The following is a 403,845-nucleotide window of genomic DNA, read 5'->3' as shown; positions in this document are numbered from 1 at the left end:
ACAGGAGGATCCGTCGTGAAGCTTACGCCAGTTGGGATTGACATTGCAAAGTCGGTTTTTCAGGTCCACTACGTCGATCAGGAAACCGGAGAAATCGTGAACAAGCCGATCAAGCGTGCAAAGTTTCTCGAGTACTTCGCGAACCGGGCTCCGTGCCTGATCGGCATGGAGGCGTGCGGCGGATCGCACCACTGGGTCCGGCAACTGACGAACATGGGTCACGTGGTAAAGCTGATGCCGGCGAAGTTTGTGAAGGCGTTCAACATCCGCAACAAGAACGATGCGGCGGACGCCCGTGCAATCTGGATGGCCGTGCAGCAACCCGGTAAGGCCGTCGCGGTGAAGACCGAGATACAACAGGCGATGCTGGCGCTACACCGTATGCGGCAGCAGCTGATCAAATTTCGCACGATGCAGATCAACAACCTGCGTGGACTGCTGATGGAATATGGAGAGATCATGAGCAAGGGCCGGAACAAGCTGAACAAGGAGATAGCGGTCGTGCTCGAACGGATCGCGGAGCGCCTGCCCGCCGTGCTGATTGATACGTTTCGCGAGCAGTGGAATGGACTGGCGAAGCTGGACGAACAGGTTGCCGAAATCGAGCGCCGGATGCGCGAGTGGAAGAAGGAAGACAAGGCGGTGAAGGCGGTTAGCGAAATTTGCGGCGTCGGGCTGCTGACGGCAACGGCAGCTGTCTCAATGATGGGCGATCCGAAAGCATTCAGTTCGGGGCGGGAGTTTGCCGCATGGGTTGGCATCGTGCCGAAGCAGACCGGCTCGGGCGGAAAGGTGAACCTGCACGGGATCAGCAAGAGAGGCGACACCTATTTACGGACACTGCTGATCCACGGCGCGCGTAGCGTAATAGAGAACGCAAAGGAGCCCGGCGAGTGGGTCAAGCAGATGATGAAGCGGCGACCAAAGAATGTGGTGGTCGTTGCATTGGCGAACAAGATGGCGCGGACGATCTGGGCTGTGCTGGCCCATGACCAGCCGTACCAGAAGGCCTACGTGAGCATGAAGCCCGCCTGAATGGTTCACGCGAAGCAGAAGATCAACGATTAACACAGGGTGAACGTCGAAAGGTTGCGCAGCAATCGAGTGTGATGACAAACCAGGTAGGACCGGGACTCGCTAAACCTGAATGCGCCGTCGAGCTTCGAGCTCGCGCAGGAAATGAGGTGCGAGTCAGCGTAGTTCATAGAGGCCCGCAGCAGCAATACCGCTGCAACAAGGCCGGATATAAAGCTGCAGCCCATCCTGTCTGTCTGAACACACGAAAACTGTTGCAAACGGGACGCGTTCATATAAAGCGACGCATGAACTCATCCGCGCCCAGGGTCATGGTCTTGTAGCGGGTGCGCCCCTTCGCGCGATAGTCCTTCCAGCGGAAGGTGACCCCGCGTTCATCGAGCGCAACCAGCCGCTGGTTGGAGATGGCCACGCGATGCGTGTAGCGTGACAGGTAGGCGAGCACCGCCTCGGGTCCCGCGAACGGGCGCTTCGCATAGACCACCCACTCGCACACGCGTAGCGGCGCGAGCCACTGGGCGAAGACCACAGGATCGGCGAGCGCGGCGTACTCGCCGAAGAAGCGCAACTGGCCACGACGATGCACTGCTGCGAGTTCTTCCAGGAAACGGCGCCGGAACAGCCGCGAGAGCACACGCACCGGCAGGAAGAAACCGGGCCGGCAGGCGACCCATCGCTCACCGTCGGGTGACAGGCCTCCACCGGGGACGATGCCGTGGACGTGGGGATGGTGTGTGAGTGACGAGCCCCAAATGTGCAGCACCAGCGTCGCGCCGATCTGGGCGCCGAGATGTCGGGGATCGGCGGCAATGGTGCGCGGCGTGTCGGCGGCGATATCGAACAGCAGCCAGTAGAGCACCGCCTTGTTGTACCAGGCGATCGCACTGATCGCGGCGGGCAGCGTGAAGACCACGTGGTAATACTCGACGGGCAGCAGGTCGGCCTGACGTGCCTCGAGCCACCGGTGTGCGGCGCTCGCCTGGCACTTTGTGCAATGTCTATTACGACACGAGTTATAGGCGATCTCCAGCTTTGCGCAGCCGGAACAGCGCAACACATGTCCACCCAGCGCCGCGCTGCGGCACTGTTCGATGGCCGACATGACCTTCAGCTGTCCCAGGCTCAGCCGTACAGTCTGTCGCCACGCTGGCCCGTGGACGCGGAAGATGTCCGCGACCTCGAGCACGGGGCGCTCCGCGCGGTGCTGGCCTACTCGGAAGGCAGGCGGTCCGGCGGGCTGATCACCTGGCGTAGCAGGTCGGTGGCCACCTGGGCATAGAGTGCGGTGGTCTCGAGCTGCCGGTGCCCGAGCAGGACCTGGATCAGGCGGATATCGACCTTCTGTTCGAGCAGGTGAGTCGCAAAGCTGTGACGCAGCGTGTGCATGGACATGCGCTTGTCGATGTTCGCGGCCTCGGCGGCGGCATGGATGGCGCGGTTCAGTTGCCTCGGGGTCAGCGGGTCGACGGGATCCATCCCCGGGAACAGCCATCCGCCCTTGAGCATGCGACCCTGCGCGTGGGCCACGCGCCACCAGACACGCAGGCGCTCCAGCAGGACCGGCGAGAGCATCGCGTAGCGGTCCCGGCGGCCCTTGCCCTGCTCGATACGCAGCGTCATGCGCTGGCTGTCAACGTCGCCGACCTTCAGCGCCACCACTTCACTGGCGCGCAGGCCGGTGCCGTAGGCGACCGACAGCGCGGTCTGGTGCTTCAGGTTGCCGGCGGCGGCGATCAGGCGGCCCACTTCGTCGGCGCTGAGCACGACCGGTAGCGTGCGGGGCACGCGCACCGGCTGCATCCTCGCCATCAGCTCGGGCTGGTGGAGCGTGATCTCGAAGAAGAACTTCAGTCCGGTGATGGCGGCATTCAGCGACACGGGCGAGATGCCGTGGTCGACCAGATGCAGCTGGTAGCGCCGCAGGTCCTCGACGGTGGCGGTGCCGGGCGGGCGCCCGAGGAACGCGGCGAACTGAAGGACCACGCGGACATAACCGGCTTGCGTCTTCGGTGCGAGCTTGCGCATGCGCATGTCGTCGATCATGCGCTGGCGCAGCGGACTGATATCCTGGCTGGTGTGAGTCATGGCTCTGCTCCCGTTGAACGACGAGGCGGATTGCCTCGCCCTTCAACATGAAAACAGAGTCGGTTTCCTCTCCGGGACCACTAACGTCGGCCGGAGCCCCTTACCGCGCGAGCGGTTTCGTCCTCACCCAGCAAGCGGCCATTCCATTCGCGAGGATGAACGTTGCTTCATCGGCCATTCCGGACACTCGTGCGTGGTTGCTAATCTGCGTGGTCGCTAATCGCACTCTCTTGTCGGCTTTGCGGAACCGCCAGCCTATTCGAGCGATCGAGCGATCGGCCCGGACGAGACTCTCGGTCTCGACACGCCGAAGTGGACGATGGTGGATGATCTGACTTACGTTGTTCAGGCGAATCATCTGCCATGGAGCAACGGTGCGCGAGCAATCTGTGGTTCCTCGGTTGGGCCACGTTCGCCGTGACGCAAGGACAGTTGCTCGCCACGGTCCCTTGCTCCTGAGAGCCGATAGACGTTCGGATTCGGCAAGATCTCAAATGTCGGGCAGAAAATTACGGAAGAGATGTTGCTTTATCTGGAAATGCCTCTATTTTTAAAGTGGCCGATCGGTCGGAGATGGTTCCGGGCAGTCATCGTGCTTGGAACACCCATGAGTGCGTCTCTGTTGCGACGACTACAAAGTGGCGCGCGTCTTACCTGTAATAACTCTCGTCCAGTTCAAGGTTATGACGCTGGAGCGTTAGGGTGTGGGTGACCGTTTAACACATCTACCACCGGCCAGGAGCACGACGTGAAGGCACCCTGCAGCATGTCCAGTCAGGTCCTCGCGCTCATCGAGCGGTCCAGGTCAGGGCCAATGAGAAAGAAGGCTAGTGCTGCTCGTCTCGGCAACGCGCTGTCAAGGCGGAGTCGTTTCGTGGCGATGCTGTTCTGCCATCTTGGCCGAGTCCATTCCCTGCATGAAAACCAAGCGAAGGCCCGTCGAGTCACGTTAGTGCTTGCGGCTTGCCGGACAGTGCTGGCGTGCACGATCCCCAATTTCGTCTCCCATCTACCTCACAACCGCATCAGATCAGGCCATGGCTGTAGGGACTTCGGCGGCTTTGGAGACCAATGACCTGAAACGAGACTGCAGGAGGTCATGAAATGGAAGTCAAGTCACTCATCGCTTATCAAGGACCCAATATTCATGCCCGTTTCCCGGTCATTCGGTACACCATCGATCTGGGGGTGCTTGAAGAGTGGCCAACCGGGCGCCTCGGCCAAGGCTTCATCGATCGTCTTCTTGGCTATCTGCCCGGCCTTCGGGAACATGGCTGTTCCTATCAAGCCCCCGGTGGGTTCGTGCGGCGCATGGTCGAAGGCGAAGGAACGTGGCTGGGCCATGTCATGGAGCACGTAGCGATCGAACTGCAGAAGCTGGCAGGCTCGGATGTGAGTTTTGGCAAGACGCGCGCCGCCGGGCCGCGCGGGCATTACGACATAGTCTACGAATACCTGGACGAGGATGTCGGTCGGCAAGCCGGAGACCTTTCCCTGGCCCTGCTCGAGCACTTGCTTCCCGAAGACCTCAAGCTGAAGCCGGAGCGGAACTTCGATGACGCTTTCGACTTTGAACATGAACTGGATGAACTCATCCGTTATGCGCGGGGTTGCGACGTGGGACCTAGCACTGCCGCATTGGTGAGCGCCGCCATGAAGCGCTCGATTCCATGGACGCGCCTAAACCGCGGCAGCCTGATACGGCTCGGCTGCGGCCGCTTCCAGAAAAGCATCAAGGCGACGCTCACCAGCGAGACCCGTCAGATCGCGGTAGACCTGGCTTCGGACAAGGCGGAGACCAACCGGATCCTGCGTGACGCGGGCCTGCCGGTGCCGAGGCAGCGCAAGGTCTATAGCGCCCGCGACGCCGTCCATAGTGCCGAACAGATCGGCTATCCCGTTGTGATCAAGCCATTGGACTCTAATCACGGGCAGGGTGTATCGGTTCAGGTTACAACCCCGGAGCGGGTGGAGCTCGCTTTTGAGAGGGCTCAGGAGTACAGCGAGGCAGTGCTCGTCGAAAGCTATATACCGGGGTCTGATTACCGCATGCTGGTCGTCAATGATCAATTGTTGGCGGTTGCCAGACGCATCCCCGCACATGTGTCAGGTGACGGTATTCACACCATCGAGGAGTTGGTGGACGAGGTTAACGAGGATCCACGCCGGGGTGCGGGACATGAAAACGTGCTCACCCGCGTGGAGCTCGACGGCGTGGCAGAACGCTTCCTTGCTGACAAGGGTTATGGTCCTACGACGGTGCCTGTGGCGGGCGAGATCGTCTACTTGTGTGCCACCGCCAACCTTTCCACCGGCGGCACCGCCATCGATGTTACCGATAGCGTGCACCCGGACAACCGGGAGATGGCCGTCCGGGCCATCAGGGCCGTCGGCCTGGACGTCGGGGGAGCTGATTTCATTACCACGGATATCTCCGCGCCATTTCGTGAGACCGGCGGGGCCATGTGCGAGGTGAATGCTTGCCCGGGTCTACGGATGCATCTGGCGCCCACTGAAGGAACGCCCAGGGACGTTGCCGGGCCCATCATCGATATGCTGTTTCCACCCGGTGCTCCAAGCACCATTCCCATTGCCAGCATTACCGGCACCAATGGCAAGACCACCACCTCGCGCATGCTCGCTCATATCTTGAAACTGGCGGGGTACACGGTGGGTTTGGGCACCACCGACGGCATCTATGTCGACGGACGGTTGACTGTGAAGGGTGACATGACCGGAGTGACGTCCGCCCGCATGATTCTTGCGGACCCCGCCGTGGATGCCGCCGTACTGGAGACGGCCCGGGGCGGCCTGCTGCGGCGGGGGCTGGGCTATCCGGAATGCAGCGTGGCGGGCTGCCTCAATGTGACCGCCGATCACCTAGGCCTGCGCGGGGTCGAAACGGTGGAGCAAATGGCGGAGGTCAAGCGCATCGTCGTCGAGGTGGCGAAGGAGATGGCCGTCCTCAACGCTGACGACGCCTTGTGCCTGAAGATGGCGGATCATAGTCACGCAAACCGCCTCGGCTACGTGACCATGAACGCGGCTCACCCCTTGGTAAATGAGCACGTCCAGGCGGGCGGCGTGGCGGTCGTGCTGGAGGAAGAGATAAACGGCCACATGGTCTGCCTGTGGGACAGCGGTCACCGTTTTCCTTTGTTGTGGACTCACGTGATCCCGGCCACGGTGCAGGGGCTCGCATTCCACAATGTGCAGAACGCGATGTTCGCTGCGGCCCTCGCCCACGGCCTCGGGATCGATCTCGAGAGCATCCGCCGTGGCCTGCGCACCTTTGATAACACCTTCCTCCAGACCCCCGGCCGCCTGAACATCTACGATCAGCATCCCTTCAGGGTGATTTTGGACTATGCCCATAACCCCGCGGCCGTGAAAACCATGTGCGGTCTGGTAGACCGGTTGGGAGCCGAGCGTGCGAAGATCGTTTCGCTGACGGTTCCCGGCGACCGCCGTGACGAGGACATCCTGGAGATCGGCCGTATCGCGGCGGGACACTTTGAGCACTACATTTGTCACAGGGACAGTGACTCGCGTGGGCGGGATCACCTTGAAGTGCCGGAAATGCTGCGAGAGTCACTACGCAAGAATGGAGTCGGGGCAGAGCAGATCGAGGTCATAGCCGATGAGCAGACGGCGAATCAGTCGGCGCTCGAAATGGCCGGGCCTGGCGACTTGCTCCTCTTGTTGAGCGAAGACTACACACGTGCCTGGGAGCAGATCGTGAGTTTCAGACCAGACGCGCAAACAGGGCACGCCATTGAGAGAAGGCTGACCCCAGTCAAGATCCGTCAAGACGACCTGGGCGGGTTCGGGTGGGACAGTAGTAGCATGGAGATCATTCGTGACGAGCGCGGCGTGCGGTTGGCGCGAGAGATTGAAGACTGAATGACTGTTCGCCGTGGTTACGACGACCTGCCAGGCGGTCGCAAGCGGACCTGGTGACAGGGCTCCAGGGCGGATGAAGCGTGAGGTCCATCCTTCATGGAGTTCAATACCTTGGAGAGTCAAAATGGATGAGAAACAGAAATTTCTTCTCTACAACGATAACGACGCCACGCTGGATGCCTCCTCGAAGCGGAGGGTGGCCGTCGAAATCGCCCTGGACCTGATACGTCATGAAGCAATGAGCGGGTCTTCGCGCAATCCCCTGGATTCAAATCTAAGGCATCTCTCGGACTTTGCCGATTTTATTCAAGAGGCCTTGAGAGGTGGTGAGCAAGAAGACTTGAGAGGCAGTGAGCGAGAGGACCTGAGAGACAGGGAGCGAGACGACCTGAGAGACAGAGAGCGGGAAAACCTGAGAGGCAGGGAGCGGGAAACGTCGAGAGGCCGACAGCATTAGCGGTCTTGGTGCGCTTGTGCGCAGAAGGCGCAGCGCACACCCTCAAGGAGCTCTGTTGCGGTTTCAAGCGCCGCCTCCGACAAGACTTGGAGAGAATGGGTCGGGCGTATGCCCGGCCCATGCCTCACCGATCAGCATGATCCGGGGGATTTGTGATCACCTCGATAAAACCGCTCTTTGCAAAGAACATCACCTCTATAGATAGCAATGAGGAAGATGCGATCTTCGTCGTAGATCCGGAGCTTGGGGCTCTTGGCAAAATTGACGTTCGGACGGGATTCTTTCAAGGAGTTGTCAACTTCAAAAGCTTCAACGAATTCAAGGGGGCAGGTGCCATATGTATGCGACCGGATGGCATTATAAATTATTCGCGTTTTAATAGAATCTATGCGCTCGGGATAGAAAATGGGATGGTCTATGAAGTTATGGACACCGTCACAATCAATGACGCAAAAGATGTTGTCGGTCTATATTGGAAAGGCGGCAGATATTACGTGGCTGACAGTAGCGGGATCTTGTTCATTCTGGATGGGGATCGGCCAATACGGTCAGTGGATGTGGGTAATAGAATAAACGACATTACCTTGCATGGGGATCGCATCTTCATATTGAGTGACATTAGTCGGGCCATTTATATATACAGTCTTGACGGGACTCATTTGGCATCGCTGACGACACCCCATGAGGGGGCGTCTGGAATAGCTTCAGTTAAAACATCAGATACAGAAAGATCTGGCATCTATATATTCTACAATCAGAAAAGTTGGGACGTCTTTGATGATGCGGGCGCGAAGCCGGATGTCGACAACAGTCCAAATATAAAACTCAACAGGAACATTTCAGATGGCTTTATAGAGAAACTTGATTATAAAATAATGGGGCTTGGTATGGCTGGAAATTTCGGGCTTTCGGATGGTTACGAAGTGGAATTTTCTTATGCCGAAATGCTCAAGCCTGCCCATGATATTCTGGAAAGGATCAAGGGCGTCAAGATGTGCGTCAGGTTGTCGATTCCGGTCGAGACGCGAAGGCAGAAGGTGAAATCAGTAAAAATTATTGGAGATGTTCCTGGGATTATAAGAAGGGACGAAAGCGGCAACGAGATTGCGGAATTCGATTTCAGGGGCGTTGAGCTTGATAAAGAACGTCGTTACTTCGGCTACAGCGCCGTACTTGAACTATATGGGATAAGGTTCAAGTTGAATGCCCCGGATTCAGGCTATCCAGAGGAAATTAAGACGCGATTTCTTAAGAGAGAGCTCAGGTACGATATGGATAGGCAAGAGTTAAGGCGCATTGCTGCGGACCTGATTTCGGCGATCCCGAGAAAAGAGCGCGGAAATGTAGTCAAGATTGCCAAAACCGTGCGTGAATATGTTTATAGCAGATTGGAGTACCGCTACAACAACACGTATACAAGTCCCGTTGAGACCTTGAGAAGCGGCGAAGGGACTTGCGGAAAGTACATGGAGCTGTTGATAGGATTAATGAGGCTTTGCGGGGTGGCATGCAGGCCGGTCGGAGATTTCAAGGTTCCCGAGTACAAACTGAGATATGCAAGGGTCAACTCGGTCTGTGTGCCGGATTATGATCATGCGTGGGTAGAGTTCTATGTCCCCGCGGTAGGATGGGTACCTATGGAAAGCTCATCGGACAATCTGCCGGAAAGGCACGAAAGGTTTTTTGGCGCTCTGTCGTGGATCTATATAGAAAACAGCAGGACGGAAAAGATGTGCGAGATATGCAGGCCCGACTCCTGGGAAAAGGTCGGTAACGATCTGATGTATTCGGACTTTTTTGTACCTGACATTCAGATCAAGATTCTCCGGGAGGCCTCGTTGCACTAGTTGCTCCCTGACGGGATGAATGCGAAATTAGCGCCTTATGCTCGCCATATGCGCTGTTAAATCATACAGGCTGCCTTCAACCAGTATGTCCAGGTGCAGGCCAACTACGCTTACTGGGGCATGGCGGCGATCCGGATGTATGGCGGAGTGTTGCAGTTGGGATGGGTCCACAATGGTGATGCCGCCGCTGCCCAGGACCTGCAGCCTATGATCCGGACCGATAAAGGCGGCGGTGTCTTCATCCAGGCCGATGCCGATGGCAAGTGGGTTGTAAGTCAAGGCCATGAGCAGACGCCCGAGCCGGTCCTGGTGGCGAAAGTGCTGATCGATGATCAACCGCTCGATCAGGCCCAAGCCCGGCGCTAATTGAACAATGTCAGCACGCGGCGTAGTGCCACTCTCACCGGCCGCAATCATCTGCCCGGGCAGGAACGCTGCGCCAGCGGAGGTGCCGGCCACGTGCATACCCTGTGCATTCCGGTTGCGAATTTTCTGCGCCATCGAAGTACTACCTAGCGTCTCGGAAAGATGGACCGGGTCGCTCCCCGTGAGGAAAAGCCCGTCGACACTATCGAGCATGTCCAGGTTTCGCTTCGCCTCGCAGTCGGTTCGGGTCTCAAATTTGAGGGCACTGACCCGATCCCCCCCCAGATCACGGAACGCCCTTTCATAACGGCGGCCGGCGTCCTTGGTCGCGGAGCCCGTAAGGATGATGCCGATATGCGCGCGGGAGCCGCCGCAAATCTCGATGAAGCGGCGCAGAATGGCAGCGTTTCGTATTAGCCTTCCATCGCCCCCGATGGGGACAATAAAGCCTCGTGTACCGCCAATGGGCGCCTTTGCACGACTCAACTTTCACTCCGATAGAGTGGCCAAATCTTGAAGTAGCCCAAGTCTCGTGCAGCCACCACGTAACCCACTTTTCCGGCCGGAGCCTTGTTGCTGCCGGGCTCGAATCAGCTGACGTCTTATCTTCGCGTCTTCGAGGGGTTGACGCATGATATGCGATTTTATATCGGCAAGCGGAACGTGGAGCGGGGCAGCACAGATACGCGCTGCCCCGCTTCGTGGATGATCCGGCTTTTGCCTCTTCTAGCCGATCAGGTCAGAGCAGTAGCGTTCGATCCACTCGGGACGTAACTCCGCGCAGACAACGTACCGCCTACCAGGCTATGCGTCCCGAGATGATACATATTGCCATCAACCAGGATATGCAGACGTATTCCGGTCAAGCCTACCGGGTCGTCATGGCGAACGGAATCAGCTGCAGAGTTGCGCAGATTCGACCCGTCGATGATGGTGACGCCGCCGCTGCCTACCACCTCCAGCATTTCGTCTGGACCGATGAACGCAGCCGTATCCTCGTCCAGCCCAATGCCCACCCCAAACGGGATAGAAGCCACTGCCGTGAGCAGGCGTCCGAGCCGATCCCGCTGGCCGAAGTGTTGGTCGATAACAAAACGGCTGATGAGCCCCAAGCCTGGTGCCAGGTCGACCATCCCGGCGCGGGGCGTGGCCCCGCTCTTCCCCCCGGCAATCATGGCAGCTGACATGGCGGAGGCCCCGGCCGAGGTCCCGGCTACGTGCATGCCGTGTGCGTTACGGCTATGAAGCTTCTCCGCCGCCGGCGTGTCGCTCAGCATCTCGGCGAGGCGTACCTGGTCGCCCCCGGTCATGAAGACCCCGTCGGCGCGATCGAGCACCTTCAGGTATCTGTCCGATTCGCAGTCGCGGCGTGTCTTGAATGGCAGGATACTGACTCGGTCAGCGCCGAGATCGCGGAACACCGACTCATAGAGATCCCCCGTGTCATCCAGCGAGGAGGCAGTGGGGATGACCGCAATGTGCGCGCGCGACCCACCGCAAAGTTTCACGAAACGGCGCAGAATAACCGGGTTCTGAACCCGATTTTCCGCGCCGCCAATAGGGATAATAAAGCCTCGCGCGGCACCCTTCGGTGATCTTCCGGAACGCATACCATTCACTCCTTCTCAAAGCTTGACCGGCGACCTGGCGGTCCGCCATAGGCACGACAATCGCAGCTATCTGCCCGATGATTCGAGCAGCGCCACAACCGTGCTGAATCAGTCGGGCAGCACCCTCGTGGGCGCTGTGCAGCAACCCGCGAACCTGAAGCCTGCAGCAATAGTGGACAGGTTTGCATCTTCCTCGCGTCACACAAAATCTGCACCTGCCCACACCGTACAATATTTTAAAGCAAAAAATGCACCAACGTTTTTGTCCGCATGGGTTGGCGCGAACCCTTGGCGCAGATCGCGATTGCGAACGAGAGCTCGCGAGAACTTCGGCCGCCGCGGAAGCGCATGAATAGCATATGCACGCAATAAGTGCATATTTGAACCGATGTGGTGCGATGCTGACGCATCGATTCAAGTATTGCAGGTGGCGCTTGGCGCCGGAGCGTCGCAATTCGTCTGTTACCAGTCGACGTACCCGGCAGATCGGTCAAACGCCTGCCACCCAAGGCAAATCTTCTGTACACATTCGGCCGCTGCTCTTTTCGGCAAACGTGACGGTTATTGGGTCGGGATGTGCTCCCTCGGTATTTTCGGAAGTGGACGTCGACGTCACGGCGCCGGTCGATCGTTGCCGGCGATCCGCAACCGTTCGGAAAGGAAAGGCATACTTGCCCGCCGACGCAAAGGCGCGGATGACCGTTGAATCCTGGAAGCTGCCATTGAAGGGGCGAGGGATCCAGTGACCGGATGGGGTCGACTTCTGCCGACCGCATCGGTCAGCACGCGGCCATGTTGCGTCATTCGCGCGCACCGTTTCCGAGCCGTGAATCTCAAAGATTTAGCCAGCGAAATGGCGCTCGAAAAAGTCGGTAGTTGCTGGATCACTTACTATAGGCCGGAATATCGGGTAGCAATTACCGCGATGAGGAGAACTCTTTTCGTCTATCGCTCCGTCCCGACTCGAAACGGGGTCACATAAGCTATTGATTTTTATGGCAGAATGCGCGGCGGACGCGTGGTTCATGTGAGCGTGATTGAGGTTACGGGTCGTCGAGTAAATATTGCGCATCCCGTTTTCAGTTCGACGTTTCTCTCGTTTTAGAGGTGTGTGATATGGGTAGTCTCAGTATTGGTCATTGGCTTATCGTTTTGGCCATTGTTGCTCTTGTTTTCGGTACCAAAAAGCTTCGGACAGCCGGTGCGGACCTTGGCGGTGCCGTTAAGGCCTTCAAGGAAGGTATGGGCAATTCGGCAGCACGGGCCACCGACGCAAGTGCGATTCCAGCGACAATTGATGGCCACGCGAAAGATGTGACCGTGAGATAAGCAGGAAAAAGGGCGCACGGGGTCGCTCTATCAACCCCGTCGCTTGGCTCTTGTAATTGAGAACTGTCCCGGCAGCTTATGCCGAGGAGAAGTCGTTGGCACTCTGACTCGGCAGGAGAGAGACGCCTGTGGATGTATCGTTCCTCATTGACCCGATTCACAAAACCGTCACTAGCGCGCAGGATGGCTATGCCCGTGCGGGTGAACTTATCGGCACAGATTTGACGGATATTGCGACGCTGTGGGGCGATGCAGCCGACTCGGACACCTCGGTGCAGGTGATCGTCGCAGACGACAGCCTTGTGAACAATACTATCCGGCGAGGATTTTTCAAGGTTACCCTCGAGCTCGAGAACGTAAGGCTGGAACGGGTGTTTGCTGGAAAAGCAGTACTCAACGCGTATGGCAGCCCGCGTGCCGACATCAAGGAGCAAGTCAAAACGCTCAAGGCCATCCGCGAGCGCGTCAGTTTTATCGACGCTGAAGACGCGTTTCATTGGTTCGAGGAAAACACTGGCGGCTCACCGTTTTCATTGGAGGACTAAGCGAGTCTGCGCTCAGCCTGAGACTCGGAGGCCCTTGTTTTATTAGGTATCCTATAGTATGGAATGTTTGCAGCGGATCGCGCGGATGCGCGCGAAAAAGTCAGCGTAGGCCATGACGCAATTCCGTTTCCTTGCAAACTTCGCAGCAGAGTTTCCCGCAAGCCAATGTAGCTTTGTCATCAATAGCGGTCGTCGAGGTGTGTTGGACTCGAACGTCAGGAACGGATCGAGATGCGTCCCAGATGCATCAGGCAGCGAGCGGCCAACTACTGCCGTTCGTCGGCATGTGGGAAGGGACATTCAAAGGTTCTGTCGCGATAAGGAAAGTGGGTTGAATAAGGGCGAACATGCTGAGGATTACTTATGCCGCTAACGAGTAGAACTGCTCGGCGGGAGTCTGCCCGATGCCGCAGTTTTTCATCTGCCCCTTGGCGATCATATGCATCACTTCGATGCCGCTCAATAGGATGCGTGCACAACGAAAGTCCTTGAACCCGAGTATCGGTCGGGTATGGCGCTTGATCGCCCGGTGGTCCTGCTCTACGACGTTGTTCAGAAACTTCGTCTGGCGGATCCTGATCGGCGTTTCACGCTCGGCATTGATTGCCTCGAGCGCGGCCAGATTCGCACCACTTTTATCGATCGTCACTGTTTCCGGTTCGCCGTTTTGAGCGATCGATTTTTCGAAGTAACGTCGGGCCGCAGCCTTATCGCGATGTGCCCGCAGCAAGAAGTCGATCGTGTTACCGGCCTTGTCAACTGCACGGTACAGATATTTCCACTGACCCTTCACCTTTATATAGGTCTCGTCCACTCGCCAGCTCTTGCCAACCGGGCGCTTGTGACGGCGAAACGCCTTCTCCATGACCGGCAACAGCTTGATGGCCCAGCGGTGCACGGTCGAATGATCGACCTCAATGCCGCGCTCGGCCATCATCTGTTCAAGATGGCGCAGGCTCAGCGGGTACGCCACGTACCACCGCACGCACATAAGGATGACGTCGAGCGGGTAGTGCAGGCGCTTGAGCACCTTTGCCACGGCCTGATTCAGGTTCTGTTTCATCGATCAAAGTCTTCGCCTTCACGCCGCCAGCATAGCAGCCTCGCCTTAACGCGACAAAACCCAACAATATCGTGGAACAAGACCATCGGGCGATCAAGCGACGTACCCGACCCATGTTGGGATTCAAGGATTTCCGTTGTGCCCGCATCTTGTTGAGCGGCATTGAACTCATGCATATGATCGCCAAGGGGCAGATGAGAGACGCAGGCAAACTCAAGCCATCGGCCGCCCGGCAATTCTACTCGCTGGCGATGTAAGCAATCCTTATCACATCGCAATCGTACGCCAAAATCGCCTTACCGCGACAGAACCCCCGCGGGTCCCGGCGGGAACACCTGCCATGTGCCGTCATCGTGCCGGAAGAAAAAAAGCGCAATCGAACCTTCCAGTCGCTGTACCTCGACGCGTGCGTAACGTCCGCGGCTAGAGCCTGTGCGACTGAATCGGGTTACCCGAATCGGCGTCGCCGCAGTTGGCGTCAGCCATTTTTCAACCAGCGAACGCCGGGACCTTTCTGCCGTGTTCATCCGCTCCTCCTTCAGTCTCGTTACCGTCGGCTCGGCGTTGCCCTGTGGCACTCGCCTCGATGTGCCTGCGGCCTCGAAGAAAGTGGTCACTTCGCGTGATGGATGCCGGACGAAATCAAACGAAGTTACGGCAGGCGACCTGCGCAACGGCGCTTGAAAATTTCTGGCGCAGGAGACGAGTTTCGCGACCGCGTGCGAGGCGCACCGCGCGCCTCGGACCGCCACAGGCGGCCACCCCGCAAACAAGGCGGGCGGGGTGCTCGCCTGAACGATTTGATAGTAGTGAGCTACGACAAAACGCGACTACTTCTCACTGGTTTCGACCGGTGCTGCAAGCTGTCGAGTACGCTTGGTCGAGGTCAACGCCGCCGCGCTGATATTGCTCTCCGCGGTCTCTACAGCCTGCTTTGCGGCCTTCCTCGCAGCTTCGTACGTCGTGTTCGCCGTCTCGCTTGCCGTGGTGATGAACGTCTTCCACGCAGTCACGGCGTTTTCGCTTCCCGCCGGCGCGTTCTTCGCGACGCTGTCGACAAATGCCTGTGCATCGTGCTGGAACTGCTTGATTTTTGCTTCGGCGACGGCGGCGAATTCGGCTTGAGTGCTGGAGATAATTTCGTAAACGTGGCGCCAGTATGACTGTGCTTTTTCCTTGGCGGGTTGAGCCTGGCTTGCCTGTTGTGCGAAAAACTCCTGCGGCGCTCCGGCCGAAAACGCCTTGACCAGGATTTCCTGATTTTCGGCGAGGCTTGATTTGACTGCTTGCATGTTCAACCCGACCAGCTTTTCGACGGCGCCAAATGATTTCGTCAGGATGCCGAATGTTGTGGCAACACCAGCTTTCTGCGCAGCGACGATTAGTTCCGGGGAAATACTGCTCATCATTAACTCCATGGAGGTGAGGTGACCAACGTCAAAAAGTCAGATGAATGAAAAACTATGGGCCACAAAGTACGAATCGAATGGTTTGTGCGCTGCAGCAATAGTCATTCTATGAAGGAGCGGGCGGATGTCAACCACAGATTCGGCGGCAGCGCTGGGCGGCGTGTGAGAACGCGGGCAAACGCCCCGTTGGTATTGGTGGGCAAGCGAATACTAGGGGAATACCCGCAGAACATTTGGATTCCTCAGGATGCTATTGATGACCTTTTCCTCAGATGTGTGCGGTGCCACAAAGCGCCACGGTTCATTTGACGCTGAGAGCCGGTCCTGGGCGAGAGCTGGTTACCGGATAACGTAAAGCGCAGGCTTGATGACAAATATTTTCTGTTTGACACGGGCATACTGGCGAAGGAATAGTTGAGCCAGAAACTAGCCGTCAGTCGGCTTTCGATGCAGCGCGACCTGGAGCTAAGCACGACGTCACTGGGGCGTCATGACGGGTATGTAAGGTTGACCGGCAGCCGGAAGAGAGCCGGTGCTGAATTGCATAAAAATATATCTGAGAGACGATAGTAAGATGAATCCACATACTCAAAATATCGGTCATCTCGAGCGCAGTGCCGGGAATGACCGCCTGAAGCGCGCCTTGGCCGCACGCCTCGACAGGGCATTGACACGCGCCGGCATCAGTTCGGCACGCGCAGCGAAGGGGCTGGGTGTGAGCGAATATGACGTGCAATATTGGCGACGCGGAATCACCGTGCCGCCGCTGAACGCTTGTACGCGCTTCGCCGCCGCCCTCCATCTCGATGTTCACTGGCTTTGGACGGGGCAGCCTTCGGTCGCCTGATTCGCAGTTCGCGGGAATCGTGGGCCAGGGAAGTTTGTGCTCCCGTGGATTCCCGTACGTTCTGAAGTTCGCAGCCCGGTCGGCATCGCACCCGCAATGATGCAGTTGTACGCATTTCTGATGCGGCACAGCAGGCGTCTCTTCCGCAGACCTGGAGGGAATCGATGTGAAGGCAGTTAAACAAGATGCGGCGTTCGGCCAGGCGCCGCGCCTCAATAAGTACGAGATGGAGTTGTCGCGAGGCGCCTCGCATATCGCGAGCACGCTGTACGAGGAAAGCATGCTTGCGGCGGTGAGGGAAACCATTCTTCACTTCGAGGCCTCGCACGGACGCGGCGACCTGAAAGCATTTGCGCACGCCCTTCTCAGAAGACTGGAGCAGCGCGGGAGGCCGCTGGCGGGCAAGGTGCTCCAGCACTTTATTGAGCGCGGCCGTTTGCCAGAGGAGGTACCCAGCGCGCCGCCAGTACCTGTGTCTGCTCGCAAACCTGCCGCCCGGAAGCTGAAAGGTACGGCCTTACCGGCGGCCAACGCTCGCCAAGCAGCGTGAGCTGCATACATGCAGGCGAACTACAAGTTTCAATTCTTAACCGCAACAACCGAGGGAAGAACATGTCAAAGCGAATCGCTTATGTCACCGGCGGCATGGGTGGAATTGGTACAGAAATTTCTCAGCGGTTGTTCAAGGACGGATTCACGGTCGTCGCCGGTTGTGGACCCAACTCTCCCCGGCGGGAAAGATGGCTGAAGGAGCAGGAGGCGCTTGGCTTTTCCTTTGCCGCTTCCGAAGGGAATGTCAGTGACTGGGAGTCTACCGTGGCTGCGTTCGCCAGGGGTGCCGTCAAACGCATTGTCAAGCCGATGATGGGTTTCAAGAGTTTCCGGTGCGCGCGCATTATTTTGTCCTGCATCGAGTTGATGCACATGATTCGCAAAGGGCAGATGCAGGACGAGCGCGGCATCAAAACTGCAGCCGAGCAATTCAATTCGTTGGCTGCGTAAGTAGTCCTACTGATATCACGCTTTGTTCAAGCTGTAATCGTTATCGCGACAGAACCGCAATTTTTCAGTCGGCTCAACAGGCTGTCAAAGACCGGGAATGCGGGACCTCAGGGCCCGCCCCTGGCGCTCGCTGACATCGATCACTGTCCGATTACGGTCGTTCATGACGAACTGGAACGAACTGCGGGCGGTCGGGCGAATCTCCAGAACCTTGTGCAGATTCACCAGCACGCCGCGATGGGCGCGAAAGAAACCGCTCTCGGATAGTGTCGCTTCCAGTTCTCCAATCGCATAGTTGACCCAGTAGTGCCCGGCTTCCGTCTGAACGCGCAGAATGCCCGCATCCATCCAGAAGTAGCAGATATCCGACGGTTCCAGCAACAGCAGGTGCCCGGCCTTGCGGGCAACGATGTGCCGGGCCGCACGCGGCATCTGGTTCAACGCGCCGCGCACCTTGTCGTCATGCTCGGCGCGCCGCTCGCGATAGCTTTGAATTCCATACGCACGCTCGACCATCGCATCGAGAACCTCCGCTTCTACCGGCTTGAGCAGATAGGCCAGCGCCTGGGCCTGGAAAGCGCGCAGCGCATGTTCATCATAGCCGGTGACGAAGATCACCAACGGAAGAGGCGTAGTCGGCTCAATGGCGCGCAGCACTTCGAATCCGTCGAGCCCGGGCATCTGCACGTCGAGGAAAGTTAGGTCGGGCCGCAAGCGCTCGATGAGTTCTGTCGCTTCAAGCCCGTCGCGCGCCTCGCCGATGATGTCGACTTCCGGCCGGCTCTCCAGCAGCCTGCGCAAACGCAGCCGCGAGGCCTGCTCGTCGTCGATCAGCAGTGTGCGCAACTCGACGCTCATACCTGCTCCGCCTGCAGCGGTATTGTCACTGTCGCACGGCTGCCTCGCCGTGGTTCGCTATTGAACGTAAAACGTGCGTGGCTACCATAGGCTGCTTTCAGCCGATCACGCACGTTGCGCATCCCGACCCCTTCGTTCGACGCGTCGTTCGCACTGGCAATACGTGTTCCGCCTCCGTTGTCCGCGACGCTCAGTATGAGCTCGGCTCCTACCCGTTCCGCGCTGACCACCAGTTGGCACTCGCCGAGCTTCGGTGCAAAGCCGTGCTTGATCGCATTCTCCACAAGCGGCTGCAGGATGAGCGAAGGAATCGGACAGTCGGCTGTCTGGTCGGCGATGCGGAAGTCCACTCGCAGGCGCTGTCCGAAGCGGATTTGCTCGATCTCCAGATAGGCCTTCAGGAACGCAGTCTCCTCGTGCAGCGGGACGAATGATCGCGCGCTTTGGTGCAGAACGTGACGAAAAATACCGGCCAGACGCAGCGTCATCGTTTCAGCGATCTCGGGCGCCTGATGCACCATGGCGGCGATGGTATTGAGCGAATTGAACAGGAAATGCGGATTGATCTGTGCGCGCAGCGTCCGTAGTTCAGCCTCGACCACCTGGTGCAACAGACTCGCCTCGCGCTGCGCTGTCTCGATGCGCTCTCGTTCGCGTTCGAGCGCTTCGAGCCGTCGCCCGACCACATATCCCGCCTGCCGAAGAATGTCCAGTTCCCCGCTCAGCAGTGCTCGGCGGCGCATGTCATGGCGCGCCGATAGCTCGAAGAGCTCGACATCGCCCACGGGGACCGCGACAAGATCATTTGATGGGACCGCTTCTGCCGTGCGTCGCGACACGCGCACTTCGATGTTCAGCATGTCGTGCAGAAAGTGCTCGGCGCAGTGAAAAACGGCCGCTTGTGTCTCCTGCTGGGCGAGGCGCTCGCGCAATTCGGCGAGTGCCGCCTGCGGATCGTCACGACCGAAGACGCGCTGGTCGACAAGGCGGTCACCTGCGCTTGCGATCCAGCCTGTTAGCAGCAGCGCAGCGGTCGCCGCCGCGCAGAAGAGGGCGGCGCCCGCCGCGTCGGACGCAGTGCGCAGCGCGAAGCCTCCGCCCGACGACCACATGGCGATCCATGCGAGCGACACGCCCAGCGTGCACGCGAGTACGACGCGCAAGCCAAGTTTGGCGAAACAGTCGGCAGCCCGGAATTGGCCGAGATAGAGCAGCCCACCGAGCATGGTCAGGACGATGCTCTGCTTCGCCAATATATCGAGCGGCGGATCCCAACGCGTGGACAAGACGCTCAACATTCGCATCCAGTGCGCGGCCATGCTCAGCGACGGACCCAACAGGATCAGCGCGAGCCCGACCCGCTCTGCAGCCGACGAAATGTGCGGACGAAGCAGGACGAGTGCGCAGAACAGGACAGCCAGCGCGCTATATCCGGTCATCCAGTGCAGTGCATCGAGCCATTGGGGAAACGCGCGTGGCGCAACTGCGAGACCGATCATCTGGAGTACGGCCAGGGCGAGTGTGCAGCGTACGAGCCAGTCTCCTGCTTTCCTGCGCGACGTGGTCGCGGGGCTGGTGTTCCAGAACAGCAACAGGCAGATCGGCCACGCGGCAGGGGCACAGAAAGACAGGCTGTTGACCCACAGTACGGCCGTCGACTGCGAAGGAACACCTGCAGCGAGCAGGCTGAATCGAGTCAGCCCGCCCATGCTCCATACGGCTCCGCACGCGGCGTTGAGCGCACGTGCATGACGGCCTTCGCCAGGAGACCGCCACGCGAGCGCTGCCAGCAAAACCGCCAGCATCAAGCTGAGTCCGTAGCCGATGAGCTGTCCCAATAGCGTCGCCGGATTGAGCTGTGCGTCCATGAGTGTCCAGATTCGAGGCTGCCTCGCGTGCTGCCGCTCAAGTTTGCGCCAAACCGTTACGGTTTGCATGCTCGTCGGGCTGAGCGCCGGATTTTGGCGTCGAACGCGTAAACGTGGGTTGCGAACGAAGCGGCCGGCTGTTTCGCACGCGGCCGTTTTGCGCTGCGCGTTCGCCGCCGCAATTGCACCGTTCGCACGCCAATTCCCGCGTTCGCGCCGGTCAGTCTGGGATCTGCGCCGCTGAGCTCCTACGGTGTCTCCAGAAGGTCTCGCATCGCGCGGCCATCACTCACCGGAGGAACGACATGCAAAGAAGGGACCTGCTCAAGCTGGGCGTCTTAAGCACGCTCGACGCTTTCACCGGCGCGCGTGGCCTCGCTCAGACCGTTGCATCGGCGCCACCGCTTCCCTGGTTTGCACTGGCGAACTCGATGGACCAGGAGTTGAACTACGCCGCACGAGTCGAGGGGCAGATGCCACACAACCTGCGAGGCACGCTGTTTCGCGACGGACCAGGTCGGTTCGAGCGAGCGGGTTGGCGCAAGCAACACATCCTGGACGGCGACGGGATGATTCGCTGCTACCGGATCGCTTCAGACGGGGTGACGTTTCAGAATCGTTTTGTCCGCACCACCAAATATCTCGACGAATCGAAGGCCGGACAATACCTCTACTCGACGTGGGCCTCCCAGCTTCCGGGCGGACCGGCTCGTAACGCGCGTCCCGACTTTCACGGCGGCCAGGCAGGCATATCGGTACGGTGGCGTAACAACCAGCTCTATGCGTTCGACGAGTCATTTCAACCCTACCAACTCGAGCCGCAATCGCTGTTGACGCGCGGCGTAACGCTGCTGGGGCTGCCGAGCGGACTGACTGTTTATTCGGCACATCCCAAGGAAGATCCTGTGAGTGGTGCATGGATCCATTTCGGTACGCAGTACGGGCCGACGCTGCAGATACACCTGACGGAATTTGATCGGGAGGGCAAGCTGAACTGGCACCGGGTACTGCAAGCGCCGCGCTACGTGTACGTGCATGACTTCTTCGTGACTGAGCGCTACATCGTGCTGCACCTGCATCCGGCTTTCATGGACGTGGCAAGCTGGCAGGCTGGTCAAACCAGTCTATTGGGATGCATTCAGTGGCGACTCGAAGCAGGCGGCCTGCTGCTCGTCGTGCACCGGGGCGGCAGCGAAAACCCCATACAAATCGAGACCGAAGCGGTATGGATGTGGCATGGCGTCAACGCTTACGAGCGGGGCGGCGAAATCGTTGCAGACTGCGTCGCGTACGACAATCCCAGTACTTTTGTGGGTCCGGAGGCGAGCTGGCGCGCGGTCATGAACGACCAGCAGGGAGTGGTAGGCGCGCCGGGCGCCATACGACGCTTCGTCATTGCGCCAGACCAGCGGCGGGCGCGTATGGAAACGCTGGACACTGGGAGCCACGAGTTTCCCACCATCAATCCCGCGCACGCGTTGCGACAGAACCGGTACGGCTATTTCGGTTTGGGCACCGACGATACCGGCTTCTGGAATGCAATCGTCCGCATGGATATGCTGGGTGGCAGGCGCCAACAGTTCACGTTCCAGCCGGGGCAGTACTGCGCGGAGCCCATTTTCGCCGCAGGGCCGGACAAGGCCGACTCGCTGCAGGATGAGGGCTGGCTGCTCGTCGAGGTTCTCGATAGCCGGCTTCAGCAGAACTGCCTGGCAGTGTTTCACGCAAACCGCATCGAGGACGGCCCCATTGCAAAGGTGTGGCTCACGCACACGCTCCCATTGAGCTTTCATGGCTGCTGGGTGCAGGCAGAATGACTGACGACAGCGGCTGCCCCAATAGAGCGACGCGGCGCGGTGTGTCTTGACGTTAGTTCGTTCTCTGCATCTTCGATCAGTTCGGGTACCTGGCGCTCGAGATGCCCAATTCCCTTGGGAATAACGATCCCGAATTCGGCCAGCAGTCCGCGAATCTGGTTGGCCTGCGCGGTTCGCGCCCGCACAAAACCCTCGCGTACGCGATGCAGCGACAACACCGATTGCTGCTCGATGCTCTTGACCGGCACAAAGCGCATGTTCGGGCGCGCGACTGCCTCGCAGATTGCTTCGGCATCCGCCGCGTCATTCTTGTTCGTCTTGACGTACGGTTTGACAAACTGCGGTGCAATCAGTCGGACCGTATGGCCCATGGCCTGCAGCTTGCGGGCCCAATAGTGCGCGCTGGCGCACGCTTCCATCCCGATCACGCAAGCGGGGAGGTTGGCGAAGAACTCCGCAACGTGATTCCGCTTGAGCACTTTCTTCAGCACCGTTCGGCCATGCTCATTTACACCATGAACGGCAAAAACGTTCTTCGCCAGATCGATGCCAACTGTCGTAATCTTCATGATGGACGCTCCCCTCGGTCAGGTGGTTGCTTCGACACTTCCACTTTGGCACATTGATGCCGCTTCGGGTGGGGGCGTCCATCCCATTACTTTCGACTTTAGCTCACAGGCCGGGTCCGCCAGACACTCTGACCTGAATGACATGACATAACATCGACATGCTAACTTGCAAAAGGGTGTATGCCATCAGCCCGGCCTCTGCGCTTTCCGGGTTGTCTACTGGCCGGCCTACGTCTGGTTGTAGCAGGCGACGCCGCAGGCCGGCCAGTAGACAACCGGCAGTCCTGGGAGATTTCTTTCACATAACAGAATTTTTCCATTCAACAGGGCTTGACTTTCAATACCCCATAGAAGAGCGATTTCTTCGTCTTCTTCATCAGTTCATTTTACGCGCGCCGCAGTCGCGCTAACCTGACAAAGCCCCTCGAGGTTCTCTCGCTAGCTCATAGTGGGTTCTCGAATCGGTCAACCCCAATACGTTGACCGACTCGCTTTCCCTATTTGCACCAGAACCTCTGGAAAGAGGCAAACGTCGACTGAATGAATGCCAATTACGGCTGAGCGAATACGTCCGTGCGATTTATCAGATTTCCCGAGTTCGTTTGCACGAAGAACGGCACGAACGTCGAGCCGATCGCGCCCAACCCTTGATAGTCCCCGACGAAGAAACCCTCGGCGTTCGGCGCGGTCTTGAGGTCGAACGACCCCGCCAGATGTACTTCATTGGCGAACGTCATTCCCGTGTCCGTCGATGTCGTTTGCCAGATATCCGTCGGTAGTGTCGCGGTGATACCATCCGCTAGATTGCGGAAATCGTAGTACGTTACTGCAACGATCTTCGACGAATTGACGCTAATGCTCGGATTGAATGCCGGCCGTCCCGTGGGCTTATTGACTCGGATCGGTGCGCTCCAGGTCTTGCCACCGTCTTTTGAAGTGGAAAGCGCGATCTCATCGTAGTGCCCACCGTTGAAGCGCGAATCCTGCCACACGACATAGAGCTGCCCGGTCGCCGGATCGATCGCGGGCTCGGGAATGATGTCTCCGGAACGCACCGCTTCGCCGGTGTTCGGATCCGTGACCGATACAGTCTGCAGACCCGAGATGATTTTCGGCTCCGTCCACGTTGCGCCGTCATCGGTCGATTTGATGAACGCCACCTTGCCGGCCGCTTTGGAGAACGGCGGAGTGATCAGGTTGAAGAAGTCATAGAGCGTTCCGTCCTGCGAGTTGACCACGATCTGATTGCCGATCGTCTGCTGCCGCGAAGGCACCGTCACGATGACGGATGGCGGACTCCATGTCTTGCCGCCGTCGATGGTCCTTGAGAACATCGATGGCCCTCGGAATGCGGCCGTATGCCTGTTGGCGTACGGATTGCCGTTCGGCAGTTCCAGCCTGTCCCACACGGCATAGGCGGCACCTGCCTTGATAGGATTCGCCGTCACCGATTCCTTGTCGTTGAAGAATTGCAGCGTCGGTTCGTTGTTGGCGATGACGATGCTCGGCTTCCCCCACGTCTGGCCGCCGTCGTTCGAAACCGCAGCGGCCACCGCATTGCTGTTGTTAGATTGATTGAAGGAGATAGACACAGCGTACGCCGTGCCATCGGGGCCGATCGACACCCACGGATCGGAGGCGCGTTCGTAGCCGAGCGCGCCTGCGCATGCACTAAAAGGCAGTGCCGTTGGCGTGGTCCACGTTAAACCGCCATCGAACGACGAGGCGCCAACTAGGCCGTGGGCGCCGCCGTTGTCCCATCGGTCCTGCTGCCATACGCCGATAAGGTTCGAAGGATTTTTCGGGTTCACGGCGACCCAAGGTTCCACCTCGGCATTCACATAGTTCGTGCCGGGGCCGCCTATGGTGCAAGCGGCAAAGAGACTAGGACCGGAGACCAGGACGGGCGCAGCCCGACTGGTTGTAATGCTTGTTGCGAGGACAACAGCGAGCGGAATGCCGCTCAAAAGTGCGCGAGGCTTGTTGCAACGCATGGAAGGCTCCTTCTCCATTGCGGCCTGCAACAGCCCACAATAGCGTGCTGGCAGTTGCGAAAGTACAGGAGCGGCATTGCACCTTCTCGCCCGAGGGCTCAACGATGGCATCGTCGGCGCGCCTTCTTTCCGCCATTATCCGCTCGCCACACTCACTACCGCTTTGACTGCCACAGACCGCCAGCGCTGATCACCGCCAGCGCGTCGGTCACGACTTCATTACGGATTACCAGCCAGTTCTTTACTGTAGTGCCCGTCGGAATTTTCGCCACTCTTTTAATGACCCAGACTCTTTGCGATGACGATCATTTATGAGATGGATGCAATCCACTTTAGATCGTAGCAAAGGACGTTGCGTGAATTTTTTGTAACAACCTGAAGCGCTGTACGCTCTCATTCGTCAAGCCGTAGTGGGCGTTTTTCAAAAATGAAGTCATCACCGACATTGTTTTTAATGCGTTGCGTGAGGCGTATGCGCAACGATCACATTTCACGCGTACGCCGGCATTTCTGCCACCACCGGTTGCCGGGCGCGAGACCAGGCGTTTGCGCGGCGTCGTCGCGGCGGTCAGTGTGAAGCCGGTGCAATCGAGTTTCGCTTCGAGCGACGCGCCGACGTCAAATGAAAGTCACTGGCAACTGGTTGCGGGTTTCTCAAGGCTGCTGAATTTGTCTGAAGTCCTTTGTGGGTATGACTTTCGCCGATTTCTGCCGGATCCGCTAGAATTCCCGATCTTTGGTGGTCGATAATGGCGCAAAGCCAGCAATGGCAACGGATTCCAACGGAATTGAGCCTCGGCCAGTTCGAACAATTTGTCTTGCCGCACCTCACGGCAGGAAGCCGGGGACCGGCATCCAAACTGACCGCGCACGCGATCTTCAACTACATCCTGAAACTGCTTTACCTGGGTTGCCAATGGAAGGCGCTGCCGATTGCAATGGATCGGCACGGCAGGCCGGAGATCCACTACACGAGCATCTATCGGGCCTTTCGCCGCTGGCAGGCATGCGAATGTTTTGACGCTGTCTTCCTCGCGTCGGTCGTGCGGCTTAGCCACGACCAGTTGCTGGACACCAGCATCATCCATGGCGACGGTACCACGACGGCGGCGAAAAAAGGCGGTGACAACATTGGCTTCAGCGGCCACAAGCACATGAAGGGTGACAAGGTCGTTGCCTTCCGCGACCGGAACTGCAATGTGATTGCCCCGTTCGTGCCGGCACCAGGCAATCGCAACGAATCGCCACTGCTGCGTGACGCGCTGCCGCGGGTGATACAGATTGCCCGTGAAGCAAACCTGGACCTGCGTGACAGCGTGGTCAGCCTGGACGGCGTCTACGATTGTCGCGCCAACCGCAAGGCGATATTCAACCGCACGATGGTGCCCAACATCAATCCGAACCCGCGCGGCAGGAAACGCACGAAGCGAGGTCGCAAGCCGCTGTTCGATCGGACCATTTTTAACGAGCGGTTTCGTACGATCGAGCGCGTGTTCGCGTGGGAGGACAAATTCCGCCGCCTGTTACTTCGCTTCGAACGTATCAGTCAGTTGCACTATGCATTCAAGACCATAGCCTACACGATGATCAATCTACGGCACTATTGCGGTAGTTGATCTGGCAGTCGAGGCCCATGCTTCATGTCCGGCGCAGCGCGCCGTGATCCCCTTCGTCCTCACCCTGCCGAAGTACATCCATGACAACGCAAAACTGCCTCGTCGCCGACCTCGACGCGCCTGGTCTCGCCCGCTTGCTGATTCCGTTGACCGCCGCCAGATCGCTTCGACCGAAACTCGCAACCAGTTGTGAGCTTAATGGTCGCCTCATTTGAGATTGCTTCTGGACTGTTTCGTTCAGACGAGTGGAAATGCCGGACGCGCCTACCTTGACCCAATCACAAGGCAGGACGACGGGCCAGGCTCGGTGACAACTCCTCGCCGCTACTGGCTTTTATAACAGCGTGTCCGCGCCAGTTACCCGGACCGACCTGCGCCGGTAGCCCGTGGTCGCGAGCAGCAGGCTGCGCGTGTACTCGTGCTCGACCTGCTGCGCTCGAATGGAACCGATATCGCGCTGCTCGACAATCTCGCCATTACGCATGACCGCGACGCGCAAGCAGAGAAAGCCGACCACCGCCAGGTTGTGGCTCACGAGCATCATTGTGAGATTGCGTTCGCGATGAAGCCGTCGCAGCAGGTTGAGGATTTCGGCCTGCACGGACACATCGAGCGCGGACGTCGGCTCATCGAGCAGCAGCACGCGCGGTTCGACAATCAGCGCCCGTGCAATCGCGACGCGCTGCCGCTGCCCCCCCGACAACTGATGCGGATAGCGGAAACGATACGCCGGACCCAACCCGACTTCGCGCAGCGCATCGACAATGCGTTCTTCCTGCCGGCCGATGCCGTTGATGGTCAGCGGCTCGCGCAAGGTCTGATCGACTGTGAAACGCGGATGCAGTGAGCCGTACGGATCCTGAAAAACCATCTGTACGTCGCGTCGAAAGGAGCGGTCGATCTTCTCTCCGTACACGTGCGAGCCGATCTTCATATGGCCGCCAGCGACGGGCGCGAGGCCTGTCAACGCGCGCAGGATCGTCGACTTGCCGGAACCCGATTCGCCGACCAGCCCGAACACTTCTCCTTCGTCGACATGAAAGCTCGCCTGGCGCACTGCGTCGAAGTCACCGGTTTTGGTCCTGAAGCGGACCGTCAGGGCGTTGACATCGATCATGCTGATTCTCCTGCCGATCGCGTGAGCCATGCTGCGTCCCGCTTCAGCACGGGCAGTTCATCGGGCGGATTGATGAGCGGTGGATTCGCCGCGAGCAGGGCGCGCGCATACGGATGCTGGGCGTGGACGAGATCGCGCGCCGCGCAGGTTTCCACCACACGTCCCGCAAACATCACGACGACGCGGTCGCAGAACGACATTACGAGGGGCAGGTCGTGGCTGATCAAGATCAGGCCTGTGTCGTGCTTTTCGATCATCTCGTCGAGAATCCCGAGCACCTGCATCGAGACGAGCACGTCGAGCGCGCTGGTCGGCTCGTCGGCGATGAGCAGGCGCGGTCCGGACGACACCATCATGGCGATCATCACGCGCTGCCCCATGCCACCCGACAACTCGTGCGGGTAGGCATCGGCGACACGCTCCGGATTGCGGATATGCACCGCTGCCAGCGCCTCGATGATCTTCTCGCGCATCTCGCGACGGCTGAACTTCGGACCGTGCAGTTCGAACGCTTCGCGCATCTGTTGCGCGACGTTCATCACCGGGTTGAGCGAGTATTTCGGATCTTGCAGGATCATGCCCATCTGCTGGCCGCACAGTTGCCGGCGCTTGCGCACCGACATTGCCAGCAGATCCTGACCATCGAACTTCATCGCCTTCGCATGGCATTGCGCCGCAGGCGGCAACAGGCCGAGCAGCGCACGCCCGGTGAGCGATTTGCCAGAACCGGATTCGCCGACGATGCCAAGCCGCTCGCCGCGCTGCAGCGTCAGCGAAAGGCCACGTACGGCTTCGGTCAATTCGCCGCCATGACCGCGAAAGCCAATTCGCAGGTCGTCGATTTCACACAGGGGTTGGGTTGTAACGGCTGGCATGTCAGCCTCCATGGCGCGGATCGAAGACGTCTCGCAGACCGTCGCCGAGCAGGTTGAAGGCGAGGCTCACCAGCAGAATGGCAAAGCCCGGAATGGTGGCCACCCACCACGAATCGAGCAGCACGTTGCGGCCCGACGCGACCATGAAACCCCACTCGGGGCTCGGCGGTTGCGCGCCGAGGCCAAGGAACCCAAGACCCGCGACAGTGAGAATGATGCCGGCCATATCGAGCGTCGCGCGCACGATCACCGACGACGAGCAGAGCGGCATGATATAGCGCAGGAGGATGCGCATCCGCGACGCGCCCTGCAAGCGCGCGACGTGAATGAAATCGACTTGCACGAGTCGCAGCGTTTCCGCCCGCGCGAGGCGTGCATAGGCCGGCCAGGCCGTAATCGAAATGGCGATCACCGCGTTGATGACACCGGGTCCCAGCGCGGCCGCGAAAGCGAGCGCGAGCACGATCTTCGGAAACGCGAGCGCCACATCGGTGACCCGCATCAGCACGTTGTCCACCCAGCCGCCAAAGAAGCCAGCCGTGGTGCCGATCAAAAGGCCCACCGGAACCACGATCACCACGACGAGAATCGCAATCGAAAGCGTGAGCCGTGAGCCGTAGACAAGACGCGAGAGGATGTCCCGGCCAAGCTGGTCGGTGCCGAACCAGTGCGATGGCGAACCCGGCGGCAGCAGGCGGTCGGAGAGGACTTGCTGCAGCGGATCGTGCGGTGCGATCAGCGGCCCGATTGCCGCGATGATGATCAGCAAGGCCAGAATCACGAGGCCGAAGACCGACAGCGGATTGCCCGCGAAGCGTCGCCAGCGCCGGTAAGCGAGGCCGAGCGCGGCCTGCTTGCGTGACGCGGGCGTGTCGCTCAGCAGCCAGTCTTTCCATCGTCGGGGCACGGCATTCATCGGCCAGTCCTGCATTTGCATAGATTGATCGGTTGGAGGAAGCACGAAGGAAATCTCCGGAACATCAGCGGGCGCGCGGATCGAACACGCGATAAAGCGCATCGGTCAACAGGTTGAGCGCGATGAACGTGACGCCGATCACGAGCGTGCTGCCGAGCACGGCGCTCATGTCGGCGTTCAGGAGGGCGCCCGTCAGATACGAACCGATACCGGGCCAGGCGAAGACGATTTCGGTCAGCACCGAGCCTTCGAGCAGATAGCTGTACGTGAGTGCAATCACGGTCAGGAGCGGCACGGCGATATTGCCGAAGGCGTGACGCCAGATCACCCGGCGCTCGGGCAAGCCTTTCGCGCGTGCCGTGGTGATGTACTCCTGACTGAGTTGCTCGAGCATGAACGAACGCGTCATGCGGCTCAGATAGGCGACCGAGTAGTAGCCGAGAATGGCAGCAGGCAGCGCGATATGCGAGAACGCATTGAAGAACACGTCCCATTCGCCCGCCATGAGCGAATCGATGAGCAGGCTGCCTGTGTGCGTATCGACCATCCCGTCGAATACCGGATCGACGCGTCCCGGACCCGCTACCCAGTGCAGCTTCGCGTAGAACAGCAGCAGGCCCATCAGCCCGAGCCAGAACACCGGTACCGAACTGCCGACGAGGCCGACAAAGCGCGCGACGTGATCGATCCAGCGGTTGTGGCGCACGGCGGCAATCACCCCGAGCGGCACACCGATCAATACGCCAATGATGGTCGACAGGGTCGCGAGTTCGAGCGTCGCGGGAAACACACGCTGGATGTCTTCGATAACAGGATGCGCGGTCAGTAGCGACATGCCGAAGTTGCCATGCAGCACATCGCGCACATAGATCAGGAACTGCACGGCGAGCGGCTTGTCCAGCCCGAGCTGGAGACGCGCCGCCGCGTAGGCCGCCGCCGACGCGCGATCGCCGAGAATCGCCAGCACCGGATCAATCGGAATTTTACGGCCAATCACGAACGTGACCGCCAGCAACCCGGTGAAGGTGATCACGAGCGTGATGATCCAGCGCACGAGGCGCAAGGCCCAGCGCACGCCGGCGCTTTCAGCTGAAAGCGCGCGCATGCGCTCGAAAGTCGTGAGGGGAGTGGACATGGTGAGTTCCTCGGTCGAAGGCGAAGCCTGGACAGTATCGCCTTCGCCGCAAACGTTACTGCTTCTTCAGATCACGATACGACACGAGGTCGTTGATCGGACCCACCTCGAGTCCCGTCACGCCCGGTCGCGCGGCCACCTGCGAGACCTGCTGGAACATGATCACGAAGGGTGAGTTCGCGAGCATCTGCTTCTGCATCGTCTGGTACAACTCGGCGCGCTTCGCTGTCGACGATTCGGCGAGCGCGGCGTTGGTCTCCTTCGTCAGGCCAGGAATGTCCCACGAGTTGCGCCAGGCGAGCATCTTGTAGGCCGACTTGTCGGAATTGTCCGGATTCCAGGTGAAGCCCTGGGCGTTGCTGTGCGGGTCGATGTAGTCAGCGGACCATTCACCGATATAGATGTCGTGCGAGCGCGAGCGGTACTTTGCAAGCGTCTGCTTGTTGTCGCCGGGGATGATCTGAACCTTGATGCCGCCTTGCGCAAGATTGGCCTGCACGGCTTCGGCGATTTCGCTGTACGGGTAGCCGTTACGCACGTCCATCGTCACGGAAAAGCCATTCGGAAGCCCGGCTTTTGCCAGCAGCGCCTTGGCCTTCGTGACGTTCTGCTGGTAAGGGTTCGTGTTCAGCGCGCCGAGAAAGCCTTCCGGAAGGAACGTTTCGTGCACCTTGTAGGTGGTTTTCGCGACGTTGCTCTGAATACCGTTGTAGTCGATCAGCCACTTCATCGCTTGCTGGACTTCCGGTTTGGCCAGATTCGGATTCTTGACGTTCAGGCCGAGGTACAGAAGCGTCGCTTGCGGCACCGCGCTCACATGCGCCTTGCCGGACTTCGTCAGGGCGACGAGATCATCCGGACTCAGGTTGCGCGCCACATCGACGTCGCCGTTCTCGAGCAGCAGGCGCTGGCTCGATGCTTCCGGCACGTGACGCAACACGATCCGCTTCATCGCGAGCGGTACGCGATAACCGTCGAAGCGCTGCAGGACGATGCTGTCGTTGGCAGTCCATTTGACGAGCTTGTAGGCGCCGGAGCCGGCCTCGTTGGTTCGCAGCCAGTCGTTGCCGAAGTCATTGCCTTTCTGGTGCGTGAGCAGCAACTGCTTGTCCACCACCGACGCAGGCCACGCACCGAGTACGTTCAGGACGAACGTCGGCGCGTATTTCTGGTCAGTCGTCACACTGACGGTTGTGTTGTCAACCTTCTTTACGTTGTTAAACACATTGTCCCTGGTCAGGCCGATGCCTTGCAGCACGGCCGCCGCGCCTTTGTCGAGCAGGACGGTGCGCTGGATCGACCACGCGACGTCGTCGGCGCTCAACGGGTTGCCCGAGTGGAACTTGAGACCCGGACGGATCTTGAACGTGAAGGTCAGGCCGTCGGGGCTCACGGTCCATGATTGCGCGACATCGCCGTTGAATTTCGACGGGTCTTTCAGATCGACCCGCACCAGCCGGTCATACGTATTCGCCACATATTCTTCCGGCACCAGTTCGTAGACTTCGCCCGGATCGAGCGTGGTGAATTCGTCGAGGAACGTGGCCATGACGAACATGTCTTTCGGCGTCGCCGCCGCAGCGGGGCCGGCGGCTGTGAACGACAAGGTCAAGGCGGAGGCGATCGCCGCCGCCGTCAGTGCATTGCGCAATACCAGTTTCATTGCCGCTCCATAAGGAATGGGATAGAGCCTGTCAGGGAACAACGGATGGAGAAATCGAACGCCACTACATGAGACGCAACGGACCACTTTCGCTGTTATCGATCAACGGCAGCGCGCGGGAGGCAGGCAACTCGTAATGCCACCATTCGCTCTTGATGTGCGCAAAGCCGGCGCCGTACATGATGCCGAGCAGTAACAGGCGGTTGCGCTGCACGTGCTCGGGCAGGCCGGTATGGAAGTGTTCGGACTCGATCGTCATGGCGTCGAAGGCCGTGCCCATGTCGAGTTCGTTGCCGTCGGCGTCGAGCAGCGTCAGATCGATCGCCGTGCCGCGGCTATGGTTCGAACCACGGCCAAGCTCAGCGATGTAGGTGGGGTCGGGCAGAAAATCCCACAGCACCTGTTGCGCCTGGGGCGGACGGTACGCATCGAAAATCCGCGCGGTCAGGCCGGCGTTGCGGGCAATCTCCACTGCCTTGCGCAAAGCGGCTTCGGCGGGTTCGAGCAGCAGGCAGTGAGCTTCCTTGTAGATGGGCTTGCCTGTCAAGTTGCGCTCGGTGGCATAGACGAGGTCGATGTCCACGCCATGCGTGGCGGCGGTGATTTCGATGAGTCGCGGTTGTGTCATGGCGGGCGCGTTGAGATGCCGGATGTGAGAGGTTTAGAGATCGAACTGGTTGAATTCGGCTTGCAGCTCGCGATTGCGTGCGACGCGTTCGTCGATCGCGGACCCCAGTTGTGCAACGATCGCGGTAATCAGCAGGTTGAACAGACAGCTGAGCGGCGCCAGCGAGTCCCAGAACTGGCCGACATCGGTTTTGACCTGCAACAGGTCGCAGGCGAATTCGCGAGCCCAGGGACAATAGATGTCGGTGACCAGCGTGAACGGCACGCCACGACGTGTCGCGGCTTCACAGTAGGGGCGCGCGATCATCGAGTAGGCGCGCGTATCGGTAATGACGAGGTACGGTGAGGCAAACTCCGAGTTCAGCGAATCGACGTATGAGCCGGACATACCGTCGGAGTAGAACACGCGCGCACGGATGTATTCGAGGTAGCTGTAGAACGCGTTGCTGATGCCGCGCGTCGACTGGATGCCGAGGATATACACGGCATCTGCATTGGAGATGCGCTCCGCGATGCGGGCGAACATGGGCGATTGCGCCAACTGGTACACATGCTGGATCGCGTCGATTTCGAGTTCTAGCGAGCGGGTCAGGGCGCCGTTCTCGCCGTTATGCGCGGTGTTGCCGAACTGTCGGGACACGCGCCGGTATTCGTCGAGCCGGTCGGTAATCATCCACGGGCGCGCTTGTGCGCCGCGCAGCTCGCGCTTGAGGTCGTCGAGGTTGCGATAGCCGACGCTGCGCAGAAAACGCCCCACAGAAATTCCGCTCGTGGCCGTCTGCTGCGCAATCTGATCAGCGGTCTCGAGTCCGAGTCGTTCGAGATTCGCCAGCATGTAACTGGCGATGCGCTTGGCCTTGGGGGTAAGCTCGGCAAAGTGGGCTTCGACAGTTTGTGCGAAAGCGGTCGGCATGTCAGTGCATGTAGATTTGGTTAATTGCCTGTCGTTTTCTCAATCAATGACATGCATCTAACAAAACCAATAAACTCAGCGCCAGCTTAAAAATTCAATTGGCTATGACTGTCTGATAGCTTTTGTCAGACCTGGTCTCGCACGTGAAGGAAATTCACTTTAGGTTCGCCGTTACGGTGGTAGGACAATTATGGAGGGCCTCATTGATTGGTGGGGCACAGCTAGCACCCTGAATTTGGCGGATCGCGTCAACCCAAGCAAGGGACCATAGCATCCGATGTCTGATAGCGGACCGCCAGGCGCTCGACCTCACGTACGCTTGCTCATTATGTCCGGGGCCATCGCGGAGCCGCCGCGATAAATCCGGTATCGAGGCAAACTGCACATTTCGCCGGAGTGTGCGGCGCGACGTCCGGTCACGCTGCTCCGCAAGCTTCTTTCCTATCGGGCGCCACGGATGCCGGCGCCGAACTGATACTGTTGTTAGTCCGCGATCGGCCAATAGCTGCCGTTCGCTCGCTCCAGAATGCCGACATTCGAACGGCCGCTCCATATCCGAGACCTGCCGGATGTCCCAACGCAAGCATCTCTTTGGGGAGTTTTATCCCAGCCCACGTCTGCAAGCCCGGAGGCACGCGATTGCCCCCATTTCCGGTCCACGTTGATTGCTGATTCGACCGTGATTCCGTCGCCAGATGATCAGTGACCTTCCGATCCAATGCCTGCCACTTTGCGGCAGCATGCACAAGACCGGCTCTTCAGTTCACGTACACTCTGGGGCGCGGAGCATGCGGGATAGCCGTCGAAATGACGTCAGTCAGCCAGTTGACCGTCCGGCCATCACTCCTGGCGGACGGGTCACGCTTTCTACCGGAGCCGCCTGATGCAAAAAACCTGTCCAGAGCCACAGGCTGTGGTGAACCCCGTCACTGCAAGCGCTATCTTCATCGTCGCCACGATCAATCCCGGTGAAGAGCACGCCTCCACGATACGTAACTGGTGCGGTGACGTCGCCGCGTTTGTACGCTCCGTCGGCAAGCGTGTGCCCTCGGCTGAGCTTTCGTGCGTCTGCGGGTTCGGAGCGCACGCATGGGAAGTGCTGTTCGGCGATCCACGGCCGGCGAACCAGCACCCGTTCCGCGAGATCCGCGCGGGCAATCGGGTGGCGGTATCCACGCCGGGCGATATCCTGCTGCACCTGCGCGCGTCCCACATGGACCTGTGCTTTGAACTTGCGACGCAGTTGCTCGACAGGCTTGGCAATGCTGTGACGGTAGTGGACGAAGTTCACGGCTTCCGGAACTTCGACATGCGCGCCATGGTTGGATTTGTCGATGGTACCGAAAATCCGCAGGGGCGCGACGCCACGAGGTTCACGATCATCGGCGATGAAGACGCTACGTTCGCAGGCGGCAGCTACGTCGTCGTGCAAAAGTATCTCCACGACATGCAGGGCTGGAATGCCCTACCCGTCGAAACGCAGGAGCGCATCATCGGCCGCAAAAAGCTCTCGGATATCGAGCTCGAACCCGACGTCAAGCCGTCGAACTCGCACAGCTCACTGACCACGCTCGACGAAGGCGGCGAGGAAATCAAGATTTTGCGCGACAACATGCCGTTCGGACGCGTGGGCGAAAAGGAGTTCGGCACGTATTTCATCGGTTATGCGCGCTCGCCCGCGCCGATCGAACAGATGCTTGAAAACATGTTCGTCGGGAGACCGCCCGGCAACTACGATCGCCTGCTGGACTTCAGCCGGGCCCGTGACCGGCGGTCTTTTCTTCATCCCTTCGGCCGACATGCTCGAGGCACTCGTTGCCCCTGGCGCGCCGGCCACGTTCTCACCCGAGGCGGCTGCAACAGACGCCGCCATATCCGAGGACGGCTCACTGAACATAGGCTCGCTCAAGGACAAACCCAAGCATGCGTAACCTGCATCGCGAGCTCGCGCCAATATCGAGCGCGGCATGGGAACAGATCGAAGCGGAAGTAGCCCGCACCTTCAAGCGTTCGGTCGCTGGCCGTCGCGTCGTCGCCGCCGAGCAGCGCCAAGCGGTGGTTTCATTGGTCGAGTCCATCAATTGATGTCGGCCAACCATAACACCGTAAATCTCCGCAACGGTAATTGGACCTAGTGCAAAATTCATGGGTCACGTTGCCGATCATTACCGTAGCTTCGGGCGGAAATCGGCCGAGAACCGCCGTTCGCGAAGACACCTACTGAGACACTTGGACTTCCAGTCCACTCGGCAAATAGCCATTCCGTACACGACGCGGTAAGTCGTACATGTCTACGGAGGCATGCCACACGCGCACGACGACATGTGGCAGCCGAAAGGGCTGACAGAGCCCTGATCTTGTAGAACGCCCCCGGCACGCCTCCTCGCACGAGGTTCGCGTGTAGACCACGAGTAGCGGGCCTCAATACTCGCTTTCGCGGAGCTCGCGTTCCACCTCTCGTTCGATGCTGCGCTCAAGCTGTTCGCGATGCTCCTTTAGCCACATGCGGACGTTGTCGTTGGTTTCGACTTCGAAATGGGCGTCCAGAGCTGCTAGCTTTCGACGGTAGTGCTCGCTGGCTGGTCCGCTCCAACCCTCAGAAAAGTTGTTGGCGTGCAAGCTGCGTCGAACCTGCTCTATTGCCCCTTAACGTTCAAGCATTTGCCGCGCAAAGGTGGCGGGCTCATCCGGTCTGGAGATGATCGGCGGGCAGTGCTCGGCAAGAAGCCACGCGCGGTCTCCGACGTCGACATCCACCCATTCAAAGACCACCGACGCCGGGATGGCGTCAAGGCCCGCCTTGTCGGTCTGACGTATCGATTTGCCACCTCGAAGCCAGCTGAGCAGATGCCAAGTCCCGCTCTCTTTTCGTTGCATCTCTAGTCGGCGCGCAATGGCTGGCCAGACGACCTCTGGCTTAGCCTGTGCCGCTTTGGACAGGAATTTCAACGGTTCGGGGTGGAAGCCAGCAGTGATGCTGTTGACGTTAGCGAAGTTGGCAATGCACCGCGCGGCAAGCTTTGCTCCAACGTCAGAATCGAAGTTGAGCAGGCGGTTCGCGACCTCGTTCCAACGGAACAGCAGCATATTGTTCGAATGCTTGCTCGCCGTATGCGAAGCGCCCGTTCGCGGGACCGGAGGCGGTGCTCGCCTATCTGTCGCGCTATACGCATCGCGTGGCCATCTCCAACCAGCGGCTCATCGCGCTCGACGACCGCGGCGTGACCTTCCGCTGGAAGGACTATCGTGCCAGCAGCCGCACACGCCCGAAGACGATGACGCTTGAGCCACAGGAATTCATGCGGCGCTTCCTGCTGCATGTGCTGCCTGGCGGCTTCCACCGCATCCGTCACTGTGGCCTGCTCGCCAACCCGGTGCGGCGGCAGAACCTGGCGACGATACGCGCGCTGCTGCACCCTCCGACAATCATTGAGGCCAGCGAAGACGTGTCGCCACACGCCACGGCACCGACCTTCGTATGCCGGTACTGCGGCGCACCGATGGTCATCATCGATATCCTGCTACGCAGCCAGCCGATTCGCGCGCCACCTGGGATCAGAGGTAATGCATGAACCTGAATGATCCGGGATGTTCAATCCGACTGTCGGCTCTTCGGCAACGAGCGCCAACAGGAGACGTTTGCGTGCATGGCACCAGGCAGACGTTGCCGCCTTTGCAAGATCGCGACAAACGCGCTGTGCGACGGCATCGGGACCACATCGGCATCAACCCAGCCTCAGCTTCAACCCATCATCGCGTGATCCCGTGGGTCAGGGCATCACTTCAATCCCCGTAGCCGCCTTGGTACACTCCGCGGTTTCCTCCCTCGAGCGTTGTCCAACGCCTGCCCGCATGCGTCGTCATGTACTCACACGGCAGCAGACAAGGGCAGGCGTCGAACAACGCTGATATGACTTTCCGTGTCAATCGGATTGTGTGGTTTGCAGTCTTCTCATGCGCAAATGAATTCCCTGAGGGCGGCGTAGCAGTAAATCTCGACGGTGGATCATCCTGATATCCGCGGGTTGGTTACCGCATTACATGGACCGTCTCATGAGCCTGCCGCATTCTTAAGCCGCAAGTCGGGTGATATCCGTTGCGGGGTTGTGCCGCGGGTTACTCGAGTAGCCGGGCTACGCCGCCTTCAGGAAACTCGTGGATCTATGGGGTGAGCGACGTGGTGCTTCGTAATCAGGTTGCCTCTCTGCGATAAGGTAATGCGAGCGACATCGCCAGGCGCCCGATGTCCCAGATGAAACCTGACAGTTCACGGGCGACGGCCACGACCGTCGTATTGGCATTCTTGCCACGCGCGGCCAGCCTCCGGTATCGGCGACATAGTCGAACCTGCGCGTCCCAGGCGCGATCGATGATGGCCTTGGGAATGCCTTCATGCCGACACTGAATGTCGGCGCTTACACGTGCCGGATGCCGATAGCTCCAGGCCGCCTCCACGAGCAACTTTCTGGCGTAGCTATTGCCGGTCTTGGTGATGCTTCCCTGCCGTCGCTTGTCACCCGATGAGTGTTCTGACGGGACGACGCCGAGCCATGCCATCAATTGACGCGGATGCTCAAAGCGTGACAGATCGCCGAGTTCGGCAAGCATTCCAACGGCCGTGGTGAACTGCACACCGCGCATGGCCTGCAGACCCAGGACGGCCGGATAGAACCGCCAGTTTGTCACTGCCTCACGCAAGGCGGCTTCAACACGCTGGCATTGCGCGAGCCGATCTTCGATCGTACGCCGAAGTTCCTCGAACGCGAACTGTTGCCATTCGCTACCGAACGCATACTGGCTCACCCAGCGTCGGTGAGCTGGTCCCCAGTCGGCATGACCGGCATAGCGTACATCGTGCGCGAGCAGGAACGACTTGAGCCGCTGCCGCGCCTGCCTCAAATCGTCTTTGGCCGTCATCCATGCGCGGGCGAGGTCGCGAAATGCCTCGTCCTCGACGGTCGGCACGTACACAGCTGACAGGTCACCGGCCCGTAAGGACCGCACAAGCTTGACCGCATCGCGCCGATCCGTCTTGACGCGCTCGCCGGGCTTTCTGGGAATCAATGACGGCGCGCACACCATGCAGTCGAATCCTTTCTGGACCAGTTTCCGGTAAAGGCCGTAGCCACATGGTCCTGCCTCGTAAACAACGCGTACGTGTCGCGCTTTCGATTGAAGACGCTTGCACAGGCGATCGATATCCGTCTTCGTCGTACCGGTCTTGCCGAGCAGTTCGACCTCGCCCGTGCCGAACGCATAGGCGACAGTGATCGAATCCTTGTGAACGTCGAGTCCTACGTACAGCGTGCTATCGTGTTCCATGCTGGCCTCCGTGCGGGAAATCGCCGGGTGTGGCACCGTCCACACCGTGCGGCTCTGGCAGCGATGCTAACCCGCGTTTGATTCCTCACGGCGGGCCAGCCTCTACCTCACGGAAAGTCATAGTGTCTTAACAATTGCGGACGCTTAGCGCGGCCGTCCTCGGGCTTCGATTTTGCGAGACGCCGCATTCGACAACGGCACCCACGCCGACACCAAATACCCCTTCCTGATCAACGCCTTAAACATTTTTTGGCGAAAATTTCGAATCCCGGCCGACCCTCAAGTCTGCGCGTTGCTTTTCTTCCGCTTTGGGCATCCCGCCGATCGCGTACCGCCTCTACCAGTTGGTGAAGCGGGGCAGCATGGGGACGCCGGCCGCGGTGCTCGGCGAATTCTGGGCCGAGCTCCGTGAAAAGAGCCGGGTGCGCGTCGAACACCCGGACCTGCCGGCCGATTTGCGTGACACGACGGGGAACTGGTCGCGACGCTGTGGACGTGCGCGACCGCGTCCGCGCAGGCGGAACTCCAGGCGCTGCGGGCGGAAGTGGAGTCGCGGCCGTCCGCGGCGAAACTGGCGCGCGCCGGGACGGCGCTCGAGGAGCGCACGGCCGCGCTGCTTGCCGCGCAGGTCGAGGTCCGCGAACTGGAAAAGGTGCAGGCCGAGGGCCACGCGGCGCGGCAGGCGCTCGAGGCCGAGATCGCGCGGCTGAAAAGCGAGACGGCGGCGCGTGATCGTCAACTGGAAAAGGTGCGGGAAGGGTTCTCGCGGGACGTGGGGTAACCGTCCTTTTCGTGGGGGAAGTGGCGGTAACGGAGGGGCGAGCAGCCTGAAGCAAGCCTCTGCGGTCCCCTGTAATTCGCGCAATGTGCAGATTGCCCAAGCGTTAATTGAACAGCCCATTTCACACCTCACCGCCATGTTCCGCACGAAAGGGAACGATCACCCCGCTTTGCGACGATCGTCTTTCCTTCGCAAAGATATTTTTATCGCCCGCCTGTCATTGCGGCCGTTGTCCGCCGACTTAACCGTACCGCCGTCGCAACAAGACGCTCGCCGCACAGCATTTAGGGCATGAACGGCTGAATCGGCCGACTCCGTACTCCGCGTGATTCACAGCGATAGTGGTTCGCTCGCATGCGTGACGCCATCGGAGCCAGTCATCGATTTACAGGAGAATCCGATGAAGCTGACTTCGCGTGTGGCACTCGCAGTGTGCACTGCCATTTCGGTCGCAGCCCCCGCGCATGCAGCCGACTTTCGTGAGTTCGAAAGCAGCGCGTTCGCTGCTGCACAGGCCGCAGGCGAACCGGTGCTGGTCGACGTGCAAGCCTGGTGGTGTCCAGTCTGCGCATCGCAAAACCGCACGATCAAGAAGATCGTCGCCTCGCCACGCTATGACAAGCTGGTCGTCTTTCAACTCAACTACGACAAGCAAAAGGATGAATGGAGGCGCCTTGGCGTATCGAAGCAGGGCACCTTGATCGCGTATCGCGGGCAGACCGAGACCGGCAGGCTGGCGTTTCAGACCAACTCCGAGAAGATCGAGGCGTTGCTCGATAGTGCGGTGCATTGATCATGGTGGCCTTTCTCAACCTGTTGTCGCTCGGTTATGCAGCGGGCGCGCTGACGATACTTTCGCCGTGCGTACTACCACTGGTGCCGATCGTGCTCGGCAGCGCGGCCCAGAACAACCGTTGGGGACCTCTCGCACTGGCCGTGGGGCTGGTGGTGTCGTTCACGTCGGTCGCGCTGGCGGTGGCGATTGCAGGCGTGTCGAGCGGGATCGATGCGGACGTCGTGCGGATAACCGGCGCGGTCGTGATCGTGTTGGCCGGCCTCGCGATGCTGTTCAAACGCACAACTGCGGCGTTCAGCCGGATCCTCGCACCCGTCGCTGCGTGGGCGAGCCGCAGCCAGACGCACCTCGAAAGCCATGGCGTGCTGGGCCAGGCCGCGATCGGCGCCTTGCTCGGCGTCGTATGGAGTCCCTGTGTCGGCCCGACGCTCGGAGCGGCGACCGCGCTCGCGAGCGCAGGGCATGACGTCGGCGTGGCCGCGCTGACCATCCTGGCGTTCGGGACCGGCATCGCGACGATGCTGGTGGTCATCGCACTGGCTGCACGCGGCTTCGTGCCGCGCTGGCGCGAAGCGCTGATGCGCGTCGGCGGCAACGGCAATCGCATCTTCGGCGTCCTGCTGATCGCGGTGGGGCTGCTGATCATCACCGGTCTCGACCACCAGTTCGAAGCGCTGGTGCTCGCCGTCTCGCCGGACTGGCTGACGGACCTGACCACCCGCTTGTAGTGCGCACGGCCCGGCGTGCTCATTGCGTCCGCAGTCGAGCATGCCGCCAGGTGCGATTGGACTGAGGCGCAATTGGCTATGGCAATTCTCGACAATGAAGCGCATACCGCCGCGGCACCTGCATGTTTTACGGTGCCGCAGCGGCCACCCCGCTCGCGCAGCGTAGACGTCACGGCGCCTCGGCTCGATGAACGGGCCGCGCGGGCGCTCGCCGACGTGTTGCCGCTGCTCCGCTGTGGAGAAGAAGCGGCCACCCTTGCATTCGGTCGGCTTGCGGGCCGCGCGGATGTGGACCCTGCGCAACGCGCCGAGGCGGCCGCACTGCACATGATCGAAGCCGAAGAGCGCGTGCATGATGCGCTGCTGCAGCAACTGTGTGAGCGGCTGCCGCAATCGGCTGACGGTGCCGCGCTGCGCAGCGCGGCGCGGCGTTTTCATCTGCGCATGTTCGCGCGCGATCAGACACTGCATCTTGCGCGGATCGCTGCGGTCGATGCGGCGGTCTGTACGGTTCTGTCGCGACTCACGTCGCCGCGCACGGCTCTCGCGCAGGATCCGGCGCTGGTGCAGCTGTTTCACAGGATCCGTCGCGACGAGGCGCGCCACGTCGCGGTGACGCGTACCATCGTGAGCAAGCGCGGCAGCGCCGAACGGCTGCGTAGTTCGGGCGCCGCTGCGCGCGAGGCGCTCGCGGCGTTGCTGAGCCTGCGCGGTGCGACGTTCGACCTGTTGCGCGTCGACCCCGACGCGCTAATTCGCGACGTGGCGCGCTTGCCTGGAGGGTTGCTTTAATGGACGGCGCGCACGACACGAAGCGCAATGCGTATGCGCGCGGCAGCGTAACGGTGCTTGGCACAGGTTTCGCGCTGCCCGGTGCGCCGCTTGACAACCGCAGCCTGTTCGAGCGGGTCGGAGCGCTTGCGCCCGGCCTCAGCGCACGTGCGATGATCGCGACCGCGCGCCGCCTTTCGATCGACACGCGCCACGTCAGCCGCGCATTCCGGGCGCGCGCGGAGGCGCCACTTCCCGGCGCTCGCAACCCGGAACTTGCCGCACGCGCCGTGCGTCGCGCACTCGACGAGGCCGGGCTCGATCCCGGCGAACTTGGCTATCTGATCGGTCACACGGCGACGCCCGCGCAACCGCTGCCGTCGAATATCGCGCTGGTCGCGGACGAATTGGACTACATGGGCCCTCATGTCGAGTTGCGCCAGGCGTGTACCGGGTTCGCGAACGCGTTGCTGATCGCGTTCGGGATGCTCGCCGATCCCGATGCGCGGCCGGTCGCGATCGTAGGCTCGGAGACCGGTTCGCTGTTCTTCGATCCGGCTTCTGCGGCGCACGATCGTGATCAGCGCGTGAACCTTGCGCAGATGGGCGATGCTGCGGCGGCGGTTGTGCTTGGGCCGGCCCGGCCCGGCACATCGCGACTGCGTGCCGTGTGGTTCGGCGCACTCGGCCTGCACAAGGCACCGGGGCTCGAGATGCGCGCGGGCGGCGCGGATTGTTCCGCGCCGAGCGCGTTGCCGCTCGCGTTCGTTCACGACTATAAGCGGATCGCGCAGACGGGCACGGTGCTGTTCGACGCAGGGGTTGCGGCGGCGGAGAAGCAGGGGGTCGCGCTAGATGAGGTCGACTGGATCATTCCGCATCAGACGAGCGGGCGTATTGGCGTGCAACTGGCAGCTCATTTCGACGTGCCATCTGACAAGGTGTTTGTAAATGCCGACCGGGTCGGCAATACTGGCTCGGCTGCGATCTGGCTCGCGCTCGCGCAACTGCGCGAGCGCGGCCTCGCGTCGGGTACACGTGTGCTCGCGCTTGGAGCGGAAGCTACCAAGTATATGCATGGCGGCTTTTTGTACGAGCAGCGGTGAGGTTGGAGACCACGCCAAAGTGAGGGCTCTATGCTGCAAGCGCTGGATACCATGCTCGAAGCATCGCCTCGCGGATCACGTGCGCAACATGAATACCCTGAGGTCCGAACTCCCTGGTTCAGCGGGTGCAACCGGCCACTTTCAGCCATTCGACCCACTCGCTATGATCGTCAACAACCATCGCGCGAAACCGCGGGGACGGCGTAACGTGACGGCGCGTCGATCGGCGGCTCGTTAAACCCCCCACCATTCGTTCGGCGATTTCGACTTCCGAGACTCAGGTTTTCCAAAAAAAAAGGTCGTAAATCCGCTTACGGGACAAAGAAAGAGGACCGAATGAGCACATCAATCAGTTCGACAAGTTCAAACGCGGTGACATTGACCCAGTTCGCGCTGGGTTCTCCCGGGTTGATGCAGTCTGTGCCAGCTACGGAAGCGTCGCCGGCGCAAGCCACGGTGAGCGTCGTTGACCCGTCTGCGACAGCGGCTCGCGTTGCAAAGTATCTGGATGCTTTAGGCGCACCGTTGAAAATGGGGAACGACGCGCGAAACATCGCTAACGCCTTAACTTCCACAATGCAGTCAGTAGTGTCCGAGCGGCCGGACCTCGCCAATGCACATTTTGATTTCCATTCGAGCAACGGCTCGATTCAGGTCACATCGAAAGACCTGAGTGCAAGCGATATATCGTGGCTTCAAGGCAAGCTGAACGGCAATGCTTCACTCGTCGCCTCTGTAAAGGCTTTTCATGATGACGCAGTCAGCGGCTATGCGAAGTGGTCGGAAGCGGATGGAACGCCGCTAACCGCATCCCAGTCAGATGCGGTTAGCGAGAAAGCGGACGGGCTTGGGGGTTTCATGTCGCTTTTCCAGTCGCTCGGACAGGATGCGCAGAAATATCAGATGAAGGACGGCGATTACAATTTGGCAAACGGGAGCAAGATGGATCTCGGTCAGGATCCGACCACCGCAGCGGGCTTTCTGCTGTTCGCGAAAAGTGCGCAGGCTTCTGAAAACGGTACATCAAGCTTCGTTTCGACATCCGGCAAGACGCTTTATGGCGGCCAGATGGATGTCTTTCAGAATACTTCCGTGATCCCTAATTTCTTTCCGGACTCTGGAACCAAGTCATTGGGATTTTCACAGACGGCGTGAGCATAGTGGCCCGCGTGCCGAGATAGGCCTACGAAGAGTTGGTTTACTGGTGGCAACGATTCGCCACTCGAGACAGCATGTTCCGGACTCAGCCATGAGGACTCCTCATGCGGCAAGCGACGGCCACTTTCGGCCACTTTCGGCCGTTCGACAAGGCCGTTCAGATCCGCGACAATCGCCTCCGATGCCGAGGTTCGGTTTTCCATCTCAACGGTTCGACTTTCCTATGCGGGTGGCATTTTGAGTGACGAGAGCTACATCGGTTGGTTAAGACAGAAGGTCGGTAATGGTTTGATACTGAGCCCGTCGGTTGGGGCCGTGATTCACGATCACGAGGGCAGACTTCTCTTGCAAGAGAAATCTTCGGATGAGGCTTGGAGTTTGCCAGCTGGGGGAATTGAACTGGGTGAAAGCCCCCAAGAAGCAATTGCCCGGGAGGTGATGGAAGAGACCGGATACGCCATCCGCATTCATGGCATTCTCGGCGTCTTCGGCGGCCGAGCATTCCGGTACACGTATCCCAATGGCGATCAGGTTGAATACGTTGCGACGTTGTTTCAGTGCAAGATCACTGGCGGTTCCGGAATTCCTACCGACACCGAAACCAAGGACACCCGGTATTTCAAAAGGCACGAAATGCCCGAACTGGCATTACCGTATTCGATCGACGATTTGTTCCGCAAGTTCTAAAAGCTGATGGCAAGCCAGCTACGCGTGATCGGCAGCGGCCGGCCATGAACGGCCAGTCGACATACTTCCGTGAATTGCTGACAATCGCTACCCGAAGCGTCGCCAGCCGTGAATCGGCCGTGTACGGCGTCCACTAGTGAAACGTCGGCCTCTGGAGACGAGCATCTAAACGGCGAGAAAAAAAGTTGAGGTAGCATCATCGAACTCAACAGGGGGAAGACGGTGATTCGGGAAATCAAGGCTCGCGTAAACTCGATAGGCGTCCCTCTTGCCAGTCTGCTTCTCAGCGATCTGATGAGGATCATGGCAGAAATGGTTGGCTATATCACGCTCCCTTGGTGGATCGTTCACCGGGGCGGCGCGCATGACTTGGCGATCTACAGCGTAAGCATCGCCATCACCACGATTTTTGCAATGCCACTGCTTGCGCCACTCGGGGATCGCTACGCAAAGAGACAGCAGATTGCATGGGGTATATGCGCCCTGATGGTCGTCGCCTTCACCCTCGCGACGCTCGCCTCGCTGTCCGACTACCGACTCATGCTCATCATCTGCGTAGGCGTGGTCACCGTTATAGCGAAAGCTTTCGTTGACCCGGCCAGCTCCACCATTTCGGCTGAACTTGTTCCGGTGAATCGTTTGGCCGAAGCGCTTCGTCTTCGTAAATCGACGCAGGCAGTTGGCGGTGCCTTAGGTCCAGCATTGGCTGGTGCAACACTGGGCTTGGCCGGTATAGCTGCAACATTTTGGATGAACGGCATACTGCTCGGCGTCGCTGCTTACGTGACTTTGCATCTTCCATCCCAATCTCAGCATCGCGAACACCATCGCGGTCTAGCCCGTTGGTGGAAAGACCTGCACGCCGGACTGCATGCTAAATGGATCGTCCCGTTGGAGCGCGGCTGGACACTCGTAAACTTCCTCGTCTGGATATTCCAAGGCCCCGCAGTCGGCATGCTGATCCCGCTCAAAGTTCAATCACTCGGGCTGTCGGGTCTGTGGCTAGGTGTTTGCGAAGCGGCCTTATCCATAGGTTTACTACTCGGAATCTTTCGTGGTTCTGATGCACTGGTCAGTCGTTTCGGCCGATTCAACGTCCGGGTGGGGGCCGCGATGTGCGAAGGGCTGGCACTTGCTGCTTCGGGGTGGGCCCACTCACTCACCGTTCTCGTACAACTGGTTGCTAGTTTTTCCGGGTCATCGAATTTGTCTGTGAGCCGCGCCGATACCGGATTTGTGATCGGCGAAGGCGGATCGGTTAGAGTCCCTATTTCTGGACTCAGCGAATGACGGGTAACCTCTGCTGGCAAGCGATTCCGACGAAATTGAGCGAAGCGCAGTTTGAGCAATTTGTCTTGCCGCATCTGAGCCTGGGCCGTCGCGGACCGCCTCCCACGCTACCCTCGCACAAGCTCTTCAACTACATCCTGCGGGCACTGCATATGGGCTGTCAATGGAAGATGCTGCCGATCGAAAGGAATGAAAAAGGTTGTCCAGAAATTCACTACACGCGGATCTACCGAATCTTTCGTCGTCGGCACGCCGATGGTTGCATCGCTGCAATCGGGAATGGCGGCCGTCCAGTCTTTCCAGCGGGATAGTACGGCTCGATCAGGGAAATCAGTCTCGTCCAGGGAACCACGCGCCTCATCTCATCAAGAAATTCCCGCTTACGCGTGCGTTTCGTTGACAGATCCAGACCAAGACCAAGCTGCGTCATCAAGGCTCTCCTCAATTACTAAGCCGAAACAAAGTAACCGGACATGGGTCAAGCCGCGTAGCGGACTGACGGATGTTGAAACATGGATCGGACCAAGGCTGGAATCTTCTGCAACGAGCGCAGAACCGCTCGAACACGCTGCTTGAGATGCCCGGGACCTTTGATGGCAAGCTTGCCGATCTTGTGATGTTTGAGATAACCCCATACCAACTCGTCCGGGTTCAGGTCTGGCGAGTAAGCAGGAAGGAAGAACAGACAAAGGCGCCCATTCGATTCTGCGGCAAGCTGCCGGATCGCTTTGCAACGGTGTACCGGATGACCATCGGCAATCAGGAAGACAGGCGCATCGGCGGTGAGCATCAGCCGTTTGACGAAGTCGACGTACACGGAGATCTTGAAGCTGCCTTCGAAACACATGAATCGAAATTGGCCACGCGGGCTGATCGCTGAGATCAGGTTCACCTTGAAGCGCGCGCCAGTGACTTCGACTACCGGTGTTTGACCGACCGGTGCCCAGGTCGTGCCGCTGTGATAGTCCGATCGCACCGTCGATTCGTCGACGAAGAAGATCTGTGCCCCGCAGCGTTTGGCCTGCCCGACAATGGCCGGGTATTCGTCGCGCATCCATGACTCGACCAGTTCAGGGTCGCGTTGGTAAGCACGCGCAAGCGGCCGCTGGGGTGAAAGCCCGAGCTTGCGCAGCAGTCGACCGACAGACACCTCGGAGAGCCTGACGTTGAAATGTTCGCGAATCAACTCCCGCACCATGTCTCGCGTCCACAATGCAAACTCGAACTTCATCTGCATGGGGTTCTTCGTTGTGACCGTCTGATAGACGAAGCGGATAGCCTCGGACGACAGCTTCATCGGTCGACCAGGGATTGCCTTGGCTCGTAACGCCTCGATGCCCCCTTCGCGCCAGGCCGCCAACCACTCGTAAATACGCGCCCTCGAGAATCCCAGCGTGCGGATCACGTCCTCCGGCAACTCGCCCGCTTCGACGCGCTTGACCGCCCGAATACGGATCTCTTCAAGCGTTGCATGTGAAAGCTGCCGGCCGTCGTCCTCGCGCATCTCGCCTCTCCCTAAGCCCCTTAAAGCTTAGACCGTGGCGTCAATTTATGTTCGCTTATTTATGCACTGGTTAGTAACTCCCCTGCGTCCCAGAATAGTTCACACGGGCCTCAATGCCAGGGCTTTTGCAGAGTTTCTCTAAAGCGCCTACAAGACATAGCAAAACGGGCGTCACGCCAAATCCAATTCCAAGGCGAACGCCTATCCTGAGGCTGCCAATAGTTTTCACGACTTTTCCTTCGCATGTAGGTTGCAACTGTTGACTCAGCGTCGAATCAACACATACAACCTGTATTGATCAGGAAACCTGCTTTCCTGCGACGTGATTTCTCCTGGTGCTCTTCCCGGACTACCACCTCAAATAGAGCGGACCAATTAGGGCACCGATACCGGCGGTTATGCTGATGCCCAGTACGTACCAGACACCCCAGAACGGTACCGACATCTCTGAACAGTAAAGCGAATATACGAGCAGACCTTGCGCGCCAGCGAGCAGTCCGGCGCCTGTACCTGCCAATATCAGGCGGATGGGAGCGAGTCCCTTCAAGGCGTGCATCACTGCGGCAAGCGATGGTAGAGAGAGCAGAACAATATTCGCTGTGGTGACTCTCCATGTTGTACCTAACATCAGTTGCAGGCGATAGCCTGGCGGGGTCGCGAATACAATGAACGTGGCAGCGAGCAACATGGTAATGAATGGTAGTGTGACCGCTAACCATGCCAGCCGGACGGGTGCACCGGGCCGTCCAAGACGTCCAGCGAGGTTCAATGCAGCGATGAGTGTCGTTACCGGAAACGCGAGTCGCACCCAGAACATCGTCGTCAGCAGCAATTCCGGCATGTCGCTGCGGATGCCGTAAAGTACCACCAGCAAAGCCGTGCTGCTGGCCATGCCAACACTAAGCGCGCGATTGAGCCGCTTCGAAGCAAAATTCGACTCAATCGGTGTCAGATTGTTAGTTAACCTGAGTATCAGATCTGAAGTTCTCATGTTGCCGCAACGTTTTGAAAGCGGATACGTGATGCAATAGGGGCACCGGCTGTCGGGCAAGCTCTCACTCCGGGACATACAATACTTCGAACCCGACATTCGTGATGCCACCTCGCTTGTCCGGTCAGATGCGTTCACCGGATCACGACCTGAACGACCGGTCACCCAGCAGATAGTCGATCGATATCAGCCCTGGTCCCCAGGCCGCAATACCCAGTGCCATTGCCACCCAGGTCAGGTGAATCGGCCAGCCCTCAGGCACGGTCAGTTCGATGATGCAGGTCATCAATATCAGGCCGGCTGCGGCGAAGCGGGTTCCAAGGCCAAGCACGAGCAGCACCGGAAATGTGACCTCGCCGCAGCCCGACAGAAACGCGAAGACTGCGGGAGCAGGAAACGGATAGGGACCGCCCGGGAGATGCAACTGAAACTCCTGCGTGAACAGGTCGATAGCCGTATCGTTGAGCTGGAGGAAGCCGTGCCATTTCAGAATGCCCGATTTCCAGAACGGCACCGCCAGCGCAAGCCGCAGCACGAGCTGAGCGAGCCACGGTTGCGCGAGCGTCTGGATCAGTCGCTTCGCCATGCCGATCGCGGATACGAGTACGGCCGGAAAGGGCAGTTTCATGTTCTTTGGGTCCGACATCCTGGTCAGTCTCCGTGTTGAATGCCGGTAAATACGCCGGCTGAAAGCATCCCTGCCAGGTTGGCCTGGATGTCGAAGGAGGGCGCCTCCTGAAACGCCGCCGCGACCGCTTCGCCCAGTGATGCAGCTTCGAGAAGATGGGTCAGGAAGGCCGCACCGCCAGCCGGCAGGCGCGATACCAGCACCTCATGTCCGGGTCGTGTCACGAGCGCGTCCTCCGCTTCGCCTGAGCGGAGCGGCGTAACGGGGCCATCGGTCCGGTTCATCGCAAAGATGGCGACGGCGGGATAGCGTGATCGCACCACCCGCGCGGCGGGGTGTGGTGTGAAACGGACTTCGGCGAGAGACGCCGGTTCGATCCCGGCTAACGCCTCGGCAGCGAGCACAGGCAAGTCGGCTGCGTGATAGGCATCCAGCCACGCCCGCTCGATGCGCGCGGTGTCCGCAAGCCAGGGCATTTCACGCGCATATTCGTAGGATTCGATGAACGCAGGAAAGTCCCGTCCGTACGCGAACAGCAGCGGCGAAGTGGGAGGCGTCGCGCGGAGATGGAAACGGGCCATCGCCCTGAAGAAGTCGACGCCGGTGATGCGCTGGATAGCAGGATAGACCGCTGCCAGCGCGTCAATGAGGCTGACCGTGACGTTGTTGCGATAAACGTTGTAACGGTTGACCACACGCTTGCCCGGCGCGGCGATCACGTCTTCAGGCGCGGTGATCGATGGGTCCGTCAAACCCAGTGCAAACGCGGTGGCGTGGCCGCCCGAAGGATTGTCAGGCTGCATGGCTGGCCTCCTCAGCGAGTGATACCGCTTCTTCAGCCATGATGTGCCGCGCGGATAGCGCCTGAGCCCACAATACAGGCCACGCGGGAAGGTTGCTATCCCATTCGATCAGCGTCGGCCTTGGGCCGATTCGTGCAACGATATCCCGATAGAGACGCCAGACGGGATCGGAAATGGCGCAGTCATGGCTATCGATGAGCAGCAGGTCGTTTTCGTCGTCGCGCTGCTCGCTATGTCCGGCCAGGTGTATTTCGCCCACCTGTTCAAGCGGTAATCCGCCAAGATACGCCTCGGCGGAAAAGCCGTGATTGGTCGCGGAAACGAACACGTTATTGAGGTCCAGCAACAGGCCGCAGCCGGTGTGTTGAACGACTGCGCGGATGAATTCGGTTTCGCTCAATGTCGAGGATGCGAACGCGACATAGGTCGACGGATTCTCAAGAAGGAGGGGGCGTTTGATCGCGTCCTGGACCTGGTCGATGTGTTCGCATACCTGCTCGAGCGTTGCTTTCGTGTACGGCAACGGCAGGAGGTCGTTGAAGAATGTGCCGCCGTGTGACGACCACGCGAGGTGTTCGGACACCAGCACGGGTTCGTAGCGCGTCACCAGATCGCGAAAGCGCGCGAGATGCGAGAGGTCCAGTGCCCCAGGTCCGCCGATCGACATGCACACGCCGTGAAGGGAGAGCGGATAGGCCTCGCGGATCGCTGCAAGTGCTCGGTGGGGTGGACCACCGGCGCCCATATAGTTCTCGGCGTGAACTTCGAAGAAGCCATCTTTCAGGCCGTCCGCGAGAATCGCGGTCAGGTGTTCATGCTTGAAACTGGTTCCGACAGGCCCTTGAGCGCGACGCGTCACGCCACTCGAACAGCCAGGCTCGCAAACCGCCGTTGTCCTTGAGGTATCGTTCATGGCCGCTCCCGTTCCTCCTGTCGTTCGCCGGTTCAGGACTTTAGCGGCGTGAGCGAGCCATGGCCACCGCCCGGCACTTCGATACTCGTGCAGGTGCCGCCTTGAACGAACTTCCACGAGTTACCCTGGAAGTCCATTGCCGACGTCCCTTGGCACGTCGTGCCGGGACCGGCGGCGCAATCGTTCTGCCCCTTCAGGGCGACGCCGTAGCACTTTTCCTTGTGGGCCGCAATGGCTGCGCCTTCTTCCGCTTTTGTGAGCGGTGCTGCGTGGGCGACTGATGCAAGCAGGCTCGCAACAACGCCGACGAGCAGGGTGGAACTCACAGTGGCTTTTGTGGACATCGAATTTCTCCAGAAGTTAGAAGGTTTCCTTGATGGATACGTCATCTAATTCGTGGGTCACAGACGTCTGGTTACAGGGGAGTTTTCTTTTTTTTGCCTGTGGTGGTCGACATCAGCCATTTGATCAGGGGACACCACTGCATATTGTCAGAGCGTTGCTCACCAGCGAAGGAATCTGTGACCAAGCACCGCCCCGAGCGCGGCTGGGAGCAACATGCCAGCCATATACCAGACGCTCCAGAACGCCGGACTCATCTCAGGGCAATGAAAGCAGTACGCGACTGTGGCGATTGAACTCGCGAGCAGCCCGGAGGCAGCACCGGCAAGCCGGAGACTCGTGGGTGCCAAACCTTTGACGGCCCAGAATATGGCGATGAAGCCTGGAACGGCGAGCAGAAGAATATTGAACGGACATGACCGCCACGAGTGCCCGAGTATCGTAGGCAGCCGGCCTTTTGGTGCCGCGCTGACGACAATCATAATTGCAGCGATCCAGACGACTAGCACCGGTGTCCATGACGGGCCATCCGGCTCCAACCTTGGCGCCGGGGCGCGCCAGCCGAACGGTCGCAAGCAGGGCACCGATTGCGAGGCATAGCTTGCTGCCCTTCGGAGTCCAACGGGACGGACGCTAGTTCGTTTCAAAAAGCGGGATGTACCCCTCGGTCGGCAATAGAGCCGTGTGCATTTCCGAATGAGCGCCCACCGAATTGAGGGTGTCTACGGTAGTGCGTCGATTTGACAGGATGCGCCACGGCACCGCTTGCGTAGCAGGCGAGGCAGGATCCAGCGCTCCGTATAACTCATCAAGCATTGCACGAGGAGGGAGCGTGTACGTCACAAACCCCTCATTGGCCAAAGATGCGGTATGAAAACCAGCATTTCGACACAGACGCTCCTTCACAGGAACATCATGGACGGCGTGCCTCACGCGAGTTCTGGATCAGATCCGCCGTGATGGAATCCATGATTTGACCGCCTTTGATGAATGAGGGCCTGTCGACAGCCCACGCCTCAGGCGGGCAAGCCTTGTGTGTTGGCATAAGTTCGATGAAAGGATTGATTTCAGCCGGATAGATTCTGCACACGTTGGGTCTTGCTTCGTATCCGCCGCATCGCATATCGGGTTGCAGGTGCGGGCAGGCGCCGTCGAAGGCGGCAACGACCGTCACCATCACACGGATCGCAAGTTCACCGCTTTCGGCGGCAAAAGACCGGATTCGCCTGTGTTGCACCTGGCAATCGTCCGTTGACGGTTCGACGGGCCACGGCATCGCTTCGCAAAACACCTGGACATCTCCCCCACGTTCTAACCAGCGTATGGCTTCGTTGACGCTCAGCGGCAGACGAAGATTGTGACAACAATCGCCGCACATCGTGCATGCGAAGTTTAAATCCGTGGTCATGTCGATCTCGGGGTTCAGAAGGCGAAACACAGAAACACAAAGGGAAACGAAAGGCAGCCCAACTTCGGCCGCAATCGATAATTTGCTAGTTCGATCTGAAGCCCGCTTCGGTTACATCGCGAATGCGAAATGGACCGCCGCTTCACCGGACGCATACGTGGTCAATCGAGAACTGCGAACAGGCGCGCAGCAGATTTGAGCCGCGCTGTAACCGATATTGCCAAATATCCGAACTAGGATTGGGGTATCGACTGTTTTCCCTCCGTCCCAACCGCCAAAAGGGTCTAATCATGAACCGGATGCGATTCACTAAACACATCGTGGTCGCAGCGTTGCTGGCAGCGTCAGCCACTGCATTCGCTGGCGAGGTGCCATTTACTCAGGCAAGCTTCGATCAGACCGTCTCGTCGGGCCGGCCCGCGGTTGTGTATCTGCATGCAAGCTGGTGTCCAACATGCCGGGTTCAAAAGCCGATCGTCGACCGTCTGTCTGCCGACCCCAAGCTGAAGCAGGTGACGATTTTCGTAGCGGACTACGATGCGGAAGCGAAACTGAAAAGAGAACTAAAGGTAACCCAGCAGTCGACATTTGTTGTCTTCAAGAACGGCCACGAAGTGGCGCGTTCGACGGGGCAGACCCAGGAGGCGACAATCCGGGCCGTGTTTGAACAGGCTCTGTGATGCAATTCACCGCAGCAACGTATGGGTTAAGTCTCGTCGCCGGGTCGGCATCGGTGTTGTCTCCCTGTGTCCTTCCGCTACTCCCGATACTCGCGACGTCAGCGTTGGCTAAACATCGATTCGGCGTCATCGCACTGGCAGCCGGCCTGGCCATTTCGTTTGCGGGCGTCGGCATATTTCTCGCCACCCTGGGGGCGTCAGTTGCACTGGATCCTGAGGTCCTTCGACGCGGGGCTGCGGGCCTGATGGTGTTTTTCGGCCTTGTCATGTTATCTGGCACCCTTCAAAGGGCTTTTTCCCGGCTCAGTTCCGTCATCGGCGCGAAGGGCCAGCAGGCGCTTGACGATGTGAAAGGAAACGGACTGCTCGGGCAGATGGTGGTCGGGCTGTTGCTGGGGTTCGTCTGGACCCCCTGTGTCGGGCCAACGCTGGGCGCGGCAACGTCGCTAGCGGCACAAGGTCAGGACCTCGGCCACATCGCCATCCTGATGGCGCTGTTCGGTTTGGGTGCGGCACTGCCGCTCGTTTTGCTCGGAACGATTTCGAGAGTTTCGCTCGTGAAGATGCGAGGCACACTCGCCGCGTGGGGTACGACGGCCCGCTGGACGCTCGGTGCCCTTTTCGTTGTCATGGGGACGATCGTCATCACTGGCGTCGACCGTCAGTTGGAAACCCTTCTCCTGTCCGTCAGTCCAGCCTGGCTCACCACCCTGACAACATCGATATGAGAACGGGTCCGCGGCAGCGCGGCGCAGGCAATTGTTCTCAACAGTCAGCAATCCTGCATTCGCATGACTCGCCAGGCAAGCGGTGTCATGACAAGGTGTGTAGCTGACCCGTAACGCGCGCATTGAGTGCTAGGTCTGGTGAGGGAGCCAGGTCGGCGGCACTCGCCTTGTTTCCCGTCGGCAGCATAGCGGAGAACATACCTTTGAATCGGTAGCCTGCTGTGCATGCCGGACAATATACTTCAGTATCCTCAAAGGTATCCGATCTGACGACAACAGTTGGACCGCATGTCTGGCAATGCTGGAGTGGTATTCCTTCATCGCTATGGCCTGCGATGTGGTACAGGTTGACGCTCCCACCCAGTTCCAGAAACATTTCTCCATATTCGCGATTGAACTGCGTGCCGAGATTGTCGCGTACGACAGCAAAGGCATCGTCAATCGGCATCGCCTTACGGTACGGGCGTGTGCTGGTCATGGCGTCAAAGGCGTCGCAGATGCCGATGATGGCAGCCATGGGGCGATCTCATCGCCAGTGATGCCTAACGGATAACCTTTGCCGTCGGGTCGCTCGTGATGGGCGTAAACCGCGTCCGCAATGCGTACGCCGAAAGGGTCTTTCGCAAGCGGTCGTTTGCCGACTTCAGGGTGCGTTTTGATGACGGCATACTCCGCATCGGTCAATCGCTCCGTTTTGAGTAAGACCGTATCGGGAACAGCGATTTTGCCCAGATCGTGCGGGAATCCACCCACCGAGACGTTCGCCGCATCGCGATCCGAAAGACCAATCTGTCGTGCCAGCAGACTCGCGTAACGGGAGACTCGCCACAAATGGCCGCTGGTGTATGGGTCGCGGGCCTCTACCACCCACGCGAGGGCGAGCAGACTATCAAGAAGCTCGATCCGCGCTATGTGCCGGTTCCGTCTGGCCGAAGAGACGTGAAGCGAGGCTGAGCATCTTTTTTGGAGTCATGGCCGCGATGGAAGTATTTCTGAGGGACATTTCGGGCAAACGGGAAGCCGCTACAAACGACGGATTGTCCATTTTGTTTCATGCGGTCGACGTGTTGTGCCGGTTCGACGTCGCCCCTTAAATTCGTCCAAAAAGTGCTTCGGGTTACACGAACGAGGAGGTTATTTATTTGCGACGGCGACGCGGTTCCCAACCGGCGTACTGACCTGCGCTTATCTGAAGGAATGTGTGTTGTCCGATTTCGACCGGGCTGCAGAACGGCACTTGCGGATCGGGCCACGATGCAGGTCTGGGTTCAAGGCGTCTCACATCGGGCAAATCATTCCTCCCACAAAAACTCTGCAGGCAAAAAAGCGCCCGCTTCCGTATGAGCGGGCAAACCATGTACGAAGGACATGGAGGAGACTTTCCTGAGTCCAGGCGCCCACTCGAAACATGTGGCGGCTTACACCCCTATCTCAACGAGCCCTTACCTTCAGGTGGTCGTACGTTTGAAAAGCTTCTGAAGAAATTGTGCCATGTCAACCGGCGGATGAATGGCTCTTCGCCGTTTGCGGGGGGTGACATTGTCGAGCGCACGGAAGAGCGTCGAAGTTTGCAAGACCTCCGGCAGCAATTGCCCCTGTGGCATGCGAGGCCCATATACGACGTCGAGCGGAATGCCAAAACGACCAAAATCCTGAATGTAGGCGAGGACTCCGGGGTTATACCGGCTCCAGTCGGCTCGCATGCGCACGACATTGTCCTGTCTGAGCCGAGTGCGCACGACAGCCGTGTCCAGAACAGACAGCTCATTGACTTTGCAGGTGAGACACCAGCTTGCCGTTACGTCGACGAGCACAGTCTTGCCGCTGGCGACCAGCGGGCTGATTGCATTTGGATCGAACGCTTGCCATTCGGAGGGTGGAGCGCTTCGGTCTGCTGCTCCGGAAGGGGTAAGCGAGGCAATTGCAATGGCACTGCACGCAAGGAGCGCAGTCGTCGCGCCTGACCATCGGTTGGTCCGCAGGCTTCCCAATCTGGTAACGACGGCCCGCACGGCGAGAATGGCAATCAGCACGATACTGACGAGTGACGCGGCTTCCATACCCGCGATATTCCACAACGACACGATCAGCCAGACCGAAGTCGTGAGCAGCAGTAGGCCCATGATTTTGCGCAACTGGATCATCCATTGGCCGGGGCGCGGAAGCAACGTCACGAGCGATGGAGCGAGCGCCAACGTCAGGAACGGGAGTGCCATTCCTACCCCAAGTGCGAGAAGCACCGCCGTAATCTCGAGCGGGCTACGTGCCAACGCAAAGCCGACCACAGTACCGACGAGCGGAGCCGAGCACGGTGTCGCTAGAAGCGTGGAAAGCATGCCGCCGACGAACGCCTCGACAATCGGCCCCCGACTCGTTGCACCGCTTGCACCTCCGGAAAGGATTGGCGGAAGACCGATCGGGAGCCAGTCAAAGAAGCTTGCAGCGAACAGCGTTGTGAAGACCGCCATGCCTGCGAGGAACCACGGTTGCTGGAACTGTATGCCCCAACCAAGTGACGCACCCGCGAGTTTGAGCACCGACAGCACGACTGCAAGCAATCCAAATGACGTGACAATTCCCAGTGCCGTCGCGAGCGCCACCCGCCTTGCCGTTTGGCGTTCGGTGCCTGCGGCTTTCGCCACCGAGAAAACCTTGATTGAAAGAACGGGCAACACGCATGGCATGAAGTTCAGAATCAGGCCGCCAAGAAGAGCCAAGGCCAGAATGACGACGATGCCGTGATCGTCGTCTCCCGTGGGGATGACTGGTGCGGCCATGAACTCGGCCGCTCTGGATCCGTCCACCACGGTCAGGCGCAGCGGGTCTTTCGCTGCACCGGCAGGTGGCAGTTCGACTTCCAGTGCAGCCCGGTGGCCGTGGTTTGAAAGGTGTACCTGCGGCGCTGCGGGCAGACCGGCCTCAGCTCCTTCGACGAACAGGTCAGGCGACCGAAACGGGGTGCCTTCGCTGCGAAGATCGACCTCCAAGCGCCGGCCGGCGGAGGTTTGCTCCAGCGTGCTATGCACCACGCCGATTCCGGCCTCTGTGGGCGTTTGCGGCACCCCTTGCGCCGCTGTGGCGATATCTGCGGCTTCGCTTGATGGTCCGTCCATGCCCGGCGGTAATGTGAGCGCCACCTCTGCATGTTCGGGCACGCATACATCCGCGCAACTCGCGTAGTCGAGAGTCAGCGCAATGCGGGTCGCCGCGTGCGGATGGTCCAGCTTAAGGCTCACCGGCAGAATGAAATCGCCCGTATAGACACTGTTTTGCAGACCCGAAACAACGAGGCGGGACGGCGCTGGCCAGGACACGGATGCCGATGCAACATTCCGGGACCGAGACCAGTCGAAAATCGGCGCAATGCCGGCATCGCCAGGCGTGCGCCAGTAACCATGCCACCCGTCCGGATACCGGAACTCGACACCTAACTGCAGCGTGCTGCCCGGTACGCCGTTGGTTGCTGTGATGATGCGTACACGGGCGCGCTGATCGCCAGTCCAGTTCGAGGACGCGGCACGAGCCGCAAACGATGGAGCAAGAACAAGCGTTGCGACCAGGACAAAGAAGGCGCCAATGCGAGTGAATCGAGGCATCGCTTGCTCCTCGTCGAAAAGCGGATAGGTACGTCGGGTTTTCACAAGCCGTCCGTCCGGGACGGAGCGAAACCACTTCAAGGCTCATCTGTCACGCGGGCCGCGCCGACAATATGTCCGTCCGGTGCTTCGAGCAGGATTGCGGTCTTCTCACCCGCGGGTATCTGCGCTTCGAACATCACCGGTTTGCCCATCCATTGGCCAATTGGTTGAAACGAACGAACGATGTTCGACTCTTTCAGCGTTCGCCCGCCGTTTTCACCACGCCCGACTGAGGTCACATGCTGCGTGTCGTAACCAACCAGAATCACCTGGGCGCTTCCGGAGCCCGCACCGACTGAAACAGTGATGGCGTTGCCCTTGCGCACGGCGGATACCGGCATGGCCGTTGAATCGGCGTCTTTCGCTTTCTGAATCGCGGCCTCGCCGGTTGAGCGGTCCGAACCCACGAAGCCGGTTGTTCCGTCGACGACCATTTCAGGGGTGTAGGAGCCGTCGCCGAAGCGTCGAGCGTATTCAGCCTGACGTTGAGTGGCGATATCGAGGGAAAACGGGTCCTTCCACCCAAGGCCGTTCCAGTAGGTTACGTGGAATGCCAAAGGGAGAATGTCGCTTCGCTGTTGACTTAACTCCGACAGGTAGGCGTCAGCCGGCGGACAGGATGAACAGCCTTCGGACGTAAACAGTTCGACAACCGCGGGTCGGGGCATTGCCGCGACGACCGGGAGGGCCACAAGCAGCGAAATGAAACCAAGCAGACGGGCTAGCATGAGTTGACTCCTGGTGAGAATCGTTGATGCACCGGTCGCGGCGGAACAGGCGATATGACAGCCCGAAGAGAAAACTAAGGAACCTCTTGATCAAGCTCCCTCAGTAACTGCGTTAGGGGCGCACACCCTTTCCACCGGGCGCGTTTCTACGGCGAATACCTTCCCCCTGAACGGCGCCAAGGACGAGCGCGGAAAACGCGCACACTGCAATGTTGCGGACTAGTTTCATCCACATCTCCAGCTGTGTCGTTGAAATGAAAGCATGAGCAGGACGCCTCACCCTGTCTCGCAGCGCTTGCTGACGCAGTCCTTATGCTAGTTCGACGCGGGCCTCGATCGGGTTACACCTTCCGAAAATAAACGATCCGTTAGGGCGCTCACGTGTGGCAATGGCGATGGTGTTGGATCTCTCCCGGCTGGCGCGTGCGCAACCTCGCGAGCGCCGATCCTCTGTTAGCGCGGGACCACCTGTCCGAGCCGTAGCGGCAGTTCGTCCAGCCGCGACACCACATGGTCGGGTTGCTGGCCGAGTTCCTCGAATGTGCCGCCGGCCCGGTTGACCCAGCAGGCTGGATAGCCGAAATGGCGGGCCCCGGAGGCATCCCACGCGTTTGACGACACGAACAGGACTTCCGACCGATGCAGCCCCATCGTGTCTTCCGCCAACGCGTACACGTCAGGATGCGGCTTGAACACCTTGACGTGCTCCACGCTGATCAGATGGGCGAAGCGCCCTTCGAGTCCAGAATGACTCACCACGCTGTGAATTGAGCGCACCGAGCCGTTAGACAGGATCGCCAGCGGCAAATCCATGGCCTGAAGTTCGGCGAGTGCCGCGGGTACCTCCGGATAGGGCTGGATTTTCAGGTACTCGTCGCAGAGAGTGACCCGTACGTCATCCTTGAGCGTTAGCTTCAGGTGGCCGCAGGTGTAGCGCAGTGCATCGTCGGTTGCTTCCTCGAAGGAGAGGTAATGTCCCATCAGACTGCGCAGCCACGTATATTCGAGTTGTTTCTGCCGCCAGATCATGCTGATTTCGAGCCCTCGGCATGGGAAGTATTCGCTGCAACGGCGAGCGACCGAATGCACGTCGTAGAGCGTGCCGTACAGGTCGAAAACGATGCCTTTGATGATTGTCATATTGTTTCTCCAGGATAGATTCAGGAAGGCCGACGCGGGATAGGCTGTGCGGCCAAAAAATGGGTTGAACGGGTTACTTCGCTGTGCGCTCATGCTCGGGATCGAAGCCCGTGTGTGCTTTGAACACGAAGGCGTCGAAGCGCGCTTCGTGCGCTTCACGGGCGGCTCGTCGCCCCTGGCGACTCGTCGTCATGGTGCCGGCCCATGCACCCACAAATCCGAGCGGCATGCTGAGGATGGTCGGATTCACGATCGGGAAGATGGCGTGTCCCTTGAGAAACGCGGGCCCGATGAAGGCGAGGACTACTGACGAGGCAAGCCCAACCGCCATCCCGCCAATCACGCCCGCCGTATTGAAGCGTCGCCAGAATATTGACAGCAGGATCACCGGGAAGTTGGCCGATGCCGCGACTGCAATCGCGAGAATGACCAGCACGCCGACGTTGATGCCTTGCGCGAGCATCCCCAGCAGCACAGCCAGGGCGCCCACCGCGATGGTGGCGATTCTCGCGACGCGAACCTGTTCCGCTTCGCCAATCTTGCCGTCGTTTATCACGTTCACGTAAAGATCGTGTGCGATGGCTCCGGACGATGCCAGGGTCAGGCCGGCGACAACGGCGAGGATCGCCGCGAATGCGATTGCGCATATGCAGGCGAGGAAGATTTGACCGCCGAGCGTTCCGGCTCCGCCGCCAAGATATTGCGCGAGCAGCGGCAGCGCAAGGTTGCCGCCCGCGTCCGCTGCCCGGATCGCATCCTGTCCGACGAAGGTGGCCGCGGCAAAGCCGATTAGTGTTGTGACCAGGAAAAAGCTACCCGCGAGAAACATTAGCCAAAGTACGGATTTGCGTGCGGTCCGCGCGTCGGGCACCGTATAGAAGCGTGTCATGATGTGAGGTAGGCCCGCCACGCCAAAGACAAACGACAGGAAAAGCGACAGGGGATCGAGCGGGTGATGGAAGTAGCCGCCTGCGACGAGCATGCGTGGGCCGTAGAGATGCTCCACCGACGCGAACAACGTCAGGGCGTTGAAATGTACGGCCGAGAGCAACATCAGTACCAATACGACTGCCGCGATGAGCAACAGAACCGCCTTGACGATCTGCACCCACGTGGTCGCGATCATGCCGCCGAACAGCACGTACACCATCATGCCGACGCCGACCAGTACGATCGCCAGATCATACGGAATACCGAGCAGCAGCTTGATCAGCGCGCCCGCACCGGCCATTTGCGGGACCATGTACGCCAGGTTGACGACGACTGTGCCGATCACGGCCGCAAGCCGTGCGTGACGGCTGCGCATGCGCTCGGCAATCACGTCGCCGAAAGTGAAGCGGCCGGTGTTTCGAACCGGCTCCGCGATGAGCATCAGTACAACGAGGAAAGCGACCAGCGCAGCCACTGCATAGAGGGAACCATCCATGCCATACAGCGACACGAGGCCTGAAAAGCCGAGGAAGGCCGCAGCGCTCATCCAGTCGCCCGCCAGCGCAAAGCCGTTGGCCCGCGCTGACAGGTTACCGCCCGCGGCATAGAACTCGCTGGCGGTGTGCGTGCGGCGCGCGGCCCACCATGTGATGGCGAGTGTGAGCATGAGAATGAGCAGAAAGATGCCGACAGTCATCGCTTTCATGTCCGGCTCCGGCGGCGTGCATCGTCGGCCGCCAGTGCAGCCTGCGTGTCGAACCGGTTGTTGGCTGCATAGACATAGATGCAGGCGGCCGCCCAGCTCAATCCGTACATGAGCAACACGAGCAGATATCCGACGTTAAACGCTCCCACCACTTTCTGCGCCATCCGCGGGCGGTTATAGCCGGCGAGCAGCGCGGTGCCCAGGATGAAGAAAAGGCTAAGACCCAGCAGCGGCGCGACGACGCGGATTTTTGCGCTGACCAACGCCCGGAAGCTCATCGAATTTACCGCCGAGACTGGCACCGAGGATCCTTCATCGATGCGCAACGGGACTAGCGGAGGAGTTTGCGGCGGATGCGGGTCGTGCGAGAGTTCGATCATCTATGTCTCCATGCTTTTGTAGATGTGTCCGCGTACGCGGGCCGGTTGAGGTGGCTGACCACCCGCAGTTCAGTTCGGCCCGCGTTCTGCAAAGAGCAAGGTCCGCACCAGCAGGCAGCAGGCGTACCGCGCGCAGACCGCACGGTGTTTGCGCTAAAGGCCTGAGAGGCGGTGCGGCGCACGTGAGTGCCCGGATCCGATCCCTCACGATCAACCGCTGAAACTGCTTAAGGATCGTTAAGCGAACCAGTTTTGATGGCGGCTGATTCAGATTTGACTCAGGATTTGGCGGCGTTGACCGTGTGCAGATATCTGGCGGAGCTGGTGTATGCTGGATCCTCGAAAAGCGCGGATGGCGTATGGACAATAGGGCCTTGATGGCGACGCTGGATGACTTGCCGCTTGGCGTCGCGGTGATCCGGGATGGACGGATCGAGTGGCATAACGCCGTGGTTCGCGACGGCATGGCGAGGGATCCGCGAGATCCGGGCGTGATTCACGGGGCACTCGCCGCACTTGGTTCGATGCGCGCTGCCGGAACGGATCAGGTGGCTGCGCGGATGGAGTTGGGAGGCACCTGTTACTACATCGGCGTGCATGCGTCGGGCGAATCGGCGTTGGTGCTGCTGATGCCAGGGAGCGATTCGGAAATCCCGTTTCCCGAGATCGTGCGGCTGCGTCAGTTATGCCAGGACCTCGAAGAGATTTTTCGCCATTCGTTTGACGGCATCTTCGTTGCAGACGGCCGCGGCATGACGCTGATGGTGAACGAAGGCTGCGAGCGCAACTACGACCTGAAGGCGGCCGACATGATAGGCCGGCATGTGTCCGAGTTCGAGCAGAAGGGCTGGATCCGGCCGGTGGTCGCGCAGCAGGTCGCCAGAACCGGGCAGCGCATTTCCACCACGCAGCAAACGCATACCGGCAAGACCATCATGGTCACGGGCATCCCCTTGTTCGACACGCTTGGCCACGTGCGCAAGGTGATCATCAATTCGCGCGACACGACGGAGTTGATCCAGCTTCAGGATGCGCTCGCCAGGGCGAAGGCGGACTTGCAGCGAGTGGACGCGGAGATCGAGGCGCTGCGTTTGCAAAACCTGAAGGTAGAGGGCCTCGTTCTACGCAGCGAACCGATGCAGCGCGTCGCGAGCCTCGCGGCGCGCGTGGCCAAAGTTGATGCCACAGTGCTGATTGCAGGTCCATCGGGTGTCGGCAAGGACGTGGTTGGGCGGCTCATCCATCGGGAAAGTTTCCGTGCGAACGGACCGCTGATCAAGATCAATTGCGGCGCGCTGCCGCGCGAGCTGCTCGAGTCGGAACTGTTCGGCTATGAGCCCGGCGCTTTCACCGGTGCGCAGCGGCAAGGCAAAACCGGACTGGTCGAACTGGCGCACCGCGGTACGCTCTTTCTGGACGAAATCGGCGATCTGCCGCTTGATCTGCAGGTCAAACTGCTGCAAGTCCTGCAAGACCGCATCATCGTCCGGCTGGGCGGCACGAAGTCGATTTCCGTCGACGTACGCGTCATTGCGGCGACGAACCGTGATCTCAAGGCGATGGTGCTGGAACGCACCTTTCGCGACGACCTGTACTACCGGCTCAACGTCGTGCCGATCACAGTGCCGGCGCTCGTGGAACGCAGAGACGACATCGCTCCGCTCGTGCTGCAGTTCGTCGACGAATTCAATGAGCGATACATGTTGCGCCGCAAGGTCTCCGAGCAGGCGATTGCGTTGTTGCTCACCTATGACTGGCCAGGCAACGTCCGTGAACTGAGAAACGTGGTCGAACGGATCGTCGTGACAAGCCAGACCGACGTGATCGGGCCTGAATTCCTTGATGGCGTGTTGCCGGTCGATGTGCTGGACCAGGAGCCAAACACATTTCGCCAGCGGGTGGAACGCTTCGAGCGCCGGTTAATCGAAGATGCGTTGCGCAAACATGGCAATACGCGTGAAGTCGCGAAGATGCTGGGGCTCAGCCAGTCAAGCGTAGTCCGCAAGCTCAGACGCGGAAAATGAGGGTATTTCACTGGCATGAGCGCCGCGACGGCAATTGTGCCATCGCGAGAGTTAGCCGCCTTGTTGTACCAGGCGATCGCGCTGATTGCGGCGGGCAATGTGAAGACTACGTGGTAGTACTCCACAGGCAGCAGATCGGCCCGGCGCGCCTCGAGCCACCGGCATGCAGCGCTGGCCTGGCACTTCGGGCAGTGACGGTTACGGCAGGCAATGGGGTGCACCCCGCTACCTGCCTTATGGGAAGTAATGTCTAACGGGGAGTTCCAGATCGATTCGGCGTGATTTCGGCTGTGCCTGCAAGGCCGGATGGCCGCCCTGTCTCCTGGCAATGGCTTTGCTTCACAACACTGCGGTGCTTCGAGTGGCATGTCGGACTGGTCGAAACAAAGCCGATCATTCGTGATAGTTCGGTCGGTCGATATTCTGATAAGACCCATTTCCCTTGGTTCCCATCCGAGTACCGCTCTTGTCTTTTCACTTGTGGCCGGGCCGTTGCCAGCGAGAAACGTCGCGAGGTTTCCGAAATGGGCCGTCGCCTGTTCGGCGGTAAGGAATTGCGCTGGCACTCCTACCTGCCGGCCGATTGAACAGGATGAGGTCGGTATGCGGCTGCAACGGGGAGCGCTTGAGGTTTTCCGCGAGCGCGGCTACGACTGCACTACGGCTGCCGAGATCGCCGCACTGGCCGGTGTGACGGAGCGGACCTTCTTTCGTTATTTTCAAGTCAAGAAGGAGGTGTTGTTTGTTGGCGAGGCTAGGCTACGAGAAGCCTTGGCTGCTTGTATAGCTAACGCGCCCGACGATCTCGGTCCAATCGACACTGTATCGAGCGTTTCGGTCGGTCCATCCCATGCTTGAAGACAATCGGCCATTTTCCGCGCCCCGGCACGAGGTCATCACCGACGCGCCCGCGCTTCAAGAACGTGATTTGGCGAAAATGGCCGCGCTGGCCGATGCACTGACAGCAGCATTGAAGGCGCGAGGTGTCGCGGAACTGCAAGCTGTTCTTGCAGCACGCACCGGCGTGGCTGCGTTCGTTTACGCCACGGTTTCCTGGCTCGAGGATCCCGGTTTTAGTCTCGCCGAGCGTCTTGATCTTGCCTTTCGCGAACTGAAAGTGACGGTAACTGACGCTCGCCACCTTTCGCCTAGCCGGCGCGCAAAGCAAACGCGCTCGCGCCCGAAGGCGCGCGGTTAGCGTCATCGCTTTTTGCAGTCGATACAGAGGGCGTGCGGACGGCAGCCTGACGCCAATGATTCGAATGTCACTGGAAATGAAGCCTTATCCTGAAGTATCCAGATTCGTATTTCGGACTTCGGCAGCGCCGCCGAGGTGTTTTCAGTGTTCTCGGCCTTCCGGTAGGACTTTGCGACAAGGACCATTTGGTTCAACCGTTTGAAATTTGAAGCCGTTAGCTGCAAAGGTCACCCGGTTTGCGCCGAAATTTCCATCTTGAGTGAGCGATGAGAGTTGAAATCAAGCGCTGATCCCGGCGTGAGCAGTAGTTGAACCGACTGATTCCGTCACATGTCCAGAGACTTGCGGTTGCCTCCGAACGCGCAACTCTCCCCCGTGAGGAGTTGGTGTTCGGGCGAGTATTGAAAAAGGTGTTGGGATGGTTCGCGACGTCTTTCTTCATGTCTTAGAGAATGTTTCAAAAAGAGTCGTCCGAGCGCTGAAGCGTTCGCCAGCAGATCAGGCAACATGCGAGTTTAAGGAGCCCTTCATGGATGTCGGCACGACGCTCGTATCGAGTGCGAAGGCGGCGAAATCCATGCAGCCACGCATTGGTTCGCTCGACGACCCAGCGGACTTTACCGAGACCGCTCCCATGGGGTTCGCCACGCCGGGCGATCGATGTGGGGATGCCGGCAGCGTGCAAGGGCCGGTGATACTTGTCGTGGTCATAAGCGCGATCCGCATAGATTCGGGCCGGCTTGCGAAGTGGTCGGCCGCGCAAGGCACGAACCGGCGGGATCGCATCGACCAGTGGAAGCAGTTGCGTGATGTCGTTGCGATTCGCGCCAGTCAGGATGACCGCAAGCGGCGTACCGTTGGCGTCGGTGGCAACGTGATGTTTGGAACCGGGTCGCGCACGATCGGTGGGGTTCGGTCCAGTTTTTCGCCCGCCCCAACCGCTCGAACAGAAGTGGAATCGATGACGACGCGAGAAAAGTCGATCCGGTCGGCGGCACGCAACTTTGCGAGCAGGATCTCGTGGAGCCGATCCCAGACGCCGGCCTGTTGCCAGTCGCGCAAGCGCCGCCAGCAACTGATACCCGATCCACAGCCCATTTCGGCGGGCAGATCGCTCCAGCGAATGCCGCTTTTGAGCACGAACAGTATCCCGGTCAGCGCGGCCCGATTGGCCACGGGCTTGCGCCCCGGATACCGGAAGCGTCTCGGCCTTGCTGGCGGTAGAAGTGGTTCGATCAATGCCCACAATTCGTCGTCGATGATTTGCCTGGCCATCTCCTCGCTCCGCTCGTCACAACGGTCGAGGTTAACAGCTTTGCGTTTGAGTTAAGGAAGGTCTGCAAAAGTCCTGGCATTGCGTTGCTGCTGAGCTATCCTGGAAACAGAGCGAATTAGGTGAGGAGCAGTGTGATGACGCAACTTGGTCTTGGTCTGGATCTGTCAACGAAGCGCACGCGCAAACGGGAATTTCTCGATGAGATGCGACGTGTTGTGCCCTGGTTGAAGCTGATTGCGCTGATTGAGCCGCACTATCCCACGGGCAAAACCGGTCGGCCGCCGTTCCCGATTGCAACGATGTTGCAGATTCATTTCATGCAGCAATGGTTCGGTCTGTCAGACCCTGCCATGGAAGAGGCACTCTATGACGTTCCGCTGTATGGCGAGTTCGCGGGTCTCGACGGCGGGATGGTTCGCTTGCCGGATGAAAGCACGATTCTCCGGTTCCGCCATCTGCTGGAAACGCACGGACTGGCGGTGCAAATGCTGGCGCTGGTCAATGAAATCCTGACGGAGAAAGGCCTGATGCTCAAGGCTGGATCGGCAGTCGACGCCACTCTGATTGCCGCGCCCAGTTCGACAAAGAATGGCTCCGGCACGCGTGATCCGGAAATGCAATCAACGCAGAAAGGTGGCAACTGGTACTTCGGGATGAAGATGCATATCGGCGTGGACGCCGACTCGGGCCTGGTCCATACGGTCATCGGAACGGCGGCCAATGTCCACGACATCAACGTAGCCCAGGCATTGCTGCATGGTAAAGAAACGGATGTGTACGCGGACGCCGGATATCAGGGTATCGAAAAGCGTTGTGAGGCTGACGCGGTTCGTTGGCATGTTGCAATGCGACCGGCAAAGCGCAGGAAACTGGATCTGAGTGATTCGGTGGACGCGATATACGATCAGATCGAACGCCTGAAGGCGGGTATTCGAGCCAAGGTCGAACACCCGTTTCGCATCCTCAAGCGGCAGTTCGGTTGGCGGTTTCAAGGGTGAAGCGCAACGGGGTTAATGAAACGCAGGCGGAGGCAGTGAAGCGGCTTCGAGCATGCGTGCGAAGACCTCCAGAGGCGAGTGAAATGCGTGCGTAGCACGTGGCCTGCTATTCATGCTGTCAGCGATGGCGTCAAGTTCATCCTGGCTGCACACGGACAGATCCGTACCTTTGGGCAGGTACTGACGCAGCAACCCGTTGGTGTTCTCGCAGGTGCCGCGTTGCCACGGACTGTGCGGGTCGCAGAAGTACACGCGCACGCCGGTGGCGGCAGTGAGTTCGGTATGTCGCGCCATTTCCTTGCCCTGATCGTAGGTCAGGCTCTGGCGCATCGGAGCGGCGATGGAGTTCAGTTTGGCGCTGAAGCCAGCCAGCGCGGAGGCGGCAGTGGCGTCGTTCATCTTCGCCAGCAGCACAAGCCGGCTGGAACGCTCGACCAGCACGCCCACGGCGGAGCGGTTGCCCGCGCCCTTGATGAAGTCGCCCTCCCAATGTCCGGGCATGACGCGATCGTCGACTTCAGGAGGACGCACATGGATGCTCAGCATGCCGGCCAGCTGGCCGCGCCTGTCGTTGCCGCGACTGCGCGGCATACGCGTATTGTGGGTCTGGCGCAGACACGCGATGAGCTGGCGACGCAGCTCGCCGCGCGGCCGCGCGTAGATCGCGTTGTAGATCGTCTCGTGCGAGACATGCATGCTCGGGTCATCAGGCCACATGCGTTTCAGGGTACCGGAGATCTGCTGTGGCGACCACTTCCAATCCAGCAGGCTGAGCACAATGCGCCACAGCGCGCCTTGCGGGTCCAGTTTGTGCGGCGGGCGAGCCGCCGCCCGACGGCTCGAACTGATGGCCTGCGTGTGAACCGAAGCGTAGCCACGCACAGCACAGGTATTGCGTACCAGCTCGCGGCTTACACTCGACGCCGAGCGGCGGAGCGTTCGGGCCATGGCCCGAACGCTCAACCCCTGCTGTTTCATGCTGGCAATAGTGAGACGTTCTTCAGGCTGCAACTGCTGATATGTTCGCGAATTCATGTGCGCACCTTAGCAGGTCCAAGGTGTTGCACTTCACAATTGAGGCCGCCGTTACATGAAGACCCGCTATCGTGGTTTGATGAAGAACACCGCCCAGATCACTACGCTGTTTGCTTTGGGCAATTTATGGATGGCGCGTAGAGCTTTGCGCAAAGCTTGAAACACCGAGCCGATAAAGTCCGTATGTCTGGTTGAAGCGCTCCGGCGCGCGAAAAAAGCCCCGGCGATTGACCCGCCAGCAAAGATCTGAACGCAGAGGCCGCGCTGGATGTGAAAGATAACGCTTGCAAAGAGGGTTGTGCAGACCTTCCTTAACAGTAGCCGTAGCTCTTTTTGAAACATCGTCTTAAGAAGCTGCTGGAAGAGAGGCATCTGTTGTTATTGGGAAGACCGGGAAGGCGGAATAATTCAGGTTATATCTTGTGTCATCTTTGGCGCCGAGCCCCGACTATAGGAGGGAAGGTAAGTGTCCGTTTCACCGATCAACGAACCCACTTAGGGTTAATCGGATGCAGAGTTGTGATTAAGACGACCAACCAGGCGGGCGACAACAAGCGTAGTCAGGTACAGCCCTGCCTTTCCGCCGTAGGTCGAGCGGTGGGCACACGTCGAATCGGAGAACCCTGTCATGTCATTGCAGAAACGTCTCGATGCCTTCAAGGCGACATTCGAGTCCGGGCTACCTCCTTACAATGTGCATCGTTCGGTCGTCGATACGCTCCAGCGGGCGACCGACGAGCTGATCGAATCTGGCCTTGCTGAGCGAGCAAAAAGGGTCGGCGACGTTGCGCCGCGTTTTGTCCTGAAGGACCCGGACCACCGGCCGGTCAGTTCGGGAAAGCTGATTGCCGACGGCCCGTTGGTGCTGACGTTCTATCGCGGCGTGTGGAGCCCATACTGCAATCTGGATCTTCAGGCGCTGCAGGCGGCACTCCCCGATATCGTCGTCCGTGGCGCGAGCCTGATGGCGGTTTCGCCGCAAAACGGGGTCAATAGTCGCAGAACGATCCGCGAGAACCGTCTCAGTTTCCCGATACTCGGAGACCCGCATGGTGAACTTTCGGCAGACTATGGGCTGCGCGTCGCGTTACCGGACTACCTCGTCGAGTTGTACCTGACCATGTTCGGGGTCGACCTGTCGTCATTCAACGACGACCCCTCGTGGACGCTCCCGATGCCGGCGAGGTTCATAATCGACAAGAACGGCATCATCGCTTACGCCGAGGTGAGTCCGGACTGCACGAAACGCCCCGACCCCGCCGAGCTGCTTCCGGTTCTCGACAGACTCGCCGCTGGAGGCCGGGCGTGAGACTTTTTCACCACACCTCCAGGAGAAAGACATCTGTCCGCTACCCGCGTAAATGTTTTTCGCGCGGCTTATTTCGCGCGAACTTTAACCAGAACTCGCAATGAACCGAACTACCGAAGATAGACCGGCGCGTCCCGTCGAAGAGCGACTGAAGGCTCTATTCGTACGTGGCCTGGATGGGGATGCGGCGGCTTATCATGCATTTCTCGGCGACCTGACCGGGCATCTGCGCGGGTTCCTGAGAAAGCGTCTTTTCTATCTGCAAGACGATATCGAGGACCTGGTCCAGGAGATTTTGCTGGCAGTGCATAATGGACGCCATACCTTCCGTCCAGACCAGCCGTTGACGGCCTGGGTGCATGCGATCGCCCGCTACAAACTGGCGGACTTTTTCCGCGCCCGATCGCGCCGGGAAGCGTTGCACATGCCGCTTGACGACGAACTCGAGATATTCGCTACATCCGATGTCGAACCGGCGGAGGCCCGGCGTGATCTGAGCAAGCTGCTCGAACAGTTGCCCGATCGCCAGCGCCTGCCGATTCTGCACGTGAAGCTGGAGGGGCTGTCCGTGACTGAAACCGCAAAGCTCACCGGCCTGTCGGAGTCGGCGGTCAAGGTTGGCGTGCACCGCGGTTTGAAAGCATTGGCACTGAAGTTTCAAGGGGCATCATGAAGACAGAGGATCTTGTTTCACTGCTGGCCGCGGGGGTGCCCGCTATCGATCATAACGTGTCGGCAAAGCGATTCAGCTGGGCGATGTTATGCGGCGGTGTCGGTTCCACGGTGCTCATGGCAATCGTTTATGGCGTTCGCCCCGATATCGGCGCGGCGATGAAGACGCCGCTGTTCTGGATCAAGCTGGCTCTGCCTCTGTGCCTCACACTCGCTGCGTTGCTGGCGACGGCGCGACTGTCCCGGCCAGGAATGGCGGTAGGCCGCGCGTGGGCCGCGCTTGCTGCGCCAGTGCTCGCCGTCTGGATTGCAACGCTCATCCTGTTGTGGTTGACCCCTCCCGACGCGCGCTTGCCCCTGGTAATGGGCAATACGTGGCGCGTATGCCCGCGTAATATCGCGTTGCTTTCAGTGCCAGTGTTCATCACGGTGTTCTGGGCGATGCGAGGTCTGGCTCCCACGCGTCCCAGGCTGGCCGGCGCCGCAGGCGGCCTGCTGGCGGGAGCGACTGCAGCAGTTGCTTACTGTTTCCACTGCCCCGAGATGGGCGCGCCATTCTGGGCCGTCTGGTATCTCCTCGGCATGCTGACTCCCACGCTTGCTGGCGTGGCGCTCGGGCCCCGGCTGCTGAACTGGTGAGTTGGACCGTTGGAAGGTCAAACTGTGTTCAGCCAGCGCTGCGCAGAGGTGCGTGATGACGGCGTGGCCAACTTCAAGGTAAATGCCGAACTCCAGCAGGAAACCATGTATCTGGTTGCGGGTCTTCACCCGATCGCGTACGAGTGATTCACGTCCACACCGGCACATGACGCCGCGTAACTGATCCCCAAACTTATTTTTTGTGTGTCCTGTAACCAATCCGGGTAAATAGGCGAAATACCGTATGAAGCGCAGGCAGAAGCCTGTGCTTGAGCGACCGACGCCAGGAACTCAGGATACCTGGAACGCCAGGGTTGGCTGGCATTTGGGCAGCCTGATCAATATCCCTTTGGGAGAGCAATGATGAAAGCGAACAAGTTGGTGATGATCATGGCCGTGGCAACTCTCGGCATGTCGGCGCTGGCGAGCGCGCAATCTGTGCAGCCCCCTGACGCAAACTCAATGGCGGCAGGATCGAATCAAGGTCCGAAGACTCGCGAGCGGGTGCGTGAGGAACTGGCTCACGCTCGCATGAACGGTACCATCCCGCGTTTCGGTAATCCCGATCCCTATGGGCCTGGCGGCACACCGAATTTCACCCGTCACTAAACGGACGGTAGGGAATAGCAAGGCAAACTGATCGTCGAGGTTCAATCTGTTCGAGGTAGTAATACGGGCACGAAAGATCCTGACGGGAGGCGCGGCCCGTAGTACGAACATACTAGGTTGCGGCCGGAATAAAGCAGGTTTTGTATATAGGCATCCTAAATTTGTGTCACGAAAACATGAAACTGGAGATCCAATGAAAACGATTCTAAAAATCATCTTGTACGCAATGTTCCCGGCTTTCCATAGCCGCGGGATCTGTGCATGCTGAGGGAGTCGGGCGCAGCGGTACCTATCTGATGCCGCAGGACTATCAAATGATGATGGACAAGCTGACGCCCGAACAACGGACTCAGGCCATCAACATCCAACAGAAAATGATGCAGATGGAGATGGACCATCAAGACGCAATGTCTCAAATGGAGATGAAGCACGAGCGCGAAATGATGCAATTGCAAGACCAGTTGCTCGATTTGTTCAAAGGGCACTGATACTGTCCGGAGCATCGTTACCGATGCTGCCTTGGGTTCGCTTTCGACATTCCTGCAAGGAGCGGTTCCGGTAACCGGATGTCAAGCGGTAGGCTCCGTCCGGGCGACGTAGTCCTGATCGGGCCACCCGCCATTTTGTGCGAATTCGCTCGGTGAGTCATCGTGCTTCCGGCCGGGTTTGCCTGCGCGCTGCATACGCTGCATAAGCCGCCTGGTAACGCAATCGCGCAGGCCATACTCGCAGACAGGTGCTCATGCTTGAAACGGGTCCCGGCGAGCCCCTGGGCGCCAGGTGTCGCGTGAAGGGGGCGGTCTGTTTGGCCAACTGCCGTTGTCATCGTGGAATTGCCCATGGCCGCCCCGTTCCTCCTGTCGCTCGCCGAATCAGGACTTCAACGGGGTGAGCGAGCCGTGGCCGCCACCCGGCACTTCGATACTCGTGCAGGTGCTGCCCTGAACGAACTTCCACGAGTTACCCTGGAAATCCATCGCGGAAGTGCCCTGACACGTGGTGCCGGGACCGGCGGCGCAGTCGTTTTGCCCCTTCAGGGCAACGCCGTAGCACTTCTCCTTGTGTGCGGCGACGGCAGCGCTGGCTTCAGCCTGCGTGAGCGGCGCTGCGTGGGCGACTGATGCAAGCAGGCTCGCGACAACGCCGGCGAGCAGGGTGGAACTGACCGTGATCTTTGTGGACATTAAATTTCTCCAGTAGTTGGGATAGAGGGTACCCGTGATGGATACGTGATCTAATTCGCGGGCGGTAGATGTCTGGTTACAGGGAAATCGCTTTTTTTGCTTTCGACCTGTGGAGCGATGACATCTGCCGTTTGATTAGTTGAGGAAGGCATAGATGTGCAGTAGGCAACAGCCGTGTTAGCGGCGGTGCAAATCCGACACTAAACTGACGTATATCCCATTGTTGAAGCACGATTGCCAGCGCAGCAGGCGAGGCCCCAGCTTCGAGACAGATTTGGCGACCTGAGTTTGGCATGATTATTTTGCATTGCTAAGCGAACAGGACGATTTTGCGCACTCGAGTTCTCCTGCGGGCTGGCATCTGAGCGCCAAAGAGAAATTCTTCAGCGACCGTAACCTTCTGCCTGCCGGGGACGAACTATAAGTCGGATGTCGACGCTATGGTCTCGGAGAGCCGTTGACCGTCTGGCGGGGAGCCAGACACGGGCAGGCGCTACGACTGACTTGCTGTCCTGGGCCATCACGCTACCCCCTGCCTCCGTCCGGCGGTCTGTTCTCTGTCCGCAGTGGAGCGCCGGGTCGTTCATGGATATTTGGACTATCTATCCCTATGCTACGAAAGACCCTTAAACGTGCCTGCGGTTTCGGCCTCGCGCTGCGCGTGCTATGCATGCCCTGGTTGCTGTTGCTTGCCCGGATCTGGTTTGGGCAGGTCGTCTTCGTGCACCAGATCATGACAATGGCAGAAAGCCCTCACGGCGGTCTGTTTTCCGGCGACCTGCGCGTCCCGTCCGGGCTCGATGCAGCGCTGCACAGTGTGGTTCCGTTGCTGCTTACCATGGGGCTGCTGACTCGTCCTGTTGCGCTGGTGCTGCTCATCGAGACAATCGCAGACAGTCACGGTGCGCTGGCCGTGGGCGCACAGGGAGCCAAACTCGCGCTCCTTTCGTGGCTCATCGTAAGCGGGGCGGGGGCCATGTCGCTGGACAATCTTCTGGGGCGCGGTTTGTCATGGATCCCATTTCGCCCAATAAGGCTCACGCGTGGGCTTTATGTCTCGCTCGAACGTTACCTAGGCCCGCTTCTGCAGTTTGTCATGCGTGCCGGGCTTGCCGCTTCACTCGTTAACTTCGTTTTACCGGTTGGTTCGTGGTTGCAGGAAGGGATGTTGGGCGCCGCGGCGACATCTCTTGTCCATCCAGCGTGGTGTGGGGCGGCGCTCGCGTTGGCGCTGGTGCTTGGCTGTGCGACGCGGTTTGCCGCGCTGTTCATCGCGGTAATGGTTCCAGTGGCTGGTATCGCCATGTCGACGGACGACCGGCTGGCAGTCCTGCTTCTGCTTTTTGTGCTCATGGTCGCGGGCGGTGGCGTATTCTCCCTCGATTGGCTGTTTGGCCGGTGGACGGGCAGTGAGTCGCAGGAAGACGATCCTGTCCCGGAAAACCTGCCTCATGTCGTTGTAGTCGGGGGAGGCTTTGGCGGCGTCGCAGCCGCGCAGGGATTGCGCAATGCGCGCTGTCGGGTCACGCTGATCGACCAGCGCAACCATCATCTATTTCAGCCGCTACTTTACCAGGTGGCTACGGCCGCGCTGTCGCCCGCCGAGATCGCCACGCCGATCCGCAGCCTGTTCCGGCGTCAGCGCAACGTTCAGGTCAGGCTAGGGCAGGTGACGGGGGTAGATGCGGCCGCGCGCGAGGTACACATCGGCGTGCTACCCATGAAATTCGACTATCTGGTGCTGGCGACGGGCGCTCGCCACAGCTATTTTGGCAAGGACAACTGGGCGCCTTTTGCACCAGGACTCAAGAGTATCGAAGATGCGACCGCCGTGCGCAGCCGCCTCTTGCGGGCGTTCGAGGAAGCCGAAAGCGCAGCGAGCGAGACCGAGCGTGCCGCGTGGCTGACTTTCGTGATCGTCGGCGGCGGTCCCACCGGCATCGAACTGGCTGGAGCCATCGCCGAACTGGCCCGGCACGGGATGGCCGAAGAATACCGCATGATCGATCCGGCCGTTGCTCGCGTGATCCTGTTGCAGTCGGGTCCGCGGGTCCTGCCCACTTTCACCGCTACGCTATCCAGCGCCGCAGAACGCTCACTGCAAGCGCTCGGGGTCGAGGTCCGGCTCGACACCCGGGTGCTGGGAGTGGACCGCGAGGGTGTCGACATTGGCGGGCAGCGCATCGCCGCCCGTACCGTTCTATGGGCGGCGGGCGTTGCAGCATCGCCCGCTGCTCAGTGGTTGAATCAGACCACTGATCCGTCAGGACGGCTTGCCGTCGCCGCTGATCTGTCCGTGCCGGCTCTGCAGCGGATCTATGCGATCGGCGATACCGCGTCCTGTCTGGGATGGCGCGGCGCAGTTGTTCCTGGTCTCGCGCCGGCAGCCAAACAGCAGGGCCGGTATGTGGCTGGCGTGATCGTGGCCAGTCTGACGGGGCGGCGCCCACCGCCGCCGTTTCGCTACCGGCATTTTGGCAGTCTTGCCACGATCGGGCGTCAGGCGGCCGTTGCCGAGATCGGCAGGCTTTGCGTATGGGGGGAGCCCGCGTGGTGGTTTTGGGGCGCAACTCATATCGCCTTTCTGGTCGGCGGACGGAACCGGGCCATCGTCATTCTCGATTGGCTCTGGGCGTATCTCACCTACCGGCGCAGCACGCGGCTCATTACAGGCGATACGCGAGACAAGATGATGGATTGACAAGGCGAGCCGTACCAAGAGGTGACGTGGTGATGGGATCCAGGGGCGAACTCCTGGTACGTGTGCGTTTCTCTGCCGAGGCAACTTGTGTAAAGCTGCCTCGCTTTCCTGTCGACGTCATCTATAGATCGTGTCGTCGAACAGTGCACGGGTCCCGTCTCATTGACAGGATCCGTTTTCAGGCTCGATCGAGCTTATTTCAAGGTTGCCAGCGCGGCGACCACCTTATCGGGTTCCGCTCGACCTGTCATGTAATCCACGTCGACATGCGTGAGGCGAATGACGCCGGCCCCATCGATCACATACGTTGCCGGAACCGGACGTTCGTACGAATCCTCCCCGTTACGCAGCGCGATATCGTTCTTGAAGACGTTCTTCGAAAACGCCTGTAACTCATCCCCGACCCGGAACACGATGCCGAACTGCCGTGCCACCGCGTTGCCGTAATCGCTGAGGACCGGAAACGTCAGCTTGCTCTTCTCGGTTGCCACGATGCCGTGATCCGGCTTCTCCGGAGAGATGGCAATCAGGGTTGCGCCAAGCGCTTCGATCTTCGGCAGTGCTTCTTGCAAGCCGCGTAGTTCGAGATTGCAGAACGGACACCATTCGCCGCGATAGAAACTGATCACCACCGGCCCCTTGGCCAGCAGAGTCTTGAGCGAGACCTGATTGCCGAACGCGTCGGGCAGCGTGAAGTCCGGTGCGGATTGTCCGCTCTTCAACGCGCCATCGATCGCGCCGGATGCACGGACACGCTCCATATCGCCGGCAATGATATTGAACTTCTCGCCTAGCTTTTCGTGAACCATTGCCTTGTATTCCGCCGAGGCCTGTTTGACCGACATGACGTGCTCCTTGTATTCGTTGACACGGTAAATGACCGGCTGACATCGCCGGGCACAGGGTTGAGAAGGGCGCGTCCGCCTTGATGTTCGGCGCGCTTCGATGTTTCGCCACAAGCTTGTTTGTAGCGGTCGATACAAATACCACTTACGCCCGCCCAGCCTGTCAATGCAATTTTTAGCTACTGCTACAAATAAGCTATGATGGCGCCATGGCACGAACAATTGCATTCGACTACGATCGGGCTCTGGAGCGGGCGACGTGGCTGTTCTGGAAGAGCGGCTATGCCGGCACTTCGCTGCGCGATCTGCTGAAGATCATGGACATCGGCGAAGGCTCCTTTTACAACACCCTCAAGAGCAAGAAGCAGCTTTATCTGGCGTGCGTGAGACGCTATGAAGAGACGGAGGGGCGCAAGCGCGGGCAGGCCCTGATGAGCGCGCCGACGGCTAGCCGGGGGATTCACGCGCTGTTCGGTGTGGTGCTCGACTGCCTCGACAATCCGTCTACGCCGTCGAGGCTCTGCATGATGGCGGCGATGGCCTCCGAAGAGGTGCTGTCGGAGCCCGAGCTGCGCAAGCTTGTCGAGGATGGCCTGGGAAGCTTTCACGCTCGTCTCGTCGAGCGGCTGAGCCAGGATCGAGACGAGGGTCGATTGCCTGCAACGCTGGATCCGCACGTTACCGCATCAGTTGTCGTCACCTATCTGCAGGGCATTTGGCGTATGGCGCTGGTGGACTACGACCGGCCTCGTTTCGAGCGGCAGATCGATGCATTCCTTACCGGATTGGGACTTTAGCTGCCTGCGTTCTCAGACGCTTGGCTGTCACGGCGACCTTCATTGCTTCGACTGGTGGTCGAGAAGATCGAAGGCCTCATCGATATAATGCGTCAACGGATGCGCGGCGTCTTCCCGTCGCCAGTTGTCTTTAGCAAACCGAAGCGTACCCATAGCCATCATGGCTGTTAGACGTCAAGCAGGCCGCCGAGTCGGATCTGACCATAGCTCGTACATCGCCTCGGCCAGTACCTCCTCCAACTGCATATGACGCGCTTCTTTGCGTAGCCGAAGCGTGTCTATCGATCGCAGGATTCGGTCCGCCATAATGGAATCCTTGGTCTCATACATTGAGGCTAGGGCCAAAAAAAATCGCGGCAATCTGTCATCTAACAGCGTTGAAACGATCCTGGCCGGCGTGCTGGCCGGCGTCGGCATTGGCATGTTTCGTCGAGCCTCGCTCGTCGGTGAATTTCGGCACACGGATGTGGTCACGGTTCTCGACGAATTCGTGAACGCACCCAGAGACGTCAGCCTGATCTGGCCCAAGCGCCGATTCGTACCTACACGCGTACGCAGCGCGACGGATTTTCTTGCCGCAGCCCTCTCACTGCGTATCTAGCGAAGCAGTTCGATTCGTATCGCTCCAGATCACGGCGTACGGTTCGGCGCTTCGATGCGGAGTTTCCCGGCACGGGAGAGTTCGACGATGACGCGTGGTTCCCCGCATGGCTGCTGGTGATCAAGCCAGCGCTCGCGGGCCGGCTGGGCGAGGCACGCGTGCAGCGCGACCAGGCGGCATCGCGTGCGACGGCCCTGCTGGGCGAGATCCTGCGCCGGGAGCACGAGGGCGGCCAGCACGAACTGGTCAGCCTGCGTAAGGAACTCAGCCGATTGCATGCGGGTCTGTTCGACACCTATATGGCGACGCGCAAAGTCCAGCATCGGTGATCGATGTAAGGCCGCGAATGGTTACATAAAGCGGACCGCGCGAGGCCAAGTGGGTGCTCGTAATTGTCTCCGCAGTGCGGAGAGACAATTACGAGCACCGCCGGTGCATGTCCCTTTGACCGGTTTAATGCGGACGGCGCGCCCGCAGGCAGTCAATGCGGTCGCGTCTGTTCGCTTCGAATAGGAATGGATCTGCGTGGCGATCCAATTTACTATCACGTGCTTTCTGTCCGTCCATTCGGACATCGACCGTCCCGCCTACTCGAAGGAGAAGCTTATGCCTGAGCTGTTGCCTATTGACCCGAAGCGTACCGCCTTGCTGGTAATGGATTTTCAGGTCGACGTTCTCACCAAATCCATGAGCGAGGCGCAAGCCGCCGACGCAATTGCGCGCGTTCCCGATCTGCTCGCAGCCGCGCGGGGAGCCGACATGATGTTGATCCACGTGATCGTCGCCTTCCGTCCCGGACATCCCGAGGTGAGTCCGCAAAATCCGGTGTTTGCCGGGGTGAAGGCGCATAGGATGATGCTGGTGGATAGCGAAGGAACCCGGATTCATCCGGCCGCCGCGGCACGCGACGGCGAACCAATTGTCGTCAAACACCGGACAAGCGCGTTCTTCGAAACCGATCTCGCCATGCTGCTGCGCGCGAACGCTATCGACACGCTAGTCCTTGCGGGAGTCCACACCAGCGGCGTGGTGCTGTCGACGGTGCGGCAGGCGGCCGATCTCGATTACCGGATGATCGTGGCCCGCGATTGCTGTGCCGATCCCGATGCAGAAGCGCACGCGACGCTGCTTGACCGGGTAATCGCCAAGCAAGCGACGGTCGCAACGACGACGGACATTAAGCACGCTTTGTCCGGCGCTGCCTAGAACGGCGCGCAAGAGCGCTCCTACGCGCCGACGTGCCGTAATTTGCTGACGGGGGCTTGGGCGTGTGAACTGTGCCCAATCAGTTGCGCACGACGACGATGGCTTCTATCTATGCGCACGGCGCGAGTGAGGCGCGCCGTAAGCAAGGCTCAACTCACAGGCTGCGCCTGAGGGAATTTCCATGTGCCATTGAGAATTTCGGGGCGCGGGCGAAAAAGGCGCACCGTGTAGTTCCAGTCCTTCACGATCGGCAGGCAATTCGGAATTTTGCCATCGCAGCCGCCGAACTGGATGACGATGGTACCGTCGGTGCCCTTCGCCGCTGTATTGCTATTCACTGAATACGCGTTGTATGGGTTCGGCTGCAAGTAGCCTTCTGCGTTGTAAACCGTGACTGACCAGAAACCGTCGACGGGCACGTCGCTAACAGTGAGCTTGTGGACGGTGTTGCCGTCATTCTGGGCCGGCGTGATCGGGAGATAGAGAGCGTCCTTCTCCGGATTGCCGCCCCAAAGCATTGCGGTTCCCACCAGGTGTTTCACTGGATCGACCCGATCCTCGCTGGCGCCGTACATGCGACGCGTATCGGAAATCGTCTCGCCAAGCTGCAAAAGTGCGGCCTGTACCTTCTTGCGGCTTGCCTCGTCCCAGTTTGGCACTTCGAATGTGCCGGGACCTTGTTGAGTTACCTTGATTGCATCCTGTAACGCATGAACCTGTTGGACGTCCTGCTTGTTTGCGTCATTGACCAGCATGCGGACTACAGCAATCGCATATCGCGTACCGATCATCTTCCTGGTCAGGGTGTAGCTGCCCGCACCGTAATGGATTGGCATCGGGGTGTACTGGTCCTCATTGACTACCTGCATCGCCATGAAGCGCTGCCGGCGTCGGGCAGCGTAACGGTCACCGGTCCGGCATCGAGGTCGAACACCCCCATCGAATACAGGGTGTCGCGGTTGGGCCGGATAATGCCTCGCTGAGTAACCGGCGCTAACTCGCGGCCATGCCGAAGTTTGCCGAGTCCGGCGTTCTTGACTGCGCCGGCAAAATAGACATCGGTCTGTGCACGATTGTAGTTGTCAACCGTAACCGGCACCGATGGACCTGACGGCGCCTGCGCTAATGCCATCGAGGCCGTTGCCGCCAGCGACAAACCCGCCAATATGTTCACGTTTAATTTCGTCATTGATGCGTTCTCTTGGAAATGTGCCGAGAAGTCGCTCAATCTATTCGACCCTGCGACAACGCAGTAGCCATGTGAATCAGGAATCATATTTCCATGTATGGGATAATCGAACCCGAATGAATGCGTCGTAACCGAGAGACGGACCGGAATGGCTGATCTGAACTCGCTGGCGATTTTCGCCAAGGTCGTCGAGGCGAAGGGCTTCTCGGAAGCGGCGCGGCGCCTCAACATACCGCTTTCCACCGTGAGTCGCCGCGTTGCCGATCTGGAGGATCAGCTTGGCGTGCGCCTCCTCGAACGATCGACGCGCAGTTTGCGGCTTACCGATATCGGGGCGGAGGTTTTGGAGCATGCCCAGCGATGTGCGGAGCACGGCGAAACGATCGACAACCTCGTCTCGAATCAGTCATCGACGGTCGCGGGCGTGTTGCGTCTTTCGGCGCCCATGAGCACCTCAGACACCCTGGTTGCACCGTTGCTTCGCGCGTTCCAGGTACGGTACCCCAACATCCGGGCACACGTCTTCATCACCAATCGATATGTTGACCCTATCGCCGACGGGGTCGATCTGGCGTTTCGCGTCGGACCGCTTAGTGATTCGTCGCTGGTCGCCCGGAAAATCTTCAGCTTTCGACATCGGCTCGTTGCGAGCCCCGCTTACCTTGAAAAGGTCAAAGCTCCAAGCGCCCCGAGTGATCTGCTCGATCACAAACTGCTCGCATTCTCGCACTGGGCACCCAGCATCAACTGGACCCTTTTGCATCGAAACGGAGAAGATCAGGAAACGCTGTCGTTCGAACCGCATCTATCAATGAATGACTACAGCGGCCTGGCAGCTGCCTTGCTGGGCGGTGCTGGCATCGGTGACCTGCCGCAGCTGGTTCAACCTGATCTGATCCGCGGCGGCCGGCTTGTTGAAGTCATGCCTGAATGGCACCTTCCCACAATGGACTTGTCGCTCGTGCATCTGGGCAACCGCCACATTTCGCGCCCGGTGCGCCTGTTTAAGGAATTTGCATTGGAAAGCGCGCCAACGCTTTTCCCAGACCACCTCGGTTAGAACCAAGCGCGAGAATCGAAATACCAGGCGTCCGATGGTTTCCACTGGTTTATGGTGTCTCCTGGCGTGAATGGCACGGGAAACGGTTCTGTCGCATTAACGAATGCTGATATGCTGCGACGTTCGCAAGAACAATGTGGACGATGATGAAAGTGTCGAATTCGGCGGTAGCGAAGGTACTCAAAAGGCTGCATTACCCGCTGCGTCGTGATGACCCGCGATGTTGGCCCGAAGCGCGAGTGCGACGTCCTCTGGGAGGCGCATTTGTTTGATGGTTTCTTCGTCGAGTCGGATGACCTGATTGCTCGTGATTCGCTTGCCGAACTGGCGTGCCGTTATGTTCTCCACCGCGAGAATGTGGCTCGTGCGGCTTCGCACGAGCTGCATGCGTTTCCTCGCAAGATCACGGACGGCACGCTGTTGTGGTGGCAGGATGGTGCCTGTCGGGAGTATCCCCAGGCGCAACAGGTGAGCCAGGTAGCGCGCGTCGGTCTCATCGCCACGGTGCTTGAGCCCATCGTATTTCTTGATCGCGGTGGTGTTGGCCAGATGCACCACAAAGCCGGCGGCCTGCAGGCCGTCGACAAGCCAGTACCAGTTATACGTCGATTCGATTACGACGCCAGCCAGCTCGGCTTGCCACGGGGCAAGGAACGTCAGGATCCTGGCCAGATCGTTCGGCAGCCGCTTCTCGGCGACCCACGCGGTCCGTTTCGTCGATCACGCTCACCACGCTGTTGTTCGAATGCAGGTCAATGCCGCTATAGTTCATGATGGGCCTCCTTCCGGTTAAAGCGCTGTTGGCAAACTCACTTTAACCCGGCCACCCGTCAGGGCGGCCGCGGAGGCCCGCTAGATGATTTTCAATCGGCACGCCTATGTCACTATTGCGACCGTTCATACGGCGAAAGTTCAACGCATGAAGCGATTTGCAGCATTACAGTTTTCTCTATATGCGATCTCCGCACTTGCACAGGCAAGCACGCAAAACGACGCGGGCGCGGGCCCTGAATCTGTGCCAACATCCGCGCGGTCGGTATCTGCCAACGAAATACCTTGCCAGTACGCCTTGCCGGCAAACGCTTCCTACGGGACAGTCCCGCTTGGACTCGCCGCAGTCGACGTAATACTCGACGAGAAGGGAAAAGTACAAAGCACCCGGATTTTGAACCGCCCCGGGAATCGTGGAGGCTGGTTGGTTTAAGTTAATGCCGGTTCAGCGGGAGCTGTTTTAAGTTGCCGATAGTAGTTTGCCTCAGCTTCAGCGGGCGGGATATAGCCGAGGGGCTCCATCAATCGATGATGATTGAACCAGGCCACCCATTCCAGCGTTGCCAGTTCAACGGATTCCCGCGTTTTCCAGGTGCGGCGATGAATCAGTTCAGCCTTGTACAAACCGTTGATCGTTTCAGCCAGAGCGTTGTCGTAGCTGTCGCCCCGGCTGCCGACCGACGGTTCGATGCCCGCTTCAGCCAGCCGTTCGCTGTAGCGAATGCTGACGTATCGGGACCCTCTGTCCGAGTGGTGTATCAACGTTCCGCCGCCCGGGTGCCGCGCGTAAAGCGCCTGTTCAAGTGCATCCAGAACGAAGTCCGTGGTCATCGAGGAGCTGACGCGCCAGCCGACGATGCGGCGAGCGAACACGTCGATCACGAAGGCCACATACAACCAGCCCTGCCACGTGGAAACGTAGGTGAAATCCGAAACCCAGAGCTGGTTCGGCCGTGCCGCCTTGAACTGGCGATTGACCCGATCCAGTGGGCGCGGGGCTATGGCCTCAGGAACGGTCGTGCGAACACGCTTGCCTCGCATCACACCGCGCAAGCCCAGTTGCTTCATCAACCGTTCAACCGTGCAGCGAGCCACTGCGATATGTTCCCGGTTCATCTGCTTCCAGACTTTATCCGCACCGTAGACCTGCATGTTGGCCTGCCAGACACGCTTGATCTCCGGGCGCAGACGTTCATCGCGTATTGCGCGAACACAGCGCCGCGACGGATCACGAAGCTGCGCGGCATGGCGCCGGTAGCCAGACGGGGCAATCCGCAAGACCTTGCAGATCGGCTCGACCCCGAAGGTGTCGCGATGCTGATCGACGAAGGCCTTCAGGACTTCAGGCGGCGGTCGAGCTCCGCCTGGGCGAAAAACGCGCTCGCCAACTTCAGAATCTCGTTGGCACGGCGCAGTTCCCTGTTCTCGCGTTCCAGTGCCTTAAGGCGTTCGCGTTCGGACGTAGTCACGCCCTCACGCTCGCCGCTATCGACTTCATTTCGTTTGACCCACCCCAGCAATGTCTGGCTCGTGCAGCCGATCTTCGGCGCGATGCATTCGATCGCCGCCCACTGGGACGGATACTCGCCGCGATGCTCTTGCACCATGCGCACTGCACGTTCCCGGACTTCAGCAGAAAATTTGTTCGACTTGTTCATGGCTCCATTTTCTCAAGAGTTGGAGCCTCCATCAAATCCGGGGCGGTTCAGGCAGACCCCGCGTAAGAACGATGGACCGCCGCCGCAACACGGGGGCCTTGCCCCGGCTCCATTTACCGACGAGGGCTAAGAAGCCTCCGCCGCGTCCTTCAGCCGAGCATCCGCTGATCGGTCCTGCGGCGTCATCCTCCGTCCGGGCTAAGCAACCTCAGTGGTCCTACCGAAAGTCCTGTTGCCATTTTCATCTCGTCAGCCGTGAAATGGCAAAATGCCAGACCCGACGGTAGATGTTCAAGTAATTGTCGGGCAACGGACTGGCTGTGTACGAACGTATCCGTATCAGCCTGACCAAGATGCATCCTCGCCATCAATTCGCAAACTATCAGATAGTGTCCGTCTACAGTTCCGAGTGCATCGGGATAGTTTTGTCCTTTTCGGACGAACTTGAGGGCTTCGTTGGCGAAATTCTTCCGACCCTCAGGAGTCTTTTCCTTATTTGCGAGCCGGATGCACAGCTTCGCGCGTTGCAGATAAAAGCGGATCCCAAGTGACGGATTGGAAACTGCTTCCTGTCCTACATCCGTACCTATTGCGTTAAGAAGCTCCTCCGCTCGGCTTAGGTCACACGTTCGGTTTTTGGCGATCATACGACAGGCTCTGCAAATCATCGGTTGAAGCATGCGCGGCGAATCTTTCCCGAATGCGCGCTGAACAGCGTCCATTTCGCCTTGATGTCCGTCTGTGTGACCACGGAGTTGGTGCTGCAAGCCGATATCAAGTTCGCCCTTGTTATCAACAACCGTTCGATGAAAGGCGTTTAATGCATGGTCATATATGAGGTTTCCTTCTCTCAGCCGGCCCACGCACGCCAAATACATCCCGTACCAATAGCGAATATCCATCAAGTGCGGGTCGTCATCCACCCCGTAATAGGCGGCATCAATAGATAGCTGGGTAATGTCATGTTTCCAGCCGAGCCACTTCATCCTGGTGTATGTGTTTGGGTCGTCGTAATCAAAGTAAATCAGTCTCGATAGCGTGCCGACGCTTTTCTCGTCGTATTTGCCCTGGGCGGGGGCGATGCGACGTCGGTTATAGTCACGGTATTTGAAACGACGCCACGCAGAATCGGTGAGTTCGGGTGTCAGCGGGTATGCGGCGGGGGGGAGCGGAGTAAGATCAGGTTTTATCACGCGCCTGAAGTCGTCAAACGGCTCTAAGTTCAAAACCCGCTCAGGGCCAAAGCGGCGAAACTGATAGCGCGGAGTGAAACGTTCGGAGTCTCCTAATTGCACGCTTCCATCGTCAAAAAAATGGGTCCGTCTTGATGGTCTTGATGTGGCAGTACTCAAATGTATAAGTCGCGGGTCACGCGCTTCGCGGTCAGCCAATATCGCAAGAAATGCCAGGAATCGATTCAATAGCGAAGTGCTGCACTTAAATAGATATTTTTCCCGCACACCGAACCATATCTCAGCGTCACTCCTGAGTCTCTTAGCGGCCTCCGACATCAGGGTCTTGTTTTCCGTCAAAAGGGGCGCAAGGCGGTGCATGTACTGAGTGAAAAGGTCGATATCCTCGTTTTCCCAAGCCTGGTCATCGAGCTGCCGAAGTATTTTCCGAACCTCAGTCATGGCAGTGGTGTTGAGGTAACCCAGCGCAAAGTCATGTAACTCTTCGTGGGACATGTGAATAAAGGCACAGAGCACGAGGTCGGCCAATCCGCCGTCTCCATTCCCAGATATAAAAATTTGGTGCTTTTGCGTGGGGTCACGTATTTCTCCAGTCAAGGGAAAACGGTCCCAGTAAGACCTGCCGCCCGGAGCGTCAATTCCTTTCTCATAACCAAATCCGACGCAGAGTATCACAACGTGGTACGGCATCTGATCCTGGGGGGGGTGGTGATTGATCTCTACCGCGTAGAGGCCGCCCATGAGCGAAACAATCCTGGTGACGTCCCGTTCCTTTAATATTCGAACTGCGGATTTGTCGATGCAAACTTGAAAGCCGCTTTCCAGCGAAGTGGCAACGGAATCAGCAGTGCCGGCCGTCCACGTCATGATAGGCAGTTTCGCATGTCGCTCGTTCCAACCGGGCCGAGGCCAATCATAGAGCCGTGGGTGCAGATACCGGTCGCTGCAACCCTTCTGCAGGTGAAGTAGGGTGTACTTTCGCTCATATACATCTATTGTTTCGGCATCGAAGCCCGATCTCGCAAAAGCCGCAGCCGCAGTCATCCCTCCAGCGCCGCCGCCCACAATGGCGACTCGGCCACGAGGGGGAAGGATGCTGTTGTGTTCATCGAGAATCGCGTCGACAAGATTCAGAGCGCGCACCTGCTGCGAATATAACGTTACGCGATCAGCGAAGCACCCGAGAAAGAACACATTCGTGCCCGCAACGCGGGATTCCAACAGGATATCGCTCGTCACCATGATCAGGCTCCTCGAACTGGGCGGCGCCAATTTATTCTAATCTACGGCACGCGCCCCAGATAAATTGATATGTTCAGCTTTGATGGTGCGAGGATTGGGTTCCCCTTGGAGCGCAGGCGGCTCAACTCCGGTCCGGAGTTCCTTGAAAGCAGCCCTTCGATCGGAGCAAGGTCGACCGGCCGAGAGGGGTCGCTGAGAGCCGATCACATCAACAACGGGCTCACCGTCGAACGCCCTGGCGAGCCGCTCCGAGCCGTTCCACCGATCCTGCCGGTTTCAAACCGGTAATCGCCATCACCACGCCCGCCGCCATGAAAGCCCCTGCCACCATGACGGCCGCGTGCAGGCCGCTGACCAGGTTGCCGGCCGTTCCGATCGCGAGCGATCCGAAGACACCCACTCCGAGTGCGCCTCCAATTTGGCGCGCCGTGTTCAGCACGCCTGAAGCAATACCGACGGATCGCGGATCGACATTCGCAAGGACCGCAGTATTGATCGACGGAACCGCTAGCGCGACACCGACACCGATCGCCAGCAATGGTGCGGTAATTGCCAGGTAACTGCTGCTGACCTCGATCAGTCCGAGCGACAGGAAGCCGGCCGCCGCCACAGCCTGCCCGACCGCCATCGGAAGACGGTAGCCGAACCGTGCCGTGAGGGCGCCAGACGCGAGGTTCGCCACGGTCACAACGGCGGTCATCGGCAAGAAGGCCAGGCCGGTCTCGAGCGGCGTATAGTGCCGCACGCTCTGGAAGAAGAGGCTCATCGCGAACATCAGTCCGTAATAGCCGAAGTTGAGCGACAGCCCGATCGCCGAACTCACATTGATGGCCGGTATCTGGAATAGTGAAAGCGGCAGCATCGGATGCCGTTGCCGCTTTTCCACCAGCACGAACAGTAGGCCGAACAGGACAGAACAAGCAATACCCGTCCGCACAGCCGGACTTCTCCAACCCAGACTTCCGCTTTCGACGAAGCCGAACAGCAGCGCGGCGAGCGCAACCACCGCCAATATCTGCCCCGGCAGATCGAAGCGGCGCGCTGCGTTACGGACAGTATCGGGCGCATGGGCTAGCGTCAGCCAGATGCCGGCAAGACCGAACGGCACGTTGATCAGAAAGATGCTCGGCCAGCCGAAACAGTCGACTAGCCCCCCTCCCACGACCGGACCGGCCCCCAGCGCCAGCGCGGCCGTTCCGGCCCAGATACTCACGGCCCTGGCTCGCGCCCGAGGGTCGGGAAAGCTCGCGTTGAGCAGCGATAGGGACGTCGGCACGCACAACGCAGCGCCGACGCCCTGAGCCGCCCGCGCCGTGACCAGCGTGGCCGCGCCGATTGCGAAGCCACATGCCACCGACGCCAAAGTAAATAATGCAAAGTTACTGACGAACACGCGCCGTGCCCCCAGCCGGTCACCGAGTGCGCCTGCGCTGAGCAGAAGGCAGGCAAAGGCGAGCGTGTAGGCATTGAGCACCCATTCCAGCTCCGCGGCGCTGGCGGATAAGGTTTCCCGAATGCGCGGAAGCGCGACGTTTACCACTGTGACGTCGAGACAGATGATGACGAAGCCAAGGCTGGCGGCGAGCAAGGCGAGGCGCGGCGATCGCGTCGAGGGTCTATGCATGATGAGCGGTCCGGGTTGGGCGCGATACGAACGGGACCGTTCGAGCGTTGGCCACGACGCACTTTAATTCCCCCGCCATCATGGATAAAGTGCGTGCCAGTTGGCACAGAACCCACTAATATTGTGTAATGGATCTCCTCAAGGCAATGACTGTTTTCGTGCGCGTCGTCGAGTCCGGTAGCCTGACGGCCGCCGCGCTCGCGTGTGATCTGTCGCCCACCATGGTCGGCAACCACCTGCAGGCGCTGGAGGCCCGACTCGGCACACGACTGATCCACCGCACCACGCGCAAGCAGCAGCTCAGCGCGTTCGGGCGGGCTTACTATGACCGTTGTGTCGAAATTCTCGGCCTTGTCAACGACGCCGAAAGCCTGGCGCTCGATCATCTTGCGACCCCGCGCGGACGCTTGCGCATCACTGCACCTGTGATTTTCAGCAACGAGTGTCTGATCCCGGCAATTGCGGATTATTGCCGGCGCTACCCCGAGGTCCGGCTGGATGTCGTCGCCACCGATGCATTGACGGATTTGATTGAGGACGGATTCGAAGCGGCCATTCGCATCGGTACGCCGGGTAACCATGACCTCATTGCACGTCCTCTGCAACCGTATCGCCTCATGCTATGTGCGTCGCGCGCATACTTCGATTCGAACGGCGTACCGGCGACGCCGGAGGAGCTTCGCTTCCACCAATGCCTCACCTACGCCTATCCACTTCGCTCCGAAATGCACGCGGCACAGCCCGAGTGGACGCTGTCTGGACCGAACGGAAGCGTAAGTGTGCCCATCGATGGACGCTTGAAGATCGACAATGCGGACGCCCTGCGCAGGGCCGTGCTTGCTGGCATGGGCATCGCAATGCTGCCCGCCATTCTCGTGGACACAGATCTCAAGACGAACCGGTTGCTCGAGGTACTGCCGTCTCATAGGCCCCCGGTCCGGTCGATCAATCTGCTCTATTTGCGCGATCGCCAGATGTCTCCGAAGCTTCGCAGTTTCATTGACTTTGTCGTGGAGCGATTCGGCAACATCTCCAATTCACCGGTTTGAATGTACCCGCGGGTCGTCCGGCCGGGTTCGGCCAGGAAGAGACCTTCTTTCCAAACGTCGCGAAGACGTTCAGACGGCGGTTCCATTCAGATAGCGGTCATTGACGAACCCGACACATAAGCGCAGCAGGTTTCCGAAATTTCACGATAAACCGATCGGTGTGGTATCGGATTCCACGCGCGAAGATGCTGGACGTCCGCGGATCGCACCGACTACGCAGTACGTCGAGTTCACCCGCATCTTCGAACCCGACGGCTTCGACTTCGCGTCGCACGACCGCAGGATCGATTCGATGCAGCGTCTTTGCGGCCTCCGTCGACGTCCCCGACTGGGCCCGGTGATCGACGATTACGTAGTGGCCGCCCGGCTTCAACACGCGAAAAACGGCGTTGTTGAATGCATGAACGTCGACGGGGCCCATCATTGGCGTGTGAAGATCGTGATAGTTCTGCACGATGCATAACACGTCGATTTGTTCCGTCGGCGCGCCAGCCTTTTCGGCACTCCCTTTCAGCAACACGATATTGTGCCGCTCCCGCGCGAACTGTTCGACCTCCGACCGTCCCGCCTCGATGCGCTCGATCTTTGTCAGTTCGGTGGGAATCGCGGCGAATACGCGTCCGTGGTCTCCCACCAGGGACGCGCACAGACGAGTGAAATATCCGCGATACGGCAGAAAGTCCACAACACGATCGCCTGGCCCGATGTCGATGAAGCGAAGCACATCGGCCGCGCGATCTCGCCCGTCGCGGGCGCGATCGCGGCGAGGTCGTGTTTTATCGTTGAGTGCCGCTTCGATCTGTGCGTCGGTCGCGCGAGCCATAGTCGTGGGCAGCATGACTCAAACCGCTGCAATGCAATCTATCTCGATATCGAAACGTCCGGGCCATGCGGGAACGTTCACGAAGATCCGTGCCGGCGGCTGGGGGCTAAAGAATCGCGCATACATCTCATTGACGATTGGGAACATCTCGACGGATGTGCAGTAGACGTTGCACTTGAGCACTTGGCCGAGCGACGATCCGCCGGTTTCCACGCAGAGTTTCAGTTGCTCCAGCACGCGTTGAGTTTGCTGTTCAATCGGCGCATCCAGCACTTCGCCGGTCTGCGGATCGAATGGCGGCAAGCCCGACACATAAAGCGTGTCGCCGTGACGCGTGGCGACGGACGTAGGTGCCTTCCAACGCTCCAGCCAACTGGATAATGGTTCGACACGAATGATTTCGCGAGCCATGTGTTTCTCCTTGAGTGAGGCGATCGATGTGAATGGGGCGCGTCAAGCGTCACCTGCAAACAGTGCATTGAGATCCGAACCCGATGGGGCATCTGCCAAGCCATCGAAGCGTCCGTCCGAAAGCGCCTGGGCAGCTCGCATGAGGCCGCCCCAGGCGCTCCGCGCGAGTGCTCCGCCCATGCTGACGCGCCGCACGCCCAGCGCGGCCAGTTCCGACAATGTCAGGACCGGGTTCGCGCCAACCAGTACGTTCACCGGTTTGGGCGTGACCGCCGCGATGACGGCCTCGATCTCTTCGCGCGTCCGGATGCCCGGTGCGTACAAGCAGTCCGCGCCGGCCGCTGCGTAAGCCTTCAGACGCTCAAGCGTGCCGTTCAGTTCGGGCACACCAACGAAAAAATTCTCCGCGCGGCCGATCAGCAGCGTATCGCCACCGCTATCGTCGATCGCTTGCCGCGCCGCTGCGAGCCGCGCCACGGCGATCTCTATCGGTAACAGAGGCGCGGCGGCATCGCCGGTCGCATCTTCGATCGACAGGCCAGCCACGCCGGTGGCGACCGCGAGTTTGACGCTCTCGGCAACGCCGGCCGAATCGTCGGCAAAGCCGCCTTCGAAATCCGCATTGACCGGCAGATCGGTGGCCTCGACCATCGTTCGCAGGTGCGCGAGGATCTCATCGCGGCTCGCCTGGTTGTCGGCACGGCCGGTCGACCATGCATAGCCGGAGCTCGTGGTCGCAATGGCCTGAAAACCGAGGCTCGCGAGATAACGTGCGCTGCCGACATCCCAAGCGTTCGGCAGCGTGAAGCAACCGGATTCATGCAGCGCCCGGAATGCGGCGCGCTTTTCGGCGGTGATGCGTGGCATGGCAGAACTCCCACAAGAAGGGGAAGCCCTCGCGGGCTTCCTAACGCGTTCAGGCGATTTCCGTTTCCACCACCGGGAAGTCGATTTCCGTGTCGAAAACGTTATTGACGAAATTCGTCAACATGAACTGCGCACTCAGCGCGATGATCTCGATGATATTGGCATCGCTGTACCCGGCGGCTCGTACTTCGTCGAGGTCGCCCGTCGCTACTTTGCCGCGCGTTTGCATCAGCTTGCGCGCAAACGCCACCGCCGCCGCTACGCGGGGTACGTCGGAGTCCCCGAGTCTGTTGCGGCGAATCTCATCGCTGGAAAGGCCGGCAAACTCGGTGGCTACGTAGGTGTGGGCGCTAAGGCAGTACTGGCAGCCGTTGATCTGCGACACGGCCAGTGCAATGCCGTCGCGCGTCTTGATGTCGAGTGTTTTGGAGAGCGCGCCCTGCAGGCCGGCCCACCCGTTCAGCGCTTGCGGGCTTTGTGCCATGATGCGAAACAGGTTCGGCGTGAGCTTGAGTTGCCGCGACACAGCGTCGACGACGGCCTTGGACTCGGCGGGAATGTTCTGCGGAATAGCGATGCGGCTCATAGTACTGCTCCTTGGGTTCGGTTCGAACTGCGGATGATGGCTGCGGGAACAGGTGTTCCTGCATTGAGAAGCAGTCTAGGAGCGATCGCCGCGCACAGGATCCGGCAAATGTGCGCAAAAGTCCGGCGCGCGGGTCGCCACCCGGCGCTTCGGGCGTCGAGCGGGAGATTCAATCCGCGCGGTGCGGATCAGGATGAGGGTGGTGTTGCTCGATACTCGGCGGGCGCCGCGCCATAGATTTCGCGGAAGGCGCGCATGAAAGCTCCGCGGCTCGCGTAGCCGGCGTTGCGAGCCACCTGATCGAGCGCGAGATCCCCGGCGCGCAACTGAGCGGCGGCCTGGCGCATACGGATGTCGCGAAGCACCTGCATCGGCGCCTGGCCGAAGGCTGTGGAGAAGCGCGCCATGAACGCGGAGCGGCTCAGACAGGCGATCTGGGCAAGACTTTCGACGGTGTGCGGCGCGGAAGGCCTCGCGGTCATGTCGGCGAACGCGCGCGCAATCTGGGGGTCACCGAGCAGCGCGAAACGTTCCATCCACACCGCGCTGGTTTTAAGCGAGCGGCGCACGAGCGCAACGATCACCTGCTTGAGCAGCGCGCCCGACATCGCACCGGCGCCGATTTCCTGTGCCATCAGCTCCTCGAAGGCAGTGCGCAGATAGACGTCGAGCCGGTCGGACGGATCGAATTGCTCGACGATCGGCATCGAGAGCGTTTCGAAGAGATTAATCGAGGCGCCGAAAGCCGCGCTGAAGTAACCGCAGATCATCACGGTCATGGGCTCAGTCGATCCGGCCCGGAATCGGTTGATGGAATCGACGACACGCTTATGCTCACGGCCGGATACGACGACCGGTGCGATGCCCGCCCGATTTGCGGGCACCTCGAGCTTCAGCGGATGGCCGGGGGGGACGATCAGCAGCGTGTGCGGTGTAAGGGGTACTGAATCGGTGCCCTCGATATGTAGAAGCCCGCCGCCGGAAAGGATGTAGTGGATGCCGGGCGCGTCGTTGCCGTCAAGTTCGAGCACGAATCCTTCGCTGACGAGACACTCGGACAGGCCCACGACGCGGATCTCGAGCAGCGCGATGAGTTCATCGAGGTGTGCTGCGGAGATCCGGGCGGACGACGACAAGGGCGTTGAGATGGACATTCGTTCGAAATAACGCGGCAATGCCGGCCGAAGCTGGAACGCGATGACGGATTGTCGCCCGATTGCAGTGGGCTGCGGACTTGCCATGGCAGGCCAGCTCGCGTGTCGGCGGCCTCACTAGGGAAGACAGAGAGAACTGCCGGTAGCAGCACATACTCCATCACTCTCCGTCGCTTTTGCACAAACAACGGCCGTACGGTTAAAGCATGGGCGACCGACCGCTTCGGGTCGGCTACGGCCTACCGCTCATCGGGCGGCAGTCGGCCAATACCGGTCCTTCGTAATCGATTGGCGAACGTGGATACTGTTGAAAAAGTCGCTGCGTGGCTTTTTCAGTTCTCCCCGCGAGAAAATCGACCTCTCAGATCGGCCTACAGGCCGCTCGCGCTTGCCGGTCAAGGGTAAGAAGACCCCTGAAAACCTCTTGAGAGAGAAGGTCAGCGACTTTTTCAACAGTATCCGGTGACTAGCCGCCATTTGGCTGCGATTCGTCGTACGTGCTAGTTTCAATTCAAGCGCCGCGTGCGGCGCTCAGATTTCGTATCGAATGCAACGTGTCAAGGCGTCGCGATATTCACGTTCCACGTGTGCGCTTTGATGCGCAACATGGAGCCTTCCCTCTGTGCAACGAGTAAAAAGTTTCCGCTAACGTCCATGGTCCGATTATCCGGTACGTTGATATTCCCAGTCCAGGTTCCCGATTCCCAAGCCACGTTACCATCAGATGTGCAAAACGCTTGCTGCATTTCCAAATGGTTCCAGACTTTGGTTGCCACTTCGGCCCATTCTTCGAGTCCCTTTCGGCCGGAAACGGCTTCCTGCCCCGCTGGGATGAGAATGGCGTCTTCGGCAAACAGAGCCAGCCAGCCGGGCGTATCGTGAGAATTGACTGTATCAATGAACCTACCGTTTAACGCAGCAAACGCTTGCGAGATGTCCATGGTTCTACCTCCTTAATGCATTGAGGCGTGAGGGGATGTTCAGTTCTTCGCGTTTAACGCCCAACCATCGCGATATGCACGCCGCGAACCTTCCGGTTGGTTAAATATAATCAACTGAAAAGGTTAATGCCAGCGGGGCTGGCTTGATGGATCGGACAAAGGACAGCACGGCTCGTCCGATCTGAATCGTCCTTCGCGAGAGGTAGGCGAGGTTGCGGCGGAACGGCCGCTTTGGAGCAGCGGTGGTGACGTTGGCAGAAGCCAACGGAGGGGCAGAAACGGGTCGGCTACGGCCTACCGCCCATCGGGCGGCAGTCGGCCAATTGTTGTCGGTCGCCTATATGACAAAGCAGTCATTCGATCGGCAGGTGTACATTCGAAAGCCGCCGGATGCACTATGCAAGCATCTACTTCCTTACAGACGTTCAGAATCCACTGGCCAACAAAGGCTGTATTGATCACTCGTGCACAGCGCCCTAGCCATTCGATAAGGTTTGGGTATTCGTGAATGCGCTGCGCTACAAGCCGCGTTCTCATGAGCAGGTCGACCTGACAGGAAACCGAAATGTCAGCGACCGATTTCGCGGTACCCGCAAGCCACTGGTTTTGCGAGAGGAGTGTGTCAATCGACGCGAGATGCGTATCAAGCCGCTTGAGCACCTTCGACAACGGTTGCCTGCCGAGTCCCTGATTGCGAAGTTTTCTCCGATACATACCTTTAACGGCAACTCCGACTGGGAAGCGTTCCCAGCGCGGGCGGCCCAAGCAAAGGGCTTCAATATGTTCGCCCAGCGCGATCGGGTCACCCATTTCCAACGTTGCCATCGTGTACCAGAAGAGCGACTCGTCAGCCCAGTCTTCTATCAGCATCGCGAACGCGCGCGATTTTGGTTCCGTCGGTATGACCGATGGGAGAGGGACACGGGCTTCCAGAAAAGCGACAATGTCCGTGCTGTCTTGTACACGTTCTCCGTCAAAGTCCAGGACTGGCAATTGCCCGACAGGTGAAAGCGATGCCGCCTTGCGACCAAGCAGACCGTTATAGTCCACCACCGAATATTCGATCTCCTTGTGCCGCAGCACCTTTCGCACCTTCGCACAGAACGGGGACCTCTCGCATTGATGTAAGGTCACAGTCGACATCAGCGCGTTTTCCCTTGCCGCACAAGCGGGTCTCTAGCTGTCCGCTGCGCTCTTGCTAACCAGACCGGTTGCTATGCCCGCGGTACGGCCCCGCGGTGTCACTCAAAAGTACGAAGCCGTGACGGTGGGAGATACCCCGATCGCTCACCCTTCAATACCGAAGCCAAAACATGCATATCGATCCCCCCTCCAGTCAATACCGCGGCGATGCGCTTTCCAGCAAAGTATGGATGCCGTGCTGCGGCAAGTGCGACGGCGCCCGCGCCCTCGACGACGACGTGATTGCTCTTCGCCAGGCAGCGGATGGCTTCTGCCGTATCCTCAAGTGTCGATACGACAACGCCGTCCACCAACGCGTTGAGGTATGGCCAATTTGCATCGAGCACAGTCGGAACACCGATGCCCGAGACCATGGGAGTTGAGTCGACTGGTACTTCGACAATAGCGCCAGCCGAAAGAGAAGAATAAAGCGGGGCCGCCGCCTCAGTCTCACACGCATAGAGTTGCGCATGCGAGCCCCAATTCATGCACGCGAGCGCGATCCCTATGATCAACCCCCCGCCTCCGAAAGGTACGAGTATCACATCGACATCTGGCAAGTCTTCCAATATTTCCTGGCCAATAGTCGCGTCACCAACGACGACGTCGCGGCACGCACATGGATGCAAGAACGTACCGGTTTCGCCAGCAGGTATTTCACCGCGAAGTATTGCCCACCAGCTTTCGTAATCGACTTCAATAACGCGGGCTCCCAGCGTGCGAAGTGCCTCGATCTTGCTTCGCCCTGCTGTATTGGTCACGTAGACCCTGACCTCCGCGCCTCGGACCCTCGCTGCCTCCGTCACACCAAGAGCGAAGTTCCCCGTGCTCGCGGTGAAAACACCGTTCGACAATTGAGCAGGTGTGAGTCTGGATACGGCATTAAACGCACAGCGTATCTTGAACGACCCGCGCGGCTGAAGGTTCTCGGATTTGAGGAAGATGCTCCGATCCGTGGCATCTGCGTACCTTAACAGAGGGGCGCGTACCACGGTTCCCCGCATCGACTCGGATGCCCTCTCAATGTCGCTTCTGGAGACGTCTCCGAGATAGGCTGGGCCGCTACCGCCATCAAGGGGCTTGCGCGAATGATGCAGGATGTCAGAAAAACTCGTGATGTCCTCGCTTTTTCGGGCGAAGGGTTTATGTTGATCGATCTCTGGAAGCGCCATCTCTCATCCTCCACTTAGAGCGAGCGCATGAACCTGTCATGCACCAGGCTGCACATCAGCATGTTTCAATAGAGATTTAAGAAACGGAACGACGGCGTTGGCGACCTTCGCGGGAATAGACAACGCGAGCCGTGAGACCGAGACGACCGTAGTTGTGGTTCGAATGAAGTAGGCGCGTAACTGCCCGAGGGCCAAAACCTTGGGTATGTGAACCAGTATAGGATGGGCCACCGAGCAACGAAGACCCATTTTTCGGAACCGGAGGCCACGATGCCAAATGTCACGACGGCCGTTCCGCCTTGAGACCTGCGGTTGAGACCAGACTGGCCCGAATGGCAGCTCCGGGTGGCCCTCTGTCCGAGTGGCGTATCAACGTTCCGTCGCCGCCCGGGCACCGCGCGTAAAGCGCCTGTTCAAGTGCATCCAGAACGAAGTCTCTGGTCATCGATGAGCTGACGCGCCAGCCGACGATGCGGCGGGCGAACGCTGTCCACGCCGTGCGGCTCTGGCCGCAATGCTAACCCGCGTCTGATTCCTCACGGTGGACCAGCCTCTGCCTCCGGAAAGTCATAGTGTCTTAAACACGAGCGGACATTTGCCCTTGCGCGCGGGGCCGACGATCAAACGACGGCTCCGCAATAACGAACTGCCGTTCGCTTCGCAACGGCGAGTGTCGCTCAATCCGAGCCTCGTAGAATCAGCCCGCTCAAAACCACAATGGTTGAAACGCTGCGGCGCTCACACAGGTCAGAGCGCAGCACACGATTCGCGGGCGGCTCATCGCAATGCCGGGGATGCGGAAGATCAGCAACGATCTGCTCTGTGGAGACTGTGGAACATCGTAGCGAGGTGGCTTGGGACCAGTCGGCGCCGTGGCGTGGGAGTCGCCTATGACGTCCCGCCTGGCTGAGGGGCCCAGCAACGCTGCCAGATGCGGTCATGATAAGCAACGAGATGCGTTTGTGATGCAATGTAATCGCGAATCGGGCTCTCAAATGGGTGAACGAGACCCACGTGTATCCAGGCAAATGAGGTGGCGTCGACGGTGCTCGGTCGGTCGCCCATCAGATATGCCTGCTCGCCCAGCAAGTCCGCCACCGCCCCCCACGCCGCCATGCCCATTCGGACAATTTCCTCATGACTGTGGCGCCCAATACCTTGCTCCCATGCTTGCCGCATCATGCGGCGCCGCACAAGCGGCAGCGCGAGCGGGGCGAACAGCGGAACAACAGGCCTGACAAAGGTTGGCGCACTGTGCGTCGCGTAATCGACCAGCATCGGACGGTAAATGTCCATATTGCGGTCGATGCCCCAGCGCAGGTAGAGCCCCACGAAGTAAAGGTGCGTCTCGAACAATGCCTTGATCGCCAAAGACTGTGCGCGCTGTAGGGGCGTCAGGTGACTGTCGTTCAGAGCGTCCGGATTGCGCATCTGCAGGTGTTCAATGATGAGCGACGAGTCGGCGATGAGTTTTCCATCGATCAACGCGACCGGCAGCTTGTGTTTCGGCATCCTTCCAAGGTTGCCGATGCGAGTCTCGTATGGTAACCCCGACATGCGCAACCAGGTTTCCAGCTTGACGACGAACGGACTGATATCTGGCGAGTCGACGCTGACTCCATAGCCGAATTTGTAGACAATCATTGGAGGCCCCTTTCGCTTGCCCGCATTGACCTTCAGGAGCCGCTGCCGAATCCATTTTTCTCGAACACGACCGGAGGCGTCGCCGCTTCGTTGACATGCAGACGGAAGACGTCCGGCCGCGAATAGTGACCCACGACGTCAAAGTCATATTTCGCCCGCGCAAGGTCGTTGAGGTCGAGATCGCCCACGAGCAATGCATCCTGCTCAAAGACTGGGCCGGCAATGAGTTCGCCAAGCGGGCTGACGATGCAGCTTCCACCGCTCATGAGCACAGTGGACGGATCGTTACCCTGGATTGCGGCATAGTCGGTAGGGCAATCCGATCGGCGCAGGTGCTGGCAGGCCGACAATACAAAGCAGCGCCCCTCCAGGGCAACGTGCTGCATCGAGGAAGCCCATGTCGGCCGGCTGTCAGCGGTGGGGGCGCAGTAAATCTGCACACCCTTCGCGTACATTGCCATACGCATCAATGGCATATAGTTTTCCCAGCAAATGACTGCGCCGAGCCTGCCGAACGGCGTGTCGAAAACCGGGAGGGTCGACCCATCGCCATAGCCCCAGATCAGCCTTTCGCCGGCGGTTGGCATCAGCTTGCGATGCTTGCCGAGCATCATGCCGTCCGGACCATAAAACAGCGCAGTGCAATACAACGTGCCGTGGTCCCGCTCGATGACGCCGATCACGATGTATTGCTTGTACTCGGCGGCGATCTCCCCCAACCGGCGGGTGCCAGGACTTGGCACTTCTATCGCACTGTCATAGTACCGGCGATAGTCGTCGCGCCCGGCAGAGGTTCTTCCACCGATTGTCGAGCCAAAATCGAGCCCCTTTGGATAGGCTGAGACAAATGCTTCAGGAAATACGATAAGTTGAGTACCCTGTCGTGCGGCGTCGGCGCTGAACGTTGCGATTTTATCGATGGTTCTATCAACATCGAAGACGACGGATCCCGATTGCACAACCCCAGCACGTAGTTTCTGTTGCATCAGAATTCTCCGTTAATGTAACGGATGCACTCGAAAACGCTCTGGCTTGCAGTCGTGGACTACGCTAGCCAAAATTGTTTGCGATCGACTGGCATCGTGGAAGCTCGCCGACGGAGTCCGCCAGTCGCGACTGATTTGAGCTGCAAAATTCGCCGATTGCGAACAAGGCCACTGTGGATTGCAAGGCACCACAAGTATAGGTTGCTGGCAAAGCTTCCAAGCTGAATAACCACCTTTTTTCTGGAAAGCATGCGGCTAACATGCGCGGTTGTAGGTGCAGGCGTCTGACGCGCTACGCCTTATCTGCGCTGACTCGATCGGCTCCATGACATCTCATGAACTACGACGCGACACGCACGCCGACATTTAAATCTCACCTCGACTCGCTGCGGGCACATCGCGGACAAAACCGAGGCACAGATTCATCCGGTGTTCGCTGGCGCCACCGTTCGTCAGGGCAAAGCTAAACGTCAGGCGATCGGTCGCTCCGGCTCCCGTCGGCGTTGATAGTCGCGAGGCTGAGTGGCCGTTTATCAGCGAGTTGGGATCTCGGGAGACGCTCGTCGCATTCTCCGACTTGAGCTTCTCATCGCAAGAGACACTCAAGTCGATTGTCATCTTCGCTGTTCGGATCGACCCGGCAGCAGCCAGTCGTTACGGACCGGTATTGGTCCGCTCTGCGTCATCGCCGAACGATGTAGCTCACCGGATAGCGTCGGTTCATGCCCCAAGCTGCGCCTATACTGAGTAAAGTCGTACTCTGTACCGGCTTGGATTCTGGCGGGAGAACGAGGTGAACACCGAAGTCTGCGACACTGAGCCACCGCCATCGAGCGCGCCGATGAATGGCCGCTTTGATGTCGTTGTCATAGGTGCAGGTCTCGCTGGGTGTACGGCAGCGCGGTTGTTTGCGTTGCAAGACCTGCGTGTCGCGCTGGTCGAACATCATTCCGACGTGGCCGCTTTCAAGCGGTTATGTACACATTTCATCCAGGCGTCAGCGACGCCAACGCTCCGGCATCTGGGTCTTGACCGGCTGATTGAGGACGCTGGCGGTCTGCGCAACGGCGTTGATATCTGGACTCGCTATGGCTGGACCGGAGACGTCGCCCCGCTCGACAAAAACGGTGAGCCTGCCTTCGGGTACAACATCCGGCGCCAAACTCTTGATCCGATCCTGCGGCAACTGACGATGAACACCCCGGGCGTCACAACCCTGTTCGGCTGCGGCGTAAGCGGGCTCGTGAAAAAGGACAGTGGCGTCAGTGGCGTCAATCTTGGCGGGAGCCGCACGGGTGTAGTCTCGGCGCCCCTGATCGTCGGTGCGGACGGCCGCAGCTCTCCGCTGGCGACGCTCGCCGGGATCAAGCCTACCTCGTCGGAGAACTGTCGCTTCGGTGCGATTCGCGCTTACCACGGCGTGTCACTGCGGCGGGGAACTTGCTCGCAAATGTGGTTGCGTGGTCCGGAGACCGGCTACGTATTTCCCAATGACGATAACGTTACGGTGATTGCCTACATGGCGACCAAGGACAAGCTCGACGGCTTTCGCGGCAATCCGGGTGAGGCACTCGAGCGAAGCATGGCTGGGTTTCCAGATGCCCCCGATCTAGCTTCCGCCGAGCCGCTCGACAACGCGCTGCTCATCAAGGACTATCCGAATTTGTGGCGGCAGCCGGCTGTTGGGAACATCGCGTTCGTCGGCGATGCCCTAATGAGTATCGACCCACTGTGGGGCGTCGGTTGCGGGTTCGCGTTCCAGACGGCGGAATGGCTCGTCGACACTCTTACTCCAGCGCTACGGCAAGGGCACTCGATTGCGCCGGCCCTGCGCAGCTATGCGAGGCGTGTTTCTCGGGAACTCAATGGACATCGCTTTCTTATAGTCGATTTTTCACGCCGACGCGGACTTAACGCGGTTGAACGGCTTAACTTCTCGGCCGCGGCAAAAGACGCGGCGGCGGCGAGACATCTGCACGCCTTTGGCGCGCGTCTGATAGGGCCGGCAAAGTTTTTGTCACCCGGCGCTCTGCTGAGGGCCGCTTGGGTCGATCTGCGTCGGCCCGCCGCGCGCTCCGCGCAACCTGACGCACCGGTCTGAATGACGCGTCCGCCGTCGCTCCCCCGGACAGCCATGAAAGGACACCTGCGTCCGCGTCGATGGCATCCGCCCCTCTGTTGGAGGCCGCATGGCCCGACGCGGCCGACGCAGTCGTTTTCGTGAACCGCAATCCGGGATCGACTGCTGACTGGACGCGACTCGCGGTCAGGGTGCGTGAATTTGGCCGGGCACTCGCCATGGACATGCCGGGTTTCGGCAATGCCGACAAACCTGAACAGTTTGACTACAGGGTGCGTTGCTACGCACGCCATCTCGGTCGTTTGCTGGTTGAGTGCAATGTCCAGCGTGCCCGTCTCGTCATGCACGATTTCGGCGGTCCTTGGGGCTCGCGTGGGCCGCTGCCCATCCTCGCGCCATCGCGAGCGTTACATTAATCAACACAGGCATCTTGCTTGACTACGGATGGCACTATCTCGCGCGTATCTGGCTGACACCGTTGCTGGGCGAATGTTCATGGCCATGACAACGCGTGCCGGGATGCGGCTCCTGCTTCGAAACGGTAAACCGCGTCGCTTGCCCGTGGAATACGTCGACCAGGCGTTTAACAACTTCGATGCTCGCACCCGACGCGCTGTGCAGCGGCTCTATCGCAACACCCGCGAGACGAACGGCGCTATGCAGGACATCGCCAACGCGTTGCGTCCGTTGGATCTGCCTGCACAGGTTGTGTGGGGCGCATGCGATCCCAATATTTCCGTGATTTCGCCAACCGGCAGTGCAAGATCTTACCTCGCGCCGAGGTGTTGATTCTGCACGACAGTGGGCATTGGCCTTTCATAGCAGCCTAGCGAGCGGGCGCCGATGGCATCAATCGAATGACCGCTGTACTTCGGAATGCGACGCGAGGAGCTTGATGCGACGACCGGCCGCTCCGGGTCGATAGTGTGAGTTCGCCGATATTTAAAACTGCCGTCGGGTTGCTCGACGCCGCCACCGTCAGCAATCCGCCACAATGCTGACGCACAACCCAGACCGCCCCAATGCCGGCAATGGCCGACAAGCAACACTCTGCATCGCGAATCGAATGGCCGTTTCCAAGGTATCGACAACAGCTGGCTCAGAGTCGACTTCAACCGATCTCCCCACGCGAAACGAAAACCAACCCGGCCTCCTTCATCCCGCGCGATTATCCAGCCCCGGGTGGCTTGACCAACTGATCGGGTTTCGAATTACCGCGTGCAGCTCGCGTCCCGCAAAGGCTCACCTTGAGGACTTGAGTCAGCCATATGGATGCAACTAACAGTCCGGCTTCATCGCATCCGTATCAAAATCCAAACCCAAACCCTGCCTGCAAAGGCAGCGGGGCGGAGTTTACGCGACGGTTTATCTACGTGGCGGAAATCAGCGGCGCATCCGTCTTCCGTCTGTTCTGTAAAATTGAAGACAGGCGACAGCAGCTTAATGGCCCCTGGTTGAACTCACGAGGTGTAAAAAATGGACGTGATTGACCTGATGCCCGACGTCGCGGCGGACCGATATGAAATCTCGTTTCGCATGGCCGGCCAACGCAGTGAGGTCGCCTGTGTGATCACGCGGGAAGCGCTCGAAACGCAATTCTGGTTGCCCGGAGACGCTGATCAGGTCCGCATGCTCAAGGCATTTTCTGACGGACGGCGTCGCATTATCGCGGTCGCCGAAAGAAGAGTCCGCCTGCGTTCGGGCAAACCCGTCAGGCTCACTACCGGGGATTTCGAGATCAGGCGTTAGTCCTCCGGCTGCTGTCGGTCACCAGTCAATGCGGTGTTTCTCATCGGTTTCGCGATGCCGGCGATCATCGTCCAGGTGCAGATACTGACTGGTTGTCGTCAGGGACGCATGTCCGAGGTTATCGCGCACGAGTCGCAGATCCAGTTGCTGGTCTGCCATGTGTGACCCCGCGCTATGACGTAGCCAGTGTGCCGATGCCTGCTTGAGGCGGTCTGCGCGCTGCGCATGGTCGTCGCCACGCGCCCGCAACGCTTCGGCGGCGCCGCCGAAGACGTCCTTCACGATCCGGTGCAGCGCGGCGCGCGTGAGTGGCTTCAGTGACTGCCCGATCGGCAGCACCAGCGGCGTGTCCTCGCCTGGCGAGGGGAGTGCTGGCAATCCGCGTGTCCGCCGGTACGTGCCGAGTTCCATCATCATTTCCGCGGTGGCGGGCACCAGCCGCTCCCTGTTTCCTTTGCCCATTACTTCAAGCCACCAGCAATCCTTCCCGCGGTCGTCAGGACGACGAAAGAAGCGTCCCATCGTGTTCGTGCCCACTTCCGTGATCCGCAGGCCGCCCAGATAGAGCAGGGTGAAAAGCCAGCGCACGCGTGCGTGATGTTCACGCTCGCGACCGGTCCGCGTGGGCATGCCCTGGATGTACGTTTTGACTTCGAGCCACAGTTCGGGCGACAGATACCGGACGATGCGCGGCCTGACCCGGCGTGCGCGCTGGCGCGAGAGCGACAGGGGATTGCCGGCCAGATACCCCGCCTCCACGAGCCACGCAAACATGACGTTGACGATCACCATCGCCTGCCGCTGGCTCGATGCCGACAGGGGGCCGTAGAACGGTCGCCAGCGCGGATCGTGGCGAGGATGCTTGCGCCCACCGTCGGCTGTCCAGCGCGCCGCAGGTTGCGGATCGGCGAGAAAGTGCTGGTAGACCAGCAGGTCTTCGTGCGTGAGCGAGGAGAGCGGTTTTGCCATCTGCAAGGCGGACCACAGCAGCAGCCGTTCGGCTTCCTTGCGGTAGTTGTCGAACGTCGTCTTCGTATCGACGAAGCGGGCGAGCCACGCGCGGACCGCCTCGGGATCGTTGCCGGCGGCGACCTGCATGTGACCCGTTGCGCGGTTCGTGCCGTGGCGGCCGTCGAGCGCGGCGGGCAGTTCGAGCGGGTCGATCGGGCGCGGGGCGGGGACGGCGGTTTTCATGGTCGCAGACGCGGCGGAGGCGGAGGTCGGGGTGTGACGTGATGATGGACTGATCCGCTCCCAAGATGTCAACATTATAGCCGTAATGTCAAAATATTCGCCAAGAGTGGTTAGATATCGGGCGGTTTATGGTGTAATACATATACAATTACCCGCAAACCGCCGCCATGTCCGACGTCCTGCCCGACGAAACCCGCCTCTCGGCTGAAATCGACCGCCTGAAAGGCGAATTCCCGAAGACCCGCGAGCTGTACCGCGAAGTCTGCGCGCTACTGTTCTTCCGCTTCGGGATCACGCCGACCGCGAACCGGCTTTACCAGCTGGTGAAGCGCGGCAGCATGAGCACGCCGACCCAGGTACTCGGTGAATTCTGGGCCGAACTGCGCGAAAAGAGCCGGGTGCGCATCGAACACCCCGACCTGCCCGCCGATCTGGGGCCGGCTGCCGGCGAACTGGTCGCGGCGCTCTGGACCCGCGCAACCGCCTCTGCCGAAGCCGCGCTCGACGCGCTGCGCGAGGAGGTCGAGGCGCAACGCGTTGAGGCGCAACGGTCGGTCGTTGCTGCCCGCGACGAACTGGGTCGCGTCGAGACCGCGCTCGAACAGCGCACGGCGGCGCTCCTTGCCGCGCAGGTCGAGGTGCGCGAACTGGAAAAGGCTGAGGCCGAGGGCCACGCGGCGCGGCAGGCGTGCGAGGCCGAGATCGTCCGGCTCAAGGCCGAGGCGCTCGTGCGCGACCGTGAACTGGACAAGGTGCGCGAAGGTTTCTCGCGGGATCTCGAGAAGCTGCGCGAGAGCGCGGAACGCGCCGAAGAGCGCCTGCGGGCGTCGGAAAAGCGCGCGCTGCTGGAGATCGACCGCGAGCGGGGTACGGCCGCGAAGCTGCAGAAGGACCTCGATGCCGCGGTGAAGCGGGCCGACAGTCGCGAGGCGGACCATCACCGGGCGGTCGAGGCGCTGCGGGCGCAGATCGGGGACGCGCGTCACCAGGCGGGCATGCTGCAGGGACGGCTCGATGCCGTGCTGGCCACGAACGTCACGCTGCAGCAACAGCTGGCGGCACTGCGGCAGGCGGATACACGCGACGCCCGGCCGGCCCGCGCGAAGTCCGCCTCCACCCCGGCGCGCCCGGTGGCGACACGCCCTTCACGCGCGCCGCGCGTCACGCCCGCGCCAGCCAGCAAGACCGTAGTGCACCGCAAGCGGGGAAAGAGGGATGGAAAATAGAACCCGTCCGCGCAAGAGACGGAAGGCTCCAGCTTGCCCGCCGATCAGCGCACTGATGCGCTACGGCGAGCGGATCGTGCGGGTGGTCGCCGAAGCCAGCGGCCAGCGCGTGATCATCGAATCGGTGGACGAGGACGGCCGCACCTTCCGTAGCATGGTGAAATGGGCTAGTCTGACCGCTCTTCACGATCAGCTCTTCTGAACGGGATGACCCAGACCATGCAGCAGCTCGACATCTTCGCCGACAGCCGTGACGTGATGTTGCGCAACGACGTGCTGGCGCCGTTGCAGCGGCGCGATGTGGCGGCCACCCGACGACGATCCGCCTGCTTCTGCAAATGTAATCTTGCGTTTGAGCGGGAGGGAGGCGATCTGGTTTGGTCGACGAGCCAGAATGCCGGCGGGCAGGGCGCTTCACATCCGGGGCGACGACGCCCTGCGCAAAGGTGTGGCTTTGCCGATTGGCAATACGTCACGGTCCATCGAGTGTCCGGATGCCGATGTCCGTATGAGTGAAAACACGACTTACTTCGCCGTTCCAGCTGTGCACGCAGGGGATGCCCGGGTGCAACGGGCCTGCCGGCGGGTGAAGGCCGATACAAAAGACCTGGACCGACTCAGGTGCACACATTGACGGGCTGGGGCTACTGCGTCTATCGCGACAGGAATGCGCTTTGTACCCGATGAATTTCCTATTGGCGGGTGACGCGGTGTTGTTCGTACGCTGTCTGGCATGAAACGCAGCGGGCCGTGTAGGGCGCGGCGACAAGCCGCTCATAACCGATCGGATCCCCGCACCCGACGCATGCGCCGTAGCGGCCGGCGTCGATGCGTGCCAGCGCCACGTCGATCTGCTGCAGCTCGTCGAAGTCGTGCCGCGCGAGCGCAGTGCGCAGCTCGTCGCGCGCCTTGCGCGATGCGGTCTCGTCGGGATGAGACTCGGGGCCCAGTACTTCGGGCGGCCGGGCTCCGGCGAGGTCACCGTATTCGCCGTGCAGCGCCGCCAGCAGCTCATGACGACGCTCGCAGAGCCTGTGCTGTAACAGCCCGAGTTCGGAGCAGCTAAGGGTGATCATGGACAGGTTCGATGTGTTCCGTAACGTCACGCACAACGGCGGCATCGCGAAGGCGTTCCGTCATGTGCGTACCTGCACACAGGCCCAACCAGGCATGCACCCGCTCGGCGGTTAGCACAATGCGACAGTCCGATCTTCAGTCACGCCGCGCAAGCCCCACCAATGAACCCGTGACGCTGAGTGGTGAGATGAATGCCACGCCCCACAATTATATGTTTAACCCACGCGCGATTCTGGTCAGTTCAAACCCGACGGGCATGTGTTAAGTATAGGTTGCAGGGCAGCCGTATCGACCCGGTCGTTAGTGAGGCCTTACGGGGCCGCTGGTCAGGGCAGTCGTCCGATGCTTCGCCGATCGGCGATCGCCGAAGCGGGCGGCCAGCGCGCGATCATCGGGTCGATGGACGAGGACGGCCGCACCTTCCGCAGCTGGCAGGAGAAAATCCGCCGGTGGGCCTGATCCTGTGCGCAAGGACCAACGCCGCGATTGCCCGCTACGCACTCGACGGCCCCCCCCAACAAGATACTTGCTGCCGAGTATCACACGGTACTTCCAGACGAACGACTGCTCGCTGAAGAGTTGGCAAAAACGCGACGCGAATGGGAAGCGCAGCATCCAGAGCCGCATGACAAAGAGGAAATCCGCGACTGATCCTGAAGTCGCTAGCCAGCCGGCTTCACGTCGGCCGATTCCAGTGTCCGGCTGCAGCAGCTTCAGATTTTCCATGAAACCGAGCTACCGCCGACGTGAGTCCAGATCGGGTTGTCTCCTCGGCCAATCCGGTCATTGGAATTTCCCACCATTCGACTGTTTCTGCGCGGCTGGTGCCGGAGAAATCGAACAGGTGCTATCGGCGTGAAGCCTCCGGCCGACGCAACGATCAGCCTACCCTGAATTGTGGCGATTAAATTCAATGGCGATAAGTGTCAGTTATCGCCATTGGAATGATGCGGCCCTGATAATAAGCAAGAACTTTCAGGCGCGGCTGCGGCGCCTGCCGCCGGCGCGGGAAGCATCGCGCTTCGACGTCACGCGGCGATGGGCGTGGCGCGGCGGACCGGATCCAGTTACCAGCGGCGATTGCGCAAACGTGCGCCGATGCGGTAGGGTGGCGCGATCAACAACCACAACGAGGAATGACTCATGAACAAGCAGGAACTGGTCGACGCCGTCGCTGCAGCGACGGGTGACAGCAAGACGGCAACGGCGGAAATGATCGACGCCTTCATCGGCACCGTGACGGCGGCGATCACGGAAGGTGAGACCGTGCAGTTGATCGGTTTCGGTTCGTTTTCGACAGGCGCGCGCGCCGCGCGCGTGGGCCGCAATCCGGCAACCGGCGTCGAAATCCAGATCCCCGCCGCGAAAACCGTGAAGTTCACGGCCGGCAAGGCGTTCAAGGATGCGGTGAACGGCGCCTGACAGCAGGATCACGTTGCCCGTGTCGCCGCAGGCGGCAATGCCAGACGGCTTGCCGTCTGCACAAAGGCCGTTGTTGCTGCCGGCGACTATCGTTGAGACGGGCAACGCGCGGCCAGCCGCCTGGACCGGTCGCCGTCGACCTGGTAGCATGAGCGGCGAAAATGCCGTGGCGCACCGTGGCGCTGCTGCGCTACCAGGCGCGCGCATCGTGCGGGTTGTCGCCGAAGCGCGGATTCAGCGCGCCATGGTCGAATCGCTCGACACCACAGGCCGGACCTTCGTCAGCACCGTCAAATGGGACAGCCTGCGCGAGCTTGACGCGCAGCTATTCTGATTTCAGACGTCTCTGCTGGAAAGTCTGACCTCGTCTTTCAAATTCCTGCGCGGCTGGACCTGAACGCTCCAGTTTCAACGCGAAGACCAGGGCCGCGGGCCTGACGGGGATTCACACATCACATCGCAGTGGATGCGGAAATTTGCCGCTTTACACTTGCGCGGCTATCAATAGGGAAACGGTATGCGGCGCGTGATTGTCCGGCAGTCTTCAGTTCATGGTAGGGGTGTTTTCGCGATGCGCGCCCTCGCGGCAGGCGAGCGCGCGTGCTCGAGTACAAGGGCGAAATTACACGCTGGCGCGAGGCCGTGCGTCGTCACCGGCGGGAAGGCGTCGCTGCGCATACGTTCCTCTTCGGGCTGTCCGATGGGCGCATGATTGACGGCAGCCGTGGCGGCAATAGCGCGCGATGGCTGAACCATGCGTGTGCCCCCAACTGCGAGACCATCGAAGCCGGCAGTCGCATCTTCATCCACACGCTGCGGCCGATCGACGTCGGCGAAGAACTGTCTATTGAATATCTGCTGGCGACTGACGATCCGCTCGATGGAGAGGTTCGCGCCCAGTACGCGTGCCGGTGTGCCGCATGGGGTTGTCGTCGCTCGATGCTGGCGGACGCGGCGTGAACAGGGTGTCGAAGGTAGTCAGTAAACAGCGGGGTTCTGGAAAGCGGCCACGCAACGAAGCCGTAGAACGCAATAATTCTGTCAACCCGGAATTGCGGTGCCAGCGGGATCTGACAGTGCGAGTTGACCGATTTTATTTCCAGTCCGAACGAAATAAAAAAACGTTCAATTTGCACCCCGAATTAAAGATATCACTTCCCATCGCACGGCCTGGACTATGTCGCAGTGCACTGATTTGTCGAAAAGTTTCTTTGCAAGACGGCGGACGGTTCAAGGATCAGTCTGGTCTTGCAGAGGCTTGATTTGCGTAAGGCGACTTACCGGTCGAGATACAGTCATTGAGATAAGCAAACTCTGGGGTGTCCATTTAACCGGAGTTGAGCGTAGACAGGGCAATGGAAGGTCCCACGCCAGCACCCAATACCCTAGGCTCCTTGGGAGTTTCAGGCTTGGTTCCCGACTGATGCAGGCTGCTGGACTGGAATGGCTGCGATGGCCTTGGGGCTTCGTCAGTCCGTCCTGTGGTCATCCGGAGGATGGCGGAGGCAACGCGGATATCCGCCCAGCCTGGAGCGACCTTCCTGAGCCGCCCGCAGAGGCAAATCGCTAACTCCGGTTAAATGGACACCCCAGAGCAAACTTATCTTTATAGCGTCGTTTGGCGATGCGTTTTTTTGCGGAAGCTCAAGACGTAAGCAAGGTGATTGCAGCACCTCACGTGTTGTCAACGGCGGCGTAGGGAGCTTCGATGGGCAGTGGCAGCCAATATCCAAGCAACGTGCATCAGCCTTGCTCAAGCGGCATCGCGTCGTTTGCAGCATGAGCCGCAAGGGAAGTTGTTGGCGTGTGCCAGGAACGCGAACGTCTGCACGCCCATCGCTGACATATAATTCGAAAGTTGGTTAATTAGGATTTATATGATGGCGGATGAGCGACCCCTTGGGACCGAGCAGCCGGAGCTGCCAGCCGAACGCGGCGTTGCGCGATATCACCGGCTGGCGTCCCTGCTGCGGCACCGAATTGCGAAGGGCGATTACCCGCTCGGCACGCAGCTGCCGCCGATCACGCAACTCGCGGACGACCTGGGCGTCGCCGTCATCACCGTTCGGCAAGCATACGAGCTGCTTTCCAAGGAAGGGCTGATCCGCAGCCAGCGGGGCGTCGGGACCCACGTTGCAGCGCTGCCCGCCGTCACGGGCGACCTCGAACAGGTGATCAACAACCCCTTCGCCGCACCGCAGGCGCTTGCCTTCGAGATACTCGAAGTCCGGCGCCGCACCCTTGTGCCACAAGAACTGCTCGGACCGGATGGCCGGTCGGCCGACGAATACGTCTGTGTCCGCAAGCTGCACACCTATTCCGGCGAGCCGTTCTGCTACGCCGAAATCTATGTGCCCACGCCCGTTTTCGAATCGCTGCCCACGGACATCGCCATGAAGCGGAAGCTGCTCGCCGCGGTGCTCGACGAACTGGGCGCGCGCTGCAAACGCTTGCGGCAACGCGTGACCGTGATACCCGCGGATTTTCCTCTATGCGACATGCTGAAGATCCCGTTTGCCTCGCCCGTCGCGAAGATGTCGCGGCGCCTGGTTGACGGCAAAGGCACCGTGCTCTACGCCGGTGTTACCTGGTATCGGGGCGACCGCTACGTCTCCGAGATCGACCTCCCCGCGTCCGCCCTGAAAACCGTGCCCGGAATCACCGAGCCCCAGCGGCGGGCTGTCGGGTAAGCCCGTACTTGACGTCACTTTGCGCACGCCTAAACTACTAACATTAGTCATTTAGGTTTAACTCTCCGAAGCTGAGTCCTCACTGGAGCTCGATGCGCATGCGGAACCTTCTCTTCCTCCTGGCTGCCCCCGTGCTTGCGCCGGAAGCGATGGCGGCGGCCCCTTATCCGGCCAACCCCATCAAGATCATCATTCCCTTTCCGGTCGGAAGCGGAACGGACGCCGGGGCGCGCCTGCTCGACCAATCGCTGCCCGCCGGCAAGGGCCAGCCCGTCACCGTGGAAAACCATCCGAATGCCTCGGGCTTCATGGCGGCGCAGGCCGCCGCCCCGGCGGTCAAGACCGAATGGAGCCAGCCCGAATGAAGCCCGTACCTACCGTGGTCAGGGCGGCCGATCTTGCCGCCTACGCGCCGGCGAACCATACCGGCACCTCTAACGTGCGCGTGATCGGCCCCGAGACTGTCGGCGCGACGGCGCTCGAAGTGCTGGTCGGCACGATCGTGAAATCGCACGGCGCGCGGCCGCACGCGCATCCCCACCTGGAGCAATGCGCCTACATGATCGAGGGAACCGGCGAGTCGGGGGCGGAGGGCAGCGTGGAAGCGATGGAGCCCGGGACCTGGGCCTACGTGCCGGCCGGCGTGTTCCATTCGTTTCGCGTGACCAGCGACCAGCCCGGGCGTGTGCTGGTCGTCTATACGCCGCCTTATGGCGAGAACCCGGCGCACACGATCACGGAACCCGACGGCGCTGCCGCCGCGCCTGCTCACGGCAAGGTGCGCGTGCTTGCCGCCGGCGACGCCGCCAGCGGCACGGTTCCCCTCATCGACCGCGAGACCGCTGACGCGCGCTGGGTCGACATTGCGGCGCTGCGCATGCCTGCCGGCAGCGCATCGGTCTGCACCTCGGAGCCTGACGCCGAGCAGGTTCTCTACGTCGAAGACGGACGGATCGACGCACGTGTCGACGGGCAGGACTTCGGTCTCGCCCCGGGCGACTTCCTGTTTCTTCCGCGCGGGGCCGCTGCCTCCCTGCGCTGCTTGCTGGAGCAGCCTGCGTCCGGCTTCCTTATCAAAGGGCGGCTTCCATCGACTGCTTTACATCCACTAGCAACCGGAGACAACGCATGAACGCAAGAATTCTCGCGCAGCCCACCACGTCCACCGGCGTCCCGCTGCCGCTGCCCGCCCTGCCCCAGGACAAACTTCTGACCGTCAACATCGAGCAGATCCCGCTGATCAGGGATGTCTTTCCGGGCATCCACATCAAGCCGCTGCGCCTGGACCTGGAGCGCGGCGAGTGGGTCTTCATGGCCATCCTGGAACCCGGTTGCTCACTGCCGATTCACTACCACACCGGTACGGCGCAGGTGTGGACGATCCAGGGCTGCTGGGCGTATCGCGAGTACCCCGAGCAGCGGCAGACGGCAGGCTCCTACCTGTACGAGCCCGGCGGCTCGGTGCACACCTTCTATACCCCCGAGGACAACACCGAGGACACCATCACTATCGCCTGGATCGAAGGCGCGCAGGTCAGCTTCAACGAGGACGGCACGTTCCACTCGCTCAATGACGCGGTCTCGATCCGGTACGCGATCGAGGCCCTCGCGGCAGCGCGCGACATCGGACCGGTGCCCTACATCCGCGGCAACGGCGCCGACGTAGCCGGTTCCTGACCGGAAAGAGGAGCACGGACAGAATGAGCAATGACTCGAACCAGGGTGGGCCGCTGGCCGGCCTGCGCATCATCGACATCACCGAAGTCGTCATGGGACCTTCGGCCACGCAGATGCTGGCCGACCTGGGGGCCGACGTGATCAAGGTGGAGCCGCCCGGCGGCGACATGCTGCGCGCCGTCGGGCCCGGCGGGCGCTCGGGCGCCGGCCCGCTGTTCCTCAACCTGAACCGCAACAAGCGCAGCGTCATGCTGGACCTGAAGCGCCCTGCCGGCAAGGAAGCGCTGCTGAAGCTGGCGCAGACTGCCGACGCGCTGGTCTACAACGTGCGGCCGCAGGCGATGCAGCGCCTCGGGCTGGATTACGAGGCGCTGCGGCTGGTGAACCCGCGCATCGTCTACGTCGGCACCTTCGGCTTCAGCCAGCGCGGCCGCTATGCGGACTCGCGCGCCTTCGACGACCTGATCCAGGCGGCCGTCGCGATCCCCGAGGCCAGCGTGCGGGCCGGTTCCGACGTGCCGCGCTATGCCCCGCTCAACCTCTCGGACCGGGCCACGGGCCTGTACGCGTTCGGCGTGATCTGCGCGGCCCTGCTCGCGCGCGAGCGCACGGGTTGCGGGCAGGCGGTGGACGTGCCGATGTTCGAGACCACCGCGCAGATGATGCTGGGCGATCATCTGTACGGCCACACGTTCATCCCGCCGCGCGGCGGCTTCGGCTATCCGCGGCTGCTCAACCCGCAGCGGCGGCCGTACGCAACGCAGGACGGCCTGGTGTGCCTCGTCGTCTACACCGACGAACAGTGGCAGGCCTTCATGCGCGTGGTCGGCGAGACCGAGCGGTTCAACAGCGACCCGCGGTTTGCCGACGGCGAAGCGCGCACGCAGCATGTCGAGGCGCTGTACGAGATCCTCGCCGACAAGCTGAAAGCGCAGACCACGCAGCAATGGCGCGAGCTGCTGGTGCCGCTCGGCATCCCGGTGTTGCCGGTGCACACCTTCGAGTCGCTGATGGACGATCCGCACCTGCAGGACATCGGGTTCTTCCAGCAATTCGAGCATCCCACCGAGGGCGTGCTGCGAACCATGGCGGTGCCGAGCGAATGGCCGCAAACCCCGCTGCCGCCGCTGCGCCCGCCGCCGCTGCTGGGTGAGCACAGCACGCAAGTGCTGGCCGAGGCCGGCTACTCGCCGCAGCAGATCCGCGAGATGGCGCAGGCGGGCGTGACGCAAGTGGCGGCGTGCAGCGAGTCAACCGGAGTCGAAGCATGACCGAGGTCGTGCACGCCAGCCGGCAGGACGGGCGGCTGATTCTCACCATCGACCGTCCGGAGCGCCGGAATGCGCTCAACGCGGAAGTGATCGGCACCTTGCAGAAAGCGCTGGATCGCGCCCGGTCTGACGAGACGATTCGCGCGGTGGTGCTCACCGGTGCGGGCGACGAGGCGTTCTGCGCCGGCGCCGACCTGGGCGGGGATGCCTTCGCGTTCGACTACGCCACGCCGACCAGCGCCTATGCCGACCTGCTGCGCACGGCCCGCACGCTGAACGTGCCGCTCGTCGCGCGGGTCAACGGCGCCTGCATAGCCGGCGGCATGGGCCTGCTCGCGATGTGCGATCTCGCCATCACGGCCCGGCACGCGAGCTTCGGCCTGCCCGAGGTGAAGGTGGGCGTGTTCCCGATGCAGGTGCTCGCCGTGCTGCAGGCCCAGTTGCCGCTGCGCTGCCTGGCGCAGCTGTGCCTGACGGGCGAGCCCATCGACGCGGCGCGGGCACGCGAGATCGGTCTGGTGAACGAGGTGGCTGACGACCTCGACGCTGCGCTCGAGCGCCTGCTGTCGCGGCTGCTCGCCAACTCGCCCACCGCGCTGCGGCGCGGCATGTATGCGATGAAGGCGATGCGCTCCATGTCCTTCGAAGAGGCGATCGCCTTCGGCGAAGGGCAAATCGGCCTGCTGGCCCTGACCCAGGACGCGCGCGAGGGCCTGGCCGCATTCAAGGAAAAGAGGAAACCGCAATGGACGGGCAACTGACATCGTCGACGCCGGGCAAGGTTGTGCGCATAGGTGGCGCCTCAGGTTTCTGGGGCGACAGCAGCCTCGGGCCGCTGCAGCTGGTGCGCTGCGGCGCCATCGATTACCTCGTGTTCGACTATCTCGCCGAGCTCACCATGTCGATCCTCGCGGGCGCGCGCATGAAGCGGCCGGAGGAAGGCTACGCCATCGACTTCGTCACGGTGGCGCTGCGCTCGGTGCTGAAGCAGGCCGTCGAGCAGGGCATCCGCATCGTCAGCAACGCCGGCGGCGTGAATCCGAGGGGCTGCGCCGCGGCGGTGCGGGCTCTGGCCGACGAACTCGGCGTACCGGTGCGGGTCGCGATCGTCGAAGGCGACGACGTGCTCCCGCTTGCCGCCGCGATGCGAGCGGCCGGCACGGTCGAAATGACCGCCGGCGAGCCTATGCCGGAGCGCCTGGTGACGGCCAATGCCTATCTCGGCGCACTGCCCGTCGCGCGGGCCCTGGCCGCGGGCGCCGACATCGTCATCACCGGCCGCTGCGTCGACAGTGCGGTCACCCTCGGCGTGCTGATGCACGAGTTCGGCTGGGCGGCCGACGACTTCCACCGGCTCGCCGCCGGCAGCCTGGCCGGCCACATCATCGAATGCGGCTGCCAGGCGACAGGCGGCCTGCACACCGACTGGGCCAGCGTGCCGGACTGGGCGAACATCGGCTATCCGATCGTCGAGTGCCGCGAAGACGGCAGCTTTGTGGTCACCAAGCCCGCAGACACCGGCGGCCTCGTCACGCCCGCAACCGTCGGGGAGCAACTGCTGTACGAGATAGGCGATCCGGCCAACTATCTGCTGCCGGACGTGACCTGCGACTTCCGCCAGGTGCGCATGGAGCAGGCCGGGCCGCATCGCGTGCTCGTGACCGGCGCGCGCGGCCGCCCGCCAACCGGCACCTACAAGGTCAGCGCCACCGCGCCGGCGGGCTTCAAGGTGTCCGGGCAGCTCACCATCGTCGGGATCGACGCCGCAGCGAAGGCCAGGCGCACGGGCGAGGCGCTGCTCGAGCGCGGCCGCCGGCTGCTGCACGAGAGCGGGTTCGCGGATTTCCTGGCCACCCATATCGAGCTGCTCGGCACGGAATCAGCCTACGGGCCGCATGCGCGCCCCTTGCCGACGCGCGAAGTCGTGTTGCGCCTGACGGTGACGCATGCCGACCGGCGCGCACTGGAGATGTTCAGCCGCGAGTTAGCCGCACCCGGCACATCCTGGTCACCCGGTACGACCGGTGCCGGTGGCCGTCCCTCGGTGTCGCCGGTGCTGCGGCAGTTCGCCTGGCTCATTCCGAAGGCGCAGATGACGCCGACGGTCACGCTCGGCGAGACGACATTCGCCGTGACGTTGCCGCCACCGCAACCGCAGGTCGCGCCCGGACCGCTGGCGCCCATCGAAGGTGCGCTGCCCGCGGGCCCACGCCAGACCGTGCCGCTCTTGAGAATCGCGCTCGGACGCAGCGGCGACAAGGGCGACACCTCCAACATCGGCCTCATCGCGCGGCATCCGGCCCTGCTGCCGGTGCTGAAAGACCAGGTGACGCCAGAACGCGTCGCGGAGTACCTCCGCCATCTGGTGCAGGGGCCGGTTCACCGTTACGAGCTGCCCGGCATTCATGCCATTAACCTCGTCTGCGAGTGCGCGCTGGGCGGCGGCGGCATGGCGTCGCTGCGCAACGACCCGCTCGGCAAGGGCATGGCGCAGATGCTGCTCGACATGCCAGTCGACGTCCCCCCAGGCATGTTGCAGGAGTTTCCCGCGTGAATTTCGATTTTTCCGATGACCAGCTTGCGATCCGCGACGCCGTCGAGGCCCTCTGCGCCGACTACGGCGCCGATTACTGGCTCGAGCGGGACCGCGATGGACGCTGGCCCAGCGAGTTCTGCGACGCCGTTGCCTGCGGCGGGTGGTTCGGCGTGACCATGCCCAAGGAACATGGCGGCGCCGGCCTCGGCATCTCCGCGGCTGCGATGGTGATGCGCACGATCGGCAAGCTGGGCTCGGCGGCGGTGTCGTCGATACACCTGAACCTGTTCGGCCCGCAGCCGGTGGTCGTGTTCGGCAGCGAGGCGCAAAAGCGGCGCATGCTGCCGCCGTTGATCGACGGTTCGGATCGCGCCTGCTTTGGCGTGACAGAGCCCAGCGTCGGTTCCGACACCACACGCGTCAGAACCTTCGCCCGCCGCGCGGGCGACCACTACATCGTCCACGGCCAGAAGGTCTGGACCTCGACCGCGCAGCACGCCAACAAGATCCTGCTGGTGGCCCGCACGACGGCGATCGAGGCATGCGCGCGGCCGATGGAGGGCGTCACGCTGTTCTACACCGACCTCGACCGTTCGCATGTCCGCATCAGCGAGATCGACAAGATGGCGCGCAAGGCAGTGGACTCGAACGAACTGTTCATCGACGGGCTGGAGATCCCCGTCGAGGATCGCATCGGCGACGAAGGCCAGGGCTTCAGGTACCTGCTGCACGGCCTGAATCCGGAGCGCATCCTCGTCGCGGCTGCGGCGCTCGGCGCCGCTGAGACAGCGCTGGCGCGGGCAACCGACTACGCCAGGGAACGCGTCGTGTTCGGCCGGCCGATCGGCAAGAACCAGGCGATCCAGCATCCGCTGGCGGAATGCTGGATGCGCCTGCAATCGGCCGAACTGCTGATGTGGAAGGCGGCGGCGCTCTACGACGCCGGCAAGCCCTGCGGTGTCGAGGCTACGGCGGCCAAGTACCTGGCGGCGGAGGCCAGTTTCGAGACGTCGTTGCGTGCGGTGCGCACGCACGGCGGCTACGGCTACGCGACGGAGTACCACGTCGAGCGCGGCCTGCGCGAAAGCGTGCTGTCGCTGCTCGCACCGGTGACACAGGAGCTCGCGTTGTGCTACGTCGCCGAGCAGGCGCTCGGGCTGCCGAAGTCGTACTGACCCGCGCAGCGCGAGACAAACCGCATCCAGGGCGTGGCAACGGCACGTCCGACGACACCAACCAGATCAATCAGCAACGGTCGATAAACCCGAGCCTGGAGACTGCGAAATGAGGATGAACGTTGCGGGAGGACAGTTTCATGAAGAGGTTTGAGGGTAAGGTCGTAATCGTCGTCGGCGCCGCCGGCCAAGACAACATGGGGCAGTGCATTGCCCGACGCTTCGCCGGCGAAGGCGCCAGCGTGATTGTGGCTGGACGACGCGCGGAGCCGTTGGATCACCTGGCAAGCGAAATCGGAGGCGCCAGCCGGCTTTGCGATTTCACGCGCAAGGAAGACGTCGATGCCCTCGTCGCCTTCGCGCACGAGCGCTACGGCCACGTCGATGTCGGCATCAACGCCACGGGCTGGGGACTTCTCCGGCCGTTCGAAGACACGAGTGAGGAAGAACTGCAGGCGATGATGGATCTCCAGTTCAAGGGGCCCTTTCAGTTCATGCAGGCGCTCGTGAAAGCGATGAGGCAAAATCCGACGCCGGGGGGCTCGATCATCATGATTTCGTCGGCGACCGCGACGATCATGCTTGAGAACCACGCCGCCTATATGGGCACCAAGGCTGGCACCGACCACGTCGTGCGCTGTGTCGCCAACGACTTTGGCCATCTCGGAATCCGCGCCAATTCGATCTCTCCTGGCATCACTCGCACGCCGATGTCGGGTGACGCCCTGAACATCCCCGAAATAGTGCGAGCCTTCGAGGCCGGCTATCCGCTCGGACGTATTGGCACTGTGGACGACGTCGCCGAGGCGGCTCTCTGGTTGTCAAGCGACGCGTGCTTCATGACGGGACAGAACCTGCAGGTCAATGGCGGCCTGACGCTGCGCCGCAATCCGACAGTGACGGAAATGGGCGCCGCCTATGCCCGGGTTATCGCGGACCTGTCCGCATGACGGAATCAATGGGTAGACACGATTGAATAATCGTCCGCGGCCGAAGGTGTCGTGTGAGGGGATGCCGTGGCGCAGCTGGAGGAAGCGGCGCCATGAGGGTGCATCGGTTCTGGGGCGCATCCGGGCGATGCAGCTTTCCTGGTTCTCAAATCAAGTAAATCAAAGGAAATGGCGTGAGCATCTTCACAGTGATATCGCCTGAATTCAAGGATCAGGAACGGCTGCAGCTGGTGCATGAGTTCGATGGCTTCGACGGGACCGGCCAGAACCGTTCGCCCGCGCTGCAATGGCACGGCGCGCCGGCAGGCACCAGGAGCTTCGCGTTGACGCTGTACGACCCGGACGCACCGACCGGCAGCGGCTTCTGGCACTGGATCCTGTTCGATATCGATTCGTCCGTCGCCCAGCTCGCCGCAGGCGCAGGCTCCGCCGACGCCACTGACCTGGGCGCCAGCGGCACTCAGGCCACCAACGACTACGGCGCCATCGGCTACGGCGGTCCCTGCCCGCCCAAGTGGTTGCCCACGCACCGCTATATCTTCACCGTGCACGCGCTGGGTGTGCCCAAGCTGGAGCTGCCGGCCAACGCGCCCAACGCGGTGGTGCGCTTCATGATTTACCAGAACACGCTCGCCATGGCCACCCTGACCGGCCTCTACAACCGCTGAGGGTGCGCCTTGCTATCACTGTTTGAACCGCTCGCCAGGCCCGGCGCGGGCGTGCGGCGTTCCTGGTGCCGGTGGTGGGAGCGCTGGTGGATTCAATCGGGGCAGACACGATTGAATAATCCGACGCATTACAGCTACCCCCCAACTTTGGAGACTGCAAGATGAGAACGAACATAGCGATGCTGATACTGCTGGCGTTGTTGGCGACGCCGCTCACCACCAACGCCTGGGAGCGCGGCCAGGTCGAGCGCTTTGCCACGTTGCCGCCGGGTGAGGCGCATCCCGAGGGGATCACCATCGACCGTCAGGGGAACGTCTACGTCGCCACAGTGGCGGCGAACAAACCTGAGACGAGTGAGGGAACGCTCATTGTGTTCGACCCGCATGGCAAGCACCCTCGGACTGTTCAAGTCAAAGGCACAAGCAGGCTATTGCTTGATCTTGGTTTCAATCCGCAGACCGGCAAGTTGCTTGTGGTCGATTACCAGGCCGCGAAGGTCTGGGTCGTCGATCCCAACACGGGTGCCGCATCCGTTTTCATGACGGTCACGGGTAATCATCCCGGCCTCGACGGGATGACGTTCGACGCTGCCGGCAACGTGTACGTGACCGACTCTCACGAGGGCATCATCTGGAAAACCGGACCAGGCGGCGGCGAAGCATTGGCGTGGGTCAAAAGCCCACTGCTCAGTCCGGCAAGGCCAGCACCGCGCATCGGCGCGAATGGTCTGGCGTTCAACAACGAGCGGACAGCATTGTTCGTCGCCAACACAGCGAACGACACGATTGTCAAGATACCGGTGACCGGGGCGACGCTTGAACCTGGCACGCCTGAGGTCTTCGTCAATCGCGTCGGCGGCGGACCTGACGGCCTGATCATTGACGAGCACGATAACATCTGGACCGCGTGCAATCAGTCCAACGAGATTCTCGTACTCGAACCGACGCAGGGGCGAGTGATTGCAAAGCTCGGCGATTTCGGCGGAATCGATCGCGAGGGGGCACCCATAGGCTTTCTCTGGTCGAATAGCCTCGTATTCCGCGGGGATGAGGTTCTTGTCACCAACCTTTCGCTCGATTTTGGCGCAGTCGTTTCGCAGTCCGAACGGACAATCGATGGACCGTGGGCTCAGCAGGTGAAGGTCCACACGATCTCGAAAATCAAGAAGCGTATACCGGGCATCTATTAGAAGTGACCGGATGCGCTCGAAAGTCCATGCCCACACGGGGACTGGGCCCGCCCCATACGATGCCCGGTCCTTTTAGCGCAGATTCTCGATCGATCCCAGAAGTCGCTCTTCGCTCTGAGGCCGCGCGACTTCTCGGCACGTCCCAGGGTGGGTACGATCCCAGCCTCGCCCTCGAACTGCGGTACGCGCGCGCGAGTTCCTCGTCATTCGGGCACATGAAGCGCAGGTGTGAATTGGACTAACCAGATTGCTTGCATGGAGATGGGCCGCCAGGTACGGATTCCATCGTCGGGTCGATGCGGGCCATAAAGCGCTGGCGTGCGATGGCGATTTTACAGATATGTAGTACTAAATATTTCGGCACATCGAACTTGTAATCGACATGAAGATGCCTGGTGGCTAGGACGACCACTGCGGGCGAGGAGATATTGATGAAGCAAGCGCCGATAGGAGACAGCATGCGTGCGATCAGTCGGGGAATTTGCGGTGCAACGTTGGTTCTTGCCGCAGGCCATGCAGTAGCGCAATCGAGTGTGACGTTGTATGGGGTGGTCGACGTTTTTGGTCAGTATCTGAACAACGGTGGAGCTCATTCGTTTTCCGAAAGAAGTGGCGGCTCCACAGCGTCCCTTTTGGGGTTCAAGGGAAGTGAGGACCTCGGCCGCGGGTTGACGGCCGAATTCGTCCTCGAGAGCGGCTTCAACGTGAACAACGGGACGTTCTTCGCGGACAGCAATGCGCTCTTCTATCGTCAGGCGTGGGTCGGGTTGAGTCACGCCGACTTCGGTTCGCTGACCTTCGGTCGTCAGTATCAACCGAGCTTCAAGGTCGTCTATCCCGTCGACCCCTTTCGCATCAACGAAGTGATTTCGCCGCTCGCCGCGGCCGTCCTCGCAATTGACCGAAACACCTCGTCGACGCAGTACGCCACCGGACGCACCAGCAATTCGATCAACTATCAATCGCCGAATCTGGGCGGTTTCACGTTCAACGCGATGTACGCGTTCTCCGCTACGGTCACGCAGCCTTTGCCGTCAACGTCGGGGAATTTTCTCGATGTATCGGCAACCTATTCTAACTATGGCCTGTTTGCTGGTTTCGGATACCAGTATCAGCATGCTGGACAGTTGAGCTTTCCCGGACTTCCTGGCCGCCTGGATCTCGTTGGAACGGCTCACTACACGGGGGCACTTGCTTACCAGTTCGGTATCGTGAACCTGCAGTTCGCCTATCTGTACGTGCAACCCAAAGACGCCGCGGCGGGTTCACTCGCGGCCCGTCTTGGTACGGTCCATTCGGTCAGCATCGTTCAAGTGGGGGCGACGATTCAGGCGACGTCGCAGGATGCCATCCAGATCGCCGTAATTGAACGTGATGTGCGTGGTTCACACGACAACACGCCCGGAATACAAGTGGGCGCGGACCATAGCCTTTCAAAGCGCACGTCCGTGTACATGCGTGCGGGCTACATGAAGAACAATGGAAGTGCGACGACGAGCTGGCCCGGCATCACCGTGACCGAACCCAACGCGTCGCAGACGCTGGTGCTGATGGGCGTGACGCACCGGTTCTAGCCGCAATACTGTTAAGGGCGCTGATAATCATATAGCCGGCCTGCTTTCGGTCCAGCAGCGACGGCCAGCGTAAAGTCAAGGTCCAAACCGACTTGATGCACGGGAGGTCAGCATGGACAAGTTTGGCGGAATCGACTTGCACTCGAACAACAGTGTGGTGGTGATCTGTGATGAGGTTGACCGGGTCCTCTACCAGCGGCGATTACCCAACGATCCGATCCAGATTCGGGCCGCTCTGGCACCGTACCGCGCCGAACTGGTCGGGGTGGTCATCGAAGCGACGTTCAACTGGTACTGGCTGGTGGACGAGTTGATGGGGGATGGCTATCAGGTCCATCTGGCGAACCCGGCGGCAATCAGGCAGTACGAGGGTCTGAAATACAGCGGCGACTTCACCGATGCAGCCCATCTTGCGCAACTCCTGCGTCTGAGGCTATTGCCAGAAGGCTACATTTATCCAGCAGAAGAGCGGCCAGTGCGGGACCTCTCGCGCAAACGAATGCAACTGGTGCGCTGCCGGACCGCACAGATACTCTCAATCGAAAACCTGCTTTCCCGACAGACAGGTCAGCGGATGACCGGAGAAGTGATCAAGCATCTGAGCGACGAGCAGGTAACCGCGCTCGGTTTTGCGCCTGATGTGACGCTCGCCATGAAAGCCAGTCTGGCGGTGATGCGCACGCTGCAGGAGGAAATCATCATCTTGCAGAAGCGACTCATGGAGCGTGTACAACTGCGCCCGGATTATGCGCTGCTGAAGTCGATACCCGGTGTCGGCCCCGTACTGGCGACAACGATCATGCTAGAGACGGGGACCATCACGCGCTTTGCCGACGTTGGCAACTTCAGCTCGTATTGTCGCTGTGTGGATAGCCGACGGGAAAGCAACAACCGCAAGAAAGGGGAAGGCAACACGAAGAATGGAAACAAGTACCTCGCCTGGGCGTTTGTCGAGGCGGCGAACTATGCTATTCGCTACTGCCCGCAGGCCAGGCGTTTTTATGAGCGCAAGAAGCGCGCAAGGAATGGAATCCTCGCAATCAAGGCGCTGGCGCACAAGCTGGCGCGCGCGTGCTATCACATGTTGCGTGAGCACCAGCCGTTTGACGTGAAGCGATGTTTTGCCTGACGGGTCGACGTATGGAGGCGAGCCAGTAACGTGACTGGCCTGCAGCCAGGGCTACTGATTGGACGTGCTCCTGCGCCGGCCCCACTGTTTGCGAAAAACCGGATCGCCCGGGCGATGAGCCATAACTGACTGGCGTCGCGAAAGTGACAGCCACGGCTCTGCGATGCAAGCCATTGGACGTCGCCTGGCACCAACGTTTCTCTGGGGCGGCAATAGTCGCCAGGGCGGCTGCAGACCTGCGGCATGCTTGATCCCGATGGGTGTCTGGTGCGACCCGGTTCGCAACCAGCTGAGAGAAAACGGATGTGATCAGGCTTCGTAGACAGCACGACAGACAACGGAAAAGCATCGCCAGATTGCAGTGTCGATGATATTTCCGTCGGCACTGCAATCTGGCGATGGATGAATTCGTGCCTTGACTTGGGCCGGCTAATGGGTGTCACGTTGCTGACTCGATGACGAGATATCGGCAAGGACAGTCGTGTCTCAGAAGACGGTGGACGGGGCTTGGGCAATGCCGGTGAAGAGACGCCACGCTTCAAATCGCGCGGCGAGCTGTTTGCGATAGAGCGAGGCACTCAGCAGATGACGCTTGAGCGCGAAGTGCTGGCGGATCGGACCGAAGCACGACAGGAATGACTGCGTGCGTTCGGGCAAGCGAAACCCTCGCATCCGGCGCTCGCGTTCACGCGTGGGTTGATGGCTTCTATGAGCAGAAAGTTGTCAAGGCCATTTGCGAACTGGCTTACAAAGGATAGGTCAAGTCTCTTTCTCCTTGCTGCAAAGTGGTGACATGCTGGCGTATGGCGGCAAGCGCGGGTGATGGCGCTCGCCGCCATACAAGCCGCATTTTCGCGGCATAGTCGGGCGGATTCCCACCGCCCTCAACGTCAACCATTGGCTACAGTCCGGTCAACGTCGTTAGCCTGAAGCCGCTTATCGCGCGCGTAAGACAGCAACGTCTCACCAACTTCTATCCGCTGGCGTATGGCCAGCCTCATCCTTTATGCGCGTTACGCCGGAACCTGTTCCGGGAGCATGCCCCATCTGTTTAATCGGTCGCGTTAGCAACCCGCCATCAACACGGGCATGTTCACTGCAAACTCTCTATCGACAGGTATCGTTCCTCCCTTGATTGCGTTGTCGCGATACCTTTCGGACTCAGACTGACTTCAGTTGTGCGCCTTCGGGTATCACGCCGTCCTGCAAGTAGCGCCACAGCGCGATCGCGAGGCGTCGTGCTACTGCGACGATCGCAATGCGCCGCACGCGGCGATTCGGTCCCGTGCCTTGCGTGCGCTGGTTGAACCACTGCGTCAGTGCACTACCGGGCTGGTAACGGATCCAGCACCACGCCATCTCAATCAGCAGTGCGCGCACGCGACGGTTGCCCTGCCTGCTGATCCCCTGGTCCACCTGGCTCTCGCCACTGTCGTAGGGTTGTGGAACCAGCCCTACGCAGGCCCCAACTTCGCGCCGGTTATGGAAGTCCCGCCAGAACAGCTCGAGCGCCAGACGCGAGCCACCCACCGGGCCAATGCCATTTAGCTGCGTCAGAAGATCGATCCTTTCGCGTGCGGGTGCGGGCAGGCCAGCGTGTTGCGTTTTCTCGAGTGCCGCGAGTTGCTGCACGGCCAGCGCCAGCCGTTCGCACTCGCGCAGCAGCCGCTCCCGCAGCTCGCGCGGCAGTGGCGCACCGTCGTGACACCGCACCTGGTCACGGGCGAGGCGGGCGGCGAAGGCCTTGTGGTCAACCTCATCCCAGCAGCCGAGCGTGACAAGCAGTTTGCGCATCCGGTCACGATGCTGTAGCACCTCCTTCTGCAGTTCCCCTCGGTCGCGCATCAGATGGCGGGACGCTTCGTCCTGCGGTGACGGCACGTGCACCACGTGCATGCGGTCGCGCTCGCCGCGCAGCCACGCGCGCAGGCTGATCACCAGCCTGATTGCATCAAGCCGGTCAGTCTTGGCACGCCGCTTGTGGCGCTCGACCGGAATGCTCGCTGGATCGACCACATGACACTCGATACCGCGTGCCCGTAGCGCCCGATAGATCCAGAACGCGTCCTGGCCGGCTTCATAACTCACGACAAGGTGCACGCCCGCGGGCAGCGACCACTTCAGCTTCTGTTGTTCGATCACTTCCAGCACGGCCTGTAGGCGCGCGGGGGCTTGCGGTTGCGCTACGGTGTACACCGCCGGCTGCTCCCGCTGCCCGTCGTGCAACGCTACCTTCCACTTCGCCGCGGCGAGTTCGAGCGACACCGCCAGCGCCGGTTCCTCAGTACGCGTGTATCCCTGATCTGTACGCATGATGCTCTCCCGTGAGCAAACCTCGGTACGCCGATTTTAGGCGTTAGCCAGTCGACAACCTGGATGCGTCATAGGATCTGTTTTCAGCGCGGTTGTTCACGCGCGCGCAGGCCTTGACGAACACGTGCTTCACATTCGCCAGCTCAGGGATCTCTGTTTTCGCGGCCGGGTAGCTGCGCAACTGGTCGGTGACGATTTTCTTCGGCGCCGCAGGACAGGCCGCCAACACCCGTTTGAAGAAGCGTTTGGCAGCGGCCTTGTCGCGGCGCTTCTGAAGCAGGATGTCGAGTTCAATGCCGTGCTCATCGACTGCACGCCACAGCAGCCAGGGCTCGCCGCGCAGCGTCACGAACATTTCGTCGAGATGCCATGTGCTGCCCGGCTTGCGACGGGCAGTCCTGACCTGATGCGCAAAACTGGCGCGGAACTTGTCCGTCCACCGCCGGATCGATTCATGGCTGACAACCACGCCGCGCTCGAACAGTAGCTCCTCGATGTCGCGATGGCTGAGTTGAAAGCGGAAATACCACCGAACCGCGTGGCTGATGACTGACGCCGGGAATCGATGGCCATGGTAGAGCGATTTCGTCTTCTTCATCACGTCATCCTAGCTGACCAGCGCGCGAACGTGACAACCCCGCGGTGACACGTATCTACGAACGCTGCTTATCCACGGCGCGCGTTCCGTGATGCAATCTGCAGTGCGTAAGCAGCAAAAGGATGGCTGGTTACATGAATTGCTGCAGCGACGAAACGCGAACGTCGCCGCTGTCGCGCTCGCGAACAAGAACGCGCGGATCATATGGGCGCTGCTCGCCCACGGGCGAGAGTTCCGACCTGATTACACGCCCGCGATTGCGGTCGCGTAATCAGGTCGGGCAAACACTGACACAAGCAACTGACTGGAGCAAGACGCAAACCACCGATTGCTCAGGCGATCATGACGTGATGGCGAGACAGGTAAGACCGTGGTCGGGAAACTCTGGCTACACCACTGTGCTTCTTGGCACGCAAGACTGTTGAGAGACCGACCAGCACATTCCATCAGGGACCGCCGGCCTACGCCGGCCATTGAAGTCCGGATGCATGACTGCAATCGTTGCCTTCAATCCGTTACAAATGAGAGCTTGGCATGCCGGGGGCGTCCATGCATGGTGTATGGACAGCGTGATGACTGGCGATTTCAAGCGGCGAGTTTATGCTGAACCGGCGATCATCTCGCACCGGTGATTCGTGACTTGTCTCCAGGGATCCGAGCGCATAGCTACGCCACCGTTGGCCATTCCGTCAACCAGGCAGCTTTGCCGCGTAGGTCTGCCAGTCGGCGTATAGCGTCTGGGCTCGTGCGTAGACCTTCTCCATTTCCGCTCGCAGTGGTGCGACTGATTCATCGGCGAGGTCAAACTCCGCGCTGAGCGCCTCGTAGGTCGCACTAATTTCCCGCATTAGCGCGGCTTCATCGACGCGCACGAGCCGGCCTTGCCGTATGACTGCCTCGCCCGCGACAAACACGCTGTCGATGGCGGCGCCGCGCTCGGCATATACGAGTTGCCGCACCGGATCGGTCAAGGGAGTGAAGGCAATGGTGTCGGTCCGGTAGGCGACCAGGTCGGCGCGATAACCCGGCGCGATCGCACCCAGCTGCCCGCCCAGTCCAAGCGCTGTCGCGCCACCGATCGTCCCGGCATGTAGCGCTTCGGCGGCCGACAGCCAGCGCGAATAATCGTCGCCGCGTATCTTCGACACGGCCGCGGCGCTACCGAGCACGTTGAGCATATTGCAGGTGACGGTCGACGCGCAGCCGTCTGAGCCGAGACTCACGTTGACGCCCGCATCGAGCAGCGCCCGTACCGGTTGCACGCCGGAGCCGAGCATCAGGTTGCTCCATGGGTTGTGCTGAACGCTGGCGCCAGACTGCGCCAGGCAGTCGATCTCGGCCTCCGACAGCCAGACCGCGTGGATCAGCGAGGTGCCCGGCCGCAAAAATCCCAATTCGGCAAGGCGCATCACCATGGGCTTTCTATAGAACGCTTGTGCCGTCACCACCTGCAGCCGCGTTTCCTGAACGTGGATGATGACCGGCAGCGCGTGCATGTCGGCGAACGCGCGGCAACGCGCGAGAAATTCTGGCGTGCAGCGCTGCGGTGCGGAAGGGGCGATCAGCATGCCCACCCGATCATGCTGGGGATGGCGATGCGCCAACTCGCTTTCCAGCAGCGCGAAGAACGCATCGGGAGAGGGCCGCGGCTGCGCACGTAGTTGCGCAAGCAGCGCGGGCGGGAAAATGCTGTCGACCTCCGGGAAGTTATCGACGATCGCTCGATCCGTCATCGAGAACCCCACGAGCGCGCGAATCCCCGCGTCCTCGTATGCCTGGAAGATGGCGTCGACGGCGGCGGGGTCAATGGCCTGACCGAGGCTCACGTCGTCGACGAGCGTGGTTGCGCCGCTGCGCAGCGATTCGAGCGCGCCAATCAACGTTCGCAAATAGACCTGGCGCGGCGTCAGCTTCACGGGCCGCGGCGCGCGCACGTAGTGCATCCACAACTCGAGCGGCAGGTTTTCGAGCCGTCCCTTGTGAAAATGCTCGTGCGAATGTTGATGGCCGTTGATGAGCCCCGGCGCCAGCAGGCAGTCGTTGAGCGGTAGGCATTCGCCGTCGGTCGCGCTGCCGCCCGGCACGATAGCGGCGATGCGTTCGCCTTCGATCACGACGTCGACGCGTCGCGGCTCATAACGCTGTTCGGTGCCGTGTAGTGCCCTGACGTTGGAGAGTATCTTGCGCACGGTTTCTGACTGATCGAAGGAGGGGGTTGACTGCGGCGGCTAGCGAAACTGCCGCGACAAGCCGGCGAGCCGCTCCATCAACAGCATGGAAATCATGGTGGCGATAATCAGCACACCCGAGGCCGCGGCCGCCCGCACGTCGAGGCTGTCCTCGATGATATGCCACAGGTGGATGGGCAATACTTCAGATCGCGCGTCCGACAGGAACAGCGACAGCGCGACGTTATCGAACGAATTCATGAACGCAATGAACGCCCCCGACGCAATGCCTGGCACCAACGCCGGCAGTACGACGCGGCGGAACGTGAACCAGCCGCCCGCGCCGAGGCATGTCGAGCTGTCGAGCAGCGCGGGATCGAGCTGCGCATAACTGGCCGACGTCGTGTAAAGCACGTACGGTGCGCACAGCACGATATGTCCGGCGAGCAGGCTGTAGAACGAGAGCCCCGCGCTTTCGAGGTTGAACAGGATCAGGATACCCAACCCCAGTGCCAGCGACGGAATGGTCAGCGGCGCCATGAAAAACGAGTCGAGCAGTCGCGCAGAGAACGTGCGGCGACGCGCGAGCGTCACCGCGGCGGCGACCGCCAGCACGGTCGCGCAGGCGGTCGCGGCGGCAGCGAGCTTCAGGCTCAACAGCATGTCGTCGCTGATCTCCGGCGAATCGAAGATCAGCGCCTGATACCAGCGCAATGACAGTCCCGGCGGCGGAAACTTCAACGAGTAGCCCGACGTGAGCGACGTCACCAGTACGATCAGCGTGGGCCCGATCAGCATCAACAGCCCGATGCCGCCCATCAGGCCCATCGCTGCATTGAAAGACAGGCGACCCGGCTGGGTGCGGCGCGCCGGCATGACGCCCGGCGCGGCAAGCGTGGAATTAGCCATGGACAAACCCTCTGGTCTTGCGGCCGAAATAGTTGAGCAAGATCACCACGAGCAGCACGCTCACCAGCAGAATCACGGCAAGCGTCGCCGCAAACGGATAGTTCTGCGTCTGGATGGCCTGTTCGTAGATGTAGAACGGCATGTACATCAGCTGGCCGCCGCCCACCAGGGTTTGAACCACGAACGCACTGACCGCGCCGGTAAACACCAGCAAGGTTCCGCTGAGCAGACCCGGCATCGCGAGCGGCACGGTGATCTTCCACCAGGTGCGCCAGTTGCTGGCGCCCAGCGCATGCGACGCCTCGGGCAAGCGCGTGTCGAGCGAAGTGAGCGTGGTGACGAGCGGCAACACCATCAACGGCAATTCGATCTGCGCAAGCGAGAGGATCACCGCCAGCGGCGTGTAAAGGAGCTTGACCGGTCGGCCCGTATGCCCGAGCGCCGCCAGCAGCGCGTTGACCAGCCCTTCATTGCCGAGAATGACGACCCACGCAAACGTGCGCACCACTGAACTGGTCAGAAGCGGCAGCAGGATCAGCACGATCAGCACACGCCGCCAGCGCGGCGGGCTCACCACGTACAGATGCGCGACCGGATAGCCGAGCACGATCGTCACCAGCGTGGTCGCGACCCCAAGCCAGAGTGTTTGCCAGAGGATGCCGCGGTTATAGCAGTCGCCAAAGAAGAGCATGTATTGCCGAAAGCCGAAATGCGTCATCGCGGTGTCGTTGTGCAGGCTGATCAGCGCGACGAGCAACAGCGGCACGCCCACAAACGCGATGAAGAACAGGCCCAGTGGCAGCACGAGCAGCCAGTCGCGCGGCATCCGGTGATTCGCGTTCATCATGCGTCAGGCCTTGACTAGACGGTTGAACCGGTCGATATATTCAGCGCGGCGCGGATTGATGCGTGCCCAGTCGACCTGCACGAACGACGTCATGTCATTGGCGTTATGAGCGACAGCGGCGAGCGCCGCGCCAAACGGCACCTTCGTGTTGGTCGGCGCGACGTAGTAGGGCGCGCTCGTCATCTGCTGCTGCACTTCGACGCTCAACGCGGTGTTGATATACGCCGCGGCGAGATCCGCCGCCTGGGTGTTCTTCACGATATTCATCGTGCTGCGCACCATGCCCCAGTTGCTTTCAGGGCGCGCGAGCGCCACCGGCACGCCCTTGGCTTTCAGCGATTCCACATTGTTGAGGTAGTGGCAGGCAATATCCACCTGACCTTGCTGGAACAGCGTGCCGAGTGCGCCCGGATTGGCGGCGACCGCGCCGACGTTCGGCATCAGCCGCTTGATGTAATCGAAGGCCGGGTCCATATGATCCTCGTCGCCGCCCAGCATCTTGGCGAGCGCCACCATCCATACCGTGCCCAAGGTGGAGTCGAGACTCACCAGGCCGACGCGGCCCTTGAATTCCGGCTTGAGCAGATCATTCCAGGATTTGGGCGCGGTCTTCACGCGCTCCGTGTTGTACGCGATGCCATAGACCTGCGCGGACACATAGACGCCCAGGCCCTTCGGGTCGACGAAGCGCGCGGGCAGATCCGCCAGGTTCGGCACCCGGGCTGCCGGAATGGGTTCGAACACGCCCTGCGCGATGCCCTGCAGGTAGGGACCCTCGTCCATCATGACCACGTCGAACGGCGGGTTGTTGCGCGCGGCCACCAGCTTGGTCAGCGTATCGACCGCTTGCGATGCGGTGAGCACGGCGCTCACGCCCGCAGCCTTGCGAAACGCGGGCAACAGGATCTTGCGTTGCGACTCTTCCCACGCACCGGGAAACGTGGTGGCGGCGAGGGATTGGGACGCAGCCATGGCAAGCGGGCTGCCGAGCGACAGGCCGACAGCCCCCGCCGCTCCCATCAGTTGCAGGAGCTTGCGACGTTGGTGATCGATCAGCGACATAGAACCTCTGGATGGATAGTTAAACAGGATGAATCGGCGATAACGAGGCGGGCGGCACGTTGGACCAGGACGATCGTGACCATGCGCTAAACACCTGCGGTATTGGGTTGCGCCGCCTTGAACGTGCGCACTCGCGCACCCGGCTTGAAATCGAGCGCGACGCGCATGCCCGGGCGCAAGTCGGCACCCTCTGCGCGTGGCACGGAAATCTTCACGGTCTGTCCGGCATCGGTCTGCAGATCGACCACCAATGTGGGACCGATAGGCATCGCCAATTGCACTGTAGCCAGCAGCTGACGCGCGCTGCCGCCGGGCTGCGTCAACTGCCACGCCCATTGCTCGGGGCGAACCGCCAGCAGCGCCGCGCCGGCGTCGCGCCACGGGCCGGGCTGGGCAACGGTCAGCACCGTGCCATCGTCGAAGGTCGCCAGGCACTGGTTGCCGTGCACGCGCAAGGTGACCGGCAGCAGATTCGCCGTGCCGACGAAGGTGGCGACGAAGGGGGTTGCGGGCTGATCGTAGATCGCGACCGCCGGGTCGTATTGTTCGAGCCGCCCGCGATTGAGCACCGCGACCCGGTCGGCCATGCTCATGGCCTCCTCCTGATCGTGCGTCACCATCACGGTCGTGATGTTCAGTTCGCGCTGCAGACGGCGGATTTCGATCTGCATATCGAGCCGCAGGTTCTTGTCCAGCGCCGCAAACGGCTCGTCGAGCAGCAGGATGCGCGGCTCGACGGCAAGCGTGCGGGCCAGTGCGACGCGTTGCTGTTGACCGCCCGACAACTCGCGCGGATAGCGTTTCGCAAATGCCTCCATGCGCACCATCTCCAGCATCTGCATGGCCTTCTGAGCAGCATCCCGACGCGCGACGCCGTTGGCTTCGAGACCGTAGGCGACGTTGGCGGCGACCGTCATGTGCGGAAACAGCGCGTAGTTCTGGAAGACGATGCCCACGCCGCGCTGGCGTGGCGCGAGGCCGTCCACGCGTTGCCCGCCGATATGCACTTCGCCCTCGGACTGAACCTGCAGACCGGCAAGGATGCGCAACAGGGTGCTCTTGCCGCAGCCCGATGGGCCGAGCAACGCAACCAGTTCGCCTGCGGCAATTTCAAGCGTGACGTCTTCGATCACCGGCACGGCCGCGAAACGATGCCGGATGCCGCGCATCTGCACGGCGGCACCGGTTTGCAAGGTGCGTGCTTGCGAAGCTGCAAGGTGGGCGCCCGCTGCGGCGTGCTTCGACTGTGAAACGACAGTGTGCGGGGTGCTCATGCGCTGGCCCTTTTCCATAGTTGCGTGGCGGCGTGCTTTCCAGCCGCGATGACGGCATCGGCATCGCAACGGGTGGGGGCGCCGCCGTCCACCACGATCTCCCCGTCCACGATGACCATCTCGACATCGCGCCCAAGTCCCGTGTGCACCAGCGTGCCCAACGGATTGGGGTGCGGAGTCAGATGGGCGCGCTGGAAATCGAATATGGCGAGGTCGGCGAGCCAGCCTGTCTTGAGGCAGCCGAGTTCGTCGCCAAGCCCCATGGCGTGCGCGCCGTTGTGCGTCGCCATGGTGAGCGCATCGGCGGGTTGCCAGTCCGCGGTGACTTCGCCCAACTGGATGCGCGCGATGGCCAGCGCCCAGCGCATGACCTCGGTCATATCCGCGTGCATGTTGTCGGTGCCCAATGCAATGCGCGCGCCGGCGGCGCGCAGACGCGGCGTGGGCGCCATCGTGCCGCCCGTCGCGTTGCCCTTGGGGATGTGCGCCACCGTGATGCCGGCCCGTCCGACGCGTGCGATGTCGTCGTCGTCCAGATACAGACAGTGCGCTGCCACGAGCCTTTGATCGAGCAGCCCGACCTCGTCTAGCAACTGCGCGGGGCTCTTGCCCGAACGCTTCTTCACCACGTTGACTTCGGTGCGGCTTTGCGCAAGGTGAGTCGTCACGCCGAGCTCATGCGTACGTGCCGCCTCGGCGATCAGACGCAGAAAGTCGTCGGAGCAGGTGTCGGGCGCATGAACGGCGAGTTGGACGCCCGTGCGTCCGTTGCGCTTGCGATGCCAGCGCCCGGCCAGCGCCAGTGCTTCGTTGAGCGTGCGCTCGCCGGTCGCGGCATGGTATTCCCAGCGTCCGTCCGCGACGCCGGAGAAATCGACGTCGTGCAGGCGGCCGCATGAATACACCCGCAGGCCGAGGTCGGCCATGGCATCCATGGTCAGATCGGCGTGGACGTAGCTGTCGTTGATCAGCGTCGAGCCGAACAGCATCGCTTCGAGCGCACCAAGACGCGCCAGCGCGATAGCTTCGTCTGGGCGCACGTCATGGCCGTGGGGAATCCCCGGCGTGTAGGCGGGCGCGAAGCCCAGGTCTTCGGCGACGCCGCGCACCATTGTCAGAATGGCGTGGGTATGGACGTTCACGTAGCCGGGCACGATGACGCGTCCGGCAAGCCGGCGCGTGGTCCGCGTGCGTGTGCGCACTGGCAGATCCTGCGCGCGGCTGACAAAGGCGAGCCGATTGCCGCGAATGCCGATGGCCGCGTCGTGCAACAGCGGTTGAGCCGGGTCCATCGTCACGACGGTGGCGTCCAGTAGCAACAGGTCAAGGTCAAGCTCGATAGGTGGGGCAGTCATCAGCCAGTGGTCCGGTTCAGTTCAGGTGTGCAGGTGCTGCAGGAAACGCCGCGTGCGCTCTTCGCGCGGACGGCCGAAGACGTCGGCGGGCGTGCCTTGTTCCACGATGGCGCCGGCGTCCATGAACACCACCCGATGCGCCACGTTGCGCGCGAAGCTCATTTCGTGTGTCACGACCATCATCGTCATACGGGCCGCGGCGAGATCGCGCATCACGTCGAGCACTTCGTTGACGAGTTCCGGGTCGAGCGCCGAGGTCGGCTCGTCGAACAGGATCATCTGCGGCTCCATCGCGAGTGCGCGCGCAATCGCCACGCGTTGCTGCTGGCCGCCCGAGAGTTGCGCTGGCCGCTTGTTGACATGCTGCGCGAGGTGGACTTTTTCCAGGGCAACTTGTGCGCGAGCGCGGGCCGCGTCGCGCGAGAGTCCCAGCACGCGCTGCGGGCCGGCGGCGACGTTATCCAGTGCGCTCAAATGCGCGAACAGGTTGAAGCGCTGAAACACGAAACCGAAGCGGCTGCGCTGCCGCGCCAGTTCGGCTTCGGGCAGCGCGCGGCCTTGCTCCGACAACCCGATACGCTGGCCGCCAAGGCGGATCGTGCCGCCGTCCGGTCTTTCCAGGAAGTTGAGACAGCGCAGGAGCGTGGTCTTGCCCGAACCCGACGGCCCGATCAGCACCACGGTCTCGCCGTGCCCGACGTCCAGTGAGACGGAGGGCAGGATGACCTTGTCGCCGAAGCGCTTGTGCAGCCCTTCTATGGACAGCAGCGTTGCAGCCCCGCCTTCATGCACGCGCGCGGCGGCGTCCTTAGCGGACGCCGCGGACAGGTCAGAGACGGTAACGGTGGAAGACATGCGGGAACCCGAGCTCATGAAGTCAGTATTGCGGAAGTCGCCGTTCGAGGTAGCGCGACAGCCACGCCAGCGCCGAGATCAATGCGTAGTAGTAGAGGGCGATTAGCAGGAAAATCTCGAACGGCGAAAAATACGTTGCGATGATTTCCTGACCGGCGTGCGTGAGTTCATACACGGAGATCGCGGACAGCAGCGCCGAGCCCTTGATTAGCGAGATCAGTTCGTTGGTGAGCGGGGGCAGGATGCGCCGCCACGCTTGCGGAAAGAGCACGTGCAGAACGATCTGGCCGTGACGCATTCCGATCGATTGCGCGGCTTCAGTCTGGCCGCGATCGACCGACTGCATGCTGGCGCGCACGATCTCGCAGATGAAGCCGCCCGCGTTCAGACTGAGCGCGATGACGCCGGCCCAGTACTCGTTGAAGTTGATGCCGATGACGGGCAGCGCAAAATAGACGAGAAAGATCTGCACGAGCAGCGGTGTGCCGCGCACGAAATCTACATACGCCAGTATGGCGATGCGAACCGCCCTGAAGCGGCTGAGCGCACCGAAACCCAGCGCGAAGCCGAGCACGATGCCAATCGCGATGGCCGCGAGGCAAACCTTCAGCGTGGCGAGCAGGCCGACCGCGAGGATCGGCAACGCCATGACGATAATGCTCCAGTCCATGGACGCCGCGCTCTCAGGACAGCACCGGAATCGCATCCGGCAAGTTCATGTCGAAACCAAACCACTTCTGCTGCAGCGTATGCAACGTGCCGTCTGTTCTGAACTTGCGCAGCTGCTGGTCAATGAAGCCGATCAGCGCGGTGTCATCCGTACGTGCTGCGATGCCGGCCCAGTTATCCGCGCCGATGCCCTTGACGATAGCGTATTTGCCCGGCGCATTCTTCAGAACGAGCGAAAGTGTCGGCAATGTGTTGAGCACGCCGTCCACTTTGCCTTCTGCCAGCGCGATATAGGCGGCCGGATGGTCGTCAAAGGTTTTTACTTCCTTGAAACCCGCCCCGCCCGCTGCTTTCAGTTGCGCATCGAGCTTCGGTTCGAGTATCTGACCCGGCGAGCCGAGCTTGAGTCCGAGCACCTTGCCGTTCATGCCGCTGAGGCTGGCGACGCTCTTCAGATCCGCCGCGCGAATCAGCAGTGCCTGCGAGGCCTCGACGTAAGGCACGGAGAAATCCACGTGTTTCTCGCGCTCGGCCGTGTAGCTCAGGCTGCTCATCACCAGATCGAACTTCTTCGTGTAAAGCGACGGAATCACACCCGACCAGACCGTGTCGACGAACTGCGCCTTGACGCCGAGATTGCGGCAAAACGCGTTGGCGAGATCCACGTCGTAGCCGATCATCGCGCCGCTCGCGTCGCGATACGTCAGCGGCGGATAGGTCGCTTCGCAGCCGATGCGCAGCACGCCGGCCTTCTTGATGTCGTCAAGCGTGAGCCCGGCGGCCATCGCAAAGCGGGGCAGACCAATCGACACCATGGCTGCAGCCGCGCCGGCACGATGGAGGAATTGGCGACGCGAAAATCGTTCGGACATCAGGCTCTCCAGAGAAAATAACAGTACGTACGTTATAAAGACAGCGTGTAAGGCGGCGCGGAAGGTGCCGAATGCACTGCACGTTTTGCGCGAGCCCGCAAAGCCATTCCTACTTGCGATAGACGGCGGGAAAGTCAAAGCGCGGTAGCACACGGTGCGCGTCAAGGCGTGGGTTCAACGGCCGATGCGGTTGCGCCTGTTGCGGGCGCAAGGCCGGCAGGAACTCGCCGCGGCCGCGCGTGCCGCCGGGCTGCACGCCGTCCCACACTACGTCGCCACGCGACAGCGTCAGCGCGGGCCACGCTTTCATCTGCCAACCCTCGTACGGCGTGTAGTCGACGTTGTGGTGCAGCGCATCGTTGGTGAGCGTGAAGGCACGATCCGTGTCCCAGATCACCAGATCGGCGTCGCCGCCGATAGCGATTGAACCCTTGCGCGGATAAAGGCCGTAGAGCTTCGCCGCATTGGTTGCGGTCAATGCGACGAAGGCGTGAATGTCGATGCGTCCGTTCATCACGCCTTCGGACATCAGCAAGGCCATGCGCGTCTCGAGACCCGGTATGCCGTTGGGCACCTGGTCGAAGCGCGGGTTTTCGCCGGCCACCTGCTTGCCGTGCGGACCGTCGAAGCGGAACGGCGCATGGTCGGAGGAGAGCACCTGAAACGTACCGTTCACGAGACCGTCCCAGACGGCCTGGCGGTTGCCTTCGTCGCGCGGCGGCGGACTGCAGATACATTGATAGCCGCGAGGGCCATCTTCGAGCATGTCTTCGGTCAGCAGCAGATAGTGCGGACATGTCTCGGCGTAGACGGCGAGGCCTTGTCCTTGCGCCCAGCGAATCTGCTCGATCGCCTCGCGGCCGGAGACGTGCACGATCAGCACGGGCGTGTCGACCAGCTGCACGAGACTGATGGCGCGATGCGTCGCTTCGCGCTCAACCAGCATCGGACGGGACAGCGCATGCCCGATCGGCGCGGTGATGCCTTGCTCCAGCAGCGCTTCGGTGAGCCACGCAATGCAATCGGCGTTTTCGGCGTGAATCATCACCATAGCGCCGTGGACGCGGGCCAATGCGAGCAGTTCGATTATCTGACGGTCGTTCAGCTTGAGCGCGTCATACGTCATGTAGATCTTGAACGACGTATAACCCTCTTCGATCAGTTGCGGCAGCTCCTGTTCGAGCACATGCGGCGTGGGATCGGTGACGATCAGATGGAAGGCGTAGTCGATCACCGCGCGGGCGTCGGCGCGTCGGTGGTACGTATCGATCGCCGCACGCAGCGTTTTTCCCTTCTGCTGGCACGCAAACGGAATCACCGTGGTGGTGCCGCCGCAGGCAGCGGAAACCGTGCCGCTCAGGAAGTCGTCGGCCATCACGCTGTCGTCGCCGGTGTCCTGATCCAGGTGGCAGTGGCTATCCACGCCGCCTGGAGTGACGAGGCGGCCGCCTGCATCGATCTCGTTGGCGCCCTGAGCCAGTCCGCTGCCCAGCGCGACGATGCGCCCGTCGCGCACGCCGATGTCGGCGGTGAAGCGGTCGGCCGCCGTGGCGATATCCGCGTCGCGGATCACGAGGTCGAAGGCCGCCGCGTCGCTCATGCGACCTCCCGGAACAGGCTGCCCCAGCCGGTGACGCGCGACGTATCGATGCCGCTCATCCGCAGTGCTTTCCAGACCACCGTCGAGATGGTGTCGTACACCGGAATGCCGAGTTCGGCTTCGAGCTCTTCAGCGAGCGGCGCGCCGCGCAAATTGGTGCAGAAAATCGTAATCGCGTTGGGTTTGCTCTTTGCGACTTCACGCGCCATCTCACGCAACGTGTCGGCACTGACTTCCGAAAACGAAAAATTGTCCTGCTTGTTTAGATGACGTTCACCGACACATTCAAAGCCCGCGCCGCCATACGTCGAAATGACCTTTGCCTGCACGTCGTCGCGATATGGCGTGACCAGACCGAAGCGACGCACGCCCGTCATGGCGAAAATCTCGTTGAGCGCGAGCACCGAGGTGCAGGCGGCAATGCCGGTGCGTTCTGTGATGCTGCGGCACAGACGCTCGTCTGCCTCAAATCCGAGCCAGCCCGACGATGTCCCGTTCCAGCCGATTACGTCCAGCTTCGCATCGGCGAGCAATCCTGCCGCACCGAGAATTTCCTCGTCGTCGAACTGGGCCAGCGCCTGTTCGGACAGTGCGATCTGGGTCACCCGAAAGCGGCCGAAATGCGCACTGACGTCGGGCAGTCCCGCGAGCATCGCCGAAGTGACCGGCTCGAGAACCGTGTTGGAAGACGGGGTCAACATGCCAATGAGAGTGCGTTGCGTCATGATTTCCATATCAAGGGTAGCTTCTGGCGGACCGCGCCAGAGAAAGATGCTTGCCGGCTTCTTTTGATGCAAGCTTTGTGCCAACATAAATCTGTGCATTTGTACGCAATAAAAACGGGATTGTATGCAATGTTGGACGTACGTTCGATAGCGGAAACGGCTGCTTCCTGAGCACCTTCTCTGGAACGAACGGCAATGGATCATGGCGGAAACTACGATAAAAGCGCATGCCGGAAGATGGTGCGCGTGCGCACCAAAATTGAATCATTGGCACCAAATGAGGGTTGTCGCACGGGCCAAACGGCGCCTGCGAAAGAGGTCTGCAGGTTATCAGACCCGACAAGCGCCAATGAATGTTTGCATACAAAAAATTTGCGGTTTCCTCCGCGTGAACATGGTTTCGATGCGAACGCTCCATCGAATTTTTGTGTACAAAAACGCTCGTGATTGCTCTATCATCGATTCATTTCCCAGTTGCCGAGAAACCCTTTGAGCCGAGCCTCCTCCATGCCTGCCAGTAAAGTTGCCGCGCCCAAGGCGCCGTTTACGAACGAGGAAATCTATGGCCGCATCCAGAAGGCGGTGCTTGAACATCGCCTTGCACCCGGGACAAAATTGATTGAGGAGCGGCTCGCGGAAGTCTCGGGCGTGAGCCGGACCAAGATTCGCGAAGTGCTCAACAAGCTTGCGCATGAGGGGCTGGTCGAGCTGGTGCCGAATCGCGGAGCCTTTATCGCCAGCCCGAGCGTCCAGCAGGCGCGAGACGTATTTGTCACGCGGCGCATGATCGAGCCGGAAATGGCCAGGCTGTTGAGCCGCACCGCGACGTCGGCGCACGTGCGTGCGTTACGCAAGCACGTGCGGCAGGAAGGCGACGCGCGCAAGCAGAATGACCGGCCTGCCATCATCCGGCTTTCAGGCGAGTTTCATGTGCTGATCGCGGAGATGATCGGCAACGAAATCCTCTTGCGGATGATGCGAGAACTCGCGCCTTTGACGTGCCTCGTCATCACGCTTTACGACAAGCCCAACGCCCCGGCGTGCCCGCATCACGAGCATAGTGATCTGATCGATGCAATCGAAGCGCATGACGAAGCAAAGGCTGCGGCGAGCATGCTGGAACACCTGCAGCATATCGAAGCGACACTGAACTTCGACGAGGTGAAAGACGCGTCGCCGGATATTGAAGCGATCTTCTCCTGAGATAGCCCGGCTGCACTCCGTCGCACTCGCCTGGTGCAGTGCATCTGCCGCCGCCGTATTGCGCTGTGCGATAGCCATTTGCAGCGCGGCGCCGCCGCGCGCATCCAGATGGTTCGCGTTTGCGCCGTGCGCCACCAGCACTGGGTTCATATCGCGGCGGAGAAGCGGCGTCACCAAACGGGAGCGCGGCTTCGCCGGCATCGTTGGTGATAGATATTGCAGGGCGTGTCCAACAGCATCTTTTGCAACGTTCGTCTCTCTTTTGAAGAGGGCGACCATCAATACGGTATTGCCGTGCTGATCCGTCGCGCACGCATGCATTCGCGCGAGCCGCGGGCAAGGCCTTGAGCGTGTCCGGATGATTGTCGTACGCGTCGCATTGACTCAGGTTTTTTGTTACCGGGCGAGGGTCGTTGCCTCATGTAATTTGCTACCCGTCAGAATGCAGGCGGGAGCGACTTATGACGAGGCGGCTCAGCATGACAACACGACAGGAATTGACTGAATCAGTCGGTGAGCGGTATCGCCGTTCTGACCGGAACGAGAAGCGGGAGATACTGGACGAATTCGTTGAGTTGACGGGTTATCATCGCAAGCACACGATCCGTGTGCTGTGCCGAGAGGTGCGGCCGCCGAAGGTGAAACCCGGCCCCGAGCGACACTATGACGATGAGGTGCGCGCCGCGTTGATCACTCTCTGGGAGGCCGCTGACCGGATCTGCGGCAAGCGGCTGAAAGCACTCATCCCGACGCTGATCGAATCGCTGACACGGCATGGTCACCTGTCGCTGTCGAAGGGCATACACCAGCGGCTCAGGCAGATCAGCGCTGCCACCATTGACCGCCTGCTACACGACCTGCGCGAGCAGGCTTTCGGTGGCCAACACCGGCGCGCCAGCGGAGTCGGCAGTGCTATTCGCCGCGCCGTGCCGATCCGGACCTTCTCGGACTGGAACAATCCACTGCCCGGTTATTTCGAGATCGATTTCGTTCAGCATTGCGGTGGCGGCAAGGTTGACGGCGACCTGGTGCACACGCTCGTGATGACTGATATCGCGACGGGATGGACGGAATGTCTGGCGATGCCGTTTCGCAGCGGTGCATTCGTTCTTGAGCAAATCGAGCAGGTCAGCTGTCCGTTGCCGTTTCCGCTGCGCGGTCTGGATTGCGACAACGATACCGCCTTCATGAACGAGACCGTGTTCGACTTCTGCAAAGCGACGGGTATCGAGCTTACGCGATCGCGCGCATACAAGAAGAACGACTAGGCGTGGGTCGAGCAGAAGAATGGCGCCATCGTGCGCCGACTGGTCGGCTATGGCAGGCTGCAAGGTCTGGAGGCCACGGAAGCCCTTGCCTCCCTGTACCAGGTGTCGCGGCTCTACATCAACTTCTTCCAGCCGTCGTTCAAGCTGAAATCGAAGACACGTCACGGCGCAAAGGTGACGAAGCATTATGAATCCCCTCTGACGCCGGTCGAGCGCGTCCTGCATTCGGCCTCAGTGCCAGAGGCAACCAAACGCAAACTGCGCGCTCGATTCAGGGCGCTCGACCCGCTGGATCTGTTGCGCCGGATGCGTCAAGCACAGCAGCAGGTTTCGAAATGCAATGAATGCGGCACCGCACCGGCCGAGACGCAGATACCTAACCCGGTTGCTCTCGCAGAATTCCTGGTCAGCCTCGGAACAGCGTGGCAGGACGGCGAGGTGAGACCAACCCACGAGCGAAAAGCTCGCGTCCCGCACACGTGGCGCAGCCGGGAAGGCCGTTCGAGCACACGTGGCCGACGATCCAGCAATGGCTCGAATCCCTGGCATCACAGCAAGGAAACTGCACGAGCGCCTCATCGCACTGGCACCGGCGATGTACTCCAGCGCGCAGCTGCGCACCTTGCAGCGCCGCGTGAAAGCATGGAGATCGAACCGTGCCCGAGAACTAGTGACCCGGATACTCGGCAGCGCCGATGCGATGAAGGCTAACGCCGCTACGCAGCGCCAGTCTTCATCGCAAAACAATCGGAAAGCGACAATCAGGCCGGGGTAACATCTTCCCGTGAGGCAACACGGCGTAAAGAATCAGCGCCGCATAACCTTCAGGCGTCTTTGTTTCGGCCGGGTAGTGCGCGTCGATTAGCAACCGGACGATATCGGTTCGTCCCGCGCGCGCTACGGCAATCCAGCCGTCGGTAGACCGCGATGCAGCCACCGTGCTATCTGCGCCCGAACGCGGCAGTGGGGATAGCCTACGGCCGGGTGTTCGGCTTGGATGCGCTTAGCTTGTCGAAGTCTTGAGCGGAAATGCCGCGTCCTTTGTAGAGGAACGCCGTCAAGTCCCAGATCGTCTGGTCGTCTTGCGTTTTGCCGAACGCGGGCATCGCGGTCATTTTCACGCCGTTTTTGATCACCCAAAACATCATTTGAGGATTGTTGCGGCGTGTTGCGCTTAGCAGTTCCGGCGCAATCGGAAGGATGCCCTGGCCAATTGGGTTCAGCGTTTGCTCCGGTGCGCCGTGACACGCCGCGCAGGTGCCCCGATAAAAACGGGCGCCGGCTTCGACGTTGGCGACGGTCATCAGGTCGGTCGGCACATGGATACTGGCCGCATGACGGTGCAGCGACTGCATGTAGGTCTTATGCAGCGCCCAGGCGACAAATGAGTTGTCCGGATGCGGCCGACACATTGTACAGGCCCGAATACATCACGCCGAATCCGGCGGTTGTGTCGCGATAAGGATAGCCGGGCGAAAAAACGAATAGGCGATCAGGACTGCTTATGCCATCAGAGAATAGAACTGCTCGGCTGCGGTGCGCGGGATTCCAGCATCTTTCATCTGTCGCTTCCTGATCATGTGCATGATTTCGATGCCCGACAGGATGATGCGTGCGCAACGGAAATCCTTAACCCATCATTGGTTTGACGAGGCGTTTGATGGCACGGTGGTCCTGCTCGACGATGTTATTCAGGTGCTTCGTCTGGCGAACCTTGATGGGTGTCTCGAGTCCGGCGTTGATCGCCTCGAGCGCAGCCAGATTAGCGCTGCTTCCGTCGATCGTCACCGTCTGCGGCAATCCATGCTGGTTGATCGATTTCTCGAAATAGCGTTGCGCTGCAATCTTGTCCCGTCTGGCACGCAGCAGAAAATCAACCGTGTTGCCTTCCTTGTCCACGGCCCGGTAGAGATACCGCCATTCACCCCTGATTTTCACGTAGGTTTCGTCCATCCTCCAGCTCCTGCCGACCGGGCGCTTGTGGCGACGAAACGCCTTCTCGAGCACCGGCAATATCTTGATGGCCCAGCGGTGTACCGTTGAATGGTCGACCTCGATTCCGCGTTCGGCCATCATCTCCTCCAGATGACGCAGACTCAGTGGACACGCGACGTACCAGCGCACACACGTCAGAATCACCTCCAGTGGATAATGCAGGCGCTTCAGCACCTTGGCCAACCCCGGGTTCGGCATCTTCATCGATTCACTCACCAGCGACTTTGTATCAGCCGGATTCTACCGCCCGTCCCTTACTGCGACACGACCCGATCGCCTCGCTCACGAATTCGCACTGAAGGACGATCTGGATGGCGCGTGGATAGTGCGGCCGCTGGAGCTGGTGCGCGAAGGCGGCCGGACCCTGCTGGTGCTTGAGGATCCGGGCGGTGAGCCGCTTGAGCGGCTTCTCGGCGCGGCCATGGAGATGGGGAGTTTTTTGCGCGTGGGCCGTCGGCATCGCTGCGGCGCTGGGCAAGCTTCACCAGCGCGGCCTCGTCCACAAGGACCTCAAGCCCTCTCATATCTTCGTGAACTGCGCAGATGGACAGGTGCGGCTCACCGGCTTCGGCATCGCCTCGCGTCTGCCGCGCGAGCGGCAGACGCCCGAGCCGCCTGAGACCATCGCCGGCACGCTCGGCTACATGGCGCCCGAGCAGATCGGCCGGATGAACCGCTCGATCGACGCCCGCAGCGACGGAAATTTTCAAGCTAGATGTCGCCTCAACGATTAGATTCAGGCGGCTTTTTTGCTCCTGTTGGTGGGGGCGTCTGATGAGTTCAGGGTCGTCAGTCTGATCGGGATTCAGATGAACCGTGTGTACGCGCTTCCAGTTTCGCGTGGCGCCTTTCCATCGAAATCCTTGCTGGAAGGGCTCTGCGGGCGATGACCGCCAGAAATTTCACGAACGGCACGAATACCCCATGCAGAAGCGCCTCAAGTTCTCGGGACTTCGCTTTGCCCCGCAGATGACCGCGCGCGACAATTCGGTGCCGACAGAACCAGCGAGCGGTCCGCCTCCGGATAGCGATTCACAAAGGCGGCGGCAATCACGCGAACTGCCGACAATGGTAGCGGTGCCGATGTCCAGTGCCGACATGAGGTCCGTGAGCGCGTCGGCATAGTCCTCAATCCCCGGTGTCGCAACCCGCAATGGTGCGCTCTGACCGTAACCCGGGGCGACCCACGCCACGACCCGAAAGCTGTCCTGGAGACCGGCCAGCTGGGCGCGATACCCCGCGGAACTCGAACCGATACCGTGAAGTAGAACTGCGGCGCGTCTCCCAGACACGGCGCCCCGATATCGACCGTTCTTGTTTCGGAGCAGGGGCTCGGCATCCGTATTGTCCAGTTCTATGTTGCCGCTGCGATATCGGTCGATTCGCTTTGAGCCTAGCGGTAGCGATGGCGACTGCGAGTACCGCTGCGATCGTCAGCAAGTCGGCCGATAGCGCCGCGGCAACCGCTTGCGTGCGTGTATGGAAGGCGGACGCCGCGACCTGCAGCGCGGTGTCGGCAACGATCGAAATGAGCGTTCCCCAGATAAAACAGGTCAGCCCCTGGCGACCGACCGTGACCACTGGCGGTAGCGCCGCGGCCAGCCGGTCGATCCAACCGAGCCGGCTCAACTGGGCGACCAGCCAGGCGATCGAGACGAAGCTGACAACTCTCAGGGAACTCAGGTGCTGTTTCAAATAGCCGGGTTCCGGCTGGTTGTCAATCAGCAACCTGTAAGTGGCAAAAGCCAGCGCGACGACAAGCGCGATCCAGGTCAGCCGCAGTCCGGCGCGCGAAGCCTGGAACACGGCGGACACCGGATGCAGCCGGCATAGCATGCCAAGCATAAACATCAACTGCCACGCGAACGGATCGAATGCCCAGCCGATAGGGTCGGCGCTCGGCAGCAGATGCGCAAGCGAAGGTGCGCACAGCCACAACGCCAGGCTCGCCAGCAGCGCGGTGGCAGGCTGGCGGCGAACGACCGGCGCGACCAGCGGCACACACAGCGCGAACCCGATATACATCGGCAGCACCGCAGCCAGATCAGGCTGGCGCCGTAGCGTGGCGATATCGAGTAGCGTTTGGAGCGGCCGGACCAAAAACAGTGGCGCATCGGTGTAGGTCAGTACGGCGGTGTGAATGTGCAACGCGATCATTGCCAAGCCGCAAAGCAGCATCAGAGCGGCCGTCAGGAGATAGCCACGATAGATTTCCCCACTGCGTTTTAGAAAGCGGCGATGCGCCTGCGCTGCGTCACCCCTCGCTGTCATCGCGCAATACGCGGCGGCGCTCGCATAGCCGCCGAGAAAGACGAAGACTTCGGCCGCGTCGCAAAATGCATAGGTATGCAGTGTCAGATGCGAGAGAGCGCTGTGCGAGACGTGGTCGAGTGTAATCACGATCAACGCCAGGCCGCGCAGGAAATCGACGCTCGTTGAACGAGTGGAATCTCGACTCATGGTGGTTTTGTCGCAGTAAGGAATGCGGGTGAACGAGATCGATATGCACAGTACTGCTTATATTGCGAGGTCGTAAAATGGGTCGGCGGTGGACAGATGGGCTCCGCGAGCAAACTTCATCTGTCCCTTGGCGATCATGTGCATTACTTCGATGCCGCCCAGCAGGATCCGGGCGCAGCGGAATGTCTTGAATCCCAGCATGGATCGCGTGCGTCGCCTGATCGCCCGACGGTCCTGTTCGACGAGGTTGTCGAGGTATTTTGACTGGCAGATCTTGATGGACGTTTCACACGCGGCATTGATGGCTTCAAGCCCGGCGAGATTGGCGCCGCTCCTGTCGATGGTCACCGTCTCCGGAACGCCATTTTGAGCGATCGATTTCTCAAAGTAACGCTGGACTGCGGCCTTGTCCGGATGGACTCGCAATAGAAAACCGACGGTGTTACGGGCCTTGTCGACGGCGCGGTACAGACATTTCCATTGGCCCTTGACCTTGATGTAGGTTTCATCGACACGTCAGCTCTTGCCGACGGGACGCTGCGATGGCGAAACGACTTCTCCAGCACCGGCAACAGTTTTATCGCCCAGCGGTGCGCGGTCGAATGATCCACCGAGATTCCACGCTCAGCCATCATTTCAGGATTACATCCAACCGATAGTGAAGGCGTTTGAGCACCTTGCTCACGGCGACGTTTGGCGTCTTCATCGTCGGTTACATCGTTCGTTTCAAGGACGCTCACCATCGCAGATCGTCTTACTGCGACAGAGCACAACCCTGTGCGTCGAGATACGGTCCCAGTAACGACAGGTCAGGCGCCCCAAGGCGATCATGGGCCGTCTGTAGCTGATGCCAGTATGGATAGAGCAGGGGCGGCGCGCTCACCGTGTCGAGCCGCTCGCGCTGCTGGGCGGTCAACGTAAGATTCGCGGCGCCGAGGTTGTCGAGCAGTTGTGCTTCGTTACGTCCGCCGATAATGACCGAGGTGACGGCGGGGCGTCCGAGCGTCCACGCAAGCGCGACCTGCGCGGCCGAGACATTGTGCTCGCCGGCAATCTCGACCAGTGTGTCGACAATCGACCACAGGCGCTCCGCGTCGCGGATCGGCGGCTCGGTCCAGCCGGCGAGCTGGCGCGTTCCCTCGGGCGACGTGTCGCGGCGGTGCTTGCCGGACAGCAGGCCACCTGCGAGCGGGCTCCAGACAAGAATGCCGAGCCCTTGATCGAGCGCGATCGGCGCGAGTTCGTATTCCGCTTCGCGTGCTTCGAGCGTGTAGTGAATCTGTTGGCTCACAAAACGCGGCAGACGATCGCGTTCGCTCACGTGCAACGCCTTCATCAAATGCCAGCCGGAGTAGTTCGAGCAACCGACATACCGGATCTTGCCGTGCCGAACCAGCAGATCGAGCGCTTCAAGCGTTTCTTCCAGCGGCGTGAGTCCGTCCCATTCGTGCACCTGATAGAGGTCGATCACGTCGGTCTTGAGGCGCCGCAGGCTCGCTTCGCAGGCCTTTATCAGATGATGCCGCGACAGACCCCGATCGTTCGGACCGTCGCCCATCGGGAAGCGGGCCTTCGTGGCGATCAGCACGCCGCCTTTGCGTTTGCCGCCGAGCGCTTCGCCGACGATTTCCTCCGACGCGCCATTGGAATAGACATCTGCCGTATCGATCAGGTTGACGCCCGCGTCGATGCACATGTCGATCTGCCGGCGCGCATCGTCGAGGCCAACCTCGCCGACGCTCGCGAATTTGCCCTTGCCGCCCATCGTCATCGTGCCTAGCGTGATGGTGGACACCTTCAGGCCCGAACGGCCCAGTTGACGGTATTCCATGATGAAGCAATCTCCATAAATGTTGCCCGGTATCCACGGCCGCGGTGCGGTCGTTAAGTCCCACTGCGCGAGCACTTCGTGCCCGGTGGTCCTCTGACGCTCCGGGGCATTTGACAATATCGAAGATCGACTTAACATTCCAATAGAAAGATATGATCCAATTGTGCGGTTTTCGTGATTAATCGTCTGTGGTGAGAAGGGTGCTAACGTGGACTTGAAGCAGCTGGAACATTTCGTAGCGGTCGCCGAAGAGCGGCATTTCACGCGCGCGGCGCGGCGACTTCACCTCGTTCAGTCCGGCTTGTCCGCATCGATCCGCTTACTCGAGGACGAACTGGGCGGACCATTGTTCATCCGCAGCACGCGGCGAGTCGACTTCACCCCTGCGGGCGAAGTGCTATTCGCGCAAGCGCAGCGGGTGCTCGCGGCCGCGCGCGACGCGCGCCACGCCGTGACGCAAGTTCACGGGCTCGCACGCGGCCGGCTCAGCATTGGCGCCATTCACGGTCTCGCGCCTTATGTCGATCTGCCTGCTACCTTGGGGCGGTTTCGGGCCGCGTTCGGCGGGATCGATATCCACCTGACGCTCGATGGCTCGCGCGCGTTGATCGACGAGGTGCGGGAAGGACGTCTTGACCTCGCTTTTACCCAGCCCTCGGATTCGCCACCGGACGGTCTCGGATCGCAAATGTTCGCGTGTGAGGGAATGGTCGTCGTCTGCGCGACGCATCATCGACTGGCGGGGGCTAATGGGCTAAAGCTCGCGGATCTTTGCGAAGAAACGTTCGCCGATCTGCGCCCAGAATGGAGCGTGCGACGGCTCGTCGATCGAAGCTTTGCCGCCGCGGGGCTGCAGCGCCAAATCAGCTTCGAGGTCAACGACATGCCGATGTTGCTTGAATTGGCGGCGCAGGGGCTTGCGATAACGATAGTGCCGGAATCTGTCGCCTCCGCCAGGGTGCGCGACACGCGTGGCGCGCCGGTCGCCACGGCGACTCTGCGCGAAGCCGAGGAGCCTTGCTGGGAACTCGCGGCTGTTTTCAAGGGCAGCGCCGCAGAACCGCTCGTGCCCGTCGCCCGTGCTTTTCTGGACTTGCTCAAATTACCCGCAGTGGCGACCTGACACTCCACTGTATCAGTGCAATTATTGGGAACGTTCGCAAGCTCGTTTCAGTGGAATCGGTTGCCCGGTCGCTCAACTGTCGGCCAGAGCGAAGTCGTCCTCCGGGGGTAATCGTCCTTTTCTTGCAAAATCTGGCGCTCGTCTCCATCGCAACCGACGAGGGCTGGCTGTACTTGGCTGGGCTCAAGAACCTGTTCGGCGGAGAGCTGGTCGGCTCTTGCCGACCGGTCGCCTGTGCTGGCGAAACGCTTTTTCGAATAACGGCACGAGCTTGATGACCCAGCGGTGTACCGTCGAATGGTCCACCTCGACACCGCGTTCTGCCATCATTTCCTCAAGGTTTCGCAGGCTCAGCGAGTATGCCACGTACCACCGCACGCACAATAGCATCACATCCAGTGGATAGTGCAGTCGCTTCAGCACCTTGGCGATGCCAGGGAGCAACGTCTTGCGCGGCGTCTTCGTCGTCTTGGCCATCGTGGTCGTCAGCAATTTCCGTCCGCCGAATTTTACCTCAACGCCTTGTTGCGACAGAGCCAGACAGTCGGGCCGCTGAAGCAAAGGTGGTGGTGATGAACGGCGCAGGGGGTGGGTCTGGCGGTGTCATGAGCGGATTGTCGCAGTCGGGGCAACCGCGCGACATTCGAATGTCGCCATACTCGCCGCCGATCTACATCCACCAATAGGCGGGCGAAATGCGCAGTCCGCTGCGCAAGTGTGAAGAGACATTCGACGAAAACGCGCTGATCCCGCCTGGTTTCTTGACCTCCGGCTCATTCCTGCTCCGGTGGACGCTAGACCGATAAGCTGGTTGTGGTAAAGGCCGCGCGACTCTGGTCATGCAGATTCCCGATCATAACGGTTTGCGGCTTCGACAGTCCCGGCAACACGATGACGGCGACACCGCGCTCCTCAATAGCTGTGCGCGTCGCGCGCGAGCACGCACGGAAACTGCGGCCCATTCGTTACCAACTCGGCGAAATAGCTGCATTCCCTGAAGAGCTCCTGAGGATGGGTTTCCTGGAAGTAGCCGAGCCCGATTTCCGTTGACGGAATGTGCGCCGCAAGTTGCCCGGTCGATGCCGCGTCGGCGCCTGCCGCGAACGCGGCGACTTCCTCGTGACGGGTGTGCATCCAGCGGATGGAACCAACCTGGTCCAGGCTCGATGCCAGTCCGTTCAAGCTGTCGCCCGTCACGCCCCAGATTCGCTCGACACCTGCGGCTGCCAGTGTCTTTGCAAGATACTCAGCGATCGTCTGCTTGGCCATGTTGCGCTCCTAAACGAGTAAAAGTCCCGACACGTTCCCAGTCAGGATGCGGCCAGACCGGACCTGCGAGAAGCCGGTCAGCGGCTCGTCGGGGGTAAAATTCATTCCGGTCGTGCGGCTCGCGGACTTGTCGCCGGCCGTGCGACTCAGTGCATGCCGACACGCATCAATATTTCGAAAGGAAGGGCGAGTAGCCCGGCACCCGCCACACCGAGACACCACAGCACGATGAACCAGAAGACGCGCCTAAGTTTCGTATCGCCGCCGTGCTCCGGAGATGCTCCCGGTGCATGGCCCACGCTCTCGTTCCGCATCGCGCGCTCCTAGTGGTACTCGGCGCCGCGGGCGAGCTTTCCCCTGAAGACCCAATAGCCCGCGGTCGTATACGCAATGATGATCGGCAGGATCACAAGGGCGCCTACCAGCGTGAACACCTGACTCGACCGGGGCGCCGCCGCATCAGCGAGGGTGAGCGAGTAGGGAATCGCGTAAGGCCAAATGCTCACCAGCAAACCTATGTAGCCCAGCAGAATGAGAGCCAGCGCGAGGATGAACGGCGCAATATGCATGCGGCGTCTGACTGCGCGAAACATGAACAATGCGACGATCGCAACCAGAAACGGCACCGGCACCAACTGGGGGAACAGCCCCGGGTCGAACCAGCGTTTCGCGATCTGCGCGTCCGCCAGCGGCGTCCAGACGGATACGGCGATCATAAAGACCAGCAGCACGAGCGTCAGCGGCCAGGCGAGCTCATGCATCCGCTTTTGCAAATCCCCCTCCGTCTTGATGACGAGCCAGCATGCGCCCAGCAAGGCGTACATCGACATCAGGCCCAGGCCGCACATCAGGTTGAAGGGCTGAAACCAGAAAAACGCGTCGCCGGAAAAGGTATGGTTGGCGATCGGTATGCCGCGCAAATACGTACCGAGAATGACGCCCTGAAAAAACGATGCGCCCGCGGACCCGGCAAAGAACGCCAGGCTCCAGAGATTCTTCGTGCGAGTCGCCTTGCCGCGAATTTCGAAGGATACGCCCCGAAAGATCAGGCATACCAGCATGGTGACGATCGGCAAGTAAAGTGCGGACAGTGCGATCGAATAGACAACCGGAAAGGCCGCATACAGCGCCGCCCCGCCCAGCACGAGCCAGGTTTCGTTACCGTCCCAGACAGGCGCGATCGCGTGCATCATCATGTCGCGCTCTGCGTCATCGGGAAAGAACGGGAAGATCAGACCGATCCCGAGATCGAACCCGTCGAGCACGACATACATGAACAGCCCGAATGCGATGATCGCAGCCCAAGCAAGTGTGACGCCCATTTTCGGCTCCTGTCGTCCCGTGAAAGATCGCGCGGCTACTCGGCCGCGGCCAAGGGCCTGCGTCCCGTGTGGTCGGCATCGGGCCGCACCACCGCCTTGCGCGGCGCGTCCACCTCCTCGGGCTCCTCAGGCCCCATCCGAAGGAGCCGCAGGATATAGTAGATGCCGGTTCCGAACACCACGCTGTAGACGATGACAAATGCCATCAGCGAGACTCCGACCCCCTGCGACGTAACCGGCGAAACGGCGTCGGCAGTTCGAAGCACGCCGTACACGACCCACGGCTGGCGCCCGACTTCGGTCGTGATCCATCCCGCAACCAGCGATATGAAACCTGTCGGCCCCATCACCAGCACGAAGCGCTGATACCACCTGCTCTCGAATAGCCGCCCCCCGCGCCGCAGCAGCGCGCCGACGAGCGCCAGCAGGATCATCAACATGCCGAGTCCCGCCATCAGGCGGAAAGTCCAGAAGATGATCGACGAATCGGGCCTGTCTTCCTTGGGGAATTCCTTGAGACCACGAATTTCGCCGCTCCAGCTGTGAGTCAGGATCAGACTGCCAAGGTGGGGGATCTGAACAGCGTAGCGAGTCACCTCTGCATTCATGTCAGGAAAGCCGACCAGGTTCAACGCGGTCCCGCCCTTCTCGGTTTCCCATAGCCCTTCGATGGCCGCGATCTTGGCCGGCTGATATTTGCGCGTGTTCAACCCGTGCTGGTCACCGACCAAGGCCTGGATCGGCGTGAGGAACAGCAACAGCCACAGCGCCATCGAGAACATGGTCTTGACGGCGGGATCGCGTCGGCCCTTCAGCAGATGCCATGCGCCGGTCCCGGCGACCACAAGGGCGCCGACGATGAATGCCGCGATCGCCATATGGGCAAGTCTGAACGGGAACGATGGGTTGAAGATGACCTTGAACCAGTCGACTGGAACAACATGGCCGCCTTCCACCGTGATGCCCTGTGGCGTCTGCATCCAACTGTTGGACGCAAGAATCCAGAACGTCGAGATCAGCGTGCCGATGGCGACCATCAGCGTTGCGCCGAAATGCGCATTACGACCTACCTTGTCCCAGCCGAACAGCATGATCCCGAGAAAGCCCGCTTCGAGGAAAAATGCCGTCATGACTTCGTAAGTCAGTAGCGGGCCCGTTACAGGGCCGGCAAACTGCGCGAAGCCGGCCCAGTTCGTTCCGAACTGATAGGCCATGACAACACCGGACACCACGCCCATGCCGAACCCGACCGCGAAGATCTTGGCCCAGTAGACGCAAAGGTCCTTGTAGTGCTGCTTGCGCGTACGGATCCACGCGCCTTCCAGAACGGCCAGAAAGCTCGCGAGGCCGATGCTTAGCGCCGGAAAAATAATGTGGAACGATACGGTGAAAGCGAACTGTATTCTCGACAGATCCAATGCGCTCGGGTTCATGGCAACCGCTCCAGGCAATTTACAGCGCTCAGGCTCGATGTAGCGACGTCATGACGCTGCATCCCGGTCGCTGGACTTTCTGCGCGTGGGGTGGCGCTGCCGATATCGGCGAGCAACACCCGAGCGTGTCAAACGGCCGGCGCATCCGCTCACTTCGCGTCAGGGCAAGCATCACTAGCTGGATCGAGCCGCTTGCACGCTGCGGGCCATTGGTACAAGGTCAGCGAGCGTATACCTTGCGCACCGCGTATCAGTACGCCCTGAATGTCTGCCGGAGCTGTTGTGCAGGCCGACCTTGTGCGGAAATTCGGCCCACGGGAAGGCGTCGACCTTCAACACGTCGTGCAGGAATTCGACCAGCTCGAACGTATTGCTACGCACTTTCTTGACCTCGGCCGTCTGGTCGATCGCGGTCAGATGGTGGCGCACATGATGCACGCAACTGCCGCTGGGCGCGACGATGTAGTCGAAGTCCGCTAAGTTCTTGACGAACAGTGCTTCGGTTGCCGCGGCGTCCCGCTCGCAGCCGCTATTACCCATCGGTTGTCCGCAACAGGTCTGGTCGAGTGGATACGCAACCTCGCAGCCGAGCCGTTCGAGCGTCGCTACGCGAACTTCGTGAAAGATTGCGTCGATGAAGGACGGGATGAATAGAGCCACCTTCATGGTTAACCCTCAATTGAGGACCAGATAGGCAGATGACCGTTTTCGTCTAACCTCAATTGGCCACGCGGCTTCTTGACGTTGTGGCCAGTTGAGTCTAGTTCACGCGCCGACTTGTCGTTTCCACTTTTTTCGGGGCCAGTTTACTTGGCGGAGGCCGGGCCATCCCAAGCCACTATGCGGCGAGAGGGCATTGCCATGGAGCCGATCGAAGCTCCCCGGCCGGATGGCACTTTTTTTAGTTGGCTATGTGGCGACCGCTCGCGAAACTGCCGCCACCGGATCGGGCCTTCATCGACCAGGTGCTGGCCGACACGCTGGTCCGACGGATCGTACTGGCGCGCGTTCGAGACTATTTCCGGCACAGGAAGTCAGGAGAAGAGCATGCGAGTTGAAGTGATGCAGCATTACGGCCGACGGTACCGCTGAATTCAGGCCGGCTACTTCGAGACCACGCACCACCAGCAACTGATAAAGGACATCAAGGGTGCGATCTTCGAAGGGCGGCTGATCGCGGTGTGCGGCGTCATCGGCAGCGGCAAGACGATGATGCTGCGCCGGCTTCAGCAGGCGCTGGAAGACGAGAAGCGCGTGACGGTCTCGAAGTCGCTCGCGATCGAAAAGCACCGCATCAAGCTGGCAACCTTCATCGTTGCGCTGTTCTATGACCTGTCGACCGAGAAGCAGGTGCGCATTCCGACGCAGGGCGAAAAGCGGGAACGTGAACCGACCAGGTACTTCCTGAGTGGCCTGGGGCGTTTCGAGGGGCGCAGCTGGCGCGGCTTTCATCACCACGCGACGCTGCGCATGGCAGCTTATGGCTTTCTCGTTGCTGAGCGCCCGGCGGCGCAAAAAAACTCCAGTCCTCCGGATCGGGCGGGACCAATGAGGCTCTCCTGTCGAGGCCGTGGGTAGCAGACCTCGACGTCGATGAATCCGTCCAGGCGAGAGGTCTTTTCCATTCTAGCCCTTGCTATAGCGTTCGCTCGCGCGCTTGACGAATGATTCGACGAACGTGTTCGCGATGTGGCTCAACACCGGCCCGATCAGCTTCTCCAGGATGATGTTGGAGAATTCATAGTGCAGCGCGAATTCGATCTTGCAGGCGTCCTCGCGCAGAGGAATGAAGTTCCAGTAGCCCGTGAACTTCTTGAAAGGGCCTTCGGTGACCGGGGCCGTCCCGATCCGGTTTCCCACACCCGTGACGGTGCTCGCCGGGCCGCTGCGGCGGATCCGCGGCGCGCGCGAATACCGCATGGTGCCGGTGCCGGAGGTGCGGGCCGGGTTAGCCGCGCGCAGGGAAGACGGCGACAAACCCGGATCAGCCCCGGGGGGGCGCGTTGGATGACACGGGGCGAGCCGACGGCAAAATGACGAAGTAACGGACATGACGGATACACACTTTCACGGCGCAATGCGGTGGCCACTGCCGGCTGAACCCGAGCCGCCGGCCGGCTGGAACAACCGGTATTTCCTCGACACGGAATTCACCGACTTCCGGCAGTGCCAGCTGCTCAGTCTCGCCATCGTGGGCGAGAACGGGTAGTCGCCGAGAATCCAGCCACCGCTGTGGAAGAACATGAACACGGGCAGCACACCGCGCGAATCCTGCGGCTTGACCACGACAAGCGACACGACCAGGCCGTCCTGCTCGATCGTGCGGCGCGTGACGTCGATGCCCGAGACGTCAACCGGCGCGCTGCGCTGGGCACCTGCCAGGACTTCGCGCGCTTCGGCGGGCGTGAGCGTCTCAATTGCCGGGCCGGTGGCGCTGTTCAGCGCGTCGAGGAAGGCAACAGTCGCGGTATCGGGCGTGTTCGGTGTGGCTTGCGTGTTCATCGTGATTCTCCTTTCGTTTGGTTGAATGGCTTGCGATGTGATGTCGTGCAGCCGGTGGAAAGGAGAATACGGATCGGACAATATTTGCGAAATGGAATCGTTTGAAATCCATCATTGCATGAATGCAATGATGGACGCTGGCTGATCCACTGCGCCGATGCATCATTTCGGCCATCGCCATGTTGGCTCGGAAAGGTGCTCGGCAAAGTAATCCGACAGCGCCGCGACTTTCGCGGGCCGCGCGCGCGCCGACGGCGTGACGAAGTAAAGACCGCCCTTCGTCAGCGACCAGTCGGTGAGGATCGCTTCGAGGCGGCCATCGGCCAGATATTCGCCCACGATGAATTCAGGCAGTTCGGCGATCGCAAGGCCGTCGAGCAGCGTGGGCAACAGCGCATCGGAGTTCGTCACGCGCAGCGGGCCCGTCGGCATCACCGGCTCCTCCTCACCTGCGTCGTTCGTGAAGCGCCATACAGCGCTACGCGCGCGGTACGCGTACGAGAGACAGGGGCGATCCGCCAACTCGCGCGGATGCGTGGGCCGTCCTTCACGCCTCAGATATTCCGGCGACGCCACCACGAATTGCGTGACCGCGCACAGCCGCCGCGCGACCAGAGATGAATCCGGAAGCGCGGCGATACGCAGCGCGGCGTCGAACCCATCGGCGACCAGATCGACCGACGCATCCGATAGATGCAGGTCGATTGACACCTCCGGATACGCGCGAAAGAAGCCCGGCAGCAGCGGCGCAACCCAACGCAGCCCGTACGACATCGGCACGGCCAGACGCACCTGCCCGCGCGGCTGCACCGACATTTCGCGCGCCGAGCTTTCCGCCTCCTCGGCCTGGCGATAGATCTCGCCGGCTTTCTCGCTGATTGTCCGGCCGAACTCGGTGAGCGAGAGCTGGCGCGACGTGCGGTTGAAAAGCCGTGCGCCCAACCGCTCCTCCAGGCGGGCGACACCACGCGAGACCGTGGCGACCGACACCCCCGTCGCGCGCGCGGCAGCCGCAAACGACCCGTGCTCGGCCACCTTCGCGAACATCGCGAGCCCCTCGAAATCAGGTAGTTGAGCCATTTCCCCTCATCTTTTCAATTATGCAACGTTTGTTTGCGATTAATTCTATTTCGAAAAGATCGGGCCGTCGATATTCTCCTCACATCGCAGCACGCAACACCAACGCAACCCTCACCGATCCAACGAAAGGAGCAATACCATGGCACGCAAACTCGACAACAAGATCGCACTCGTCACCGGCGCAACCAGCGGCATCGGTCTTGCCACCGCCCAACGCTTCGCGGCCGAAGGTGCGCACGTCTATCTCACGGGCCGCCGTCAGGCTGAACTCGATGACGCCGTGAAGGGCATTCGCGAAGCCGGTGGCAAGGCGACCGGCGTACGTTCGGACTCCACAAAGCTCGGTGAACTTGACGCGCTGTATGCGCAAATCAAGGAAGAACAGGGGCGCCTCGATGTGCTGTTCGTGAACGCCGGCGGCGGTTCGATGCTGCCGCTTGGCAGCATCACCGAAGCGCACTACGACGACACCTTCGACCGAAACGTGAAGGGCGTGCTGTTCACGGTGCAAAAGGCGCTGCCGCTGCTCGCCGAGGGCGCATCGGTGATTCTCACCGGCTCGACGGCGGGTAGCGCAGGCACCGCGGCGTTCAGCGTGTATTCGGCTTCGAAGGCGGCGGTGCGTGCCTTTGCACGCAGCTGGATTCTCGACCTCAAGGAGCGCCGCATCCGCGTGAACACGATCAGCCCGGGCGCGACTCGCACGCCCGGCCTGCTCGATCTCGCCGGTGACGATGCTGCCCAGCGCCAGGGTCTCGCCGATTACCTGGCTGCCCAGATCCCGATGGGGCGCCTCGGCGAACCCGGCGAGATCGCCAGCGCGGCGCTGTTCCTGGCCTCGGACGACGCGAGCTTCGTGAACGGCATCGAATTGTTCGTCGACGGCGGCCAGCAGCAAATCTGAGCGTGGCTCGGGCGCGCGGGGTGCGGTGGATGCGGTCTTCGACGATCGCGACCCACGCCCGGCGCCCCTCGAATCGAGCGCCATCATGATGGAACATCGGCCTTTTCTTGCGCTTGGCGCAATCCGCCGCGGCTGCGTTGATGTCCGCCAGCATTTCCGCGCGGGCGACTCCGGGCACGCCGACCATGCGCCGCTCGATCCACTCTATATGTGGAACGACGTTGAATTCGCGCCGCACTCGGGCCTCGGCCCGCATGCTCACCGCGACGTCGAGATCGTCACGTGGGTGCGTTCGGGCGCCATCACTTACGAAGACGACACGGGCAATCGCGCGCGTCTGGTCGCCGATTCCGTCCATGTGATGAGTGCCGGCGCAGCGATCCATCACGCCGAGCGCAACGAGGAAAATATACCCGCGCGGCAGTTCCAGATCTGGCTCCGTCCGCACACACCTGCCAGTACACCGCGCTGCGCGACGCGAGTCTGTTCGCCCGGATGTCGCGAGGGCCGATTCGTTACGCTGGCGAGCGGCGATCCGGAGGATGTCCGCGCCGGCGCGTTGCCCATTCACGCCGACGCACGTGTGCGTATCGCGACGCTGCGCGAAGGCACGGCGATGCAGCAAGTTTTGCCGATGCCCGGTTCGGCTTATCTGGTTGCGGATCATGGGCGACTGGACGTAGGGCCGATCAGGCTGGCGCGACGCGATGGCATTGCCATTCGCGATGAAACGCGGCTCATGCTGAGGGCGCGAGACGACACTGATGTCGTGATTGTCGAGCTCTTACGCTAGGACAAGGGCTCCATTAGGGCGTGCCGCAACCCCATTCATTGCTGTTTCCGACTTCGAGAAACCGCGCCTGTGAGAGTTAGGTGGCTGTTTTGGGGTGAACTGCAGACGTTGATACTGACGTTGCCTATGGCGGAGATGGGTCGACTTGCGACGATCATCCGCTGCGCGCCGGCAAGCGATTCTCAATTCAGCTATCGGATCGGATTCGGCCATGAACCGCCATTCACCCGAGGCGTTGGCCAGGCATTCGGATGTCGTCGTTGCGTCGGTTAGCCGCCTTCGCGCAAGGCCTGTGCAATCGATATAGTGACCGGCGCATTGGGCAAGATCTGCCGGAAATCGGTCACAAGGGTTCTCCAGTACGACCGGGCTTTTCCATAGGCGGATGCGGCGTGGAATAGAGAGCACACGCCGGGTGTTTTTGTGTGCATGCGGCAACTTGCGAGCCGCACTGCATTCGATCGTGTCTCGCGACAGGAGATATGCGCAACGATACGAATCGATGATCCGATACCCCAGTCTGCGGGATCATCTGGACGCAGTTCATCACTCCGATGCACTTGGCGAGCCCGCGAGCAATGCCACCGTACTGTTTGTCACCGCACGGGTTCGAATTCGACACAATCTGAAGGAGCAGACTGTATGACCAAAATCTCACCCGCCCTCATCATGCAGATCGGCATGGGTTTCTGGAGCTCGAAGGCGCTGCTCAGCGCCGTCGAACTCGGCGCCTTCACGACCCTGGCCGAAGGGCCGCAGGGTCTCAAAGCGCTCTCCGCCCGGCTCGGGCTGCATCCGCGCAGTGCCCGGGACTTCCTCGATGCGCTGGTCGCCCTCGATCTGCTCGACCGACAGGATGGGCGCTATGCCAACACGCTGGCGACCGACCACTTCCTGGACAGAAACAAGCCGAGCTATATCGGCGGGGTCCTGGAAATGGCCAATGCGCGTCTCTATTCCTCCTGGGGCAGCCTGACCGAAGCGCTCAGGACCGGCCTGCCGCAAGGCGATGCCAAGGACGCCGCGCCGGACTTCTTCAGCACACTCTATGGCGATCCGACCAGGTTGCGCGGCTTCCTCGGCGCGATGACCGGGGTCAGCCTACCTGCTGCGCAAGCGCTGGCAGGTACCTTTCCCTGGGCGGAGGTCGGGAGCTTTGCCGATATCGGTTGCGCTGAGGGCGGGCTGACCTGCGTCGTGGCGGCCGCCCATCCACATCTTGCCGCGACCGGCTTCGATCTGCCGCCGGTCCGGCCGGTGTTCGAGCAATATGTCGCCGGCAAGGGCCTCGCAGACCGGGTCCGTTTCGAAGCCGGCAGCTTCTTCGAGCAGCCGCTGCCCGAAGCCGATGTCCTGGTCATGGGCCATATCCTGCACGATTGGGACCTCGACCAAAAGAAGCTGCTGTTAGCCAAGGCCTATGAGGCGTTGCCCAAGGGCGGCCGCCTGATCGCCTATGACGCGATCATCGATGACGACCGGCGGCACAATGCCTTCGGCCTGCTAATGAGTCTCAACATGCTGATCGAGACGTCGGGCGGTTTCGATTACACCGCCGCCGACTGCATCGGCTGGATGCGTGAAGCGGGCTTCGTCGAAGCCGGCCATCACCCGCTCGACGGGCCCACTTCGATCGTCGTCGCGACAAAATAGCGTCAGCCGCGAACGTAACTCGCAGGCTGGTCAATTCGCGCAGTCATCGAATTTGGACAAACGTCGCCGTGCGCCGAGGAGAACCGGAGACGGTGATCATCGCCATCTGTGGGATCGGTCCGGCGGACCTCTGTCCCGGCGATCCGGGTACAACTGCTCACCGGACCAATCACTCTGGTCTATCCAGGGTCAGTTAACGGCACTCGCATGATCGATGCGCGTCGGTTCGTGCCGCGTATCCTGAGACCGGATGCGGCCCCTTCAACTCAGCCGCGTAGATCGGTGCCCATGAGCGTGGCAATGCCAAGTGCGGTCATTCGCGTCTGCATCTCGGCATATGGTCGGTTTCCGATCGGGCAGCGTGCGGCGGCAGCAGGTCGCTTTGCTGACCTTCGCAACCCGGTGCCGGTGAATGTCAGCTATGTCATGGATGGATGAGTCTTGCCGACCCACATTGGCCGGTCATGGGGTTGCGATACCATCGGCCGCTTCCGGGGTGCTTCGGACATCCGCCGCGCTTCACGAACAAGGTATCGTCGGCAACGCGCGAACACCGTTCTAGCGATGCGGGGCTATGCCAGCAAACGATATCGACCATGATCTGCCGGACCTTGCCGCCGAACGGCAGCGGCACCGACGCGCCTTGTACCGTCGCCAACTGAGTGCGGATCGCGCTGTTGCCGAGGTCGTAGAGTTGCTGTTCGGAGAGCGTGTCGCTGGAGAGGCCGAGTTGCAGGATCGGCACCGTCGAGGCGTTATAGGTAATGATGTTCGGCGGCAGCGTGCCGGGCGGCAGCACGCGTAGGATCGATGCGGAGTTCGACGCTGCCTCGGCGATCGCGCGATTGATGTCCGCGCCCGGATGGAAAAAGATCTTCACCACCGAGACGCCGTTCAGCGATTGCGACTCGATATGCTCGATGTCGTCGACGTCCGAGCTCAGCGCGCGCTCGTAATTCGACGTGATGCGATTGGCCATGTCCTGGGCGGAAAAGCCGTTGTACGTCCAGACGATGCTGACCACCGGGATATCGATGTTCGGGAAGATATCGGTCGGCGTGCGCAGTATCGCAAGCGGGCCGACGATAAGGATCAGTACGGCGAGGACCACGAAGGTATAAGTGCGGCGCAGCGCGAGCTGGACGATCCACATGACGGGTTCCTGAAATGAGGCCATGAAGGCACGGCGTTCCTGCGCTGTCAGAGCGCGTGACGCGGGCTTCGCGAGTCAGGAGTGTGATGGTGCGGCCCTTATGGGCTGCGGTCGGCTAGATTACCGTTCTGTTATCTGGTGTTGATGGGAACGTGCGGTGACGTGAGGACTCACGCGCGATCTATCGATCGTGGCCGGCCTCGCGTCTATCGAGACGGTTCAGGAAGACACCGGCGACCCGACCACCCATGGCAAGCGCGCTGCCAACGCGCCGCGCTTCCAGGCGAATGCGTTCCTCGTTTGCCGCGTTCCGGGCGTCCCTGATGTCGCAACGTCTTACCAAGCTCGCGGCCAACCTGACAGTGCGCGTTCGGCTATTCCAGGCGCGTTTCTGAGCCGGACTCCGCGTCCCGGTTCGAAGGCGCGCGATCGGTACGCCTTTCGCCGAGATCGAACTGCCGTCGCGCCGATTCCATTTCCGCCATATGCGCTTCCACCCAGTCCCAGATCCCACAGATCTTGTCGAGCAGACTGCGTCCTAGCGGCGTCAACTGATAGTCGACACGAGGCGGTATCACGGGATGCACATAGCGCGTGACGAGACCGTCGCGCTCGAGTTGCCGCAAGGTCTTCGTGAGCATCTTCTGACTGACGCCCCCCACCTCGTCGCGTAGCCGCGAGAAACGCATCTCGCCATGGGTGCCCAGCGCGTCGATCACGAGGATCGTCCACTTGTCGGCGATCTGCTCGATGACGTTGCGCGCGAGGTCATCGGTTTTCTTCTGTGGGTTCTCGGCGGCGTGAGGGCCGTCGTAGCAATTTGTTTCCATGGGGAAAGTATGGAACCTTCAGGTGCCTTCTTGTGATCGCCGGATCCGGCTGAAATAATCGACTCGCCTGCCCGTCCTTTGGGCACGTCGCATTTTCTCGGACCGCATTCGACATGGATGCGGCGCTTTAACCAGAGAGCATCGCATGACTATTGAAACAATTGAAGTTGAGGGTTTATCGACGCCTGTATCGCGTATCGGCCTGGGCACGTGGGCGATCGGCGGATGGATGTGGGGCGGCACTGATGAGAAGGACTCGATTGCGGTGATCCGCCGGGCGCTCGACAGCGGCGTGAACCTTATCGACACGGCGCCGGCGTACGGCTTCGGCGCGTCGGAGGAAATCGTCGGCAAAGCACTGGCCGATGGATATCGCCACAAGGCAGTCATCGCGACTAAAGTCGCTCTCGAATGGCAGGACGGCAAGGTATTTCGCAATGCTTCGCCGGAGCGCATTCGTCACGAAGTAGAGGATACACTTCGGCGCTTGCGGACAGATTACATCGATCTATACCAGGTTCACTGGCCCGATCCGCTCGTGCCAATCGAAGAGACGGCCGCGGTGCTGAACGACCTACGCAAGGAAGGCAAGGTTCGCGCGCTCGGCGTCAGCAATTTCTCTGCGGCGCAAATGGACGCGTTCCGCCGCGTGGCGCCGCTGTCCACCACGCAGCCGCCTTATAACCTGTTTGAACGCGACATCGACCGCGATGTGCTGCCTTATGTGAAACAGCATGGGCTGGTTGCACTCGCCTATGGCGCACTGTGCCGCGGATTGCTGGCAGGGCGCATCGGCGCCGAGACGCGTTTCGAGGGTGACGATCTGCGTCAACATGACCCGAAGTTCCGTGCGCCGCGTCGTCAGCAGTATGTCGACGCTGTGAAAGCACTGGACGTCTTCGCGCGCGATAACTTCGACAAGTCGGTGCTTGCGCTTGCAGTGCGCTGGGTGCTGGACCGCGGCCCGACGATCGCGCTGTGGGGTGCGCGCCGTCCGTCGCAACTGGACGGACTCGAAGCCGCGTTCGGCTGGCGACTCGACGACAAGGCCTTCGCGCAAATCGACGCGATCGTCTCGCAATTCGTCAAGGACCCGGTAGGCCCGGAGTTTATGGCGCCGCCGCAACGTGTTCTGGTGTCGTGAAAGGAGTGTATTGAACATGCGAACCAATCGACGAACTTTCATTGTGCATACCGTTGGCGCCGCGGCGCTGGCAATGACCGGCGGCACGGCGTGGGCCGCGCCCACGCAGCTTCAGGAAAGCGATCCGGCCGCGCAGGCGCTCGGCTACCGGACCGACGCATCGCGCGTCGATCACGCGAAATATCCGCGCTTCAGCGCCACCCAGCGCTGCTCGAATTGCCAGTTCTATCAGGGCAAGCCAGCCGACACGAGCGCGCTTTGCGCGCTGTTTGGTGCGAAACAGGTGAGCGGCGCGGGATGGTGCAACGCCTATCAGGCGAGAGCCTGATAGGCTTGGGCGGGTAAAGCGATACGGCGCATGACGACTTCGTGCCGTTCGCGTCGACTACGAGGAATCAGTTGATGGAACTCATTGTGAACGGCGTTAATCACAACGTCGATGCGGATGCGAATATGCCGCTGCTGTGGGCAGTCCGTGATCTGCTCGGGCTGCACGGTACCAAGTTCGGTTGCGGGGTCGGCGCGTGCGGCGCATGCACGGTCCATCTGGACGGTGTCGCTGTGCGTTCGTGTGTGACCGCACTGGCGGATGTTCAGGGCAAGCCCGTCACGACCATCGAGGGACTCGGCAAAGGCGGCGATCACCCCGTGCAGCGCGCGTGGAAAGCCGCCAATGTGCCGCAGTGCGGTTACTGCCAGCCTGGACAGATCATGCAGGCCGCGTCGTTGCTCAAGCAGACGCCGAAGCCGAGTGACGAGCAGATCGTCGAAGCGATGTCCGGCAATGTTTGCCGCTGTGGCACCTATCAACGCATCAAGGCCGCCATCAAGGCGGCAGCGTCGGAGGCGTGATGGGCGAAATCGTCAATCTGAGCCGGCGCGGGGTGTTGAAAGGGACTTTGGCAGGTGGGGTTGTGCTGGGCTTGCAGATCGGCGGCGCGGGTACCGCACTCGCGGCGAGCGTGCTGTCATCCGCGAATGGCGCTAAAGCGGCTTTCGCACCGAACGTGTACGTCTCGGTCGCGCCGTCCGGCGAGATCATTCTGGTCGTGCATCGTTCGGAGATGGGGACCGGTATCCGCACCAGTCTCGCGATGATTCTTGCGGACGAACTCGATGCCGACTGGAACACCGTCAAGGTCGTGCAGGCGCAAGGCGATGCGAAGTATGGCGACCAGAATACCGATGGCTCGCGCAGCATCCGCCAGTTCTTCCAGCCATTGCGCGAAGCAGGTGGCACGGCCCGGCAGATGCTCGTGGCGGCGGCCGCCGTGCAATGGCGCGTGGCGCCGGCGACCTGCCACACTGAGCCGGGTCATGTCGTGCATGCGGCGAGCGGGCGGCGCGTGGCCTACGGCGCGCTCGCAACGGCGGCGGCGCGTCAGCCGGTGCCGGGCCGTGACACGCTGCATCTGAAAGACGAGGGTACCTGGCGCTATATCGGCAAGTCGCTGCCGATCGTCGATCTCGACGACATCGTCCACGGCCGGGCGACGTACGGCATCGATGTCGTGTTGCCCCGAATGACGTACGCGTCGATCGAACGTTCGGTGGTCTATGGCGCGACGCTCAAGAGCGTCGATTCGACCGAAACGATGAAAGTGCCCGGCGTGCTGCATGTGGTCCGCATTCCCGCTGCGCCGTTGCCCGCCGGTTTCCAGCCGCTGGGCGGCATCGCGGTGGTGGCAACCAGCACCTGGTCTGCGATGCAAGGGCGGCGGAAATTGAGGCTCGACTGGGACCTTGGGCCGAATGCATCCTATGACAGTCAGGCTTATCGCAAGGCGCTCGAGGACACCGCGCGGCAGCCGGGCAAAATCGTTCGCAACAACGGCGACACAGCGGCTGCGCTAAAGAGCGCCGCCCACCATGTCTCGGCGGACTACTATGTGCCGCACCTGGCGCACGCGGCGATGGAGCCGCTCGCCGCGACCGCGTCCTACGCGAACGGTGCGGTTGAAGTATGGACCGCGACGCAGAATCCACAGCAGGCTCGCACGACCGTGGCACAGGTGCTCGGCTTGCAGGAGCCGGCCGTGACGATCAATGTCACGTTATTGGGCGGCGGCTTCGGCCGCAAGTCCAAGCCTGACTATGTGGCCGAGGCGGCGTTCCTGTCACGCGAGGTTGGCGCTCCCGTGAAGCTCACGTGGACTCGCGACGACGATGTGCACAACGACTATTTCCATGCGGTGTGCGCCCAGCACATGGAAGGCGGGCTCGATGCGCAAGGCAAGACGGTCGCGTGGTTGCACCGCACGGTGTTTCCGTCGATCAGTTCGACATTCAAGGCTGATGTCCGTTACGGGGCGGCGGGTGAACTGGGGCAGGGCGTGACCGACATGCCTTACGACATCGCCAACGTGCGGTGTGAGAACGGCGCCGCCTCTGCACACACGCGCATCGGCTGGTATCGATCGGTGTACAACATTCCCCACGGCTTCGCATTAGGGTCGTTCGTCGATGAACTTGCCGCGGCCGCGCGGCACGATCCGGTGCAGCACCTGCTCACGCTGCTCGGCACGCCGCGGCATGTCGATCTGCATGCACTAGGGGTCGATTACCCAAACTACGGCGCGTCGATCGACGAGTATCCGATCGACACCGCCCGCTATGCGGCCGTGGTTCGCGCGGCCGCCGTGCGCTCCGGGTGGTCGACCGTATTGCCGGCGCGGCACGGGCGCGGGATTGCGGTACATCGCAGCTTTCTGAGTTACGTGGCGGCGGTCGCGCATGTGCAGGTGGCCGACGACGGTTCGGTGCGTGTGACACGCGTCGATCTGGCCGTCGACTGCGGGCGCATCGTCAATCCCGATCGGGTTATTGCGCAGTTCGAGGGTGCGGTGGTGATGGCGCTCGGCAACACGTTATACAGTGAACTCACTTTCCGGAACGGCGCGTCGGAGCAATCGAACTTCACGGACTACCAGGTTGCCCGTATCGATTCCGTTCCCGAGACACACGTGTATATCGTGCCGAGCGATGCGCCGCCGGGCGGTGTTGGCGAGCCGGGCGTGCCGCCGACTTCAGCGGCCATCTGCAACGCGATCTTCAATGCGACCGGCCAGCGCATTCGTGCGTTGCCGGTGGATACGTCGCTGCTGAAACGGGCGTAGCGGCGCAACGCATCGGTTGCGGCGGTATTGTGTTGCGAAATGGCCATTTGCAGCGCGGTGCCTCCGCGTGCGTCGACATGATTGACGTTCGCTCCGTGCGCCACCAGCACCGCAAGCATATCGAGCCGGCCGAACAGCGCAGCAAACGATAGCGCCGTTTCCCCTGCATTGTTGGTTTGATCGATAGGGCAGCGCGTCCCGAGCAATATTTGCGCAATGTTCGTTTCGCCCTTGAAAAGCGCACCCATCAACGCGGTATTGCCGTGCTTGTCGGCGGCGCATGGGTTGGCGTGTGCGGCAAGAAGCGCCTTTAGCGTGTCCGGGTGATTGTCATACGCGCTAAGAATGAGCGCCGTATATCCGTCAGGCGTTGCGGTTTCGATCGGATAGTGTGCGTCGATCAGCAATTGAACGATATCGGTGCGCCCTTCGCGCGCCGCGGCGAACCAATCATCGGCGTATCCCCGCGCGTCGACCGTGCCGGAATACGTTGCTGGCCGATAAACGTGCTCCGCACAACTCGCGGTCAGGAGTGCGGCTATCGCTGCCACGGCTGCGTTTCGAACTACTCGCCGCGCAGTAGAGAAACCTCGCATGACATTCTCCGTCGGAAATCGTATTCAGGCAACACGGGGCCTACTGGCTTCAGGTATTGCCAAGGTGCGACGCCCTATCCTGCACGCGTGCGAGATCCGCATGTGTGGCGCGCGCGAGGCGGGTACCGGAATGGGAATCAGCCTTGTAGAAGTACGACAGCATCGTGTACTTGTTCGCGTCGTTTGTTACACGGCCCAGATCGCCCGACAATGCCGTGACCCGATCCGCCTTGTTGGCTTCAGGTAGCGTCCGGTAGAACTCGCCAGCCTGACGGAAGTCGAGCGTCTTGTGGATCGCCATTTGCTGCGTCGTTCCGCTGAGCGGCGTCTGCACGGACTTGTACCTGGCCTGCTGCGAGATCTCCGCTACCCGGGTCATTCTGCACGGACTCTCTCTGTTTAATTTGGACCGGTAGCCGTCAATGCGCTCGATACAATTTCCGCACTACTGCGATGCCGCTTGCGTATGGCCGCTAACCTCGCAGCCGGCATCGGGTTCGATGCCGATAAAGTAGAGCATGGAGATCAGTACCAACGCCGCGACAAGCAGAAACGCGACCCGGAAGTCAGCGAGCGAAAGCTGCGCGTGGCCGCCATGTATCAGGACTGCAGCATGCAGCGCGATCGCACCGAATGCGATGCCTAGACCGATGGTCATCTGCTGGACCATGCTGAAAAACGTGCTCGCCGAACTCATCCGCGCCGACGGCACGTCCGCGAATGCGAGCGTGTTGATGCTGGTGAACTGCATCGATCGGCATAGCCCGCCGATCAGCAGCACCAGCATGATCAGCGTGCGTGGCGTGTCCGGCGAGAGTAGGGCGCACAGGGCGATGGTGGCGGCAGTGAGCAGGCCATTCACGATCATTACCTTGCGAAAACCAAAGCGCTTGAGAATGGGCGTGGTGACGGTCTTCATGGCCAGATTGCCGGCCGCGTAAGCGAGCACGAGCAAACCGGCGGCGAACGCGTTCAGCCCGAAACCGAGTTGGAAGAACAGCGGCAACAGGAAGGGCGAAACGCTGACCGAGACGACATACAACGAACCTCCTTCGAGGGTCAAGCGAAAGGTCGGGATTCGCCACGGCGCAAGATCGATCAGCGGATGTTCGGCACGCCGGAAATGCCGTACCGCAAAGGCCGCGGCGACCATGCCACCCGTCAGGGCCGCGACCGTGATGTGCCAGTCGCCATATGGTTGTCCAACGAGTTCCATGCCATACATGAGGCAGGTTAGCGCGACTCCGCTAAGCACGAATCCGGGCACATCGAACGGCCGGCCGCTCGATTCGCGGTAGTTCGGAATGAACGTGGCGGTCAGCACCAGACCCAGCAGACCGATCGGTACGTTCAGCAAAAAGATCCACCGCCAGCTGAAATAGGTCGATATAAAGCCGCCCAGCGCTGGACCCAGCACCGGTGCGGCCAACCCGGGCCAGGTAATGTAGGCGATCGAGCGCATCAGATGACGCTTCTCAGTGCTGCGCAGCACCGCGAGCCGGCCTACCGGCACCATCATTGCACCGCCGAGTCCCTGCAGGATCCGCGCGAGTGTGAATTCGACGAGACCGTTGCTGAGTCCGCAAAGTATCGAGGCGCCCGTGAACACGACGATGGCGCTACCGAACACAGAGCGTTGCCCAAAGCGATCCGCCACCCAGCCGCTGATCGGGATGAAAACCGCGAGCGCGAGCAGATAGGCGGTCATGCCGATACTCAACCTCACTGGAGTGACGCCGAACGTAGCGGCCATGTGGGGCAGCGCCGTCGCAATCACCGTAGCGTCGAGGTTCTCCATGAAATAGGCACTGGCGACGATCAACGCAATGACGACCGATTGACGGCTTGACAAAGACATGAGCGGAGAACCGATACGGGTTGAGTGGCAGACTCGCAAACGCCTTGGCGCGGGTGTTTGCCGATGCCGGCAGTCACAGATGAAGCTCGCTTCGCGATGGCACTGAGATAGTGCATGGCTAGACCGGGAGCATGGCGACACCGGTTCATGCTTGCGGACGATGTACTCTATCAAATCATAAGTCGTCATGTGAAGACGTATTTGAAAAGCCGGTTCACAAGGGAGGGGCATGAAGGCAGGGATGGCGCCGATCAAACGGCCGATAAAAAACGCCACATCGCGATTTCCCTTACAAACAGGCAAATACACCAGCTTGCATGCTGGATCGACGTCGAGACTGTTCATGGAAATTTAGTCGTCAATTGACGATTTAATTTATCGGCGATATCCTCGTTGCCAATGCGATGGCTGAAGCAGTAGCTATCCCACGGGGTGAACAGCGCCGCGCACGCGGCTGGAGCGACTCATGAGCAGCGTCAAGCGAATCGGGAATGGCCGTCGTCGATTGCCTCGGTTATCGGCGGGCGGGGCTGTCGCGGGTTGCCTGTCATCGCCCGGAATCGCAGCCTGAGTGCGCAGGCGCAACGCGTATGAAGCCCACCGCATTTTCGTATCACCGGCCGAGCACGCTCGACGACGCGCTGTCGCTGCTCGCTCTTCACGGTTTTGACGCCAAGCTGATCGCCGGAGGACAAAGCCTCGCGCCGATGATGAATATGCGCTTCGCGCAACCGGCGCACCTGGTCGATCTGAATGCGCTGCCTCAACTCAAGGGCGTCACGCTTGAACCCGATACGCTAGCGGTCGGCGCAATGACGCGCCATCACGAGCTGGCCACCAGCAACACAGTGCGCGCTGCTTGCCCGCTACCGGCTGAAGCGGCGGCGACGATCGGACATTACGCGATCCGACAGCGCGGGACGCTCGGCGGCAGTCTCGCGCATGCGGACCCCGCGGCGCAATTACCGCTCATTGCGAGCACGCCAGGCGCAAGGTTTGACGCCGGGCCTTGAATTTCACCTGACTTACGACCCTCCGGCCATGACCTATTCGAATGCGGCTCATGGATGCGAGATCGAGGTGGACGTCTTGACCGGCGCCATCCGTATCGCGCGTTACGTCGTCGCCGAAAACTGCGGCACGCTGCTCAATCCCACCGTGGTGGAAGGGCAGCAGCATGGCGCCGTGGCGATGGGACTGTCGGGCGCGCTGTTCGAGCAGATGCGTTACGACGACTCGGGACAGAACGTGACCGGCTCACTCGCCGACTACCTGATCGCTACTTCAACTGAATTGCCCAACTTCGAGATCATCCCGCTGCATACGCCTGGCAAGTCGACGGCGGCCGGCATCAAGGGGATGGCCGAAGGCGGGGTGATGGGAGCGATCGGCGCATTGACCAACGCGGTCAATGATGCGCTGGCGCCATTTGGCGTCGTTGCCGACCGTCATCCACTGACTCCCATGCTATTGCGCGACTTGCTGCGCGACAAACTCTGAAGGGACCAACCATCATGAATCAATCTACAGGCAAACCCGCGATTGGCTTTATCGGCCTTGGCATCATGGGTTTCTCGATGGCCTCGCGGCTCGCCGCCGCCGGCTATCCGCTGCATGTCTATAACCGTACGCGTGCGAAGGCTGAGCCGCTCATCGAGGCCGGCGCGACATGGCAAGCGACCCCGCGGGCGCTCGCCGAAGTATCGGACGTCGTGTTCACGATTGTCGGCACCCCCGCGGACGTCCGCACACTATATCTGGGCGACGACGGTCTGATCGCGCATGCGCGGCGCGATGCGGTGCTGGTCGACATGACGACGTCGAGTCCAAAACTGGCCGAAGAGTTGGCCGCGCACGCCGCTGAGCGCGGGGTGCACATGCTGGATGCGCCGGTATCGGGCGGCGACATCGGTGCGCGCGAAGGGCGCCTGTCGATCATGGTCGGCGGCGCAAGCGCTGTGCTCGCACGCGTGGAACCGATGTTGCGCTGCCTCGGCACCAACATCGCCCTGCAAGGCGGCCCGGGTGCGGGTCAGCACACGAAGCTGTGCAATCAGATCGTCATTGCATCGACGATGATGGGCGTGTGCGAAGGGCTCGCCTATGCGCACAGCGCCGGGCTGGATGCCGACACCGTATTGAGCGCGATTGGCGGAGGTGCGGCGGGTGGATTCCAGCTGAACAACCTGGGGCCGCGCATTGCCAAGGGCGATTTTGCGCCCGGTTTCTTCATCGAGCATTTCATCAAGGACATGCGGATTGCGCACGAGGAAGCGGGGAGCATGGGACGTGAATTGCCGGGTCTGGAACTGGTGCGCGTAATGTACCAGGAGTTGGCCGAGCGGGGCTGCGCGCGCAACGGCACGCAGGCGCTGTTCAAACTCTACGAGCGCTGAGCGGCGGCGATGAAGCTGACAGATCAAACCATCCTGCCCGTGCCCCCTGAAGCCGCATGGCGTGCATTGAACGATCCCGTAGTACTCGAAGCATGCCTGCCTGGCTGCAAAGCGCTGAAGAGGCTCGACGACCTGCATTTCGAATCGACCGTGCAGATTCGCGTTGGCCGCGATGGCGGCGACCTTCAAAAGCAACGTCGAATTGTCCGATCTCGATCCGCCCAGGGCCTATACGATTGCCGGTATGGGCAGTGCAGGTGTGCTGGGCTTTCCCAAAGTCACTGCGCGCCTGCAGCTTGGAGCGCAAGGCAATACGACCGTGCTGGTGTACGACGCTGACGTCGAGATTGGCGGGAAGCTGATGAGCGTGGGTTCGCGCCTGATTCAGTCCGCCGCGAGCAAGAATCTCGACGAGTTCTTCAGCGCGCTGAAGGCGCATGTCGAAAGCCATGCGGTCTGACGGCGGTGTGCTGCGAGAGAGTACCGATCGAAACAGAGGGAATCATGTTGGTAGAAATGCGTACATATCAGATTACGGCGGGAAAGACAGGCGAGTTCCTGGACATCTACGAGCGCGAAGGGCTCGGCATCATCAGTCAGTACGCCCGCCTCAAGGGTTGCGGGACGAAGGACTCAGGCACGCTGAACTCGATCGTGTTCTGCTGGGGCTACGAGGACTACGCGCATCGGGCAGCGCAGCGCGCGAAACTCGCAGCCGATCCGCGCTGGCAAGCTTTCACGCCGCGCATCCTGCCGTATCTCGTCCATCAGGAATCGGTGTTTCTGTCGCCAGTGCCGTTTTGCCCAATGGACTGAGGTGAGTGACGAATTTCCCGGCCGCGCGACCTATCGACGTACCTGCCGTTTGGCGATCTGCTTGTGAGGTGGCGGGCTGACGTTTTATGACGTATCAGAAAGGACTATTGATGACACACTTTACTTTCACTCCCGGAGCCGTCGCCGTCGTGACAGGCGGCGCTGCCGGCATTGGACTCGCCTCGGCGAAGCGGTTCGCGCAGCTCGGGCTTCGCGTGTGCATTGCGGATCTGGGTGAGGACCGCCTGGCGCACGCGAAGCAGGCGATTGCCAGCGTGGCTGCTGAAGGCGCGAAGGATGTACTGGCCGTCGAGACGGACGTCAGCCGCCTCGAAGACCTGGTCCGCCTCGAAGCAGCCGTTCGGGATCGCTTCGGCGGCACGGATATCCTCATGAACAATGCGGGGATTCAACCGGGTAGCGCCATGTTCGGCGCGGCTGCTAACTGGGAGCGGGTGCTCGACGTCAACCTGTGGGGTGTCATCCGTGGCACTCAGACCTTCGTGCCCGCGATGATCGCGCGCGGACGCCCGGGCCTCGTCATTAACACCGGTTCGAAGCAGGGCATCACGACGCCGCCCGGCGACCCGGCTTATAACGTGTCCAAGGCCGGCCTGAAGGCGTTTACCGAAGCACTGCAGCACGAGTTGCGCAATACGCCGGGCTGCCGGATCAGCGCGCATTTGCTGATTCCTGGCTTTGTGTTTACGGAGCTTGCCGCTCAAGGTCGTACCGAGAAACCGGGCGCTGCCTGGACGCCCGAGCAGACTGTCGATTTCATGATCGAGCGACTGGGTGCCGGCGATTTCTACATTCTGTGCCCCGACAACGATGTGCCTCGCTCCCTCGACGAGCGACGCATCCTTTGGGCTGCGGGAGACATTGTAGAGAATCGCCCGGCGCTATCGCGTTGGCATCCGGACTACGAGCAGGCGTTCGCAGCGTATATCCGGAAGAACGACTGACTTGCCCGCCCCGCAAATCGTAAGTGGAAGATGGGAGATGGTAGAGATTCCAAGGTGGCGACAGAGCGAAACCTATCCCGATCCGTCGGTGGAGGTCCTCGATCCGTGCTTTCTGAAATATCGCATTACCAATGCCGCAGTGGAGCGCCTTGCGACTGGAATGCGCTTTGGTGAAGGGCCCGTGTGGTTCGGCGACGGCGAGCACGGCGCGCCGGATGGCTTTCGCTGCGACACCGACGGCAACCTGTGGGCCGGCTAGGGTACAGGACCGACGTTGAACGGCGTGATGGTGTTCGCACCGGACGGCGAGGCCATCGGCCGCATCGCGCTGCCTGAACGCTGTGCGAACCTGTGCTTTGGCGGCGCTGCGCACAACCGCCTGTTCATGGCCGCCGGCCAGTCGCTCTACGCGCTTTACGTGGATGCCAAGGCGGCCGTCCCAACATGAGCCAGTGTTGAGGCAGCCAGCTTCAGCATTGCGACTGCCCTCGATGCTCATCGACGATGAATGGCGTCCACTTGCGATGCCCGTGACCACCTCGTCAATCAAGAATCTGTTCGATCTGCCGCTCCATTACAACGTCTACTCCGCGCTCGATTGAAACTCTCGGTGTTTGTTGTCGGTCGCTGTCATGGTCTTGTCATTCCGGTCGGGTGAAATGAATTCGCAGTCGTGCATGGTAGAGCGCGGACCGTGATGAAGCCATCACGGTCGTGCTCGCGGAATCGGCCGGGTGGATCTTTCCCTAAACATCTAGACGTTTAGACGAAAGTGCGGCCAGCAACCGCTTTCTGGGCCGGCAGGAAACGCCCATGAAGCACGAGCGTCGCTTTCTGCCGGGCGGAGCGCCGAGATCGCAAACGCAACAACACGACTCATCGCGTCGAATCACGACCAACGCTGCGTCGTACAGCAGCACGCTAAAGCCGACACACATACGGAGCATGTCGATGCTGATCAGGAACGCTCGCGTCGTCACGCGGGACGAGGAATTTACGGGAACCTTGCGGATTGAAAACGGCGTCATTGTCGACCTTGAACGGGGCACGACGTCGGCGGCCGAAGCCGAAGACTGGAACGGTGACTATCTGTTGCCGGGCCTGGTCGAACTACACACAGACAATCTCGAGAAGCATCTGGCGCCGCGGCCGGGCGTGAGATGGAATATCGACGCGGCGTTGGTGATTCATGACGCACAGGTGGCCGCGGCGGGCATCACAACCGTATTCGATTCGCTCAGGATCGGCGCGCGTTCGGACGTCGACATGCACAGCCGGGATCTTCAGACGCAGTGCGTGGAGGCACTCGCGCGCCTGTCCGCGTGCGAGTTGCTGCGTGCCGAGCATTTCCTCCACCTGCGCTGCGAAATCGCCGCCCCCGACGTCGTGAATGTATTCGATTCACTGTGCACGCATCCATTGCTGCGGCTCGCTTCGGTGATGGATCACACGCCGGGCCAGCGCCAATGGCACGATCGGGATCAATGGCGTCGCTGGCAGGAACGGCACGGCAAATTGACCGACGAACACTTCGCCGCCGTGATTGCTGAGCTTTCAGACGGACAGGAACGTTTCGCCGACCGGCACCGTCGCGAGATCGTTGCGCGCTGCATGGAGCTCGGCGTGCCGGTGGCGAGCCACGACGACACCGTAATCGAGCATGTTGAACAGGCAGCGGCCGAAGGCATCGTCCTGGCGGAATTCCCAACCACCCGCATCGCCGCGCAAGCCGCACGCGAACACGGCATCGCTACGATTATGGGCGCGCCCAACGTCGTAAGAGGCGGATCGCACTCGGGCAACGTCTCGGCAATCGAACTTGCGCAAGCCGGACTGCTCGACATCCTGTCCTCGGACTACGTGCCCTCGAGCCTGTTGACCGCCGCCTTCGAACTGGTCGGCAAGGCCGGCTGGACGCTGCCGCGCGCGATGGCAACGGTATCCGCGCAACCCGCGCGCGCAGTGGGGTTGGACGACCGCGGCGCGATCGCCCCCGGTTTGCGTGCCGATTTTGTGCGCGTGCGGATGCACGATGCGCTGCCTGTCCCCCGCGCGACGTATCGGGCAGGCGAACGCGTCGTCTGATGGACGGAACAAAGCAATCCGTTGTTGAATCGCCTGGCATGTACGAAACATAAATTGAGGAAAATATGAAGGTCTCCAAAATTCTATCTGCCGCGGCTCTGGCCGTGAGTTTTGTCTCCGTTACGGCACATGCAGCTGGTACGTGTCCGAACGATGGCGTGGTTCGCTTTGGTGTCGAACCATACGAATCGGCCCAGCGCATGCTGCCGGTCTATACGGATCTCGCCAGGATGATCGGCGACAAGCTTGGCTGCACGGTGCAACTTTACGTCGCAACCAGCTATAACGCCGAGATCGAGGCAATGCGCAACAACAAGCTCGAATTCGGCGAATTCGGTCCCCTCGGCTACGTGCTCGCGCACCAGGTCGCGCACGCTGAAGCCGTCGCCACGTTCGCCGGCGAGCAGGGCAAGCCGGCCACTTACTACGCCTCCATCGTCACGTGGCCCGGCTCGGGCATCAAGACGCTGGGCGATACCAAGGGTCGCTCGTTCGCTTACGCCGATCCGGCGTCGACGTCCGGCCATCTGTTTCCCGCCTTCGGACTGAGCAAGAACGGCATCGATCCGGACAAGGGCGTAAAAGCGGTCTACGCGGGCAGCCACACGGCGTCGTTCGAGGCGCTGCGCAACCACAAGGTCGAAGCGGGCGAGCTGAACAGCGAAGAAATCGCCAGCGCCAAGCTACACAACGAATTCGATCCTGCGGCTTACGTGACGCTGTGGAAATCGGAACCGATTCCGCTCGACCCGCTGGCCGTGCGCGGAGACTTGCCGGCGGATTTCAAGGCCCGTCTGGCCAGTGTGCTGAGTTCGCTCGATCTACGCCAATTACCGGAAGCCGATCAGAAGTTCCTGGCATCGAACCAGAACCCGGAACTGAAGACGGTGCCGCAAACGGATGCTGCTTATAACCAGATCCGCGATCTGGTTTCGACTCTTCACATCGACCTGGCAAAACTGTGAGCACTCTGTCCAGCACCTCGGGTGGCGTCCCGATAGATTCGGCGAGCCGGTTTTCAGCCGGCGTGTCGAGCCTACCCGGAGCAGCACTCCATACGACGCGTGGGCCCGGCGTAAAGCTGGCTGTCCGTGATCTGACGATGCGTTACGCAAATGGCCACACTGCGCTGCGCGGCATGAATGTGTCGGTCCACGCCGGTGAGCTGGTCGTGGTGCTGGGCAGCAATGGCAGCGGCAAGTCGACCTTCATGAAGTGCGTGGTCGGACTGAATCGGCCGACCGCCGGGTCGGTCGAGGTGGCTGGGCGCGATCTCGCCGCACTGTCGGGCAAAGCTTTGCGTGAGGCGCGTCTGCCGCTTGCGTTGATCTCGCAGAACGCCAATCTCGTGAAGCGGCGCAGCGTGCTGGCGAACGTCTGCTGCGGCGCGCTCGGCCGACACCGGACGCTGGCAACCGCGCTGGGTCGGGTGCCTCGCGAGGAGATCGATCCGGCGCTGTCCTATCTGGACGAGGTCGGCTTGCTGCATCTGGCGCGCCAGCGCGCCGGCACGCTTTCGGGCGGACAGGCGCAGCGCGTGGCGGTGGCCCGTGCGCTGGCCCAACGTCCTCACGTCTTGCTCGCCGATGAGCCGGTCGCCAGTCTGGACCCCGAAGCGGCTGACGAAGTCATGCGGCTGCTGCGCCGCCTCGCCGACGAGGACGGTCTCGCGGTGGTGTGCGTACTGCACCAGCCCGAACTGGCGACGCGATATGCCGACAGACTGATCGGTCTGCGCGGCGGCCTGCTTGAATTCGATCGGACGGCGTCGGCCGTCTCCCGTCAACAGATCGCGAGCCTTTATTTGGCCGAGACGTCATGAGCAAGGTTCTTGAAATGCGTGCATCGACGGGCTCGTCGAGCAGCCGGACCATCTGGTCGGTGTGTGCCGCCGTCGTGCTGTTCGCGCTGTTTGTGCAGGCGTGGATCGTCGTCCAGGCCCGTCCGCAGGATCTGGTTACCGGTGCCCACGGTATGGTCGACATCATTTCGCGCGCCTTGCCGCCGGCGTTCGATCAGTTCGTCCCGAACTTGTGGCCGGTTCTCGAAACGATTGACCTGGCGATTTTCGGCACGGTGTTCGGGGTGCTGCTCGCCTTTCCGCTGTCGATTCTGGCGGCCGCGAATGTCACACCGGCGCTGCCCCTGTACTACGCCGCGCGCGCGCTGATCGGCGTCACCCGGGCAGTGCCCGATCTGGTCTGGGCACTGTTGTTCGTCACGGCGGTCGGGCTGGGGCCGTTTCCGGGCGCACTTGCGCTTGCGGTCCATTCGGTCGGCATGCTTGGGCGGCTGTTCGCGGAAGTAATCGAAGACATGGATATGGGCCCCGTCGAAGCGTTGACGCTGACCGGTGCAGGGCGCCTGCAGGTGTTAAGCCATGCTGTCGTGCCGGGCGTGTTGCCCTCGCTGCTCGGCATTGGGCTGTTCCGCTTCGACGAAAACCTGCGCTCGTCGCTCGTGCTCGGCTTTGTTGGAGCAGGGGGAATCGGCTTCCAGTTGCTGACTGCAATGAACCTGTTCCAGTACCAGACGGTGTCGTTCCTGTTGATCGCCACCTTCGTCCTGGTCGTCTGTGCCGAACGCGTTTCCGCTTACCTGCGCAGCCGTGTCACCTGAACGCGGGCCGCTCACCTGCGTCGCCGTCGCTCTACATGCCCTGGCGCGATCGTCATGGGAAGTGCGCAGCCCGCGGCCCAGGGTTCTCTCCTTATCATTGAAGCACGAGAATTGATATGTTGATCAATCATGGCGTCGGCGTCGATCCGTGGGCGCTCGGTCGCGTTCTGTCGGAGCATCCGGAAATCCATCCAACGGCGGTAGTTCGCGCCAGCGACTTTGGCCGTTACACCTATCTCGGTCCGCGCAGCCATGTCGCCGAATCCGTCATCGGCGACTACGGCTATGCGATGGGTGACAATCAGATCGCCCACGCACTCATTGGCAAGTTCGCCAATATCGCCACCGGCGTACGCATCAACCCGCCCAATCATCCTTCGTGGCGTGCGACCCACCATCACTTTACCTATCGCTCCCGATCGTACGGATTGTCTCTCGACGACGACGCTGACATCTTCCAGTGGCGGGCCCAGGAGCCAGTCGAGGTGGGTCACGACGTGTGGCTCGGCCACGATGCCATCGTCATGCCCGGCGTGACGATCGGCACTGGCGCCGCGGTCGGCTCAGGAGCCGTTGTGACCAAGGACGTACCGCCGTTCGCCATCGTCGTCGGGGTGCCGGCGCGGGTGCTGCGTTTTCGCGTCGACGCGCGCACCTCGGAGCGCATGCAGCAGATAGCCTGGTGGGACTGGAGCGCCGAGCGCATTGACGCGGCATTGGCCGATTTTCGTGGGCTCACGGCGGCCGAGTTCGTGGAGAAGTACGACGGTAAAAGTGCATGAATGGCCAAGCGGCCGTTTCTCCGCGGCGGGCGGAGCCTTGCACGGCCCTAATGGTGCGTTGCCCAGACGAGGGTGCCAACTGTCGTCGCTTCAATCACCTGGTCTCGACGTGCCCGTCTCTATGGATGTGTCACGTGGAATTCCCGGGTTAGATCCTTCAAATTAACGGAACAGTCTCAAATGGAATATCGCCAACTTGGCCGCTGCGGCCTCAAGGTTTCGACGCTGACGCTTGGGACGATGCTGTTCGGCGATCCGACCGACGAAGCAACCGCGGCACGCATCGTCGACCAGGCGCATGAACAAGGCGTCAACTCGATCGATACCGCCGACGTCTACGCTGGCGGTGAATCGGAGCGTGTCGTCGGGCGTTGCATCGCCGCCCGGCGCGATCGCTGGGTGCTGGCGACCAAGCTTGCCAGTCCCTTCGGCGATGGTGACGTCAATGCGCGCGGCGCGTCGCGCAAACACATGGTGCGAGCGGTTGAGGCCAGCCTCAAGCGCCTGAAGACGGACTATATCGATCTGCTTTACCTCCACGCTGAAGATCACGACACGCCGGTCGATGAAACGGTGCGCGCGCTAAATGATCTGGTCCAGGCCGGCAAATTGCGCTACTACGGCCTGTCGAACCATCGCGCATGGAAGATCGCCGAATTCAGTCATACCGCCCAGGCACTGGGTCTCGCTGCCCCGGTAGCCAGTCAGCCGCTCTACAACCTCGCGAATCGGCAGGCCGAGGCCGAACAGCTGACAGCCGCGCACCGTTACGGCCTCGGCGTGATTTCGTACAGCCCACTCGCTCGCGGCGTGCTGACCGGCAAATACGAATTGGGCGTGACGCCCGCGGCCGATACGCGTGCAGGGCGCGGCGACCGCCGCTTGCAGCAGGCCGAATGGCGGCCCGAATCATTGGAGCTGGCACGGCGCGTTCGCGAGCATGCAGAGGCGCGTGGACTGAGTGCGGGACAATTCGCACTCGCGTGGGTGCTCAACAGCAGCTATATCAGTTCAACCATCGCCGGACCACGCACCGTGGCGCAATGGGACGATTATCTGCCAGCTTTGAGCTATCGCCTGAGCGCCGAAGACGAAGACTTCGTCGACTCGCTCGTCACTACGGGCCACCCTTCGACGCCCGGGTTCAATGATCCCAAGCATCTTTTCTTTGGGCGGATTCCCCGGCACGGTTCGTAAGCCGGACACGTACAAGAGAATTTCCAGAGTCGCGGCATTCCGAAGAGGTTCCGCCACATCGGACTGCTACGCATGCTATCGACAGCGTGCGCAACCGGGTCACCCTTCCGGTTGCGCCCTGTGCAGGCCTTCAATTTGCGCCCTGTGCCATCGTTGTCGCGACGAGTGCCCGCGTGGCAGCCACTTGGGCGAGTTCATCGCTCGACCATCCGCCGCCCAGCGCATGCAGCAGTTGCACGTTGGCACTTAGCTGGCGTGTCTGGATATCGAGCACGCTGCGTTGTGCTTCGAGTGCGACGGTCTGCGCCTGCACGACATCGAGGTAACCTACAGTGCCTTGGCGATATTGGCGCAACGCCAGATCGACCGAGTACTGCGCGGCATTCGCGGCATCCTTTTGCTCGCCAAGCGCGGTGCCGAGATACGACAGCAGCGCAAGGTTGTCTTCGACCTGCTGGAATGCCGACAGAACCACGCTGCGGTAGCGGTCTCCGGCTTCCTCGGTTGCCGCCTTCGCGGCATCGAGCTGCGCATGACGGTAGCCGCCGTCGAAGACGTATTGCACGAGCTGCGGGCCGATCGCCCAGAACAGATTGGGCGCGCTAACCAGTCCAGCATAGGCGGCGCTTTGCACACCACCCTGCAAGCTCAGCGTGATGTCCGGGAAATATGCCGCGCGCGCGACGCCAATCTTTGCGTTAGCCTCGGCAACCCGGCGTTCCGCTGCTGCGACGTCGGGGCGACGTTGCAGCAGCGTCGAGGGCAGGCCGGTTGGAATCGCCGGCAACGCGATGGCGGCGGTCTGCTGCGGCAGGCTGAATTCGGACGCGGAAGTGCCGACCAACACGGCAATCGCGTGTTCGATGAGCGCTCGTTGCGCGAGATTCTGCGACAACTGGGACTTCGCCGACGACAATTGCGTTTGAGCCCGCGAAACGTCGAGGCCCGCCACGATGCCGCTGCCATGCAGCGTCTGCGTGAGTTGCAGCGCTTTCGCATACGCCATGACCGTCTCGTTCAGCAGCTCGGTCTGCTGGTCGAGGCCCCGCAAACCGATGTAATTGTCTGCGAGTGCCACTTGCAGGGCCAGTTTCACCGAAGCCAGATCGGCTTTGGTCGCCTGAGCCTCATCCTTGCCGGCCACCACGGAGTCACGCACGCGGCCCCACAGGTCGAGGTCGTAATTGACTTCGGCGCCGAGCGTGACGGAGTTGTAGTCGTTCGGGCCGCCCACGCGCAACGGCCGGTCGTCGGACTGGCGAACGCGCTGCGGCACGGCGCTTGCGCTGATGGTCGGATACAGTCCCGACGCGACCTGCGCGACGAAAGCCTGCGCTTGCGCATAGTGCGCGTACGCGGCGCGCAGATCGGTGTTGTTTGCCAGTAGACGCGCTTCGAGATCGTCGAGTTGCGCGTCGCCATATATTTTCCACCAGCCGTTACGGTCTATCCGGTCGGCAGGCTGAGCGGCGGTCCAGGGACCAACGGTTTTGTATTGCGCCGCTATCGGCGCCGAAGGCAGCTGATATTGCGGCGCGAGCGAGCAGGCGGATAGCGCCAGAACGCCCGTTAAAATCGCGACAAGTCCAGGCTTAACCATGTGCGGTCGCCTTCCTGTCAGTGGCCGGCGCAACCTGCACGCCGTCGCCGTCGGCGAGTCCATCGGGCGGCGTATCGATCACGCGATCGTTGGCGGCGAGTCCCGAGCCGATCTCCACCGAGTCGCCCAGATCGCGGTCGATCTTCACCTGCTTGAACAGTACGTGACCGTTCGCACCGAGCGTGGCGACCACGACGCCGCGGCTATCGAACACGAGCGCGCTAGCTGGGACCCGAAGTGAATCGGCGGACGCGGGCAACGTGAATTTCAGGCTGGCGAAACCGCCCGGCAGCAGCTTGCCGTTGGCATTGTCGACCAGCAACTGCACCAGCGTCGTTCCCGAACTGGAATTGACGGAGTCTGCCGCTGCTATCACGCGCGCGGTGAAATGCTGGTCGGAGTACTCGGGAACGGTCAGGGTCGCGGTCGTGCCATCGTGGATCGCGGGAGCGTAGTTCTGCGGTACCTCAACATACACACGCAATTGCTTGACCTCGGAGACCGCGAACAGCTCCTGGCCGACGCCACCGCTACCGGCGTTCACCAGCGCGCCGACGTCGGTGTCGCGCGCGGTCACCACGCCGTCGAACGGCGCGACGATCCGCGCGAAGGCCTTCGTAGCGACGAGGCGATCGACGTTGGCCTTCGCGGCCGCCACGATCGCCTCCTTCGCGGTGTAATCAGCAGTGCGTTGGTCGACGTCCTGCTGGGCCACGGAATCGGTGCCTCTTAGCGCCTCCCAGCGCTTCGCCGTCGTACCCGCTACGACGGCATTCGCCTGCGCGCTCTGCAGATCGGCGCGTGCCTGAAGGAGCTGCTGGTCAAGCTCGGGTGTTTCGATTTCGGCGAGCACTTGACCCGCCTTGACCGGCGCGCCGATATCGACGCTCCATGATTTCAGGTAGCCGCTGACCTGCGCGAAAATCGGCGCCCGCGTGAACGCTTCGAGCCGGCCGGGCAGTTGCAGTGAAGGTCCGTTGGGGTCGCGCATGGGCTGGATCAGATTGACTGTCGGTACGGCCTGAGCCTCCGTCCAGGTTTTCAGCTTGCGGGCGTCGACGGCTCGCAGCGCGACACCGCCAACGACGATGCCTAAGGCGACCAGCAGGCCGATCACACCCGCAACCCGAAGCGGACGGCGCGATGGCGTATTAGTGGGAAAAGCGGATTCAGACGACATGTGCAGGATCTCCCGGGACGGATGCTGGGGTCGCCGCGCGCCCTGGGCGCGCGTGAACAATACAGAAGATGACGGGGACCAGGAACAGCGAAGCCGTGGTGGCAAACATCAAACCGCCGATCACGGCGCGGCCGAGCGGCGCGTTTTGCTCACCGCCCTCGCCGAGAGCGAGCGCCATCGGCGCCATGCCGATCATCATGGATAGCGCGGTCATGAGCACCGGGCGAAAGCGCGTAAAGCCCGCTTCGAGCGCCGCCTTGAACGGATCGCCATGGACGGCAAGACGTTCGCGGCAGAAGCTGACGACCAGAATCGAATTGGCAGTCGCCACCCCCATGCACATGATCGCGCCAGTGAGTGCGGGTACGGAGAGCGTCGTGTGCGTCGCGAACAGCATCCAGACGATACCCGCCAACGCCGCCGGCAATGCGCTCACAATCACGAACGGATCGGCCCACGACTGGAAGTTGACGACGATCAGCAGATAGATCAGCACCACTGCGCCAAGCAGGCCGAACAACATGCCGGCAAAGGCGCTGTTCATCGTCTGCACCTGACCCAGCAGCGCGATGCTCGAGCCCTTCGGCAAGGTGCTGGCGTTCTGGTGCACGACGCGCTGGATATCGGCCGACACCGCGCCGAGGTCGCGGTCCTGGGTGGTCGCGAAGATCTCGACCATGGGCTGGATGTTGTATTGGCTGACGACTTCGTTGCTGGTGGTGCGATCGACCGTTGCCAGACCGCCGAGGATCTGGGCGGTGCCTCCACCGCTGGCGGTGATCGGCAGATTTTGCAATGCTGCTAGTGAATCGAGACTGTATTGCGGCGTTTGCATCACGATCGGATACGACACGCCGTTCGCGTTGTTCAGCCAGTACGTGGGCGCAACCTGGCTCGAACCTGCGAGGTTCACCACCATACTGTTCGTCACGTCGCGCTCGGTGATGCCGAGTAACTGTGCACGCGTGCGGTCGACATCGACGTTGAAGGTGGGGTTGCCGTGCGACTGCGCGATCCGTGCATCGACCACGCCGGGCACGTCGCGGACCGCGCGCAGCAGACGGTCTGCATACGCATAGTTGGCGTTCAGGTTGTTGCCGCGGATCTGCAGGTCGATCGGCGCCGGCGAGCCGAAGTTAAGGATCTGACCGATGATGTCCGCCGGTGGAAAAGAGAACGTGACTCCAGGGAATTCGCGCGGCAATCGTTCACGCATGATGCGGACATACTCGTCGGTCGGACGATGCCCTTCGTTCAGCGCAATCTGGATGTCGCCGTCCTGCGAACCGACCGTCCCGGTGTTGTTGTACGCGGTATTGATGCCGCTGACCGGCAGACCCATATTGTCGACCACCGTGCCGAGATCGGATGGCGGGATGATCTGCCGGATTGCGCCTTCGACATTCGCGAATATCTGCGCGGTCTTTTCGACGCGAACCCCGACTGGTGCGCGCACATGCATCAGGATCTGCCCGGCATCGACCGCCGGAAAGAAGTCGCGGCCGAGCAAGGGCGCGAGGGCGAACGAGAGCGCGACGAAGCCGAGGAAGCAACTGACGAACGGACGCCGATGGTTCAGCGCGAGTTCGAGTAACCCGCGATACACGCCACGCACCGTTTCAAAGCGTGCTTCGAAGCCGCGCTGGAAGCGTCCGAGCGGACCCGGACGCTGCGCCTCATCGGCATGCTCACCCTGCGCATGCGGTTTCAGCAGGTATTTGGCCATTGTCGGCACGAGGGTTCTCGAGAGGATGAACGACGAGATCATCGCGAAAATGACGGCCTCCGCCATCGGCACGAACAGGAAGCGCGCCACGCCGTTCAGGAAGAACATCGGCACGAACACGATGCAGATGCACAGAAGAGAAACGAACGCGGGTGTGACGATCTGCGCGGCGCCATCGAGGATAGCGGTCTCCACCTCCTTGCCGTGCTCGAGATGCCAGTTGATGTTCTCGATCGTCACGGTCGCATCGTCGACAAGAATCCCCACCGCTAACGCGAGACCGCCGAGCGTCATGATGTTCAAGGTTTCGCCCAGTGCGGAGAGCGTGGCTATCGAGCCAAGGATGGCCAGTGGGATCGAGGTTGCGATGATGATCGTCGAACGCCAGCTGCCGAGGAACAGCAGAATCATCAGGCTGGTGAGCACGGCAGCGATCACGCCTTCGCGTGCCACACCGGTGATGGCTGCGCGCACGAAGATCGACTGGTCGCCGATCGGCTCGACATTCAGGTTATCGGGCCACGATGCTTTCCCGTTGGCGATTTGCTGTTTGATGCCGGAGATGATCCCGAGCGTCGAAACCGAACCGTTCTTGAGTACCGACATCAGCACCGAACGCCGGCCGTTCACGTGAACGATATTGGTTTGCGGCGGACTGCCGTCGCGAACATTCGCAATGTCACGAATCGCGACCGTCGTGCCATTGACCGCCTTGACCGGTAGATCGCCCAAGGTCTTGATTTCCGAGGGCGCGTTGTTGAGTTGCAGCGTGTATTCGTAGTCGCCGATCTTTTCCGTGCCGACCGGCGTGATCAGGTTCTGACCCGCCAGGGCATTGGCGACGTCCTGCGCGGATAAGCCGCGCGCCTGCAGTGCCGCAGGATCAATGTCAATCTGCACCTGGCGTGTCTTGCCGCCGAAAGGGTAGGGAACCGACGCACCGGCGACAGTCGTGAGAACGGGACGCACCGCATTCAGACCGAGGTCGCCCAGCTTCTGCTCGGACAGCCCCTTGCCGGATAGCGCCAACTGGATGATCGGTACGGTCGACGCGTTGTAATTGAGGATCAGCGGCGGCGTAGTGCCCGCGGGCAACTGCCGCAACTGAGTTTGCGCGACCGCGGTCACTTGCGCGTTCGCCGTGCTGATATTCACGCCCGGCTGGAAGAAGATCTTGATGATCCCAAAGCCGGCGACCGATTCCGCCTCGATGTGTTCGACATCGTTCACGGTGGTAGTCAGCGTGCGTTCGAACGGCGACGTGATCCGACCGACCATCTGGTCCGGCGGCAGCCCCGTGTATTGCCACACCACGCTGATCACCGGGATTCTGATATCGGGAAAAATGTCGGTGGGCGTCTTCATCGCGGACAGTGGCCCGATGATGAGGATGAAGATCGCGAGGACGACGAAAGTGTAGGGGCGTCGGAGCGCGACACGAACTAGACCGAGCATGAGAATTCCAGGGCTTGGAGGAAACGTAAGAGCATCTTGGAGCGATCTAGCGCGATGTACGGCCGACCTCGGCCGCAGTTCTGAAGCCTGACACACTCATAAAACACGGTTGAGCCAGCGACATGTTTGGCTGTGACGGATGGCGCAACGTTTGAGAGGGCCATCGAGGGTTCTCGTGGCTCGTTTCAGACGGCATTCAAAGGGTTGGCTGCTTTCTAAAGGCGAGGTCTTCGCGTTACTGCCGTATCGTTCAGGATGATCGTCACTTACCTTTCGGTGAAGATCGCTTTAGGTGGAGAGTCAAGCGACGATTCACGGATGACATGCACATGAAGGTGCATCAGTGACCAAAGTAGATCGAGTGAGTACCTGCGGGCGTCGACGGCGCACCCGACTGCGAGGAGCCGTTCATTGACACTCCGCCGACTGCCATGCTGCTCGGCGTTGTGGCATCCTGCGCGTGAATACGCGCCTCTGCAGCCTGAATATCGGTTGGATAGTGCAAGTCATTGGCGCTCGGGCGATACCCGGCCTGTTCGACTTGCACCAGGTCCGCGCGCACTTCGGCGCGCGTCAGCGGGGCAGTGACGTCCTGTGCAAAGGAGACTGCGGGGACGACGAGCGCGCTTGCAACCAACGCTGCATAGATCAGAGTCTTCATGGTGAATTACCTCTCAAGTTAATTGTGGTCAGCTTCAAGCACGATGAATGAAGCATGGGGTCTCGCCGCGCCACCGCCGCGAGGATGAGTAAGCTCTATTGTCCGCAGATGAGGTGACGCGAGGCTGACCTCTGCATGACGCCGCTGCCATGTTCAGATAGGCAAGAGCGTGCTGAGCGTCGCGACGTAGTGACGGATCGAATCGCTGACGAGTCACGTCGGAAGTACGGTCTGAACTCGATGAGGCTCTATCGGCAAACGTACGCAAACGCGGCTATGATTTCACGCGGCGATCGGCGCCGAAACAGAAAAGGAGAAGTACCCGGATGATCCATGTCATTGCCACAATCACTGCACAGCCCGGTCAACGCGAAGCCGTGCTGGCACTTTTCAACAAGAACCGGCCGGCGGTGTTGGCCGAAGAGGGGTGCATCAGCTACGAGGCCGTCATCGATGTACCTGAGTTCGGGGCGATTCAGACACCGCTCGGCAAGGACACGTTCGCTGTCATCGAGCGCTGGGAAAGCGCGGAAGCGTTGAGGGCGCACGGGGCCTCCGCGCATATGGCCGAATATGGACACGATACGCGCCCGTTGCTCGTGAGCCGCGTCATCAACGTGCTTCAGGCTTGCTAAAGAGAGCGTTCGTGGCGGCCCGCCATCGGCTGGGCGGGATTCGATGCCAAAGCGGGCGCCGTCACGCCGACACCCATCACGATGCCTCCGTGGCAACGCGGACATGGACGAACATCCGGTTCCAGGTTAGTTGGCAGCAGCAAGGACGACGCTCGCTTCGCAACGGCTGAGATAATGCGAGGGTCACGCAGGGCAGCGCGGGACTGCCGCCCACACCCGGGGCGTATACTTTATCAAAACGTAAATCGTCATGTGATGATAACAGCTATAATCCGAGAGCGTAGGGAGCTATGAAGACCAAAGGGACTATCGAGAAGCCGAGCCGTGGAACCGGCGCCGACCGCGTGGCGGTCAAGCGGCCGATGAAAAAAGCGCCGCAGCGTTTGCCGCGCGCCGAGCGTCAGGCGCGCGTGCTGGAGAAGGCCGCGGAATATTTCGCGGAGCATGGTCTCGGCGCACAGACCCGCGCCATCGCGCAAGCCTGCGGCGTATCGCAACGCTTGTTATATAGCCTGTTCCCGAGCAAGGCCGCCTTGATTGATGAAGTCTACAAGCGGGAAGTCGTCGGAATCTTCGACGCAATCTGGTTTGTTCAATTGCAAGACCGAAGTGTGCCGATTGAAAGCCGACTCAACCGCTTTTATTGCGAGTACTATGACACGCTCCTGACGCGCCGCTGGCTGAGGCTCTTCCTTTATTCGTCGCTCGAGGGCCTGCACACCGCGCCGGCCTATACGAACGCGATCGTCAGCCATGCGCTCGAGATCATCGTCACGGAGACCGCGTATGAACTGGGTCTACGCATGCCCGCCGACCCGACTCAACTGGGCGAAGTGGGTTGGCTGTTACATGGCGCCGTGTCTCATCTGGCGATTCGCCGCCGCATCTATTCGAATGAAAACAGCATCCCCGCCGCAGCGGTGATTGCCATGCACGTGCGCGCCTTCCTGACGAGCCTGCCGAGCCTGCTGCCTGCGCTATAAACGCATTGCGAGTCGGCGCCGGGCGGCTCGCCGGTGTTATCGCTGCGATCGTCCGAGTCGTCTCCAGCGCAACTCGTCAGGTGACGATATAATCCTGCGAAATTGAGCTGCGTTGCCGCGCAGGCGCCGATGCAGTCGCCGACATGAGTCACGCGATTGCCGCCGGCAATGCCGATCTTGGCGCGCACCGAGCTCCAGGCCAGCGCGCTCGAGCAGGCCACCGGCGCACTCAAGGAATTCGACGCGAGCGTGGCCACCAACGCTGCGAACGCGGGACACGCGGACGAGCTTGCCAGGCACGCCTCGGAAACGGCTGGGGAAGGCGGCATGGCGGTCGGCCGGGTGGTGGAGACGATGCATGGGATACGGGCGTCGTCGGCGCGCATCGCGGAGATCATCTCGGTCATCGACGGGATCGCGTTCCAGACCAACATCCTCGCGCTGAATGCGGCGGTCGAGGCCGCGCGGGCAGGTAGCCAGGGACGTGGTTTTGCCGTGGTGGCCGGCGAGGTCAGAGTCCTCGCGCAACGTAGCGCGGAAGCGGCGAAGGAAGTCAGGCAACTGATCGTGGCGAGCGACGCTCGCGTGAAAGACGGCGCTACCCAGGTCGATGACGCGGGCTCGACCATCACCGCGGTCGTGGGTTCGTCGGCGCGCGTCACGGGCATCATGAGCGAAATCCATGACGCGTGTCAGCAGCAAACGCTTCAGATCGGCGAGGTCCGCGAGATGATCGCAAGCCTGGAGCACAGCACGCAACAGAACGTCGCGCTCGTCCAGCAATCGGGCGCCGCCGTGGACGCCTTGAACCGGCAAGCACGAAACCTCCTTGGAGCGGTCAATCTTTTCTCCGTTGGGTCCGAACGCGGCTCGGAACTGAAATCGCCCAACCCACAGCAGCGCGATGCCACTGCGCGCAACCCGGCGCTTTCGCTCGCCAGCAGCTACTCGTGAGCGCGTGGCGGCATAACCCGATCTTCAATTCAATCGAAATCGTCCGCGCTGCAGGCGCGCGGACATCGATACGTTTCTGTCGGCTGTAAAGGCGTATTTCGCTCGCGGCTGATGTCCGTGCGATGCCGGTTTTTTCATCGCGTGTTGACATGGCGCGTTCGGGTCGGACAATAATCTCAGCCCCGACACTCGCCAACTCAGGTTCCAAGCGTGAACGACATCACCGGCATTCCCCCCTCGCGGGCTGATCATGTCTATGTCAGCGTCCGCGAAGATATCTTCGATATGCGCCTGCTGCCCGGCGACCGCGTGACGGAAGGCAGCATCGCCGAGCGCTTCGGCGTGTCCCGCACGCCTGCGCGCGAGGCCTTGCAGCGCCTGCAAAGTGACGGCCTGATGCGCGGCTATGTGCGCGGCGGCTGGGAAGTCGTGCCGGTCGATTTCAAGCGCTTCGAAGACCTGTACGAAATGCGCAGCTGATTGAAACCTTTGCGGTCTCGAAGCTTGCGAGTGCCGAAGGAGAGCTTTCCGAAGGCGTCGCACAGATGCTCGGTCAGCTTGAACAAATCTGGAAGATCCCGCCTGCTCACCGTCGGCGTGACGGCCGCGAGATGGTCGCGCTCGACGAAGCATTTCATCACGCCCTCGTGCAGGCCGCCGATAACGCCGAGCTGACCAATGCGATGCAGCGCGTGACCGATCGCATCCGGGTCGTGCGGCGGCTCGATCTCGTGTATGGCGACTGCATCGACGAAACTTACGACGAACATGTCGCGATCCTCGATGCGATTCGTTGTCGCGAAACGGATCGTAGCGTTGCGTTGATCGCGCGCCATATCGAGGGTAGCCGCGTTGCGGTGCGCACCTTGACGGGCGAGCGCCTGCAACGCGCACGCACTGCAATGGGGCCGAATGCGGTCCCCTATGCACCACCCAGGTTGCGGGGCACCAAGTAGCGACATCGCCGCGCGTACCGAGCCGTGCGAAACCTATCTGGCGCGCATGAGCGGGCGACTCGCGTGCTGGCATGCTTCTCGCGTTAGTGATCGACGATCTGCAGTCCGAGAAGCATTATTAGTCCGAGCGGACCGCGTGAGTTGGAAGCACTATGCCGCCGGATTTTTCGACGAAAACGCGCGGATCCCGCCTGGTTTCTTGACCGCCGGCTCGTTCCTGCTCCGGTGGACGCTAGACCGATAAGCTGGTTGTGGCAAAGGCGACGCGACTCTGGTCATGCAGATTCCCGACCATAACGGTTTGCGGCTTCGACAGTGGGATCTTCGCCGCACGTAATCGCTTGAGGATTTCGAACAGCAGATCGCTCTTGATATCCCCCGTGATCCGGGGGCTGCGGACATAACCGGTGACGCTCAGCGTAATGCTGTCGGGCGTCAGTTGACTGAACCTGACGGATGGCGCCGGATGGTCGAGAATCGACGGGTGCGCCTGACAGGCACGCAGCAGAAGATCGCGAACCTGTTCAAGATCGGTGTCCAGGCTTACCCCGAGATGGACGGCAAGATAGGGATCTGCGTCAATCCGGCAAGCGCCCAGAATGGAGGTGCAGCAGTTTCCAGCCGCCCTCGCGTTTGACCCAGATTTCAGTTATGAGCGCGCGAATGTTGAGCTCAGATCCATCGGTCCTGCGCACCAGCGATTGCTCGAGATGGCCCGTCGTGATCACGGTGTCTGGCAGGAACCTATACGCGAGCGGTTGCGGACGCACGATTTGACGCACCTTGATCTTCTCGGTAAGGAAGGACAGATACTCCGACTTGCCATGAACGTAGCCAGCTGAATGGACGAACGTCAGGTCGTCGTCGAGTAGCGACGCGAGTTTGAGCAGGTCTCCAGCCACCGTGGCGTCGCAGCGCTGTTGTTCCAACGCCTCGACGGCGGCCTGAATGGACGCATCTTTCATCGTAAATCTCCCGAAAATACTGCATGGATACCTCTTGTCGGAGACGGTGCCGGCCGCGTCGTGGCTCGATTCGGCTCAACGCAACAGTTCGCCGCTCAGTCCATCTGTATTCGAAGGCGACCCGGCCCGAGACTTTCCCGTCGGCAACCCATAGCTCGCAAGCAGCGCGACCGTGCATGCGGCGATGACATACCAGGCTGGCGCTGCCAAGGAGCCGGTCATGCGAATCAGCATGGTCGCCAGCAAGGGCGCAAAGCCGCTGAATACGACAACGGCCAGGTTGTAAGCCAGCGCGATTCCGCTGAATCTGACCTGGACAGGGAATTGGTCGGCGAGCACCGACGCCCATGTCCCGCTTGCCAGTGAAAAAACCAGGCCGGCAAGCACAAACAGCACCACCGGATTGACGGTGTGACTCGCCAGCGCTTCATAGAACGGGTAGCTCAATGCGATCAGCAGCGCCGCTGACGCTCGAAGCAGGTACCGGCGTGGAATCTTGTCCCCGAGCCAGCCTGCGGCGAGGAGGCCGAGGGAACTGACGATCAGATAAGCGTTCTGGGCAATTGCCGCGGTCCGTGGTGCATAGTGCAACTGCTGGACGAGGTAGGCGGGCATGTGGCCATAAAGTATGCCGTTGACGCCGGCCATCACGGCGATCGCCAGTGCCCCCGTCACGACCGCTTTGCCATGACGTCGCAAGGTCTCGCGAAACGGCTGTTTGACGACAGCTCCTTGCATCTTCTTGAACTCGGGCGACTCGTCCAGATTACGGCGCATCAGGTAGGAAGCGATCCCGCAAACGCCGCCGAAAAGAAACGCGATCCTCCAGCCATACGCCGCCGCGTCCGTGGCGGACAGGTAGGTCTGGATGCCGAGGTTGACGAATGTGGCCAGCAAAACACCCAGGTTCACCGCGCAGATAATAATGCCCGCGGCGAGCCCCGCCCGATGCGGCGCGGCTTCCACTGCATAGGTAATCGCGCCGGGCATTTCTCCGCCGACGCAAAAACCCTGAAGCATGCGCAGCAGGATCAACAGGATCGATGCGGTCATGCCCCAGCTCTGAAAGTTGGGCAGCAGACCAAGACAGATCGTCGCGGTCGTGACCACAATGATTGAGCCGAGAAACACTGGACGCCGGCCATACCGGTCGCCCCAGCTACTGAGCACAATTCCGCCGAGCGGTCGGATCACGTACCCGATTGCGAGCACGGAGAAAGTAGCCAGCATGCTGACCAGCGATGACGAGTTCGGGAAAAACTGGGCCGCGATGTTATGGGCAAAAAAGCCGTAGACGATGAAATCGTAAAACTCCAGCGAGCCGCCAAGGCTTGCGATGAGAATCATCTTCCACTGCGACCGGGACAAGCCGGATGGCTGTGAACGGTCGGCGCCGCCGACCGGGTTGTGGGATATTCCCATGACTCCTCCAATTTGATTATCGGATGCTTTGTCCGATGGTCTACGTGCGTCGACCGCGAGACATCTCGCGTGACAACGGGGGTTGCGGGCTCACATGGCCACAGCACCTTCGGTTTGCAAGCCGGGTACGGCGTGGTGCAGAAGGTTTTGCAAGGATTCACCGTCCTGCGCGACGCCGTACACATACCGGTCGGGGCGTACAAGCACCGCTGGAGCGTCGATCGACTCCAACCACTCGCGAACAGCCGCTCCATCGCTGGCCACAATCCCGACGCCCGCTTGCGCAGCGCTATTGGCGACGTCGGGGCATTCACGGAGCAATTCCGGTCGCGCAAGCAGCGCAAACCGATAGCCGATCACGTCGTCCACGAGTTGTCCGTCCAGCAGGCGGGGTTGCGGTGCAATATGCCCGGCCACGCCCGATGGTTCATCGATCCATGCGCCCGGGCCAAGCCTGGGTTGTGGGGTCACAAAATTGCGAATCGCTGCGCTCATTTCTTCATCACGGACTTCGGCCAGGTCTGACCTCGTCGTTTGAATGACTGAGCCGAGCTGTACCGCCGTTTCGATAAATAAGCGCACGTGCGGCGAGCGTTCGGATTCGTAGCTGTCGAGGAGGGTATCGGGCGCTTCGCCATGAATGACGGCACCAAGCTTCCACGCGAGATTCGACGCGTCGCGAATGCCGGCTCCCATCCCCTGGCCCATGAAGGGTGGCGTCTGATGTGCGGCATCGCCTGCAAGCAGCAGTCGGCCACGGCGCCAACCGTTCGCCACGACCGAGTGAAATGTATATATGGCAGAACGTTCGAGGCGCGCATCGGCCGGAGAAATCCAGCGAGCGAGTTTGTCCCACAGCCATTCGGGGGACGTGAGTTGCGTCACGTCATCACCTGGCATCACCATGATTTCCCAGCGGCGCCGATTTCCGGGACCACGCGTGTAAGTGGTCGGGCGCGCCGGGTCGCAGTATTGGACCGAGTAGTCGCCAAGATCGGGCCGCGGTGCATCGAGCAATACGTCGACCACAACCCAGCGTTCATGCGATTTCAGATCGGTCAATTCGGTGCCCATGAAGCGTCGCGCAATCGAGCGCGCACCGTCGCAGCCGACTACATATCGCGCGGTGGTACGTCCAAGTTTGCCGCAGCACGTATCCTCGAAGCGCAACTGGACGCCATCGCTCGCCTCGTCAAGCGCGAACACTTCGTGGCGCAACCGGACGTCAACGCTCGATTGCTGCGCGAGACGCTCGCGTAACGCATTCTCGAGATCGGGCTGATGGAACTTGTAACTCGCACTCCACCCCTGTGGTCCGATACAGGTTGGCCGTTGCCAGTCGATCAGCAACTTGCCTTCCCCGTTCACGAATTTCATGCCGGGACCCACGAACAGCTTGGGTAGCAGTTTGTCGGTTAAACCGAGGGTTTGGAACACGCGCATGCATTCACCGTCGAAATGCACCGCGCGAGGAAGCGCGAAAATCTCCTTGTCTCGCTCCAGCACCAGCACCCGCAAGCCTTCGATTGCCAGCAGGTTCGCGAGCGTCGCCCCGGTGGGCCCGAGACCGATAACGGCCACGTCGTAGTCGCACGCGTGCGTCGAAATAGTTTTCTCTAACATGTCTTGTTCCGCCAGATAAGACGCCGAGCGCACACGAACGCGCCCGGCTACGACTTTTACGCTTCGTCGGCGATTGGATTGGACAGAACGCCGATCCGATCAACCTCCACTTCCGCCACGTCGCCGGCCTTCATGAACAGCGGCGGATTGCGCTTCGCGCCGACGCCGCCAGGCGTGCCGGTCACGATCACGTCTCCCGGAGAGAGCGGGGTGAACGTCGACAGGTAGGCAATCTGTTTGGCAATGCCGTGGATCAGCATCTGCGTCGTCGCGCGTTGTACTTCCTGTCCATTCAGGCGGGTGACGAGCGTCATCACCGCATTGGGTTCGATCTCGTCGCTCGTCACCATCCACGGTCCGAACGCGCCGGTGCGATAGAAATTTTTGCCTGGGCCCCACTGGCCCGTATGAAGCTGCCAGTCGCGCACGGAACCGTCGTTGTAGCAGGCGTAGCCAGCGATGTGATTCCACGCGTCGGCCTCGGCGATGCGTCGTCCACCGCGCCCGATGACGACGGCAATCTCACCCTCATAGTCGAACTTCTGCGACTCAGGCGGACGCAGCATCGGCTGGCCATGACCAACCTGGGAAGCGGGCACCCGCATGAAGATGACCGGATGCTCGGTGGTTTCGCGGTTGGTTTCCTTGACGTGGTCTGCGTAGTTGAGTCCCACGCAAAAGATTTGTTCGGGGTTCGGGATCACAGGCAGCAGCGTGACTTCCGACAGCGGGTAGTCGCCCTGCGTGCCATCGGCGGCCTGCGCGGCCTCGCGGAATGCGTCGGCGGCAATCAGTGCCTTCAGATCGGCATAGCGGCCGCCAAGACGCTTGCCAAGGTCGAACACGGTTTCGTCGCGAACGATGCCGAACGACGAGCCAAGGTGGGTGGAGAAGCTGGCGAGTTTCATTGATGCTCCGGATAGATAAAAAGTAGATTGGATCAACGCCTAGATTCGCAAAAAACCCGTGCATTTATCTTATGGTGAGAATAGACTAAATATACCTAATGTCACAACGTGTTTTTTGCTAGGGTTTATCACTACTTGGAGACGAGCATGAACGGTATGAAGAAAGCAAGGGCAGGGCTGTCCCTCAGTCACATGGGCTTCTATGTGAGCGACATGGCGCGCGTGGAGGACTTTTATACGCGGGTGATGGAATTCACCGTGACGGATCGGGGTTCGCTGCAGACGCCGCACGGCGCCGTGCAGTTGGTATTCTTGAGCCGCGATCCCGCGGTGCATCACCAGATCGTGCTCGCGAGCGGCCGCCCCGAGCACCTGGCGTTCAATCCGATCAACCAGATTTCGTTCACAGCAGACAGCCTTGCCACGTTGAGGCGGTTTCATCGGCAGTTCATTGCGGAAGGCCTGCAGGAAATCAACCCCGTCACCCACGGCAATTCGGTTTCGATCTATGCGCGCGATCCCGAGGGCAATCGCCTCGAGCTCTACATCGACACGCCGTGGTACGTCGACCAGCCGATGCGGGTGCCGGTAGACTTCGGCTTGCCCGATGCTGAACTGATGGCGGCTGTCGAACGCCACGCAAGAACGCTATCGGGATTCAGGCCGCGAAGTGTCTGGCAAACCGAAATGGCCGAGCGCATGGGGCTTGCATAAGCGTGGCGCTGCGTGGCTCGCGTGCGACTGTTTCCGCGCGGTGGTCGTTGAAGGCGTCAATGGCGATCTTGCCAGTGGATATAATTCCGTTCACACACGGAGGCGCAGCGCAATAGATGTCGAGCATTACGAGACTTTTATCCATACTCGAGCTGTTTTCGGAGGCGAAGCCGTTCCTGTCCGTCGAAGACGTTGCCGCCGAACTCGATTGCTCAACTCCAACGGCTTATCGCTATGTACGCGAGCTCCTGGATGCTGGCTTGCTCATCCGGTTTGCAGGAGGAGACTATGGTCTCGGCCCTCGCATCATCAAGCTTGACTACCACCTGCGCATGTCGGATCCGCTGCTTGCGGTCGGGCAGCCGATCATGCGTGAGTTGAGTGAACACTCCGGCTTCGATGTGGTGATGTCGCGCTGGTACGGTAACGAACTCGTGGACACGCATCGTGAGACTCACGGCGCGGCGCTTGACCTCCGGTACGGCCGGGGCCGTCCTCGTCCGCTGTTTCTCGGCGCCGCTCCAAAAGCGATCCTGTCCACCTTTCCGAAGGCCAAGCTCGCGGTCCTGTTCGATCAGTATGCCGACGAGATCGCGCAAAGCGGCCTTGGGGCGACACTCGACGAGTTTCGCGCGTCGCTGCTCAAAATCCGGCGTGCCGGCTTTTATCTGTCGAGGGGCGAACTGGAAAGCAGCGTTTCTGCACTGGCGTCGCCGCTATTTACGGACGACTCCAGTGAAGCAGTCGGTTCGCTTGCGGTGATCGTGCCGACCCAGCGACTCGAATTTGCCAATCTGGACCGTCTTGTCGAATCGATCCGGGAGGCAGCGGCGCGAATCTCGCAGCGTACGCGTGCGTTGGTTGAAACTCGGAGGACCGGAGCCATCACGTCGTCGCACACCGTTGCGCGAGGCACGCGGTCCGCATGATGGCCGTCACGTGAACGTCATTCGATCGCGCTCGCGCACTTGAACCTCGGTGGGTTCGGGGGAAGCGGCACTTGCAACGAACGAACTGGTAGCACGAACGCGTAGACCGACGTCGTCAGGAGAGGGCCGTCTTGAAGCCGCGAAAAGGCGGTTGGTCACTTGCGACCCTGCGGGATGCGGCTCTGAAGTGTCGACAGACAAGACGTGCAATCCGGAGCGCCGTCGGAGCGAAAACGCGATCTCCGCCTTCGATTCAAATTTCATGACCCAATCACCTGGCCGCTTCACAAAACAATCCCAAATGAGAAGACCTTTCTTGCCGCCCCGCGTACTGAAAAGCCTGCTCGGCTTCAACGACGGCCCGTGGCGGTGGTCGGCCGGCGTCGGAGGGGGCGTCGCCATGGGCGTGCCTCTGAGCGCGTTCATGCTGGCCGGCCACCAGTCACTCGGGCTCATCGCTTCTCTCGGCGCCTTCACGGCTCTCTACGGCTCGACGCTGCGCCTGGGCGACCGGCTCCAGGCCTTGCCGTTCGTCGCGGCGGGGTTCGTGGCCGCCTCCACGCTGGGCGTAATGTGCGCGACGAATGCGTGGCTGACCATCGCCTGCCTCGTCGCCGTGGCTGCGCTCGCCAGCATCATTCTGCTCGGCGTCGGAATGGGCCCGCCCGGGCCGATGCAGTTCGTGCTGGTCGCCGGTGTCAGCGGTCATCTGGCCGCTTCCGCGCGTTTCAGCGGTTCGCCCCTTGGCGTCTTTATGATCCCCTCTCTGGTCGCGGTCGGCGCGCTCAGTGCGTACTTGCTCGTGATCGCACCCCTCGCGCTGCCGCTTGTGCACCAGCGCAAGGGCGAGGCGCCCAGCTTGCGCATGCGGTTTCCTCCCAGCTTGCTCGACGGGGAAAAGGCCACGATCGCCGCGAGGGTGATCGTTGCGGTTGCCAGCGCCGGCTTGCTGAGCCTGTCTTTTGGGGAGCACCGTGCCTACTGGACGGTTATGGTCGCGGGTGCGGTGCTGCAGGGCAGCCACGTCTCGAGCTCAAGTGCCATTCGGGCCGTGCACCGCGTTGTGGGCACGGTCTTGGGCGCGGCTGTCTTTGGCTTGATCCAGCTCGTCGACCCGAAAGGCCTCTGGCTCGTCGGGGTCCTCGCGCTGCTCCAGTTCGCGATCGAAGTCGTGGCCGCGCGGCACTACGCCCTGGCCCTGACCTTCATTACCCCAACCGCGTTGACCATCTCAGCGGTGGGCGGGACGAGCGCTCCCCTCGCCCTCGTCGGCGAGCGGATCGTGGACACGTTCCTTGGGGCGGTCATCGCCATGGTAGTTCTCTTGGGCAGCGAATGCGTCAGGGGACGACGCGCACGATAAGCAGGTGGAGGATTCTGGGCTTGTCGCGAAGCGCATTGGGTCTTGCTGATTACTTTCTGATCATGTTCAGCGCCGTGTCGCGCACCGCGCGCTTGAACCTGGTCTGATCTTCAGGAAGTGACGAGAAAGCCCGAAGCATATGGTGGTAAGCCACGGTATTGCTGATGGCGTTCATCAGCATGGAAAACATGACTTCGGGGTGGTGCGGTTTCAATTCCTTCGCCCTCGATGCATCTTCGAGCAAAGGCACGAACACGTCGTGATAGGGGCGCACCAGACGCCCGATGAGTATGTTGAAGCGCTCACCTTCTTCGGTCGCGGCAGTCGAAAAAAACATACCAAGGTCGGGTTCGTCGAAAACCTGATCGATGAAAAGAACCACTGCGTGTTCGACACGTTCACGCGCACCTAGCGTGGCCGAGCGCAACCTGGCTGTGGCGTCGATCATTGGCGCAGCGTGATCCGCGATCTGCTCTACCACCGCAACCCATAGCGCTTCTTTCGACCCGAAATGATGCGCGATCAGCGCCGGGTCGACACCCGCGTCGCGCGCGATTTCCCGCACGCTGGTAGCGTCGAATCCACGCTTTGCGAAGGTGTGCCGGGCATTTCGCAGGAGGACGTCGGCACCGACGGAAGCACTGTACGCGGGTCGTCCGCGGGTACGCTTTTTCTCGATCAGCTTGGCAGGTCCTGACGTTACGTCGTTCATTTGGGTGTGAGTTGTGGATCGTCAATTCAGCCGAAGTTTAACTGACGGTGCGTGAGACGCTGAGGAGGGCCACGGTTTGACGGAGCTCGTGCTTTAGACTACGATGTGATTTATTCATCACGCGTTGAATTTATTATGTCACAACCAATACGGATTGTCATCGTTGGCGGCGGGATTGCGGGAATTTTGCTGGCTACCCGACTCGGCGACCAGTTAGGGCGCAGCGGCCGGGCCAGCGTCACGCTGATCGACAGCAGCGCGACGCACATATGGAAGCCGATGCTGCACACCATTGCAGCCGGCACGCGCGATGTTCAGCAGCAGCAGGTGATCTACCTCGCCCATGCCCGCGATCACGGCTTCACCTATCAGCCCGGCGCAATGCACGGGCTCGATCGAAGCCGGCGGCTGGTCCAGCTCGACGAGCTCAAAACGCCGGAAGGTGAAGTAGTGCTCGGTCCGCGAACGGTCGGGTACGACGTGCTTGTGCTGTCGCTGGGTAGCCGGGCGAACGATTTCGGCGTGCCGGGCGTGAAAGAGCACTGCCATTTCATCGACAGTCAAAAACAGGCCGAAGCGTTCAACGCCGCGTTGCGAGCGCGCGTATTTCGAAGCGTCGCGAAGGACGAACCACTGCGTGTGGCGATCGTCGGCGCGGGTGCAACGGGTGTTGAGCTGTCCGCTGAACTGAGCCGCTTGCTTGACGTTGCGTCAAGTTACGGAGACCCGACTGTGCGAGAGCGGCTGAGTCTGACGCTGCTCGAAAGCGGCCCGCGCGTGCTCGGGGCGTTTGCGCCGGAGATATCGGCATCGAGCCAGTCGCAGCTCGAGCATATCGGCTTTCGCGTGCTGACTTCGACGCGCGTTACCGCGGCAGAGGCGAATGGTTTTCGCCACGGCGACGGCACGCTTGCCGAAGCCGATCTGATGGTCTGGGCAGCGGGCGTCAAGGCGCCGGATTTCATGAACAATCTCGACGGACTCGAAACGAACCGGTCCAACCAGATCGTCGTCGGAGCGAGTCTGCAGTCTTCGCGTGACGATCACGTGTTCGCGCTTGGCGATTGCGCAAGCCTGACACTTGCCGGTCACGAACGGCAACTTGCACCGACCGCGCAGGTCGCCACGCAGCAGGCCGAGCATCTCGCGCGTCACCTTCCGGGGTGGCTTGCAGGCAAGCCACTTGCCGATTTCCGTTTCCGCGATTTCGGTTCGCTCGTCTCGCTGAGCGACTACAACGCGTTCGGCACGCTTGGGCGCTTCGGACTCTTTCGTGGCGGTTTCGTGCGCGGACGTTTCGCTCAACTGAGTCACGCCATGCTCTACCGGCGCCATCAGCAGGCTCTCCATGGCTTTCGAAAGGCGACGCTGCTGTGGACAGCGGAACAGATCAACGGTCTCGTCCAACCGAAGATCCGCCTGACCTGAAAGTGGCGCCGAACCCTTTGCAGACCCTGTCGGTTTCCTGGTGCGATTCGTGCAGCGGTCGCTGTGATTACCAGCCCTGACGGGTGTTCATCGCGAAGGAGCCGGGCACGTGCGTGTTGAGCGGTCATCCGATTGAGGCGGGCGACGCCGTGTACTCTCCCAGAGCAGGCGGTCCGCCGCCGCGAAACGCAGGCGCAATGATGGTCGCGGCTTCCGTTAATGTCTAACTGTGACTTTGCGCGCGTTTATATTCTCGGGGACGCGGTTTCGAATCGACATGCCTGAAGCAAGCGAGGCATCGGGGACGAAACAATGAGCCATGTGGCAATTAATACGTATGCCTATATGTGCGACATTGCCTATCACGAAGCGACATCGCTACACGCGGCGTTTCGCCGATGAGAAGCTGACGCGTACAAGGATCGAACCAATTGTTGCGGTGAGGGGGACAATGTTTTGCGACCAGCAAGGACCCCGATGCATGGGCCAAGGCGCTACTATTGCCCGTGCTCTGTACAACGATGCAAAGCACAGGGCCACTCGAATCCGACACGCTGTGATAAGGCAGAGGCGCGGTGTGCAGCACAGCACCTCTGGTGCGCATGCGTGGGCTTTAAAGACGCGACGTCATTTGACGTCACTACTGGAGAGATAGTTGAAAATCGAACAAATCCGCAAAGATGCTTTTGCGATGCCCGTCCACAATCCTTCCTACCCCCGCCCGCCGTTTCGCTTCCTTAATCGCGAGTACTTCATCATTTCGTACGAGACCGACATGGACGCATTGCGCGCCGTGGTCCCGGAACCACTGACAGTCGCAAGCCCCCTCGTGCATTACGAATTCATTCGCATGCCAGACTCGTCGGGATTCGGCGATTACACGGAAAGCGGCCAGGTTATCTCGGTAAGAGATGATGCCGGCGCGCCAGGCAGCTACACACACGCGATGTACCTCGACGACGAAGGCCCGATTGCAGGCGGTCGTGAGATTTGGGGCTTCCCCAAGAAGCTGGCGAGTCCGAAATTGCGTGTTGACGGCAACGACACGCTGCTTGGAACGCTCGACTATGGCACCCAGCCCATTGCCACGGGCACGATGGGCTACAAGTACGAGCCACTTGACCTCGAGGTCGAGCGCAAGAAGCTGGCGGACACGCCGAACTATCTACTGAAAGTCATTCCGCACGTTGACGGCTCGGCCCGCATCTGCGAGCTCGTGCGTTACTTCCTGCGGGATGTCACCGTGCTCGGCGCGTGGGGCGGTCCGGCCGCGCTTGAGCTGCACCCGCATGCCTTGGCTCCCGTGGCGGATTTGCCGGTGCGCAAAATCGTCGGCGCGCGGCACGTCATCGCCAATCTCACGCTCGACATCGGGGAGGTAGCTTTCGACTACCTCGCCGAGACGCCGGCACTCAAGCTTGCCGCGAATCAGTAAACACCCTCTGACAGATCAAGGAAAAGGCATGTCCGTAACAGATAAGGTCGCGCTCGTGACGGGTGCTGCAAGTGGTATCGGTGAACAGTGCGCACGCAAGCTCGCGGCGCTCGGCGCGTCGGTGGTAATCGCGGACCTGAACCTCAAGGCTGCTGAGAGCGTGGCCGAGAGCATCCGCAAGGAGGGTGGCAAAGCGCTGCCTGTATCAATGGACGTGACGAGCGAAGAAGCGGTCAACGCCGGCATCCAGCAGGCTGTCGACAGGCTTGGCAGCATCGATGTGCTGGTCTCGAACGCGGGCATCCAGATTGTCAACCCGATTGAAGATTATGCTTTCTCCGACTGGAAAAAAATGCTCGCCATCCATCTGGACGGCGCGTTCCTCACGACCAAAGCTGCTGTCAGGCACATGTACGCTGCGGGCAACGGTGGGTCGATTATCTATATGGGCTCGGTCCACTCGCACGAAGCGTCGAAGCTGAAGGCTGCCTACGTGACGGCCAAGCATGGACTGCTCGGTCTCGCACGCGTGGTAGCCAAGGAAGGTGGTTCGCGCGGTGTACGGGCCAATGTCGTGTGTCCGGGGTTCGTGCGCACGCCGCTTGTCGACAGGCAGATTCCGGAGCAGGCGATAGCGTTGGGCATTTCGGAAGCAGACGTCGTCAAGAACGTGATGTTGAAGGAAACGGTCGACGGCGAATTCACGACGGTGGAAGACGTCGCCAACACCGTGGCATTCCTCGCCGGCTTCGAATCGTCCGCATTGACGGGCCAGTCCATTATCGTCAGCCACGGCTGGTCGATGCACTAAGGAGCCGCCCAGTGCGTCAAGATCAAGAAACATCAGGCACACCTCGCAAGACTTTCAAGCTTCCGGCCTATGACGAGGTCGCTCTCGTGCTACAGGGTGGCGGCGCGCTGGGCTCCTATCAGGCCGGCGTCTACGAAGGCCTCGAGGAAGTTGGCATTCATCCGGACTGGATTTCCGGCATCTCCATCGGCGCGCTTAACACGGCCATCATCGCGGGCAACGCTCCGGGCAAGCGTACCGAGGCATTGCATGGATTCTGGAACACCATCTGCCAGCCGGCGGACATGCTTGGGAACCTTGGCGCGTGGCTACCCCGCGCCGCGGGCATGCACGACCTGTCGCGCAAGTGGTCGAGCTGCTGGGCGGCAGGCCGCGCACTCACCGAAGGGCAGCGAGGCTTTTTCTCGCCGCGCCTTCCGGTGCCCATCCCAGGGATGGGCAAGCGCTCGCCAGAAGAAGTGAGCTTTTACGATACCACCGCGCTTCGGGCGACCCTTCTGCAATTCGCCGATTTCGACAGAATCAACGACGGCGATATTCGCGTCTCCGTCGGCGCGGTCAACGTGCGCACGGGTAACCTGGTCTACTTCGACAACACGCAGATGCGCCTTTCGCCAGAGCACTTCATGGCCTCGGGTGCGCTCCCTCCGGGCTTTCCTGCCGTCGAGATTGATGGCGAATATTACTGGGACGGCGGTCTGGTGTCGAACACGCCATTGACCGAGGTTGTAAGCGACCCGCAGCACAAGGACACCCTGGTCTTCCAGGTTGACCTCTGGAGTTCGAGCGGCGGCCTCCCGGGCGACATGCTGGATGTGTCCGAGCGCGCCAAGGACATCCAGTATTCCAGCCGGACCCGCGCTATCACCGCGATGCTCGGGTCGAACCAGCGTCATGCACAGCTCATCAAGGAGCTATTGAAGCATGTGCCGCCGGGCCTGGAGAAGCAGCATCCGCTCATCCGGGAGGCACGGGAAGTTGCCGATGGCAGTGCGGTCAATGTTGTGCACCTCATATACAAGAACAAGGCGTATGAGGGGCACTATAAGGATTACGAATTCAGCATCGACACGATGAGCGAGCACTGGCAGACGGGTCTGGACGACATTCGCGCGTCGTTTGAGCATCCGGACTGGTTTGCGATACCGAATCACGATTCGGGATTCGTGACGCACGACGTGCATCGTCCCGGGGGCGCGCCTCACGCGGCGCGGCTGGAGGGCGCTACCAAGCCAGCGCAATACTCGCGCAGGCGCCATAAAGCGGGCGTCGCGCAACCACATCTCGAAGTGGCAGCGCCGAAGTCCGCCCCACCTGGGGAAACCACGAAGGAAGCTGTGCAGGATGCGACAGGCCGCTAGCCATCGTGGGGCCGGCCGGGTTCAGTTTGGCCGGTCCCTTTCCACGCCAGCCAAAGGGGCGCTGCCGCAGGTGAGTTCGTCCGCCTGTGGTGTTACCGGCAACCAAGGTACATGACATGCAGAATCCCAGGTTTATGTAGAAGAAGTCCCTGTATCGGGTCAAGTGCGCACGGTCAATCTGATACCGTCAAACGGTTTTGCGTTGCCGCAGGCCGCGTTATGCCGCTCGGCGCATTCGGCCTGCTCCGCGGATGCAGCATGACTTCATTCAATCCCAAGGGCGACATCGGTGCACAGGAGAAGCGTCTGATCCTGCTTGCGTTGGGTCTGATGCCTTCGAAGAGGTTCATCGAAAAACCGACATCACATACAACGCGGCGACGCTTGAAACGATCCTAACCGACAGGGAGGTCACTTCATGGAAAAAGTCCAACGATGAATCGCCCGACTAGCATCGATGGTTGTGGGGCGTCACATGGCCGATGCGCAGCATTGTCAGGTCAAACGGGCGCAGTAAGCTCCGGCCCGCTCGAGATGCGCTGGCATCGATTGCTGTCGAATTACCTAGGAACGGCAGCCACACTCCGCGCTGAGCTAACGTCAAGAGTGGTGTATGGGCAGCTGATAGCGTTCGACTTCAGGCGGCGAGTTTCTGCTGAACCGGTTGATCGCCTTGCACCGGTTCGCCGTCCCTGAAGGCAATGCCCTCCAGCAACAGCTTGATCTGCTCAGGGCCGTTGATACGGCGCCAGGTTTTCTCGGCTTCCTCGATCAGCTTGAATGCCAGACCGAGGAAGGTTGGTCGCGACACGCAGTTGCGGGTGCGAGTCGTCCGGTGGCGCACGGTCGCGAATGTCGACTCAATCGCATTCGTCGTGCGCAAATGCTGCCAGTGCTCGGCGGGGAAGTCGTAAAACGCCAGCAGGCTCTCCCGGTCCTTCTTCAGCGTTTCGGTCGCCTTCGGATATTTCGCGGCGTAGACCGTCACGAAACGATCGAACGCGGCGTACGCGTCGGCGCGCGTCGCCGCCATCCAGATCGCCTGCAGGTCGGCCTTCGCGCGCCCCTGTTGCGACTTCGGCAGCGCGTTGAGCACGTTGCCCATCTTGTGAAACCAGCAGCGCTGGCCGCGCGTTGCAGGAAACACTTCCTCCAGTGCGGCCCAGAAGCCCATTGCGCCATCACCGACGGCCAGCAGCGGACCACCCTGCAAGCCTCGCGATTTCAGATCGAGCAGCAGCTCCTGCCAGGACGCCTTCGACTCCCGATACCCGTCGCCGATTGCCACACGCTCCTTGCGCCCATCCGGCCTCACGCCGATGATCACCAGCAGGCACTGGCCGTCCGAGCTCTCACTCCGCAGGCCGGTATGAATGCCGTCGACCCACCAGTACACGTAGCGCGAGTTCGACAGATCACGCCGGCTCCAGCTGGCGTGCTCATCGCCCCATTGCGCCTTCAGGCGACTTACCACGTTCGCCGACAACCCCTTGGCGTCCTCGCCCAGCAGCACGCCCAGCGCTTCGCTCATGTCGCCCGTCGAAATGCCCTTCAGATACAGCCACGGCAGCGCGGCACTCACGCGCGGCGACTTCCTCACATACGGCGGCACAATCGATGAATTGAACTTCACACCTGATCCTGATCGATCGCGAACCTTCGGCACCTTCACCGCAATGGGGCCGGCCGCCGTCAGCACCTCGCGCTCCGGCAGATAGCCATTGCGCACCACGGCACGCTGTCCGTGCAGGGTTTTAACGTTCTCGAACCGCTCCAGCAGCGCCGACAGCTCTGCTTCGATTGCCTGCTGGATCACCTCCCGCGCGCCCTGGCGCACCAGATCGTCCAAGCCCAGACCGACTTCCGATAGACCGACGACTTCTTTTTCCGTAAACTTGCTCATGGTGGATGGTTTGTTGTTTGCTGGTTTCCGACTTCGACAATCAGATTCTCAGCTGAAACCTCCACCGTCTTCAATCTCCCGCCTCAAATCCCCCATACACCAGATTCGAGCTTAGCTCCTCCGCAGCGCTGAAGCGATCCCAAAAAGCGTCTAAGACGTCAAGCGGACAGGCTGTTTTGATCGAGGGCCGCCTTGTACAAAGAGACATTACTCGTAAGGAACAATGCCTAACTCAACGAGGCGAGCCAATTTGACGGTTTGGGGTGGGGTAGAAGCATCGAACGTCACCCCTTCTATGTCTAGCTGAAGCAACGGCGACACCATTGAGACAAATGACACGTCGGGGCTGTCAGGAAAAGCAGTGCTGTCAATTCCGCATACGCGCCCGGATCGTAGGTCAAACACAGGGCCTCCGCTTGCTCCTCCATGCATATGCATTGACGTCCGAAAACAAGGCCCCGGCATCATGACTCGATCACGCCCGTGCGGGTAGCATTCGACCACCGTGCCTTCGTAAAAAAGTGGATACAAATGCGCCTTGTGCCAATCGTCTGCTATGCGCTCCGTCGTCGCGTTCGGGTACGCGTACGTGGCGATTTTGTCGCCGATTGATGCTTCTGACGCGCTCAGCACCACCGAGTCGCTCCATAAATTCTCCCGCGTCGTCCGATGCTGCATCGGGGCGGCCATTCCGACCGCGACGTCCGAGGAGTCATGTAGAAAGGCTCTAATGATTGGACGTACTTGCACCGTTTGAGTCAGGGGAAATCGATGAACGATGCTCAACGGTATGGTTGGCTGACCGCGTTTATCCAAGCATTCCTTAAGTACATGCTTGGCGGTGGCAAACAGCCCATAGTGGCAAATGTAAAAGCCCGTTCCGATGACTGTCAGGTCGCCGTAAGGCGGGTCCGGTTGACGGATGATTGCGAAGATCGCCGAAGATGGATCGACCTTGCTTCCGGTGCTTGACCGCACATCGAAGCCATCTTTGGGAGACGCCCCGACCTTGGCTATTTCCCGCTCCATAGAGCCCCCCTTGAGATCGGAAGAGGTTCAATCATACTCGGCGAATTAAGCCAAATCGCGGGCCGCCACAACAACGCCGTTGACACTTCGTTGACAGTCGGAAAAGAAAAAGGGCCTAGCGCGAACGCTAAGCCCTTGAATCTTTTGGTAGGCCGTACTGGATTCGAACCAGTGACCAACGGATTAAAAGTCCGCTGCTCTACCAACTGAGCTAACGGCCCGTCTCGCCCGATGTCCACCGCGACCAGGGCACTTCTTGGCTGGTTGCCCTAGCCGATATCGATCGTGCGACTCGTGGATCGCGCCGGCTCCGATTTCGGCACGGTCAACGTGAGCACACCGTTATCAAACTTTGCCAGGGCGTGACCGGGGTCGGCGTTTTCCGGCATCGGAATCGTGCGCATGAAGCTTCCATAGGCGCGCTCGAGCCGGTAGCAGCCGTCTTCCTCGCTGCGCACGTCCTGTTTCTTTTCGCCGCGCAACACGATCGCCCCGTCCTCGACGCTCACACTCAGGTCTTCGCGCTCCATCCCGGGCAACTCGGCGGTCACGCGCAACACCTTCCCTTCGTCGACCACGTCGATGCGCGGCTGGAAGCGCGATGAACTGAAGTCGCCAAACCATCGTTCGAGGGCGCCGCGACCTGCAAACGGGTCATGGAAGAACTCTTCCAAAGCACGCCACGGTTCGCGTGCGAACAGCCGCGGAATGTCAGGCCACGGGGCACGCCACTGTTCGTTCGCCGGGGGGCTTTCCGGGCTGTCCGCATCGGACTTGCGGGCCGCCCCGCGTAGGAACTTGAAGGGATTCCATTTTTTCGGATCCGTATTCATCGTATCCTCCTCTACAGTCTGGCCGGAGAACCGGATTCCTGTCATTGCGCTGAAGTCGCGACTCTGCCCTCGACATTCCGGACTGCATCTGCGGAACGCCGTCACGGCCGCGTCGCGATCCGCGGCGCGTCCTGAGCTCCGTACCGGCACCGCGCCGTATGCTGAGCGTGCGTCCGCGCCAGCATTCATGTACGACGTCCCCATCCAGGCCTCCGCAGTCAGTAGGTGGCGGCCAGACGACCGCCACCGGTTTTCTCCCTGTCGTTGCTGCCCACCTGCCGACTTCAGTCCGTCCGCACCTCGATCCGGCGCGGCCGGGCTTCGTCGCGGCGCGGTATCGTCAGTTTCAGCACGCCGTCTTTCAGGTTCGCATCGATTTTCGTTGCGTCGAAGTCAGCCCCAAGAGCGAACGCCCGCGCGAAATGCGGCTGCCGGATCTCCGCATGCTGCAGGCGCAGCCCCGCCGGCGTGGGCACCACCGCCTCGGCTTCGATGGACAGGTTGCCATCGTGTACCTTCACATCAAGGCGGTCCTTTGTAACGCCGGGCAGATCGGCCCACAGGGTGATGCCCTGGCTGTCCTCGAAGATGTCTACGGGCGGCGTTAGCGTGATCGGGCGTTGCGACTGCTCGTCTTCGCGACGGGCCACCGCCGTTTCGTCTTTTCTGGCAAGTTCTGTGGTGTCGTTCATGATGTCCTCCTCAGTTCTGCGACCGGTTTCATTGAACAGTGATGGCCCGCGGCTTCGACGTCTCCCGCTTGCCGATGCTCACGGTCAGGCAACCATTGGTGTACTGCGCCGTGACCTTGTCAGGGTCCGCATGCTGCGGCAGTTCAATGACGCGCCGGAAGGTGCCGACGAACCGCTCCTGCGCATAAGTACGCACGTCGTCGCCGGCCGCTTCCGGCTGTCCCGTCTGGCGCTCGCCGCTGATGGTCAGCAGCCCTTTGTCGATGGATACGTCGAGATGCGCCGGATCGATACCGGGCGCGAACGCGACGATCTCGATAGAGTCGTCGGTCGAACCGATGTTGACCTGCGGGAAGGCGCCCAGGCGCCCCGAGCGGATACTGGACGGGAAACCGCCGAAGAGACTCGCCATCTGCCGTTGCAGACGGTCGAACTCGCTGAAAAGGTCGGTCCCGAAGTAGAGATCACTCATGATCGTTTCCTCCTTGGATGCAGCAGGGAAACGAACCGGCATACGCGCTCCAGTCCGTCTGCCATGCTGCGGCAAACAAATCGAAACACGCAGCGCGCCGCCATGCTGGCGCGACTGCCTGAGCGATATCTAAGATAGGATTGGAAACAGAAATTTCAAGTGGGTCATGGCGACTTTTTGTTCTTGAATTTGGATTGCCACACCCCTACGTTCACGACACCCTGCAACACCATGCGAGGACACCATGGAATTCGAATACGATTGGCTCACTCTTGGGCGTCACCGTATCCGGTTGCGCTCAACAAAGGGGTTCCCGACCGAGACGATGCGCACGGCGGTCGAAGTCATCCGGCTGGCGATCGACAGCAACATGAGCGCCCGGGCGCGGCTGGTTGAAGTGGTGTTCCGGCAGGAGTCCGCTTACGAGATTGCTGTCGGCACCACATTCGCCGACGACCGGCTATGCGCGCCGCCGCTTGAAGCGGCGATCGCGACGGTCCTGGGCCTGCAGCCCGCGCAGATCACTATTTTCGTGACCGTGGTCACCCAGGAAGAGGTCGATCTGCACTTTGGTGTCTACGAAAGGATGCTGGCTGAAAAGCTCGGCGTGGTGCCGCTGATCCAGTGACGTCGCGGCAGGCAAGGAGCGGGGGATCGGCAAGGGGCGAACTGCGCGCCTGCCGGTGCGGATGGCGGCGGCGCCTTTGCTGCAATGCAATGAGGAGTATCCGACCGGATTCGGCCGCCCTCATTGCGGAGCATCCTGCAGCCGGATGCGGGAGGGTCTCGAAGAGCGTGTCATATCCCTGATAGCGCATTCGAACGCAGATTGTTCGCCGCCTGGATTCGATCAATCGGCTTCCGGAACGGCGCGACACAACTGATAAGACGCCCGCATGCGTCAAAAAATGGCGATTGTCGACGATGTAGCCTACGTCGTCGAGGGTCCCCTTGTGGCCGGTCAGCCTCGCCGACATCGTCCAGGAGTTCAGCGCGCCATCAACGAGGGGCTCGACGACGCGCCGCACTTTATCAATATCGTGATCGGCGCCAATGCGTTCCAGGGCGCGTTACCCTACACGCCCCGGCTGTTGCAGACGATGATCGATCATCTGCCCCGCAACGCCGTCTTCAACGTCAGCGCTATCGGCGCGGCGCAGTTGCCTGCCGCGATGAACTCGCTGTTGCTGGGAGGGGACGTGCGCGTCGGACTCGAAGACGACAAGTTGACGTTCCCGCCTGACGTGGGCTCGGCGGTGCGCAACGCCGATTTCATTCAAGAAAGCGGCCCTGAGCGTCTGTATATCAAACACGCGTTGATCGTGAGCATCGAATCGGTGGCAAGGGCAGAGGCGATCATCGCATCGTCGTCGTCGGGGCTGGCGATCAGCGACATTGAAGCAGGCGCGAAGTACCCGGAACGAATCGTCCTGGGACATCCATTCAATCCGTCCCACATCATGCCGCTGGTAGAGGTCGGTCGCGGCAGACTTACATCGCCCGAAAACATTGCGAAGGCTATGACGTTCTATTCCTCAACGGGCAAGAAAGTCGTCAGAATCGTTAAAGAAGTCAAAGGTCATATCGCCAACCGTCTGCAAGTGGCGATAGGGCAAGAAGCCATCAGTCTTGTACAGCGCGGGATCGTCTCTGTGGAGGACGTCGATGCCGTGATCTCCTACGGCCCAGGCCTGCGCTGGGCACTGCTCGGTCCGTTTCTCAATCTTCACGCTTCCGGAGGATCCGGTGGCATCACGCATGTGCTGCAGCATCTGGGTGCCGTCCAGCGTGAGTGGGCTAGAGACCGGGGCAAATATTCGGCCACGGACGACTACATTGAGTCTATTGCGAGGGGTCGATGCTGAACTTCAGTTATACGATTTTTCAGAAATGCTTCGCCAGCGCGATCAAGCGCTGATCGAATTGCTGGAGGCGAAGCGAAATCTTTCTCGGATCCCGTAGCCGGACGATACCTGCAGGTGAGCGGGATCTGGATGCAGATATCGTTGGCACACATTGAATCTGACCGAGACTCCGCCGATGCGAACCTCGCGCGATCCTATTCGCGGCGCGCCTCGCTGACCAACCTCCGCGGTAGCCGGGAGGAACGATGCTTGCTGCTCCTGCGGCGGATCAACCGAAGGAGCGTGATAGGGCCGAAGGGCACAAACCGGGCGAGAAGGTTCAGACGTGTGGCATCTGCAAGGTGGTGAGAGAAGGCGACGCCGGCTCCGGCTCCGGCTCCGGCTTCGAAGTGACATGCGTCGAAGGCGAGCATTTTCCACCTGCAGCGGCAACGGTGCGCACTACGAGTTGGCTCACGGCGCGGCGCAGGGAAGGAGACGTACTATGAGAAATCGGCCTGGAACACAGTCAATACTTCCCGCTCTGGTGATTTTGCTCACCGGCTGTGTCGCTGGTGGCATGCCGTATACCGGGCCGCACCTCACTCCGACAGAGTGCCGCGACCTGGCGGCGCTCAAGACAAACGCGCCCCCTACGATGGCGCAGCACCAAAGCGAACTCGCTGCCTTGAGGAAAGCGGGCTACGACCCGTCACCGTGGTTTGATGATCCGTATTACCCGGATGATCTACAAGCGGCACAGCGCCTGGTCGACTATTGGTTCCAAACGGAGTGCCAGCACCTTCAACCCGGCTGAGATAGAGAGATCGAGGACTGACCCGGATGTCTCCGCGCGGCCAGCAGCGGCCGATCGATCAAGTGCGGTAATGGCCATTCGAGTGTCGGCTCCAGTCAGCTTTCCGCCGTCTGGTTCGAATCCCCGGGGCTTTCCTGGTAGGAAAGTATGCGTCGGCGATCTGATTCAACGCGTTGCCATCTCGACATCGTTGCTCGACCGGTTTGTCAGGATGGCGCTCGTAACAATGTGAAAGAGATGATCCCCGCGTGGCGCGAATCCGGGTTGGCCGTCGAGCCAGCCGAGCGCCGACATCAGGGCGAACAGGTCGACCCCATCCATATCGGCGCGCGCCGTTCCCTCGGCCTGAGCACGGCGCAGTAGTCGCGCGCCCGCTGAACGCAGCGCTGTGCTCGAAGCGTGAAGCGCGGAGTCAGGGTCCGCGTGCGCGGTCGCGAACAAGGCGCAAATGCCGCTATAGCTACGAACGAATGCAACCCCTTCGCGAAACCAGGACACCAGCGCTTCGTCAGGCGGATTCGACGTTTCTAGTTTGGCTGCCTGCTGTATCAGTTCGTCCACGTTCATACGCAGCAACGCTTCGAACAAGGCTTCTCGTGTCGGGAAATGGCGAAACAGTGTGGCCAACCCGACGTCGGCCCGGCGGGCGATATCTCGCATGGACGCATCGGCGCCATGCTCGGTGACGACGTCACGCGCGACCGCAAGTAGATGGCTGTAATTTTTTCTGGCGTCGGCTCGCATAAATCGCCTTGACAATCGGATCGGTGATCCGTATAAAATGAAACTGTATCTGGATCAGTGATCCACAAGATACAGCACATTTGTGCAAATGGGAACCGAGACGCTGTCCGACACCACGAAAGGAGATGTCATGGGAAAGCTTGAGGGTAAGGTTGCAGTCATCACGGGCGGATCGAGCGGCATGGCGCTGGCGAGCGCCAAGCGGTTCGTTGAAGAAGGCGCCTATGTTTTCATCACGGGCCGGAGGCAGGAGGTGCTCGACGAGGCCGTCAAGCAGATTGGCCGGAACGTGACCGGTGTGCGCGGCGACGCGGCCAATCTCGACGACCTTGACCGTCTGTTCGATACAGTCAGGCGTGAAAAGGGCAAGATCGACATCCTGTACGCGAGCGCTGGCACGGGCAAAGCCGTCCCGCTGGGCGAGATTACCGAGCAGCACTTCGATGCGGAATTCGGCCTGAATACGCGCGGCACGCTGTTTACGGTTCAGAAGGCGTTGCCGCTGTTCAACGATGGTGGATCGATCTTCATGACCGGGTCAGTTGCTTCGGTGAAGGGTTTTCCTGGTTACGGCGTGTATGCGGCGAGCAAGGCGGCATTGCGCTCATTCGCACGCACTTGGCTCAACGAACTGAAGGGCAGGAATATCCGGGTGAACGTGCTGAGCCCGGGGCCGATCGCCACACCGATGCAGGACCAGGTTCTCACCGAGGAGGCGAAGCGGATGTTCGAATCCCTGATCCCGCGGGGAAAGATGGGGCGTCCTGAGGAAATTGCGGCGGTCGCGCTGTTTCTTGCTTCAGACGATTCGAGCTTCGTGAATGGGGTGGAATTGTCTGTCGACGGTGGCTTATCGGCTATCTGAAATCGCGCCGAAAAGCTGGATTGGTTTCGGTGATTGTCCAGCGGATATTGTCACGTCTGCTCGCGCTGCGCTGCAAACGGCGGCGAAGGCGCTCGGCTCCGCGTGTCTGCTGCGGCTCGCGTGGCGCATCGCGCGCAGCGAGGCGCCTAACGCGGGCAACGGTGCCGCGCGCCCGGTTACCAACTAACACGAGTCCGTGGTTGATCAAAACGTCACCTGAATGGAGAGTTCGCATGAGCTATTCGATTATTGGCTTTGGCGCGGTAGGCCAGGCACTCGCTCGAGCGTTTGCAAGAAAGAACATCGACGTAACGGTCGCCAGCCGGCGCCCTCCCGAGACGTTGATGCAGCAGGCACGAGCGATCGGCCCTACCGTCGTCCCCAGGACGCTGCAGGATGCAATCGCGTCCGACACGATCTTCCTGGCGGTTCCTTTCTGGGAGCACCGCGAGGTCGCGAAGCAGATCAAGAGTTGGAAGGGCAAGACGGTCATCGACGCGACAAATGCTTATGGCGTTCCCGTCGAAGAGCTACAAGGTCTGCCGTCCTCCGCAGTTGTCGCCAAAGCGTTTACCGGGTCCAGGTTCGTAAAGGGTTTTAACCATCTGCCCGCCGCCGTTCTGGCCGCTGATCCGAGTGTGAATGGCGGCAGCCGCGTCGTGTTTCTGTCGAGCGATGACGAAAGTGCGGTGGCACCGGTCGCGGCTCTGGCTGAACAACTCGGTTTCGCGCCGATTGCGCTAGGACCGCTCAAGGATGGCGGTTCGCTCGTCCAGGCCAGGGGGAATACCTGGGCTCAACTGATCTTCAAGGATCTCGTCAAGTTCAAATAGCGGCGCGTCACGGCAAAGTCACGTTCGCCCAGCATTTCCGAGCGAGTCCAGCTACCGAACTCGAGCCTTCGGTAGGCGCGCCGGTGCATCCCTTGAGGCGGTATTTCCGGGTTCAATTCGAACGGAAGATAACGAACATCTAATTCGGGAAGTTCGTCAAGGGCCTTGCCGGCCTCCAGATTTCGATGTCCGATCCAGCACCATGGACAAATGAAGTCGTAGGCGATCGTGATTTTTGAGCGTTCCATGGCATGCCCCGTGGGCAAGTTGCGATGCTCACCAGGCAAAACAACACGAGCTCCCAGCTGAATATACTCAGCGCGCGAGCTCGTGTTGCGCGTGGCGCAATGGCCCATTCGATGGGAAAGCGCTTCCCCTAGGGTTGCTGGTCTCTTCAGAACTATTCCGCTTCGCAACAAGAACTTTTGGGCTTGATGTTGCTAACATCCGGACTCGAACTTAACGCGGTCGACAGGCGAGGCGAATATGATCGACGCAGGTAATACGAACGCAAGCTCACTCGACTCTGAACTTCCGTTTTCGTCCCTTGAATATCGGCAGCATCAAATGTTTCCGCGCCTCTCCAATGCGGAGATACGCAGTGCGAGCCGCTATGGCCGCCAGAAGTCGTTCAAGGCCGGCGATTCGATCTTCAGGACGGGGAGCATTGCAGAAGGGCTATTCATCTTGCTGCGCGGGAGTGTGCGGATCTATTCGTGCGACCCGCAAGGGCGTACCACGGTCGTGACAGACCATCATGACGGCCATTTCATGGCCGAAATGGCGCAACTCACCGGCAAACCGTCGCTGGTGGACGCGATTGCCATGACTGACTGCGATACGCTCGTCCTGAACTCAGAGCAGTTGCGGGCGCTGATCATCGCGGACGCCCAGTTGGGCGAGCACATCATGCGCGCGTTGATCCTGAGGCGTCTCGGGCTCATCGAGCAGGGGCTCGGTCCCATTATCGTCGGCAAGGGTGACGACGCGAGGGTGGTCCGCCTGCAAGGCTTTTTGCGGCGCAATGCCTATCCGGCTGCGGTGATCGATGCACACAAGGATTCGGACGCCGTGCAGCTGCTCGCCGGCCTCACTTCGAAGGCCGACGATTTCCCGCTTGTTTTTTGCCCGGACGGGTCGGTCCTGAGGGCGCCCGACGAAGTGGAGCTCGCCACCCGGCTCGGCCTGGTGCCGACGTTCTGTGCGTCGCAGTGCTACGACATCGCTATCATCGGCGCGGGTCCGGCGGGCCTCGCGGCGGCCGTTTACGCGGCGTCGGAGGGGCTTTCGGCCGTCGTTTTCGATCGGCGCGCGCCAGGTGGTCAGGCCGGTGCGAGCGCACGTATCGAGAACTACCTTGGCTTTCCGACTGGCATATCGGGGCAAGCTCTTGCAGCACGCGCGTTTCAGCAGGCATTGAAATTTGGTGCTCACGTGGCCATTCCCACTGCGGTCGATCGGGTCGAGGGCGCGGCGGGCAACTTCGTGCTCGCACTTTCCGATCGACAGTGCGTGCGTGCGCGGACAGTCGTGGTCGCGAGCGGAGCGGTGTATCGAAAGCCTTCCGTGACGGGCCTTGAGCGCTTCGAGGGCAGAGGGATCTACTATTGGGCGTCGCCCATCGAGGCGCGTCTAGTCAGCGGGAAAGACGTTGTGCTGATCGGTGGCGGTAACTCGGCTGGGCAGGCTGCCGTCTTTCTCGCCAACTTTGCGAAAAGCATACGCGTTTTGATACGTGGCCATAGTCTCGAAGCCACCATGTCCCGTTACCTGATAGACCGGCTCAGCGCTCTGCCAAACGTGTCGATCTGCGCAAGATGCACGCTTGAATCACTGGAAGCGAGCGACGGTGGTCTTGAGCGAATTCGCGTCTTTCATCACGAACAGGGCAGTGAGCTCATTGAGATACAGCATCTTTTCCTGTTCATCGGCGCCGATCCAAAAACAGACTGGTTGACATCGATGGGCGTTCAACTGGATGAGCGCGGCTTTGTCGAAACGGGGCCGCCCGATGCGAACGCAGGCACTGAGCGCTTCCCACTCGAGACGAATGTGCCGGGGCTTTTCGCGATCGGCGACGTCCGATCAGGGGCGCCGAAGCGGGTGGCCGCAGCGGTAGGAGACGGCGCAGCGGTAGTCAGTCAGATTCATGCGTGGCTCGGTCGAGACGAAGCGCGCGTCAAGGCTTCTTGAGGCGCGCAATGAGCGGCATGACGGGCCAAACGCAATCGCTCCCCAAGTCGATGCTCAATGTGCGCCACGCTCGGGTTGAGGCGTCCACTCATGCTCTTCGCCAGGCACTTTGCCGAAGGTCCGCGCAGCCCAGGCTTGCCGCGCAGCCACAATTTTCTCGCGCGAACCAGACACGAAATTCCACTCGATGAAGCGTTCGCCCGGCAGGTGCGCGCCGCCGAGGAGCATCACGCGCGCGCCATTCGCGCTGGCGAGTTCGACCGTTGCACGCGGCTCCAGCACGGCCATCGTTGTCGGAGACAACGGCGTCCCGTCGATGGCCAGATCTCCGTCGACGAGATAGACGCCGCGCTCCTCGTGCTCGGCATCGAGTGCAAGGCGACCGGCAGCCGCGAACTCGGCATAGACGTAGAGCGTGGGTGAAAAGACTTCGACCGGCGAGGTCTTCCCGAAAGCCGTGCCTGCGATCACATGTACGGTTGCCCCGTCGCGCGTGAACGTCGGCAGCGTATCGGCCGGATGATGAATGAACGCGGGCGCGGCGTCTTCGTGTTCGACAGGCAGCGCGACCCAGGTCTGAATGCCGTGGATCGCCTGTTCAACTGGCCGATCCTCCAGCGGCGTGCGTTCTGAATGGACGATGCCGCGACCGGCCGTCATCCAGTTCACGTCACCGGGTACGATTTTCTGTCGATAGCCGAGGCTGTCGTGATGCATGAACGAGCCTTCGAACAGGTACGTGACGGTCGCGAGGCCGATATGCGGATGCGGCAGCACATCCACGCCGCTGCCAGCGGGCAGCACGGCTGGCCCCATATGGTCGAAGAAAATGAATGGTCCGACGAGGCGCGCGGCACGGGCGGGAAGCACGCGCCGCACGATCAGGTTGCCGATGTCGCTTTCGCGCGGCGTGAGCAGAGCCTTGATCGTAGTGGGCATGATGAATACCTTTCGTTAAGGGCCGAGGTGGAGGCAAGCCGTCACGGTTCGAGCAGCCGCAACAGCCGCAACTCCTCGAAATCAAGTTCGGATTCGATGCGATGCAGGACCGCGTCGTCCACCTTGCCGTCGCGATGCAGGCCGAGCAATGCCTCACGCGACACGCCAACGAGTTCGAGTTCGACACGCAGGAAGTGCGCACGGTGTTCGATCCGGTCCGCACCCAACTGGTATGCGCTTTCGTTCGCGGTGACGCGAATCCGGTATTCGGCTAGCAGCCGCTCGAACGTCGCGCGTTCGATGCCGGACGAGCGCTCGTCGATTTCCTCGAGCGCAGCGAGAGAGGCGCCGAACGCATGGGCGCGCGCCTCATGCTCGGACATGGTGTGACGGGCTGTCGGGCGCAGTTTCAGCAGCCGGATGAGCGGCGCGAGGCTGCCACCCTGCACGACAAGCGTCGCGATGATCAGCAGAAATGTGCTGAAGACGATCAGGTCGCGGCCGGGGAAATTGTCTGGCAGCGCGATTGCGGCCGCCAGACTGACGACGCCGCGCATACCCGCCCAGCCGAGCACAACCGCTTCCTTGAAGCTCCACGGCTCGCGGCCCGAGCGTTTCGCGCGTATCTGGTCGGGCAGCCAGATCGCAGCAAACACCCATGCGAGGCGCGCAACGATGGCTGCCGCAGTTGCCGGCAACGCGACACGCAGCCCGGCCGTCAACACGGCCGATTCGTGATTCACCCGTGAGAGGAGTGCATGCAGTGTGAGGCCGATCAGGATGAAGACCAGCGCCTCGAGCACGAACACGACCGCTTCCCAGGTCGCCTTGGCTTTTATGCGCATATCAGCGTCGAATACCCGATGCTGGCGGATGCCGAGCACGAGACCGCAGGTCACGACGGACAGCACACCCGATCCGCCGACGGCCTCCGCGATACCGTAGCTGGCCCACGCCATAACGAAGGTCACGACGATGCCGAGCATCGGATCGCCCAGACGCGGCAGCACCCAACACATGGCCTGGCCGCACACGATGCCGACCGCGATGCCGATCAGGGTAAGCGTAAAGAACAGCACCGATCCGCTCGTGACCGTGATCGTCGCGGCTAGCGCTGCCGAGACCGCCATCTGATAGAGCAGCAGGCCCGACGCGTCGTTCACGAGGCTTTCGCCTTCCAGCACGGCCACGAGCCTGGCGGGTAGCGGGTGGCGCTGAAGGATCGCTTTGGCGGCGACCGCGTCGGGCGGCGAGACGATCGCACCGAGCGTGAAGCACGCCGCCCATGGCAGGTTCGGGTTGAAGGCATGCACGGCGACGGCCACGGCGACGGTGGTGAATGTCACGGCCCCGAGCACGAGCGAAACGATCGTGCCGATGCCGCGTTGGAATTCCTTCCACGCCGTATAGAACGAACTCGACATCAGCAGCGGCGGCAGCACGGCCGCGAGCAGCAGGTTCGGGTCCACGTCGGGTACGCGCCTGCCGGCGACTGCGATCACACAGCCGCCGAGCAGCAGAACGACGGCAGGCGGGATCGCGATGCGCTCCGCGAGCCACGTCAGGGCGCCCGCTCCGCAGATCAACAGCAGGAGGTAATGAAAAAACTCGACGTTGTTCATCCGCTAGAAGCCCGGGGATTGCACGTCGATCAGACCGTAGACGACCCCGGCGAGAGTACCGGCAAGCAGCGAAAGGATGTACGGTTTCATGATGCGAGTCTTGGTTGGTGAACGTGGCGTGACAGGAACTACGCGAAAGGCTCGCGGAAAAAGTATAGGTTCGTCTGGAATCAGCCAGAGTCTGATTAAGAATATTTAATCTCTGGCGCATGCGAGATATCCGTTCGACCGAGCTTTGGAGTCGTGCGTGAGCGCGACGACGGCGCCGAATCGTGGCTAAAGCTTTTGTGCCTCGCTGGGCGCAAAGGCATTGCGGCTTCGTTTCAGAACTTTTCAGTTTGCGCCAAGGACTTCGGCCGCTTGCGTCATTAGAGTGCCTGCCGGCATGTGGCGCTATTCAGCGAGTTCTCGCTCCTCGCCGCATCGCTATCCATCTCAACACGCAAGGTCGTCGCCACGCCCGCGCGCGGCGATGCAACGACGGAGATCTAGCATGAACACCCAGCAAATCGATTCGACCAGGCCTTCGGCGTCGCGCCGCAGGCTGCTTTCGGCAAGTGCGGGCATGGCCGGCGCCGTGGCAGCCATGTCGAGCCTGTCCGCGAACGCAGCCGCGTCCGTGACGGGCGGCTCGGCGCATACGCATGGCACCTCGCATCATCACGGCGGCAACTACGTGAGCGCGAAGGACGGCACGCAGATCTTCTTCAAGGACTGGGGCACGGGCATGCCGGTCGTCTGCTCGCACGGCTGGCCGCTCTCGGCTGACGCGTGGGACGCGCAGATGCTCTTCCTGGTGAATCAGGGCTACCGGGTAATCGCGCACGACCGCCGCGGCCATGGCCGTTCGGGCCAGCCGTCCGAGGGCAACGACATGAACACCTACGCCGACGATCTCGCGGCTGTGCTGGACGCGCTCGACGTGAAGGGCGCGATGCTCGTGGGCCATTCCACGGGCGGCGGCGAGGTGGCGCATTACATCGGCCGCCATGGCGAAAAGCGCGTGGCGAAGGCCGTGCTGATCGGCGCAGTGCCGCCGCAAATGGTCAAGTCTGCGAACAATCCGAACGGTCTGCCGATGTCGGTGTTCGACAACATCCGCGCGGGCGTGGCGGCGAACCGCTCGCAGTTCTATCTGGATCTGGCCACGCCGTTCTACGGCTTCAACCGCCCCGACGCGAAAGTCTCGCAGGGCCTCGTGCAGGACTTCTGGCGCCAGGGCATGGCCGGTTCGATCAAAGGCCAGTATGAGTGCATCAAGCAATTCTCTGAAGTCGACTACACCGACGACCTCAAGAAGATCAGCGTGCCCACGCTGATCCTGCACGGCGACGACGACCAGATCGTGCCGATCGACGATTCGGCGAAGCTCTCGGCGAAGATCGTCAAGAACGCGACGCTCAAGGTGTACAAGGGCGCGCCGCACGGCATGTGCAGCACGCACGTCGATCAGGTCAATGCGGACCTGCTCGCGTTCCTCAAGTCCTGAGGCGCTACGACGAGATCTGCGTGACGCGCCTGCGAGGCAACGCGCGTCTGTTCAGAACTCTTCAGCTTGTCACAAGGACTTTCAGGCGCGCGTCGCCTCAGCTCGATGCCTATCGCGACCACCATACGAACGAACGCGAAACAGGCCTCTTGCTCCTGGCGCCCAGTTTTGAGTGGCTTCGAAAAGGGAATGAAATGGGTTTGAAACTGCAAGGCTCGCACCCGCATAGCCTCGAGATCGCGCGTCTCGCTGCCGCCGTTCGTGCGAACGCTGACGATGCGCGTGTCTGGCGCTGGTACGCCGACCTCATGGAAGACGGACGCGTGAGTTGCACGCGTACGCGCAAGGGGTGGCTGATCACGGTAGACGGTCGCTGCACGGTGGAAGACGAGTCGTTTGATTGCGCCGTGCGTCGAGCGGAGCAGACATGGAGTGACATCGCGCAGTCCCAGGTCAAGCTGCTCCGCCGCAGCAAGACCGCTGTGAAGACAACCGCCTCGAATTTACCGCGGCTTCGGTGAAGCGCCGCTCAGAATGAGGATGACTGCTGGTCCCTTGCGGCCGCGTTGGAGCCTTGAGCGCCCGGCAGCGAGCCGAACATGTGCTGGCTGCATTTCGCCTCGCGCCATGCGGCACCCAACTTGTAACCGGAGAGCACCCTGCGTGCGAGGGGAAGTATCTGCTCGCCGGCCAGCATGCCGAGCAGGCCCGTCAGCGCAATGGTGGGCGGGGCCGGCGATTGCACGCCGATCGCACCGTAGACGACCCCGGCAAGGATGCCGGCCAACAAGGAAAGGATATACGGTTTCATAGTGCGAGTCTCATTGACGACCTGTCCCGTTACAGGATCTGCCCAGCGAATTCGTGGAAAGACTACCGGCTACTCTGGATTAAGAAAATACCAATTAAGAGCTTTTAAGATTAATTCTTTGGGCAATAAAATTTAATCCCTTTTTAGTTGTTGCTGCTCTGTCCTTGCGTGTCAAATAACCGGAGCTGGATGTCGAATTGCCCAGCGCCAATGCACATTGGACGCCTGCCGGTCATGCCGGCATGGCGGCTTCCTCCTCTCTCCGGTTCAAAGGACCTACCCGTCATGAACGATTCGAAGCTCGAAGTTCTCACTCCTCAAAACAGCCAACTGATCATCATCGATCACCAACCGCAAATGGCGTTCGGCGTTCAGTCGATCGACCGCCAGGTGCTGAAGAACAACGTCGTCGGTCTGGCCAAGGCGGCCAAGGTGTTCAACGTTCCGACCACGATCACCACGGTCGAGTCGCAAAGCTTCTCGGGTTACACGTATCCGGAACTGCTCGACGTGTTCCCCGAGCACAAGGTGCTCGAACGCACGTCGATGAATTCGTGGGACGACCAGAAGGTACGCGACGCGCTCGCCGCGAATGGCCGCAAGAAGGTGGTCGTAGCGGGTCTGTGGACCGAGGTCTGCAACACGACGTTCGCGCTCTGCGCCATGCTCGAAGGTGACTACGAGATCTACATGGTGGCCGACGCATCGGGGGGCACGTCGAAAGACGCGCACGACTTCGCGATGCAGCGCATGGTCCAGGCGGGCGCCGTGCCCGTCACGTGGCAGCAGGTCCTGCTCGAATGGCAGCGTGACTGGGCTCACCGCGCGACCTACGACGCCGTGATGGCGATCGCGAAGGAACATTCGGGCGCGTACGGCATGGGTGTCGACTACGCGTACACGATGGTCCATAAGGCAGCGCAGCGCACGGCTACGCCGCACGAGGTGCTGCCGGCTGTACCGGCACGCTAATCGCCTCCGCGATCGCCGAAAGCGGGGCGATGCGCTCCGCGTGAAGTCGGCGGCAGCGCACGCGGTCTGCCGATCGCTGCGCTGCAGTGCATTCCCCGCGAGGTACTCGGGTTGAACCGCGGGGTCTCGCATCAGCATTCCAATCTCACAGAGAGACTGATCGTATGGAATCTTATCTGGTGTCCCTCGGTGCAGGGATGCTGATAGGCGTGATCTACAGCGTGATCAAGGTCCGCTCGCCCGCGCCCCCGCTCGTTGCCCTCATCGGCCTGCTTGGCATGTTGATCGGCGCACAGGCCGTTCCATCCCTGAGGCAGTTGTTGGGCTTTTAATCGAACTGATAGAAACGAGGAAACGCAAATGAGCGCAACCGTTACCCATCCCGATCTCATTTTGCACAATGGACGGTTCACCACGCTGGATCGTTCGAACCCGATCGCCAGTGCCGTGGCGATTGCCGATGGCCGCTTCGTCGCGGTCGGCAGCGATACCGACGTCATGCCGCTCGCGGGCCGCGCAACCAAAGTTATCGATCTCGGTGGCCGGCCGGTGCTGCCAGGCCTCATCGACAATCACCTGCATTTGATCCGCGGCGGTCTGAACTACAACATGGAACTGCGCTGGGACGGCGTACGCTCGCTCGCCGTTGCCATGGAGATGCTCAAGCAGCAGGTTGCGATCACGCCCGCGCCGCAATGGGTGCGCGTGGTCGGCGGCTTCACCGAGCACCAGTTCGAAGAGAAGCGGCTGCCGACGCTCGATGAGTTGAACGCCGTCGCGCCGGATACGCCGGTCTTCATCCTGCACTTGTACGACCGGGCGCTGCTCAATGCCGCCGCGTTGCGCGTGGTGGGCTATACGAAGGATACTCCGGAGCCGCCTGGCGGCACGATCATGCGCGACAGCGCGGGCAACCCCAACGGGCTGCTGCTGGCGAACCCCAATGCGTCGATCCTCTACGCGACACTCGCGAAAGGCCCGAAGCTGCCGCTGGAGTATCAATACAATTCGACGCGTCATTTCATGCGCGAACTCAACCGCCTTGGCGTGACCGGCGCGATCGATGCCGGCGGCGGCTCGCAGAACTACCCGGACGATTACGAAGTCATCCGCAAGCTCCATGACGCGGGCGAGATGACGGTGCGCATCGCATACAACCTCTTCACGCAAAAGCCGAAGGCCGAAAAGGAAGACTTCGTGAACTGGACCGGCTCGGTCAAGTATCACGATGGTTCGGACTACTTCCGCCACAACGGTGCGGGTGAAATGCTGGTGTTTTCGGCGGCCGACTTCGAGGACTTCCGCGTGGCGCGCCCCGAACTGCCGCCCGGAATGGAAGGCGAACTCGAAGGCGTGGTGCGGGTACTCGCACAGAACCGCTGGCCGTGGCGCCTGCATGCGACCTATGACGAAACCATCAGCCGTGCGCTCGATGTGTTCGAGAAGGTCAACAAGGATATTCCGCTCGACGGAATCAACTGGTTCTTCGACCACGCGGAAACCGTTTCCGAGCGATCGATGGATCGAATCGCGGCGCTGGGTGGCGGCATCGCGATTCAGCATCGCATGGCCTATCAGGGCGAGTATTTCGTCGAGCGCTATGGCGCGCAAGCGGCGCAAGCCACGCCGCCCGTCGCGAGAATGCTCGAGAAGGGCATCAAGGTCTCGGCCGGCACCGATGCGACGCGCGTCGCGTCGTACAACCCGTGGGTGTCGCTCGCATGGCTCGTGAGCGGCAAGACAGTTGGCGGTCTGCGGATGTATCCGCAACGTAACCTGCTCGATCGCGATACCGCGCTGCGCATGTGGACGGAGTACGTCACCTGGTTCTCGAACGAAGAGGGCAAGAAAGGGCGCATGGTGCCCGGGCAGCTCGCCGACCTCATGGTTCCGGACCGCGACTTCTTCTCGTGCGCGGAGGACGACATTGCCGGCACCACCGCATTGCTCACGGTGGTCGGCGGAAAGATCGTCTGGGGCGCGGGCCCATTCTCGCAACACGATCAGCCAATCCCGCCTGCAATGCCGGACTGGTCGCCGGTGCGCCAATACGGCGGCTATGGCGGCTGGGGCGCTACGCAGCGCGAGGGCGCGCCGCTCGGCCGCGCCGCTGCCGCGGCGATGTGCGCCTGCGCGAGCGCCTGCGATGTGCACGGCCATGCACATGCGAGCGCCTGGGCCAGTGCATTGCCGACTTCGGACGCAAAGGGCTTCTGGGGCGCATTCGGCTGCGCTTGCTGGGCGATCTGACATGGCGATATGGAACGGCAGCAGCAACCCCGCATGGGTTCGCGCGCTGCTATCGCAGCCGTGGGTTGGGCCGCTCGTGCGCCTTGCGCTCGTGTCCGCCTACCTCATCGGCGGTGTCACCAAAGCCCTGAACTTCGAGGGCGCGATTGCGGAGCAGGCGCATTTCGGCCTGCACCCGGCCGCCCTCTGGGCAGCGCTCGCGGTGGCGGTCGAGATCGTCGGCTCGCTATGCGTGGTATTGCGCCGCTTCACGTGGATCGGCGCAGGCGGCCTCGGCATGCTGACCGTCGTCGCGATGCTGGTTGCCAACGACTTCTGGAACCATGCCGGTGTCGAGCGCTTCATGGCGCTCAACAGTTTTTTCGAGCATCTGGGACTGGTCGCGGGGCTCGTGCTCGCGATCCTGCTCGGCGATTCGCAGCGTCCGGCCGGCGAGAGCCGCGCCTGACCGATTGATCAGTACGATGAAATATCAAGGAAATTCCGCTATGAAAGCAATTCGCACTGCCTTAGTTGCCCTGATGATCGCGGGCGGTCTCGTCGCCGCGCCCGTTTCTTTCGCGACGCCGCCCGTAGCGCCGGTCGAATCGCCGTCGGTCGCAGTCGGTCCGCAGTACGACACGACGCACGTATACGTGGCACCAGAGGACTTCGACCGCTTCACCGACAGCTTCGCGGCGACGTTCGGCGGCAGCAAGTCGAAGCAGGGTGTGTTCCAGGTCACGCCGACACCGAGTCAGACGATGTCGCAGCTCGTATTTACCCCGGCAGGCACGATCTCCGTGTTCGGCTTCAAGACGCCCATGCCATATCCCTTCGGCGCGGAGCGCACGGGCTACCTCGTGACGGACATGGACGCGGCGGTGAAGTCGGCGCGTGCACTCGGTGCCGATGTGATCGTCGATACGTTCCCCGATCCGATCGGCCGTGATGCGATCATCACGTGGCCGGGTGGTACCAACATGCAGCTCTACTGGCACACCGAGGCCCCGCACTACGACAAGCTGCAGACCATTCCCGAGAATCGGGTCTACGTGTCGCCGCAAAGCGTGCACAAGCTGGTTCACGATTTCGTCAAATTCTCGCACGGCAAGGTGGTGTCCGATGACCTGAAGGCGCCGGGTGTCGAGATCGGCAGACCTGACGACACCTATCGCCGCATTCGAATCGAATCGCCGTTCGGCAAGATGACCGTGCTCGTGACGGACGGTCATCTGCCTTACCCGTTCGGGCGCGAAGTGACCGGCTACGAAGTATCGAATCTGGCCGATACGCTTCAAAAGGCGAAGGCCGCTGGCGTCAATGTGCTGGTGCCGCCGTTCACCTCGGCCGGGCGTGATGCCGCGGTCGTGCAGTTCCCGGGCGGCTATATCGCCGAAATTCACGCAGGCGCGGCGCAATGAAGTCCGAGGACACGATCCTTGCCGCGATCGCCGGCTTTGTCGACACGCTGAGCTTCGTTGCACTGTTCGGTCTGTTCACCGCACACGTGACGGGCAACTTCGTGTTGATTGGCGCCGGCATCGCCGGCTCGGGGCAGGGCGTTCTGCTCAAGCTGATCGTGTTCCCCGCGTTTATCGGCGGGGTCGTTCTCAGCAGCCTGCTCGTGCGTTGGCTCTCGCAGGGGCATGCGCGTCAGGGCGCACGCTTGCTCTATGCGGTGCAGGCCGTGCTGATCGTCGGCTTTTGCCTCGCCGGCGTATGGGCGACGCCGGTCAGCCGGCCCGACAGCTTGCCTGTCATCGTGGCCGGCGTCGTGGGTGCGTTCGCGATGGGTGTGCAGAATGCGCATCCGCGCCTGATCCAGCGTCCTGGCGTGCCGAATACCGTAATGACGGGCAACGTCACGCAAGCCGTTCTGGACGTGATCGACATGCTGTCGCCGGGCACGGTCGACAGCGTGCGCGCCGCGGCGCGCTCGCGCTTCGGGTCGATGATGCCGGCCATTGTCGCGTTTGCGGTTAGCGCGGTGGCCGGGGCACTGGGAGTGGTCTACATGGGCTTCTGGGCGCTGCTTGCGCCGGCGTGCGCCCTCGTCGGGCTCGCGGTGACCACGGGAGAGCATGAGCGCGCGAGCGCACCGGGGCACTCATGAATCCAGGCGGCGCAGGGAATCATCCCGCTCGGCCCCGGCGCGTGAGCGGCACGGGCAAACACAAACACAAGCCGACAAAGGCAAGGAAATCGATGGTATCGAGCACGATGCGCGGGCGTCGATTCGAGAAGGCCGCGCGCTTGACGGCCATCGCCGGGCTGTTGCTGATGGGCGCCGGCGCAGCGTTAGCGGATACGGCGGCGCAACCGGTTGCAGGTGCGAGCCTCGCGGCTGACTCGGCCGGTGCGACCACAGGCACGGTGGCGAATGACGCCACAACGACCGACGCGTGCAACGTCAAACGTCCTGCCGTGATGTTCAACCGCTGGCAGGAGGACTGGTCGGTGCTTGCGAACCCCTGCGTTCCGCGCAAGCCGCTCGACAGCCTCAAGTACATTCCGCTCGGCGGCGACCCCGCCTCATATCTGTCGCTTGGCGCGAACCTGCGTGAGCGTATCGAAACCAATGACGCCCCGCTGTTCGGTATCGGCTCTGCGCAGTCGGATACTTATCTGATTCAGCGCATCGAAGTGCATGCCGATGCACATCTCGCCGAGCACTGGCAGTTTTTCGTGCAACTCGTGGATGCGCGGGCGTTTGGCAAGAACGTGGTCACGCCGGTGGACAAGAATCCGCTCGATCTCGAGCAGGCATTCGTGGCCTACACCGGAGCGGTCGGCGGCGGTACGTTCAAGTTTCGCGTTGGCCGCCAGGAAATGGCATTCGACTTGCAGCGTTTCATTGCCGTACGCGATGGCCCGAACGTACGACAGGCGTTCGATGCTATCTGGGCAGACTACGAATACCAGAAGTGGCGCTTTATCGCCTACGCGACGCAGCCCGTGCAGTACCGTAACGCGACGGTGTTCGACGACGTGTCGAACCGCAATCTCACTTTCAGCGGCGTGCGTTTCGAGCGCCAATCCGTCGGGCCGGGTGATATGTCCGGCTACTGGTCGCGCTACAACAACACCAACGCGCGATACCTCGACGCTCAAGGTTCTGAGCACCGCGACGTCTGGGACCTGCATTATTTCGGCACGCGCGGCCGCGTCGATTGGGATGCCGAGGCGATGCTGCAGACGGGAACGGTCGGTAATAGTACGGTTCTCGCGTGGGCGGTCGGCTCGCTCGCGGGTTACAAGCTCGACCTGCCGTGGACGCCGCGCGTCGCGCTGCAGATCGACGCTGCCTCTGGCGACCGGCACCCGCATGATGGGCGGCTCGAGACCTTCAATCCGCTATTTCCGAACGGCTATTACTTCACGCTCGCAGGCTATACGGGCTACGCGAACCTGATCCACATCAAACCATCCATCACGCTCAAGCCTTCGGCCAGTCTCACGCTGCTTGGCGCGCTGGGCTTCCAGTGGCGCGAGACGACCGGCGACGCCGTGTACCAGCAGCCGAGTCAGCCAGTGCCGGGCACGGCGGGCAAGGGCAGCCGGTGGACCGGCATGTATGTGCAGTTGCGCGCGGACTGGACGATTGCGGCAAATCTGGTAGGTTCGGTCGAAGCCGTGCACTTCCAGGTGGGAAACTCGATTCGTGAGGCGGGCGGCCGCAATGCCGACTACGCAGGCGTCGAACTCAAGTACGGGTGGTAGGACTCGTCGGCGATCAGGCTCGTGGCGATCCCGGCGGCGTGAGGAGCGTTGCCGGGATCGCGCCATTTGTCAACTTCGTTCAGGCTCTGATTACGGCTGGCCCGATGGACGAAGGAGCTCGTTGTTCAGGTGCTCAAGGCTAACAGTTTGCCGAGAAAGTTAACATCGCCTTCGAGAGATTTTTGAGCTGCCCTCTTAGGAGCGTGCTCGTCGAAGGCGCATTGGAACTTCTCTGCGACGTACGTCCGGGTGCATTCGAAAAGGCTATACATCGCCTCTGGCCCGTCGAGACAGACGTTGACAAGTGACTTCGAGACAAGGTCATCCATGCTTTCAATCAAGCCGCCTGTCGTCACTGCCATGTTGTTGACGACTCCACGCAGCGAATCAAAGCTGAACGGTCTGTCCAGCCGGCAAAGTTGAACGAGCAGGGACTGGGCCGGGGCACTCAACAGGTCGAAGCTGACATCAAAGGCTGCCTGTAGACAGCGCTGCCGCGCCGTCGCAGTGCGGTATCCCCCGGACAGGAACGACAGTCCATCGTTCAGCAGGCTTTGCACGCCTTCTACGCCCAATAATTTCGCCCGTCCGGCGGCCAACTCGATAGCAAGTGGAATACCATCCAGGCGCTGACAAATCTTTGCGATGCTCTCAATCTCAGCGATGCGAGGGACAAACCTCGGGTGCATCTGCTGCGCATGATGGACGAACAGCTGGACAGCCGGACTGTTCAGCATCTCGTCGCAACGGTCCGTGAGTTTGGGAACACCAAGCGGATCCACCCTGAAAACCGTCTCGCTTCGAATCCTCAGTGGCTCCCGACTCGTAACCAGGAACTGGATATTCAGGCTTGCTGCCAACAATGCTTCTACGATTTGTGCAACAGCTGAGATGACATGCTCCGCGCCATCGAGTATCAACAACCACGGCGCATTCGATAGCGCTGCTCTTAAACACTCGGAAGAGACGATTTCCTCCGGCATTTCGACGCCGCAACCGCACGCGATGGCACTCAGCACCTCGTCAATCGTGGCTAGGGACGCAAGATCGACAAAGGCCACCGTCGCCGGGCATGACGGCACTATCCGATAGGCGACTTCAAGTGCAAGGCTCGATTTTCCGACACCACCTGTGCCCGTCAGCGTAAGCACCTGGGACTCCACCATTGCCTCGGCTGCCTTGGCGACGACTACGTCTCTCCCGACGAAATTCCCGACGCGGCTCGGGAGCGGCCGCGGACTGGCGGCGGTACGGAATTTCGGAGGTACGTCCTGAGACGGGGCCAACCGGTAGCCACGGCGCGCGACCGTGGTGATGAGGTCCCGGTCATCACCCAGCGCCTTGCGCAGCGCAGAGATGTTGACGTCGATATTGCTGTTTTCGACGATGGTGCCGGGCCAGACCGTCTGCATCAGCTCGGACCTCGACACCACTCGACCCTGTGCCGAGGCGAGCGTCACCAGCAGGTCGAAGGCGCGCGAGCCCAGCCGCACATCCTGGCCATCACGCAGCAAGCGTCGCGCGTCCATATCGAGTTCGATTCGGCCGATTTTCATAAGGTTGCCTCCAGCAAGGGAAATAGACACGCGTGTCTTCGCCATCGGTGAGTGGTGAAGTCAGGTCGGCTACCGCCGGAGTGCGCGCTTTATAACGCTGCTGGCGTGTCTGAACGCAGCGTCTGTCGGACTGGTTTCAGCCAGGCCATCGAAAACCATAAAGTCATGAATCGTGCCGATATAACGAGCGGCATTGACTCTGACGCCGGCGCGCATGAGCTTTCGGGCATATTCTTCGGCGTCATCTCGCGTAATGTCGTTCTCTGCTGTGATGACGAGTGCGGCAGGGAGGTCTTCGAGTTCGTCGGGTTTCGACTGTATCGGCATCGCCGCCGCGAGTGACCGAGATTTCTCGGGAAACTGCGACTCGATAAAACGCTCCAGCGCTCTCGCCGTCATACCGGGCCCCGTCGCGAACTGACGATATGACTGCGTGGTGGAATCTGCCGACAGGATGGGGCAGAACAGCACTTGCAGGTGCAGACTCGGGCCATGCCGGTCTCTCGTCCATCGCGCCATGACTGCAGCGATGTTTCCGCCTGCACCGTCGCCGGCCACCGCAATCGCGCGAGCATCGACCTGCAGCGCTTCGGCATTTGCAGCGACGTATTGCAGTGCGGCGTATGCCTCTTCGTTTTGTGTCGGAAACAGGGCGTGAGGTGCAGGCGAACAAGAGACGAAGACAACCGCCACCTCTGCTTCAGCCGAAAGGCGTGACACGAGCCTGCGGTGGGTTGCGAAGCTCGCCATGCGCCAGCCGCCGCCCGGATAGTAGAGCACGACGGGCAGTAAGCCCGGCGTGCCGGCCGGTCGCACGATGTGCACGTCGACGGAGCCAGTCGGTCCAGTCTTGAAGGTCAGCGCTTCGGTCGTGACGGCATAGTCGTCCGCGAAACCGTTGTCACTGTCGGCGCGGCAGGGGAACGACGGCTGTTCGGCGAGCAGCGAATCCGGATGCATGCCGGCTTCGGAGACCAGATCGAGAAATTGCTGCGTCTCGGGGTCCAGTACTGGGTGGGACGTCCATGGCGTCGCGAGACGCGGTGACGCGGAATCGACGGTACTTGCAGGCGGAACGTGGTCCATGAAAGCCGACATATGAGAGTTAAGCGGTTGGGGGGACTCCCACTCGCGCCACACACAGCGTCAACTGCACCTGCTGAGCCTGAAACGATGTCGAGTCCCGGTAACCGCTATTCTCCAGGCAATGCGCCGGGACCGTTCAGTTAAAGTTTGCTAAGAAGCGTTAGCCGCAGGTGCAAACCCGGAAGCGCGTCCGCGTCAGGCGCCGCCTCCGCGAGTCTCACCCTTGCAAGGTGCGGCCATTACACGCTCGAGCGCGCATGCTCATGAAGCACCTCGCTCACCCAGGACGGCTCTGCAACGCGATCCGCCAGAATCAGCGCATCCATGGAGACTTTGCACCCGGCGCTTGCAAACGCTTCCAGTTGGGGAACGGTTGCTCTGGAAAGGGCGATAGGCCTGCCGCCAAGAATGTTTTCGAATCCTTCCCGGTAGATGTCCCAATGCGCCAATCCCCGCCGGCTCGTGCACTCGCGAAGCTTGCGGGTGAGCTGCCGGGCGAAGTCATGCTCGCCTGCCCAGATCATGACGGGTATTGAGCCGAGTGCGAGGCCGTAGACGATCGACAGGTCGTGCCCGATCGAAGCGACGAGCTCGGCGCAGTCCCTTGCCAGCTTCACAGCGCGCTCAGTCTCGCCTTGCAGCCAAAGAATTCGCATGTACACCACCATGCTTGCGATGCGGCCATCCATTTGTGCATCATTTGCCCTTGCAAGATTTTCCCGCGTGGGGCCAGCTTCGAGGGCGATGACCTGTTCAATCAGCGTTCGCGCTTTCGCCTGGTCGCCGAGGTAGTGGCGTGCAAAGGCGAGATTGCGGCTCGACATCTGATTGAGCGTGGAGTCTCCGAAACGATTCGCGAATGCCTGCATCGCCTCGGCCAGTGCAAGACCTTCCACGTATCGACCTGTGACAAGCCGATGCGCAAATACGCCCCACAGAATGCGAAATTCCAACGCCTCGTCACCCAATCGTCGGCTCAGGGCGCAGGCACGTTCAAAAGCACGTGCCATTTCGATGGTTGGCCCACGCGTGTGCCAGAGCGAGTGTCCGTAGGCCACCAGCAGTTCGACGTGTCGCGTGCTACCGGCCTGCTCCGAGCCCTCAACGGCTGCAATGGCGTGTTCCGCCATGCTAAGGAACTCGTGCGGCCGCGACAGATGGAGCCAAAGTGGTGCCGTGGCGATAACGAGGTCGATTTCGAGCTCGGAATCCCCCTCCTGATGCGAGGCCCACTCGAACGCCGCGCGGATATCGTCAATTCGCTTGCTGAGCTGGGCGAGCCATTGGGGTTGCGCCTTGCCCTCCCAGGCGGCGCCCAGGTCCGCGAAGGTCTCGCAGCAATGTATCGTAAGCAGGCGCCAGGCCTCGTTCGCTTCGCCGGCTTCCAGCAAGCGAAGGTGTGCGTATTGGCGGGTCGTATCGAGGAGCCGATACGGGTTGTCGGCATCACTGATATCACGTGCGACAAGCGACTTGGCGACAAGGCCTCTGATTGCCTCACATACCGCCAGTTCATCGATCTGCCCACAACCTGCCACGGCAACGGCTTCACGAATGCCAAACGAAGAGCGCATCACCGACAGCCGGCGCAGGACGTGCTGCTCATGCGAGTCCAGCAGCTCGTAGCTCCAGTCAAGCGTCGCTTTCAACGTTTGATGCCGCGGCAACGCGGTTCGGCGCCCTTGTGTGAGTAGCGCAAAGCGGTCGTCCAGGCGCGCGGCGATCGCACCCACGTCCATGTGCGCGACGCGCGCCGCGGCAAATTCAATCGCCAAAGGAATTCCGTCCAGGCGCCGGCAAATGTCGGCCACGGCGCCGATGTTCGAAACCGTGAACTGAAAGGCGTCGTCGGCAGCCTTCGCCCGGTCGTGAAACAACGAGATGGCCGGATAACTTCCGGCCTCCTCGATGCCAATCCTCGCACCCACTTCCGGAAACGGCAGGGCCGACAGCCGATGCACCGACTCGCCATCCGCGCGCAACGGCTCCCGACTTGTTACCAGAAGGTACACGCCAGATGCGCCTTGCAGCAATTGTTCCGCGACCTGCGCAACCGCCTCGACGACATGTTCGCAATTGTCCAGGATCAATAGTATTGGCGTGTCGCCCAGTGAGGCAAGCAGGTCCGGGACTGGCTTGCCGCTGAATACGGCGACGCCGAGCGTCGACGCCACGGTACTGGCGACGCTCGCCTTGTCGGAAACGGGGGCGAAGTTGACGAATAGTGCCCGGATACCGGTACGCTCGGAAAAGCGATGCGCTATAGCCACGGCGACCGTGGTCTTGCCGATGCCGCCCGGACCGGCGATGGTCAATAGCCTGCGTTCGGGAAGCTGGTCGGTCAGGCCGTCAATGACATCTTGCCGGCCGATGACCCGGGTGAGGGTCACGGGCAACGCTCGCGCACCTTCATCGGGGGTACGGGCCGGCGCAGTCGGCGTGGCGGCGGTGAATTGCGTAGCCCTCGTGGAATTGACCGGCACCGCGAGCCGATAGCCGCGTCCATTGTCGTTCGCGATGTAGCGGCTATCCGATTTGCCATCGCTCAGCGCTTTCCGAAGCGTGGAAACGTGCACACGAAGCGCGCCATCGTCGACCACGCTTTCTTTCCAGACCTGCTCGCGCAGTTGACGCGTTGAGACCAGTTCGCCACCGTGCTCGGCGAGCACGATAAGAATGTCGAGCGCACGACTCCCAATGCGGACCTCATCGCCATTTCTGGTGAGGACACGCTGCGGGAAATCGATGCGGAACGGGCCGAAAGTCAGGCTATACCGGGCAACCATCAAACCCCCATGCAGGTCAATAGTACGGGCATCCGTTGCGGCCACACTAAATATCTGATGATTCTATCACCGCAAAGTCTGATTTCCTGTCTGTGCGGATGGATGAGTCTTCGCCACGTCGATGACGAAAGCATCCAGTGTCCTTCGCCGTAACGAAGACGGAGGCTCAAATCAATTGTTAAGAGGCCAGTTGCCAAAAATCCCGCAGAGTTTCAGGCTGCGCGGCCGTGTGGGGCGCTTGCCGCGAGGTTTGGGTGAAATCCTCGTCGGTGCTTTGGCCGCTGGCGTACAGGGCGTATCGTTCCACGATTGCGTCCAGTTCACCGGCCTCGGCAAGCTTTTCTCTTCCGTACGCGCGGGCCAGCGCCAACACGCGATACGTGACAACGGTGCCTTCGAAGCGAATCTCGACCATCGATTTGTCGACGAGCTTGCAGACGCAATCCATCACCGCCGAATCATTGAGAGCGTCATCGCGGGCGATAAGGCACGCGGCCTCAGCGTTGAACGGATAGCCGAACACGCAAAAGCGCCGAAATACCGCCCGCTCCCGGTCGCTGAGCATCTCGAAACTCCAGTCCAACGAGGCTCGCAAGCTTTTCTGTCTTTCCTGCGCGGTTCTGAAGCCGCCGCCCAGGTAGAGCAACAGTTCCTCGAGCCCAACTCGGAGATGCTCCAGTCCAAGAATCGAGGCGCGCCCCGCCGCCAATTCAATGGCCAGTGGGACACCGTCCAGGCGTCGACATATGTCGTCGATCAGCCGTAGGCGGTCACAGTTCATATCCATGTTCTGCCCGTTGGAGAACAGACGTCGCTGGAACAGCCGAAAGGATGGGGAGCGAAGCGTTGCCCCAGGGGCATCCTCGACGTCAGGCAGTGCAAGCGGGCCGACGCGGTAAAGGAAGGTCTGCAAAAGTCCTGGATTTGATGGGCGCGTGAACTATCCTGGGAACAGATGAGAGCGCGAGGTGCTGCAATGACGCAACTGGATCTTGGTCTGAATCTGTCAACGAAGCGCACGCGCAAGCGTGAATTTCTCGACGAGATGCGACGCGTGGTGCCGTGGCTAAAACTGATCGCGCTGATCGAGCCGCACTATCCGAAGGGTAAAACCGGACGGCCGCCGTTTCCGGTTGCGACAATGCTGCAGATCCATTTCATGCAGCAGTGGTTCGGATTGTCCGACCCGGCGATGGAAGAGGCACTATACGACGTGCCGCTGTATCGCGATTTCGCTGGACTGGATGGTGGGGTGACGCGCTTGCCGGACGAAAGTACGATCCTGCGGTTTCGTCATCTGCTGGAAGCTCATGGCCTGGCGGAGCAGATGCTCGCATTGGTCAATGAGATTCTGAGCGAGAAAGGTTTGTTGCTCAAGACCGGATCGGCAGTCGACGCCACGCTGATTCCAGCGCCCAGTTCAACGAAAAACGGCTCCGGTACACGAGATCCGGAAATGCAGTCGACGCAAAAAGGCGGCAACTGGTACTTCGGGATGAAGGCGCATATCGGTGTGGACGCGGAATCGGGCCTGGTTCACACCGTCATCGGCACGGCGGCCAACGTTCACGACATCAACGCGGCCGAAGCACTGCTCCAAGGTGAAGAAGCGGATGTGTACGCCGATGCTGGATATCAGGGTATTGAAAAGCGCTGCGAAAGCGGTTCGGTGCGCTGGCACGTCGCAATGAGGCCCGGCAGGCGAAGGAAGCTGGACCTGAGTGATCGCGTGGACGCGATATTCGATCAGATCGAACGACTGAAAGCCGGTGTCCGTGCCAAGGTCGAACATCCGTTCCGCATCCTCAAGCGGCAATTTGGCTACACGAAGACGCGATACCGTGGCTTGAAGAAGAACACCGCCCAGATCACGACACTGTTTGCACTGGGCAACCTGTGGATGGTACGCAAGGTTTTATAGAAGGTGTGAATGCCCTGGAAGATGACGTCCAGGGCAATCGGAAAGCGCGAGGTGTCATGATCGAACACGGTGTGTCACCGTGCCAGCAAGTCCTCAATCAACGCTGGTTCCGTGCCAGTAGCAAAAAATTGGCGCGCAGAAAACGGGTTATGCAGACCTTCCTTTCCTATGTCAGCTCCATTCATGGGCTGTCCGGCCCTGTGACGATCGTGCGCCAGGACGTTTCAACGGAGACCTGGCGCGAACAGGACATCGAAGTTCACAAGCAGGAAATCACCTTCGCTTTCGACAACGGCGCGGTGATTCGCCGATCCCTCGAGTGGGATCAGGTGAGCTCCGATGCGCTCTGCGCCGAATGCTGGATCGACTATGTCGTGATCCAGCATCCCGCCGGCCTCAGCATCGATCCGGCGAGCCAGAGATTCGACAACGTCTGCCGCGAAACCTTCTGGCTGCGTTATCACACCGCATGACGTTCGCCCGGATGTCCGTCCAGTCAGTCTTGCCTCGCGGCCGCGTGGCTCTCGCCAAGCGCACCGTAAAAGACGCCGCCAATGATTGCGACGCCCAGTGCCGAGCCGATCTGAAACGTAGAAATCACAACCCCTGAGGCGAGTCCGGCATGCTTTGTCGGGGCTCCCCCAATGACCGCCTTGATGCGCCGCTGCGGCTTGCATCGCTGTCGACATCGTGCGGCCTGCGCAGTCTCGCGACCCGCAAGCTCGACGCAGCGGGGATCGCCCGGATCGACGTGTTCATAGGCGGTGGCACGCCGGCCGTCACCGCCGCTGTCTCGGCCGGGCTTGCCGTCGGTGCGTTCGCGCAGCGGGTCGCGCCGGTCGGTGTCATCGAAGACGGTGCGCTGCTGGGGCTCCCCGCGCTTCCTCCTTCGGAAATCGTGCTGCATTCGAGCCTCTCGGATACGAGGTCGCGTGGAGCGCTGCGCACGATTGCCGCTGCGTTTCGCGAACATCGAGCGACGATTCGATACTTGGCGTGGAGAACACTCCATCAGACAAGCGCATCACCTGGGCCCGCCAAGGAGGTTTGATGACGTCGAGTCATTAAACAAATGACACCCAGGCTCTCGCGAAATCACCACGCCACACCGAGAATGCTTTCCAACACGGCATCCGCCGTAATCGAGGAGAACAGCATGTTTGCAATTACCGGTGTGACAGGACAGGTGGGCGGCGCGGCGGCACGCGCGTTACTCGACGCGGGGCACGCGGTGCGCGCCGTGCTGCGCGACGCAAGCAAGGCGGCACCGTGGCGCGAGCGCGGCGCGGAGGTGGCGATCGCGTCGTTCGAGGACGCCGACTCGCTCAGCGCCGCGTTTCGCGACACGGCCGGCGTATTCGTGATGATTGCGCCGAATTTCGCGCCGCAGCCCGGTTATCCCAACGCGCATGCGGCGGCCGCGATACTGAAGGAGGCGTTGTCGAAGGCGCGGCCGGGGCGGGTGGCGGCGTTGTCGTCGGTGGGCGGGCAGCGCGATGCGGGGCTCGGCCTCATCACGCAGGTGCATATTCTCGAACAGGCGCTCGCCGATCTGCCGCTTCCGACCGCGATCCTGCGGCCGGCCTGGTTCATGGAAAACTCGTTGTGGGATATCGCACCGGCCCGCAACGCCGGCGTGATGCCGAGCTTTCTGCAGCCGCTCGATCGCGCGTATCCGATGGTCGCGACCGCGGATATCGGCCGCGTGGTCGCGCAGGCGCTCACGCAGTCGTGGCAAGGGCGGCGCGTGATCGAGATCGAGGGGCCAGGGCGCTATACCCAGCACGAGATTGCCGCGCTGCTCGGCGAGGCGCTCGGGCGGCCCGTCGAAGCGCAGACGGTGCCGCGCGAGCAGTGGGAGGCGCTGTTTCAGGCGCAAGGCACGGAGTGGCCCGCGCCGCGTATCGAGATGCTCGACGGCTTCAACTCGGGGTGGATCGATTTCGAGCAGGGGGTGAACGAGCGGGTGATTGGCATGACGTCGTATCGGACGGTGCTGGAGGAGTTGGTGAAGCGGGCGGGGTAACCAGGCCTTAGGCGGGATGCGCGCTCACGGTGGCCGGACGCTGTTAGCCCGCCTCGCAGCCGCGCCCCGCGCGCGTGCTAATCTTGCTCCCTTCGCGGACGTCCCGCGTCAGAGCAGACACCATGACGGAAGCCTTCGATCCGGACGGCATCGAGCAAGCGGTCTTCGTGGTCGGCGAACGCCATGCGACGCTGGACGAGCCGTGGCGCGCGTATCGGCGCGCGCGTCTGATTTACGTTAGCGAAGGCGTGCTGACCGTGCGCACGGCATCCGGCCGTTGGGTCGTGCCGCCCGCCCGCGCGCTGTGGATCGCCGCGAATACGCTGCACTGCCTGCACGCGACGCGGCCGGTGCAGTCGTATTCGCTCCATGTTGCAACCGATGCCGCAATGGACGCCACCGACGACTCCGCCGCCGCCGCCGACGCCGCGCCGCTGCCCGCGCAGACCGGCGCGCTGGTCCCCGACACACTGGTGCAGGCGCTGCTCGCCGCCGCGGCCGATCTGCCGCACGATCACACGCCCGATGAACCCGCCCGCCGTCTGCTGCAGGTGCTGCTGGATCGCGTCGCCGGCTTGCCCGCCGCGCCGCTTGGCTTGAACTGGCCGGGCGATCCGCGCGCGCGGCGCATAGCCGAGGCGCTCAGCGCGAATCCCGCGCAATCGCTGGTGCTGGAGGAACTCGCCGCGGCCGCGGGCGTGACCGCGCGCACGGCCGCGCGTTTGTTCGCGAAGGAAACGGGGCAGACCTTCGGTCAATGGCGCCAGCAGTTGCGTCTGCTGGCCGCGCTCGAACATCTGGGCGCCGGTGAGAGCGTCACGCAGGTGGCGCTCGAAGTCGGCTATAACGACGTGTCGTCGTTTATCGCGGTGTTTCGCGATGCGTTCGGCGACACGCCGGCGCGCTATTTCCGCTGACGCCGCTTCGTGGCCACCGCGCGAGCGTCGCCGTCGCGCGAAAACGAATCTGCCTCAATGGGCGCCGGCCGCATCCGGTCCACCTCCGCCCTTGGCCGGCCGCGTGATCCAGATCAGCGGAATGATCAGCAGGAAGATGATCGCCGACACAAAGAAGACGTCGTTCAGGCCCATCATCGCGGCCTGCGTGTTCACCGTGAAATCGAACAGCGCATTCGCCGATTGTGGATTCAGATGCAGCAACGACTGCGTGTTGTCGATCTGCTGCGCGAACAACGGGTTGTCGACCGACGCCTGCTCGGTCAGCCGCACATGATGCAGTATCGTGCGGTTGTTCCACGCGGTACCCGCGATCGACGTGCCCACCGCGCCGCAGAACACCCGCACGAAATTCGACAGCCCCGCCGCCGCCGGAATCCGGCTCTGCGGCTGGCCGGACAGGATGATCGCCGTCAGCGGCACGAAGAACAGCGCCATCGGAATGCCTTGCAGCAGCGTCGGCAGCACGAGGTGCCACGTGTCGATCTCGATCACGTACTTCGAGCGCATATAGAACACGATCGCGAAGCCGACGAACGCGACTGTCGAGATCACGCGCGCGTCCGAGTGCGGCAGCACGCGGCCGAGTATCGGCGCAAGAATGATCGCGAAGATGCCGAGCGGTGCGGTGACGAGGCCGGCGTCGATCGAACGGTAGTTCAGGTACTCCTGCATCCATTGCGGCAGCAGCACGAGATTGCCGAAAAATACCCCGTAGGCGATCGAAATCGCGATCGTGCCGCCGAGAAAGTTGCGCTGCTGAAAGAGCCGCAGATCGACGATCGGGTGCTCCTCGGTCAGCTCCCATACGAGGAAAAACGCAAAGCTGATCAGCGCGACGAGGCCGAGAATCGCGATCACCGGCGACGAGAACCAGTCGAGATCCTTGCCCTTGTCGAGCATGATCTGCAGCGACGCGACCCACGTGATCAGCAGGCCGAGACCGACCACGTCGATCGGCGGCTTGCGCGTCGGCGATTCGCGGGTGCGGTAGATCATCCACGTGACGCTGGCCGCGAACAGGCCGACCGGGATGTTGATGTAGAAGATCCACGACCAGCTGTAACTGTCGGTGATCCAGCCGCCTAGCGCCGGGCCCGCAATCGGGCCGACGGTGGCGGTCATCGCCCACAGCGCGAGCGCGGTCGACGACTTCTCCTTCGGATACGAGCCGAGCAGGATCGCCTGCGACAACGGAATCAGCGGCCCGGCCACCGCGCCCTGGAATACCCGCGCCAGCAGCAGGATCGGCAGCGTCGGCGCGATGCCGCACAGCCATGACGCGAGCGTGAAGGACAGGATCGCGCCGACGAACAGCTTCACCTGGCCGATGCGCTGCGTGAGCCAGCCGGTCAGCGGAATCGCCACCGCGTTGGAGGCCGCGAACACGGTGATCACCCACGTGCCTTCGTCGACCGAGACGCCGAGGTTGCCGGAAATCGTCGGAATCGCGACGTTCGCGATCGACGTGTCGAGCACGTTCATGAACGTGGCGAGCGCGACCGCGATCGTCGCGAGAACCAGCCGGCCGCCTTCGAGAGGCGCGGGCGGCGACGGTGGCGCGGGTGGCTGAGGCGGCGACGACGCGGAATCAGGCGCGGCGTTGGGCTGGCTCAAAAGGCGTTCTCCGGAGGTTTTGCGGCGGACGGCGCGAACGGTGTGAGGACGGATGGCGAGGGCGCGCGATTCGCAATGCATGGTCGGCGCAGGATGCCGTGGACCGTGCACCGCGTCGGCGGGTCCGTCGATGCGCAAAAGCATACCCGCAATCGCCGGCCGGCGTCGGCCACGGCAGCAGCCGATGCGGCGCCCGACGGCGCGAACGCGGCACGCGGCGTATGCTCGCGGCTGAGGCTGCGTCAGCAAAGGCCGAAACGTACACCCAATCCCACGGAAAAAAGGACCCCACCATGAGCTGGCAACAATTCGAACACGGCTGGCGGCGCTCGCCGCAAAATACGCCCGCGACGAGCCTCGTCGTGCTGATGCACGGCGTCGGCAGCAACGCGCGCGATCTGATGCCGCTCGCCGACATCTGGAGCGAGGAGCTGCCCGGCACGGCGTTCGTGTCGCTCGACGGCACCGATCCGTTCGACGGCGGCTTCGGCGGCCGCCAGTGGTTCAGCCTGCGCGACGTCGGCGCGGCGAACCGCGAGGCGCGCGTCGTCGCCGCCTATCCGGCGCTGCGCCGCGTGCTCGACGCCGAGCTCGCGCATTGGCAGCTGTCTTTCGATCGGCTTGCGCTGGTCGGCTTCTCGCAAGGTTCGATCATGGCGCTGCATCACGTCGCGTCGAGCGTTGAGGGCGCGGCCGGCGTCGTCGCGTATTCGGGGCGGCTCGCCTCGCCGATCGTGTCGTCGAACCGCGCGACGCCGCTCACGCTCGTCCACGGCGAGAACGACGAGGTGATCCCGGTGCGCGAACTCGAATCCGCGGCCGACGCTTTCAACTCCGCCGGCTATGCGGTCGACGCCTACGTGCTGCCCGGCGTCGGCCACACGATCACCGCCGACGGCGTCGCGCTCGGCCGTGATGCGCTGGAACGCGCGCTGGGCGAGCTGTCGCGCGATTGACACAAACCCACTAGAAAGTGGCCCTAAAGATTCTGATGGGCTTGCCGTCATACGGGCAATAGCTTGAAAATCACCCCCGCCGTGCGGGAAGCGCAACGCCCAGCGGGGCGTGTCGCGCGGCTTCGGGGTACCGGGGGCGCATTTCCAGACCGCCTTGGACGGCGCATAACGACACATCAGAGCCTGCATATGGCCAGACCGACGCCGCATTACCCGCTCTTTGAGCGACTGTTCCGCCACGCCGTGGCGGTGGATCTCGGCACGGCCAACACCCTTATCTATACCGACGACGGCGGCATCGTGCTGAACCAGCCGTCCGTCGTGTGCTTCGAGACGCAGCCCGCGAGCGGGTCGAAGCGGATCGCCGCGATCGGCGCCGAGGCGCGCCAGCTGCTCGGCCGCGTGCCGCGCAACCTCGAAGCGGTGCGGCCGATGCGCCACGGCGTCATCGCCAATTTCTCCGCGGCCGAACACATGATCAAGCAATTCGTCGACATGGCGCGGCCGCGCTCGCTCTTCAGCCGGCGCGCGGCATTCACGCTGTGCGTGCCGGCCTCCGCGACCCACGTCGAGCGCCGCGCGATCCGCGAAGCGGCCGAGGCGGCTGGCGCGTGGAAGGTCAGCCTGATCGGCGAATCGCTCGCGTCGGCGCTCGGCGCGGGCCTGCCGGTGGGCGACGCGACCGGCTCGATGGTGGTCGACATCGGCGGCGGCACCACCGAGGTGGGCGTGATCGCGCTGGGCGGCACCGCGTATAGCGGCTCGGTGCGCGTCGGCGGCGACAATTTCGACGCGGCGATCATCGGCTACGTGCGTAATCTGTATGGCGTGCTGCTCGGCGAGCAGACCGCCGAGCACGTCAAGAGAGCCATCGGCTCGGCCGTGCGCGACGTGCCGCTCGAGCAGATGAACGCAACCGGCCGCAGCGTCGACGATGGGCTACCGCGCACGGTGCAGTTGAGCAACCGCGATATTTCGGAGGCGATCGAAGGGCCGCTGAGTCAGGTGATCGGCGCGGTGAAGCGCGGGCTCGAATTGGCTCCCGCCGAACTCGTGACGGACATCGCGCACAAGGGCATCGTGCTGACCGGTGGCGGCGCGCTGCTGCGCAATCTGGGGCGGCGTTTGAGCCGGGAAATCGGCCTCGACGTGCACGTCGCCGACGAACCGCTGACCTGCGCGGTGCGCGGCGCGGGCGCGGCGGCCGCAGCGGGGTGGGTGGACGAAGCCGGGGACGCGTGAGCGGTGGATAAGGGCTTCACTACAGCTCGGCAAAGACCCGGCATTCGGTGGCAAGGTAACCGGGCTGCTGCTCACCCTTGGCAAGGCGGGCTGCAAATGGACGCTCCGCTTTACCGGCCCTGTGACGGGCAAGCGACGCGATGCGGGCCCGGTCTGTCTCCCGAGGTCTCTATTGCGGACGCACGTGAAGGCGCTTGCGATGGGCCGTTCGATCGACGCTGGCAAACACTCAATTAACGAACGCGACCGCGAACAGGAAGCGGCCAGCGTTGCCGCCGCAGCGCTCCCGTTTCAGAATGCCGCGCACGCGCTTCCCAGTGAACTGAGACCCTCCGACGCGGACAAATATTGACATTTCGTTGACCGAAGCGGAATCCGAAAATCATCCATCGCCCATTCCATACCCCTGTGGATGCCTGCTAGCGTAGCAGCCCTAACAACTACAGAGGACACCGGAATGTCGTATCAACAGGATTCGGACGGCGTGCGGGTGGTGCTCAGTGCGCCGCAACTGGCGGCAGTGCTCTCCCGCCAGTCGATCAGCCCCACGGAGATGCTTTCCAACCGGCTATGGGGCGGTTTGCAGGTGGTCGGCGGGGTGCTGGAAATGGTCGGGGCGGCGGCTCTGTGTGTGCTGCCGGAACCGACGATGGCCAGCAAGGCCGCGTGTGTCGTGTTCGGCGTGCATGGCTCAGATACGGCGTCGGCCGGTCTACGCCAAATCTGGACAGGCCGGGATACGGCCACGCTGATACAGCAAGGTACGACGAAACTGGCCGAGGCGATGAAGGCCAGTCCTGACTTGGCGAACAACATCGGCCTGTCAGTTGATATGGTCGTGCCGTTCGGCTTTGCCGGTTCGATCAGGGCGGTACGCGCCGCCAGCGTTACGATGGGCCGGATCAATCTGATTGAGCATGAGGCGCAAGCTGGCAGCCGGATTGGTGGGCATACAATCGCAAAGCATGTGGGACGAACCGAGGCGTAATTGCGCGCCAGGCTGGCTGCTGAAAGTCGCATTGACATCGCATCCTCATTTACGAATTTGCGCGCCGCTGAAAGTGCAGTTTCGAAGGTTATGCAATTCAACTCTGCGAGGGTGAAGGCATGGGCGGCGACAAATGACATACGTCTATGTCTGATTCATGACGTAGGGTCCCCTGCAGGGTATGGAATGACTCGATCAACAGGGAAACTCGTGCCGTTGAGCAAGGTTAAAATGTTTATAAAGCGCGAACCCCACAATGGCATGCCGTACTACATTCTCACAGCGTATCTTGAGCTTTGATGCCAAAATTTTTGACCGGCAGGAGAAGTTAATGAAAGTAATTGTGAGCCACCACGTCGACTGCAGTGACCGCGATGAAAATGGAATGTATGAATATTATTACGAGTACGATATCTATGAATTTGTCGAGGGAAATGTCAGTTATATAGTCAGGGCCTATATGGACGAACCCGGCGACGCACACTTCTTAAAGATGAAAGGAGACGGCGACCAGGATTGGCGAATAATGATGGAGCCAGACAAAGATGAGCCTCTGTTTAAAGAGGTCGTCGAACATCTAAAAAATATCGGGAAACCCAATATACGGTGCTTTATGGGGCGCACCGGTTATGTTGATCTTTAGGAAACGGCCTGACTGATGAAGTTCTCTCCAGGCGAGTAATATCCTTGTCGCCACGCGTCAGTGGTTTGATGAAGACGCCTGCCCGACGCGTCGCTGACGCTTATGTGACAATACGCATCGCGTCCCATTTTCAGGGGCACCGGTACGCTCATTTCCCAATGCCTGTAGCCGGCTCCGCCCGCATTCCCGCGCCGATGCCGCTGTCCGTCGATCACCCGTGAATCAATCCGTTTCCGCTTCGTCGCTGTCGTCATCGCCATCCTTCATCGGACTACGCAGCGGCTTGCGCATGCCTTACGTCGAGGCCGGCGACGCCGACTTGCTGCTGTTCGTGCACGGCTCGTTGTGCGACTACCGCTACTGGCAGCCACAACTGGCCGGTCTGTCGAAGCGCTATCGCTGCGTCGCGGTCAGTCTCACGCATTACTGGCCAGTCACCGATAGCGCGGCGGACCTGCCGTTCAGCTGGAGCAGCCACGCCGATGAAGTGGCGGAGTTCATCGCGCGTTTCGGCGCGGGGCCCGCGCATGTGATCGGGCATTCGCGCGGCGGCTGCGTCGCCTATCATTTCGCGCGACGCCATCCCGAACACGTGCGCACGCTGACGCTCGCCGATCCGGGCGGCCCGCTGCAGATCGCCGGACGTCCACCCGCGAGCGTGCCGGAGACGGTCAACGCATTGCGTGCGAAAGCGGCTCGGTTGATCGAAAGCGGCGAGGTCGAAGCAGGCTTGCAACTGTTCGTCGATTCGGTGAGCCGCCCCGGCTTCTGGGCGATGAGCACCCCGGGTTTTCGCCGCATGGCGACGGACAACGCGCACACGCTCGCGCGGCAATTCCGCGATCCGCTGCCCGCCTACATGCCCGAGGACGCGGCCGATCTGCGCTGCCCGGTCCTGCTGATCGACGGCGAGAAGAGTCCGGACATGTTCCACCGCACGGTGACGGCGTTGCAGGGATGGTTGCCCGATGCGCGCCGCGAAACGGTACGCGGTGCGTCGCATGGCATGAACCTCGCGCATCCGTCCGCGTTCAATCGTTACGTGGATGATTTCATTCAGGCGATGAGCGCGCGCTGAGCAAGTGAAGCGAAGATCGAGGGCGATCGGCCGGCGCGCGCCGCCGCCGATCGCCCGTTACTGCATCAGGCCTTGCGATGCGCGTCCTTGTCGAGCGCGCGTTCGGCCGCCTCGCCGACGAGCCCGTGATAGTACAGATGTACGCCGATCGCGAGCGAGTCGTTGCGGATTTCGTGGAACACCTTCCACGCCTTCACCGGGTCCTTGAACAACAGATAGTGCGCTTCCTGCGCGATCAGATCCGCGACTTCATGCAGGCCGTGTCCATGCAGCACGTCGACGAGCGTGTCGAGACTGCGATGCGTGCGCGCGTCGGTGCGCGGATAGAGCATGTGCAGCACCGCGACGTCCTGCGTCTTCAGCGCCGCCGACAACGCGACGACGATATCCTGATGATTCAGCGCGGTGACCGTGTGGTCTTCGGTATGGACATGATCCGGAAACAGCGTTTCGAGAGAGACATTCATTTGTATTCGTCCTGCTTTTCTGTGTGATCAAAAAAACCCGCTTCGAATCACGGGCCGCAAGCATCAATGCACGGATTGAGTATCGCAGATGGATCCACGCCGACGCAGTGTGCTGGCGGCAAAACATTGTTGCGGCTGGTGTTCCGACTTTCGTGCAACTTTCATCGGCATCGCGATGCACCCGCCGCGTGCCGACAACGAATGTTGCGCCCAAGGAGATGGACTGTTGCGATCAATCGACCCAATCAACGACACGCCGACCCGTAGAATGCGCAGCGGAGCCTGAGCATGCCCGTACTTTTCGGGAGCGCCGATGTCGCGCCTCGCCGTACGACTGCGATGCATGCCGGCGTGAGTGCGGTATCAAGCAAAAGGAAGACGTACATGAACTCGAAGTCACACGCAACGCTGAGCTTTTCCGACAGCGACCAGACCATCGATCTGCCGATCTATCAGGGCTCGCTGGGCCCCGACGTCATCGACATCCGCAAGCTGTACGGCCAGACCGGCAAATTCACGTACGATCCTGGCTTCATGTCGACGGCGGCATGCAACTCCGAGATCACATATATCGACGGCGACAAGGGCGAACTGCTCTACCGCGGCTACCCGATCGACAACCTCGCGCAGAACGCCGACTTCCTCGAAACCTGCTACCTGCTGCTGAAGGGCGAACTGCCGAACGCCCAGCAGAAAGCCCGGTTCGAGAACACCGTCACGCAGCACACGATGGTGCACGAGCAGATGCACTTCTTTTTCCGCGGCTTTCGTCGCGACGCGCACCCGATGGCGATTCTGGTTGCGGCGGTCGGCGCGCTGTCCGCGTTCTATCACGACTCGCTCGACATCACGAATCAGCAGCATCGCGACGTATCGGCGATCCGCATGATCGCGAAGCTGCCCACGCTGGTCGCGATGGCGTACAAGTACAGCGTCGGTCAACCGTTCGTGTATCCGAAGAACGACCTGTCGTACAGCGCGAACTTCATGCGCATGATGTTCTCGAATCCGGCCGAAGAGTACGAGGTCAACGACGTGCTGGTGCGCGCGCTCGACCGCATTCTGATCCTGCACGCTGACCACGAGCAGAACGCGTCGACGTCGACCGTGCGGCTCGCCGGTTCGTCGGGCGCGAATCCGTTCGCGTGTATCGCGGCGGGTATCGCGTGTCTGTGGGGCCCGGCGCACGGCGGCGCGAACGAAGCCGCGCTGACCATGCTGGAAGAAATCGGCTCGGTCGACAACATTCCCGACTTCATCGCGAAGGTGAAGGACAAGAATTCGGGCGTGAAGCTGATGGGCTTCGGCCACCGCGTGTACAAGAACTACGATCCGCGCGCGAAGCTGATGCGCGAAACCTGCCACGAAGTGCTCGAAGAGCTGGGCCTGCACGACGACCCGCTGTTCAAGCTCGCGATGGCGCTGGAAAAGATCGCGCTCGAAGACGAATATTTCGTGTCGCGCAAGCTGTACCCGAACGTCGACTTCTACTCGGGCATCGTGCAGCGCGCGCTGGGCATTCCGACGTCGATGTTCACCTGTATCTTCGCGATGGCACGCACGGTCGGCTGGATCGCGCAGTGGAACGAAATGATCGCCGATCCCGAGCAGAAGATTGGCCGTCCGCGTCAGCTGTTCATCGGCGAGACGCTGCGCGAGGCGAAGCCGGTCGCGAAGCGGTAACAGGCCGGATAGACGCCCGACAACGCGTTCAACGACGGTCGCCAACCCACGGCTCACGAGGCCGTGGGTTTTTTTACGTTCCGCGCATCCTGCCGCCTGCACGTCCCGTGCCACCGAAAACGCCGTCAAAAAACGGCCCAAAAAGCCGAAACTCCGAGGCGATAAGCTCGTCTCACGCGGAAAGAGCCTCTACAATCGGATGGGCCGGCCAACCGGGGGCCGGCCAACCGGGGCCCGGGTGACGGGGCAACCGGGCAATCCGGCGGCCGATCCGAGGCGAGACCCGAAGTGCAACCAAACGCAGCAGCGAATCCATAGGAGCGACCTTGATACAGCAGCCAGAAGCCCTCGGCGGGCTGACCCACTCGGGCGGCGTCGATCATCGCGAGCCCGAGCAGGACGGCGTTTTCATCCCGACGGAAAACCTTAACGTCGCGAGCGCTACGCAGCACGTGCTCAAGTCGGGCGACACCTTCATCGTCAACGATCCGCTCGGCGATATCACCGGCCACGACGATGGCCTGTTCGTCAACGATACGCGCGTGATGTCGCAACTGCGCCTGACCTTCGGCGGCCGCGCGCCGTCGCTGCTGTCGGGCAGCGTCAGCAGCGACAACACCAGTTTCACCGCGCATCTGACCAACCGCCCGCTGCCGCCGCTCGGCGGCGACAGCACACCCGAAGGCGTGATCCACGTCGAGCGTGTGCGTGTGCTGTCGGGCACCGTGCTCAACGAGGCGATCGAGCTCACGAACTACGGCACGCACGATGCGACCGTGCCGCTGTCGATTTCGTTTTCCAGCGATTTCCGCGATATGTTCGAAGTGCGCGGCCTGAAGCGCGACAAACAGGGTCGCGTGCAGCCCGCGCGCATCGAGAATCAGGAAGTGCTGCTCGGCTACATCGGTCTCGACGACGTGGCGCGCAACGTGCGGATCGCGTTCTCGCCGCAGCCGGACAAGCTGTTCGCCGACCGCGCCGACTACACCGTCAAGCTGCCCGCGCAGGCATGCGTGTCGATCTATCTGTCGATAGCGGTGCATGTCGTGCCGATGACCGGCAAGCCCGGCGCCGACGTGTCGCAGCCGATGCATGCGTTGAGCGAAGCGCATCTCTCGCAGATCGATGCGGAGCGCCCGCGGGTCGGCCGCACGGCGGTACGCGCGGCAATGGTGGATGCGCACCTGGTGATGCGCGAGCGACGCAACGCGAGCGCGCGCGTGCGTTCGAGCAATCCGCTGTTCAACGCGTGGATCGACCGTTCGTTCGCCGACCTCGGCCTGCTGACGACGGATCTCGCGACCGGCCCGTACCCGTACGCGGGCATCCCATGGTTTTCGACCCCGTTCGGCCGCGACGCGGTGATCACGTCGCTGCAGACGCTGTGGCTGCAACCGCATCTCGCAGCCGGCGTGCTGCGCTTTCTCGCCGAGCATCAGGCGCGCGAGAACTCGCCGTTTCGCGATGCCGCGCCGGGCAAGATCATGCACGAGATGCGCAAGGGCGAAATGGCCGCGGCCGGCGAAGTCCCGTTCGCGCTGTACTACGGCGGTGTCGACACCACGCCGCTGTTCATCGTGCTGGCCGGCGCCTACGCGGCCCGCACCGGCGACGTCGGCTTGATCGACGAACTATGGCCGGCGCTCGAACGCGCGGCGCAGTGGGTCGCGGGCGTGTGCGACAAAAACCGGCACGGGCTGCTCGATTACCAGCGCGAATCGGATGGCGGCCTCGCGAACCAGGGCTGGAAAGACAGTCACGATTCGGTGTTCCATGCGGACGGGCGCTTCCCTGACGGCCCGATTGCGCTCGTCGAAGTGCAGGCCTATGCGAGCGCCGCGTTCGATACGATGGCTCACTACGCGAAGCTGCGCGGCCTGCGCGACGCGGCCGTGCAATACGCGGAGCGCGCGAAGAAGATCCGCCGCTGCGTCGAAGAAAAGTACTGGATGGACGAGGTCGGCTTTTACGGTATCGCGCTCGACGGTCATGGCGAGTTGTGTCGCGTGATGGCATCGAACGCGGGGCATCTGCTGGCGTTCGGCCTGCCCACCCGCGAGCGCGGCGAGGCGGTGGTGCGGGCGCTCGACTCGACGCTGTTCCACACCGGCTGGGGCGTGCGCACACTGGCCGCGAGCCAGGCGCGCTTCAATCCGATGGCATATCACAACGGCTCGGTCTGGCCGCACGACAACGCGCTGTGCGCGCGCGGGCTGTCACGCTATGGCGGCAAGGCGTCGGCCGTGAAGCTGCTGCAGGCGCTGTTCCAGGCCGCGGTCAATTTCGACATGCGCTTGCCCGAGCTGTTTTGCGGCTTCCCGCGACGCCGCGGCGAGCCGCCCACGGCCTATCCGGTCGCGTGTTTGCCGCAGGCATGGGCGGCGGGCTCGCCGTTCATGATGCTCGAGGCGTGTCTGGGCATCACGATCGACGCCGAGCGCCGCGAAGTGCTGATCGAACAGCCGATGCTGCCCGAAGGTATCGACTGGCTCGAGGTCAGCGATCTGCGGGTCGGGGATGCGTCGGTGTCGATCACGTTCCGCCGGATCGGCGAGAAGGTGGTGGCGTCGGCGGAGCAGGGCGATGTGAGGGTGGTGGCGCTGCTTTGACGCCGACCACGGTAGCGGGCATCGATGTTGGCGGCGACCGGAAGGGAAACCATCTGGTCGTCCTGCGCGGCACCGAGATCGTGAGCCATCTCGGCAACGCGACCCCCGAACAGATGCTCGAACGGTGTCGCGCATTCGGGGTGGCGGCGGTCGGCATCGATGCGCCGTGTCGTTGGCGAACAGGCGCCGCGGGACGACTAGCCGAGAAGGCGCTCGCGCGGCAGCGAATCTTTTCGTTTGCGACACCGGCTCGCGAAACGGCGATCGCCAGCAAAAGCGGCTTCTACGGATGGATGTTCAACGGCGAGCGCGTCTACGACGCATTCGTCGCGCACTTTCCGCTTTTCAGCGGCGGCGAAAAACTCGATGGCCGCGTGTGCTTCGAGACATTCCCCCACGCGATCACGTGCGCTTTCCTCGGGACGGACGTCGCATCCGCGAAGCAAAAGGGTCCGCAGCGCCGGGCAATCCTCGAACGGGAAGGTATCGCAACAGCGTCGCTGACTTCGATCGACGACGTCGACGCGGCGCTATGCGCGTTGGCGGCACGGTATCTGCTGGAAGGCAGAGTCGATACATACGGTGACGAGCCAGGCGGATTCATCGTGGTGCCTGGACTTTGACACTCACATTCTGGGAGGACGGGTGCACCTGGCACGACGATTCGGAGTATTGCTGCTATCCATGGCGGCGTTGGGTTCGACCGCGGCATCGGCGAACGACATTCAGTGTGCAACCTCGCAGCAACCCGCTGAGCGCGTCATCTGCGATCACGCGATCCTGAACAACGAGTACGACGACATCTTCGCGCAGCAACAGGCTCTTCTGAGCAGCGGGAAACTCTCGTCCGCGCAACTGGCGAAGTGGCGGCAGGCGCGAAACGCCTGTATCGATGTGCACTGCGTGGACGGGGTGTTCGCGCAGTGGAAGGCGATGGCCCGGTCCGTCGACGTCGCTCCACAGGCGGCCGCGCCTCAGCCGGCCGCGCCTGTCGTGACTACTTCGGAAACGGCGATGGCACCTGTCGGTCCCAATCCCGAAGCGCCTCCAGCCGTATCCGCGTCTGATGCATCTCAGGTGTCCCAGGCCTCGCCGACATCGGAGGCTTCTCTGGTGCGTCGAGGGAGTGCCGCCGGTGTGGCGCTTCCGCAGCCCGTCGCGGCGGAGGCTTCCGCGCCCGTGGCTGCCTCGGCGGCGCCCAGCCAGAGCGAATCTCGTGGCATGACCGGCATGAGCGACATCAGTGGCGGCCTGATCGTGGTTCTGCTCGTCGCGCTCGGAGCCGGTGTGTTCTTCGCGCTTCGGAACCGAAGCAGAGCGACCGCAAAGAAGACGCAAGGTAAGAACGGGCGATGAGGTGATGCCAACGCGCTGGCCTCGCGCACGAAGCCGCGCTTTGACCTACCGGTCGGGCCGCGCGATTCGCCAATCAAACAACGCGGAATGCCTGTCACAGCCTTCCGCGCTAAAAGCGACTGCAAGGAACCGATTATCGGACGAGGAAACCGTAAGTCAGCGGGTCACGCTCGTCCACGATCCAGGTTGCGAAACCGCAAACGTATGCGTTGCCCTGGACCTCGGGGACGACGGCCTTGAAGTCGCCGACGGTCGTCTCACTGAGTACACGCCCCTTGAAGACCGTGCCGATGATGGACTCATTGACGAGCGTCTCGTTGCTCGTCAGTTCGCCGCGCAGATAGAGTTGCGCGACGCGTCCGCCCGTCCCTGAGCCGGTGGGCGAACGGTCCACTTCACGGTCGGCGAACACGCAACAGTTGGCTTGCGTCGAGCCTTCGTGCCGCGGCGCGTTGGCAATGATGGTCCCGTAGATGTGGTTGATTTCCGGGATATCGGGATGCTCAACCCGGTACGCGTCGTTTGCAGCTTTTTTGACCTCGGCGCCAAACTTGATCAGTTCCTCGACAGAAGACTCCCGGACTGCGAGACCGTGCGGCGCACCGTCCGTGTAGAAGTAGAAGGCACCACCGAAGGCGATGTCACCCATTACCGTGCCAAACGACGGCGTCTCGACCGTGACATCCCGTTTCCAGATGAACGACGGAACGTTGACGAAGCGTACGTTGCCGGCGTGTTCACCATCCCATTGCACGAACGCCTCGATGAAGCCACATGGAGCGTCGATGCCGATTCGCGTCTCGGGAATCTGGCGCTGAACCCAGCCCAACTCGACCGCCGCGGTAGACAGCGCGATAACGCCGTGTCCGCAGTGGTCGCTATAACCCTCGTTGTGGACGAAGATGATTCCGAAGTCTGCCGTGGGACTAACGGGTTCGGTCAGGTATCCACCGTACATGTCAGCATGACCACGCGGTTCGAACATCAGCGCGGTACGAATTTCGTCGGCGTTCTCCTTCAGCCACGCTCGACGCTTTACGATGGTGTCACCGGGAAGACGAGGAAGCCCGCTTGTCACGATACGGAACGCTTCGCCGCCGGTATGGACCTCGACTGTCGAAATAGTGCGAGTGATTTTCATGTGTGCGTTGGGGGTTATTCGATTGAACGTCACTGCCCGTAGGGCACCGGAAGGCCGTTTCTGATCACATAGACGGTCGTGGGTGCGCCCTTCAGATCGCCGTTTTCATCGAAAGAGTAGGTGCCTGCCACGCCCTTATAGTTGGTCTTTGCCAACTGGGCGGTGAGCTTTGCCTTGTCGGTCGTGGTTCCCGCTTTGACCATCGCATCGGCCAGCAGTTTTACGCCGTCGTAGTAGCTGACCGCATAAACCTGCGTGTCGGTGTTGAACGCGGCCTTGTATTTCTGCAGAAACTCACGGCCGGCTGGGGTCTTGTCGAGCGCGATGCCGCCCTGGGCGCAATACACGATAGAGGCCGCGTCACCGGCAACCCTGCCCATGTCGGCCGAGCAAATGCCATCACCGCCAAGCAGCTTGGCTCGCAGTCCGCGTGCGCGCATCTGCCTGGCCATCGGCGCGCCTTGAGCAGCGTATCCACCGAAGAAGACGACATCCGGATTTTTGGCCTTGATGCTGGTGAGAATGCCGAGGAAGTCAGTCGCCGACGAGTTCGTGAACTGTTGGTCCACGATTTGAATTCCATTTGCCTTTGCCTCTTTGACGAACTGCTCGGCCACACCTTGTCCATATGCCGTGCGGTCGTCGATCACCGCGGCGGTCTTGGCCTTCAATGTTTTGGCCGCAAACTGACCCATCGTTCCGCCTAGCTGCTCGTCACTCGCGCCGATACGGAAGATGTTCCTGAAGCCTTGCTTCGTCAGCGCCGGATTGGAGGCAACCGGCAGCATCGGTACCCCGCCGGTGTTATAGACGCGCGAAGCCGGAATAGCCACACCTGAGTTGTACGGGCCGAGGACAGCAATCACGCCGCTGTCGACGAGTTTCTGCGCGACCTGAACGCCAACCTTCGGATCTGCCTGGTCGTCCTCGGAGTCCAGTTTGAAAGTTACCTTCTGGCCAGCGACCGTGACACCGCTCTTGTTGAGTTCATCGATAGCAAGGCGGGCGCCGTTCTCGTTGTCCTTTCCGTTCGGCGCCTGGGGGCCCGTAAGCGGAGCCGAGTGACCGAGGGTGACCACCGATTGAGCATTGGCGGATGCGGTGATGCCGGCGGCTGTTAAGACAGCCATTGTTAGGACGAGGTGGCGCATATAGTCTCCAGGTATTGGACCCATGTTTGACCAGATTAGCTCCGCTTCGGCATGGGTTCAACCTTTGAGCACGCCATCCGACAGGAGGAGTCGTGAAACTGACCGATTTCGATACACTGACTTTTGACTGCTACGGCACGTTGATCGACTGGGAGAGTGGCATCTTTGAAGGCCTGAGGCCTCTGCTGGAGCGAGCCAGGACGCCGCTCACGCGTGACCAGGTTCTCGAAGCGCACGCTCGCCACGAGTCGTCGCAGCAGAACTTCACCCCTGCGAAGCGCTATCAGGAACTGCTTCCCATCGTATATAAGCGCATGGCTGAAGAGTGGGGCCTGCCCTATACACACGAAGAATGCGTGGCGTACGGCCAGTCGATCAGAAACTGGCCGGCATTCGCCGATTCCGCGGTCGCGCTGCAATATCTGAAGAAGCACTACAAGCTGGTCATCCTGTCGAACATCGACAACGAAAGTTTCACCTTCAGCAACGCCAGGCTGCAGGTTGAGTTCGACGCCATCATCACGGCTGAGGACGTCGGGTCCTACAAGCCGTCGCCGCGCAACTTCGAGTACATGCTTCAGAAGCTCGATCAGCGCGGCATCCAGAAGGAAAAAATCCTTCACACGGCAGAAAGCCTCTTCCATGACCACAAGCCCGCAAACGAGTTCGGCCTGGCGTCGTGCTGGATTTACCGCCGTCATTCGCAGCCGGGCTTTGGCGCGACGATGAACCCGGGCTCGCAGCCTGACATCGATTTCCGCTTCGACAGCATGGCGGACTTCGTCGACGCGCATCGGGAAGCGCTGGTGAACTGAGCATCTTCGCGCCGTTGAAACGCGCCTGCCCGGTGGTAACATTTGTTGTCATCTCTCACTCCGGCCCCGACCCACCTCACCATGCCAGACAGCTTCGATCAGCTCGTCGCCCTGATCCGGGCGCGGTTTCCCGAACTGAGCCCGCAGTTCCAGATGGGAGCGGGCTTCCTGCTCGATCATCCCGACGAGGTCGCGGTGTCGTCGATGCGCAAGGTGGCCGAGCGCGCGCAGGTGCAGCCCGCGTCGCTGGTGCGGCTGTCGCAGCAACTGGGGTTTCCCGGCTGGAACGAATTACGCGATCTGTTCGTCGCGCGCGTGCGCACGCGGCCCGAGCCGTTGACGAGCCGGGCGCGCTCGATGGTCAAATCGAAAGATGCGCTCGCGAACGATCTTCTCGTCGCGCAGCAGCACAACCTCGAAACGACCGCCGCGCATAACGGCCGCGTGATCGTCGAGGCCGCGCGCGTGTTGCGGCGTGCGTCGCACGTGCACGTGGCGGGCTTCCGCTCGTGTTACGCGGTGGCGTTCGGTCTCGTCTATGGCTACCGGCTGTTTCGTCCGTCGGTGTCGCTGCTCAACGGCGAGGCCGGCACGCTCGAAATGCAACTGCGCACGATCGAGCGCGACAGCGCGACCATCGTCATCAGCTTCGCGCCGTATTCGGTCGAAGCCGCGCGCGTCGCCGAGGCCGCGCTCGAAAAAGGCAGCAAACTGATCGCCATCACCGACAGCGCCGTGTCGCCGATCGCGTTGAACGCCGACAAGGTACTGATCTTCTCGCACGAAAGCCCGTCGTTCTTTCCGTCGCTGGTGGCCGCCACAGCGATCGCCGAAGCGCTGGTCGCGCATTTGCTCGCGCTCGAAGGCGCGGATGCGCTCGAGCAGCTTGCGCTCGCCGAACAATCGTTGCATGCGAAGGGCGCCTACGTGCCTTGAGCGATTGCGTGAGGCCACGCCGCGCTCCACTCGATATCGTTCAAGGCATTTGACAACAAATGTTGTATTGGCGTATAAATACGTACCGATTGTTGAATATGGTGCGACCCGTGGCGTCGATGCAGGAATTCAGTGTTTTTCAGGTCAGCGGTGAGCCGTACGACATCGGCTACCGGCTCGACGTACTGCACGATCGCGCGCCGTGGGGCTTGCCGATCTACCGCGACGATCCTCACGATCCCGACGACGAAAACACCCTCGCCACCGCGCTGTTCGAAATCGGCAACGCTGGTGTGTCGATGAAAGCGTATCGCCAGAGGCAATGCGCGTTCGACACTTTCGTCGCATGCGCGACGCCCGAACCGGCCCGCGTTTCAGCGCCCGCCGCCCTCACCAGGAACTGAACATCATGTCCACCGTTTTTCATCGCTCTCCGAAGCAATCCTTGCCGGTGGCCGTCGCGGGCGACGGCATCGAAATCATCGACTCCACCGGCAAGCGTTATATCGACGCGTCGGGCGGCGCAGCCGTGTCGTGCCTCGGTCACAGCAACCAGCGCGTGATCGACGCGATCAAGCGGCAAGCCCAACGGTTGCCGTACGCGCACACGTCGTTCTTCACGACGGAGCCGGCCGAGCAACTGGCCGACCGGCTCGTCGCGAGCGCGCCGGCCGGACTCGAGCACGTGTACTTCGTGTCGGGTGGCTCGGAGGCGATCGAGGCGGCGCTCAAGCTCGCGCGTCAGTATTTCGTCGAGAAGGGCGAGACGCAGCGGCGCCATTTCATCGCGCGTCGGCAGAGCTATCACGGCAACACCCTCGGCGCACTCGCGATCGGCGGCAATGCATGGCGCCGCGAGCCGTTCCTGCCGATCCTGATCGAAGCGCATCACGTGAGCCCGTGCTACGCATATCGCGAGCAGCGCGCGGACGAAACCGAAGAAGCGTTCGCTCAGCGTCTCGCCGATGAACTCGAGCAGAAGATTCTCGCGCTCGGTGCGGACACGGTCGCGGCGTTCGTCGCGGAAACGGTGGTCGGCGCCACGGCGGGCGCGGTGCCGCCGGTGCGCGAATACTTCCGCAAGATCCGCGCGGTGTGCGACCGCTACGGCGTGCTGCTGATTCTCGACGAGATCATGTCGGGCATGGGCCGCACCGGCTATCTGTTCGCGTGCGACGAAGACGGGGTGGCGCCCGATATGCTGACCATCGCCAAGGGCCTTGGCGCGGGTTATCAGGCGATCGGCGCGACGCTGGTCAGCGACCGCATCTATCAGACCATCGTCGGCGGCTCCGGCTTCTTCCAGCATGGCCATACCTATATCGGCCATGCGACCGCGTGCGCGGCCGCGCTCGAAGTGCAGCGCGTGATCGCGGAAGACGATCTGCTGGCGAACGTGCAGGCGCGCGGCGAGCAGTTGCGCGGCCGGCTGCGCGAGCACTATGCACAGCATGCGCATATCGGCGACGTGCGCGGGCGCGGCTTGTTCGTCGGCGTCGAACTCGTCAAGGATCGGGTTACCAAAGAGCCGTTCGACGCCAAACTGAAACTGCACGCGACGATCAAACGCGAAGCGTTCGCGCGCGGCCTGATGGTGTATCCGATGGGCGGGACCGTCGACGGCAAGAGCGGCGACCACGTGCTGCTCGCGCCGCCGTTCATCTGCACGGAGCGCGACATCGACGAGATCGTCAGCCGCCTCAGCGATGCGATCGGCGCGTCGCTCGCCGCCCGCTGAGATTCGACCCACCGCCTTTTGCGAGAACGATGATGACCGAGCGCTTGCCTCACTTCGACATGTCCACTGCCACGCCCGAACAGAAGGCGGTGCTCGACGAAATCCTGTCCGGCCCGCGCGGCAACCTGAATGGGCCGTTCCTCGGCTGGATTCACAGCCCCGAACTCGCGCAGCATGCGCAACGCCTCGGCGCGTTTTGCCGCTACCAGACCGGGCTGCCGCTGCGGCTGTCGGAACTCGCGATTCTGGTGACCGCTTCGCGCTGGCAGGCCCAGGCGGAGTGGTACATCCACTATCCGATCGCGCTGCAGGCGGGCATCGGCGAAGCGGACGCCGAGGCGATCCGCCAGGGGCGCCGCCCCGAGTTCGCCGATGCCGACGACGCGCTGATCTACGACTTCGCGAGCGAACTGTACGAGACGAAGCGCGTGACGGCCGCGACGTATGCGCAGGCGGTCGGCCGTTTCGGGCATCAGGTCGTGATCAACCTGGTCGGCCTGCTCGGCTACTACGCCCTGGTCGCGATGACGCTGAACGTGTTCGACATGCGCGCATTGGGGCAGCAAAGCCTGCCGTTTCCCGAATAGCGCTTTTGCCAACGAGCGGCTGCGCAGCAGCGCCGCGCGCGCCAACGAAAAGCCCCGGTTGCCGAACTTCGCAACCGGGGCTTTTTACTGCGCGCTGCATTAACGACTTGCGCGCTCAGTTATCACGATCAGTTACCACGCTCAGTTACCGCGATACGTCGAAAAGAGACGTTGCTGCACCGTCGCCGGCGCGCCCGCGTCCGACGAACTGGCCTTCGCGCCGCCGACGTCTTGCGAACCTTGCGCCGAAGCGGTGACGATCGTCGAGTCTTGTGACACGGCCTTCGGATAGGTGGTGTCGTTCTGGTTCAGGAGGCCTGCTTTTTGCGCGGCTACGAGTTCGGCGCGCACCTGAGCGCGCGTGACCGGACCGTTTGCCTGCTGGGCGAACGACAGTGCCGGAACGATAAGAGCGGATGCGACGACGACTGCGGAAAGAAGCGATTTCATGACGACCTCCAATTGACTGTGTGGTGGATCGGTGTGAACCGCGTTCCCCGATCCGTTGAACGCAGTCTATTTCTTACGAGGTCAGCAAAAAAGCGGCTTTCTGGCGAAATATTGTTGCCAATTTTGAGATAGTGAAAAAGGCGCTTTTCCGCGCCGGGGCGCGGAAGCGCCTATGATGAAATCCGGTCCAAGCCCGCGCCTGCAAGCCGCGCGGCACCTGCGACCGATGCCCAGGCGCGGACACATCCGGGCGGACCGCCGCGGCGGGCATCATCTTTGGTCGAGCAGCGTGCGCGGCAAGGCACAAACAGGAGAGAGCAATGAAGCGCAAGGCATCGGCAGTCTGGCAAGGCGGCCTGCAGAACGGCAAGGGCTCGATTTCCACCGACAGCGGCGTCCTGAAGGACACCCAGTACTCGTTCGCGACGCGCTTCGCGGACGGCATCGGCACGAATCCGGAAGAGCTGATCGCGGCTGCGCATGCGGGATGTTTCTCGATGGCGTTGTCGGCGGAGCTGGGCAAGGCCAACATCACGCCGGAGCGCATCGGCACCACTGCCACCGTCACGCTCGACAAGGACGGCGGCGGCTTCGCGATCACCGCAGTGCATCTCGACGTGACCGTGAAGATTCCGGGCGGAGACAAGGCCGCGTTCGACAAAGCCACCGCGGACGCGAAGGCCGGGTGCCCAGTGTCGAAGGTGCTGAATGCGACGATTACGATGGATGCGAAGCTTGAGACCTGAGCCCCTGCTGTCACTGTGAGCGCGCAACGAAGCCGGCGACGGGCCATGTCCGCCGCCGGTTTTTTGATGCCGGTTGTCGAATGAACGGATGACCCCGTGTCCGTGCTCAATTGACCTGAATACCGATCCTTGTTGCAATTCACGATCGTTTTTGCTCCGTCAACGGCGGAATATTCCGTAAGCAAGGGATGAAATGTTAAGCCGCATGCCGTCCATTCGGTATTAGTTTCCGAATTCAGGTTTTGTAATCGTGGTTTCGCAGTCTTTTGGACCGCCCCATTGCGTCGCGAGGGAGGCAACACTTCTTGTAGCCACGCGTAGCAATGTTTGGTTGCAGATTCGTACAAATTGGCCGGATAAGCCGCACCTTCATCTCCAAGACGATTGGCTTATCGACGCCCGTTTGTCAGCCGTGGAACGGGCATTGCGAAATCCTGAGCTTCGTCTCAACCAGAGAGTCAGCCAGGGCTGAGGAGTGGCTTCCATTACGGGATCAAACGGCGGCTCGGCAACTCTTGAGCAGACATTCGCCAACGAATTGCGGAGGACCGTGGATGGCCGACTCCAGTCCACGATGCTCACTGCCCACGCTGCGCAGCAGGAAGATGGGTGGTGTTCTTCCAGGTAGACGAGCGCAACGTCTTGTGGCGCCGGGGCTGACTCGATGGCCCCGGGCTCGCCGCACGTCACATCATTCCGCCGTTGCTGCCAGTACTGCCAGTGCCGGAAAAAGGTGCGGACGTCGCTGTAAGCGGATGGGCGAGACCCGCCGCGGACAGCAGCGAGACGGTGGCCTGATCGGGCATGCCATTGGCGTCGAGAGCCCCTGCTGCCGCTAGTGCGCCCAGGTCGCTGTCGACACCTATTTGGCCAACTGTAAAGGATGTCGTTAGAAACGCCGGTGCCGCCAGCGTGACCGCATAGCGCTGCTGTAGATTCGTGACGACTGCCGATTGCGCAGCCTGCACGTCGGCCGGGTTTGCCAGCACCTCCTGGAACTGTGAGTTGGTCGGGAAGCCCGCTATCAGACCGCTCTCGCTCGTGCCGAGTTGCGAAGCGATGTAGACAAACATCAGTTCGGTCTCTGGCGTCGTATTGAAGGTGCCCCCGGCAAATGCCACCGAATGCAGGCCAATGCCACCAGAGGTCACGGTGAGGATGCAGGGAGGCGTGGCATTGAACGTAATCGCGTAGTGTCCACCGCCGTCGGACAGGGTGGAGCCCGAGCCCTGCACACAACTGAAGCTGACCGTCGCGCTGGCGACCGCACTACCGGTGGCGGCCGTGCCGGATATAGCGACGGTTGGCGTCACGTTTGCGCCACCGCAACTGTCGAGGCCGACACAGGCGTTTCCGCCGCAAGCGGCGAGCGTTGCGAGGGAAGCCACGCAAATTGCAGCCAGCGCCGGACGAACGAAACACGCGTAGTGAGTGTTCATGGTTGCCTGCCGTTGATAGATCGGGATGGGGCAATCGGTTCCACGGAACGGACCAATGCGACGTACAATTTTAGCGCCCCATGCCTGGAGACCGTTCTACACGTCAATCACATTCGCCGGTGTTATCAACTGCTGAACGGTGGCTCGTCGGCTCGCCGACAGGCGAAGGTCGGCCCACTGCCGCCCCCCGCTCTCGCGCGACCTATACGGCTCCTTTCAAAGTCCTCCAGCCGTTCGCCCATCAGGTCAGGCGGTGGGTGTCGGGTGACGGGCGAAAACCGCCACTTTCGAGGCAACGCCACATGGGTCAGTCGCCACCGTCCGTGACCTAGGGGCCCTGCGTGTACTATTCGTGTTGAACATAGCGGACGACTGCTACGGAGGTAGCATCATCAGCTGTGTAATTGCAGCTCGCTTCGAAAGCGGTCCTGGGAGACGATGAGATGCGCGTACTGATCGTCGACGATCACGAGCTGTTCAGAGCCGGATTGGCGCTGCTGCTGAGAGAGTTCTTTCCGAACATCGAGTTGCTGCACGCGAGTACGTTGTCTCAAGGCGTAAAGCATGCGCTTGGCGAGCTCCTGAACATCGCATTTCTCGATCTCGATCTTCCCGACGGCCACGGTTGCGGCGCGCTTGCCACACTGAAGGAGTCGCGCCCGTCGTTACCGGTGATCGTGATATCCGCCGATGAGAGCGTGGAAACCATCAGTCGGTGCATCGAACTTCGCGCGATGGGATATGTACCCAAGTCGTCACCTCCTGAAGCCCTTCATGCAGCGATAAGCGCAGTGCTTGCCGGGGGCGTGTTCCTACCCGCCGCCAGCATCGCGAGGCTCAGGCGTGACATGGGCACGGACGGGGCTCCGGTAAGTGGGCCTGGGAAGGCACAGCCGAGCGGTAATTCGGAAATGAGCCGCGCATCCGAGCTGGGACTCACTCCGAGAGAGTTCGAAACGTTGGCGTGGCTGGTGCGCGGGCTCCCGTCCAAGGCGATTGCGCTGAGAATGGGGCTCGAAGACATTACGGTACGAAAGTACGTCAGTCATTTGCTCGCGCATTTCAATCTGCGGCGCCGTACGGAACTCATCGTCATGCTGGCGGATAAAGGGATCAAACTTGGCGTCCCGCCAGTCACGGATCCCGTACATGATCGAAGCCCGTCGGCCGTTGGGCAGCAACGAACCGACTGACTTCAGCGAGCGTGCTTTCCGGCGTGGAAGACTTCCGCAACAGCACGAACGGCTCGGTGAAATCGCGAAGTGCGTGCGGAGACACCAGTTCGCCAGTGATGAATGCGACGGGAAGCACGCCCGCCCAGGCGAAATGCTGCCTGATCCGTTCGGCAACCTCAATGCCAGTCGGGCCGTCGCGCAACCGGATATCGGTGACAATGATGTCGGGTGCGCGGCCATCGTCGGCGAGAATCGCTTCGAATCCCGCCATTGATCCGGCGGTATCCACCAGTGCGCCAGCACTGAGGAATAATCGGCGCAGACCTTCGAGAACGGTCGGTTCGTCGTCGCAAAGCAGGATGTATCTGCCGTTAAGGATGGACGTGCATGCTGCGTTCGCTTGATCTTCCATCACGATCACGGGTGCTGATTGCGATATCGGAGCGTACAGGGAGAAGCGTGACCCGCGCCCTTCGACCGACCAGAAACGCATGCTGTGCTTCGGCAGAATTCCGACAACCCGATTGACGATAGACAACCCAAGTCCAAGGCCTTTCGACCGGTCGCGGCCAGGGTTGTTAATCTGATAGTACTCGGCGAATATCGCATTCCGATGCGCGGGCGAGATGCCGATGCCCGTGTCCCATACGTCAATGCGAAGCCGTTCCCCAATCAGCACCCAGCCGATTACGACTCCCCCCACGGAGGTGTTCTTGATCGCATTCGATACAAGATTGGCCAATGCTCGTTTGAACAAGGAGCGGTCGCTTTCAATGGGTGGAGGGTGGCGCCGACGCTCGCTGATTCTGAATTCGATATCTCGCGATCTCGCCGGTTCAAGGTATTGCTCGAAGACCTCCATAAGCACGGTCTGCGTATCGAGTGGCGCCAGGTGCGGAACGTATGAACCCAGTTCGCTATAGTCCTGAATGTCCTTGAACATATCGAGAAGGTCGCACGCGGTCTCCTCGATGACATCCAGGTCGCGATCCACGGCGTATCCGTCCCTGGCCTTCGTCCGGGCGCTTCGAATGAAGAGATTGATTGCGGCGAGAGGTTGCTGGATGTCGTGATACGCCGATGAGAAGAACCGCTCTTTCTCCCTGACGAGCTCTTGCATGCGTAGGTTCTGTTCGTTGACTGCGCGCGACGCCGCTTCGACGCGCGCCTTGGCCGCGCGCAAGGTGCGCCGATACATGAATTCGCGCCTCGCGGCACGTTCCAGCGGAATGCTGACTAGCAAACCGACGATATACATCATTGGCACCATCGTGGCATGCGCAATCACCGACTCCACGCGCGCGTCGACGCTCTGGCCACTGGGCTTGAGATAGAGCATGACAAGGTAACTGACGACGCATAGGCCGATCAGCCACGCCGCCGTGATGACGCGAAGCCGGAAGGCCATGAATATCATGAAAAGGGCAAACGTCAGGATCGGGTAAGCTTCCCGCCAGGCTAGGTCGCCCGGATAGAGCTGTACCATTCTCAGGACCGCGAACCAGCAACCGAGCGTCCAGACACTGAGCAGCCCGACGGCCCAGCGCTCGTCGGTGGCGTGTGGGCTCCACAACAGCACGGGCACCGTCATGCCGATCGTCCCGGCGATTCTCAGGAGAATGAGTTCATTGTGGTGCAGATGGGAGGGATCGAGTACGTCTAACCGCCCGAGGTCGTGGATGGAAAACACGACCCACAACGCGGTGAAGATTGTGATGGCGAGCCTCCGCTGTCCGAAGAAGCGCTTCGCGTAGTCCATCCGGAACGCGTGTTCCTGAGCCGCCGAACTGAACCTGCGTACTACGAAGCCTGACAATCTCATAAGGCTGCTTGAACCGGGAAAGCCACCGTGGGCGGATTGTGCGCGACGTCGAGAGGCTGTATCGGCGCACCACGGGTTAGACATATCCCCACCGAAAGTGGCTAACGGAGTAAGACGGCACACTCCAGCGAACGGGGCGCCGGTGGTCATGGGCGCACAACACCATCGTGCGTAACCACATAAAAACAGAATAACAGGTCGCGGTTTCTACGATCAGCCACAAATGTATCAACTACGGGATGTGTCCTTGTCTGCACTGGAAGGTTCAGCAAGGCGCTCCGCAATCATTGAAGGCGAATAGCTGATACGTCCCCGGGATGAGCCAGCGGGACTGCATACATCTTTCGTCTGCGTTGCTGGTCCGTCGCCTACGCATGTGCGTGGTGACGGCGTTTCGCCTGACCAACAATGAATATGACAGCAACGCTGGGAAAGGCATTCGTCGAGTGCATCCAGATCGGTTGATCGTCGCAACGAGCCGAACCTGTCTCTGTTCGTGCGAAGACTGCTGTCGGTCGGCGAAAGATGCACAGGCCGATCTCTTAAACTCCGAGGGAGTACTCCCATGAAACTTTATGAATCGATCACCGTCTGTCTGGCCCTGATAGCTGGAGTCACAGCAGACGGATGCTTCGCCCAAACGGCGATCAACCAGCAGGGGGCGGTAACGGATGGCAACGCCCCGCAGGTTTCAGAGGTCGCGGTTCCGGCCGTCACACCGGCACCCTCCGTGCCCGTTGGAAAAACACGCGCGCAAGTGATGCGTGAGCTGGAAGATTTTCAGAAAAATGGCGGCCCAGCACTGATGCTTGATATTTACCGAGGCGGCAGCTAATGAAGCGTTGTGCCCCAGAAGGGCTTTTCGACCATCGAATGATTGTCGGCGTGTTCCGACACCGCCGATTGTAGGACTACGCACGGGCCAATTGCTAAAATCTACCTCGTGGGCTGGACGCGACCAACGTCGGCGGTCCTCTGACAGTCGACCTCCGCTGCGGATTGACATCGACCCGTTCAACATTCCAGTAAGAAGACTGCCGACACCGGAAGCTTCGCCGATTGCCTGATGGACCGGGATGGTCGATGAATTGCTGGATCCAGTCCGCACCTCAATGTCCGCCATCAGGGGGATTGCGACGTTTGAACGTCCATGTGAATGCACAGACGAACGACCGCAGATGGCCGACTACCGCCTGTCCACAGCCGGCCCTCTCCGGAATGCCGCGTTGGACCGCAAAATAGCCCCAGACAGCTTCGCTTAACGGCGAGCGACGCAGGACTATGACTGCGCGACAGAAACCCACGTGATCGATCAACGGTTTTCCGGCGCCGCTGTCAGCCCCTCCAACAGCGCCTTATGAAACGCCTGCGGGTCCTGCATCTGCGGCGCGTGACCGAGCCCCGCGAACTCGACCAGCGTCGCATGGGGAATCGCCTTCGCGGCCGCGCGGCCCAATTCGGGGTAATGGCCGAGCTTCGCGCGCACCTCGGGCGGCGCTGCGTCCTTGCCAATCGCCGTCGTGTCCGTCTGACCGATCAGCAGCAGCGTCGGCATGCCGAGCTGCCCCAGCTCACAGACGACCGGTTGCGTGCTGGCGTGTCGACTATAAACAATCCGCGAAAAGCGCCGAAAGGCTTGCCAGTCTTGCGTTTGCGGTATTCACATGTGCCTTCGTTGCACCGCTAAATTCGCGCAGGAATCGTTCATGCTGATCCAGCGTGCCGAACCTCGGAGGATCACGCCATGTGCTATCAGGGGTGCCGTCAATAAAGGGATTTTTTCGTACGCCAAGCGCTCAGGGCGTGCGTCCCGAGCGTCGCTGATCGGACCCGCAAGGGACGGTCGCCCACACGCAAAGCGGCCGTTCAGATAGGCTCCGCCGGGCGCTTTGTTAACGAAATGCCTGCCGGATTCCCAGCGCAATCATGAGCCCTCCACATGTGAGGTCGATCCATGCCTTCGCGCGACGATACGCCGTCGCAATCGCCGCATGCGATAGAACGAGCGCGACTGCTCCGTACCAGCACGTCGCTGTTGCACCGACAGTAGCAAGCATCGCGAAGAACGTCGGCATGGAAACGTGCGTGGGCACCGCTGAGGAAAACACCGCCGCATAAAAGGCGATGGACTTCGGGTTCGTGATATTTGTCGCGATACCTTGTAGGAACGCGGCACGAAACAGAGGCGCCTTCGTTGGGTGACGTGCCGCTGAGGGGGTTGCGCGTGCCGACACAACGAGCCGCAGCCCGAACCAGATCAGATAGGCCGCGCCAGCAAGCCTAATGCCGACAGCGAGCCACGGGAAAATAGCGAACACCATTCCGATACCAAGGATGGCGCAAGTCGCCCAGAACAGATTCACCGTCACGATTCCGGCGACAAGCGCGAGCGCATCGGAGCGTCTGCCGGCTACCGCCTTCTGAGTGATTACGACGAAGTTCGGCCCGGGTATGACGACACCTGCCGCATAGACAGAAAAGACTGTCGCAATAGCAGACGAATTAACCATTTGTCGCCTCAGTGAATTGGGGTTGTACAAAACGCGGAGTTGCTTCATCGGCCACTATTCTGAAGCAATTCACGACTGACCGCTGTTGGCCGATCAGCGCCCGACGACTGAGCGCGGCCATTGTGTCGGGCGCGCGCATCATGCAAAGGGCATCAGACGATCCTGAACAGCCAGTCCCGGCAATGCCGGTCAATGTCCGAAAGCGGGCCGGGTTCAGCCCTCACGGAGGGAGTGAACTCAGAGTGATCCGCCTAACTGTTCTTCGATCGTCCTCGTCGAGGGTGATTCCACGCGCCCCGTATGCTTTGTCTGCACGGGCTCGATCAGCACGATCCAGCATTCGTCGTCTGCGACTGGATTGTGCAGCGTGCCGCGCGGCACTACGTGCATCGAGCCCGCGGGCAGATCGATGACGTGTCCGCCCTCATATTCGATCTCCAGATGTCCGCGCACGACGAAGAACAGTTCGTCCTCGTGCTCGTGGTCGTGCCACACGAGCTGCCCGCGCACTTTCGCGACCTTCACGTACTGATCGTTGACCTGTGCGACAACTTTCGGCGACCAATGATCCGACACATCGGCGAACGCGGCTTCAAGGTCGAACGATTCGGCGAACGGATGGGAAGACATGCTTATCTCCAGGTCGGAATGAGGGATGCGGCGAGCAGCACACCCATCGCGAGATTGAGAATGCGCCAGTGGCGCGGCGTCCGAAACAGCCGCGCGAATAGCACGCCGAGCGCACACCACAGCGCGAGCGACGCGCACGCAGTCACCCCGAACGCTGCACCGAGCAGCATCGCGAGGCGGTTCGGATTGTTTGCGAGCAGCGCGAAAGACGCCGCCGCGCCAACCGTCATCGCCCAGCCTTTCGGGTTGAGCCAGAGCAGCAGGAAACCGTTGACGAGCGAAACCGGCCGCACGGGGCCATTGCTCGCGTTTGGCGGCCCGCTGCGCGCGATGCGCCACGCGAGCCACAGCAGATACGCGGAGCCGAGCGTCCTCACCGCCGTTTGCAGCGACGGCAGCGTGAGAAGCAGACCGCCAAGCCCGAGTGCGGCGAGCGCAGCGAGCAAGGCGAGGCCCATAGCGATGCCGAGCATCAGCGGTATCGAGCGTACGAAGCCGAAGCGTGCGCCTGAGGCGGCGGCGAGCGTGGTCGCGCCGCCGGGCGTCACGGTCGCGACGGCGACGAAGAGCAGGAGCGGCAGAATCGAGGTCATCGGTGCACATTCGGATCAGTGAATTCGCACTGTACGGATCGTCAAAGCAACGTGAAAGCTAATAATATTGATGCGGTACATTACGCCGCATAATGCATAGATGAGCCGAAACCTCGACCTCGATCTGATCCGCACCTTCGTTGCCGTCGCCGATAGCGGCAGCATGACGGTCGCCGCGAATCTGCTGCACATGACGCAAGGCGCCGTGAGCCAGCAGGTGAAGCGTCTCGAAGACGTACTGGATTGCCTTCTGTTCGTGCGCAAGACGCGCAAGCTGGAGCTGTCGCGCCAAGGCGAGCAGTTTCTTGTGAATGCGCGCAAGCTGCTGCGGCTGAACGACGAAATCTGGGCCGACATGACCGGCCAGCCGTTGCGCGGCGCCCTGCGTGTGGGGGTGCCATACGATCTCGTGATGCGGCTCGGGCCGGCGCTGAAGGCATTCGCCGAGGCGCATCCGCACGTCGACATTTCGCTGGTATGTGCGGCGTCACCGGAGCTGAGCGAAGCGGTCGATAGCGGTCGTGTGGACGTGTCGTTGGTCGAATGTGTCGCAAGCGAAGCCGAAGGTGAAGTGGTCTGCATCGAGCCGTTGGTGTGGGTCAAGGGGCGCGGCAGTGATGCATGGCAGAAGCGGCCGTTGCCACTGTCGATGGTAGACGAGCGTTGTGCGTTCCGACCGGTGGTGCTCGGCGCGCTCGCAGACGAGGGCATTGCGTGGCGCACGGTGTTCGAGAGCGGCAACATCGAGGCGACCGCTGCGACGGTACGCGCGGGCCTCGCGATCGCGACCTGGCTCGTCTCCACGGTGCCGGCCGATCTGGAAACGCTCACGCCTCAAGCAACCGGCTTGCCTGCGCTGCCTCCGTTCGCGATCTGCCTGCGATTGCCCGCGACGGTTCAGCCAGCGGCACAGGAATTCGCGCGCCATGTGCGGGATTCGATGTCGAACGACGCAGGCACTCGACGCGCGCAGCTTGCGAACATTGCGTGATGTATTGCGTTTGAAATGCCTTCCGGACGTCGCGATTCTACAAGCGCTGCGGCAGCGCAGCCGCAAAAAAATCGGTGACCCGGCGCACGCGCGCAGGCACGAAACGACGCCTCGGCCAGATGATACTCACATCGCGTACGTCCCGAAGGAAGTCGTCGAGCACGGTCACGATGTCGGGATGATTGAGTTCGTCGGCAAGCGAGAGCTTCGCGAAGAGGCCGATTCCCACGCCCGCGAGTACGGCCGTTCGTATTGTCTCGACGCTATTCGACGAGAGGTTGCCTCGCACCGGTACGCTGAACCGGCCTTGCGGCCCATGAAACGGCCAGTTCGCTGATTCCATCAGACCGCCGTAGAGCAGGCAATTGTAATTGGCGAGTTCGGTAGGATCCTTCGGTATACCGTGTTGCTCGACATAGCGACGCGATCCGACGCAGACCAGCGGGGTGCTGGCGATTCGCTTCACGACCGAATCCGGATCGTTGACGGCGCCCACTCGAATCGCGAGATGGATTCGATCTACCACCATATCTCGCACGAATCCGACAACATAAGATCGACCTGAGGACCGGGGTTCAGCCAGAAAGCGCCGCTCACGGCTATTCTCGCCAGGAATTGGCCCTATGAAAAATCTGCGAATTATCACTCCCGTACGTGGCAACTACGATCTACCTGTCACTCATCACCAGACAGAAGATTTCCATGTCCACTCTCGCAGGCAAAGTCGCCGTCATTAGCGGTGGAATAACTGGCATCGGTTTGCCGATCGCCCAGCGGTGTGTCGCCGCCGAAGGCGCTCACGTCTTCATTTTCGGCGGTCGGCAAGCACAGCTCGACGAGGCCGCCAAACGGATCGGATGCAACGCCACCGCGATCCAGGCTGACGCCGCGAACCTCGATGACCTCGACCGTGTCGCTGTGGCGATCAGGAACGAAAAGCGCCTCGTCGACATCAGCGTGTCGCGCGCGGGTTTTACGAAGCACATTGATGGCGCTAAAACGCGCCGGAAGGAGTTGTTATGAGTCACCCAACGCTGTTCTCGCCGATCAAAGTCGGCAACTTGAAATTAGCTAACCGTATCGTGATCGCACCGATGGCCCAGTACTCGGCCGAAGACGGGCAGATGAGCGATTGGCACCTGATTCACCTGGGCCAGCTGGCGATTTCAGGTGCGGCGGCGCTAACCATTGAGGGGACGGCGGTCACCCCCGAGGGACGCACCAGCTATGGTGACGTGGGGCTCTATTCGGACGAGTGCGAAGTCTCCATGGCACGAGTGCTGCAGGGCGTTCGGCGGTGGTCTGATACGCCGATTGGAATCCAGCTCAACCATGCTGGCCGAAAAGGGTCTCGGCAAAAATTATGGGACGGCGGCGCACAGATTCCATATGGTCACGCAAATGGTTGGAACACCTACGGCCCATCGCCGGTCGCTTTTGCGGCCGGTGAGACACCTCCCACCGCCTTGGACCGCGATGGTCTGGCCGCAATTCGCGACGCCTTCGCGGCCGCAGCGCAACGCGCCTCCCGGCTTGGGTTGAATTTCATTCAAATCCTTGGTGGGCACGGCTATCTGCTCCATCAATTCCTCTCGCCTCTCTCAAACCACAGGGACGACGAGTACGGCGGCTCATTGGAAAACCGAATGCGCTTTCCACTCGAGGTTTTCGAAGCCGTGCGAGACGCATTTTCGCATGATCGCCCCGTTACAATGCGGATATCGGCTACTGATTGGGTGGACGGCGGGTGGTCCGTGCAGGACGCGATCGCCTTTGTCCACGCACTGGAGGCTAGAGGCTGTGCCGCGATCAATGTCTCGAGTGGTGGTTCGAACCCAGCCGCGCAAATTCCGATCGGGCCTGGCTATCAGGTTCCCTTCGCGCGGGCAGTGAAGCAGGAGACGACGCTCCCTGTCATCGCCGTCGGCATGATCACTGAGTTCGAACAAGCCGAATCCATTCTCGGCACGGGAGATGCCGATCTGATCGCGCTTGCTCGGGCCGTGCTCTTTGACCCTCGCTGGCCTTGGCACGCTGCGGCTCACTTTGGGGCTCAAGTCAGGGCGCCGAACCAGTATCTTCGCGCTCAACCCAGTCGGCTGCGAAAGGTGTTCGTTTGAATCCGTCTCGTCGAGAAGGGGGCGGTGAATTCGAAGTTCAACAACGTCCCGTTCTTGCAGGTGCCATCGAACGCGAAGACTCCCTAAGTTGAGTCTGGTGGACATGGCTCTGCTTGCGCTCGTGCTGCTCGCCATTTTCGTCATTCCGACCGGGATACAGTCATGGCAGTCCGTCCGTTTGCCGAATCGTTCGACCTCGAAGCCGCGTTCGGCGACGTGGTCGAAATATTGGTCACCGAAAGTCGTCACGCAAGTCAACGATCAATACCTGAAGATTGCGAAAGTGCGCGGACAGCTCGTGTGGCACGAGCGTGCAGAGGAAGACGAACGGTCTCCTGTCGTGCGCGGACATCTGAAGATCGAATACGAAGGCGGACGCGTCGTCGATTTGCGAGCGGGTTCGATGCACGTAGTCCCAAGGGGCACGTTGCGCAATCCGTGGCCGATAACGAGTGCTGGATCGTCCTGATCGAGCCCGTGCGGATGAAGCACACGGGCGATGTCGAGTCTACGTTGACGAGGATAATCGACGAACAGATGTGTTGATCAGGCTGATTGCTGTCTCTATAGGTATCGTGTAAAGGCGAGGCGCCGACTCATTCGCCGTGGTGTAGGTGTCGCGACGCGTCATTCAGCGCGCGCGATAGCGCAACAGGAACGTGGAGACCGCGCTGCCGATGTTTCAACATCATCGTTGGGGATCGCGTAGTCGATCTGCATCAGACGGGGAAAATAAAGCGTTTCTCCCAACATTCCTATAAATTCGGCGCGAGCAAGTTGCACGTTGCCGCTCTCCAGCCGGCCTTCTTCCACCCGCTTTGTCAACCAGGCATCTGTCACATCGCTGAACAGATCCTTCGCGCGCTGGAAGCGAAGTCCCATGTCGGGAAAGCTTCGCACCTGCGCAATGACGAGGCGCATCGCGGCAATCATGTTGGCATCCGAAACAAGCTCGTTGTATGCGAGGGCAGTCTCACGCGTGCCCGACTCGACCTCCGGCGCCGTGTCGTATCCGTTGGCCAGAAACGCCTCGATTGCGACTTCCAGGGTCGGCCTGCGCTTTTCCTGGCTGACACGCTGCTGATACGCCTGCAGTCCCTGCGCTGGGCGATCGCCAGTTGAGGCCAGCAGGCAAACCTTATCGGAGCTCGGGAGCCCCGCGTCGTCGGCAGAAGCTTCTTGGCTCGGCCCGCATGTCGCCGCGTCGCTAGTCGGCCAGGACGGCGTCATAATCATGCGGCCGCCCTGTGACCCTCGCATCATCGGCCGCGAAATCAGTCGGGCCGCACGTTCAGGCAGTTCCGTGCGGCCACGCGGGCAGCTTCACCGACACCCGGCCTTGACCCCGTATCCGTTAAGCGTCGCATAAGCATGCGTCGAGTGTCTCTGCAGGCTTGATGTCATTTTTATGACATCCTAAGCGATCGCCTTATTCCAAAACAAAGGATCGCCGATTTGACCTTTCATCCACCGTTGCCTACAACGTTGGAGGTAATCGAATCGGGCCGCGTTTGCTACACGCGTCCGGTTCCCTCAGGGCACTTCAACCGTGGCGCGGGAGACTCGAGATGGCACAAGGATTCACAGGGGCGACATTCGCGAAGGCACGCCGGCAAGTCGGCGATCCGGTTTCACCGGCCGCACCCCATCCGCGCTTCGAGGCGCTGCCCGCTTATACCGGCACGGGCAGTGACCTCGTGCTGATGCTCGAATCAATCTTGCCCGGGATCACCGCCAAGGCGTCCAAGGCGGGCAAGCTCGTCTTTCATTCGCTCGGCGACACCGGCGGCATTCACGGCACCGAAACCCAAACTGCGATCTCGGACGCGATGGAAGCCCAGATTAGCAACGCCGCGCAAGGCAGCGCGCCCGGGTTCTTCTATCATCTGGGCGATGTCGTGTACTTCAACGGCATGAGCACGCACTACATCGAGCAGTTCTATGAGCCGTACCAGTACTACGACGCACCCATCTTCGCCATTCCGGGCAATCACGATGGCGACACTCAGACGCGCCCGGGCGACGAGAGCGATAATGAGCCCTCGCTGTACGGCTTCATGAAGAACTTCTGCAGCGTGACCTCGCAGCCTTTCTTCAAGTACCGCTCCACGATGACGCAGCCCTACTGCTATTGGGCGCTGGACGCGCCGTTCGTCCAGATCATCGGCGCGTACTCGAATGTAGACGGACTCCTCGATGCGCGCGGATCGAACGCCCAATTGAACTGGCTGGTACAACGGCTTAAAGCCGCGCCGCAGGACAAGTGGGTCATCCTGGCGGTCCATCACCCATGCTACTCGCTCGACTCGGTTCACGGCGGCTATGAGGAGACACTGAACACGCTCGACAAGGCGTTCGAGACGAGCGGGCGTACGGCGGACGCGGTCTTCTCCGGTCACGTGCACAACTTCCAGCGCTTTTCGCGCAAGCTCGGTAACAATGAGATTCCATACATCATCGCAGGCGCGGGCGGTTACGCCAACACCCAGCGGGCGATGCACAAGCTGCAGACGGGGCTGGAAAACGTGCAACTACCGTATGCGACCAAGTCGGAGGGCGTCTCGCTCCAGTTCGCCGACGACAAGAACTCAGGGTTCCTGCGCGTTACGGCGAGCCCCTCGGCACTGGTAGTGGACTATTTCTCGGTGTCGTTCGACTCGCCGGCGAAGGTCGCGAGCGCACCCGTCGACTCGGTGACCATCAAAGCCCCGGCCAAAACGAAGATGAAGGCTTGACGCTGGGTCCTTCCATGCATGGACGAGGCGCGAAGTTGCCGTCGCCGGCGGCCTTGAAAGTGCTGCCGGCGTGGACCACACGCCGGGCGGCACTTCGCCGAAGGCCGCGCGTTTTCGCGGCTGCTGAGCTGCGAATGTTTGAGCAAGGCGCGCTCTGCATCGATATCGTCGCCCGCCGCACTGATTGAGCCGGACGAGATGCGGCTGTTGATCGCAGCAGATGGGAATCCCAGGCATCAGATCGCGCTGTCGGTCGCTTATGGCGCGGGGGCGCCGGCGCGCGAGCAGTCACACCGGAGGGTCGCAACCGACCTACTGCGCGAAGTCAACAGTCCGCTGGAGCGTCTGCCTTCCGAGTAACGCGACGCAGTGCAGTACCAATGTCGGAGGTGTCCGACAGCAGCGTCGAACAGCGACAACGCGGCATTGCGAATCGAATGGCCGGTTCGTGAGTGGGGCCGACGCCTGAATCTCCGGGCGATGGTACGAGCGCATGACTGTTCATGGCCGCGTGCCGCCTCATGCAAACAGCATGAGCCGCTTGAATCTCCGAAGCCCGCGATTGACAGCAGGCGAAGTACAGCATCCGCTCACCCTATCGGGTCGATGATCGTCGAAGCCAGAGGTGATTACGAACCGTCAGATACCTATCCTGAAGCTTGCGACAGGGTGTGCACTCATCCACTGAATATCTCGGAATTTTCCTTCTCGTGACGTGTTATCTGAGGAAGCAATGGCTTCATTTGAGCTTTTTAGAGAGCCCGATGAAGGCCAGACCGTTGCACGTCCTTCAAATGTCAGAGGAGATACTTGATGTGTGGGATTGTGGGCTGGGTGGACTACCAACGCGATCTGGGCGAGCAAAAGCCGATCATTGAAGCAATGACACGCACGATGGCACTGCGCGGGCCCGACGCGCAGGGCATCTGGATCGACCGCCATGCAGCACTGGGACACCGCAGGCTTTCCGTCATCGATCTCGAAGGCGGAGCGCAACCGATGCAAGCTGCGGAAGAAGGTAAAGCGGTTGCATGCCTGACCTACAGCGGCGAAGTGTACAACTTCGTTGAACTACGCGACGAGTTGATGAAGCGCGGCCATCGCTTTACGAGCCGCAGCGATACCGAAGTCGTGTTGCGCAGCTACCTCGAGTGGGGCGAGTCATTTGTCGATCGTCTGGTTGGTATCTATGCGTTCGCGATCTGGGATACGCGCAAAGAGGAGTTGCTGCTGGTGCGCGACCGTGTAGGCGTGAAGCCGCTGTTCTATCAACCCTTCGGCAGCGGCGTGTTGTTCGGTTCCGAGCCAAAAGCGATTCTGGCTCATCCGGATATTGTCCCGCGAGTGGGGCTGGAAGGGTTGCGGCACGTAATCAGCATGTTCCGCATGCCCGGCGACGCGGTATACGAAGGCATGCGCGAAGTGATGCCTGGACACCTGGTGCGCGTGTCGCGCAGCGGCATCGCGCAACGGTCCTACTGGAAGCTCGAGGGTTACGAACATACCGATTCGCTGGGTGTCACGATCGAAACGATTCGTGGACACCTCGACCGGATCATGCGCCAGCAGACCGTTGCCGACGTGCCGCTATGCAGCCTGCTATCGGGCGGGCTCGATTCGTCGTTGGTCACGGCGATGGCCGATCGGATATTGCGCCAACGAAGCGGCCGTGCAGTGCACTCCTATTCGGTCGATTTTGCGGACCATGGGCAGGCGTTCGCCAAGGACCCGTACCGTGACACCGCCGATACGCCGTTCGTGCGTGAATTCGTCAAGCAGGTGAAGACGCGGCACACCGAGGTCGTGTTGAACAATCGCGAGCTCGCGAACATGCAGGTGCGGCGTGCCGTCGTCGATGCGCTCGACTCGGCATGGTTCGTCGGGAGCGATCTGTTCCCATCGCTCTATCTGCTCTTCAAGGCGGTACGCGAGAATTCGACGGTCGCATTGTCCGGCGAGGCAGCCGACGAAGTGTTCGGCGGCTATAGATGGTTCCACACGCCCGAGACCGTCAACCTCGACACGTTCCCGTGGATGCAGGTTGTGCCGTCGAGGCTCGACACGTTGTTGTCGCCGGACCTGTCACAGGAGCTTCGCCTGAAGGAGTATGAGGCCGACTGTTACGCCCAGGCACTCCGCGCTGTACCGCATGTCGGCCAGTCCGGCGTCGAGAAGCGTATGCGTGAGATCTGCCACCTCCATCTCGTCAACTGGCTCCCCATCCTGCTAGACCGGAAGGACAGGATGAGCATGGCGGTGGGCCTCGAAGTACGTGTGCCCTTTTGCGACCACGAACTGATGCAGTACGTATTCAACACGCCGTGGAGCATGAAGACGTTCGATGGTCGCGAGAAGAGCCTGCTGCGCGCAGCGGCAGGCGACGTCGTGCCCAAGGCGATTCTCAAACGCGTGAAAAGCCCCTATCCGGCCACGCAAGACCCAGCGTATGAACGCGCTTTGCGTGACTGCATGGGCAGCGTGATCTCGAAGGCGTCGCCGCGCACGGCACAGACTTTCGACGTGGACGCGGTTCGTAAGCTGATCGATCAACCACTGAACGAAGTTAGCATCGGTTGGGAGCGAGGGGACATCGATCACGCACTCGCGATGTCGGACTGGCTGGAAAGGTACGACGTGGAACTTGTATAGGCGAGGTGGTGCTATGAGATTTTAGCGCCGGATGCGCTCTGCCGCCGTTCCTGCTGGCCAACACAACACACGCCGATAAGCTCGCCTTGCAGGGGGCAATCAGACGCATCAAGGAATCGCGGCTCCGATCAAGGGTGCCGATACATGTCATTCGCCTTCGGCAAACACTGATCCGACGTGTGGTCAGCTGCATCGACATGGCGCTTGGGCGTATCGCGATAGTGAAAGGAGGTCGAGGGAGAGCCCGACGTGAAGAGGACTGCTTGTATCACCAGCCAATGAAACGTTCAAGGAGGACACATGGCGACTACCCAGGATATCGCTGCACGGATCGATGCACTCGAAAGCCAATTCGCGCTGGAGCGGCTCATCGCCGCATACAGTCAGGCGTTCGACACTCGCGATGAGGCACTGCTGCGCAGCATTTGGCATAGCGATGCGAGTCTGTTACTGGGCGACGCGTTCGGCAACTGTACCGGTATCGATGCCATCATCGAGTCAGCTCACAGGAACTGGGCGCAGATCCCGTACATGCATCACTGGACGGCCAATCCACTGATCGACATTAACGGCGACCTCGCCACGGGCAAGGTGGCGCTCAACGCGCTGGTTACCCATGCGGAGATGGGGCCCGTCCAGATCAGCGGCCTTTATCACGACCGGTTCGAGCGCCGTGACGGCCACTGGGCATTCACGGAGCGCAGATTCGATTTGCACTACGTGACGCCCCTGCCGAACTGGAAACCGGTTGCCGGAATCGAAGCTGCGTCCCCGTCCTGAGCCGAATAGCCAGGCGGATCACCGGGCCGGATCAACGTCCGGAGCAACTTCGGGCCTGTGTGGAGGACACTCTCCGCAGTCCGTGAGTCGACCAGCTTCCTTCCTGTCGTCAATCACACCAACCAGTTCCAGAATCGGCTAAAGGAGCAATCATGTCAGAGCCCATCGAAGATCGTCTTCGAAGCCTCAGCGACGCCGTACGAGCGCTCTCGCTCATCGGCGCGTCGCTGAAGCTTCGTTCGAGCGGCGACGCGGCGCCAGCTATTCGAGAGGTGGCCGCGCAAATTCGGACAGTCGAATAAGTGCCGCTGGCAGCGGTCAAAGGCGAGCGGCCGCTGGCCGAACTGACGCAGCAGTTCGATGTGCATCCGAACCAGATCACGGAATGGAAGCGGCAGTTGCCTTTAGGTAGCTTTCCTCCGTAGGAGTAGGACATCATTCGTGCGCCTGCAATGGCAGGGCGAAAATTTGAGCGGCTAATCTTATGTACGTACCGTCATCTCGCTCACGAAATCGACTTGCTACGGCATCTCTGCGGTGGGATCGAAACGGTGCAGGTCGTCACGTCGAGTGGCACGCGGCGCTTCGCTGTCGAGGACTCGGCGGCATGCTCGCTGCGCCTGTCAAGCAGAGCGCTTGCCAACATCAGTCTGTCGGATACAACGGCCACGCCGTGGAACTGGGACACGGCGGGCGGCGAGGACCGGAAATTGTTCGACTACCGCCCGGTCCCGACGCACTTCTTTGCGGGAACAGATGGTGCGCTTTTTCTGATATGAGGATTTGGACTTATGACGGTGAAAAGAGACAGCACGGGCTGATTTCCCATGTCCCGATCGAAAGCGCGGACGGGAACATTTACGCGAACCAGTTACAGCATTTCATCGACGTGTCCTGGAAAGGGTAACCCCAATCATCGACGGAGAAGACGCAGCGCGTACGCCGCAAGCGACACTTGCGGTGCCATCGAACCCGATTGCGCCGGGTCCGGCGTGTCCCCGTGGGATGGCAAACACAGATGCGATGAACGTCGGAAGGATTGCTGACGGTCTCGAGGCGGCGCAGAGCCCCTCGCCCAGAATAACAGCGCAAGCCCGGCGATTATTCGGTCTGATGCGGCGCGACGCGTTCCATCGGGTGGAATAACTCGTGGATCAAGGGTGTTGTGAAAGAGTCACTCCGCGATACTCACATCAAAGGACCCACGCCATGCCCCATGAAGTCGACCGTATGCTTGACGAAATCCGCAAACTGGCGCCGAGCATTCCATCGCGCGCAGCCGAAATCGAAGCAGCACGCCGAATGCCTCCAGACCTGGTGGAGACGCTTAAGGCGATCGGCATCTATCGCATGTTCGTACCCAGGAGTCACGGCGGAATGGAGCTTGATCTTCCGAAAGGGCTCAGGGTGATCGTCGAACTCGCAAAGATCGATGGGGCGTTGGGCTGGCTCGCGATGATTGCCAGCGCAGGCGCGCTGTTTGCATCCTTGCTGCGCATTCGGACATATGATCAGGTCTACGCGACGGGTCCGGACGTCATCCTTGCCGGTTCGTCCCAGCCTGCGGGCACCGCGCAGGCGGTGACGGGCGGCTGGCGCGTGAGCGGGCGCTGGCCGTTCGCCAGCGGTTGTCAGCAAGCCGAATGGATGATGGGTTTCTGCACGATGACGAAAGACGGGAGGCCGCTTCCCGGTTGCGCCGGCGAAGACGGGCCGCCGCTGGTGCGCGGCTTCATTCTCCCAGCGTCCGAATGGCGGATCGAAGATACGTGGCACGTGGCAGGGCTCAAGGGTTCCGGCAGTCATCACATCGCGATCGCCGACAAGATCGTGCCGGAAAGGAACTTCTTTGATATCGAGAACCGCGTGCCTTGTCTTCCGGGCCCGCTCTATCAGAGCGTGCTGGAACTCATTCCGGTGCTGCATAGCGCCTTCTCCGTAGGTGTGGCCGAAGGAGCGTTGGGGGAACTCGTCGCGCTTGCGAATACCGGCCGGAGGCAGCAGCGCGCGGTGACTGCGATGCGTGATTCGGAGCTGTTCCAGGCAGAACTCGGCCGAGTCGAAGCCGACCTGAGGGCGGCGCAGGCGTTCATGGAGGTACAGGCCGCAAGCCACTGGGGCCATGCGCAGGCGGGAACAATCAACGACGACGCGCTGCGCATGCAAAGCACGCAGAACGCCGTGTGGATCGCTTCGACCTGTGTGCGTATTGCCGACGCGTGCTTCGCGCTGGGTGGCGGGAGCGCTCTCTACGACGTCTCGCCGCTGCAGCGGCGATTGCGTGACCTTCACGCCGGGGCGCAGCACGTCGTGGCCCAGCAACGAAATTATGCGGCAGTTGGCAGGCTGCTTCTGGAAGACTTGGTCCCGAAGACCGCCGCTGGCTAGTCGAGCCGGGCAATCCGAACACCAGCAGCGCCGGGGAGCTATACCCGATGCGGCTGAGGATGCTCACCAATGGATGGAGACACAAACGAATCGTGGAAAATTCAATTATAGTAATCGTTATTCTATTCGGCGCACTTGCAACCGGTGGATTGATCGTCAACTGGATAGGGTTAGGACGCGCGATGTCCCGGCTTTCGGTTTCTGCCTATGTTGAATTCCATCAGCATACGAATCGTACTTTCGATCCCTATATGCCGATCGTAGTTATAGGTGCCCTGGCAGGAGGCGTAGCCCTTGCTGTGATGTACGGTGTCCATTCCATTCCCGGGCAACTTGCTGCGGCAGGTGCAGTCTGCTATGCGCTCATCATAATAATTGGCGTACCGACATGTGTCCGCATTAATCATCAAATCCAGTCCTGGTCTATTCACAACCCGCCGCGCGAATGGGTCCAAATACGCGCGCGATGGATCAGGTTTCACGTGATCCGTACTCTTTTTTCGGTTCCGGGGCTCGCACTCTACACGGCGTCCGTGGTCTTACGCACTGCCTGAAGCGTGATCGGGAAGCAAGACGGTTCAGAAATTATCGACCCGGCGCTTTTTTGATGAAGCCGCTGGATATCTTCGACCTGGTGGGAAGTTCGCCTTCTCTTGCTCCAACTGCTCGGATGAGCGGTTGCTCGGCCGACGGGACTGGGGGCTTAGGCTCGTGCCGCTCTTCGCCAAAACGGCTCATCCTTCCAATTCACGGGCCTCCGTTTCAGCCAAGGCAGTCCGCGGGAAAATAGCCTCGGTTCATCGATGTGTAGGCCGACGGGAACTCAGGGGTGTGCTCTCTTCAGTCATCCTCTCGGCCAGTCAGGCCTTCAGCAATTTCACGCCCGGTTGATGCTGGTCCGCGTGGGGGTGCACCAGATAGTCGATCGATGTGAGGGGACGTCTGTCGGACTTCGTAAGCGGACGCTCGGGTCACGATGCCCCGAAGGACAGTTTCGGCCGACAAGCAACACTTCAACATTGCAAATTGAATGGCCGGTTCCTGGGTGGAACCGGCCTCTGAATGTCTGAGCGACGGTGCGATCGAATGACTCTTCATGGCCGACAGTACTCATCCACAGAAGCCGCCCGAAAGCGGCCGTCTATGATTTTCAACGGCCGCTCTACAGGACCTTCATTGAACTGGTGCTCTCGGCCATGAAGCGTCGTTCGCTCGGTCTCGCGATCGGACATCTGAGCGACTACTTCACCCAACAAACCGCCCCTCGACCCGTGGCAATGCTTGTCGCATCATTGGCCAATATAGCGAACGGTGGCTAGACGGCATGCAGTTGTAGCCGCAATGCAACTGATGCGATAAAGCGATGGACACATGCCTTCATTCAAGTTCTCTCATACGGGGCAAGCTTGTGAGCAAGGTAAAGCCGGTTCATTAAGCGCAACTCGTCAGGCCCGCCGGGGCTCGACGGGGCAGATTGGTCAAGCGTCATGGCAACCATCGTCTTCATATTGTTGAGCAAGACGACAGCCATATCTACGGCGCTGTCTTCCGGCAGGGTAGGCACCCTGAGTCGTAGGGTATGGGCGATACGTTTGAGCGTTTTCTCGCGATATTCAAGTCGCTTGCCTGCCCACTCCGAACGAGCGTCCAGCAAGGCGACCAGCGCCCTGGTTTCGTCATGAATCTCCGCGATGGAGTTCACCAGCCGATCTGCCAGTTCGTGGAGCGGCATGACGCTGGCGCGTGCATCGATTTTTGCACACTGTGCTTCGCGCAGTTCGTCGTAGCGCTGCATCAACGCGTCGGCGAGAAGCTCCTTGTTCGGGAAGAAGCGATAGAGCGAACCTACTTTCGTGTCGGCGCGCTCCGCTATCTCGGCCATCGTTGCGGCTTCGTAGCCGCGCTCCTGAATTACCTTGGATGCGGCTGCCATAACTGCTGCAACGCGCTCTCGGCCGACGCTGCGCTGGGGTGCGAGTGCTGGGCGATCGAGGTTCGAACGCGCGTCGGCAGATCGGGGCGTTTTCTTATCTGGGCGTGAAGACATGCCTGAAGTTTGCCAGTTCGGGGCACTGTCAGCCAGATAACGTTATTTGAGGATAGACTCAAATAACGTTATGCTTGCCCCTGCTTGCTAGCCAAGTTCCCCACCCATCCAAACTTTTACTGTGGAAAAGACATGACCAACCCCCCTCTTGTCGACCCCAGCAAATCTGCCCTTCTGGTGATGGATTACCAGATAGACACCCTTGGAAAGTTCATGGAGCCCACCGATTCCAGTGAGGTCCTGTCGGTTATGCCGGAATTGCTCGCTGCCGCGCGGTCTGCTGGCATGCTGGTCATTTATGTCGTTGTTTCTTTTCGTCCTGGCTATCCCGAAGTCAGCCCGCGCAACTCGATATTTTCTTTCATTGCCCAAAACGGGCTTTGCCAAGCTGGCAGTCCGGGGGCGCAAATCCACCCTGCTGTTGCCCCGGTCGAAGGCGAGATAGTTGTGATTAAACATCGTATCGGGGCTTTCAGCGGAACCGACCTCCAGACCATTCTGCAATCACAAGCAATTGAAACCCTTGTGGTCGCAGGCGTACATACCAGCGGTGTTGTCCTTTCGACCCTCCGTCAAGCATTCGATCTCGACTACCGGATTGTCGTAGCGCGCGATTGCTGCGCCGATCCCGACCAGGAGGCGCACGATACGCTCTTGAACCGGGTATTCCCCAAGCAGGCGACCGTCACCTCGGCTGCTTCGCTCTGCGACGCAATACGGACCTAACCTTGCCGATCCGAGGTGGTCGCGCGAACGGCCACTGTGCTTTTGAAGGCTGCCGTTCATGAGGAAGTGGCTCGAGCGGCGGCAGTGGGTCGGCTGCTGTCGATCGCTGCATCGCGCTGCCTTGGCGTGCACATGCCGCTTGCACGAGGCACTGAACGGCCAGGAGGCGACGTACGCTAAGGCCTTCCGGTGGACATTCGAACGACGGCTATACTCAGGTATCGACGACTCAAGTGCAGGCTCGATACGATAGTCTGTCCGCCTTTGCCATCGTGTCAGCACGTACGCACTGACAGTCGCGATTGGAACGGACCGTCTACGCTCAAACCACTCTATTCCCAGGTCGCCGGAGCCCACGTTATGGTCGCCCAGCTCAATCACACCATTGTCTGGTGCTCGAACCAGAGCGCCTCAGCCAGGTTTCTGGCCGAAATGCTCGGCCGGCCAGCGCCGAATCGCTTCGGCCACTTCGACGTCGTCGATCTGGACAACGGGGTCTCGCTCGATTTTGCCAAAGTTGAGGGCCGGATCCAGCCGCAGCATTACGCCTTCCTGATCAGCGAAGCTGATTTCGACGCTGTATTCACCCGGATCAAGGATCGCGGACTGGAATACTGGGCCGATCCGAGGGGTAGCCGGCCGGGCGAGATCAACCACAACGATGGTGGGCGCGGCGTCTATTTTCGCGATCCTGACGGCCACTACCTCGAAGTGATCACCCGGCCTTACGGCAGCGGCGAGTGAGTGAGGTTATGCCATCGACACCGTGTGGGCCTGCGATCTCTATGTTCCGCGGACGCAATGGCAGGTGCAGCCGTTCGCTTCGGGCTGAAGGCCCCGGATGCGCTAGAGAGACCTGAATTGATCGCGTCCTGTCCGTGGGCAGCGAGCGATCGTGTTTACCGCGCGGATTGGTGAACATCAAGTCAGACTTCCTCATTGAAGCATGAAGGTGCATACGCAAACGGCACCTTGGCCCCGAACAGCGACCGGCCGTCGGCGTCGCACGATTGACCGGTGGACTCTTTGAAGCCGCTGTTGACCGCGCGCTAACCCCAAAGGCGGCTATGGGTCGACAAGACTCATTCGCCAATAACGAATGCTGACATTCGCCGGAACGGGTCGCGAATGTCGGCATATTGGCTCGGACATTCAGGCGAGCCGACCAGGATGAGACGGAGGGCTGCCCGCACAAGAAAAGCCCGCAAGGGATCGCAGGCTGTGGGACAGTCATTCGCAGTTGCGGGCCGTACGAATGGCGCTGATAACTATAGGCCTCGTGGCGTGCACGCCCTTCATTTGGGGCTGACCGAGTCGCACGCACTCTGTACGACGGCGTCATACGCACTGCTCGAATGATCAGCGACGCGGTAACTCACCACCTTTTCATTGCGGATGAAAACTTCGGTAAGCAGGTTGCCAACATACCCGTTGTAACTGTTTTTCGCATTGACTATCAGGTACACGCGATAACCGAACACAGCAGGCGCTCCAGGTGCGGCTCGCGTCCATCCCGACGATGGTTCATTCAGATATTGCACCACGGCGCTCGAAGGTTCATTTAGCATTGTCTGCCGATAGGCATCGATCAGGGCTTTGTAGTCGTCAGAGTACGTGCCGTAGGTCGCTGCCTCCGGCGTGTTCTTGTCGCACATCGGCGCAACCCGTGAGCACGCCTGCGATCAATACCGCTGCGCTCGCGGCCCTCAGCTTCGTTTTCATCACTTCGCCTACGCGGCAGGTTTTTCATACGGCTTCTTATCTCTTGTCTGTACTTTTTGTGGCGCAGTATAGCCAGAGCAAAGGGGCGAGTGCCACTAATCGAGGAGCTAGACCTTCGTTGTTAGAGACTTCCACTCTTTACTCCTTGCCGGTCCCCCGGCGCACTGACATGTTTATTACGCTCTACGGTTCTGATCGGGACTGGATTGCAGTGGCCAGGTCAGGCCCTAAAAGCCGGGCGGGGGCGGCAAGGGTAGGCCGGGTGGGGGGGGCAGCGATGGCAGGGATGGCGGGGACGACAGGGACGGAGGGGACGGAGGGGACGGAGGGCGCGGCAGGGACGGACGGGACGGCAGGGACGGCAGGGACGGCAGCTTTGGCAACCCACCTACGGGCGGCTTGAGCATATCGATAACGGATTTCAGCTTTTGGGCGATGGCCTCGGTGACCGCCTTTTTCGCTTCGTCCGCGAGCGCCTCGCACACGGCACGGATGATCTCGGAGGGCGTGGCGCCGTTTGTGGTCGCGCCGATATTGACGAGATGCAGCGGAGGCAGCGGTACCGTAAGCGGGCCTCCGGGCAGGTGCATGTCAAGTGAGAGTGTGCCGCCCATGACGGTGAGGTTGCGGATGATGACCTTGCGCGCGTTGCTGCCGGCCCGGATGGCGGCCGGGGTGGTGGAATAGGTCTGGGCGTTGTTCTTGATGGTCTCCAGGTTGCTGGTGGCGGTGGGACTTTCCGCCTTGTAAGTAATCTTCGGCGCGATGACTGTGGCGGAATCAACAATGACAGGGCCGCCGCCGAGAAGTGAGCCGCTTTCCACCTGCAAGGCGATACGGTCCACCACTACGGCGTAGGGCGAAGAGAAACCAGTGGGGTTGCCCACGGTAAGTCCATCAAGCGCGCCCACGCCGGTTAAGGGCGAGAATTCGACGCTACCCACGAGCACCTGCGTCTGGGTCGCAAGCGCGCCTTCCGTCTCGATGGCGGACTTGATGGATGGTTCGAACCGGGCGAGGAGGGTCCACAGCGCAATAGCGGCGACGGCGAGCAGGGTGGCAACGGCAAGTCCGAGGGTTTTTTGCATGGTGTTGGGTGATCCATGAAAGGCGATGGCCCGTCCAGACGCGCGGCCGTGTTAATCAGCAGTCGCCAATATTGACTACAGAAGTGGCTTGGAAATGGAAAAATGGGAAGGCGGTCTGAAGGGGCTTTGTTCGGATGGGGCTACTCTGCAATACCCACATCCGAACAGCGCGGGGGCAGGGTGTTGAGTGCGCAGCGTAAGGGGGACTGAAGGGGCAAGCGGTTGAGCGCGAAGCTCGAGTCCGGCGATAAGTCGTTGCGACTGACCTTGCCAGCCGCAACGACCTCAGCTTAGGACTGTTGAAAACAGGTCACTCTGCCTGAACCTTCTTCGGCTTAGGCGGCGATTGCACCTTCGCGTACTGGAACTCGGGCGTTGCCTTCAGGGCGTCCTTGGTGGCGCCCGGCAGATATAGATTGCCGCCGCGCACGTCGAGTGCGGCGATGGGCACCGCGACGTCATGCGTGGCGACGCCGAGGAAGCCGGCTGTAGCGACGATGGCCGCCGACACGGAGCCGTCCGGGGCCACGATCAGATCTTTGACCGCGCCGATTTTTTCGTTCTGGTCGTTGTAGACCGATTTGCCCAGCACGCTCTTCTTGACGCTCCATCCCTGCAAAAGCGCCTGGGACTGGCTAATAGTGACGCTCAGAGTCTGTGTGCCGGCGACCTGTGCGTGCGCACCGATACATGCTGCAAGTGCCACTGCTACCAATACTGCCTTGTGCAAAGCCATACGTTCACTCCATGGTTAGATTCGGTTTCTGGCACGTTCTTCGGCCCCGGGGGGCGACGCCGGCCAATGTCCCTTCGCTACCGCGGGCAATGTCCCAATGCCACTTAAAGGTTGGGACGGCGGGAGTCGCATAGGTTAGTGAAACACCGGTTCGGCGCGGCCGAGAGCCTGTATGCCAGATCGTTGGGCGCCAGTTTATCCACTTGCTGTCGGCTTACAAGCCCCGTGGCGCCAACTCATAGTTCCCGTTTTTGCAACCTTGCCGGCCTACCGTGCGACAGAACCAACGACGCTTAAGCAAGTCGAGCAGCCGACCCAGACCGTGTACCATCCATTGCCAGCGCAATGCGATCGTTGTCACAACTGGCTGCCACAGGACGAAGCCCGTGTGTCGGAACGCCGGCAAGTATTCGATGTGCCCCCGACAGCCTGTGATGGGATCGAGCACCTGTCCCCCGTCCGGTTGACGATGAACTGCTACCTGTAGACCTTGCCTGCCGAACTTACGTGTATGACCGACGTAAGTTCGATAGCTGCCGTTGATGCCGCCCGGAGTCGAACGGCTCAACTGGGTCGGGAGTGTGAGTTCGCTGATGCAGGAAGCTGCCGTCGGGTTGTTCGATGCCGCCACCGTCAGCAATCCGCCACATTGCTGACGCACAACGCGGCTCGAGTCAATCGGTTTGCCAGTTCACCGGCGGGGATTTGCCCCTAACCGCCCACGCTACGAGCACACGCGAGCAGGCCGCCGGTCGTAGTGGGTACGCTCCGAGACCCGCTCTTCACGCTGAAGGCGGCAAAGAGTCCGAATGTTTTCAACGCCATGAAAGTTTAAAGTCTCAAGCTTGCAAGGTCTCTTGTGGATTGGCACGCACCCATTTTGATGGTTCGATTCCGGAGATCGAAGTTGGAGCTGCTTGCGGCCTCGAGTGTTTGTTTTCGTCATAGTGTTTAGGTACGCGACGATCGAATGTGGTGGGACAAGAGGCGCCCGCGCGCACGCTCGTGCATCGCGAGTTAGTTGTGATGTGCGAGAGCAGCGAGGAAATTGCGGAGCAAAGAAGGCGGCGCTGATCCAGCCTCGGTCGCGGCTTGTGGGAGGGCCAAAGATCTCTGGAATTATTGCAATGGTGAATTTCCATGGTCGACCCTGCGCGAAAGCGGCTGATATGTGAAATATTAAAAACAGCTTTCATTTTTCAAGGTCTATTGCACGGCCATCCAGCGGCGTTTCCGAGTCTATTGCTCATTTTTCTGGGTCTATTGTGCAGGAACACCCCGACGCGAGTAGGCCTACGGAATGCCATCCTTGATTTATTGAACATCCGGTCATAATATCAGCGGACCGACGCAACCAGGCAACAAGGTCATCGCAATTGAGTCATTCAAAGCAAGCCGCGAAAAAAGCTGGCGAAACATGTCAGCGCGGCCGTCCGCGCGAGTTCGACACGGCCACCGTGCTGGCGAACGCGAGCCAGGTGTTCTGGGATCACGGCTACCACGCGACGTCGATCGACGATCTGTGCAAGGCCACCGGTCTGCTGCGCGGCAGCCTGTACGGCGTGTTCGGCGACAAGCACGGCATCATGCTCGCCGCGCTGGATCATTACTCGGAAGGCGCGGTCGCGCGGCTCGCGCAGCGACTGAGCGCGACGGCCGAACCGGAGCAGGCGCTGCGCGACGCGCTGCTGCACTACGCGAGGGTGTCCTGCGCATTGAGCGGCCGGCGCAGCTGTTTCATTACGAATACGACGCTCGAAATGCAGCCCGATGACGAAGTGCTGCGCGCGCGCGTCGCCGCGATTCAGCGCCGCATGGCGACTTTGCTCGCTGCGGCGGTGATCCGCGGTCAGGCGAGCGGCGCATTCGATTCGACGCTCGACGAAAAAGCCGTCGGCGATTTCCTGTTATGCGTGATGCAGGGCTTGCGGGTCATCGGGCGGGTCGCGCATCAGCAAGATGCGCTGATCGGTATCGTCGATGTGGCGATGCGCGCGCTGGTGTAACGCCTCGTTCGCGAGCAGTGGCGCAAAAATTTTTTAACCAATTTTTGAACGAGCGGTCATGAAAAGCGAAGCAATCAAGTCCGCTCCGGCGGCATTCGGTGGGTCCGTCAGCTGCGCGGCGAGCGCAGCCGTGACCGGTCCCGGCCCGGCGATGGCCGGCATGGCTGTCGCCGCCAAAGCGTCGGCGCCCGGCTTTCAGCGCCAGGCGCTCGCGCTCGCCGTGCTGTTCGTCGGCGCCTTTCTCGCGCCGCTCGATTACTTCATCGTCAATCTGGCGCTGCCGTCGATTCACACGGGCCTCAACGCGAGCGACGCGCAACTGCAACTCGTCGTGTCGGCTTATGCGTCCGCCTACGCGGTGCTGCTGATCACGGGGGGCCGCCTTGGCGATCTGTTCGGCCGCCGTCGCATGTTCATGACGGGCATGGCGGCTTTCGTGATCGCGTCGGCGTTGTGCGGCTTCGCGACGAGCGGGCACATGCTCGTGATCTCGCGCATCGTGCAAGGCATCGCGGCCGCGGTGATGGCGCCGCAAGTGCTCGCGACGATTCGTGCGGTCGTGCCGTTGCATCAGCAGACGCGCGTGATGAGTCTGTATGGCTTCGTGTTCGGCTTGTCGTCGATCGTCGGGCAACTCGGCGGCGGCGCGCTGATCACGTATCACCCGTTCGGGCTCGACTGGCGCGTGATCTTCCTGATCAACATCCCGATCGGCATCGCGGCGTTCATCGGCACATGGAAGTTCGTGCCGGAGAACCAGCCGGCCACGCATACCGGCGTCGATCTGAAGGGCGTCGCGCTGCTGTCGGCGGTGCTGCTGCTCGTCATCTATCCGATGACGCATGGCCGTGAAGCCGGCTGGCCCGCGTGGACCTTCGCCATGTTCGCACTCGCGGTGCCGGTGTTCGCGCTGTTCGTCGCGACCGAGCGGCGCGTCGAGCGCGCTGGCGGGCATCCGCTCGTCGATCTGCAACTGTTCCGCAGTCGCGCGTTCGCGCTCGGTCTCGTGCTCGCGTTCCTGTTCTATTGCAATAGCGCGTTCTTCCTGACCTACGGCATCTTTCTGCAAACCGGCCTGCACTGGACGCCGCTCGCGTCGGGCATCGCGATCATGCCGTTCGCGCTCGGCTTCGTGATCGGGCCGTTGACGTCGCCGGCCGTGGTCAAGCGCATCGGCGCCCATGTGCTGACGCTTGGTTTCTCGATGATGACGCTGGGCTTCACGGTGACCGGCTGGTCCGCGACCCAATCCGCGACGCCCGATCTGCTGTTCTACTGCGGGCTAGTGTGCGCGGGCGTCGGACATGGTCTGCTGTTGCCGTCGATCATGCGCATCGTGCTGCAGGAGGTGGTGCCCGAGAAGGCCGGGCTCGCATCGGGTGTGGTCTCGTCGACGTTGCAGATCGGCTCCGCGTTCGGCACCGCGGCGATCAGCGGCGCGTTCTTCGGGGCGCTCGGCGGCAGTTCGGCACCCGCCTCTTATGCGCACGCGTTCCAAGTGAGCCTCGCTATCAATGCCGTGCTGATGTTCGTGTGTATCGGCCTTAGCGTGCTGCTGGTGCGTCATCAGAAAGGCGTGCGGCGCTCAGTCGCCCCGGCAGTTTGAAATTAATCCGCTGGTAATCGTTTTCATTTGTTGGCTCGCTGAAAAAATCGTTCAATTTGAACGAAGCGGTATAACGAACTGCATGGTATTTACCGGCGATCTCCTCGTTCACAGGTAATTCTGATTTAGATCAAACTGGCTCAACCGATTAACGGCTCGACGACATCGCGCCAGCTTTTCTAATCAGACGAAACCAACCTCGCATTTTCTACCTGCCTGCAAATGGCCTGCAGTAAGTGTTGCGTTTGTGCGGTAGCGCACATAGGGTTAGCCGCAAGGTGTCGCGATGATTGTTTTCGGTAATACCGGGAACTTTAGCCGGCGAGCATGGACTGCGGCTCTAATGGAAACGGTATCAATAAAAAAGCGCTTGCCGCGTTTAAATTCGATTGTTAATCTGTCTTAACTTTAGAGTGTACGTTCAACAGGTCGGAGTCGATAAAGCCGGGCTCAACTTAATAAACGCTCAAGATAGGGGGACCCAATATGCTGACCGCTACCATTGACGCATTCCAGACAACATCCGCCGCCTTCAATGTGGGCGACGTCGTCAAGTTAAAAGAAGGAGGCCCGCGCATGACCGTGACGTACGCAGGTCCGGTCGCGCTGAATCCCGGCGACTGGGTGATCTGCGAGTGGTTCGACGAACACGGCGAACTGCGTCACGAAAGCTTTGCGGCGCAAGCCGTGCGGGCGGAGCCGCGCTCCATTCCGGCGGGCTCGGTACAGTGGAGTCGCATCGGGCGCGCGGCCTGAGTGACGCCCCTGAGTGACGCCCGTGCACGTCAATCAATCGGTTTCCTGTTGTTCGTTTGTTGCTCGTCTTGCTCGAGCCGCCCGAATCGTTTCAGCGCTCGGGCCGGTCGCGCGCGGCCTCGCGTCGTCGCACGCGCAGCGTCAGCGCCGATGAAAACGCGCGCAAGGTCGACACCTTGCGTGTCTCCACGACGTCCCGCGCGAGGCTCTCCGCCGGATTCGGCTGTAGCGCCCAATACAGCGCGAGCACCCAGCCGAGTATGGTCCAGCCGAGGCAGGCATTGAAGAGCGCGAGCGTCAGCACGTCGCGGCGCTTGAGCCGGTCCGCGATGATCGCCGGCAGAAAATATAGCGCCAGCGCGAACGCCGCGCCGATGGCCTGAACGGCCACGTTGCCACCCATACAAGCTCCTGATGCGCGATGCATGTAGCGATTGTCGCGCGAATGGCGGCCGCGCGCCTCGCACCTGCGCGTTCCAGTCTCCACCCCAATCACCGCAAGGGGTTCAGCCCGACACGCATCGGGACTATCATGATCGTTTCGACCGAACAGTACTTCACGGACCCGATCATGATCACCGACGACACGACCCAGCAGGCTCAACTCAACCCGGACACGCTGCGAGAATTCGTCGAGCGCAAGTGGAACGACGAGATCGTGCCCGCGCTGACGGACTACATCGCGGTGCCGGCCAAGAGTCCGGCGTTCGATCCCGACTGGGCGAAACACGGTTATCTGGAGCGCGTGATCACCGACGCCGCGCAATGGGCCGAGCAGCAACCGGTGCGCGGCCTGAAGCTCGAGGTGGTCCGCCTGCCGGGCCGCACGCCGGTGATCTTCTTCGAGACGGCCGCGACGCGCTCGGGCAGCGACGAAACCGTCGTGCTCTATGGCCACCTCGACAAGCAGCCCGAGTTCGATGGCTGGCGCAACGACCTCGGTCCGTGGACGCCGAAGTTCGAAGACGGCAAGCTCTACGGCCGCGGCGGCGCGGACGACGGCTACGCGATCTATGCGAGCCTGACGGCGCTCGCCGCGCTCGATGCACAGGGTGTCGAGCGTCCGCGCTGCGTCGGGCTGATCGAAACCTGCGAGGAGTCGGGCAGCTACGATCTGCTGCCCTACGTCGACGCGCTGCGCGAGCGGCTCGGTAATGTCGGGCTCGTCGTGTGTCTCGACTCGGGCGCGGGCAATTACGATCAGCTGTGGCTGACCACGTCGCTGCGCGGCCTCGTCGGCGGCGATCTCGAAGTGCAGGTGCTCGACGAAGGGATCCACTCGGGCGTCTACGGCGGCATCGTACCGTCGAGCTTCCGCATCATGCGGCAGCTGTTCGACCGTCTCGAAGACTCCGCCAACGGCACGCTGCTGCCGAAAGGCTTCCACTGCACGGTGCCGGCCGATCGTCTGCGCGAAGCGGAGGCCGCCGCAAAGATTCTCGGCGATGACGTCTGGAAGAAGATGCCGTGGGCGTGCGGCCAGGACGGCCGTCAGGTGCTGCCCACCACGACCGATCCGCGCGAGGCGCTGCTCAATTCGACGTGGCGTCCGTCACTGTCGGTGACGGGCGCGGCTGGCTTGCCCGCGCTCGCCGACGCCGGCAACGTGCTGCGTCCGCGCACGGCGTTCAAGCTGTCGCTGCGGCTGCCGCCGACCATCGAAGCGGAGAAGGCGGTCGCCGAACTGAAGGCGCTGCTCGAATTCGATCCGCCGTACAACGCGAAGGTCACGTTCAAGCCGGATGCGGGCGCGGCGAGCGGCTGGAACGCACCGGAGGTCGCGCCGTGGCTCGCCACCGCGCTCAACGATGCGTCGCGTCAGCACTTCGGCGCCGACGCGGCCTACATGGGTCTCGGCGGCACGATCCCGTTGATGAACGTGCTGAAGGCGGGCTTCCCGAAGTCGCAGTTCATGGTGTGCGGCGTGCTCGGGCCGAAGTCGAACGCACATGGGCCGAACGAGTTCCTGCACGTGCCGTACGGCAAGAAGCTGACGGCCGCGGTTGCCGAAGTGATTGCCGCGGCGCCGTGAGTTCTGGTTTCGTTTGAGTGGGGCTCGGGCGTGACCCGGGCCCGCTGTTTATCGATGCTGCTTTGATGCAGCTGTTTGTCCCGCCGTTTCATTCCTTCCGTTCGAACCTCACCGACACGCTGAATGACCGACTCCCAGACTGCCCAAACCACCACGCCCCGGATTCCGGCCGATCAACTGCATGCCTACGTCAGGGCGATCTGGGAGCGGGCGGGCAGTACGCCGCGCGAAGCGGAGCTGGTGGCCGATCATCTGGTGGCAGCGAATCTGACCGGGCACGACTCGCACGGCGTCGGCATGATCCCGCGCTATGTCGAATCGCTCGCCGACCAGCAACTGCAACTGAATCGACACGCCGACGTCGTGAAGGACGCGGGCGCGGTACTGACCGTCGAAGGCGGCAAGGGCTTCGGTCAGGTGATCGCGTTCGAGGCGATGGAGCGGGGCATCGAGCGCGCGCGGCGGCTCGGCGTCTGCGCGGTCGGCATGCGCGGCGCGCATCATATCGGCCGCATCGGGCATTGGGCCGAGCAGTGCGCGCGCGCCGGGCTGGTGTCGTTTCACTTCGTCAACGTGGCGGGCGATCCGCTCGTCGCGCCATTCGGCGGCGCGGACCGGCGCATCGGCACGAATCCGTTCTGCGCCGCTTATCCGCGGCCCGGCAAACCGCCGCTGGTGCTCGACTTCGCGACCAGCACGATCGCGTTCGGCAAGACGCGCGTCGCTTATAACCAGGGCAAGCACACGCCACCCGGCGCGCTGATCGATCACGAAGGCATGCCGACGCTCGAACCGAAAGTCATGCACGAAGCGCCGTTCGGCGCGCTGACGCCGTTCGGTGGCTACAAGGGTTTCGGGCTCGCGGCGATCTGCGAGATTTTCGGCGGTGCGCTGTCGGGCGGCTTCACGACGCATGCGGACACGCTCGGTACCACGCACGCGATCATCAACTGCATGCTATCGGTGATCATCGATCCGACCGCATTCGACGCGCCCGATGCGCAAGCCGAAGCCGATGCGTTCCTCGCGTGGGTGAAGGCGTCGCCGCTCGCGGCGGGCGCGGAGCGCATCTACGAACCCGGCGAGCCCGAGCGCGTGACGCGCGCGCAGCGCGAGGCCGCCGGCATTCCGATCGACGCGGCTACGTGGACGCAAATCCACTCCGCGGCGCGCGCCGTCGGGATGAATGAAGACGAAGTGGGTGGTTGGTCCGCGCGCCTCGGCTGAAGCGCGCGACAGCAGGGCTCAGGCGATCAGCCTGAGCTTGCTGCGCCTATCGAGCAGCCAGCGCTCGAACTCGGTGGCGGGCATCGGCTTCGCGTACAGGAAGCCCTGCACGTAATCGACGCCGAGCCCCTTCATGAAGGCTTCTTCCGCCTCGGTTTCGATCCCTTCGGCGACCACCTGGAAATCGAGCTCCTGCGCGACGGCGACCATCGAGCGCACCAGCGCCTGTGCCTTCATATCCGCGTGGATCGAGCCCGTGAAGCTGCGGTCGAGCTTGATCACGTCGAGCGGAATACGGCCGAGTTGCGACAGCGACGAGTAGCCGGTGCCGAAGTCGTCGAGATGCACCTGCGCGCCGAGTTGGCGGAACTGCTTGATCAGCTCGATCGCGGCCGCTTCGTTTTCGATCAGGCAGCTTTCGGTCAGTTCGAGGTCGACGAGGCATGGATCGAGACTCGCGTGCTGCAATGCCTCGGTGAAATGGCGGACCACGGCTGTATCCGTGAGCTGTCGCGCAGACACGTTGATCGCGACGCGCAGGTCATAGCCGGCCGCTTTCCAGCGGGCCGCCTGTTTCGCTGCGGTTTCCATCACCCAGCGGCCGAGCACGCCGATCAGTCCGGATTCCTCGGCATAACGGATGAATTCCGCCGGCATGATCTGGCCGCGCTCCGGCGAATTCCAGCGCACCAGCGCTTCGGCGCCTTGCACGGCGCCCGTCGCGAGGTTCAGCTTCGGCTGATAGTGCAGCGCCAACTGGCCTTCCTCGAGTCCGCGGCGCAGATTCGTGTCGAGCCACATGAACTCCGCGACGCGGCGATTCATGTCCGGCGAGAACACGCGATGCGTGCGCTTGCCTTCGTCCTTCGCGACGTACATCGCTGTGTCGGCCGAACGGATCAGCGATTCGAGGGTTTCGCCATGCTCGGGCGAACGCGCGATGCCGATCGAGCAGCCGGTATAGACCTCGACGAGCCCGACGGCGAACGGCATGCGCATACGATCGAGAATGCGCTGCGCGGTGTTTTCCAGGTCATGCGCGGAGCCCTTCGCCGCGAGCACGATGAATTCGTCGCCGCCCAGACGCGCGAGCGAGTCGCCCGGATTCAGGCAGTCGCGGATCGCGTCCGACACGTCGCAGATCAGGCGGTCGCCGAACACGTGGCCGTAGTGATCGTTGACCTTCTTGAAGTTGTCGAGATCGAGAAACAGGACGCCGACGGTTTCGCCCGGCGCCGCCAGTTCGATCGCGATCTGGATGCGCTCCTGGATCGCGTTGCGATTGGCGAGGCCAGTGAGCGGGTCGGTGGTGGCCTGCTCGATCAGGCGGTCCTGCGCGAGCCGTTGCTCGGTGATGTCGGTGCCCGAGCAGATCAGGAACTGCTCTTCGATGCCGCTGCCGCTGCGCACGAATTTGTTGCGAAACAGGAACAGCCGTTCGCCGTGCACCGTTTTGATGCGCCGTTCGATCTCGTACGGTTCGCCACGATTGAAAAAATTCGCGCTGACCTCGTTCGAGACCCCGCCGTCGTCGGACGACATGAACAACGTCCAGACGCTGCGGCCGATGATGTCCTCTTCCCTGAGTCCGGTCAGCTCCTCGGCGAGCCGGTTGAAGCGCTGTATCCGGCCGTTCCGGTCGACGATCACGACGACCGAATTGACCTCCGAGACGACCTGTTCAGCGAACGACAGACCGTGCAGTAGCGCTCGCGCGACGGATTCGGTGTCGCCATCGGCCGACGCGGTGCCGCCCCAGCGATGACAATCGAGTTTCTTGCCGACCAGATGCAGTCGCAGCGGCGCGGCGTCCAACTGAACGTCGACGACGACGTGGGAGGTCACGCCGCTCAGCGCGCGGACCTGGGAAGCTTGAGAAGAGGTGAGGGAAATGGCGACGCCGACAGCCGCGTGGCCGTGCGCAGGCACGAGTTCCAGCGTGTCGCTGGCGGCCGCCAGGCGCCAGCAAGGGCTGCTCGTGCCGAACCGCGCGTGAAGCACCTGGTCGTGTAGCTGGTCGCTCATGAAATCCCCGGAGTGTGCCGGCGGTCCCAATCAAGGCGGGCGGCGGCAGACAGTCTTCCTCGTACTAAAGTGAAACTGCCTCATTGTATCTAAGCGTGACAATTCGAGCGAAGAATCATTAACGTTTTGCTAACCATGAGTATGGGCCGGCGCGGCCGCGCGCGGCGCGATTATTACCCGCCAGAACGACGCCACGACGACGTCACTAGAGGCGGCGCGCCAGCAGCGCGCGGGCGCGTTCGCGTTCGGGCGGGTTGGCGTCGAGCGCCGGGTCGAACCGGAACTTGCCGGCCACCAGCGTGGCCGCCACCACGCCGTCGCGATACAGCACGCGGTTTCCGGTCACGGCCGGCACCTTGTCGCCGACCAGCAGCGTGCCGACGAGATTCAGCGGATCGGTCCCAGCAACGCAGATAAGAGCACCGTCGTTCGGCTGCCGGCGCACCTCGCGCAGCAGCGGAATCGCCTCGGGCAGCGCGAACTGCTCGCCCGCGAGTCCGTTGACGAACCGCCCGCCGCGGATCACGCCGCGCGCCTCGAGCCGCTGCAGAACGCGCAGCAGATCGCGCCACGGCGGAAGCCATTCGGCCTCGCGTTCGAGCACGCGCCAGAACACGACACCGTAGCGGCGCAGCAACGTCATTGCGACGTGTTCGAGCGCCTCGGGCGGTAACTGGCGACGCCGTTCGGGTGGATTTTCCGGCGCGGCGGCGGACGGACGGCTTACGAGCGCCCAGCGCCCCGCGTCGTCCATGCCGCCGATCAGCGCGCTCGCTCGCGCGCGCCGGCTGCTGGAAAACGCGTTGCGTTTGGCGACCGGCTTGAGCAACGCGCGCAAGCCCGCGAAGCTGTCGGAGTTCGCGAGGCCGGCCGCGACCAGCTCGCCGAGCGCGTTTTCGAGCTCCATGCGCAGCACGCGCACCTCGGTGAGCAGTTCGTCGAAGAACATCGCGCCGTGTTGCGCGAGGGTGTCGTGCACGCTTTGCGCGAGCGCCGACAACTCGACCTGGCGCGCCGGATCGAGCAGCGCGCGCCACGCACGCAGCTGGACGCGCGGCAGCAGCACGATCGGCGTGCCGCGGACCGGACCGGCGGCGCCGCGCGCCCGCTCGGTCAAGCGGGTCCAGACGATCTTGCCGGCGCGGCATAGCTCATCGAGCGAACTGCTGGTGTAGGCACGCACGCGCGCGGGCAGGAGGTCTTCCTCCCACGCGCCGGCCGCGGCCTGGAAGCCTTCGAGCTGGTCGAGCGCGGCGGCGAGCGCGTCGCGGCCTTCGGCGCGCGACGTCGGCGTCAGATGCTGAGTCATCGGCGTCAGATGCTGCCATTCGAACAGGAAGCGCATGAAGTCGTGCCGCTCGACCGGCTCGATCTCACGCCGCAGCCGCCTCACCGTGTAGCGGTGGATGCGTGCGAGCAGGTGTCGTTCGCACCATTCCTCGTCGCTCGTGTGCGGCGTGAAGCGGCCGCGCAACAGATAGCCTTCGGCTTCGAGCCGGATCAGCGCCTGTTCGATCCGGTCGGCCGGCAAACCGAGCGGACGCGCGATCGCCTCGATCGTCAGCGGGCCGAAGCCGGTCAGCCGCGCGCGCAACACGTCGACGAGCGCGTCGTCGGCGCTCCAGCTCTCGGTGTAGCCCTTCGGGGCGCTCAGCGGCGGTGTGTAGCGATTGCGCGCGATGCCGGGGTACAGCGCTTCGAAACAGGTGAGGCGTTCGGCGGGCAGCCACAGTGCGCTGTCGCTGGCGTTGTCGTTGCCCGTGCTCGCGTTGGCTTGCGCGGCCAGCGGCAAGCGCGTCGCCCGGCCGGCTTTCGCCAACGCCGCAAGCAGCGTCGGCCAATCCTCGTGCGCGAGCGCCTCGGCCCCGGTGATGCACGCGAGGCCCGTCAGCGCTTCGTGCATTTCGTCGGCGTTGCGCGCCTGCGGCCACGCCTCGTCGCGCACGCTGTCGATCGCGGCGGCGTCGAGCGCACCAAGATCGTCGGCGCTTTCAGGGTCCGTCCAGCGGCGGTTCAGCACCGCCTGGGTGCGGCGCTCCTCGATCGGCGCGTCGTCGAGATACGCGTAGGGCTTCGCGGTCAGGATTTCGGCGGCGAGCGGCGACGGCGCCGGCAGATCACGCGCGACGAGCCGCAACTCGCCGCGCTCGATGCGGCGCAGCAGCGCGAGCCAGCGTTCGCTGTCCATCGCGTCGTGCAGACAGTCGTCGATGGTTTGGTCGACTAAGGGATGGCGCGGCACCTCGCGTTCGCCGACGACGTTCTCCAGACACGCGGCCTGCTCGGGAAACACGCTTGCGAGCAGATCCTCGCTGCGCATGCGCTGCAGTTGCGGCGCGGTCTTGCGGCCGCCCGTGTAGCGCGGCAGGCCGAGCGCGGTCGTCGCGTTCCAGCGCCAGCGCACGCCGAACAATGGCGCATCGAGCAGTGCCTGGATCAGCAGATGTTCGGCGCTGTTCGAGTGCAGATAGCGCCAGACCTCGTCGAGCACGAACGAATGGCTGCCGGTCAGCGACAGCACGATCGCGTCTTCGGTGGCGGCGGCCTGCAACTCGAAGTTGAAGCCGCGGCAGAAGCGCTTGCGCAGCGTGAGCCCCCACGGGCGGTTGACGCGGCTGCCGAACGGCGAGTGGATCACGAGCTGGGTGCCGCCCGATTCGTCGAAGAAGCGCTCCATCACCAGCGTGCTTTGCGTCGGCAGTACGCCGAGCGCGGCGCGCGCACGCGCCAGGTATTCGACGATCTGGCGCGCGGCGGACTCGTCGAGCGCGAGCTCGTCGGCAAGCCTGGCGATGGCGCGGTCGAGGCGCGCGGCCGTGGGTTCGGCTTCGCTCGCGGGCAACGTGGCTGCGGCGGTTGCGGACGCCGTTGTGGTCTGCGTCGCGCTCTGCGCCACGGCAGCTTTGGCTTTGCGTCCTCTCTTTGCCGCGGATTTCGCGGGCGTTGCGGCTGCTTCGAATTGCGCCGCGGCGATTGGCACCGACGCAACCGCGTGTGACGCCGGCTCGCCCTCCGTCAGCAAACGCTCGACCTGCTCCCGCAATCTCGTGACCGCGAAAGACAGCTCGTCGCTGCGCCCCGGCGCCTCGCCGAGCCAGAACGGAATGTTCGGCGGTTGCCCTTGTGCGTCCTCGACCCGCACCCGGCCACTCTCGATTCGCAGAATCCGATACGACGCGTTGCCGAGCTGGAACACATCGCCGGCGAGGCTTTCGACCGCGAAGTCCTCGTTGACGGTGCCGATATTGATCGCCTGCGGTTCGAGCACGACGGCGTAATCGGCGTTTTCGGGGATCGTGCCGCCCGACGTTACGGCGACCAGCTTGCCGCCGCGCCGGCCGCGCAGCGTGCCGCTTACCGCATCGCGATGCACGTACGCGGCGCGCGGACCGTGGCGGCTCGTGTAGCCCTCGGCGAGCATGCGCAGCACCGCGTCGTATTGCTCGCGCGCCAGATCCGCGTACGGCGCTGCGCGCCGCAGCATGTCGAACAGCGCATCCTCGCTCCACTCGGCGCTCGACACTTCCGCGACGATCTGTTGCGCGAGCACGTCGAGCGGCGCGCGCGGGATGCGTAGCGCATCGAGTTCGCCACGCCGCACGCAATCGAGCAGCGCCGCGCATTCGAGCAGGTCGTCGCGCGAGGCTGGAAAGAGCCGCCCCTTCGGCATGCCGCCGACGTGGTGGCCCGAGCGGCCGACGCGTTGCAGGAACGGCGCGATCGCGCGTGGCGAACCCATCTGGCAGATGAGGTCGACGTCGCCGATATCGATGCCGAGTTCGAGCGAAGCGGTCGCGATCAGCACGCGCAGTTCGCCGCGTTTCAGGCGCTGTTCGGCGTCGAAACGATGTTCTTTCGCGAGACTGCCGTGATGCGCGGCGACCGCGTCCTTGCCGAGCCGCTCGGTCAGATGACGCGCGGCGCGCTCGGCCATCCGCCGCGTGTTGACGAAGATCAGCGTCGTGCGGTGCTGCGCGACCAGCTCGGCGAGCCGGTCGTAGACGCGCTCCCACACTTCGTTGGCCATCACCGCTTCGAGCGGCACCGGCGGGATCTCGAGCGCGAGGTCGCGCGCGCGGACGTGGCCGACGTCGATCACCGCGCACTCGGCCGGTACGTCGCTCTCGAGGCTCGCGCCGCCGACCAGAAACCGCGCGACCGCGCTGACCGGCTTTTGCGTCGCCGACAGCCCGATGCGCGGCAGGCGCCGGGCGCAGAGGGCGTCGAGCCGTTCGAGGCTCAGCGCGAGATGACTGCCGCGCTTGCTGCCGGCGAGCGCATGAATCTCATCGACGATCACCGTGCGCACCGTCGCCAGCATGCGGCGGCCAGAATCCGAGCCGAGCAGCACGTACAGCGACTCGGGCGTCGTCACGAGAATGTGCGGCGCGCGCTTTTTCAACGCATTGCGTTCCTGCTGCGTGGTGTCGCCGGTGCGCACCGCGGTGCGAATGTCGAGCGGCGGCAGGCCGAGCCTGTCGAGTTCGGCGGCGATGCCTTGCAGCGGCAGTTGCAGATTCAGGCGGATGTCGTTCGAAAGCGCCTTCAGCGGCGACACGTAGACGACCAGCGTTTCGTCGGGCAGCGTGCCGCCGTTCGCGAGGCCTTGCGAGACCAGGTCGTTCAGCGCGGACAGGAATGCGGTCAGCGTCTTGCCGGAGCCCGTCGGCGCGGCGACCAGCGTCGAGCGGCCGCTACGGATCTGCGGCCACGCGGCGGCTTGTGCGTCGGTCGGGGCGGCGAAGGTTTGCTGGAACCAGTTGGCGACGGCTGGGTGAAAGCCGTCGAGCGCCTGCTGGGCTGGCGGTAAGGCTGGCGCGGCGGCGCGCGCCGCGCTCGCGGTGGAGCGGGCCTTGCGGGAGCGGGGCGCCGCGTCGAGTGCGGCGGAAGTCTTTGCCGAAGTCATGCTTGTGCAGATGAGGGCGGCGCGGGGGATATCCAGTCGGCACCGGGCAATGTCGACCGTTTTGGGGTTGTGGGTCATTCCACGCTGACGGCGCAATAGCCGTCAGTCTCGCAGGTTTTCGCCGCTCGTGCGCGGCGCATCGGGCTTCGCGCCGCTGCTGGAATTCGTAGTCTTTTGCGGCGTGTGTGCCACTCCTACCAACCTCCGCCGATTGCAGTACGCTTGACGACTCTTCCTGCACCCACGATGGAGCGTCGACGATGCGATATAACCAGTTGGGCCGTACCGGTGTGTTTGTTTCAGAGTTGTGTTTGGGCACGATGACCTTCGGCGGTGGCGAAGGCATCTGGCGGCAGATCGGCGATCTGCAGCAGAACGACGCGGAGCGGCTGGTCGGCCGGGCGCTCGACACGGGCATCAATTTCATCGACACCGCCGACGTTTACGCGGGCGGCCTGTCCGAGCAGATCACCGGCCAGGCGCTGAAGAATCTGCAAGTACCGCGCGACAAGGTCGTGATCGCGACCAAGGTGTTCGGCCAAACCGGCGAGTTCGCAAACGCGCGCGGCGCGTCGCGCTATCACATCCTCGACGGCATCAAGGCGAGCCTGAAGCGTCTCCAACTCGATCACGTCGACCTGTATCAGATCCACGGTTTCGATCCGGCCACGCCGATCGAAGAAACCGTGCGCGCGCTCGATACGCTCGTGCAGCACGGCCACGTGCGCTACGTCGGCGTGTCGAACTGGGCCGCGTGGCAGATCGCGAAGGCGCTCGGCATCGCCGAGCGGCTCGGCACCGCGCGCTTCGAAACGCTGCAGGCGTATTACACGCTCGCGGGCCGCGATCTCGAACGCGAACTCGTGCCGATGCTGCAAAGCGAAGGCCTCGGCCTGATGGTGTGGAGTCCGCTCGCGGGTGGTTTGCTGAGCGGCAAATACGGACGCGAGCAGCAGGCCGAAGCGGGCAGCCGTCGCACGAACTTCGATTTTCCGCCTGTCGATCGCGAGCGCGCGTATGACTGCATCGACGTGATGCGCGAAATCGCTGTAGCGAAAAACGTCTCGGTCGCGCAGATCGCGCTGGCGTGGCTGCTGCATCAGCGTGTCGTCAGCACGGTCATCGTCGGCGCGAAGAAAATCGAGCAGCTCGACGACAACATCGCGGCGACCAACGTCGCGCTATCCGCCGATGAGCTCGCGAAGCTGGCCGAAGTCAGCGCGCTGCCGGCGGAGTACCCCGGCTGGATGCTGGAGCGGCAGGGCGAGCAACGCCGGCAGCAGCTGGCCGAGGTTCGGCACGTCGTGCAGCGATAACGCGACGGCGTACTCGCGTTCGCCCTGGAAGCCCGAATCTTCATCGATGGGCCGCGCGAGTTTCATGCTCGCGCGCGGTCCTGAGGCGGTCGACTGGAAAAACCGCCAACTCGTGAAGACGATCCACCGCTCTCAGGTTCTCCGCGGCCATTTCGTTTCGGCACTCGCTCAGGTCTCGACGTCCGCGAGACTGAAAGTCTCCGTCTTGTCGTTGTACGAGAAGATTTCCGCGTAACGACCCAGCGCATCAAGAACGAAGCAGTTCCCGGTTTGCGCACGACGATTCAGTTCTGAGGAACGGTCACCAGGCTGGTAGGCGTTTGATCGATCGCTGCAACAAGGGCCGCGCGCCGCATCGCCGGACATGATCGGTCGATGCGGCACGTAAGGACGGACGATGAATTAGCAATCGCTGCGTCTAATCAGCAGTCTCGCTTACCCCTGCGTATGCGCGGCGACCGCGTCCAGCGTGCGCGCCGAGTACACCAGCGTCGCGCCCGCGTTGATCGCCATCGCGACGCCGAGCGCTTCGGCGATTTCCTCACGGGTCGCGCCGTGCTTCAGCGCCTCGGCCGTATGGACCGTGATACAGCCGTCACAGCGCAGGCTGACCGCTACCGCGAGCGCAATCAGCTCGCGCGTTTTCGCGCCGAGCAGATCGGTCTTCTGACCGGCGCTCGACATCGCCTGATACGCCTTCACGCTTTCGGGCGCGAGCTTCGACATTTCGCCGATACGGCCGAACAGTTCCTTGCGGTAATCGATCCAGTTCAACATGGCAGTGCTCCTTGGTCCGTTGCGCGCCGGCGGTTGCCGGCGTCGTGGGACAAAGTATTGCGCCGCGCCGCGATATCCTGAATACTCATTCGACTCAACTTTTAGCGCGCTCGTCTCATGGACACGCTCAGTCGCCTGATCGACCTTGCCCGGCCGCAAGCGAGTCTCGATCTTCGCTGCCTGCTATCAGGCGCATTCGACATCGATCACGCGCCGCTGGAGGCGGGCGTTGCGCCGTTTCATCTGGTGCTCGACGGCAGCTGTGTGATCGAGACCGCCGCCGGCGAGCCGCTCGAATTGCAGGCCGGCGATTTCATGCTGTTTCCGCGTGGCGCCGCGCATCGCATGCGCGACGTAAAGCGCTCGGCGGGTGGCCTGCCGTTGACGCTCGGGCATGACGGCATGCTGCCGGTGCGGCGCAACGATGGCCACGAAACCACTGCCACGGCCGCGCACGCGCCCAACGACACCGCGATTCATGACGGTGTCGATCTGCTGTGCGGCCGCTTCGTCTATGCACCCGGTTCATCGGCGCTGCTGCTCAATGTGCTGCCCGATCCGCTGCACGTATCGCTCGGGGACGCGCAAACGCTCGATGCGTTGCAGGCGGTGATCACTCTGATGCGCGGCGAAGCGGAGCGGCGTCAGCCTGGCGCGCTCGCGATCGTGACGGCCTTGAGCCACGCGCTGTTCGCGATGGCACTGCGCGTGCACGGCGAGCGCAATGCGAACGGCACCGGGATGCTCGCGTTGCTGACGGACGCACGCCTCGGCGCATCGGTGCAGGCCATGCTCGACGCGCCCGAACGCGCATGGACGATCTCTGAACTCGGCGAGCGCGCGGCGATGTCGCGCGCGACATACGCGCGCCACTTCAACGAGCGCGCGGGCGTGACCGTGATGGATTTTCTGACGCAGATCCGCATGGCGATCGCCAGCGATCTGCTGTTGCGCACACAACGCAGCGCGGCGGACATCGGCGAGGCGGTCGGCTATCAATCGGAGGCGGCGTTCGGCAAGGCGTTCGCGCAAAGCGTCGGTGTGACGCCGGGACGTTACCGGCGCCGCACACCAACGGACGATGCTCTGGATGACTGACTAAAGACTCAACGCGTGGGCGATTCTATCTGGGCGGTCCGCCCTTGCTGAACGCGCGCCTTTCGAGCGACGCCATGAGTCGCGCGACCACGAGCGCGCAGACCGTGCCGAGCGTCACTTCGGCAAGCCGCAGAAAGGCCTTGTCCCACGCCGGGCCGATGCCTGGCGCCAGCAGCATGATCGTCGCGGTGATGCCGCCGAGGCGCGCTGCGCTGCCGACGTTGACGACCCAGCAGATCAGGATCGCGACCGCCACGGTCGCCGCGTACGCGGCAAAATGGCCGCCGCCCGCGAGCGTGCCGATCAGCCCGCAAATACCGCCGACCATCGCACCGATGAACTGGTCGCGCGACAGCTTGCGGGTGTCGATATAACTATGCTGGCTCACCGCGATCGCGGTGATCGCGGCCCAGAACGCCTGCTCGGTGTGCAGCGTGCGACCGATGCCGAACGCGAGGCTCGCGCCCGCCACGGCCTGCACGGCCATGAAGCCGCCCTCGATCAAGCGGTCGCCGAGCGGCAGCGTCTTCAGGAAAGCGAACAGCGCATCGGCGGCGTGCGTGCGCGAGGAAGGGCTTGAATCGTCGGACGGAGTCATCGGATGAAGGCGGCTCGGCGGGGCAGGGGGTGCCGTATTCTAGCGGCTCCGCTTCACGCTTCCACTGCTAGCTAGATCGTGCCGAACAGCGCACGCGGCCGGTCGCGCAGCGTGTGCGCGAGAATCAGCAGGCCACGCGTCAACTGCTCGCGCGACTCGGCGCAAGCGAGGTTGATGCGCACGCCGTGCTCGACCGTCGAGCGATCGACCGCGAACGCGGATGCGGGCATCGTGTTGACCCCGCGCGCGAGCGCGTTTGCCGCGAAGTCGTCCGAGCGCCACGGCGGCGGCACGCGCAACCACACGAACATGCATGCGGGGTCGCTCTTCAGATGCTCGGCGGGCAATAGTTCGCGCGCGATCTCCTGGCGCGCGCGCAACTCGGCGCGCTGCGCGTCGAGGATCGTCTGCGCGGTGCCGTCCTCGATCCAGCGTGTCGCGATCAGCGTCGACAGCGGCGCAGGCATCCATGCGGTCGTTCGCACCGCTTCCGCGGCCAGCGCCGCGCCATGCGGCGGCGTGCGCAGATAGCCGATGCGTAGACCCGGCGCGAGGACCTTCGACGTCGACGTGATGTGGAAGGTCAGCTCCGGGCACAGGCTCGCGATCGTCGGCAGGCGCGCTTGCAGCAGCGGACCGTACACGTCGTCCTCGATGATGACGATGTGATGCCGACGCGCGATGTCGGCGAGCGCCGCGCGACGGGCGAGGCTCATCGTCACGACGGTCGGGTTCTGCAGATTCGGCACCGTGAAGATCGCCTTCACGCGCCGATGCCGGCAGACGTCTTCGAGACGCTCGGGCAGCAGCCCTTCGTCGTCGCTCGGAATGCCGACGAGTTCGAACTGAAACACCGGCGCAAGGGCTTTCAGCCCATAGTAGGTCAGCTGATCCGACAGGATCACGCCTTCTTGACCCATCAAGCTGCTCAGCACCGCATACAGGCCATGCTGTGCCCCGCTCGTGACGACCACGCTGTCGGCGCCGGGAGTGAAGCCGGGCGCGGCGAGCCATTGCGCGCCCGCGGCCCGCGCCCATTCGGGGCCTTGCGGCGGCTGATATTCCTGGGTCTCCGGATAGCGGGGATCGTGCGCAATTTGCGCCATCGTCCGCGCGAGTTGTGTGAGGAATTCACCGGTGGCAGGCCGGTTCACGGTCAGATCGAGCACGGCGTTCGCGTTGGGTTTGCCGTTTGCCGACGTGTTGTCGCTGCGGGCATGCACGGCAGGCATGGCGCCGCCGGTGACGATCGAGCCGCGCCGCTTGCTCGCGACGATCAGCCCACGCGTCTGTAGCTCCTTGTACGCGCGCGACACGGTCGAGACATTCAGGCCCAGCTCCAACGCAAGCTCGCGCTGCGGCGGCAGGCGGCTGCCCGGCGGGTAGAGACCGCTGCGGACTTTTTCCTCGAGGCTGCGCGACACTTCGAGATAAGTCGGCTGACGCCCCTTTGTCTGGAGAACGTCTTCACCGTTTGTGTGGTCAATTGCGCTTTTCATCCAGCGTGAATCTCCATACAAAAACTCGTTCGTCCGTGCCGGACAAGCCAATACTAAACCCGTTTGTCGTCGGCTTGCCAAGCGGAAGTACGTCGCCCTGCACGATGCCCGCCCGTTTCGCTCGGGGAAAGTACCTAAGTCCACACAAAGCCAAATTAATTGCGCACAAAAAAACTTTGTGTGAGTATTAAAGCATGATTTGTATGGCGCTGTGTCGAAAGGCGACGCGCAACTGTAGTACAGGAGGGACGGTTGTGACAGAACAGGAGAGCACGCTCCTGCCGGTCGGTGCGTCCGGTGCAGGTTCGGGTCGGGCGGCCGGTTCGGCCGGCCGGCGAACGCGATGAGCGAAGTCGCCGTGCTGGGCGCCGGCTTCATCGGCCTGTCGTGCGCCTACTGGCTGATGCGCGACGGTCACCACGTCACGCTGTTCGACACGCTCGGTCCGGGCGAGGCCACGTCATACGGCAATGCGGGCACGTTCGCCAACTACGGCTGCATTCCGGTGAACAACCCGGCGGTGTTCCGCAATCTGCCGCGTTTCCTGTTTTCGCCGACGAGTCCGCTGCGGATTCGCTGGCGCTATCTGCCCCAACTCGCGCCGTGGCTTGCGCGCTTTCTGTGCGCGTCGATGCCGCATCGCTACGAGCACAGCGCGCAGGCGCTGGCGAGCCTGCTGTCGCGCGCGTTCGACGGCTATCGCGAGATGCTCGAGAGCGACGACCTGTCGCGCTTCGTGCGGCCCCGCGAATGCCTGTACCTGTATTCGAATGCGGCGTCGTTCGAGGCGGCCCAGCCGTCGCTCGCATTGCGCCGGGCGCTCGGCGTGAGCTTCGAAAACTTCGACCGCGCGGGCATCGCAGCACTCGAACCGAATCTCGCGCCGATCTTTGCGCACGGCACGTTGTTCAACGGCAGTTGGTTCCTCAGCGATCCGCGCGGCTTCTTGCAGGCGCTGCATGCGGCGCTGCTCGCACGCGGTCTCACGCATGAGCGCAGCGCGGTTCGTACGCTCGTGCCGGGCGCCACCAGCGTGCGCATCGTCGACGACACGGGTCGCGCCCACGACGCCGCGCGGGTGGTCGTCTGTGCCGGCGCGTTTTCGGGCCGCTTCGCGCGCCAATGCGGCGACCGCGTACCGCTCGATACCGAACGCGGCTATCACGTGCGTTTTCCCGGCACGTCGTCGCTGATTTCGCGGCCGTGCGGCTGGGCCGAGCGCGGCTTCTACATGGTGCCGATGGACGGCGGCATCCGCGCGGCGGGCACCGTCGAGCTCGGCGGCTATGGACCGCAGCGCAATGCCGCGCTGCTCGATCTGATCACGCGCTCCGCGCAGCACGCGCTGCCGCAATTGCCGCAACCGGATAGCGACTGGCTCGGTTTCCGTCCGAGCCTGCCCGACGGCCTGCCGGTCGTCGGGCCGTCGAGCGGGTCGCCACGTGTCGTCTACGCGTTCGGTCATCAGCATCTGGGCGTCACGCTGGGCGGCGTGACGGGCAGCGTCGTCGCCGATCTGGTGGCGGGGCGCGTGCCGCCGGTCGATCTCGCGCCATATAGCCCGCGTCGTTTTTAACCACCGCAACTGCTGCACGGAAGAGGACGGACATCATGAAACGCAGAAACCTGGTTGTCGCACTCGCCCTTGGGATGTTGTGTGCCCATGCGCCGTCGTACGGCGCCGAGCCGCAAATCGTCAAGATTGGCTTCGTCGGACCGCTGACCGGGCCCGTCGCGCGGGTCGGCAAGGATCTGCAGAACGGCGCGCAGCTCGCGGTGGACGAAGCGAACGCGAAGCATCCCATGATCGGCGGCAAACCCGTCAAATACGTGCTCGACGTGCAGGACGATCTGGCCGATCCCCGCATCGCGATCCAGGTCGCGCAGAAGCTCGTCGACGACGGCGTGGTCGGCGTGATTGGCCATTACAACTCGGGCTGCAGCATTCCGGCCTCGTCCGTCTATCACACGGCCAACGTCGCGATGATCACGCCTGGCTCGACGAATCCGGCGCTCACCGCGCAGGGTTTCGCGAACGTGTTTCGCACGATGGGGCACGACGGCGTGGGCGGTGTGATCGCGGGCGAGTTCGCGGTGCAGCAGTTGAAGGCGAAGCGCATCGGCATCATCGACGACCGCACCGCGTTCGGCCAGGGCCTCGCCGATGCGTTCGAGAAGGGCGCGAAGCAGGCGAACGGCAATATCGTCGATCGCGAGTTCACCAACGACAAGGCGGTCGATCTGCGCGCGATCCTGACTTCGTTGAAGCAGAAAAACGTCGATCTGATTTTCTTCGGCGGGCTCGACGAACAGGGCGCGATGCTGGTCAAGCAGATGCGCTCGCTCGGCATGCGCGCGCAACTGTTTGGCGCGGGCGCGCTGAAGAGCAACGCGTTCCTGCAGATTGCGGGCAACGCGGGCGAAGGTACGCGCGATCTCGAGCCCGGTCCGGCGCTCGACAAGCTGCCGTCCGCGCAGGAGTTCGGCAAGCGCTACAAGGCGCGCTTCAATCAGGATGTCGAGCTTTATGCGCCGTTCGCATATGACGCCGCGCTGGCGATGATTCAGGCGATCCAGGACGCGGACTCGCTCGATCGCGCCAGGATCGTTGCGGCTTTTCCAAAAGTGAACGTGACTGGCGTGACGGGGAAAATCGCGTTCGATCCGCATGGAGATCTGATCAAGCCGCCTTATACGCTGTTCGAGGTACAGCAGGGGCAGTGGAAGAGTCAGCGGACCGTTGGCGGCAGTGGGGTGTGAGCGTTGTTCAGACCGTGCAGGCTGTCAGCAGCGCGCGTTCACCGGCGAGGCGATCCGCTTCTCGACATCCGACGATTCGATCGCGGCGATCAAGGACGGCCGCGTGCAACCGGGCAAGGTCGTCGTGAGGCGCGGCGCAGCGTGCGCCCGGCCGATGCCGTCAATTTTGGGCAATTGACTTCGCTGTCAACTTCGACCTCAACTGACATCAGCACGCACAAAGCGACGTAACGTCGCTTTCCATCGCGCTGACCACGACCAACAGCAGCCTCGCTTCCCTGTCCACCGGCCTCGGCGACGCGGTCCACTACGACGACCCATCCCACACGAAAATCACGCTCGGCGGCGCGGGTTCGTCGGCGCTCGGCGCGAATGCGGTTGCGGCCGCGCCCAACTTGGTCGCGCTCGGTGCGGGCTCCGCCGCCAGCGACGCGAACTCGGTGTCGATCGGCTCGCTCGGTCACGAACGGACGATCTCGAACGTCGCGCCGGGCGTCAGTCCGACCGACGCGGTGAACATGCAGCGGTTGGACTCGGTTCAGCAGGGGGTGAACGCGGTGGCGCGCCAGGCCTATTCAGACATCGCCGGCGCGACCGCGTTGACGATGATCCCGGACGTCGACCCCGGCAAGACCCTCTCAGTTGGAATCGGCTCGGGCAACTACAAGGGCTACACGGCCGTTGCAATCGGCTTTTCCGCGCGGGTGACCGCCAACCTGAAGGTCAAGGGCGGCGTCGGTACGAGCGCGACGGGGAAACCGGCTGTATGTCCGCGACGATCCCGATCCATTACCGCCGCCGACGCGCGGCCGGATGCTCGCGCGCCAGATCGAATCACTGATAAGGGGGGGTGATCGTGCAATATGACCCCCCCCTTCGAAAACACAATCCCCCCTCCCAAAGGGGGGCGATTTGAAAAGCGACTGGCTCTATCGTTCTTCTCGAAATTCACAAGGCATACGGGGCCGGCGCCGCTGGCCGCTCACGCCGACCTGGTGCCGTATGCGATTTTTTATGTTGGCTTTTTCGTCCTGTTTGAACTGGTTGCTCGTGTGAGTGAAATTCCAGATGCAAATGTCTTTCGCCGCATTTGTCGAGCGGGCCGGTCTTCAAGTCGCCAGGGCGAAAGAAAAAGGTGATAGATGAATATCCTGTTGGTGGAAGACAATCCCGCGCAAGCTGATTCGGTCGAAAGGGAGATCGGGCAATCCGGGCATCGAATAAACAAGGTCGAGCGGGGCAAGGACGCAATCAGTTTTCTTCAGGCCAACGAGGTCGATCTCGTGGTGCTCGACTGGGAATTGCCGGGCATGAGCGGCTTCGAGGTGCTGTACTGGATACGCCGTCACCTGGGCCGCGAACCCGCGGTGCTGTTCGTGACCAGCCGGCTTCTGGAAGTGGACATCGTGCAGGCGCTGGACGCCGGCGCGGATGACTACGTCGTCAAGCCGTTCCGGGCCAACGAGCTGGGGGCACGGGTAGGCGCGCTGTTGCGTCGCACACGACGCAGCATAAAGGTGGAAAGTGTAATCGCGGTTGGGCCTTATGTATTCGACGTCACGCAGCGCAGTGTTTTTCTGCACGGCGAATCGATCTTGTTGACGGAAAAGGAATTCGACGTGGCGGCCTATTTCTTCGCGAACGTCGGACGGGTCGTTTCCAAGCGGCTTCTGGCGAAGCTTGCGTGGGGCCGCGAGCTGGATAGTACGTCGCGCACGATCGACACGCATATCTACCGGCTGCGACGCAAGCTGGCCCTGCATCCGGACAACGGCGTGCGATTGACGACCGTCTATACGCACGGCTACCGCCTCGACGAGGCCGATGCTGGCAGCGCGGAAGCGCAAGCGCCGGCGAGCACCGAGCCGGAAGACGCTGTCGCGGAGAAGGACAGGTCCGTGCAGGGCGCGCAAAGCGATCTCCGCTAGCGATCCGACACGAGGCCATGAGCGACCTGAAGCCGATTGCGCTGGTCGCGCCTCGTTGCGCGGCTCCTCATTGAGTCGTCATACGGTTCGGCGTATCTTGAAAGCAAATTCACAACGACCCTCCATGCCTCTCACGGATAGCCGGTGAGAGGACACCTCATGAATACAACCGCTGATAGTTTCGAGCGTGAATGGATCGTGTCGCTGATCCAGACCAAGATGATGCCGCCGCGTCTTCCCGCGGGTTGCGTGCAACGGCCGGGATTGCTCCGGCGACTCGATGAACGACGTCCGCGTCACATTACGCTCGTGAGCGCGCCCGCGGGTTTCGGCAAAACGACCTTGCTTGCCGCGTGGAGCGAAGCGCAAACGAGAAAGAAGCGTCCCGTTGCGTGGCTCAGTCTCGATGGAGAAGACGACGATCCGCAGCAACTCGGGGCCTATCTGGTGGCGGCGCTTTGTCGCGCATCGAAGGAGATCGCGTGGCAGGCACAGCAACTTCTCGATAACGATGCACACACGCCGGTCAGAACGGTCATTTCAGTGCTGCTCAATGGCATCGCCGCATACGGCCGCGGTGTTTTCCTGGTGCTCGACGACGTCGACCGTCTGAGCGCGAAACCCGTTCTCGCGATCGTGTCGCGCCTGCTGCGCTACGCGCCCGACAACCTGCACGTGCTGCTCGGCGCGCGCGGCGAACCGGCGCTGTCGCTGAGCGGGCTGCGCTCGCCCGACAAACTTTCGCGTGTGAATGTCGACGATCTGCGCTTTTCGCTCGACGATGCCCAGGCGTTTTTCGACCACACCGGTAACGCGCTGCTCAACCGCAACAGCGTCGAGTTGTTGAACAGCGCGACCGAAGGCTGGGTGGCCGGTTTGCAACTGGCTTCGCTCGGACTGAACCGGATCGATGACGTGGCCGCGCTCGCCAGTCATCTCGCCGGTTCCCGCTTCGGCATCGATCGCTACCTGAACGATACGGTGTTTGCGCATTTGCCGCCGCCCATGCTGACGTTTTTGCTTTACACGTCGATTCTCGAGCGGCTTACGGCGACGCTGTGCGACGATGTCATGGGCGGTGAGGGCGAAAGCGGAGAAAAGCTGGACTGGCTCGAGCGGCATAACGTGTTCATCCGGCCGCTCGATGAGATGCAGAACTGGTATCGCTATCACGCATTGCTGAGCGATGCGCTTCGCCGCCGTCTCATGCGTCAGACGCCACGACAGGTTCCGTTGCTGCATCGCCGGGCCAGCCTGTGGTTCGCGCGGGCTCGCCTGTGGCGCGAAGCCGTGCGACATGCGCTGGCCGCGGGCGACATCGGGCAGGCGGCGCAGTGGGCCGAAAACTGTGCGATGGAGATGCTCCAACGCGGCGACCCGTTCAGGCTGCCGGGCTGGATTCGCAAACTGCCGCCGGACGTGATCGCGGGTCGACTGCGCTTGCGTCTGGCGAAAGCCTGGGCTCTCGCGATGTCGCTTGAGACCGCGCGCGCGTCGAAGGAGATCGGCGAGATTGCCGACGAGTTCGAGCGAACGGCCCGTGATGATCGGTCGGTAGCCGACGAGGTCGCATGGGCGGAGATCAACGCGATCCGCGCGGTGATCGCTTGCGTGAACGACGACAGCGAACATGCGCTGGAACTCGGGCGTGCCGTTGAGGCATCGACGGCGCCTGCGGAACCGTGGGTACGCCATTACGGGCAAAGCGCGGAGATTTTCGGCTTGATGTATAGAGGGCAGTTCGCCTACATCTCCCGCGTATGGAGAGCGCGGGTCGATCAGGTGGGACTCAGCCGGAAACCGAACAGCGCGGATATGTTGCGCGACGCGGTGTACGGCATCGCCGCGCTGATACACGGCGAACTTCCCGATGCGAGGCGGGTGATGGAGGTCGCGATGCGGTACTCCGAAGACAAGCTAGGAGAGTGGTCGGCGGGCGCGGCCGCGGTAGCCGGTTGCCTTGCGTCGATTTACTACGAGTGCAACGAGCTGTCCAAGGCGCGGAAGTTGATCGACGGTCGCATGACCATCGCGCTGGAGACTTCGCCGCTCGCCGCATTGATGCGCTATATGCTTACCGCGTCGCGCCTGCTGTGGCGGGATGGCAAAAAAGGGCCGGCGCTCGCCGTTCTCGAGGACGGTCGACAGCTCGCGATAACCCGTCGATGGTTGCGTCTGAAGCTCGCGTGCGATGCGGAAACCGTCAGACAGCTGCTTGCCGACGGTAGGGTGGTCGAGGCGCGACAGGTCACCGACGAACTGAGCGCGAGTGTACCGATGATGTGCGAAGGGCGACGGGGCTCGGCGATGGAAACGTGGGCAAGCTACTGCGTGCTGCAAGCCCGCGTTCTGCTCGCTGAAAATGCCGCCGGCGACGCCGTTGGCTTTCTCTCGCGCTCACTCGACAATCTGGTTGCACTGGGCTGGCGCTATGCCGAGGCCGTCGTTTCGCTGCTGCTTTCTCTCGCGCATGAGCAGAACGGTGCTTCGGAACAGGCGTTCGCCGCGCTGGGAAACGCGCTGCGGATCGGCGGCGCGATGGGGATGATCAATAGCTTCGTGGACGAGGGGCCGCCGATGCGTGCGTTACTGGAACGCTTTCGCCGCACGCCATCGGAAATCGCGACCGGGCACGCCACGTATATCGGCACGGTGCTGTCGGCTTTCGACGAGGCGGATAACACGCCATCTTCTTCGTCGAGCTATGCCGACACGAAGATAACGCCGGGCACACTGAGCGCGCGAGAACTCGAAATACTGGGCTACGTCGCTCGCGGGCTGTCCAACAAGGAAATCGGACGATCATTGAATCGGGCACCCGAGACGGTCAAATGGCACATGAAGAACGTGTTCGAAAAACTGAACGTCAATTCGCGGTACGAGGCCGTGCAGAGTGTCTTCGGCATTCAGCCTGGAGCCGACTGAAGCGCCGTGCCGCGTGATGGCGCCGTCATCCGGTCACCTCACCGCGGCTCTCGTCCAAACGCTTCGCGCAGCTTGCGCTTTGCCCGCTGCAACGTATCGCGCCGCTCCTTCGGCAGCGTCCAAACGCTTCGCGCAGCTTGCGCTTTGCCCGCTGCAACGTATCGCGCCGCTCCTTCGGCAGGTTTCGGCCCGCTCGATTGATGTAGAAATTGAGCATCGACATCGCCGATTGAAACGGCGTGCCCTTGCGTCGACGGCTCGCCGTCGACGAGTGCTTCAACGATTGCGCGATGGACTCCGCGCTGCCGGTTTTGAAAATATCCTTCTGGATGTCCATCGCGTCGCTCGTTTCCATTACGTGATGCGACCATCTCTTCGCGCCGGACGCGCCGTTCGACTTCGAGGTTTTGGCGCGATGCGCGGCGTGCGCCTGCGCGTGGCGCTGACGCGGTGGCCGTCCCGACTTGCCACGAGACACAGGGCGTTTCGATTTGCTGCTGGTCTTTCGGGTCGCCATTGTGTTGTCTCCTGAAGCGGAATGTCCGACTCGCCACGCGTCGAAAATGGTCGATTTGGCGATCAGAGCTTCACGCCACCGGCCTCGGGCGCATCCGACGAACCCGCGGGAATGTCATCGACGCCGAGCTCGCCGCGCCTCGTATAGACGTCGCCGCCCCAGTACGGTTCGCTGCCGTAGTACTGATGCACGGTGGTGGCCCACGTCTGATCCGCCATCGATGGCCAGTGATCCTTATCAAATCCCGGTGCGTTCTTCACGCGCTCGGCCACCATGTTCAGCACGAAGCATTTTTCCTGCGTATCGAGTGTCAGCGCACTCCACGGAATCGCGAGCAGCTTGTCGCCGATGCCGAGAAAACCGCCGCTCGACAGCACCGCATACGCGACCCGGCCCGAACGCACGTCTAGCATGATGTCCTTGATCTTGCCGATGTGCTCGCCGTCGCTGCTGATAACCTTGTTGCCGTCGAGCGTAGCCGCGGCCATTACATCCGGACCTGGGCCTTCCGCGGTCGCGGCGCCTTTACCGACGATGTTCGCACCTTGTGTCTGGGTCTGCATCACCATGATGGGCTCCTTTTGAAGGGGTGAATGTACCGAGGCATTTAGCAACGGCCGTTCCATCTAGCCATGCGGCGCCGTTACGCCGTGGCGCGCGGCGCATCCGCGCGACGAGGCAGCGCGCGCGTAAAGTATGCGAGCGCGTTTGCAATTATTTCGTCCGTGCCGACGCAAGCGATGATCAGCGAAGCGCGATGCGCGCATGCGACGACTGCATCGCGCGGCATAGGCCTTGCTCGACTCTCAGTGATGGCAGCAGGGAGCCGAAGGATCGCACCCGTCCTTTTACTTCAGGGAGAACCCAGATGAGCAAGTATCCGAAGGCATGGCTGTTCGCGGCATGTGTGGTCGCGTCGGGCGCCGTCGCGTCGGGCGCCGCGTTCGCGCAGGCGGGCGGCGGTAACGGCAATAGCGGCACCGGCGGCGGCAACGCGCATGGCGCGGCGACCGCGGCGCCGACGGCGGGCAACGAGCCCGCGTCGAATGTCACGGGCAGCACCATGGGATCGACTTCGTCGATGAAACATCATCACAGGAAGTCGAAGGCAAACAAGCCGATGACCGATACGACGAATACGCCCGGCGCCAATGCCAGCAGCGATACGAAGGGACAGTAACGCTGGATCGATGCGGGCGCAGCCATGCACCTGTGCGTTCATCGTAACGCGCCGGGGTCGATTCAGCGCTGAGCCCGTCACTGGGCCGGCGGTTTCGGTTCGGAGGCCATTTCCCGCGCAGCACGCCGCGTACGCACGCGTGCCGTGGCTCGCAAATGTGCCGCGGCGCTTTTGTCTTTCGCGGCGGTGGCTTTCTTGCGCACCACGCGCGACTTTTTTAGCAGACTCGTCAACGAACCGTTGATACTGTCGTCGACCGACGACTTCCGCGTCTTGCGTCCTTTGCCACCGGATGCGCGCGCGAGTTTCGCCGCACGCTTTTCCGCCTGCGCGAGCAGCACCGCAAAGGCCACTTCATCTACCTTGAGTCCGCGGCGCGATTGGCCTGGCGCGAGGCTCTGCAACTCGTCCGCCTCGAACGCGCTGATGATCGCTGGGTGGATATAACAGCGCCGGCAGACGGCGGGCGTATTGCGTAGCAGCGTCGCCACTTCTTTCACGATCGCGACGATATGACGACGCGCTTCGGCCGCGCTGCTGCACATCAAGCGGCGCAATGCCGCCAGCGCGTACACGCTGCCGGCCCACGTGCGGTAGTCCTTGGCGGTGAAGTCCGCGCCGCTTACGCGGCGCAGGTAGTCGTTGATATCCGTCGAGCCGACGCTGTGGCGTGTGCCGTCTTCGTCGAGATACTGGAACAGGTCGTGACCGGGCAGTTCCGCGCAACGTCGCACGATGCGCTTGATGTTCGGATTGTCCACTGTCACGTCGTGCTCGATGCCGCTCTTGCCGCGAAACTGGAAGCGCAATTGACCGGCCCTGATCTTCACGTGCTTCTTGCGCAGCGTCGTCAATCCGTACGAGTGGTTATCGCGCGCGTATTCTGCGCTGCCGATGCGGATCAGCGTCGTGTCGAGCAACTGCACGATGGCCGCGACGACCTTGTCGAGCGGCATGCCGGGCAGCTTCAGATCACGCTCCACGCGCGCCCGGATTTTGGGCAATGCGCGGCCGAACTCGGCCATCCGTTCGTACTTGTCGGCGTCGCGCGTTTCGCGCCAGTGGGGGTGATAGCGGTACTGCTTGCGGCCGCGCGCGTCGCGGCCGGTCGCCTGCAGATGACCGCGCGGATCGGGGCAGATCCACACGTTTTCGTACGCGGGTGGAATCGCGAGCGAATTGATGCGTTGAATCTCGTCCTCATCGACGATGCGCTTGCCGTCGACGTCGAAATAAATGAAGCCGTTCCGGTCGCGCTTGCGTGTGTAGCCGGGCCTCGTGTCGTCGGCGTGGCGCAGTCCCGGCGGCATCGGTTGGGGCGCGGTGTTGCCGTTCGCGGTGGTCGGGCTGCGTGATGTGGTCGTGGAATGAGTCGCGGTAGCCATTGTTGCAGGTAGAAGTTTCAAACCCGGTTCGAACCGGTTCGCCGGGTAGGTGCGATGTGTGCCGTGTGATCGGCGGGAAGCAAGGGGGATGCCATCGACAAGTGACCCGGCGCGCTGAGGCGGAACGGTCCTTGCGGAAAAGTCGACGTGACCAACGGGAAAGGGAGCTTTCATGAGCAGCACACTCAACCCCGATGAAGAGCCGCAGCAGACCGTCAAGCAAACGTCCGGCACGACGGGCGCGCTGGGTCCCAGCGACTCGTCCGATAGCGGCAGCGACGTGGCGGGCGCGAAGCGTCACGATTTCGACGTCGATACGGAGCTCGACAATCACGCGCTCGAAGCCGGCGACGCCGCACTCGGCAGCGATACCGATCGCTCAGGTACGGGCGAGCGCGCGTCGGCCGATGGCGATTCGACGTTGGAGATGGACCGCGATATCGACACCGACCACGTCGTCGATCCGCAAGTGCCGCCGGGCGCGGGACGCTCCGACGAAGACGAAAACGACGTCTGACCACGGTGCTTTTGCACGCGCGGCTGCGCGAGCTGAACGGCGCAACCGCAGCGTCGGTGCACCGCCAACCTAATGTCGCCCGCTGACCACTGTCTTAACCAGGCACGTCTTTTGCTGAACCACGCTTAGCGAAGGCGCGGACCTCTGCACATGCATCACGGGCAAGTGCATGAGCGCGACGCCGCACGAAGGAGAGCACGCATGACTGATGCACTGAATGGCTACAAGGTAGCGGTACTCGCCGTAGATGGTTTCGAGCAGGCAGAACTCATGGAGCCGAAACGCGCGCTCACCGAGGCGGGCGCGACGGTCCACGTGATCTCGGCGAAGCCGGGCAGGATCCAGGGCTTCAAACACGTCGACAAGGGCGATACCGTCGACGTCGATGCGACCTTCGACAAGGCCAGTCCCGACGACTATGACGCGCTGGTGTTGCCGGGGGGCGTCGTGAACGGCGACGCGCTGCGACTGCTGCCGCAGGCGCAGGCGTTCGTCAAAGCGGTCGACAAGGCGAAGAAGCCGATCGCGGTGATCTGTCACGGCACGTGGCTGCCGGTATCGGCGGGGATCATCAAGGGGCGCACGGTGACGAGCTGGCCTAGCCTGCAGGACGATATTCGCAACGCGGGCGGCACGTGGGTCGATCAGGAAGTGGTCGAGGACGGCAATCTTATTTCGAGCCGCAAACCCGACGACCTTCCCGCGTTCAACAAGGCGCTGATCGGCAACTGACGAAGCGCAAGGCGGCTTGATCGCGGGCGGCCGGTTGACTTCGGAGCCTGCGCATCGGTGATTCGACAGGGAGAAAATGCATGAAATTCCGGTATTCCCTACAAGTGTTGACTGCCGCGCTGGCCGTGTTGGGCGTGAGCGCGGCATCGATCGACACGGCCCGCGCGCAGGCGAGCGATGCGCCCGCGAGCGCAGCGCCGACCGGCGGCACGACGCTGTCACCCGCGGATCAGCAGTTCGTGCTCGAAGCGTCGAAGTCGGACGCCACTGAAATCGCCGCTGGCAAGGTCGCGCTGAAGAACTCCAACGATCCGCATGTCAGGAAGTTCGCTCAACAGATGATCGCCGACCACACGAAGCTGTCGCACGCAATGGCCGGGCTGGTCGCGAAGAAGGGCTTCAAGCCGACGCCGTCCGCGGATTCCGCGCTGGTCGGCAAACTGCAGACGTTGAAGGGCACCGAGTTCGATCAGGCCTATGTCGAGCAGGTCGGCGTGGAAGCGCATCAGCGCGCGGTCGACCTGTTCCAGCAGCAAAGCGAGAGCGGCACCGACTCGCAACTGAAGGCCGCGGCCGCGCAAGCGCTGCCAACCATCAAGCATCACCTCGAGATGGCGCAGCAACTGGCCGGCAAATTGAAGGGCTAGTCATGAACGCTATCCTGCCACGGCCTGCTTATGAGGACTCTCTGATGCAGATCACTTTCCCCGATGACGAAGCGGCCTTCGACGGCGCCAATCTGACCGTGCGCTTTCTTGCGCGCGTCGATGGCGAGCCAGTGGTTTGCGCGATTACTGCCGAGGCTCTGGAAGATCATTTCGGCGCGGAGTCCGCGCTTGAAGCGGCGTTGATGGCCGCTTTCGACAGAGGCCGTCAGCGCATCCGCTCCGTCTGCGCGGAAGCGCTCGACCAGAACGACGGAGAAGGCGTAGTGTTGCATAGCGGACTGTTCAGAGTGGAAGGCATGGAACCGGATCGCGGCGCCGCGGCGTAGCGCCGCTGCGTGTCGCATCGACTGGGCGCGCTGCTTCCGACTCGCGCCACCGGCGACAGGATGGTCCGCGAGCGGCAATCAACGATAAGGAGGCCGTATGTCACTCATCGTCGCAGCACGCTTCACGACTTTTCCCGCTGCGGAAAGCGCGGCGCAAAAACTGTTCGATGCGGGTTTCGTGGAAGAGGACGTCACGCTGTTTTTCGTCAATCCGCGCGGCCAGCATGCGCGTTTCCCGATCGGCGGCGACACCGATACCGACCCCGGCGCGCGAGAAGCGCCTAAAGGTGCGGGCATGGGCGTGACGATCGGCGCGGTGATTGGCGCGGTGATTGGCGTGGCGATCTTCGCGGTGTTTTCCGCGCCGCTGCTGGTGTCGCTGATCGCGGCCGGCGTCGGCGCGTATGTCGGCTCGCTGGTCGGCGCGATGTCGCGCACCAGGGAGCGCGGCAAATCGGACCATCGCGTGCCGTATCACGAGGAGGCGCGCGATTCGGGCGTGCTCGTCGCCGTGCACGTGTCGCCCGACAATCAGCTGGACGCCGCGCGCGTGCTGCGTGAAGCGGGCGGCGTGTCGATCGAGAAGGCGACCGGCCGCTGGCAGCAGGGACGCTGGGCCGATTTCGATCCGCTGAAGACGCCCGAGCCGATCAAGGAATTCGTGGAGAAGCGCGCGTGATATGGGCGACTCGGCATACAGACAAAAAACGGCCCGATGACGATCATCGGGCCGTTTTCCGTTTTCCGTTTTCCGTTTTCCGTTTTCCGTTTTCCGTTTTCCGTTTACCGCGCTGTTTCGACGTCGCGCGACACCCGCGGTTGCCGCGCATCGCGCGGCGGCTGCGATCGTTCGAGCTGCCTTTCGCTACGCATCGGCTCGCGAGGTGCCGGGCACGCGTGATGCGTGCTCTCAAATGCAGCCCGCCGCGCGTCGAACCGATCCATCGCGAGGCACATAAAAAGGCCCGCGCGGCGGATTCCGCGATGAACGAAACCCCTGGAGGTATTGAATGGCTACCAACGTTGTTTCCGTATTGAATGATCTGGTCGAAACGTCGAAGGATGGCGAAAAGGGCTTTATGAAGGCAGCCGAGGATGCGCACGACGACCAGCTGAAGATGCTGTTCCGTTCGAGTGCCGAGGACTGCTCGCGCGGCGCGCGTGAGTTGCAGGATGCCGTTCAGACTCTGGGCGGCAAGCCCGAAACCGGCGGCAGCATGAGCGGTGCGCTGCATCGCGGCTGGGTCGACGTGAAATCGGCGGTAGCGAATCGCAGCGACCATGCGATTCTTGCCGAGTGCGAAAAAGGCGAGGACGTCGCGAAGAAACGCTATCACGACGCGCTGGAGAAGGATTTGCCGGCGGACGTGCGGGCAATCGTCGAGCGGCAGTACCAGGGCGTGCTGCAAACGCATGACCGCGTGCGCGATCTGCGCGACCAGTATGCGGCGATGAAGCGCTGATCGACGCGTCAGTGCAATAAGGAAGAGCCGGCTCTGCCAGCCGGCTCTGTTACGTTCTGTTCAGTCGAATCGGTGCGAACCAATCGCGCGGATATCAGTCAGCCGCGACCTTCAGATGGTTCTTCACGCTGGTCACGCCCTTCACGCTTTGCACGACATCTTCGGCGGCGGACTTGTCGTCGGCCGAAGGCACCGAACCCGTGAGCCACACGACGCCCTTGCGGGTCTTCACGTGGATATGCGTCGATTTGACGTTCTTCGCGGCAAGCAGATCAGCCTTGACCTTGGTCGTGATGGTGCCATCGTCGATATGCTGGCCGACGCTTTCCGACGCCGCGGGCGGGGCCGAAGCGCTGGTCTGGGCGTTCGCGTTCAGCGCGAACGCGACGACGGCGATGCTGCCTGCGGTCTTCAGAAGCTGGATCGTCTTCATGGTTCTCTCCATCAGGTGGTAATGAAAATGGCGGTCTTGTTGGCCGGTGGCCGATCGCGGCCGAAGCCGCTGATGAGACACGTGGGGTCGTCGCCGCTACGGTACCGTCAGGGGCCCGTTTCTCGACACCGGACGCTGTACTCGCATCCGCGCTCGATCGAGGCGTTTGCGAAGGGCGGCGTCCGTCCACACACCGTTGCTCCGCAACCATCGTGCCTGCCGGCTGCGAGCCAATCCGTGCCGCTCGCGAAAGCCCCATGCATCGGGGAGTTTCGACTGACGAATAGGGCTGCGGCGCGGCCATGCGCGAGGCCGCCGCAGAGGTGAAGAAAGGGACCGGAAATTGCCTGCCGTTTGTAAAAACCGGCGCGCCCGGTCAGGGCAATTCATCCTCCTGAATAAACAAAGCGCAATCAAAACAGCGTCTTGCGCGATCTGGTACGGACGTTGCGTTGGTCAGTGAACTCGGCTCGTTGAGTCTGAGGCTACTAACGAACGGGATCACTCCAATGCCTTCAATCGAACTACGTACAAGGCAGTCTCTCGCACTGACGCCTCGTCTTCAGCAGTCGGTGCGGCTCTTGCAATTGTCGGCTCTCGAGTTCCAGCAGGAATTGCGCACGGCGCTCGATACCAATCCGTTCCTCGAATACGACTCATCCGAAGCGGAAGACGTCGCGCTCGCCGGCACGACGCCAGGCGAGGGTGAAGACGCCAACGCGCCGCCCGCCGTCGATACGCTTGCCGCCGCCGAGCCGGACGGACTGCCGGCGGAAAGCGCCGGTAGCGATACGCTCGAAAGCGCGGGCCAGGACGACATGCCCGCCGATTTTTCCGGCGACTACGGTTCGCGCAACTCGACGCGCCAGAACGGCGACGCGGACGGCAGCGACCCGGGCGATTGGGCTCGCTCGCAACCCACGCTGCGCGAGCAGTTGCACGACGCGTTGCGCCTGTACCGCCTAGACGACCGCGATCGCGCGGTGGCCCGTTTCATCATCGAGGCGCTCGACGACGACGGCTATCTGCGGCAATCGCTGGCCGACCTGGCCGATAGCGTCGATCTGGAACCCACGCTGACCGAGGAAGAACTGCTGGTGGCGTTGCGCCTCGTGCAGGCGCTCGATCGTCCGGGGCTCGGCGCGCGTTCGCTATCGGAATGCCTCGCGCTGCAGATCAATGCGCTACCCGCCAATACGCCGGGACGTGACGTCGCGCGGCAGATCGCCGAGCATCATCTGGAAAGGCTCGCGCGCCGCGAGCAGGCCGAGTTGCAAAAACAGATCGGCTGCAGCGCGGAGGAATTGCGTGTGGCTTGCGCGTTGGTGCGCAAGCTCGATCCGAAGCCCGGCAATTGCTACGGCCGCACCGAGGACAACTATGTCGTGCCCGACGTGATCGTGCGTCAGGTGCGCAACAAGTGGGTCGTGTCGATCAATCCGGCGGTGCAGCCGCGGGCGCGAATCCATCGCATGTATGCCCAGCTGTTCGCGCAGTCGGCCGGCGCGAGCCGTTCGCCGCTCGCGCAGCAGTTGCAGGAGGCGCGCTGGCTGATCCGCAACGCGCAACAGCGCTTCGATACGATCCAGCGGGTTGCCGAATGCATCGTCGCGCATCAGAAGGCGTTCTTCCTGTACGGCGAGATCGCGCTGAAGCCGATGGTGCTGCGTGACGTGGCTGACGAACTGGGCCTGCACGAATCCACGATCTCGCGCGCGACGGGCAACAAATATATGGCGACGCCGCGCGGCATCTTCGAGTTCAAGCATTTCTTCCCGCGCGAGCTCGGCACCGAAAGCGGCGGAACCTGCTCGGCCGCCGCGGTGCGCGCGCTGCTCAAGGAGATGATCGCCGCGGAAAATACGCGCGATCCACTGTCGGACGTGACGCTCGCGAAGATGCTCGCGGATCAGGGCGTGCTGGTCGCGCGACGCACGGTGGCGAAATACCGGCATCTGATGAAGGTGCCGCCGGCTGAACTGCGCCGGCAGCTTTGACGCGCCGAAGTTTTAACGGGGGTTTGAAGCAAAGCAGCCATTCAAACAGCAGTACATTGCGCACAGGGTCATGCGAGGTTATCCGCTCGCATGACCCTTTTTCGTATCTGGACGTTTCGCCGGCGTGCCTATACATTGGCGCGGTCAATTGGAAAGAGATCGGCGGAACGGATCGCACAACAACGGGTGAGCGCAATGAAGTATTCGAATCTGGTCGAGCGACTGCAAGGGCGGCGCACGTCGGCGTGGGAAATTCATCGGGTCGCGCAGCAGGCGGCTGCCATGGGAGAAGACGTGATCGTGCTGAGCGTCGGCGATCCCGAGTTCTCGACGCCCGCGCCGATCGTCGAGCGCGCCATCGATGCGTTGCGGGCCGGCGACACGCACTATACGGCGATGGCCGGTCGCGAGCCGCTGCGCGCCGCGATTGCCGCCGAGCACGCGCGCACGACGGGCTGCGACGTGAGCGCCACCAACGTGGTGCTGACCGCCGGCGCGCAAAACGGCGTGTTCGCGGTGTCGCTGTGCCTGCTCGAAGCGGGCGACGAAGTGATCGTTCCCGAGCCGATGTACCTGACCTACGAGGCCTGCGTGCGCGCGGCGGGTGCGACGCTCGTCGCGGTGCCGGTCGATCCGGCGCGCGCGTTTCACGTCGACTGCGACGCGCTCGAAGCGGCGATCACGCCGCGCACGAGGGCGATATTCTTCGCGACGCCGTGCAACCCGACCGGCGTGGTGATGCAGCGCGCCGATCTCGAACGCATCGCGCGGCTCGCGTGCAAGCACGACCTGTGGGTGCTGTCCGACGAGGTGTATGCGGAACTCACGTTCGAACGCGATCACGTGAGCATTGCGTCGTTGTCCGGCATGGCGGAGCGCACGGTCACGCTCGGCAGCCTGTCGAAGTCGCATGCGATGGCGGGGTGGCGCGTCGGCTGGGCAATCGGGCCCGCGACGCTGATCGAGCACATGGCGCGGCTCGCGCTCGCGATGCTGTACGGCCTGCCGGGTTTCATCCAGCAGGCCGCGTTGACGGCTTTGGAGAACAGGGCGGAGATCGTCGCCGATATTCGCGAGATCTACCGGCGGCGGCGCGACGTCGTGTTCGAGCGCTTGCATCGTGTGCCGGGCTTGCGGTGCCTGTTGCCCGAAGCGGGCATGTTCATGATGGTCGACGTCAGCGGGACCGGGCTCGATACGACCGAGTTCACATGGCAGCTGTTTCGCGCACAAGGCGTGGCCGTGCTCGACGCGAGTGCGTTCGGGGAGACGGCGAACGGCTTCGTGAGGTTGGGGCTGGTGGTGGGCGAGGATCGATTGATCGAGGCGTGCGAGAGGATCGCGCGGTTCGTGGAAGGGGGGCGGGACCGAGAGGGCGGTGGGTTGTAGATTGCGACGATCCGGTCGGTGGTCACCACGGCCAGCCGAAGGTGGCTGGGCAGTGCGTTCGGCGCGGCTTACTTTTTCCTGCGCACGAATTTCAAGCCGAAGCGCACCAGCCGCGGCATCGTTTCGGGCCGCAACAGCCGTGGGTCATACCCAGCAAATCGCCGCTCATTCTCCTGAAGACACAGTTGCATCAATTCGGGCACGCTGATATCGACATCCGTTACCGACTGCGCGCCGTTTACCGTGAAGTTGTTATCGTGCTCGTGGACGTTGCCCTCACCATCCATCGCACGTGCGAGCCCAATGCGCTCCCACACCAGAAACGCCCACACGCCCGCCACCTTGAGCTCGAAGCGGATGCGCTGCCACCATGAAAGCTGCGCGCGATGCCACGCGACCCAGTTCGCGAAGAGCAGAATATGGCGGCACTCTTCCTGCATCACCGGCTCGAATGTCTCGGTCAGTGCCGGCGGGAACAGGCCCGAGCGCCGCGCCACCTCGAACAGGCCGAACGCGAAGAAGCTGTCGATACATTCGCTATAGCCGGTCACGAGGTAAGCCCGTTCCGTGTCTTTCGGATAGACGTACGACGGCTCGCTCGCGAGCGCGATGCCATACGCATGCACCATGCGCGACAGCACTTCCTTATGGCGGTTCTCTTCCCACGCGTTCAGCGCAAGTGCGTCGCGCAGCTCCGGGGTGTCGAGCGTGGCCGCGTAGGCGGCCATGCGCAGGCGCGCCCTGCCTTCGGTTTGCACGGCGATGTCCCAGATCGGCAGATCGACGATGCGCTTGAGCGTCGCGGCTTCGAGCTGCGGCCATGCGAGCACGGACGGGCGATACGGATTGAAGGTCTCGCGAAACATGCGGCACATTTCCTGCCGGTGCACGTCGGAGCCGGGCGCCAGCGGGCCGTTGACGGTGCTAGTCCAGTGCCGCATCGCGTGGTCGGCGGCCTCGAGGGTCGAGGGGTCGGGCTGCTCGTGCGGCAGTTGCGGCGCGCGAAAGCCGGGGATCAGCGCGGCAGCGTCGAATGCATCCAGTACCAGTTGGTCCATTGGGTATTCTCGACAAGGCGACGAAGGCGCTGTCGATTCTGCCATGACTGCGCAGGTCTGCGCCACGTCGAGCAAAAAGCGCTTTGTAATGTTCGGCGTGCTGTGACGCCGACGGTTGACGCCGCGCAAACTTGCGTCAAGAATCGAGCGCCGGGTGTGCTCCCGAACCCGGCTAGCCCGATTCCAGCGCGTTTCGACTCGTCGCGGAAAACTTCATGATTCATCGCTTCTCTTCTTCATTGCGCCGCTTGCTGACAGCCGGATTACCGGCCGCCGCGCTGACGGTGACGCTTTCTGTCGCTGGTGTGGTGCCGTTCGGCGAACGGTGCATGGCAGCCGAACAGGCCGATGCGTCGAGCACCTCGGAAAGGACGGCAACGGGGGGAAGCACGGACGCCGCCGCATTCGCGCCGATCGCACCACGCCAGGGGCCGGAGGCGAACGCGTCGCCGGTCGGCGAATCGAGCGAGCCGCACGCGATGACGGCGCGCCCGAACGGCGAGCCGCGCAAGCGGACGGCTGCGCGTGGCGACACGCAGGCTGCATCGAATGCACCGGACTCGGCCGACGCGACGGCAACGCCTCGCAACGACAGGGCTTCGACGCCCGCGATTCCCGTGCCGCCCGAAACCACCAGCGTCACCACGCATTCGCTTCGCCTGAACGGCCGCAAGCTCGACTACACGGCGAGCGCGGGCAGTCTGTTGCTGCACGACAAGACCGGCGCGCCCAACGCGAGCGTGTTCTATGTCGCGTACACGGTGCCGAGCAGGACGCCTGCGACGCGTCCGATCACCTTTCTGTTCAACGGCGGCCCAGGCGCCGGCAGCGTATTCCTGATGATGGGCTCGGTCGGCCCAAAACGCGTGCGCACCGCGAGCCCCGCGAGCACGCCGCCCGCGCCGTACACGCTCGACGACAACCCCGATAGCCTCCTCGACACCAGCGACCTCGTGTTCATCGACGCGGTCGGCGCGGGCCTGTCGAGACCGGTCGGGCATGGCACGGGCAAGGACTTCTGGGGCGTCGATCAGGACGTCCGTGCTTTTGCGCAATTCATCGACCGTTATCTGACGGTGAATCAGCGCTGGAATTCGCCGAAGTACCTGCTCGGCGAATCGTATGGCACCGCGCGCGCCGCGATGCTCGCTTATCAGTTGGGGCAGAACAATATCGCGCTGAACGGCGTGATCCTGCTGTCGTCGGTGCTCAATTCCGCGGCGTTCGCGCCTGGCAACGATTTCAGGAGCGAGAGTTATCTGCCGAGTTTCGCGGCGATCGCGTGGTATCACGACAAGGTCACGCCGAAGCCCGCGAGCCTGCCGGCCTTTCTCGACGAAGCACGCGCGTTCGCCCGCGGACCCTATGCGCAGGCGCTCGAACAGGGCGATGCGCTGCCCGACGATCAGCGCGACGCGATCGCCGCGCGCATCGCGTACTTCACCGGATTGGACGTGGGTTTCGTGAAGCGTAACCGTCTGCGTCTTTATCCGTCGCGTTTTCGAAACGAGTTGCTGCGCAACGAGTCGCGCAGCGTGGGCCGCTACGATGCGCGTTTCGAAGGCCTGAACTACGACGATGCATCGGAGGATCCGGACTTCGATGCGTCGGTGAGCAGCGTGTCGAATGCGTTCAATGCGGCGCTTCATCAGCATCTGTCGGACGACCTGCACTACACGCCAACCGACCGTTACCTGGTGTTCAGCGACGACGCGTTGAAGCAATGGGACTGGAAACATCGCGAATGGTGGGGCGAACGGCTGGAGCTGCCCTACGCGGGCGGCGATCTGGCCGAAGCGATGCGGCAGAATCCGCAGTTGCGGGTGTTATCGCTGAACGGCTACTTCGATCTCGCCACGCCGTTCTATGCGACCGAATATGCGCTCGCGCATCTCGGCCTCGATCGGTCGCTGCGCGAGAACGTGCGCATCGCCTACTATCCGACCGGCCATATGGTGTATCTCGACGATGCCGCGCTGCACGCGATGAAGCGTGACCTCGTGAGCTTTTATACGGCGCAGCCGCGTTGAGATCGGCGAATCGTCGCATGGTGTCGAACGGTATAATTCCCCGCACCGTGGAGTAGCCGCGCGCTCTGTCAACCGGCTTCATCGTTCGCCGCTTATGCCATTCACCCCGATTCCGTCCTTCGCGCGCAAGCGCATTTCCGACGTGGTGTCCGACCAGATCAAGCAATTGATCTCGGAGGGCACGCTGATGCCCGGCGACCGTCTGCCGGCCGAGCGCGATCTCGCGGCGCAGCTCGGCGTGTCGCGACCATCGCTGCGCGAGGCGCTGATCCGGCTGGAGGCGGACGGTTACATCGAAACGTCGGGGCGCGGCGGTTTCACGGTGGTCGACGTGACCGCGCCCATCATCTCGAAGCCGCTTGCCGAACTGTTGCTGCGGAATCCGCGCACCAGTGCCGACATTCTGGAGTTGCGCCAGGGGCTCGAAGCGATTTCGACGGTCTATGCCGCGCAGCGCGCAACTGCCACCGATCTGAAGAAAATCCGCGCGGCGTTCGAGGCGTTGAAGGCCGCGTCGCTCGCGCGCGATCGCGCGAATCTCGCCGAACTCGATGCCGCGTTTCATCTCGCGATCGCCGACTCCACGCACAATGTCGCGCTGGCGCATGTGATGCACGGCATTCATACGCTGATTCGCGAGGGCATGCGCCAGTATCATCGGTTGATCGATTACGACGACGCGATGGAAAAGCAGTTGATGAGCCAGCACCAGGCGATTTACGACGCGGTCGTCGCACGCGATGCGCCCAAGGCACGCAAGGCCGCCGAGCGGCATCTGGCGTTCGTGCGAGAGATTTACAAGGACGATGCGACGAAGCCGTCGGCCGCGGTGATTTCCTGATTCCCTGATTTCAAGGCCCGCGCCGTCCGAATTGACACCGCCAACGGACTTTTTTATAGTCTTGGTCAGACCAACATGACCAAGACGGCCAGCCAGGCCACACCGGCCACACCGGTCGACAGACATCGTTCCCGCCGCTTTTCCTGAAGAGCCTATGAAAGTCGCGCTGTTTATCCCGTGCTTTATCGACGCGTTCTATCCTGAGGTCGGTATCGCGACGCTCGAACTGCTCGAACGTTTCGGCATCGAGGTCGACTATCCGCAGCAGCAGACCTGCTGCGGCCAGCCGATGGCCAATAGCGGCGCGCATGCGGACGCCGCCGCCACGGAGCGACTATTCGCGCGCAACTTCGCGGGTTACGACTACATCGTCGGGCCGTCCGCGAGTTGCATTCATCACGTGCGCGAACATCTGACCGCGCTCGAGCAGACCGACGAAGTGAAGAAAGTACGCGCAGGCGCTTACGACCTGGTCGAGTTTCTGCACGACGTGATCGGCGCGCGCGAATTTCCTTGGGCCGAATTTCCGCATCGCGTCGGTCTACACACCAGTTGCAGCGCGCTGCGTCATCTGAAGCAGGCGTCGGCGTCGGAAATCGCCGGCACGCCGTTTTCGAAGCCGCGCGCGTTGCTCGAAGGCGTGAAGGGCATCGAGTTCGTCAAGCCGGCGAGGCCCGACGAATGCTGCGGTTTTGGCGGCACGTTCTCGGTCACCGAAGAGGCGGTGTCGGTGCGCATGGGGCAGGACAAGGTGCGCGACCATCTGGATGCGGGCGCCGAGTACATCGTTTCGGGCGACATGTCGTGCCTGATGCACCAGCAGGGTTGCGCGGAACGCATGAAAGCCGACGCGCGCTTCATTCATATCGCGCAGGTTCTCAATGGAGCACGCGCATGAGCGGCGACCATCACCGCATCGATCACGCCAAAGCCGCGGGTTCTTTCATCAGCAAGACCGAGCATGTCGCGTTTCACGACAAGCGTCTGTGGGACCTGCGAGAGAAGCGCGACGCGCAGGCGCACGGCATTGCCGAATGGGAAACGTTGCGCTCGCTGGCGTCGGGCATCAAGGAACACACGCTGTCGCATCTGGCCGACTACCTGGAGCAGTTCGCGGCGGCGGCCGAGGCCAATGGCGTGGTCGTGCATTGGGCAGCGAGCGCGGAAGAGCACAACGCGATCGTCCACAAGCTGATGTCCGGGCGCGGCATGACGACGCTCGTGAAGAGCAAGTCGATGCTGACCGACGAATGCCGGATGCGCGAGTATCTCGAACCGCGCGGCATTACCGTGATGGAAACGGACCTCGGCGAGCGCATCCAGCAGCTCGATCATCAGGACCCGAGTCATATGGTCGTGCCGGCCGTGCACAAGCTGCGCGCGGACGTGGCCGAGCTGTTCGGCCGGACCATCGGCACCGATCCGAAGAATAGTGATATCCACTATCTGGCGGAAAGCCAGCGCATGAATACGCGGCCGTATTTCGTGCGCGAGAAAACGGCTGGCATGACCGGCTGCAATTTCGCGGTGGCGGAAACGGGCACGGTCGTCGTCTGCACGAACGAAGGCAATGCCGATCTTTCGGCGAACGTGCCGCCGCTGCATATCGCATCGATCGGAATCGAGAAGCTGATACCGAAGGTGTCGGATCTCGGCGTGTTCGTGCGCATGCTGTCGCGCAGCGCATTGGGTTCGCCGATCACGCAGTACACGTCGCATTTTCGTGCGCCGCGGCCGGGCACCGAGATGCATTTCATCCTCGTCGATCATGGCCGCTCCGAACGGCTCGCGATGGAGGACTTCTGGTACTCGCTCAAATGCATACGCTGCGGCGCGTGCATGAATACGTGTCCGGTCTATCGACGCAGCGGCGGCCTGTCGTATGGCGGCACCTATTCGGGGCCGATCGGCGCGATCATCAATCCGACGTTCGATCTGAAACGCTATAGCGCGTTGCCGTTCGCATCGACACTCAATGGCAGTTGCACGAATGTGTGTCCGGTGAAGATCAACATTCACGAGCAGATCTATAAGTGGCGCGCGGTGATCGCCGAGCAGCACGAAGTGCCGTTCGTGAAGCAGGAGGTCCTGAAGATGGCGGGGCGTCTGCTATCGAGTCCGACCTTGTATCGCGCGACGGTGTCGTCGATGGGCAGCGCGTTGCGGCGGCTGCCGAATTTCGTGCTGTACAACCCTCTGAATATCTGGGGCCGGCAGCGCGAATTGCCGGAGGCGCCGAAGCTGACTTTTCATGCCTGGTACAAAAAGAATCGCGGAGGCGGCGATGACAACGCGTGAAGCTTTTCTCGCCAAGGTGCGCGCCGCGCAACCGGCCGCGCGGCCGCGTCCCGACGTGCCGCTGTTCGAAGCGGTTGGCGGCGATCTGCGGGCGCGCTTCACGGCGGCGTTGCAAACGATGGGCGGCACTTGCGTCGAAGCGGCCAGCGTGAGCGACGTCAGCGATCTGATCCGCGAGCGTTTTGGCGCGACGGCATCGATCGCATCGGCGAGCGCCGAAGTGCCGGGCACGCGCGTGATCGGCGCGGATACGGCCCCCGCATCGCTGCAGGACGTCGACGTCGGTTTGGTCCGTGCGCGCTTTGGCGTCGCCGAAACCGGCTCGGTGTGGTTTAGCGAGCGCGAATATGTGGTCAATGCATTGGGCTACATCGTCCAGCATCTGGTCGTGCTGCTCGATCCGGCGCAATTGCTCGATGGACTGCAAGACGTCTATCGTCGCGACGATTTCCGCAGGGCGCGCTACGCGGCGCTCGTTACCGGCCCTTCGGCCACCGCCGATATCGAGGGCGTACTGATTCGCGGCGCGCAGGGCGTGCGCTCGCTGACGGTCGTGTGGCTCGCGGGCTGATGCGCGGCGGTCGCAGCGCCGGACTTTGCTATCATCACTGTATAAACATACAGGTCCCGCACAAAGTCCGTGGCAACCGATGCTCGCTCAGAGATCCGCTCTGAAGCCCCTTACTACCTGCTGAATTTCGAGCGCGCGCTTGCGTGGCTCGCCGCGCGTTACGACGATCTGCTCGACGACGAAGAGCACGCTTTTCTGGAAACTTTCGCGACGTTGCCGCAGGCATCGCGTGCGCTGCTCGTGCGCATGCTGATGCGCAAAGGCATGCTGTTCCGCGCGAGCCGCCTGGCTTACGACGAAATCGGCTGTCCGTTGCAGGCGGCGATGCCGATGACGGTGCATCGCTGGATCGACACCGAGCCGGCCCTGTCTCTCGACGACCTGTTTGCGCTCAGCACGCGTGCGCAATTGCTGGACATCTTCGCGGACGCGATCGCGCGGATTCCCGGCGCAAAGGCTTTGCGCAAACCGGATCTGCTCGAAACGCTGCGCGAGTTTCATGAAACCGCAAGCGGCGACGCGCAAGCGTGCACATCGCGTCCGCTCGCCGCCTGGCACGACGCTTCTACGGACCGCGTGCTGCACGTCGCGATCGCGCCGTTGTGCGATCGCTTGCGCCTGATGTTCTTCGGCAATCTGCATCAGGACTGGTCGGAGTTCGTGCTCGCCGATCTTGGCGTGTTCCAGTACGAGAAGGTCGCGTTCGGGCCTTTGTCGCGCGCGTTCCAGCAACGCGCGGACGTCGACGTCTATCTCGCGCTGCACGCGTGCCGCGAAGCGCTCGAATGGCTACCGGTCGACACCGACACCCCCTCCCTTCACGAACTGATCGCGACCGTCCGCTCGATCGGCACCGCGAATCCGTGGCTCGAAATGCGTCGCGCGAAACTGCTGTTCCGGATCGGCCAGGATTGCGAGCGGCGCGGGCAGTGGGACACCGCGCTCGCGGTGTACGACGCGTGCGCTTGGCCCGGCACGCGTCTTCGACGCATGCGCGTGCTCGAGCGCAGCGAGCGTTACGGCGAAGCGCTGGCGCTGGCCTCGCAGGCCGATGCCGCGCCTGAGAGCGAAGAAGAGGCGCAGCGCGTCGCCCGGATGTTGCCGCGCTTGCGGCGCAAGTGCGGCGAGCCGGTGCCGCGCGCACCAGCGGCGAGGCCTGTGGAGCGCGGCACGCTGGTGCTGCCGAAGCCTGATACGCCGGTGGCCGTCGAGTACCTGGTGCGCGATCATTTGAGCAGCGACGCCGCGCCGGTGCACTACGTCGAGAACGCGCTGATCAATTCGATGTTCGGCCTGCTGTGCTGGGAGCCGGTGTTCACGGCGTTGCCCGGCGCGTTTTTTCATCCGTTCCAACGCGGACCGGCCGATCTGCACGCGCCGGACTTTCACGCGCGTCGCGCCACGCAGTTCGCCGCGTGCTTCGCGCAGCTCGATAGCGGCGTCTATCGCGACACGATTCTGCGGCATCTGCACGACAAGGCCGGCATGCAGTCGCCGTTCGTGTTCTGGGGACTGCTGACGCCTGACCTCATCGCGCCCGCGCTCGACTGTCTGCCCGCCGCGCATCTGAAGCTGTGCTTCGAGCGCTTGCTGCGCGACATTCGCGGCAATCGTTCGGGCTTGCCCGACCTGATCCGGTTCTGGCCGGCCGAGCGTCGCTATGAACTGATCGAGGTGAAAGGCCCCGGCGATCGTCTGCAGGACAACCAGATCCGCTGGCTCGCGTACTGCGCGCAGCACGGCATGCCGGTGCGCGTCGTCGATGTGCGCTGGGCCGGGCAAGAGGCGCAGAGCGAAGCGGAAGCCGCGACGCAAGCCGAAGCCGAGCGCGTCGTATGAGCTACGTGGTGGCCGTCCGTGCGATGTGCGAATTCACCGCTCGGCGCGGCGATCTCGATCTGCGCTTCACGCCCGCGCCGACTTCGCTCGAAGGCATCGCGGGTCATCAGATGGTCGCCGGCCGTCGCGCGAGCGGCTACGAAACCGAACTCACGCTGACGGGCACGCATCGCAGTCTGACCGTGCGTGGCCGCGCGGACGGCTACGACGGAATCGCGAACCGGCTCGAAGAAGTGAAGACGTATCGCGGCGATCTCGCGCGTATGCCCGCGAATCATCGCGTGCTGCATTGGGCGCAGGCACTCGTGTATGGGCATCTGCTGTGCCGGGCGCGCGGGCTGGGCGAGCTGACGATCGCGCTCGTGTACTTCGATATCGGCAGTCAGAAGGAAACCGTGCTGACGCAGCAGCACAGCGCGCGCGAACTCGAAATCTTCTTCGTCGACCAGTGTGAACGATTTCTCGATTGGGCCGTGCAGGAAGACGCGCATCGCGTCGCGCGCAACGCGGCGCTCGTCGCGTTGCAGTTTCCGTATGGGCGGTTTCGGCGCGGGCAGCGCGAGCTCGCGGTGGCCGTGTATCGCGCGGCACGCGACGGCAAGCCGTTGATGGCGCAGGCGCCGACCGGTATCGGTAAGACGCTGGCGACGATTTTTCCGTTGCTGAAAGCCTGCGGCGAAGACCGGCTCGATCGCGTGTTTTTTCTGACCGCGAAGACGCCGGGCCGCGCGCTCGCGTTCAATGCGATCGACTCGCTGCACCAGAGCGCGCCGTTGCCGCTCAGAACGCTCGAACTCGTCGCGCGCGACAAAGCCTGCGAGCATCCGGACAAAGCCTGCAACGGCGAGTCCTGTCCGCTCGCGCGCGGCTTTTACGACCGTCTCGATGCGGCGCGCGCCGCCGCGTTGGCGACGCCACGGCTCGATCGCGCGGCGGTGCGCGAGGCTGCGCTCACGCACAATATCTGTCCGTACTATCTGTCGCAGGAGCTCGCGCGCTGGGCCGACGTGATCGTCGGCGATTACAACTACTACTACGACGGGAGCGCGATGCTGCATGCGCTCACGCAGATCAACCAGTGGCGCGTCGGCGTGCTGGTCGACGAAGCGCACAACCTGCTCGAACGCGCGCGGCGCATGTATACCGCGTCGCTAGATCAAGGCGCGTTCCGGCTCGCGCGCAAGAGCGCGCCGGTGGCGCTGAAGAAGCCGCTCGAACGCTTGCAGCGCGAGTGGAATGCGGTGAAGCGCACGCAGACGTCCAGCTATCAGGTGTATGCGGAGGTGCCCGGCAAATTGCTGTCCGCCGCGCAGAATCTGATCGGCGCGGTAACGGATCAGCTCGCCGACGCGCCGTTGTCGATCGACGAACATGCGCTGCGGCTTTTCTTCGACGCGATGCACTTCGTCGCGCTCGCCGAGCAGTTCGGCGAGCACTCGATGTTCGACGTGACATTGAGCGCCGAGCGCTACGCGCCGCGCGACAAAACCAGTGCGACGCTCTGCGTGCGCAACGTGATCCCCGCGCCGTTCCTCGCGCCACGCTATGCGGCCGCGCGTACCACGGTGATGTTCTCCGGCACGCTGAATCCTCAGCATTTCTATCGCGACACACTTGGGCTAGCCGAGGACACGCAATGGCTCGACGTCGAGGGACCGTTTCGCGCGGAGCAGTTGCAGGTGCACGTGGCCGCTCATGTGTCGACCCGCTGGCGTGACCGCGAACGCTCGCTCGCGCCGATCGTCGAGCTGATCGCGAAGCAGTACGACTCCCAGCCCGGCAATTATCTGGGGTTCCTGAGCAGTTTCGACTATCTGCAACGCGTGGTCGCGCTGCTGCGCGAGCGGCATCCCGGCTTGCCGGTGTGGGCCCAGGAACCCGGCATGGACGAAGCCGCGCGCGATGCGTTTCTCGCGCGCTTCAGGACGATGAATCAGGGCATTGGCTTCGCGGTGCTCGGTGGCGCGTTTTCGGAGGGTGTCGATCTGACCGGGCAGCAACTGATCGGCGCGTTCGTCGCGACGCTCGGTCTGCCGCAGATCAACGACGTCAACGAGCAGATGCGCCGCGCGCTCGATGCGCGCTTCGGCAATGGCTACGACTACATGTACCTGTATCCGGGTTTGCAGAAAGTCGTGCAGGCGGCGGGGCGCGTGATTCGCACCGAAGAGGACCGCGGCGTCGTGCATCTGATCGACGACCGCTTTCGCAGGCCGGAAGTGCGGCGCCTGTTGCCGCGCTGGTGGCAGGTTCGCTAGCGCCGCGCTAGCGAACCTTTACGCGCACGACGCGCGACGCGTCACGCGTGCGGCGAGGTCGAGCCCGGATTGCCGGGCGTACCAGGGCCGCCGGCCGGGTTCGAATCAACAGGGATCTGGTCGTCGAGCGGCGCGTCGCCCTTGTGCGGAGCGTGGCCGTCCCCCGCGGCGTCGCCGTCCGGCCGGTCGCCATGGCGTTCGCGCGGCAGGGCTGTGTCGAACTTGGCCTTGCTCGCCGGGTCCCACGTGAGCAGATGACGCTGCGGATTCGCGATCTCGATGCCGAGTTCGCTGAAGCGTTCGAGGATGCGTCGGTTGAATTCGCGTTGCACGCCCCAGCGCGACGTATCGCGGCATTGCATCTGGCCGGCCAGCGTGATCGCCGAACCGTCGACCGCATCGACGCCCCAGAACGAGAAGTCCGCCAGGATGCCGTCCTTGAAGTTGTCGTCCGTGCGCAGCGATGCGCCGATTTCCTTCAGCGTGTCGATCGCGCGCTCGACGTCCTGGCCGAACACGATATTCACGCGCACCGCCGCGTTGCCGATGCCGCGATTCGTGTTGTTCACGGTCGACACCGAGCTGAACGGCACCGTAAACAGCGAGCCGTCGCCGCCGCGCAGCCGCACGGTGCGAATCGACAGATATTCGACGGTGCCCGACACGCCCGCGAGCGTGACCCAGTCGCCGACCTGCATCGCGTTTTCCATCAGCAGAAAGATGCCGGTGATGAAGTCCTGCACGAGCTTCTGCGAGCCGAAGCCGAGCGCGACGCCGAAGATGCTCGCGCCCGCGAGCAGCGGGCCGATGTTCACGCCGAGTTGGCTCAGGCCGGTCAGCACGACGACGAGCGCGATCACGCAGAACAGCGCGGTGCGCAGCATCGGCATCAAGGTGCGCAGACGCGCGGCGCGCACCAGATCGCCGCTGCTCGTCCAGTTATCGAGGCGACGTTCGGCCGACACGTTGACGAGCTCCCACACCACCAGCGCGATGATCGCGGCGACGGCGATCGTCGCGAGCGCCGAGGCGAGCCGGTGGCCGATCGTGCCGCTGCGGAACAGATCGATGACGTCGACGCCCCACGCCTGCAACAGCACGAGCGCGGTGACGCTGCCGATGATCCAGCCGATCACGCGCCGCAGCGCCGGATAGTATCGGTAGGCGTGCTGATGCACGAGCGAGTGTGACGCTTCGTCCTGCACATGAAAGATGCGCGCGAGCGCGCCGAAGATCACGATCGACACGAGCCGTGCGCCGATCAGTATCGCGAGCGTCATGCCGCCGATATTCACGAGCGCGTGAAAGCCGTTCCGTACGTCGAAGGCCCAGACGAACCACAGGCCCATCACGATGACCACGGTCACCACGGCCCACGCGTCCGCGAACGCGTTGCCGAACATCTCTAACGACTCGTGAGCGGCGAAGCGATTGCGGATCCGGTTGGCGACCGGTTTCGCGCAGCGCAGCACGAGGATCGAGATCATCACGTGACCGGCGAGTGCGACCACTTTCAGCAGCGCGAGATGCGCGGCGTCGTTCATGCCAAGCGCCTGCGCGACTTCGGCTAGCGCGACGCCGGCGCCCACCACGCTGACGATTCGCACGATCCAGTCGAGCACGAACGCGGCCCACGCATCGCCCATGCGCAGCAGCCGCAGACGCGGTGCGCTCGGCTGCAGGAAGAACGCGCCGACGATCACGACGCAGCGGCACACCACATAGACGTCGATCAGCGAATCGAGCGCGCGATCCTGCGGCGTGCCGTTGCCGGTGAAGATCGACATCAGCGCGCTCGCCGCGCCGAGGAACACCGCGATCGGCACGAGCCGCACCAGCGTGATCAGCAACGCGCGCGGCAGACGTTGCAGCAGCGTCCAGTGGTGCGTCGCGTTGCGCTTGCCTTCGGCTTCGATGGCGCGGCCTTTGGCGGATGGTGTCGCGTACGGCGCGTCCGGGCCAGTCGCGACGGCTTGCGCCTGCGCTTCGAGCACTGACGGCACCGATGACATCGGGGGCAGCGGCGGCGTGCTGGTCGGCGGATGACCTGCCGGCGCGGCGCCGGCGGCGTGCGCGGGCGGCGGTGAGTTGTCGTTGTCATCCTGCAGCGCGGCTTCGCGGCGCGCGGCGATCGCCCGATAGACGCGCCGCAGCAGCCGCCGCGCCAGCCATTCGAGCACCAGAGCGGGGATCAGCGCGGCCAGCAGCGACCACAGCACCTCGAACAGCACCGTGCGCGCGTGCGGATTGGCGAACTGCCAGTTCCACCATGCGCGCACCGACGCGACGTCGAGCAGCGCGGCGATCGAGCCGCGCAGCGAGGTCGCGAGATAGCCGGCGTAATGCGCGCCCTCGCGCGCGAGTTGCGAGGCGAGGCCATTGGATTTGAACGCGTCCGGCACGAGCGCGGCTGCGCCGCTTGCGGCGGCGGGCGCCGACGCCGCCGCCGGCGCGGATGCGAGCGGCGCGCTCAACGCGCCGGCCGCGGCGATCGCTTGCAGCGTATCGGCGACTTGCGCGCGGCGTTTGGGGTCGTTCAGGACAGCGAGCGCGTCGCGGGCCTGCTGAGGTGTCAGCGTGACGGCGGCGGAAGCGGGTGTCGCGGGCGTGGGATGGGCAGGCTCAGGCGCGGCGGCGAATACGGGCGCCGCGCCGGCGAGCAGAAAAATGAAAAAACAGACACGCAGAAATTTTGGCATAGGGTGTAAAGCGGGATGAAGCCAGTGCGGACGATTGTGCCGGAACATGGGCTGTTTCAGCGGGGTGACCCGGGACCGACACGGGGCGGGGCGCTGAAGTTCCTGCGGCGGAGGCCCGCCGGACGGGCGAAAGGGCCGCGAGAGCGGCGCCCGTCGGGCGGGGCGTTCACCCGACAGGATAGCCGATGATGGCCGGCAGGCCTGTCGAAGGCAGCAGAAAGCCTGCCCGGAAAGCCCCGTGAGCGGGGCGGCGCAGGAGGTAGGAGGCCGCTTGCCGGGTGGCAATGCTGGCGGCGGCGCGAGGATGTTCTCGACGACCACACTACGTGCGGGCAGAGCAGGGAAAGTCGGGAATGCTCAATCGCCGTGACCGTGCGCTGCTAAGCGTTCACTACAAAAAACGCTTAAATCCGCGCTTATGCCACTGAAGAGGTCTGGCGCTCTGCTTGGTCATCGGCATGGGGGCCGCTGCTCGCGCCGCGTCCGGCCGGCTCCTGATGCAGCCGGTTCGCGTGCATCAGCCGGTACAGCGTCGCGCGCGAAATGCCAAGTTCGGCCGCCGCATCGGACAGCTTGTAGCCGTGCCGCAGCAGCGCGTTTTCGATCGCATCCTTTTCGGCCTTGCTGCGGATTTCCGCCAGCGTGACCGCCGGGCCATTGTCAGCTTCGGGTAGGCCGAGGTCGCTCGCGGTGATGAAGCGGCCCTCGCTCATCACGACCGCGCGGCGCACGCAGTTGATCAGCTCGCGCACGTTGCCGGGCCACGGATAGTTCGACATCGCGACGATCGCGTCGCTCGACAGGCCGCGCAGCTTGCGCGCGCCGTCCTGCTTGTACATGCTAAGCGCGTAATTGGCGAGTAGCTTGATGTCGCCGCCGCGCTCGCGCAATGGCGGCTCGACGAGGCGCAGCACGCACAGCCGGTGATAGAGGTCGGAACGGAAACGCCCGTCTTCGACGGCGCGCTCCAGATCGACGTGGGTGGCCGAGATCACGCGCACGTCGACGCTGATCGGACCGTTGCCGCCAAGCCGCTCGATCGTGCCTTCCTGCAGGAAGCGCAGCAGCACCGCCTGGCATTCGTGCGGCATGTCGCCGATTTCGTCGAGAAACAGCGTGCCTTCATGCGCGCTCTCGATCCGGCCGAGCTTGCGTTGCAGCGCGCCGGTAAAAGCGCCGCGCTCGTGGCCGAACAGTTCGGCCTGCAACAGGCTCGGCGGAATCGCCGCGCAATTGATCGCGACGAACGTGCGGCCCGCGCGCGGCGAGCGGTCGTGAATAGCGCGAGCGGTCAGCTCCTTGCCGGTGCCCGATTCGCCCGCGATGAACACCGGCGCATCGGTCACGCCGCATTTGTCGATGCGCCGGTAGAGCTGCTGCATCGGCTCGCATTGCCCGACCATGCCGTGGCGGCCGAGCGACGGCTCCGGCGCGACGCGCGGCTGACGCAGGCTCGACAGCCCATGCGCGTGGCCGAGCGCGAACACGAGCCGCTCGTTGAGCCACGGCTGCGTGACGAAGTCGAAGCAGTAATCGAGGATGAAACGGCTGACCAGCTCGTTGTCGGCCTGGCCCGGCACGATCTGCGCGACCCAGTTGGTTTCGACGCGGCGCATGCACAGCGCGAGCGCGGAGAGCTGCTGTGACGTGCAATCTTCGGGCAACTGAACGAGACCGACCTTGATGTTGCCGCGTTCGATCATGCGTTCCGCCACGGCCGTGCTTTTTGCGTGCACGGCTTGCCATCCCGACGCGGCCAGAAACTCGACGAGTATCTGGTCGGGCGCGTTCGCCACGTACAGAACCGTGCGTTCCATATCGGCCGGTGTGCAAGTCGTAGTCATGGTTCCCCCCGTTCGATCCTCAGGATTGCCGTGCGACGTTGTGAGATTCAGGCGGCCAGTTGCTGCACTCCGGCTGCGACGCATTCACGACAGCAGCAATCACGAACAAGGGACACGCTTCAAGCGCGGCGCGAACCGGAACGCGCTGCATGGCGGACCGATTCATGCAATGGCGGCGACCTTGTCGTTCATTGCTGAAACTGCCCGGCGATTTTTTCCCCGAACCGTGAAAACCACTTGAACCGTGGCTTGCCTCGTTGACCCGATACAAGCGCTCTGATTGGCGCATGGCCTAACGATAAGCGAAAGCGCCTAAAAGCGCCAGACAAAGAAACAGGGATGAAGAATGCGTGTTGGATTTTCGGATTAACACGGATCACTAATGAATAAGCGGTCAAGGCCGGTTATGCGCGCAATCGCACATTGCGTAGCAATTGCTCTGGTATTAAGGCGTGACTAAAACGGACGGGGCGCGAGCAGTCATGTTTCACACTTGCGACAGATTGGACAGCGCGAGTCGAATGCGCTTTGCCGCGCCGGGTGGGGCGCTTTGCCAGCCGGAAGGAGCGGCGAAGCCGCGTGTGGCTGGCCCCGCGGCGAGTCAGCAGGCTGGCGAGACGGAGCGGGAGGCGCGCTTTGCGGCCAGCGCGCGGCGATTTGGCGTGTCAGAAACGAATCAATGCGCGCCACGCCAAAAATCGGGCAGGCTCGCACTGCGTCAAAAGCAAACCGATTTCTCGGCAACGTGAAGCCGTGACGGGCGCCTTACCGATTCGAACGCGTGTTGGCATAACCATTGCAATAAGGTCTGCACAGAAAAATGTTTTGCCGCCAGGTCGACGGTACGGGGAAAACCGGATTAAAAAAGACCGGCGGTAAAAAAGACACTCGCAGACGTGGTCGGGGAAGCCATCAGGTGTTTGCGGGAGCGCGGCGGGGCCTTCTTGAATACGTTAGAAAACGGGTGAGTGGCGGACCGGTTTGGCGGCCATTCAAAACCGGACGAAAAAAGGGCAACGACTTCGCCGTTTTTCCTTTTCGACTTTTTGTCCTCACGACGCGAAAAGGGTGGCGATAACGACAGGCAACGCGCTGGCAACCTTTGCGAGCGACGCGCCGCAAAGGGAAGGGGCAGCGCCGGATCAGGACCGGCCGGCGCGACGAAGCGGGGAGAGACGCTAGTCTCCACAGAGAGACGAATGTACGAGGTGAACCAGGGGCCGTGTCCGTGGGTTGGCACGGGCACGGCGACCTGGCCCAACGGCCGGGGCGCTGAGACCAGACGGCGTGACCTGGCGCAAATCTGCTCGACATCGGGGGTTGACATGAAACCACAACTGATTCGCAGGCCGGCCGCTTCGGGAGGAACCAGAAGCACTTACCGGCGGTATGTCGCGGCATCGCGCGCGCGCTTTTTCGCGCAGGCGGCGGGCTCGTCGGTCGATCTGCTGACGCTCGTCGTCGCCGAGGCGCTCGAGCGCCGAGCGCAAGCCGAGATCCGCCGCGACCTGCTGCGCGACGCGCTGTACGCCATGCCGGTGCGCGCTGAACGCAGCGCGGCGCAGCGGCGCGACGACGTTGAAACCGACGTCTGACGCTTGCCGCTCGTCGGCTCGCAGCGACCGCGCAGGAATTCGATAGCACCGTTTGCCGGCTCATGGTTTTCACGGAGGAGCGTCGCGGTAAGGAACTCGCGCCGAAGCCTGCGTCGTCAATCGTGAACAGACGACTGGAATAAAAGCCCGCGCATGACGCGCCAAGCGCCGCAGAGCTGCCATGATCGACATCTTCCTGATTGCCGCGAGCATCGAAAACGCGCAGCGAATCGTCGTGCGGCTCGAAGAGAGCGGCGTGCGCTACCGGCTGCGCACCGCGTTCGGTCCGGCCCGGCAACTGCCGATGCACGCGCGCGTGGTCCGCGGCGCCGACCTGCTGATCGTCGACGACGCCAATCTGAGCGTCCGCGGACTAGACGGCATCGAGGAAACGCTCGCCTGCGCGCCGATGCTCCATTGCATGCTGGTGACGTCGGCGCCGTCCACCGCGCTGATCGGCGCGGCGCTGCGCGTCGGCGTGCGGCAGGTGCTGTCGTGGCCGCTCGATCGTCAGGCCGTCGTCGATGCGCTTGCGCAGATCGAAGCGCGGCGCCGCGAGCCCGAGCGCCGCCACGCGCGCATGGTCACCCTGGCGTCGAGCAAGGGCGGTAGCGGCACCACGCTGATCGCGGTCAACCTCGCGTGCGCGCTCGCCGCGCGGCGTGAGCGGCGCGTACTGCTGATCGACCTGAGCCAGCAATTCGCCGACGGGAGCCTGCTGATGGCGAATCGCCCCCCGCCCATGACTCTCGTCGATCTGTGCTCGCGCAACGAGCAACTCGACCCGGCGCTGTTCGACGCGTGCGCGATGCACGTGTGCCCGAACCTGGATCTGCTCGCCGGCGCCGGCGATCCGTTGAAGGCCGCCGAACTGCTGCCCGGTCAGCTGGACCGGATTCTGACGCTGGTGCGCGAGCGCTACGACGCGGTGCTGATCGACGTCGGCCCGAGCCTGAATCCGTCGACGATCCGCGCGCTCGCGCATAGCGACGCGATCTGCATGGTGGTGCGGCAGAACCCGCTGTACCTGCATGGCGCGCGCCGCATGCTCGATATCTTTCGCGAACTGGGGCATCCGTCCAGCAAGGTGCGGGTCGTCGTCAACCAGTACGACAAGGACGCGCAGATCAATCTGCCGATGCTCGAACGCACGCTCGGCGCGAGGGTCGCGCATCAACTGCCGCGCGACGATCAGCACGTCAACGATGCGCTCAGCCGCGGCGTGCCGCTCGTCGCGTGCGCGCGCGACAGCGGGCTCGCGCAAGGCATCGTGCTGCTCGCGAACATGCTGTGGCCCGCGGGTGCGGAGCGGCGCAGGAGCATGCTCGGCAGGTTGCTCGCGACGTGGCCGAACCTACCGCCGCAATTGAAGCCGGGGGGCTAGGACGACGTCTACTCGCTGCTCTAGCCCGGTCTTCTGCTGGTGAACCTCGAGATCCGGAGGATGATCGTCTGCGGCTGCAGTTGGCGCTGCGGGCCAGACTCATCCTGCGCGAAGAGAAGCTACAGTCCGACGACGAGCGCTATCGCGCATACCGTAGTAAGGTGAGATACAGGGTCATCCCCGGCATAGTCTGTAGGCGTAAAGCCGCGGCCTCAGAGTTTCGAAAGCGTCGGGCAGGCTCGCGCCGTCCGGTCACTCCAGCGAGAAAATCACGTGAGCGCAGCACCGTCCATGCAAAACGCGCAGGGTTTCAGCGACCTCGCGTCGATCCTCTCCAATCCGATTCTGAATACGGATTCGTACAAGGCATCGCACTATCTGCAATATCCGCCCGACGCGACGGCGATGTTCTCGTACATCGAATCGCGCGGCGGACGTTACGGCCGCACGCTGTTCTTCGGCTTGCAGATGCTGCTGAAGGAGTACCTGTGCCGGCCGGTTACCGGCGCGATGATCGACCAGGCGCGGACCTTCTTCAGCGCGCACGGCGAGCCGTTCAACGAGGCGGGCTGGCGCTACGTCGTGCAGCGATACGGCGGCCATCTGCCGGTGCGGATTCGCGCGGCGCCCGAAGGCTCGGTCGTGCCCACGCACAACGTGCTCGTCACCGTCGAATGCGACGATCCGCAGGTGTTCTGGCTCACGTCGTATCTGGAGACGATGCTGATGCGCGTGTGGTATCCGATCACGGTCGCGACGCAAAGCTGGCATCTGCGCCAGACGATCCGCGCGTATCTGCTGAAAAGCAGCGACGATCTCTCGCAGCTACCGTTCAAGCTGCATGATTTCGGCGCGCGCGGCGTGTCGAGCGCGGAGTCGGCGGCGATCGGCGGCGCGGCACATCTCGTCAGCTTCATGGGCTCGGATACGGTGCTCGGCGTGGTTGCGGCGAATCACTACTACCGCGACCGCATGGCCGCGTTCTCGGTGCCGGCGGCCGAGCACAGCACGATCACGTCGTGGGGCCGCGAGCGCGAAGTCGACGCGTATCGCAACATGATCGCCCGCTTCGGCAAGCCGGGCGCGATCGTTTCGGTGGTGTCCGACTCTTACGACCTGTTCGCCGCGCTGAACGCATGGGGCGGCGAGCTGAAGCAGGCCGTGCTCGATTCCGGCGGCATGCTCGTGATTCGCCCGGACTCCGGCGATCCGTGCACGATCGTCCTGCACACGCTGCGCTCGCTGGAGGCTTCGTTCGGGTCGCAGACCAACAGCAAGGGGCGGCGCGTGCTCGACCATGTGCGCGTGATTCAGGGTGACGGCGTGAACCCGGATTCGATCGTCGCGATCCTCGCCGCGATGGACGAGGCCGACTTCGCCACCGACAACATCGTGTTCGGCATGGGCGGTGCGCTGTTGCAGCAGATCAACCGCGATACGCAGCGCTTCGCGATGAAGTGCTCGGCGATCCGGCTAGGCGACACGTGGCTCGATGTGTCGAAGGATCCAGTCACGGATCACGCCAAGCGCTCGATGAAAGGCCGGCTCACCTTGCTGCGCCATCGCCGCACCGGCGAGTACCGGACGGTCACGTTGCCGATCGCGTGGGACGGGAGCACGGTGGAGGGCGAGTGGGACGAAGCGCTCGAGACGGTGTTCGATGCGGGCCGTTTGATGGTCGATACGTCGCTGGCCGAGATTCGAGGCCGCGCATATGCGGACGAAGGTTGATCCGGCTTTCTGACGCATCGGCATGGTCACGAGCGGGCGGGTCATCAGCGCCCAGTGCTGCATGAAGGGCAGACCTACCGCAATATCCGACAGGACGCCGACCCCGATCAACGTAGCGGCGCTGCCGTCAGCGTGAATCTTTACCATCGCGCGCGAAGCGCAGGAACGCCTTGACGGCGGGCGCTCGCTCGTGCCGACGAAACGCGAGCGCGATTTCGGAGCCAATCGCCCGACCGGCGATGTCACGGTAGACGACGCCCGGCAGCGCGATGCAATCGGCGAGCGTATGCGGCACGACCGACACATAACCGCCGAGCGACACGCAGGCGAGCACGGCCGCGAGCGTACCCGGACGCGGCCCGAGCCGAGGTGAGAAGCGCCCGCGCCGCGCGACTTCGAAGGTGCCTGACTCCTGTTCGGGCAGCACGAAACACGGGTCGCGCAGTTGCGAGGGCCGCACGCTGGCCGAGTCCGCGAGTGGCGAATCGGCTGGCAGCGCGAGCACGAAGCGGTCGCGATGCAAGGTCGTGGCCTGAATGCCGGTTGCGAGCGGCATCGGCGGACGCACCCAGAAGGCGATCATGGCGTGCGTGCGGCCGGAGCGGACCGGGATGGCCTCGGGTATCAGCACGACCACGCGTTTTACGGCGATCGTCACGTCGGTCGGCGTGCTCGGCCCGGTGCCGGCCGCGCACGCGCGCGCCGCGTTCGACGCGGCCACGCCGCTGACGCCGCCCGTGCGCGCCGCGCTCTACGCTGGTTTTATGTCGCGCGTGTTGGCGGGCGACGCCGCGCAGGCCACCGCGTCGCTGGCGCCTGCGCTACGGGCGGCGCTCACGACGGCCGCGCAGGCGAGCTTCGCCGCGGGTTTTGCGGCGGCGTTGGGGGTAGCGGCGCTCGTCGCGGCGTCGGCGGCGGTGGTGTGGAAGCTCGCCGGGCGGGCGGAGGTGGTGCGCTTCAAGGGAGCGGTATCGTGGGGTAAAAAGCCGTCGTCGGCTCGCGCCGGGCCCCCTTTCACGCCGTTTTCCGATATCGTGTGCGCCATCCCCGCCGCCTACCGCGCGCGGGCTGTTTTTCCGGAGCTCGGCGCGACGCTGCGCGTGCATGACGCGCTCCCGCAATACACGATACGACATCAATGAGCCATCCCAACACCGAGCTGATCGAACGTTTCTACACCGCCTTCCAGCAACGCGACGCCGAGACCATGGTCGCCTGTTATGCCGACGACGTCGTCTTCAGCGACCCCGCTTTCGGCGAGCTGGTCGGCGACGAAGCGCGCGACATGTGGCGCATGCTCGTCAAGCATGCGCAAGACTTCACGCTGACCTTCAGCGACATCGAGGCGGACGACCATACCGGCCGCGCGCAGTGGGTCGCGCGCTACCGTTTCGTCCAGACGGGGCGCGACGTCGTGAACCGGATCGAGGCGCGTTTCGTGTTCGGCGATGGGCTCATCGTCGAGCATCGCGACCGCTTCGATCTGTGGCTGTGGATGCGCCAGGCGATGGGCGTGCGCGGCACGCTGTTCGGCTGGTCGCCGTTCGTGCAGCGGATGCTCCGGCAGCAGGCGCGCCGAGGGCTGCTGCACTATCGCGGGCAGTTGAAGCGCGACTAGGCGCGCGCGGGCGGCGCGCGCATCGCGCTTGCTATGATCGAAGCACCAGCGTGCCCGCACTCCTTGCCGGGCCGCCGCACAGGAAGCGCTATGCGAGTCGTCGATGCCGCCTGGCAAGAATGGCTGAGCAGCAATGTCGCGCGCGGCTGCACGCCGGTTTTGCCGGTGGCGACGCCCGCGTCGCGGTCCACCATGCGTTCGATCGACGCGCGACCGACCCCGCGGCGCAAGCCACAGTCGCCGATCCCGCCACCCAGCCTGATCGATACGACGCCGCGCCGGTCGCCGGCGGCAACCTGATCCGCGCCGACGACCGCGACGTACGCGTGCTGCTGCGCTGTGAGCGTCCGCAACTGGTCGTGTTCGCCGACGTGCTGTCGGTCGCGGAATGCGCCGAGCTGATCGAACGCTCGCGGCATCGGTTGAAACGCTCGACGACGGTCAATCCGCTCACCGGCCACGAAGACGTGATTCGCAACCGCACCAGCGAAGGCGTCTGGTATCGGCGCGGTGAGGATGCGTTGATCGCGCGGATCGAACGGCGCATCGAGAGCCTGACGAACTGGCCGCTCGAAAATGGCGAAGGCCTGCAGGTGCTCCATTACGACCGGAGCGGCGAATACAGCCCTCATTTCGACTTCTTCCCACCCGATCAGCCGGGAAGCGCGGTGCACACCGCGCAGGGCGGCCAACGCGTCGCGACACTGATCATGTATCTGAACGACGTCGCCGACGGCGGCGAGACGGTGTTTCCGTCAGCGAGCCTGTCGTTCGCGGCGCGCGCCGGCGGCGCGGTGTATTTGCGCTACATGAACGGCCAGCGCCAGCTCGATCCGTCGACCCTGCACGGCGGCGCGCCGGTGCTTGCCGGCGATAAGTGGATCATGACGAAGTGGATGCGCGAGCGCGTACGGCTGAGGCTGGGTCTGGCAAATTTGATTCCGCTCCGCTTCATCCCGGTCCGCAAAGCCAACGAGGTTGATGTTCACCCCAGGCAAGATAGGCAGTGGATGGACCTTCTGCATGGCGCTTCTCGTAAGGGGCAAGCGCCGCGACGCGGGCCTTGGGCGTGGATTCAGGAGGGAACAGAGATCGTGCCGTGCCATACGCGTATCCGCGTGCAGACGAGGGCACGTCCACAGTAGAAGGGGTTTCAGGAAGGAAAGCGGACCGGTCGCAAGAAAAAGGATGCAGGGCACTTCAGACAGGTTCCTTCGGAAATGCAGGATTCACCTTGCAGAAGGGCGCTGTCGTCGAGAACGCACGGTGAGACCATCCCGAGTCATGCAGCAAGGGCAGGGCTGGCATCGCCAGCGCCACGCGTCAATCTCGGCGATCTCGATGCACCTGAACGGAAACGACACCCGACGAGCCCGGCAGTCCTCGGAGGCTGTCGGCCAAGGAAAAACTTCGCGGCGCACTGCCTGAGCGCCAAGATCCACGGGGTTGCCATTTGGCTTGATGTAGTTTGACGCCCCTTTCGTAGCGTGCCCCTAGATCGAAGGCGTCGTCTGAATGCGATTGATCCCAATCGAAGATCTTTGCTATTCCCGCCATAGGGCGATTGAATGAAGCGTTAAAGATTGTTATTTAAAGTTTGGCCGAAAGGCATTTAAACTCATGTGAAGCACGTTTCTGTCAAAGCGGCTGCACGCGTGAACAACCGTGCCGAGAATAGCCACCAGCCGACCCGCAGGCGCGAACGCCAGATGTGCGGCTTTCGCGATGCGCGTCGCACGCAGGTGTTTCTTTCGTGCTTCGGCCCGATCCGGCAGCACTTCGCGTTGCCCAGGCATCAGATGAACGCGGCATGTCATCGCGCCATACTCAAAGAACGCCTTGCCACATGGCATGGTTGGACCGTCTCCGCTGTAGTCGGGGAAGTTATCTGATCGGGATAACTATGTTTGAGCCACACAGATAGTCTACGGTCTTCAACTTGACAGAGCCGACGCCGACAACATCGATCAGATGCCGCATCGAGCGGCCCAGGCGATCCAGCTTCCAGATGACGATCACGTCGCCAGCACGATCGTCAGCGAGCAGATGAGTCAGAACGGGCCGCTCGGTCGAGGCTCCACTGGCAACTTCAGTCAGTACAGGGGCACAGCCTGTTGCTCGGAGCGCGTCAACCTGCAGCGCAACGTTCTGTTCGCGCGTGCTCACGCATGCGTCGCCGATGATCATCTCTTCCTCCGCCAAGGGTCTCCGTACGCTATAGTCAACGCATGGGAATAAATCGAACGCTGTTTTGTGCAACGGATATTCTGCACGAGCATCGCCCCGCCAGTCGCGGGTTCCCTGGCAGAGTGCGGCTTCAGCGCCAGAGTTCGTTTATACGATCGTTTTGCCGAATCGCATGTCAAACCCCGGTTTGCCCCCGAAAGTAAATTAAGCGCGTCGAAATGATCCTTTCATGAGCGCGCGTTCGGGACAAATCTCCGTCGCCGAAAGGAACCGGTTGTTGCGCGTTCGCATCGGTACCTGGCACAGCCACCTAATATCAAAGAGCCCGTTCATGAACCAGTTCACCGATATTGATCACAAGAACCTTGACCCGGTAAGGCAGCAATTTGCATGGGAAGCGCTAGCTGCGCATTTTGATGATCGGCCCCCGGAAGAGCTCACCTCCTCGCAGCGGCAGTTTCCCCATCACACGCGCCCCGAGCTTCAACAGACGCTCTCCCGCCTGCTGACGCCGTTCGCTCCGCGCTTTCTCGGCCTCAATCAGGTTCATGAGCGGGTTCCGTTGACGATTTCCTCGCTGTTTGTGCAGAGTACCGGCCCGATGTCTACCACGGTGTCCCTTGCTCCTGTGAAATACCGGGATGTCGATGTCGGAGAAGAAACACCGGTCGCGGTACTCGACAACGGCTTGTGGCTGATCACCGATGGCGAGCTGAGAGCCGCTGTGCTGTTCGAGCAGCACACGGAAGGATTGAACACGTCTATCGCGAGCGTGGAGATTGTCAGTCTGCCCAACGCGCGCGGGCTGGCCTTCGGCAGCGAGGTGTATGCGGGGCTGGAGCAGGCAATTCGCGAGTCCCGTCTGTACCGGGGCAAGGTTCTTTCCCTCGAGGTAACCGAGGATTATTCAGGCCAGCCCAGCAGCATCGTCGTGCACCGTCTGCCTGCCGTGGGGCGTCAGGACGTCATCCTGCCACCGCAAACCATGGAGCTGCTGGAACGCAATATTTTTGAATTCGCACGCACCAGAGAAGGATTAAAGACATTACGCCAGTCGTTGCAAAAGGGTGTCCTGTTGTACGGGCCGCCCGGAACGGGCAAAACCCATACGATCAAGTACCTCGCCAGCAATCTGCCAGCGCATACCACCCTTCTGATCAGCGCGAATCAAGTGGGGCAACTCGACAACTACATGCTGCTGGCCCGGTTGCTACAGCCAAGCATGGTGGTCATCGAGGACGTCGATCTGATCGGGAGACATCGCACCGAGATGCGCGGCCCGAAGGAAGAGAGTCTGCTCAACCGCTTGCTCAACGAAATGGACGGGCTTCACGAGGACGCCGAGATCCTGTTCGTGCTTACCACCAACCGGCCGGAGGAAATCGAGGAGGCGCTCGCGGCCCGTCCGGGCCGGGTTGATCAGGCCATTGAAATACCGGCACCTGATGCGGATTGCCGGGCGCGCCTGCTCCGGCTCTACGGTTCGAGGATGAGCATCCCGGCAGACGTCGCAGCGTTTGCAGTGGAGCGGACTGAAGGCGTCAGCGCTGCATTCATCAAGGAACTGGTGCGCCGGCTGGCCCAGCAAAGTATTGCGCGTAAGGCACAGGGCGAAGTGAGCATGGAGGATGCTGAAAACGCGTTGCAGGACATGCGGGTGCGCGGCGGATACCTGAGTCAGGCGCTCCTTGGCGGCGCACCCGCACGGGAAAAATCGCAAGTACAAATCGTGGGTGACCAGTGCTTCTGAGCGTTGCAGGCAGCGAGGGGCTCGGTCCGGAAGGATGATCGGAAAGGGGCGGCGGCCCATATGCCGCCCGTGACTCACCATTTCATCTGCTGGCTACCGGCGTGCCCGTCTAGCATTCTCACTGATTGTGGATCCTGGCCGATCTTATCGAGCCGTTCTCAGTTAAGGAAGGTCTGCAAAAGTCCTGGATTTGATGGGCGCGTGAACTATCCTGGGAACAGATGAGAGCGCGAGGTGCTGCAATGACGCAACTGGATCTTGGTCTGAATCTGTCAACGAAGCGCACGCGCAAGCGTGAATTTCTCGACGAGATGCGACGCGTGGTGCCGTGGCTAAAACTGATCGCGCTGATCGAGCCGCACTATCCGAAGGGTAAAACCGGACGGCCGCCGTTTCCGGTTGCGACAATGCTGCAGATCCATTTCATGCAGCAGTGGTTCGGATTGTCCGACCCGGCGATGGAAGAGGCACTATACGACGTGCCGCTGTATCGCGATTTCGCTGGACTGGATGGTGGGGTGACGCGCTTGCCGGACGAAAGTACGATCCTGCGGTTTCGTCATCTGCTGGAAGCTCATGGCCTGGCGGAGCAGATGCTCGCATTGGTCAATGAGATTCTGAGCGAGAAAGGTTTGTTGCTCAAGACCGGATCGGCAGTCGACGCCACGCTGATTCCAGCGCCCAGTTCAACGAAAAACGGCTCCGGTACACGAGATCCGGAAATGCAGTCGACGCAAAAAGGCGGCAACTGGTACTTCGGGATGAAGGCGCATATCGGTGTGGACGCGGAATCGGGCCTGGTTCACACCGTCATCGGCACGGCGGCCAACGTTCACGACATCAACGCGGCCGAAGCACTGCTGCAAGGTGAAGAAGCGGATGTGTAGGCCGATGCTGGCTATCAGGGTATTGAAAAGCGCTGCGAAAGCGGTTCGGTGCGCTGGCACGTCGCAATGAGGCCCGGCAGGCGAAGGAAGCTGGACCTGAGTGATCGCGTGGACGCGATATTCGATCAGATCGAACGACTGAAAGCCGGTGTCCGTGCCAAGGTCGAAGATCCGTTCCGCATCCTCAAGCGGCAATTTGGCTACACGAAGACGCGATACCGTGGCTTGAAGAAGAACACTGCCCAGATCACGACACTGTTTGCGCTGGGCAACCTGTGGATGGTACGCAAGGTTTTATAGAAGGTGTGAATGCCCTGGAAGATGACGTCCAGGGCAATCGGAAAGCGCGAGGTGTCATGATCGAACACGGTGTGTCACCGTGCCAGCAAGTCCTCAATCAACGCTGGTTCCGTGCCAGTAGCAAAAAATTGGCGCGCAGAAAACGGGTTATGCAGACCTTCCTTAACGTGAGCCCGTTCTCACTTAATGTGGACCTGGACGCGCCGATATTCTCAGCCAATGTGATCCCGAAAAGGCGCTGTTATCGAGCCTTGGCGATTTATGTTATCGAGCCGATACAACTAGCGGCAGAAGCGTGCCCGGATGCGGCGATATTCTCGCCCTGACTGTTAAGAGTCACTGATTTTGAGATACAGGGAACAACGACGGCGCTGTCAGGTTGATGGGTAGGTGGCGGCAGAATGAGGCGATGAAAAAACGAAATCGCCTTACATGGCCACCACTTCCCTGCTGTCGTGATCAGCTGCGCGGTTCGCTGGTATTTCCGGTTCAGCTTGAGCCTGCGCGACATCGAGGAGTTGTTGCTCGAGCGCGGCGTCGTGGTCACGTACGAAACAATCCGTTGCTGGTGCGACAAGTTCGGCGCTGGATTCGCCCGGTGCGCCAAGGCGGTGCGGCGGAAGCCGGGCAGGACGTGGCGTCTGGACGAGATGTTCGTGACGCTGCGCGGCGAGCCGTATATGTTGTGGCGTGCGGTCGACGAGCATGGCGCCGAACTCGACGTGCTGGTGCAAAAGCGCCGCGACAAGGCCGCGGCAAAGCGCTTCTTCCGGCGGGTGCTGCGGTCAAACCCGGTGCCGCGCAGGATCGTTACCGACCAGCTGCGCAGTTACCCGGCAGCGAAGGCTGAAATTCCGGAACTCGCTCATTTAAACAAAGTGGTGCACGCGATTACTCTGGATTTTGCCCCAGAGATGGAGACGCGCCGCTGTTGCCAGCGGTATTCTCGCGCGCTTGCAACATGAGTCCGATCTGTGGCCGGGGCTGCGCTCGATCGTGATGGTCGAATCGACTCGCGACATCCGCGACACGGTCACAACGGCGTCGCGCTATTACGTCAGCAGCTTGCCGCCCGATGCATACCCGTATTGTCCGCGGTGTTCGTTCCCACCTGGGTATAGAGAATGACATGCCGTGGCGTCTCGATATGGCGTTCGGTGAAGTTCAATGCCGGGTCCGTGTGGATAGCGCCGCTCAGAACTTCGCCATCTAAGGCGCATCGCCCTGAACCGGTGAAAGCATGTACCAACGACGTCTATCGCCCTCAAATTCTCGGCTGGCACAGTTCATAACGATTGAACAATTTGTGCGATTGCCTTGCGCTCTTCCTTCAATTGTCCCGATCTCCCAGCCAACCAACGAAATTATCGGACACGTCCTAGGGAAACGCTGATTAATGGAGCTCGGCGGTCATCGCTCACGTAGCCGAAGACGTTATAGAAGGCAGCTCACAGAACGGACTCACGAGGATGAAGAGGCAGATCGGCTTCGCGGAAGCGGAAATTGCAGGCAAGAAGCGCGTGACGAGGCGCCAACGCTTCCTGGCGGAGATGGAGCAGATTGTGCCGTGGCAGCGTTTGCTGTCTGCAATCGAACCGCATTACCCGAAGGGCACGCGAGGCCGTCCGCCGATTGGCTTGGAGCGAATGCTGCGGATCTATTTCCTGCAACAGTGGTACGGGCTGTCGGACGAAGGGCTGGAAGACGCGCTGTATGACAGCATTGCGCTGCGCGCCTTCGCCGGCATCGATCTGGCAGTCGAGAACGTTCCGGATGCGACCACGCTGCTGAAATTCCGGCGCCTGTTGATCGAGCACGAACTGACACGGAAGCTGTTCGACGAGATCGGTATCTCGCTGTGTGAGCGTGGACTGATGATGAAGGAAGGCACGCTGGTTGATGCGACGATCATCGAAGCGCCACCGTCGACCAAGAACGCCGGGAAGAGCCGTGACCCGGAGATGCATCAAACGAAGAAGGGAAACGAATGGCACTTCGGGATGAAAGCCCACGTTGGCGTGGACGCCGATTCGGGCTTGGTCCACAGTGTGGTTGGCACGGCGGCCAACGTGTCGGATGTGTCGCAAGCCCATTTGCTGCTGCACGGCCATGAAGAGGAAGCGTTCGCCGACGCAGGCTACATTGGTGTAGACAAGCGTGATGAAATGAAAGGCAAGGCAGTAAATTGGCACGTCGCTGCCAAGCGCGGAAAGATCAAGGCGATGCAGGACGGGCCGCTGAAGGACCTGGTGACTGCGCTTGAGCGAACCAAGGCGCAAATCCGTTCGCGCGTTGAGCATCCGTTCCATATCGTCAAGAACCTGTTTCACCATCGCAAAACCCGATACAAGGGCTTGGCCAAGAACACGGCGCAACTGTTCAGCTTGTTCGCTCTGGCGAATCTGGTGACTGCGCGAAATCTGTTGCGATCGGTTCATGGGAGCAATCCGTCATGCGTATGAAAAATGAGAGAAGAGGGGCTCGTTTGCGAGCCAAATTCACCGAAATGAGCGTCGATTCGATTCGTTATCCAGAAAATTTGACGCGTCTTGATCTCAAGCCGATCCGACAGTTCATTAATCAGCGTTTCCCTAGAGTGAAATGAAGCTGAAAGAATCAGAATTCGTTTGCTGCTTGAGATGCAGCGACATTTATCAACTTTCCAAAACGAGTTATACCTTGAAAAAACATCTTCTTGCCCTCGCCATTGCGGCTGTTCCTGCCTTCGCGTTTGCTGCCAGCGGCAACACCATTAACTTCCAGGGCGAAGTGACGGATCAGACGTGCGCAGTTTCGATCAACGGCAATGCTGCTAGCCCGAGCGTGCTGCTGCCTACCGTCGCATCGTCAGAGTTGGCTGGCGCGGGCTCCACCGCCAAGCAGACCAACTTCACGATTGGGGTGACGGGATGTATGGCTCCGACGACGGTTGCTCAGGCGATCGATACGGTGTTCGTGGGCAACCAGGTCACCACGAGCGGCAATCTGGGCAACACCGGCAGCGCGACTAACGTTGCCCTGCAACTGCTCGATCCGGCAGCACCCGCTGCGCCGTTCAACCTGAGCGGCGTCAACGGTTATGCAGCACCGGGTCTGAATCTGGAAGTTGGCGCATCGGCCGCGTCGCACGACTTCGCTGTTCAGTACATCTCCGAACAAGGCGGCGCAACGCCGGGTTCGGTGCTGGGCAGCGTGCAGTACGCAGTTAGCTACCAGTAATCACCCCCTTGCCTTCGGGCTTGCATATTTGAGCAAGTCCGAAGGATTTTATATCAGTACATCTAATCAACAGCCTTCAGAAACGGAGATAACATGAGCTGGGTTCGTAAAAATGCTTACAGGGTAATGCTGGCCGCCACGTGTGCTGCCCAGATTGGCAGCGCTTGTGCCAGCGTCATCATGCCCAGTACTCGTGTCATCTTCGATGGAAACGCCAGAGAGCAGAGTCTGCAGTTTTCCAATCAGGACGATGGGCCAAGCGTCATGCAGGTGTGGGTTGACTCGGGGAACGCCCAGTCTACCCCCGACACGGCGGACGCGCCGTTCCTCGTTACTCCACCCATCTTTCGCATCGAACCCAAGGCTGGGCAGACAGTACGCCTGGTGTTTACCGGCAAGGATCTGCCGCAGGACCGCGAGTCGGTGTTTTACCTCAATACCCTGCAGATCCCATCGAAAAACGCAGCCTATGCCGACCAGAACCAGATGCTGGTGATGTTGCGCAACCGGCTCAAGCTTTTCTATCGTCCGACCGGGATTGAAGGCAGCGCGCAAAAAGCGCAGCAGCAACTCACATTCCGTATTGGCAAAGAAGGCAAGAGTGAGCGCGTCACCGCTAACAATCCGTCGGGGTACCACATTTCACTTCTTGACGGCAGTTTGACCTGCGGCACGCATACCGCAACTTTCGCGGCTGACATGGTTGCGCCTCGTTCCGAGGCGGAATGGAGCATTAAGGGGGAATGTCCGCTTGAAGGGGCAACTCCTAGTCTGAAAATCAAATACGTCGACGACTACGGTGCGGTTCACGAATCGGAATATCCGGTAGTCGTAGAACAAGGGATCAAGTGAGATGTTGCGTCAGCCTCGAAAAGCAGTGTATTCCGTCAACAGTCGGGGTGCTTCCACCGGCGTACGTTCAATCAGACCTTTCCAGGTTTCGATAGTCGTAACGGCCCTCGGTTTTGCGATTCCCGCATGCCAGGCGCTGGCCGCGCCCATTCCGACAGTCGTCGAGGCTTCCGCTAGTGGAGCACCTGCCTATACATTCGACAGCGATCTGCTGATGGGTTCATCACTCGGTGTCGCCGATATCGAACGCTTTAATAAAGTCAGCAGCGTTGACCCCGGAAATTATCGGGTCGATATCTACGTGAATGATGTCTTTATTTCCCGTCAGCCGGTCGAGTTCCGCAGCATAGACAGCGGCGAGGTATTTCCGTGTCTGAGCGACGATTTTCTGACCTCGACTGGGATACTGGTAGAGAGCGGCACATCCAGCGAAGTGTCCGGTGCGTCTTCCGCGTCAATGGACAGTGTCCCGGATGAGGCTATGCCAACTGTGCATACGCCACCCGCAGATGCGTTGACTGCGCTGTGCGGTCCGCTTGCGCAGCGCGTGCCGGGCGCATCCACTGCCTTCGACCTGCCGCGCCTGCGTCTGAACATCAGCGTACCTCACGCGCAGATGAAGCATGTGCCGCGCGGTGCAGTCGACCTGGCCAGCCTCGAGGCAGGCCAGACCATGGCCTATTTCAACTACGACACGAACTACTACACGTCATCGGCGTTTGGTTACAAGACAAACTCGCTTTATGCGGGTATCAACGCCGGTCTGAACATCGGGCTATGGCGATTTCACCAGCAATCCGCCTATACGTTTAACAACAGTCCTGCGGGTAGCGCCGGGCAGTGGAACAACATTCGCACGTACGCCGAGCGACCGTTGCCGGGCTGGAACAGCCACCTCACTGTCGGGCAAAACTTCACGGGTGGCAACCTGCTCAGTAGTGTGGGTTACACCGGGCTGCATATCGAGACTGATGAGCGCATGCTGCCGGACTCCATGCGCGGTTACGCGCCGGTCGTGAATGGTGTTGCCAACACCAATGCACGGGTCGAGGTAAGTCAGAACGGCAATGTCATTTACCAGACCACAGTTGCGCCGGGTCCGTTTTCGATCAACGATCTGAATCCCACGAGCTATCAGGGTGACCTGACCGTGCGCGTGTTCGAAGCGAACGGGCAGGTCTCCACGTTCACGGTGCCGTTTTCAGCAGTGCCGAACTCACTGCGACCCGGCGCGTCACACTACAGTTTCACGTTGGGTCAGGTGCGCCAAGTGGAAAGCTCGAACGCAAAGTTCGCCGACTTTACATATGAGCGCGGTCTGACCAATATGATCACCGCCAACGGCGGCGCACGTCTTTCCACGGATTACCAGTCCATACTGGCTGGTGTGGTATTTGGAACGTCATTTGGCGCGTTCGGCCTGAACGCAGCGTGGTCCAACGCACTCGATGCGCAGGGTAACCGCGTGAACGGATGGCGGAGTTCCATCAACTACAGCCATACCCTCCAGCAGACCATGACTACGTTCTCGCTGGCCGGCTATCGCTATTCGACCAAAGGATATCGGGACTTTCTGGATGCACTGAGCGCACGGGCGGCTTATAAGAATGGCGAGACCTGGTCTTCAGGCACGTATCAGCAGCGTGATCAGTTTACGGTTAACGTCAACCAGAGCCTTAACCAGTACGGCTCCCTTTCTCTGTCAGCTGCGGTAAGTAGCTACTATGGCTCGAGGCCGCGCGATACGCAGCTCCAGCTCAGCTATAACAATCACTACAAGTCGATCAACTATAACCTGTCGTTCATTCGCCAGCAGACCGGCATGCTCTACAGCACCGGCTTGCCGAACCTGGTGTCCGGCAGTGCCCAGTCGGGATCGAGCGGCCAGTCGTCCAATACGTTCATGGCGACGGTTTCGATCCCGCTCGGCTCCGGGCCGCGCTCCGCAAGTCTCTCCGGCAGCGTTGCAACCGGCACCGGCCAGGGTACCTCGTTCCAGACGTCGGTAAGCGGTATCGCCGATACGGCGCAGACACTCAGCTATGGCCTGTCGGCATCGGCCGAGACGCAAAACGGCGCGAAGAGCGTCAGCGGCAACGTGCAGAAGAACTTGTCGATGGTCACGATGGGCGCGAATTATTCGCAGGGTAATGGCTTCTGGCAGGCCGGCGCCAGCGCACGCGGCGCAGCAGTCGCGCATGGTGGTGGAGTCACGTTCGGTCCGTATCTGAGCAATACGTTCGGCCTTGTTGAAGCCAAGGGTGCGGAGGGAGCCACTGTGCGCAACGGATCCGGCGCGCGCGTGGATAGTTCCGGGTACGCGATCGTTCCGTCGCTGACACCGTACCGTTTCAACGATGTGGCGCTTGACACCAAGGGGATCAACCAGAACGCTGAATTGACAGGTAACCAGATTCGGGTTGCACCGTATGCCGGATCTGCCGTGCTGCTTAAATTTTCCACGTTGACCGGTAACGCGTTGTTGATCGGAGCGACCCTGCCGGAAGGCGAGCCGCTGCCTCTGGGCGCGGATGTGCTGGACAGCACTGGCGCTGCCATCGGCATGGTGGGGCAGGGTGGACAGGTCTACGCTCGGGTGCCGGAGGATCGCGGCACGCTGACCGTGAAGTGGGGAGAGCGTAGCGAAGATCAATGCGCTATTGCGTACGACACCACCGGGCAAGATTCCGCACCCATCATTCGGATGAGCGCAAAGTGCACCCCGCCTGGATCGACTGAAATTCAGGCAGCAGCCAGGTAATGTCGTGCGCCGGCAAGGCTGGCGCAGCTGTCGATTCGAGCCCACAGCGGAATCGACGACTATCAGGAGTTTTTATTCATGAATCGTTTTTTAAACTTCGTCCGGCATTCGCCACGGGTGAGCCGAAACGGCCTGCTGGCAACGCTGGTCGTCATGTCGAGCATCGTCGTGCCCACGCACGCCTGGGCCCAGTCCACCTCGAAGGGGTGCTGGAAGATCACGGGTCTTACCACCAATAAGAATTCGTATCTCTACACGGACCCGGGTACCGTTGCGAGTAGCTGGACGGGGTCAACCGATGGGGGGGGGAAAGGCGCCTATCCAATGACCATTCAGATCAACACCCCTCCCTTTGTGCCAGACGGCACGCTGCTCGCAAGCGGCGTGGCGCCCATGGTCAACCTCGGTGACAAAGGCGTTGGGGGCTACAGTCCCGAGCAGGTTCTGTTCCGCTGCTCCCCTGATTCGGCCGGCAGCATGTTTGAATACTATGCTACGAACGGCGATAACGCGGATGCCGGCTATTACGATGTAAGTGCCCAGTCAGGTATCCCGGGAACGTATCGAACGCAGTACGCGGGGCTGGTTTCCCGAGTAACGAACATGACAACAGGCCTATACGTGTCGCGTTACTGGCAGGCTACACCCCTTACTAACCTCGATGTCGACAGTCAGGGCTGGTTTCTCGTCAAGGCAAAGAACTTCAGTCAGTACAAGATGGAGTTTTTCCAGTGCAGCACCTGCCCGTCCTACGGCAGTACTGCCAGTGGGGCTTGGGGGTATTCCCAGCCCGTCGCCTATTCTGCGTTCGTTGGCGGCGCCAGTGGCACTATCATCAAGGGTAACCTGTCGGTTGGCGCCGACTCAGCCACGAACTACTCCGGGTGGTATGGCAATTGGCCCGGTTCGATTAACCCTTATGGCAATGTAACGGTCAGACGATCCGCCACCTGTGCAGTGACCAATGCAACACCGGTGGTAAATTTCCCGTCGATTACGATAGGCGAACTGAATCAGGGTGGTTCCAGGCAGTTACCCATCACAATCCAGATGCAGTGCCAGACCACCAAGCCTGCGAACCTGGCGGCTTTCGCGAGCGGAACGGCGGCCAACCAGACCGCGTTGGGCATTCTTGCTCCACCGGCCAATGCACGGAGCGCGACTAGCGTAGGCCTGACGACCACGGGAAGTGGCGTAAGCTACCTGCTCTCCGATGGCTACGGAACCGATCCTGGTGCGGCAACCGGCGTGGGTGTGGCATTGTCGAGGCCGGGAGGTGCTGCCTTGAATTTCCTCACCAACGAGTACGTCACCGCCGGCGGCACCAAGGATGGCTGGGATCCTGTTTTGAATGATGCATCTGCAAATGGCCCGGCATCTGGCGGTATGACCTCCTATACGCGCACGATCAATGCAACCTTCAAGGCCTTTGCGCCACGAGTGACGCCCGTGACGACAGGGAAGTTTAATGCGACGGCTCAGGTTGTCGTGCGGGTGCAGTAACCGGTTCTACCCTCACCGACGGTCATTATTTGGGCGCCGGTTACGGCGCTCCAATGAAGTTTGCGGCCGCAGCATGGCGATATCGGATTCGTCGGGGAGCGCGTGAACACATCAGAGAAGCGTTAGGTCGCCCGAATAGTAAAGTCGTTAGATCAGCATCAATCTTTGTGAGCCGCCTATGAAGATCCACGTGTCAGCGTCCCGCGCGCAGGATGCCGAAAGACCGTCGATTCGCACGACGTTTGCGGACCGGCGCGGTGCCCCGACTGCGCGTGGACAGGTACGCGTTCCTCGTGCTGGCTGGACACGTCTGGCCGTGCGCGGGTCCCGCCGGTTGGTGCGCTTCGCGCTTGCGTGGGGCGCACTGCCCCTGGCTATATGGAGCGCTCAGGCCGCTGCGGGTGTGACGCCCGAGGTATCGCGAGTGGTGTTCGCGGCGGGTGCCACCGAACAGTCCCTGCAGGTGTTCAATGTCAACAAGTACCCGGTACTCGTTCAGGCATGGGTGGATGACGGTGACATCAATTCGGTGCCACAGGAGTCGAAGGCACCGATCATCGTGCTGCCGCCTGTTTTTCGCATGGGTCCAGGCGATCAGACGAGTCTGCGCCTCATCAATTCGGGGGCGCCGCTGCCCGAAGATCGCGAGTCCCTGTTCTGGCTCAATCTGTACGAGATTCCAGCAACACCTAAAGACCGGCTACCCGATGCTCAGACGGTGACTGTTACGATGCGCACCCAGGTCAAGGTGTTCGTGCGACCACAAAATCTCCCATATCCTGTGAGCGACCTCGCCCGGCATCTTGTGTTCTCACTTGTGCAGGAATCAGACAAGCTTGTGCTGAAGGTCGACAACCCGACACCCTATTACGCAACGATCGGTGCCGTCGAGGTCAAGCTGGCGAATGCGTCGCAACAAGCCCAAGCCGATATGGTCGCCCCTTTTTCCAGCGCCACTTTCGATCTCGAGACGCTGCACGCCAACCCGGGTGAAAGCGCAAAAGTCCTATTTTCCCTGATCGGCGACGATGGCAATCCGGCAGCCGATGAACAAAATGTGGCAGTTGGCCGGTGACAACTGGATGGATTGCGGGCAGAGAAGAAGGCTAAGGGCGGCGGCCGTGGAAGCCAATCGTGGCACACCCGCGATAGTCGGCATTTGGATGCGTGTTCATGCGTCCGTCTTGTAAACATCCGGTCGATGCAGCTCCATATACCGCTCGGGGTTCTCGAGCGACGTGAACCCATGCGGCGCATAGACGTGATGCGCGTCGGTCGTGACCAACATGATTCTGCGCAGCGTGACGAGCGAAGGGCTCGCAAAGATATGTTCCATCAACGCCGACGCATAGCCCTGGCCGCGATACGCGGGCAGCACGAACACGTCGCATAGGTAGGCGAAGGTCGCCTCGTCGGTGACGAGGCGCGCGAACGCCATCTGCTTGCCGTCGACAAACCCACCGAAGCACAGCGACCCGGCGACGGCGCGCTTGAAGGTCGCGCGTGGCATGCCTCGCGCCCACGGCGTTTCCTGCGACAGGAATATGTAGACGAGGTCGAGGTCGAGGTCGTCGATGCGGCTGGAAATCGTCAGTTCGCCTGCTTGCACGGCACGTCTCCTTTTGATCGCGCAGCGCTTGCGCGTCCCCTAGCTCTTCGCCGGAGTTTCACCGCCGCGCGAACCCCCACCGATACTCTGCCCAGCATTGCGGGCGAGCCCCATATATCCAAGCACGGACAGCAGCGTCAGCACACCGGCGAACAGGAACGCGAGGCGGAAATCGTCGAGCGTGAACACGTGGCCGGTCGTCTCGCCATTGAACAGCGCCGCGACGCGCAGCGACACCGCGCCGAATGCGATGCCGAGACCGATCGTCATCTGCGCGGCCGCGCTCCACAGCGTACTCGCCGCGCTCATCTGCGGCTGCGGGATGTCGGCATAGGCGAGCGTCGCGAGCGTGGAGAACTGCATCGAGCGCGCGACGCCGTACACGAACACGACGATCAGCACGAACACGAGCGGCACGTCCGGCGTCAGCAGTCCGCACGCGATGATGAAAATGCCGGCCACCGCCACATCGACGATCGACACCATCCGGAAGCCATAGCGCTGCAGGATGCGCGTGGTCAGCGCCTTCATGCCGAGATTGCCGAGCGCGCTCGCGAGCAGCAGCAGCCCCGAGCGGAACGCCGACAGCCCGAAACCGACCTGGAACAGCAGCGGCATCAGATAGGGCACCGCGCCAATGCCAATGCGCGTGAACGAGCCGGTGATGACCGTCACGGAAAACGTCGGCACCTTCAGCGTCGACACGTCGACGAGCGGATACGGATGACGCTTCGCATGCTGGAACGCGAGCGCGCCGACCAGCAGGCCGCCCGCCACGATCGAGACCGCGAGCCACGGATTGGTGGCCGCCTGGCTCGCGAGCTCCGCGCCGTACAGAATCGCGGTCAGCGCGATGCCGCTCAGCAGCAGGCCGACGACGTCGAGCGGCTTGCGTTCGGTGCCGCGCAGGTTCGGCACGATGGCGAGCGCGACGGCAATCGCCGCGAGGCCGAACGGCACGTTCAGCAGGAAGATCCAGCGCCACGACGCGTAGGTCGTGATGAAGCCGCCGATCGGCGGCCCGACCACCGGTGCCGCGATGGCCGGCCATGTGATCGTCGAGATCGCCTGCATCATGCGAGCCTTCTCGGTGCTGCGGACCACAATGAGACGGCCGACCGGCACCATCATCGCGCCGCCGATGCCTTGCAGCAGCCGCGCGGCCGTGAACTCGGGCACATTCTGCGACAGTCCGCACAGCACCGACGCGACCGTGAACACGCCGATCGCGCTGACGAACACGGTGCGCGCGCCGCAGCGGTCGGCGACCCAGCCGCTCGCCGGGATGAAGATCGCGAGCGCGAGCATGTAGGCGGTCATGCCGAGACTCAGGCTGTTCGGGCCGACGCCGAACGAACGCGCCATCTGCGGCAGCGCGGTGGCGATCACCGTGGTGTCGAGGTACTCCATGAAGAAGGTAGCCGCGACGATGTACGGCAGCCAGCCGACGTGCGCGGTGCGGGTGCCGCTGCGGCTCATCGGGCGAGCTCCCGTGCTGCGCGCGTGCGCGCTGAAAGACAATTGACGAGCCCGCGCGGGGCGCGTGAAGAGTTTGACTTCATGGTGCTTGCGACTACCTTTCGTTTGCGGTTTTGTGCGTCTGCCGGCAGCCGGGAGAGCGGCCCCGCGGACGAGGCCGGCGCCGCGAACGGTCGCGGCGGGCTGACGCGAACATCAGCTTGCCTGATTGCCAGCCCTGAATCCTAACGCAATAAAGGGTTCCATATCGCGCAGGCATGCAGCGCGTCGCACCGCCGCGCCGCCGCCCGAGCGTCAGTCCTTCCCCGCGTACTCCTTGTCCAGCCGGTCATACAGCGGCTTGTTGACGAGCCGCTGGCGCTCGCTGAACGGCGCGACGATCGTCGCGTCCTCGTCGAGGCGGCCGCTGCTTTGCAGCGTGCCGAGCGCGCGCTGCATGCCGAGCACCGCGCCCTGCAGCGCCGCATTCGCGTACAGCACGATGCCGTAGCCGAGCTTCGCGAGCGCGTCGCGCGACTGCACCGGCGTCTTGCCGCCGATCACGATGTTGATCAGCTGCGGCACATTGAACAGCCCCGGCAGACGCTCGATGTCGGCGAGCGATTCGGTCGCCTCGATGAACAGGATGTCGGCGCCCGCCTCGATGAAGCGATGACCGCGCTCGATCGCGTCCTCGATGCCGTGGACTGCGGCCGCGTCGGTGCGCGCCATGATCTGCAGGTTCGCGTCTTCGCGCGCGTCGACAGCCGCGCGGATCTTGCCGACCATCTCGCTCGCCGCGACGACTTCCTTGCCCGAGAAGTGGCCGCATTTTTTGGGCATCACCTGATCTTCGAACTGGATAACGTCGGCGCCGCTGCGCTCCAGCACGCGCACGGTCTGGCGCACGTTCAGCGCGTTGCCGAAGCCGGTGTCGGCATCGACGATCAGCGGCAGCGCGACCGCGTCGCGGATGCGCGCGGTGTGCTCTGCGACTTCGGCAAGGCCGATGAAGCCGAGGTCGGGTAGACCGAGCGACATGTTGGTGACGCCCGCGCCGGTGATGTAGACCGCCTCGAAGCCGGCGTCCTCGATCACGCGCGCGCTCATCGCGTTGAACGCGCCGGGCACGAGCAGGCCCTGACGCTGATTGACTTTGGCGCGGAACGCGGCGCGGCGGGTGGCGGAAGTGGTGGTCATGATGCAGGTCTCCAGAAGGGAAAATCGGTAATGGAACGCGGCCGACATTCTGCAGGAAGCGTGCCATTGAACGGCAGTTCGCCGGTCGTGCCGCTGGAACAAGGGTTTGCGCGATATGAACTCCTGCCTGGACGTCCATGGCACAATCGGTGGAACGTTTCATGAAACGTTTCGAGGAACGTTTCAATCAAGGAGAGCCGCGTGTCCACGTTCACCCCATTTGTCGCGAATCCTAGCCCTGCCGTCGATGCCGGGCGGCCCGGTGTCGCACTCGTCAGTATCAGCCGACTGCAGTCGCTTTGCGAGACGGTGGCGCCGCGCTACGCGGGCCGGGCGAAGTTCTTCACGGTGCGGGAGGGCTACGGCGCGGCCGTCGCGGCGTTGCAGGCTTACGTGGACGCAGGTTCGGTCGACGTCGTACTGTCCGCCGGCTCGAACGGCGCGTACCTGCGCGAGAACCTCAGCGTGCCGGTGGTAATGGTCAAGGTGAATGGTTTCGACGTGTTGAGCGCGATCACGCGCGCGACCGCCACATGGCCGCAGGCGCGCATCGGGCTCGCGCTGCACGAAGCAATCGCGCAGGAGTTGGCCGACCTGAGCCCGCTCTTGAACGTCGATCTGCGGCAGCGCGCGTATCGGTCGATCGACGAAGTGCGGCTCGCAGTCGATGAACTCGCCGCGCAGGGCTGCCACGTGGTGGTCGGCGCTGGCATGGCCTGCGATCTGGCGCAGCAGGCCGGCATGGAAAGCGTGTTCCTGTATTCGCTTGCCGCGGTCGAGGAAGCGTTCGAGCGCTCGGTCGAACTGGCGCGGGTGAGCCGCCAGAAGGAATCGAAGCGGGTGCGCCTGAACACGATCGTCGCGCATCTGCGCGACGGCGTCGCCGCGTTCGACGAAGCCGCCCAGCTCGAAGCCGTCAACCCGGCAATGCTCGAACTGCTCGGTCTAGGCGCCGCGCAGGCGGTCCCAAACGACGACGAGGACACCCCCGCACGAGTCGCGCGCGCGCTCGCGCCGCTGCTGCGCGAGACGCGCGCCGCCGACCAGCCGGTCGACGAGCGCATCGAACAGATTGGCGGCCGCGCACTGATCGTCGGCTGTGTACCGATCGTCGAGCAGGGCGCGCGCGCCGGTTTCGTCGTGACGGCGCAGGACGCGCTCGTTGCGCAGCGGATCGACCGTTCCCTGCGCACCAGCCTGCGGCCGAGGCATCTGGTCGCGCGGCACCGGCTCGACGATCTGATCGGCGCTTCGGCGGCGCTCGAGCGCGTGCGCCGGCTCGCGCGCGCCGGCGCCGCGCACGACGCGACCGTGCTCCTGAGCGGCGAAAGCGGTACCGGCAAGGAACTGGTCGCACAGGGCATCCACAACGCGAGCCGGCGGCGCGGCAATCCGTTCGTCGCGTTCAACTGCGCGGCGCTGCCCGAGGGGCTGATCGAAAGCGAACTGTTCGGGCACGAGGAAGGGGCGTTCACGGGCGCGCGGCGCGGCGGCAAGCCAGGGTTGTTTGAAATCGCGCACACCGGCACTATTTTTCTCGATGAGATCGGCGAAATGCCGGCCGCGCTGCAAAGCCGGCTATTGCGCGTGCTGCAGGAGCGCGAGGTGATGAAGCTCGGCGCGGGCCGCGCGACGCCGGTCGACGTGAGGGTGATCGCCGCGACCCACCGCGATCTGCACGCGCTCGTCGAGGAGGGCGCGTTTCGCGCGGACCTGTATTTCAGATTAAATCTGCTTCAGATAAAATTGCCGCCGCTGCGCGAACGCCGTGCCGATATCGCGCCGCTGGCGCGGCACCTGTTGGAGCGCAGCGCGCTGCAGTACGGCTTGTCGGCGGCGGGGCTCGAGCGGGTGCTCGTGTTTCTCGCCCCGCTTTTTGCGGATTACGCGTGGCCCGGTAACGTCCGTGAACTGGAAAATCTCCTGGCCCGCGCGGCGATTTATATCGGTGACCCGACCAACGTGATGTCCGGGAACCTGACTGCCGACGCATTGCCAGACTGGCAGGCCGTGTTTCCCGAGTTCTTCCGGATGAGGGCAGTTGAGGTCGAGCAGATCACACAGGCGCCTCCGGGCCCTGCGCCCGGCAGCACGGCGCCCCGCGCTACCCCCAGCCGTGAGGCCGCGCTGCGCGCCCTCGAACAATCGGGCGGCAATCGCGCCGCCGCGAGCCGCGCGCTCGGCATCGGCAGAACCACGCTGTGGCGGCTTCTGAAGGGCTGAAACGCCCGGCAAATCGTCCGATAGTCTCGGCAGACGAAATGAATAGGGCCAGACTATCGAACTCATTAACACAATCCACTTTACCTATTAAGCGCAGTCTGACATACTGACTCTACTTTCCAACCCCCTCAAAGAGAGGATTCAGCAAATGCCGATCATCAACAGTCAAGTCAAACCGTTCAAAGCACAGGCTTTTCACAACGGCGATTTCCAGACCATCACTGAAGAAAGCCTGAAGGGCAAGTGGTCGGTTTTCGTGTTCTACCCGGCCGACTTCACGTTCGTGTGCCCGACCGAACTCGGTGACCTGGCCGATCGTTATGAAGATTTCAAGAAGCTGGGCGTGGAAATCTACAGCGTGTCGACCGATACGCACTTCACGCACAAGGCCTGGCGCGACACGTCGGATACGATCCGCAAGATCAAGTACCCGATGCTGGCTGACCCGACGCTCGCTATCTCGCGCAACTTCGACGTGCTGATCGAAGAAGAAGGCCTCGCGCTGCGTGGCACGTTCGTGATCAACCCGGAAGGCGAGATCAAGCTGTGCGAAATCCACGACAACGGCATCGGCCGTGACGCTGGCGAACTGCTGCGCAAGGTTCAGGCTGCTCAGTACATCGCAAAGCACCCGGGCGAAGTGTGCCCCGCCAAGTGGACGCCGGGCGCGGAAACGCTGACCCCGTCGCTCGACCTGATCGGCAAGATCTAAGGTCCGCGCAGCTCACGCTGCACCCGCAGTCTGCATCTGCCGGGTTCTTTCCGGCGCTTCACCGCGCGAATCGCCTGATACGGCGCTTCGCGCGTCCCCGGGCCCAACACGTCCTATCCGGATGCGTGCGGCGCCGGGACACCCACACCCCTCGTCACGGAATCGCAACGCCATGCTCGACGTCAATCTCAAGACTCAACTGAAGTCGTACCTCGAAAAAGTTAGCAGGCCTATCGAGCTCGTCGCGTCGGTCGATGACAGCGCGAAGTCCCAGGAGCTGCTGGCCCTGCTGAACGACATCGCGACCTTGTCGGAGCGCGTCACGGTGATCGAGCGTCGCGGCGACGACGAACGCAAGCCGTCGTTCTCGATTGGCGAAGCGGGCAAGGAAACCGGCATCCGTTTCGCCGGCATTCCGATGGGGCATGAATTCACGTCGCTCGTCCTCGCACTGCTGCAGGTCGGCGGCCACCCGGTCAAACTCGACGACGCGGTGATCGAACAGATCCGCAGCCTCGACGGCGACTATCGATTCGAAACGTATTTCTCGCTGTCGTGCCAGAACTGCCCGGAAGTCGTGCAGGCGCTGAACGTGATGGCGTTGATCAATCCGCGCATCCGTCACGTCGCGATCGACGGCGCGCTGTTCCAGAACGAAGTCGACGCGCGCCAGATCATGGCGGTACCGACGATGTTCCTGAACGGCGAAACCTTCGGCCAGGGCCGCAGCGGCGTGAAGGAAATCCTCGCGAAGCTCGATACCAACGCCGGTGCGCGCGCCGCGAAGGAACTGGAGAACAAGCCGGTGTTCGACACGCTGATCGTCGGCGGCGGCCCGGCGGGCGCAGCGGCGGCGATCTACTCGGCGCGCAAGGGCATTGCGACCGGTGTCGTGGCCGAGCGTTTCGGTGGCCAGGTGCTCGACACGCTGGCGATCGAGAACTTCGTCTCCGTGACCGAAACCGAAGGACCGAAGTTCGCGACTGCGCTCGAACAGCACGTAAAGGCCTATGACGTCGACATCATGGACGTGCAGCGCGCCGAAGCGCTGATTCCGGGGCGCATCATCGAAGTACGTCTGGCCAACGGCGCGGTGCTGAAGGCGAAGACGATCATCCTCGCGACCGGTGCGCGCTGGCGCGAAATCAACGTGCCGGGCGAGCGCGAGTATCGCAATCATGGCGTCGCGTACTGCCCGCACTGCGATGGCCCCCTGTTCAAGGGCAAGCGCGTCGCGGTAATCGGCGGCGGCAACTCGGGCGTCGAGGCCGCGATCGACCTCGCGGGTCTCGTGCGCGAAGTGACGCTGCTCGAATTCGGTGCGACGCTGCGTGCCGACGAGGTGCTGCAACGCAAGCTGCGCAGCCTGCCGAACGTGACGGTCGTCACGCAGGCGCAGACCACGGAAATCACCGGCGACGGCAAGAAGGTCAACGGCCTGGTCTACAAGGACCTCGCTTCGGGCGAAGTGAAGACGGTCGAACTCGAAGGCGTGTTCGTGCAGATCGGTCTCGTGCCGAACACCGAATGGCTGAAGGGCACGGTCGAGCTGTCGAAGCATGGCGAGATCGTCGTCGATGCGCGCGGCGCGACGTCGGTGCCGGGCGTGTTCGCCGCCGGCGACGTGACCACGGTGCCGTTCAAGCAGATCGTGATCGCGGTGGGCGAGGGTGCGAAGGCATCGCTGTCCGCATTCGATCACCTGATCCGCAACAGCGAAGAAGTCGCGGCGGTCAGCGAAGCGGAAGCGGAAGCCGAAGCAGCGGTGTGATTCGGTAGCTCAGAGAGGCAAACCGCGACCCGCGGGCCGCCGTTTCAGTTTGCGCATGCAACAAGGCCCGCATTCGTGCGGGCCTTTTTCGTTAACGCACGGGAATCGGTATCACCGCCGGTCGAACGAATACTTGCCGGGGCCGGTCACGCACAACAGCAGCAACCCGCCGATGATGCCGATGTTCTTGTAGAAATGAATCATATTGTCGTACTGCATCGCGCCCGTCATATTCCAGTAGTGATGGCCGATGATCGCGGTGCCGAGCGTATACACCGCAAGCAGCAGCGCCAGCGGTCGCGTGAAAAATCCCACTAACAGCGCGACGCCCACCACAAGCTCCATCACCACCGCGATAACAGCCGACAACGCCGGCACGGGCGCGCCGGTCGACGTCATATAAGCGACGGTGCCGGCAAAGCCGGTCAGCTTCGACCAGCCGAACATCACGAACAGCACCATCAGCAGGATTCGAGCGACGAGAACGACGACGTCTTTCTGGTTTTCAAACAGTGTGTAGCGCATGATTTTTCCCGATAGGGTAGAGGGATGAAGCTCGCTGGAAATCGTCGTCCAGCGAGCCGCGTTCAGGTTTGAGTCAATAGCGGCGCAAGCGGAGCGCTTATGCCCACAACGCCGAGGTTTCGATATTACGCAGGTCGAACACGAGCACTTCCGCATCGCGGCCCTGCGTGAACGTCAGCGCTTCTTCACCCCGCACCCGCGCGCCGTCACCCTCGCCAAGCTCGACGCCATTCACCGTAACGCTGCCGCGCGCCACCTGAACATATGCATAGCGGTCCTTCGCGAGTTCGAGCCGCGCAGTTTCCTCGCCGTTGAACAGACCGGCATACACGCGCGCATCCTGTTGCAACTGCAGCGAACCGTTCGCACCGTCCGGCGACAGCACGAGCCGCAGTACACCGCGCTTGTCGGCCGCGCCGAAGTGCTGTTGCTGATAGCGCGGCTTCGTGCCTTGCTGGGCCGGCGCGATCCAGATCTGCAGGAAGTGCACCGGCTCGCTCTTCGAATGGTTGTATTCGCTGTGCGCCACACCGGTGCCCGCGCTCATCAACTGGATGTCGCCCGGCACGATCACCGAGCCCGTGCCCATCGTGTCCTTGTGTTCGAGCGCGCCTTCGAGCACGTACGAAAAGATCTCCATGTCGCGATGCGGATGCTTGCCGAAGCCCTGCGCCGGCGCCACACGGTCGTCGTTGATCACGAGCAGGTCGGAGAAGCCGTTCTGCTTCGGATCGTGATAGTTCGCGAACGAAAACGTATGACGCGAGCTGAGCCAGCCGTGTTCCGCGCGGCCACGTTGGTTGGCGTGTCTGATTTCGAGCATGCTCTTTCTCCTTGAGTTTTGTCGTGCGATCCGGGCCAGATGTTTGGCTGCGATCCATGAACGACAGTGTAGGTCAATCCGGATGACTATAATCATGATAAAACCGGAAACACTGTCGCATTGGAGTGGACAATACGATGCAACTCGATGACATGCGCATCTTCGTCGCGACCGTCGACGCCCACAATTTCACCGCCGCGGCGAACCGGCTGTCGCTGTCGAAACAGTTCGTGAGCCGCCGTGTGATGGCGCTCGAGGAAGCGCTCGGTGTGCAACTGCTGATCCGCAACACGCGCAAGCTGGCGGTGACCGATCTGGGTCAGGAGTTCTACGAGCGCGCGAAGCGCATCCTCGGCGAGGTCGAGGACGCCGAGCAGGCCATGTCGCTGCGCCGCGCCGGGCCGCGCGGGCTGCTACGCGTGAGCGCGCCGATGTCGTTCGGCATGATGCATCTGTCGCCGCTCGTCGCGGCGTTTCTGCGCGAGCATCGCGACGTGCGCTTCGACATGGAACTGAGCGACCGCGCCGTCGATGTGGTCGGCGAAGGCTTCGACATGGCGATCCGTATCGGCACGCTGGCGGATTCGTCGCTGATCGCGCAAAAGCTGATCGATGTGAAGATGGTCGCGTGCTGCAGCCCCGGTTATCTGCGCCGGCGTGGCAGCCCGGCCGTGCCTGGCGATCTTGCGAACCACGAATGTCTGCTGTACGGCCACGGCGGCGCGGTGAGCTGGGACTTCAGCGTCGAGGGCGTGGTGAAGAGCGTCGAGGTGCGCGGGCCGTTACGCGCCAATAACGGCGATCTGATTCGCGATGCGGCCGTCGCGGGACTTGGAATCGTTCGGCTGCCGGATTTCATCGTCGCCGATGCGCTCGCAAGCGGACAACTCGTGCCCGTGCTCGAAGCGTTCCTGCCGTCGGCGACGGGCGTCTATGCCGTCTATCCGCAGCATCGGCAAAGCTCGGTCACGATCCGGGCATTCGTCGAGTTTCTGCGCAGGCATCTGAGGAAGAAGCTCGCGACCGAACCGCGGACGCCCGTCGGCTAATCCCCTAAACCCTATCAACCGTTGCGGAAGATAAAGCTGTACGCGCTCAACGCCGGCACGCCGCCCAGGTGCGCATAAAGTACGCGCGAGCCGGCCGGAAATTCGCCGTTACGCACCTTGTCGATCATGCCGTGCATCGACTTTCCCTCGTACACCGGATCGGTCAGCATGCCTTCGAGCCGCGCGCACAGACGGATCGCCTCGAGCGTGCCGTCGTTCGGCAGACCGTATTCCGGGCCGCCGTAGCGCTCGTCGAGCACGATGTCCTTCGCGGTGATGTCGCGGCCCAGTTCGACGCTCTCGGCGGTCCGCTTCGCGATGCGCGTGATCTGCTCGCGTGTCTGCGCCGGTTTCGCCGATGCGTCGATGCCGATAACCCGATCGGCGCGGCCGTCGGCGGCGAAACCGACGACCATGCCAGCCTGCGTGCTGCCCGTCACCGAGCACACGACGACGTAGTCGAACTTGAAGCCCAGTTCGGCTTCCTGCTGACGCACCTCTTCGGCAAAGCCGACGAAGCCGAGGCCGCCGAGCGGATGGTCCGAGCAGCCGGCCGGAATCGCGTACGGCTTGCCGCCGGCCGCGCGCACGCTGTCGAGCGCGTCTTCCCAGCTCTTGCGAAAGCCAATGTCGAAGCCGTCCGGCACGAGCCGCACGTCGGCGCCCATCATGCGCGACATCTGGATGTTGCCGACGCGGTCGTACACCGCATCCGAGTAGTTGACCCAGTTCTCCTGCACGAGCACGCACTTCAGGCCCAGATGCGCGGCAACCGCCGCGACCTGGCGCGTCTGGTTCGACTGGATGCCGCCGATCGACACGAGCGTGTCGCAGCCCTGCGCGAGCGCGTCGGGGATCAGATACTCGAGCTTGCGGGTCTTGTTGCCGCCGAACGCGAGGCCGCTATTGCAGTCCTCGCGCTTGGCATACAGCTCGACCTTGCCGCCGAGATGCTCGCTCAGACGCTTGAGCGGTTGAATTGGCGTCGGTCCGAAGGTGAGCGGGTAGCGGGGGAATCGTTGCAGGTTCATCGCGGCTCCGTGGTGGGGTGATTTCCATGAGTTTATGTTAGGAAAAACCGCCAGAAATGAGCTTGCGAAAAAAATCGCGTAGACGTATTTTTCGAAATCAAAGAATGTCCGCTTCCTAACAAAACTTTCGTACACATGGTCATGAGCGCAACGAAAGTTCGTGCTGGAGCGCCACCTTCGGGCATCGGCGCGATTCACCACCCGCTCGATCGCATCGATCGCGCGATCCTGCGGCAGTTGCAAACCGACGCGTCGATTTCGAACGTGGCGCTCGCCGCGAAAGTGAAGCTGAGCGCGCCGGCGTGTTTGCGGCGCGTCGAACGCTTGAAGGAATCGGGGCTGATTCGCGGCGTGGTCGCGCTGCTCGATCCAAAGGCGGCCGGCGCGGGCATGCTCGTGATCATCGGCGTGGTACTGGATCGCTCGACGCCCGAGTCGTTCGCCGAGTTCGAGAAGGCCGCGCAGAAAGTGGCCGGCTGCATGGAGTGCCACGTGGTGACCGGCGAGTTCGACTATTTCATGGTGATCCGCACGCGCGACAGCGACAGCTTCAATCGACTCCACGCCGAGCAGTTGCTGTATCTGCCGGGCGTACGGCAGATCCGCTCATTCATGGTGCTGAAGGAAATCCTGTCGACCACGAAATTTCCGCTGTGAGCCGCGCGGCCGCGCCGCCGGCCGCGAAAGCGCGCATGCTGTCATAAACGCCGCGCCCGCGCGACCAAGCTTCGGCGCACCCGCATGCGGCCATGGCAGCACCGTGCCAACGCGGGCGGGCGCCGGCACTTTTCCGGAGCGACCATCATGACTCGCAACAGACCGCAATTCCTTACATCGTTCGGCGGCAGCTCGAAACGCACACGCGCGGCCGTGTTGTCGCTGCTGCTAGGCGCGGCCGCGCTCGCGTTGCCGCTCGCGCAGCGCGTCGTGTTCGCGGCGGAGAGCGCCGTCGTGATCGCGCCGCCCGCGCTCGACGAACCGATCCCGGCCAGCACCGCGCACGAGGAAACCGCGGTGTTCGCGGGTGGCTGCTTCTGGGGCGTCCAGGGGGTGTTCCAGCATGTGCGCGGCGTCACGCGGGCGGTGTCCGGCTACTCGGGCGGCTCACGCGACACCGCGCAGTACGAGACCGTCAGCGGCGGCGAGACGGGGCACGCCGAATCGGTGCAGGTCACGTTCGATCCTGGCAAGGTCACCTACGGCCAGTTGCTGCAGGTGTATTTCTCGGTGGTTCAGGACCCGACCGAGCTGAATCGTCAGGGGCCCGACAGCGGCACGCAATACCGCTCCGCGATCTTTCCGCTGAACGACGCGCAACGGCACGTCGCGCAAAGCTACATTGCGCAGCTCGACAAGTCGCACGTGTTCCCCGCGCCGATCGTCACGAAGACGGAGCCGTACAAGGGCTTCTATCCGGCCGAGTCGTATCACCAGAACTATCTGACCTTGCATCCCGATTCGGCCTACATCGTGTTCAATGACATGCCGAAAATCGCCAACCTGAAACGCCTGTTCCCCAACCTGTATCGCGACAAGCCGGTACTCGTCGAAGCAGGGCAATAACCCCTCTGAACGGCGGCGCCAGCGGCGCCGCCGCAGCGCCGGACCGTCTTCGGGTTACGCCTTGGGTCGCGCTCGTCATCAATCTTCCACAGAGTTGGCGCGTATCTTGCGCAGCAATGTTCCGTTGGCCATTGTCCGCGTCACCGCGGCGCGCAAGGACTATGCGCAGTGGCCATACTAGCGCGTGGGTCATGCGGGCTCGCCGCGCCTCGCGCGCCTCGCGCTGCCCGCTTCATCGATTGGAAAAATTACACGCCGTAAGTAACAGCGCGGCGGTCGTCCGCGTTGTTGGGCCCGCGCTGGACCCCGGGCGAAAACCTAACCTCATCGCGACGAGCGAAATTGGAGGCTTCCGGTGTTGAACAGCCGTAGAAAGAAGCGGGGCGCCATGCCTCGCCATAAACAAACCGGCATCGCGGCGAGCTCGCTCGTCGCCGCGACCTTGGGCGCGATGGCCTGCGTGCCGGGTGTGGTCTTCGCGCAGACGCCGTCGCCGCTCGGCGAATGGCAATATTCGGTGGGCATTCCGCTGCAGAAGATGTGGCAGCCGAACATTCCCGACTGGCAACTGCGCTTCGGCGTGGCCACATCGTTCCAGCCGCGCTTCGAAGGATCGGACCGCTATCACCTGGTGACCGGCCCGAGCATCGACGTGCGCTACAAGGATCTGTTCTTTCTGTCGAGCGGCGAAGGTTTCGGCGTGAATTTCGCGCAGGGCGAGAACTGGCGCATGAGTCTCGCCGCGGTCTACGACCTCGGGCGACGCGGCCAGGACGATCCGCAGGAACTCAACGGGCTCGGCAACATCAACCCGGCGCCCGGTCTGAAGCTTGCGGGCGAGTACGTCGTGTCGAAGGATTTTCCGCTCGTCCTGCGCGCCGATATCCGCCGCTATTTCGGCGGATCGAACGGCTGGATCGGCGATCTCGGCGCCTATATGCCGATGCCCGGCAGCACCAGGCAGTTCTTCTGGTTCGCCGGCCCGAACGTGGTGCTCGCGGACTCCAATTACATGAACAGCTGGTTCGGCGTCAATCAGGAGCAGGCCGCGCACTCGCAGTATCCGCAGTACCACGCGAGCGCGGGCTTCAAGTCGGTGGGTTTCGGCGTCAGCGCGATCTGGCTGTTCAGCAAGCACTGGTTCGCGACCGCCGACGGCGCGTTCGAGCAGCTCGTCGGCAGCGCCGGCAACAGTCCGATCACGCGCAGCCGCGCGACCGGCGTCGCCGACGTGTCGATCAACTACCGGTTCTGACGCACCGCCGCCGCGCAGCCACTGCGCCGTGACTTGGTGGGTATAGCCCTTGCTGACTCTGTGGTCGCGCGCCGCGACGCCTCCGTCGCCGCGCGCCCGAACACAAGGAGTCGATCCCCATGGCAGGTAGAGCGAATACCCAGAAGGCCGCGGCCCAGGCAAACGGGGCAGCGCAGTCGAACGACGCGAAATCGAACGATCTCGAACGCAATCGCGTGAAGCCGCGAGGCGAGGCCCTGAGGACCAATCAGGGCGTCAAGATCGCCGACAACCAGAACACGTTGCGTGCGGGACCGCGCGGTCCATCGCTGCTCGAAGATTTCATCATGCGTGAAAAGATCACGCACTTCGACCACGAGCGCATTCCCGAACGGATCGTGCATGCGCGTGGCTCGGCCGCGCATGGTGTCTTCAAGGTCTACGAATCGATGCGCGAGTACACCAAGGCCGCGTTTTTGCAGGACCCGGCCGCCGAAACGCCGGTCTATGTGCGTTTCTCGACCGTGCAAGGTCCGCGCGGCTCTGCCGACACCGTGCGCGACGTGCGCGGCTTCGCGACGAAGTTCTACACGCAGGAAGGCAATTTCGATCTGGTCGGCAACAACATGCCGGTGTTCTTCATCCAGGACGCGATCAAGTTTCCTGACTTCGTGCACGCGGTGAAACCGGAAGCACCGAACGAAATGCCGACCGGCGGGTCCGCGCACGACACGTTCTGGGACTTCGTCTCGCTCGTGCCCGAATCGGCGCACATGGTGCTGTGGACGATGTCGGACCGCGCGATTCCGCGCAGCTTACGGACGATGGAAGGCTTCGGCGTTCACACGTTCCGCTTCATCAATGCGCAGGGCAAAGCTCGTTTCGTCAAGTTCCACTGGCGTCCCGTGCTCGGCTCGTATTCGCTGCTGTGGGACGAAGCGCAGAAGCTCGCGGGCAAGGACCCGGACTTTCACCGCCGCGACCTATGGGAAGCGATCGAGCGCGGCGATTATCCGGAGTACGAACTGGGGGTGCAGATCGTCGAGGAAGCCGACGAGCACAAGTTCGATTTCGACCTGCTCGATCCGACCAAGCTGATTCCGGAAGAGCTGGTGCTGGTGAAAATCATCGGCAAGATGACGCTCAATCGCAATCCGGACAACTTCTTCGCCGAGACCGAACAGGCCGCGTTCCATCCGGGGCATATCGTGCCGGGCATCGATTTCACCAACGATCCGTTGCTGCAGGGGCGTTTGTTCTCGTACACGGACACTCAGATCAGCCGCCTCGGTGGCCCGAACTTTCACGAGATTCCGATCAACCGGCCGGTCTGTCCATCCGTCAACAATCAGCGCGATGCGATGCATCGGCAGGCGATCCATGTCGGCCAGGCGTCGTACGAGCCGAACTCGCTGAACGACAGCTGGCCGAAGGAAACCGATCCGGCCGCTGAAGATGGCGGCTTCGACAGCCATCAGGAACGCGTCGAGGGCACGAAGATTCGCGTGCGCAGCGACTCGTTCGCCGATCATTTCTCGCAGGCCGCGTTGTTCTACAACAGCATGTCGCAGCCGGAAAAGGACCATATCGCGGCGGCCTATCAGTTCGAGCTCGGCAAGGTGACGAAGCCCGAGATTCGCGCGCGTCAGGTCAACGAGATTCTCGCGAACTTCGACGCCGATCTCGCCGCGAAGGTCGCCGAAGGACTCGGCTTGCCGGCGCCGAAAAAGGGCACGGCGAAACTCGTCGGGCCGAAGACGTCGCCAGCGTTGAGTCTGCTCAATCGCGTGAAGCCCGGCATCAAGACCCGCAAGATCGCGCTGCTCGCCGCACCCGGCTCCGATGGCGCGGCGATCAAACAGTTGCAGCAGGCGCTCACGGGTGAAGGCGCAACGCCGATGCTGATCGCGCCGACGCTCGCCGGGATCGATGGCCTCACGCCCGACGCGACGATCGCCGGGCTGCCATCGGTGATGTTCGACGCGGTGATCGTCGTCGGCGGCGAGAAGGGGGCGAAGGCACTGTCGCAATCGGGCGATGCGCGGCACTTCGTGCTCGAAGCGTTCAAGCATCTGAAGGCAATCGCGGCGCTCGGCGCGGGGCGCGACCTGCTCGCGGCCGCGCAGTTGCCTGCGCAGTCGGACGGCGTCGCGACCGGCGAGGACTCGCAGTCCGCCGACGTGTTGAAGGCGTTCATCAAGGCCGCCGGACAGCATCGCGTGTGGTCGCGCGCGGCGCAGGCGGAATCGGTGCCGGCCTGAGCGGGCCGAGCCGGTTGCGCTGATGCGCTGCCGCGTGAGCCGCTGAACGGTGCTGAGCGTAGCTGAAACGCGGCGCGTCGATGCGCGTCGATGCAGGAATCTGGCCGGTGTTAGCCGGCCAGGTTGGTTTTGCATTCGGCGTCGCGCGCGTGCGGGTCGTCCTTGTATGATGACAGCGGTCGCATCGCGGCACTCAACACCGTGCGCAGACCCGAAAAATATTCTGCATCGACCCGATTCGCCATGCCACTTACAGAAAAAATGACCGCATCGCAGGCCGTCGATCAGCTCCGTTTCCGCCGCATCCTTCGCCGCAATATCGCGCTGCCTTTGGGCGTCGGCCTCGTCACGATGGCGCTGTTCGTCGGCTTGATCGCGTATCTCGTGTCGACGATGAACTGGGCCGAGCACTCCGAGCGCGTGATCGGCGACGCCAACGAAATGCTGCGGCTCGCGGTGGCTCGCGAATCGTCGATGCGCGGCTTTCTGATCACCGGTAACGAGAGTTTCCTCGCACCGTATGAAAACGGCGGCCCGAAATTCAAGGCACAGCTCGAAGCGTTGAAAAAGCAGGTCGCCGACAACCCACCGCAAATCGAGCGGCTCAAGCAGATCGAGGCCTTGCAGGAGCGTTGGAGCCGCTTCGCCGAACAGATCATCGACGCGCGCCGCCGCAACCAGGACTATGAGAGCGCGATCGCAGCGGGGCGCGGCAAGCTCGAATTCGACGAAACGCGCCGCGAATTCGGCGATTTTCTCGACGTCGAATTGCGCTTGCGCCAGCAGCGCGTCGAGGCGACGCGCAACGTGACGGCGACGCTGGTCGGCGTGTTTCTGCTGTTCAGCCTCGTCGTCAGCGGCCTGCTCGCGTGGCGAGGCCGTCGCGAACTGCTGGACCTGTCCGAGATCTATGACGACGTGCTGCGCCGTCAGGCCGAACAGACCGCGCTGCTCGAGCAGCAGGTCTGGTTGCGCTCGGGCCAGCGCCTGCTCGCGGACAAGGTCGTCGGCCAGACGAGCGCGCCGCTAGTCGGCCGCGCGATGCTCGAGTTTCTCGCTCAATATCTCGATGCGGTCGTCGCCGCGCTGTACGTGCGCGACAGGCAGAGCGGCACGCTGCGCCGCATCGCGGCGTACGGCTATAGCCGTGACAGCGAGCAGACGGCCGCTCTGAGTTTCGAGGAGGGTGAAACGCTGGTCGGCCAGGCCGCGCGCTCGCGCCGCACGCTGGTGCTGCGCGACGTGCCGGCCGATTACGTGCGGGTCGTGTCGGCGACGGGCAGCGGTGCGCCGCGCAATCTGCTGATCCTGCCGATCGACAACGACGGCCAGGTCAACGGCGTCGTCGAAATGGGCTTCCTGCGCGAGGTGACGCCGCGCGACGAAGAGTTCATGGAGCTGATCCGCCACAGCATGGGCAATTTTCTCGAGGCGGCGCTGTATCGCGAACGCCTGCAGGATGCGCTCGCCGAGACGCAGCAGCTGAACGAGGAGTTGCAGGTCCAGCAGGAGGAGTTGCGGGTCTCCAACGAAGGGCTCGAGGAACGCGGCCGCGCGCTGCTGGAATCGCAACGGCGCCTCGAAGCGCAGCAGGCCGAGCTCGAACAGACCAACGTGCGGCTCGAGGAATACGCGCTGCGGCTGGAGCGGCAAAAATCGGATCTGCTGCGCGTGCAGAACGATCTGGCGGCCAATGCGGAGCGCCTCGAACAGTCGAGCCGCTACAAGTCCGAGTTCCTCGCGAACATGTCGCACGAATTGCGCACGCCGCTGAACAGCTCGCTGATTCTCGCGAAGCTGCTGCAGCAGAATCGCAGCGGCAATCTGACCGACGAGCAGGTGCGCTACGCGGAGACGATCCACGCGTCGAACAGCGATCTGCTCGTGCTGATCAACGACATTCTCGACCTGTCGAAGGTCGAGGCGGGTCAATTGACGGTCGAGCACGAAACGGTGTCGATCGAGGCGACGCTGCAATCGCTTGAAGAAATGGTTCGTCCGATCGCGGCGACCAAGCACTTGCGTCTCGCCTTCGACACGTTGCCGGGCACGCCCGATACGTTCGTCACCGATGGCCAGCGGCTCACGCAGATCCTGCGCAACCTGCTGTCGAACGCGGTGAAGTTCACCGAGCGCGGCGAGGTCACGCTCGAGGTCGCCAGGGTCGAGGACAACGTGCTGCGCTTCGACGTGCGCGATTCGGGCATCGGTATTCCGGCCGACAAGCTCGACATGATCTTCGAGGCGTTCCAGCAGGCCGATGGCTCGACGAGCCGTCAATATGGGGGCAGCGGCCTCGGGCTGTCGATTTCGCGCGAGTTCTCGCGGCTGCTGGGCGGGCGCATCACGGTGGCGAGCGAAGTCGGCAAGGGCAGCGTGTTTTCGCTGTGGCTGCCGCTCGATGCGCGCGTGAGCGCGGACAGCGCGATGACGAGCGTCGCCACGCTGAACGCGCTGAACGCGCTGAACGAGGGCATGGGCGCGCAGGCGACGGCGCAAGCGCCGTTGCTGCGCACGCCGCTCGACACCGCACCCGCCGCGGTGATCCCGCCAGCGAATCGTCTGGCAAGCCGGGCGCCGCCCACCGCGTCGCGCGAAGCCTCGCTGTCCGGTGCCGCCGAGCCCGCCGCCGCGTCGATAGCCGACGATCGCGACCATCGCACCCGCGCGGGCCGTCTGATCGTCGCGGTCGAAGACGATCCGCCGTTCGCCGCGATTCTGCGCGATCTCGTGCACGAACTCGACTTCGACTTCGTGCACGCGAGCGATGCCGCGAGCGGCCTCGCGCTGGTGCGCGACATGCGGCCGGCCGCGGTGCTGCTCGACGTCGGTCTGCCGGACCGCTCGGGCCTCACGGTGCTCGAATGGCTGAAGAACGATCCGCTGACTCGCCACATTCCGATCCATATCGTGTCGGCCACCGATCACGCCGACAAGGCCCTGCACCTCGGCGCGATCGGCTACACGCTGAAGCCGACCGCGCGCTCGACGATGGAGGCCGCGATCCGCCGCCTCGAAGCGCGGCTGCAACAGCGCCTGAAGCGCGTGCTGGTGATCGAGGACGACGCGCCGATGCGCGAAAGCATCCGCGCGCTGCTGCAAAGCGAGAACACCGAGATCGTCGCGGTCGCGACGCTCGCCGAGGCGTTCGAGCAACTGTCGGCGCCGACGTTCGACTGCGTCGTCACCGATCTCGCGCTGCCGGACGGCACCGGCTACGATCTGCTCGAACGCCTCGCCGCGAACAGCGCGCATGCATCGCTGCCGGTGATCGTCTACACGGGCCGCATGCTGTCCGACGAAGAGGAGCACCGGCTGCGCCGCTACTCGAAGTCGATCATCATCAAGGGCGCGAAATCGCCGGAGCGTCTGCTCGATGAAGTCACGCTGTTTCTGCATAGCGTCGAGTCGTCGCTCGCGCCGGAGCAGCAGCGCATGCTGCGCACAGTGCGGCAACGCGACAATGCGTTCGAGGGCCGCACGATCCTGCTCGCCGAAGACGACGTGCGCAACATCTTCGCGCTGTCGCACGTGCTGGAGCCGCTCGGCGCGAAACTGCTGATCGCGCGCAACGGCCGCGAGGCGCTAGACGAACTGGAGAACGGGCCGGAAGTGCATCTGGTGCTGATGGATATCATGATGCCCGAGATGGACGGCCTGACCGCGATGGGCGAGGTTCGCCGCAATCCGCGCTTCGCGCATCTGCCGATCATCGCGCTGACCGCGAAGGCGATGGCGAACGATCGCACGCGCTGCCTCGAAGCGGGCGCCGACGACTACGTGTCGAAACCGATCGACGTCGACAAGCTCGTCGCGCTGTGCCGCGTGTGGCTGCGGCAGCGCTGACGGCGCGAGCGTAAGCACGGAAGCGAGCAACGCGATGAAACCGTCCGCATCTGAGGCACCGCACCGCATCAGCGATTTCGACATCGAGCTGCGGCTGCTGCTCGAGGCGATCTATCTGAAGTATCAGCACGACTTTCGCCACTACGCGATGTCGTCGCTGCGCCGCCGCCTCACGCAGGCGCTCGATGAATTCAACGTGGAGACGCTGTCGCAATTGCAGGACCGCATCATGCGCGACGGCTACGAGTTTTCGCGGCTGTTCCGCTACCTGACCGTGCAGGTCAGCGACATGTTTCGCGATCCGTCGTATTTCCTCGCGCTGCGCGAGCACGTGCTGCCGCGTTTGCGCACCTACCCGTCGATCAAGGTGTGGGTCGCCGGATGCAGCACCGGCGAGGAGCTGTGGTCGCTGAAGATCCTGTTCGACGAGGAGGGTCTCACCGAGCGCACGCTGTTCTACGCGACCGACATCAACCCCGACGCGCTCGCGCGCGCGGAGGCGGGCATCTACGCGCTCGAACGCATCCAGGGCTTCACGCAGAACTATCTGGCGGCGGGCGGCACGCGTTCGCTGTCGGACTACTATCATGCAGCGTATGGCGGCGCGCGCTTTGCCGGCTCGCTCAAAGAGCGCGTGGTGTTCGCCGATCACAGCCTGTCCACAGACGAAGTGTTCCTCGAAGCGCATCTGGTGTCGTGCCGCAACGTGCTGATCTATTTCGATCGCGGCTTGCAGGATCGCGCGTTGGGGCTGTTCGAGAACGCACTGGTGCGGCGCGGCTTTCTCGGCCTGGGCAGCAAGGAAACCCTGCGGTTTTCACATCACTACCCGGCGTTCGACGAGTTTCGCGCGGCCGAACGCATTTATCAGAAGCGTTAGCGAGGTCGCGATGCCACGCTCGACCAGTGAACCCCCGCCCACCCAGGCCGCCGACGCCGGCACCGCCGCGCGGACACACGCGCGGCGCGGCTATCAACTGGTCGTGATTGGCGGGTCGGCGGGCGGCATCGAGGTGCTCAAGGTGCTGCTCGCCGCGCTGCCCGCACGCTTCGCGGCAGCCGTGATGATCGTCGCGCATCTGCCGCCCGATTCGCCGAGCTATCTGGTGCCGGCGATCGCGCATCGCTGCGCGCTGCCGGTGCTCGAACCCGATGCGGGGGAGCTGATCCTGCCGGGCCGCGTGTACGTCGCGCCGCCCGGTTATCACATGCTCGTCGAAGCGGACCGCACGGTCGCGCTGTCGACCGCTGCGGCGGTGCGCTTCTCGCGGCCGTCGATCGACGTGCTGTTCGAATCGGCCGCCGCGGTGTACGGCGAGCGGCTGCTCGCGATCCTGCTGTCCGGCGCCAACGACGACGGCGCGCAGGGGCTCGAATGCGTGCGCGCGCTCGGCGGCGCCGCGTGGGTGCAGGACCCCGGCAGCGCCGGTGCACCGGAGATGCCGCGCGCGGCGATCGAGCGCGGCGCGGCCGACGCGATCTACAATCCCGAAACCCTGGCGAAGCGCCTTGCCGCGCTGCCGACTTCCCTCTGAACCGGTGCCATGACGAACTCACCTGTGAACATCCTGATCGTCGACGACATCGTCCACAACATCACTGCGCTGGAAGCCTTGCTCGCGCGGCCCGACGTCGCGGTGCTGGTCGCCGACTGCGGCACCGCCGCGCTCGATCTGCTGCTCAAGCACGAAGTCGCGCTGGCGATTCTCGACGTCAATATGCCCGGCATGAACGGCTTCGAGCTGGCCGCGCTGATGCGCGGCAGCCCGCGCACGTCGCACGTGCCGATCATCTTCCTGAGCGCGACCGCGCAGGACGCGTCGCGCACGTTCCGTGGCTATGAGGCGGGCGCGGTCGACTTCCTGTACAAGCCGTTCGATCCGCGCATCCTGCAGTCGAAGGTCGACGTGTTCGTGCAGCTGGAGCAGCAGAAGCGCGAGCTCGCCGCGCAACTGGTGACGACGCGCCAGATGCTCGAAGCGAACGAGATGCTGATGGCGGTGCTCAGCCACGATCTGCGCACGCCGCTCGGCGCGGTGCTGGCGTCGGCGGAATACCTGATGCGCACGGCCGCCGACGAGCAGGCCGCAACCGTGGCCGCGCGCGTGAAGAACAGCTCCCTGCGCATGGCGCGGATGGTCGATCAGCTGCTGAACCTCGCGCGCCTGCAAGGCGGACGCCTGCCGTTGCAGCCGCGCTCGATCGAGCTCGCGACGCTGTGCCGCTCGGTCATCGACGAATTCGCATCGCAGAAGAGCGGCAAGCAGATCGTGTTCACCTGCACCGGCAATACGGCCGGCGCGTGGGATACCGATCTCGTGTGGCAGGCGGTGTCGAATCTCGTCAGCAACGCGCTCCATCATGGCGCGCCGGAGGGCGATATCGGCGTGGAGGTCGATGGCGACGCCGAGGATTGCGTGCGCCTGATGGTGTCCAATCGCGGCACGATTCCGGCGGAGGTGTTTCCGCATCTGTTCAAGGCGTTCGTGTCGAACGGCAACGGCGCGCGCTCGCGCGAAGGGCTCGGGCTCGGTCTGCATATCGTGCAGGAGATCGCGCGCATGCATGGCGGCGGCGTCAGCGTCGTATCCACGGACGAGTCCCGCACGACCTTTACGATCGAATTGCCGAGGACGGTGGCGTTGCAGCGGGGGTCGTTTACCCGGCGATAAAGCATCGCCAGGCCGGCGATCACGCCGCTAGGCCAGCGCCGCGTGCCCGCTGTGCTACGCTTGCCGCAACCCAATTCACGCAGCGCAAGCACGAATCCCCATCATGCGTTCCTGGCGCCTCGCATCACCGCAGCGCAGCGGTCAGATCAGCACCGCGCGCGCCACCGACCTCGTCATGGCGATCTCCCACCCGGATGCCGACGCGCTCGCCGCGAGCATTCTGCTGACGGTTGGCGAATCGTTGTCGCTGCCCGTCTCGCAGTGCTCGATCTTCGCGTATGAGTTCGACTCGCGGCCCCGTACGGTGTCGGCGGCCGACCATCGCGGCGGGCATTTTCTGCGCGACGTCGCCGAACGCTACGCCGCGCATTTCTATGCGCTCGACGGCAATCGCGCGATCATCGGTCAATCGAACCACAGCCGGCGCACCGCTTTGCGCGATGCGCTGGTGCTGCATCAGCAGCGCGGCGACGAAATCGAAAACGAAGCGTACCGCGCGGCCTGCTACGCGCAGCCGAACGTATCGGACCGGCTGTCGTTGCTCGTGCAGCCGGCGGATAGCGTGTGGCTGTCGATCAACCTGTATCGCGACCGCGCGTACGGCGTGTTCGCGCCGGGCGAACTGGAGCGGATCGAAAGCGTCGCGCCGCTGTTCGCGCATGCGGCGAAGGGCCAATACGCGCTGAACGGGCAACATCAGCAGGGCACCGGTGCGGCGATGCTCGCGCGTGTGCGGCGCGCATGTCCGACGCTGACGCCGCGCGAGCTCGACGTGTTGCGTGGCACGCTCGATGGCGCGAGCGCGGCCGAGATCGCCGGGCAGATGGGCGTGAAGCCGGCGAGCGTCGTCACGTACCAGAAGCGCGCGTACGCGCGGCTCGGGATTTCAAATCAGCGACAACTGTTCGCGCTGTGTATGCAGCCCTAGCTGCACATCTGCCGAAACTCGCGCCGAAGCGCGCATCGGATCGCGCTTCGAGTCCGCTTCAACTCCGCTTACCCCGCGCCTCGGCCTGCGTCTCCCGATCCCAACGCTTCAACCACGGCATCACGAATTCCGCGAAGCCGTCGGCCGATGGCGACAGCGCACGCTCGGTCGACCGATACACGCACACCTCGCGAATCGTTTCAGGATCGACGATGCGCTTCATCATGAGCCCGAAGGTCCGCGCGAGCGGTGCGACATAGGCTGGCGCGAGCGTGACCGCCAGCCCTCGCGCGGCGAGGCCGAACGCGGTGGTCACGTTGTCGACGACATCGACGGGAATGATGCGCGCCTCGACCGGCAGATTGGCGAGCATCTGGTCGACCGCGCGCTCGTGGTCGCGGCCGGTCGCGACGATCGGCACCTCGCGCAGATGCTGCCACTGCACGCGGCGGCGCGCGGCGAGCGGATGCGCGGCCGAGCACCACATGACCCACGGACTCGCGAACGCGGGCTCGGAGCGCACGCGCGGCCCGCTTTGCCGATCCGGGCCGATCGCGAGATCGATGTCGCCGCTCTCGACGCGCTCCACCAGTTGCTCGACCACGGTATCGCAGACGCGCACGACCACCTTCGGTTTGTCGCGCGCGTATTCGGCGATCGCCGCGGGCAGCGCCGTCGACGCGATGACGAGCGGCGCGCCGACCCGCACGATGCCGGCCGCGCGGTTGCGGATATCGTCGGCGGATTGGGCGGCTGCGCGCACGTGGCGCAGCACCGATTCGGCCGACGCCAGAAAGTCCTGCCCCGCGCTGGACAGCGCGACGCGCCGCGTGGTGCGATCGAACAGCCGGAAGCCGAGCTCCGTTTCGAGTTCGGCAAGCAACTGGCTGACCGCCGACGAGGTCAGCCCGAGCCGCTGCGCCGCCGCGCCGATGCTGTGCAGATCGACGATGGCGAGAAACGCTTCGAATTGACGGATCGTGACGCGGGTAAGAGGCATACGATCGATTCTAAAGAAAAACTTACGAATCGTGAAAAATCGATTGATTGTGCGCGGCGCGTCGACGACCGACACTCGTGCGGGTCGACTTGGCCCGGCAAACCCGCTTAGACTAAAGGTTTGCCCGGTTATCCCGCGGCGCGCGGACGACCGCTACAACAGGCCTGCAGAGGCCGTCTTCAAGGACCCGTCATGTTCGACCATATTCCCGCCTATCCGGGCGACCCGATTCTGAGCCTGAACGAAGACTTTCAGCTGGACCCCCGGCCGAACAAGGTCAACCTCAGCATCGGCATCTATTTCGACGACGCCGGCAAGCTGCCGGTGATCGACGCGGTGCGCCGCGCCGAAACCGCGCTGCTCGACGCGATCGGCCCGCGCTCGTATCTGCCGATGGCGGGTCTGCCGCTCTATCGCGACACCGCGCAGGCGCTCGTGTTCGGCGCCCGCAGCGCGGCGCGGGCCGAAGGCCGGATCGCGACGCTGCAAACGCTCGGCGGCTCGGGCGCGCTGAAGGTCGGCGCCGATTTCCTGAAACGCTATTTCCCCGGCTCGCAAATGTGGATCAGCGATCCGAGCTGGGAAAACCATCGCGTGGTGTTCGAAGGCGCGGGCCTCACGGTCAACACCTATCCGTACTACGACGCGCAAACGGGCGGCCTGCGCTTTGCCGAAATGCTCGCCGCAATCGACACGCTGCCGGAAAAGAGCATCGTGCTACTGCACGCGTGCTGCCATAACCCGACGGGCGTCGATCTGAGCCCGTCGCAATGGGCGGAACTGGTGCCGGTTTTGCAGCGCCGCAAGCTGATCGCATTCGTCGACATGGCCTACCAGGGTTTCGGCGCGGGCCTCGAAGAAGACGCCGCGCCGGTGCGCCTGCTCGCCGACGCGAACGTGCCGCTGATCGTCGCGAACTCGTTCTCGAAGAATTTCTCGCTTTACGGCGAGCGCGTCGGCGCGTTGAGCGTGGTCTGCAAGAGCGCCGACGAAGCGGCGCGCGTGGCGGGCCAGCTGATGTCGGCGGTGCGCGCGAACTACAGCAATCCGCCGACGCACGGCGCGCGCCTCGTCGCCAACGTGCTCGCCGATGCGACGCTGCGCGCGTCGTGGGAAGCCGAGCTCGGCGCGATGCGCGAGCGCATTCTGGCGATGCGCAACGTGATCCATGCCGGGCTCGACGGACGCGTCGATGAAGTGATGCGCGCGCGCTATGTCGCGCAGCGCGGCATGTTCACGTATACGGGCCTGTCCGAAAGCCAGGTCGAGCGTCTGCGCAACGAATACGCGGTGTACGTGCTGCGCTCGGGCCGCATGTGCGTCGCCGGGCTGAACGCGCGCAACGCGGACTATGTCGCGTCGTCGATCGCGGCGGTGGTGTCGGGCGCCTGAAGCGGTCCCGCGCTCGGGCCGCTGTTGCGGCACGCGTGAATATGATGGGCGGCGCGCACGGGGGCGCCGTCACAACGACAATTTTGGAGACACCGACGATGGCCACGACCCTCGAAGCGCAACCGGCGAGCCCGCCCAGATCTGCCGCGATGCATCCGGACGAATGGCAGGCGCGCGTGCAACTCGCCGCCTGCTACCGGATTTTCGATCTGCTCGGTTGGACCGAGATGATCTACAACCACATCACGCTGCGGGTGCCAGAAAGCGTCAGCGGCCCGGAGCGCCAGTTCCTGATCAATCCGTTCGGGCTGCACTACAGCGAAGTGACCGCGAGCAATCTGGTGAAGATCGACGCGCAGGGGCGCGTGCTCGACGGCTCGCCGCATCTGGTGAATCCGGCTGGCTTCGTGGTGCATGCGGCGATTCACGAGGGCTTGCCCGACGCGCACTGTGTGATGCATACGCATACGACGGCGGGCGTCGCGGTCGCCTGCCTCGAAGAGGGCCTGCAGCAGACCAACTTCTATAGCGCGCAGTTGCACGACCGGATCGCGTATCACGACTTTGAAGGCATCACGATTCATGCGGAAGAGGGGCCGCGGCTGCTCGCGCATATCGGCGACAGACAGGCGGTGATCCTGCGCAACCACGGTCTGCTATCGTGGGGCCGAACATTGCCGCAGACCTTCGCGATTCTGTGGACGCTGAATCGCGCGTGCGAAGTCCAGGTGGCGACGTTCTCGATGGGCCGCGCTCGGCCGGTGCCGGAGGAGGTCGCGATTCGCTGCTCGCGCGACGCGCTGCAGTTCGATCCGCGCCACGGCGCCGGACAGGACGTGTTCGATGCGCTGGTGCGGCGGGTCGACCGGATCGATGCGAGTTTCCGGCAATGATTGAAGCCACGCGTAAACGAGCGCGACAATCAACGCTGCAATAGTCACAGCAACAGGCAAGGATTCAGGCGATGAAAGTAGCGATCTACGGCGCCGGCTCGATCGGCGGCTGGATGGGAGTGAAGCTCGCGCAGGCGGGCCATCGGGTCAGCGTGGTCGCGCGCGGCGCGACGCTCGACGCGGTGCGCCAGCATGGTTTGCGGCTGATCGAAGGCGGCGTGATCTACGCCGAGCAGGTGAAGGCGAGCGACAAGCCGGCCGATCTCGGCGTGCAGGAACTCGTCGTGATCGCGGTGAAGGGCCCGGCGATGGCGACCGTGGCCGCGCATATCAAACCGCTGCTCGGCCCCGAGACGATCGTGCTGACGGCGATGAACGGCGTGCCGTGGTGGTTCTGCGAGGGCCTGGGCGGCGAACTCGCCGGCCAGCGCCTGAAGACGATCGATCCCGACGGCGCGATCACCGCCGCGATCCCGGCCGCGCAGACGGTCGGCTGCGTCGTGCATGCCAGTTGCCTGATCGACGCGCCCGGCGTGATCCGGCATCACCAGGGCAACGGGCTGATCGTCGGCGAGGCGTCGGGCAAGCCGAGCGAGCGTGTCGAGCTGCTCGCCGCGCTGTTGCAGGCGGCGGGCTTCCATGCAACGGCTTCGGCGCAGATCCAGCGCGACGTGTGGTTCAAGCTGTGGGGCAACATGACGATGAACCCGGTCAGCGCGATCACCGGCGCAACGACCGACCGGATCCTCGGCGACGAACTCGTGCGCGGTTTCGTCACGCACATCATGCTGGAGGCGAAGGAAATCGGCGCGCGCTTCGGCATCCCGATCGACCAGGCGCCCGACGACCGTCACGCGGTCACGCTGAAACTCGGCGCGATGAAGACATCGATGTTGCAGGACGTGCAGGCCGGCAAGGCGGTCGAACTCGATGCGCTGGTCGGCGCGGTGCGCGAACTCGGGCAACTGACGCGCGTGCCGACGCCCTATACGGATGCGTTGCTCGGACTCGCGCGGCTGCATGCGAGTACGTTGGGCTTGTATCCGAGGCAGTGAGGTTGTCGTTAAGCCCTCGGTTCGAAGAACGAAGAAACGCCGCGCGTTGACCGCGCGGCTTTATTTGGGGTAACGAATTATCGAGGAATGGTGAGAAGCGTAAACACGTCAAGGTTACGTTTGACGTGCGCCTGCTACCAGATCAAGCAGGGGTTTTTTGGGATGATGACTTGATGCACAATCGCGCTTCCTCGACTGACTGTGAGGCACGATGACTTCACTTTCTGACGGCTCTCACCGCGACATTCGCGAAAGGCGACACGGACGGTTCTTTTGGTGGAGCCTGAACAAATCGTTCTACCTTCACATCGAGTCTCCCCATATGTTGGACGTTGACCGGTGGTTCCATTTTGCATTGCCGGCCCGCGAACCCCGCGAGACACTCAGCGACATCATGCAGGGCATGGCGGAGGCGCACGCAGCGTGGCTGCAATACGCCCCCTCCGTGCTGCTGTCCCATCAGTCGCACGAATTGCGCGACATGCTCGGCCGAAGCAATAACGTCTTTCACATGAACAGGATGAACGACCATGCTGTAGCAAAGGCCCTCTACAACGAAGTGAAGAACTGTAGCCTGCTCTTTGTGCCTGACCGGGACGAGATGCGCAAGTGTGTGCGGGCGATACGGGAGCAGCGGGAAAGGAGTTCCACGGCAGCGTCCGCGCGCGCACAACAACCGGCCGACGCCGACATCGCCAGCTCGCTCTATGGCAACAGCCCACGCGTGCCGCAAAATCTCGGCGGTGCACAACCGTTCGTCTACAAGCCGGATGCGTTGAGCGATGACATTGAACAGCTCGCGAAATCGACGAACAACCCTCGCTATGCTGCAAAGATGCTCGGGTATCACCAGGACACTTTCGGGGAAATTCTCCACAGGTTCAAGCCCGACAACGGGCTTGGGCCTGCCGATAACGTCATCTGGCATGACAACGGCGATGTGTATTTTAACGGTGACTACATCGCAAACTTTCACGATTGGGCTAACTAACTGGGGGCCGCCAATGACAAATCTCCCTCTTGCATACGCGACGTTTCACGTCATGGGCGATGCAGTCGAGCCCACCTTCTGGACAGAGTATTTTGGATTGTCGCCCGACACGGCCATAGCGAAAGGAGAGCCCTTTGTGACGCCATCAGGGCGTCTTGGCGGTCCCGGACGTGTCGGCTTGTGGGGCGTGAGCAGCAAGCGGCACGTACACAGCGATGACCTCAGCCCGCATCTTCGCTATCTCACCCAAAGACTAAATCTTACTCGCGGCGATCTTCCAAAAGTCGTCGCCGAAAAAGGCGTGAGACTTCGCTTTTTCTGCTACTGGCGCAATCAAAGCGGAGATCGCGCGCCGGATATTCCACAGGATATCCGCGCGATGATGGAAGCCCTCGGCGGGACCATTGAGATTGACGAGTACCGCGATTAACGACGCAGACGCGAGTCAGAATGATCCGCTCGTTACCGCCTCCAGGGAGGCGGTTTCTTTTACCCGCGCCAGGCCGTGGCGGCAGCCGGCAGCTTCGCCGCTTCGATCAACGACAACGCGCGCCGCGAGTCGTCGAGTTCGGTCAGGCACAAGAGCGCGAGGCGCGCGAGATACAGCGACGCCTGCGCCTCGCCTTCGTGGGTCAGCGTGTTGCACAGCGTCGTATAGACGAGGTCGAGATCGGAATCGGTCATGATGTCGAAGGTCCTTGCGCGTTAGTTCTGCTGTGTCAGCGTGGCATCGAGCGCGCGCAGAACGGCCGCCGCGCTGCCGTTGCGCCAGCGCGCGAGCACGTGGCCGTCGGGGCGGATCAGATAGACGGTGCCGGGCCGTGCGCCGAGCATGTCGTGCAGGCGGCCGGTTGGGTCGATCGCTCGCGGGCTGTTTGCCGATTGCGCTTCGGCCGTGACGATATCGATCACGTTGAACGGAATGCCCCGGCTGGCTAGCGTGCTTTGCAGTTGCCGCCACGCGTCACCATCGTTCGCGTGGTCTGCGTCGAAGCGCAGCGCCGTGAAGCACGGTCCGAGCAGATCGGTTAGATGAATGCCGAGCCGTGCGCCATCTTGCGATTGTTTGAGCAGCCTGCCCTCGGGCAGCACGGTACCCGGCGCGGGGCCGCGATCGAACGCATCGGCTCCGTCGCCTGCGAAGTTCAGCGGCGATTGCCGATACGCGATCGCATGCGTCTGGCGCGGATTGATCAGCGGCCGCACCGCCTCATGTCGCTCGGCGAGCCCGAGCACGGCCGTGCGCAGCAAGTCGAACGCGAAGGTCGGCGGCGCCATGAACTCGGTACTTTTCATGCCGTAGCTCAGGTTCTCGCGCGCCGCGTACACACGTTCGTCGCTATAGCTATCGAGCAGCGCTGGCGACGCGCTCCCATTGATCACGCAGCCGAGCTTCCAGCCGAGATTGTCGGCGTCGTCGATGCCGGAGTTCGCGCCCCGCACGCCGAAGATCGGCACCAGATGCGCGGCGTCGCCCGCGAATAGCACGCTGCCATGCCGATAGCGTTCGAGCGTCAGCGCATTGGCCTTGTAGATCGTGATCCAGATCGGCGACCAAGCGCCGGCTTCGCCCATCGAGTCGAGCAAGTTTTGCACGCGCGGTATCACGTTCCCGGGCAGCACGGCGGCGTCGGGGTCTTCGTCGTCGCGTAACTGATAGTCGATGCGCCACACGTTGTCAGGCTGCTTGTGCACGAGCACCGTCGAGCCCGGATTCGACGGCGGATCGAAGTACGCGAGCCGTTCGGTCGCGCGCGTGCTGTCGAGTTCGATATCGACGATCACGTAGCGGCCTTCGTAGGTCGTGCCTGTGAGCTTCAGCCCGAGCAGGTCGCGGATCGTGCTGCGTCCGCCGTCGCAGGCGACGACCCACGCAGCGTCCATCTGCCAGCTTTTGCCTTGCGGATCGGCAGGATCGGCGCTGCGCAAGGTCAAGGTCGCGCCGCCCTGCGGCCGTTGCTCGAGGCCCGTCACACGCGTTTGCCAGCGCACGTCGATCAGATCGGCGTGCCGTTCGATCTCGTCGAGCAGCAACTGCTCGATCTGATACTGCGCGATATTGATCATCGGCGGCAGCGACTGCTCGTCGTCCTGATGCATCGCGAAGCGGAACACCTCGGTGTCGCGATAGAAACTGCGCCCGCCGGTCCACGCCAGCCCCTTTTGCAGAAAACCGTCGACGACGCCGAGCCGCTTGAAGATTTCGAGGCTGCGTCGCGAGATGCAGATCGCGCGGCTGCCGGTGCACACGCTGTCGTCCGCCTCGATCAGCACCGAGCGCACGCCCTGGCGCGCGAGCGCAAGCGCGAGCGTCATGCCGACCGGACCGCCGCCGACGATCGCGACGGCGCGCGCTTGTGGATCGCGTCCGTCGATGAGCGGCGGCACCGCGGCCGGATAGCGGCGCGGGGCGAACGGATAGGGCTTGAACGGGCGGGTCATGCGTGTCTCCAGTTTTCCTGCGTTATCGGTGCAGTATGCGTCGGCGTTCGCGCGCGGCTGTCCTCATTTTGGGTACAGCGCCGCGCGCGAGCGTGAGGAGTGGGAGAGACCTGGACCTTCGCCGCTCGTTAGCCGTCCAGACAGACGCGCAAGCTCCGCGCGAGATGGCCCGCTTCACCTGCATTGGCGATGTTTGCAAAGCCCATCACAACGCCACGCGGCGTGCTACGCGTGCGACCATTCGCGTACCAGACCGAGAGCGGCAGAACGGCGAGCCCCGCTTCGCGGGCGCGCGCCGCAACCGCGACGTCGTCGACCGGGCCATCAGGGCCCTCGACGAACTGTGCCGCGAACTGGATTCCCCCTGGCGGCAGTTCGACGATCAGCCGTTCGCCGAACGCCTGCTCCAACGCGCGCACGATCAGCACGCGCCGCTCGGCGTATAACGCACGCATGCGCTTCAGATGTCGCGCAAAATGCCCCCGCTCGATGAAGTCGGCCAAAGCGGCCTGCAACACGGTTGGCGATCCGGCGTTCATGCTGCGCGCCACCCGCCCGACGCGCTCGACGGCCCGCTCCGGCACCACCGCATACGCGAGCCGCAAGCCGGGAAACATCACCTTGCTGAATGTGCCGCAGTAGATCACGTGATCGCGACGATCGAGGCTCTTCAATGCCGGCAATGGCCGGCCCAGATAGCGGAACTCGCTGTCGTAATCGTCTTCGACGATCCAGCTGGACGCTTGCTCTGCCCAGCCCAGCAACGCCATGCGTCGGGGGAGCGATAACGTGTGCCCGAGCGGGCTCTGGTGCGACGGCGTGACCAGCGCGAAGCGCGCCTGCGGATCCAGCCGTGTGCCGTGTTCGACGTCGATCCCATCTTCGTCCACCGGCACTGCGACGAGCTGCACGCCGGTTTCGGCGAGAAAACCGCGCGCGAGCAGATAGCCCGGATCTTCGTACCACACGCTGTCGTTCGGGCGGGCGAGACTGCGCAACACGAGCTCGAGCGTCGCACGGTAGCCGCCCGTCACGAACACCTGGTCCGGCAGGCAGGTCACCCCGCGCGACAGCCCAAGATACGTGGCGATGTGTTCGCGAAGCGGCCGGTAGCCGACAGGATCCGGGTACGCGAGCATCGCGCGCTCGCCGCTGCGCGCGCGATGCGAAACGAGACGATTCCAAACCTTGAGCGGAAACGCGTCAAGCGCGGGCAGCCCGGGTTGCAACGGCCGGGGCTCGCCGCTCATGGCGGCGGCAATGGCAAGCTGGCGCGGCGCCGGTCGAGCGCCGTGCGATTCGGCTGGCGTCTGAGCTGCGGTAGCCGCTTTAACGCTCTGCGTGCTGTTCGAACTCTTTGTGCTTTGCGTACGCGAGCGCGTCACTGAAGCGGGCAGCGAGGGCGACACGAACGTGCCAGCCGCACCGCGCATCTGGAGGTAGCCTTCGTCGACGAGGACCGTATACGCCAGTTCAACCGTGCCGCGCGCCGTGTTCAGTTGCGTAGCGAGGCTGCGCAGCGCGGGCACGCGATCGCCTGGACGCAGATGCCCTGCGGCGATCGCGGTTCTGAAGCGCGCGCAGATCTGCAGGTAGATCGGCAACTGTAGCTGCCGATCGATATCGACGGTGAATGCGGTAGGCGATACGGTCATCACAGTCTTGCCGGCAAGCAGACCGGAATCAGGATGTCCTGGTCCGATCGACAATTCTTGGCACTTTTCGATAGTTCATGATCTTCTCACAATAGCCTCACACGATGCGACGGCGGCGAGTTCTTTCCCGCGATGCAACGGCCGCCAGCCGCCTGCCCTTGTCAACTGACTCTCATCTGGAGAATGTGCCATGAAGATCGTCGTAATCGGTGGTTCCGGCCTGATCGGCTCGCGCCTCGTCACGCTGCTCGGCGAGGCGGGTCATGAGGCACTTGCTGCGTCGCCGCGTACCGGTGTGAACGCCGTGACGGGGGAAGGTCTGAGCAACGCGCTAGCAGGCGCGGACGTCGTAGTGGATGTGGCGAACGCGCCTTCCTGGGAGCCTCAGGCGGTGCTCGACTTTTTCCGCACCTCGACGCGCAACCTCGGCAAAGCCGAAGTGGCTGCAGGGGTACGCCATCACGTCGCGCTTTCCATCGTCGGCTGCGACCGCACGCCGGAAAATGCGTATTTCGTTGCCAAGGTCGCGCAGGAAGAGGCGATTGAAGCGGCGGGCGTGCCCTATACGATCGTGCGCGCGACCCAGTTCATGGAATTCATCGGCGCGATTGCTGATTCCGGCACAGAAGGTGGGACGGTGCGCGTTGGGGACGGACTGTTCCAGCCGATAGCCGCGGACGACGTCGCAGCGATCCTCGCGCAGGTCGCTCTCGCCACGCCACTGAACGGCACAGTCGATATCGCGGGCCCGGACCGTGAACCGTTTGCCGCCATCATCAGACGTTATCTGAAGTCCGTCAGCGACCCGCGCCCTGTTGTGACGGATCAGGGTGCGCGCTATTACGGCGGCCGCGTCGAGGAACAGTCGCTCGTACCGCTCGGCGAGGCGCGAATCGGCCGCGTGAGCCTGGACGAGTGGCTGGCGCAAACTGAAAAGGGGTGATTTCAGGTCGATGCGAAAGCAGAATCAGCATGGCGAGGCTTCAGCCGGTTTTGCTGGCTGATTCGGCTTCCATATTCTTCGCCGCGCCCCGCGAAAACCGCATTTGATATTCGCTCGGGGACAATCCGGTCTTGCGCTTGAACAATTGCCGAAACGTGCTGATATCGCCATAACCGACACGTTGACTCACCGCCTCGAGCCCAATTGGCCGCGTTTCCAGCAAGCGTTTTGCGACCTCGATGCGCAGATTTTGCAGATACGTCAACGGCGCCAGCCCGACCGCTTCCTTAAAACGGCGATTGAGCGTGCGTTCGCTGACAGCAAGCGACGCTGCCAGATCGCTCAAACGGAATCCCTGCTGCAACGTAGCCTCCATCTGCTGCTGGGCGCGCGCGACGAGCGTGTCGGTATGCCCATGTTCGTCGAGAAGCGTTGCAAAGGAAGCCTGCGAAGTCCGGTTCATGTCGATCAGCAGCGCCTTCGCGGTCATCGCGGCGAGTTTTTCGCCGGCGAATGTTTCCACGAGCCGCACGGCGAGATTCAGATACGACGTCACGGACCCGCCAGAGATGATGCCGTCCTGCTCGATCAGCAGTTCCTGTGCGCGAACTTCGACACGCGGATAGCGGCGCCCGAAGTCCGACGCTCTCGCCCAGTGCGTCGTTGCGGCGCGGCCATCCAGCAGGCCGGCCTCGGCGAGCAGATAATTGGCCGTGCAATAAGCCGCCAGCACGGCGCCGGCCTTGCGTTGGCGCCGCAGCGCGGAAGACAGCGCGTTCAACTGCTCGCGGCGCCCCATGAACTCGTCGATGTTCGAGAAAAACGGTGCCGTCAGCAGAACGGCATCCGCCCGTTTGCGCGGGTCGATCTTTCCGTCGACGTGAACGGTCTGACCCGACGCAGCCGTGACGGGATGTCCGTCGAGTGATTCCACCCGCCATACGAACACGGGCGCGGATGTCGTGCCCGGTCCAGCCTTGCGCGTATGGAACTGATTGGCCGCGCTGAAGACATCAACAGGGCCCGCGACGCCGGACGCGAGGATTCCGTCATAGACCCAGATGCGGACGATGGCCATTTGCGTGTCTGAAATTCCCTGAATAATGGCGATGCTGCCACTTCTGGCCGCACCAGTAAACCCCGATCATGGCCACATTCAATGAACTGCAAGCAGGAGCAGAACCATGCCAATGATCGATGCACTGTGGCCCGAGGACGCCTTGACGCCCGAGTCCGAAGCTCGCCTCGTCAAGGAACTGACCGACATCCTGATCGAGGCGGAAGGGTACGATCCCGCCAGTCCGCTCGCCCAGCGTGTCACCGTGTTCCATCTTCATCGGCCTGCGGCGATCTACATCGGCGGTGAACGCACGAACACGATCCGCTACCGGATCATTCCGTCTGCACCTGAGGGGCAATACACCGACGAATCGCGCCGCTCGCTCGTCAGACAGGTCACGGAAGCAGTGGCGCGCGCGGAGAACCGGCAGTTCGACGACGTCGCGCCGCGCGTCTGGGTCTTCCCAACCGAGATACCGGATGGCGCCTGGGGGACGCGCGGCGCGATCTGGATGCTGCCCGATATTCATGCGCTGCTGGCGGGCGAGTCGGAGCGCGACGCGGGCGTTGGACGGCTTGCGCGACGCCGCCTCGAAAAAGCGCGCATCACGCTCGAAGCATTGCTCGATGCCGCTGGCGCTGGCGCTGGCGCTGGCGCTGGCGCTGGCGCTGGCAGCACGAGCAAACCATAACCGGAGCGCCCAGCATGAAATTCAACGACACAGCCCCCGTCATGGCATCCGCTGGCGCTCCGCCGCTCTGGCTAACGAGCCTCGCTGAAAACGCGACGCTCGAAGCCTCCGTGCTGAAGCGTCCGATCGAAGGACGAGCCGATATTCTCTCCGTGATCAAACACGCGGTCTCGCTGTACGAATTCCAGCATCACAGCTACAAGGGCACGATTGGCGACGGTTTATATATGGAATCCTATCGCTCGCAGATCCAGGGGGTGCCGATCGAGACGGTGGTCGTCGCGCATATGAACGGGCAAGGCGAGACGGAGTCCGTGGTCATCAATCATCGCCCACTCAATGCGATGCTGCTGTTTTCGAAACTGATGGGGGAGTGCGTCGAAGAGCGCTTGCGCGATTGCTATCTGACGGGACCGGAAGCAGCGGCGCTGAATATGGTTCAGCCGCTGTTCGGAGCCGAATGATGAAACGGCTTCTTCCTGATTTGACAACAGCCTCCGTGCTGGTCGCTTCTGCTGGAGTTTCCATGGCGCATACCACTCAGATGCCAACCACGCCAACCACGAAGATATTGGCGATTGGCACCTTTCCGCCGGGCACGGACATGCAACTTGTCCAACACTTCCTTCCGAGCGAGGCTCGCGAGACGGCGCAGCTCTACCTCGAGGGCAAGATTGATCAGTGGTATTCACTGCAAGACCGGGCTGGGGTGGCGTTCATCCTGAACGTTACCGACGTAACTCAAGCGCATGAAATGCTTGAGGCCCTTCCTTTAGGGAAAGCGCACTTGATGACATTCTCACTGCTCCCAATTGGCCCACTGAAGCCGTTGAGTAAGCTTTTGAATTCGCCTTCCCCCCAGCAATGAAGTGCAATTTACCTGGCGCAATTTCGCACTAAAACGGGAACCACGATCATGTTCAAACCTGTACCGGAGACGACAGTCTTCTCCGCAGTAACTGCGGGCATTTCAGCATGCAGCATTGTGCCCACGTCGTCCTCGTCGGCGCCGAAGGTTGAAGTCGGCGAGGTGCAGGTCAATCCTGACATCAAGCTGCGTCATATGGTCTATCGGCCCGCGCATCCAAAGGGTACGGTACTGTTCCTGCACGGCTTCCCGGAGACGATGTATGCGTGGAAGCCTATTGCCGAGTCCCTGTCCAGCGACTACGAGGTGCATGCGTTTGACTGGCCGGGCTACGGACAGTCCTCGCGTCCAGGCGCCGATCGCTTTTCCTACGCGCCGAAGGATTATGCGCATGTGCTGGAAGACTATATCCGCACTTCTGGCATCGACAGTTCGAAGCTGTTGATTTATGCGACCGATATCGGGGCCTTGCCTGCGCTGCTGGCAGCATTGGAGCAGCCGAATATCGCCAGGCAAATCATTGTTGGCGATTTTGCCCCGTTCAACCGCCCGCAGTACATGTACGAAAGCCTGCAGGGCCTGAAGTCAAAGCCATCGTCTGACGCCGTGCGTGCCGCGATGAACCAGAACCGTGACGAAATCCTGGCAAACACGTTCTTCCGCGGCATGTCGGCGAAGGAGCGCTACGCATTGTCCGAGGAGTTCAAGGACGATATGGCGAAAGGGTGGGGCGGTGATGTCACGTCGGCAGACGCCTTCTTCCACTACTACTCGTACTTCACCCGCGACCAGGACTACTTCGAAGCCAACATGGCAAAGCTGAAGGTCCCCGTGAAGGTGGTGTGGGGCGAGCAGGATTTCTATATCAAGAAGGAAATGGGCGTTGAGTACGCGAACCGTAACGGTGTGAAGCTTTCGATTTTTCCTGAACTCGGCCATTTTCCGCATCTGCAAGCGCCTGAACAGACGGTGAGCGAAGTTCGGGCCGCGTTTAGCGCGGGCAATCCTGTGAGTGACTAGAGCGGGTGCGCCGTCGATGCAGAGGCGGTTTCCGAAGGTTCGACTATGTTGCCGCCGACGATGAATGCCATTCAGGTAACATCGAAAACATGGATATCGGCGGCTTTGATCTCAATCTGCTGAAGGCGTTCGACGCGCTTTATGCTGAGCGTCGTACATCAGCCGCCGATCGGACTGCCCCGCTGGACGCTCGCGATGATGTGGCATCGACGTTTATGCCGCTGGTTTCGCGAATACATCCTTGAACACGGGCATCGCCGAAAAGACGTTCGGCCAGCCTGCGTAAAAGGCGAGCTGCGTCAGCATTTCGCACGCCTCGTCCTTCGTCAGACCGTTGTCCATGGCACGGCCGAGGTGATACGGAATCTGCGCGACCTGACCGCTGGCAACCAGGGCGCTCACCGTGACGAGGCTCCGGTCGCGTGGAGCGAGTCCTGGACGCAGCCAAAGGTCGCGGAACAGCACATCGGTCGTGTACTGAACAACGCCGGGAGCGACCGACCCGAAGCTTTGCTCGACCGCCTGAGCGCGCTGTTGCTCTGCGACTTCGTTCAGTGGTAGCGGCTCGACCTCGGCCCGAGGGACCTGATCGATACCGATGCCACGTTCATCGAAGATACGCTTCGCGACGACAGCCGCCGCGGTCGCGTTTCCCCAGCCGGAATAGAAGGCGAGGTGCGTGATCATTTCCGAAATCTCGGCAGGCTTCACACCGCTATCCAGCGCCAAGCGGAGATAGAACGGCATCTCGATGGTCTGGTTGCGGGCGATGAGCACCGACAGCGTCACGATGCTCCTGTCTCGCGGTGACAGTTGCGGCCTCTTCCAGAGGCCGCCGAGCACGGTCTGGCTCGTATAACGCGCGAATGCCGGAGAAACGAGAGTGAGATCAACTTGTGACAATGGATCTTGCATGTTTCCAGTCCTTTCGATTGAGGTACAGGCAGCGAAGAACCGCATTACACCTGCTCGCCGCTGCCGAGGTACTGCTCGTCCGTGACCTTCTCCAGCCATTCGACGTTCTTGCCGTCGAGCGCTTCCTGAATGGCGATATGTGTCATCGCGGTCGTCGAAGTTGCGCCATGCCAATGCGTGTGGCCAGGCGGGCACCAGATCACGTCACCAGCCCGGATTTCGACGCGCGGCTCGCCTTCGCACTGGGTCCAGCCACAGCCGGCCGTAACGATCAAAGTCTGGCCGAGCGGGTGGGTATGCCAGTTAGTCCGTGCTCCCGGCTCAAAAGTGACGCTCGCGCACGAAACGCGTGCCGGCGGAGGCGGAGCGTTCAGCGGGTCGAGCCGCACCGTGCCCGTAAACCATTCTTCAGGGCCTTTCTTCGAGGGCTGGGTGCCCGCACGTTTCAATTCCATGACTGTTCCTCGTCGGTATCGTCTGGGCGATATGCCACTGCAGCTAATCTAACTCCTGGTAATTGATGCGACTAGATGGCAATATCGGGATGCCCTTATGCTGTGGAGCATTAATTGAAAGAGGATTTCAACGATCTGGTCGGCTTCATGAACGTCGCGCGTGAGCGCAACTTCACGCGGGCGGCCGCGCAACTGGGAGTCTCGCAGTCGGCCTTGAGCCGGACGGTTGCCGGCCTTGAAAAGCGGATGGGCCTTCAGTTACTGATGCGCACTACCCGGAGTGTCTCGTTGACGGAGGCAGGCGAACGGCTACTGGCGGCGATTGCACCGCGCTTTCAGGAAATCGAAGCGGAGGTCGATTCTTTGCGCGCGATGACGAGCCGCCCAGGCGGAACTGTCCGGATCACGACCACCGACTACGCGGCAAACTCGTACGTTTGGCCGCGTCTGCAACCGTTGCTGCGCCAGTATCCGGATCTGAAGATTGAATTGGTCAATGACTACGGGTTAGCCGACATCGTCGCGGATCGGTACGACATCGGCGTGCGGCTAGGCGACCAGGTGGCCAAAGACATGATCGCGGTGCGAATCGCGCCTGACATGACGATGGCAATCGCGGGCTCTCCAGGCTACCTGCAATCGACCGCACCGGCGAAGACGCCGCAGGATCTAACGCTGCACAACTGCATCAATCTCCGATTGCCAACGCGAGATTCACTGCTCCCGTGGGAGCTACGGAAGGGGCGGCGAGAACTGCAGGTGCGGGTCGAAGGGCAGCTCACCTTCAATAGTGTCTACCAGATGATGGACGCAGCGCTTGGCGGGTTTGGGCTCGCGTACGTGCCCAAAGACCTGGCTGAGGTGCATGTCCGGGCCGGGCGCTTGAATTGGGTGCTGGAAGACTGGTTTCCCACGTTCGTCGGACATCACGTCTATTACCCTGGTCGCCGCAAATCATCCCGGGCAGTCGAGCTTGTGGTGGACGCATTGAAGAGCGGTTATCAGCGTCGAGCGCAGTGACCGCCAAATGGCGATCACGACGCAGATTTTCACCACTGCGGTCACGGCGTCAGCCCACCCAGCCTCAGCCGGCGCTGGCCGTCTGCGACGGCTGCCGCATGGGCTGCCCAGCCGTCGCCGCGTGACATGCCTCGATCATCGCGCGGAACGTCGGCGACGCATGCAGCTCGCCGCCCGCATCGAGTTCGACGCTGCCGTCCGGCGCGTCGCCGACGCCGACGCCGACCAACAGCGTCGCGCGTGGCCGCCATTCGCGCGTGCGCCGCAGCATGTTGCGCAGGTACAGCGGCGACTCGGGCGCGTCGAGCGACACGATGCAGATGATCGACGTGTCCTTGAAGCTCGGCTCGTCGGCGCGTGCGCTGCGATAGCCCGAGTGCGTCGCCATCAGCGGCGCGAAGCCCTGGCGGTTCAGCAGTTGCACGGCGATCGCGGTCGTCACTTCGTCGAACGCGCCGCGGCCGGGCACGCACAACACCGCGGCCTTGCCCGCTCCGTCCGGCTGTTGCGAGCGCATGAGCAGATCGCTGCGGTATCGCTCCGTGGCACCCGCGCCCGGCGACGCCAGATCCGGCGTCCCGGCAAGCAGCGCGTTACCCGCGTCCGCCGGTTCGGCGGGCGACAGCGAATCGCGCAGCCCTTCGGCGATATCGAGGTTCTCGACGATATCGACGAGCGCGTCGTTGATCCGCTGCAACTGGTCGGGCATCAGCACGCCGCGCTGCGCGTCGTTGCGCGCGAGCCGCAGGCCTTCGAGCGCGACCTTGTCGTAGTAGTCGATCAGCGACATCTCGCGCAGCAGCCGTTCGGCCTGCACGATCGCCTCGTGCGGATCGTCGGCGAGCAGGCGCTGATAGAAGTTCTGCGCGGGCGTCAACGCGGGCTGATCGCCGAGCAGCACGGTCAGGAAGTTCAGCCGGTCCGCGTAGCGCCCGAGCGTGACGACGCACAGCGTGAGCGGCGTCGACAGCACGAGGCCGATCGGCCCCCACAGCCAGCTCCAGAAAATCGCCGCGACCACCACCGCGAGGGGTGACAGGCCCGAGCGATGACCGTACAGCAGCGGCTCGGCGATCTGCCCGGCGACCACGTCGACGACGATGAACAGGATCAGCGTGAGGACCGCCATCGTCCATTGCGGCTGGATCGCGGCCGCGAGAAAGAATGCGAGGATCGCCGCGATCCAGATGCCGATGTACGGCACGAAGCGCAGCAGCGCGGCGATCACGCCGAACAGCAGCGCCCCCGGTACGCCGATGATCGCGAGCCCGATCGCGATGATGCCGCCCGCGCTCAGATTCACGCCGAGCTGCGCGACGAAATAGCGTGACAGGCGCCCGGCGGCGTCGTTGATCGCGGTAGTCGTGCGGTGCAGGTCGCGCGAACCGAACAGGCTGATCAGACGGTCGCGCAAATCCTCGCGCTGCAACAGGATGAAGATAGTCACGACTAGCACGATGAAGGTCGTCTCGAGCGGCGCGATGGCCGGCGTCAGCGCGCGCTGCGCGAGTTGCACAGGCGTCGGCGCGGGCTCGTGCACCTCGACCTGTTGCGGCACCTGCGGCGCGTTGCGCGCGGCGCGGCCGGTCGGGCGTGGCGGCGCGGGGCGCGATGGCGCCACGCGCTGCAGCGCGCTGGCAGCGCTGCTCATCAGGGCGTCGGCGCGGCCCACGGTCTTTTCCTGCACCGTTTCGATCTTCTGCTCGATCGCTTCCTGGTACTGTGGCAGCGCGTCCGCGAGCTGCACGAGCTGCGCGCCGATCAGCGCGCCGACCGCGAGCAGCGAGGCGAGAGCGAACAGCACCGCGATGAAGATCGACGGCAACTGGCCCATGTGCAGACGCCGCAGCATCTGCACGAGCGGCGCGAGCAGGAAGCTCAGCAGCACCGATAACGTGATCGGAATCAGTATCTCCCGCCCGAAGTACAGCCCGCACACGACCACCACGCCGGTGATCAGCGACACGAGGCCATGCAGGCCCGGCGTGCCCGGCGGGTAAACGCGGTTGGGCCGCCCATCATGCGGCGGCGGTAGCGATATTTTCATGTAAGCAGAATTCCGGTTGGGACGCGTTGACGACCGAGCGGAGCACTGGTCGTCAGCAAGACAGATGCCCGAATTGTAGGTGGTTTGGCGGGAGGGGGCTCACGCGTGGCTGCGCGTTGAGTCGCTCAATGCGCTCGAGTCGTCAGCCGACATGCACCCGCAGCATCTCCAGCCACAGCGAACTCACATACAGCAACAAGCCGATAAATCCGCCGACGATCGTCCCATTGATGCGGATGTACTGCAGATCCTTGCCGATATTCATCTCGACCTGGTGCGACATCTCGTGCGCGGGCCAGTTCTTCACCGTATCGCTGATATGGCGTGTGAGGAACCGCGCGAAGTCCGGCGCCATCGCGCGCGCCGCTTCCTCGAGGTGATCGTTCAGCGATTGCCGCAGCGCTGGATCGCGCGCGAGTTCGCGGCCGACCCACGCGCCCATCGCGGCGACACGCGCATGCAGTGCCGAATCGGCGCTTTGCAGATCGCGCTTGAGCCACGCGCGCAGCTCGCCCCACATGTCCTTCACGTAGCTGCCGAAAGCCTCGCCTTCGACCAGATAGCGCTTCAGTGCTTCGCCTTGCTGCAGGAACACGGGATCGGTCTTCAGCCGCACGATCAGCTTCTGCACCGCGTGGTCGAACTTGTCGCGCAGCTCGTGCGTGGGGTTCTCCGCGATCTGTTCGAGCATACGGTTCGCGGCGCTCGCGATCGCCTCCGCCCCCTTGTCGCCGAGCCATACCGACGGCAGAAACTTCTCGATCGTCGGATACTCGCTTTTCACCCAATCGACGATGCGCGCGGCAATGAATTCGCGCGCCGGCGCCTCGCGCAGCACCGCGATCACCTGATCGATCGCGGTGTCGAGCAGTTCCTGATGGCGGCCGTCGCGCGTCAGCGTGTCGAGAATCGCGCCGAGCGATTGCGACAGATCGACCTTCGCGAGCACGTCGCGCAACCCGTCCCTGATGAAGTTCTGAATGCGCGCGTCGTCGGCCACGTCGAGGATGCCGCCGGTGAGCCGCACCACGTAGTCGCCGAGGCGCGCGGAGTTGGCCGATTCGCTGAGCCACGCGGTGATGGTCTGCGCCGGATCATGCCGGCGGATCAGACCGACCAGCGACGGCACATCGAGAAACTTGTCCTGCACGAAGTGCGCGAGGTTGTCGGCGATCTTGTGCTTGTTGCGCGGGATGATCGCGGTGTGCGCGGACACGAGCGGAATCGGCACGCGGCGAAACAGCGCCGCGACCGCGAACCAGTCGGCGAGCGCGCCGACCATCGCGGCCTCGGCGACGGCCTTGATGCCGTCGACCCACAGGCCGCGCGGCAGGAATGCGGCGACGACGAAAACGCAGGCGGCCGCGAGCAGCAGCAGTAAAGGCGTGCGCTTGGCCTTCTTCAGTTCGGTGGTCTTGTCCATCGGGCGCGGTTGATCGTGTCGGGCGGGGGCTGGAAAGTCGGCGGGCTCGGCCGGTTCGGTTGCAATGATGCGGTACGGCCCGCGCGCGCGTCCAGCCTGGATACGCGAGCGCAATACGCGCCGGCGCTTCGGCAAGGTAACATTCGCGATTGGGCTCTTCGGCGAAATCAACGCAAGAGGACGCAACGCAATCGCAATGGAGGCACAGTGATCAGGTTTCTGCACACCGCGGACTGGCAGATCGGCACGCAATTCGGTCAGTTCGAACCGGACGAGGCCACGCATCTCGCCCAGGCGCGCTTCGACACGGTGCGCCGCATCGCCGAAGAAGCGGCCGCGCGCAACGTCGACGCGGTGCTCGTCGCGGGCGACGTGTTCGATCTGCAGACGGTGTCGGACACCGTGATCCGACGTTTGTTCGCCGCGCTGCAAGCGTTTTCCGGAGCGTGGATCATGCTGCCGGGCAATCACGACGCGGCGCTCGTCGAAAGCGTGTGGACCCGCGCGCAGCGGCTCGATTGCGTGCCGCCGAACGTGCGCCTCGTGCTCGAAGCCGGCGTCGTGCTGCTCGACGCGTGCCGTTGCGCGCTGCTGTGCGCGCCGCTCACGCAGCGCATCACCTACGACGACACCACCGCGTTCTTCGATTCCACCGATACTCCGCCCGGCTATCACCGCGTGGGGCTCGCGCATGGCAGCGTCGGCGGCATTCTGCAAGACGGCATCGATTCGTCGAATCCGATCGCGCCGACGCGCGCCGCCAGTGCGCGGCTCGACTATCTGGCGCTCGGCGACTGGCACGGCCATCTGCGCGTCGACGAACGCACGTGGTACGCGGGCACGCACGAGCAGGACCGTTTCCGCGCGAACGAGCCGGGCTTCGTCCTCGACGTTACCGTCAGCGATCCCGGCGCGGTGCCGCAGGTCGCCGCGGTGCGGGTCGGGCAATACCGGTGGCATCGCTGGGACGAGACGATTTCGGTGCCGACCGATGTCGATGCATTGAAAACCCGCCTCGCCGAACTCGGCGCGAATGACGTGCTGCGCATCGAGGTCGGCGGCACCGCGGCGCTCGCCGATGCCGAGGCGCTGCATGTCGCGGTCGAACAGGCGCGCGCCCGCATGCGCGCGTTGCGTGCCGATCTGGGCAGTCTGCACGTGCTGCCGACCGCCGACGATCTCGCCGAACTCGGCGCGCAAAGCGGCTATCTCGCGAAGGTGGTCGCGCGGCTGCGCGGCCTGCAGGAAGACGCGCAGGCCGATCCGCAAGAGGCGCGGCGCGCGGCCGAGGCGTTGCTGCTGCTGGCGCGTTTTCAGCGCGACCAGCGGCAACGCGATTCGCAGGCCGCACCACCCGCGCAGACGCGCGAGCGGCAGCAACCTGAAGCGCCGCGTGAAGGAGCCCCCGCATGAAGCTGCAACGTATCGCGATTCAGGAATTCAGGCAGTTCGGCGGCCAGATCGTGATCGACGATCTGCAGCCCGGTCTCAATCTGTTCATCGGCCCGAACGAGGCCGGCAAAAGCACGATTGCCGAGGCGGTGCGCACGGTGTTCCTCGAACGCTACAAGGCGTCGCATCTGAAAGACCTGTTGCCGTGGGGGCTCGCGAGCGGGCAGCCGTCGGTCGAGGTCAGCTTCGAGCTCGATGGTGTGACGTGCCGTCTGTCGAAGCAGTTCGTGTCGCGTCAGCGTTGCGAGCTGAGGATCGGCCAGGCCGTGTATAGCGAGGATGAAGCCGAAGACAAGCTCGCCGCGCTGCTCGGCTTCTCGCGCGCGGCGCGCGGTCCGATGAAAGCCGAGAACGCCGGCGTGCCGGGTCTGTTGTGGGTGCAGCAAGGCGGCACGCAGGAGATGCGCGATTCGACCGGGCACGCGGCGCAGTATCTGCGCGACGCGCTCACGCAACTGTCGGGCGGCCGCGAAGCGGGCGGCGAGGACGCGCTGATCGCGGCCGTGCAGCGCGAGCTGCGACAACTGCTGACCGCGCGCACGCAGAAGTCGACCGGGCCGTTCGCCGAGGCGGAGCAGAAGCTCGCCTCGCTGATCGCGAGCCGCGACGAGCTGCAACAGCAGCGCCAGCAGTTCGACGACAACATCGCGCGCCTCGCCGCCCAACAGCAGGCATTCGACGACGCCGAGCGCAGGCGACCGTGGGAGCTTCACGAGCAGAAGGCCGCGCTCGCGCAGCAACGTGCCGCGGCGGTCGAACAACTCGAACGCGGTCTCGAAGGGCTCGCGCAGTCGCTGAAGATCGGCGAGGCCGAACTCGCGTTGTCGGTGCAGCAGGAGCAGGGCGCGCTCGAACTGGAGGCGGCCATCGCGCGCGAACGCGAGCAGCTCGACGCGGCGCGCGTCGAGGTCGCGGCCGCGCAAACCGCGCATGCGCAGGCGCAAAGCCGTGTGGCGCAATTCGAGCAGGCAGCGGGCGAGGCGAACCGCGCGCTCGAACTCGCGAACGCGGCCGTGACCGCCGCCGATCTGCGCAGCCAGGTCGATTTCTATCGGGCGGAGAGCCAGCGGCTCGAAGCGTCGATCGGCGAGGCGGACAAGGCGAACGCGGCGGTGTTGCAGGCCGCGCGCGAGGCGGCGGCGCTCGAACTCGACGACGCGCAGTTCAAGCGCCTCGTCGCGCTCGACGGCGAACTGACCGTGTTGCGCGCGCGGACCGAAGCGGCGATGACGCGCATCGAGTACAGCTTGAATGGCGAATTGAGCGTCGGCGATCAGACGATCAGCGGCAGGGGCGTGCTGCATGTCGACGATGAAAAGCGCATCGGCCTCGGGAAGCTCGGCGAACTGCGCGTGATTCCGGGCGTGTCCGATCTGTCCGCGCGGTTGTCGGAGCTGGCGTCGCTCGAGGCGAAGCACGCGCAGTTGCTGCGCTCGCTCGGCGTCGCGTCGGTGGGCGATGCGCAGGCGCGTCACGAGCAATGGAAAACGCTGGTCGCGCAACAGAAGAGCCAGGCGAGGATTCTCGAGGTGCACGCGCCGCAAGGCATCGATGCGTTGCGCGCGGCGCTGGCATCGACGGCGGCGCGCTTGCAGGCGTCGAGCGAGCGCCTTGCCAGTCTGCCCGACGTGTCCGCGGCGGCACCGCTCGACGACGCGCGCCGCAACGCCGACATCGCGCGCGACGCGTTGGAGACCGCGCGCAAGGTGCTCGCGCAGGCGGCGGGCGCGCAATCCAGCGGCGTTGCGAAGGCCGATTCGCTCACGGCGCAGTTGCAGCGTAAAGAAGCGCAGCTGCACGACGAAGCGTTTCGGCGCAAGCGCGCGCAGTGGCAGGCGCATATCGTCGAGCAACGCGTCAAGGTCGATGCGCTGAAGAACCAGCGCGGCGAGCGCGAGCGCGAACTCGATGCGGCGCGTCTGGACGACCCCGTGGCGGAGGCGAAGCGCTATCGCGCATCGGCGGACCTCGCGCGCAACGAGCAGCACGAGCGTCAACTGCGGATCGCGGAGCTGCGTAGCCAGCTCGAAACGATGGGCGCATCGGGCCTCGGCGAACGGCTTGCCGCGCTCGAAGCCCAGGTCGAGCAGGCCACGCGTCGCAAGGACGAACTGCGCCTGCGCGCGAGCGCGCTCAGTCTGCTCGACGAAGTGCTGGTCGACGAACGCGACGCCGCGCTCGCCCAACTGCGTGCGCCGTTGACCGAGCGGGTCGGTCACTACCTGAAGCGGCTTTTTCCGCAGTCGAGCCTCGCGCTCGGCGACGATCTGATTCCGGCGATGCTCGATCGCGA

At 62.0% G+C, this 403,845-nt stretch carries 352 protein-coding genes, 1 tRNA gene, 48 pseudogenes and 1 other annotated feature (1 of these 402 only partly in view); of the genes and pseudogenes, 230 read left to right on the top strand and 171 right to left on the bottom strand.

The window, feature by feature from the left end; translation table 11 throughout:
* Window positions 1–15 precede the first annotated feature (15 nt).
* On the top strand, window positions 16–1,035 hold the full coding sequence (locus OKW29_RS08825; protein ID WP_429290766.1) for an IS110 family transposase: 1,020 nt from the start codon (window positions 16–18) through the stop codon (window positions 1,033–1,035).
* A 274-nt stretch (window positions 1,036–1,309) separates the two neighbouring features.
* On the opposite strand, the pseudogene OKW29_RS08820 reads toward OKW29_RS08825, so the two are convergent.
* Together OKW29_RS08820 and OKW29_RS08815 are read right to left on the bottom strand one after the other, a co-directional pair.
* Window positions 1,310–2,221: pseudogene (locus OKW29_RS08820) on the bottom strand (IS91 family transposase); the annotation flags it as partial.
* A 23-nt stretch (window positions 2,222–2,244) separates the two neighbouring features.
* Window positions 2,245–3,120 (bottom strand): tyrosine-type recombinase/integrase, encoded by an 876-nt coding sequence (locus OKW29_RS08815; RefSeq protein WP_429290718.1) that lies wholly within the window; start codon window positions 3,118–3,120, stop codon window positions 2,245–2,247.
* Between the two features lie 1,104 nt (window positions 3,121–4,224).
* Here OKW29_RS08815 and cphA point away from each other — a divergent pair.
* The 3 genes from cphA to OKW29_RS08800 all read left to right on the top strand — a co-directional run bounded on the left by cphA (window position 4,225) and on the right by OKW29_RS08800 (window position 9,327).
* A complete protein-coding gene (gene cphA / locus OKW29_RS08810) occupies window positions 4,225–7,023 on the top strand; it encodes a cyanophycin synthetase (RefSeq protein WP_429290717.1) in 2,799 nt (932 codons plus the stop codon).
* Between the two features lie 124 nt (window positions 7,024–7,147).
* A complete protein-coding gene (locus OKW29_RS08805; RefSeq protein ID WP_429290716.1) occupies window positions 7,148–7,480 on the top strand; it encodes a hypothetical protein in 333 nt (110 codons plus the stop codon).
* A gap of 152 nt (window positions 7,481–7,632) precedes the next feature.
* Window positions 7,633–9,327, top strand: a complete 1,695-nt coding sequence (locus OKW29_RS08800) for a transglutaminase domain-containing protein (protein ID WP_429290715.1) — start codon at window positions 7,633–7,635, stop codon at window positions 9,325–9,327.
* Between the two features lie 27 nt (window positions 9,328–9,354).
* On the opposite strand, the gene OKW29_RS08795 is transcribed toward OKW29_RS08800, so the two are convergent.
* Complete coding sequence (locus OKW29_RS08795; RefSeq protein WP_429290714.1) at window positions 9,355–10,179, bottom strand: cyanophycinase; 825 nt, start codon at window positions 10,177–10,179, stop codon at window positions 9,355–9,357.
* Between the two features lie 248 nt (window positions 10,180–10,427).
* Entirely contained in the window at window positions 10,428–11,303 is an 876-nt protein-coding gene (locus tag OKW29_RS08790; protein ID WP_187614140.1) for a cyanophycinase, read from the bottom strand.
* Window positions 11,304–12,419: 1,116 nt separating this feature from the next.
* On the opposite strand from OKW29_RS08790, the gene tatA reads away from it, so the two are divergent.
* Both tatA and OKW29_RS08780 read left to right on the top strand, forming a co-directional pair.
* Entirely contained in the window at window positions 12,420–12,632 is a 213-nt protein-coding gene (gene tatA / locus OKW29_RS08785) for a Sec-independent protein translocase subunit TatA (RefSeq protein ID WP_429290713.1), read from the top strand.
* 128 nt (window positions 12,633–12,760) lie between these two features.
* Window positions 12,761–13,177: a hypothetical protein gene (locus OKW29_RS08780; protein ID WP_429290712.1), complete on the top strand. Its 417-nt coding sequence runs from the start codon at window positions 12,761–12,763 to the stop codon at window positions 13,175–13,177.
* A 361-nt stretch (window positions 13,178–13,538) separates the two neighbouring features.
* On the opposite strand, the gene OKW29_RS08775 is transcribed toward OKW29_RS08780, so the two are convergent.
* A complete protein-coding gene (locus OKW29_RS08775; RefSeq protein ID WP_429290711.1) occupies window positions 13,539–14,240 on the bottom strand; it encodes an IS6 family transposase in 702 nt (233 codons plus the stop codon).
* Window positions 14,241–14,302: 62 nt separating this feature from the next.
* Between OKW29_RS08775 and OKW29_RS08770 the strand changes: the two are divergent.
* Window positions 14,303–14,497, top strand: a pseudogene (locus tag OKW29_RS08770) (DDE-type integrase/transposase/recombinase); the annotation flags it as partial.
* Window positions 14,498–15,070: 573 nt separating this feature from the next.
* Here OKW29_RS08770 and phaP read toward each other — a convergent pair.
* A complete protein-coding gene (phaP, locus tag OKW29_RS08765) occupies window positions 15,071–15,646 on the bottom strand; it encodes a TIGR01841 family phasin (RefSeq protein ID WP_429290710.1) in 576 nt (191 codons plus the stop codon).
* A gap of 577 nt (window positions 15,647–16,223) precedes the next feature.
* On the opposite strand from phaP, the gene OKW29_RS08760 reads away from it, so the two are divergent.
* The 3 genes and pseudogenes from OKW29_RS08760 to OKW29_RS08750 form a co-directional block, all read left to right on the top strand.
* Window positions 16,224–16,496, top strand: a complete 273-nt coding sequence (locus OKW29_RS08760) for a helix-turn-helix domain-containing protein (RefSeq protein ID WP_429290709.1) — start codon at window positions 16,224–16,226, stop codon at window positions 16,494–16,496.
* Window positions 16,497–16,662: 166 nt separating this feature from the next.
* The gene (locus tag OKW29_RS08755) at window positions 16,663–17,046 is read left to right on the top strand and encodes a hypothetical protein (RefSeq protein WP_429290708.1); all 384 of its coding nucleotides are present in this window, start codon (window positions 16,663–16,665) and stop codon (window positions 17,044–17,046) included.
* Window positions 17,047–17,108: 62 nt separating this feature from the next.
* A pseudogene (locus OKW29_RS08750) lies at window positions 17,109–17,324 on the top strand (SDR family NAD(P)-dependent oxidoreductase); the annotation flags it as partial.
* Window positions 17,325–17,582: 258 nt separating this feature from the next.
* Here OKW29_RS08750 and OKW29_RS08745 read toward each other — a convergent pair.
* Together OKW29_RS08745 and OKW29_RS08740 are read right to left on the bottom strand one after the other, a co-directional pair.
* Complete coding sequence (locus OKW29_RS08745) at window positions 17,583–18,356, bottom strand: LytR/AlgR family response regulator transcription factor (RefSeq protein ID WP_429289744.1); 774 nt, start codon at window positions 18,354–18,356, stop codon at window positions 17,583–17,585.
* A complete protein-coding gene (locus OKW29_RS08740; protein WP_429290707.1) occupies window positions 18,353–20,224 on the bottom strand; it encodes a sensor histidine kinase in 1,872 nt (623 codons plus the stop codon). The genes OKW29_RS08745 and OKW29_RS08740 overlap by 4 nt, the downstream gene beginning before the upstream one ends.
* A 431-nt stretch (window positions 20,225–20,655) precedes the next feature.
* On the opposite strand from OKW29_RS08740, the gene OKW29_RS08735 reads away from it, so the two are divergent.
* Window positions 20,656–22,041 (top strand): carotenoid oxygenase family protein, encoded by a 1,386-nt coding sequence (locus OKW29_RS08735; protein WP_429289742.1) that lies wholly within the window; start codon window positions 20,656–20,658, stop codon window positions 22,039–22,041.
* Window positions 22,042–22,091: 50 nt separating this feature from the next.
* On the opposite strand, the pseudogene OKW29_RS08730 reads toward OKW29_RS08735, so the two are convergent.
* From OKW29_RS08730 to OKW29_RS08720, 3 genes and pseudogenes are all read right to left on the bottom strand, one after another.
* Window positions 22,092–22,610, bottom strand: a pseudogene (locus tag OKW29_RS08730) (IS110 family transposase); the annotation flags it as partial.
* A 551-nt stretch (window positions 22,611–23,161) separates the two neighbouring features.
* On the bottom strand, window positions 23,162–24,604 hold the full coding sequence (locus tag OKW29_RS08725) for an exo-alpha-sialidase (RefSeq protein WP_429290706.1): 1,443 nt from the start codon (window positions 24,602–24,604) through the stop codon (window positions 23,162–23,164).
* Between the two features lie 490 nt (window positions 24,605–25,094).
* Window positions 25,095–25,224 (bottom strand): annotated as a pseudogene (locus OKW29_RS08720) (polyamine ABC transporter ATP-binding protein); the annotation flags it as partial.
* Window positions 25,225–25,353: 129 nt separating this feature from the next.
* Between OKW29_RS08720 and OKW29_RS08715 the strand changes: the two are divergent.
* Window positions 25,354–26,220, top strand: a complete 867-nt coding sequence (locus OKW29_RS08715) for a transposase (protein WP_429290705.1) — start codon at window positions 25,354–25,356, stop codon at window positions 26,218–26,220.
* Window positions 26,221–26,554: 334 nt separating this feature from the next.
* On the opposite strand, the gene OKW29_RS08710 is transcribed toward OKW29_RS08715, so the two are convergent.
* From OKW29_RS08710 to sapR, 7 genes are all read right to left on the bottom strand, one after another.
* Window positions 26,555–27,337, bottom strand: a complete 783-nt coding sequence (locus tag OKW29_RS08710) for an ABC transporter ATP-binding protein (protein WP_429290704.1) — start codon at window positions 27,335–27,337, stop codon at window positions 26,555–26,557.
* The gene (locus tag OKW29_RS08705; protein ID WP_429290703.1) at window positions 27,334–28,212 is read right to left on the bottom strand and encodes an ABC transporter ATP-binding protein; all 879 of its coding nucleotides are present in this window, start codon (window positions 28,210–28,212) and stop codon (window positions 27,334–27,336) included. Before OKW29_RS08705 ends, OKW29_RS08710 begins: the two co-directional genes overlap by 4 nt.
* Before the next feature lies 1 nt (window position 28,213).
* On the bottom strand, window positions 28,214–29,128 hold the full coding sequence (nikC, locus tag OKW29_RS08700) for a nickel transporter permease (protein ID WP_429290702.1): 915 nt from the start codon (window positions 29,126–29,128) through the stop codon (window positions 28,214–28,216).
* Window positions 29,129–29,192: 64 nt separating this feature from the next.
* On the bottom strand, window positions 29,193–30,263 hold the full coding sequence (locus OKW29_RS08695; RefSeq protein WP_429290701.1) for an ABC transporter permease: 1,071 nt from the start codon (window positions 30,261–30,263) through the stop codon (window positions 29,193–29,195).
* 55 nt (window positions 30,264–30,318) lie between these two features.
* Window positions 30,319–31,926: an ABC transporter substrate-binding protein gene (locus tag OKW29_RS08690; RefSeq protein WP_429290700.1), complete on the bottom strand. Its 1,608-nt coding sequence runs from the start codon at window positions 31,924–31,926 to the stop codon at window positions 30,319–30,321.
* Window positions 31,927–31,990: 64 nt separating this feature from the next.
* A complete protein-coding gene (gene ddpX / locus OKW29_RS08685; protein ID WP_429290699.1) occupies window positions 31,991–32,554 on the bottom strand; it encodes a D-alanyl-D-alanine dipeptidase in 564 nt (187 codons plus the stop codon).
* A gap of 33 nt (window positions 32,555–32,587) precedes the next feature.
* A complete protein-coding gene (gene sapR, locus OKW29_RS08680) occupies window positions 32,588–33,466 on the bottom strand; it encodes a sap1 transcriptional regulator SapR (RefSeq protein ID WP_429290698.1) in 879 nt (292 codons plus the stop codon).
* An 883-nt stretch (window positions 33,467–34,349) separates the two neighbouring features.
* Here sapR and OKW29_RS08675 point away from each other — a divergent pair.
* Together OKW29_RS08675 and OKW29_RS08670 are read left to right on the top strand one after the other, a co-directional pair.
* Window positions 34,350–35,397: pseudogene (locus OKW29_RS08675) on the top strand (Dyp-type peroxidase).
* Window positions 35,390–35,509: pseudogene (locus OKW29_RS08670) on the top strand (encapsulin); the annotation flags it as partial. The pseudogenes OKW29_RS08675 and OKW29_RS08670, both read left to right, overlap by 8 nt.
* Before the next feature lie 378 nt (window positions 35,510–35,887).
* On the opposite strand, the gene OKW29_RS08665 reads toward OKW29_RS08670, so the two are convergent.
* The gene (locus tag OKW29_RS08665) at window positions 35,888–36,085 is read right to left on the bottom strand and encodes a hypothetical protein (RefSeq protein WP_429290697.1); all 198 of its coding nucleotides are present in this window, start codon (window positions 36,083–36,085) and stop codon (window positions 35,888–35,890) included.
* Window positions 36,086–36,112: 27 nt separating this feature from the next.
* Window positions 36,113–36,553: a hypothetical protein gene (locus OKW29_RS08660; RefSeq protein ID WP_429290696.1), complete on the bottom strand. Its 441-nt coding sequence runs from the start codon at window positions 36,551–36,553 to the stop codon at window positions 36,113–36,115.
* A gap of 23 nt (window positions 36,554–36,576) precedes the next feature.
* On the opposite strand from OKW29_RS08660, the pseudogene OKW29_RS08655 reads away from it, so the two are divergent.
* A pseudogene (locus OKW29_RS08655) lies at window positions 36,577–37,038 on the top strand (transposase); the annotation flags it as partial.
* Between the two features lie 619 nt (window positions 37,039–37,657).
* Here the strand turns inward: OKW29_RS08655 and OKW29_RS08650 are convergent.
* Entirely contained in the window at window positions 37,658–38,788 is a 1,131-nt protein-coding gene (locus OKW29_RS08650; protein ID WP_429289466.1) for an IS110 family transposase, read from the bottom strand.
* A gap of 280 nt (window positions 38,789–39,068) precedes the next feature.
* Here OKW29_RS08650 and OKW29_RS08645 point away from each other — a divergent pair.
* The 9 genes and pseudogenes from OKW29_RS08645 to OKW29_RS08605 form a co-directional block, all read left to right on the top strand.
* A pseudogene (locus OKW29_RS08645) lies at window positions 39,069–39,554 on the top strand (DNA-binding protein); the annotation flags it as partial.
* Window positions 39,555–39,969: 415 nt separating this feature from the next.
* Window positions 39,970–40,362: a thioredoxin family protein gene (locus OKW29_RS08640; RefSeq protein ID WP_184040662.1), complete on the top strand. Its 393-nt coding sequence runs from the start codon at window positions 39,970–39,972 to the stop codon at window positions 40,360–40,362.
* A 2-nt stretch (window positions 40,363–40,364) separates the two neighbouring features.
* Window positions 40,365–41,093: a cytochrome c biogenesis CcdA family protein gene (locus OKW29_RS08635; protein ID WP_429290695.1), complete on the top strand. Its 729-nt coding sequence runs from the start codon at window positions 40,365–40,367 to the stop codon at window positions 41,091–41,093.
* A gap of 78 nt (window positions 41,094–41,171) precedes the next feature.
* Window positions 41,172–41,885, top strand: coding sequence for a hypothetical protein (locus tag OKW29_RS08630; RefSeq protein ID WP_429290694.1), 714 nt, complete (start codon window positions 41,172–41,174; stop codon window positions 41,883–41,885).
* Window positions 41,885–42,970 (top strand): 3-oxoacyl-ACP synthase III family protein, encoded by a 1,086-nt coding sequence (locus tag OKW29_RS08625; RefSeq protein WP_429290693.1) that lies wholly within the window; start codon window positions 41,885–41,887, stop codon window positions 42,968–42,970. The genes OKW29_RS08630 and OKW29_RS08625 overlap by 1 nt, the downstream gene beginning before the upstream one ends.
* Window positions 42,971–43,306: 336 nt before the next feature.
* Window positions 43,307–44,125, top strand: coding sequence for a hypothetical protein (locus tag OKW29_RS08620; protein WP_429290692.1), 819 nt, complete (start codon window positions 43,307–43,309; stop codon window positions 44,123–44,125).
* A gap of 240 nt (window positions 44,126–44,365) precedes the next feature.
* The gene (locus tag OKW29_RS08615; protein WP_429290691.1) at window positions 44,366–44,815 is read left to right on the top strand and encodes an NUDIX domain-containing protein; all 450 of its coding nucleotides are present in this window, start codon (window positions 44,366–44,368) and stop codon (window positions 44,813–44,815) included.
* Between the two features lie 222 nt (window positions 44,816–45,037).
* A complete protein-coding gene (locus OKW29_RS08610; protein ID WP_429290690.1) occupies window positions 45,038–46,105 on the top strand; it encodes an MFS transporter in 1,068 nt (355 codons plus the stop codon).
* A complete protein-coding gene (locus tag OKW29_RS08605; RefSeq protein ID WP_429290770.1) occupies window positions 46,102–46,416 on the top strand; it encodes a transposase in 315 nt (104 codons plus the stop codon). Before OKW29_RS08610 ends, OKW29_RS08605 begins: the two co-directional genes overlap by 4 nt.
* Here OKW29_RS08605 and OKW29_RS08600 read toward each other — a convergent pair.
* From OKW29_RS08600 to OKW29_RS08560, 9 genes and pseudogenes are all read right to left on the bottom strand, one after another.
* Window positions 46,368–46,535, bottom strand: a pseudogene (locus OKW29_RS08600) (IS5/IS1182 family transposase); the annotation flags it as partial. The gene OKW29_RS08605 and the pseudogene OKW29_RS08600 sit on opposite strands and share 49 nt — an antisense overlap.
* Before the next feature lie 48 nt (window positions 46,536–46,583).
* Window positions 46,584–47,609, bottom strand: a complete 1,026-nt coding sequence (locus OKW29_RS08595) for an IS630 family transposase (RefSeq protein ID WP_429290689.1) — start codon at window positions 47,607–47,609, stop codon at window positions 46,584–46,586.
* Between the two features lie 349 nt (window positions 47,610–47,958).
* Entirely contained in the window at window positions 47,959–48,600 is a 642-nt protein-coding gene (locus tag OKW29_RS08590) for a DUF1109 domain-containing protein (protein WP_429290688.1), read from the bottom strand.
* Between the two features lie 142 nt (window positions 48,601–48,742).
* Window positions 48,743–49,228 (bottom strand): DoxX family protein, encoded by a 486-nt coding sequence (locus OKW29_RS08585; protein WP_429290687.1) that lies wholly within the window; start codon window positions 49,226–49,228, stop codon window positions 48,743–48,745.
* Between the two features lie 23 nt (window positions 49,229–49,251).
* A complete protein-coding gene (locus OKW29_RS08580; RefSeq protein ID WP_121317682.1) occupies window positions 49,252–50,031 on the bottom strand; it encodes a DNA-binding domain-containing protein in 780 nt (259 codons plus the stop codon).
* Complete coding sequence (gene bufB / locus OKW29_RS08575) at window positions 50,021–50,944, bottom strand: MNIO family bufferin maturase (protein WP_277873538.1); 924 nt, start codon at window positions 50,942–50,944, stop codon at window positions 50,021–50,023. The genes OKW29_RS08580 and bufB overlap by 11 nt, the downstream gene beginning before the upstream one ends.
* Window positions 50,945–50,976: 32 nt before the next feature.
* Entirely contained in the window at window positions 50,977–51,288 is a 312-nt protein-coding gene (locus OKW29_RS08570) for a BufA1 family periplasmic bufferin-type metallophore (RefSeq protein WP_074296069.1), read from the bottom strand.
* Between the two features lie 159 nt (window positions 51,289–51,447).
* Window positions 51,448–51,916: pseudogene (locus OKW29_RS08565) on the bottom strand (DUF1109 domain-containing protein); the annotation flags it as partial.
* Window positions 51,917–52,199: 283 nt separating this feature from the next.
* Window positions 52,200–52,694, bottom strand: a complete 495-nt coding sequence (locus OKW29_RS08560; protein ID WP_429290686.1) for a YkgJ family cysteine cluster protein — start codon at window positions 52,692–52,694, stop codon at window positions 52,200–52,202.
* A gap of 290 nt (window positions 52,695–52,984) precedes the next feature.
* Between OKW29_RS08560 and OKW29_RS08555 the strand changes: the two genes are divergently transcribed.
* On the top strand, window positions 52,985–53,374 hold the full coding sequence (locus OKW29_RS08555) for a thioredoxin family protein (RefSeq protein ID WP_121319384.1): 390 nt from the start codon (window positions 52,985–52,987) through the stop codon (window positions 53,372–53,374).
* Entirely contained in the window at window positions 53,374–54,102 is a 729-nt protein-coding gene (locus OKW29_RS08550) for a cytochrome c biogenesis CcdA family protein (RefSeq protein WP_429290685.1), read from the top strand. Before OKW29_RS08555 ends, OKW29_RS08550 begins: the two co-directional genes overlap by 1 nt.
* 85 nt (window positions 54,103–54,187) lie before the next feature.
* Here the strand turns inward: OKW29_RS08550 and OKW29_RS08545 are convergent, their stop codons facing one another.
* Both OKW29_RS08545 and OKW29_RS08540 read right to left on the bottom strand, forming a co-directional pair.
* Window positions 54,188–54,619 carry an HD-GYP domain-containing protein gene (locus OKW29_RS08545; protein ID WP_429290684.1) on the bottom strand — a complete coding sequence of 144 codons (432 nt, stop codon included), beginning with the start codon at window positions 54,617–54,619 and terminating at the stop codon, window positions 54,188–54,190.
* The gene (locus OKW29_RS08540) at window positions 54,577–54,933 is read right to left on the bottom strand and encodes an HD-GYP domain-containing protein (protein ID WP_429290683.1); all 357 of its coding nucleotides are present in this window, start codon (window positions 54,931–54,933) and stop codon (window positions 54,577–54,579) included. Before OKW29_RS08540 ends, OKW29_RS08545 begins: the two co-directional genes overlap by 43 nt.
* On the opposite strand from OKW29_RS08540, the gene OKW29_RS08535 reads away from it, so the two are divergent.
* A complete protein-coding gene (locus OKW29_RS08535) occupies window positions 54,934–55,056 on the top strand; it encodes a hypothetical protein (RefSeq protein ID WP_429290682.1) in 123 nt (40 codons plus the stop codon).
* A gap of 494 nt (window positions 55,057–55,550) precedes the next feature.
* Here the strand turns inward: OKW29_RS08535 and OKW29_RS08530 are convergent, their stop codons facing one another.
* The 5 genes from OKW29_RS08530 to OKW29_RS08510 form a co-directional block, all read right to left on the bottom strand.
* Window positions 55,551–57,743, bottom strand: a complete 2,193-nt coding sequence (locus tag OKW29_RS08530) for a protein-disulfide reductase DsbD family protein (protein ID WP_429290681.1) — start codon at window positions 57,741–57,743, stop codon at window positions 55,551–55,553.
* A 32-nt stretch (window positions 57,744–57,775) separates the two neighbouring features.
* Complete coding sequence (locus OKW29_RS08525) at window positions 57,776–58,468, bottom strand: DUF1223 domain-containing protein (protein WP_429290680.1); 693 nt, start codon at window positions 58,466–58,468, stop codon at window positions 57,776–57,778.
* 453 nt (window positions 58,469–58,921) lie between these two features.
* Window positions 58,922–59,608 (bottom strand): haloacid dehalogenase type II, encoded by a 687-nt coding sequence (locus tag OKW29_RS08520; protein ID WP_429290765.1) that lies wholly within the window; start codon window positions 59,606–59,608, stop codon window positions 58,922–58,924.
* A 73-nt stretch (window positions 59,609–59,681) separates the two neighbouring features.
* Complete coding sequence (locus OKW29_RS08515) at window positions 59,682–61,244, bottom strand: solute symporter family protein (protein ID WP_121317704.1); 1,563 nt, start codon at window positions 61,242–61,244, stop codon at window positions 59,682–59,684.
* Window positions 61,241–61,624, bottom strand: coding sequence for a DUF485 domain-containing protein (locus OKW29_RS08510; protein ID WP_429290679.1), 384 nt, complete (start codon window positions 61,622–61,624; stop codon window positions 61,241–61,243). The genes OKW29_RS08515 and OKW29_RS08510 overlap by 4 nt, the downstream gene beginning before the upstream one ends.
* A 359-nt stretch (window positions 61,625–61,983) precedes the next feature.
* Between OKW29_RS08510 and OKW29_RS08505 the strand changes: the two genes are divergently transcribed.
* Window positions 61,984–63,648: a sigma-54 interaction domain-containing protein gene (locus OKW29_RS08505; RefSeq protein ID WP_429290678.1), complete on the top strand. Its 1,665-nt coding sequence runs from the start codon at window positions 61,984–61,986 to the stop codon at window positions 63,646–63,648.
* Window positions 63,649–63,704: 56 nt separating this feature from the next.
* Here the strand turns inward: OKW29_RS08505 and OKW29_RS08500 are convergent.
* A pseudogene (locus OKW29_RS08500) lies at window positions 63,705–63,857 on the bottom strand (transposase zinc-binding domain-containing protein); the annotation flags it as partial.
* A 394-nt stretch (window positions 63,858–64,251) separates the two neighbouring features.
* On the opposite strand from OKW29_RS08500, the gene OKW29_RS08495 reads away from it, so the two are divergent.
* Both OKW29_RS08495 and OKW29_RS08490 read left to right on the top strand, forming a co-directional pair.
* Entirely contained in the window at window positions 64,252–64,506 is a 255-nt protein-coding gene (locus OKW29_RS08495) for a TetR family transcriptional regulator (protein WP_429290677.1), read from the top strand.
* Window positions 64,499–64,846 carry a hypothetical protein gene (locus OKW29_RS08490; protein ID WP_429290676.1) on the top strand — a complete coding sequence of 116 codons (348 nt, stop codon included), beginning with the start codon at window positions 64,499–64,501 and terminating at the stop codon, window positions 64,844–64,846. Before OKW29_RS08495 ends, OKW29_RS08490 begins: the two co-directional genes overlap by 8 nt.
* Before the next feature lie 457 nt (window positions 64,847–65,303).
* Here OKW29_RS08490 and OKW29_RS08485 read toward each other — a convergent pair.
* Window positions 65,304–66,121, bottom strand: a protein-coding gene (locus OKW29_RS08485; protein WP_429290675.1) for an IS5 family transposase whose coding sequence is annotated in 2 segments (ribosomal slippage) — window positions 65,304–65,773 and window positions 65,773–66,121 — 819 coding nt in all. Because the reading frame shifts where the segments join, the coding sequence is not laid out codon by codon here.
* 135 nt (window positions 66,122–66,256) lie between these two features.
* Here OKW29_RS08485 and OKW29_RS08480 point away from each other — a divergent pair.
* Window positions 66,257–67,102 (top strand): annotated as a pseudogene (locus tag OKW29_RS08480) (IS5 family transposase); the annotation flags it as partial.
* Between the two features lie 30 nt (window positions 67,103–67,132).
* On the opposite strand, the gene OKW29_RS08475 reads toward OKW29_RS08480, so the two are convergent.
* Window positions 67,133–68,155, bottom strand: a complete 1,023-nt coding sequence (locus OKW29_RS08475; protein ID WP_429290674.1) for an IS30 family transposase — start codon at window positions 68,153–68,155, stop codon at window positions 67,133–67,135.
* A gap of 52 nt (window positions 68,156–68,207) precedes the next feature.
* On the opposite strand from OKW29_RS08475, the pseudogene OKW29_RS08470 reads away from it, so the two are divergent.
* The 4 genes and pseudogenes from OKW29_RS08470 to OKW29_RS08455 all read left to right on the top strand — a co-directional run.
* Window positions 68,208–68,315 (top strand): annotated as a pseudogene (locus OKW29_RS08470) (IS5/IS1182 family transposase); the annotation flags it as partial.
* A 468-nt stretch (window positions 68,316–68,783) separates the two neighbouring features.
* Window positions 68,784–69,464, top strand: a complete 681-nt coding sequence (locus tag OKW29_RS08465) for a peroxiredoxin-like family protein (protein ID WP_429290673.1) — start codon at window positions 68,784–68,786, stop codon at window positions 69,462–69,464.
* A 100-nt stretch (window positions 69,465–69,564) separates the two neighbouring features.
* Entirely contained in the window at window positions 69,565–70,137 is a 573-nt protein-coding gene (locus OKW29_RS08460) for a sigma-70 family RNA polymerase sigma factor (protein WP_429290672.1), read from the top strand.
* Window positions 70,134–70,775: a DUF1109 domain-containing protein gene (locus tag OKW29_RS08455; RefSeq protein ID WP_429290671.1), complete on the top strand. Its 642-nt coding sequence runs from the start codon at window positions 70,134–70,136 to the stop codon at window positions 70,773–70,775. The genes OKW29_RS08460 and OKW29_RS08455 overlap by 4 nt, the downstream gene beginning before the upstream one ends.
* 18 nt (window positions 70,776–70,793) lie before the next feature.
* On the opposite strand, the pseudogene OKW29_RS08450 reads toward OKW29_RS08455, so the two are convergent.
* Window positions 70,794–70,928, bottom strand: a pseudogene (locus OKW29_RS08450) (IS110 family transposase); the annotation flags it as partial.
* 207 nt (window positions 70,929–71,135) lie between these two features.
* Between OKW29_RS08450 and OKW29_RS08445 the strand changes: the two are divergent.
* Together OKW29_RS08445 and OKW29_RS08440 are read left to right on the top strand one after the other, a co-directional pair.
* Window positions 71,136–71,384, top strand: a complete 249-nt coding sequence (locus OKW29_RS08445; RefSeq protein WP_429290670.1) for a DUF4148 domain-containing protein — start codon at window positions 71,136–71,138, stop codon at window positions 71,382–71,384.
* 314 nt (window positions 71,385–71,698) lie between these two features.
* Complete coding sequence (locus OKW29_RS08440) at window positions 71,699–71,872, top strand: hypothetical protein (RefSeq protein WP_158608939.1); 174 nt, start codon at window positions 71,699–71,701, stop codon at window positions 71,870–71,872.
* A 384-nt stretch (window positions 71,873–72,256) separates the two neighbouring features.
* On the opposite strand, the gene OKW29_RS08435 is transcribed toward OKW29_RS08440, so the two are convergent.
* Complete coding sequence (locus OKW29_RS08435; RefSeq protein ID WP_121317718.1) at window positions 72,257–72,568, bottom strand: BufA1 family periplasmic bufferin-type metallophore; 312 nt, start codon at window positions 72,566–72,568, stop codon at window positions 72,257–72,259.
* A gap of 610 nt (window positions 72,569–73,178) precedes the next feature.
* Between OKW29_RS08435 and OKW29_RS08430 the strand changes: the two genes are divergently transcribed.
* Window positions 73,179–75,269 (top strand): FAD-dependent oxidoreductase, encoded by a 2,091-nt coding sequence (locus tag OKW29_RS08430; protein WP_429290669.1) that lies wholly within the window; start codon window positions 73,179–73,181, stop codon window positions 75,267–75,269.
* 194 nt (window positions 75,270–75,463) lie between these two features.
* On the opposite strand, the gene OKW29_RS08425 is transcribed toward OKW29_RS08430, so the two are convergent.
* Window positions 75,464–76,114 (bottom strand): peroxiredoxin-like family protein, encoded by a 651-nt coding sequence (locus OKW29_RS08425; protein ID WP_429290668.1) that lies wholly within the window; start codon window positions 76,112–76,114, stop codon window positions 75,464–75,466.
* Between the two features lie 209 nt (window positions 76,115–76,323).
* On the opposite strand from OKW29_RS08425, the gene OKW29_RS08420 reads away from it, so the two are divergent.
* The 4 genes from OKW29_RS08420 (at window position 76,324) to OKW29_RS08405 (ending at window position 78,718) form a co-directional block, all read left to right on the top strand.
* On the top strand, window positions 76,324–76,911 hold the full coding sequence (locus OKW29_RS08420; RefSeq protein ID WP_121317724.1) for a TetR/AcrR family transcriptional regulator: 588 nt from the start codon (window positions 76,324–76,326) through the stop codon (window positions 76,909–76,911).
* 307 nt (window positions 76,912–77,218) lie between these two features.
* Window positions 77,219–77,512, top strand: a complete 294-nt coding sequence (locus OKW29_RS08415; protein ID WP_429290667.1) for a LysR substrate-binding domain-containing protein — start codon at window positions 77,219–77,221, stop codon at window positions 77,510–77,512.
* 116 nt (window positions 77,513–77,628) lie between these two features.
* Window positions 77,629–77,841, top strand: a complete 213-nt coding sequence (locus tag OKW29_RS08410; protein ID WP_429290666.1) for a hypothetical protein — start codon at window positions 77,629–77,631, stop codon at window positions 77,839–77,841.
* A gap of 277 nt (window positions 77,842–78,118) precedes the next feature.
* Window positions 78,119–78,718, top strand: a complete 600-nt coding sequence (locus tag OKW29_RS08405; protein ID WP_429290665.1) for a cysteine hydrolase family protein — start codon at window positions 78,119–78,121, stop codon at window positions 78,716–78,718.
* Between the two features lie 149 nt (window positions 78,719–78,867).
* Here OKW29_RS08405 and OKW29_RS08400 read toward each other — a convergent pair whose 3' ends face one another.
* Both OKW29_RS08400 and OKW29_RS08395 read right to left on the bottom strand, forming a co-directional pair.
* Entirely contained in the window at window positions 78,868–79,593 is a 726-nt protein-coding gene (locus tag OKW29_RS08400; protein ID WP_429290664.1) for a DUF1214 domain-containing protein, read from the bottom strand.
* Window positions 79,578–79,946 (bottom strand): DUF1254 domain-containing protein, encoded by a 369-nt coding sequence (locus OKW29_RS08395; protein WP_429290663.1) that lies wholly within the window; start codon window positions 79,944–79,946, stop codon window positions 79,578–79,580. Before OKW29_RS08395 ends, OKW29_RS08400 begins: the two co-directional genes overlap by 16 nt.
* 109 nt (window positions 79,947–80,055) lie before the next feature.
* On the opposite strand from OKW29_RS08395, the gene OKW29_RS08390 reads away from it, so the two are divergent.
* Complete coding sequence (locus tag OKW29_RS08390; RefSeq protein WP_429290662.1) at window positions 80,056–80,967, top strand: LysR family transcriptional regulator; 912 nt, start codon at window positions 80,056–80,058, stop codon at window positions 80,965–80,967.
* A 216-nt stretch (window positions 80,968–81,183) separates the two neighbouring features.
* On the opposite strand, the pseudogene OKW29_RS08385 reads toward OKW29_RS08390, so the two are convergent.
* The 4 genes and pseudogenes from OKW29_RS08385 to OKW29_RS08370 all read right to left on the bottom strand — a co-directional run.
* Window positions 81,184–81,739 (bottom strand): annotated as a pseudogene (locus tag OKW29_RS08385) (IS110 family transposase); the annotation flags it as partial.
* Between the two features lie 428 nt (window positions 81,740–82,167).
* Window positions 82,168–83,396, bottom strand: a protein-coding gene (locus tag OKW29_RS08380) for an IS3 family transposase (protein WP_429290661.1) whose coding sequence is annotated in 2 segments (ribosomal slippage) — window positions 82,168–83,108 and window positions 83,108–83,396 — 1,230 coding nt in all. Because the reading frame shifts where the segments join, the coding sequence is not laid out codon by codon here.
* Window positions 83,002–83,118, bottom strand: a sequence feature (AL1L pseudoknot). (Overlaps the previous gene by 117 nt.)
* Window positions 83,397–83,578: 182 nt before the next feature.
* Entirely contained in the window at window positions 83,579–85,831 is a 2,253-nt protein-coding gene (locus OKW29_RS08375; RefSeq protein ID WP_429290660.1) for a hypothetical protein, read from the bottom strand.
* 220 nt (window positions 85,832–86,051) lie between these two features.
* Window positions 86,052–87,455: an MFS transporter gene (locus tag OKW29_RS08370; protein ID WP_429290659.1), complete on the bottom strand. Its 1,404-nt coding sequence runs from the start codon at window positions 87,453–87,455 to the stop codon at window positions 86,052–86,054.
* Window positions 87,456–87,583: 128 nt separating this feature from the next.
* Between OKW29_RS08370 and OKW29_RS08365 the strand changes: the two genes are divergently transcribed.
* Window positions 87,584–88,504: a LysR family transcriptional regulator gene (locus tag OKW29_RS08365; protein ID WP_429290658.1), complete on the top strand. Its 921-nt coding sequence runs from the start codon at window positions 87,584–87,586 to the stop codon at window positions 88,502–88,504.
* Between the two features lie 97 nt (window positions 88,505–88,601).
* Here the strand turns inward: OKW29_RS08365 and OKW29_RS08360 are convergent, their stop codons facing one another.
* The 5 genes from OKW29_RS08360 to OKW29_RS08340 form a co-directional block, all read right to left on the bottom strand.
* Window positions 88,602–89,342: a methyltransferase domain-containing protein gene (locus tag OKW29_RS08360; protein ID WP_429290657.1), complete on the bottom strand. Its 741-nt coding sequence runs from the start codon at window positions 89,340–89,342 to the stop codon at window positions 88,602–88,604.
* A 3-nt stretch (window positions 89,343–89,345) separates the two neighbouring features.
* Entirely contained in the window at window positions 89,346–89,738 is a 393-nt protein-coding gene (locus OKW29_RS08355) for a RidA family protein (protein ID WP_429290656.1), read from the bottom strand.
* A 42-nt stretch (window positions 89,739–89,780) separates the two neighbouring features.
* Complete coding sequence (locus OKW29_RS08350; RefSeq protein ID WP_429290655.1) at window positions 89,781–90,605, bottom strand: isocitrate lyase/PEP mutase family protein; 825 nt, start codon at window positions 90,603–90,605, stop codon at window positions 89,781–89,783.
* 49 nt (window positions 90,606–90,654) lie between these two features.
* The gene (locus OKW29_RS08345; RefSeq protein WP_429290654.1) at window positions 90,655–91,191 is read right to left on the bottom strand and encodes a carboxymuconolactone decarboxylase family protein; all 537 of its coding nucleotides are present in this window, start codon (window positions 91,189–91,191) and stop codon (window positions 90,655–90,657) included.
* A gap of 188 nt (window positions 91,192–91,379) precedes the next feature.
* A complete protein-coding gene (locus OKW29_RS08340; RefSeq protein WP_429290653.1) occupies window positions 91,380–92,366 on the bottom strand; it encodes an AraC family transcriptional regulator in 987 nt (328 codons plus the stop codon).
* Between the two features lie 286 nt (window positions 92,367–92,652).
* On the opposite strand from OKW29_RS08340, the gene OKW29_RS08335 reads away from it, so the two are divergent.
* On the top strand, window positions 92,653–92,811 hold the full coding sequence (locus OKW29_RS08335; RefSeq protein ID WP_429290652.1) for a hypothetical protein: 159 nt from the start codon (window positions 92,653–92,655) through the stop codon (window positions 92,809–92,811).
* A gap of 91 nt (window positions 92,812–92,902) precedes the next feature.
* Here OKW29_RS08335 and OKW29_RS08330 read toward each other — a convergent pair whose 3' ends face one another.
* From OKW29_RS08330 to OKW29_RS08305, 6 genes and pseudogenes are all read right to left on the bottom strand, one after another.
* On the bottom strand, window positions 92,903–93,286 hold the full coding sequence (locus OKW29_RS08330; protein ID WP_429290651.1) for a YybH family protein: 384 nt from the start codon (window positions 93,284–93,286) through the stop codon (window positions 92,903–92,905).
* A gap of 294 nt (window positions 93,287–93,580) precedes the next feature.
* The gene (locus tag OKW29_RS08325; RefSeq protein ID WP_429290650.1) at window positions 93,581–94,429 is read right to left on the bottom strand and encodes a glutathione S-transferase family protein; all 849 of its coding nucleotides are present in this window, start codon (window positions 94,427–94,429) and stop codon (window positions 93,581–93,583) included.
* 98 nt (window positions 94,430–94,527) lie between these two features.
* Window positions 94,528–95,640 carry a threonine ammonia-lyase gene (locus OKW29_RS08320; RefSeq protein WP_429290649.1) on the bottom strand — a complete coding sequence of 371 codons (1,113 nt, stop codon included), beginning with the start codon at window positions 95,638–95,640 and terminating at the stop codon, window positions 94,528–94,530.
* A 328-nt stretch (window positions 95,641–95,968) separates the two neighbouring features.
* Window positions 95,969–96,124: pseudogene (locus OKW29_RS08315) on the bottom strand (IS3 family transposase); the annotation flags it as partial.
* A 404-nt stretch (window positions 96,125–96,528) separates the two neighbouring features.
* Window positions 96,529–97,284, bottom strand: a complete 756-nt coding sequence (locus OKW29_RS08310; RefSeq protein WP_429290648.1) for a glutathione S-transferase family protein — start codon at window positions 97,282–97,284, stop codon at window positions 96,529–96,531.
* Window positions 97,285–97,316: 32 nt separating this feature from the next.
* A complete protein-coding gene (locus OKW29_RS08305; RefSeq protein WP_429290647.1) occupies window positions 97,317–98,270 on the bottom strand; it encodes a nitrilase-related carbon-nitrogen hydrolase in 954 nt (317 codons plus the stop codon).
* Window positions 98,271–99,063: 793 nt separating this feature from the next.
* On the opposite strand from OKW29_RS08305, the gene OKW29_RS08300 reads away from it, so the two are divergent.
* The 4 genes from OKW29_RS08300 to OKW29_RS08285 all read left to right on the top strand — a co-directional run bounded on the left by OKW29_RS08300 (window position 99,064) and on the right by OKW29_RS08285 (window position 102,099).
* The gene (locus OKW29_RS08300; protein WP_429290646.1) at window positions 99,064–100,371 is read left to right on the top strand and encodes an FAD-dependent monooxygenase; all 1,308 of its coding nucleotides are present in this window, start codon (window positions 99,064–99,066) and stop codon (window positions 100,369–100,371) included.
* A gap of 119 nt (window positions 100,372–100,490) precedes the next feature.
* Window positions 100,491–100,766: an alpha/beta fold hydrolase gene (locus OKW29_RS08295; RefSeq protein WP_429290645.1), complete on the top strand. Its 276-nt coding sequence runs from the start codon at window positions 100,491–100,493 to the stop codon at window positions 100,764–100,766.
* A gap of 79 nt (window positions 100,767–100,845) precedes the next feature.
* Window positions 100,846–101,139 (top strand): hypothetical protein, encoded by a 294-nt coding sequence (locus OKW29_RS08290; RefSeq protein WP_429290644.1) that lies wholly within the window; start codon window positions 100,846–100,848, stop codon window positions 101,137–101,139.
* Between the two features lie 687 nt (window positions 101,140–101,826).
* The gene (locus OKW29_RS08285; protein WP_429290643.1) at window positions 101,827–102,099 is read left to right on the top strand and encodes a DUF1488 family protein; all 273 of its coding nucleotides are present in this window, start codon (window positions 101,827–101,829) and stop codon (window positions 102,097–102,099) included.
* An 18-nt stretch (window positions 102,100–102,117) separates the two neighbouring features.
* Here the strand turns inward: OKW29_RS08285 and OKW29_RS08280 are convergent, their stop codons facing one another.
* Window positions 102,118–103,293 (bottom strand): tyrosine-type recombinase/integrase, encoded by a 1,176-nt coding sequence (locus tag OKW29_RS08280; protein WP_429290642.1) that lies wholly within the window; start codon window positions 103,291–103,293, stop codon window positions 102,118–102,120.
* Window positions 103,294–103,460: 167 nt separating this feature from the next.
* Between OKW29_RS08280 and OKW29_RS08275 the strand changes: the two genes are divergently transcribed.
* From OKW29_RS08275 to OKW29_RS08265, 3 genes are read left to right on the top strand one after another with little or no spacing between them, the layout of a single operon-like run.
* Window positions 103,461–104,519, top strand: a complete 1,059-nt coding sequence (locus OKW29_RS08275) for a DNA-binding protein (protein ID WP_429290641.1) — start codon at window positions 103,461–103,463, stop codon at window positions 104,517–104,519.
* Complete coding sequence (locus tag OKW29_RS08270; protein WP_429290640.1) at window positions 104,509–104,721, top strand: hypothetical protein; 213 nt, start codon at window positions 104,509–104,511, stop codon at window positions 104,719–104,721. Before OKW29_RS08275 ends, OKW29_RS08270 begins: the two co-directional genes overlap by 11 nt.
* A 5-nt stretch (window positions 104,722–104,726) precedes the next feature.
* Window positions 104,727–105,035, top strand: a complete 309-nt coding sequence (locus tag OKW29_RS08265) for a hypothetical protein (protein ID WP_429290639.1) — start codon at window positions 104,727–104,729, stop codon at window positions 105,033–105,035.
* 176 nt (window positions 105,036–105,211) lie between these two features.
* Here OKW29_RS08265 and OKW29_RS08260 read toward each other — a convergent pair whose 3' ends face one another.
* The gene (locus tag OKW29_RS08260; RefSeq protein WP_187638176.1) at window positions 105,212–105,595 is read right to left on the bottom strand and encodes a TraR/DksA family transcriptional regulator; all 384 of its coding nucleotides are present in this window, start codon (window positions 105,593–105,595) and stop codon (window positions 105,212–105,214) included.
* Between the two features lie 435 nt (window positions 105,596–106,030).
* Between OKW29_RS08260 and OKW29_RS08255 the strand changes: the two are divergent.
* From OKW29_RS08255 to OKW29_RS08175, 17 genes and pseudogenes are all read left to right on the top strand, one after another.
* A pseudogene (locus OKW29_RS08255) lies at window positions 106,031–106,247 on the top strand (PDDEXK nuclease domain-containing protein); the annotation flags it as partial.
* A 492-nt stretch (window positions 106,248–106,739) separates the two neighbouring features.
* Window positions 106,740–107,018 carry an HU family DNA-binding protein gene (locus OKW29_RS08250; RefSeq protein ID WP_429290638.1) on the top strand — a complete coding sequence of 93 codons (279 nt, stop codon included), beginning with the start codon at window positions 106,740–106,742 and terminating at the stop codon, window positions 107,016–107,018.
* Window positions 107,019–107,166: 148 nt separating this feature from the next.
* Window positions 107,167–107,352, top strand: coding sequence for a hypothetical protein (locus tag OKW29_RS08245; RefSeq protein WP_429290637.1), 186 nt, complete (start codon window positions 107,167–107,169; stop codon window positions 107,350–107,352).
* 183 nt (window positions 107,353–107,535) lie between these two features.
* Window positions 107,536–107,978: pseudogene (locus OKW29_RS08240) on the top strand (SET domain-containing protein).
* Between the two features lie 917 nt (window positions 107,979–108,895).
* Window positions 108,896–109,708, top strand: coding sequence for a GntR family transcriptional regulator (locus OKW29_RS08235; RefSeq protein ID WP_429290636.1), 813 nt, complete (start codon window positions 108,896–108,898; stop codon window positions 109,706–109,708).
* A 98-nt stretch (window positions 109,709–109,806) separates the two neighbouring features.
* Window positions 109,807–110,073, top strand: coding sequence for a hypothetical protein (locus OKW29_RS08230; RefSeq protein WP_429290635.1), 267 nt, complete (start codon window positions 109,807–109,809; stop codon window positions 110,071–110,073).
* Window positions 110,070–110,840, top strand: a complete 771-nt coding sequence (locus tag OKW29_RS08225; protein ID WP_429290634.1) for a cupin domain-containing protein — start codon at window positions 110,070–110,072, stop codon at window positions 110,838–110,840. Before OKW29_RS08230 ends, OKW29_RS08225 begins: the two co-directional genes overlap by 4 nt.
* Window positions 110,837–111,385: a 2,4'-dihydroxyacetophenone dioxygenase family protein gene (locus OKW29_RS08220; protein ID WP_429290633.1), complete on the top strand. Its 549-nt coding sequence runs from the start codon at window positions 110,837–110,839 to the stop codon at window positions 111,383–111,385. The genes OKW29_RS08225 and OKW29_RS08220 overlap by 4 nt, the downstream gene beginning before the upstream one ends.
* Window positions 111,386–111,408: 23 nt before the next feature.
* On the top strand, window positions 111,409–112,656 hold the full coding sequence (locus OKW29_RS08215) for a CaiB/BaiF CoA transferase family protein (RefSeq protein WP_429290632.1): 1,248 nt from the start codon (window positions 111,409–111,411) through the stop codon (window positions 112,654–112,656).
* The gene (locus OKW29_RS08210) at window positions 112,653–113,417 is read left to right on the top strand and encodes an enoyl-CoA hydratase-related protein (protein WP_429290631.1); all 765 of its coding nucleotides are present in this window, start codon (window positions 112,653–112,655) and stop codon (window positions 113,415–113,417) included. The genes OKW29_RS08215 and OKW29_RS08210 overlap by 4 nt, the downstream gene beginning before the upstream one ends.
* The gene (locus tag OKW29_RS08205; RefSeq protein ID WP_429290630.1) at window positions 113,402–115,210 is read left to right on the top strand and encodes an acyclic terpene utilization AtuA family protein; all 1,809 of its coding nucleotides are present in this window, start codon (window positions 113,402–113,404) and stop codon (window positions 115,208–115,210) included. The genes OKW29_RS08210 and OKW29_RS08205 overlap by 16 nt, the downstream gene beginning before the upstream one ends.
* The gene (locus tag OKW29_RS08200) at window positions 115,207–116,367 is read left to right on the top strand and encodes an acyl-CoA dehydrogenase family protein (protein WP_429290629.1); all 1,161 of its coding nucleotides are present in this window, start codon (window positions 115,207–115,209) and stop codon (window positions 116,365–116,367) included. The genes OKW29_RS08205 and OKW29_RS08200 overlap by 4 nt, the downstream gene beginning before the upstream one ends.
* A 140-nt stretch (window positions 116,368–116,507) precedes the next feature.
* Complete coding sequence (locus OKW29_RS08195) at window positions 116,508–117,317, top strand: SDR family NAD(P)-dependent oxidoreductase (RefSeq protein WP_429290628.1); 810 nt, start codon at window positions 116,508–116,510, stop codon at window positions 117,315–117,317.
* A 173-nt stretch (window positions 117,318–117,490) separates the two neighbouring features.
* Window positions 117,491–117,985: a YbhB/YbcL family Raf kinase inhibitor-like protein gene (locus tag OKW29_RS08190; RefSeq protein ID WP_429290627.1), complete on the top strand. Its 495-nt coding sequence runs from the start codon at window positions 117,491–117,493 to the stop codon at window positions 117,983–117,985.
* 179 nt (window positions 117,986–118,164) lie between these two features.
* Window positions 118,165–119,175 carry an SMP-30/gluconolactonase/LRE family protein gene (locus OKW29_RS08185; protein WP_429290626.1) on the top strand — a complete coding sequence of 337 codons (1,011 nt, stop codon included), beginning with the start codon at window positions 118,165–118,167 and terminating at the stop codon, window positions 119,173–119,175.
* A 458-nt stretch (window positions 119,176–119,633) separates the two neighbouring features.
* Window positions 119,634–120,749 (top strand): porin, encoded by a 1,116-nt coding sequence (locus OKW29_RS08180; RefSeq protein ID WP_429290764.1) that lies wholly within the window; start codon window positions 119,634–119,636, stop codon window positions 120,747–120,749.
* Between the two features lie 112 nt (window positions 120,750–120,861).
* On the top strand, window positions 120,862–121,878 hold the full coding sequence (locus tag OKW29_RS08175; protein ID WP_429290625.1) for an IS110 family transposase: 1,017 nt from the start codon (window positions 120,862–120,864) through the stop codon (window positions 121,876–121,878).
* Between the two features lie 486 nt (window positions 121,879–122,364).
* Here OKW29_RS08175 and OKW29_RS08170 read toward each other — a convergent pair.
* The 3 genes and pseudogenes from OKW29_RS08170 to OKW29_RS08160 all read right to left on the bottom strand — a co-directional run.
* Window positions 122,365–122,592, bottom strand: a pseudogene (locus tag OKW29_RS08170) (IS6 family transposase); the annotation flags it as partial.
* Between the two features lie 447 nt (window positions 122,593–123,039).
* Window positions 123,040–124,191 (bottom strand): IS110 family transposase, encoded by a 1,152-nt coding sequence (locus OKW29_RS08165; protein ID WP_429290624.1) that lies wholly within the window; start codon window positions 124,189–124,191, stop codon window positions 123,040–123,042.
* A 79-nt stretch (window positions 124,192–124,270) separates the two neighbouring features.
* Window positions 124,271–124,789: pseudogene (locus tag OKW29_RS08160) on the bottom strand (IS6 family transposase); the annotation flags it as partial.
* A 40-nt stretch (window positions 124,790–124,829) separates the two neighbouring features.
* On the opposite strand from OKW29_RS08160, the pseudogene OKW29_RS08155 reads away from it, so the two are divergent.
* Window positions 124,830–125,060 (top strand): annotated as a pseudogene (locus OKW29_RS08155) (IS110 family transposase); the annotation flags it as partial.
* A gap of 418 nt (window positions 125,061–125,478) precedes the next feature.
* On the opposite strand, the gene OKW29_RS08150 reads toward OKW29_RS08155, so the two are convergent.
* The 11 genes from OKW29_RS08150 to OKW29_RS08100 all read right to left on the bottom strand — a co-directional run bounded on the left by OKW29_RS08150 (window position 125,479) and on the right by OKW29_RS08100 (window position 137,125).
* Window positions 125,479–126,978 carry an amidohydrolase family protein gene (locus OKW29_RS08150; protein ID WP_429290623.1) on the bottom strand — a complete coding sequence of 500 codons (1,500 nt, stop codon included), beginning with the start codon at window positions 126,976–126,978 and terminating at the stop codon, window positions 125,479–125,481.
* Window positions 126,979–127,017: 39 nt separating this feature from the next.
* Window positions 127,018–127,866, bottom strand: coding sequence for an ABC transporter permease (locus tag OKW29_RS08145; protein WP_429290622.1), 849 nt, complete (start codon window positions 127,864–127,866; stop codon window positions 127,018–127,020).
* Window positions 127,859–128,713 (bottom strand): ABC transporter permease, encoded by an 855-nt coding sequence (locus OKW29_RS08140; RefSeq protein ID WP_429290621.1) that lies wholly within the window; start codon window positions 128,711–128,713, stop codon window positions 127,859–127,861. The genes OKW29_RS08145 and OKW29_RS08140 overlap by 8 nt, the downstream gene beginning before the upstream one ends.
* Before the next feature lie 3 nt (window positions 128,714–128,716).
* Window positions 128,717–129,775: an ABC transporter substrate-binding protein gene (locus OKW29_RS08135; protein WP_429290620.1), complete on the bottom strand. Its 1,059-nt coding sequence runs from the start codon at window positions 129,773–129,775 to the stop codon at window positions 128,717–128,719.
* 86 nt (window positions 129,776–129,861) lie between these two features.
* Window positions 129,862–131,049 carry an ABC transporter ATP-binding protein gene (locus OKW29_RS08130; protein WP_429290619.1) on the bottom strand — a complete coding sequence of 396 codons (1,188 nt, stop codon included), beginning with the start codon at window positions 131,047–131,049 and terminating at the stop codon, window positions 129,862–129,864.
* A complete protein-coding gene (locus OKW29_RS08125) occupies window positions 131,046–132,320 on the bottom strand; it encodes an amidohydrolase family protein (RefSeq protein WP_429290618.1) in 1,275 nt (424 codons plus the stop codon). The genes OKW29_RS08130 and OKW29_RS08125 overlap by 4 nt, the downstream gene beginning before the upstream one ends.
* Before the next feature lie 105 nt (window positions 132,321–132,425).
* On the bottom strand, window positions 132,426–133,259 hold the full coding sequence (locus OKW29_RS08120) for an amino acid ABC transporter ATP-binding protein (protein WP_429290617.1): 834 nt from the start codon (window positions 133,257–133,259) through the stop codon (window positions 132,426–132,428).
* A 22-nt stretch (window positions 133,260–133,281) separates the two neighbouring features.
* Window positions 133,282–133,929 carry an amino acid ABC transporter permease gene (locus tag OKW29_RS08115; protein ID WP_121325195.1) on the bottom strand — a complete coding sequence of 216 codons (648 nt, stop codon included), beginning with the start codon at window positions 133,927–133,929 and terminating at the stop codon, window positions 133,282–133,284.
* 13 nt (window positions 133,930–133,942) lie between these two features.
* On the bottom strand, window positions 133,943–134,800 hold the full coding sequence (locus OKW29_RS08110; RefSeq protein ID WP_429290616.1) for a transporter substrate-binding domain-containing protein: 858 nt from the start codon (window positions 134,798–134,800) through the stop codon (window positions 133,943–133,945).
* A 109-nt stretch (window positions 134,801–134,909) separates the two neighbouring features.
* Window positions 134,910–136,400 (bottom strand): dihydropyrimidinase, encoded by a 1,491-nt coding sequence (gene hydA, locus OKW29_RS08105; RefSeq protein ID WP_429290615.1) that lies wholly within the window; start codon window positions 136,398–136,400, stop codon window positions 134,910–134,912.
* On the bottom strand, window positions 136,397–137,125 hold the full coding sequence (locus OKW29_RS08100; RefSeq protein ID WP_429290763.1) for a maleate cis-trans isomerase family protein: 729 nt from the start codon (window positions 137,123–137,125) through the stop codon (window positions 136,397–136,399). The genes hydA and OKW29_RS08100 overlap by 4 nt, the downstream gene beginning before the upstream one ends.
* A 507-nt stretch (window positions 137,126–137,632) precedes the next feature.
* On the opposite strand from OKW29_RS08100, the gene OKW29_RS08095 reads away from it, so the two are divergent.
* The 3 genes from OKW29_RS08095 (at window position 137,633) to OKW29_RS08085 (ending at window position 140,307) form a co-directional block, all read left to right on the top strand.
* Window positions 137,633–138,328 (top strand): GntR family transcriptional regulator, encoded by a 696-nt coding sequence (locus OKW29_RS08095; protein ID WP_429290614.1) that lies wholly within the window; start codon window positions 137,633–137,635, stop codon window positions 138,326–138,328.
* Between the two features lie 479 nt (window positions 138,329–138,807).
* Window positions 138,808–139,596, top strand: a complete 789-nt coding sequence (locus OKW29_RS08090) for an integrase catalytic domain-containing protein (RefSeq protein WP_429290613.1) — start codon at window positions 138,808–138,810, stop codon at window positions 139,594–139,596.
* A 30-nt stretch (window positions 139,597–139,626) separates the two neighbouring features.
* Entirely contained in the window at window positions 139,627–140,307 is a 681-nt protein-coding gene (locus OKW29_RS08085) for a hypothetical protein (protein WP_429290612.1), read from the top strand.
* 263 nt (window positions 140,308–140,570) lie between these two features.
* Here OKW29_RS08085 and OKW29_RS08080 read toward each other — a convergent pair whose 3' ends face one another.
* Together OKW29_RS08080 and OKW29_RS08075 are read right to left on the bottom strand one after the other, a co-directional pair.
* Complete coding sequence (locus OKW29_RS08080) at window positions 140,571–140,951, bottom strand: c-type cytochrome (RefSeq protein ID WP_429290611.1); 381 nt, start codon at window positions 140,949–140,951, stop codon at window positions 140,571–140,573.
* A gap of 147 nt (window positions 140,952–141,098) precedes the next feature.
* A protein-coding gene (locus OKW29_RS08075; RefSeq protein ID WP_429290610.1) for an IS6 family transposase occupies window positions 141,099–141,795 on the bottom strand; the annotation gives its coding sequence in 2 pieces (ribosomal slippage) (window positions 141,099–141,228 and window positions 141,227–141,795; 699 coding nt in all).
* A gap of 67 nt (window positions 141,796–141,862) precedes the next feature.
* On the opposite strand from OKW29_RS08075, the pseudogene OKW29_RS08070 reads away from it, so the two are divergent.
* Window positions 141,863–142,289, top strand: a pseudogene (locus OKW29_RS08070) (serine/threonine protein kinase); the annotation flags it as partial.
* A 204-nt stretch (window positions 142,290–142,493) separates the two neighbouring features.
* On the opposite strand, the gene OKW29_RS08065 reads toward OKW29_RS08070, so the two are convergent.
* The 4 genes and pseudogenes from OKW29_RS08065 to OKW29_RS08050 form a co-directional block, all read right to left on the bottom strand.
* Window positions 142,494–142,814, bottom strand: a complete 321-nt coding sequence (locus OKW29_RS08065; protein WP_429290762.1) for an alpha/beta fold hydrolase — start codon at window positions 142,812–142,814, stop codon at window positions 142,494–142,496.
* A complete protein-coding gene (locus OKW29_RS08060) occupies window positions 142,720–144,051 on the bottom strand; it encodes an OpgC domain-containing protein (RefSeq protein ID WP_429290609.1) in 1,332 nt (443 codons plus the stop codon). The genes OKW29_RS08065 and OKW29_RS08060 overlap by 95 nt, the downstream gene beginning before the upstream one ends.
* Window positions 144,052–144,108: 57 nt before the next feature.
* Window positions 144,109–144,757, bottom strand: a pseudogene (locus tag OKW29_RS08055) (IS6 family transposase).
* A 48-nt stretch (window positions 144,758–144,805) separates the two neighbouring features.
* Window positions 144,806–145,882 (bottom strand): aldo/keto reductase, encoded by a 1,077-nt coding sequence (locus tag OKW29_RS08050; RefSeq protein ID WP_429290608.1) that lies wholly within the window; start codon window positions 145,880–145,882, stop codon window positions 144,806–144,808.
* Window positions 145,883–146,090: 208 nt separating this feature from the next.
* On the opposite strand from OKW29_RS08050, the pseudogene OKW29_RS08045 reads away from it, so the two are divergent.
* Together OKW29_RS08045 and OKW29_RS08040 are read left to right on the top strand one after the other, a co-directional pair.
* A pseudogene (locus OKW29_RS08045) lies at window positions 146,091–146,264 on the top strand (LysR family transcriptional regulator); the annotation flags it as partial.
* Window positions 146,265–146,300: 36 nt separating this feature from the next.
* Complete coding sequence (locus OKW29_RS08040) at window positions 146,301–147,005, top strand: LysR substrate-binding domain-containing protein (protein ID WP_429290761.1); 705 nt, start codon at window positions 146,301–146,303, stop codon at window positions 147,003–147,005.
* Between the two features lie 216 nt (window positions 147,006–147,221).
* Here the strand turns inward: OKW29_RS08040 and OKW29_RS08035 are convergent.
* The 5 genes and pseudogenes from OKW29_RS08035 to OKW29_RS08015 all read right to left on the bottom strand — a co-directional run.
* A pseudogene (locus OKW29_RS08035) lies at window positions 147,222–147,482 on the bottom strand (IS6 family transposase); the annotation flags it as partial.
* 401 nt (window positions 147,483–147,883) lie between these two features.
* Window positions 147,884–148,274 (bottom strand): annotated as a pseudogene (locus OKW29_RS08030) (thiamine pyrophosphate-binding protein); the annotation flags it as partial.
* 323 nt (window positions 148,275–148,597) lie between these two features.
* The gene (gene cydB, locus OKW29_RS08025) at window positions 148,598–149,596 is read right to left on the bottom strand and encodes a cytochrome d ubiquinol oxidase subunit II (RefSeq protein WP_184074106.1); all 999 of its coding nucleotides are present in this window, start codon (window positions 149,594–149,596) and stop codon (window positions 148,598–148,600) included.
* A 35-nt stretch (window positions 149,597–149,631) separates the two neighbouring features.
* Complete coding sequence (locus OKW29_RS08020) at window positions 149,632–151,029, bottom strand: cytochrome ubiquinol oxidase subunit I (protein ID WP_184074107.1); 1,398 nt, start codon at window positions 151,027–151,029, stop codon at window positions 149,632–149,634.
* A gap of 276 nt (window positions 151,030–151,305) precedes the next feature.
* Window positions 151,306–151,695, bottom strand: a pseudogene (locus OKW29_RS08015) (heterodisulfide reductase-related iron-sulfur binding cluster); the annotation flags it as partial.
* Between the two features lie 744 nt (window positions 151,696–152,439).
* Between OKW29_RS08015 and OKW29_RS08010 the strand changes: the two are divergent.
* Window positions 152,440–152,607 (top strand): annotated as a pseudogene (locus OKW29_RS08010) (IS701 family transposase); the annotation flags it as partial.
* 48 nt (window positions 152,608–152,655) lie between these two features.
* Here the strand turns inward: OKW29_RS08010 and OKW29_RS08005 are convergent.
* The 3 genes from OKW29_RS08005 to OKW29_RS07995 form a co-directional block, all read right to left on the bottom strand.
* A complete protein-coding gene (locus OKW29_RS08005) occupies window positions 152,656–152,949 on the bottom strand; it encodes an SRPBCC family protein (protein WP_429290760.1) in 294 nt (97 codons plus the stop codon).
* 147 nt (window positions 152,950–153,096) lie between these two features.
* Complete coding sequence (locus OKW29_RS08000; RefSeq protein ID WP_429290607.1) at window positions 153,097–153,531, bottom strand: hypothetical protein; 435 nt, start codon at window positions 153,529–153,531, stop codon at window positions 153,097–153,099.
* A gap of 162 nt (window positions 153,532–153,693) precedes the next feature.
* Entirely contained in the window at window positions 153,694–154,611 is a 918-nt protein-coding gene (locus tag OKW29_RS07995; RefSeq protein ID WP_429290606.1) for a LysR family transcriptional regulator, read from the bottom strand.
* 139 nt (window positions 154,612–154,750) lie between these two features.
* On the opposite strand from OKW29_RS07995, the gene OKW29_RS07990 reads away from it, so the two are divergent.
* From OKW29_RS07990 to OKW29_RS07980, 3 genes are all read left to right on the top strand, one after another.
* The gene (locus tag OKW29_RS07990; protein ID WP_184040555.1) at window positions 154,751–155,515 is read left to right on the top strand and encodes an SDR family NAD(P)-dependent oxidoreductase; all 765 of its coding nucleotides are present in this window, start codon (window positions 154,751–154,753) and stop codon (window positions 155,513–155,515) included.
* Window positions 155,516–155,600: 85 nt separating this feature from the next.
* A complete protein-coding gene (locus OKW29_RS07985; protein ID WP_429290605.1) occupies window positions 155,601–156,308 on the top strand; it encodes a pirin family protein in 708 nt (235 codons plus the stop codon).
* 642 nt (window positions 156,309–156,950) lie between these two features.
* The gene (locus OKW29_RS07980; RefSeq protein WP_429290604.1) at window positions 156,951–157,961 is read left to right on the top strand and encodes a methyltransferase; all 1,011 of its coding nucleotides are present in this window, start codon (window positions 156,951–156,953) and stop codon (window positions 157,959–157,961) included.
* A 586-nt stretch (window positions 157,962–158,547) separates the two neighbouring features.
* Here OKW29_RS07980 and OKW29_RS07975 read toward each other — a convergent pair.
* Window positions 158,548–159,114, bottom strand: a pseudogene (locus OKW29_RS07975) (efflux RND transporter permease subunit); the annotation flags it as partial.
* A 374-nt stretch (window positions 159,115–159,488) separates the two neighbouring features.
* Window positions 159,489–159,944 carry a winged helix-turn-helix transcriptional regulator gene (locus OKW29_RS07970; RefSeq protein ID WP_184062629.1) on the bottom strand — a complete coding sequence of 152 codons (456 nt, stop codon included), beginning with the start codon at window positions 159,942–159,944 and terminating at the stop codon, window positions 159,489–159,491.
* Between the two features lie 145 nt (window positions 159,945–160,089).
* On the opposite strand from OKW29_RS07970, the gene OKW29_RS07965 reads away from it, so the two are divergent.
* From OKW29_RS07965 to OKW29_RS07950, 4 genes are all read left to right on the top strand, one after another.
* Window positions 160,090–161,088 carry an aldo/keto reductase gene (locus tag OKW29_RS07965; protein ID WP_018422833.1) on the top strand — a complete coding sequence of 333 codons (999 nt, stop codon included), beginning with the start codon at window positions 160,090–160,092 and terminating at the stop codon, window positions 161,086–161,088.
* A gap of 16 nt (window positions 161,089–161,104) precedes the next feature.
* Entirely contained in the window at window positions 161,105–161,416 is a 312-nt protein-coding gene (locus OKW29_RS07960) for a high-potential iron-sulfur protein (protein ID WP_187616580.1), read from the top strand.
* Window positions 161,417–161,487: 71 nt separating this feature from the next.
* The gene (locus OKW29_RS07955; protein WP_429290603.1) at window positions 161,488–161,940 is read left to right on the top strand and encodes a (2Fe-2S)-binding protein; all 453 of its coding nucleotides are present in this window, start codon (window positions 161,488–161,490) and stop codon (window positions 161,938–161,940) included.
* A complete protein-coding gene (locus OKW29_RS07950; RefSeq protein WP_429290602.1) occupies window positions 161,940–164,204 on the top strand; it encodes a molybdopterin cofactor-binding domain-containing protein in 2,265 nt (754 codons plus the stop codon). Before OKW29_RS07955 ends, OKW29_RS07950 begins: the two co-directional genes overlap by 1 nt.
* Here OKW29_RS07950 and OKW29_RS07945 read toward each other — a convergent pair.
* The 3 genes and pseudogenes from OKW29_RS07945 to OKW29_RS07935 form a co-directional block, all read right to left on the bottom strand.
* Window positions 164,204–164,800: pseudogene (locus OKW29_RS07945) on the bottom strand (ankyrin repeat domain-containing protein); the annotation flags it as partial. The gene OKW29_RS07950 and the pseudogene OKW29_RS07945 sit on opposite strands and share 1 nt — an antisense overlap.
* A 49-nt stretch (window positions 164,801–164,849) precedes the next feature.
* Window positions 164,850–165,164, bottom strand: a pseudogene (locus OKW29_RS07940) (catalase-related domain-containing protein); the annotation flags it as partial.
* An 81-nt stretch (window positions 165,165–165,245) separates the two neighbouring features.
* Window positions 165,246–166,658 (bottom strand): DHA2 family efflux MFS transporter permease subunit, encoded by a 1,413-nt coding sequence (locus tag OKW29_RS07935; protein WP_429290759.1) that lies wholly within the window; start codon window positions 166,656–166,658, stop codon window positions 165,246–165,248.
* 590 nt (window positions 166,659–167,248) lie between these two features.
* On the opposite strand from OKW29_RS07935, the gene OKW29_RS07930 reads away from it, so the two are divergent.
* The 14 genes and pseudogenes from OKW29_RS07930 to OKW29_RS07865 all read left to right on the top strand — a co-directional run bounded on the left by OKW29_RS07930 (window position 167,249) and on the right by OKW29_RS07865 (window position 177,518).
* Entirely contained in the window at window positions 167,249–167,671 is a 423-nt protein-coding gene (locus OKW29_RS07930; RefSeq protein WP_429290601.1) for an FAD binding domain-containing protein, read from the top strand.
* Window positions 167,672–167,699: 28 nt separating this feature from the next.
* Window positions 167,700–168,158 carry a molybdopterin cofactor-binding domain-containing protein gene (locus OKW29_RS07925; protein WP_429290600.1) on the top strand — a complete coding sequence of 153 codons (459 nt, stop codon included), beginning with the start codon at window positions 167,700–167,702 and terminating at the stop codon, window positions 168,156–168,158.
* A 14-nt stretch (window positions 168,159–168,172) separates the two neighbouring features.
* Complete coding sequence (locus OKW29_RS07920; RefSeq protein ID WP_429290599.1) at window positions 168,173–169,054, top strand: NAD(P)-dependent oxidoreductase; 882 nt, start codon at window positions 168,173–168,175, stop codon at window positions 169,052–169,054.
* 9 nt (window positions 169,055–169,063) lie between these two features.
* A pseudogene (locus OKW29_RS07915) lies at window positions 169,064–169,207 on the top strand (CoxG family protein); the annotation flags it as partial.
* 19 nt (window positions 169,208–169,226) lie between these two features.
* Window positions 169,227–169,514, top strand: a complete 288-nt coding sequence (locus OKW29_RS07910) for a CoxG family protein (RefSeq protein WP_429290598.1) — start codon at window positions 169,227–169,229, stop codon at window positions 169,512–169,514.
* Window positions 169,515–169,558: 44 nt separating this feature from the next.
* A complete protein-coding gene (locus OKW29_RS07905) occupies window positions 169,559–169,870 on the top strand; it encodes an NIPSNAP family protein (RefSeq protein WP_429290597.1) in 312 nt (103 codons plus the stop codon).
* A gap of 86 nt (window positions 169,871–169,956) precedes the next feature.
* The gene (locus tag OKW29_RS07900) at window positions 169,957–170,835 is read left to right on the top strand and encodes an SDR family NAD(P)-dependent oxidoreductase (protein WP_429290596.1); all 879 of its coding nucleotides are present in this window, start codon (window positions 169,957–169,959) and stop codon (window positions 170,833–170,835) included.
* Between the two features lie 202 nt (window positions 170,836–171,037).
* A pseudogene (locus OKW29_RS07895) lies at window positions 171,038–171,283 on the top strand (SMP-30/gluconolactonase/LRE family protein); the annotation flags it as partial.
* A 503-nt stretch (window positions 171,284–171,786) separates the two neighbouring features.
* Window positions 171,787–172,920, top strand: a complete 1,134-nt coding sequence (locus tag OKW29_RS07890) for an alpha-D-ribose 1-methylphosphonate 5-triphosphate diphosphatase (RefSeq protein WP_429290595.1) — start codon at window positions 171,787–171,789, stop codon at window positions 172,918–172,920.
* A gap of 65 nt (window positions 172,921–172,985) precedes the next feature.
* Window positions 172,986–173,885: a phosphate/phosphite/phosphonate ABC transporter substrate-binding protein gene (locus OKW29_RS07885; protein ID WP_429290594.1), complete on the top strand. Its 900-nt coding sequence runs from the start codon at window positions 172,986–172,988 to the stop codon at window positions 173,883–173,885.
* A 173-nt stretch (window positions 173,886–174,058) separates the two neighbouring features.
* On the top strand, window positions 174,059–174,742 hold the full coding sequence (locus tag OKW29_RS07880; protein WP_429290593.1) for a phosphonate ABC transporter ATP-binding protein: 684 nt from the start codon (window positions 174,059–174,061) through the stop codon (window positions 174,740–174,742).
* Entirely contained in the window at window positions 174,739–175,539 is an 801-nt protein-coding gene (gene phnE, locus OKW29_RS07875; RefSeq protein WP_184031376.1) for a phosphonate ABC transporter, permease protein PhnE, read from the top strand. Before OKW29_RS07880 ends, phnE begins: the two co-directional genes overlap by 4 nt.
* 116 nt (window positions 175,540–175,655) lie before the next feature.
* Window positions 175,656–176,321, top strand: a complete 666-nt coding sequence (locus OKW29_RS07870; protein ID WP_429290592.1) for an acetyltransferase — start codon at window positions 175,656–175,658, stop codon at window positions 176,319–176,321.
* 180 nt (window positions 176,322–176,501) lie between these two features.
* On the top strand, window positions 176,502–177,518 hold the full coding sequence (locus OKW29_RS07865) for an aldo/keto reductase (protein WP_429290591.1): 1,017 nt from the start codon (window positions 176,502–176,504) through the stop codon (window positions 177,516–177,518).
* 130 nt (window positions 177,519–177,648) lie between these two features.
* On the opposite strand, the gene OKW29_RS07860 is transcribed toward OKW29_RS07865, so the two are convergent.
* From OKW29_RS07860 to OKW29_RS07845, 4 genes are all read right to left on the bottom strand, one after another.
* On the bottom strand, window positions 177,649–179,118 hold the full coding sequence (locus OKW29_RS07860) for an efflux transporter outer membrane subunit (protein WP_184062613.1): 1,470 nt from the start codon (window positions 179,116–179,118) through the stop codon (window positions 177,649–177,651).
* Entirely contained in the window at window positions 179,111–180,298 is a 1,188-nt protein-coding gene (locus OKW29_RS07855) for an efflux RND transporter periplasmic adaptor subunit (RefSeq protein ID WP_429290590.1), read from the bottom strand. The genes OKW29_RS07860 and OKW29_RS07855 overlap by 8 nt, the downstream gene beginning before the upstream one ends.
* The gene (locus OKW29_RS07850) at window positions 180,288–183,479 is read right to left on the bottom strand and encodes an efflux RND transporter permease subunit (RefSeq protein ID WP_429290589.1); all 3,192 of its coding nucleotides are present in this window, start codon (window positions 183,477–183,479) and stop codon (window positions 180,288–180,290) included. Before OKW29_RS07850 ends, OKW29_RS07855 begins: the two co-directional genes overlap by 11 nt.
* A 340-nt stretch (window positions 183,480–183,819) precedes the next feature.
* Window positions 183,820–184,140 (bottom strand): DUF4148 domain-containing protein, encoded by a 321-nt coding sequence (locus OKW29_RS07845; protein WP_429290588.1) that lies wholly within the window; start codon window positions 184,138–184,140, stop codon window positions 183,820–183,822.
* Window positions 184,141–184,466: 326 nt separating this feature from the next.
* Here OKW29_RS07845 and OKW29_RS07840 point away from each other — a divergent pair, with 326 nt between their 5' ends.
* The 4 genes and pseudogenes from OKW29_RS07840 to OKW29_RS07825 all read left to right on the top strand — a co-directional run bounded on the left by OKW29_RS07840 (window position 184,467) and on the right by OKW29_RS07825 (window position 187,668).
* Window positions 184,467–184,775, top strand: a complete 309-nt coding sequence (locus tag OKW29_RS07840) for a putative quinol monooxygenase (RefSeq protein WP_187630958.1) — start codon at window positions 184,467–184,469, stop codon at window positions 184,773–184,775.
* A gap of 383 nt (window positions 184,776–185,158) precedes the next feature.
* A complete protein-coding gene (locus tag OKW29_RS07835; protein WP_429290587.1) occupies window positions 185,159–185,758 on the top strand; it encodes a TetR/AcrR family transcriptional regulator in 600 nt (199 codons plus the stop codon).
* Between the two features lie 177 nt (window positions 185,759–185,935).
* On the top strand, window positions 185,936–186,712 hold the full coding sequence (locus OKW29_RS07830) for a methyl-accepting chemotaxis protein (RefSeq protein ID WP_429290586.1): 777 nt from the start codon (window positions 185,936–185,938) through the stop codon (window positions 186,710–186,712).
* 210 nt (window positions 186,713–186,922) lie between these two features.
* A pseudogene (locus OKW29_RS07825) lies at window positions 186,923–187,668 on the top strand (GntR family transcriptional regulator).
* A gap of 232 nt (window positions 187,669–187,900) precedes the next feature.
* Here OKW29_RS07825 and OKW29_RS07820 read toward each other — a convergent pair.
* The 5 genes and pseudogenes from OKW29_RS07820 to OKW29_RS07800 form a co-directional block, all read right to left on the bottom strand.
* Window positions 187,901–188,209, bottom strand: a pseudogene (locus OKW29_RS07820) (DUF3772 domain-containing protein); the annotation flags it as partial.
* Between the two features lie 37 nt (window positions 188,210–188,246).
* Entirely contained in the window at window positions 188,247–188,633 is a 387-nt protein-coding gene (locus OKW29_RS07815) for a nuclear transport factor 2 family protein (RefSeq protein ID WP_184059839.1), read from the bottom strand.
* A 75-nt stretch (window positions 188,634–188,708) separates the two neighbouring features.
* Window positions 188,709–190,055: an MFS transporter gene (locus OKW29_RS07810; protein WP_429290585.1), complete on the bottom strand. Its 1,347-nt coding sequence runs from the start codon at window positions 190,053–190,055 to the stop codon at window positions 188,709–188,711.
* 90 nt (window positions 190,056–190,145) lie between these two features.
* On the bottom strand, window positions 190,146–191,678 hold the full coding sequence (locus tag OKW29_RS07805; protein ID WP_429290758.1) for a bifunctional 3-(3-hydroxy-phenyl)propionate/3-hydroxycinnamic acid hydroxylase: 1,533 nt from the start codon (window positions 191,676–191,678) through the stop codon (window positions 190,146–190,148).
* A gap of 56 nt (window positions 191,679–191,734) precedes the next feature.
* A complete protein-coding gene (locus OKW29_RS07800; protein WP_429290584.1) occupies window positions 191,735–192,586 on the bottom strand; it encodes a fumarylacetoacetate hydrolase family protein in 852 nt (283 codons plus the stop codon).
* Between the two features lie 147 nt (window positions 192,587–192,733).
* Here OKW29_RS07800 and OKW29_RS07795 point away from each other — a divergent pair, with 147 nt between their 5' ends.
* The 3 genes from OKW29_RS07795 to OKW29_RS07785 all read left to right on the top strand — a co-directional run bounded on the left by OKW29_RS07795 (window position 192,734) and on the right by OKW29_RS07785 (window position 195,592).
* The gene (locus OKW29_RS07795; RefSeq protein WP_184059845.1) at window positions 192,734–193,300 is read left to right on the top strand and encodes a VOC family protein; all 567 of its coding nucleotides are present in this window, start codon (window positions 192,734–192,736) and stop codon (window positions 193,298–193,300) included.
* Between the two features lie 116 nt (window positions 193,301–193,416).
* Window positions 193,417–194,229: an IclR family transcriptional regulator gene (locus tag OKW29_RS07790; protein ID WP_429290583.1), complete on the top strand. Its 813-nt coding sequence runs from the start codon at window positions 193,417–193,419 to the stop codon at window positions 194,227–194,229.
* A gap of 187 nt (window positions 194,230–194,416) precedes the next feature.
* The gene (locus OKW29_RS07785; protein ID WP_429290582.1) at window positions 194,417–195,592 is read left to right on the top strand and encodes an FUSC family protein; all 1,176 of its coding nucleotides are present in this window, start codon (window positions 194,417–194,419) and stop codon (window positions 195,590–195,592) included.
* 49 nt (window positions 195,593–195,641) lie between these two features.
* Here OKW29_RS07785 and OKW29_RS07780 read toward each other — a convergent pair whose 3' ends face one another.
* Complete coding sequence (locus OKW29_RS07780; RefSeq protein WP_429290581.1) at window positions 195,642–196,304, bottom strand: TetR/AcrR family transcriptional regulator; 663 nt, start codon at window positions 196,302–196,304, stop codon at window positions 195,642–195,644.
* A gap of 135 nt (window positions 196,305–196,439) precedes the next feature.
* Between OKW29_RS07780 and OKW29_RS07775 the strand changes: the two genes are divergently transcribed.
* The 5 genes from OKW29_RS07775 to OKW29_RS07755 all read left to right on the top strand — a co-directional run bounded on the left by OKW29_RS07775 (window position 196,440) and on the right by OKW29_RS07755 (window position 201,339).
* Window positions 196,440–197,732, top strand: coding sequence for an NAD(P)/FAD-dependent oxidoreductase (locus OKW29_RS07775; protein WP_429290580.1), 1,293 nt, complete (start codon window positions 196,440–196,442; stop codon window positions 197,730–197,732).
* A gap of 83 nt (window positions 197,733–197,815) precedes the next feature.
* Window positions 197,816–197,959 carry a DUF3331 domain-containing protein gene (locus OKW29_RS07770; protein ID WP_429290579.1) on the top strand — a complete coding sequence of 48 codons (144 nt, stop codon included), beginning with the start codon at window positions 197,816–197,818 and terminating at the stop codon, window positions 197,957–197,959.
* A gap of 428 nt (window positions 197,960–198,387) precedes the next feature.
* Window positions 198,388–199,167 (top strand): acetoacetate decarboxylase, encoded by a 780-nt coding sequence (locus tag OKW29_RS07765; protein WP_429290578.1) that lies wholly within the window; start codon window positions 198,388–198,390, stop codon window positions 199,165–199,167.
* Window positions 199,168–199,195: 28 nt separating this feature from the next.
* A complete protein-coding gene (locus OKW29_RS07760; RefSeq protein WP_184059855.1) occupies window positions 199,196–199,978 on the top strand; it encodes a 3-hydroxybutyrate dehydrogenase in 783 nt (260 codons plus the stop codon).
* Window positions 199,979–199,989: 11 nt separating this feature from the next.
* Entirely contained in the window at window positions 199,990–201,339 is a 1,350-nt protein-coding gene (locus tag OKW29_RS07755) for a DUF3734 domain-containing protein (RefSeq protein WP_429290577.1), read from the top strand.
* A gap of 637 nt (window positions 201,340–201,976) precedes the next feature.
* Here OKW29_RS07755 and OKW29_RS07750 read toward each other — a convergent pair.
* From OKW29_RS07750 to OKW29_RS07725, 6 genes are all read right to left on the bottom strand, one after another.
* Window positions 201,977–203,242 (bottom strand): IS256 family transposase, encoded by a 1,266-nt coding sequence (locus OKW29_RS07750; protein WP_429290576.1) that lies wholly within the window; start codon window positions 203,240–203,242, stop codon window positions 201,977–201,979.
* 207 nt (window positions 203,243–203,449) lie between these two features.
* Window positions 203,450–204,271, bottom strand: a complete 822-nt coding sequence (locus tag OKW29_RS07745) for a S1 family peptidase (RefSeq protein ID WP_429290575.1) — start codon at window positions 204,269–204,271, stop codon at window positions 203,450–203,452.
* A gap of 145 nt (window positions 204,272–204,416) precedes the next feature.
* A tRNA-Lys gene (locus tag OKW29_RS07740) sits at window positions 204,417–204,492 on the bottom strand.
* A gap of 48 nt (window positions 204,493–204,540) precedes the next feature.
* On the bottom strand, window positions 204,541–205,104 hold the full coding sequence (locus tag OKW29_RS07735) for an Hsp20/alpha crystallin family protein (protein WP_429290757.1): 564 nt from the start codon (window positions 205,102–205,104) through the stop codon (window positions 204,541–204,543).
* A 284-nt stretch (window positions 205,105–205,388) separates the two neighbouring features.
* The gene (locus tag OKW29_RS07730; RefSeq protein ID WP_429290574.1) at window positions 205,389–205,796 is read right to left on the bottom strand and encodes an Hsp20/alpha crystallin family protein; all 408 of its coding nucleotides are present in this window, start codon (window positions 205,794–205,796) and stop codon (window positions 205,389–205,391) included.
* Window positions 205,797–205,824: 28 nt separating this feature from the next.
* Window positions 205,825–206,268 (bottom strand): Hsp20/alpha crystallin family protein, encoded by a 444-nt coding sequence (locus OKW29_RS07725; RefSeq protein WP_184060299.1) that lies wholly within the window; start codon window positions 206,266–206,268, stop codon window positions 205,825–205,827.
* Between the two features lie 244 nt (window positions 206,269–206,512).
* Between OKW29_RS07725 and OKW29_RS07720 the strand changes: the two genes are divergently transcribed.
* The 3 genes from OKW29_RS07720 (at window position 206,513) to OKW29_RS07710 (ending at window position 208,929) form a co-directional block, all read left to right on the top strand.
* Window positions 206,513–206,896 carry a hypothetical protein gene (locus tag OKW29_RS07720; RefSeq protein ID WP_429290573.1) on the top strand — a complete coding sequence of 128 codons (384 nt, stop codon included), beginning with the start codon at window positions 206,513–206,515 and terminating at the stop codon, window positions 206,894–206,896.
* A 280-nt stretch (window positions 206,897–207,176) separates the two neighbouring features.
* A complete protein-coding gene (locus OKW29_RS07715) occupies window positions 207,177–208,133 on the top strand; it encodes a 3-hydroxyacyl-CoA dehydrogenase NAD-binding domain-containing protein (protein WP_429290572.1) in 957 nt (318 codons plus the stop codon).
* 484 nt (window positions 208,134–208,617) lie between these two features.
* The gene (locus OKW29_RS07710; RefSeq protein WP_184059863.1) at window positions 208,618–208,929 is read left to right on the top strand and encodes a DUF4148 domain-containing protein; all 312 of its coding nucleotides are present in this window, start codon (window positions 208,618–208,620) and stop codon (window positions 208,927–208,929) included.
* Between the two features lie 165 nt (window positions 208,930–209,094).
* Here OKW29_RS07710 and OKW29_RS07705 read toward each other — a convergent pair whose 3' ends face one another.
* The gene (locus OKW29_RS07705; RefSeq protein ID WP_429290571.1) at window positions 209,095–209,673 is read right to left on the bottom strand and encodes a TetR/AcrR family transcriptional regulator; all 579 of its coding nucleotides are present in this window, start codon (window positions 209,671–209,673) and stop codon (window positions 209,095–209,097) included.
* A 130-nt stretch (window positions 209,674–209,803) separates the two neighbouring features.
* On the opposite strand from OKW29_RS07705, the gene OKW29_RS07700 reads away from it, so the two are divergent.
* Window positions 209,804–210,538, top strand: coding sequence for an SDR family NAD(P)-dependent oxidoreductase (locus tag OKW29_RS07700; RefSeq protein ID WP_429290570.1), 735 nt, complete (start codon window positions 209,804–209,806; stop codon window positions 210,536–210,538).
* Between the two features lie 233 nt (window positions 210,539–210,771).
* The gene (locus tag OKW29_RS07695) at window positions 210,772–211,371 is read left to right on the top strand and encodes an NADPH-dependent F420 reductase (protein ID WP_429290569.1); all 600 of its coding nucleotides are present in this window, start codon (window positions 210,772–210,774) and stop codon (window positions 211,369–211,371) included.
* Here OKW29_RS07695 and OKW29_RS07690 read toward each other — a convergent pair.
* Complete coding sequence (locus OKW29_RS07690; protein WP_429290568.1) at window positions 211,335–211,619, bottom strand: DsbA family protein; 285 nt, start codon at window positions 211,617–211,619, stop codon at window positions 211,335–211,337. The genes OKW29_RS07695 and OKW29_RS07690 overlap by 37 nt on opposite strands.
* Window positions 211,620–211,857: 238 nt before the next feature.
* On the opposite strand from OKW29_RS07690, the gene OKW29_RS07685 reads away from it, so the two are divergent.
* Window positions 211,858–213,564: an FAD-dependent oxidoreductase gene (locus tag OKW29_RS07685; protein WP_429290567.1), complete on the top strand. Its 1,707-nt coding sequence runs from the start codon at window positions 211,858–211,860 to the stop codon at window positions 213,562–213,564.
* Between the two features lie 54 nt (window positions 213,565–213,618).
* Here OKW29_RS07685 and OKW29_RS07680 read toward each other — a convergent pair whose 3' ends face one another.
* The 3 genes and pseudogenes from OKW29_RS07680 to OKW29_RS07670 all read right to left on the bottom strand — a co-directional run.
* Complete coding sequence (locus OKW29_RS07680) at window positions 213,619–214,503, bottom strand: pirin family protein (protein ID WP_429290566.1); 885 nt, start codon at window positions 214,501–214,503, stop codon at window positions 213,619–213,621.
* Between the two features lie 41 nt (window positions 214,504–214,544).
* Window positions 214,545–216,125 (bottom strand): cation:proton antiporter, encoded by a 1,581-nt coding sequence (locus OKW29_RS07675; protein WP_184031332.1) that lies wholly within the window; start codon window positions 216,123–216,125, stop codon window positions 214,545–214,547.
* A gap of 12 nt (window positions 216,126–216,137) precedes the next feature.
* Window positions 216,138–216,215 (bottom strand): annotated as a pseudogene (locus OKW29_RS07670) (DUF1427 family protein); the annotation flags it as partial.
* 403 nt (window positions 216,216–216,618) lie between these two features.
* Between OKW29_RS07670 and OKW29_RS07665 the strand changes: the two are divergent.
* Both OKW29_RS07665 and OKW29_RS07660 read left to right on the top strand, forming a co-directional pair.
* A complete protein-coding gene (locus OKW29_RS07665) occupies window positions 216,619–217,614 on the top strand; it encodes an alpha/beta fold hydrolase (protein ID WP_429290565.1) in 996 nt (331 codons plus the stop codon).
* 194 nt (window positions 217,615–217,808) lie between these two features.
* Window positions 217,809–218,135, top strand: a complete 327-nt coding sequence (locus tag OKW29_RS07660) for a hypothetical protein (RefSeq protein WP_187616621.1) — start codon at window positions 217,809–217,811, stop codon at window positions 218,133–218,135.
* Between the two features lie 8 nt (window positions 218,136–218,143).
* Here the strand turns inward: OKW29_RS07660 and OKW29_RS07655 are convergent, their stop codons facing one another.
* The gene (locus OKW29_RS07655) at window positions 218,144–218,425 is read right to left on the bottom strand and encodes a XapX domain-containing protein (protein WP_184062564.1); all 282 of its coding nucleotides are present in this window, start codon (window positions 218,423–218,425) and stop codon (window positions 218,144–218,146) included.
* 285 nt (window positions 218,426–218,710) lie between these two features.
* Between OKW29_RS07655 and OKW29_RS07650 the strand changes: the two genes are divergently transcribed.
* The 7 genes from OKW29_RS07650 (at window position 218,711) to OKW29_RS07620 (ending at window position 225,349) form a co-directional block, all read left to right on the top strand.
* Window positions 218,711–219,397 carry a hydrolase gene (locus tag OKW29_RS07650; RefSeq protein ID WP_184062562.1) on the top strand — a complete coding sequence of 229 codons (687 nt, stop codon included), beginning with the start codon at window positions 218,711–218,713 and terminating at the stop codon, window positions 219,395–219,397.
* A 164-nt stretch (window positions 219,398–219,561) separates the two neighbouring features.
* Window positions 219,562–219,729, top strand: coding sequence for a DUF1427 family protein (locus OKW29_RS07645; protein WP_184062561.1), 168 nt, complete (start codon window positions 219,562–219,564; stop codon window positions 219,727–219,729).
* A gap of 28 nt (window positions 219,730–219,757) precedes the next feature.
* On the top strand, window positions 219,758–221,647 hold the full coding sequence (locus tag OKW29_RS07640; protein WP_429290564.1) for an amidohydrolase: 1,890 nt from the start codon (window positions 219,758–219,760) through the stop codon (window positions 221,645–221,647).
* 1 nt (window position 221,648) lies between these two features.
* A complete protein-coding gene (locus OKW29_RS07635; RefSeq protein ID WP_429290563.1) occupies window positions 221,649–222,095 on the top strand; it encodes a DoxX family protein in 447 nt (148 codons plus the stop codon).
* Window positions 222,096–222,135: 40 nt separating this feature from the next.
* The gene (locus OKW29_RS07630; RefSeq protein WP_429290562.1) at window positions 222,136–223,050 is read left to right on the top strand and encodes a glyoxalase; all 915 of its coding nucleotides are present in this window, start codon (window positions 222,136–222,138) and stop codon (window positions 223,048–223,050) included.
* On the top strand, window positions 223,047–223,742 hold the full coding sequence (locus OKW29_RS07625) for a YoaK family protein (protein WP_429290561.1): 696 nt from the start codon (window positions 223,047–223,049) through the stop codon (window positions 223,740–223,742). The genes OKW29_RS07630 and OKW29_RS07625 overlap by 4 nt, the downstream gene beginning before the upstream one ends.
* Window positions 223,743–223,834: 92 nt before the next feature.
* Complete coding sequence (locus OKW29_RS07620) at window positions 223,835–225,349, top strand: alginate export family protein (RefSeq protein ID WP_429290560.1); 1,515 nt, start codon at window positions 223,835–223,837, stop codon at window positions 225,347–225,349.
* Window positions 225,350–225,474: 125 nt separating this feature from the next.
* On the opposite strand, the gene OKW29_RS07615 is transcribed toward OKW29_RS07620, so the two are convergent.
* From OKW29_RS07615 to OKW29_RS07600, 4 genes are all read right to left on the bottom strand, one after another.
* Entirely contained in the window at window positions 225,475–226,905 is a 1,431-nt protein-coding gene (locus tag OKW29_RS07615; protein WP_429290559.1) for an ATP-binding protein, read from the bottom strand.
* Between the two features lie 69 nt (window positions 226,906–226,974).
* Window positions 226,975–227,991 (bottom strand): alpha/beta hydrolase, encoded by a 1,017-nt coding sequence (locus OKW29_RS07610; RefSeq protein WP_429290558.1) that lies wholly within the window; start codon window positions 227,989–227,991, stop codon window positions 226,975–226,977.
* A 239-nt stretch (window positions 227,992–228,230) separates the two neighbouring features.
* Window positions 228,231–230,777 carry an ATP-binding protein gene (locus OKW29_RS07605; protein WP_429290557.1) on the bottom strand — a complete coding sequence of 849 codons (2,547 nt, stop codon included), beginning with the start codon at window positions 230,775–230,777 and terminating at the stop codon, window positions 228,231–228,233.
* Between the two features lie 178 nt (window positions 230,778–230,955).
* Window positions 230,956–231,690 (bottom strand): ATP-binding protein, encoded by a 735-nt coding sequence (locus OKW29_RS07600; RefSeq protein ID WP_429290556.1) that lies wholly within the window; start codon window positions 231,688–231,690, stop codon window positions 230,956–230,958.
* Window positions 231,691–231,753: 63 nt separating this feature from the next.
* On the opposite strand from OKW29_RS07600, the gene OKW29_RS07595 reads away from it, so the two are divergent.
* Both OKW29_RS07595 and OKW29_RS07590 read left to right on the top strand, forming a co-directional pair.
* The gene (locus OKW29_RS07595; protein WP_429290555.1) at window positions 231,754–232,698 is read left to right on the top strand and encodes an IS5 family transposase; all 945 of its coding nucleotides are present in this window, start codon (window positions 231,754–231,756) and stop codon (window positions 232,696–232,698) included.
* A 56-nt stretch (window positions 232,699–232,754) separates the two neighbouring features.
* A complete protein-coding gene (locus tag OKW29_RS07590) occupies window positions 232,755–233,171 on the top strand; it encodes a hypothetical protein (protein WP_429290554.1) in 417 nt (138 codons plus the stop codon).
* A 23-nt stretch (window positions 233,172–233,194) separates the two neighbouring features.
* Here OKW29_RS07590 and OKW29_RS07585 read toward each other — a convergent pair whose 3' ends face one another.
* The gene (locus OKW29_RS07585) at window positions 233,195–233,605 is read right to left on the bottom strand and encodes a hypothetical protein (protein WP_429290553.1); all 411 of its coding nucleotides are present in this window, start codon (window positions 233,603–233,605) and stop codon (window positions 233,195–233,197) included.
* 249 nt (window positions 233,606–233,854) lie between these two features.
* Between OKW29_RS07585 and OKW29_RS07580 the strand changes: the two genes are divergently transcribed.
* Window positions 233,855–234,724, top strand: a complete 870-nt coding sequence (locus tag OKW29_RS07580; protein WP_429290552.1) for an NmrA family NAD(P)-binding protein — start codon at window positions 233,855–233,857, stop codon at window positions 234,722–234,724.
* A 122-nt stretch (window positions 234,725–234,846) separates the two neighbouring features.
* Window positions 234,847–235,641 (top strand): AraC family transcriptional regulator, encoded by a 795-nt coding sequence (locus tag OKW29_RS07575; protein ID WP_429290551.1) that lies wholly within the window; start codon window positions 234,847–234,849, stop codon window positions 235,639–235,641.
* Window positions 235,642–235,695: 54 nt separating this feature from the next.
* Here the strand turns inward: OKW29_RS07575 and OKW29_RS07570 are convergent, their stop codons facing one another.
* Entirely contained in the window at window positions 235,696–237,297 is a 1,602-nt protein-coding gene (locus OKW29_RS07570; RefSeq protein ID WP_429290550.1) for a DHA2 family efflux MFS transporter permease subunit, read from the bottom strand.
* Between the two features lie 293 nt (window positions 237,298–237,590).
* On the opposite strand from OKW29_RS07570, the gene OKW29_RS07565 reads away from it, so the two are divergent.
* The 6 genes and pseudogenes from OKW29_RS07565 (at window position 237,591) to OKW29_RS07540 (ending at window position 242,204) form a co-directional block, all read left to right on the top strand.
* Entirely contained in the window at window positions 237,591–238,253 is a 663-nt protein-coding gene (locus tag OKW29_RS07565) for an alpha/beta hydrolase (protein WP_429290549.1), read from the top strand.
* A 189-nt stretch (window positions 238,254–238,442) separates the two neighbouring features.
* Window positions 238,443–239,495, top strand: a complete 1,053-nt coding sequence (locus OKW29_RS07560; protein ID WP_429290548.1) for a rod shape-determining protein — start codon at window positions 238,443–238,445, stop codon at window positions 239,493–239,495.
* 199 nt (window positions 239,496–239,694) lie between these two features.
* Window positions 239,695–239,847, top strand: a complete 153-nt coding sequence (locus tag OKW29_RS07555; protein ID WP_184059881.1) for a hypothetical protein — start codon at window positions 239,695–239,697, stop codon at window positions 239,845–239,847.
* 105 nt (window positions 239,848–239,952) lie between these two features.
* Window positions 239,953–240,783 (top strand): annotated as a pseudogene (locus OKW29_RS07550) (RNase A-like domain-containing protein).
* Window positions 240,784–240,814: 31 nt separating this feature from the next.
* A complete protein-coding gene (locus OKW29_RS07545; RefSeq protein ID WP_429290547.1) occupies window positions 240,815–241,126 on the top strand; it encodes a hypothetical protein in 312 nt (103 codons plus the stop codon).
* 217 nt (window positions 241,127–241,343) lie between these two features.
* On the top strand, window positions 241,344–242,204 hold the full coding sequence (locus OKW29_RS07540) for an alpha/beta fold hydrolase (RefSeq protein WP_429290546.1): 861 nt from the start codon (window positions 241,344–241,346) through the stop codon (window positions 242,202–242,204).
* A 65-nt stretch (window positions 242,205–242,269) separates the two neighbouring features.
* Here OKW29_RS07540 and OKW29_RS07535 read toward each other — a convergent pair whose 3' ends face one another.
* Window positions 242,270–242,671 carry a hypothetical protein gene (locus OKW29_RS07535; RefSeq protein ID WP_184031255.1) on the bottom strand — a complete coding sequence of 134 codons (402 nt, stop codon included), beginning with the start codon at window positions 242,669–242,671 and terminating at the stop codon, window positions 242,270–242,272.
* A 384-nt stretch (window positions 242,672–243,055) separates the two neighbouring features.
* Between OKW29_RS07535 and gltA the strand changes: the two genes are divergently transcribed.
* The 4 genes from gltA (at window position 243,056) to OKW29_RS07515 (ending at window position 248,319) form a co-directional block, all read left to right on the top strand.
* A complete protein-coding gene (gene gltA / locus OKW29_RS07530; RefSeq protein ID WP_429290545.1) occupies window positions 243,056–244,354 on the top strand; it encodes a citrate synthase in 1,299 nt (432 codons plus the stop codon).
* 329 nt (window positions 244,355–244,683) lie between these two features.
* Window positions 244,684–246,963 (top strand): amylo-alpha-1,6-glucosidase, encoded by a 2,280-nt coding sequence (locus OKW29_RS07525; protein WP_184063344.1) that lies wholly within the window; start codon window positions 244,684–244,686, stop codon window positions 246,961–246,963.
* On the top strand, window positions 246,960–247,586 hold the full coding sequence (locus OKW29_RS07520; RefSeq protein WP_429290544.1) for a DUF429 domain-containing protein: 627 nt from the start codon (window positions 246,960–246,962) through the stop codon (window positions 247,584–247,586). Before OKW29_RS07525 ends, OKW29_RS07520 begins: the two co-directional genes overlap by 4 nt.
* Window positions 247,587–247,647: 61 nt before the next feature.
* Entirely contained in the window at window positions 247,648–248,319 is a 672-nt protein-coding gene (locus tag OKW29_RS07515) for a hypothetical protein (protein ID WP_429290543.1), read from the top strand.
* A gap of 133 nt (window positions 248,320–248,452) precedes the next feature.
* On the opposite strand, the gene lhpH is transcribed toward OKW29_RS07515, so the two are convergent.
* Together lhpH and OKW29_RS07505 are read right to left on the bottom strand one after the other, a co-directional pair.
* Window positions 248,453–249,460, bottom strand: a complete 1,008-nt coding sequence (lhpH, locus tag OKW29_RS07510; protein ID WP_429290542.1) for a trans-3-hydroxy-L-proline dehydratase — start codon at window positions 249,458–249,460, stop codon at window positions 248,453–248,455.
* A 29-nt stretch (window positions 249,461–249,489) separates the two neighbouring features.
* Window positions 249,490–250,611, bottom strand: coding sequence for a branched-chain amino acid ABC transporter substrate-binding protein (locus OKW29_RS07505; RefSeq protein WP_184039676.1), 1,122 nt, complete (start codon window positions 250,609–250,611; stop codon window positions 249,490–249,492).
* Between the two features lie 92 nt (window positions 250,612–250,703).
* Here OKW29_RS07505 and OKW29_RS07500 point away from each other — a divergent pair, with 92 nt between their 5' ends.
* From OKW29_RS07500 to OKW29_RS07480, 5 genes and pseudogenes are all read left to right on the top strand, one after another.
* Entirely contained in the window at window positions 250,704–251,426 is a 723-nt protein-coding gene (locus tag OKW29_RS07500; RefSeq protein ID WP_429290541.1) for a haloacid dehalogenase type II, read from the top strand.
* An 81-nt stretch (window positions 251,427–251,507) separates the two neighbouring features.
* The gene (locus tag OKW29_RS07495; RefSeq protein WP_184039682.1) at window positions 251,508–252,362 is read left to right on the top strand and encodes a MurR/RpiR family transcriptional regulator; all 855 of its coding nucleotides are present in this window, start codon (window positions 251,508–251,510) and stop codon (window positions 252,360–252,362) included.
* Between the two features lie 182 nt (window positions 252,363–252,544).
* Window positions 252,545–252,766, top strand: a pseudogene (locus OKW29_RS07490) (peptidase C45); the annotation flags it as partial.
* Between the two features lie 5 nt (window positions 252,767–252,771).
* Window positions 252,772–254,100 carry an aspartate aminotransferase family protein gene (locus OKW29_RS07485; RefSeq protein ID WP_429290540.1) on the top strand — a complete coding sequence of 443 codons (1,329 nt, stop codon included), beginning with the start codon at window positions 252,772–252,774 and terminating at the stop codon, window positions 254,098–254,100.
* A 32-nt stretch (window positions 254,101–254,132) separates the two neighbouring features.
* Window positions 254,133–254,687: a carboxymuconolactone decarboxylase family protein gene (locus OKW29_RS07480; RefSeq protein WP_429290756.1), complete on the top strand. Its 555-nt coding sequence runs from the start codon at window positions 254,133–254,135 to the stop codon at window positions 254,685–254,687.
* Window positions 254,688–254,828: 141 nt separating this feature from the next.
* On the opposite strand, the gene OKW29_RS07475 is transcribed toward OKW29_RS07480, so the two are convergent.
* Window positions 254,829–255,137, bottom strand: a complete 309-nt coding sequence (locus OKW29_RS07475) for a DUF4148 domain-containing protein (RefSeq protein ID WP_187616638.1) — start codon at window positions 255,135–255,137, stop codon at window positions 254,829–254,831.
* A 320-nt stretch (window positions 255,138–255,457) separates the two neighbouring features.
* Between OKW29_RS07475 and OKW29_RS07470 the strand changes: the two genes are divergently transcribed.
* Window positions 255,458–255,883 carry an OsmC family protein gene (locus OKW29_RS07470; RefSeq protein ID WP_184039692.1) on the top strand — a complete coding sequence of 142 codons (426 nt, stop codon included), beginning with the start codon at window positions 255,458–255,460 and terminating at the stop codon, window positions 255,881–255,883.
* A 686-nt stretch (window positions 255,884–256,569) separates the two neighbouring features.
* Here the strand turns inward: OKW29_RS07470 and OKW29_RS07465 are convergent.
* Complete coding sequence (locus OKW29_RS07465; protein WP_429290539.1) at window positions 256,570–257,322, bottom strand: hypothetical protein; 753 nt, start codon at window positions 257,320–257,322, stop codon at window positions 256,570–256,572.
* Between the two features lie 443 nt (window positions 257,323–257,765).
* Between OKW29_RS07465 and OKW29_RS07460 the strand changes: the two genes are divergently transcribed.
* Window positions 257,766–258,515, top strand: coding sequence for a response regulator transcription factor (locus OKW29_RS07460; protein WP_429290538.1), 750 nt, complete (start codon window positions 257,766–257,768; stop codon window positions 258,513–258,515).
* Here OKW29_RS07460 and OKW29_RS07455 read toward each other — a convergent pair.
* Complete coding sequence (locus OKW29_RS07455; protein ID WP_429290537.1) at window positions 258,457–260,256, bottom strand: hybrid sensor histidine kinase/response regulator; 1,800 nt, start codon at window positions 260,254–260,256, stop codon at window positions 258,457–258,459. The genes OKW29_RS07460 and OKW29_RS07455 overlap by 59 nt on opposite strands.
* A 628-nt stretch (window positions 260,257–260,884) precedes the next feature.
* Between OKW29_RS07455 and OKW29_RS07450 the strand changes: the two genes are divergently transcribed.
* Window positions 260,885–261,154: a DUF4148 domain-containing protein gene (locus OKW29_RS07450; protein ID WP_184040619.1), complete on the top strand. Its 270-nt coding sequence runs from the start codon at window positions 260,885–260,887 to the stop codon at window positions 261,152–261,154.
* 477 nt (window positions 261,155–261,631) lie between these two features.
* Here the strand turns inward: OKW29_RS07450 and OKW29_RS07445 are convergent.
* From OKW29_RS07445 to OKW29_RS07430, 4 genes and pseudogenes are all read right to left on the bottom strand, one after another.
* Window positions 261,632–261,910: pseudogene (locus OKW29_RS07445) on the bottom strand (alpha/beta fold hydrolase); the annotation flags it as partial.
* A gap of 301 nt (window positions 261,911–262,211) precedes the next feature.
* Window positions 262,212–262,829, bottom strand: a complete 618-nt coding sequence (locus OKW29_RS07440) for a LysE family translocator (RefSeq protein WP_429290755.1) — start codon at window positions 262,827–262,829, stop codon at window positions 262,212–262,214.
* A gap of 237 nt (window positions 262,830–263,066) precedes the next feature.
* Window positions 263,067–263,459 carry a cupin domain-containing protein gene (locus OKW29_RS07435; RefSeq protein ID WP_429290536.1) on the bottom strand — a complete coding sequence of 131 codons (393 nt, stop codon included), beginning with the start codon at window positions 263,457–263,459 and terminating at the stop codon, window positions 263,067–263,069.
* Window positions 263,460–263,461: 2 nt separating this feature from the next.
* The gene (locus OKW29_RS07430; RefSeq protein ID WP_090811625.1) at window positions 263,462–264,052 is read right to left on the bottom strand and encodes a LysE family translocator; all 591 of its coding nucleotides are present in this window, start codon (window positions 264,050–264,052) and stop codon (window positions 263,462–263,464) included.
* Window positions 264,053–264,152: 100 nt separating this feature from the next.
* Between OKW29_RS07430 and OKW29_RS07425 the strand changes: the two genes are divergently transcribed.
* Window positions 264,153–265,043: a LysR substrate-binding domain-containing protein gene (locus OKW29_RS07425; protein ID WP_429290535.1), complete on the top strand. Its 891-nt coding sequence runs from the start codon at window positions 264,153–264,155 to the stop codon at window positions 265,041–265,043.
* 37 nt (window positions 265,044–265,080) lie between these two features.
* Here the strand turns inward: OKW29_RS07425 and OKW29_RS07420 are convergent, their stop codons facing one another.
* Window positions 265,081–265,572, bottom strand: coding sequence for a substrate binding domain-containing protein (locus tag OKW29_RS07420; protein WP_429290534.1), 492 nt, complete (start codon window positions 265,570–265,572; stop codon window positions 265,081–265,083).
* 173 nt (window positions 265,573–265,745) lie between these two features.
* Between OKW29_RS07420 and OKW29_RS07415 the strand changes: the two genes are divergently transcribed.
* The 3 genes and pseudogenes from OKW29_RS07415 to OKW29_RS07405 all read left to right on the top strand — a co-directional run bounded on the left by OKW29_RS07415 (window position 265,746) and on the right by OKW29_RS07405 (window position 267,709).
* Window positions 265,746–266,066 (top strand): SDR family NAD(P)-dependent oxidoreductase, encoded by a 321-nt coding sequence (locus OKW29_RS07415; RefSeq protein WP_429290754.1) that lies wholly within the window; start codon window positions 265,746–265,748, stop codon window positions 266,064–266,066.
* A complete protein-coding gene (locus tag OKW29_RS07410) occupies window positions 266,063–267,163 on the top strand; it encodes an NADH:flavin oxidoreductase/NADH oxidase (RefSeq protein ID WP_429290533.1) in 1,101 nt (366 codons plus the stop codon). The genes OKW29_RS07415 and OKW29_RS07410 overlap by 4 nt, the downstream gene beginning before the upstream one ends.
* A gap of 162 nt (window positions 267,164–267,325) precedes the next feature.
* Window positions 267,326–267,709: pseudogene (locus tag OKW29_RS07405) on the top strand (cupin domain-containing protein).
* An 81-nt stretch (window positions 267,710–267,790) separates the two neighbouring features.
* On the opposite strand, the gene OKW29_RS07400 reads toward OKW29_RS07405, so the two are convergent.
* Window positions 267,791–268,399, bottom strand: coding sequence for a TetR/AcrR family transcriptional regulator C-terminal domain-containing protein (locus OKW29_RS07400; protein WP_429290532.1), 609 nt, complete (start codon window positions 268,397–268,399; stop codon window positions 267,791–267,793).
* Between the two features lie 332 nt (window positions 268,400–268,731).
* On the opposite strand from OKW29_RS07400, the gene OKW29_RS07395 reads away from it, so the two are divergent.
* The 6 genes from OKW29_RS07395 (at window position 268,732) to OKW29_RS07370 (ending at window position 276,269) form a co-directional block, all read left to right on the top strand.
* A complete protein-coding gene (locus tag OKW29_RS07395; protein WP_429290531.1) occupies window positions 268,732–269,898 on the top strand; it encodes a metallophosphoesterase family protein in 1,167 nt (388 codons plus the stop codon).
* A gap of 813 nt (window positions 269,899–270,711) precedes the next feature.
* Complete coding sequence (asnB, locus tag OKW29_RS07390) at window positions 270,712–272,547, top strand: asparagine synthase (glutamine-hydrolyzing) (RefSeq protein ID WP_429290530.1); 1,836 nt, start codon at window positions 270,712–270,714, stop codon at window positions 272,545–272,547.
* Between the two features lie 300 nt (window positions 272,548–272,847).
* Window positions 272,848–273,327 (top strand): nuclear transport factor 2 family protein, encoded by a 480-nt coding sequence (locus tag OKW29_RS07385; RefSeq protein WP_429290529.1) that lies wholly within the window; start codon window positions 272,848–272,850, stop codon window positions 273,325–273,327.
* Window positions 273,328–273,845: 518 nt separating this feature from the next.
* The gene (locus OKW29_RS07380) at window positions 273,846–274,106 is read left to right on the top strand and encodes a hypothetical protein (protein ID WP_429290528.1); all 261 of its coding nucleotides are present in this window, start codon (window positions 273,846–273,848) and stop codon (window positions 274,104–274,106) included.
* 430 nt (window positions 274,107–274,536) lie between these two features.
* Complete coding sequence (locus OKW29_RS07375; RefSeq protein ID WP_429290527.1) at window positions 274,537–275,715, top strand: acyl-CoA dehydrogenase family protein; 1,179 nt, start codon at window positions 274,537–274,539, stop codon at window positions 275,713–275,715.
* Window positions 275,716–275,762: 47 nt separating this feature from the next.
* Window positions 275,763–276,269: an anthrone oxygenase family protein gene (locus tag OKW29_RS07370; protein WP_429290526.1), complete on the top strand. Its 507-nt coding sequence runs from the start codon at window positions 275,763–275,765 to the stop codon at window positions 276,267–276,269.
* 827 nt (window positions 276,270–277,096) lie between these two features.
* Here OKW29_RS07370 and OKW29_RS07365 read toward each other — a convergent pair.
* Entirely contained in the window at window positions 277,097–277,648 is a 552-nt protein-coding gene (locus OKW29_RS07365) for a TetR/AcrR family transcriptional regulator (protein WP_429290525.1), read from the bottom strand.
* A gap of 246 nt (window positions 277,649–277,894) precedes the next feature.
* Here OKW29_RS07365 and OKW29_RS07360 point away from each other — a divergent pair, with 246 nt between their 5' ends.
* Together OKW29_RS07360 and OKW29_RS07355 are read left to right on the top strand one after the other, a co-directional pair.
* Complete coding sequence (locus OKW29_RS07360) at window positions 277,895–278,488, top strand: cysteine hydrolase family protein (RefSeq protein WP_429290524.1); 594 nt, start codon at window positions 277,895–277,897, stop codon at window positions 278,486–278,488.
* A 360-nt stretch (window positions 278,489–278,848) separates the two neighbouring features.
* Window positions 278,849–279,232: a VOC family protein gene (locus OKW29_RS07355; protein WP_187616228.1), complete on the top strand. Its 384-nt coding sequence runs from the start codon at window positions 278,849–278,851 to the stop codon at window positions 279,230–279,232.
* Window positions 279,233–279,783: 551 nt separating this feature from the next.
* Here the strand turns inward: OKW29_RS07355 and OKW29_RS07350 are convergent.
* The 3 genes from OKW29_RS07350 to OKW29_RS07340 form a co-directional block, all read right to left on the bottom strand.
* Window positions 279,784–280,143: a hypothetical protein gene (locus OKW29_RS07350; RefSeq protein WP_429290523.1), complete on the bottom strand. Its 360-nt coding sequence runs from the start codon at window positions 280,141–280,143 to the stop codon at window positions 279,784–279,786.
* A gap of 294 nt (window positions 280,144–280,437) precedes the next feature.
* Window positions 280,438–281,298 (bottom strand): hypothetical protein, encoded by an 861-nt coding sequence (locus OKW29_RS07345; RefSeq protein WP_429290522.1) that lies wholly within the window; start codon window positions 281,296–281,298, stop codon window positions 280,438–280,440.
* 310 nt (window positions 281,299–281,608) lie between these two features.
* Complete coding sequence (locus OKW29_RS07340; RefSeq protein ID WP_429290521.1) at window positions 281,609–282,034, bottom strand: PRC-barrel domain-containing protein; 426 nt, start codon at window positions 282,032–282,034, stop codon at window positions 281,609–281,611.
* 1,376 nt (window positions 282,035–283,410) lie between these two features.
* Here OKW29_RS07340 and OKW29_RS07335 point away from each other — a divergent pair.
* From OKW29_RS07335 to OKW29_RS07325, 3 genes are all read left to right on the top strand, one after another.
* Complete coding sequence (locus tag OKW29_RS07335) at window positions 283,411–284,040, top strand: TetR/AcrR family transcriptional regulator (RefSeq protein WP_429290520.1); 630 nt, start codon at window positions 283,411–283,413, stop codon at window positions 284,038–284,040.
* 58 nt (window positions 284,041–284,098) lie between these two features.
* Window positions 284,099–285,646 carry an MFS transporter gene (locus tag OKW29_RS07330; RefSeq protein ID WP_429290519.1) on the top strand — a complete coding sequence of 516 codons (1,548 nt, stop codon included), beginning with the start codon at window positions 284,099–284,101 and terminating at the stop codon, window positions 285,644–285,646.
* Between the two features lie 486 nt (window positions 285,647–286,132).
* Entirely contained in the window at window positions 286,133–286,402 is a 270-nt protein-coding gene (locus OKW29_RS07325) for a YodC family protein (RefSeq protein WP_184039698.1), read from the top strand.
* A gap of 91 nt (window positions 286,403–286,493) precedes the next feature.
* On the opposite strand, the gene OKW29_RS07320 is transcribed toward OKW29_RS07325, so the two are convergent.
* Window positions 286,494–286,805: a superinfection immunity protein gene (locus tag OKW29_RS07320; protein ID WP_429290518.1), complete on the bottom strand. Its 312-nt coding sequence runs from the start codon at window positions 286,803–286,805 to the stop codon at window positions 286,494–286,496.
* A gap of 168 nt (window positions 286,806–286,973) precedes the next feature.
* On the opposite strand from OKW29_RS07320, the gene OKW29_RS07315 reads away from it, so the two are divergent.
* Both OKW29_RS07315 and OKW29_RS07310 read left to right on the top strand, forming a co-directional pair.
* Window positions 286,974–288,434 carry a M20 family metallopeptidase gene (locus OKW29_RS07315; RefSeq protein ID WP_429290753.1) on the top strand — a complete coding sequence of 487 codons (1,461 nt, stop codon included), beginning with the start codon at window positions 286,974–286,976 and terminating at the stop codon, window positions 288,432–288,434.
* Window positions 288,435–288,557: 123 nt separating this feature from the next.
* Entirely contained in the window at window positions 288,558–289,661 is a 1,104-nt protein-coding gene (locus OKW29_RS07310) for a malate/lactate/ureidoglycolate dehydrogenase (protein WP_429290517.1), read from the top strand.
* Window positions 289,662–289,679: 18 nt separating this feature from the next.
* Here OKW29_RS07310 and pdeR read toward each other — a convergent pair whose 3' ends face one another.
* Both pdeR and OKW29_RS07300 read right to left on the bottom strand, forming a co-directional pair.
* Window positions 289,680–291,686, bottom strand: coding sequence for a cyclic di-GMP phosphodiesterase (gene pdeR, locus OKW29_RS07305; RefSeq protein ID WP_429290516.1), 2,007 nt, complete (start codon window positions 291,684–291,686; stop codon window positions 289,680–289,682).
* A gap of 205 nt (window positions 291,687–291,891) precedes the next feature.
* On the bottom strand, window positions 291,892–296,592 hold the full coding sequence (locus tag OKW29_RS07300; RefSeq protein WP_429290515.1) for a DEAD/DEAH box helicase: 4,701 nt from the start codon (window positions 296,590–296,592) through the stop codon (window positions 291,892–291,894).
* Window positions 296,593–296,852: 260 nt separating this feature from the next.
* Here OKW29_RS07300 and OKW29_RS07295 point away from each other — a divergent pair, with 260 nt between their 5' ends.
* The gene (locus OKW29_RS07295) at window positions 296,853–297,908 is read left to right on the top strand and encodes an aldo/keto reductase (RefSeq protein WP_429290514.1); all 1,056 of its coding nucleotides are present in this window, start codon (window positions 296,853–296,855) and stop codon (window positions 297,906–297,908) included.
* A gap of 168 nt (window positions 297,909–298,076) precedes the next feature.
* Here OKW29_RS07295 and OKW29_RS07290 read toward each other — a convergent pair whose 3' ends face one another.
* The gene (locus tag OKW29_RS07290; RefSeq protein ID WP_184039793.1) at window positions 298,077–298,274 is read right to left on the bottom strand and encodes a hypothetical protein; all 198 of its coding nucleotides are present in this window, start codon (window positions 298,272–298,274) and stop codon (window positions 298,077–298,079) included.
* Between the two features lie 69 nt (window positions 298,275–298,343).
* Window positions 298,344–298,685 (bottom strand): carboxymuconolactone decarboxylase family protein, encoded by a 342-nt coding sequence (locus tag OKW29_RS07285; protein ID WP_184009880.1) that lies wholly within the window; start codon window positions 298,683–298,685, stop codon window positions 298,344–298,346.
* 117 nt (window positions 298,686–298,802) lie between these two features.
* Between OKW29_RS07285 and OKW29_RS07280 the strand changes: the two genes are divergently transcribed.
* Window positions 298,803–299,783, top strand: a complete 981-nt coding sequence (locus OKW29_RS07280; RefSeq protein ID WP_429290513.1) for a cupin domain-containing protein — start codon at window positions 298,803–298,805, stop codon at window positions 299,781–299,783.
* A 25-nt stretch (window positions 299,784–299,808) separates the two neighbouring features.
* Here OKW29_RS07280 and OKW29_RS07275 read toward each other — a convergent pair whose 3' ends face one another.
* Both OKW29_RS07275 and OKW29_RS07270 read right to left on the bottom strand, forming a co-directional pair.
* Window positions 299,809–300,381, bottom strand: a complete 573-nt coding sequence (locus OKW29_RS07275) for an FUSC family protein (RefSeq protein ID WP_184039715.1) — start codon at window positions 300,379–300,381, stop codon at window positions 299,809–299,811.
* A 71-nt stretch (window positions 300,382–300,452) separates the two neighbouring features.
* Window positions 300,453–301,880 (bottom strand): PLP-dependent aminotransferase family protein, encoded by a 1,428-nt coding sequence (locus tag OKW29_RS07270; protein ID WP_429290512.1) that lies wholly within the window; start codon window positions 301,878–301,880, stop codon window positions 300,453–300,455.
* Between the two features lie 343 nt (window positions 301,881–302,223).
* On the opposite strand from OKW29_RS07270, the gene OKW29_RS07265 reads away from it, so the two are divergent.
* Both OKW29_RS07265 and OKW29_RS07260 read left to right on the top strand, forming a co-directional pair.
* Window positions 302,224–303,456, top strand: a complete 1,233-nt coding sequence (locus OKW29_RS07265) for an NAD(P)/FAD-dependent oxidoreductase (RefSeq protein ID WP_429290511.1) — start codon at window positions 302,224–302,226, stop codon at window positions 303,454–303,456.
* 35 nt (window positions 303,457–303,491) lie between these two features.
* A complete protein-coding gene (locus OKW29_RS07260; RefSeq protein WP_429290510.1) occupies window positions 303,492–304,640 on the top strand; it encodes a branched-chain amino acid ABC transporter substrate-binding protein in 1,149 nt (382 codons plus the stop codon).
* Between the two features lie 24 nt (window positions 304,641–304,664).
* Here the strand turns inward: OKW29_RS07260 and OKW29_RS07255 are convergent, their stop codons facing one another.
* Window positions 304,665–304,814: a hypothetical protein gene (locus OKW29_RS07255; protein ID WP_429290509.1), complete on the bottom strand. Its 150-nt coding sequence runs from the start codon at window positions 304,812–304,814 to the stop codon at window positions 304,665–304,667.
* A gap of 221 nt (window positions 304,815–305,035) precedes the next feature.
* On the opposite strand from OKW29_RS07255, the gene OKW29_RS07250 reads away from it, so the two are divergent.
* From OKW29_RS07250 to OKW29_RS07240, 3 genes are all read left to right on the top strand, one after another.
* A complete protein-coding gene (locus OKW29_RS07250; protein WP_429290508.1) occupies window positions 305,036–305,494 on the top strand; it encodes a YadA-like family protein in 459 nt (152 codons plus the stop codon).
* A 288-nt stretch (window positions 305,495–305,782) separates the two neighbouring features.
* A complete protein-coding gene (locus OKW29_RS07245) occupies window positions 305,783–306,568 on the top strand; it encodes a response regulator transcription factor (protein WP_429290507.1) in 786 nt (261 codons plus the stop codon).
* A gap of 159 nt (window positions 306,569–306,727) precedes the next feature.
* A complete protein-coding gene (locus OKW29_RS07240) occupies window positions 306,728–309,493 on the top strand; it encodes a LuxR C-terminal-related transcriptional regulator (RefSeq protein ID WP_429290506.1) in 2,766 nt (921 codons plus the stop codon).
* Between the two features lie 115 nt (window positions 309,494–309,608).
* Here OKW29_RS07240 and OKW29_RS07235 read toward each other — a convergent pair.
* Window positions 309,609–310,010, bottom strand: a pseudogene (locus OKW29_RS07235) (DUF3175 domain-containing protein); the annotation flags it as partial.
* 62 nt (window positions 310,011–310,072) lie between these two features.
* Complete coding sequence (locus tag OKW29_RS07230; RefSeq protein ID WP_429290505.1) at window positions 310,073–310,579, bottom strand: PRC-barrel domain-containing protein; 507 nt, start codon at window positions 310,577–310,579, stop codon at window positions 310,073–310,075.
* A gap of 299 nt (window positions 310,580–310,878) precedes the next feature.
* Here OKW29_RS07230 and OKW29_RS07225 point away from each other — a divergent pair, with 299 nt between their 5' ends.
* Window positions 310,879–311,190, top strand: a complete 312-nt coding sequence (locus OKW29_RS07225; protein ID WP_429290504.1) for a hypothetical protein — start codon at window positions 310,879–310,881, stop codon at window positions 311,188–311,190.
* 77 nt (window positions 311,191–311,267) lie between these two features.
* On the opposite strand, the gene OKW29_RS07220 is transcribed toward OKW29_RS07225, so the two are convergent.
* Window positions 311,268–312,575: a DNA topoisomerase IB gene (locus tag OKW29_RS07220; RefSeq protein ID WP_429290503.1), complete on the bottom strand. Its 1,308-nt coding sequence runs from the start codon at window positions 312,573–312,575 to the stop codon at window positions 311,268–311,270.
* Between the two features lie 172 nt (window positions 312,576–312,747).
* Here OKW29_RS07220 and OKW29_RS07215 point away from each other — a divergent pair, with 172 nt between their 5' ends.
* The 6 genes and pseudogenes from OKW29_RS07215 (at window position 312,748) to OKW29_RS07190 (ending at window position 316,281) form a co-directional block, all read left to right on the top strand.
* On the top strand, window positions 312,748–313,092 hold the full coding sequence (locus OKW29_RS07215) for a chemotaxis protein (RefSeq protein ID WP_429290502.1): 345 nt from the start codon (window positions 312,748–312,750) through the stop codon (window positions 313,090–313,092).
* A 201-nt stretch (window positions 313,093–313,293) separates the two neighbouring features.
* Window positions 313,294–313,844, top strand: a pseudogene (locus OKW29_RS07210) (type 1 glutamine amidotransferase domain-containing protein).
* A 60-nt stretch (window positions 313,845–313,904) separates the two neighbouring features.
* Entirely contained in the window at window positions 313,905–314,471 is a 567-nt protein-coding gene (locus OKW29_RS07205) for a DUF4142 domain-containing protein (protein ID WP_429290501.1), read from the top strand.
* A gap of 2 nt (window positions 314,472–314,473) precedes the next feature.
* The gene (locus OKW29_RS07200) at window positions 314,474–314,818 is read left to right on the top strand and encodes a DUF1488 domain-containing protein (RefSeq protein ID WP_429290500.1); all 345 of its coding nucleotides are present in this window, start codon (window positions 314,474–314,476) and stop codon (window positions 314,816–314,818) included.
* A gap of 97 nt (window positions 314,819–314,915) precedes the next feature.
* Complete coding sequence (locus tag OKW29_RS07195; protein ID WP_429290499.1) at window positions 314,916–315,497, top strand: hypothetical protein; 582 nt, start codon at window positions 314,916–314,918, stop codon at window positions 315,495–315,497.
* Window positions 315,498–315,828: 331 nt separating this feature from the next.
* Window positions 315,829–316,281, top strand: a complete 453-nt coding sequence (locus OKW29_RS07190) for a PA2169 family four-helix-bundle protein (RefSeq protein ID WP_184039760.1) — start codon at window positions 315,829–315,831, stop codon at window positions 316,279–316,281.
* A 94-nt stretch (window positions 316,282–316,375) separates the two neighbouring features.
* Here OKW29_RS07190 and OKW29_RS07185 read toward each other — a convergent pair whose 3' ends face one another.
* Window positions 316,376–316,714, bottom strand: coding sequence for a BON domain-containing protein (locus OKW29_RS07185; RefSeq protein ID WP_018425284.1), 339 nt, complete (start codon window positions 316,712–316,714; stop codon window positions 316,376–316,378).
* A 509-nt stretch (window positions 316,715–317,223) separates the two neighbouring features.
* On the opposite strand from OKW29_RS07185, the gene OKW29_RS07180 reads away from it, so the two are divergent.
* Window positions 317,224–318,711 carry an RNA polymerase factor sigma-54 gene (locus OKW29_RS07180; protein WP_184062450.1) on the top strand — a complete coding sequence of 496 codons (1,488 nt, stop codon included), beginning with the start codon at window positions 317,224–317,226 and terminating at the stop codon, window positions 318,709–318,711.
* Between the two features lie 195 nt (window positions 318,712–318,906).
* Window positions 318,907–320,100, top strand: a complete 1,194-nt coding sequence (locus OKW29_RS07175; RefSeq protein ID WP_429290498.1) for a pyridoxal phosphate-dependent aminotransferase — start codon at window positions 318,907–318,909, stop codon at window positions 320,098–320,100.
* 68 nt (window positions 320,101–320,168) lie between these two features.
* On the opposite strand, the gene OKW29_RS07170 is transcribed toward OKW29_RS07175, so the two are convergent.
* Window positions 320,169–321,158: a ferritin-like domain-containing protein gene (locus tag OKW29_RS07170; protein WP_429290497.1), complete on the bottom strand. Its 990-nt coding sequence runs from the start codon at window positions 321,156–321,158 to the stop codon at window positions 320,169–320,171.
* Between the two features lie 215 nt (window positions 321,159–321,373).
* Between OKW29_RS07170 and OKW29_RS07165 the strand changes: the two genes are divergently transcribed.
* The 7 genes from OKW29_RS07165 to OKW29_RS07135 all read left to right on the top strand — a co-directional run bounded on the left by OKW29_RS07165 (window position 321,374) and on the right by OKW29_RS07135 (window position 330,995).
* Window positions 321,374–323,188, top strand: coding sequence for a S10 family serine carboxypeptidase-like protein (locus OKW29_RS07165; protein WP_429290496.1), 1,815 nt, complete (start codon window positions 321,374–321,376; stop codon window positions 323,186–323,188).
* Window positions 323,189–323,282: 94 nt separating this feature from the next.
* A complete protein-coding gene (locus tag OKW29_RS07160; protein ID WP_429290495.1) occupies window positions 323,283–324,029 on the top strand; it encodes a FadR/GntR family transcriptional regulator in 747 nt (248 codons plus the stop codon).
* Window positions 324,030–324,183: 154 nt separating this feature from the next.
* On the top strand, window positions 324,184–324,927 hold the full coding sequence (locus OKW29_RS07155) for a (Fe-S)-binding protein (protein WP_429290494.1): 744 nt from the start codon (window positions 324,184–324,186) through the stop codon (window positions 324,925–324,927).
* Window positions 324,924–326,327: a lactate utilization protein B gene (locus OKW29_RS07150; protein WP_429290493.1), complete on the top strand. Its 1,404-nt coding sequence runs from the start codon at window positions 324,924–324,926 to the stop codon at window positions 326,325–326,327. The genes OKW29_RS07155 and OKW29_RS07150 overlap by 4 nt, the downstream gene beginning before the upstream one ends.
* Entirely contained in the window at window positions 326,314–326,898 is a 585-nt protein-coding gene (locus OKW29_RS07145) for a LutC/YkgG family protein (protein ID WP_429290492.1), read from the top strand. The genes OKW29_RS07150 and OKW29_RS07145 overlap by 14 nt, the downstream gene beginning before the upstream one ends.
* Before the next feature lie 69 nt (window positions 326,899–326,967).
* Window positions 326,968–328,737 carry a VRR-NUC domain-containing protein gene (locus OKW29_RS07140; protein WP_429290491.1) on the top strand — a complete coding sequence of 590 codons (1,770 nt, stop codon included), beginning with the start codon at window positions 326,968–326,970 and terminating at the stop codon, window positions 328,735–328,737.
* Complete coding sequence (locus OKW29_RS07135; protein ID WP_429290490.1) at window positions 328,734–330,995, top strand: ATP-dependent DNA helicase; 2,262 nt, start codon at window positions 328,734–328,736, stop codon at window positions 330,993–330,995. Before OKW29_RS07140 ends, OKW29_RS07135 begins: the two co-directional genes overlap by 4 nt.
* A 41-nt stretch (window positions 330,996–331,036) precedes the next feature.
* Here the strand turns inward: OKW29_RS07135 and OKW29_RS07130 are convergent, their stop codons facing one another.
* On the bottom strand, window positions 331,037–333,694 hold the full coding sequence (locus OKW29_RS07130; protein ID WP_429290489.1) for a mechanosensitive ion channel domain-containing protein: 2,658 nt from the start codon (window positions 333,692–333,694) through the stop codon (window positions 331,037–331,039).
* A gap of 416 nt (window positions 333,695–334,110) precedes the next feature.
* Window positions 334,111–335,538 (bottom strand): sigma 54-interacting transcriptional regulator, encoded by a 1,428-nt coding sequence (locus OKW29_RS07125; protein ID WP_429290488.1) that lies wholly within the window; start codon window positions 335,536–335,538, stop codon window positions 334,111–334,113.
* 1,325 nt (window positions 335,539–336,863) lie between these two features.
* Between OKW29_RS07125 and OKW29_RS07120 the strand changes: the two genes are divergently transcribed.
* From OKW29_RS07120 to OKW29_RS07110, 3 genes are all read left to right on the top strand, one after another.
* Entirely contained in the window at window positions 336,864–337,133 is a 270-nt protein-coding gene (locus tag OKW29_RS07120; RefSeq protein ID WP_429290487.1) for a hypothetical protein, read from the top strand.
* A gap of 181 nt (window positions 337,134–337,314) precedes the next feature.
* Window positions 337,315–338,517: an AAA family ATPase gene (locus tag OKW29_RS07115; protein ID WP_429290486.1), complete on the top strand. Its 1,203-nt coding sequence runs from the start codon at window positions 337,315–337,317 to the stop codon at window positions 338,515–338,517.
* Between the two features lie 291 nt (window positions 338,518–338,808).
* A complete protein-coding gene (locus OKW29_RS07110; RefSeq protein ID WP_429290485.1) occupies window positions 338,809–340,248 on the top strand; it encodes a nicotinate phosphoribosyltransferase in 1,440 nt (479 codons plus the stop codon).
* A 127-nt stretch (window positions 340,249–340,375) separates the two neighbouring features.
* Here the strand turns inward: OKW29_RS07110 and OKW29_RS07105 are convergent.
* A pseudogene (locus tag OKW29_RS07105) lies at window positions 340,376–340,825 on the bottom strand (LysR family substrate-binding domain-containing protein); the annotation flags it as partial.
* Between the two features lie 34 nt (window positions 340,826–340,859).
* Between OKW29_RS07105 and OKW29_RS07100 the strand changes: the two are divergent.
* The 4 genes and pseudogenes from OKW29_RS07100 to OKW29_RS07085 all read left to right on the top strand — a co-directional run.
* Entirely contained in the window at window positions 340,860–341,390 is a 531-nt protein-coding gene (locus OKW29_RS07100; RefSeq protein WP_429290484.1) for a hypothetical protein, read from the top strand.
* Window positions 341,387–341,866, top strand: coding sequence for a nuclear transport factor 2 family protein (locus tag OKW29_RS07095; RefSeq protein ID WP_429290483.1), 480 nt, complete (start codon window positions 341,387–341,389; stop codon window positions 341,864–341,866). The genes OKW29_RS07100 and OKW29_RS07095 overlap by 4 nt, the downstream gene beginning before the upstream one ends.
* 90 nt (window positions 341,867–341,956) lie before the next feature.
* Window positions 341,957–342,774 (top strand): annotated as a pseudogene (locus tag OKW29_RS07090) (2OG-Fe(II) oxygenase); the annotation flags it as partial.
* Between the two features lie 714 nt (window positions 342,775–343,488).
* A pseudogene (locus OKW29_RS07085) lies at window positions 343,489–343,758 on the top strand (IS6 family transposase); the annotation flags it as partial.
* Here the strand turns inward: OKW29_RS07085 and OKW29_RS07080 are convergent.
* The gene (locus OKW29_RS07080; protein ID WP_429290482.1) at window positions 343,751–344,053 is read right to left on the bottom strand and encodes a recombinase family protein; all 303 of its coding nucleotides are present in this window, start codon (window positions 344,051–344,053) and stop codon (window positions 343,751–343,753) included. The pseudogene OKW29_RS07085 and the gene OKW29_RS07080 sit on opposite strands and share 8 nt — an antisense overlap.
* A gap of 331 nt (window positions 344,054–344,384) precedes the next feature.
* On the opposite strand from OKW29_RS07080, the gene OKW29_RS07075 reads away from it, so the two are divergent.
* From OKW29_RS07075 to OKW29_RS07030, 10 genes and pseudogenes are all read left to right on the top strand, one after another.
* Complete coding sequence (locus tag OKW29_RS07075) at window positions 344,385–345,803, top strand: AAA family ATPase (RefSeq protein WP_429290481.1); 1,419 nt, start codon at window positions 344,385–344,387, stop codon at window positions 345,801–345,803.
* A 242-nt stretch (window positions 345,804–346,045) separates the two neighbouring features.
* Window positions 346,046–346,990, top strand: a pseudogene (locus OKW29_RS07070) (IS5 family transposase).
* Window positions 346,991–347,046: 56 nt separating this feature from the next.
* Entirely contained in the window at window positions 347,047–347,316 is a 270-nt protein-coding gene (locus tag OKW29_RS07065) for a hypothetical protein (RefSeq protein ID WP_429290480.1), read from the top strand.
* 96 nt (window positions 347,317–347,412) lie between these two features.
* Window positions 347,413–347,871: pseudogene (locus tag OKW29_RS07060) on the top strand (IS6 family transposase); the annotation flags it as partial.
* A gap of 588 nt (window positions 347,872–348,459) precedes the next feature.
* Complete coding sequence (locus OKW29_RS07055; RefSeq protein WP_187631889.1) at window positions 348,460–349,452, top strand: IS5 family transposase; 993 nt, start codon at window positions 348,460–348,462, stop codon at window positions 349,450–349,452.
* A 217-nt stretch (window positions 349,453–349,669) separates the two neighbouring features.
* Window positions 349,670–350,209: a fimbrial protein gene (locus OKW29_RS07050; protein WP_429290752.1), complete on the top strand. Its 540-nt coding sequence runs from the start codon at window positions 349,670–349,672 to the stop codon at window positions 350,207–350,209.
* A gap of 93 nt (window positions 350,210–350,302) precedes the next feature.
* A complete protein-coding gene (locus OKW29_RS07045; protein ID WP_429290479.1) occupies window positions 350,303–351,061 on the top strand; it encodes a fimbrial biogenesis chaperone in 759 nt (252 codons plus the stop codon).
* 25 nt (window positions 351,062–351,086) lie between these two features.
* Window positions 351,087–353,822: a fimbria/pilus outer membrane usher protein gene (locus tag OKW29_RS07040; protein ID WP_429290478.1), complete on the top strand. Its 2,736-nt coding sequence runs from the start codon at window positions 351,087–351,089 to the stop codon at window positions 353,820–353,822.
* A 78-nt stretch (window positions 353,823–353,900) separates the two neighbouring features.
* Complete coding sequence (locus tag OKW29_RS07035; protein ID WP_429290477.1) at window positions 353,901–355,325, top strand: fimbrial protein; 1,425 nt, start codon at window positions 353,901–353,903, stop codon at window positions 355,323–355,325.
* A gap of 178 nt (window positions 355,326–355,503) precedes the next feature.
* Window positions 355,504–356,400, top strand: a complete 897-nt coding sequence (locus tag OKW29_RS07030) for a fimbrial biogenesis chaperone (protein ID WP_429290476.1) — start codon at window positions 355,504–355,506, stop codon at window positions 356,398–356,400.
* A gap of 96 nt (window positions 356,401–356,496) precedes the next feature.
* Here OKW29_RS07030 and OKW29_RS07025 read toward each other — a convergent pair whose 3' ends face one another.
* From OKW29_RS07025 to OKW29_RS07015, 3 genes are all read right to left on the bottom strand, one after another.
* Complete coding sequence (locus OKW29_RS07025; protein ID WP_429290475.1) at window positions 356,497–356,934, bottom strand: GNAT family N-acetyltransferase; 438 nt, start codon at window positions 356,932–356,934, stop codon at window positions 356,497–356,499.
* Between the two features lie 39 nt (window positions 356,935–356,973).
* On the bottom strand, window positions 356,974–358,413 hold the full coding sequence (locus OKW29_RS07020; protein WP_429290474.1) for an MFS transporter: 1,440 nt from the start codon (window positions 358,411–358,413) through the stop codon (window positions 356,974–356,976).
* Between the two features lie 294 nt (window positions 358,414–358,707).
* Complete coding sequence (locus OKW29_RS07015) at window positions 358,708–359,592, bottom strand: isocitrate lyase/PEP mutase family protein (RefSeq protein WP_429290473.1); 885 nt, start codon at window positions 359,590–359,592, stop codon at window positions 358,708–358,710.
* Window positions 359,593–359,793: 201 nt separating this feature from the next.
* Between OKW29_RS07015 and prpR the strand changes: the two genes are divergently transcribed.
* From prpR to ahpF, 3 genes are all read left to right on the top strand, one after another.
* Window positions 359,794–361,815 carry a propionate catabolism operon regulatory protein PrpR gene (gene prpR / locus OKW29_RS07010; RefSeq protein WP_429290472.1) on the top strand — a complete coding sequence of 674 codons (2,022 nt, stop codon included), beginning with the start codon at window positions 359,794–359,796 and terminating at the stop codon, window positions 361,813–361,815.
* 148 nt (window positions 361,816–361,963) lie between these two features.
* Complete coding sequence (gene ahpC / locus OKW29_RS07005; protein ID WP_429290471.1) at window positions 361,964–362,527, top strand: alkyl hydroperoxide reductase subunit C; 564 nt, start codon at window positions 361,964–361,966, stop codon at window positions 362,525–362,527.
* A 172-nt stretch (window positions 362,528–362,699) separates the two neighbouring features.
* The gene (ahpF, locus tag OKW29_RS07000; protein WP_429290470.1) at window positions 362,700–364,298 is read left to right on the top strand and encodes an alkyl hydroperoxide reductase subunit F; all 1,599 of its coding nucleotides are present in this window, start codon (window positions 362,700–362,702) and stop codon (window positions 364,296–364,298) included.
* 111 nt (window positions 364,299–364,409) lie between these two features.
* Here the strand turns inward: ahpF and OKW29_RS06995 are convergent, their stop codons facing one another.
* Window positions 364,410–364,823, bottom strand: a complete 414-nt coding sequence (locus OKW29_RS06995) for a DoxX family protein (protein WP_184035498.1) — start codon at window positions 364,821–364,823, stop codon at window positions 364,410–364,412.
* A 97-nt stretch (window positions 364,824–364,920) separates the two neighbouring features.
* Entirely contained in the window at window positions 364,921–365,646 is a 726-nt protein-coding gene (locus tag OKW29_RS06990) for a pirin family protein (RefSeq protein ID WP_429290469.1), read from the bottom strand.
* Window positions 365,647–365,783: 137 nt separating this feature from the next.
* On the opposite strand from OKW29_RS06990, the gene OKW29_RS06985 reads away from it, so the two are divergent.
* Window positions 365,784–366,695, top strand: a complete 912-nt coding sequence (locus OKW29_RS06985; RefSeq protein WP_184060001.1) for a LysR family transcriptional regulator — start codon at window positions 365,784–365,786, stop codon at window positions 366,693–366,695.
* Between the two features lie 14 nt (window positions 366,696–366,709).
* Here OKW29_RS06985 and OKW29_RS06980 read toward each other — a convergent pair whose 3' ends face one another.
* Window positions 366,710–367,726, bottom strand: coding sequence for a 1-aminocyclopropane-1-carboxylate deaminase (locus tag OKW29_RS06980; protein ID WP_184062409.1), 1,017 nt, complete (start codon window positions 367,724–367,726; stop codon window positions 366,710–366,712).
* Window positions 367,727–367,867: 141 nt separating this feature from the next.
* On the opposite strand from OKW29_RS06980, the gene OKW29_RS06975 reads away from it, so the two are divergent.
* The 9 genes from OKW29_RS06975 (at window position 367,868) to OKW29_RS06935 (ending at window position 380,230) form a co-directional block, all read left to right on the top strand.
* Window positions 367,868–368,383 (top strand): Lrp/AsnC family transcriptional regulator, encoded by a 516-nt coding sequence (locus tag OKW29_RS06975; protein WP_026226668.1) that lies wholly within the window; start codon window positions 367,868–367,870, stop codon window positions 368,381–368,383.
* Between the two features lie 147 nt (window positions 368,384–368,530).
* The gene (gene msrA, locus OKW29_RS06970) at window positions 368,531–369,289 is read left to right on the top strand and encodes a peptide-methionine (S)-S-oxide reductase MsrA (RefSeq protein WP_429290468.1); all 759 of its coding nucleotides are present in this window, start codon (window positions 368,531–368,533) and stop codon (window positions 369,287–369,289) included.
* Between the two features lie 355 nt (window positions 369,290–369,644).
* Window positions 369,645–370,544 (top strand): MipA/OmpV family protein, encoded by a 900-nt coding sequence (locus tag OKW29_RS06965; protein ID WP_429290467.1) that lies wholly within the window; start codon window positions 369,645–369,647, stop codon window positions 370,542–370,544.
* 119 nt (window positions 370,545–370,663) lie between these two features.
* A complete protein-coding gene (katE, locus tag OKW29_RS06960) occupies window positions 370,664–372,784 on the top strand; it encodes a catalase HPII (RefSeq protein ID WP_429290466.1) in 2,121 nt (706 codons plus the stop codon).
* 261 nt (window positions 372,785–373,045) lie between these two features.
* Window positions 373,046–376,630: a response regulator gene (locus tag OKW29_RS06955; RefSeq protein WP_429290751.1), complete on the top strand. Its 3,585-nt coding sequence runs from the start codon at window positions 373,046–373,048 to the stop codon at window positions 376,628–376,630.
* Window positions 376,631–376,664: 34 nt separating this feature from the next.
* The gene (locus tag OKW29_RS06950) at window positions 376,665–377,510 is read left to right on the top strand and encodes a CheR family methyltransferase (protein WP_429290465.1); all 846 of its coding nucleotides are present in this window, start codon (window positions 376,665–376,667) and stop codon (window positions 377,508–377,510) included.
* 10 nt (window positions 377,511–377,520) lie between these two features.
* Window positions 377,521–378,165, top strand: a complete 645-nt coding sequence (locus OKW29_RS06945) for a chemotaxis protein CheB (RefSeq protein WP_429290464.1) — start codon at window positions 377,521–377,523, stop codon at window positions 378,163–378,165.
* 9 nt (window positions 378,166–378,174) lie between these two features.
* Window positions 378,175–379,302, top strand: a complete 1,128-nt coding sequence (locus OKW29_RS06940) for a hybrid sensor histidine kinase/response regulator (protein ID WP_429290463.1) — start codon at window positions 378,175–378,177, stop codon at window positions 379,300–379,302.
* Window positions 379,303–379,405: 103 nt separating this feature from the next.
* Window positions 379,406–380,230: a helix-turn-helix transcriptional regulator gene (locus tag OKW29_RS06935; RefSeq protein ID WP_429290462.1), complete on the top strand. Its 825-nt coding sequence runs from the start codon at window positions 379,406–379,408 to the stop codon at window positions 380,228–380,230.
* Window positions 380,231–380,288: 58 nt separating this feature from the next.
* Here the strand turns inward: OKW29_RS06935 and OKW29_RS06930 are convergent, their stop codons facing one another.
* On the bottom strand, window positions 380,289–381,230 hold the full coding sequence (locus OKW29_RS06930) for a LysR family transcriptional regulator (protein WP_429290461.1): 942 nt from the start codon (window positions 381,228–381,230) through the stop codon (window positions 380,289–380,291).
* A gap of 192 nt (window positions 381,231–381,422) precedes the next feature.
* Between OKW29_RS06930 and OKW29_RS06925 the strand changes: the two genes are divergently transcribed.
* From OKW29_RS06925 to OKW29_RS06905, 5 genes are all read left to right on the top strand, one after another.
* On the top strand, window positions 381,423–382,622 hold the full coding sequence (locus OKW29_RS06925) for an aromatic amino acid transaminase (RefSeq protein WP_429290460.1): 1,200 nt from the start codon (window positions 381,423–381,425) through the stop codon (window positions 382,620–382,622).
* A 98-nt stretch (window positions 382,623–382,720) separates the two neighbouring features.
* On the top strand, window positions 382,721–383,515 hold the full coding sequence (locus OKW29_RS06920; protein WP_429290459.1) for a class II aldolase/adducin family protein: 795 nt from the start codon (window positions 382,721–382,723) through the stop codon (window positions 383,513–383,515).
* Window positions 383,516–383,586: 71 nt separating this feature from the next.
* Window positions 383,587–384,570: a 2-dehydropantoate 2-reductase gene (locus OKW29_RS06915; protein ID WP_429290458.1), complete on the top strand. Its 984-nt coding sequence runs from the start codon at window positions 383,587–383,589 to the stop codon at window positions 384,568–384,570.
* A 211-nt stretch (window positions 384,571–384,781) separates the two neighbouring features.
* On the top strand, window positions 384,782–385,561 hold the full coding sequence (locus tag OKW29_RS06910) for a hypothetical protein (RefSeq protein WP_429290457.1): 780 nt from the start codon (window positions 384,782–384,784) through the stop codon (window positions 385,559–385,561).
* 13 nt (window positions 385,562–385,574) lie between these two features.
* Entirely contained in the window at window positions 385,575–385,991 is a 417-nt protein-coding gene (locus tag OKW29_RS06905; RefSeq protein WP_187619227.1) for a DUF4279 domain-containing protein, read from the top strand.
* Between the two features lie 59 nt (window positions 385,992–386,050).
* Here OKW29_RS06905 and OKW29_RS06900 read toward each other — a convergent pair whose 3' ends face one another.
* The 3 genes from OKW29_RS06900 to OKW29_RS06890 form a co-directional block, all read right to left on the bottom strand.
* Window positions 386,051–386,245 (bottom strand): hypothetical protein, encoded by a 195-nt coding sequence (locus tag OKW29_RS06900; protein ID WP_090809820.1) that lies wholly within the window; start codon window positions 386,243–386,245, stop codon window positions 386,051–386,053.
* A 21-nt stretch (window positions 386,246–386,266) separates the two neighbouring features.
* Window positions 386,267–388,003 (bottom strand): FAD-dependent oxidoreductase, encoded by a 1,737-nt coding sequence (locus OKW29_RS06895; protein ID WP_429290456.1) that lies wholly within the window; start codon window positions 388,001–388,003, stop codon window positions 386,267–386,269.
* A gap of 128 nt (window positions 388,004–388,131) precedes the next feature.
* Entirely contained in the window at window positions 388,132–389,658 is a 1,527-nt protein-coding gene (locus tag OKW29_RS06890) for a PLP-dependent aminotransferase family protein (protein ID WP_429290455.1), read from the bottom strand.
* Window positions 389,659–389,848: 190 nt separating this feature from the next.
* Here OKW29_RS06890 and OKW29_RS06885 point away from each other — a divergent pair, with 190 nt between their 5' ends.
* Window positions 389,849–390,601, top strand: a complete 753-nt coding sequence (locus OKW29_RS06885) for an SDR family oxidoreductase (RefSeq protein WP_429290454.1) — start codon at window positions 389,849–389,851, stop codon at window positions 390,599–390,601.
* Between the two features lie 40 nt (window positions 390,602–390,641).
* Here OKW29_RS06885 and OKW29_RS06880 read toward each other — a convergent pair whose 3' ends face one another.
* Window positions 390,642–391,679 carry a GlxA family transcriptional regulator gene (locus tag OKW29_RS06880; RefSeq protein ID WP_429290453.1) on the bottom strand — a complete coding sequence of 346 codons (1,038 nt, stop codon included), beginning with the start codon at window positions 391,677–391,679 and terminating at the stop codon, window positions 390,642–390,644.
* A 106-nt stretch (window positions 391,680–391,785) separates the two neighbouring features.
* Here OKW29_RS06880 and OKW29_RS06875 point away from each other — a divergent pair, with 106 nt between their 5' ends.
* From OKW29_RS06875 to OKW29_RS06860, 4 genes are read left to right on the top strand one after another with little or no spacing between them, the layout of a single operon-like run.
* Window positions 391,786–392,352, top strand: coding sequence for a tautomerase family protein (locus tag OKW29_RS06875; RefSeq protein ID WP_429290452.1), 567 nt, complete (start codon window positions 391,786–391,788; stop codon window positions 392,350–392,352).
* Between the two features lie 14 nt (window positions 392,353–392,366).
* Window positions 392,367–392,816: a hypothetical protein gene (locus OKW29_RS06870; protein WP_429290451.1), complete on the top strand. Its 450-nt coding sequence runs from the start codon at window positions 392,367–392,369 to the stop codon at window positions 392,814–392,816.
* The gene (locus OKW29_RS06865; protein ID WP_429290450.1) at window positions 392,813–393,220 is read left to right on the top strand and encodes a hypothetical protein; all 408 of its coding nucleotides are present in this window, start codon (window positions 392,813–392,815) and stop codon (window positions 393,218–393,220) included. The genes OKW29_RS06870 and OKW29_RS06865 overlap by 4 nt, the downstream gene beginning before the upstream one ends.
* A gap of 48 nt (window positions 393,221–393,268) precedes the next feature.
* Complete coding sequence (locus OKW29_RS06860) at window positions 393,269–394,240, top strand: alpha/beta fold hydrolase (RefSeq protein ID WP_429290449.1); 972 nt, start codon at window positions 393,269–393,271, stop codon at window positions 394,238–394,240.
* 213 nt (window positions 394,241–394,453) lie between these two features.
* Here the strand turns inward: OKW29_RS06860 and OKW29_RS06855 are convergent, their stop codons facing one another.
* Together OKW29_RS06855 and OKW29_RS06850 are read right to left on the bottom strand one after the other, a co-directional pair.
* The gene (locus tag OKW29_RS06855; protein WP_429290750.1) at window positions 394,454–395,155 is read right to left on the bottom strand and encodes a carboxymuconolactone decarboxylase family protein; all 702 of its coding nucleotides are present in this window, start codon (window positions 395,153–395,155) and stop codon (window positions 394,454–394,456) included.
* A gap of 44 nt (window positions 395,156–395,199) precedes the next feature.
* Window positions 395,200–395,610, bottom strand: a complete 411-nt coding sequence (locus OKW29_RS06850) for a (R)-mandelonitrile lyase (protein ID WP_187628123.1) — start codon at window positions 395,608–395,610, stop codon at window positions 395,200–395,202.
* Window positions 395,611–395,724: 114 nt separating this feature from the next.
* On the opposite strand from OKW29_RS06850, the gene OKW29_RS06845 reads away from it, so the two are divergent.
* Entirely contained in the window at window positions 395,725–396,630 is a 906-nt protein-coding gene (locus OKW29_RS06845) for a LysR family transcriptional regulator (protein WP_184062369.1), read from the top strand.
* A 64-nt stretch (window positions 396,631–396,694) separates the two neighbouring features.
* Here OKW29_RS06845 and OKW29_RS06840 read toward each other — a convergent pair whose 3' ends face one another.
* Together OKW29_RS06840 and OKW29_RS06835 are read right to left on the bottom strand one after the other, a co-directional pair.
* Complete coding sequence (locus OKW29_RS06840) at window positions 396,695–398,677, bottom strand: AI-2E family transporter (RefSeq protein ID WP_429290448.1); 1,983 nt, start codon at window positions 398,675–398,677, stop codon at window positions 396,695–396,697.
* A 142-nt stretch (window positions 398,678–398,819) separates the two neighbouring features.
* Entirely contained in the window at window positions 398,820–400,100 is a 1,281-nt protein-coding gene (locus tag OKW29_RS06835; protein WP_429290447.1) for a DUF445 domain-containing protein, read from the bottom strand.
* A 207-nt stretch (window positions 400,101–400,307) separates the two neighbouring features.
* Between OKW29_RS06835 and OKW29_RS06830 the strand changes: the two genes are divergently transcribed.
* Window positions 400,308–401,513 carry a metallophosphoesterase family protein gene (locus OKW29_RS06830; protein ID WP_429290446.1) on the top strand — a complete coding sequence of 402 codons (1,206 nt, stop codon included), beginning with the start codon at window positions 400,308–400,310 and terminating at the stop codon, window positions 401,511–401,513.
* Window positions 401,510–403,845, top strand: the 5' portion of a protein-coding gene (locus OKW29_RS06825) for an AAA family ATPase (RefSeq protein ID WP_429290445.1). Its footprint extends 286 nt past the window's final position; 2,336 of the gene's 2,622 nt are visible here — the first part of the coding sequence; its start codon is at window positions 401,510–401,512; its stop codon lies beyond the right edge, outside the window. The genes OKW29_RS06830 and OKW29_RS06825 overlap by 4 nt, the downstream gene beginning before the upstream one ends.

The sequence above is a fragment of the Paraburkholderia sp. CI3 genome, from assembly GCF_050436505.1.
Classification (GTDB): domain Bacteria; phylum Pseudomonadota; class Gammaproteobacteria; order Burkholderiales; family Burkholderiaceae; genus Paraburkholderia; species Paraburkholderia tuberum.
The sequence above is the reverse complement of the archived record's forward strand: the minus strand, read 5'-3'. Positions and strand labels throughout refer to the sequence as shown.

What these genes read in the sequence shown, in the direction of transcription:
- OKW29_RS08555 (WP_121319384.1), top strand. Translation starts at nt 52,985, where the DNA reads ATGAACCGGATGCGATTCACTAAACACATCGTGGTCGCAGCGTTGCTG.
- OKW29_RS07745 (WP_429290575.1), bottom strand. Translation starts at nt 204,271, where the DNA reads ATGGAGCGGGAAATAGCCAAGGTCGGGGCGTCTCCCAAAGATGGCTTC.
- OKW29_RS08815 (WP_429290718.1), bottom strand. Translation starts at nt 3,120, where the DNA reads ATGACTCACACCAGCCAGGATATCAGTCCGCTGCGCCAGCGCATGATC.
- OKW29_RS07775 (WP_429290580.1), top strand. Translation starts at nt 196,440, where the DNA reads ATGTCACAACCAATACGGATTGTCATCGTTGGCGGCGGGATTGCGGGA.
- OKW29_RS06870 (WP_429290451.1), top strand. Translation starts at nt 392,367, where the DNA reads ATGAAATTCAACGACACAGCCCCCGTCATGGCATCCGCTGGCGCTCCG.
- OKW29_RS08490 (WP_429290676.1), top strand. Translation starts at nt 64,499, where the DNA reads ATGCTTGAAGACAATCGGCCATTTTCCGCGCCCCGGCACGAGGTCATC.
- OKW29_RS07375 (WP_429290527.1), top strand. Translation starts at nt 274,537, where the DNA reads ATGCCCCATGAAGTCGACCGTATGCTTGACGAAATCCGCAAACTGGCG.
- OKW29_RS07635 (WP_429290563.1), top strand. Translation starts at nt 221,649, where the DNA reads ATGGCGATATGGAACGGCAGCAGCAACCCCGCATGGGTTCGCGCGCTG.
- OKW29_RS07685 (WP_429290567.1), top strand. Translation starts at nt 211,858, where the DNA reads ATGATCGACGCAGGTAATACGAACGCAAGCTCACTCGACTCTGAACTT.
- OKW29_RS06925 (WP_429290460.1), top strand. Translation starts at nt 381,423, where the DNA reads ATGTTCGACCATATTCCCGCCTATCCGGGCGACCCGATTCTGAGCCTG.
- OKW29_RS07730 (WP_429290574.1), bottom strand. Translation starts at nt 205,796, where the DNA reads ATGAACGACACCACAGAACTTGCCAGAAAAGACGAAACGGCGGTGGCC.
- OKW29_RS07750 (WP_429290576.1), bottom strand. Translation starts at nt 203,242, where the DNA reads ATGAGCAAGTTTACGGAAAAAGAAGTCGTCGGTCTATCGGAAGTCGGT.
- ahpF (WP_429290470.1), top strand. Translation starts at nt 362,700, where the DNA reads ATGCTCGACGTCAATCTCAAGACTCAACTGAAGTCGTACCTCGAAAAA.
- OKW29_RS08590 (WP_429290688.1), bottom strand. Translation starts at nt 48,600, where the DNA reads ATGAGAACTTCAGATCTGATACTCAGGTTAACTAACAATCTGACACCG.
- OKW29_RS06865 (WP_429290450.1), top strand. Translation starts at nt 392,813, where the DNA reads ATGATGAAACGGCTTCTTCCTGATTTGACAACAGCCTCCGTGCTGGTC.
- OKW29_RS07115 (WP_429290486.1), top strand. Translation starts at nt 337,315, where the DNA reads ATGATCGACATCTTCCTGATTGCCGCGAGCATCGAAAACGCGCAGCGA.
- OKW29_RS07285 (WP_184009880.1), bottom strand. Translation starts at nt 298,685, where the DNA reads ATGTTGAACTGGATCGATTACCGCAAGGAACTGTTCGGCCGTATCGGC.
- OKW29_RS07555 (WP_184059881.1), top strand. Translation starts at nt 239,695, where the DNA reads ATGGGCCGTTCGATCGACGCTGGCAAACACTCAATTAACGAACGCGAC.
- tatA (WP_429290713.1), top strand. Translation starts at nt 12,420, where the DNA reads ATGGGTAGTCTCAGTATTGGTCATTGGCTTATCGTTTTGGCCATTGTT.
- OKW29_RS07370 (WP_429290526.1), top strand. Translation starts at nt 275,763, where the DNA reads ATGCGGCTGAGGATGCTCACCAATGGATGGAGACACAAACGAATCGTG.
- OKW29_RS07995 (WP_429290606.1), bottom strand. Translation starts at nt 154,611, where the DNA reads ATGGCTCAACTACCTGATTTCGAGGGGCTCGCGATGTTCGCGAAGGTG.
- OKW29_RS08305 (WP_429290647.1), bottom strand. Translation starts at nt 98,270, where the DNA reads ATGCAACAGAAACTACGTGCTGGGGTTGTGCAATCGGGATCCGTCGTC.
- OKW29_RS07650 (WP_184062562.1), top strand. Translation starts at nt 218,711, where the DNA reads ATGAACGATTCGAAGCTCGAAGTTCTCACTCCTCAAAACAGCCAACTG.
- phnE (WP_184031376.1), top strand. Translation starts at nt 174,739, where the DNA reads ATGAGCAAGGTTCTTGAAATGCGTGCATCGACGGGCTCGTCGAGCAGC.
- OKW29_RS08595 (WP_429290689.1), bottom strand. Translation starts at nt 47,609, where the DNA reads ATGCGCGAGGACGACGGCCGGCAGCTTTCACATGCAACGCTTGAAGAG.
- OKW29_RS08280 (WP_429290642.1), bottom strand. Translation starts at nt 103,293, where the DNA reads ATGAAAACCGCCGTCCCCGCCCCGCGCCCGATCGACCCGCTCGAACTG.
- OKW29_RS07675 (WP_184031332.1), bottom strand. Translation starts at nt 216,125, where the DNA reads ATGAACAACGTCGAGTTTTTTCATTACCTCCTGCTGTTGATCTGCGGA.
- OKW29_RS08350 (WP_429290655.1), bottom strand. Translation starts at nt 90,605, where the DNA reads ATGCCACGCATCACCGCCGAAAAGCGCGCCGCATTCCGGGCGCTGCAT.
- OKW29_RS08175 (WP_429290625.1), top strand. Translation starts at nt 120,862, where the DNA reads ATGGACAAGTTTGGCGGAATCGACTTGCACTCGAACAACAGTGTGGTG.
- OKW29_RS08625 (WP_429290693.1), top strand. Translation starts at nt 41,885, where the DNA reads ATGGACGGCGCGCACGACACGAAGCGCAATGCGTATGCGCGCGGCAGC.
- OKW29_RS07415 (WP_429290754.1), top strand. Translation starts at nt 265,746, where the DNA reads ATGTCCACTCTCGCAGGCAAAGTCGCCGTCATTAGCGGTGGAATAACT.
- OKW29_RS06985 (WP_184060001.1), top strand. Translation starts at nt 365,784, where the DNA reads ATGCAACTCGATGACATGCGCATCTTCGTCGCGACCGTCGACGCCCAC.
- OKW29_RS07695 (WP_429290569.1), top strand. Translation starts at nt 210,772, where the DNA reads ATGAGCTATTCGATTATTGGCTTTGGCGCGGTAGGCCAGGCACTCGCT.
- OKW29_RS08360 (WP_429290657.1), bottom strand. Translation starts at nt 89,342, where the DNA reads ATGCTGCCCACGACTATGGCTCGCGCGACCGACGCACAGATCGAAGCG.
- katE (WP_429290466.1), top strand. Translation starts at nt 370,664, where the DNA reads ATGGCAGGTAGAGCGAATACCCAGAAGGCCGCGGCCCAGGCAAACGGG.
- OKW29_RS08775 (WP_429290711.1), bottom strand. Translation starts at nt 14,240, where the DNA reads ATGAAACAGAACCTGAATCAGGCCGTGGCAAAGGTGCTCAAGCGCCTG.
- phaP (WP_429290710.1), bottom strand. Translation starts at nt 15,646, where the DNA reads ATGAGCAGTATTTCCCCGGAACTAATCGTCGCTGCGCAGAAAGCTGGT.
- OKW29_RS07655 (WP_184062564.1), bottom strand. Translation starts at nt 218,425, where the DNA reads ATGAAACCGTATATCCTTTCCTTGTTGGCCGGCATCCTTGCCGGGGTC.
- OKW29_RS07840 (WP_187630958.1), top strand. Translation starts at nt 184,467, where the DNA reads ATGATCCATGTCATTGCCACAATCACTGCACAGCCCGGTCAACGCGAA.
- OKW29_RS08185 (WP_429290626.1), top strand. Translation starts at nt 118,165, where the DNA reads ATGCTGATACTGCTGGCGTTGTTGGCGACGCCGCTCACCACCAACGCC.
- OKW29_RS07665 (WP_429290565.1), top strand. Translation starts at nt 216,619, where the DNA reads ATGAACACCCAGCAAATCGATTCGACCAGGCCTTCGGCGTCGCGCCGC.
- OKW29_RS07810 (WP_429290585.1), bottom strand. Translation starts at nt 190,055, where the DNA reads ATGGGAATATCCCACAACCCGGTCGGCGGCGCCGACCGTTCACAGCCA.
- OKW29_RS06955 (WP_429290751.1), top strand. Translation starts at nt 373,046, where the DNA reads ATGACCGCATCGCAGGCCGTCGATCAGCTCCGTTTCCGCCGCATCCTT.
- OKW29_RS07320 (WP_429290518.1), bottom strand. Translation starts at nt 286,805, where the DNA reads ATGGGTGGCAACGTGGCCGTTCAGGCCATCGGCGCGGCGTTCGCGCTG.
- OKW29_RS08520 (WP_429290765.1), bottom strand. Translation starts at nt 59,608, where the DNA reads ATGACAATCATCAAAGGCATCGTTTTCGACCTGTACGGCACGCTCTAC.
- OKW29_RS07035 (WP_429290477.1), top strand. Translation starts at nt 353,901, where the DNA reads ATGAATCGTTTTTTAAACTTCGTCCGGCATTCGCCACGGGTGAGCCGA.
- OKW29_RS08415 (WP_429290667.1), top strand. Translation starts at nt 77,219, where the DNA reads ATGGAATCCTTGGTCTCATACATTGAGGCTAGGGCCAAAAAAAATCGC.
- pdeR (WP_429290516.1), bottom strand. Translation starts at nt 291,686, where the DNA reads ATGAGCGACCAGCTACACGACCAGGTGCTTCACGCGCGGTTCGGCACG.
- OKW29_RS06935 (WP_429290462.1), top strand. Translation starts at nt 379,406, where the DNA reads ATGCGTTCCTGGCGCCTCGCATCACCGCAGCGCAGCGGTCAGATCAGC.
- OKW29_RS08310 (WP_429290648.1), bottom strand. Translation starts at nt 97,284, where the DNA reads ATGATTGTCTACAAATTCGGCTATGGAGTCAGCGTCGACTCGCCAGAT.
- OKW29_RS08290 (WP_429290644.1), top strand. Translation starts at nt 100,846, where the DNA reads ATGGCCATGACAACGCGTGCCGGGATGCGGCTCCTGCTTCGAAACGGT.
- OKW29_RS07425 (WP_429290535.1), top strand. Translation starts at nt 264,153, where the DNA reads ATGAGCCGAAACCTCGACCTCGATCTGATCCGCACCTTCGTTGCCGTC.
- OKW29_RS07790 (WP_429290583.1), top strand. Translation starts at nt 193,417, where the DNA reads ATGTCGAGCATTACGAGACTTTTATCCATACTCGAGCTGTTTTCGGAG.
- OKW29_RS08080 (WP_429290611.1), bottom strand. Translation starts at nt 140,951, where the DNA reads ATGCAGTCGCTGCACCGTCATGCGGCCAGTATCCATGTGCCGACCGAC.
- OKW29_RS07185 (WP_018425284.1), bottom strand. Translation starts at nt 316,714, where the DNA reads ATGAAGACGATCCAGCTTCTGAAGACCGCAGGCAGCATCGCCGTCGTC.
- OKW29_RS07705 (WP_429290571.1), bottom strand. Translation starts at nt 209,673, where the DNA reads ATGCGAGCCGACGCCAGAAAAAATTACAGCCATCTACTTGCGGTCGCG.
- OKW29_RS07580 (WP_429290552.1), top strand. Translation starts at nt 233,855, where the DNA reads ATGTTTGCAATTACCGGTGTGACAGGACAGGTGGGCGGCGCGGCGGCA.
- OKW29_RS07410 (WP_429290533.1), top strand. Translation starts at nt 266,063, where the DNA reads ATGAGTCACCCAACGCTGTTCTCGCCGATCAAAGTCGGCAACTTGAAA.
- OKW29_RS08460 (WP_429290672.1), top strand. Translation starts at nt 69,565, where the DNA reads ATGAACCGAACTACCGAAGATAGACCGGCGCGTCCCGTCGAAGAGCGA.
- OKW29_RS08425 (WP_429290668.1), bottom strand. Translation starts at nt 76,114, where the DNA reads ATGTCGGTCAAACAGGCCTCGGCGGAATACAAGGCAATGGTTCACGAA.
- OKW29_RS08100 (WP_429290763.1), bottom strand. Translation starts at nt 137,125, where the DNA reads ATGACGCAACGCACTCTCATTGGCATGTTGACCCCGTCTTCCAACACG.
- OKW29_RS08000 (WP_429290607.1), bottom strand. Translation starts at nt 153,531, where the DNA reads ATGAACACGCAAGCCACACCGAACACGCCCGATACCGCGACTGTTGCC.
- OKW29_RS07310 (WP_429290517.1), top strand. Translation starts at nt 288,558, where the DNA reads ATGACCGACTCCCAGACTGCCCAAACCACCACGCCCCGGATTCCGGCC.
- OKW29_RS07980 (WP_429290604.1), top strand. Translation starts at nt 156,951, where the DNA reads ATGACCAAAATCTCACCCGCCCTCATCATGCAGATCGGCATGGGTTTC.
- OKW29_RS08705 (WP_429290703.1), bottom strand. Translation starts at nt 28,212, where the DNA reads ATGCCAGCCGTTACAACCCAACCCCTGTGTGAAATCGACGACCTGCGA.
- OKW29_RS08660 (WP_429290696.1), bottom strand. Translation starts at nt 36,553, where the DNA reads ATGCTGCTGTTCCGTTGGAACGAGGTCGCGAACCGCCTGCTCAACTTC.
- OKW29_RS08400 (WP_429290664.1), bottom strand. Translation starts at nt 79,593, where the DNA reads ATGGCGATGCAGGTAGTCAATGAGGACCAGTACACCCCGATGCCAATC.
- OKW29_RS07855 (WP_429290590.1), bottom strand. Translation starts at nt 180,298, where the DNA reads ATGTCGTCTGAATCCGCTTTTCCCACTAATACGCCATCGCGCCGTCCG.
- OKW29_RS08095 (WP_429290614.1), top strand. Translation starts at nt 137,633, where the DNA reads ATGCCTGCCAGTAAAGTTGCCGCGCCCAAGGCGCCGTTTACGAACGAG.
- OKW29_RS07160 (WP_429290495.1), top strand. Translation starts at nt 323,283, where the DNA reads ATGCCATTCACCCCGATTCCGTCCTTCGCGCGCAAGCGCATTTCCGAC.
- OKW29_RS07780 (WP_429290581.1), bottom strand. Translation starts at nt 196,304, where the DNA reads ATGAACGACGTAACGTCAGGACCTGCCAAGCTGATCGAGAAAAAGCGT.
- OKW29_RS07395 (WP_429290531.1), top strand. Translation starts at nt 268,732, where the DNA reads ATGGCACAAGGATTCACAGGGGCGACATTCGCGAAGGCACGCCGGCAA.
- OKW29_RS06930 (WP_429290461.1), bottom strand. Translation starts at nt 381,230, where the DNA reads ATGCCTCTTACCCGCGTCACGATCCGTCAATTCGAAGCGTTTCTCGCC.
- OKW29_RS08505 (WP_429290678.1), top strand. Translation starts at nt 61,984, where the DNA reads ATGGACAATAGGGCCTTGATGGCGACGCTGGATGACTTGCCGCTTGGC.
- OKW29_RS08630 (WP_429290694.1), top strand. Translation starts at nt 41,172, where the DNA reads ATGGCAATTCTCGACAATGAAGCGCATACCGCCGCGGCACCTGCATGT.
- OKW29_RS07610 (WP_429290558.1), bottom strand. Translation starts at nt 227,991, where the DNA reads ATGGACCACGTTCCGCCTGCAAGTACCGTCGATTCCGCGTCACCGCGT.
- OKW29_RS08545 (WP_429290684.1), bottom strand. Translation starts at nt 54,619, where the DNA reads ATGGCTGCCATCATCGGCATCTGCGACGCCTTTGACGCCATGACCAGC.
- OKW29_RS07725 (WP_184060299.1), bottom strand. Translation starts at nt 206,268, where the DNA reads ATGAGTGATCTCTACTTCGGGACCGACCTTTTCAGCGAGTTCGACCGT.
- OKW29_RS06995 (WP_184035498.1), bottom strand. Translation starts at nt 364,823, where the DNA reads ATGCGCTACACACTGTTTGAAAACCAGAAAGACGTCGTCGTTCTCGTC.
- OKW29_RS07885 (WP_429290594.1), top strand. Translation starts at nt 172,986, where the DNA reads ATGAAGGTCTCCAAAATTCTATCTGCCGCGGCTCTGGCCGTGAGTTTT.
- OKW29_RS08320 (WP_429290649.1), bottom strand. Translation starts at nt 95,640, where the DNA reads ATGGCGCTTCCAGAGATCGATCAACATAAACCCTTCGCCCGAAAAAGC.
- OKW29_RS07330 (WP_429290519.1), top strand. Translation starts at nt 284,099, where the DNA reads ATGAAAAGCGAAGCAATCAAGTCCGCTCCGGCGGCATTCGGTGGGTCC.
- OKW29_RS08355 (WP_429290656.1), bottom strand. Translation starts at nt 89,738, where the DNA reads ATGGCTCGCGAAATCATTCGTGTCGAACCATTATCCAGTTGGCTGGAG.
- OKW29_RS08735 (WP_429289742.1), top strand. Translation starts at nt 20,656, where the DNA reads ATGGACCAGGAGTTGAACTACGCCGCACGAGTCGAGGGGCAGATGCCA.
- gltA (WP_429290545.1), top strand. Translation starts at nt 243,056, where the DNA reads ATGAACTCGAAGTCACACGCAACGCTGAGCTTTTCCGACAGCGACCAG.
- OKW29_RS08250 (WP_429290638.1), top strand. Translation starts at nt 106,740, where the DNA reads ATGAACAAGCAGGAACTGGTCGACGCCGTCGCTGCAGCGACGGGTGAC.
- OKW29_RS08260 (WP_187638176.1), bottom strand. Translation starts at nt 105,595, where the DNA reads ATGATCACCCTTAGCTGCTCCGAACTCGGGCTGTTACAGCACAGGCTC.
- OKW29_RS08640 (WP_184040662.1), top strand. Translation starts at nt 39,970, where the DNA reads ATGAAGCTGACTTCGCGTGTGGCACTCGCAGTGTGCACTGCCATTTCG.
- OKW29_RS07925 (WP_429290600.1), top strand. Translation starts at nt 167,700, where the DNA reads ATGACCTATTCGAATGCGGCTCATGGATGCGAGATCGAGGTGGACGTC.
- OKW29_RS08325 (WP_429290650.1), bottom strand. Translation starts at nt 94,429, where the DNA reads ATGTCGACTGTGACCTTACATCAATGCGAGAGGTCCCCGTTCTGTGCG.
- OKW29_RS08455 (WP_429290671.1), top strand. Translation starts at nt 70,134, where the DNA reads ATGAAGACAGAGGATCTTGTTTCACTGCTGGCCGCGGGGGTGCCCGCT.
- OKW29_RS08760 (WP_429290709.1), top strand. Translation starts at nt 16,224, where the DNA reads ATGAATCCACATACTCAAAATATCGGTCATCTCGAGCGCAGTGCCGGG.
- OKW29_RS06835 (WP_429290447.1), bottom strand. Translation starts at nt 400,100, where the DNA reads ATGGACAAGACCACCGAACTGAAGAAGGCCAAGCGCACGCCTTTACTG.
- OKW29_RS08180 (WP_429290764.1), top strand. Translation starts at nt 119,634, where the DNA reads ATGCGTGCGATCAGTCGGGGAATTTGCGGTGCAACGTTGGTTCTTGCC.
- OKW29_RS06945 (WP_429290464.1), top strand. Translation starts at nt 377,521, where the DNA reads ATGCCACGCTCGACCAGTGAACCCCCGCCCACCCAGGCCGCCGACGCC.
- OKW29_RS08345 (WP_429290654.1), bottom strand. Translation starts at nt 91,191, where the DNA reads ATGAGCCGCATCGCTATTCCGCAGAACATTCCCGCCGAGTCCAAGGCC.
- OKW29_RS07640 (WP_429290564.1), top strand. Translation starts at nt 219,758, where the DNA reads ATGAGCGCAACCGTTACCCATCCCGATCTCATTTTGCACAATGGACGG.
- OKW29_RS07345 (WP_429290522.1), bottom strand. Translation starts at nt 281,298, where the DNA reads ATGCAAAAAACCCTCGGACTTGCCGTTGCCACCCTGCTCGCCGTCGCC.
- OKW29_RS08710 (WP_429290704.1), bottom strand. Translation starts at nt 27,337, where the DNA reads ATGATCGATGTCAACGCCCTGACGGTCCGCTTCAGGACCAAAACCGGT.
- hydA (WP_429290615.1), bottom strand. Translation starts at nt 136,400, where the DNA reads ATGAGCGACGCGGCGGCCTTCGACCTCGTGATCCGCGACGCGGATATC.
- OKW29_RS08060 (WP_429290609.1), bottom strand. Translation starts at nt 144,051, where the DNA reads ATGAGTCGAGATTCCACTCGTTCAACGAGCGTCGATTTCCTGCGCGGC.
- OKW29_RS07905 (WP_429290597.1), top strand. Translation starts at nt 169,559, where the DNA reads ATGTTGGTAGAAATGCGTACATATCAGATTACGGCGGGAAAGACAGGC.
- OKW29_RS07175 (WP_429290498.1), top strand. Translation starts at nt 318,907, where the DNA reads ATGAAGTATTCGAATCTGGTCGAGCGACTGCAAGGGCGGCGCACGTCG.
- OKW29_RS07950 (WP_429290602.1), top strand. Translation starts at nt 161,940, where the DNA reads ATGGGCGAAATCGTCAATCTGAGCCGGCGCGGGGTGTTGAAAGGGACT.
- OKW29_RS06910 (WP_429290457.1), top strand. Translation starts at nt 384,782, where the DNA reads ATGACTTCACTTTCTGACGGCTCTCACCGCGACATTCGCGAAAGGCGA.
- OKW29_RS07630 (WP_429290562.1), top strand. Translation starts at nt 222,136, where the DNA reads ATGAAAGCAATTCGCACTGCCTTAGTTGCCCTGATGATCGCGGGCGGT.
- OKW29_RS07720 (WP_429290573.1), top strand. Translation starts at nt 206,513, where the DNA reads ATGGAATTCGAATACGATTGGCTCACTCTTGGGCGTCACCGTATCCGG.
- OKW29_RS07850 (WP_429290589.1), bottom strand. Translation starts at nt 183,479, where the DNA reads ATGCTCGGTCTAGTTCGTGTCGCGCTCCGACGCCCCTACACTTTCGTC.
- OKW29_RS07680 (WP_429290566.1), bottom strand. Translation starts at nt 214,503, where the DNA reads ATGCCCACTACGATCAAGGCTCTGCTCACGCCGCGCGAAAGCGACATC.
- OKW29_RS07480 (WP_429290756.1), top strand. Translation starts at nt 254,133, where the DNA reads ATGACCGAGCGCTTGCCTCACTTCGACATGTCCACTGCCACGCCCGAA.
- OKW29_RS07350 (WP_429290523.1), bottom strand. Translation starts at nt 280,143, where the DNA reads ATGTGCGACAAGAACACGCCGGAGGCAGCGACCTACGGCACGTACTCT.
- OKW29_RS08270 (WP_429290640.1), top strand. Translation starts at nt 104,509, where the DNA reads ATGGAAAATAGAACCCGTCCGCGCAAGAGACGGAAGGCTCCAGCTTGC.
- OKW29_RS07100 (WP_429290484.1), top strand. Translation starts at nt 340,860, where the DNA reads ATGGCCTCGGGTATCAGCACGACCACGCGTTTTACGGCGATCGTCACG.
- OKW29_RS08375 (WP_429290660.1), bottom strand. Translation starts at nt 85,831, where the DNA reads ATGGTGACGAGCGATATCCTGTTGGAATCCCGCGTTGCGGGCACGAAT.
- OKW29_RS07295 (WP_429290514.1), top strand. Translation starts at nt 296,853, where the DNA reads ATGCGATATAACCAGTTGGGCCGTACCGGTGTGTTTGTTTCAGAGTTG.
- OKW29_RS07900 (WP_429290596.1), top strand. Translation starts at nt 169,957, where the DNA reads ATGACGTATCAGAAAGGACTATTGATGACACACTTTACTTTCACTCCC.
- OKW29_RS08440 (WP_158608939.1), top strand. Translation starts at nt 71,699, where the DNA reads ATGATGATGGACAAGCTGACGCCCGAACAACGGACTCAGGCCATCAAC.
- OKW29_RS07710 (WP_184059863.1), top strand. Translation starts at nt 208,618, where the DNA reads ATGAGAAATCGGCCTGGAACACAGTCAATACTTCCCGCTCTGGTGATT.
- OKW29_RS08690 (WP_429290700.1), bottom strand. Translation starts at nt 31,926, where the DNA reads ATGAAACTGGTATTGCGCAATGCACTGACGGCGGCGGCGATCGCCTCC.
- OKW29_RS07240 (WP_429290506.1), top strand. Translation starts at nt 306,728, where the DNA reads ATGAATACAACCGCTGATAGTTTCGAGCGTGAATGGATCGTGTCGCTG.
- OKW29_RS07130 (WP_429290489.1), bottom strand. Translation starts at nt 333,694, where the DNA reads ATGCCAAAATTTCTGCGTGTCTGTTTTTTCATTTTTCTGCTCGCCGGC.
- OKW29_RS07620 (WP_429290560.1), top strand. Translation starts at nt 223,835, where the DNA reads ATGGTATCGAGCACGATGCGCGGGCGTCGATTCGAGAAGGCCGCGCGC.
- OKW29_RS06900 (WP_090809820.1), bottom strand. Translation starts at nt 386,245, where the DNA reads ATGACCGATTCCGATCTCGACCTCGTCTATACGACGCTGTGCAACACG.
- OKW29_RS07365 (WP_429290525.1), bottom strand. Translation starts at nt 277,648, where the DNA reads ATGGCAGCCGCATCCAAGGTAATTCAGGAGCGCGGCTACGAAGCCGCA.
- OKW29_RS08165 (WP_429290624.1), bottom strand. Translation starts at nt 124,191, where the DNA reads ATGCGTACAGATCAGGGATACACGCGTACTGAGGAACCGGCGCTGGCG.
- OKW29_RS07180 (WP_184062450.1), top strand. Translation starts at nt 317,224, where the DNA reads ATGCCTTCAATCGAACTACGTACAAGGCAGTCTCTCGCACTGACGCCT.
- OKW29_RS07265 (WP_429290511.1), top strand. Translation starts at nt 302,224, where the DNA reads ATGAGCGAAGTCGCCGTGCTGGGCGCCGGCTTCATCGGCCTGTCGTGC.
- lhpH (WP_429290542.1), bottom strand. Translation starts at nt 249,460, where the DNA reads ATGAAAATCACTCGCACTATTTCGACAGTCGAGGTCCATACCGGCGGC.
- OKW29_RS08110 (WP_429290616.1), bottom strand. Translation starts at nt 134,800, where the DNA reads ATGTCCGAACGATTTTCGCGTCGCCAATTCCTCCATCGTGCCGGCGCG.
- OKW29_RS07135 (WP_429290490.1), top strand. Translation starts at nt 328,734, where the DNA reads ATGAGCTACGTGGTGGCCGTCCGTGCGATGTGCGAATTCACCGCTCGG.
- OKW29_RS07355 (WP_187616228.1), top strand. Translation starts at nt 278,849, where the DNA reads ATGGTCGCCCAGCTCAATCACACCATTGTCTGGTGCTCGAACCAGAGC.
- OKW29_RS07340 (WP_429290521.1), bottom strand. Translation starts at nt 282,034, where the DNA reads ATGGCTTTGCACAAGGCAGTATTGGTAGCAGTGGCACTTGCAGCATGT.
- OKW29_RS06905 (WP_187619227.1), top strand. Translation starts at nt 385,575, where the DNA reads ATGACAAATCTCCCTCTTGCATACGCGACGTTTCACGTCATGGGCGAT.
- OKW29_RS07935 (WP_429290759.1), bottom strand. Translation starts at nt 166,658, where the DNA reads ATGTCTTTGTCAAGCCGTCAATCGGTCGTCATTGCGTTGATCGTCGCC.
- OKW29_RS07930 (WP_429290601.1), top strand. Translation starts at nt 167,249, where the DNA reads ATGAAGCCCACCGCATTTTCGTATCACCGGCCGAGCACGCTCGACGAC.
- OKW29_RS07805 (WP_429290758.1), bottom strand. Translation starts at nt 191,678, where the DNA reads ATGTTAGAGAAAACTATTTCGACGCACGCGTGCGACTACGACGTGGCC.
- OKW29_RS07080 (WP_429290482.1), bottom strand. Translation starts at nt 344,053, where the DNA reads ATGATCATCGGCGACGCATGCGTGAGCACGCGCGAACAGAACGTTGCG.
- OKW29_RS07470 (WP_184039692.1), top strand. Translation starts at nt 255,458, where the DNA reads ATGAAGCGCAAGGCATCGGCAGTCTGGCAAGGCGGCCTGCAGAACGGC.
- OKW29_RS06895 (WP_429290456.1), bottom strand. Translation starts at nt 388,003, where the DNA reads ATGACCCGCCCGTTCAAGCCCTATCCGTTCGCCCCGCGCCGCTATCCG.
- OKW29_RS07245 (WP_429290507.1), top strand. Translation starts at nt 305,783, where the DNA reads ATGAATATCCTGTTGGTGGAAGACAATCCCGCGCAAGCTGATTCGGTC.
- sapR (WP_429290698.1), bottom strand. Translation starts at nt 33,466, where the DNA reads ATGCCGACCGCTTTCGCACAAACTGTCGAAGCCCACTTTGCCGAGCTT.
- OKW29_RS08020 (WP_184074107.1), bottom strand. Translation starts at nt 151,029, where the DNA reads ATGAACCCGAGCGCATTGGATCTGTCGAGAATACAGTTCGCTTTCACC.
- OKW29_RS07595 (WP_429290555.1), top strand. Translation starts at nt 231,754, where the DNA reads ATGACGCAACTGGATCTTGGTCTGAATCTGTCAACGAAGCGCACGCGC.
- OKW29_RS07165 (WP_429290496.1), top strand. Translation starts at nt 321,374, where the DNA reads ATGATTCATCGCTTCTCTTCTTCATTGCGCCGCTTGCTGACAGCCGGA.
- OKW29_RS07575 (WP_429290551.1), top strand. Translation starts at nt 234,847, where the DNA reads ATGACGGAAGCCTTCGATCCGGACGGCATCGAGCAAGCGGTCTTCGTG.
- OKW29_RS07660 (WP_187616621.1), top strand. Translation starts at nt 217,809, where the DNA reads ATGGGTTTGAAACTGCAAGGCTCGCACCCGCATAGCCTCGAGATCGCG.
- OKW29_RS07440 (WP_429290755.1), bottom strand. Translation starts at nt 262,829, where the DNA reads ATGGTTAATTCGTCTGCTATTGCGACAGTCTTTTCTGTCTATGCGGCA.
- OKW29_RS07435 (WP_429290536.1), bottom strand. Translation starts at nt 263,459, where the DNA reads ATGTCTTCCCATCCGTTCGCCGAATCGTTCGACCTTGAAGCCGCGTTC.
- OKW29_RS06940 (WP_429290463.1), top strand. Translation starts at nt 378,175, where the DNA reads ATGACGAACTCACCTGTGAACATCCTGATCGTCGACGACATCGTCCAC.
- OKW29_RS07030 (WP_429290476.1), top strand. Translation starts at nt 355,504, where the DNA reads ATGAAGATCCACGTGTCAGCGTCCCGCGCGCAGGATGCCGAAAGACCG.
- OKW29_RS07325 (WP_184039698.1), top strand. Translation starts at nt 286,133, where the DNA reads ATGCTGACCGCTACCATTGACGCATTCCAGACAACATCCGCCGCCTTC.
- OKW29_RS08715 (WP_429290705.1), top strand. Translation starts at nt 25,354, where the DNA reads ATGGCGCAAAGCCAGCAATGGCAACGGATTCCAACGGAATTGAGCCTC.
- OKW29_RS07290 (WP_184039793.1), bottom strand. Translation starts at nt 298,274, where the DNA reads ATGTCCGGCGATGCGGCGCGCGGCCCTTGTTGCAGCGATCGATCAAAC.
- OKW29_RS07495 (WP_184039682.1), top strand. Translation starts at nt 251,508, where the DNA reads ATGCCAGACAGCTTCGATCAGCTCGTCGCCCTGATCCGGGCGCGGTTT.
- OKW29_RS07545 (WP_429290547.1), top strand. Translation starts at nt 240,815, where the DNA reads ATGAAAGTAATTGTGAGCCACCACGTCGACTGCAGTGACCGCGATGAA.
- OKW29_RS08725 (WP_429290706.1), bottom strand. Translation starts at nt 24,604, where the DNA reads ATGCGTTGCAACAAGCCTCGCGCACTTTTGAGCGGCATTCCGCTCGCT.
- OKW29_RS08430 (WP_429290669.1), top strand. Translation starts at nt 73,179, where the DNA reads ATGCTACGAAAGACCCTTAAACGTGCCTGCGGTTTCGGCCTCGCGCTG.
- OKW29_RS07045 (WP_429290479.1), top strand. Translation starts at nt 350,303, where the DNA reads ATGAGCTGGGTTCGTAAAAATGCTTACAGGGTAATGCTGGCCGCCACG.
- OKW29_RS08365 (WP_429290658.1), top strand. Translation starts at nt 87,584, where the DNA reads ATGGATCTCCTCAAGGCAATGACTGTTTTCGTGCGCGTCGTCGAGTCC.
- OKW29_RS07055 (WP_187631889.1), top strand. Translation starts at nt 348,460, where the DNA reads ATGAAGAGGCAGATCGGCTTCGCGGAAGCGGAAATTGCAGGCAAGAAG.
- nikC (WP_429290702.1), bottom strand. Translation starts at nt 29,128, where the DNA reads ATGAATGCCGTGCCCCGACGATGGAAAGACTGGCTGCTGAGCGACACG.
- OKW29_RS08515 (WP_121317704.1), bottom strand. Translation starts at nt 61,244, where the DNA reads ATGAAAGCGATGACTGTCGGCATCTTTCTGCTCATTCTCATGCTCACA.
- OKW29_RS07360 (WP_429290524.1), top strand. Translation starts at nt 277,895, where the DNA reads ATGACCAACCCCCCTCTTGTCGACCCCAGCAAATCTGCCCTTCTGGTG.
- OKW29_RS07280 (WP_429290513.1), top strand. Translation starts at nt 298,803, where the DNA reads ATGGACACGCTCAGTCGCCTGATCGACCTTGCCCGGCCGCAAGCGAGT.
- ddpX (WP_429290699.1), bottom strand. Translation starts at nt 32,554, where the DNA reads ATGACACAACCGCGACTCATCGAAATCACCGCCGCCACGCATGGCGTG.
- ahpC (WP_429290471.1), top strand. Translation starts at nt 361,964, where the DNA reads ATGCCGATCATCAACAGTCAAGTCAAACCGTTCAAAGCACAGGCTTTT.
- OKW29_RS08120 (WP_429290617.1), bottom strand. Translation starts at nt 133,259, where the DNA reads ATGTCTTCCACCGTTACCGTCTCTGACCTGTCCGCGGCGTCCGCTAAG.
- OKW29_RS08215 (WP_429290632.1), top strand. Translation starts at nt 111,409, where the DNA reads ATGAGCAATGACTCGAACCAGGGTGGGCCGCTGGCCGGCCTGCGCATC.
- OKW29_RS08195 (WP_429290628.1), top strand. Translation starts at nt 116,508, where the DNA reads ATGAAGAGGTTTGAGGGTAAGGTCGTAATCGTCGTCGGCGCCGCCGGC.
- OKW29_RS07845 (WP_429290588.1), bottom strand. Translation starts at nt 184,140, where the DNA reads ATGAAGACTCTGATCTATGCAGCGTTGGTTGCAAGCGCGCTCGTCGTC.
- OKW29_RS06850 (WP_187628123.1), bottom strand. Translation starts at nt 395,610, where the DNA reads ATGGAATTGAAACGTGCGGGCACCCAGCCCTCGAAGAAAGGCCCTGAA.
- OKW29_RS08330 (WP_429290651.1), bottom strand. Translation starts at nt 93,286, where the DNA reads ATGGACATCTCGCAAGCGTTTGCTGCGTTAAACGGTAGGTTCATTGAT.
- OKW29_RS08510 (WP_429290679.1), bottom strand. Translation starts at nt 61,624, where the DNA reads ATGATCGAACTCTCGCACGACCCGCATCCGCCGCAAACTCCTCCGCTA.
- OKW29_RS07800 (WP_429290584.1), bottom strand. Translation starts at nt 192,586, where the DNA reads ATGAAACTCGCCAGCTTCTCCACCCACCTTGGCTCGTCGTTCGGCATC.
- OKW29_RS07400 (WP_429290532.1), bottom strand. Translation starts at nt 268,399, where the DNA reads ATGATTATGACGCCGTCCTGGCCGACTAGCGACGCGGCGACATGCGGG.
- OKW29_RS07910 (WP_429290598.1), top strand. Translation starts at nt 169,227, where the DNA reads ATGGCGGCGACCTTCAAAAGCAACGTCGAATTGTCCGATCTCGATCCG.
- OKW29_RS07890 (WP_429290595.1), top strand. Translation starts at nt 171,787, where the DNA reads ATGCTGATCAGGAACGCTCGCGTCGTCACGCGGGACGAGGAATTTACG.
- OKW29_RS07230 (WP_429290505.1), bottom strand. Translation starts at nt 310,579, where the DNA reads ATGGTGATGCAGACCCAGACACAAGGTGCGAACATCGTCGGTAAAGGC.
- OKW29_RS07880 (WP_429290593.1), top strand. Translation starts at nt 174,059, where the DNA reads ATGAATGTGTCGGTCCACGCCGGTGAGCTGGTCGTGGTGCTGGGCAGC.
- OKW29_RS07960 (WP_187616580.1), top strand. Translation starts at nt 161,105, where the DNA reads ATGCGAACCAATCGACGAACTTTCATTGTGCATACCGTTGGCGCCGCG.
- OKW29_RS08005 (WP_429290760.1), bottom strand. Translation starts at nt 152,949, where the DNA reads ATGCGGTATTCGCGCGCGCCGCGGATCCGCCGCAGCGGCCCGGCGAGC.
- OKW29_RS07020 (WP_429290474.1), bottom strand. Translation starts at nt 358,413, where the DNA reads ATGAGCCGCAGCGGCACCCGCACCGCGCACGTCGGCTGGCTGCCGTAC.
- OKW29_RS07735 (WP_429290757.1), bottom strand. Translation starts at nt 205,104, where the DNA reads ATGAATACGGATCCGAAAAAATGGAATCCCTTCAAGTTCCTACGCGGG.
- OKW29_RS07260 (WP_429290510.1), top strand. Translation starts at nt 303,492, where the DNA reads ATGAAACGCAGAAACCTGGTTGTCGCACTCGCCCTTGGGATGTTGTGT.
- OKW29_RS08650 (WP_429289466.1), bottom strand. Translation starts at nt 38,788, where the DNA reads ATGGAACACGATAGCACGCTGTACGTAGGACTCGACGTTCACAAGGAT.
- OKW29_RS07990 (WP_184040555.1), top strand. Translation starts at nt 154,751, where the DNA reads ATGGCACGCAAACTCGACAACAAGATCGCACTCGTCACCGGCGCAACC.
- OKW29_RS07465 (WP_429290539.1), bottom strand. Translation starts at nt 257,322, where the DNA reads ATGAACACTCACTACGCGTGTTTCGTTCGTCCGGCGCTGGCTGCAATT.
- OKW29_RS08570 (WP_074296069.1), bottom strand. Translation starts at nt 51,288, where the DNA reads ATGTCCACAAAAGCCACTGTGAGTTCCACCCTGCTCGTCGGCGTTGTT.
- OKW29_RS08435 (WP_121317718.1), bottom strand. Translation starts at nt 72,568, where the DNA reads ATGTCCACAAAGATCACGGTCAGTTCCACCCTGCTCGCCGGCGTTGTC.
- OKW29_RS07270 (WP_429290512.1), bottom strand. Translation starts at nt 301,880, where the DNA reads ATGAAAAGCGCAATTGACCACACAAACGGTGAAGACGTTCTCCAGACA.
- OKW29_RS07275 (WP_184039715.1), bottom strand. Translation starts at nt 300,381, where the DNA reads ATGACTCCGTCCGACGATTCAAGCCCTTCCTCGCGCACGCACGCCGCC.
- OKW29_RS08745 (WP_429289744.1), bottom strand. Translation starts at nt 18,356, where the DNA reads ATGAGCGTCGAGTTGCGCACACTGCTGATCGACGACGAGCAGGCCTCG.
- OKW29_RS07815 (WP_184059839.1), bottom strand. Translation starts at nt 188,633, where the DNA reads ATGAAAGATGCGTCCATTCAGGCCGCCGTCGAGGCGTTGGAACAACAG.
- OKW29_RS07920 (WP_429290599.1), top strand. Translation starts at nt 168,173, where the DNA reads ATGAATCAATCTACAGGCAAACCCGCGATTGGCTTTATCGGCCTTGGC.
- OKW29_RS08235 (WP_429290636.1), top strand. Translation starts at nt 108,896, where the DNA reads ATGATGGCGGATGAGCGACCCCTTGGGACCGAGCAGCCGGAGCTGCCA.
- OKW29_RS06840 (WP_429290448.1), bottom strand. Translation starts at nt 398,677, where the DNA reads ATGAAAATATCGCTACCGCCGCCGCATGATGGGCGGCCCAACCGCGTT.
- OKW29_RS07690 (WP_429290568.1), bottom strand. Translation starts at nt 211,619, where the DNA reads ATGGAACGCTCAAAAATCACGATCGCCTACGACTTCATTTGTCCATGG.
- OKW29_RS08535 (WP_429290682.1), top strand. Translation starts at nt 54,934, where the DNA reads ATGGCCGCTGGTGTATGGGTCGCGGGCCTCTACCACCCACGCGAGGGC.
- OKW29_RS07865 (WP_429290591.1), top strand. Translation starts at nt 176,502, where the DNA reads ATGGAATATCGCCAACTTGGCCGCTGCGGCCTCAAGGTTTCGACGCTG.
- OKW29_RS07605 (WP_429290557.1), bottom strand. Translation starts at nt 230,777, where the DNA reads ATGGTTGCCCGGTATAGCCTGACTTTCGGCCCGTTCCGCATCGATTTC.
- OKW29_RS08585 (WP_429290687.1), bottom strand. Translation starts at nt 49,228, where the DNA reads ATGAAACTGCCCTTTCCGGCCGTACTCGTATCCGCGATCGGCATGGCG.
- OKW29_RS07385 (WP_429290529.1), top strand. Translation starts at nt 272,848, where the DNA reads ATGGCGACTACCCAGGATATCGCTGCACGGATCGATGCACTCGAAAGC.
- OKW29_RS07190 (WP_184039760.1), top strand. Translation starts at nt 315,829, where the DNA reads ATGGCTACCAACGTTGTTTCCGTATTGAATGATCTGGTCGAAACGTCG.
- OKW29_RS07205 (WP_429290501.1), top strand. Translation starts at nt 313,905, where the DNA reads ATGAAATTCCGGTATTCCCTACAAGTGTTGACTGCCGCGCTGGCCGTG.
- OKW29_RS07870 (WP_429290592.1), top strand. Translation starts at nt 175,656, where the DNA reads ATGTTGATCAATCATGGCGTCGGCGTCGATCCGTGGGCGCTCGGTCGC.
- OKW29_RS06950 (WP_429290465.1), top strand. Translation starts at nt 376,665, where the DNA reads ATGAAACCGTCCGCATCTGAGGCACCGCACCGCATCAGCGATTTCGAC.
- OKW29_RS08390 (WP_429290662.1), top strand. Translation starts at nt 80,056, where the DNA reads ATGGCTGATCTGAACTCGCTGGCGATTTTCGCCAAGGTCGTCGAGGCG.
- OKW29_RS07155 (WP_429290494.1), top strand. Translation starts at nt 324,184, where the DNA reads ATGAAAGTCGCGCTGTTTATCCCGTGCTTTATCGACGCGTTCTATCCT.
- OKW29_RS07615 (WP_429290559.1), bottom strand. Translation starts at nt 226,905, where the DNA reads ATGAAAATCGGCCGAATCGAACTCGATATGGACGCGCGACGCTTGCTG.
- OKW29_RS07560 (WP_429290548.1), top strand. Translation starts at nt 238,443, where the DNA reads ATGGCCAGACCGACGCCGCATTACCCGCTCTTTGAGCGACTGTTCCGC.
- OKW29_RS08525 (WP_429290680.1), bottom strand. Translation starts at nt 58,468, where the DNA reads ATGCTAGCCCGTCTGCTTGGTTTCATTTCGCTGCTTGTGGCCCTCCCG.
- OKW29_RS07315 (WP_429290753.1), top strand. Translation starts at nt 286,974, where the DNA reads ATGATCACCGACGACACGACCCAGCAGGCTCAACTCAACCCGGACACG.
- OKW29_RS07645 (WP_184062561.1), top strand. Translation starts at nt 219,562, where the DNA reads ATGGAATCTTATCTGGTGTCCCTCGGTGCAGGGATGCTGATAGGCGTG.
- msrA (WP_429290468.1), top strand. Translation starts at nt 368,531, where the DNA reads ATGACTCGCAACAGACCGCAATTCCTTACATCGTTCGGCGGCAGCTCG.
- OKW29_RS07095 (WP_429290483.1), top strand. Translation starts at nt 341,387, where the DNA reads ATGAGCCATCCCAACACCGAGCTGATCGAACGTTTCTACACCGCCTTC.
- OKW29_RS06885 (WP_429290454.1), top strand. Translation starts at nt 389,849, where the DNA reads ATGAAGATCGTCGTAATCGGTGGTTCCGGCCTGATCGGCTCGCGCCTC.
- OKW29_RS07700 (WP_429290570.1), top strand. Translation starts at nt 209,804, where the DNA reads ATGGGAAAGCTTGAGGGTAAGGTTGCAGTCATCACGGGCGGATCGAGC.
- OKW29_RS07300 (WP_429290515.1), bottom strand. Translation starts at nt 296,592, where the DNA reads ATGACTTCGGCAAAGACTTCCGCCGCACTCGACGCGGCGCCCCGCTCC.
- OKW29_RS07450 (WP_184040619.1), top strand. Translation starts at nt 260,885, where the DNA reads ATGAAACTTTATGAATCGATCACCGTCTGTCTGGCCCTGATAGCTGGA.
- OKW29_RS07075 (WP_429290481.1), top strand. Translation starts at nt 344,385, where the DNA reads ATGAACCAGTTCACCGATATTGATCACAAGAACCTTGACCCGGTAAGG.
- OKW29_RS08635 (WP_429290695.1), top strand. Translation starts at nt 40,365, where the DNA reads ATGGTGGCCTTTCTCAACCTGTTGTCGCTCGGTTATGCAGCGGGCGCG.
- OKW29_RS07565 (WP_429290549.1), top strand. Translation starts at nt 237,591, where the DNA reads ATGAGCTGGCAACAATTCGAACACGGCTGGCGGCGCTCGCCGCAAAAT.
- OKW29_RS08790 (WP_187614140.1), bottom strand. Translation starts at nt 11,303, where the DNA reads ATGCGTTCCGGAAGATCACCGAAGGGTGCCGCGCGAGGCTTTATTATC.
- OKW29_RS08445 (WP_429290670.1), top strand. Translation starts at nt 71,136, where the DNA reads ATGATGAAAGCGAACAAGTTGGTGATGATCATGGCCGTGGCAACTCTC.
- OKW29_RS08230 (WP_429290635.1), top strand. Translation starts at nt 109,807, where the DNA reads ATGCGGAACCTTCTCTTCCTCCTGGCTGCCCCCGTGCTTGCGCCGGAA.
- OKW29_RS07195 (WP_429290499.1), top strand. Translation starts at nt 314,916, where the DNA reads ATGTCACTCATCGTCGCAGCACGCTTCACGACTTTTCCCGCTGCGGAA.
- bufB (WP_277873538.1), bottom strand. Translation starts at nt 50,944, where the DNA reads ATGAACGATACCTCAAGGACAACGGCGGTTTGCGAGCCTGGCTGTTCG.
- OKW29_RS06880 (WP_429290453.1), bottom strand. Translation starts at nt 391,679, where the DNA reads ATGGCCATCGTCCGCATCTGGGTCTATGACGGAATCCTCGCGTCCGGC.
- OKW29_RS06980 (WP_184062409.1), bottom strand. Translation starts at nt 367,726, where the DNA reads ATGAACCTGCAACGATTCCCCCGCTACCCGCTCACCTTCGGACCGACG.
- OKW29_RS06915 (WP_429290458.1), top strand. Translation starts at nt 383,587, where the DNA reads ATGAAAGTAGCGATCTACGGCGCCGGCTCGATCGGCGGCTGGATGGGA.
- OKW29_RS07420 (WP_429290534.1), bottom strand. Translation starts at nt 265,572, where the DNA reads ATGGTGGTAGATCGAATCCATCTCGCGATTCGAGTGGGCGCCGTCAAC.
- OKW29_RS08405 (WP_429290665.1), top strand. Translation starts at nt 78,119, where the DNA reads ATGCCTGAGCTGTTGCCTATTGACCCGAAGCGTACCGCCTTGCTGGTA.
- OKW29_RS07535 (WP_184031255.1), bottom strand. Translation starts at nt 242,671, where the DNA reads ATGAATGTCTCTCTCGAAACGCTGTTTCCGGATCATGTCCATACCGAA.
- OKW29_RS07515 (WP_429290543.1), top strand. Translation starts at nt 247,648, where the DNA reads ATGGCGGCGTTGGGTTCGACCGCGGCATCGGCGAACGACATTCAGTGT.
- OKW29_RS07125 (WP_429290488.1), bottom strand. Translation starts at nt 335,538, where the DNA reads ATGACTACGACTTGCACACCGGCCGATATGGAACGCACGGTTCTGTAC.
- OKW29_RS08695 (WP_429290701.1), bottom strand. Translation starts at nt 30,263, where the DNA reads ATGTCCACTCCCCTCACGACTTTCGAGCGCATGCGCGCGCTTTCAGCT.
- OKW29_RS07505 (WP_184039676.1), bottom strand. Translation starts at nt 250,611, where the DNA reads ATGCGCCACCTCGTCCTAACAATGGCTGTCTTAACAGCCGCCGGCATC.
- OKW29_RS08265 (WP_429290639.1), top strand. Translation starts at nt 104,727, where the DNA reads ATGACCCAGACCATGCAGCAGCTCGACATCTTCGCCGACAGCCGTGAC.
- OKW29_RS07965 (WP_018422833.1), top strand. Translation starts at nt 160,090, where the DNA reads ATGACTATTGAAACAATTGAAGTTGAGGGTTTATCGACGCCTGTATCG.
- OKW29_RS08135 (WP_429290620.1), bottom strand. Translation starts at nt 129,775, where the DNA reads ATGTCGCTGATCGATCACCAACGTCGCAAGCTCCTGCAACTGATGGGA.
- OKW29_RS08605 (WP_429290770.1), top strand. Translation starts at nt 46,102, where the DNA reads ATGACGGGTAACCTCTGCTGGCAAGCGATTCCGACGAAATTGAGCGAA.
- OKW29_RS07715 (WP_429290572.1), top strand. Translation starts at nt 207,177, where the DNA reads ATGGCGATTGTCGACGATGTAGCCTACGTCGTCGAGGGTCCCCTTGTG.
- OKW29_RS08220 (WP_429290633.1), top strand. Translation starts at nt 110,837, where the DNA reads ATGAACGCAAGAATTCTCGCGCAGCCCACCACGTCCACCGGCGTCCCG.
- OKW29_RS07215 (WP_429290502.1), top strand. Translation starts at nt 312,748, where the DNA reads ATGAGCAGCACACTCAACCCCGATGAAGAGCCGCAGCAGACCGTCAAG.
- OKW29_RS07625 (WP_429290561.1), top strand. Translation starts at nt 223,047, where the DNA reads ATGAAGTCCGAGGACACGATCCTTGCCGCGATCGCCGGCTTTGTCGAC.
- OKW29_RS06860 (WP_429290449.1), top strand. Translation starts at nt 393,269, where the DNA reads ATGTTCAAACCTGTACCGGAGACGACAGTCTTCTCCGCAGTAACTGCG.
- OKW29_RS08475 (WP_429290674.1), bottom strand. Translation starts at nt 68,155, where the DNA reads ATGAATTCGCGAACATATCAGCAGTTGCAGCCTGAAGAACGTCTCACT.
- OKW29_RS06920 (WP_429290459.1), top strand. Translation starts at nt 382,721, where the DNA reads ATGGCCACGACCCTCGAAGCGCAACCGGCGAGCCCGCCCAGATCTGCC.
- OKW29_RS07760 (WP_184059855.1), top strand. Translation starts at nt 199,196, where the DNA reads ATGTCCGTAACAGATAAGGTCGCGCTCGTGACGGGTGCTGCAAGTGGT.
- OKW29_RS07430 (WP_090811625.1), bottom strand. Translation starts at nt 264,052, where the DNA reads ATGACCTCGATTCTGCCGCTCCTGCTCTTCGTCGCCGTCGCGACCGTG.
- OKW29_RS08275 (WP_429290641.1), top strand. Translation starts at nt 103,461, where the DNA reads ATGTCCGACGTCCTGCCCGACGAAACCCGCCTCTCGGCTGAAATCGAC.
- OKW29_RS07200 (WP_429290500.1), top strand. Translation starts at nt 314,474, where the DNA reads ATGAACGCTATCCTGCCACGGCCTGCTTATGAGGACTCTCTGATGCAG.
- OKW29_RS07150 (WP_429290493.1), top strand. Translation starts at nt 324,924, where the DNA reads ATGAGCGGCGACCATCACCGCATCGATCACGCCAAAGCCGCGGGTTCT.
- OKW29_RS08495 (WP_429290677.1), top strand. Translation starts at nt 64,252, where the DNA reads ATGCGGCTGCAACGGGGAGCGCTTGAGGTTTTCCGCGAGCGCGGCTAC.
- asnB (WP_429290530.1), top strand. Translation starts at nt 270,712, where the DNA reads ATGTGTGGGATTGTGGGCTGGGTGGACTACCAACGCGATCTGGGCGAG.
- OKW29_RS08465 (WP_429290673.1), top strand. Translation starts at nt 68,784, where the DNA reads ATGTCATTGCAGAAACGTCTCGATGCCTTCAAGGCGACATTCGAGTCC.
- OKW29_RS08210 (WP_429290631.1), top strand. Translation starts at nt 112,653, where the DNA reads ATGACCGAGGTCGTGCACGCCAGCCGGCAGGACGGGCGGCTGATTCTC.
- OKW29_RS07145 (WP_429290492.1), top strand. Translation starts at nt 326,314, where the DNA reads ATGACAACGCGTGAAGCTTTTCTCGCCAAGGTGCGCGCCGCGCAACCG.
- OKW29_RS08050 (WP_429290608.1), bottom strand. Translation starts at nt 145,882, where the DNA reads ATGGAATACCGTCAACTGGGCCGTTCGGGCCTGAAGGTGTCCACCATC.
- OKW29_RS06975 (WP_026226668.1), top strand. Translation starts at nt 367,868, where the DNA reads ATGAGCGCAACGAAAGTTCGTGCTGGAGCGCCACCTTCGGGCATCGGC.
- OKW29_RS07170 (WP_429290497.1), bottom strand. Translation starts at nt 321,158, where the DNA reads ATGGACCAACTGGTACTGGATGCATTCGACGCTGCCGCGCTGATCCCC.
- OKW29_RS08370 (WP_429290659.1), bottom strand. Translation starts at nt 87,455, where the DNA reads ATGCATAGACCCTCGACGCGATCGCCGCGCCTCGCCTTGCTCGCCGCC.
- OKW29_RS07120 (WP_429290487.1), top strand. Translation starts at nt 336,864, where the DNA reads ATGAAACCACAACTGATTCGCAGGCCGGCCGCTTCGGGAGGAACCAGA.
- OKW29_RS07220 (WP_429290503.1), bottom strand. Translation starts at nt 312,575, where the DNA reads ATGGCTACCGCGACTCATTCCACGACCACATCACGCAGCCCGACCACC.
- OKW29_RS06890 (WP_429290455.1), bottom strand. Translation starts at nt 389,658, where the DNA reads ATGACCGTATCGCCTACCGCATTCACCGTCGATATCGATCGGCAGCTA.
- OKW29_RS08145 (WP_429290622.1), bottom strand. Translation starts at nt 127,866, where the DNA reads ATGGCTAATTCCACGCTTGCCGCGCCGGGCGTCATGCCGGCGCGCCGC.
- OKW29_RS07225 (WP_429290504.1), top strand. Translation starts at nt 310,879, where the DNA reads ATGAGCAAGTATCCGAAGGCATGGCTGTTCGCGGCATGTGTGGTCGCG.
- OKW29_RS08740 (WP_429290707.1), bottom strand. Translation starts at nt 20,224, where the DNA reads ATGGACGCACAGCTCAATCCGGCGACGCTATTGGGACAGCTCATCGGC.
- OKW29_RS07065 (WP_429290480.1), top strand. Translation starts at nt 347,047, where the DNA reads ATGATCGAACACGGTGTGTCACCGTGCCAGCAAGTCCTCAATCAACGC.
- OKW29_RS08285 (WP_429290643.1), top strand. Translation starts at nt 101,827, where the DNA reads ATGGACGTGATTGACCTGATGCCCGACGTCGCGGCGGACCGATATGAA.
- OKW29_RS07585 (WP_429290553.1), bottom strand. Translation starts at nt 233,605, where the DNA reads ATGCAGCACGATTTCCGAAGGAGGAAGCGCGGGGAGCCCCAGCAGCGC.
- OKW29_RS07485 (WP_429290540.1), top strand. Translation starts at nt 252,772, where the DNA reads ATGTCCACCGTTTTTCATCGCTCTCCGAAGCAATCCTTGCCGGTGGCC.
- OKW29_RS08205 (WP_429290630.1), top strand. Translation starts at nt 113,402, where the DNA reads ATGGACGGGCAACTGACATCGTCGACGCCGGGCAAGGTTGTGCGCATA.
- OKW29_RS08580 (WP_121317682.1), bottom strand. Translation starts at nt 50,031, where the DNA reads ATGCAGCCTGACAATCCTTCGGGCGGCCACGCCACCGCGTTTGCACTG.
- OKW29_RS08130 (WP_429290619.1), bottom strand. Translation starts at nt 131,049, where the DNA reads ATGAGCACCCCGCACACTGTCGTTTCACAGTCGAAGCACGCCGCAGCG.
- OKW29_RS07970 (WP_184062629.1), bottom strand. Translation starts at nt 159,944, where the DNA reads ATGGAAACAAATTGCTACGACGGCCCTCACGCCGCCGAGAACCCACAG.
- OKW29_RS08420 (WP_121317724.1), top strand. Translation starts at nt 76,324, where the DNA reads ATGGCACGAACAATTGCATTCGACTACGATCGGGCTCTGGAGCGGGCG.
- OKW29_RS07590 (WP_429290554.1), top strand. Translation starts at nt 232,755, where the DNA reads ATGATCGAACACGGTGTGTCACCGTGCCAGCAAGTCCTCAATCAACGC.
- OKW29_RS08560 (WP_429290686.1), bottom strand. Translation starts at nt 52,694, where the DNA reads ATGACCACGGATTTAAACTTCGCATGCACGATGTGCGGCGATTGTTGT.
- cphA (WP_429290717.1), top strand. Translation starts at nt 4,225, where the DNA reads ATGGAAGTCAAGTCACTCATCGCTTATCAAGGACCCAATATTCATGCC.
- OKW29_RS07985 (WP_429290605.1), top strand. Translation starts at nt 155,601, where the DNA reads ATGATGGAACATCGGCCTTTTCTTGCGCTTGGCGCAATCCGCCGCGGC.
- OKW29_RS06855 (WP_429290750.1), bottom strand. Translation starts at nt 395,155, where the DNA reads ATGCAAGATCCATTGTCACAAGTTGATCTCACTCTCGTTTCTCCGGCA.
- OKW29_RS07475 (WP_187616638.1), bottom strand. Translation starts at nt 255,137, where the DNA reads ATGAAATCGCTTCTTTCCGCAGTCGTCGTCGCATCCGCTCTTATCGTT.
- OKW29_RS06990 (WP_429290469.1), bottom strand. Translation starts at nt 365,646, where the DNA reads ATGCTCGAAATCAGACACGCCAACCAACGTGGCCGCGCGGAACACGGC.
- OKW29_RS07455 (WP_429290537.1), bottom strand. Translation starts at nt 260,256, where the DNA reads ATGGACTACGCGAAGCGCTTCTTCGGACAGCGGAGGCTCGCCATCACA.
- OKW29_RS08550 (WP_429290685.1), top strand. Translation starts at nt 53,374, where the DNA reads ATGCAATTCACCGCAGCAACGTATGGGTTAAGTCTCGTCGCCGGGTCG.
- OKW29_RS08225 (WP_429290634.1), top strand. Translation starts at nt 110,070, where the DNA reads ATGAAGCCCGTACCTACCGTGGTCAGGGCGGCCGATCTTGCCGCCTAC.
- OKW29_RS08115 (WP_121325195.1), bottom strand. Translation starts at nt 133,929, where the DNA reads ATGGACTGGAGCATTATCGTCATGGCGTTGCCGATCCTCGCGGTCGGC.
- OKW29_RS07795 (WP_184059845.1), top strand. Translation starts at nt 192,734, where the DNA reads ATGAACGGTATGAAGAAAGCAAGGGCAGGGCTGTCCCTCAGTCACATG.
- OKW29_RS08140 (WP_429290621.1), bottom strand. Translation starts at nt 128,713, where the DNA reads ATGATGAACGCGAATCACCGGATGCCGCGCGACTGGCTGCTCGTGCTG.
- OKW29_RS08805 (WP_429290716.1), top strand. Translation starts at nt 7,148, where the DNA reads ATGGATGAGAAACAGAAATTTCTTCTCTACAACGATAACGACGCCACG.
- OKW29_RS08090 (WP_429290613.1), top strand. Translation starts at nt 138,808, where the DNA reads ATGACAACACGACAGGAATTGACTGAATCAGTCGGTGAGCGGTATCGC.
- cydB (WP_184074106.1), bottom strand. Translation starts at nt 149,596, where the DNA reads ATGGGCGTCACACTTGCTTGGGCTGCGATCATCGCATTCGGGCTGTTC.
- OKW29_RS08620 (WP_429290692.1), top strand. Translation starts at nt 43,307, where the DNA reads ATGAGCACATCAATCAGTTCGACAAGTTCAAACGCGGTGACATTGACC.
- OKW29_RS07860 (WP_184062613.1), bottom strand. Translation starts at nt 179,118, where the DNA reads ATGGTTAAGCCTGGACTTGTCGCGATTTTAACGGGCGTTCTGGCGCTA.
- OKW29_RS06875 (WP_429290452.1), top strand. Translation starts at nt 391,786, where the DNA reads ATGCCAATGATCGATGCACTGTGGCCCGAGGACGCCTTGACGCCCGAG.
- OKW29_RS08245 (WP_429290637.1), top strand. Translation starts at nt 107,167, where the DNA reads ATGAGCGGCGAAAATGCCGTGGCGCACCGTGGCGCTGCTGCGCTACCA.
- OKW29_RS07015 (WP_429290473.1), bottom strand. Translation starts at nt 359,592, where the DNA reads ATGACCACCACTTCCGCCACCCGCCGCGCCGCGTTCCGCGCCAAAGTC.
- OKW29_RS07460 (WP_429290538.1), top strand. Translation starts at nt 257,766, where the DNA reads ATGCGCGTACTGATCGTCGACGATCACGAGCTGTTCAGAGCCGGATTG.
- OKW29_RS07110 (WP_429290485.1), top strand. Translation starts at nt 338,809, where the DNA reads ATGCAAAACGCGCAGGGTTTCAGCGACCTCGCGTCGATCCTCTCCAAT.